Origin of the sequence: Arthrobacter sp. Rue61a, from assembly GCF_000294695.2 — a bacterium.
Taxonomy (GTDB): Bacteria; Actinomycetota; Actinomycetes; order Actinomycetales; family Micrococcaceae; genus Arthrobacter; species Arthrobacter aurescens_A.
The window spans coordinates 1079864-1541236 of the sequence record NC_018531.1; the positions used below are offsets into that span (position 1 = coordinate 1079864).

At 63.0% G+C, this 461373-nt stretch carries 394 protein-coding genes, 4 tRNA genes, 3 pseudogenes and 2 riboswitches (2 of these 403 only partly in view); of the genes and pseudogenes, 228 read left to right on the forward strand and 173 right to left on the reverse strand.

Features of this window, described 5'->3' with window-relative positions:
* The 14 genes from speB to ARUE_RS05160 form a co-directional block, all read left to right on the forward strand.
* A protein-coding gene (gene speB / locus ARUE_RS05095) for an agmatinase (RefSeq protein WP_011773793.1) crosses the window boundary here: on the forward strand, positions 1 to 963 show its 3' portion. 108 nt of this gene lie to the left of the window's left edge; 963 of the gene's 1071 nt are visible here — the last part of the coding sequence; its start codon lies off the left edge, out of view; its stop codon occupies positions 961 to 963.
* A complete protein-coding gene (locus ARUE_RS05100) occupies positions 960 to 2663 on the forward strand; it encodes a thiamine pyrophosphate-binding protein (protein ID WP_011773794.1) in 1704 nt (567 codons plus the stop codon). The genes speB and ARUE_RS05100 overlap by 4 nt, the downstream gene beginning before the upstream one ends.
* Positions 2664 to 2886: 223 nt before the next feature.
* Positions 2887 to 3369, forward strand: coding sequence for a MarR family winged helix-turn-helix transcriptional regulator (locus ARUE_RS05105; protein ID WP_014920950.1), 483 nt, complete (start codon positions 2887 to 2889; stop codon positions 3367 to 3369).
* Between the two features lie 10 nt (positions 3370 to 3379).
* Positions 3380 to 5428 carry an MDR family MFS transporter gene (locus ARUE_RS05110; RefSeq protein ID WP_014920951.1) on the forward strand — a complete coding sequence of 683 codons (2049 nt, stop codon included), beginning with the start codon at positions 3380 to 3382 and terminating at the stop codon, positions 5426 to 5428.
* 302 nt (positions 5429 to 5730) lie between these two features.
* On the forward strand, positions 5731 to 7464 hold the full coding sequence (locus ARUE_RS05115; RefSeq protein ID WP_011773797.1) for an ABC transporter ATP-binding protein: 1734 nt from the start codon (positions 5731 to 5733) through the stop codon (positions 7462 to 7464).
* Entirely contained in the window at positions 7461 to 9539 is a 2079-nt protein-coding gene (locus ARUE_RS05120) for an ABC transporter ATP-binding protein (RefSeq protein WP_014920953.1), read from the forward strand. Before ARUE_RS05115 ends, ARUE_RS05120 begins: the two co-directional genes overlap by 4 nt.
* A 56-nt stretch (positions 9540 to 9595) precedes the next feature.
* Entirely contained in the window at positions 9596 to 10012 is a 417-nt protein-coding gene (locus ARUE_RS05125) for an acyl-CoA thioesterase (protein ID WP_011773799.1), read from the forward strand.
* 25 nt (positions 10013 to 10037) lie between these two features.
* Positions 10038 to 10802 (forward strand): copper homeostasis protein CutC, encoded by a 765-nt coding sequence (locus ARUE_RS05130; protein WP_014920955.1) that lies wholly within the window; start codon positions 10038 to 10040, stop codon positions 10800 to 10802.
* Positions 10803 to 11018: 216 nt separating this feature from the next.
* Positions 11019 to 14117, forward strand: a complete 3099-nt coding sequence (locus tag ARUE_RS05135; protein WP_043469848.1) for a glycoside hydrolase domain-containing protein — start codon at positions 11019 to 11021, stop codon at positions 14115 to 14117.
* Between the two features lies 1 nt (position 14118).
* Positions 14119 to 16056, forward strand: a complete 1938-nt coding sequence (locus ARUE_RS05140) for a DUF5107 domain-containing protein (RefSeq protein ID WP_286140262.1) — start codon at positions 14119 to 14121, stop codon at positions 16054 to 16056.
* Between the two features lie 90 nt (positions 16057 to 16146).
* Positions 16147 to 16749: a DUF1349 domain-containing protein gene (locus ARUE_RS05145; protein ID WP_081589167.1), complete on the forward strand. Its 603-nt coding sequence runs from the start codon at positions 16147 to 16149 to the stop codon at positions 16747 to 16749.
* Positions 16750 to 16823: 74 nt separating this feature from the next.
* Positions 16824 to 19058, forward strand: a complete 2235-nt coding sequence (locus ARUE_RS05150) for an McrB family protein (RefSeq protein WP_014920959.1) — start codon at positions 16824 to 16826, stop codon at positions 19056 to 19058.
* Between the two features lie 136 nt (positions 19059 to 19194).
* Positions 19195 to 20403 carry a 5-methylcytosine restriction system specificity protein McrC gene (locus ARUE_RS05155; RefSeq protein WP_014920960.1) on the forward strand — a complete coding sequence of 403 codons (1209 nt, stop codon included), beginning with the start codon at positions 19195 to 19197 and terminating at the stop codon, positions 20401 to 20403.
* Between the two features lie 33 nt (positions 20404 to 20436).
* On the forward strand, positions 20437 to 20688 hold the full coding sequence (locus ARUE_RS05160; RefSeq protein WP_011773806.1) for a PLD nuclease N-terminal domain-containing protein: 252 nt from the start codon (positions 20437 to 20439) through the stop codon (positions 20686 to 20688).
* Between the two features lie 3 nt (positions 20689 to 20691).
* Here ARUE_RS05160 and ARUE_RS05165 read toward each other — a convergent pair whose 3' ends face one another.
* Positions 20692 to 22362 (reverse strand): sensor histidine kinase, encoded by a 1671-nt coding sequence (locus ARUE_RS05165; RefSeq protein WP_014920961.1) that lies wholly within the window; start codon positions 22360 to 22362, stop codon positions 20692 to 20694.
* 99 nt (positions 22363 to 22461) lie between these two features.
* On the opposite strand from ARUE_RS05165, the gene ARUE_RS05170 reads away from it, so the two are divergent.
* Complete coding sequence (locus ARUE_RS05170; RefSeq protein ID WP_011773808.1) at positions 22462 to 23205, forward strand: response regulator transcription factor; 744 nt, start codon at positions 22462 to 22464, stop codon at positions 23203 to 23205.
* Here ARUE_RS05170 and fdxA read toward each other — a convergent pair.
* The 10 genes from fdxA to ARUE_RS05220 form a co-directional block, all read right to left on the reverse strand.
* The gene (gene fdxA / locus ARUE_RS05175) at positions 23202 to 23522 is read right to left on the reverse strand and encodes a ferredoxin (RefSeq protein WP_011773809.1); all 321 of its coding nucleotides are present in this window, start codon (positions 23520 to 23522) and stop codon (positions 23202 to 23204) included. The two genes, ARUE_RS05170 and fdxA, sit on opposite strands and share 4 nt — an antisense overlap.
* A 6-nt stretch (positions 23523 to 23528) precedes the next feature.
* On the reverse strand, positions 23529 to 25004 hold the full coding sequence (locus tag ARUE_RS05180) for an aldehyde dehydrogenase family protein (protein WP_014920962.1): 1476 nt from the start codon (positions 25002 to 25004) through the stop codon (positions 23529 to 23531).
* Positions 25005 to 25030: 26 nt separating this feature from the next.
* A complete protein-coding gene (locus ARUE_RS05185) occupies positions 25031 to 25843 on the reverse strand; it encodes an SDR family oxidoreductase (RefSeq protein WP_014920963.1) in 813 nt (270 codons plus the stop codon).
* Entirely contained in the window at positions 25843 to 26787 is a 945-nt protein-coding gene (locus ARUE_RS05190; protein ID WP_014920964.1) for a dihydrodipicolinate synthase family protein, read from the reverse strand. The genes ARUE_RS05185 and ARUE_RS05190 overlap by 1 nt, the downstream gene beginning before the upstream one ends.
* Before the next feature lie 47 nt (positions 26788 to 26834).
* Positions 26835 to 27641 carry an enoyl-CoA hydratase-related protein gene (locus tag ARUE_RS05195; RefSeq protein WP_011773813.1) on the reverse strand — a complete coding sequence of 269 codons (807 nt, stop codon included), beginning with the start codon at positions 27639 to 27641 and terminating at the stop codon, positions 26835 to 26837.
* Positions 27638 to 28897, reverse strand: a complete 1260-nt coding sequence (locus ARUE_RS05200) for a CaiB/BaiF CoA transferase family protein (RefSeq protein ID WP_014920965.1) — start codon at positions 28895 to 28897, stop codon at positions 27638 to 27640. The genes ARUE_RS05195 and ARUE_RS05200 overlap by 4 nt, the downstream gene beginning before the upstream one ends.
* On the reverse strand, positions 28894 to 30276 hold the full coding sequence (locus ARUE_RS05205) for an FAD-dependent oxidoreductase (RefSeq protein WP_014920966.1): 1383 nt from the start codon (positions 30274 to 30276) through the stop codon (positions 28894 to 28896). Before ARUE_RS05205 ends, ARUE_RS05200 begins: the two co-directional genes overlap by 4 nt.
* Before the next feature lie 9 nt (positions 30277 to 30285).
* Complete coding sequence (locus ARUE_RS05210) at positions 30286 to 31617, reverse strand: MFS transporter (protein ID WP_014920967.1); 1332 nt, start codon at positions 31615 to 31617, stop codon at positions 30286 to 30288.
* A 164-nt stretch (positions 31618 to 31781) separates the two neighbouring features.
* Positions 31782 to 32381 (reverse strand): helix-turn-helix domain-containing protein, encoded by a 600-nt coding sequence (locus tag ARUE_RS05215; RefSeq protein ID WP_014920968.1) that lies wholly within the window; start codon positions 32379 to 32381, stop codon positions 31782 to 31784.
* Positions 32382 to 32471: 90 nt separating this feature from the next.
* A complete protein-coding gene (locus tag ARUE_RS05220) occupies positions 32472 to 32852 on the reverse strand; it encodes a hypothetical protein (protein ID WP_014920969.1) in 381 nt (126 codons plus the stop codon).
* A gap of 190 nt (positions 32853 to 33042) precedes the next feature.
* Between ARUE_RS05220 and ARUE_RS24465 the strand changes: the two genes are divergently transcribed.
* The gene (locus ARUE_RS24465) at positions 33043 to 33216 is read left to right on the forward strand and encodes a hypothetical protein (RefSeq protein WP_187329926.1); all 174 of its coding nucleotides are present in this window, start codon (positions 33043 to 33045) and stop codon (positions 33214 to 33216) included.
* Here ARUE_RS24465 and ARUE_RS05225 read toward each other — a convergent pair.
* From ARUE_RS05225 to bioB, 7 genes are all read right to left on the reverse strand, one after another.
* On the reverse strand, positions 33213 to 33653 hold the full coding sequence (locus tag ARUE_RS05225; protein WP_014920970.1) for a very short patch repair endonuclease: 441 nt from the start codon (positions 33651 to 33653) through the stop codon (positions 33213 to 33215). The two genes, ARUE_RS24465 and ARUE_RS05225, sit on opposite strands and share 4 nt — an antisense overlap.
* A gap of 9 nt (positions 33654 to 33662) precedes the next feature.
* Complete coding sequence (locus ARUE_RS05230; RefSeq protein ID WP_014920971.1) at positions 33663 to 34820, reverse strand: cytochrome P450 family protein; 1158 nt, start codon at positions 34818 to 34820, stop codon at positions 33663 to 33665.
* Complete coding sequence (gene bioD, locus ARUE_RS05235; protein ID WP_014920972.1) at positions 34817 to 35500, reverse strand: dethiobiotin synthase; 684 nt, start codon at positions 35498 to 35500, stop codon at positions 34817 to 34819. The genes ARUE_RS05230 and bioD overlap by 4 nt, the downstream gene beginning before the upstream one ends.
* Entirely contained in the window at positions 35497 to 36654 is a 1158-nt protein-coding gene (locus tag ARUE_RS05240) for an 8-amino-7-oxononanoate synthase (RefSeq protein ID WP_014920973.1), read from the reverse strand. Before ARUE_RS05240 ends, bioD begins: the two co-directional genes overlap by 4 nt.
* A gap of 8 nt (positions 36655 to 36662) precedes the next feature.
* On the reverse strand, positions 36663 to 37988 hold the full coding sequence (locus tag ARUE_RS05245; protein ID WP_043471058.1) for an adenosylmethionine--8-amino-7-oxononanoate transaminase: 1326 nt from the start codon (positions 37986 to 37988) through the stop codon (positions 36663 to 36665).
* Positions 37985 to 38092 carry a biotin synthase auxiliary protein BsaP gene (bsaP, locus tag ARUE_RS25075; protein WP_498601250.1) on the reverse strand — a complete coding sequence of 36 codons (108 nt, stop codon included), beginning with the start codon at positions 38090 to 38092 and terminating at the stop codon, positions 37985 to 37987. The genes ARUE_RS05245 and bsaP overlap by 4 nt, the downstream gene beginning before the upstream one ends.
* 116 nt (positions 38093 to 38208) lie before the next feature.
* Positions 38209 to 39243: a biotin synthase BioB gene (gene bioB, locus ARUE_RS05250; protein ID WP_051024912.1), complete on the reverse strand. Its 1035-nt coding sequence runs from the start codon at positions 39241 to 39243 to the stop codon at positions 38209 to 38211.
* A 194-nt stretch (positions 39244 to 39437) separates the two neighbouring features.
* Between bioB and ARUE_RS05255 the strand changes: the two genes are divergently transcribed.
* Positions 39438 to 41165, forward strand: coding sequence for a purine-cytosine permease family protein (locus tag ARUE_RS05255; protein WP_011773827.1), 1728 nt, complete (start codon positions 39438 to 39440; stop codon positions 41163 to 41165).
* Between the two features lie 105 nt (positions 41166 to 41270).
* Here ARUE_RS05255 and ARUE_RS05260 read toward each other — a convergent pair whose 3' ends face one another.
* Positions 41271 to 41456: a CsbD family protein gene (locus ARUE_RS05260; protein WP_011773828.1), complete on the reverse strand. Its 186-nt coding sequence runs from the start codon at positions 41454 to 41456 to the stop codon at positions 41271 to 41273.
* Between the two features lie 108 nt (positions 41457 to 41564).
* Here ARUE_RS05260 and ARUE_RS05265 point away from each other — a divergent pair, with 108 nt between their 5' ends.
* Positions 41565 to 42548, forward strand: coding sequence for an SDR family oxidoreductase (locus tag ARUE_RS05265; protein ID WP_014920977.1), 984 nt, complete (start codon positions 41565 to 41567; stop codon positions 42546 to 42548).
* 24 nt (positions 42549 to 42572) lie between these two features.
* Here the strand turns inward: ARUE_RS05265 and ARUE_RS05270 are convergent, their stop codons facing one another.
* Positions 42573 to 43748, reverse strand: a complete 1176-nt coding sequence (locus tag ARUE_RS05270) for a zinc-dependent alcohol dehydrogenase (RefSeq protein ID WP_014920978.1) — start codon at positions 43746 to 43748, stop codon at positions 42573 to 42575.
* A 134-nt stretch (positions 43749 to 43882) separates the two neighbouring features.
* Between ARUE_RS05270 and ARUE_RS05275 the strand changes: the two genes are divergently transcribed.
* The 12 genes from ARUE_RS05275 to ARUE_RS05330 all read left to right on the forward strand — a co-directional run bounded on the left by ARUE_RS05275 (position 43883) and on the right by ARUE_RS05330 (position 55160).
* A complete protein-coding gene (locus ARUE_RS05275) occupies positions 43883 to 44086 on the forward strand; it encodes a hypothetical protein (protein ID WP_011773831.1) in 204 nt (67 codons plus the stop codon).
* Between the two features lie 236 nt (positions 44087 to 44322).
* The gene (locus tag ARUE_RS05280) at positions 44323 to 44802 is read left to right on the forward strand and encodes a hypothetical protein (RefSeq protein WP_014920979.1); all 480 of its coding nucleotides are present in this window, start codon (positions 44323 to 44325) and stop codon (positions 44800 to 44802) included.
* A 26-nt stretch (positions 44803 to 44828) separates the two neighbouring features.
* Complete coding sequence (locus ARUE_RS05285) at positions 44829 to 45452, forward strand: SIS domain-containing protein (protein ID WP_238324528.1); 624 nt, start codon at positions 44829 to 44831, stop codon at positions 45450 to 45452.
* A gap of 157 nt (positions 45453 to 45609) precedes the next feature.
* A complete protein-coding gene (locus tag ARUE_RS05290; RefSeq protein ID WP_011773834.1) occupies positions 45610 to 46680 on the forward strand; it encodes an alkene reductase in 1071 nt (356 codons plus the stop codon).
* Between the two features lie 196 nt (positions 46681 to 46876).
* Positions 46877 to 47575, forward strand: a complete 699-nt coding sequence (locus ARUE_RS05295) for a GntR family transcriptional regulator (RefSeq protein ID WP_014920980.1) — start codon at positions 46877 to 46879, stop codon at positions 47573 to 47575.
* 269 nt (positions 47576 to 47844) lie between these two features.
* Positions 47845 to 48846, forward strand: coding sequence for a sugar phosphate isomerase/epimerase family protein (locus tag ARUE_RS05300; protein WP_043471061.1), 1002 nt, complete (start codon positions 47845 to 47847; stop codon positions 48844 to 48846).
* A 3-nt stretch (positions 48847 to 48849) separates the two neighbouring features.
* Complete coding sequence (gene dhaL, locus ARUE_RS05305; RefSeq protein ID WP_014920982.1) at positions 48850 to 50604, forward strand: dihydroxyacetone kinase subunit DhaL; 1755 nt, start codon at positions 48850 to 48852, stop codon at positions 50602 to 50604.
* Positions 50601 to 51083, forward strand: a complete 483-nt coding sequence (locus ARUE_RS05310) for a ribose-5-phosphate isomerase (RefSeq protein ID WP_014920983.1) — start codon at positions 50601 to 50603, stop codon at positions 51081 to 51083. Before dhaL ends, ARUE_RS05310 begins: the two co-directional genes overlap by 4 nt.
* Before the next feature lie 2 nt (positions 51084 to 51085).
* Positions 51086 to 52075 (forward strand): 3-hydroxyacyl-CoA dehydrogenase family protein, encoded by a 990-nt coding sequence (locus ARUE_RS05315; protein ID WP_014920984.1) that lies wholly within the window; start codon positions 51086 to 51088, stop codon positions 52073 to 52075.
* Between the two features lie 19 nt (positions 52076 to 52094).
* Positions 52095 to 52859 (forward strand): SDR family NAD(P)-dependent oxidoreductase, encoded by a 765-nt coding sequence (locus ARUE_RS05320; protein ID WP_014920985.1) that lies wholly within the window; start codon positions 52095 to 52097, stop codon positions 52857 to 52859.
* 147 nt (positions 52860 to 53006) lie between these two features.
* A complete protein-coding gene (locus ARUE_RS05325; protein WP_011773842.1) occupies positions 53007 to 54356 on the forward strand; it encodes an MFS transporter in 1350 nt (449 codons plus the stop codon).
* A gap of 6 nt (positions 54357 to 54362) precedes the next feature.
* Positions 54363 to 55160, forward strand: a complete 798-nt coding sequence (locus ARUE_RS05330) for a triose-phosphate isomerase family protein (RefSeq protein ID WP_014920986.1) — start codon at positions 54363 to 54365, stop codon at positions 55158 to 55160.
* Here ARUE_RS05330 and ARUE_RS05335 read toward each other — a convergent pair.
* Positions 55147 to 58764 (reverse strand): TM0106 family RecB-like putative nuclease, encoded by a 3618-nt coding sequence (locus ARUE_RS05335; protein ID WP_014920987.1) that lies wholly within the window; start codon positions 58762 to 58764, stop codon positions 55147 to 55149. The genes ARUE_RS05330 and ARUE_RS05335 overlap by 14 nt on opposite strands.
* A 114-nt stretch (positions 58765 to 58878) precedes the next feature.
* Here ARUE_RS05335 and ARUE_RS05340 point away from each other — a divergent pair, with 114 nt between their 5' ends.
* Together ARUE_RS05340 and ARUE_RS05345 are read left to right on the forward strand one after the other, a co-directional pair.
* The gene (locus ARUE_RS05340) at positions 58879 to 59331 is read left to right on the forward strand and encodes a nucleoside deaminase (protein WP_014920988.1); all 453 of its coding nucleotides are present in this window, start codon (positions 58879 to 58881) and stop codon (positions 59329 to 59331) included.
* A gap of 129 nt (positions 59332 to 59460) precedes the next feature.
* Complete coding sequence (locus ARUE_RS05345; protein ID WP_011773846.1) at positions 59461 to 59895, forward strand: CBS domain-containing protein; 435 nt, start codon at positions 59461 to 59463, stop codon at positions 59893 to 59895.
* A gap of 30 nt (positions 59896 to 59925) precedes the next feature.
* On the opposite strand, the gene ARUE_RS05350 is transcribed toward ARUE_RS05345, so the two are convergent.
* Positions 59926 to 60222: a hypothetical protein gene (locus ARUE_RS05350; protein WP_011773847.1), complete on the reverse strand. Its 297-nt coding sequence runs from the start codon at positions 60220 to 60222 to the stop codon at positions 59926 to 59928.
* Between the two features lie 86 nt (positions 60223 to 60308).
* Here ARUE_RS05350 and ARUE_RS05355 point away from each other — a divergent pair, with 86 nt between their 5' ends.
* Positions 60309 to 62765 (forward strand): Tex family protein, encoded by a 2457-nt coding sequence (locus ARUE_RS05355; protein WP_043469854.1) that lies wholly within the window; start codon positions 60309 to 60311, stop codon positions 62763 to 62765.
* Positions 62766 to 62773: 8 nt separating this feature from the next.
* Here ARUE_RS05355 and ARUE_RS05360 read toward each other — a convergent pair whose 3' ends face one another.
* The 3 genes from ARUE_RS05360 to ARUE_RS05370 form a co-directional block, all read right to left on the reverse strand.
* On the reverse strand, positions 62774 to 63805 hold the full coding sequence (locus tag ARUE_RS05360; protein ID WP_014920990.1) for an alpha/beta hydrolase: 1032 nt from the start codon (positions 63803 to 63805) through the stop codon (positions 62774 to 62776).
* Positions 63802 to 64164 carry a DUF1622 domain-containing protein gene (locus ARUE_RS05365; protein ID WP_014920991.1) on the reverse strand — a complete coding sequence of 121 codons (363 nt, stop codon included), beginning with the start codon at positions 64162 to 64164 and terminating at the stop codon, positions 63802 to 63804. Before ARUE_RS05365 ends, ARUE_RS05360 begins: the two co-directional genes overlap by 4 nt.
* Before the next feature lie 134 nt (positions 64165 to 64298).
* Positions 64299 to 65213, reverse strand: coding sequence for an MSMEG_6728 family protein (locus ARUE_RS05370; protein ID WP_011773851.1), 915 nt, complete (start codon positions 65211 to 65213; stop codon positions 64299 to 64301).
* Positions 65214 to 65296: 83 nt separating this feature from the next.
* Between ARUE_RS05370 and ARUE_RS05375 the strand changes: the two genes are divergently transcribed.
* The 5 genes from ARUE_RS05375 to ARUE_RS05395 all read left to right on the forward strand — a co-directional run bounded on the left by ARUE_RS05375 (position 65297) and on the right by ARUE_RS05395 (position 69475).
* Positions 65297 to 66328, forward strand: a complete 1032-nt coding sequence (locus ARUE_RS05375; RefSeq protein WP_011773852.1) for an adenosine deaminase — start codon at positions 65297 to 65299, stop codon at positions 66326 to 66328.
* A 145-nt stretch (positions 66329 to 66473) separates the two neighbouring features.
* Complete coding sequence (locus tag ARUE_RS05380) at positions 66474 to 67385, forward strand: pullulanase X25 domain-containing protein (protein WP_011773853.1); 912 nt, start codon at positions 66474 to 66476, stop codon at positions 67383 to 67385.
* A gap of 92 nt (positions 67386 to 67477) precedes the next feature.
* Entirely contained in the window at positions 67478 to 67762 is a 285-nt protein-coding gene (locus tag ARUE_RS05385; RefSeq protein WP_014920992.1) for an acylphosphatase, read from the forward strand.
* Positions 67763 to 67814: 52 nt separating this feature from the next.
* Positions 67815 to 68417, forward strand: a complete 603-nt coding sequence (locus tag ARUE_RS05390; protein WP_014920993.1) for a TetR/AcrR family transcriptional regulator — start codon at positions 67815 to 67817, stop codon at positions 68415 to 68417.
* Positions 68414 to 69475 (forward strand): SDR family oxidoreductase, encoded by a 1062-nt coding sequence (locus ARUE_RS05395; RefSeq protein WP_014920994.1) that lies wholly within the window; start codon positions 68414 to 68416, stop codon positions 69473 to 69475. Before ARUE_RS05390 ends, ARUE_RS05395 begins: the two co-directional genes overlap by 4 nt.
* On the opposite strand, the gene ARUE_RS05400 is transcribed toward ARUE_RS05395, so the two are convergent.
* Positions 69421 to 70329 (reverse strand): ribokinase, encoded by a 909-nt coding sequence (locus ARUE_RS05400; RefSeq protein WP_014920995.1) that lies wholly within the window; start codon positions 70327 to 70329, stop codon positions 69421 to 69423. The two genes, ARUE_RS05395 and ARUE_RS05400, sit on opposite strands and share 55 nt — an antisense overlap.
* Positions 70330 to 70364: 35 nt before the next feature.
* Entirely contained in the window at positions 70365 to 71138 is a 774-nt protein-coding gene (locus ARUE_RS05405) for a GntR family transcriptional regulator (protein ID WP_043469858.1), read from the reverse strand.
* A 135-nt stretch (positions 71139 to 71273) separates the two neighbouring features.
* On the opposite strand from ARUE_RS05405, the gene ARUE_RS05410 reads away from it, so the two are divergent.
* Positions 71274 to 72725: an MFS transporter gene (locus ARUE_RS05410; protein WP_014920997.1), complete on the forward strand. Its 1452-nt coding sequence runs from the start codon at positions 71274 to 71276 to the stop codon at positions 72723 to 72725.
* Between the two features lie 82 nt (positions 72726 to 72807).
* A complete protein-coding gene (locus ARUE_RS05415; protein WP_014920998.1) occupies positions 72808 to 73800 on the forward strand; it encodes a nucleoside hydrolase in 993 nt (330 codons plus the stop codon).
* Positions 73801 to 73885: 85 nt separating this feature from the next.
* Here the strand turns inward: ARUE_RS05415 and ARUE_RS05420 are convergent, their stop codons facing one another.
* Positions 73886 to 74638, reverse strand: a complete 753-nt coding sequence (locus ARUE_RS05420; RefSeq protein ID WP_014920999.1) for an ArsR/SmtB family transcription factor — start codon at positions 74636 to 74638, stop codon at positions 73886 to 73888.
* A gap of 427 nt (positions 74639 to 75065) precedes the next feature.
* On the opposite strand from ARUE_RS05420, the gene ARUE_RS05425 reads away from it, so the two are divergent.
* The 5 genes from ARUE_RS05425 (at position 75066) to ARUE_RS05445 (ending at position 81418) form a co-directional block, all read left to right on the forward strand.
* Entirely contained in the window at positions 75066 to 77129 is a 2064-nt protein-coding gene (locus ARUE_RS05425; RefSeq protein WP_014921000.1) for a beta-galactosidase, read from the forward strand.
* Positions 77130 to 77140: 11 nt separating this feature from the next.
* Positions 77141 to 78121, forward strand: a complete 981-nt coding sequence (locus ARUE_RS05430) for an ABC transporter permease (protein ID WP_011773863.1) — start codon at positions 77141 to 77143, stop codon at positions 78119 to 78121.
* A gap of 56 nt (positions 78122 to 78177) precedes the next feature.
* Positions 78178 to 79047 carry a carbohydrate ABC transporter permease gene (locus ARUE_RS05435; RefSeq protein ID WP_014921001.1) on the forward strand — a complete coding sequence of 290 codons (870 nt, stop codon included), beginning with the start codon at positions 78178 to 78180 and terminating at the stop codon, positions 79045 to 79047.
* A 5-nt stretch (positions 79048 to 79052) separates the two neighbouring features.
* Positions 79053 to 80702, forward strand: coding sequence for an ABC transporter substrate-binding protein (locus ARUE_RS05440; RefSeq protein WP_043469861.1), 1650 nt, complete (start codon positions 79053 to 79055; stop codon positions 80700 to 80702).
* A gap of 74 nt (positions 80703 to 80776) precedes the next feature.
* Positions 80777 to 81418, forward strand: coding sequence for a YesL family protein (locus tag ARUE_RS05445; RefSeq protein ID WP_286140266.1), 642 nt, complete (start codon positions 80777 to 80779; stop codon positions 81416 to 81418).
* Here ARUE_RS05445 and ARUE_RS05450 read toward each other — a convergent pair.
* From ARUE_RS05450 to ARUE_RS05465, 4 genes are all read right to left on the reverse strand, one after another.
* Positions 81415 to 82752 carry an amidohydrolase family protein gene (locus tag ARUE_RS05450; RefSeq protein WP_011773867.1) on the reverse strand — a complete coding sequence of 446 codons (1338 nt, stop codon included), beginning with the start codon at positions 82750 to 82752 and terminating at the stop codon, positions 81415 to 81417. The genes ARUE_RS05445 and ARUE_RS05450 overlap by 4 nt on opposite strands.
* 303 nt (positions 82753 to 83055) lie before the next feature.
* Positions 83056 to 84972, reverse strand: coding sequence for an HNH endonuclease signature motif containing protein (locus tag ARUE_RS05455; protein ID WP_014921004.1), 1917 nt, complete (start codon positions 84970 to 84972; stop codon positions 83056 to 83058).
* A gap of 42 nt (positions 84973 to 85014) precedes the next feature.
* Positions 85015 to 85509 carry a DinB family protein gene (locus ARUE_RS05460; protein ID WP_014921005.1) on the reverse strand — a complete coding sequence of 165 codons (495 nt, stop codon included), beginning with the start codon at positions 85507 to 85509 and terminating at the stop codon, positions 85015 to 85017.
* Entirely contained in the window at positions 85506 to 85937 is a 432-nt protein-coding gene (locus ARUE_RS05465; protein ID WP_011773870.1) for a VOC family protein, read from the reverse strand. The genes ARUE_RS05460 and ARUE_RS05465 overlap by 4 nt, the downstream gene beginning before the upstream one ends.
* Before the next feature lie 241 nt (positions 85938 to 86178).
* On the opposite strand from ARUE_RS05465, the gene ARUE_RS05470 reads away from it, so the two are divergent.
* On the forward strand, positions 86179 to 86868 hold the full coding sequence (locus ARUE_RS05470; protein ID WP_014921006.1) for a hypothetical protein: 690 nt from the start codon (positions 86179 to 86181) through the stop codon (positions 86866 to 86868).
* Positions 86869 to 86898: 30 nt separating this feature from the next.
* On the opposite strand, the gene ARUE_RS05475 is transcribed toward ARUE_RS05470, so the two are convergent.
* A complete protein-coding gene (locus ARUE_RS05475; protein WP_011773873.1) occupies positions 86899 to 87399 on the reverse strand; it encodes a GNAT family N-acetyltransferase in 501 nt (166 codons plus the stop codon).
* 52 nt (positions 87400 to 87451) lie between these two features.
* Complete coding sequence (locus tag ARUE_RS05480) at positions 87452 to 89809, reverse strand: glycoside hydrolase family 3 N-terminal domain-containing protein (RefSeq protein ID WP_014921007.1); 2358 nt, start codon at positions 89807 to 89809, stop codon at positions 87452 to 87454.
* 201 nt (positions 89810 to 90010) lie between these two features.
* On the opposite strand from ARUE_RS05480, the gene ARUE_RS05485 reads away from it, so the two are divergent.
* Genes ARUE_RS05485 through ARUE_RS05500 form a run of 4 tightly spaced genes read left to right on the forward strand, consistent with a single transcriptional unit; the run spans position 90011 to position 93956 of the window.
* Positions 90011 to 91117, forward strand: a complete 1107-nt coding sequence (locus tag ARUE_RS05485; RefSeq protein WP_014921008.1) for a Gfo/Idh/MocA family protein — start codon at positions 90011 to 90013, stop codon at positions 91115 to 91117.
* Between the two features lie 28 nt (positions 91118 to 91145).
* Positions 91146 to 92108, forward strand: a complete 963-nt coding sequence (locus ARUE_RS05490) for a DUF6807 domain-containing protein (RefSeq protein WP_014921009.1) — start codon at positions 91146 to 91148, stop codon at positions 92106 to 92108.
* A 55-nt stretch (positions 92109 to 92163) separates the two neighbouring features.
* Complete coding sequence (locus tag ARUE_RS05495; RefSeq protein ID WP_051025056.1) at positions 92164 to 92910, forward strand: cupin domain-containing protein; 747 nt, start codon at positions 92164 to 92166, stop codon at positions 92908 to 92910.
* Between the two features lie 23 nt (positions 92911 to 92933).
* Positions 92934 to 93956, forward strand: a complete 1023-nt coding sequence (locus ARUE_RS05500) for a LacI family DNA-binding transcriptional regulator (RefSeq protein WP_043469864.1) — start codon at positions 92934 to 92936, stop codon at positions 93954 to 93956.
* Positions 93957 to 93965: 9 nt separating this feature from the next.
* On the opposite strand, the gene ARUE_RS05505 is transcribed toward ARUE_RS05500, so the two are convergent.
* On the reverse strand, positions 93966 to 94208 hold the full coding sequence (locus tag ARUE_RS05505; RefSeq protein WP_286140268.1) for a hypothetical protein: 243 nt from the start codon (positions 94206 to 94208) through the stop codon (positions 93966 to 93968).
* 267 nt (positions 94209 to 94475) lie between these two features.
* Here ARUE_RS05505 and ARUE_RS05510 point away from each other — a divergent pair, with 267 nt between their 5' ends.
* From ARUE_RS05510 to ARUE_RS05535, 6 genes are all read left to right on the forward strand, one after another.
* The gene (locus tag ARUE_RS05510; protein WP_043469867.1) at positions 94476 to 95213 is read left to right on the forward strand and encodes a GAF and ANTAR domain-containing protein; all 738 of its coding nucleotides are present in this window, start codon (positions 94476 to 94478) and stop codon (positions 95211 to 95213) included.
* Between the two features lie 57 nt (positions 95214 to 95270).
* A complete protein-coding gene (locus ARUE_RS05515; protein ID WP_014921013.1) occupies positions 95271 to 96635 on the forward strand; it encodes an MFS transporter in 1365 nt (454 codons plus the stop codon).
* Between the two features lie 98 nt (positions 96636 to 96733).
* Complete coding sequence (locus ARUE_RS05520; RefSeq protein ID WP_162486121.1) at positions 96734 to 97189, forward strand: helix-turn-helix transcriptional regulator; 456 nt, start codon at positions 96734 to 96736, stop codon at positions 97187 to 97189.
* Between the two features lie 89 nt (positions 97190 to 97278).
* Positions 97279 to 98274, forward strand: a complete 996-nt coding sequence (locus tag ARUE_RS05525) for an NADP-dependent oxidoreductase (protein WP_014921015.1) — start codon at positions 97279 to 97281, stop codon at positions 98272 to 98274.
* Positions 98275 to 98300: 26 nt separating this feature from the next.
* Positions 98301 to 99155 (forward strand): alpha/beta fold hydrolase, encoded by an 855-nt coding sequence (locus tag ARUE_RS05530; protein WP_014921016.1) that lies wholly within the window; start codon positions 98301 to 98303, stop codon positions 99153 to 99155.
* A 28-nt stretch (positions 99156 to 99183) separates the two neighbouring features.
* A complete protein-coding gene (locus ARUE_RS05535) occupies positions 99184 to 99786 on the forward strand; it encodes a TetR/AcrR family transcriptional regulator (RefSeq protein ID WP_014921017.1) in 603 nt (200 codons plus the stop codon).
* Positions 99787 to 99799: 13 nt separating this feature from the next.
* On the opposite strand, the gene ARUE_RS05540 is transcribed toward ARUE_RS05535, so the two are convergent.
* The gene (locus ARUE_RS05540; protein ID WP_014921018.1) at positions 99800 to 100987 is read right to left on the reverse strand and encodes a TerC/Alx family metal homeostasis membrane protein; all 1188 of its coding nucleotides are present in this window, start codon (positions 100985 to 100987) and stop codon (positions 99800 to 99802) included.
* A gap of 627 nt (positions 100988 to 101614) precedes the next feature.
* Here ARUE_RS05540 and ARUE_RS05545 point away from each other — a divergent pair.
* The 3 genes from ARUE_RS05545 (at position 101615) to ARUE_RS05555 (ending at position 106735) form a co-directional block, all read left to right on the forward strand.
* On the forward strand, positions 101615 to 104671 hold the full coding sequence (locus ARUE_RS05545; protein ID WP_014921019.1) for a DEAD/DEAH box helicase: 3057 nt from the start codon (positions 101615 to 101617) through the stop codon (positions 104669 to 104671).
* A 160-nt stretch (positions 104672 to 104831) separates the two neighbouring features.
* Positions 104832 to 105032 carry a hypothetical protein gene (locus ARUE_RS05550; RefSeq protein ID WP_162486122.1) on the forward strand — a complete coding sequence of 67 codons (201 nt, stop codon included), beginning with the start codon at positions 104832 to 104834 and terminating at the stop codon, positions 105030 to 105032.
* A 311-nt stretch (positions 105033 to 105343) separates the two neighbouring features.
* Positions 105344 to 106735, forward strand: a complete 1392-nt coding sequence (locus ARUE_RS05555) for an APC family permease (protein ID WP_014921021.1) — start codon at positions 105344 to 105346, stop codon at positions 106733 to 106735.
* A gap of 16 nt (positions 106736 to 106751) precedes the next feature.
* On the opposite strand, the gene ARUE_RS05560 is transcribed toward ARUE_RS05555, so the two are convergent.
* The 3 genes from ARUE_RS05560 to ARUE_RS05570 are packed head-to-tail and all read right to left on the reverse strand — an operon-like array spanning position 106752 to position 109346.
* Positions 106752 to 107624 (reverse strand): SDR family NAD(P)-dependent oxidoreductase, encoded by an 873-nt coding sequence (locus ARUE_RS05560; protein ID WP_014921022.1) that lies wholly within the window; start codon positions 107622 to 107624, stop codon positions 106752 to 106754.
* A gap of 57 nt (positions 107625 to 107681) precedes the next feature.
* Positions 107682 to 108056 carry a TfoX/Sxy family protein gene (locus tag ARUE_RS05565; RefSeq protein WP_011773902.1) on the reverse strand — a complete coding sequence of 125 codons (375 nt, stop codon included), beginning with the start codon at positions 108054 to 108056 and terminating at the stop codon, positions 107682 to 107684.
* Positions 108057 to 108101: 45 nt separating this feature from the next.
* Entirely contained in the window at positions 108102 to 109346 is a 1245-nt protein-coding gene (locus tag ARUE_RS05570) for a flavin-containing monooxygenase (RefSeq protein WP_014921023.1), read from the reverse strand.
* A 310-nt stretch (positions 109347 to 109656) separates the two neighbouring features.
* Here ARUE_RS05570 and cspE point away from each other — a divergent pair, with 310 nt between their 5' ends.
* The gene (cspE, locus tag ARUE_RS05575; protein ID WP_011773907.1) at positions 109657 to 109860 is read left to right on the forward strand and encodes a transcription antiterminator/RNA stability regulator CspE; all 204 of its coding nucleotides are present in this window, start codon (positions 109657 to 109659) and stop codon (positions 109858 to 109860) included.
* A 77-nt stretch (positions 109861 to 109937) separates the two neighbouring features.
* On the opposite strand, the gene ARUE_RS05580 is transcribed toward cspE, so the two are convergent.
* From ARUE_RS05580 to ARUE_RS23670, 3 genes are all read right to left on the reverse strand, one after another.
* A complete protein-coding gene (locus ARUE_RS05580; protein WP_286140270.1) occupies positions 109938 to 110867 on the reverse strand; it encodes a hypothetical protein in 930 nt (309 codons plus the stop codon).
* Between the two features lie 4 nt (positions 110868 to 110871).
* Positions 110872 to 111498 (reverse strand): ABC transporter ATP-binding protein, encoded by a 627-nt coding sequence (locus tag ARUE_RS23665; RefSeq protein WP_081589117.1) that lies wholly within the window; start codon positions 111496 to 111498, stop codon positions 110872 to 110874.
* Between the two features lie 66 nt (positions 111499 to 111564).
* On the reverse strand, positions 111565 to 112113 hold the full coding sequence (locus ARUE_RS23670) for a hypothetical protein (protein ID WP_162486123.1): 549 nt from the start codon (positions 112111 to 112113) through the stop codon (positions 111565 to 111567).
* Positions 112114 to 112701: 588 nt separating this feature from the next.
* On the opposite strand from ARUE_RS23670, the gene ARUE_RS24625 reads away from it, so the two are divergent.
* The gene (locus ARUE_RS24625) at positions 112702 to 115260 is read left to right on the forward strand and encodes a helix-turn-helix transcriptional regulator (protein WP_043469876.1); all 2559 of its coding nucleotides are present in this window, start codon (positions 112702 to 112704) and stop codon (positions 115258 to 115260) included.
* 21 nt (positions 115261 to 115281) lie between these two features.
* Positions 115282 to 116535, forward strand: coding sequence for an APC family permease (locus ARUE_RS05600; RefSeq protein WP_011773912.1), 1254 nt, complete (start codon positions 115282 to 115284; stop codon positions 116533 to 116535).
* On the opposite strand, the gene ARUE_RS05605 is transcribed toward ARUE_RS05600, so the two are convergent.
* The 4 genes from ARUE_RS05605 to ARUE_RS05620 form a co-directional block, all read right to left on the reverse strand.
* Positions 116532 to 117818: an MFS transporter gene (locus tag ARUE_RS05605; protein ID WP_014921028.1), complete on the reverse strand. Its 1287-nt coding sequence runs from the start codon at positions 117816 to 117818 to the stop codon at positions 116532 to 116534. The genes ARUE_RS05600 and ARUE_RS05605 overlap by 4 nt on opposite strands.
* A gap of 367 nt (positions 117819 to 118185) precedes the next feature.
* Positions 118186 to 118722: an RBBP9/YdeN family alpha/beta hydrolase gene (locus ARUE_RS05610; protein ID WP_286140271.1), complete on the reverse strand. Its 537-nt coding sequence runs from the start codon at positions 118720 to 118722 to the stop codon at positions 118186 to 118188.
* A gap of 80 nt (positions 118723 to 118802) precedes the next feature.
* Entirely contained in the window at positions 118803 to 120185 is a 1383-nt protein-coding gene (locus ARUE_RS05615; protein ID WP_014921030.1) for a UDP-glucose dehydrogenase family protein, read from the reverse strand.
* On the reverse strand, positions 120182 to 121351 hold the full coding sequence (locus ARUE_RS05620; RefSeq protein ID WP_043469879.1) for a glycosyltransferase family 4 protein: 1170 nt from the start codon (positions 121349 to 121351) through the stop codon (positions 120182 to 120184). Before ARUE_RS05620 ends, ARUE_RS05615 begins: the two co-directional genes overlap by 4 nt.
* 230 nt (positions 121352 to 121581) lie before the next feature.
* On the opposite strand from ARUE_RS05620, the gene ARUE_RS05625 reads away from it, so the two are divergent.
* Positions 121582 to 122235, forward strand: coding sequence for an excalibur calcium-binding domain-containing protein (locus ARUE_RS05625; RefSeq protein WP_043469882.1), 654 nt, complete (start codon positions 121582 to 121584; stop codon positions 122233 to 122235).
* 95 nt (positions 122236 to 122330) lie between these two features.
* Here ARUE_RS05625 and ARUE_RS05630 read toward each other — a convergent pair whose 3' ends face one another.
* Together ARUE_RS05630 and ARUE_RS05635 are read right to left on the reverse strand one after the other, a co-directional pair.
* Positions 122331 to 123086: a hypothetical protein gene (locus tag ARUE_RS05630; protein ID WP_014921033.1), complete on the reverse strand. Its 756-nt coding sequence runs from the start codon at positions 123084 to 123086 to the stop codon at positions 122331 to 122333.
* A 343-nt stretch (positions 123087 to 123429) separates the two neighbouring features.
* A complete protein-coding gene (locus ARUE_RS05635) occupies positions 123430 to 123861 on the reverse strand; it encodes a MerR family transcriptional regulator (protein WP_014921034.1) in 432 nt (143 codons plus the stop codon).
* A 153-nt stretch (positions 123862 to 124014) separates the two neighbouring features.
* Between ARUE_RS05635 and ARUE_RS05640 the strand changes: the two genes are divergently transcribed.
* The 5 genes from ARUE_RS05640 to ARUE_RS05655 all read left to right on the forward strand — a co-directional run bounded on the left by ARUE_RS05640 (position 124015) and on the right by ARUE_RS05655 (position 128412).
* On the forward strand, positions 124015 to 124437 hold the full coding sequence (locus tag ARUE_RS05640; protein WP_011773920.1) for an Hsp20/alpha crystallin family protein: 423 nt from the start codon (positions 124015 to 124017) through the stop codon (positions 124435 to 124437).
* A gap of 133 nt (positions 124438 to 124570) precedes the next feature.
* Positions 124571 to 125047, forward strand: coding sequence for a J domain-containing protein (locus ARUE_RS23675; RefSeq protein WP_081589118.1), 477 nt, complete (start codon positions 124571 to 124573; stop codon positions 125045 to 125047).
* Positions 125044 to 125421 (forward strand): hypothetical protein, encoded by a 378-nt coding sequence (locus tag ARUE_RS05645; protein WP_011773922.1) that lies wholly within the window; start codon positions 125044 to 125046, stop codon positions 125419 to 125421. The genes ARUE_RS23675 and ARUE_RS05645 overlap by 4 nt, the downstream gene beginning before the upstream one ends.
* 147 nt (positions 125422 to 125568) lie before the next feature.
* Positions 125569 to 126606 (forward strand): VOC family protein, encoded by a 1038-nt coding sequence (locus ARUE_RS05650; RefSeq protein WP_014921035.1) that lies wholly within the window; start codon positions 125569 to 125571, stop codon positions 126604 to 126606.
* A gap of 474 nt (positions 126607 to 127080) precedes the next feature.
* A complete protein-coding gene (locus tag ARUE_RS05655) occupies positions 127081 to 128412 on the forward strand; it encodes a cell division protein PerM (RefSeq protein ID WP_014921036.1) in 1332 nt (443 codons plus the stop codon).
* A gap of 39 nt (positions 128413 to 128451) precedes the next feature.
* Here ARUE_RS05655 and ARUE_RS05660 read toward each other — a convergent pair whose 3' ends face one another.
* Positions 128452 to 128901 carry a hypothetical protein gene (locus tag ARUE_RS05660; protein WP_014921037.1) on the reverse strand — a complete coding sequence of 150 codons (450 nt, stop codon included), beginning with the start codon at positions 128899 to 128901 and terminating at the stop codon, positions 128452 to 128454.
* Between the two features lie 11 nt (positions 128902 to 128912).
* On the opposite strand from ARUE_RS05660, the gene purN reads away from it, so the two are divergent.
* Positions 128913 to 129482 (forward strand): phosphoribosylglycinamide formyltransferase, encoded by a 570-nt coding sequence (gene purN, locus ARUE_RS05665; RefSeq protein ID WP_014921038.1) that lies wholly within the window; start codon positions 128913 to 128915, stop codon positions 129480 to 129482.
* A gap of 58 nt (positions 129483 to 129540) precedes the next feature.
* Here the strand turns inward: purN and ARUE_RS05670 are convergent, their stop codons facing one another.
* Genes ARUE_RS05670 through ARUE_RS05680 form a run of 3 tightly spaced genes read right to left on the reverse strand, consistent with a single transcriptional unit; the run spans position 129541 to position 132826 of the window.
* On the reverse strand, positions 129541 to 130893 hold the full coding sequence (locus tag ARUE_RS05670) for an MFS transporter (protein WP_014921039.1): 1353 nt from the start codon (positions 130891 to 130893) through the stop codon (positions 129541 to 129543).
* Between the two features lie 51 nt (positions 130894 to 130944).
* Complete coding sequence (gene murQ, locus ARUE_RS05675; RefSeq protein ID WP_014921040.1) at positions 130945 to 131904, reverse strand: N-acetylmuramic acid 6-phosphate etherase; 960 nt, start codon at positions 131902 to 131904, stop codon at positions 130945 to 130947.
* On the reverse strand, positions 131879 to 132826 hold the full coding sequence (locus ARUE_RS05680) for an N-acetylglucosamine kinase (RefSeq protein WP_014921041.1): 948 nt from the start codon (positions 132824 to 132826) through the stop codon (positions 131879 to 131881). The genes murQ and ARUE_RS05680 overlap by 26 nt, the downstream gene beginning before the upstream one ends.
* Positions 132827 to 133028: 202 nt before the next feature.
* Between ARUE_RS05680 and ARUE_RS05685 the strand changes: the two genes are divergently transcribed.
* On the forward strand, positions 133029 to 134003 hold the full coding sequence (locus tag ARUE_RS05685; RefSeq protein WP_014921042.1) for an endonuclease domain-containing protein: 975 nt from the start codon (positions 133029 to 133031) through the stop codon (positions 134001 to 134003).
* 288 nt (positions 134004 to 134291) lie between these two features.
* Entirely contained in the window at positions 134292 to 135962 is a 1671-nt protein-coding gene (purH, locus tag ARUE_RS05690; protein ID WP_014921043.1) for a bifunctional phosphoribosylaminoimidazolecarboxamide formyltransferase/IMP cyclohydrolase, read from the forward strand.
* A gap of 85 nt (positions 135963 to 136047) precedes the next feature.
* On the opposite strand, the gene ARUE_RS05695 is transcribed toward purH, so the two are convergent.
* From ARUE_RS05695 to ARUE_RS05705, 3 genes are all read right to left on the reverse strand, one after another.
* Positions 136048 to 137157: a trypsin-like serine peptidase gene (locus ARUE_RS05695; RefSeq protein WP_014921044.1), complete on the reverse strand. Its 1110-nt coding sequence runs from the start codon at positions 137155 to 137157 to the stop codon at positions 136048 to 136050.
* A 134-nt stretch (positions 137158 to 137291) separates the two neighbouring features.
* Positions 137292 to 138410, reverse strand: coding sequence for a hypothetical protein (locus tag ARUE_RS05700; protein ID WP_043469886.1), 1119 nt, complete (start codon positions 138408 to 138410; stop codon positions 137292 to 137294).
* A 173-nt stretch (positions 138411 to 138583) separates the two neighbouring features.
* A complete protein-coding gene (locus ARUE_RS05705; protein WP_014921046.1) occupies positions 138584 to 139150 on the reverse strand; it encodes a cysteine hydrolase family protein in 567 nt (188 codons plus the stop codon).
* 153 nt (positions 139151 to 139303) lie between these two features.
* Here ARUE_RS05705 and ARUE_RS05710 point away from each other — a divergent pair, with 153 nt between their 5' ends.
* Together ARUE_RS05710 and ARUE_RS05715 are read left to right on the forward strand one after the other, a co-directional pair.
* The gene (locus tag ARUE_RS05710; RefSeq protein WP_014921047.1) at positions 139304 to 140281 is read left to right on the forward strand and encodes a GlxA family transcriptional regulator; all 978 of its coding nucleotides are present in this window, start codon (positions 139304 to 139306) and stop codon (positions 140279 to 140281) included.
* A 243-nt stretch (positions 140282 to 140524) separates the two neighbouring features.
* On the forward strand, positions 140525 to 142744 hold the full coding sequence (locus tag ARUE_RS05715; protein ID WP_014921048.1) for an NADP-dependent isocitrate dehydrogenase: 2220 nt from the start codon (positions 140525 to 140527) through the stop codon (positions 142742 to 142744).
* Between the two features lie 63 nt (positions 142745 to 142807).
* On the opposite strand, the gene ARUE_RS05720 is transcribed toward ARUE_RS05715, so the two are convergent.
* From ARUE_RS05720 to ARUE_RS05740, 5 genes are all read right to left on the reverse strand, one after another.
* Positions 142808 to 143917, reverse strand: a complete 1110-nt coding sequence (locus ARUE_RS05720) for an FAD-dependent oxidoreductase (protein ID WP_014921049.1) — start codon at positions 143915 to 143917, stop codon at positions 142808 to 142810.
* Positions 143918 to 144009: 92 nt separating this feature from the next.
* The gene (gene phnE / locus ARUE_RS05725; protein WP_014921050.1) at positions 144010 to 144864 is read right to left on the reverse strand and encodes a phosphonate ABC transporter, permease protein PhnE; all 855 of its coding nucleotides are present in this window, start codon (positions 144862 to 144864) and stop codon (positions 144010 to 144012) included.
* Positions 144861 to 145667, reverse strand: a complete 807-nt coding sequence (locus tag ARUE_RS05730) for a phosphonate ABC transporter ATP-binding protein (RefSeq protein WP_014921051.1) — start codon at positions 145665 to 145667, stop codon at positions 144861 to 144863. Before ARUE_RS05730 ends, phnE begins: the two co-directional genes overlap by 4 nt.
* The gene (locus tag ARUE_RS05735; protein WP_014921052.1) at positions 145667 to 146581 is read right to left on the reverse strand and encodes a phosphate/phosphite/phosphonate ABC transporter substrate-binding protein; all 915 of its coding nucleotides are present in this window, start codon (positions 146579 to 146581) and stop codon (positions 145667 to 145669) included. Before ARUE_RS05735 ends, ARUE_RS05730 begins: the two co-directional genes overlap by 1 nt.
* Positions 146582 to 146623: 42 nt before the next feature.
* A complete protein-coding gene (locus ARUE_RS05740; RefSeq protein ID WP_187329927.1) occupies positions 146624 to 147841 on the reverse strand; it encodes a TIGR03364 family FAD-dependent oxidoreductase in 1218 nt (405 codons plus the stop codon).
* Positions 147842 to 148004: 163 nt separating this feature from the next.
* On the opposite strand from ARUE_RS05740, the gene ARUE_RS05745 reads away from it, so the two are divergent.
* From ARUE_RS05745 to ARUE_RS05755, 3 genes are read left to right on the forward strand one after another with little or no spacing between them, the layout of a single operon-like run.
* Positions 148005 to 148772 (forward strand): GntR family transcriptional regulator, encoded by a 768-nt coding sequence (locus ARUE_RS05745; protein WP_011773940.1) that lies wholly within the window; start codon positions 148005 to 148007, stop codon positions 148770 to 148772.
* A complete protein-coding gene (locus ARUE_RS05750) occupies positions 148769 to 149440 on the forward strand; it encodes a phosphonatase-like hydrolase (RefSeq protein ID WP_014921054.1) in 672 nt (223 codons plus the stop codon). Before ARUE_RS05745 ends, ARUE_RS05750 begins: the two co-directional genes overlap by 4 nt.
* A 49-nt stretch (positions 149441 to 149489) precedes the next feature.
* Positions 149490 to 149930, forward strand: a complete 441-nt coding sequence (locus tag ARUE_RS05755; RefSeq protein WP_014921055.1) for a DoxX family protein — start codon at positions 149490 to 149492, stop codon at positions 149928 to 149930.
* A 65-nt stretch (positions 149931 to 149995) separates the two neighbouring features.
* Here the strand turns inward: ARUE_RS05755 and ARUE_RS05760 are convergent, their stop codons facing one another.
* Positions 149996 to 151066: a Gfo/Idh/MocA family protein gene (locus ARUE_RS05760; RefSeq protein ID WP_043469893.1), complete on the reverse strand. Its 1071-nt coding sequence runs from the start codon at positions 151064 to 151066 to the stop codon at positions 149996 to 149998.
* An 80-nt stretch (positions 151067 to 151146) separates the two neighbouring features.
* Between ARUE_RS05760 and ARUE_RS24055 the strand changes: the two genes are divergently transcribed.
* Positions 151147 to 151293, forward strand: coding sequence for a hypothetical protein (locus ARUE_RS24055; RefSeq protein WP_286140272.1), 147 nt, complete (start codon positions 151147 to 151149; stop codon positions 151291 to 151293).
* On the opposite strand, the gene ARUE_RS05765 is transcribed toward ARUE_RS24055, so the two are convergent.
* From ARUE_RS05765 to ARUE_RS05790, 6 genes are all read right to left on the reverse strand, one after another.
* Entirely contained in the window at positions 151271 to 151963 is a 693-nt protein-coding gene (locus ARUE_RS05765) for an ABC transporter ATP-binding protein (protein ID WP_011773943.1), read from the reverse strand. The genes ARUE_RS24055 and ARUE_RS05765 overlap by 23 nt on opposite strands.
* 2 nt (positions 151964 to 151965) lie before the next feature.
* Entirely contained in the window at positions 151966 to 153423 is a 1458-nt protein-coding gene (locus ARUE_RS05770) for an ABC transporter permease (RefSeq protein ID WP_014921057.1), read from the reverse strand.
* Between the two features lie 172 nt (positions 153424 to 153595).
* Positions 153596 to 154693, reverse strand: a complete 1098-nt coding sequence (locus ARUE_RS05775; protein ID WP_014921058.1) for a substrate-binding domain-containing protein — start codon at positions 154691 to 154693, stop codon at positions 153596 to 153598.
* Between the two features lie 54 nt (positions 154694 to 154747).
* A complete protein-coding gene (mmsB, locus tag ARUE_RS05780; protein ID WP_011773946.1) occupies positions 154748 to 156016 on the reverse strand; it encodes a multiple monosaccharide ABC transporter permease in 1269 nt (422 codons plus the stop codon).
* Between the two features lie 44 nt (positions 156017 to 156060).
* On the reverse strand, positions 156061 to 157617 hold the full coding sequence (mmsA, locus tag ARUE_RS05785) for a multiple monosaccharide ABC transporter ATP-binding protein (protein ID WP_011773947.1): 1557 nt from the start codon (positions 157615 to 157617) through the stop codon (positions 156061 to 156063).
* Between the two features lie 130 nt (positions 157618 to 157747).
* Complete coding sequence (locus tag ARUE_RS05790) at positions 157748 to 158938, reverse strand: ROK family transcriptional regulator (protein WP_014921059.1); 1191 nt, start codon at positions 158936 to 158938, stop codon at positions 157748 to 157750.
* A 311-nt stretch (positions 158939 to 159249) separates the two neighbouring features.
* Here ARUE_RS05790 and ARUE_RS05795 point away from each other — a divergent pair, with 311 nt between their 5' ends.
* Positions 159250 to 160056: a carbon-nitrogen hydrolase family protein gene (locus ARUE_RS05795; RefSeq protein ID WP_043471074.1), complete on the forward strand. Its 807-nt coding sequence runs from the start codon at positions 159250 to 159252 to the stop codon at positions 160054 to 160056.
* On the opposite strand, the gene ARUE_RS05800 is transcribed toward ARUE_RS05795, so the two are convergent.
* Positions 160053 to 161666, reverse strand: coding sequence for a PucR family transcriptional regulator (locus ARUE_RS05800; protein WP_011773950.1), 1614 nt, complete (start codon positions 161664 to 161666; stop codon positions 160053 to 160055). The genes ARUE_RS05795 and ARUE_RS05800 overlap by 4 nt on opposite strands.
* Positions 161656 to 162888: an alanine racemase gene (gene alr / locus ARUE_RS05805; RefSeq protein ID WP_286140273.1), complete on the reverse strand. Its 1233-nt coding sequence runs from the start codon at positions 162886 to 162888 to the stop codon at positions 161656 to 161658. The genes ARUE_RS05800 and alr overlap by 11 nt, the downstream gene beginning before the upstream one ends.
* 194 nt (positions 162889 to 163082) lie before the next feature.
* Here alr and ARUE_RS05810 point away from each other — a divergent pair, with 194 nt between their 5' ends.
* Together ARUE_RS05810 and ARUE_RS05815 are read left to right on the forward strand one after the other, a co-directional pair.
* The gene (locus tag ARUE_RS05810) at positions 163083 to 164513 is read left to right on the forward strand and encodes an amino acid permease (protein WP_238324632.1); all 1431 of its coding nucleotides are present in this window, start codon (positions 163083 to 163085) and stop codon (positions 164511 to 164513) included.
* Positions 164510 to 166216: a flavin monoamine oxidase family protein gene (locus tag ARUE_RS05815; RefSeq protein ID WP_014921062.1), complete on the forward strand. Its 1707-nt coding sequence runs from the start codon at positions 164510 to 164512 to the stop codon at positions 166214 to 166216. Before ARUE_RS05810 ends, ARUE_RS05815 begins: the two co-directional genes overlap by 4 nt.
* Positions 166217 to 166325: 109 nt before the next feature.
* On the opposite strand, the gene ARUE_RS05820 is transcribed toward ARUE_RS05815, so the two are convergent.
* The 5 genes from ARUE_RS05820 to purU form a co-directional block, all read right to left on the reverse strand.
* Entirely contained in the window at positions 166326 to 167039 is a 714-nt protein-coding gene (locus ARUE_RS05820; protein ID WP_014921063.1) for a hypothetical protein, read from the reverse strand.
* Positions 167036 to 167419 (reverse strand): PadR family transcriptional regulator, encoded by a 384-nt coding sequence (locus ARUE_RS05825; protein WP_011773955.1) that lies wholly within the window; start codon positions 167417 to 167419, stop codon positions 167036 to 167038. Before ARUE_RS05825 ends, ARUE_RS05820 begins: the two co-directional genes overlap by 4 nt.
* A gap of 110 nt (positions 167420 to 167529) precedes the next feature.
* Positions 167530 to 168051: a gamma carbonic anhydrase family protein gene (locus ARUE_RS05830; RefSeq protein ID WP_014921064.1), complete on the reverse strand. Its 522-nt coding sequence runs from the start codon at positions 168049 to 168051 to the stop codon at positions 167530 to 167532.
* 73 nt (positions 168052 to 168124) lie between these two features.
* The gene (locus tag ARUE_RS05835; RefSeq protein ID WP_014921065.1) at positions 168125 to 168790 is read right to left on the reverse strand and encodes a class I SAM-dependent methyltransferase; all 666 of its coding nucleotides are present in this window, start codon (positions 168788 to 168790) and stop codon (positions 168125 to 168127) included.
* Between the two features lie 21 nt (positions 168791 to 168811).
* Positions 168812 to 169663 (reverse strand): formyltetrahydrofolate deformylase, encoded by an 852-nt coding sequence (gene purU, locus ARUE_RS05840; protein WP_014921066.1) that lies wholly within the window; start codon positions 169661 to 169663, stop codon positions 168812 to 168814.
* A gap of 35 nt (positions 169664 to 169698) precedes the next feature.
* Positions 169699 to 169784: riboswitch (ZMP/ZTP riboswitch) on the forward strand.
* Positions 169785 to 169900: 116 nt separating this feature from the next.
* Here purU and glyA point away from each other — a divergent pair.
* From glyA to ARUE_RS05865, 5 genes are all read left to right on the forward strand, one after another.
* The gene (glyA, locus tag ARUE_RS05845) at positions 169901 to 171193 is read left to right on the forward strand and encodes a serine hydroxymethyltransferase (RefSeq protein ID WP_014921067.1); all 1293 of its coding nucleotides are present in this window, start codon (positions 169901 to 169903) and stop codon (positions 171191 to 171193) included.
* Positions 171194 to 171348: 155 nt separating this feature from the next.
* Positions 171349 to 172242, forward strand: a complete 894-nt coding sequence (locus ARUE_RS05850) for a bifunctional methylenetetrahydrofolate dehydrogenase/methenyltetrahydrofolate cyclohydrolase (RefSeq protein ID WP_014921068.1) — start codon at positions 171349 to 171351, stop codon at positions 172240 to 172242.
* Between the two features lie 226 nt (positions 172243 to 172468).
* Positions 172469 to 173398, forward strand: a complete 930-nt coding sequence (locus ARUE_RS05855) for an ABC transporter ATP-binding protein (RefSeq protein WP_014921069.1) — start codon at positions 172469 to 172471, stop codon at positions 173396 to 173398.
* Positions 173391 to 174245 (forward strand): ABC transporter permease, encoded by an 855-nt coding sequence (locus ARUE_RS05860; RefSeq protein ID WP_187329929.1) that lies wholly within the window; start codon positions 173391 to 173393, stop codon positions 174243 to 174245. The genes ARUE_RS05855 and ARUE_RS05860 overlap by 8 nt, the downstream gene beginning before the upstream one ends.
* Complete coding sequence (locus tag ARUE_RS05865; protein WP_011773963.1) at positions 174242 to 175075, forward strand: ABC transporter permease; 834 nt, start codon at positions 174242 to 174244, stop codon at positions 175073 to 175075. The genes ARUE_RS05860 and ARUE_RS05865 overlap by 4 nt, the downstream gene beginning before the upstream one ends.
* Before the next feature lie 27 nt (positions 175076 to 175102).
* On the opposite strand, the gene ARUE_RS05870 is transcribed toward ARUE_RS05865, so the two are convergent.
* Together ARUE_RS05870 and ARUE_RS05875 are read right to left on the reverse strand one after the other, a co-directional pair.
* Positions 175103 to 176428, reverse strand: coding sequence for an MFS transporter (locus ARUE_RS05870; protein WP_014921071.1), 1326 nt, complete (start codon positions 176426 to 176428; stop codon positions 175103 to 175105).
* A gap of 40 nt (positions 176429 to 176468) precedes the next feature.
* On the reverse strand, positions 176469 to 177548 hold the full coding sequence (locus tag ARUE_RS05875) for a C45 family autoproteolytic acyltransferase/hydrolase (RefSeq protein WP_014921072.1): 1080 nt from the start codon (positions 177546 to 177548) through the stop codon (positions 176469 to 176471).
* Positions 177549 to 177714: 166 nt separating this feature from the next.
* Here ARUE_RS05875 and ARUE_RS05880 point away from each other — a divergent pair, with 166 nt between their 5' ends.
* From ARUE_RS05880 to ARUE_RS24475, 7 genes are all read left to right on the forward strand, one after another.
* Positions 177715 to 178752 (forward strand): LacI family DNA-binding transcriptional regulator, encoded by a 1038-nt coding sequence (locus tag ARUE_RS05880; protein ID WP_014921073.1) that lies wholly within the window; start codon positions 177715 to 177717, stop codon positions 178750 to 178752.
* A gap of 80 nt (positions 178753 to 178832) precedes the next feature.
* Positions 178833 to 179399: a hypothetical protein gene (locus tag ARUE_RS05885; protein WP_014921074.1), complete on the forward strand. Its 567-nt coding sequence runs from the start codon at positions 178833 to 178835 to the stop codon at positions 179397 to 179399.
* 10 nt (positions 179400 to 179409) lie between these two features.
* Entirely contained in the window at positions 179410 to 180243 is an 834-nt protein-coding gene (locus tag ARUE_RS05890) for an exodeoxyribonuclease III (RefSeq protein ID WP_011773968.1), read from the forward strand.
* A gap of 20 nt (positions 180244 to 180263) precedes the next feature.
* Positions 180264 to 181388: a tryptophan--tRNA ligase gene (gene trpS, locus ARUE_RS05895; protein ID WP_011773969.1), complete on the forward strand. Its 1125-nt coding sequence runs from the start codon at positions 180264 to 180266 to the stop codon at positions 181386 to 181388.
* Positions 181389 to 181392: 4 nt separating this feature from the next.
* On the forward strand, positions 181393 to 182070 hold the full coding sequence (locus tag ARUE_RS05900) for a 2'-5' RNA ligase family protein (protein ID WP_014921075.1): 678 nt from the start codon (positions 181393 to 181395) through the stop codon (positions 182068 to 182070).
* 85 nt (positions 182071 to 182155) lie between these two features.
* A complete protein-coding gene (locus tag ARUE_RS05905; protein WP_014921076.1) occupies positions 182156 to 183082 on the forward strand; it encodes a YihY/virulence factor BrkB family protein in 927 nt (308 codons plus the stop codon).
* Positions 183083 to 183095: 13 nt separating this feature from the next.
* On the forward strand, positions 183096 to 183248 hold the full coding sequence (locus tag ARUE_RS24475; RefSeq protein WP_167532107.1) for a hypothetical protein: 153 nt from the start codon (positions 183096 to 183098) through the stop codon (positions 183246 to 183248).
* A gap of 28 nt (positions 183249 to 183276) precedes the next feature.
* Here the strand turns inward: ARUE_RS24475 and ARUE_RS05910 are convergent, their stop codons facing one another.
* Entirely contained in the window at positions 183277 to 185499 is a 2223-nt protein-coding gene (locus ARUE_RS05910; protein WP_014921077.1) for a hypothetical protein, read from the reverse strand.
* Positions 185500 to 185629: 130 nt separating this feature from the next.
* On the reverse strand, positions 185630 to 186592 hold the full coding sequence (locus ARUE_RS05915) for a glycoside hydrolase family 43 protein (RefSeq protein ID WP_043469899.1): 963 nt from the start codon (positions 186590 to 186592) through the stop codon (positions 185630 to 185632).
* 108 nt (positions 186593 to 186700) lie between these two features.
* On the opposite strand from ARUE_RS05915, the gene ARUE_RS05920 reads away from it, so the two are divergent.
* Positions 186701 to 188002, forward strand: a complete 1302-nt coding sequence (locus ARUE_RS05920; RefSeq protein WP_014921079.1) for an ABC transporter substrate-binding protein — start codon at positions 186701 to 186703, stop codon at positions 188000 to 188002.
* Positions 188003 to 188030: 28 nt separating this feature from the next.
* On the opposite strand, the gene ARUE_RS05925 is transcribed toward ARUE_RS05920, so the two are convergent.
* The 5 genes from ARUE_RS05925 to sdhC all read right to left on the reverse strand — a co-directional run bounded on the left by ARUE_RS05925 (position 188031) and on the right by sdhC (position 192481).
* Positions 188031 to 188807 (reverse strand): alpha/beta hydrolase, encoded by a 777-nt coding sequence (locus ARUE_RS05925; protein ID WP_014921080.1) that lies wholly within the window; start codon positions 188805 to 188807, stop codon positions 188031 to 188033.
* Between the two features lie 131 nt (positions 188808 to 188938).
* On the reverse strand, positions 188939 to 189721 hold the full coding sequence (locus ARUE_RS05930; RefSeq protein ID WP_011773975.1) for a succinate dehydrogenase iron-sulfur subunit: 783 nt from the start codon (positions 189719 to 189721) through the stop codon (positions 188939 to 188941).
* Complete coding sequence (gene sdhA, locus ARUE_RS05935; RefSeq protein ID WP_014921081.1) at positions 189721 to 191520, reverse strand: succinate dehydrogenase flavoprotein subunit; 1800 nt, start codon at positions 191518 to 191520, stop codon at positions 189721 to 189723. The genes ARUE_RS05930 and sdhA overlap by 1 nt, the downstream gene beginning before the upstream one ends.
* A 100-nt stretch (positions 191521 to 191620) precedes the next feature.
* Positions 191621 to 192097, reverse strand: coding sequence for a succinate dehydrogenase hydrophobic membrane anchor subunit (locus tag ARUE_RS05940; RefSeq protein WP_011773977.1), 477 nt, complete (start codon positions 192095 to 192097; stop codon positions 191621 to 191623).
* Positions 192098 to 192100: 3 nt separating this feature from the next.
* On the reverse strand, positions 192101 to 192481 hold the full coding sequence (gene sdhC, locus ARUE_RS05945) for a succinate dehydrogenase, cytochrome b556 subunit (RefSeq protein ID WP_011773978.1): 381 nt from the start codon (positions 192479 to 192481) through the stop codon (positions 192101 to 192103).
* Between the two features lie 253 nt (positions 192482 to 192734).
* Here sdhC and ARUE_RS05950 point away from each other — a divergent pair, with 253 nt between their 5' ends.
* From ARUE_RS05950 to ARUE_RS06070, 25 genes are all read left to right on the forward strand, one after another.
* Positions 192735 to 193868 (forward strand): mannose-1-phosphate guanylyltransferase, encoded by a 1134-nt coding sequence (locus tag ARUE_RS05950; protein WP_014921083.1) that lies wholly within the window; start codon positions 192735 to 192737, stop codon positions 193866 to 193868.
* A 110-nt stretch (positions 193869 to 193978) separates the two neighbouring features.
* Positions 193979 to 195184, forward strand: a complete 1206-nt coding sequence (locus ARUE_RS05955) for an amidohydrolase (RefSeq protein ID WP_043469902.1) — start codon at positions 193979 to 193981, stop codon at positions 195182 to 195184.
* A gap of 121 nt (positions 195185 to 195305) precedes the next feature.
* Positions 195306 to 195740: a MarR family winged helix-turn-helix transcriptional regulator gene (locus ARUE_RS05960; RefSeq protein ID WP_014921085.1), complete on the forward strand. Its 435-nt coding sequence runs from the start codon at positions 195306 to 195308 to the stop codon at positions 195738 to 195740.
* Between the two features lie 54 nt (positions 195741 to 195794).
* Complete coding sequence (locus ARUE_RS05965) at positions 195795 to 196226, forward strand: organic hydroperoxide resistance protein (protein ID WP_011773982.1); 432 nt, start codon at positions 195795 to 195797, stop codon at positions 196224 to 196226.
* Positions 196223 to 197245, forward strand: a complete 1023-nt coding sequence (locus ARUE_RS05970; RefSeq protein WP_014921086.1) for an NADP-dependent oxidoreductase — start codon at positions 196223 to 196225, stop codon at positions 197243 to 197245. Before ARUE_RS05965 ends, ARUE_RS05970 begins: the two co-directional genes overlap by 4 nt.
* Positions 197246 to 197490: 245 nt before the next feature.
* Entirely contained in the window at positions 197491 to 198597 is a 1107-nt protein-coding gene (locus ARUE_RS05975; protein ID WP_430515954.1) for a BMP family lipoprotein, read from the forward strand.
* 117 nt (positions 198598 to 198714) lie between these two features.
* Positions 198715 to 200232 (forward strand): ABC transporter ATP-binding protein, encoded by a 1518-nt coding sequence (locus tag ARUE_RS05980; RefSeq protein WP_011773985.1) that lies wholly within the window; start codon positions 198715 to 198717, stop codon positions 200230 to 200232.
* Complete coding sequence (locus ARUE_RS05985) at positions 200225 to 201571, forward strand: ABC transporter permease (protein WP_014921087.1); 1347 nt, start codon at positions 200225 to 200227, stop codon at positions 201569 to 201571. The genes ARUE_RS05980 and ARUE_RS05985 overlap by 8 nt, the downstream gene beginning before the upstream one ends.
* Positions 201568 to 202857, forward strand: a complete 1290-nt coding sequence (locus ARUE_RS05990; RefSeq protein WP_043469905.1) for an ABC transporter permease — start codon at positions 201568 to 201570, stop codon at positions 202855 to 202857. Before ARUE_RS05985 ends, ARUE_RS05990 begins: the two co-directional genes overlap by 4 nt.
* 2 nt (positions 202858 to 202859) lie before the next feature.
* Positions 202860 to 203264: a cytidine deaminase gene (locus ARUE_RS05995; protein ID WP_014921089.1), complete on the forward strand. Its 405-nt coding sequence runs from the start codon at positions 202860 to 202862 to the stop codon at positions 203262 to 203264.
* Positions 203261 to 204571 (forward strand): thymidine phosphorylase, encoded by a 1311-nt coding sequence (locus ARUE_RS06000; protein WP_014921090.1) that lies wholly within the window; start codon positions 203261 to 203263, stop codon positions 204569 to 204571. Before ARUE_RS05995 ends, ARUE_RS06000 begins: the two co-directional genes overlap by 4 nt.
* Positions 204572 to 204660: 89 nt before the next feature.
* Entirely contained in the window at positions 204661 to 205311 is a 651-nt protein-coding gene (locus ARUE_RS06005) for a DedA family protein (RefSeq protein ID WP_011773990.1), read from the forward strand.
* A 192-nt stretch (positions 205312 to 205503) separates the two neighbouring features.
* The gene (locus ARUE_RS06010) at positions 205504 to 206196 is read left to right on the forward strand and encodes a DedA family protein (RefSeq protein ID WP_011773991.1); all 693 of its coding nucleotides are present in this window, start codon (positions 205504 to 205506) and stop codon (positions 206194 to 206196) included.
* Positions 206197 to 206224: 28 nt separating this feature from the next.
* On the forward strand, positions 206225 to 207367 hold the full coding sequence (locus ARUE_RS06015; RefSeq protein WP_011773992.1) for an adenosine deaminase: 1143 nt from the start codon (positions 206225 to 206227) through the stop codon (positions 207365 to 207367).
* Positions 207345 to 208025, forward strand: coding sequence for a MazG nucleotide pyrophosphohydrolase domain-containing protein (locus ARUE_RS06020; protein WP_043469908.1), 681 nt, complete (start codon positions 207345 to 207347; stop codon positions 208023 to 208025). Before ARUE_RS06015 ends, ARUE_RS06020 begins: the two co-directional genes overlap by 23 nt.
* 116 nt (positions 208026 to 208141) lie before the next feature.
* Positions 208142 to 209422, forward strand: a complete 1281-nt coding sequence (gene eno, locus ARUE_RS06025; RefSeq protein WP_011773994.1) for a phosphopyruvate hydratase — start codon at positions 208142 to 208144, stop codon at positions 209420 to 209422.
* 132 nt (positions 209423 to 209554) lie between these two features.
* Positions 209555 to 210289, forward strand: coding sequence for an FtsB family cell division protein (locus tag ARUE_RS06030; protein WP_014921092.1), 735 nt, complete (start codon positions 209555 to 209557; stop codon positions 210287 to 210289).
* Positions 210290 to 210357: 68 nt separating this feature from the next.
* Entirely contained in the window at positions 210358 to 211041 is a 684-nt protein-coding gene (locus tag ARUE_RS06035) for a DUF501 domain-containing protein (RefSeq protein WP_187329930.1), read from the forward strand.
* Positions 211038 to 212006, forward strand: a complete 969-nt coding sequence (locus ARUE_RS06040; RefSeq protein WP_043469911.1) for a Ppx/GppA phosphatase family protein — start codon at positions 211038 to 211040, stop codon at positions 212004 to 212006. The genes ARUE_RS06035 and ARUE_RS06040 overlap by 4 nt, the downstream gene beginning before the upstream one ends.
* Positions 212003 to 213409: a S8 family serine peptidase gene (locus ARUE_RS06045; protein WP_014921094.1), complete on the forward strand. Its 1407-nt coding sequence runs from the start codon at positions 212003 to 212005 to the stop codon at positions 213407 to 213409. Before ARUE_RS06040 ends, ARUE_RS06045 begins: the two co-directional genes overlap by 4 nt.
* Before the next feature lie 38 nt (positions 213410 to 213447).
* Positions 213448 to 214902 carry an NAD(P)/FAD-dependent oxidoreductase gene (locus ARUE_RS06050; RefSeq protein WP_011773999.1) on the forward strand — a complete coding sequence of 485 codons (1455 nt, stop codon included), beginning with the start codon at positions 213448 to 213450 and terminating at the stop codon, positions 214900 to 214902.
* 103 nt (positions 214903 to 215005) lie between these two features.
* A complete protein-coding gene (locus ARUE_RS06055) occupies positions 215006 to 215926 on the forward strand; it encodes an N-acetyltransferase (protein WP_014921095.1) in 921 nt (306 codons plus the stop codon).
* 21 nt (positions 215927 to 215947) lie between these two features.
* Positions 215948 to 216021: transfer RNA gene (locus ARUE_RS06060), tRNA-Leu, on the forward strand.
* Positions 216022 to 216244: 223 nt separating this feature from the next.
* Entirely contained in the window at positions 216245 to 217600 is a 1356-nt protein-coding gene (locus tag ARUE_RS06065; RefSeq protein WP_014921096.1) for an ABC transporter substrate-binding protein, read from the forward strand.
* 112 nt (positions 217601 to 217712) lie between these two features.
* The gene (locus ARUE_RS06070; protein ID WP_011774002.1) at positions 217713 to 218651 is read left to right on the forward strand and encodes a lipid kinase; all 939 of its coding nucleotides are present in this window, start codon (positions 217713 to 217715) and stop codon (positions 218649 to 218651) included.
* Between the two features lie 79 nt (positions 218652 to 218730).
* On the opposite strand, the gene ARUE_RS06075 is transcribed toward ARUE_RS06070, so the two are convergent.
* From ARUE_RS06075 to ARUE_RS06090, 4 genes are read right to left on the reverse strand one after another with little or no spacing between them, the layout of a single operon-like run.
* Entirely contained in the window at positions 218731 to 219501 is a 771-nt protein-coding gene (locus ARUE_RS06075; protein WP_043469914.1) for an ABC transporter ATP-binding protein, read from the reverse strand.
* Positions 219498 to 220490: an ABC transporter ATP-binding protein gene (locus ARUE_RS06080; RefSeq protein WP_014921098.1), complete on the reverse strand. Its 993-nt coding sequence runs from the start codon at positions 220488 to 220490 to the stop codon at positions 219498 to 219500. The genes ARUE_RS06075 and ARUE_RS06080 overlap by 4 nt, the downstream gene beginning before the upstream one ends.
* Complete coding sequence (locus ARUE_RS06085) at positions 220487 to 221455, reverse strand: branched-chain amino acid ABC transporter permease (protein WP_011774005.1); 969 nt, start codon at positions 221453 to 221455, stop codon at positions 220487 to 220489. Before ARUE_RS06085 ends, ARUE_RS06080 begins: the two co-directional genes overlap by 4 nt.
* A 9-nt stretch (positions 221456 to 221464) precedes the next feature.
* Entirely contained in the window at positions 221465 to 222862 is a 1398-nt protein-coding gene (locus ARUE_RS06090) for a branched-chain amino acid ABC transporter permease (protein WP_014921099.1), read from the reverse strand.
* A gap of 342 nt (positions 222863 to 223204) precedes the next feature.
* Here ARUE_RS06090 and ARUE_RS06095 point away from each other — a divergent pair, with 342 nt between their 5' ends.
* Complete coding sequence (locus ARUE_RS06095; RefSeq protein ID WP_011774007.1) at positions 223205 to 224116, forward strand: Bax inhibitor-1/YccA family protein; 912 nt, start codon at positions 223205 to 223207, stop codon at positions 224114 to 224116.
* A 132-nt stretch (positions 224117 to 224248) separates the two neighbouring features.
* On the opposite strand, the gene ARUE_RS06100 is transcribed toward ARUE_RS06095, so the two are convergent.
* The 3 genes from ARUE_RS06100 to galT all read right to left on the reverse strand — a co-directional run bounded on the left by ARUE_RS06100 (position 224249) and on the right by galT (position 227859).
* Positions 224249 to 225487 carry an acetyl-CoA C-acetyltransferase gene (locus ARUE_RS06100; protein WP_011774008.1) on the reverse strand — a complete coding sequence of 413 codons (1239 nt, stop codon included), beginning with the start codon at positions 225485 to 225487 and terminating at the stop codon, positions 224249 to 224251.
* A gap of 63 nt (positions 225488 to 225550) precedes the next feature.
* Positions 225551 to 226711, reverse strand: coding sequence for a galactokinase (gene galK, locus ARUE_RS06105; RefSeq protein ID WP_014921100.1), 1161 nt, complete (start codon positions 226709 to 226711; stop codon positions 225551 to 225553).
* Positions 226708 to 227859, reverse strand: a complete 1152-nt coding sequence (galT, locus tag ARUE_RS06110; RefSeq protein WP_014921101.1) for a galactose-1-phosphate uridylyltransferase — start codon at positions 227857 to 227859, stop codon at positions 226708 to 226710. The genes galK and galT overlap by 4 nt, the downstream gene beginning before the upstream one ends.
* Positions 227860 to 227939: 80 nt before the next feature.
* Between galT and ARUE_RS06115 the strand changes: the two genes are divergently transcribed.
* The 4 genes from ARUE_RS06115 (at position 227940) to ARUE_RS06130 (ending at position 232143) form a co-directional block, all read left to right on the forward strand.
* Entirely contained in the window at positions 227940 to 228908 is a 969-nt protein-coding gene (locus ARUE_RS06115) for an aldose 1-epimerase family protein (protein WP_011774011.1), read from the forward strand.
* 83 nt (positions 228909 to 228991) lie between these two features.
* On the forward strand, positions 228992 to 230272 hold the full coding sequence (locus tag ARUE_RS06120) for an AI-2E family transporter (protein WP_011774012.1): 1281 nt from the start codon (positions 228992 to 228994) through the stop codon (positions 230270 to 230272).
* 3 nt (positions 230273 to 230275) lie between these two features.
* Positions 230276 to 231514 (forward strand): threonine ammonia-lyase, encoded by a 1239-nt coding sequence (gene ilvA / locus ARUE_RS06125; protein ID WP_011774013.1) that lies wholly within the window; start codon positions 230276 to 230278, stop codon positions 231512 to 231514.
* 14 nt (positions 231515 to 231528) lie between these two features.
* A complete protein-coding gene (locus ARUE_RS06130; RefSeq protein ID WP_014921102.1) occupies positions 231529 to 232143 on the forward strand; it encodes a rhomboid family intramembrane serine protease in 615 nt (204 codons plus the stop codon).
* A gap of 92 nt (positions 232144 to 232235) precedes the next feature.
* On the opposite strand, the gene greA is transcribed toward ARUE_RS06130, so the two are convergent.
* Together greA and ARUE_RS06140 are read right to left on the reverse strand one after the other, a co-directional pair.
* Entirely contained in the window at positions 232236 to 232730 is a 495-nt protein-coding gene (greA, locus tag ARUE_RS06135; RefSeq protein WP_011774015.1) for a transcription elongation factor GreA, read from the reverse strand.
* A 152-nt stretch (positions 232731 to 232882) separates the two neighbouring features.
* A complete protein-coding gene (locus ARUE_RS06140; protein WP_011774016.1) occupies positions 232883 to 233341 on the reverse strand; it encodes a DUF4307 domain-containing protein in 459 nt (152 codons plus the stop codon).
* A gap of 76 nt (positions 233342 to 233417) precedes the next feature.
* Here ARUE_RS06140 and mca point away from each other — a divergent pair, with 76 nt between their 5' ends.
* The 3 genes from mca (at position 233418) to ARUE_RS06155 (ending at position 236911) form a co-directional block, all read left to right on the forward strand.
* Positions 233418 to 234323, forward strand: a complete 906-nt coding sequence (gene mca, locus ARUE_RS06145; RefSeq protein ID WP_043469917.1) for a mycothiol conjugate amidase Mca — start codon at positions 233418 to 233420, stop codon at positions 234321 to 234323.
* A 106-nt stretch (positions 234324 to 234429) separates the two neighbouring features.
* On the forward strand, positions 234430 to 234738 hold the full coding sequence (locus tag ARUE_RS06150) for a hypothetical protein (protein ID WP_014921104.1): 309 nt from the start codon (positions 234430 to 234432) through the stop codon (positions 234736 to 234738).
* On the forward strand, positions 234710 to 236911 hold the full coding sequence (locus tag ARUE_RS06155; protein WP_014921105.1) for a thioredoxin domain-containing protein: 2202 nt from the start codon (positions 234710 to 234712) through the stop codon (positions 236909 to 236911). The genes ARUE_RS06150 and ARUE_RS06155 overlap by 29 nt, the downstream gene beginning before the upstream one ends.
* Positions 236912 to 236926: 15 nt before the next feature.
* Here ARUE_RS06155 and trhA read toward each other — a convergent pair whose 3' ends face one another.
* A complete protein-coding gene (trhA, locus tag ARUE_RS06160) occupies positions 236927 to 237568 on the reverse strand; it encodes a PAQR family membrane homeostasis protein TrhA (RefSeq protein WP_011774020.1) in 642 nt (213 codons plus the stop codon).
* 107 nt (positions 237569 to 237675) lie between these two features.
* On the opposite strand from trhA, the gene ARUE_RS06165 reads away from it, so the two are divergent.
* Positions 237676 to 238482 carry an isoprenyl transferase gene (locus ARUE_RS06165; RefSeq protein ID WP_011774021.1) on the forward strand — a complete coding sequence of 269 codons (807 nt, stop codon included), beginning with the start codon at positions 237676 to 237678 and terminating at the stop codon, positions 238480 to 238482.
* 238 nt (positions 238483 to 238720) lie between these two features.
* Positions 238721 to 240115, forward strand: coding sequence for an RNA 5'-3' helicase PhoH2 (gene phoH2 / locus ARUE_RS06170; RefSeq protein WP_043469923.1), 1395 nt, complete (start codon positions 238721 to 238723; stop codon positions 240113 to 240115).
* A 106-nt stretch (positions 240116 to 240221) separates the two neighbouring features.
* On the opposite strand, the gene ARUE_RS06175 is transcribed toward phoH2, so the two are convergent.
* The gene (locus tag ARUE_RS06175; protein ID WP_014921107.1) at positions 240222 to 240875 is read right to left on the reverse strand and encodes a GNAT family N-acetyltransferase; all 654 of its coding nucleotides are present in this window, start codon (positions 240873 to 240875) and stop codon (positions 240222 to 240224) included.
* 32 nt (positions 240876 to 240907) lie between these two features.
* Positions 240908 to 241669 carry a hypothetical protein gene (locus ARUE_RS06180; protein ID WP_051024918.1) on the reverse strand — a complete coding sequence of 254 codons (762 nt, stop codon included), beginning with the start codon at positions 241667 to 241669 and terminating at the stop codon, positions 240908 to 240910.
* 61 nt (positions 241670 to 241730) lie between these two features.
* On the opposite strand from ARUE_RS06180, the gene ARUE_RS06185 reads away from it, so the two are divergent.
* From ARUE_RS06185 to ARUE_RS06195, 3 genes are all read left to right on the forward strand, one after another.
* Entirely contained in the window at positions 241731 to 242282 is a 552-nt protein-coding gene (locus ARUE_RS06185; protein WP_014921108.1) for a prepilin peptidase, read from the forward strand.
* A gap of 353 nt (positions 242283 to 242635) precedes the next feature.
* The gene (locus ARUE_RS24060; protein WP_014921109.1) at positions 242636 to 242953 is read left to right on the forward strand and encodes an META domain-containing protein; all 318 of its coding nucleotides are present in this window, start codon (positions 242636 to 242638) and stop codon (positions 242951 to 242953) included.
* Between the two features lie 4 nt (positions 242954 to 242957).
* Positions 242958 to 243434, forward strand: coding sequence for an NUDIX hydrolase (locus ARUE_RS06195; protein WP_011774026.1), 477 nt, complete (start codon positions 242958 to 242960; stop codon positions 243432 to 243434).
* Between the two features lie 2 nt (positions 243435 to 243436).
* Here ARUE_RS06195 and ARUE_RS06200 read toward each other — a convergent pair whose 3' ends face one another.
* From ARUE_RS06200 to ARUE_RS06220, 5 genes are all read right to left on the reverse strand, one after another.
* The gene (locus tag ARUE_RS06200) at positions 243437 to 245107 is read right to left on the reverse strand and encodes an MDR family MFS transporter (protein WP_014921110.1); all 1671 of its coding nucleotides are present in this window, start codon (positions 245105 to 245107) and stop codon (positions 243437 to 243439) included.
* The gene (locus ARUE_RS06205) at positions 245104 to 245790 is read right to left on the reverse strand and encodes a TetR/AcrR family transcriptional regulator (RefSeq protein WP_014921111.1); all 687 of its coding nucleotides are present in this window, start codon (positions 245788 to 245790) and stop codon (positions 245104 to 245106) included. Before ARUE_RS06205 ends, ARUE_RS06200 begins: the two co-directional genes overlap by 4 nt.
* A 130-nt stretch (positions 245791 to 245920) precedes the next feature.
* Positions 245921 to 247348: a class II fumarate hydratase gene (locus ARUE_RS06210; RefSeq protein ID WP_011774028.1), complete on the reverse strand. Its 1428-nt coding sequence runs from the start codon at positions 247346 to 247348 to the stop codon at positions 245921 to 245923.
* An 87-nt stretch (positions 247349 to 247435) separates the two neighbouring features.
* Positions 247436 to 248050 carry a carbonic anhydrase gene (locus ARUE_RS06215; RefSeq protein WP_011774029.1) on the reverse strand — a complete coding sequence of 205 codons (615 nt, stop codon included), beginning with the start codon at positions 248048 to 248050 and terminating at the stop codon, positions 247436 to 247438.
* Between the two features lie 70 nt (positions 248051 to 248120).
* Positions 248121 to 248822 (reverse strand): DUF4245 domain-containing protein, encoded by a 702-nt coding sequence (locus ARUE_RS06220; RefSeq protein ID WP_238324547.1) that lies wholly within the window; start codon positions 248820 to 248822, stop codon positions 248121 to 248123.
* Between the two features lie 200 nt (positions 248823 to 249022).
* Between ARUE_RS06220 and glpX the strand changes: the two genes are divergently transcribed.
* Positions 249023 to 250045 (forward strand): class II fructose-bisphosphatase, encoded by a 1023-nt coding sequence (gene glpX, locus ARUE_RS06225; RefSeq protein ID WP_011774031.1) that lies wholly within the window; start codon positions 249023 to 249025, stop codon positions 250043 to 250045.
* 300 nt (positions 250046 to 250345) lie between these two features.
* Here the strand turns inward: glpX and ARUE_RS06230 are convergent, their stop codons facing one another.
* From ARUE_RS06230 to ARUE_RS06250, 5 genes are read right to left on the reverse strand one after another with little or no spacing between them, the layout of a single operon-like run.
* Positions 250346 to 251281, reverse strand: coding sequence for a lipid II:glycine glycyltransferase FemX (locus tag ARUE_RS06230; RefSeq protein WP_011774032.1), 936 nt, complete (start codon positions 251279 to 251281; stop codon positions 250346 to 250348).
* Between the two features lie 3 nt (positions 251282 to 251284).
* Positions 251285 to 252535, reverse strand: a complete 1251-nt coding sequence (gene manA / locus ARUE_RS06235; protein WP_014921113.1) for a mannose-6-phosphate isomerase, class I — start codon at positions 252533 to 252535, stop codon at positions 251285 to 251287.
* A 50-nt stretch (positions 252536 to 252585) separates the two neighbouring features.
* Complete coding sequence (locus tag ARUE_RS06240; RefSeq protein ID WP_014921114.1) at positions 252586 to 254208, reverse strand: LCP family protein; 1623 nt, start codon at positions 254206 to 254208, stop codon at positions 252586 to 252588.
* Positions 254209 to 254222: 14 nt separating this feature from the next.
* On the reverse strand, positions 254223 to 254786 hold the full coding sequence (purE, locus tag ARUE_RS06245; RefSeq protein WP_011774035.1) for a 5-(carboxyamino)imidazole ribonucleotide mutase: 564 nt from the start codon (positions 254784 to 254786) through the stop codon (positions 254223 to 254225).
* The gene (locus ARUE_RS06250; protein WP_014921115.1) at positions 254783 to 255970 is read right to left on the reverse strand and encodes a 5-(carboxyamino)imidazole ribonucleotide synthase; all 1188 of its coding nucleotides are present in this window, start codon (positions 255968 to 255970) and stop codon (positions 254783 to 254785) included. The genes purE and ARUE_RS06250 overlap by 4 nt, the downstream gene beginning before the upstream one ends.
* Before the next feature lie 202 nt (positions 255971 to 256172).
* Here ARUE_RS06250 and ARUE_RS06255 point away from each other — a divergent pair, with 202 nt between their 5' ends.
* Complete coding sequence (locus ARUE_RS06255) at positions 256173 to 256742, forward strand: GtrA family protein (RefSeq protein ID WP_011774037.1); 570 nt, start codon at positions 256173 to 256175, stop codon at positions 256740 to 256742.
* A gap of 16 nt (positions 256743 to 256758) precedes the next feature.
* Here the strand turns inward: ARUE_RS06255 and ARUE_RS06260 are convergent, their stop codons facing one another.
* A complete protein-coding gene (locus tag ARUE_RS06260) occupies positions 256759 to 257454 on the reverse strand; it encodes a TIGR03089 family protein (RefSeq protein WP_011774038.1) in 696 nt (231 codons plus the stop codon).
* Between the two features lie 377 nt (positions 257455 to 257831).
* Between ARUE_RS06260 and ARUE_RS23680 the strand changes: the two genes are divergently transcribed.
* Genes ARUE_RS23680 through ARUE_RS06275 form a run of 3 tightly spaced genes read left to right on the forward strand, consistent with a single transcriptional unit; the run spans position 257832 to position 263393 of the window.
* Positions 257832 to 258374, forward strand: coding sequence for a WhiB family transcriptional regulator (locus ARUE_RS23680; protein WP_014921116.1), 543 nt, complete (start codon positions 257832 to 257834; stop codon positions 258372 to 258374).
* Between the two features lie 11 nt (positions 258375 to 258385).
* Positions 258386 to 261745: a glycosyltransferase family 2 protein gene (locus tag ARUE_RS06270; protein WP_014921117.1), complete on the forward strand. Its 3360-nt coding sequence runs from the start codon at positions 258386 to 258388 to the stop codon at positions 261743 to 261745.
* Entirely contained in the window at positions 261738 to 263393 is a 1656-nt protein-coding gene (locus tag ARUE_RS06275; protein WP_014921118.1) for a DUF5719 family protein, read from the forward strand. Before ARUE_RS06270 ends, ARUE_RS06275 begins: the two co-directional genes overlap by 8 nt.
* A 5-nt stretch (positions 263394 to 263398) precedes the next feature.
* Here ARUE_RS06275 and ARUE_RS06280 read toward each other — a convergent pair whose 3' ends face one another.
* Positions 263399 to 263917, reverse strand: coding sequence for a metallopeptidase family protein (locus ARUE_RS06280; RefSeq protein WP_011774042.1), 519 nt, complete (start codon positions 263915 to 263917; stop codon positions 263399 to 263401).
* A 120-nt stretch (positions 263918 to 264037) separates the two neighbouring features.
* Between ARUE_RS06280 and ARUE_RS06285 the strand changes: the two genes are divergently transcribed.
* From ARUE_RS06285 to ARUE_RS06305, 5 genes are all read left to right on the forward strand, one after another.
* On the forward strand, positions 264038 to 264436 hold the full coding sequence (locus tag ARUE_RS06285) for a DUF3499 domain-containing protein (protein WP_011774043.1): 399 nt from the start codon (positions 264038 to 264040) through the stop codon (positions 264434 to 264436).
* Positions 264437 to 264581: 145 nt separating this feature from the next.
* Positions 264582 to 264800, forward strand: a complete 219-nt coding sequence (locus tag ARUE_RS06290) for a Trm112 family protein (RefSeq protein ID WP_011774044.1) — start codon at positions 264582 to 264584, stop codon at positions 264798 to 264800.
* Positions 264801 to 264845: 45 nt separating this feature from the next.
* Positions 264846 to 266324 carry an adenosylhomocysteinase gene (ahcY, locus tag ARUE_RS06295; RefSeq protein ID WP_011774045.1) on the forward strand — a complete coding sequence of 493 codons (1479 nt, stop codon included), beginning with the start codon at positions 264846 to 264848 and terminating at the stop codon, positions 266322 to 266324.
* A gap of 140 nt (positions 266325 to 266464) precedes the next feature.
* A complete protein-coding gene (locus tag ARUE_RS06300; RefSeq protein ID WP_238324555.1) occupies positions 266465 to 267685 on the forward strand; it encodes a L,D-transpeptidase in 1221 nt (406 codons plus the stop codon).
* A 187-nt stretch (positions 267686 to 267872) separates the two neighbouring features.
* Positions 267873 to 268715, forward strand: coding sequence for a pentapeptide repeat-containing protein (locus tag ARUE_RS06305; RefSeq protein WP_043469932.1), 843 nt, complete (start codon positions 267873 to 267875; stop codon positions 268713 to 268715).
* A gap of 97 nt (positions 268716 to 268812) precedes the next feature.
* On the opposite strand, the gene ARUE_RS06310 is transcribed toward ARUE_RS06305, so the two are convergent.
* Positions 268813 to 269619: an RDD family protein gene (locus ARUE_RS06310; protein WP_011774049.1), complete on the reverse strand. Its 807-nt coding sequence runs from the start codon at positions 269617 to 269619 to the stop codon at positions 268813 to 268815.
* A 105-nt stretch (positions 269620 to 269724) separates the two neighbouring features.
* Between ARUE_RS06310 and ARUE_RS06315 the strand changes: the two genes are divergently transcribed.
* Both ARUE_RS06315 and ARUE_RS06320 read left to right on the forward strand, forming a co-directional pair.
* Positions 269725 to 270720 (forward strand): stage II sporulation protein M, encoded by a 996-nt coding sequence (locus ARUE_RS06315; protein ID WP_014921121.1) that lies wholly within the window; start codon positions 269725 to 269727, stop codon positions 270718 to 270720.
* Positions 270721 to 270859: 139 nt separating this feature from the next.
* On the forward strand, positions 270860 to 272035 hold the full coding sequence (locus tag ARUE_RS06320) for a TIGR01906 family membrane protein (protein ID WP_043471083.1): 1176 nt from the start codon (positions 270860 to 270862) through the stop codon (positions 272033 to 272035).
* Here the strand turns inward: ARUE_RS06320 and ARUE_RS06325 are convergent.
* The 6 genes from ARUE_RS06325 to ARUE_RS06350 form a co-directional block, all read right to left on the reverse strand.
* A complete protein-coding gene (locus tag ARUE_RS06325; RefSeq protein ID WP_014921124.1) occupies positions 272032 to 273024 on the reverse strand; it encodes a sporulation-delaying protein SdpB family protein in 993 nt (330 codons plus the stop codon). The genes ARUE_RS06320 and ARUE_RS06325 overlap by 4 nt on opposite strands.
* Positions 273014 to 273580: an SdpA family antimicrobial peptide system protein gene (locus ARUE_RS06330; RefSeq protein ID WP_043469933.1), complete on the reverse strand. Its 567-nt coding sequence runs from the start codon at positions 273578 to 273580 to the stop codon at positions 273014 to 273016. The genes ARUE_RS06325 and ARUE_RS06330 overlap by 11 nt, the downstream gene beginning before the upstream one ends.
* Before the next feature lie 68 nt (positions 273581 to 273648).
* A complete protein-coding gene (locus ARUE_RS24065) occupies positions 273649 to 274332 on the reverse strand; it encodes a sporulation delaying protein family toxin (RefSeq protein ID WP_162486126.1) in 684 nt (227 codons plus the stop codon).
* Between the two features lie 14 nt (positions 274333 to 274346).
* The gene (locus ARUE_RS06340) at positions 274347 to 274817 is read right to left on the reverse strand and encodes a hypothetical protein (protein WP_162486127.1); all 471 of its coding nucleotides are present in this window, start codon (positions 274815 to 274817) and stop codon (positions 274347 to 274349) included.
* A gap of 157 nt (positions 274818 to 274974) precedes the next feature.
* Positions 274975 to 276807 carry an AMP-dependent synthetase/ligase gene (locus ARUE_RS06345; RefSeq protein WP_014921128.1) on the reverse strand — a complete coding sequence of 611 codons (1833 nt, stop codon included), beginning with the start codon at positions 276805 to 276807 and terminating at the stop codon, positions 274975 to 274977.
* A gap of 10 nt (positions 276808 to 276817) precedes the next feature.
* Positions 276818 to 278635 (reverse strand): dolichyl-phosphate-mannose--protein mannosyltransferase, encoded by a 1818-nt coding sequence (locus ARUE_RS06350; RefSeq protein WP_014921129.1) that lies wholly within the window; start codon positions 278633 to 278635, stop codon positions 276818 to 276820.
* A 112-nt stretch (positions 278636 to 278747) separates the two neighbouring features.
* Between ARUE_RS06350 and rsmI the strand changes: the two genes are divergently transcribed.
* Positions 278748 to 279617: a 16S rRNA (cytidine(1402)-2'-O)-methyltransferase gene (gene rsmI / locus ARUE_RS06355; protein WP_187329952.1), complete on the forward strand. Its 870-nt coding sequence runs from the start codon at positions 278748 to 278750 to the stop codon at positions 279615 to 279617.
* Between the two features lie 160 nt (positions 279618 to 279777).
* Positions 279778 to 281259: an NAD-dependent succinate-semialdehyde dehydrogenase gene (locus tag ARUE_RS06360; RefSeq protein ID WP_011774060.1), complete on the forward strand. Its 1482-nt coding sequence runs from the start codon at positions 279778 to 279780 to the stop codon at positions 281257 to 281259.
* 114 nt (positions 281260 to 281373) lie between these two features.
* Here the strand turns inward: ARUE_RS06360 and ARUE_RS06365 are convergent, their stop codons facing one another.
* The 3 genes from ARUE_RS06365 to ARUE_RS06375 are packed head-to-tail and all read right to left on the reverse strand — an operon-like array spanning position 281374 to position 286431.
* Positions 281374 to 283860 carry a transglutaminase TgpA family protein gene (locus tag ARUE_RS06365; RefSeq protein WP_014921130.1) on the reverse strand — a complete coding sequence of 829 codons (2487 nt, stop codon included), beginning with the start codon at positions 283858 to 283860 and terminating at the stop codon, positions 281374 to 281376.
* On the reverse strand, positions 283857 to 285329 hold the full coding sequence (locus tag ARUE_RS06370) for a DUF58 domain-containing protein (protein ID WP_014921131.1): 1473 nt from the start codon (positions 285327 to 285329) through the stop codon (positions 283857 to 283859). Before ARUE_RS06370 ends, ARUE_RS06365 begins: the two co-directional genes overlap by 4 nt.
* 13 nt (positions 285330 to 285342) lie before the next feature.
* The gene (locus tag ARUE_RS06375; RefSeq protein WP_011774063.1) at positions 285343 to 286431 is read right to left on the reverse strand and encodes an AAA family ATPase; all 1089 of its coding nucleotides are present in this window, start codon (positions 286429 to 286431) and stop codon (positions 285343 to 285345) included.
* A 197-nt stretch (positions 286432 to 286628) separates the two neighbouring features.
* On the opposite strand from ARUE_RS06375, the gene ARUE_RS06380 reads away from it, so the two are divergent.
* The 5 genes from ARUE_RS06380 to ARUE_RS06400 all read left to right on the forward strand — a co-directional run bounded on the left by ARUE_RS06380 (position 286629) and on the right by ARUE_RS06400 (position 292733).
* Complete coding sequence (locus ARUE_RS06380) at positions 286629 to 287525, forward strand: TatD family hydrolase (protein WP_014921132.1); 897 nt, start codon at positions 286629 to 286631, stop codon at positions 287523 to 287525.
* 291 nt (positions 287526 to 287816) lie between these two features.
* Positions 287817 to 288980: a resuscitation-promoting factor gene (locus tag ARUE_RS06385; protein ID WP_014921133.1), complete on the forward strand. Its 1164-nt coding sequence runs from the start codon at positions 287817 to 287819 to the stop codon at positions 288978 to 288980.
* A gap of 26 nt (positions 288981 to 289006) precedes the next feature.
* Positions 289007 to 289888 (forward strand): 16S rRNA (adenine(1518)-N(6)/adenine(1519)-N(6))-dimethyltransferase RsmA, encoded by an 882-nt coding sequence (gene rsmA / locus ARUE_RS06390; protein WP_014921134.1) that lies wholly within the window; start codon positions 289007 to 289009, stop codon positions 289886 to 289888.
* Complete coding sequence (locus ARUE_RS06395; RefSeq protein WP_014921135.1) at positions 289885 to 290877, forward strand: 4-(cytidine 5'-diphospho)-2-C-methyl-D-erythritol kinase; 993 nt, start codon at positions 289885 to 289887, stop codon at positions 290875 to 290877. Before rsmA ends, ARUE_RS06395 begins: the two co-directional genes overlap by 4 nt.
* A 35-nt stretch (positions 290878 to 290912) precedes the next feature.
* On the forward strand, positions 290913 to 292733 hold the full coding sequence (locus ARUE_RS06400) for an ABC-F family ATP-binding cassette domain-containing protein (RefSeq protein WP_011774068.1): 1821 nt from the start codon (positions 290913 to 290915) through the stop codon (positions 292731 to 292733).
* 499 nt (positions 292734 to 293232) lie between these two features.
* On the opposite strand, the gene ARUE_RS06405 is transcribed toward ARUE_RS06400, so the two are convergent.
* Positions 293233 to 293649, reverse strand: coding sequence for a VOC family protein (locus ARUE_RS06405; RefSeq protein ID WP_014921136.1), 417 nt, complete (start codon positions 293647 to 293649; stop codon positions 293233 to 293235).
* Positions 293650 to 293911: 262 nt separating this feature from the next.
* Entirely contained in the window at positions 293912 to 294511 is a 600-nt protein-coding gene (locus ARUE_RS06410) for a TetR/AcrR family transcriptional regulator (RefSeq protein ID WP_014921137.1), read from the reverse strand.
* A gap of 288 nt (positions 294512 to 294799) precedes the next feature.
* On the opposite strand from ARUE_RS06410, the gene ARUE_RS06415 reads away from it, so the two are divergent.
* The 10 genes from ARUE_RS06415 to sufU all read left to right on the forward strand — a co-directional run bounded on the left by ARUE_RS06415 (position 294800) and on the right by sufU (position 309542).
* Positions 294800 to 294871: transfer RNA gene (locus tag ARUE_RS06415), tRNA-Gln, on the forward strand.
* A 123-nt stretch (positions 294872 to 294994) separates the two neighbouring features.
* Complete coding sequence (gene glmU / locus ARUE_RS06420) at positions 294995 to 296488, forward strand: bifunctional UDP-N-acetylglucosamine diphosphorylase/glucosamine-1-phosphate N-acetyltransferase GlmU (RefSeq protein ID WP_043469936.1); 1494 nt, start codon at positions 294995 to 294997, stop codon at positions 296486 to 296488.
* Positions 296485 to 297465, forward strand: coding sequence for a ribose-phosphate diphosphokinase (locus ARUE_RS06425; RefSeq protein WP_011774071.1), 981 nt, complete (start codon positions 296485 to 296487; stop codon positions 297463 to 297465). The genes glmU and ARUE_RS06425 overlap by 4 nt, the downstream gene beginning before the upstream one ends.
* 320 nt (positions 297466 to 297785) lie before the next feature.
* Positions 297786 to 298361: a 50S ribosomal protein L25/general stress protein Ctc gene (locus ARUE_RS06430; protein ID WP_011774072.1), complete on the forward strand. Its 576-nt coding sequence runs from the start codon at positions 297786 to 297788 to the stop codon at positions 298359 to 298361.
* A gap of 120 nt (positions 298362 to 298481) precedes the next feature.
* Complete coding sequence (pth, locus tag ARUE_RS06435; RefSeq protein ID WP_011774073.1) at positions 298482 to 299066, forward strand: aminoacyl-tRNA hydrolase; 585 nt, start codon at positions 298482 to 298484, stop codon at positions 299064 to 299066.
* 141 nt (positions 299067 to 299207) lie between these two features.
* Positions 299208 to 301940, forward strand: a complete 2733-nt coding sequence (locus ARUE_RS06440; RefSeq protein WP_043469938.1) for a helix-turn-helix transcriptional regulator — start codon at positions 299208 to 299210, stop codon at positions 301938 to 301940.
* A 41-nt stretch (positions 301941 to 301981) separates the two neighbouring features.
* Entirely contained in the window at positions 301982 to 304642 is a 2661-nt protein-coding gene (locus tag ARUE_RS06445) for a helix-turn-helix transcriptional regulator (RefSeq protein WP_014921141.1), read from the forward strand.
* Between the two features lie 472 nt (positions 304643 to 305114).
* Positions 305115 to 307607 (forward strand): ATP-binding protein, encoded by a 2493-nt coding sequence (locus ARUE_RS06450; protein WP_014921142.1) that lies wholly within the window; start codon positions 305115 to 305117, stop codon positions 307605 to 307607.
* An 88-nt stretch (positions 307608 to 307695) separates the two neighbouring features.
* A complete protein-coding gene (locus ARUE_RS06455) occupies positions 307696 to 309021 on the forward strand; it encodes a cysteine desulfurase (protein ID WP_043469941.1) in 1326 nt (441 codons plus the stop codon).
* Positions 309022 to 309089: 68 nt separating this feature from the next.
* On the forward strand, positions 309090 to 309542 hold the full coding sequence (sufU, locus tag ARUE_RS06460; RefSeq protein WP_011774078.1) for a Fe-S cluster assembly sulfur transfer protein SufU: 453 nt from the start codon (positions 309090 to 309092) through the stop codon (positions 309540 to 309542).
* A 22-nt stretch (positions 309543 to 309564) separates the two neighbouring features.
* Here sufU and nhaA read toward each other — a convergent pair whose 3' ends face one another.
* The 4 genes from nhaA to ARUE_RS06480 form a co-directional block, all read right to left on the reverse strand.
* A complete protein-coding gene (gene nhaA / locus ARUE_RS06465; protein ID WP_014921143.1) occupies positions 309565 to 310884 on the reverse strand; it encodes a Na+/H+ antiporter NhaA in 1320 nt (439 codons plus the stop codon).
* A gap of 149 nt (positions 310885 to 311033) precedes the next feature.
* Positions 311034 to 311255 (reverse strand): SCO4848 family membrane protein, encoded by a 222-nt coding sequence (locus tag ARUE_RS06470; protein WP_014921144.1) that lies wholly within the window; start codon positions 311253 to 311255, stop codon positions 311034 to 311036.
* Between the two features lies 1 nt (position 311256).
* Complete coding sequence (locus ARUE_RS06475) at positions 311257 to 311754, reverse strand: DUF2505 domain-containing protein (RefSeq protein ID WP_011774081.1); 498 nt, start codon at positions 311752 to 311754, stop codon at positions 311257 to 311259.
* A gap of 47 nt (positions 311755 to 311801) precedes the next feature.
* Complete coding sequence (locus tag ARUE_RS06480; protein WP_014921145.1) at positions 311802 to 313397, reverse strand: SDR family oxidoreductase; 1596 nt, start codon at positions 313395 to 313397, stop codon at positions 311802 to 311804.
* Between the two features lie 41 nt (positions 313398 to 313438).
* On the opposite strand from ARUE_RS06480, the gene mfd reads away from it, so the two are divergent.
* Together mfd and ARUE_RS06490 are read left to right on the forward strand one after the other, a co-directional pair.
* Entirely contained in the window at positions 313439 to 317071 is a 3633-nt protein-coding gene (gene mfd, locus ARUE_RS06485; RefSeq protein WP_011774083.1) for a transcription-repair coupling factor, read from the forward strand.
* A gap of 4 nt (positions 317072 to 317075) precedes the next feature.
* On the forward strand, positions 317076 to 317885 hold the full coding sequence (locus ARUE_RS06490) for a metal-dependent hydrolase (RefSeq protein WP_014921147.1): 810 nt from the start codon (positions 317076 to 317078) through the stop codon (positions 317883 to 317885).
* A 99-nt stretch (positions 317886 to 317984) separates the two neighbouring features.
* Here the strand turns inward: ARUE_RS06490 and ARUE_RS06495 are convergent, their stop codons facing one another.
* The 4 genes from ARUE_RS06495 to ARUE_RS06510 all read right to left on the reverse strand — a co-directional run bounded on the left by ARUE_RS06495 (position 317985) and on the right by ARUE_RS06510 (position 320578).
* A complete protein-coding gene (locus tag ARUE_RS06495) occupies positions 317985 to 318212 on the reverse strand; it encodes a hypothetical protein (protein WP_011774085.1) in 228 nt (75 codons plus the stop codon).
* A gap of 53 nt (positions 318213 to 318265) precedes the next feature.
* A complete protein-coding gene (gene deoC / locus ARUE_RS06500) occupies positions 318266 to 318967 on the reverse strand; it encodes a deoxyribose-phosphate aldolase (protein ID WP_014921148.1) in 702 nt (233 codons plus the stop codon).
* 115 nt (positions 318968 to 319082) lie between these two features.
* Positions 319083 to 319964, reverse strand: coding sequence for an FAD-dependent oxidoreductase (locus tag ARUE_RS06505; RefSeq protein WP_014921149.1), 882 nt, complete (start codon positions 319962 to 319964; stop codon positions 319083 to 319085).
* A gap of 182 nt (positions 319965 to 320146) precedes the next feature.
* Positions 320147 to 320578: a hypothetical protein gene (locus tag ARUE_RS06510; protein WP_011774088.1), complete on the reverse strand. Its 432-nt coding sequence runs from the start codon at positions 320576 to 320578 to the stop codon at positions 320147 to 320149.
* Between the two features lie 109 nt (positions 320579 to 320687).
* On the opposite strand from ARUE_RS06510, the gene ARUE_RS06515 reads away from it, so the two are divergent.
* From ARUE_RS06515 to ARUE_RS06535, 5 genes are all read left to right on the forward strand, one after another.
* Complete coding sequence (locus ARUE_RS06515) at positions 320688 to 321284, forward strand: dihydrofolate reductase family protein (RefSeq protein WP_043469945.1); 597 nt, start codon at positions 320688 to 320690, stop codon at positions 321282 to 321284.
* A 164-nt stretch (positions 321285 to 321448) separates the two neighbouring features.
* Complete coding sequence (locus tag ARUE_RS06520; RefSeq protein WP_043471092.1) at positions 321449 to 321775, forward strand: ArsR/SmtB family transcription factor; 327 nt, start codon at positions 321449 to 321451, stop codon at positions 321773 to 321775.
* Positions 321772 to 322503, forward strand: coding sequence for a cation diffusion facilitator family transporter (locus ARUE_RS06525; RefSeq protein ID WP_014921152.1), 732 nt, complete (start codon positions 321772 to 321774; stop codon positions 322501 to 322503). The genes ARUE_RS06520 and ARUE_RS06525 overlap by 4 nt, the downstream gene beginning before the upstream one ends.
* Positions 322500 to 323168 (forward strand): DsbA family protein, encoded by a 669-nt coding sequence (locus ARUE_RS06530; RefSeq protein WP_014921153.1) that lies wholly within the window; start codon positions 322500 to 322502, stop codon positions 323166 to 323168. Before ARUE_RS06525 ends, ARUE_RS06530 begins: the two co-directional genes overlap by 4 nt.
* 127 nt (positions 323169 to 323295) lie before the next feature.
* The gene (locus ARUE_RS06535) at positions 323296 to 323727 is read left to right on the forward strand and encodes a LexA family protein (RefSeq protein WP_011774093.1); all 432 of its coding nucleotides are present in this window, start codon (positions 323296 to 323298) and stop codon (positions 323725 to 323727) included.
* Here ARUE_RS06535 and ARUE_RS06540 read toward each other — a convergent pair.
* The gene (locus ARUE_RS06540) at positions 323724 to 324734 is read right to left on the reverse strand and encodes a LacI family DNA-binding transcriptional regulator (protein ID WP_014921154.1); all 1011 of its coding nucleotides are present in this window, start codon (positions 324732 to 324734) and stop codon (positions 323724 to 323726) included. The two genes, ARUE_RS06535 and ARUE_RS06540, sit on opposite strands and share 4 nt — an antisense overlap.
* Positions 324735 to 324877: 143 nt before the next feature.
* Here ARUE_RS06540 and ARUE_RS06545 point away from each other — a divergent pair, with 143 nt between their 5' ends.
* The 4 genes and pseudogenes from ARUE_RS06545 (at position 324878) to ARUE_RS06560 (ending at position 329563) form a co-directional block, all read left to right on the forward strand.
* Entirely contained in the window at positions 324878 to 326344 is a 1467-nt protein-coding gene (locus ARUE_RS06545) for a sugar porter family MFS transporter (RefSeq protein WP_014921156.1), read from the forward strand.
* A gap of 387 nt (positions 326345 to 326731) precedes the next feature.
* Positions 326732 to 327499 carry a hypothetical protein gene (locus tag ARUE_RS06550; RefSeq protein WP_043469948.1) on the forward strand — a complete coding sequence of 256 codons (768 nt, stop codon included), beginning with the start codon at positions 326732 to 326734 and terminating at the stop codon, positions 327497 to 327499.
* 130 nt (positions 327500 to 327629) lie between these two features.
* A pseudogene (locus tag ARUE_RS06555) lies at positions 327630 to 328022 on the forward strand (RNA polymerase sigma factor); the annotation flags it as partial.
* Positions 328023 to 328264: 242 nt separating this feature from the next.
* Positions 328265 to 329563 (forward strand): Y-family DNA polymerase, encoded by a 1299-nt coding sequence (locus ARUE_RS06560; RefSeq protein WP_014921160.1) that lies wholly within the window; start codon positions 328265 to 328267, stop codon positions 329561 to 329563.
* A gap of 13 nt (positions 329564 to 329576) precedes the next feature.
* On the opposite strand, the gene ARUE_RS06565 is transcribed toward ARUE_RS06560, so the two are convergent.
* The 3 genes from ARUE_RS06565 to nirB are packed head-to-tail and all read right to left on the reverse strand — an operon-like array spanning position 329577 to position 334421.
* Positions 329577 to 330734: a uroporphyrinogen-III synthase gene (locus ARUE_RS06565; protein WP_014921161.1), complete on the reverse strand. Its 1158-nt coding sequence runs from the start codon at positions 330732 to 330734 to the stop codon at positions 329577 to 329579.
* Between the two features lie 12 nt (positions 330735 to 330746).
* Positions 330747 to 331781, reverse strand: coding sequence for a uroporphyrinogen-III C-methyltransferase (gene cobA, locus ARUE_RS06570; protein WP_014921162.1), 1035 nt, complete (start codon positions 331779 to 331781; stop codon positions 330747 to 330749).
* 9 nt (positions 331782 to 331790) lie between these two features.
* Positions 331791 to 334421 carry a nitrite reductase large subunit NirB gene (nirB, locus tag ARUE_RS06575; RefSeq protein WP_014921163.1) on the reverse strand — a complete coding sequence of 877 codons (2631 nt, stop codon included), beginning with the start codon at positions 334419 to 334421 and terminating at the stop codon, positions 331791 to 331793.
* A gap of 281 nt (positions 334422 to 334702) precedes the next feature.
* Between nirB and nirD the strand changes: the two genes are divergently transcribed.
* Entirely contained in the window at positions 334703 to 335065 is a 363-nt protein-coding gene (gene nirD, locus ARUE_RS06580) for a nitrite reductase small subunit NirD (RefSeq protein WP_014921164.1), read from the forward strand.
* Positions 335066 to 335070: 5 nt separating this feature from the next.
* On the opposite strand, the gene ARUE_RS06585 is transcribed toward nirD, so the two are convergent.
* The 5 genes from ARUE_RS06585 to ARUE_RS06600 all read right to left on the reverse strand — a co-directional run bounded on the left by ARUE_RS06585 (position 335071) and on the right by ARUE_RS06600 (position 341483).
* Entirely contained in the window at positions 335071 to 336816 is a 1746-nt protein-coding gene (locus tag ARUE_RS06585) for a phospho-sugar mutase (RefSeq protein WP_014921165.1), read from the reverse strand.
* A 101-nt stretch (positions 336817 to 336917) separates the two neighbouring features.
* Positions 336918 to 338531 (reverse strand): glycoside hydrolase family 32 protein, encoded by a 1614-nt coding sequence (locus ARUE_RS06590; RefSeq protein WP_286140279.1) that lies wholly within the window; start codon positions 338529 to 338531, stop codon positions 336918 to 336920.
* Positions 338532 to 338625: 94 nt separating this feature from the next.
* Positions 338626 to 340224 carry a glycoside hydrolase family 68 protein gene (locus tag ARUE_RS06595; RefSeq protein WP_014921167.1) on the reverse strand — a complete coding sequence of 533 codons (1599 nt, stop codon included), beginning with the start codon at positions 340222 to 340224 and terminating at the stop codon, positions 338626 to 338628.
* Between the two features lie 75 nt (positions 340225 to 340299).
* Positions 340300 to 340431 (reverse strand): hypothetical protein, encoded by a 132-nt coding sequence (locus ARUE_RS24630; RefSeq protein WP_272941667.1) that lies wholly within the window; start codon positions 340429 to 340431, stop codon positions 340300 to 340302.
* Between the two features lie 251 nt (positions 340432 to 340682).
* Positions 340683 to 341483 (reverse strand): purine-nucleoside phosphorylase, encoded by an 801-nt coding sequence (locus ARUE_RS06600; protein WP_014921168.1) that lies wholly within the window; start codon positions 341481 to 341483, stop codon positions 340683 to 340685.
* A gap of 121 nt (positions 341484 to 341604) precedes the next feature.
* Between ARUE_RS06600 and ARUE_RS06605 the strand changes: the two genes are divergently transcribed.
* On the forward strand, positions 341605 to 343014 hold the full coding sequence (locus ARUE_RS06605; protein ID WP_011774125.1) for an NAD(P)H-quinone dehydrogenase: 1410 nt from the start codon (positions 341605 to 341607) through the stop codon (positions 343012 to 343014).
* A gap of 95 nt (positions 343015 to 343109) precedes the next feature.
* Here the strand turns inward: ARUE_RS06605 and ARUE_RS06610 are convergent, their stop codons facing one another.
* The 4 genes and pseudogenes from ARUE_RS06610 to ARUE_RS06625 all read right to left on the reverse strand — a co-directional run bounded on the left by ARUE_RS06610 (position 343110) and on the right by ARUE_RS06625 (position 349118).
* A complete protein-coding gene (locus ARUE_RS06610) occupies positions 343110 to 343841 on the reverse strand; it encodes an MBL fold metallo-hydrolase (protein WP_014921171.1) in 732 nt (243 codons plus the stop codon).
* A 104-nt stretch (positions 343842 to 343945) separates the two neighbouring features.
* Positions 343946 to 345511 carry an FAD-dependent oxidoreductase gene (locus tag ARUE_RS06615; protein WP_014921172.1) on the reverse strand — a complete coding sequence of 522 codons (1566 nt, stop codon included), beginning with the start codon at positions 345509 to 345511 and terminating at the stop codon, positions 343946 to 343948.
* The gene (locus ARUE_RS06620; protein WP_014921173.1) at positions 345508 to 347706 is read right to left on the reverse strand and encodes a molybdopterin oxidoreductase family protein; all 2199 of its coding nucleotides are present in this window, start codon (positions 347704 to 347706) and stop codon (positions 345508 to 345510) included. Before ARUE_RS06620 ends, ARUE_RS06615 begins: the two co-directional genes overlap by 4 nt.
* A pseudogene (locus ARUE_RS06625) lies at positions 347707 to 349118 on the reverse strand (MFS transporter). It abuts the gene before it with no gap.
* 292 nt (positions 349119 to 349410) lie between these two features.
* Between ARUE_RS06625 and ARUE_RS06630 the strand changes: the two are divergent.
* Entirely contained in the window at positions 349411 to 350820 is a 1410-nt protein-coding gene (locus ARUE_RS06630; protein WP_011774130.1) for an MFS transporter, read from the forward strand.
* A 69-nt stretch (positions 350821 to 350889) separates the two neighbouring features.
* On the opposite strand, the gene ARUE_RS06635 is transcribed toward ARUE_RS06630, so the two are convergent.
* The 9 genes from ARUE_RS06635 to ARUE_RS06675 form a co-directional block, all read right to left on the reverse strand.
* Positions 350890 to 352761: an acetyl/propionyl/methylcrotonyl-CoA carboxylase subunit alpha gene (locus ARUE_RS06635; protein WP_014921175.1), complete on the reverse strand. Its 1872-nt coding sequence runs from the start codon at positions 352759 to 352761 to the stop codon at positions 350890 to 350892.
* 60 nt (positions 352762 to 352821) lie between these two features.
* Entirely contained in the window at positions 352822 to 353493 is a 672-nt protein-coding gene (locus ARUE_RS06640; protein WP_011774132.1) for a Maf family protein, read from the reverse strand.
* Positions 353494 to 353644: 151 nt separating this feature from the next.
* The gene (locus tag ARUE_RS06645; RefSeq protein ID WP_014921177.1) at positions 353645 to 356170 is read right to left on the reverse strand and encodes an MMPL family transporter; all 2526 of its coding nucleotides are present in this window, start codon (positions 356168 to 356170) and stop codon (positions 353645 to 353647) included.
* A 1-nt stretch (position 356171) separates the two neighbouring features.
* Positions 356172 to 356861: a TetR family transcriptional regulator gene (locus ARUE_RS06650; protein ID WP_011774134.1), complete on the reverse strand. Its 690-nt coding sequence runs from the start codon at positions 356859 to 356861 to the stop codon at positions 356172 to 356174.
* A 175-nt stretch (positions 356862 to 357036) separates the two neighbouring features.
* The gene (locus ARUE_RS06655; protein WP_011774135.1) at positions 357037 to 357477 is read right to left on the reverse strand and encodes a YbjQ family protein; all 441 of its coding nucleotides are present in this window, start codon (positions 357475 to 357477) and stop codon (positions 357037 to 357039) included.
* A 92-nt stretch (positions 357478 to 357569) separates the two neighbouring features.
* Positions 357570 to 359003: a dicarboxylate/amino acid:cation symporter gene (locus tag ARUE_RS06660; protein WP_011774136.1), complete on the reverse strand. Its 1434-nt coding sequence runs from the start codon at positions 359001 to 359003 to the stop codon at positions 357570 to 357572.
* Positions 359004 to 359541: 538 nt separating this feature from the next.
* Positions 359542 to 361224, reverse strand: a complete 1683-nt coding sequence (locus ARUE_RS06665) for a DUF885 domain-containing protein (protein WP_014921178.1) — start codon at positions 361222 to 361224, stop codon at positions 359542 to 359544.
* Positions 361225 to 361290: 66 nt separating this feature from the next.
* Entirely contained in the window at positions 361291 to 361536 is a 246-nt protein-coding gene (locus ARUE_RS06670) for an acyl-CoA carboxylase epsilon subunit (protein ID WP_043469952.1), read from the reverse strand.
* On the reverse strand, positions 361533 to 363116 hold the full coding sequence (locus ARUE_RS06675) for an acyl-CoA carboxylase subunit beta (protein ID WP_011774139.1): 1584 nt from the start codon (positions 363114 to 363116) through the stop codon (positions 361533 to 361535). The genes ARUE_RS06670 and ARUE_RS06675 overlap by 4 nt, the downstream gene beginning before the upstream one ends.
* Positions 363117 to 363333: 217 nt before the next feature.
* Between ARUE_RS06675 and ARUE_RS06680 the strand changes: the two genes are divergently transcribed.
* The 17 genes from ARUE_RS06680 to ARUE_RS06760 all read left to right on the forward strand — a co-directional run bounded on the left by ARUE_RS06680 (position 363334) and on the right by ARUE_RS06760 (position 394218).
* The gene (locus ARUE_RS06680; protein ID WP_014921180.1) at positions 363334 to 364224 is read left to right on the forward strand and encodes an SDR family oxidoreductase; all 891 of its coding nucleotides are present in this window, start codon (positions 363334 to 363336) and stop codon (positions 364222 to 364224) included.
* Positions 364225 to 364291: 67 nt separating this feature from the next.
* Positions 364292 to 365242 carry a biotin--[acetyl-CoA-carboxylase] ligase gene (locus ARUE_RS06685; protein ID WP_014921181.1) on the forward strand — a complete coding sequence of 317 codons (951 nt, stop codon included), beginning with the start codon at positions 364292 to 364294 and terminating at the stop codon, positions 365240 to 365242.
* Positions 365235 to 365828 (forward strand): PH domain-containing protein, encoded by a 594-nt coding sequence (locus ARUE_RS06690; protein ID WP_011774142.1) that lies wholly within the window; start codon positions 365235 to 365237, stop codon positions 365826 to 365828. The genes ARUE_RS06685 and ARUE_RS06690 overlap by 8 nt, the downstream gene beginning before the upstream one ends.
* The gene (locus ARUE_RS06695) at positions 365818 to 366996 is read left to right on the forward strand and encodes an adenylate/guanylate cyclase domain-containing protein (RefSeq protein WP_011774143.1); all 1179 of its coding nucleotides are present in this window, start codon (positions 365818 to 365820) and stop codon (positions 366994 to 366996) included. Before ARUE_RS06690 ends, ARUE_RS06695 begins: the two co-directional genes overlap by 11 nt.
* A gap of 352 nt (positions 366997 to 367348) precedes the next feature.
* Positions 367349 to 373450 (forward strand): Ig-like domain-containing protein, encoded by a 6102-nt coding sequence (locus ARUE_RS06700; RefSeq protein WP_043469955.1) that lies wholly within the window; start codon positions 367349 to 367351, stop codon positions 373448 to 373450.
* A 53-nt stretch (positions 373451 to 373503) separates the two neighbouring features.
* On the forward strand, positions 373504 to 374475 hold the full coding sequence (locus tag ARUE_RS06705) for an AAA family ATPase (protein ID WP_014921183.1): 972 nt from the start codon (positions 373504 to 373506) through the stop codon (positions 374473 to 374475).
* A gap of 109 nt (positions 374476 to 374584) precedes the next feature.
* Complete coding sequence (locus tag ARUE_RS06710) at positions 374585 to 375988, forward strand: DUF58 domain-containing protein (protein ID WP_014921184.1); 1404 nt, start codon at positions 374585 to 374587, stop codon at positions 375986 to 375988.
* On the forward strand, positions 375985 to 378471 hold the full coding sequence (locus tag ARUE_RS06715; RefSeq protein ID WP_014921185.1) for a transglutaminase TgpA family protein: 2487 nt from the start codon (positions 375985 to 375987) through the stop codon (positions 378469 to 378471). Before ARUE_RS06710 ends, ARUE_RS06715 begins: the two co-directional genes overlap by 4 nt.
* A complete protein-coding gene (locus ARUE_RS06720) occupies positions 378461 to 380080 on the forward strand; it encodes an RDD family protein (RefSeq protein WP_014921186.1) in 1620 nt (539 codons plus the stop codon). The genes ARUE_RS06715 and ARUE_RS06720 overlap by 11 nt, the downstream gene beginning before the upstream one ends.
* On the forward strand, positions 380077 to 381003 hold the full coding sequence (locus tag ARUE_RS06725) for a PP2C family protein-serine/threonine phosphatase (protein ID WP_011774150.1): 927 nt from the start codon (positions 380077 to 380079) through the stop codon (positions 381001 to 381003). The genes ARUE_RS06720 and ARUE_RS06725 overlap by 4 nt, the downstream gene beginning before the upstream one ends.
* On the forward strand, positions 380990 to 382858 hold the full coding sequence (locus ARUE_RS06730; protein WP_014921187.1) for an FHA domain-containing protein: 1869 nt from the start codon (positions 380990 to 380992) through the stop codon (positions 382856 to 382858). The genes ARUE_RS06725 and ARUE_RS06730 overlap by 14 nt, the downstream gene beginning before the upstream one ends.
* Complete coding sequence (locus tag ARUE_RS06735) at positions 382855 to 384645, forward strand: serine/threonine protein kinase (protein ID WP_014921188.1); 1791 nt, start codon at positions 382855 to 382857, stop codon at positions 384643 to 384645. Before ARUE_RS06730 ends, ARUE_RS06735 begins: the two co-directional genes overlap by 4 nt.
* 45 nt (positions 384646 to 384690) lie before the next feature.
* Positions 384691 to 385395, forward strand: coding sequence for a hypothetical protein (locus ARUE_RS06740; RefSeq protein WP_011774153.1), 705 nt, complete (start codon positions 384691 to 384693; stop codon positions 385393 to 385395).
* The gene (locus ARUE_RS06745; RefSeq protein WP_014921189.1) at positions 385392 to 389834 is read left to right on the forward strand and encodes a type VII secretion EssC family protein; all 4443 of its coding nucleotides are present in this window, start codon (positions 385392 to 385394) and stop codon (positions 389832 to 389834) included. Before ARUE_RS06740 ends, ARUE_RS06745 begins: the two co-directional genes overlap by 4 nt.
* 37 nt (positions 389835 to 389871) lie before the next feature.
* Positions 389872 to 392178, forward strand: a complete 2307-nt coding sequence (gene ligA, locus ARUE_RS06750) for an NAD-dependent DNA ligase LigA (RefSeq protein WP_014921190.1) — start codon at positions 389872 to 389874, stop codon at positions 392176 to 392178.
* A complete protein-coding gene (locus tag ARUE_RS06755; RefSeq protein ID WP_014921191.1) occupies positions 392175 to 392999 on the forward strand; it encodes an inositol monophosphatase family protein in 825 nt (274 codons plus the stop codon). The genes ligA and ARUE_RS06755 overlap by 4 nt, the downstream gene beginning before the upstream one ends.
* Before the next feature lie 10 nt (positions 393000 to 393009).
* Complete coding sequence (locus ARUE_RS06760; RefSeq protein WP_011774157.1) at positions 393010 to 394218, forward strand: AAA family ATPase; 1209 nt, start codon at positions 393010 to 393012, stop codon at positions 394216 to 394218.
* A gap of 21 nt (positions 394219 to 394239) precedes the next feature.
* On the opposite strand, the gene ARUE_RS06765 is transcribed toward ARUE_RS06760, so the two are convergent.
* From ARUE_RS06765 to ARUE_RS06785, 5 genes are read right to left on the reverse strand one after another with little or no spacing between them, the layout of a single operon-like run.
* Positions 394240 to 395274, reverse strand: coding sequence for an aldo/keto reductase (locus tag ARUE_RS06765; RefSeq protein WP_014921192.1), 1035 nt, complete (start codon positions 395272 to 395274; stop codon positions 394240 to 394242).
* Positions 395274 to 396641 carry an LLM class flavin-dependent oxidoreductase gene (locus tag ARUE_RS06770; RefSeq protein WP_014921193.1) on the reverse strand — a complete coding sequence of 456 codons (1368 nt, stop codon included), beginning with the start codon at positions 396639 to 396641 and terminating at the stop codon, positions 395274 to 395276. Before ARUE_RS06770 ends, ARUE_RS06765 begins: the two co-directional genes overlap by 1 nt.
* 32 nt (positions 396642 to 396673) lie before the next feature.
* Positions 396674 to 397402, reverse strand: coding sequence for an ABC transporter ATP-binding protein (locus ARUE_RS06775; RefSeq protein ID WP_014921194.1), 729 nt, complete (start codon positions 397400 to 397402; stop codon positions 396674 to 396676).
* On the reverse strand, positions 397378 to 398310 hold the full coding sequence (locus ARUE_RS06780) for an ABC transporter permease (RefSeq protein ID WP_014921195.1): 933 nt from the start codon (positions 398308 to 398310) through the stop codon (positions 397378 to 397380). The genes ARUE_RS06775 and ARUE_RS06780 overlap by 25 nt, the downstream gene beginning before the upstream one ends.
* 2 nt (positions 398311 to 398312) lie before the next feature.
* Positions 398313 to 399422 (reverse strand): ABC transporter substrate-binding protein, encoded by a 1110-nt coding sequence (locus tag ARUE_RS06785; RefSeq protein ID WP_014921196.1) that lies wholly within the window; start codon positions 399420 to 399422, stop codon positions 398313 to 398315.
* Positions 399423 to 399879: 457 nt separating this feature from the next.
* Between ARUE_RS06785 and ARUE_RS06790 the strand changes: the two genes are divergently transcribed.
* Both ARUE_RS06790 and ARUE_RS06795 read left to right on the forward strand, forming a co-directional pair.
* Positions 399880 to 400392: a GNAT family N-acetyltransferase gene (locus ARUE_RS06790; RefSeq protein ID WP_011774163.1), complete on the forward strand. Its 513-nt coding sequence runs from the start codon at positions 399880 to 399882 to the stop codon at positions 400390 to 400392.
* A 57-nt stretch (positions 400393 to 400449) separates the two neighbouring features.
* Complete coding sequence (locus tag ARUE_RS06795) at positions 400450 to 400842, forward strand: RidA family protein (protein ID WP_011774164.1); 393 nt, start codon at positions 400450 to 400452, stop codon at positions 400840 to 400842.
* A 70-nt stretch (positions 400843 to 400912) separates the two neighbouring features.
* Here the strand turns inward: ARUE_RS06795 and ARUE_RS06800 are convergent, their stop codons facing one another.
* Together ARUE_RS06800 and ARUE_RS06805 are read right to left on the reverse strand one after the other, a co-directional pair.
* Positions 400913 to 401572: a response regulator gene (locus ARUE_RS06800; RefSeq protein ID WP_014921197.1), complete on the reverse strand. Its 660-nt coding sequence runs from the start codon at positions 401570 to 401572 to the stop codon at positions 400913 to 400915.
* Entirely contained in the window at positions 401565 to 403265 is a 1701-nt protein-coding gene (locus ARUE_RS06805) for a sensor histidine kinase (RefSeq protein WP_014921198.1), read from the reverse strand. Before ARUE_RS06805 ends, ARUE_RS06800 begins: the two co-directional genes overlap by 8 nt.
* A 198-nt stretch (positions 403266 to 403463) precedes the next feature.
* Here ARUE_RS06805 and ARUE_RS06810 point away from each other — a divergent pair, with 198 nt between their 5' ends.
* Entirely contained in the window at positions 403464 to 404972 is a 1509-nt protein-coding gene (locus ARUE_RS06810) for a CitMHS family transporter (RefSeq protein WP_014921199.1), read from the forward strand.
* A 157-nt stretch (positions 404973 to 405129) separates the two neighbouring features.
* On the opposite strand, the gene ARUE_RS06815 is transcribed toward ARUE_RS06810, so the two are convergent.
* The 3 genes from ARUE_RS06815 to ARUE_RS06825 all read right to left on the reverse strand — a co-directional run bounded on the left by ARUE_RS06815 (position 405130) and on the right by ARUE_RS06825 (position 406543).
* Complete coding sequence (locus tag ARUE_RS06815; protein WP_043469960.1) at positions 405130 to 405588, reverse strand: hypothetical protein; 459 nt, start codon at positions 405586 to 405588, stop codon at positions 405130 to 405132.
* Positions 405589 to 405662: 74 nt separating this feature from the next.
* Positions 405663 to 406244 carry a hypothetical protein gene (locus ARUE_RS06820; protein WP_014921201.1) on the reverse strand — a complete coding sequence of 194 codons (582 nt, stop codon included), beginning with the start codon at positions 406242 to 406244 and terminating at the stop codon, positions 405663 to 405665.
* A gap of 11 nt (positions 406245 to 406255) precedes the next feature.
* The gene (locus ARUE_RS06825) at positions 406256 to 406543 is read right to left on the reverse strand and encodes a DUF6507 family protein (RefSeq protein WP_162486128.1); all 288 of its coding nucleotides are present in this window, start codon (positions 406541 to 406543) and stop codon (positions 406256 to 406258) included.
* Between the two features lie 361 nt (positions 406544 to 406904).
* On the opposite strand from ARUE_RS06825, the gene gatC reads away from it, so the two are divergent.
* The 4 genes from gatC (at position 406905) to ARUE_RS06845 (ending at position 410948) form a co-directional block, all read left to right on the forward strand.
* Positions 406905 to 407201: an Asp-tRNA(Asn)/Glu-tRNA(Gln) amidotransferase subunit GatC gene (gene gatC / locus ARUE_RS06830; RefSeq protein WP_011774169.1), complete on the forward strand. Its 297-nt coding sequence runs from the start codon at positions 406905 to 406907 to the stop codon at positions 407199 to 407201.
* Positions 407202 to 407206: 5 nt separating this feature from the next.
* Entirely contained in the window at positions 407207 to 408775 is a 1569-nt protein-coding gene (gene gatA / locus ARUE_RS06835) for an Asp-tRNA(Asn)/Glu-tRNA(Gln) amidotransferase subunit GatA (RefSeq protein ID WP_014921203.1), read from the forward strand.
* Entirely contained in the window at positions 408775 to 410283 is a 1509-nt protein-coding gene (gene gatB / locus ARUE_RS06840; RefSeq protein ID WP_011774171.1) for an Asp-tRNA(Asn)/Glu-tRNA(Gln) amidotransferase subunit GatB, read from the forward strand. Before gatA ends, gatB begins: the two co-directional genes overlap by 1 nt.
* A gap of 107 nt (positions 410284 to 410390) precedes the next feature.
* Positions 410391 to 410948, forward strand: a complete 558-nt coding sequence (locus ARUE_RS06845; protein ID WP_014921204.1) for a DUF5666 domain-containing protein — start codon at positions 410391 to 410393, stop codon at positions 410946 to 410948.
* Here the strand turns inward: ARUE_RS06845 and ARUE_RS06850 are convergent.
* Positions 410945 to 411958 (reverse strand): formylglycine-generating enzyme family protein, encoded by a 1014-nt coding sequence (locus ARUE_RS06850; RefSeq protein WP_014921205.1) that lies wholly within the window; start codon positions 411956 to 411958, stop codon positions 410945 to 410947. The genes ARUE_RS06845 and ARUE_RS06850 overlap by 4 nt on opposite strands.
* Before the next feature lie 410 nt (positions 411959 to 412368).
* Here ARUE_RS06850 and ARUE_RS06855 point away from each other — a divergent pair, with 410 nt between their 5' ends.
* From ARUE_RS06855 to ARUE_RS06875, 5 genes are all read left to right on the forward strand, one after another.
* Positions 412369 to 413403 carry an ABC transporter permease gene (locus ARUE_RS06855; protein ID WP_014921206.1) on the forward strand — a complete coding sequence of 345 codons (1035 nt, stop codon included), beginning with the start codon at positions 412369 to 412371 and terminating at the stop codon, positions 413401 to 413403.
* 41 nt (positions 413404 to 413444) lie between these two features.
* On the forward strand, positions 413445 to 414368 hold the full coding sequence (locus ARUE_RS06860; RefSeq protein ID WP_011774175.1) for a carbohydrate ABC transporter permease: 924 nt from the start codon (positions 413445 to 413447) through the stop codon (positions 414366 to 414368).
* A gap of 66 nt (positions 414369 to 414434) precedes the next feature.
* Positions 414435 to 416093: a type 2 periplasmic-binding domain-containing protein gene (locus tag ARUE_RS06865; protein ID WP_014921207.1), complete on the forward strand. Its 1659-nt coding sequence runs from the start codon at positions 414435 to 414437 to the stop codon at positions 416091 to 416093.
* Between the two features lie 55 nt (positions 416094 to 416148).
* Complete coding sequence (locus ARUE_RS06870; RefSeq protein WP_014921208.1) at positions 416149 to 417201, forward strand: LacI family DNA-binding transcriptional regulator; 1053 nt, start codon at positions 416149 to 416151, stop codon at positions 417199 to 417201.
* 17 nt (positions 417202 to 417218) lie between these two features.
* The gene (locus tag ARUE_RS06875; RefSeq protein WP_014921209.1) at positions 417219 to 418412 is read left to right on the forward strand and encodes a Gfo/Idh/MocA family protein; all 1194 of its coding nucleotides are present in this window, start codon (positions 417219 to 417221) and stop codon (positions 418410 to 418412) included.
* A gap of 11 nt (positions 418413 to 418423) precedes the next feature.
* On the opposite strand, the pseudogene ARUE_RS06880 reads toward ARUE_RS06875, so the two are convergent.
* A pseudogene (locus ARUE_RS06880) lies at positions 418424 to 419342 on the reverse strand (LysR family transcriptional regulator).
* A 107-nt stretch (positions 419343 to 419449) separates the two neighbouring features.
* Here ARUE_RS06880 and tdh point away from each other — a divergent pair.
* The 4 genes from tdh (at position 419450) to hutI (ending at position 424295) form a co-directional block, all read left to right on the forward strand.
* Positions 419450 to 420496 (forward strand): L-threonine 3-dehydrogenase, encoded by a 1047-nt coding sequence (tdh, locus tag ARUE_RS06885; RefSeq protein WP_011774180.1) that lies wholly within the window; start codon positions 419450 to 419452, stop codon positions 420494 to 420496.
* A gap of 46 nt (positions 420497 to 420542) precedes the next feature.
* Positions 420543 to 421736: a glycine C-acetyltransferase gene (locus ARUE_RS06890; protein ID WP_011774181.1), complete on the forward strand. Its 1194-nt coding sequence runs from the start codon at positions 420543 to 420545 to the stop codon at positions 421734 to 421736.
* Positions 421737 to 421956: 220 nt separating this feature from the next.
* Positions 421957 to 423054 carry an NAD(P)/FAD-dependent oxidoreductase gene (locus ARUE_RS06895; RefSeq protein WP_014921211.1) on the forward strand — a complete coding sequence of 366 codons (1098 nt, stop codon included), beginning with the start codon at positions 421957 to 421959 and terminating at the stop codon, positions 423052 to 423054.
* Positions 423055 to 423065: 11 nt separating this feature from the next.
* Positions 423066 to 424295 (forward strand): imidazolonepropionase, encoded by a 1230-nt coding sequence (gene hutI / locus ARUE_RS06900; RefSeq protein WP_014921212.1) that lies wholly within the window; start codon positions 423066 to 423068, stop codon positions 424293 to 424295.
* A 65-nt stretch (positions 424296 to 424360) separates the two neighbouring features.
* On the opposite strand, the gene ARUE_RS06905 is transcribed toward hutI, so the two are convergent.
* Positions 424361 to 428758, reverse strand: coding sequence for an endo-alpha-N-acetylgalactosaminidase family protein (locus tag ARUE_RS06905; protein ID WP_014921213.1), 4398 nt, complete (start codon positions 428756 to 428758; stop codon positions 424361 to 424363).
* Between the two features lie 275 nt (positions 428759 to 429033).
* On the opposite strand from ARUE_RS06905, the gene ARUE_RS06910 reads away from it, so the two are divergent.
* The 5 genes from ARUE_RS06910 to ARUE_RS06930 are packed head-to-tail and all read left to right on the forward strand — an operon-like array spanning position 429034 to position 433513.
* A complete protein-coding gene (locus ARUE_RS06910; protein ID WP_014921214.1) occupies positions 429034 to 429951 on the forward strand; it encodes an SIS domain-containing protein in 918 nt (305 codons plus the stop codon).
* 10 nt (positions 429952 to 429961) lie between these two features.
* Positions 429962 to 430897 (forward strand): ROK family protein, encoded by a 936-nt coding sequence (locus tag ARUE_RS06915; protein ID WP_014921215.1) that lies wholly within the window; start codon positions 429962 to 429964, stop codon positions 430895 to 430897.
* Positions 430894 to 431862 (forward strand): 1-phosphofructokinase family hexose kinase, encoded by a 969-nt coding sequence (locus tag ARUE_RS06920; RefSeq protein WP_014921216.1) that lies wholly within the window; start codon positions 430894 to 430896, stop codon positions 431860 to 431862. The genes ARUE_RS06915 and ARUE_RS06920 overlap by 4 nt, the downstream gene beginning before the upstream one ends.
* Entirely contained in the window at positions 431844 to 432698 is an 855-nt protein-coding gene (locus ARUE_RS06925; RefSeq protein ID WP_014921217.1) for a class II fructose-bisphosphate aldolase, read from the forward strand. Before ARUE_RS06920 ends, ARUE_RS06925 begins: the two co-directional genes overlap by 19 nt.
* Positions 432699 to 432721: 23 nt before the next feature.
* Positions 432722 to 433513, forward strand: a complete 792-nt coding sequence (locus ARUE_RS06930; RefSeq protein WP_014921218.1) for a DeoR/GlpR family DNA-binding transcription regulator — start codon at positions 432722 to 432724, stop codon at positions 433511 to 433513.
* Positions 433514 to 433536: 23 nt separating this feature from the next.
* On the opposite strand, the gene ARUE_RS06935 is transcribed toward ARUE_RS06930, so the two are convergent.
* The gene (locus ARUE_RS06935) at positions 433537 to 434217 is read right to left on the reverse strand and encodes a histidine phosphatase family protein (protein WP_238324560.1); all 681 of its coding nucleotides are present in this window, start codon (positions 434215 to 434217) and stop codon (positions 433537 to 433539) included.
* 88 nt (positions 434218 to 434305) lie between these two features.
* Between ARUE_RS06935 and ARUE_RS06940 the strand changes: the two genes are divergently transcribed.
* A complete protein-coding gene (locus ARUE_RS06940) occupies positions 434306 to 435079 on the forward strand; it encodes a CPBP family intramembrane glutamic endopeptidase (RefSeq protein ID WP_011774191.1) in 774 nt (257 codons plus the stop codon).
* A gap of 121 nt (positions 435080 to 435200) precedes the next feature.
* Here the strand turns inward: ARUE_RS06940 and ARUE_RS06945 are convergent, their stop codons facing one another.
* Positions 435201 to 435839 carry a VOC family protein gene (locus ARUE_RS06945; RefSeq protein WP_043469963.1) on the reverse strand — a complete coding sequence of 213 codons (639 nt, stop codon included), beginning with the start codon at positions 435837 to 435839 and terminating at the stop codon, positions 435201 to 435203.
* Positions 435840 to 436041: 202 nt separating this feature from the next.
* On the opposite strand from ARUE_RS06945, the gene ARUE_RS06950 reads away from it, so the two are divergent.
* On the forward strand, positions 436042 to 437382 hold the full coding sequence (locus tag ARUE_RS06950) for a bifunctional o-acetylhomoserine/o-acetylserine sulfhydrylase (RefSeq protein WP_014921219.1): 1341 nt from the start codon (positions 436042 to 436044) through the stop codon (positions 437380 to 437382).
* Between the two features lie 162 nt (positions 437383 to 437544).
* Positions 437545 to 437661: riboswitch (SAM riboswitch) on the forward strand.
* A 15-nt stretch (positions 437662 to 437676) separates the two neighbouring features.
* Positions 437677 to 438798 carry a homoserine O-acetyltransferase MetX gene (gene metX, locus ARUE_RS06955; RefSeq protein ID WP_014921220.1) on the forward strand — a complete coding sequence of 374 codons (1122 nt, stop codon included), beginning with the start codon at positions 437677 to 437679 and terminating at the stop codon, positions 438796 to 438798.
* 23 nt (positions 438799 to 438821) lie between these two features.
* Here metX and ARUE_RS06960 read toward each other — a convergent pair whose 3' ends face one another.
* The 3 genes from ARUE_RS06960 to ARUE_RS06970 all read right to left on the reverse strand — a co-directional run bounded on the left by ARUE_RS06960 (position 438822) and on the right by ARUE_RS06970 (position 441339).
* Complete coding sequence (locus ARUE_RS06960) at positions 438822 to 439211, reverse strand: hypothetical protein (RefSeq protein WP_011774195.1); 390 nt, start codon at positions 439209 to 439211, stop codon at positions 438822 to 438824.
* 80 nt (positions 439212 to 439291) lie between these two features.
* Positions 439292 to 440467 (reverse strand): winged helix DNA-binding domain-containing protein, encoded by a 1176-nt coding sequence (locus ARUE_RS06965; RefSeq protein ID WP_014921221.1) that lies wholly within the window; start codon positions 440465 to 440467, stop codon positions 439292 to 439294.
* A gap of 29 nt (positions 440468 to 440496) precedes the next feature.
* The gene (locus ARUE_RS06970; protein WP_051024923.1) at positions 440497 to 441339 is read right to left on the reverse strand and encodes an SGNH/GDSL hydrolase family protein; all 843 of its coding nucleotides are present in this window, start codon (positions 441337 to 441339) and stop codon (positions 440497 to 440499) included.
* A 70-nt stretch (positions 441340 to 441409) separates the two neighbouring features.
* Here ARUE_RS06970 and ARUE_RS06975 point away from each other — a divergent pair, with 70 nt between their 5' ends.
* Positions 441410 to 442060, forward strand: coding sequence for an alpha/beta hydrolase (locus tag ARUE_RS06975; RefSeq protein WP_014921223.1), 651 nt, complete (start codon positions 441410 to 441412; stop codon positions 442058 to 442060).
* Here ARUE_RS06975 and ARUE_RS06980 read toward each other — a convergent pair.
* Positions 442057 to 442284: an RNA-binding S4 domain-containing protein gene (locus ARUE_RS06980; RefSeq protein ID WP_011774199.1), complete on the reverse strand. Its 228-nt coding sequence runs from the start codon at positions 442282 to 442284 to the stop codon at positions 442057 to 442059. The genes ARUE_RS06975 and ARUE_RS06980 overlap by 4 nt on opposite strands.
* Before the next feature lie 23 nt (positions 442285 to 442307).
* Here ARUE_RS06980 and ARUE_RS06985 point away from each other — a divergent pair, with 23 nt between their 5' ends.
* The 10 genes from ARUE_RS06985 (at position 442308) to ARUE_RS07030 (ending at position 453896) form a co-directional block, all read left to right on the forward strand.
* Positions 442308 to 443312, forward strand: coding sequence for a DMT family transporter (locus ARUE_RS06985; protein ID WP_014921224.1), 1005 nt, complete (start codon positions 442308 to 442310; stop codon positions 443310 to 443312).
* Between the two features lie 153 nt (positions 443313 to 443465).
* Positions 443466 to 444851 carry a glycine--tRNA ligase gene (locus tag ARUE_RS06990; RefSeq protein WP_014921225.1) on the forward strand — a complete coding sequence of 462 codons (1386 nt, stop codon included), beginning with the start codon at positions 443466 to 443468 and terminating at the stop codon, positions 444849 to 444851.
* A 2-nt stretch (positions 444852 to 444853) separates the two neighbouring features.
* Positions 444854 to 445816, forward strand: a complete 963-nt coding sequence (locus ARUE_RS06995) for a GNAT family N-acetyltransferase (protein WP_014921226.1) — start codon at positions 444854 to 444856, stop codon at positions 445814 to 445816.
* A 211-nt stretch (positions 445817 to 446027) separates the two neighbouring features.
* Positions 446028 to 447401 (forward strand): FAD-binding oxidoreductase, encoded by a 1374-nt coding sequence (locus ARUE_RS07000; RefSeq protein ID WP_014921227.1) that lies wholly within the window; start codon positions 446028 to 446030, stop codon positions 447399 to 447401.
* Between the two features lie 54 nt (positions 447402 to 447455).
* The gene (locus tag ARUE_RS07005) at positions 447456 to 448976 is read left to right on the forward strand and encodes a YibE/F family protein (protein WP_014921228.1); all 1521 of its coding nucleotides are present in this window, start codon (positions 447456 to 447458) and stop codon (positions 448974 to 448976) included.
* 112 nt (positions 448977 to 449088) lie between these two features.
* Positions 449089 to 450270 (forward strand): tRNA dihydrouridine synthase DusB, encoded by a 1182-nt coding sequence (gene dusB, locus ARUE_RS07010; RefSeq protein WP_014921229.1) that lies wholly within the window; start codon positions 449089 to 449091, stop codon positions 450268 to 450270.
* 64 nt (positions 450271 to 450334) lie between these two features.
* Complete coding sequence (locus tag ARUE_RS07015; protein WP_011774205.1) at positions 450335 to 451651, forward strand: deoxyguanosinetriphosphate triphosphohydrolase; 1317 nt, start codon at positions 450335 to 450337, stop codon at positions 451649 to 451651.
* A gap of 58 nt (positions 451652 to 451709) precedes the next feature.
* The gene (gene dnaG, locus ARUE_RS07020; protein ID WP_014921230.1) at positions 451710 to 453581 is read left to right on the forward strand and encodes a DNA primase; all 1872 of its coding nucleotides are present in this window, start codon (positions 451710 to 451712) and stop codon (positions 453579 to 453581) included.
* 53 nt (positions 453582 to 453634) lie between these two features.
* Positions 453635 to 453707, forward strand: a tRNA-Asn gene (locus ARUE_RS07025).
* A 116-nt stretch (positions 453708 to 453823) separates the two neighbouring features.
* Positions 453824 to 453896 (forward strand) — tRNA-Asn (locus tag ARUE_RS07030).
* A gap of 49 nt (positions 453897 to 453945) precedes the next feature.
* Here ARUE_RS07030 and ARUE_RS07035 read toward each other — a convergent pair.
* The 5 genes from ARUE_RS07035 to ARUE_RS07055 all read right to left on the reverse strand — a co-directional run bounded on the left by ARUE_RS07035 (position 453946) and on the right by ARUE_RS07055 (position 459758).
* Positions 453946 to 454353 (reverse strand): hypothetical protein, encoded by a 408-nt coding sequence (locus ARUE_RS07035; RefSeq protein WP_011774207.1) that lies wholly within the window; start codon positions 454351 to 454353, stop codon positions 453946 to 453948.
* A 44-nt stretch (positions 454354 to 454397) separates the two neighbouring features.
* Positions 454398 to 455681 (reverse strand): alpha/beta hydrolase, encoded by a 1284-nt coding sequence (locus tag ARUE_RS07040; protein ID WP_014921231.1) that lies wholly within the window; start codon positions 455679 to 455681, stop codon positions 454398 to 454400.
* Positions 455682 to 455703: 22 nt separating this feature from the next.
* Positions 455704 to 458202 carry a DUF2156 domain-containing protein gene (locus ARUE_RS07045; RefSeq protein WP_014921232.1) on the reverse strand — a complete coding sequence of 833 codons (2499 nt, stop codon included), beginning with the start codon at positions 458200 to 458202 and terminating at the stop codon, positions 455704 to 455706.
* A gap of 123 nt (positions 458203 to 458325) precedes the next feature.
* Positions 458326 to 458505 (reverse strand): YMGG-like glycine zipper-containing protein, encoded by a 180-nt coding sequence (locus ARUE_RS07050; protein WP_017199401.1) that lies wholly within the window; start codon positions 458503 to 458505, stop codon positions 458326 to 458328.
* Between the two features lie 23 nt (positions 458506 to 458528).
* Positions 458529 to 459758, reverse strand: a complete 1230-nt coding sequence (locus tag ARUE_RS07055; protein ID WP_014921233.1) for a multidrug effflux MFS transporter — start codon at positions 459756 to 459758, stop codon at positions 458529 to 458531.
* A gap of 174 nt (positions 459759 to 459932) precedes the next feature.
* Between ARUE_RS07055 and ARUE_RS07060 the strand changes: the two genes are divergently transcribed.
* Both ARUE_RS07060 and ARUE_RS07065 read left to right on the forward strand, forming a co-directional pair.
* Positions 459933 to 460781, forward strand: a complete 849-nt coding sequence (locus tag ARUE_RS07060; RefSeq protein WP_011774212.1) for a phage holin family protein — start codon at positions 459933 to 459935, stop codon at positions 460779 to 460781.
* Between the two features lie 47 nt (positions 460782 to 460828).
* Positions 460829 to 461373, forward strand: the 5' portion of a protein-coding gene (locus ARUE_RS07065; RefSeq protein WP_011774213.1) for a CDP-alcohol phosphatidyltransferase family protein. Its footprint extends 79 nt past the window's final position; the window shows 545 of its 624 coding nt (coding positions 1-545); its start codon is at positions 460829 to 460831; its stop codon lies off the right edge, out of view.

Consider the following 461373-nt stretch of genomic DNA (forward strand, 5'->3'; position numbering starts at 1 on the left):
CAAGTCTCGAAGGCCGACGTCACCGTTGTTGGCGTCCCCTTCGACTCCGGCGTTTCCTACCGCCCCGGCGCACGTTTCGGTGCCAACCACGTACGTGAGGCCAGCCGCCTGCTGCGTCCGTACAACCCGGCGTGGGACGTGAGCCCGTTCGAAAACATCCAGGTTGCCGACGCCGGCGACATGGCCGTGAACCCCTTCAATATCAACGAGGCTATTGAGACCGTCCAGCAGAACGCGCTGGACCTCACAGCTAACGGCAGCAAGCTGGTCACCCTTGGTGGCGACCACACCATCGCCCTCCCGCTCTTGAGGGCAGCAGCGGAACGAGCCGGCGAGCCCATCGCCATGCTCCACTTTGACGCCCACCTGGACACCTGGGACACGTACTTCGGCGCCGAGTACACCCACGGCACCCCGTTCCGCCGTGCGGTGGAAGAAGGCATCCTGGACACCGAGGCCATCAGCCACGTCGGTACCCGCGGACCCCTCTACGGCAAGAAGGACCTCGATGACGACCACCGCTTCGGCTTTGGAATCGTCACTTCCGCCGACGTCTACTACCAGGGCGTCCTGGAAACGGTCGCGAAGATCCGGGACCGCATCGGCAACCGCCCGCTGTATATCTCAGTGGACATCGACGTCCTGGACCCGGCCCACGCACCCGGCACCGGCACCCCCGAAGCCGGCGGCATCACCAGTCGCGAACTCCTCGAAATCATCCGTGGCTTCCGCGGCATGAACCTCGTGGGCGCGGACATCGTGGAAGTTGCCCCGGCCTACGACCACGCAGAGATCACCGGTGTTGCAGGCAGCCACGTGGCCTACGAGCTCGTGACCCTCATGGCGGATAACGCCGTGGAAGGCGACCGGCTCGGCGCCCCCAACGGTTACGCGCAGCAGGCACTCGGTGCCCGCATCGCGGAGCTCGCTCAGGCAACCGGAGCAGCCGGAGACCAGCGATGATCGATTTCGATCCCGGCACAGCAGCCCCCACCAAGGGGACCAACCAGCGCAACGGCGGGGACCTCGTCGTCGAGACCCTTGAAGCGCTTGGCGCGAAGACTGTCTTCGGTATCCCGGGCCAGCACGCGTTGGGTCTCTTTGACGCCATGGGCCGCGGCAACCTGCACTTCGTTTCCTCCCGTGTGGAGAACAACTCGGCGTTCGCAGCGGACGGCTACTCCCGTGCCACCGGCGAAGTTGGTGTGCTGTTCCTGTCCACCGGACCCGGCGCGCTGACGTCCCTGGCAGGCTTGCAGGAAGCTTACGCCACGGGGGTTCCGATGGTGGTGGTGGCCAGTCAGATCCCGCTCGACGGTCTGGGCGCACGCCGTAAGGGCATGCTGCACCAGCTCGATGACCAGAAGGCCTCGGCCGCGAACGTCACCAAGAGCCAGCGACTGATCCAGCACGCCTCGGGCATCCCGTCGGCCATCCAGGACGCCTGGACCGAAGCGATTTCCTCGCCTCAGGGCCCGGTGTGGATCGAAATCCCGCAGAACGTCCTGCTGGACCCCATCATGGTCCCGCCGGTTGAAGACGCGCTCGCCGAGGCATTCGACAACCCGCCGCGCGTCGAGCTGATTCGCGAGGCCGTGAAATGGCTTTCGACCGCGGAACGCCCGGCGATCATCGCAGGCGGCGGTACCCGTCGTGGCCGGGCTGAGAAGTCGCTGCTCTCGATCGCCGAGCAGCTGCGCGCTCCGGTCATCTGCACCCCCGGCGGCAACGGTGCCTTCCCCTGGACCCACGAGCTTTCCCTGCAGTCGTGGATCGAGGACCGGTACATGACCGATGTCCTGGAAGACGCCGACGTCCTGATCGTCATTGGCTCGTCCCTGGGTGAGGTGACCTCGAACTACTTCACCTTCGAACCCCGCGGACGGATCATCCAGATTGACGCCGAACCCCGCGTCCTCGAATCCAACCGGCCGGGATTGGGCATCCGTGCCGACGCCGGCCAAGCCCTCGCAGCCTTGGACGAAGCCCTCGCAGCAGCAGGGGCCGCGGCCACGGCCACGCGCTCCTGGCACGGAACCAGTCCGGAAGACGTGGTCAAGGACTCCCTGGCCAAGGTCAAGGCACGCCTGGAATCACAGGACCTGGCCAAGGAACTGAAGTTCATGGCCGACATCCGTGAGGCAGTTCCTGCTGACATGCAGACGTTCTGGGACATGACCATCTCCGCGTACTGGGGCTGGAGCTGCTGGGACGCCCGCGAGGGCCAGTTCCACTCCGCCCAGGGCGCCGGTGGCCTCGGCTATGGTTTCCCGGCAGCAATTGGTGGTGCCGTGGGGCTGGAGACCACAGGTAAGCCAAGTCGTGTGCTTGCTGTGTCCGGTGACGGCTCCTCCATGTACTCCATCTCCGAACTCGCTACCGCCAAGCAGCACAACGTCCCGGTCACTTGGCTGATCGTGGACGACGGCGGCTACGGCATCCTTCGCGAATATATGGTGGGCGCCTTCGGCCAAGCCACTGCCACCGAGCTCGCCCGCCCGGACTTCGTGAAGCTTGCAGAGTCCTTCGGTGTCCCGGCACGCCGGGTTGCCCCGGAGGAAGTGGGGGACGCGCTCAAGGCGTCCTTCGAAGCGGACGGACCCAACGTCGTCGTGGTTGAAACGCTCCTGAAGATGTTCGGCCCCACCCACTTGGACGACTAAGTAGACGCAGCCAGCCCCCGTACGGTGATCCGTGCGGGGGCTGTTCGCGTTTAACCGCGGGGCCGAGTTCGCGGGAAGCCGTTGAATTCGCCCGGAGCTTTGCGGCGTGTTGGCACTCTTCCCGCGTTCTCAGCGGCTGATGCCCGAATCTTATCTTTAGTTTCCCAAAGCAATCATTCTGCGTTATAGTTGCTTTAGGCAAACAAAAAGAGGGGTGTTTCGCATGTCCGTCGGTTCTGCCACAGCAACCGATCTTGTGCATCAAATCTTCGACCTCCAGCGCACGCTGCGCTGCGTGGTCACCGCCCACATGGCCCGCGTTCCCGACGTCGGCATGGCGTTGCAGGGAGTGATGCGGTTCGTCGGCGAGGGGGAGACCCGCGCTACGCAGCTCGCCACCCGACTCGGTGTCAGCGCCCCGGTCCTGAGCCGGCACATCACTGAACTCGAGGAGCTTGGTTTTGTGGTCAGGCGTCCTGACCCTGCGGACGGACGGGCCCAACTTCTTGCCCTCACGGAGGAAGGCGCGGCGCAACTACGCGAATTCGAAGAACAACGCAGCGTGAGACTGCGGGATTACCTGGCGGATTGGAGCGAGGCTGACGCCCTTGAGGCCTCCCAGGTGATCAACAAACTCACTGTGTCCCTCAAGGACTCAATCCGGGCAACGGCGGCCGGCTCCATCACAACAAACCAGACAGCTTAGGAGCCCACGCATGGCTACACCAGCAGTACAACACCCGAAGGCGGTGGACGCCTCAGTTAACAAGGCCGCCGCGCCCATGAGCCACCGGCAGATCATGGAGGCATTGACTGGCCTCCTCGCAGCCTTCTTCACAGCAATCCTCAGCAGCACGATCGTCGCTAATGCGCTGCCCACCATCATGTCCGAGCTCAAGGGCACCCAAACCGACTTCGCCTGGGTCATCACGGCCGCGTTGTTGGCCAACGCTGCCACGACGCCCATCTGGGGCAAGCTCGCGGACCTCTTCGACAAGAAGCTCCTGGTCCAGCTGAGCATCATCATCTTTGTGGCCGGCTCAGTGATGGCCGGCCTGTCCGAAACCATTCCCCTGCTGCTGACCGCCCGCGTGATCCAAGGCGTGGCGATGGGTGGCCTCACCGCCTTGGCGCAGGCGATCATCGGCTCCATGATTCCCCCGCGTGACCGCGGCAAGTACTCCGGTTACATGGGTGCCGTCATGGCCGTCGGCACGGCCGGTGGCCCACTGTTGGGCGGCTTCATCGTTGACAGCCCGCTCGGCTGGCGCTGGACGTTCTTCGTCTGCGTGCCGCTCGCCGTCGTCGCGCTCATCCTGCTCCAGGTGACGTTGAAGATCCAGCACATCAAGCGGCCCGCCAAGATCGACTGGCTCGGCTCCATCCTGCTGACGTCCGGTGTGAGCCTGCTCCTCATCTGGGTTTCCTTCGCCGGCAACCCGGACTACTACGACTGGTTCTCCTGGCAGTCCGCCCTCATGGTGGGCGGCGGCGTGGCCCTGCTGTCGGTCCTGGTGTACGTGGAAACCAAGGTTGCGCAGCCGATCATCCCGCTTAAGATCATCTCCGAGCGCACCACGGCCTTGGCCATTGTTGCCTCCGTTGCCGTTGGTATCGCCATGTTCGGTTCGTCCACCTTCCTGGGCCAGTACTTCCAGGTTGCCCGCGGCGCCACGCCCACCGAGGCCGGCCTGCTGACGCTGCCCATGATCGCCGGAAACCTCATCGGTTCTGTGGCGTCCGGCATCCTGATCAGCCGTTTCGGTAAGTGGAAGAGGTTCCTGATCGCAGGCTCCGTCCTCCTCATTGGTGGCCTCGCGTTCGCCGGAACCATGGACCACACCACTGAACTGTGGATTGTGGCGATCTACACCGGCGTGTTTGGCCTTGGACTCGGCATGCTGATGCAGAACCTGGTGCTCGCTGTTCAGAACACCGTCCAGGCGAAGGACATCGGAACCGCCAGCGCTTCGGTGGCGTTCTTCCGCTCGGTAGGTGGCGCGATTGGCGTATCCGTCCTCGGTGCCATCATGTCCAACCACGTCAAGGACCTTGCCGTTGAGGGAATGGCTGCCGCAGGTATTCCTGCCCAGGGCGGTGGCGCTGGAGCCAGCATGGACCTGGCGGACATGCCCGCCCCCATCGCCGAGATCATGCGGGCAGCCTACGGTGACGCGACCGCGCAGATCTTCCTGATCTCCGCGATCATCAGCGTCGTGGCCCTGCTGGCTGTGCTGTTCATCAAGGAGCGCCCGTTGCGCCGCACGGTTGATGCCGCTCCGGAAAAGGAACTCATTGCCACAGCGTCGGGAGACGCCGGAATGTCGCTGGACACGGCGGCCATGGACGCAGTGAAAGCGTCCGACGACGGCGCGCGCCGCATGTGTGCCCACCCCGCCGTTCCAGGGGGCGGCAGCCAGGTTCCGAGTGCGGAGTCCGGAACCGATCTTGACCTCGAGTTTGCTCGGATCCTCACGCAGGAACGACCCCAAGGTGTAGCCGACGTGAAAGAAGTTCAGGAGCAGTTGTCCCGAACGCAGTACGTCCTGGCCGAACAGCAGCTACAGCTCAGCCGAGCCAACGTGGAGCTGCAGGCCCGTTTGCGGGAGCAGCAAACCATTGCGGAGCAGCAGGCCCACACCGCGGAGGAGCTCGCCGCGATCCGCAAGGAACTCAAGCGCGAACGGCGGCAGCAGGAGCGCATGGCGTTGTTGCTCCTCCAAGGCGTCGAAGCACGTTCGGACCACGGCAAGCACGCGGGCTAACTCCACTACGGATCCTGCCCTTGTTCGTCACGCCCGGCGTACTACGCAGGGCGTGGCGGACAAGGGCGGGACCGGAATCGCCGGCTGGGTGACCAGCCGGCGTTTTTGTTGCCTGCAGCGGCCCTGGTGCCTGCGGCAGCGGGAGCACCCGCGACACGGGAAATACTCCGCTGGGATGATCTTTTCCGTAAGTTGTTTCGCCCGGGCAACGGATTTCGTAGAGTGGGGAGGCTAATACTGTCAGCCCCTGCTGCCAAACTTCTCTTAACTCATTCACGCACTTTTTCTAAGGACCCGTGGGCATGCTTGTCACCCTTATACGGCGCTACTCCAAGCCGTATTTGCCGCAGATTGTGGCTGTGCTGATTTTTCAGTTGGCGTCCACCATCGCCACGCTCTACCTCCCCAGCCTCAACGCCAAAATCATTGATGAGGGAGTTTCCCGCGGAGACACCGACTTCATCTGGCAGACCGGGGCGCTCATGCTCGGTGTCGCCCTTGGACAGGTGCTGACCGCGATCATTGCCGTGTACTTCGGCGCCCGTGTTGCCATGGCCATCGGCAGGGACCTGCGCCGGAGCGTCTTCCGGCAGGTCAGCAGCTTCTCCGCCCAGGACGTCAACCGTTTTGGTGCGCCCACGCTGATCACCCGCGGCACCAATGACGTCCAGCAGGTACAGATGCTGGTGCTCATGGGCCTGAACTTTATGGTTTCCACGCCCATCATGTGTGTTGGCGGCATCATCATGGCCCTCCGTGAGGACCTCAACCTCTCTTGGCTCGTATGGGTTTCCGTTCCGGTCCTGGTGGCCGTTGTGGGCTACCTCGTCGTCCGCCTGATGCCGCTGTTCCGTTCCATGCAGACCAAGATTGACGCCATCAATGGCGTGCTCCGCGAGCAGATCATCGGTATCCGCGTGGTTCGTGCCTTTGTGCGTGAGCCCCACGAGGCAAAGCGATTCGGAGACGCCAACGAGGACCTCACCGCAGTGTCCGTGAAGATCGGCAACCTGTTCGTCCTGATGTTCCCGGCCATCGGCATGATCCTGCACCTGTCTACGGCTGCCGTGCTGTGGTTCGGCGGACAGCGCGTAGACTCCGGCGACATGCAGGTGGGTGCGCTCACGGCCTTTCTCCAGTACCTGTTGCAGATCCTGATGGCGGTCATGATGGGAACGTTCATGGCCATGATGATTCCCCGCGCGTCCGTCTGTGCGGACCGCATCGGCGAGGTGCTCGACGTCGAGCCCTCCATCCACAACCCCACCTCACCGCTGGTACCGGCCGAGAAAAAGGGGCGCGTGGAGTTCCGCGACGTCACGTTCAAGTACCCCGGTGCTGAGGCGCCGGTGCTGAGCAACATCTCTTTCACCGCGGAACCAGGAAAAACCCTGGCCATCATCGGCTCCACGGGCGCGGGAAAAACCACCCTGGTTTCACTGCTGCCGCGGCTTTACGATGTCGCCTCCGGTGACGTATTGCTCGACGGCGTGCCTGTCACCAAGATGGACGCATCCGAGATCACCAGCCGTGTTTCCGCGGTGCCGCAGAAGCCGTATTTGTTCTCCGGGACCATCGAGCACAACCTGCGCTTCGGCAAGCCCGATGCCACCGACGACGAACTGTGGGATGCATTGGAGACAGCACAGGCCAAGGGCTTCGTCGAAGAAAAGTCATCCGGCTTGAACCGGCGGATCGCCCAGGGTGGCACCAACGTTTCCGGTGGTCAGCGCCAAAGGCTGTCCATTGCCAGGGCGTTGGTCACCAAGCCGAACGTGTACCTGTTTGACGATTCGTTCTCCGCCTTGGACGTCGCAACCGACGCGAGGCTGCGCAAGGCCCTGAAGGCCAAGACACGGGACGCCACGGTCATCATCGTGGCCCAGCGCGTCTCAACCATCGCGGACGCTGACGAGATCCTTGTGCTGGATAACGGCCGGATCGTTGACCGCGGAACGCACGACGAACTCCTGGAGACGTCACCCACGTACCAGGAAATCGTTGAATCCCAGCTGAGCGTGGAGGAAGTGGCATGAGCGAGCAGAACCAGCAAAAGAAGCGTGGCTGGGCTGCCAAGGCAGAGGCCGCCAAGGATGCCAAGGCAACAGCCGAGGCTGAGGTGGCAACCGAGGCGCTTGATGACGACGACTTCGTTGAGGAGGAGTACGTCCCCTCTGAAGCCGACGGCGGCATGTTCGGCGACGTCCCGGCCAAGAAGGCCAAGGAGTTCTGGCCGTCCGCCAAACGACTCATGGGTCTGCTGAAGCCCGAGAGCGTTGGCGTGTACATCGTGATCGGCCTCGTCATTGTCTCGGTAGTCCTCAACGTGATTGCTCCCAAGGTCCTCGGCAGCGCCATGGACGTTATTTTCGGCGGCGTCATGGGCAAGCAGATCCCGGAGGGGGTCTCCCAGGAGCAGTTCGTTGAACTCATGCGCCAGCAGGGCCAGGGCAACTTCGCGGACATGGTTTCCAAGATGGAACTCACCAACGGGATCGACTTCCCCAAGCTGACGTTCCTGATTTCGATCGTGCTCCTGATGTACTTTGTGGCCAACATCTTCCTGTGGGCCCAGGGTTGGTTGCTCAACAGGATTGTCATGCGGGTCATCAAGCAGCTCCGCAACGACGTCCAGGCCAAGCTCAACCGACTCCCGCTGAACTACTTCGACACCCGCCAGCGTGGCGACATCCTGTCCCGCGTGACCAACGACGTCGACAACGTCCAGCAGGGTCTCCAGCAGGCGTTCTCCCAACTCGTCAGCTCCGTTCTCACAGTCCTGGGCATCACGGTGATGATGTTCATCGTGTCCTGGGAGTTGGCGCTCATTGCTTTGATTGCGTTGCCGCTGTCCGGCATCGTTGCGGGCGTCATTGGTGCCCGCAGCCAGAAGCTTTTTGCCGCTCAGTGGAAGAACACCGGCGCACTCAACGGCCAGATCGAGGAATCGTTCTCCGGCCACGACCTCGTGAAGGTGTTCGGCCGCGATGCCGACATGCTGGAGCGTTTCGACGAGAAGAACGAAGAACTCTATAAGGCATCCTTCGGTGCACAGTTCGTGTCCGGCGTGATCTTCCCGGCCATGAACTTCGTGTCCTACCTTTCCTACGTCGGCATTGCCGTGGTGGGTGGCCTCCGCGTTGCCTCGGGCTCCATGAGCCTCGGCGACGCCACGGCCTTCATCCAGTACTCGCGCGAATTCACCCAGCCGTTGGGCCAGATTGCGGGTATGGCCAACATGCTGCAGTCCGGCGTCGCCTCCGCTGAGCGCGTCTTCGAGTTCCTGGATGCCGACGAAGAGGTTGAAGAGACCGGCACGCGCCACCTGCCCTCCAAGACCGACGGCCATGTTGAGTTTGAGCATGTCTCGTTCAGCTACGTGGAGGACAAGCCGCTCATCGAAGACCTGTCCTTCGCTGCAGAACCTGGTCACACCGTCGCGATTGTCGGCCCCACCGGTGCCGGCAAAACCACCTTGGTGAACCTCGTCATGCGGTTCTACGAGCTCAATGCCGGCCGGATCACCTTGGACGGCGTGGACATCAAGGACCTCAGCCGCGCGGAGCTGCGGTCCAAGGTGGGCATGGTGTTGCAGGATGCCTGGCTCTTTGGCGGGACCATCTACGACAACATCAAGTACGGCAACCTGGATGCCACCGAAGAGCAGATCATGCAGGCAGCCAAGGCCACCTACGTGGACCGCTTTGTGCGTGCCCTTCCGGACGGTTACCAGACCATCATCGACGAAGAAGGCAACAACGTCAGCGCCGGTGAAAAGCAGCTCATCACCATCGCCCGTGCCTTTGTCTCCGACCCTTCGTTGCTGATTCTGGATGAGGCCACGAGCTCTGTGGACACGCGAACTGAACTGCTGTTGCAGAAAGCCATGGCTGCCCTCCGCACTGACCGGACGAGCTTCGTGATCGCCCACCGCCTCTCCACTATCCGGGACGCGGACACCATCCTGGTGATGGAGAACGGCAAGATCGTGGAGCAGGGTAACCACACCCAGCTGCTCGCTCAGCAGGGCGCGTACTACCGCTTGTACATGTCCCAGTTCGCGGGTGAGGAAGAGGCCGCAGTGGACGACTCGACGGCGGTGCACAGCTGAGCGCTGAGGCACTGAAGGAGTCCATGGCACCCCGGCGCCTGGAGGTCCTGGTGCCCATGCGCTGGGGTGACATGGACGCCTACGGACACATTAACAACGTCCAGATTGTGCGCATGCTGGAGGAAGCCCGTATCGCTGCCTTCGGGCCGCCTCGCGGTGCGGGCCTTCCCGGAGTGGAACCTCCTGCCGCGCTCTTCAACGATGTCGCGGAGGGGACCATGACCCTCGTGGTGGAGCACAAGGTCCGCTACGTCCGGACGCTTGACTACCGCAACATCCCGGCTGTCGTGGAGATTTGGGTGGGTGCCATCAAGGGTGCAAGCTTCGATCTCCACTACGTGATCAAGGACCCTGTAACACGGGAAGACTGCGTCAAAGCCACTACTCATTTGGCTTTCGTCGCCGAAGCCACCGGGCGGGTCCTGAGGCTCACTCCGGAGCAAAAGGAAAAGTTGGAGAAGTACCAGGCTTGACCTCCGAGGCCCGTAGAGTTTCAGCATGAAACTTGAAATTGCCGTGGTGAGCGCGGCGGGTGCAGGTACGGCCGCCGCCGAAGGAGCCCACCGCATTGAGCTGTGCAGCAGTCTTGAACTTGGTGGCATCACGCCAAGCCAAGGACTCATGGAAGCAAGCGTGGAGCACGTTGATGGCCGCCTGGAAATTCATCCGCTGATTCGCTCCAGGCCCGGTGATTTCCGGTACTCGGCGTCGGACATTGAAACGATGGTCCACGAAATCCGCCACCTGCTGGCCCAGGGTGCCCACGGGGTGGTGGTTGGGGCGCTCACTCCGTCGGGAGAACTGGATGTGCAGGCAGTACAACGTCTGGTGGGCTCAGCCAAGGATGCCAATCCTGAAGCGCAGGTGACATTCCACCGGGCCATCGATCAATCCAGCGACCCTTTGGCCGCCCTTGAGCAGCTCATGGAATTGGGCTTCACCCGGGTCCTGACTTCGGGGCACGAAGCTACCGCCGGGGCAGGCTTGCCAACCCTGACCCGAATGGTGGAGCAGGCCGGTGGCGTCGTGGAAATCATGGCCGGCGGAGGTCTGTCCTTGGAGGACATCCCGGCGATGCACGCAGCGGGGCTGTCCGCTGTTCACCTGTCCGCGAAGAAGACCGTCTCCACCCTTGGCCATGGAGCGATTTCCCTTGGCGCCCAGGACGGCAGCGATCCCACTGCTTACACCATCACCGATCGCCTGGTAGTCCGGGCAGCCAAGGCGAAAGTCAACGCGCTGAACCTCGCCGCTTCAATGTAAGCAGCCCGTCGCCGCCGAATAGGGGGCGGGGCCATAGGAAGTTCAGTCTCGTTGGGCAGGGGCCCGCGTCATTGAATCTGTCCAGTCCCATTTGGGCAGAAATGCCAGTGAGTACGCATCGCAATGACCCTTTACGATTCCGCGGAACGCCGGGATGATGTAAGGATTCACCAACTCGGTGAAAAGCCCCGGAAGCTACCTTCAGGAGTCTCAGCGATGCCGCTGCCCTCGCCGGTTTCATCGGCCGTCATTTCCCCTCCAACAACGAGTCGCAAGAGCACCCCACCGAACGGCCACCCGGAGGTGGAATGTGGCATCGGGACGTGGGACAAACTGCTCTACGGAAACCACCGTTTCGTGGTGGAAGTAGCGGAAGTAGTTGACGCAGCGGAGTGGCAGGACGGGAACGCAACTGGATCTGCAACCGCGTACAGGGTAGTCATCCCTTGGCGGCGGCAGGACCAGGACCCGGCCTCCGTTAAGGTCATGGTCGTCTCCGAAAAGACCGGGACAAGAGTCCGGAACGTGATCGTGGAAGAGGCCACCCGGGAGACCGGAAGCATCGTTTTCGAGGCTATCGACGGACACGGGACCTACTTCGTCTACTACTTGCCCTACGCCATGCTGGGCAAAGCCCACTATCCGCAGGCGCAGTACCTCCCACATCGTCCGGCCGCAGAACCTGCCTGGGCGGCCGCCGTCGGGCGTTCAGTCTGGGTGCCCGGAAAGCGCGAGCTGCCGGAAGCTGAACCATCCAGCGCGACTGTCCTCCGTTACGAGGCAGCAAGTGAGCGCGACTCCTTCGCGCCGATGAACTTCACTGCCCGCACGGACGAGTTGGAGAAGTTCCACAGAAGATACGCGGACGAGGCCTACCTGGTGTTTCCCGAGGACCGCCTGAATCCCCTCTCGATGCAAAGGGAGCTGCCAGCGCACTGGGTGATCAACGGACCGGCGAGGACCTTCCGCGGTACGGCGCAGGCCGGAGAGAACTACGTGGTCCAACTGGGGCTGTATGCCCAAAAAGACCTGGAGGGTGTGGCTGTGGAAGTGAGCTCCCCGGCGGGCGGGCACTGCATCAACACCAGCGGCGTGGATCGTCTCGGCAGGCCATGGCAGAGGACCCTGACGGTACCGGCGGGGCAGGTGCAGGCGCTGTACGTGATCCTTCCAGTCCCTCCGAGCGCTGCCGGAAACACCCTGGAGGCGTTGGCCAGGATCACCGCAGCCGGCCAAGCGGTCTGGGACGTCACGGTCACGCTTGATGTTGTCGGCCAAACGGACACGGAACCGGCAGTCGCCGCGGGCGGCTTCGGTGATCCGCGTTTTCTGCGTCGCCTGGCGTGGTTGGACTCAGACGTGGCCCAGGACGCGGAGCTCGTCAGTCCTTTCACGCCCATCATTTTGGACGAATCGAGCAGGACGTTGGGGATTCTGGGCAGGTCCCTGCGGCTGACGGAGTCAGGTCTCCCGGCACAGGTGACGTCTACCTTCACTGCCGCCGTGACCGGAACTGATGGTCCCGCCGTCGAGCTTTTTGATGCTCCGCTGCGGCTGGATATTGAGGGAATTGATTGGACCCACGGCGAGCTCGTCTTCACAAAGGAGGGCCTGGCGCGCATTTCGTGGCGGTGCACCTGGACTGGGCGCAAGGACGGCAACGTAGCGGTGGCTCTGGAACTGAACGGCGTTCTCGACGCCGATGGTGCAGTTTCGTACTCGCTTTGCCTCGCGCCCCAGGGGACTTTGGACGTGAACGACGTCGGGCTGCACCTTGAGTTTCGGAAGGCTACGGTGCCGCTGGCCATGGGTTTGGGCGTTCCAGGTGGTCGCCGGCCGGTGACCCTGGACTGGACGTGGGAGGTGGCGGCGAAGAACCAGGACGCGCTGTGGCTGGGGAGTGTGAATATTGGCATGCAGCTTGCCCTCCGTGATGGCAGCTATGAACGACCGCTCAACACCAATTTCTACCGGGAGAAGCCGTTGGTGGAACCGGGATCGTGGGCCAACCGCCACCAGGTCGGCGCCGAAAGCGCAGTCCGTGGCGGAGTCACGTTGCGGACCAAAGAGGAGACAGTGACGTTGCGTGCCTTCAGCGGACCCCGGACCCTCAGGGCGAACGAGCCGCTGGACTTCGATTTCCGCCTGCTGCTGACACCGTTCAAGCCGATCGAACCCGGCAAACACCTCGGAAAACGCTACTTCCACGCTCCTGACAACCCAGCGGACATCAAGGCCGCCGGCGCCACGGTGGTCAACATCCATCACGCCACGGCGCCGGCGCCGTTCATCAATGATCCCCTGCTGACCCAGGACCCGCTGCGGAGGTATGCGGCCGAGTGCCACCGGCACGGCCTGAAGGCCAAGGTGTACAACACGGTCCGCGAACTCACGTTCCACAGCCCGGAGCTGTTGCCGTTGCTGCAGCTGGACCACGAGATCTTCAGCGATGGCCCCGGAAAGGGGCACATCTGGCTGCAGGAACATGCGGGGAGCGGCTACGTTTCGGCGTGGTTCGCACCCAACGTGGATGACATTGCCGTGGTGACTACGGGCGAATCGCGCTGGGAGAACTTCTATGTGCGGAGCCTCCAGGAACTGGCCGACGGCGAGGACGGCATCGACGGCATCTACTTGGACGACATCGCGTACGACCGCCACGCCATGCTGCGGGTCCGCAAGGTCCTTGAGAGGGCATGCCTGGCCCGCGGTGTTGAGGGGCCGGAAATAGACCTTCACTCCGCAAACCAGTTCACTGCCCACGACGGTTACGCGTCCTCCGCCAATCTGTACATGGAGCAGTTGCCTTATGTGGACAGGCTCTGGCTGGGGGAGTACTTCGATTACCACACCACCGGCCCCGATTATTGGCTGGTGGAGCTATCCGGCATTCCCTTCGGCCTCATGGGCGAGATGCTGGAAGGCGGCGGCAACCCATGGCGCGGAATGGTGTTCGGCATGACAGGCAGGGCACCCGCCGTGGACAACCGCCCGCTCTGGCAGTTCTGGGCCGAAACCGGGCTGGAGCACGGGCGCATGCAGGGGTTCTGGGATCCCCACGGGCCCGTGCGAACCAGCCACCCGGAGTTGCTGGCCACCACGTGGGTGACCGGGCGCGGAATGGTTGTGGCGCTGGCGTCATGGGCCGGGGAAACTGAGCATGTGACGTTGATTTTCAACGACGACGCGGCCGCCAAAGATGCCGTAGCCAAGGCGCCGGCCATCCGCGGCTTCCAATCTGCCGCGAGCTACGCGCCCGGCGAAGCCATAACCATCGAGCCGCAGCGCGGCCTCCTTCTCACGATCGGATACTGACGTGACTGACACAGCAACATCCACTCTCACCGTCACCACCATCTCCCTGACCATGGCCGAGCTCGGCCCCCTGAACCCCTTGCCTGTAGTGGCGGCCGAACTGGACCAGCCCTACACCGTGGGAGAGGGCGTTCCTGAAGATCTCCAAGCGTCGGCCCGTTACGGGGTGGTGCCCAACGTGTACCCGTACCTCATGCAGGACGGATACAGCCGCGACGCGGCACCCAAGGAACTGCCCGCCGTCGTACTTGAAAACTCCAAGCTCAAGGTGACCATCATCCCGTCGCTGGGCGGCCGTATCTGGGAACTGTTCCACAAAGCCACCGGCAAGCAGCTCCTCCACACCCACGACGCTCCGCAGCTGGCCAACATTGCGCTGCGCAAGGCATGGTTCGCGGGCGGACTTGAGTGGAATATCGGCACCCGCGGACACTCGCCCACCAGTTGCGATCCACTGCACACCGCAATCGTTCACACCCCGGACGGCAAGCACATCCTGCGCGTGTGGGAGTACGAGCGTCTGCGGGAAGTGGTGTTCCAGGTGGACATGTGGCTGCCGGCGGACTCGGACGTCCTGTTCGCCGCGGTCAGGCTGCGGAACCCGAATGAGCACGATGTCCCCATGTATTGGTGGAGCAACGCAGCCATCCCGGAAACCGATCGCACACGGGTCATCGCGCCGGCAGACGAGGCTTTCGGCAGTGACTACGCCACGGACATTACCCGCGTGCGACCTACCGACCACGAAGGGTATGACGGCACGTGGCTGGTCAACAGTCCGCATGCGGCTGACTTTTTCTTCGACATCGACCCTTCCGAACGGCGTTGGGTTGCGGCAGTGGACGACGACGGCGACGGGCTGGCGATGCTGTCCACGGGCCTCCTGCGGGGAAAGAAGCTCTTCGTGTGGGGCCAAGGGCAGGGCGGAAAGCGGTGGCAGGAGTGGCTGAGCCCCGGAGCCGGACCGTACGCCGAGATCCAGGCCGGCCTCGCGCAGACGCAGTTCGAACACTTGGTGATGCCCGCCGGCGCAGAGTGGGCATGGGTTGAAGCGTACGGGAACGGGCACCTTGATCCCAAGACCTCGCACGGTTCCGACTGGGATGCCGCGGTGGCGCACGCCGGCGAGCGTTTGGAACAACTCCTGCCGCATGAGGAACTTGAGGCCATGCTTCCCGCCGCCATCAACGATGCCGATGTCCCGCCGTCGAAAATGCTGCTGCACGGCAGCGGTTGGGGCGTAGTGGAGCGTGCCCGACGACTGAAAACCGGTAAAGGCTGGGTGGATGAGAGCGGCACACCTTTCCTGGATGAGAGTGTCACGGCCCAGCAGGAACCGTGGCTTGGGCTGCTGCGCGGAACAACGTTCGACGGCGCGCCCAGCTTCGTCGCCGGGGCGGACTGGGAGGAGCTGCTGGCGGGGCAGGACAGTCCTGAAGCGAGATTCCACCTGGCCACCGTGATGCATGCACGGCAGGACTTGGCCGGGGCTAAAGCGTTGTATCGGGAGGTGGTGGCGGCCGGCGACGTGCGGCCACTTACCAAAGTTCTCGCGCATAGGGGACTGGGCTTGGCGCTCCTCGCCGAGGGGCAGGATGCCGATGGGCTGGTCGAACTCCGGAACGGCGTAGAAACCGACCCCTCCACCACGGCCTTCCTGACAGAGGCCGTCACACTCAGCATCCGGCACGGGGACCCGGCCAAGGCGCTGGAACTGACGGAGTCGGCACCCAAGGAGGGCGCCGCCGTCGGACGTTTGACGTTCCTCAGGGCGCTGGCTCTGGCGCGAACAGGGAAGGCAACCGAAGCAGCCGCGATCCTGCGTGAAGGGGTGGAGATTCCGGACCTCCGCGAAGGCGAAGACGCGATCGCGGCGTTGTGGGAAGAGGTTTGTCCAGGCGAGCCAGTGCCGGCGGCGTACCAGTTCGGGATGCATTAGAGGTCTCCCGGTGTGGCCTCCCGCACATCCGCGCACATCTCTGAAAGCGTGTTCTTGACCATTTTTGTCCAGGACACTGAGGAGCACCGATTGATTCCCGAGATAGCAGGACTGCCGGCATTGGAGTGGACATCGTCCGCCGGTCACGCGAGCTATGACGAGGCCGAGGCGACGCTGACGCTCGCCGCGGCATCGGGCGTCGACTGGACCAATGACTCCCTCGGAGGAGAACCGCAGCACGGCGCCACTGCGCTCGGCTTCAGGGCGCCGGCTGCGTTCTCGCTCTCGGCGCGGGTTTTGGTGGCCTCGCCGCGGACAACGTTCGACGCCGGTGTGCTGACTCTGTGGGCGGACAGCGATCACTGGGCCAAGCTTTGCTTCGAATATTCTCCGCAAGGTGAAGCGATGGTGGTCAGCGTGGTGACCAACGGTTATTCAGACGACTCCAACGGGCCTGTGGTGACAGCGCCGTGGGTCTACCTGCGCGTCAGCAGGGTGGGGCCGGCGTGGGCGTTCCACTCGTCAACGGATGGCAGGGACTGGTCCTTTGTCCGCCTGTTCAGGCTGGATACGGAGAAACCGGTTCACGTCGGCTTCATGTCGCAGGCACCCATGGGGGATGGCTGCGAGGCACGTTTCGACGCCATCGAATTGAAGGAAGAACCTCCGGCCGAGCTACGGGACGGGAGCTAGCACCGCACTCACGCGGCGGTTTGCCAGCCTGTGGATATCCAGATGCTTGGATAAGCCAAACAAGGTAAGTTGGCATGGTGATTCCCTCCGTAAAAACTGCCATTGACCGTGCCCCCGGAGTCTCCAAGGAGATCGAGGACGCGGCCTGGTATGTGCTGGGTCCGGCGCTTCACGGGAGACCTTCGGCGCTGGACGGCAGGACGCTGACGTGGACCGCAGATGCGGCGGGCGAGCTTCTGGAGAGGCTCGAACGCGGGGTTGAGGACTCCAAGGCGCCCATGATGACCAACCTGCGGCAGAACCTCGATGGCGCTTCCCGGGAAGCCAAACTGCTGGCCGTGGAACTGCTGTTCCTGCAATCACTGCCGCTCGCGCATGAGGTCAAGTCGTTACGGGTCAAGCGCGCCCGCGTCGCCGAGGCGGCATCCTGGGTTGAGCCGCCCATCGAGCTGCCGGAAGAGCTATACGAGGGCATGACGGACCACGGCGTTATCCGTGACCGAACCGCCGAGTTCAACTGGACCATTTGGGACCACTTGAAGTGGCTGTGCCGCTTCGTTGCCCACGTGGATAGCCAAAGCACGGCCACCATCAACGAAGCACTCGCAGATCCGTTGAAGTTCCACGAACTGGCGGCAGCGACGCCCGAGGACCAGCCTGCCCTGCGCCGCAGCATCGAGTACTTGGTGTGGCCGAGCTACTTCGAGCCCGTGGTGGCAGATGTTGAACGCCAGGAAATCCGGGACGCCTTTGCTTCTCTCGTGGGCGGTGCCAAAGGTGATACGGATGAGGACATCACCGCTGACATCCACCGCATCCGCCTGCACCTGGACGAGCAAGCCGGGCAGCGCATCGACTGGTACGCCCGCCAACTGGTGAGCCAGTGGCGCAAAGTGGGAGATCCAGGCCGCCGATCCTGGCTCCTGCGCACGCATCACGACAATGCTGACCTCCTGGCCGCCTGGGTCGCCGAAGAAAAGGCCACCTTGGATGTCGAACACCTGCGAGCCCTCACCGCAGGGGTCACGGCAGGCGTAGTTCAGCATGCCGTAGACGAGGATTACAAACATCTGGGCTACGTGGAACGGGAAGACACCAAGACGGCTGTCTTCGCGTTCCTGACGGTCATGAAGCCGGGCGATCTCACGCTGTACCAGCACGCCGGCCGGGTCCGGGTTGGTGTGGTCCTTGGCGAACCTGAACACCACGAGGACAACAGGCGCATCCGCCGCAAAGTCCGGTGGTTCGATGACAGCTACGCCATCCCCGAGCTTCCCCGTCACGCCCAGCGTCAGCTATCCACGCCGGGCATCATCGTGGACGTCACCAGGGTGATTCAGGCCCTGCAGGAACTGCTCCCCGTGGAGGCCGAAACCGATGGCGAGGATGAAGCGCCGCCCACCACCGTCGTCGAGGTTATCCAGCAAGGGTTCCGGCCCCTGACGGAAGAGTTCGCGGCGTCCCTGCACATGGATCTCGAACCGCTCAAGGAGATCGCGGAACTGCTCGAGGAAAACCGCCAACTGGTCCTGTACGGTCCGCCGGGTACAGGCAAGACGTACCTGGCCAAGCACCTTGCCGCCGAGCTGGCCGGTGACCACACCGATGAACGTGTGAAGCTGGTGCAATTCCACCCTTCGTATGCCTACGAGGATTTCTTCGAGGGCTACCGGCCGGACAAAACAGACGACGGCCAAGTCTCTTTCAAGCTCGTCGCCGGACCGCTGCGGCGCTTGGCGGAGGAAGCTGCCAAGCCCGAGAATGCGCACAAACCATACTTCCTGATCATCGATGAAATGAACCGTGCCAACCTGGCCAAGGTTTTCGGTGAGCTGTACTTCTTGTTGGAGTACCGGGATGACCGCATCTACCTGCAGTACAGCCCCAACGAGCCCTTCAGCCTGCCGGACAACCTCTACATCATCGGCACCATGAACACTGCGGACCGCTCCATCGCCATGATGGATGCCGCCATCCGACGTCGTTTCGCCTTCATAGAGCTTCACCCCAAGGAAGAGCCGATCCGCGGTACGCTGCGCCGCTTCCTGGAAGCCCGGGGGTTGGACACCCTCAACGCGGACCTGCTGGATGCGCTCAACGACGCGATCGACGACTGGGATCGGGACCTGATGATCGGGCCGTCCTACTTCATGAAGAATGCTGCCCGGAATCCCACAGGACTGCGTCGCATCTGGAAGTACGAGCTCATGCCGTTGCTGGAGGAGCACTACCACGGGCAGTTGAACCGCGCGCAGTTGGAGGAACGCTTCGGCCTGGATCAGCTGCTGGGACGTCTTGCAGCCCGCTAAAGCCATCCCGCCCAGGCCCGGCCGAGCGCCTGCCAGTGCGGCGGCAACGTCTTCGGCTGCCGGGCGACCTACAGCCACGGCCGGGCGGGCTACAGCCACAGCCGGGCGGGCTGGCTCCGGGCCCCGGCACATCGTCATGGACGAACTCTCCCGCGGGGTGGTGGACAAACTCGATCCCCAATCGGCGGCGTTCATCAATACCAGCGGCCTGGCCAAGGCCTCGCCCATGGGCATGGGCCTTTACCGGATTGAACCTGTGGGCAAGGTGGGCTCAGTCCGCACCGCCACGGTGCAGCTCGAAGTGCGTCCCAAGGATCGGCTGGGCCTGAGCCGGCTCCTCTTCCTGCTCAGTTACGCCGGGGAACAGGGCTTCCGCGACCATTCAGTGGAAGCCGTGGAACACCCGGATCTGTGGAGTGCCCTGGCGGAATCGCTGGCCCAGTTGGCTGACAGAGCGTTGAGCCGTGGCGTCCTGCAGGGCTACCTGACAGTGGAAGAATCGCTGCGCACCGTCAAGGGGCGTATCCGGATCTCGGACCAGATCTCCCGCCGTCCGGGAATGATGGTGCCCCTGGAGGTCTCCTACGACGAATTCACAGAGGACATTGCTGAGAACCGTATCCTCCGTGCTGCGTTGGAGCGGATGGGCAAGGTTCCGGGGGTTCGGCCGGATGTCCTGAGCCGCCTGCGGCAGCTTAAGGGAAAGCTCGACGCCGTCACCCGGCTTCAGTCCGGTGCGCCCCTGCCGCCGTGGCGGGCCAGCCGGATGAACCTGAGGTATCACGCGGTGCTGCGGTTGGCCGAGGTGATTCTCCGCAATGCTTCCGCCGAAGCCGGCGAGGGTAAACAGCAAACTGCGTCCTTCGTGGTGGACATGGGCCAGGTGTTCGAGGAATTTGTGGGGACCGCGCTGAGGGCGGCCATGAGTGCCCACCCGGGGGAAATGCGCCTCCAGTATGGGGCCCTCCTCAACGAAGCCGTTCGGGACTCCGATCGCCTGACTGTCCGCCCTGACGCGGTCCACTTCCTGGGTGGCCGCCCCGTGGTGGTCTATGACTCCAAATACCAGGCAGCTTCCGACGCCGGTGCCTCTTTGAGCGCCGACCACTACCAGTTGCTGGCATACTGCACGGCCCTCAGGGTTCCCACAGCTTGGCTCATCTACGCAGGGGCGGGGGAAGTAAAGCTGCGCCGTATCCTCAACACGGATATCGACATTGTGGAGTATCCCTTGGATCTGTCCTTGCGGCCGTCGGAGATCCTGGCTGCGGTGGCTGACTTGGCCGAACAATCATGGGGCGAAGTTGTACGCCAAGCTGTGGCGGGCCGGTCGGCGTCGGACTAGCCTGATAAGTAAATCTTCACGGATGGAGGCATCATGGCCCGCAAGAAATCGTGGCGCGATATGACCAAAGGCCAACGGATCATGCTGTTGGTCAGCGGAGCGGTGAACATGGCCCTGTTGGGCGCTGCGCAGCGAAGCATCGGCAAGACCCCGGACCAGCAAATCAGGGGCAAAAAGGCCATCTGGCGCGCAGTCTCCTTCATCAACTTCTTCGGGCCGGTCAGCTACTTCCTGTTCGGCCGCCGTCGCGATGCAGAGATGGGTCCAGCGGCAGCCAAGCACTGACGCTCAGGCTGGTATCTTCACGGTGAAAGTGGTGCCCTGGCCAGGCTCGCTGGCCACCATGATGGTGCCGCCGTGGGCTTCAACTATGGCTTTGCTGATGGGCAGCCCCAGGCCCACACCGGGAATGGTGCTGTTGCGGACACCGCCGGCGCGGAAGAACTTGGTGAAGGCCTCCGCCTGTTCCTCCTCATTCATGCCCATCCCGGTGTCCGTGACCCGGCAGAACACAAAGTCCTGGTCCTCCCAGGCCGCTACTTCCACGTCCCCGCCGTCGGGGGAGTACTTGATGGCGTTGGACACCAGGTTGTCCAGTACCTGCGCAATGCGGGACGAGTCAACGTGGGCTTCCAAGGCCTCCGGAATGTCCATGGACAATCGGATGCCGGCCTTCGCTGCGCGGGGTTCGGCAGAGTTGACGCTGCCCCTTACCAGCTCGGCCACGTCCACGGCATGGGGCTGAATGACGATCTGGCCCGAGCGCACAACCAGGAGGTCCGAGACCAGCGTGAGCAGCCGCTCAGCGTTGCGCCTGACGATATCCAGTTGCTTGCGGGCTCGGGCATCGAGAGCGTCCGGATCGTCCAGGATGAGTTCCACGTAGCCAAGGATGGACGTCAAGGGGGTACGGAATTCGTGGGAGACGTTGGCAACAAAGTCGTCCTTGGCGGCAAGCGCGTTCACCAGATCCGTCACGTCGCTGAACACCACCACTGATCCGGCAAACTTCCCGGCGTCGTCCACCATGGGACGTGCGCTCGCAGTGAAGGCACGTTGATCGGCTCCGGAGCCCAGCCACACGAGTTGGTCGGTGAACCGTTCGCCCAGCACAGCACGTCGCACCGGTCGACGGTCCACCGCCAGTGGCGTGGTCCTGTCCGATTCGAAGATCAGCAACTGGGATTCGTTGGGATCGTCGTTGTCCGAGGGAGTTGCCAAGGCGTGTGTTTGGCGTTGGCGGCGGTTCATGAGGATGTCGTGCCCGTCGCCATCAACAGCCACTACGCCCAACGGTAGGGTCTCCATGACGGTGTTGAGGAGCCGTTCCTGTTTGGTGCTGACGTCCAACGCTTCCTTCAGGGCCTCGTCCTTTAGCTCCAAAGCGCGTTGCTGGCGCACCATGCTCAGGGTCAGAACGCTGACAGAAACACCGATCCCCAGGATCAGTATGGGGAACAGGAGCGGTTTGGTGAAGTCCTGTTCACTGAGGGTGCCCCTCACGAACAGGGGAACCCAGACGATCCCCAACGGTCCAAGGAAGGACAGGACAATGGCGAGCTTCGGATACAACCCGGAAGCGCACAGCCAGATGACCGGCAGCACCACCAGGACACTGAGGCCGGTGATGGACTCCACCGCACCTTCCCGTCCGAAACCGATGGAGACCATGTCCAGGATGGGGATGGTGAGGAAGCTGGCGAAGGGGAGCCGGTGCCACGGCACCATGATGCACAGTGCCAGGAGGAGTGCCTGGCTCAGCAGGAAAATGAGGAACAGCGGATTTTCGAGGGTGGCCGGAAAATACAGCCAAACCAGGACGGCTGAAATGCAGACACACACAGACAACGGCAGTTGGCTGAGGACAACGCGCATACGCAGGGTATGTTCGTGGAAAGAGCGCCTAAAAACCAACAATTTCTTCTTTTCACCAATATCCCAAGTCGAAGGGTGGGTCATGGCACATCCACCAAAGATGCGGAAGAAAGTCGGTTCATGAGATCAGCCTAACCAAAATGGATATACTTCTGAGGTTATCGAAGGGGCTGAGGGGCAGCGATGAGTGAAGCACGTGTGGGGCTGGTCATTGAAGATGACCAGGATATCCGCGAATTGGTACGCGTAGTTCTATCCCAGGCGGGATTTGATGTGCATACTGCGTCCACGGGATCCGCAGGTGTGACATCGGCCCGTGAGCTGAATCCCGATGTTATTACCTTGGATCTTGGCCTTCCCGATATTGATGGTTTTGAGGTAGCACGCCAGATTCGTAAATCCTCCGACGCCTACATCATCATGCTCACGGCGCGCGCTGAAGAACTGGACACCCTGATGGGTCTGGAAGCCGGCGGCGACGACTACCTCACCAAGCCCTTCCGCCCCCGGGAACTGCGCGCACGTGTTGAAGCGATGATGCGACGGCCCCGCGCGTCATCGGAATCAAAGAGCGCTCCGGAAGAAGTGGTGGACCCGGAGATGAGCCATAACGGCTTGGCCGTTTCTGCCGGTTCCCGCACCGCGGTCCTGAACGGTACCGAGTTGAAGCTGACGCGCACCGAGTTCGACCTCCTGCTCGCATTGCTGGAGACGGGACGGATTGTTCGGACCAAGGCAGACCTCGCGCGTCGCCTCCGCAACGAACCGTACGACGTCGGAAGTTACGTCAGCGATGCTGACGAGCGTGCCGTTGAGGTGCACATGGGGAACCTGCGCAAGAAACTAGGCGACAGCATCCAGGCGCCACGGTGGCTTGAGACGGTCCGCGGCGTCGGCTACCGGCTGGCTCCTTCAAACAGTAACTAACCAACACGCAGAGGTTCGGCGGCGATGACGGGATGGTCGCGGCCCACCGGACCCATGGCGCCGGCACCTTGGGGAGACCCTAGTTCCTCGAAGAACTCCACGCTGGCCATGACGTAGTCGGCCCATTCATCAGGGACGTCGTCTGCGTAGTAGATCGCCTCAACAGGGCACACGGGGTCGCAGGCGCCGCAGTCCACGCATTCGGAAGGGTGGATGTAGAGCGAACGATCGCCCTCGTAGATGCAATCAACGGGACATTCCTGGATGCATGCCCTGTCCTTCACATCTACGCAGGGCTGGGCGATCACGTAGCTCATGGCGCCTTAGATGCCGGTGTAGACGGTTTTGCCCCACGTGTAGAAGTCCAGGGCGGACCTGCCTTGCTCACGGAAGGTGTTGGTGGAGGAATCCTTCACGCCTCCGAAGGGAACGTTCAGGTCAAGGCCTGCGGTGGGGCGGTTGACCTTCACCACGCCGGCCTGTACCCGGGCGCTGAAGTCCGTAGCGAGTGCCAGCGAATCCGTGCAGATACCGGCCGTCAGGCCGTAGCGGGAATTGTTGATCGCGGCCAAGCCCGCTTCATAGTCCGCCACTTCCAGCACGGCTACTACCGGACCAAAGATCTCCTCCGTCACCGCTGCGTCGTCCATGGGCAGGTCCGTAAGAACCGCGGCCGGGAAGAACAGGGGTCCGTTCGTGTCGCCGTCGTAACGTCCGTGCAGGAGCGTCGCTCCGCGCTCGACGGCGGCACGTACCGCTGCTTGGTCCTGTTCGAATTGCTGCTTGCTCACCACAGCGCCCATGCGTGCCCCGCCGTCGAGTCCGTCCCCGGTGGTGTACGCGGCAGCCTCTTCCACGAGTGCCTGGAGGAACGCGGTACGGATTCCCGGTGTCACGTATACCCGGGAGGTTGCGGTGCAGGCTTGGCCGGTCAGACCGAAGGCGCCGGCTGCCACTACCTGGGCCGCTTTGCGGGCATCGGCGTCATCGAGAACCAGGACGCCGTTCTTGCCACCCATTTCCAGCTGGACGCGTGCCCGGCGGGCATTCAGGATCTCCTGCAGCCCGAGGCCCACATTGGTGGAGCCCGTGAAGGATATACCGGCGATGCGCGGATCCCGGGCCAAGGCGTCGCCCACTATCCGGCCCTTGCCGTGCACCACGTTGAACACCCCTGCCGGCAGGCCGGCGTCCTGCAGGGCCCGGGCAAGGTGCGTCGCGGACAACGGGGTGAGTTCGGCGGGTTTGATGACAACGGTGTTGCCGCTGATCAGTGCCGGCGCGGTCTTCCACGCCGGAATGGCGATGGGGAAGTTCCACGGGGTAATGAGGCCTACAACGCCCAACGCTTCGCGGCGGGTGGTGATGGTGGTGTCCGGCAGGCCGCTTGGGAGGACTTCCCCGGTGGCAGCCCAGCCGAGCGAGCCGAAAAAGCGCAGAACGTCCGAGGCACGCTTGACCTCTCCCTTGGCCTCGGCCAGGGTCTTGCCTTCTTCTCGGACCAGGTCCTCGGCGATGGCGGTTTGGCGTTCAATGAGCAAGTTGCCAGCCGTGATGAGGATGGTGCCGCGCGAAGGTGCGGGCAAGGCAGCCCACCCGGGCTGGGCTGCTGCGGCTGCCGTGATGGCTGCGTCAACGTCTTGGGTTGAGCCGCTGGGGGAAAACGCAGCGGGCTCATCCGGACGTGCCGGGTTCATCCTTTGCGTGTCGGCCTCGCCGAGCCACTGACCATTGATCAGGTGCTGGGCGGCGATGGTGGCTTTTTGTCCGAGGGTGGTTTCCAAAGCTGTGGACGTCATGGTTTTTCCTTGTGAAGTAGTGGGGGCTAAAGGCTGCGGATCAGTCCGCCATCGCACCTGAGCGCGATGCCGGTGATGTACGACGCCGGCGCGCTGCACAGGAAGGCGGCAGCGGCACCAAACTCGGCGGGTTCTCCATAGCGGCGGGCGGGGATGGTCTTGCGGGATTCCAGCTGAATCTCATGCAGCGTAGTGCCGCGCCGTTTTGCTGCGGCTTGATCGAGCTGGGTGACACGGTCGGTGGCGATCCTGCCGGGGAGGAGCAGGTTCACGGTGACTTCGTCCAAGGCGACTTCCGCGGCGAGGGTCTTGAGGTACCCGGCCAACGCGGCGCGCCCCGTGTTGGATACGGCAAGGTTGGGCAGCGGGGCCACAACGCCGCTGGATCCAATGGCCAGGATGCGGCCCCAACGCCGTTGCCGCATCCCCGGGAGGACGTGGGAGACCAGTGCGTGATGGGGCTTAAGAAGAAGATCGAAAGCCGCGGCGATGTCCTCTGAGCCCAGGGTCGCCGCGGCGCCTGGCTTGGGGCCGGGACCGTTGAGAACCAGGATGTCGATTGGCCCCAAGTCGGCAACCGTCTGCTGCACTGCGGACTCGATGCCTTCGGGCGTGGTGAGGTCCGCTTCGATGGCCACGGCGTCAAAGCCGGTGGCACCCAGTGAACCGATTCCGTAAGCTGCTTGCAGCTCTGAGACGATGTCCTTGGCCCTGTCCCTGCGTCTGCCAACGATGGCCACTCGGACACCTTCGGCGGCCAACGCACGGGCCACGGCCAGGCCCAGCCCGCCCGTGGATGCAGCAACCATGGCGGTCTTTCCGGCGATTCCCAGATCCATCAGAAGCTCCCTGCCGTGGTTTTCGCGGCATCTAGTGCCCGGGCAGCTTCGCGAAGGTGCGTGCCCATGCCGGGCCGCAGGCTTCCCGGGAACCCTGCGGCCGGTGCCCGGACACCGGAGTCCTTGATGAGCCCGCGTTCCCGAAGGCACTCTTTCCGGATGGCCAAGGCCACTTTTGCCTGCTGCTCAAAATTGATCAGGGGCAGGAACGGCAAAAGCTCACGGTGGGCAGCTTCGTAGCCTTCCTCTTGCCACGCCCGGATACAGGAAATCAGGGCCTCGGGGTAGGAGAAACCCGTCATCGCCCCTGCGGCACCGGCCAGCAGTTCGTCCAAGAGTCCCTGCCCGCCGAGTCCACCGAAAACGGAGACGTCCACGGCGGCACTTAATTCCGCTATGGCGACGCTGGTGGGGGGTGCCTCGGCCTTGACGGCGACGACATAGTCGCAGGCGTTGACCACGGAGATCAGCGCCGGAGTGTTGATGGTGACGCCACTGGCCAGTGGATAGTCCTGCAAGACGACCCTGGCGCCGGTGGCGCGATGAATGGCGTCCAAGTGTGCAATCAGCGTCTCGGATGCGGCCGAACTGGCCTGCACCATGACGGCAGCCAAGCGTGCCCCGGCGGCTTCCTGGGCGGCGATTACCTCTTGGATCGCCGGGCGGGTTGCCAGCGCGGTGATGCCCACCACCAGTGGCAGTGAGGTGCTTTCGACGACTGTTTCCAAGACGTCGCGCCGTTCGTCTGCTGTCAGGGCGGCGGCCTCGCCAAAGACGCCAAGGACCGTCAGCCCGGTGGTGCCAATGGATTCGTAGTGCTCAACGAGTTCGGCCAGGCTGTCCAGGTCCACGTCCAGCGTGCTGCCCTGGAATGGTGTGGCGACGACGCCCCAGACGCCGGCAGGCAGGGATTCTCGGTTTTTGGGCGCAGAAGATTGCGTCATGGTTGCTTCCTTTCAGTGCGAACCGGGTAAGTACGGGGACGGGATGCCTAGCTGCCAGGCCATACTGGAGGCCTTTTCTCCTGAAAGGCCCTGACGCCCTCGGCGGAGTCCTCGCTGTCCAGCGCGGCCATGAGGGCGGGAAGCCGTAGGCCCCGGGCCTCCTTGGCGGTCAGATGCGTGGTCTGCGTGACCATCTGTTTCACGGCCCGTACGGAGGTGGGTGCACAGGCGAGGATCTGGTCCACCCAGCGTTGCACCGCGGCGTCGAGTTCTTCAGCAGGCACAACCTCGTTGACGAGCCCCATGGATTGCATTTCCGTTGCACCTGCCTTGCGGCCGGTCAGCAGCATGCCCATGGCCTGCGTGTACGGGATCCGCCGCACCAACTGGTGGATGCCGCCGTCGAGGGCCAGTCGCCCAACCCGGGGCTCGGTCAGGCCGAACTGTGCGGTATCGGCAGCCACTACGATGTCCGCGCCCAGCACCATCTCCATACCGCCGCCCAGGGCATAGCCGTTCACCCGGGCAATCACCGGAATGTCCAGGCTGGTGCGCAGGCTAAGTCCACCAAAACCGTGGGGGTCCAGGCTGGCCCAGTACTCCAATCCGGTCTTGTCCACGGCTGAGGCGGACATGTCCGCGCCCACCGAGAAGGCCCGGGATCCGGCGCCCGTGATCACCACCGCACGCACTGTTGGATCTTTCTCCAGCTGTTCCCAGATCCCGTTGAGCCGGGCCTGTGCGGTGGCGTCGACTGCGTTGAGCACGTGCTGGCGGTCGATCACCACCGTTGCCACGTTGTTCTTGATGGTGAGCGTGACGGTGTCAACCCGCTCGTCAACTGAAGTTGTCACCGCAGGACTCCCAACTGCTGCAGGCGTTCAATGGTTTCTGCATCGAAGCCGTTCTCCACCAGGACTTCCACGTTGTGCTCGCCCAATCGGGGAGCGGTGCGGCGGACGGTGGGCGGAGTGGCGGAGAGCCGGATGGGTGCGTTCAGCATCCGGACTGTCCCCACGGTGGGGTGTTCGGCTTCAACAATCATGCCGTTGGCTTCGGTTTGCGCGTCCGCCAGGGCTTGCTCCAGGGTGTGCACGGGCGCGTTCAGCAGTCCCTGTTCTTCCAGCTTCGCCGTCCAGTATTCGGTGGTGTTGGTGGCGAAGTGCTCACGGAAGATGGCCTGCAGGGCGGGTTTGTTCTTGAACTGCTGCTCCAGGGTTGCAAAGCCCGGCCGTTCCGTGAGGTCTTCATCGAGGTCCAGAGCCTCAGAGATGCGGGCCAGCGGGTCAGGCGTGAAGCCGCCCACCATGCACACGGCACCGTCGGTAGTCTCAAAGACACCGCTCAGTGGCATGGCGCCCCAGTTGACCTCGTAGCCGCGGTTGAGCTGCATGCACGCCTCCTGCATTTGGAGGTGCAGCATGGAGTCGTACATGGTCACCTCCACTTTCTGGCCCGTGCCCGAGGTTTCACGGGTTCGCAAAGCCAGGAGGATGCCCTGCATGAGGTGCATGCCGGTGATGTAGTCGCACAGGGTGGTGGGGTAGATGGCAGGTTTCATGTCCTCGGACTCGCGCCGCCACATCACACCGGAGTAGGCCTGCGCGATCGCATCCTGGCCGCCCTTGTGAGAGTAGGGCCCTTCAGGGCCGAACCCGGTGCCGGAAGCCCAGATAATGCCCGGGTTGTTGGCCTTCAGCTCCTCGTAGCCGAAGCCCATGCGCTCCATGACGCCGGAGCGGAAGTTGCTGACCACCACATCGGCGTCAGCCATGAGCCGGCGTAGCACCTGGCGCCCTTCGTCGGTGCGGGTGTCCACGGAGACGCTGCGCTTGTTCCGGTTGATGGACAGGAAGATCGGATTGTCCTGGCCGTCCTGGTCCGGGAATGAGTTGCGCGAAATGTCACCGGCGCCGGGGCGTTCCACCTTGATGATGTCCGCGCCATAATCTCCCAGCAGCTGAGTGCAGGAGGGCCCCATGAACACCTGGGTGAAGTCAATGATCTTGATGCCCTCCAGAGGCAGCGGCGCCGGAGCCGAGGCGGCGCGTGCCGCCGTCGTGATTGGTGCTTTTTGCAGATTCACGGGGTCCAGGGTTACGGAGCTCATGCCGGCACCGCTGCCGTTGCGTCCACCGTGGCGTTCGACGACGGCACGTCGCCTGGGTCTGCGCCGTGGCGGCGCATGCCCTGCTGGATGTCCAGTGCGGAGACGTCCAGGACCAGGAGGTTGTTCTCCACTGCGAGTGCAGCTGCGACCCCGACGGCCTGGCCCATGGCCATGCAGGGCGGGATCTCGCGGGACATCTTCTGGGCCTCCGGTGTTGCGGAGTAGTGGCGGCCGGCCACCAGGAGCTGGTCCACTTCCTTGGGCAGGAGCGAGCGGTACGGGTAGTAGTAGTCGCGGCCGCGGGCCACGGTGTCGGCAAAATGGCGGCGCTGGGTCACGTCGTCCTTGGTCATGACGTACTCGCCCTGCAGGAGCCGGGTCTGGCGGACACCCATCTGGGAGGCGACGTCCAGCATGTAGCAGTTCTCGAAACCCGGGAGGTTGGCGCGGACGTAGTCCACGGCCTCGGAGATCCGGTCCCGGGCTGCGAATTCGGCGGCAGTCATGTCTGCCGGGTCAACGCCGTCAAAACCGGACATGTGCGGGGCGTTGCACCAGACCACGCCGTCGATGGGGGTCTTGAGCCACCACAGCTCCCAGGCGCCGCCGAGGAGTCGCTTGATCTTGCGGTTGATGGCGCGGGCTTCCTTGGGGTTGGCCTGCTCGAAGGCTTCTGCGGCCTTGGTGTCCACGTTGCCCAGGCGGAAGACCAGCGTGGTCAGGTAGTTGTCCTTGGCGTAGCTGGCGCCGGCACGGGAAGCGACGTCGATGTCACCGGTGGTGTCGATGACGACGTCGGCCATAAAGGCTTGCGGGCCAAGTTTCGTTTCGACGATGACGCCCTTGATCACGCCGTTGTCCACGATGGGTCGGGAGAACCAGGAATGCAGCCGGAGGTCCACGCCGGCCTCGCGGACGAGGTCGTTGGACACCCGCTTCCAGCCATCGGGATCGAACGCAGCGGCGTAGCAGATGGGCTTGGGGTTGGTGTGCGAGTGGAAGTCGAAGGTGCCATAGCGGCCCCACTTGTTCCAGAGTTCCTCGGAGGTCTTGCGGTCATCGGCGGGCGGGACGATTGCCAGGCCCAGTTTCTGCAGACGTTCCACGTACTCGGAGACGATGCCGGTGACGGTGATTTCCTGACCGTTGATCATGTCGTCGAGCACCAGGACCATGCCACCTGAGGCCAGGCCACCCAAGGACGAGTAGCGCTCCAGGAGCGTGACCTTGGCGCCGGAGCGCGCAGCGGTGACGGCAGCGGCGACGCCTGCGGGGCCGCCACCAACCACCAGGACATCGGAACGGGAGATGACCGGGGCAGTGAGGTCCGCCGTCGTAATGCTGAGTTCAATGGACGAGCTGAGTTCAATGGTGTTCATGAGGAGTCCTTACTTGCCGACGAAGATGCCGTTGGAGCGGCGGGCGGCGAGGTAGAAAACGATGCTGAGGATGGAGAGGACGGCCACGTAGACCGGGAAGACCCAGGTGATGTTCAGGGATTGGAACCAGACCAACAGGTAGGAAGCCGTGCCGCCGAAGAGAGCCACACCGATCCCGTAGCCCAAGGCCACACCTGTTCCGCGGATGTTCTTGGGCATCAGGGATGAACTGACCACGTTGTAGAGGGTCATGTTCAGGACGAGGACAATGGAGCCGCCCAAGAGCACTGCTGCGAAGCCGCCAATCCCAGGCTGGACGTACATCAGCATGAGGAACACGGAAGGGATGGCAAGGATGCGCGTGATCAGGAACCACTTGGACATTGCCTTGCCGTCGGCCAGTTTGCCGATAACCCAGCTGCCGATCACCAGGACCACCCCAAGGATGGTGGTGAGGGCGAAGACAGCAGTGGGGTCTTCCTTGAACCCGCTGCGTGCTGCGCTGGGCAGGCCCACGTTCCAGGCGTAGTTGTAGGCCTGTGCTGCGCCCACCACAAAGATGATGGCCAGGACGGAGAGCCAGTGCTTGCGCACACCCTTCCACACCGCACGGGGAGTGTTGGTGGCCATTTCCTCCTGCTTGAGGGTCTCAGGGAGGGAGCGGCGCAGGTAGAGCACCACGAAGCCGAACAGGGCGCCGATGATGAAGGGTACGCGCCAGCCCCATTCGGACATTGCGGCCCCGCCAAGGACCAAGCTGCACAGGAAGCTGATGAGCGAGGCAAGCAGAATGCCGATGTTGACGTAGAAGGACATGATGCCGGCCACGTAGCCTTCGCGGCCCTCCGGAGCGAGCTCCACGGCGTGTGAGGTGGAGAGCGGAGCTTCGATGCCGGTGGAGATGCCCTGCAAAATGCGGCACACAACGAGGATGATGCCGGCCGCGGGGCCTATGGTGGCGTAGCTCGGGGTAACGGCAATGATGAGGGTAGTGCCGGCCATGAGCATGATGGAGAGCAGCATGACGCGCCGCCGGCCGATGCGGTCCGCCAAGGTTCCCAGCAGGATGCCGCCTAGGGGCCGGAAGGCAAAACCGACGGCGAACACGGCCAACGCGTTCAATGTTGCGGACAGCGGATCGGTGTTGGGGAAGAAATTCGGTCCGATGAAGGCGGACAGGAGGCCGAAGACCATCCAGTCGTACCATTCCAGGGCGTTTCCGAGGCCCAAGCCAAGGAGTCCTTTGCGCACCTCGGGGGTGAATTTCCCGTTCTTTTGGGGGGATGAAGTGGTGGTGCCTGTTGGCGGTACTACGTTGTCCGCCGTTTGCGTGTCGAGCATGGAAGTGTCCTTACGCTGACGCCCCGAAGGGCGTGGGAGGGTATGACGCATCAACGCCTGTTGGAGGAGGCGCGTGATGCGAATGTGGCAAGGAGTGTCAGCGGCCACGATGTCGTGTCCGGACAGTTAAGGGAAAACGCCGGCGCCGTTTGGGGGCGCCAGGGTTACCACGCGTGTGGTGCGTTGACCCAGATGGCTACGCATACCTCTTCGTAGCTGTTCTTGTACCAGTGGGGGATCTCTGAGGAGTAGGTGATGGAGTCGCCCTCTTCAAGGCTGTAGCAGACGCCGTTCAAGTAGACGTCCTTACGGCCGGAGATGATGTAGCAAAACTCTTCACCGCTGTGGGTAAAAGGGGTGTCGCTGGTGTCATGCCCTGGGGGCGTGCTGATCCACTGCGCTTCAATGCTGCCATCGCGATTGGGGGTCAACAGTTCGTGAACTGCCTCTCCCACAGACTCGCGGGTGACGTTCTTGAGGTTGCGGCGATCGGACCTGCGGACCACGGGGGACTTTGATTCATCCTGGCCTATGAAGAATCTCCCTACGGGGATGTCCAAGCCGTGGGCAAGCTGGGCCAACGTAGTGAAGGAAGGGTTGGCCATGCCGCGTTCGATCTGGCTGACGATCGCCTGGCTTAGGCCGGTAACGTCCGAGAGCTGGGCGAGGGTCATGCCCTTTGCCTTGCGCATGGTGCGCACCTTGTTTCCGACAGTCACCAGCAGTTCGCTGGTGGCTGGTGGAGCAGGAGTCTCGGTGGTCATGGCCGCATCCTTCGTTGGTGAGCTAACTCACACAACTATAGTGAAGATTTTTAGCGAGTCAATGGTTTCTATTCAATAAGGTGAAGAAATTTACAGAATCCGTGTTTCCAGCTCGTCTATGGTGCCGAAGACGAAGCGGTCGATTTCATGGACCTGCGCGGAGAGCTCATGCAAATGCTCCGCGCCGGGCAGGAGCCGGATGCTGATCTCCAGCTCCTCTGCCAGCCGGTTCATGCAGATGGCACCCACCATGTGGCTGGACGTTTTCAGGCTGAGCACCGCGTCCATGGCGTCTTCGATGTCCAGTTTTTCCAGTGCCCGATGCAGACGCGAAACCCGCCACGGCAGCAAGGCTATGTAGTTCCTGACGAACGCTCCGATGATGGCTTGGTCGCCGCCCAGCTCTGCTTGGAGTTCGGTGAGGACGGTGCGATCCACCAGGGCGTCGGTGCACTCGTCGTACTCAGACACCAAACCCCTCCCGCCTCCAAACAATCGATTCACGATTCAACAGTAGGACCCGTGGAACTTCCGCAGCGCCACAAATCCAAAGATTGATCTAATCTTGAGCGGACTCAGAGCCACTCTTGATCTCCGCCCAACAAAGTTATGAAAAGCAGATCTGGGCGTTTCCAGGCTGAATCAGGGAACGGGAAACAACATGGAAAGTGGTGCTCGCCCGTCACCGGGCCTGATGCTCATCATCGTGGTCTGCATGACCGTCCTGCTGGGCATTGGAGGGTCGGCCGCTTTCGCATTGTGGCAGCAGAGTTCCCAGGCGTCTGTCACGGATCAATCCGTGAACTCCGCCCCGAGCACCACGGGCGCCCCTTAGCCCACCGCTGATTCCAGAAATGCTGTGAGCCGATCTTCGAGCATGGACCTGTCCTTCAGCTGGCACTCCCACACCGTCAATACCTGCCAGCCGGTAGCTTCCAACTGTTCCCGCTGCAGCGCGTCCCTTTCGCGGGTTCGTGTTCGCTTGGCTTCCCAGAACTCGGCATTCGCTGCAGGGGCGTGCTGCCCTGCTTTGCAGTCATGGAAATGCCAGAAGCAACCGTTGACGAAAATAACCTTGCGCCTTCCCGCGAACACCAGGTCCGGGCGGCCCGGTAGTTTGGCCGCTCCGGACTGGCCGTGGAGCCGGTACCGGTAGCCTTTCGCGTGCAGGAGCCTGCGGACCAGCAGCTCAGGTTTGGTGTTCTTCCCACGGATCTTGGACATGTTGCGGCTGCGCTGCTCCCGCGTCAGAAGGTCCCGGCTCTCGCCCATGCATCCAGCCTACCCAGGCTCCACCACCACTGTTCGGGGTGCTTGGAAGGACAACAACCGGATCCAGTCCGGGTTTGAATTCTGTAGACGGACCCCCTTGAGTGCGGCTGCCGTTTCATGAACGACGACGGCGGCCTCCAGCTCTGCGAGTTTGGCTCCTAGGCAGCGGTGGATCCCCGAGCCGAACGCCAAGCCGTACGGGGTTGGCCCCGAACGGTCGGCACCCTCGCCGTCTTCTGTTTCGGCCCAGGGGAATCCGTGGTTGCCGGTCAATTCCAGCAGGATCTCCTCACCGGCCGCGATAGGTGTGCCGTCAAGAAGGGCGTCGTTGGTAGCCACCCGCCGCCAGGTGGGAACGGAGGACTCGCTAGCAAGGACGTGCCGGACCAGGTCGCGCGCTTTCAGACCGCTTGCCGCCTCGCTCCACGAGATGCCCCGGGAGCCCTCGGCCAACCGGAACAGCGTGGTGCTGATGAGTTGGGTGGTGGTCTCTTGGCCTGCGATCAGGAGGAAGTAGCCCAATGAGCAGATTTCCTGTGTGCTCAGCCCGTGGAGGGCAAGCGCATTGAAGAGGTTGGAGCCCGGCGAAGCCACAGACTCCAGGACCAATTCCCTCAACCAGGTGTAGAAGTCCGCGGCGCTCTGTGCCAATTCGAGTTGCCGGTCAGCATCCGGCCAACCCCAGAACAGTTCCAAGGAGTCCAAGCTCCACGCCTTCAATGCGGGCACGTCGCGGACCGGCAGCCCCAACATTTCCAGCATGATGACCGCCGGGGGATCCGCGGCCACGGCCTGGACGAGGTCCACGCTTCCATCAGAGGCGAGGGCTTGCGCTGCACGGGCTGCCGATTCCCGGGCCAGGCCGCGAATACGGGGTTCCATGGCCGCCACTTTGGCTGGCGTGAAGAAGCCCGCCACCACCTTCCGGATGCCGGTATGGGTCTCGGTGTGGTTGCTCGCCAGGACCGGCGGCAGCGCGAACCGGGCTTTCTGCAGTATGCGCAGCGCCCGCCCACTCAACGGCGTTACAGCGAGCAGGGCGTTGGCCGGGCTGAAGTCATGGGGCCTGTGCAACACTTCCCGCACCGTGTCGGGGCTCCGCAGCACCCGGTAAGGACAGCTTCCGGACTCAGGAAGTCCTGGTTCCGCAGCCATAGTCGCGCTCATGCCGGAAGCTCTTCGAGCCAATCGCACGCTCGGGCGCCGAAAACGGCAGGATCCAGTCCGGAGGCATCAGCAGGAACCGTCCCCAGGAACGGAACGGACCAACTCCTCAGAGTGGCCAGATTACTGAGCTCCACCGCGCTCGGCGTCGCCGGCCAGCTCCCAAGGACCAACCCCACCACCGGCAGGCCCCGGGTGTCCAGCGCCTCCAGCGTCAGCGCCGTGTGGTTCAACGTGCCCAACGCCGGCCGTGCAACCACGGCAAAACCAGCCTTGTCACCCAGGTGCGCGCCGAGATCAGCCAGCGTCCCGCCGTCGTGGTCCAACTCCACCAGCAGCCCGCCGGCGCCTTCCACCAGCACGTGGTCATGGCGGACAGACAACTCACGGATCCGCTGGGCATGGGCGGCCAGTGGGGGCAACGTGACCCCATCCAGTGCGGCGGCGGGGACGGGAGCCATGGGTTCTTCAAGAACCACGCCGGCTTCCGCAGTGAGTGGATCCGCCAACCGGGCAACCTCGGCGCAGTCTGAGTCACCCAGCACGTTTCCGCTTTGGCACGGCTTATAGACGGCAACCTTCCGGCCGCGCGCATGAAGCGCGGCGGTGAGGGCCGCCGTCGTAATGGTCTTGCCGACGCCGGTATCGGTACCGGTGACCAGGATGACGGTAGGTAGTTTCATGATGTTCTCTCCAGGATGCTGCGCAACACCGCGCAGGCTTGCTCAATGTCGGTCGGCGTGAGGGTGGCCCGCGCGGTGAGTCGAAGACGGGACGCCCCGTCCGGGACGGACGGCGGACGGAAACACCCCACGCTGACGCCCGCCGTATGTGCTTTCTTGCTGGCGGCGAGGGCCGCTTCGGCGGACGGCATGGGTATGGACTGGACTGCTCCGGCGGAACGGTCGACGGCGGTGCCGAGCCTCTGCAGCGCGGGTTGCAGTTGGGCAGACAGGGCGGCTGCATTGCGGTGGACGGCCGCGGCACGCCAAGGCTCTGCCCTGATGATGCCAATGGCCGCGAGCGCGGCGGCGGCCGCAGGGGGAGCCAACGCGGTGTCGAAGATGAAGCTTCTGGCCCGGTTCACCAGATGGTCCCTGACCAGCGATGAGCCGAGGACAGCGCCGCCTTGGCTGCCGAGCGCCTTGGAAAGGGTGGCGGTGACGATGACGTTGGGATGTCCGGCCAAGCGGGTTCCTGCGATCGCCCCACACCCTTGCTGGCTTCCGGTTCCCGCGACGCCCAAGCTGTGGGCTTCGTCCACCAACAGCATGGCGTCGTGTGTTTCGGCCAGCTCCAGGAGTTCCGCAAGTGGTGATGCATCCCCGCCCACGCTATAGATGGATTCCACGGCGATGACCGCCCGCGGGTGGATGCGGTTGGCCAAAGCCTTCGCTGCGTCCTCCACGCTGTTGTGCCTGAAATTTTTCACCTCGGAGCGGCTCAACCGGAAGCCGTCCATCAACGAGGCGTGGCATTGCTCGTCGGCCACCATCAACGTGCCTGGGCCGCCGAGGGCCGTAGTGACACCCAGATTCGCGAGGTAACCCGAGGAAAAGACCAACGCTGCGTCCGCCCCTATCAGGTGAGCGAGTTCGTGCTCCAACTCCAGGTGCAGTTCGGTGGTGCCCGCCACCAATCGCGATGACGTAGCGCCCGTGCCCCACATTGCGATGGCTTCCCGCGCAGCTTCGGCCAGCCTGGGGTCCGTGGCCAAGCCGAGGTAGTCGTTGCTGGCGAGATCAATCATCCCGGGGTTCACCCCGCGAACCAGCGGCGACCTAACCAATCCCCGGCGCTCGCGGACGCGGGCTTGGTCCTGCAGCCAGTGGGTCATTGCGGCGCTCACGCAGCCACCCGCTGGTTGGAGGTTTCCTCTACGGCAGCCACCATCGCAGCGGCCATCATGCCCACTTCGGCAGCGGTACTGACATACGGCGGCATCGCGTAGACGAGGTTCCTGAACGGGCGTACCCACACCCCGTGTTTCACGGCGGCGCGAGTCACCGCAGTGACATCCACGGCGTCGGTTAGCTCAATGACCCCCACGGCGCCGAAGGTACGAACGTCCGTAACGGCGTCGAGCTTCGCTGCCGGAGCCAGGCCTGCCGTGAGAGCGGCACCGACGCGTGACACGTCCGCGCTCCAACCGCCCGCCGCAAGGATGCCCAGGCTTGCGTTTGCTGCGGCGCACGCCAGGGGATTGGCCATGAAAGTTGGCCCGTGCAGGAGAGCCCCCGCCTCGCCTGCGGAAACCGTGCGGGCAACGTCGCCCGTGCACAGCGTCGCAGCGAGGGTGAGGTAACCGCCGGTCAGGGCCTTGCCGACGCACAGAATGTCCGGGACGACCCCCGCGTGCTGCGCCGCGAAGAGCTCGCCGGTTCGCCCGAATCCCGTGGCGATCTCGTCCAGGATCAGCAGCAAACCGTGGTGGTCCGCGATCCCGCGCAAGATCCGAACACACTTGGCCGGGTACATGAACATTCCCCCCGCACCCTGGAGCATTGGCTCCACGATGATCGCGGCGAGTTCGTTGGAATGGAGCCGGGCCAGCTCTTCCACTGCGGCCCGCCACTGCTCCATGGCTGCTGCGGTGGCCGTTGCCGCCGCAGGCGGACGCGGGGCGAAGACATTGCCGGCCAACAACCCCGGAAATGAGGAATGCATGCCGTCCACGGGATCGCACACGCCCATGGCCGCGAAGGTGTCACCGTGATAGCCGCCGCGGATCGTCAGGAAGCGCTGCCGTTTGGGCAGTCCACTGGCCGTTTGGAACTGCACTGCCAGTTTGAGGGCGACCTCCACGGAGATGGAACCGGAATCTGCCAGGAACACGCGTTCCAAGCGTCGGCCCGGTTCGCCCGGTGCCATGGCCAACAGGGTTTCCGCGAGTTCCACAGCTGGTTGGTGCGTGAGCCCACCGAACATCACGTGGCTGAAAGTACTGAGCTGGCGTTGGATGGCGGCGTCCATGATGGGGTTCCGGTAGCCGTGGATCACCGACCACCACGACGACATCGCGTCCAGCACCTCATGCGTCCGCCCCTGTTCGTTACGGAGTCGCAGCGCCACGCCGTCGGCGGCTTCTACTTCCCAGAGCGGCAGCGTTGCCGAGGCCGGCGCGTACGGGTGCCACAACGTGGCCCGGTCGCGATCGATCAGCGAGCTCATGACATCAGCCTCCCGTGCCGGGAGCATTCAGCCGTCCACCCCAAGGGCGTTACCTGCACTTTCATGCGGCGTCGGCACTGTGGGCAAAAGCGCGGCGGCTCCATCGCCAGGCGCTGTTGGCAGCTGTGGTGGGCGTCCGACGTCGGGCCGTCACCACCGTAGGCACCGTCACCGCCTTCGCCACCGCAGTGCCCGCAGAATTGCTGTGAAACTGCGGTGGTCACAGTGACTTCTGGAATTCCTTGATGGGCATGTTGAGCTCCACCAGGAGGTTGAGGTCGGCATTGGCGGGGCGGCCCAGAGTAGTGAGGTAGTTGCCCACGATCACGGCGTTGATGCCGCCGAGCAGGCCCTCCCGGGTGCCGAGGTCGCCGAGGGTCAGTTCACGGCCGCCGGCGTAGCGGAGCACCGTGCGCGGCATCGCGAGCCGGAACGCGGCGATGGCACGGAGGGCGTCCTTGCCGTCCATGATGCCTTGGTTCTCCAACGGCGTGCCGGGGCGTGGGTTGAGGAAGTTCAGTGGAACCTCATGCGGTTCAAGGGCGGCGAGCTGCGCGGCGAGTTCAGCCCGTTGCGCCAGCGACTCGCCCATTCCGATCAGCGCACCGCAGCACAGTTCCATTCCGGCGGCTTTGACCATGGCGCAAGTTTCCAGGCGTTCCTCATAGCTGTGGGTGGTGACGACCTCGGGAAAGTAGCTCCGGGCCGTTTCCAGGTTGTGGTTGTAGCGGTGCACGCCCCACTCGGCCAGCTGGTCCACCTGGCGCTGCGTGAGCATGCCCAAGGAACACGCGATGTTGATGTCCACTTCCTCGTTGATGCGGTCAATCGCGAACTTGATCTGGTTCATGAGCTTGATGTCCGGGCCACGGACTGCGGCGACGATGCAGAACTCCGTGGCACCCGTGGCGGCGGTCTCCTTGGCTGCTTTGACCAGCTCGGGGATGTCCAGCCACACACCACGAACGGGGGAGTCGAACAGGCCGGACTGGCTGCAGAAATGGCAGTCCTCGGGGCAGCCGCCGGTCTTGATGGAGATGATGCCTTCCACTTCCACGTCCTCGCCGCAGTGCTTGAGGCGAACCTCGTGGGCGAGTTGCAGGGCTTCCGGGATGGCGTCGTCGGGGAGCTCCAGGATGTGGATGAGTTGGGATTCGTTCAGGCCTTCGCCCCGTTCGAGGACCTGCTCGCGGGCGGTTTCCAGGATGGCGTAGGAGGCGGTTTCCCGGGGTGCTTGGGTTGCTCTGGTGGTCATGTCCTTGACGGTATCCGTGCTGGTGACGGGCAATTTTGTGGGGTGCACACAAACCGAGCTGGTTGATTTTGGACTTGAACGCACGGGGCAGCTGGTGCAGAAGTTACAGCTGCGAAACATGGACGTGACTGAATTGACGCGCTGCGTGACTAGCGTCGTGGGCGAGGCAAAGTCCCCGACGAAAGCGACGACGAATGACCGACGACAAGGCGAGCACCGCCACACTGGAACCGACGACGGCGGGAGGCACCGCCGTCGGAATCGGTACTACGGGCATACCGGCGGCAGGCAACGCCGACGCGATGAGTGCCGCGAAAGAGAGCCTGGAAGATTACACGCTCCGGTTCGCCCCGCGGTCCTACCGGAAATGGAGCGCCGGTGTGGTGGCGACCAGTGCCCTGGGTGGCATTGCATACCTGGCCGACTTCTCGATCGGCGCGAACATCGGCATCGCCTATGGAACAGTGAACGCGATCTTTGGCATCATCGTGGCGGCAGTGATCATCTTCGCCACAGGATTCCCGCTGGCCTACTATGCAGCCCGCTACAACATTGACCTGGACCTCATCACCCGGGGTTCGGGCTTTGGCTACTACGGCTCCGTGGTCACCAACATCATCTTTGCCACCTTCACGTTCATTTTCTTCGCACTCGAGGGCTCCATCATGGCCCAAGGGCTGCAGCTGGGCCTCGGCATTCCGCAGTGGATCGGCTATGCGGTGTCCACCATCATCATCATTCCGCTGGTGATCTACGGGATGAAAACCTTGGCCACCTTGCAGGTGTGGACCACGCCCCTGTGGTTGCTGCTCATGGTGGTTCCCGTGGGCTACCTGCTGCTGTCCCATCCCGAGAGCATCGATGCCTTCTTCGCTTTCACGGGTGCTTCCGGCGAAGGCGGCCCCAACCTGGCTTCGGTGATGCTGGCCGCAGGTGTCTGCTTGTCCCTCATGGCGCAGATCGCGGAGCAGATCGACTACCTTCGCTTCATGCCGCCCAAGACCGCCGAAAACAAGGGTGCTTGGTGGCGCGCAGTGATCCTCGCCGGACCAGGCTGGGTCATCTTCGGTGCCATCAAACAGATCATTGGCCTGTTCATTGCGATCTACCTCATCGCCAAGCTCGACCCCGCAGCCGCTTCTTCCGCAAATGAGCCGGTTCACCAGTTCCTGGGCGTCTACGAAGAGATGATGCCGGCCTGGCTCGCCATGACCCTGGCCGTGGTGCTGGTGGTCATCTCGCAGATCAAGATCAACGTCACCAACGCCTACTCCGGATCGCTCGCCTGGACCAACTCCTTCACGCGCATCACCAAAACCTACCCGGGCCGCATGGTGTTCGTGGTGGTCAACCTGGTCATCGCGCTGATCCTCATGGAATCGAACATGTTCGAGTTCCTCAACACGATCCTGGGCTTCTACGCCAACTGCGCCATGGCCTGGGTTGTCACGGTGGCCTCGGACATAGCCATCAACAAGTACCTGCTGAAGATTTCGCCCAAGGTCCCGGAATTCCGCCGCGGGATGCTCTATGCCGTGAACCCGGTGGGCTTCGTATCCATGCTCGTCTCTGCCGGGGTGTCCATTGCAGTGTTCTTCGGGGCATTCGGTGCAGCGGTCCAACCGTTCTCGCCGATCTTCGCCGTGGGCCTGGCCTTGGTGTTGCCGCCTGTGTTGGCTCTGGTGACGCGAGGCCGCTACTACCTTCGCCGGACCGACGACGGCATCGACCTGCCCATGTTCGACGCCGACGGTAACCCGAGCGACCAGAAGCTCCTCTGCCACGTTACCGGGCTTGAGTTCGAACGCCCGGACATGCTCCGCTCAGCCCAGGACGGGCCCGACGGCGAACCCCAGTACATCTCATCCCTCGCCTTGTCTACGGACAAGTCGGGCGAGTTGGTACTCCCGGCACAGAAGTAGTCCCCCAACCCAACTGAGGGACAGCACCTGCTTGGGTTTACGTGAACGCCCCGGCTTCCATTGGGGGAGCCGGGGCGTTGCGCTGTGTGTTTAGTGTGCTGCGGCCTACTTGTCGAAGGCGTCCTTCGCGGTGTCCTTGACGTTCTCGCCGGCCTGCTTGGTCTTGGCAGCCGCTTGGTCAGCGACACCTTCGGCCTGCAGCTTCTGGTTGTTCGTGGCGTCACCCAAGGCTTCCTTCGCCTTGCCGGTGACTTCCTGCGCCTTGTTGCTGATCTTGTCTCCGAGTCCCATGGGCTCTCCTTCGATGTAATCCAACACTGACGATTGCTAGGCTAACGAGCAATTCTGGGTACTTCCTGAACATCTCCCACGAATCGTAAGGGTGCTTACACTGAGATCATGGCTGAGGAGACCCGCAACGAAGACACGGAGCAAACCGAGCTCGACGAGGACATCGCCATGGCGCTGGTGAACCACGTCATCAACACCCCGGACGATCCCGAGGATGAGACAGATCCGAGAACCAAGTATCCGTCCCAAGAATTTGAGCCGCAGACACAGGACTATCCCGGATGGACGGAGGCGATGAACCCGAGGCCTGATCACGGCGAGCAAAGCTATGTGGGACATCACCGCATGATGGGCATGCGGGCATTGATCACTGGTGGCGACAGTGGGATCGGCAGGGCAGTAGCCATTGCCTATGCCCGCGAAGGCGCAGATGTCGCGTTCACTTACCTGCCCGAAGAAGAACAGGACGCCGAGCAGACCGTCCAGCTCATCGAAGACGCCGGCAGCAGGGCCTTGGCATTGCCGGGCGACTTGCAGGACGAAGAGTTCTGCCAGGAAGTCATCGCCCAGACCGTGGCCGAATTCGATGGCCTCAACGTCCTGGTGAACAACGCGGGCTTCCAGATGACCACCGCGCAGGGCATGGAGGACCTGAGCAGCGAACAGTTCGATCGGACTTTCAAAACCAACGTCTATGCGCTGTTCTGGCTCACCAAGGCCGCCTTGCCGCACCTGAAGCCCGGCGCCGCGATCATCAACACTTCTTCCATTCAGGGCTACCATCCCAGTCCGTCGCTGATGGACTATGCAGCCACCAAGGCGGCCATCAACAGCATGACCTTCTCCCTGGCAGAATCACTCGGACCCAAGGGGATCAGGGTCAATGCAGTGGCGCCGGGTCCCGTATGGACACCCCTGCAACCGCCCACGCAGCCCGCGGAAAAGATCGAGAAGTTCGGTCAGGACACCCCGCTGGGCAGGGCGGGGCAGCCTGCCGAACTCGCCGCCACCTACGTGCTGCTGGCCACCGAAGAATCCAGTTACATTTCAGGATCAGTCATTGGCGTGACCGGCGGAAAGCACCTGGCCTAGTGGACTCTGACGTCCGGGGATGTGTCAGGGCTTGAGCACCACTTTGATGCAGCCGTCCTGTTTCTTCTGGAACTTCTCGTAGAGGGCCGGTGCCTCATCCAGTCCTCCCGTGTGGGTGACCAGATGCATGACCCCCAGCGGATCGGCGTCATCCTCCACCAAGGGGAGCAGATCGTCAATCCAACTGCGAACATTGCATTGACCCATGCGGAGCTGGATTTGCTTGTCGAACATGGTCAGGAGGGGCATCGGATCGGCCTGTCCGCCGTACACGCCGCTCAGTGAAATGGTCCCGCCTCGTCGCACCAGGTCCACCGCGGTGTGAAGCGCGGCAAGCCGGTCAACGCTCATGGTTTCCATGGCGACCTGCGCCGGCTTGTCCGGGAGCAAAGAGACCGCCCGGTGAAGGAAAGATGCCACCGGGGATCCGTGAGCTTCCATACCCACGGCGTCCACCACGGAGTCCGGGCCGCGGCCCAGCGTCTGCTCACGGATCTGCTCGGCGACGTGGGAGCTGTAGTCCATGGTCTCTATGCCATGCGTCTCCGCCATCGCGCGGCGCTCCGGGACCGGGTCTACGCCAATCACCCTGAAGCCCTTGTGGACGCCAATCCTCGCGGCGAACTGGCCCACGGGACCGAGCCCGAGCACAGCAAGCGTGCCACCCTCCGGCACGTTCGCATACTCAACTGCCTGCCACGCTGTGGGCAGGATGTCCGAGAGGAACAGGTAACGCTCATCCGGAGCATCCGAATCGACTTTGACGGGGCCATAGTCCGCGAAGGGAACACGCAGATATTGCGCCTGCCCGCCCGGGACCGAGCCATAAAGTTCGGAGTAGCCGAAAAGTGCCGCCCCTGATCCCTTCGCTGTCACCTGCGTCGTTTCACATTGCGACTGAAGGCCTTGGTTACACATATAGCAATGCCCGCAAGAGATGTTGAACGGCACTACAACGCGGTCGCCCTTCTTCAGCCGGTGGACTTCAGAGCCCACCTCCTCCACGATTCCCATGGGCTCGTGGCCGATGACGTCGCCCTTATGCATGTAGGGGCCCAGCACCTCATAGAGGTGGAGGTCGGAGCCGCAAATGGCTGTGGAGGTAATCCGGACAATCGCGTCCGTGGGTTCCTGGATGGAGGGGTCCGGGACGTCTTCGACGCTGAGCGAACGCCGGCCCTGCCATGTCACTGCTTTCACGATTGGTTCTCCCTGCGTTACGGCTGGCTGGGTCCCTCGCTGCTGGAGACCCTCCCAGCGAAGCAGAGATAGCGCGGGCGCACAAGGCTGCCCGGCCCCTCGACACCGCCAAGGGGCGGGCTTAGATTGAGGCCATGAGCGACCAACCGAACGAAGCTGAAGTGACGCCGTCCAAAGCCTCGGAGCCTGAGGTGCCTGCCGCCGTCGAGCATGACAGCGGTGAGGCCGGAACGGGCGATTTCACCACCGAACTGGACCCCACGTTCATCCCGGACGAAAGCGGTGAGACTCCGGAAGAGAAGCGCGCCAGGGAGCAACCGGAAGCGACGGGGAGCTGAAACTAGTAAGTACCCTGATTGATGGTGTTAAGCTGATGGAGGGAGAGAGTTTTCGGGCAGAGCTGACCGAGGAGTGATCGCGTTATCCAAAGCCGTTGTGGCTTCCGAATGAAGCTGCCCGCCTGAAAGGCCCGCACCGTTTCGAGGTTGCCCCAGCGGGGTACACCAGAGGTACCAAGCACAGCGTGGGCCACGAGCGGCGCCCACAGAAGCCGCTCACCAGGGAGGTAATCCACATGGATACAGGACAACTGGTACTTATTATCGTGCTGGCCGTCGTCGTCATCGCCGCTGTGATTGTCGCAGTTGTTGTGGGGCGTCGGAAAAAGGCTGAGGTCAACCGCCACCGCGCCGAAGAGTTGCGCGAGAAGGCGGCTGAGGAAGCCATCGGCGCACACCAGGCGAAGGCCGAATCTGCACAGGCGGAGGCCAACGCGCTGCAGGCCGAAGTCGAGGCGGAACGACTCCGAAAGGACGCGGAACGCCACGCCGAGAAGGCCAACGAAGCCCACGGGCGCGTCGAAGAACAACTTCGCCATGCGGACAAACTGGACCCGAAGACGAACCCGGACCGTTCACATGACGCGAACCGCTCACATGACGCGGACCGCGATCGCTCCCATGTCGCCGAGGGTGAGCGTCTCACCAGGGACCGCAGCGGGCGCGAGGGCACACCACGTGACGGCTCGACGCGTGAGGGTGACAGGAACCTATAGTTTCAGCGAAGAAACGGAGGCAGGAAGTGAGTATCGTGGTGAGGCGAACAGGTCAGGCGATGCGCGCCACTGAGACGAAGGCCAACAGGCATGCAGTCGATGTGGTTTTGGGGCACTTAGGCGAGATCGGGCCGGCTGTGGCAGCACTGCGCCGGGAATCTTCGCGGCTTGCCGAGTGGGGCGAGGAACTGGCTCGTGTCAGGTTGCGCGGCGGGAGTGTTTTCGCCGCAGGCAGCGACGGATCCTCCCACGAGGCGCAGAGGTTCACATCCGAACTGAATGCCCACGATCCCGTGAGCGGTTCGGGGTTCAAAGCCATCTCCATCACCAAGGCCGCGGCTGGTTCTGACGGCTCCGCCGGAAGCATGAGCGAGCAGGTATCCAAACAGGTTCGCCGGGGTGACATCGTGGTCCTGCTCGCCGCGAAAGGGATCACCGACGAACTCCGGGAGGCTGCCGCCGCCGCGAAGGCGCAAGGTGCACGCTTATGGGCACTGACCGGCAAGGAATCCAAGGACCTCGCACAGTCGGTAAATGAAGCCATCTGCATCGACACCGATCCGCCACATGCCGAAGAAGCGCACCTAGTGGCGGTGCTGGCGCTTTGCGAGTGCTTCGAAGACGCACTGAAGAACATCAAGCCGGAGTGATACGCCCCAACTAACTGGCAGTAGCGGTTGTTTTGAAGCGTCAGAACTACCGCTACTGCCAGCTACTTTGGCATGTGATCTGCGCCTCCTTCGGAATAGTTGCAGACGCCATACAGTTGCGCAGGATGAACGTGATTCAATCTGAAAGGAACTGCGCATGCTGTTTTCCCCTCTGGCCCTCGGCGAGCTTGAACTTTCCAACCGACTGGTGATGGCGCCCCTGACGCGCCTCCGCGCGGGTCAGAACGGGGTGCCGGGTTCATTGATCGCTGAGCATTATCGGCAACGGGCTTCCCTCGGCTTGATCGTTAGCGAGGGCACCTATCCCACGCCCGCCGGCCAGTCATACCCGGGACAGCCGGGGCTCGTCACGGAGGAGCAAATCGCAGGCTGGAAGAAGGTCACCGACGCTGTTCACGCTGCGGGCGGCCGCATCTTTGCGCAGATCATGCACGGCGGGCGCGTTTCGCACGCCGATATCACCAGTGGCCACGAGATCGTTGGCCCCAGCGCCGTCGCCATCGAAGGTGAAGTTCGCACGCCCAACGGCAAGCAGGCTTACCCGGTACCGCGCGAACTCCGCACCGACGAGCTCCCGGGAGTTATCCAGGAAATTGTCACCGCCTCCACGAACGCCATCGAGGCAGGTTTCGACGGCGTTGAGCTTCACTCCGCCAACGGCTACCTGTTGCACGAGTTCCTTGCGCCCAACTCCAACGTGCGCACTGACAGCTACGGCGGCTCCCCGGAGAACCGGGCCCGCTTCGTGATCGAGACAGTCAACGCCGTGGTGGAGGCGCTCGGCGCAAACCGCGTAGGCATCCGCATTTCCCCCGAGCACAATGTGCAGGGAATTGCCGAGACAGACGCCGCCGACGTCCGCGCAACCTACGAGGTTTTGGTGGACACCATCGCACCACTGAACCTGGCCTACCTGAGCATCCTCCACCATGACCCCAAGAGTGCCTTGGTCCAGGGTCTCCGCGAGCGTTTCAACGGCACGTTCCTGGTGAACACCGGCTTCAGCGAAATCACTACCCGTGACGAAGCTTTCGCCATCATCGAAGACGGCCTTGCCGACGCCGTAGTGGTGGGCCGCCCCGCCATTGCCAACCCGGACCTCGCACGCCGCTGGCGTGAAAGCCTGCCACTCAACGAGCCGGACGCCTCCACCTTCTACGCAGACGGCGCCGAGGGCTACACGGACTACCCGTTCTACTCGAACTAAAGCGCAGCACCCCAAGATAGACCACGACGTCGGCACCCGCCTGGGCGCCGACGTCGTGGTTTAACCCGTGCTCGCCCAACTGACTGGCACTAGTGGTTGTTCTGAGCCTTGATAACAACCACTTATGCGAGCTCGTTGGGGAATGTGACAGGACCGCTTCCTCGCCCGGCGCGTGCATTCCTATAGGATTTGTGCCATGGCTGAACCTTCCCCGTCCGTTGCCCGCGCTGGCTTTCCTGTCAGCCGCCAAGTGCTGGCCGACACTGTATACGAAGCCCTCCTCGAGTGGCTCATGGATGGTCGGTTGGAGCCCGGGGCAGCGGTGAGCATCGACGGGATGGCTCGCGAACTCGACGTTTCGCCGACGCCGGTGCGGGAAGCGTTGGCCCGTTTGGAGCACACGGGAATGGTGCGGCGTGTGGCGCTAAAGGGCTACCGTGTGGCACCCGTGTTCACCCGCGAGGACTTTGCCGAACTCATGGAGGCCCGGTTGTCCATTGAGCCGGTCAACGCCCGATTGGCCTGTTCGCGGATGACCCCCGACGGTCTTGACGCTCTGAAGCAAGCTGTGGAGGACCTGAAAACTGCTCCCCGTGGGGGGTCGTTTGCGGAGTACCGCAGTTACCTGGAAGCCGATGAGCGCTTCCACCAACTCATCGCCGCGCAAGCCAGCAACCAATTTCTGCTAGCCGCCTACAACACGCTGGGCGGGCAGATCCAACGCTTCCGACTGTTTGGGGGAGTGGGCATCACCGACGCCGAGCAAGCGATCGCTGAGCACCAGGCCGTCCTGGACGCCATGATCAGCGGGGACCCGGAAAGGGCCGCTTCCATGATGGTGGATCACGTCCAGAAGGTGCGCGGCCGAGCGATGGCAGACGCGCCGGAGGACTAGGCCCGGCACTCCTCCTGAGCCGCACCCGTTTCCGCCCGGCGCGCCCCTTTGGTGCCGGTTGCGCACCCGTTTCCGCTGTGCGCACCAGTGGTTACGGGGGCGTTTGGCGTCAAGTGGTGCGCCCCGCGCCCACGTCGACAGCCAAAGTGACCCTCTTCACTTCACATATGTAAGACATATAGGATCTAGGAAGTTTCGCAAAAGGGTTGACAGTGTTCCATCGTTCGTAAATCCTATAGGAAACAGGATTCCACGAAGGAGTGATCATCATGGCGTACACCGCCGAGAATTGGCCCATCACCGCGGCCCTCCTGCAGTTCCCCGGCGCGGATGCTGCAGGGCAACAGGTCAACGACGCCGATGCATCCGTTTGGGCCGCCGTTCTCCAGGAAGTCAAGGATGCCGGTTTCGCTAACGCAGACCTCACCGATAGCTGGGTTCGCCCGGGCGACCTCAGCAAGGAACGACTTGCCGAGTTCAAACAGACCGCTGATGAAGTGGGCATTGGCGTGCCGGTGATCTCCGCCATCCGCCGCAGCGTCATCCATGCCACGGACTGGGCGGACAACCTCGCCTACAGCCACCGCACCATCGACGCCGCTGCGGAGCTGGGCTGTGAAGTAGTGTCCTTCGGACTTCACCAGGCCATCACCCCTGAGCAGCAGAAGCAGCTGTGGTTCTGGACCGTCGAGGGTTACAAGGACCCCGTGGGGGACAAGGAGGCGTGGGGCAACGCCGTCTCCCGCATCCGGGAGCTTGGGAAGCATGCGGCCGAGGCCGGCGTCCTCCTCTCCCTGGAAATGTACGAAGACACGTACCTCGGAACCGCTGACTCCTCAGTGCAACTGGTCCAGGACATCGGCTTGGACAACGTTGGCCTGAACCCGGACCTTGGCAACCTGATCCGTTTGCACCGGCCCATCGAGGACTGGCGCGAGATGGTGGCAAAGACCCTGCCGTACTCCAACTACTGGCACATGAAGAACTACATCCGGGACGAAGACGTGGCCCGGGACAGCTACATCACCATGCCGGCGCCCATGGAAAGCGGCCTTATCAACTACCGCGAGGCCTTCAAGTTTGCGGTTTCCGTCGGCTTCCAAGGCATTCTTTGCACCGAGCACTACGGCGGCGATGGCCTCAGCGTCACGGCAAGCAACCAGGACTACCTCCGCCGGCACGTCCTGCCCAAGACCGACGGCTATGAGCTCGGCCAGAGCCAGGTAGCCCAGGGGCGCCAAGTACCGGCTACGCAGCTCGCAGGAGTCTAGGAAATGACACAGATTTTCGACAACCCGGCAGACTTTGCCGATGACGCGCTGGACGGCTTCGTGGCTGCCAACCGTGGCTACGTCGCACGCGTTGACGGCGGTGTGGTCCGCTCCACGGAAGTCCCCTCCGGCCAGGTTGCCCTGGTGGTTGGTGGCGGCTCGGGACACTATCCGGCCTTCGCCGGGCTGGTAGGCCCAGGCCTTGCAACGGGTTCGGCGTGCGGCAACATGTTCGCCTCCCCGGCGGCCGGCCAGGTTTACCGTGTAGCGAAGGCGGCCAACGCCGGTGGTGGAGTGCTGCTCAGCTACGGCAACTACGCCGGCGACGTGTTGCACTTCGGCCAGGCGCAGCTCCGGCTCAACGCTGAGGGCATCGAAACCCGCACTGTCACCGTCACGGACGACATCGCCAGCGCTCCGATCGAGCAGCTCGAGAAGCGCCGCGGCATCGCGGGGGACCTCACCGTTTTCAAGATTGCCGGCGCCGCCGCCGAAGCGGGACTGGACCTTGACGCCGTCGAGCGTCTGGCCATCAAGACCAACTACCGGACCCGTTCGCTGGGTGTGGCCTTTGACGGCTGCACGCTTCCCGGCGCCAAGGATCCGCTGTTCCATGTTCCTGCAGGGCAGATGTCATTGGGCCTGGGGATTCACGGCGAACCCGGAATTTCCGAGCACCCGATGCCCACCGCATCCGAGCTGGCGGAGCTGCTGGTCACCAAGCTGCTCGCGGACAAACCTGAGGACGCCGCGGACCGCGTGGTGGCTATCGTCAACGGCCTTGGCACGGTGAAGTATGACGAACTCTTCCTCCTGTTCGGCAAGATCGAGAAACTACTGACGGCGGCAGGCCTCACCGTGGTGGAGCCCGAGTGCGGTGAGCTGGTGACCAGCCTGGACATGTCCGGGCTCTCCCTGACATTGCTGTGGTTGGACGATGAACTTGAGCAGTACTGGGCTGCACCGGCTGACACCCCGGCGTTCCGCAAGGGCAGCATGGCGCCCCGCGCGCCACGCGCCGAGGCAGCAATCGACGACGCCGAAACCGCCGACGTCGAGCAGCCCACCCCGGCAGCGGCTGAACTCGGGCGGCAGGCCGTGGCCATCCTCGCCCAGGTGCGGGACGTCGTCGTCGAACATGAAGAGGAACTCGGCAAGCTGGACGCGATCGCCGGCGATGGTGACCACGGCATCGGCATGCGGCGCGGCGTCGATGCTGCCGCCGCCGCAAGCGAAGGCGCCGAAGGTGCTTCCGTTGCGCGCGTTCTGACAGCAGCCGGGGAAGCTTGGAGCGAGCGGGCCGGCGGGACGTCCGGGGCGCTGTGGGGTTCGGCAGTCATCGCGGCCGGGCAGTCGCTCGGGAACCGTGAAAGCTACACCTCGGAGGACGCGGCCGCCGCTGTGGACGCCTTCGTGCGGGCCATCACCGAACTCGGCAAAGCGGATCCCGGGGACAAGACCATGGTGGACGCGCTCCTGCCGTTCCGGGACACCTTCCTCACAGAACTCGACGGCGGTACTCCCGTTGACCGGGCCCTGGCAGTTGCCGCTGCGGCAGCCGAGTCCGCTGCAGCGAAGACAGCTGAACTTCGGCCGCTCAAGGGCCGGGCGCGACCGCTCGCGGAAAAGAGCATCGGGCACCCTGATCCGGGTGCGGTGTCCTTTGGGTTGATCGCCGCCAGGATCTCGCAATTTATCGATTCACAACTGGCCACCGCTTCTTCAGCGGCAGCGGCCGGAAACGGAGCCCAAGCATGAGCAACAACCACGGCTGGCGCATCGTCGTCGGCAACGATGAAGCCGGTGTCGAGTACAAGCAGGCACTCCTTGCCCTGCTGGAAGCGGACCCGCGCGTGGCTTCCGTGACGGACGTCGGCGTTGGCTTCAACGACTCCACGGCCTACCCGCACGTCGCCGTCGATGCCGCCCGCAAGGTGGCTGAGGGCGAAGCTGACCGGGCCTTGTTGATCTGCGGCACGGGATTGGGTGTTGCGATTGCCGCCAACAAGGTCCCCGGAATCCGCGCGGTTACCGCCCACGACAGCTACTCCGTGGAACGGTCCGTCCTGAGCAACAATGCCCAGGTCCTGACGCTGGGCCAGCGGGTGATTGGCTTGGAACTGGCCAAAAAGCTCGTAGGGGAGTGGCTCGACCACCGCTTCGATCAAAACTCATCCTCCGCCGCCAAGGTGGACGCCATCTGCTCGTACGAGCCCGACTACACGAAGGCAGTCTGACCATGACAATTTCCGAAACAACCGAAGGAAACCCGAGCAACGCAGCCCGGAAGATCGCCGTCGTCGGGTCCGGATACATGGGCGGCGGCATCGCCCAGGTGCTGGCGCTCGGTGGCGCGCGTGTTGCGCTTGCCGATGTTTCTGCCGAGGTAGCGCAGAAGAACTTCGACCGCCTGCTGGTGGAGTCGGACCAGTTCATCGCGGATGGGCTTTTCCCTGAAGGTGCCACCGAGATCCTGAAGCAGAACCTATGGGCAGCCAAGGACATCGAAGAAGCCGTATCGGATGCGGACTTCATTGAGGAGTGCGTTCCGGAGGTGCTGGAAATCAAGCATCAGTCCTTGGCCCGGATCAGCGCCGCAGCCCGCCCGGACGCCGTGATCGGCTCCAACACGTCTACCATCTCCATCGCTGCCCTTGCCGAAGCCGTCACCAATCCGGAGCGCTTCCTCGGCGTGCACTTCTCCAACCCGTCGCCATTCATTCCGGGCGTCGAGATCATCCCTCACGCTGAAACTTCTGCCGCAACCGTGGCCGCGTCGCGCGAGCTGGTGCACGCTGCAGGCAAGCAGACCGCCGTCGTCAAGGACGTCACCGGCTTCGTGCTGAACCGCCTGCAATACGCGCTTTTCCACGAGGCAGCCCAGCTGGTGGAGCAGGGAATCGCAACAGCGGACGACGTCGACACCCTGGTGCGTACGACGTTCGGCTTCCGCTTGCCGTTCTTTGGTCCGTTCGCCATCGCGGATATGGCCGGTTTGGACGTCTATAACTTCTGCTACAAGTCGCTGCAGACCGGATTCCCGGAACGCTTCGCGACGCCGAAGATCCTCTCGGACCTCGTGGAAGCAGGCAAGCTCGGCACCAAGACCGGCGCCGGCTTCCTCAACGTTCCCGCCGAGCGCACTCCGGAACTCATCGCCTACCGCAACAAGGCCTACGTCGCCATGCAGAAGCTCATTGAAGAGCTCGGCCCGGCCCCCATCAACTAAGACTTTCAGGAGAAAACACATGACTTTCCCCGTAGAACGCACTGCGATTGTCACCGGCGCCGTTTCCGAACGCGGCATCGGCCGAGCCACCGTCAACTACCTGGCCGCGCAAGGCTGGAACATCGGCATCATCGATCTTGATGACGCCGCCTGCAAGATCGCAGCAAAGGAAATCGCCGCAGAATATGGTGTGCAGGCCCACGGTGTGGGCGCCAACGTAGCCAGCGAAGCCGAAGTCCGCGCAGCCATCGACGAGCTGGAGGCTGAGCTGCCGCAGATCGTCGCGCTGGCCAACGTTGCCGGCGTCAGCTCACCCGTTGGCTACCTGGAACTCGAACCCGCCGAGTGGGACCGCGTCCTGAACATCAACCTCAACGGAGTCCACTACGCCACCCGCCGTGTGGCCGAATCCATGGTCAAGAACCGCATCGGGCGGATCGTGAACATCTCCTCCGTTTCCGCCCAACGCGGCGGCGGCACGTTCTCCAAAACCCCGTACTCCGTAGCCAAAGCAGGCGTCATTGGATTGACCCGCGCCACGGCACGCGAACTTGGCGAGTACGACATCACCGTCAACGCCATCTCTCCCGGGCCCATCGACACCGACATCATGGGCGGAACGCTGAGCCAGGAACGCAAAGATGAGCTCACCAAGGACCTTGTCGTGAACCGTGTGGGCTCCACCCGGGACATCGCAGCCGCCATCGCTTTCCTCATCAGCGAGGACTCCGGATACATTTCCGGGCAAACGCTGAATGTGGATGGCGGACTGTACATGCACTAGGGCTCGTCCATGAAGACCTGGTCAAGAGAACGAAAGATCTACCTTGCCGTGGGCATCCTTGCCTGCGCAGTGGGCATGGTGCTCATTTTCTTCCCGCGCTGATCGCGGCTGCATTAGTCATTTCCTGTCACTCAAAGAGGAGTTTCAATGTCTGTTGCCACCAATTCCACTAAGGAGTTGCTGGACACGCCGGTCCTCAAATCGGCGATCTCCAAAGCATCGCGGCGGCTCATGCCAATGCTTGTCATCCTGTACGTCGTGGCCTTCCTGGACCGCACCAACGTTGGTTTCGCCGAAGCCGCACTTGAAGTGGACAAGGGCATCACCGCAGGTGCTTACGCGCTGGGCGCCGGTATCTTCTTCATCGGCTACGCCCTGTTCGAGATCCCCAGCAACCTGTTGCTGACCAAATTTGGCGCGAAGGTGTGGCTCGCCCGCATCGCCATTACGTGGGGCATCGTTTCAGCCTGCTTCGCTTTCGTTCAGGGTGAGACATCCTTCATCATCCTTCGATTCCTGCTGGGCGTCACCGAGGCCGGCCTGTTCCCGGGCGTCATCATGTTCCTGGCGGCGTGGTTCCCCAACAAGGTCCGCGTGAAGATGTTCGCCATCTTCTACCTGGCCCAGCCGTTCTCGCAGATGATGGGTGCACCGCTGTCCGGCTGGCTCATCAACATCGGCGACCAGGTTCCGGGCGTCGCAGGCTGGCAGGTCATGTTCTTCGTTGAGGGCATGCTCGCAGTCCTGGCCGGCATCGCGGCGTACTTCTTCCTCATCAACAGCCCCCAGGATGCCAAATTCCTTACCAAGGAGGAGAAACGGGCCCTGTCCGACGTCATGGCGCTCGAAGACACCGTCAAGGAAGAAACGGGTCCACGCGGTGTCCTGGCATCCATGCGCAACGGCCGGGTCTGGTACTTCACTGTCATCTACTTCTGCCTGCAGGTTGCGGTCTACGGTGTCACGTTCTACCTGCCACAGCAGGTGGCACAGCTGACCGGCCAAAAGGTGGGCATCGCCGTCGGACTCCTGGCCGCGATCCCGTGGTTCTTTGGCATCTTCGCCTGCTACTTCATCGGCAAAGCTGCCAACACGGTGGAACGCCGCCGCCGTTGGGGTACTGCATTGTTCATCTCCACCGGCCTCTGCATCTTCGGGTCCGCATGGGCCGGCGCCAACCAGCTGCCGGCACTCGGGATCATCTTCATCACGCTGGCGGTGTGCAGCTTCCTGTCCACAGGTCCCATTTGCTGGTCATATCCGACGGCGTTCCTTACCGGCACTGCCGCCGCTGCGGGTATCGGTCTGATCAACTCGCTGGGCAACCTGGGTGGGTTCGTCGCCCCGATCCTTCGCACCACGGTCAATGAGGTCACGGCCTCCGACACCGGCACCATGGGTGTTTACGCGCTGGGGGTGCTGCCGTTCCTTGCTGCTCTCCTGATGTTCGGCACCAAGCGCTTCAGCAACAAGGCTGACGAACTGTTGGGGAAGTAAACCGTGATGCTGCCTGCTCCTGACACTGTGTTCATTGGTGTCAGCACCAAGATGTACATGGGCTACGCGCATAGCCTGGAATGGGTGGAACAGCTGGTGGCTGAAGTGGACGCCCGCCCGGCCCTCGCGGCCGGGCGGGTGGTCCCCTTTGTAATCCCGTCCTTTCCGGTTTTGCCCGAGGCAGCGCGGCTCCTTGCCGGAACGCCGCTGGTCCTGGGCGCGCAAAACTGTGGATGGTCCGACGGGCCGTGGACCGGCGAGGTGTCACCCTCCATGCTTGCTGAGCTCGGCGTTGGACTCGTGGAGATCGGCCACGCAGAACGACGCCGCTACTTCGGTGAAGATGAGGCGATGATTGCGCTCAAGGTGAGTGCCGCCGTCGAAGCCGGACTGACGCCGCTGCTGTGCGTGGGGGAGACCGAAGTCCTCGAACCCGAGGCGGCTGCAGCCATGGTGTTTTTGCACATCAAGGCAGCCGTTTCGGGCGACTGGTCGGTCGCCTCCCAACTGGTGATTGCGTATGAACCTGTGTGGGCGATCGGTGCTCCTGAGCCTGCCTCGGCCGAGTATGTTTCCCGCGTGGTGGCTGCCCTGCGCGAATCGTTGGCCCAGCACGGATTGGCCGGGATTCCTGTCATCTACGGGGGCTCCGCCAAACCTGGACTGTTGCCGCAGTTGGACGGGGTGTCCGGGCTTTTCCTCGGCCGATTTGCCCACGACGCCGCCAACTTCGGACGGGTCCTCGACGAAGCCCTGAGTTTTTGTACAGCAGATGCCCTTAAGACGCCTTCTAGAGGGCGTTAGCTGTACAAAAACTCCGCTGGCAGAGGGCCACGAAGCCGCCCAAGTTCTCCAGACCCTCGGGATGAGTCGGCAGGTAGTTGGTCAGTTCGGGTGAACGCACGACGACGGCACGCCACTGACCGCGCGACACCGCCACGTTGATCCGGTTCCGGGACAGCAGGAACTCCATGCCGCGTGGTACCTCTCCGGCTGCAGACGCTGCCATGGATACGATGACCACGGGAGCTTCCTGGCCTTGGAACTTGTCCACGGTACCCACACGGACCTTGCCCAATCCGGCGCCACGAAGATGGTGTTTGATCAGCTGAACCTGGGCGTTGTACGCGGCGACCACCAGGATGTCGGTCTCCTCCAAGGGCCGGCCTTCAGCGGGCAGTGTTTCAGCGGAGAGTGTTTCAGTGGGCTGTGACGGGTCGATCCAGCTGAGGCCAACGTGAGCTTGGACCTGCCGGACAACCTCCGCGGCTTCCTCGGGTGAGGACGTGGAGTTGCCGGTGTGCGGGACGTAAACGCAGGAGATACCGGGCGCGGCACCGTCCAAGTGGCGTTCTTTGGCTGCGGGTGCTGCCTCAAGCCTGTTGTCGTAGGAAAGTTCTGAAACTGCGCTGCATAACTCAGGATGCATTCGCCACGAGAGTGCCAAGAAGTAGCCCAGTTCGGCAGGCAAGGTGTTGAAACCATCTGACAACCAGCCCAGAGCCGATTCGTCCACTGGTTCGGGGTGCTTGCCTTGGGTGACCTGAGGCAGTTGCTGGGGATCCCCGAGAAGCAGAAGCCGCTTGGCTGCGCGGCTCACGGCCATAGTGTTGGCCAACGAGAACTGTCCTGCTTCGTCGATGACCAGGAGATCCAGCGAGCCCGCCGGAACCGAGCTGCCCACCATGGTCCAGGCAGTGCCGCCGATGAGGGCTCCACCTGGTTTGGACAACAGCTCTTCCACATCACCTTTGGCGCACTGGGTCCACGGCACGGGGTCGTCGTGTTTGACTTCCTTAGCCACGCGTCTGGGATCCACTCCAGCTTTGTCCACCGCAGCGCAGAGCATGTTCTCCACTACCGCATGCGATTGGGCCACGACGCCAACTTTCCAGCCGGCTGCGACGAGACGGGCGATGACGTGCGAGCCGACGTACGTCTTGCCGCTGCCCGGAGGTCCTTGGACGGCCAGATAGGAGTTGTCCAGGTCCTCCACTGCAGCTGTGATGGCATCAATGTACCCATCCGGTCCGGCGTTGACCGAGGGCAGAGCCGGCAGTGAGCGAAGCTTTGGTGGCTGCCTGCGCACCAGATCCAAGGAACAGTCCCGGGGCCACAAAGGTAGCGAGGCACTGAGCTTTGTGGCCAACGCCGCGAGGGCAGCCCGCTGCCCGTTGGTGGCAATGGGCGGATCCGGAGTAAGCGCCATGGGCAATTGGCTGAACTCTGTGGAGTCCTTGCGAAGGCCTTCGGCGATGGTGACCGTTTCGAAGTCCTCGTCGTCCCCCACCTCAGTGACCAAAGTTCCGTTCCAGCCTGCACGGCCAAGCGCGGCGGATTCCTTCGCTTGGAGCGAGTCCGGCAGGGGAGGGCCGTACATGCGGAAGTATTTCTTGCCGGGTTCCAGCCCGGCGCCGTCACCGGACCGGCCATAGAGTTTCACGAGCCGCGCAGGGTTGCTCCGAGGTGTCGGTTTTGCCCAGTCCTGCAGCAGTTCGGCGTGGTCGACAACGAAGAGGTCGCGCTCGTCAGGCCACTGGGAGGTTGGTTTTTCCAAACGGTCGAAGTGTCCCCACCAGTGCTGCTTGTCCTCGCGACGGTGATACCCGACGCCTGCGGCGACGATGCCGATAGCTCGGGAATCGGGAGTGGCTCTCTCGTCCTCGGGCAATCCGGCGAGGTAGTCGAATAGTGCTTTCTCTTCCGGTGCCGCCTCATACTGATCCGGTTCGGTGTTATCCGATTCGGTATCTGCTGGGGGCGCTTCGTCCGCACCCCCTGTAACGATGGAGCGCTCCGCAGCACGGGCAAGGAGCCAGTTGCGCAGTTCCAGCGTCGAGAGACAGTCATACTCGTTGTAGTCCCGGATGCCTTCGAGGATCACAGCTGCTTGGTCGGAGTTCCCGATGTCCCGGGCAGTGCAGTAGTCAGCGTAGGCAACAACGGAAGCGCCGGCGTCGGTCACGTCACCTGACCTCAGGTGCTGCCCCATATACAGCGGTTCAAGTTTCTTGATGCTGTACGAGTTCTCGGAGATCCGGATGCTGTGGCGGACGGTGTCGTAAAGGTCCACCAGGACGCCTTGGCGCAGGAGGTCGTCGACGGCGGATTCGCCCACCACATGTGTCAAGGAAAGGTTCCTCAGGGCCGTCTTCTCATACGCGGCGTAATGGTAGATGTGCATGCCGGGATAGCTGGCGCGCCGCTTGGCCACATAGTCCAGGAAGTCCACAAAAGCCTGTCCCTCCTCGGCCCGGGAGTGCGCCCAGAAGGGCCGGAACACGGGGTCAGCCCCTGGTTCCACAGGATTTTCGATGACACCGAACAGGTACTCGAGACCCCACTTTCCTGTGACAGGATCCTGCCACAGGGGATCGCCTTCGAAGTCGAAGAAGATGTCGCCAGGGTCCGGAGCAGGTAGCCTGCCCAAGGTGTTGTCCGGCAGCACGTTGTAACTGATGGCCTTGGTTTCTCCGGATTTATCCGTGTACTTGACCGTGCCGTCAGGGGTGCCAGTGCCGGTCTGCAGCCGGGCCTGCTCACGGAGCCGCAGCAACGTGGCATCGCCCGCTGCAGGGAGGGCAGCCAGTTCATCAATGGTGGTGACCCCGGCTTCGATCAGCTTCTTGCGCCGGCTGACCCGCATACCCGCCACCATGAGGAGATCCCGATGCAACCGGACCTGCTCAGAGCAATAATCACAGCGGCCGCACGCGGAGTACCGGGAGTCGCCCCATGCCACGGGTACGGCCCCTGAAACGTGCGCCTCGGTCATGCCAAGGAAGCGTTCCCGGCGCTCCTTGAAAACGGGAAGGATCTGCGCGAGGGGGTGGTCGCTGTGGACCCGGTTGCCCAACACCAAGGTGACCGTGGGGTCCGGGGTAACTCCCGCGCGGATGAGTTGATCGCCATAGGCGGCCAACTGCAGGAGGGCCGTGACCTTGGCGTGCCGTGCGAGCTTGGTGTCGAAGACGGCGTACTGCCCGCCGGGGCGCTTCACCAGGAAGTCGGAGCGGCCATGAAACTGGCCGTCGAAGAAAGCGGCTTGGAAGACGACGTCCGCTCCGGAGCGCAGGGCGTCGATGGATTCCGCGTGCTTGGCCGAAAGAGTGGCGCGGTCCATCGCTGTGGCGGGGACGACGTCGTAAACGCCTTTTCTGGTAGCCGCATTCCACGGCCCGAACTCAGCCACGTAGTCATCAAGGACCCGATGTTCGTGGACGTCGCCGAGCTTGGCGGTGCGCTCCAACATGGCATCCGTTGCGAAAGCAGGCTTTGGCGTGCGGCCCAGTTTTTCGTCGAGTTTCCGGAGTAACTGGTACTCGCACGTGGCAGCGATAACGAGGTCGCTGGCCGAGAACACCAGGTCCTGCGGGGCGCCCGCAATCTCAGGATCGAGAAAGAACACCGCGACCCACCTACCTCTCCATGCCGTGAATAAACCCTTGCAGCCAAGCTATCAGCGGGCTCTGACAATATACGGCGCAGACAATATGGATCGCAGCCACTTTAGACTGCCCTCATGACTGAAACAGACCCCACCCTGGACCCCGCTTTCGAAGCCGCTTACCAAGCCGCACAAAAGAGCCTCAGCGAGGGCGGCATTCCCATCGGGGCCGCATTGGCCCGTGGTGGGAAAGTCATTGCCAGCGGACACAATGAACGAGTACAGCATGGGGATCCGATCGCGCACGGGGAAATGTCCGCGCTGAGGGCTGCCGGGCGTCAGACAAGCTACCGCGACACCACGCTCTACACCACCTTGGCGCCATGTGCCATGTGCACGGGAACCATCATCCAGTTCAAGATCCCGCGGGTAGTGGTTGGAGAGGCCGAAACTTTCCCCGGTGAATTCGATCTCCTGCGTTCACGTGGCGTGGAGGTCGTGGTGCTGGACGACCCCCGGTGTGTGGACATGATGCGTACTTTCCAAGAGGAACACCCCGAATTGTGGGCTGAAGATATCGCCGAATAACACTGAAATGGACTCCCGAAAGGGGCCGAAACCGCCTAGCCACCGATACCCGCCGAGCGTAGGCTGGCATCATCGGCGTCGGTGCCGAGAGGCCCTGCGTCGATAACCCCAATCGATGAAGGAGGACCCATGAGTGCCGTACGTGAATTCATGACAACCAATGCCCAGTGCATCGAAGAGGATAAGACTCTTCAGGAAGCCGCCAGGCTGATGAGGGATATGGACTGCGGTTCGCTTCCCATCTGCGGCCACGACGGCAAGCTCACCGGCTTCATCACCGACCGCGACATCGTGGTCAAGTGTTTGGCTGAAGGCAAGGATGCAAGGGAAGTCCGCGCCAGCGAACTCGCTACCGGTAAGCCGTACTGGGTGGACGCCGATGCCAACGTTGACGAAGCCGTCACCATGATGGAGGAACATCAGGTGCGCCGCCTGCCTGTCATCAGCGATCACAAGTTGGTAGGCATCATCAGCCAGGGCGATATTGCGCGCAACCACTACGCCGAACAGCGCCTCGGCGAAATGGTGGAGCACATTTCAGCCAAGGAGCGCATGTCGCACTGACAACCCACGCCAGCCGCCGCGAGGCATCCCCTAGAGGAACGCCTCGCGGCCCGTTCCTTCACGCAGCACGAGTTCGCCGTCTTCGATGGAGACCAGCAGGCTCTTGGGTTTCCCCGCGAGCTTCCTCGTGGCGCTAAGTTTTCGGCTGCTGACCTCAACGCCCACTGTGGCGCCTTTGGCTGGCAGCTCAACTGTCAGTTCGTCGGCCATCCCCAACAGGGCCTTGGTGGACACATCCCTCTCCGACACGGCTTCCTTGCCGTTGACGGTCACTGTCACGTCATCGGAAACAAACCCGTCCCGAAGGATGATGAGCAGTTCCTGCATGGTCCAACTACAGCACTAACATGGCCGCCGGGATAGGCCTTCCGGGACCTGCCTCTGAAACTGTCGGCCATGTGAGGCAAACTGTCATGGTGACTTCAAATCTCCAACACCAGTCAGCTGACTCCGCCATCCATGCCCTGATCGCCGAAGAACTCGGCGTCAAGACCTGGCAAGTCAAAGCCGCGGTGGAACTGCTCGACGCCGGATCCACCGTTCCGTTCATCGCCCGCTACCGTAAGGAAGTCACCGGGACGCTCGATGACACCCAGCTCCGCGACCTTGAGGAACGCCTCAGATATCTGCGTGAGCTGGAAGAACGACGCAAATCCGTCCTGGAGGCGATTGCCGCCCAAGGCAAGCTGACCCCGGAACTGGAAGCCGCCGTCGTCGGGGCCGATACCAAGGCGCGGCTGGAGGACATCTACCTCCCCTTCAAATCCAAGCGCCGCACCAAGGCCCAGATCGCCCGCGAAGCCGGGCTGGAACCACTGGCCGATGTCCTGCTCGCCAATCCGCACCTGGACCCCTCCACCGAAGCCGCCAAATACCTGAACGCCGAGCACTCCATCGACGACGCCGCCGCGGCGCTCGCAGGGGCCCGTGCCATCCTGGTGGAGCGCGTCGGGCAGGACGCTGACCTCGCCGAGGACCTCCGCGAACGCCTGTGGAAGCAGGGGCGGATGGTGTCCCGCGTCAAGAAGGGCATGGAGACCGAGGGCCAGAAGTTCAAGGACTACTTCGAGTTCACGCAGGTGCCGTCCGGCATGCCGTCGCATCGCGTGCTCGCCCTGTTGCGCGGTGAAAAGGACGGCGTCCTTGAGCTGGACCTCGCCGAAGCAGACCCTGCCGACGACGACGCCCTGGCCGCCGCCCGGGGCCGCTACGAGAACGCTGTGGCCAAGTGCCTGGGGGTCGCCAATCAGGGGCGGCCCGCCGACACCTGGTTGACGCAAACTGCCCAGCTCGCCTGGCGGGGCCGTATTCTGGACCGGCTGACCACTGACCTTCGCGGACGCATGTTCGCCGACGCCGAGGACGAGGCCGTTCGCGTCTTTGCGGCCAACCTGCGCGATGTCCTGCTGGCCGCACCGGCCGGCAACCGCGCCACGCTTGGCCTTGACCCCGGGCTCCGCACCGGCGTCAAGGTGGCGGTGGTGGACGGCACCGGCAAGGTTGTCACCACGGACACCATCTACCCCCACGCCCCTGCGAAGAAGTGGGACGAAGCATTGGCCACCCTCGGCCGGCTGGCCAAGCAGTACAACGTGGAGTTGGTCGCGATCGGCAACGGAACGGCGTCGCGCGAGACGGACAAACTGGCCACTGAGCTCATCAAGTCCCTCGAAGCCACCGGCTCCAAGGGCATCCAGAAGCTTGTTGTTTCCGAGGCTGGAGCTTCGGTGTACTCCGCGTCCGCACTGGCCGCATCCGAGCTCCCGGGCATGGATGTTTCGCTGCGTGGTGCTGTCTCCATTGCGCGTCGCCTGCAGGACCCCTTGGCAGAGCTGGTAAAAATCGAACCCAAGTCCATCGGCGTGGGGCAGTACCAGCACGACGTCACCGCCGCGAAGCTCGACCGCTCATTGGATGCCGTAGTGGAAGACTGCGTGAACGCCGTGGGCGTGGACGTGAACACAGCATCCCCGGCGCTGCTCAGTCGAGTGGCCGGCGTCGGGCCGCTGCTGAGCGAGAACATCGTGGCTTACAGGAACCAGAATGGGCCGTTCGCGAAGCGCAGCGACCTCAAGAAGGTGCCCCGGCTCGGTGCCAAGGCGTTCGAGCAGTGCGCAGGCTTCCTCCGGATCACCGGGGGAGCGGAACCGTTGGATGCCTCCAGCGTGCACCCTGAAGCGTATTCTGTGGCTCGGAAGATCCTGGTCGCAGCCGGTGGCGGTCCCGCCACGGCATTGGATCCGCAGGCTTTCGTGGATGGCACGTTCGGCCTGCCAACGGTCAAGGACATCATGTCCGAACTGGAGAAGCCCGGCCGCGACCCCCGTCCTGCTTTCAAGGCGGCGTCGTTCTCCGAGGGCATCGAGAAGATCTCCGACCTCAAGCCCGGCATGATCCTGGAAGGCACTGTTACCAATGTGGCTGCCTTCGGTGCGTTCGTTGATGTCGGAGTGCACCAGGACGGCCTGGTCCACGTGTCGGCACTATCCAACAAGTTCGTCTCGGATCCGCGCGAGATCGTGAAGTCCGGCCAAGTAGTACGGGTCAAAGTGTTGGAGGCCGACCCCGAACGCAAGCGCATCTCCCTGACATTGAGGCTCGACGACGAACCAGGCGCTGCTGGTGGGCGCACCTCGGGTGGACGCGCTTCGGGCGGCCAGGGTGCTGGCGAGCGTGCTGCTGGTCAGCCGGGTCAGCGGGGCGGCGGCCAGCGTTCGGGCCAGCCGGGCCAGGGTTCGCCGCGTCAGGGGCAGGGGCAGGGTGATCGGCGTCAGGGCGGCGCGCGCCAAGGCAAACCCCAGCAGGCTCCGGCCGCTCCTGCCAACACAGCAATGGCTGAAGCGCTGCGAAGGGCCGGACTGGGTAAATAAGGTGCGGCCTACAAACCCGCGGTCCTGGCTTCCCACACCTCGGCGTTCGAGGGCTGCAACGCCATGGGCAGCCAGCGCCCGATGCGCTCGAAAGCTTGTCGCCTGACCGGTTCCGGTGAGAGGAAGATGTCGTGGAACGCGTTCGGCAACCGGCTCACGGTGACGGTATCGGCCAAGGACAACGAGCGGTGGGCCACGGCGTCGACATTGAGTGCAACGTCAGCAGTGAGCGCGTCGGCCGACCATTTTGGCTGGAGGTAGCTCTTGTCCGAGAGCAGCACGAGTACCGGAACATCGATGCCCAAACCGGCTGCGACGGTCGCCTGGCCGCGGAACACGGCGTCAAGGAATGCAGGAGTGATGGGGAATCCCCGGTCGGGCCGCCACTCGAGGTTGTAGTCCCACTCACCGTCAAGGGTGGCTGATACGGCCCGGGTGTAGATTCCCGGATCTACTGGCGGCAGTGGTGCCAAGGGGTGGAGCCGGGCGTGCAGCCCTACCAAGGGTGCGATCGCCCGCCTGCCGAGCTCGGTAGCCTGAAATTCCAGCCAGGGGCTGTTGAGGATCAAGGCCGATGCGATGCCTGGGTGGCGGGACGCCCACAGGCTGAGGGTGAGTCCACCGGTGGAGTGGCCCAACAGAATGAGCGGCCGGTCTTGGCCGGCATCTCCGGAGCGGCCCATGGCGGACAGCGCTGCTGCGATGTCGGCGTCGTAGTCCGCCAGGTTGGTGACGAAGCCAGGCACGAGGCCAGGACCGAGGCTGCGGCCGTAGTTATGCAGGTCCAAGGCGTAGAAGCGGGCGCCGGCCCGATGCCAGAACTCGGCTACGTGCCGTTGGAAGAAGTAGTCCGACCAGCCGTGGACATACAGAACGTCGGCGTCGATTCCTGCGGGGTCCGGAATGCCGTCCACGGCCTCCGGCCACTCCGGGGCGGTGCCCAGGTACCGCACCAAGGTGGCCACAGCACCGCCGTCGAGCGTCAGCGTTTGTTGCTCGAAGCCTTCGCCAAGAATGTCCGGGGACCACGGCTGAGTCATGAGTCCTTTTCCTTCTGCCACGGCCAGCGGCCCGTAATTTCCAGCTCGAGGGAGAAGCTGAGGAACGTGCGGATCAGCACGATGATGGCCAGGACTCCGACGCTTTCAAAAGTGGGGGTGACGGCCACGGTTCTGATGATGTCGGCGGCCACAAGGAGCTCGAGCCCCAAAAGAATGGACCTGCCCAGCAACTGCCGGTAAGAGCGGTACGGAGAAAACGGGGCGAGCCCGCGAGCCCGCTTAGGCTGGTATCCGCGGAGGGCCAGGGGAACCGAAATCAGGGCTCCGATCACCATGACGGCCACCCCCGCGAAGTCCATGTACCGGCCGACTTCTTCGATGACGTGCTGGAAATCCATGGCCCTCCCCGGTTAGGTGCGTGACACCACCGTCTCACAGAGCAACCCCGTAAACAGCAAACAACGACGACGGCAGCCCGGTTCCGTACAAACTGAACCTGGCTGCCGTCGTCGTGAGTTGGTGAAAGGTACCGCTACTGCAGAGGCGCCGGCACCGGGAAGAAGACCCGGGGATCCTGCAGCAGGGCCGGGTAGTCGAAGTCGGAGCGCTTGATCACCTTGGTGACCTCGAAATTGCGCGCAAACCGGCCGTCAACAGTGATGGGTCGGCCGTGGATGAGGCCGACGGCGAAGGTCTGCCCACCGTCGAACGGCACGGCGAGCTCGGTCTTGCCCGGCAGGGTGTTGAACGCCTGCTCCTGTGCCTGGCGCTTGCGCGTGGGCTTCTTTTCAAGCTGCTTGACGGGTCGCTTCTTGGGACCCTTGACCTGGCGGCGGGACTTCTCCTCGGCGTACACAAACTGGTACTCGTCGGGGTCTGCCGGGGCAGCGGCCCGGGCTTTGCCGTGCGGCGGCATGGCGACTGTGGTGAGCTGCTCCGGTCGGAGATCCTCAACGGCTGCACGGAGGATCCACAGGCTGTCATCCTCGGGGTCTTCCGGGTGGAACTCGTGATTCGGTTCCGGCCATACGTACTCCAGCTTTTCCTCGGTGCCCGGGAAGAGCTGGGCGTAGTGCTTGGGATCCTTGCTGATCAGCTTGGAACGGTGGCTGAGGTGCAGGTCCTCGTGTCCAAGCCACGGCGGCATGACGATCCTGGATGCGTAATCCGGGTGGGCCGCCTGCGGTGCGAACTCCGTGATGTTGGTGCGGGTGTTGTCCGGGTGTCCGCGCGCAATCCATTCGTCAGCCATGGCCAGGCCGTACATGGTGAGCGCAGGGACGTGGCCCATCCACATGCGCACGGCGGGGTGGGACTGCCAACCGTACTCCGGGATCACCAACGCGCGGAGAACCTGAAGGGCTTCGACGCGCTGTTTGCCGAGCCTTGAAGTGTCGAGCGCCGCGGCACTCTCACGGAAATCGGCGAAAGGGAGGAAAGTCTGCATCCTTTCAGTTTGAGGGTGCCGGGCTTGAGAACCAAGTTGAGTGCTCCGGGACACGTACCGGTGTTGGGGCCTAGAGTTGTCGGGTGGAAACTTTTGGCGAGAAAACTACCTCAACGGCGCCTCCGGTTGCCGAACTGCACCTGCACATCGAAGGGACTCTCCAGCCAGAGCTGATCTTTGCCCTGGCCGAACGAAACGGCATCGAACTGCCGTACGAAGACATTGAGGAACTCCGGGAAAAGTACGAGTTCACTGACCTGCAGTCTTTCCTGGACCTCTACTACGCCAACATGGCCGTCCTGCAGACCGAGCAGGATTTCACTGACATGACGCGTGCGTATCTGGAGCGGGCCGCTGCCGGGGGAGTGCGACATGCGGAAATCATGATGGACCCCCAGGCGCACACGTCCCGGGGCGTGGCGCTGGAGACCTGCGTCAATGGTGTGGCTAACGCCTTGGCCACGTCCGAAGAAGACTTTGGCGTCTCCACTCTCCTCATCGCTGCGTTCCTGCGCGACATGTCCGAGGATTCGGCGCTTGAGGTGCTGGACCAGCTCCTGGCCATGCACGCGCCGATCGCCGGCATCGGCTTGGACTCCGCAGAGGTGGGCAATCCGCCGTCGAAATTTGAGCGACTGTACCAGCGCGCCGCTGAAGCCGGTTTGCGGAGGATCGCTCACGCGGGCGAAGAAGGACCGGCCTCCTACATCACCGAGGCACTGGATGTGCTTCACGTCGAACGGATCGATCACGGCATCCGCTGCATGGAAGACACGGATGTGGTGCAACGGCTCGTCGCTGAACAGGTTCCCTTGACTGTCTGCCCGCTCTCCAATGTCCGGCTCCGCGCGGTGGATAAGCTGGCTGACCACCCCTTGCCCGAGATGTTGGCGATTGGGCTGAACGTTTGCGTGAACTCGGATGACCCCGCTTACTTTGGCGGCTACGTGGACGACAACTTCGAGCAACTGGTCAAGGTCCTGGAGTTCTCGGTTCCGGAGCAGGCCACCTTGGCTGCCAACTCCATCCGTTCCTCCTTTGCCAGTGACGCCCGGAAAGCGGTGCTGCTGGACGAGGTCACGGAGTGGGTCAAGGCCTCCGTAACGCCCGCCTAAAGCACTGCAGCCGAGACCCGTAAATCACTTGCGGCGTCCGGGATGTCACACTCGGTCACGACACACGGTGTTTACCTTCTGCAGTCGCGGGAATTAACAATTCATTGGCAAACTGCTAGGGAGTATCCACCGTTGAAGGAGAAGCATGGGCGCGAACACCGCCGAGAACACCAACCTTCGTCTGAAGGCCGTCCTGGACATCCTCGCCGAAAACGTATGGTCCGGGGCAACGCTGAACGCCGGCGAGGTGCTGGCCGAAGCGATCGTCCGAGTACCTTTCAATGACCACGAGGCTGAACTTCTCAGTGGAGGCATCCCTCGCGGCCACAAGACCCTGACGTCGGCATCGGCCAAGCTGGTCAAGTCCGGATGGTTGGTCAAGGGACGTTCGGGCTGGACCATTCCGGAGGACGGCCTGCGTGCGACGGTCGCGTTCCCGGACGCGGCCGCTTTCGGAGCAGCGCTCGACGCCGGAACGCCGGTACCTGCCGACGTCGCCGTTCCGACGGCCCCGCCCGCGAAGCCCCAGGCCAAGAAGGCAGCTGCTACCAAGCGGACTGCCACGAAGAAGGTCTCCGCGCCCAAGGTTGCGGCTGCCGACGTAGCTGAGCCGAAGGTCGCTGCGGCCAAGGTCTCCGCGCCGAAGGCCAAGGCTGCAACAGCCAAGGCTTCCTCCGCGGGGGCTGCCCCTGCTGCGAAGAAGTCCACCCGCAAGGCGCCGGCGAAAGCAGCGGCGGCATCCGCCGTCGAGACTGTGCCGCAGCCGGACGCCGTCGCGATCGCCGGTGACTTCAACAAGATCCTTGGAGCACCCGAGGACTGGGCGCCGCAGTACGACGAAGCCCAGATGGAGTTCAACCCAATCGTCCAGGTGTGGACGCTGACGGCTGAACTGCCCGCCGGTTTCTACACGTACAAGATTGCGCTGAACCGTTCTTGGGATGAGAACTATGGTGCGTTCGGTGCCCGTGACGGAGCCAACCATGAGTTGAACCACGACGGCGGCCCCGTCACCATCACGTACAGCCACACGACGCGGGACATCGTGGTCGGCTAAGTCTCCCTGGCTCGGAACCCGCCCTTGTTCGTCCCGCGACCCGTTGTACGGTGAGCGGGACGGACGAGGGCGGGTCTGGTTAAGGTGGTTCCATGACTGACGAAACCCTCCGCCTCACAGCCCTTATCACCGGCGTGGTCCAGGGCGTGGGTTTTCGCTATTGGACTGCCCGGAAAGCGGATGAACTCCTGCTGAAAGGGACGGTACGCAACAGCGCGGACGGTTCCGTTGAACTGGTGGCCGAAGGCTCAGCGGCCGACGTGGACAGCATCGTGAAGTGGCTTCACTCGTCGCGGGCGCCGGGCCGGGTTGAGAACGTTGATTTCCAGGTTTCCGACGCAACGGGGGAGTTCGACGACTTCCGGATTATCGACTAGCGACCAAGCTGTCGGCTTGAAATAAATATATAGACTGGTCTATTATTTAGCCATGGCTTCTTCGTATCCCAAAGGACTCGCAACCCGGCAGCGCTTAGTGGACTCCATGCTCGAGCTCATCCAGCTTCACGGCTACCACGGAACGGGGCTCAACACGGTGCTGGCACGATCCGGGGCCCCGAAGGGCTCCCTGTACTTTCATTTCCCGGAGGGGAAAACCGAACTCGGGATCGCCGCTGTGGGGCTGGCCGGCGATCAGTTCGCTGAGCTAATCGGCACGGCGACCACAACGGCCTCCTCGCCCAGCGCCGCGGTAGACGCACTGGTCGCCGAACTCAGGGGCATTCTGGAAGCCAGTGATTACCAAGCCGGTTGTCCTGTCTCATCCGTTGCCTTGGACGCAGGGTCTGAGAACGAGCCGCTCCGGGAGGCATGCGGCCAGGTGTATGACGCCTGGGTCAGTGCAGTGTCCAGCTACCTTTCTACGTTCGGGCTCAAGAAAGAGCAGGCGCAACCTTTGGCGACGTCGATGATCTGCCTGGTGGAGGGCTCCCTCATTCTGTCCCGCGCCTACAAGTCCACCCAGCCTCTGGACGCAGCTGCCGGGACGCTCAAAATGTTGTTGAAGGCAGTTCACAGCGAGGCGAACGCATGAGCTCCCGCCACGCTCTGGTATTCGGCGCCACGGGCCACATCGGAAAATGGCTGGTCCGCGAATTATTGCAGCGGGGCGTGACTGTCACAGCTGCCGTGCGCACGGAACATTCCTCTCAACGACTGGCGGAGTGGCTGGCGAAGCACGACGCGGGCGGGCGCCCAACTTTCGTCCTGGTGGACTTCAGTCTGGACGACCTCGGCCAGGATCCGGCGTCGAACGCTTTCAAGTCCGTGACCGAAGTCCATAACGTCGCTGGCGCATTTGCGTTCGGAATGACTGCCGAGGCTGCCCATGCCGCGAACGTGACCAGCGCCGAGCGCGTGGTTCGCTTTGCCGCGAAGCTGCCGGCGGTGACCAGGGTGGTGCATCTGTCCGGTTACCGGGTGGGGGGCCAGGACCCTGCCGAGGGGCCATGGGATGACTCCCGCCGCGCCAAAGACTACAAACGCCTGGGCGCCTACGAGGGGTCCAAGGTGGAGTCTGACGCCGTAGTGCAAGCAACCGCGCGTTCGCTGGGCGTTCCATTCACCATGGTCAACCCGGCCACCGTGATCGGGGATTCCATCAATGGTGAGTCCGGGCAAGTGTTGGGCCTCGCCACCACCGTGCTGGATCTCTTCCGTGGAAAGCTGCCCGTGCTGCCTGGCAATCAGCGCACGTTCGTCCCAGTGGTCACAGCCGATTATCTGGCCTCCTTTATGGCGCTGGTCCCAAACAAGCCCGAAGCGGAAAATGCCTCCTACTGGGTGCTCGACGACGCCACGCCGCCGTTGCCGGAGCTACTGAGGATGCTCGGGAAGCACCTCAATGTCCGGGTCCCATGGTTCAAAATCCCTAGCGCCCTGCTGAAGAAACTGCCCGCAAAACTGACTGGGGCAGACCCGGAAACATTGTCGTTCCTGTCTGAAGATCGATATCCGACGGCGGCCGCGGTCGCCTTGGCGGAGGCTGGCGGATTGCACCACCCTCCTGTCGAGACCGCCTTGAAGCGCTGGGCCGACTACTTGGTGGCTGCCGAACCTGCCGCAAGAGAAGACCGCGTCGCCTCAATGTAATGTTCCAACGGCTTCAGTGCAGGCTGGGACGAAGCATCACGGACAGCATCCGCGCCCACGGCATTCGCCGCTGCCAAAGCATGCGAGTATTCCAACCCGGACCGGAGCGCCAAGACCAATGCTGCACAGAAAGCATCCCCGGCTCCGATCGTGTTGGCAATCTCGGTGACCCGCACCGCCGGAGCCTCGGCCACCCGTTCGCCGTCGACGAAGATCGCCGAACCCTCGCCGCCGTAGGTCACGGCCACCAATGGTGCGTGGCGGAGTGCCGGGATGAGTTCATACTCGGTCTCATTCACGATTACCAGGTCGCAGCGATCCAGCAACTCCGGGATGAGGGGCATCGCGGGGGCCGCATTCAGTGCGAAGAATCCCTTGGCCCGGCGGGCGGCTTCAAGCACCACGTGCTGGTCCACTTCGAGTTGGCACAGGACGGCCTCGTCATCGTCGAAAGTGACACCGTCCACGTTCACTGCACCGTTGGCGCCCGGGCACACCATAATCTGGTTCTCGCCCTCACCGTCTACCAGCACCAGCGCCGTTCCTGTGGCAGCATCTGCCCGGGAAACGTCGTGGACGTCGACGCCGGCGGCCGCCATCGCGCTGAGCAGGTTCTGTCCCGCTTCGTCGTGGCCCACGGCCCCCACCATGCGGGAGCTTCCCGCGAGCCGGGCCGCGGCGACGGCCTGATTGGCGCCCTTGCCGCCGGGCTGCTGACGGAGAACGCCTCCGCCCACGGTTTCGCCCGGCGAGGGGAGACGGTTTGCTGTGGCGGTGATATCGAGGTTGATGCTGCCCATCACCGTGAGTGTGAGGGACGAAATGGGCGCAGAAGGCTGCAGGGACGTGCTCATGAAAGGTCCTTTTCGGGGAATCAGCTCGGGGAGGGTCAGGAGGACTGGATAACGGAGAGATGCCCGGCTTTGGCGGCCACGAGGCATTTGGCCAGATAGAACGGGGAACCGTTCCGGCGGACGTATTGGGTGAGGACCAACACGGGATCGGAGGGGCGGAGTCCCAGTAACTTTGCGCGGCTGGGTCCGGCGGTGCTGAGGCTGATCTGGCATTCGCCGGGGCCAAGGGTTGCGCCGGGCAGTCCGCTGAGAACTTCCAGGAGTGTTGACGCGGGAAGCGTGGGAGCCTCCGCAGCTTCGGCCAGGGCCTCGGCTTCAGGGGTTGCCTGCGAGACGTTTTCCTGGAGGTGGGCCACAGGCTCGCCGTTCCGGATGAGCACGCTCTCCCAGAACCAGACGTCCTCTTCGGGCTGCACGCCGATGCCCGGCGCCACGAATTCCGACGCTGGCTGTTTGATGGCAGCTACCCGCTTGACCTGGATGTCCTGGTCCGGTCCGCCAAGAAGTTGATCGAAGGGGCGGATGTGTTCGATGCCGATGCGGGGCAGCGAATCGGCCACAAAGCGGCCAACTCCGCGGCGTGCCCGGGTGAGGCCGTCTTCTTCGAGCAACATCAGCGCTTCCCGGATCACGGTACGGCTGACATCCATCATGGTGCCTAGCTCTGTCTCCGTGGGGAGCAAGGAACCTGGCGGCAGGATCTTGGTCCGGATCGCTTCGGCGATGCGCGAGTAGGCCGCGACGCGCAAAGGTTGCCCCGGTTGGGTAGCGATGGGTCGGGACAGGAACTGGACGGCGTTGTCGGTCAAGGGTGCCTCACTTGAGATGGGTTACCGACACTGTACCGGATGACTGTGACAGGTTGCACAAGCTCGTAATACATGCTTGTATAACAACTCACATCTCGTGGCGCCGCCCCGCGCCCTCGGACAAAGGAGTTTGATGTGAACATCCCCACCGCCACAGGCACGCAGGCTGTAGACCCGCAGGCCCCAGCCCCAGCGGACCCCAAGACAGCGACGGACCAGAGTCGCTTCCAAGGCAAAGCCGCCGCGCTGCTGATCGCCACGCTGGTCTTGGCCGTACTGGCGTTCCAGCTCAACGCCAGCATGATCACGCCCGCACTGCCACACATCGGCTCGTTCTTCGGCGAAACACCCGAGGCCGTGGCTCAAGTGCAGTCGATGTTCTTCCTCGCCGGCGCCATCGCCGGACCCGTGATCGGTCGCTGGAGTGACTTCATCGGCCGTCGCAATGCACTCCTGTTGGTGCTGGCCATCATGGGTGCCGGTACCGTGCTGTGCATCTTCGCGCCCACCCTGCCGTTGCTGGTCACCGGCCGCTTCATGCAGGGTGTTTCGAGCGCCATCTTCGCGCTCTCCTACATCGTCCTCAACGAGTACCTGCCCGCCAGACTCTTCGGCACCTCCATCGGCATCATCGCAGCGATCAACGGCGGCGTTGGCGGCGTGGATGGCTACTTCGGCGGACTCATGGCCGAGACCCTCGGCTTCCAGTCGATCTTCGTTGCCGTGCTCGTCCTGGCCGCGATCGCCGTCGTCTGCGTCTTCAAAGTAGTCCCGGGCGGTAAGGCTGCGGTTGCGCCGGGCCGGATGGACTGGTGGGGTGCGGGTTCCCTGTCCGTGTTCCTGGTGTTCATCACATACTTCGTGTCCACGGGTTCTTCGGCTGGGTGGACCTCGCCTGCAGCCCTTGGCCTGCTTGCCGGAAGCATCGCGTCCTTCGCAGCCTTCTGGCTCATTGAAAAGAAGCGCGAAACCCCCCTCGTGGCAGTTCACCACCTCCGTTCACGCCAGGTGTGGCCCGTCATCGCCACCACTGTGCTGACGCTCGCCGGCATCTTCGCCATCATCAACTTCACCGTGGTGTTGCTGAGCCAGGACAAGGAAAACGGCTTCGGCCTGTCCGCTTCGGTCGCAGCCCTGCTGTTCCTCACGCCCGCAGCGCTCATCGGCGTCTTTGCTGCCCCGCTGGCGGGCTGGATCGCCGACCGCCGTGGGTGGATCAAAACCGTCCGCGTGGGCACCGCCACCAGCCTGGCCTGCGCGATCGTCGCGGCGCTCTTCGCCCACAACCAGATCGCAGTCCTCATCGCGATCGCTGCCCTGGGCATCTTCTACAACGGCTTCTTCCTCACCGCCATCAACGGCCTGTCCGTGCTGCTCTCGCCCAAAGAAGCGCCGGCCGCGCTGCCGGGCATCAACGGTGCCTCCTTCGGCATCGGGGCGAGCCTCGGCGTCGTGGTTGTTGCACCGTTCGCAGGCCAGGGCACCGCGGCCGGATACTCCGCAGCCCTCTGGATTTCGGTGTCCATTACGGCGCTTGCCTTCATTGTCAGCCTGTTCATCGCGGCCCCCAAGGGCGAAAAGATCTAACGCACGACGCCGGCACGCGGCTCCGGCGCGCCACCCACCGCAGCATCACTACTGTCCGCTCCACCTGAAACGAGAGACCAAAATGACCCAGCCCGCTCCCTTCTTCCTTGACTGCGATACCGGCATCGACGACGCCCTCGCCCTGGCTTACCTTCTGGCCTCCCCGCGGGCAGACCTCGTGGGCATCGGTACCGTCAGTGGCAACGTCAGTGCGGCAGGCGGCGCCCGGAACACCCTGGACCTGCTGAACCTGGCCGGCAACCCGGACATCCCCGTGGCTGTCGGCGCGCATGATCCCCAGGTTGGCACTTTTCACGGCGGCGCTCCGCACGTCCACGGTGATAACGGCATCGGCGGGGTAGATCTAGTCCCGTCGGACCGTGAGCCCGTCAAGGCCACGGCCGCGGAGCTGCTGGTTCAATTGGCGCACAAATATACGGGGGAGCTTCGCCTTGTGGCCATCGGCCCGTTGACCAACATCGCCGAAGCCCTGCGCCTGGAACCGAAACTGCCCGAGCTGATCGCCGAGGTCACCATCATGGGCGGCGCAGCGTTGGCCCCGGGAAACATCACGCCTGTTGCTGAGGCCAACATCGCCAACGATCCTGAGGCTGCCGCCGAAGTCCTGGCCGCCGACTGGAACGTGACGCTAGTACCCCTGGATGTCACCATGACCAACGTCCTGGAGGAAAACCACCGCCAAGAGCTGCTGGCCAGCGAGCACCCGGTCTCGCAAGCACTCGGCGAGATGCTCGGCTACTACTTCGGTTTCTACATCGACATTTTCGGCCGGGCTTGCTCGGCGATGCACGATCCCCTGGCTGCAGCCATCGCCGTCAGGGGAGTGGAGCTCACCCTGGCCCCGACCGTCCGGGTTCAGGTTGACACCACCGACGGACCCGGCCGCGGCCAGACGGTGTGCGATCTCCGCGGACAGTACGCCGGGTTCCCGGAGCAGCGCGGTGCACGGTGCCGTGTGGTGCTGGAAATAGGGGAAGATTTCGCTCCGCACCTCCTCGGAACCATGCAGGCGGCCTGGCTTACAGAGGAACAGGCGGCGGTGCCTGTCGCCTGACTGGCGGGAGACTGAGGTATCGACGACGACGGCGGCAGCGGCCCGCCGTCGTCGTCCTCCTTTAAGCCGTTGCCCCCGAAAGTGGCTACGCGTACATGAGCGAGCCGGGCGTAGTCAGCGTTTCACCGGTTTCCAGCCAGGTCTTGAGGCCCGAGAGGATCATGGGCCAGCCACCGTAGAGTTGGTCGTTCGCGCCTTCGCGGAGCTGATCGTGCGTGACGGTGAGGTGACAGGAATCGCCCACGGGCTCGATCTCCCAGGTGATCCGCGACGTTCCCTCAGCCTTCACGTCCTCGCCCCACAGCGCGCGCATTGTTTGAACGAGCCGGCGTGGGGGATCCACCTCGATGTTCTCGCCCTCTCCGAGCGGCGCATCGGCTTTGACGTTGTGCATCTCGAAGCGGCTGCCCGGGGTCCAATCCGAGGTGAAGGTGTTGCCGAACTGGTATCTGCTGCGGATGTCGCTATTGGTGATGGCTTCCCAGAGCCGTTCCGGAGTGGTCTTGATGTAAATCTCGAAGATCTTTTCCATGGGACTTTCCAATCTGGATTTGAGGTCGCTGAGTTCAGCGGCCCATGGTTCTGCGTATTTACTCACCCAGCGATCGTGGATGAGACGGATGGGAACCGGGTTCAGGAAGTGCAGCTTTTCGCGCCCCCGACGGCGGGTGACCACCAACCCTGCGTCCTCCAACAGCTTGAGGTGCTTGGCAATGCCGAAACGGGTCATCTCGAACCGGGCTCCCAAGGCGGAGGCGGATTGGCCGTCCTCGCTGAACAGCTCATCGAGAAGTTCCCTGCGGGTTGCGTCTGCCAAGGCCTTGAACACTACGTCCATGGTCTCAGAATAGGTGACTGTTTGGTCACGTGTCAACGGGTTGCCGCCAGGTCGCTGGAACCCTGCGAAATCGCCGTTCCTATCCCGGCGTATCCGCAAGCTTCCGGCGTTCTCGGTGCTACCGCGCCCCGGTTTCCAGGTTCTCCGCACGCTTCCCGCGATCTCGGTGAGACAGGCTAATTCCGATAGTTTCCATTTTCGGTCGGAAAGTTACGTGATTCATCGCCCATCCATGCCCGCTGCGACTGCGATCCATCCCTCCGAAAGTCGCGTGGTTTCGCCCTAATCCACGCTCCCATTGCTCTCCCGGTTACTCGTGAGTTTCCGATACCAGCCTGTTGTTATTGCGTAAACTTTACGATAGTTTCTCTCTGTGATGTGCGTCGCACTGTTGTTCAGGGCGACGAAGGCCGAGTGAAGGACAACGATGACCATCCACCCTGAGGATTTGCGGACTGCCGAGGCGCGGCTGCAGCAACTGCATCAACGAATAGGCGGCATTGCGTACGGCGGGGATTACAACCCCGAGCAATGGCCGCGCGAAGTCTGGCTCGAGGACGCCAAGCTCATGCAGCAAGCAGGAGTGAACCTGGTGACCTTGGCTGTCTTCGCGTGGAGCCGCTTGGAAACCAGTGACGGCGTTTTCGACTTCGGCTGGCTGGATGACGTCATGGACCTCATGCACCAGCACGGCATCGGCGTGGACCTGGCCACACCCGACGCTGTACCGCCGGCATGGCTTGTTGAGCAGCACCCGGACATGATGCCGGAACGAGCCGACGGCAGCATCTTCGGTTTCGGATCCCGGCAGCACTTTGACGTTTCCCACCCCGTGTACCGGGCCAAGTCGCTGGCTTTGGCGGAGAAGATGGGGGAGCGCTACGCCAAACATCCCGCGCTCCGAATGTGGCATGTGGGCAACGAATACGGTCCGGTGTCCTACGGTCCGTGGGCCGAGAAAGCGTTCCGGGCGTGGCTGCAGCGGAAGTACTCCTCACTGGATGAGCTGAACGAAGCCTGGAGCACCGCGGTATGGGGCCAGCTCTACACAGACTGGAACCAAGTCCGTGTCCCAGCGCAGCCCCGCACATGGTCCAACCCCTCGCGCCGACTGGATTTCCACCGCTTCACCTCGGAGAGCATGCTGGAGCACTTCACGGCAGAACGGGACATTCTCCGCCGGCACAGCCCGGACCTGCCGATCGTCACCAACTTCATGCGCTTCTACAAGACCAACGACTACTGGGCCTGGGCTGCAGAAGAAGACGCTGTTGCACTGGATATCTACCCGGACCCACGCGAAGACGACGCTCACGTCGCCGCCGCGTTGAACTTCGACCTCATGCGCTCACTCCGCCAGGGCCAGCCGTGGATGGTCATGGAGCAAGCTACCGGCGCGGTTAGTCAGTGGTCCGTCAACGTGTCCAAGCTTCCCGGCAAAATGCGCCTGGGTTCATATCAAGCCATAGCCCAGGGCGCCGATTCCATCCTCTTCTTCCAATGGCGCCAAGCCAAGGGTGGGACTGAGCGCTACCACTCTGCCATGGTCAACCACGCTGGTCCGAATACACGGATCTTCCGTGAAGTCTGCGGGCTGGGAGAGGAACTCAAGGCGTTGGGGGACCTGACCGGTACCCGTTCCACGGCTCACGTGGCCATCGTTTTCGACTGGGACTGCTGGTGGGCCTTGGAACTGGGCAACTCGCCCCGCTCCGACCTGAATTATGCGCAGGAGGTCCTGCGTTTCTACCGGCCACTGTTCGATGCCAACATCACCGTTGACTTGGTCAATGCCAACAGCGACCTTTCCGCGTACAGCGTGGTGATCATGCCGGCGTCGTACCTCCTTACGGACCTCGCCGCCCGGCGGTTCGAAGACTATGTGTCCGACGGCGGACGACTGGTGGTCTCGTACCTCTCCGGCATCGTGGACCAGAACAACACCATCCGGCTGGGCGGCTACCCCGGCGCTTTGCGGAACGTTTTGGGCGCGTGGAGCGAGGAAATGCATCCGCTCGCCGGGGACGGCGAACAAGTAAAACTCTCAACGCCCGACGGCGGAACGTCCTCCGCCGCTTACTGGACTGAGCATCTGCACGCCGAAACTGCAGACATCGTGGCCAGTTACACATCCGGGCGCTTGGCGGGAACACCGGCTGTCACGCGCAATTCCTTCGGTGAGGGATCGGCGTTGTACCTATCGGCACGCGTTGATGAAGGCTTGTTGAACCAGCTCCTCGATGACGAACTTCTCGTCGCCGGTGTGGAACCGGAACTGAAGGCGCCTACGGGAGTCCAGGCCCGCCGTCGTGCCGGCAAAAGCGTCGACGGCACCAGCAGAAGTTTCCTCATGGTGCTCAACCACAACGACGCGCCTGCCAGCGTGGACGTCCTCGACGGCGGCACTGACCGACTCACCGGAGGCGCGGTTCGGGGGTTGGTTGAGCTCCCTGCGAACGGCGTCCTGATTCTCGACGAAACAGCAGGATAGGGAGGCGAACCATGGCACTACGACTGGACGTTCCCCCCAAGGTTGTCCCGGGCGCTGAGCCCGGGCAGGCAAAGAAGCGGCGCGACAAGCCCGGCAGCTGGAAGTTGGCCCTCAAACGCGACTGGCGGCTCTACACGCTGTTGGCACTGCCGCTGCTGTACCTGTTGATTTTCAGGTACCTGCCGATGGCCGGAAACGTGATCGCGTTCCGCCAATTCCAGCCGGGCGGAAGTATCTTCGGCGAGAAATGGGTGGGCTTCAAATACATCACCCTGTTCATCAACGACCCCAGCTTCTGGCAGGCCTTCCAGAACACCATCATCCTGGGTGTCCTGACGTTGGTTTTCTGCTTTCCGATGCCCATCATCTTCGCGTTGATGCTGAACGAACTCAGATCGCAGAAGTTCAAGAAGTTCGTGCAGACCGTGGCCTACCTGCCGCACTTCATGTCAGTGGTGATCATCGCCGGAATGATCCTGCAGAACTTCTCCATGACCGGCACCGTGAACCAGATCGCGGAAACCCTGTTCGGAACCACCGTGAACTTCACGCAGGATCCGGGCTGGTTCCGGCCCATGTACATCAGCTCTGAGGTGTGGCAGACCATGGGGTGGGGTGCCATCCTTTACCTCGCGGCGCTGACCCGCGTGGATGAGTCCTTGTATGAGGCGGCCAGGATCGATGGCGCCAATCGCTGGCAACAGACCTGGCACGTGACCCTTCCCGCCATCAGGCCAACCATCATCACGCTGCTCATCCTGAACATCGGCACGTTCATGGCGGTGGGGTTCGAGAAGATCCTCCTCATCTACAACCCGCTCAACTACGCAACGTCAGATGTCATCTCCACCTACCTGTACCGGGTGGGTTTGGAATCCAGCAACTTCAGCTACGCGGCCGCAATCGGAATGTTCGAATCCGTCATTGGCCTCACGCTGATCCTCTCAGCGAACGCGATCTCCAAGCGCGTCGCAGGAACGAGCCTGTGGTGAACAAGACAGCTACTGCCATCAAGGGTGCTCCAGCCCAAGGCGTCCTCCTGAAAGACATGAAAGTGTCTACCGGCATGCGGGTCTTCCGGGCCCTCAACCTGGTGTTCCTGCTGCTCGTGGTGTTCTTGACGGCCTACCCGTTCCTGAACATCATTGCCCAGTCGTTCTCCAGCGAGGGCTTCATCAACGCCGGGCAGGTCAACCTGTTCCCTATGGGGTTCAATACCGAAACCTACAAGCTGATCCTGGCTGACTCCACGTTCTGGAACAACTACGGCAACACCGTGCTGTACACGGTAGTGGCGACGGCGATCTCCATGGTGCTGACCACGTCCTTCGCCTACGCAATCGCCAAGAAGGAACTCAAGGGGCGCAGCGTTTTCATCGGCCTTGCAGTGTTCACCATGTTCTTCAACGGCGGACTGATTCCCAACTACGTCCTCATCAGTTCACTAGGCATGCGGGACACCATCTGGGCTGTGGTGCTGCCGAACGCCATCAGCGTGTTCAACCTGCTCATCATGAAGTCGTTCTTCGAGAACATGCCCCGTGAGCTGGAAGAAGCAGCATCCATTGATGGGCTCACCCAGTACGGCGTCCTCTTCAGGGTTGTGCTGCCGCTCAGCAAGGCAATCGTGGCCACCATGGTGCTGTTCTACGCGGTGGCCAACTGGAACTCCTGGTTCCAGGCCTTCCTTTACCTCGACAACCCGGATCTCTTTCCGGTCACCATCTACTTGCGCAACATGATCGCCGGAGTCACCACAGCGGGCTCAGCCGGCGGCACAGCGGAAAACGTCGGCCAGATCGCCGCGAACATCCAGTCGGTCACCATCGTCCTGACCGTCATCCCCATCCTTTGTATCTACCCATTCGTCCAGAAGTACTTTTTCTCGGGCGTGATGCTCGGGTCCGTCAAGGAATAACACTTATGAAAGGGCATTCAATGATCCACAAGCGAGAGTTCCGTCGGCGCGACTTCCTTGGACTCGCATCCGTGGTCACCATCGGTCTGATGATGACAAGTTGCGACTCCGACACCGCCGAGAAAGTAGACACCACCAAATCCCGCAACGGTGCGATGGACAGCTTCAAGGTAGGAGACACCTTCAAGGCGACGGTGCCTTTGATGTTCACCTTCCTGTTCTCGGACCAGCCAACCTACCCGTACAAAAAGGACTGGCTTCTGTTCACCAAGATGGCCAGCGACAACAACGTCACACTGGAACCCACCATCGTTCCCAACAGCGACTATGAGCAGAAGCGCAGCCTGCTCATCAGCTCCGGCAGCGCCCCCGAGATCATCGCGAAAACGTACCCCGGGCAGGAAGCGGCGTTCGTTTCCGCCGGGGCGGTTCTCCCCGTCAGCGACTATGTGGACCTCATGCCGCACTTCCAGGAGAAGGTGAAGAAGTGGAAGCTTGAGCCCGAGATTGAAGCGCTCACCCAGGAAGACGGCAAGTACTACGTCCTTCCCGGCCTGCACGAGGAACTGTGGCCCGACTACTCGCTGTGCCTCCGGAAAGACATCCTGAAGAAGGAAGGGCTTGCCGAGCCCACCACCTGGGATGAGTTCCGCGAAGTGTTGCGGTCGCTCAAGAAGTCTTATCCCGACGTCGTGCCCTTCTCGGACCGCTTCAAAGGTGACTGCGTCCTCAACGTTGCCGCCCCGTCCTTTGGAACCGTGGCGGGTTGGGGCTTGGTGGATGGGCTGCAGTTTGATGCAGACAAGAAGGAGTTCGGCTTCGCTGCCGGCTCCGGCGAGTTCAAGGAAGTGGTGACCTACTTCAACTCCTTGGTTTCCGAAGGATTGATGGACCCCGAAAGCTTCACGCAGACCGACGACGCCGCCATTCAAAAGTTCGTCTCCGGCAAATCGTTTGTTATCAGTGCCAACTCGCAGAACGTCATCACTTACCGCACCTCCATGGAACAGACCTTGGGCAAGGGCAACTTCGAGATCGGCAAGATCACGGTTCCCGGAGGCCCGGCAGGGGACATCATCGGCGGGACCCGGCTGGAGAACGGCATCATGTTGAACTCGTCCGTAAAGGACAAGGACAGCTTTGTGGCGCTCATCCAATACATCGACTGGTTGTTCTACAGCGACGCCGGCCAGGAGTTCAGCAAGTGGGGCGTGGAAGGAACCACGTTCACCAAGTCCGGCGGGAAGCGCCAACTCGCCGCCGATATCAACTTCCAGGGACTCAACCCCGCCGGGACCAAGGACCTGCGGGTGGACTACGGCTTCTCTGGTGGGAACTTCGCCTATGGTGGCGCTACGGAACTGCTGCATTCCACGTTCAACGATGAGGAACTCGCGTTCCAGAAGGCCATGAAGTCCAAGAAGCCGCGCCCGGTTGCGCCGCCAGTGCCATTCAACGACGTCGACCGCGAACAAGCCACATTGGCGCTCACCCCGCTCAAGGACCACGTCAAGCAGAACACGCTCAAGTTCATTACCGGGCAGCGCGGCCTCAGCGAGTTCGACGCCTATGTGAAGGAACTCGATAGCAAGGGACAGACAAAGTACGTCGAGCTGGCGAACAAGGCCTACAAGGCTTACGCGGACAAGAAATAGTCCAGATGGCAGGCAGGAAGGCAGAATACGGGTCCGGGCCGTTATTCAAAGCGGCGGGCACGGTATACGGCGTTATGGTCGGCAGCACTTTACTGGTGCTGGCGAACGTGCTGGTTGTTCCACTGTTGCACGGGGTTGGTCCTCTGGCGTTGCTGGGATTTATGCTGCTTGGGCCCTCCGTTGTGGCTTCCTGCTACGCCTTCAACCGGCTCCTGGCAGGCGAGGACAGCGGGGTGTTCCAGGATTTCCTGAAGTCCTATCGGAGCAACTTCGGCCAAGCAGTGGCGGTGTGGCTGCCGTACATGCTTTTCCTCGGCATCATCGCGTTCAACCTGAGCGTCCTGCCAGGATCCGCTTCGCCGGGGTCCGGCGAAGCGGATCCTGTCCAGTTGGCCGCGCGGGTAGGGCTGGTAGGGCTCGCGCTCATGGTTTGCACTGCAGCCATGAACGCGATGCTCCTCCTGTCCCGCTTCACTTTCCGCACCAGGGATATCTACCGCTTGTCCGTCTACACCTTGGGCGCACAGCGGAGGGTGTCGTTGGGGAATGCCGGCATCCTGTTTGTCACCGCTTTTGTCCTGGTCATGACAACCGCCTGGCTGATCCTGTTCGTCGCTGGACTCGTGGTGTACCTGGCGTGCCTTAACTCCCGGACATTGTTGGCGTCTGTTGAGGCCAGGTTCACGGTGGCCGCCGGGCCTTCCGAGGGCGGCTAGAGGTTCGTCCGGACTACAGCACCTTGCGCGATTACCGTGCTGACCTTCTCCAAAGCGGAGCCGTCCGTCAACGGATCGGAGTCAACCACCACGACGTCGGCCATCGAGCCGGTGACCAGCCGTCCCACGCTTTCGCCCCGTCCAAGCAAACGGGCAGCATTCGTGGTGGCGGCTTGGAGTGCCTCCAAGGGGGTGAGGCCGGCTTCAGCGAGCAGCCGGGCTTCGGTGCCGATTGGCGTGACATCCGTTCCGAAGGAATCTGTTCCGGCCACGATGGTGACGCCGGCATCCTTGGCTGCACGGACTGCGGCCTGCAAGATGGGTGTGTACTCCTTACCGCGGGCGGCCAGAATAGGGTTCGCAGAATTGGCCATGCTGGTGATGGCATCCATGGTGGGCGTGAAGAACGTCCCGCGTCGGGCCATCTCGCTGATGGTGTTCTCCGTCATGAAGACGCCGTGCTCGATGCTTCGGACACCGGCCCGGACTGCGCCATCAATGCCCTCGGCGCTGTAGGCGTGGCAGAGGACGCCGGCACCCTTGGCCGCCTTGACGATCGCTCCGATCTGGTCCACGTTGTACACCAGTTCGCGGGGGTCCTGCTCGGGAAGGCCCGCCCGTGGGTTGGCGCGGGTCTTGATGACCTGGGCACCGCGCTTGAGGTTGACACGGGTGAGGTACGCAAGATCCTGGGGCTCCTTGACTCCGCCACTCAGCGTCGCCAAAGGGGCCAGATCCGGATCGGCCAAGAGGGAATCGCCCTGATCCGGGGAGATGAACAAGCCTGCCGGTGTCATCCTGGGTGAGAGACCGGGGGCCCACGACGGCAGGGCGGCCAAGGCAATGTCCTGGTAAAAGGTGCTAGAGCCGCTGCGGACACTGGTGGCCCCACCCTGCAGGAGCGCGCGGGCATCGGCCAGCGCGTTGGCGTGGACGTGGGCATCGACGAGGCCAGGGAGCACCCACTTGCCCGAAGCGTTCAGTACGCGGGCACGCTTTGCGACGGCGGCCACTGCCTTCCGCGTCTCGTCGCGGCTTCCGACGGCGGTGACCTTGCCGCCGTCGAGAACCAGCACGCCGTCTGCCACGGCATCGCCGGTCTTGGGGTCCACCACGGTTCCACCCTCAATGATCACTGCTTGGGTAGGCAGAGGCTTGCCGGGGTAGTTCGGTCCGGACGGGGCGTTATCCGCGAGGGCCGCGGGCGCTGATGCCAACTGCGCGGCAATGCCCGCTACGGAGATCCCGGCCAGTGCGGCGGCTCCGGCGAGGATCCCTCGGCGAGGCAGTTCACCCTTGGGCGTGGGGGCTGCGGTGTGATCGTGAAGGCACATCGTTGTACTCCTGGGGGACGAGCTGTCGGAGCCGCCATTGACGGCGGTATGCATTTGGTATTCCAGAATGCCCCAGTCTCGCACCTCGATGCAAGTGATATCAGCGACGATTGCGATAATTTCGGAGTTTTGGTATGCCAAAATGGGGACTCGCTTGTCGGGGACGTGGGATCCTCTTCGTTGCGGGCACGGGCCGACACGGGGAGCTGCCCGGAAGCGAGCAAAGTGTCGCGTGGCCCTCCCAATAATCAGACCCCGAAGTTCACTTTCACCTACGCCCGCGGCGTATCCCACGCAACACACTTATGTCTTGTGGGGTGTGTGGTGGTGGTTGCGTCTGGGTTTTTGGTGGGGGTCGATGTGGGGTGGGGGGATGAACCAGGGGATGCCTGTTGTCATGTCGATGCGCCATTGCTCCTTGTGGATGAGGTGGTGGTGGTGGCTGCAGAGCAGGGTGCCGTTGTTGGTTGATGTGGTGCCGCCGTGGGACCAGTAGGTGGTGTGGTGGGCTTCGCACCAGGGTGCGGGCATGGTGCAGTCGGGGAAGGCGCAGCCTTGGTCGCGGGCGGTGATGGCTTTGCGGAGGTGGGGTGGGAAGATCCGGGTGGTGCGGCCGATGTCCAGGATTTGGGAGTCGCTGCCGAGCAGGACGGGGAGGATGTCGGCGTCGCAGGCGATTTTGCGGATGGTGTTCGGGTGGATCGGGCCGGTGAACGTGGCTGTGCCGGTGCTGAGCCGGTTCCCGGAGCCGGGCTGGGTGTGGCTGAGTTGGAGTTGGTTGAAGAGGTCGCGGCGGTCGATGGTGACGGTGACTTGGGGTCGGAGGCCGCCGTTCGACGGGAGTTTCGCGGTGCTCATCGCGACGCTGCACGCACCGACGAGGCCGTCGAGGAGTTTCTGGGCCCTGGAGCGCCGGTCCAGGTCCGGGCCGCTTGATCCGAGATCTGCTTCTTGCATGGTTGCTTCGTCGGCTCCTGATCCGGCCGGGTATCCTGTGCCAGGTCCTTGATCCGGGCCTTCGCTGGGTGCCGTGCCGGACTCCGGACCATTGAGGCGGGGGTTGGTGGCGGCGTTCATGGCGGTGGTGAGGGTTTCGTATTGTTCGGCGGTGGCGAAGATTTCGAGGTGGTGGAGTCCGTGGCGGCGTCGGCGGCGGAGGAACGCGCCTTGGAGTTGCCGGAGTGCTTCTTCAGTGGGTTCGGGGCCGTCTTGGTCGATGAGGTCGGTCCATCGTTTGGCCATTTTGGTGACGAAGTCCGGGTCGGATTCGATGGCGGTGTTGGTGAGGGCGTGTTCCATGTCGGTGATGGTCCCGGGTTCTGCGAGGTGCCGGACTTTGTCCAGGGCGGTACTGATGATCGTCGCGGACCGGGAGGGCACCAAAGCCGATCCGATGGCGTCGGCGAGGATTTCACGCCGGGCCGGGACGTCCTGCCCGGTTATGCCGGCCTGGGGGAGGACCTCGGCGGCGAGGGCAAGCCTGCGCCGGGCCTCTCCGATACCGATCCGCAACCGTGCCCGAAGGAACTCCGCCGCGTTCCGATACCCATCATCCAAAAAACTGCCCGCCGGGGCCGTCGCCTCGGCATGGGCTGCTCCCGCCAGAGCCGCACTCACGTGGGCCGCACTGTGGCTCGCTCCCGCCAGGAATGCTCCCGCCGGGAATGCTCCCGCCGGGCCGGCACCTGGTGACGCTGCGTCTCCAGCAACCGCCGAAGCACCGGCTGGCTCAGTCCACCCCGTCCGCCACTCCGGCGCTGCCGCCGACACCCCCGGCCGGGCTTGCTGAGCTTCCTTCCGGGTCCGTTCCACCGCCTGCGCAGCAACCAGCTGCAAGTACTCCACCGACCGGGAGATCTCCTCGACCCTGCCAGCAAAATCCGCGGCCTCAACAAACCCGAACAGCAGGGCCTCGTCGGCGATGGATTCGCGGAGCGAGCTCAGGGCGTCGTCCGCCTGCGTCATACGCATACCATGATCCATGGCCACGGGGTTCACGTTTGCGGTCGAGCTGAATCCCGACGACCATGTCAACGACTCCGGCCCGCGAAGCAGCTCACCGGCCCGGGGGCGATCCGCGAGGGTGCCTGCCGCCGTCGTGCTTTTGAACGCGGCAATCCTCCCTGGCACGCCTAGTGACTTAGCGGGGACGCCTCGTGGGAACATCGACGCGCGCGACACCCTAACCCGCTGCGCGAAGATTGTCCCGATGGCTCCCATGAAACAACCCTGTCATGGGGGTCTGACATTTTTAGCTCGCGGCTACGACGTGACCTGTTCCCGCAGGATATCGGCGTGACCGCAGTGCTGGGCGAGCTCCCGCAGCATGTGCAGGTAAACCCATCTGAGCGGCAGCGGACCGCGGCGGTTTCCCAGCAGAAGGTCGTCAAGCCCAAGGGGAGCCGCAGCCCGCCTGGAAGCTTCGCACGCCTCGCGGTGAGCTGCTTGAATGCTGGCAATGGTGTCGTTGTCGTCCAGAATGAACGACTCGTCGGGTGATGCCGGGATGCCAATCTCTGCGCGGGGCCTCTGCGTAATGGCTTCGTCGAACCACACTTTCTCCACGAAGATTGCGTGCTTCACCAAGCCTAGAAGAGTTGTGCGGGAAGGCACCAAAGACCGTCGTGCTTGCTCTTCGGTGAGTCCATCCAAGCTGGCGTTCAGGGCCCTGCGGTGCTCCTCCAAGAAGCTATCGAACTGAGCTCGAGAATCTTGGTTGATGACGTCGTCAGCGAACGTCGGAGGGAACGCAGTCATCCGAAAACCACCTTGCCGTCGTCGTCAACGCGCCAGCCGGGGTTGTGCGCGATCTCCCAGACGATTCCGTTCGGGTCCTTGACATGGCCGTGGAAGATGCCGCCGAAAGCGCCTGCTTGGGCGGGCTTCACCACAGTGGCGCCCGCCGCCGTCAGGGTGTCGATGGTGCTGGAAACCTCCGCCGCACTGCTCACGTTGTGTGAGAGTGTCACGCCGCTGACTCCCGGCGTCGGAGCAGTAGCGCCGAGGTCCTGATCGAACTTCGCGGCGTCGAACAGGCCGAGCATCAGTCCTGGTGCTACTTGGAAGAAGAGGATCTCGCCGGGAACATCCATAACCGGATCCCAGCCGAGCCCGTCCTTGTAGAACGCGCGCGCGGCGTCGAGATCCTTGGTGGCGAATGTGAGGAAATGCAGTCGCTGGTCCATACGGGCATCGTAGCGGGAAGGTACGACGGCAATGCCACAATGAGGGCATGGTTGAAGCAGCCCAGACCCAGCGCCTGCTTCAACGCGTGGCGCTGGCGATATCTGCGGCGACGTTAACGACGGCGGTCACCACGGGGTGCGGCCTCCTGCGTTCTCCCCACGAAACCACTCAACATCACGGAATAGGCAGACTTGCCGGGTCCTGTTGAGGCCCGGTCAGAGCTGGTGGGAGGATGGAGCAGTGGAACCCCTCTTCGATTTCCTTGGCAGTTACTGGTGGCTCATTTTCCCGATCGGCGGGATGGCTGGTGGCTGGGCAAGTCAGTGGTCCAAGGCCAGCGCAGAGCGGCACCGCCGGAAGGTTGAGTTGCTGAAGTTGCGGAACCAACTCGCGGTGCACGAGGAAGCCAACCAGGCTGAGGTTGTTTCGTTGATTGCCGCGCATGACTCGGTGAATCACAGGTGGCTGGATTACGAGCTAGACGTCGGCAACCTCATTGATTTCCCGCTCATGACGGACGTCCGCGAACCGCTCACCGTCGCCTTCCTGCGGGCCAAGAAAGAAGCCGACGGCTTGCGGCCCGCAACCCCGGAAGAAATTTCGACGCCGGCCCGGCTGGCTGAGTACCGCGCGGCAGTCCACAGCTACGAACTCGCTTTCGACGTTGCCGAACGGGAAGCCAGGCGTATCAAAGATGGCAACTTCACCGGCCCTGAGCGGCAACGGCTGGCTACGGCACGGAAGCTGCTACGGATCGCGGAGGACACCGCAGCCACGCCCGCCGAACGTCAAACCGCGTACAAACGAGCCCGCAAGGAACTGGATGGCCTGATCGTCCTGCCCGAGGCGACCGTTGCCGCGCTGGAGAGCAAAATCATCAGCATGCTCGACACTCGCAGGGACCCGGAAACGGATGTCCGATCTGCTTGACGCAAAAAGGGGGTCGGGACGCTACAACAGCTAGCTGAACTCAACGCCCATCACGGTCCGCACCATGGATCCGCCCAGATCGTCTTCAAGGTGCCGCATCCCAATAGCCTCGGCAACCCGTCGCGACGCAACGTTGTCCGGGTGGATGATCGCCACCAGTTTGGTCGTCCCGAGCAAAGTCCGGGCATATTCCATACACGCCAAGGCCGCTTCCTTTGCATACCCCCTGCCCTGAAGCTCCAATCGCACGTGGTAGCCCACCTCGAGCTCGGGCCGCCCATTTACGTTTTGCCATGTCAGCCCGCAGTCGCCCACGAAGCCGCCGTCGTGCGTTTCAATAATCCAGAGCCCAAAGCCGTCGCGAGCGTAATTCGCCTGGTTCCAAGCGATCCAAGCTGCTGTTTCTTCCCGGGTTTTCGGCGCCGGGTAGTACGTCATGACCGCGGGATCGCCGAGCATCGAGCTCATCACGTCCAGGTCGGACGGTGTCATTTCGCGGAAGCGAAGCCTGTCCGTCGGGTGGGGGAGCATCTCAAAAGCCTACCGACACCATGCCTGTACCTTCAGCAGTAGTGCCGGTACGTTAGCGCTGCCGCACCTCCACCGGCGTCAGCATCTCCCGCTCGAACCCCACAACTCGTCGCGGCCCGTGCAGGATGACCTCATGCGAAGCAACATCGGACACGCTGGACGTGGAAACGTGCAGCTCCACCAGCCCTGACGTCACCACGCGCTTAAGGTCCAGCCCGGTGAAGGACGTGCGGTCCGCGTGAACCACAAAATCCACGACGACGGATTGGCCGGCTTCCAGTTCGACGCGGGCGTAGCCAATCAACTCGCGGACGGGACGAACCACTTCGCCCACCGGGTCCGTCAGGTACAGCTGGACAACTTCAGCGCCAGCACGCGAACCAGTATTCGTCACAGAGCAACTCACAACCACCGAGTCCGACGTCGACATCGTCGGCGCACTGCGCTGGTGATCGGACAGCTCAAACGTCGTATAGGAAAGGCCGTGCCCGAAACCGAACAGCGGCGAGGGGTCCAGCGCGCTGACCCCGCTGGGACCGGCGAGCTTGGAATGAAGGTACGTGCCTGGCTGGCCACCGGAGGATTGGGGCACCGAGACAGGTAACTTGCCGGAAGGATTCACGACGCCGGTCAGCACATCCCAGAGTGCCTCGCCACCTTCTTCGCCGGGGAAGAAGCCTTGGACGATCGCGTCCGCCCGGTCAACAAAGTCGCCCAGTGCGTAGGGTCGCCCGCTGAGAACCACCACCACGGCACGAGTCCCGGACGCCTCGCATGCAGAGAGAACACGGTCCAGCATCCGGTGCTGGTCGCCGGGGAGGCGGAGGTCCGCGGCGTCGTTGCCTTCGCCCGAGGTGCCCCGGCCAAACAGTCCGGCGTTGTCGCCGACCACCACCACACAGGTGTCCACGCCGGACGCTACACGGCAAGCTTCGGCGATCTGCTCGTCCGTGGCCGATTCGCAATTACCGGTGACTGAGCTGAGCACAGATCCGTACCGCCCAGCTGCAACGGCCGCGACTGAAGGAACAGAGATACCCATCGGCACCTCGGGATGCGACGCACCAACATGGGCGTCGAAGGAGTAGCAGCCGAGCATGGCGAAGGGGTCGTCGGCCAACGGACCCACAACTGCCAGGGAGCCCACCGGTTCGAGTGGCAGGGCCGGAGCATCACGGAACTTCCTGTTGCTCAACAACACCAGAGACTGGGCGGCCACCTCTCGCGCCAACGCACGGTTCTCGGAGGGATCCAACTCAATCGAACCAGCCGCACTACTACCGGACAGCACCGGAGGAACGGCCGAGAAGTCGGGCGACAACAGCCCAACCTCAGCCTTCTGCGTGAGTACCCGTCGCAGTGCCTCGTCAACCACGGATTCGTCCAGTACTCCGTCGCGGATACGACGCAGCAGCGGCTCACCAAAGCAGTTCACAGTAGGCAATTCCACGTCAACGCCTGCGGACAGCGCCAGCACGGCAGCGTCACCGGAGTCAGCGGCTACTCCGTGGGTGATGTCCAGGAACGCGACGCCGAAGTAGTCGGCCACTACCGTCCCGGCGAAGCCCCAGTCCTCACGAAGCAGCCCGGTGAGAAGGGCGCGGTTCGCGGCGGCCGGTACGCCATCGACGTCGGTGTAAGCGTGCATCACCGAACGCGCGGCCCCGTGGCGGATCGCCATTTCAAACGGCGGCAGCATGACGTCGGCGAGTTCTCGGGGGCCCATGGAGACGGGCGCGTGGTTGCGGCCCGCCTGGGAAGCTGAGTAGCCCACGAAGTGCTTGAGGGTGGCCACGATTCCGGTGGTTTCCAGGCCCTGCACGTACGCGGTGGCCACCGTGCCCACCAAATACGGGTCTTCGCCGATGGTTTCCTCCACCCGGCCCCAACGGAGATCGCGGACCACGTCCAGGACGGGGGCCAAACCTTGGTGAATGCCCAAGGACCGCATGGTCGCTCCGATACGGGATGCCATTTCCCGCACCAACACAGGGTTGAAGGTAGCGCCCCAGGCGAGTGGTACAGGGAAGGCCGTGGCCTTCCAGGCAGCCAGACCGGCCAGGCATTCCTCGTGAACCTGCGCTGGTATTCCGAAGCGGGAGGCGGCCATGATCTGTTCCTGGGCTGCGGCCAGGCGGCGCGCGCCTTCGGAGGGTTCCACGGGGACGGTGCCGTACATGCGAGTGATCTGCCCGAGTCCGTTGGCGATGATGTCATCCCAAGAACGCGTGTCACCGGCCATCTGGCTTTGCAAGGGAGCCACGGAATCGCCGTCAGTGGATGCGTTGACCCACACTCCCACCAGTTGCGCGAGCTTTTCCTCAAGGGTCATTTCACGGATGAGGTGCTCCACGACGTCCGATGCGGATATGCGGGCAAGTGCTTGCTGATCGGCGGCGCCGGTGCTCACAGGCTTCTCCTTGGATTCTGACGATGATTTTTAGAAACTATCAGAAATCTATGTTTACTTTCCATAGCCCGTATCCCTTGACTTAGCTTGACTACTCTCCATAGCGTTGAGCACTGACGGGAATTCAGTCATGGAAATTCCTCACATGGCGATACGAAACTTTCGGACATGATCAAGCAAGCTCGACGGAGAGACTCACACATGCAGACGTACAAAGTGGCCATCGTGGGCACAGGTGGAATCGCGGCAGTGCACGCATCCAACCTCGCCCGCACAGACAATCGGGCCGAGTTAGTGGCCGCATGCGATGTTGACGACGCACGCCTACAGGCCTTCGCCAACAACCACGGAATAGCCGGCCGCTACCAGAGCCTCACGGAGCTGCTTGCCGAGGCCAAGCCGGACATCGTGCATCTCTGCACACCGCCCATGATGCACATTGACCAGGCAATTGAGTGCCTCGAGGCCGGGGCGCACGTGCTGTCAGAGAAACCGCCGGCCTTGAGCCTGGCCGACTTCGATCGCCTCAACGAGGCCGCAGCCAGAGGCGGCGCGCAGTTCTCCTGCGTGTTCCAGCACCGGTTCGGCGATGCCTCGGCAGCCGCACGGAGCCTGATCGGCGGCAGCGACTTTGGCCGCCCACTCGTGGCCCGCTGCGATACCCTTTGGTACCGCCCGGACGAGTACTTCGACCTACCTTGGCGTGGCACCTGGAAGGCGGAGGGCGGCGGACCCACCATGGGGCACGGCATCCACCAGTTCGATCTTCTCCTCCACCTGCTCGGTCCGTGGGAAGAGGTCAGCGCCATCGCCTCAAGGCAAGCTCGCGCAACCTCCACCGAGGACTTTTCCGCCGCGCTGGTCCGCTTCGACAACGGCGCCGCCGCAACGGTGATCAACTCGTTGCTTTCACCGCGCGAAACTTCGGACATCCGCGTCGACTGCGAGTTCGCCACCATCGAACTCAGCCACCTTTACGGCTACAGCACCAAGGATTGGACCATCACGGCGGCGCCCGGACACGAAGAGGCCGTTTCAGGTGCGTGGACCGGCCAACCGTTGGAGCGGGGGAGCGGACACTCCGCTCAGTTCCTTGCCATGTATGACGCGCTCGACGCCGGGCTGCCGCTCCCAGCCGGCGCGGACTCAGCTCGGCAGACGCTGGAGTTCGCTGCCGCAATTTACGCTTCGGCCTTCACCGGACGAGCTGTGCGCCGCGGGGAAATCGTCCCCGGCCATGCCTTCTACGAGGGCATGGACGGCGACGGCCGCGGTACCCGTGTCCTGGCCTCCACAGCCCGCTTCTAAATTCCTTCACTGAAACCGGAGAACCCTTATGACCACCACCGCCCAGTCCGCCGTGACCGACACCCTTAGCTATAGCGACGACGGCCGTTCCCTAACCTTCACGGTGGGGGACCAAGACATCGCGAGCTACACCTACCTCCCGGCCGATGACCAGTACGAAAGCCCCCGCCCCTACTTCCATCCACTGACCACCTTGGAAGGAGACGAAGTCACCATCTCCCGGCCATGGGACCACGTGTGGCACAAAGGTCTTTCCTGGGCGCTGCCGAACGTAGGCGAGCACAACTTCTGGGGCGGAGCCACCTACACACGGGAGACCGGCTACGCCAACCTGGACAACAACGGCGCCATGAACCATCAGGCGTTCACTAGCATCGAGGAATCCGGCACCTGTATTACCGCCACAGAAACAATGCTTTGGACTGCCCAACCCGCCGGACCCGGGCAGCAGGGCCAACCCCTCATCAGTGAAAAGCGTCGCTTTGCCATCCAACTCCTTCCGGCCGGAAACGCGTGGGCACTCCTCTTCGAAACCACCATGGAGAACGTCTCCGGCGGACAGATCGACATCGGAAGCCCCACCACGGAAGGCCGCGACAACGCTGGCTACGGTGGCCTGTTCTGGCGTGGACCCCGATCCTTCACCGGCGGCGAGTTCCGATCAGAAAACGGGACCGGCGCGGACGAGTTCATGGGCACCCGCTCACCCTGGATCGCCTTCACTGGTCAGCACGACGTCACATGCCGGAAGTCCAGCATCCTGTTCGTCGAGGACCAAGCCAACCCTGGCGCCGCGAATCAGTGGTTCGCCCGCTCCTCCATGTTCGCCTGCCTCGGCTCGGCCCCGTTCTTCAGCGAAGTAGTCCCCCTGAAGGTGAGCGAACCGCTCAGTTACCGCTACGCCGTCGTGATTACCGACGGTTCGCTGGAGGACGAGCAAGCCGCCGCGCTCGCCGACGCCGCTAAGTCCGCGCTGGATGCCTGGGCCTGACATGTGCACCTCACCTGACATGTGCACCTCACCTGATATGCGCACTTCACCTGACATGCGCACCTCTTTCCCGGGTGCCACGGCGGTGTCTGAGGTCAGCATCTACGATTGGCCGGGGTTGGACGGCGCAGCCGGCGGGTCTCCGCATATGCACACGGCATCGACGGAGGCCTATGTAGTGCAGCAGGGGACAGGCCGCTTGGAAACCCTGGATTCGCGCGGCTTTACCTCTACTCCGCTCGCGCCCGGGACTGTTGTCTGGTTCACGCCCGGCACTATCCACCGCGCCATCAATGACAGTGGCGACCTCAGGGTCCTCGTGGTGATGCAGAATGCCGGGCTGCCGGAGAATGGGGACGCCGTCATGACTTTCCCTGCCGAGCACCTGGTGGATGTCGACGCTTACTCTCGCGCCGCATCCCTGGCGTCGAAAGACGCCGACGCCGGTGACGCTGACGCTGAGGCGGCTGCGCGCCGCCGTCGGGATCTGGCGTTGGAGGGGTATTTGGAGCTGAAGGCCGCGGTGTTGGAGTCGGGAGTTTCGGCGCTCGCGGAATTCCATGCGGCAGCGGCGGGTTTGGTGAGCGCCAGGACGGAGGGCTGGCGGGACCTTCTCAGCGGGGGAGCGGAACGGCAGGCAGCCGTGACGGGGCAGCAGTTGGATTCTCTCGGGTCGTTGGAAAGTTTCTACTTGCAGGAGGCGAGGACTACGATGGGCGAACGGAAATCCCGCAGGATCTATGGCATGTGCGGCCGGATCCAAGCGTGGGAAGTTTCCGAAACTGTCGTCGCTGGGACGTAAATTCCGGCTGGAAGGTGGGGACCGTGGTGACCAAGCAGGATTCAGGGCGTGCAACGATCAGCGAGATTGCGCGGGAGGCTGGCGTCTCCGTGCCCACGGTTTCCAAGGTCCTCAACGGCCACGCGCACGTCGCCGCGGCTACCCGCGCCAAGGTCGAAGAGATCATCGCCAAGCGCGACTACGCCCGCAGGCCTGCCAAGCGCAGCAAAAAGGCTGGCCTCATTGACCTGGTGTTCCCTGGCATGGGCTCCGAGTGGGCGTGCGAGATCATCGAGGGCGTGGAACGCGTGGCTCAGGAAGCCGGTTACGGCACCGTGGTCAGCAGCCTGTCGCTGGACGGTTCGCGGATCCGCCCGTGGCTGGCGAACCTAGCAGAGCGCAAGTCCGACGGCGTGCTGCTGGCTGTTTACGAACTGGACTCCAAGCAGATCCAGCGCATTAAATCGCTTGGCATCCCCGTGATCCTGATCGATCCAGTGGGGCAGCCGGGACCGGACCTCATGACGGTTGGCGCCGCCAACTGGGACGGTGCTTTCTCGGCAACCGAGCATCTGCTGAAGCTTGGCCACACCCGGATCGGCATGATTGGCGGCCGTGAGGATTTGCAGTGCAGCAGTGCCCGCGAGGACGGGTATTTGGCGGCGTTGCGGCGAGGTGGGGTTGAGGCTGATTCTGCGCTCATGGTTCCGGGCGATTTCTCCACCGAGTCGGGAGCCCGGGGGACTGAAGTTCTCTTGGCGCTTCCCGAGCGGCCGACGGCGATCTTCACCGGTAACGACGCACAGGCCCTCGGTGCCTACCGCGCAGCCCGATCCGCTGGGTTGCGCATTCCGGAGGACCTCTCCATTATCGGCTTCGACGACATTCCCGCTGCCGAGTGGATCGAACCCGGCCTCACCACCATCCGGCAGCCAGTGGTCCAGATGGCCGAGACTGCCATGCGCGCACTCCTCCGTCACCTTGAAGGGGACGAGGAGTTGCCGCAGAGGATCGAACTGGGAACGGAGCTGGTGGTGAGGGGCTCGACGGCGGCCCCGGCTTCCTAGCGCTCTTTCCTAGCCCCGGCCGCCGTCGGGCGCTCCGTCCGCACGATGACGGCCCTGTCCGCCTTTGCGATTGCCGTTGGGTGACTCCTCGTCCATGGCGTTTGAGCCTTCGCTGATGGAGGAGTGAACCTGGATGTCGTCGTCCTTTTCTCCGGGTTCGGGGACATGCCCGTCGTCGACGGGATCGGAGGTACCGGCGAGGTCTTCCATTGCGTTTTCGGTGGCCTTGCGGATGCTGTCTTCTACGCCCATCAGATGACTCCTTTGTACTAACTGTCCGGATGGCGGATCTCGGATTGTGTTAGTAAGCATACTTACTTTTCCGGTTGCGTGAAACCCTTGCCTTAGTTGACAAATGGCACATTCGGACTCACGTATCCGCAGGTCAGGCCGTTCCGTGCAGCACTTTGTACCGTTGATCGTTGGGCGATAAGGTATTGCCAGACCGTTTTGCAGAGGGCGGCAATATTCGCTCCTTTGCTGTCTGCTGGGGACGCATTTCAGTCAGTAGGAACGTGCATGGTCAACCCCCGCCCTGAGCAGGAAGCTCTCCAGAATGGATACTTTTTGGATCTAGTCCTGGGCAGCGAAGACGTCGAGGCTTTTCTCGGCGATCTGGCGGCTTTCTCCGCCGAAAGCCTCTCGCACACAGAAGCACCCGTCTTCTGTGGCATCACCGTATTGCGTCGCAAGAAGTCGGCCACCGCAGCCAGCAGCGACGATCGCGCCAGAGCAATGGACGAGCTTCAAAACGACTTTGATGGCCCTTGCCTCACGGCCATGGACAAGCTCACGCCGGTGATGGTGCCAGACCTTCTTCAGGAACACCGCTGGCCCGACTATGTGCAGGCTGCCTCGCATTCAGGGCTGCGATCCATCCTGAGCGTCCCGCTTTTGGTGGAAGGCGATACGCGTGCGGCGTTGAACCTTTACTCCGAGCAGCCGGACGCGTTCAGCGACGCGGACGTAGAGCGGGCTGAAGTTTTCGCATCGCACGCCTCAAAGTCGTTGCGGCTCGCCCTGAAGATCGCGCAGCTCAGCGATGCCCGGAACGATCTTGCAGCGGCTATGCAGTCCCGCACGGTGATCGATCTTGCGGTCGGGGCCATCATGGCTCAGAACCACTGCAGCCAGGACGAGGCCTTCACCATCCTTCGCACCGCGTCCAGTAACCGCAACATCAAGCTGCGGCACCTGGCCAAGTCGATCATCTCCGCAGTTTCATCAGGGAAGATCACCACGCACTTCGAGGAGTAGGTCCGCCCACCGAACCTGTTTCGTGACCCGAGGCAACCATGGAGCAGACTTGGACGGGTGACCGCCAACAAACCTCGTCCCGGCCTCGCAATTGCTGCGCTGAGCCTCGGGACGGCGCTGAACCCGCTGAACTCGTCCATGATCGCCGTCGCGTTGGTGGTGTTGCGGGAGCATTTCGAGCTCGACGTCGCCACCGTCACCTGGGTGATCACCTCGTTCTATCTCGCATCCGCCGCCGGCCAGCCCCTGATGGGCCGGCTCGCAGATCGTTTCGGTCCGCGACGCCTGTTCATGTTCGGCATGGCCCTGGTGGCGGTCACATGCGCGATCGCGCCGTTCCTGCCCAACTTCGCCTTGGTCTGTGTGGCCCGCGCGCTCATGGCTGTAGGGACCGCGACGGCGTACCCGTCCGCCGTCGTGATGGTCACCGAGCTGAGCCGGCTGGCCAATTTGCCGTCCACGCGGCCGTTGGGCCGGATCCAGATGGCGAACACCTCGGCGGCGGCTGTTGGGCCCGTGGTGGGAGGGCTCTTGGTGAGCCTGGTCGGGTGGCAGGCGCTCTTCGCGATCAATGTGCCCATCGCCTTGCTGGCCATGATCGTGGTCTACAAAGTGGCGCCTGTGGATTCCGGGCGTGAGACCGGCAGGCTCGGCCAACTGATCCGCGATTCGGACATCCCCGGCATCCTGGCCTTCGTCACCTCGCTCATGCTGGCCATGATGGCGTTGCTCAACGTGCTGCCCGGCTACCGCTGGTATCTTTTGGGTGCTGCCACCGTGATCGGCGCGCTGTTCGCCTGGCGCGAGCTGCGTTTCAAACCGCCGTTCCTGGACCTCCGCTTGTTGGGCCGGAACCGGCCGCTGCTGCTGGTCTACCTGCTGTTCGTCGTGTTCAGCGGCGTCTACTACTTTGCGTTCTTCGGCCTTCCGCAATTGCTGCAGGAGGCGGGGCATTACGACGCCGGCGTGGTGGGCCTGCTCATGCTGCCCCTCGCGGCGTTGTCGGTTGTGGTGACGCCACTAACCGTGCGGTTCATTGAGCGGTTCGGCGTGCGTCCCGTTCTGATCACCGGGGTGCTGATCCTGACTATTGCGGCCGGCACTCTCGGGTTCCTGACCATGACTCTGTGGGCGCCGCTGGTGTTCGTGCTGACGGCCTTGATGGGTGTGCCGTACGGGGTGGTCAGCACAGCGTCTAACCAAGGCCTCTACGTTTCTGCCCGTCCCGAAGAACGGGGAGTGGCCGCCGGTATCTTCCAGACCTGCCGCTACCTCGGAGCCATCACCGCAACCGTACTGATTGGCGTGCTCTACGGCCCGGGCGTGAACCAGGCGAACTGGGGGACCATGGTCCTGGTGATGCTTGGCCTCAGTGTTGTAGTGCTGGTGCTTGCGGTGATGTGGCGGAAGCCAGCGGTTTAGGGGTTTAGCGGGATCAGCAGTCCCACCGCGCCAGCAATGGAGAGTGCTGCGTGTACGTGATTTGCCGGAACCCAGCCCCGCAAGAACTGGCTCCAATCGTGGCTGGCGCCCTGGAGCAAGCGGTTGTTGAGCGGCGGATCTTGGACCTTCTCCTGCTGCAGTTGGTGCGCATCAACGCAGACCGCGCCGAATCCGGCAATCCGAGTTGGGCCGCTGGAACCCGCGATCCTATCGTTACCCGGGCACTCGCGGCCCTGCACCAGGAACCGGCGGCGCCATGGACCGTGGCTGAATTGGCGCTCAGGTGCCACGTCTCAAGGGCGACCATGGCCGCCCGCTTCCGTGCCGCCGTCGGGCAGTCACCCATGGCTTACCTGACTACGTGGCGACTGGTGCTGGCCGCGGACAGATTGGCGTCCAGCGCCGTCACCACTGCCGTGATCGCCGAGGAAGTCGGCTACAGCAACGCCTTCACGTTCAGCGCTGCGTTTTCGCGCGAGTACGGGTCAGCCCGAGTGGGTACCGCAGGTCCGCGTCCTTCCCTCCCGGGGTAAGCGCCGTCAAGCCATAGAACTGCTCCTTGACCAAATTACTGAGTGCGCTCATAATTGAGTTAAGTCAGTAAGTATCCAAGGAGCGTTCCATGAAAGCCTTCGTCCTCACCCAATACAAGCAACCGTTGCAGCAGATAGACGTCCCGGAGCCCGTGCTCGGGGATCATGACGTGCTGGTCCAAGTGAAAGCCGCCGGACTGAACCAGCTCGACGAGAAGATCAGGCTGGGGGAGTTCAAGCAGGTCCTCCCCTACAAGCTGCCGCAGGTTCTTGGCCATGATGTGGCCGGTACCGTTGTGCAGATCGGGGCGAAGGTGCGGTCCTTCAAACCCGGCGACGAGGTGTTTGCACGCCCCGGCAATGACAGCATCGGGACGTTCGCGGAGCGAGTCGCTGTCGCCGAGGAAGACCTGGCCATCAAGCCGGCAACTATCAGTATGGAAGAGGCCGGCTCGCTTCCGCTGGTGGCGTTGACCGCGTGGCAGGCACTCGTTGAGCGGGGCTCCGTGGGTCCGGGCCAGAAGGTACTCATCCACGCGGGTGCCGGGGGAGTGGGCTCCATCGCTATCCAGCTCGCTAAGTACCTCGGGGCCACGGTAGCTACTACGGTCAGTGCCGGGAACAGGGGCTTTGTTCGGGAACTCGGAGCGGATGTGGTGATCGACTACCGGACCGAGGACTTCACGGAGATCCTTCACGACTACGACCTGGTCCTGGACAGCCTCGGGGGCGAGAACCTGGAGCGCTCCTTGAAGGTCCTGAAGAAAGGTGGCCGGGCCATTGGCATCGCAGGGCCGCCGGATGCCGGCTTCGCACGCCAGCTGGGCGGAAACCCAGTTCTGCTCGGGTTGATGACCCTGCTCAGCTCGCGGATCCGCCGCCAAGCCCGCCGGTTGGGAGTCACGTACGAGTTCCTCTTCATGCAGGCCAACGGCAAGCAGTTGCGCGAGATCGCAGCACTCATCGACGCCGGAGACATCAAGCCAATAGTGGGACGGGTCATTCCGTTCGATCAGACCTCCGACGTTCTGGCAGCCCTTGATAAGGGCGGGGTCCGCGGCAAGACCGTTGTTAGCCATCTCTAACCACTCACACCGACAGGACGAACATCATGAGCAGTGAACAGCAAAACCAGAGCAGCTACCTCCAGGTGCCCGCTAAAACCGTGACGGCTAACGGGGTCAGCTACGCATACCGTGAAATGGGGCCCAAGGGCGGAATCCCAGTAGTCTTCCTGATTCATCTCGCCGGGACTATGGACAATTGGGACCCGCGCATCATCGATCCCATCGCCGAGAAACATCACGTGATCACGTTCAGCAACCGCGGCGTGGGCGCCTCAACGGGAACCGTCCCGGACAGCATCGAAAGCATGGCCGACGACGCCGCGAGCTTCATCAACGCCCTCGGGTATCAGAAGGTGGATCTCTTCGGTTTCTCGCTCGGTGGCATGATCGCCCAGTCGCTGGTAGTGAAGGATCCCGGGCTTGTCCGCAAACTTGTCCTGGCTGGTACCGGTCCTGCTGGCGGGGAAGGCATCCAGAAAATCATCGGTATCACTTATTACGACATGCTCAGGGCTACCCTCACCCGGCAGGACCCCAAGGAGTTCCTGTTCTTCAACCGGAACACCGCCGGCAAGCCCGCTGCGAGGGCGTTCATTAATCGGCTCAAGGAACGCACCACCAACCGCGAGGCGCCCATCAAGCTCCAGGCGTTCCAGACCCAACTGAAGGCCATCAGGCGGTGGGGGCTGTCGCCGTCGGCCGATCTGGGAGTCATCACCCAGCCGACGCTGATCGCCAACGGCGACAACGACCGCATGGTGCCCTCCAAGCTTTCCGGCGACATGCACCGAAGGATTCCGGGCAGCGAGCTGGTCATCTACCCCGATTCAGGGCACGGCGGCATCTTCCAATTCCATGACAGGTTTGTCCCAGTAGCCCTCGAATTTCTTGGCCGCTGATTTGGCGGACCGCTGGTACGGTAGCTGAATGCAGCCTGCGCCCCAGACACTTGGCCGACGTGAGCGGAATAAGCAGGAGAAGCTTGACCGCATCACCGCGGCCGCACGAGAACTTTTCACCCAATACGGAGTGGATGAGGTCACCACCCAGCAGGTGGCTGAAAAGGCCGACGTCGGATCGGGAACCTTGTTCCTCTACGCCAAGACCAAGGCGGAGCTGCTGCTGCTGGTACACAACATGAAATACGCTGAGGCGCTCGCCTCGGGCGTTGAGGCCGCTTCCACGGAGAAGGCTGTTCTCGACGCAGTGATGGCCATCATCAGTCCCATCATTGAGTGCAACCGAGTCCAGATCGAGAACGGCCGAACCTACCTGAAGGAAATCGTCTTCGGGGATCCCGCCGAGCCGCACCATGCAGAAGCGCTGTCTCTCACCATTCGCACAGAAGAAGCCATCGCCGAGATCCTTGGCCGGGACGATCAGCTGGTTGCGCGCGATCCGGCGAAGCTGGCGCGGATTATTTCATCGATCATGTTCGTCAGCATGTCGTCGTCGGCCACCATGGGATTCACAGACGCCCAGGTTGGCGACGAGATCCGGGATCAGATCAGCGTGCTCCTGGGCGCCTGACGTTTGACGGGCCTTAGCGGTTGAGGAACGCCTCGTGTTGGCGGTGCGCTTCGGCGACCTGCTCGCGGATGGTCTCCACGTCCTTGGCCTTATTCCTGTATTTCATAGGCATCTGCACGATCTGGGCTTCTTCCGCAGTCAATGCCCGGTAGATGCGCTCACGCTCGTTGGCGTCGGCCGTGTAGTCGAGGTCGAGGTAGTTGACGGCGTGACGGCGGGCGTTGTTGATAGCAGTCTGGGCCTTGCCCGCGGGGCTTATCAGTGAGAGCACCACGGTGATGATCAGGACGCCGATGATGACGCTCAGCGAAAGGCCCGTGGTGATTTCGATGACGTTGACGTGCTCGCCGTCGTTGATGAACGGCAAGTTGTTCTCGTGCAGGGCGTGCAGGATCAGCTTGACGCCGATGAACGCGAGGATGGCAGCCAAGCCGTAGGAGAGGTAGATGAGGCGGTCCAGCAGGCCGTCGATCAGGAAGTAGAGCTGGCGCAGGCCCATCAGTGAGAACGCTGTGGCTGTGAAGACGATGAAGACGTTCTGCGTCAGGCCGAAGATCGCCGGAATGGAGTCCAGGGCGAACAGGATGTCCGTGCCGCCGATGGCCACCATTACCAGCAGCATGGGAGTAAGGGCCCTCTTGCCGTTGACCATGGTGAAGAGTTTGTCGCCGTCGTACTTATCCGTGGTGTGGAAGAACTTCTTGGCCATCCGGATGATGAAGTTGTTGGCTTGATTGTCGCCGTGGTCGCCCGGCTTGAGCAGGTTACCGGCCGTCAGGAGCAGGATGAGGCCGAAGATGTAGAACACCCAGGCGAACGAGTTGATCAGCGCAGCGCCCAGAAAAATGAAGCCGGTCCTGGCGATCAGCGAGAATACGATGCCGAAGAGAAGGACCTTCTGCTGATCTTCACGCGGGACCCTGAAGCTCGCCATGATGATCAGGAACACGAAGAGGTTGTCCACCGAGAGGGCCTTCTCCGTGATGTAGCCGGCGAAGTACTCCGAACCCATTTGGCCGCCGCCGAATATCAGGACCAGGACTCCGAAGAGCACGGCTAACCCTACGTATATGGAGGACCAGATGGCTGCTTCTTTGAGCGACGGGACGTGCGCCTTCCGAATGTGGAAGAAGTAGTCGAAGGCGAGCAGCGCCAGAATAACGACGATGGTGATGCCCCAAATGAGGGGAGAGACAGTCATATGATCCTGCTTTCGTGAGGTGCGGCGTGGTACTCACCGAGGGTCAGAACTTCTGGGATCAAATTTACCGGCTTCCCTGTGGCTGGTGATAACTGTGTGGCGTTCTGCAGCTTGGGAAAGTACTTTCCTAGGCTGGCGTCACTGAACATCCTAGGATTCCTGAGCCCGCTTGTGGCTACGGTGCTGGGGTTCGTGTTCCTGAGGGAGGCGTTGTCGGGGTGGCAATTGGTGGGGGCGGTGCTGGTGCTGGGGGCTGTGGGGTTGGTGCAACGGGCGGGGGCTGATGTGGGAGCAAGTCTTCGGTCAAAGGCGGAGACACTCAGGTGACTGTAAGAGGGTAGTGCTCGACGACCCCACTGGCGTTTGTATATGCGTTGGGATCCGGGCCGACAGGCGGGCGAATCTTGAGCTTGTCCCTAATCCGTTCTCAAAGGACTGACGTCCCAAAGGACTGAATGCTATTCACAAGTGGCAAGAGAATTCGCCCTATAATCTTTGTTTTTTGTCGCACCTACCCAATACCCTGGCGCAGTGAATACATTCATTGGGGGGACCGCAGGAGCTAGCCTGCCGGAGGGGTTATACGAGCTTCTCCACACGACGGGCGTCGCAGCCGACCTCGAACTGGTGCCGGAGCTCCAAGCGTCAATGACTAAGGTCGACGACAACAACACACCGGACGTACTGTCCCGTCACGTCGCCGATGCCGTCCGAAGCGCACTCATAGCCGCAAGGCCAGAAGAACGAGTTGCCCTGGCAAACCGACTCCTGGCCGAGATCCAGACAGACAATCAGATCACGCCAGGCCCTCAGCAGCTGCTCTCGCTGCACCGGCCGGATGCCTTGAAGCGGCGACAGCTTCGACGCCCCAGCACCAAGCTCAGCGATTCGGCACTTCTTACAAATAATAAGGACGAGCCGAATCTGGCTGCCGAGCTCCGAACTGAAATCGAGTCAGCCAACACTGTAGATCTCCTCTGCGCTTTCGTGCGCTGGACCGGACTGCGGCTTCTGGAGCCAGCCCTGGAGCAACTTCGTGAGCGTGGCGTGAAGTTTAGAGTCATCACCACTACGTACATGGGAGCCACTGAACGTCGGGCCATCGATGAACTCGTGCGCCGTTACGACGCCGAAGTGAAAATCAGCTATGAAACACAGGCAACGCGCCTTCATGCAAAGGCTTGGCTTTTCAGGCGGGAAACCGGCTTTGACACTGCGTACGTGGGCAGTTCCAATCTTAGCCAGGCAGCACTTCTGGACGGTCTCGAGTGGAATGTGCGACTTAGTTCTGTGGCGACGCCCGACCTGCTCAAGAAATTTGAGGTCACTTTCGATAGTTACTGGGAACAGCGTGCATTCCAGAGTTACGATCCTGATCGTGACGGCGATAAGCTCGACGCCGCCCTCGAACGAAGCGGGGGCAAACGAACCTCGGCGCCCGACGCTGTCACAGGGCTTGAAATGGTGCCATTCCTTCATCAAGAGGAAATGCTTGAAGATCTTGAAGCTGAGCGTTCAAAGGGCTTCACAAAGAATCTTCTCGTGGCCGCGACTGGGACCGGAAAGACGGTCATCGCTGCTCTTGACTATCAACGCCTTTGCGAAGCCGCTGGAAGGTCGTTGACACTGCTGTTCGTGGCCCACCGACAGGAGATTCTGAAGCAGTCGCTCCGCACGTATCGGAATGTCATGCAGGACGGTGCCTTCGGCGAACTTTATGTAGGAGAGCACAAACCGAGCCACTGGAATCACGTGTTCGCCTCGGTACAGTCACTTGCGTCCCTCGGCGTCGAGACGCTTGAATCGGACCAGTTCGACGTGATTGTCATCGACGAGTTCCACCACGCCATGGCGCCCACATACCGCAAACTACTTGAGTATCTTCAACCTCAGCAGCTTGTGGGGCTTACGGCTACCCCGGAACGGGGGGACGGCGGCAACGTAGCCAACGAGTACTTCGGCGGTCGCACTGCCAGCGAGCTTCGTCTTTGGGATGCGTTGGATGCCGACCTCCTAGTACCGTTTCACTACTTTGGCGTATCTGACGACGTAGATCTCAGCCAGGTGGAATGGAAACGCGGCAATTACGACACCGGTCAACTGGATCGCTTGTACACGGGCAATGATGTCCGGGCCGCTAAGGTCATCCGCGAGCTCCGAGACAAAGTAACTGGAACCGAACACATGCGAGCCCTTGGCTTCTGCGTTTCGGTCCAACATGCCCACTACATGGCAAAGGTATTCAGCGCTGCCGGCATTGCGTCAGTAGCCGTGGACGGTGGCACTGACGAGGCGGAACGTGCACGCTCTCTCGAACAGCTTCGTAACCGTGAAATCAACTGCATTTTTGCTGTGGATCTGTTCAATGAAGGCCTGGATATCCCGCAGGTGGACACCATTCTGATGCTGCGGCCCACCCAGAGCGCCACAATCTTCTTGCAGCAACTGGGACGCGGCTTGCGCCGAGCGGACGATAAGGCTGTTCTCACTGTCCTGGATTTCATTGGCCAACAGCGCCGTGAATTCCGGTTCGATCTCCGTTATCGGGCTCTGACAGGGTACGGGCGGACGGATCTGAAGAAAGCGGTCGAGGACGAGTTTCCGTTCCTTCCGTCGGGCTCACAAATCGTGCTCGATAGGGTGGCGCAGAAGGTGGTCCTGGATAACATCAAGGCGCAGCTGCGTTTCAACCGCGCGCAGTTGGTTAGGGACATAGCCTCCTATGCGGAAACCGAGTTGGCTGCGTATCTGCGAGAATCGGGCAGCGACCTGAAGTCCATCTACCGGTCAACCCGGGACTCGTGGACGAGCTACCTCCGCCAAGCGCAATTGATTGAGGGCTTCTCGGGTCTTGAGTCCGTGCTCAAGGGAACCCACCACGACCGTTCGCATACGGAGGAGAAGAAGCTCCTGGGACGTATGGCTGCCTTCATCCACGTCGATGATCCCGAGCGGGCTGCGGCTTACACCATGCTTGTAGGCGCGGATGCACCCCGCTACGCGGACCTGGGGCCACGGGAACAGACATTCGCGCGGATGTTGTTCTACACCCTTTGGGACGACGGAGGCGGTTTCAAGACGTACGACGACGGGCTCGACCACCTGCGGAGCCATCCGTTTGTGTGCAGCGAGATCCGGCAGATTGTCAGCCTGGGCGTGGCGGCATCGAAGCACACCCCGAAGGGGCTCGGCGTTGGGCTCCAACACATTCCGCTACTCTCGCATGCCACATACCGGCGCGAGGAAATTCTTGCCGCGCTGGAGTATGGCTCGCTCGAGCGCGGAAGGAACGTGCAGCACCGCGAGGGTGTGGCGTGGAGTGCAGCAACGGCGACCGACGCTTTCTTCGTCACCTTGAATAAGGACCAGCGGAAGCACTCAGCTACGACTATGTACAAGGACTATGCAATCAGTCCCGAGTTGTTCCACTGGGAGTCGCAGAACAATACCTCAGCTACTAGCCCAGTTGGTCAGCGATATCTGAACCGACGAACGCACGCCTCCCAGATAGTGCTGTTCACCCGCGATACGGCTGAGGACGACACTGGCCTAACCGTTCCATACATATGCCTGGGACAGCTTGACTACGTCCAACATTCCGGGGACAAGCCGCTAGCGATCACTTGGAGGTTGCAACGCCCTATGCCCGCAGATGTATTTGGGGTGGCGGCGGCTGCGCAGTAGATAAACACTCGGAGTGGCTCTGTCGATTCGAACCCCCGCAGCTTCCCCGCTTCTTTGTTACTGAAGCCACCCATGCCTATATACCCGCGTACGCAAGAATTTCTTGGACTGAAGACGTTACGCTTCGTGGACGACATCGTAGGGGGGAACGATTGTGAAAATGACTACTGCACGTAAACTCCGCATTTTGAACATTGGATCCACATTCCTGTTGTTGACCGTTGTGATCCTGCAATCCACTCAAGTGATCAGCGGGTTCTGGAGCATGGCACTTATCGTGCTCATCGGGGCCCCGACGACGGTCGCTTGGGTGATCCTTGAGCGGCGCCAGGGCGCCGAGAAGATGAGGGACGCGGCGTAGCTCGCACGTAGGACTGACGTTAGGTTCGCGTTGGCTAGTTGAAGCCCGCCAAGATCGCCGTTCTCGGGGGCCGTGCGCCGCAGTCTCCACAATTGCCCGTCACATATTGACTGTGACCCGCCTCACCGTCAAAATAAATGAACGCTATTCATTTCATCTCACATCACATGGCCAGCGGCCTCTATCAAGCGCCCATGAGCCACCCCCAGCACTTCAGGATCGCGGTGACCCCGTAGATCCGGTCGCCGCTACGAAGTTCTGCAGCGTCGCAGCTTCCAAGCACACACCAGTATGACCAACAAGGATTCCCAATGACCCCCACGTTTGAAACTGATACACCGGCAGGCGAGAAGCCTGTGGGGCCAGCCTCCGCCCAGGCGCCTTCCCAAAGTTGGCGCCGTGTCCTCGGCGTTCCATCACTGGTCTTGCTGGGCTTGGTCTACATGGTGCCGCTGACCATCTTTAGCACCTACGGCATCGTTGTAGAGCTGACTGGTGGGCGGCTCTCCGCTGCCTACGCCGTGACCCTGGTGGTCATGCTCTTCACGGCCCGCTCGTATGGCCGGATGTCGCAGGCGTTCCCGTTCGGGGGATCCGCGTACACGTATGCCACCCGATCCTTCGGGCCAGGCCTTGGATTCATGGCTGGATGGTCGCTCCTGCTGGATTACCTGCTGCTGCCGATGATCAACTACCTGCTCATCGGCATCTACATGGAAGCCGCATTCCCGGCGATTCCTGCGTGGGTGTTCATGATCGTCTCGATTGTGGCGGTGACCTTGCTGAATATCCTCGGCATCACTGCAATTGCGAAGGCCAACTTTGTGGTGGTGGGTCTCCAGGCGCTCTTCATTGTGTTGTTTGTGGCCCTGGGACTTTCCTCCATCACGGGAACCGGCAATGTTGACCTGCTGGCGCCCTTCACGGGTGCCGAAGGCGCCGAAGGACTTTCACCCGTCTTCGCCGGCTCCGCAATTCTCTGCCTCTCTTACCTGGGGTTCGACGCCGTCTCAACCTTCGCGGAGGAAACCAAGGATCCCAAGCGGAATCTTCCCCGGGCCATCATGGTCACCACAGTCCTGGCCGGCATGATTTTCCTGGGACTCGCGTACATCAGCCACTTGGTTCTCCCCGTCAGCACCTTCAACGACGTGGACTCGGCGGCCATCGAGGTCATTGGCGCAGCGGGCGGTGAGTTGCTGGTTGCCTTCTTCACGGCCGCCTACATTGCCGGCAGTCTCGGATCTGCATTGACCTCCCAAGCTTCGGTCTCGCGGATCATTCATTCGATGGGCCGCAGCGGCGTGTTCCCGGCAGCGTTGGGGCGGCTCCACGCCCGCTTCAGCACCCCCGTGTTGCCCATCCTGCTGACCTCCGCGGTGTCGCTGCTGGCTTTCGTGTTGGATCTGCTGACGATTTCCTCGCTGATCAGCTTCGGTGCCCTGGTCGCGTTCTCCGTGGTCAACCTGGCCGTGATCAAGCACTACTTCTTCGACCAGAAGGTCCGCGGCGCCCGTGGCGTGATCCACAACCTTGTGCTTCCGGGCATTGGCTTTGTGCTCACGATTTGGCTGTGGACCAGCCTCAGTGGCCTGTCGTTCACCTTCGGGCTGATTTGGGCAGGCGCGGGATTGGCCTACCTGGCATTCTTGACGCGAGGGTTCCGCAAACCTGCGCCGCAGCTGGACCTGAAGGAGGCGTAGTTTCCTGAGCGGAAGCTCAGAGGATCTTCGCTAGCCGGGCGCATTCCTCCCACAGCCTCTTCCGGGCGGCCGGATCGGAACCCATGCCCGGAGTCGGCAGTTGCCTGCGCTTTGCCCAGAGCTTGCCGGACACCGCCGCAGTCTCCGGTGAGGTCGCCAGCCAGACGGGCGTATCGGCCGCTTCCTCGGCAGGCTTGCCCAAGGTGTTCGTCAGCCAGCGGAATGGTCCGCCTACGTCCTGCAGCAGCCCCGTGTTCTTAACCAGGCCCGGGTGCACGGCATTCACCACGACGTTCGACCCGCGAAGGCGCTCCGCGAACTCCTGCGTCAACAGAACCCGGCCGAGCATTGTTGGTGGGGTAGCGCGCGTATAGCTGTACTTGCGTTTGGCGGTCTGGAGGTCGTCGAAGTCGATCTTGGTAACCGACGGTCCACCCGAATACTTCGACGCGATGTTGACCACCCGCGAAGTCCAGGCGTCGTCGGCACCTGCACCGCCTTTCAGCGAGTCCAAGAGCAAATTGGTGAGCAGGAAATAGCCCATCACGTTGGTGGCGAACGTGACTTCAAGGCCGTCCGGGGTCACTTGGCGTTCCTTGCGGAACACGCCGGCAGCGTTGACGAGCACGTTGAGCTTTTGGTGACGGGAATGGAAGTCCTCAACGGCCCACCGGATTGAGGCCTGGCTCGAGAGATCGCAGGCCAGCGGCTCCAGCGCTGCGTTGGGGACCACAGCATGGATGTCGCGGATTGAGTCTTCTGCCCGTGCTTCCGAACGGCCAACAACGACGACGGTCCCTCCTTCGCGGGCCAGCGCAGTAGCGATGGCCTTGCCAAGGCCGCCAGTAGCACCGGTCACGAGGGAAACCCGCCCATTCATTGATGCCATAGCAGGATCACAGCACTTCCTGACACTTTTGGCGAGGGCTTTTGCTTGAAGAATTCCCTATTTCTTGGGCAGCTTTGCCTTGGGTTCCTTCGGTGCTTTCGGCGGCAGTTTCGCCACGTTCTCTAAGGCCTTGGCCACCCATTCCGCAGTTTGCTCGGCGTCGTCCTGCCAGGACTGGGGAAGACCGACGTAACCGCCCATGGGGCGCTCTTCCGGGCCGAAGGGTTGCGTTTGGTGATTGGCCTCCAGCTCCTGCTGGTCGGCCACGGAGAGCTTGACGCCGATGGTGGGGCCAAACAAGCCGGCGAACATGTTGCCGTTGACGAAAGCGCCGAGGTTCCCGAACATCGGCTTGACCACCACGTCTGGACTTTCGGGAACGGCCGAGCGGAAGCGTTCCTTGTCCGCCTCTGAAGGCTTTGGCATTTGCATGGAATCGTCCTCCTGGGAGCGTTTGCCTGAGTGTGGAATTAGTGTTCACGGGCCGGAGATTCGGTCAGCGACATATCTGGCATCCAAGCCCACGCCACCGACTATGGCTGAATAATGCCGGGTTAGCCAAGGGAGCCCGACGACGTACAAACCCGGAATCCCGGTGACACCGCGCGTGTGCTTGGGGTAGCCCCATTCATCGACAAGTGGCATGTCGACGAACCCGAAGTCGAGCTTGAAGCCGGTTGCCCACAAAACGGATGTGATGTCCGAATCGACGAGGTTCAGCTCAACCTGATCGAGGGGGAGCCAACTATCTGGCGGCGGGGGAGGCTGCTCCGGCGCGTCGATCCCTGCCGCTGCGATGTAAGCGTCAATTGCTTTTCCCGAGCGTTGGGCGAAGACCGACTCGACTGCCGCGAGGCGGTCGGGGAGGTCGTCACTAAAGGTGATGTCGCCGTCGTCGATTGTCTCCAGGTGGCCGTGCAGGTGCATGCCGCGCCGGCCGAGTTCTCGGAGGTGAATGGCGTGGCCGCCGTCGGTACCCGAGAGCAGCGGGTTGGGCGCGAAGCGCAGCGCGGGGGAGGGGAGCGCCTCGGTGGTGAGGGCGTTGACGCCGTAGTCTGGGCCGTGTTTGCCGGTTTCGAGCATCCAATAGATGAGGTCTTGGCCTCGGTATCGGCGGGGCGCTTCGGGGACGATTGAGACTGAGAGGTGGATGTCGCGGCCGGTGGCGTGGAGTTCCTCGGCGATCTGGCCCCCTGACTGACCCGTTCCGACGATCAACACCGCGCCGTCCGGCAGCTGCTCCGGATTGCGGTAATCATTGGTATGCAGTTGGGTCATGCCTGCAGGGAGCTTGGCGGCCAGGGCCGGGATCTTGGGAACCTGGTAGGCACCCGTTGCCAGGACAACGCTTCGTGCACGCAGGCTCCCGAGCGACGTTTCAAGGTGGAAGCCGCCATCCGGTGCCGCGGATAGTCGGGTGACGTCGACACCCGTGTGGACCGGAGCGGAGATCAGCTCCGCGTACCGCCTGAAGAGGTTCACCACAGCGTCGCGGGAGATGAAAGCGTCCCGGTCGTCGCCGTCGTACGGCATCCCAGGGAGGTCCAGCGAAAGGTTCGGGGTGTTCATGTAGAAGCCGTCCCAGCGGTCCTGGAAAGCGCCGCCGAGTGAATCGCGTCGATCCAAGATCAGATGCTCGACGCCGAGTTGCGTCAGCCAGTAGCTCGTCGTGAGGCCGGCTTGGCCTGCGCCGATGATGACCGTATCCGGGGTCGGTCCCATGGGTGCACTTTACGCTTGGCAGTGCTTTCAGAACAGGCAACAGCGGAGTGGGATCCGGGACGTATTCAGAGGCGCTTTGTGCTCTCAAGACGGACATCGATCAACATCCGATGGATAAATATTTCCCAGCACTAGCTATCTGCTCAGATGTATGTAGACTTGACGGTGTTGTTGTGTTTGGCATTTGGTAGTTCAGGCAGTCCCCACGATCCTTCCGGATCGTGACCTTCTGAAGTAACGGTGGAGAACACCCCACACCCGGAGACCCGAAAGTCGGGACAATCTCCACCTTCAGTAAGGACTGAAAAAAATGGCTACAGGTACCGTAAAATGGTTCAACTCCGAAAAGGGCTTCGGCTTCATCTCTCCTGAAGATGGCAGCCAGGACGTTTTCGCTCACTACTCTGCGATCAACTCCTCGGGCTACCGCTCCCTCGAAGAGAACCAGAAGGTTTCCTTCGACGTCGAGCAGGGCCCCAAGGGTCCCCAGGCAGTAAACATCCAGGCTATCTAGTCTTCGGATAACTAAGAAGCAGGGCCGGTCACTGACCGGCCCTGCTTTTTTGTCTGCACTCGCAGGGTGCTTGGGGGCTAGATGAACTTTGACATGCGTGACCATACCGCGATGGAAATGAGCGCCACCAGGACCAGAGCGCCATACAGCATCCCCAGGCCAAACGTCGTCTCCACAGGAAGCGGTGGGCGGGGGTTGAATCCGCCCCAATAGTTGAATACACCTTCACCGGCGGCCGTGAGGATGTTCCGGGGATCATATGACCAGGTGAACGGCATCAGCATGAGCAGCCCTCCAGCGGCCAAGCTCGGTATGAGCATGCTCCTGGCCACGAGCCCAATAAAGAGCCCCAAGAGACCAAAAAGCACTGCTACACCCGCGCTGAATGCAACCTGCACAGCCGGATTGCCCACGCCTGAGTCATCCACGGCATACTCAAAATCTCTGCTGAGGTCGGGCAGGAACAGGGCTTTCAGGAGGGGTGCCGCTCCGAAGCTCAGAAGGGCGGCAAGCATGGTCGCACCGAATGAAACCAGAACCACTGCGGCAGCCTTCGCAGCGATATAGGGCCCCGGGCCCTCTATGACAATCCGATCCTTCAAAATGCGTTGCCGAATGTCACTTACAGCTGTTCCACACCCGTAGACGAAGAAGAGCAGCGGGATCACCAGGAAAGTGATCATCTCCAGGCCGGTGCCGACGGCAAACGGTGCTTCGAGAGCGCGGTAGGCGAAATACGCAGCCTCGTAGTCAAAACGCACAGGATTGTCCAGCATCCGTTGGCCGCCTTGGACTACAACATTGCTCGGATGCCCCATGGCGTCCGCCAATGTCACTCCGCTACCCAATGCCTGGGCCTCTGTAACCTGTAGCCTGGCCAACCTGGCGGTCACGTTGCTGATGCTCCCGGTGAACGCGAAAAGAAGTGAAACCGTCAGGCCGCCGACAGCAAGGAAGACTGACCTGCCCCACAATTGATAACGCACTTCTGTTCGCAAAGAACGCATATACCTATTCATCAGATTCTTGTTTCGAATTTAACTGGCGGTGGACCTTCCCCTGCCGGATAGTGAATTCAGAGGAGACCAAGTCTTGGTAAGACGAATCTTCATGATCAGATATGATGACGCATTTCTTGGCCGCAACGGATTCTAACGATCTACGAAGTGCACGACGTCCGGCTGCATCGAGTCCAGATGCAGGCTCATCGAGCAGAATGCATGGTCTTGCGGTCGCAAACGCAGCTGCCAATTTGAGTTTTCTTCTTTGCCCTAATGAATAGGAGGATGATCTCCTACGCAGTAGATCATCGCTCATGAACTGCTTGACTACTGGCACCGCCGACACTTCTTTGGGAGAAATATCCAAGAGAATGCTGAGATTTTGCAGTCCCGTTAGTCGTCCATGAACCTCGGAGTCATCAAACGCTGCAGCTATTTGACCATCCGGATCGGTGTCCAACCAGCGAACATTTCCATTGAATCGTTCGAGGCCGGCAAGGCACTTGAACAGCGTGGTCTTCCCGTGGCCGTTGTCGCCACGGACAACAAAAATCCCCGCGGAAGGGATGCTGAATGTGACATTATCGATGATCTTCCTGCGACCGTAGCTCTTGGAGAGATTCGTGATGTGCAACATTAATCCTCATCAATGACAGGGGGTCGGCCAGAGCTGACCGACCCCTGACGGCTCATGCTTTGGACGCTACTGCTGCCAAGCTGACCAGGCGCCATCGCCATATACAGCAGCCCCTTGGATGACCGTGGCATGGTAAATATTTACGTTTCCCCAAGGTGTAGCAGAACCTACGCCAGCATCTGTTAGGGCGCGGTAGGAATGCTCCCAGTCACTCGTGTAGCTACGGTTAATTCCCAGGGCTTGTACCGTGTTGAATCCGAAGGCGCCTACACGCTGATACCCGTAGCTACTGGTGACTCTGCTCCAATCGAAATAGAAATCAACATTTTCTTCAGTGAATAGCATCCAGTTGCCGGAATACAAGCTGGCACGACGGAAGCCGATTGCGGTGGTCGAGTATGTTGGTTCTCCTTTCGTGAGGCGCAACCCCTGGGAACTTCCCGTGCTCGAAACTGACTTAGGGACAGTCAGGTCTTTTAGTGTTTGCGCGATGTCCGGCTCGTCAGCAGCGTGGGCGGGAGACGCTAACGTTGCGATGGAGACTGCCAGAGTGATTGCTGTGATAACTGTGCGAAATTTCATATTCGTGTTTCCCCAAATGAAAGTGATCTGCACTGCAGAAAATACTTTGATTGCGCACGCCATATGGTCAAACTACGAACTTGGAGTGCTCCGAGCGGCGATGGTGTGTCTCGGCTAAATAACTCAACCCGCCAATTGGAAACTTCTCTGTAACCCTCTGCCAGGTGAGTGATCAATACTCTCGACCCGTAAACCTTCTTTTGTCAAATCGTCTTAGAACTTGGGGCTTAGTCGAAGGAGACCCGTTCGATCGGGCGGGATCGCCGGTTGGCGGAGAGGCGAGGGATGGGTCGATCAGATGTATGTTCGATATCCAACTCATTGACTAGAACATGTATCCACATAGGGAACTACACCCATGTAACTCACTCGCGGCTCTCCGTAGCGTGGAAGGTAATCCACCCACAGAACCGAGGGAGCATCCCACATGCGCCACCTGACCTCTGAACAACGCAGTCCCCTAGTCGAGCCCGGCGAGCACCTAATTTGGCCCAAATCACCACCTAGACACCCCCAAAACGGTCTGTGCAAGGCCGTTTTGCCACCTAGTCCCGTTTTCAAGATCTAGCCTGCGAAGTGAGCCGCATGTCGGGCATCCACAAAAACAGAAGGCTAGGTCGCGTGTTCGATTCAGAGGTTCAACGAATCCTGGACTTTGTCGCACGCGGAATCGGAGTGAGAGTTGTCGGCGCACCGGGTAGCGGTAAGACGTCAGTCCTGCGCAGTGTCATGAGCAACTTGGAGAAGACGGGCGTTTCCGTTCACTTCATCAGTGGTCTCCGCACGCATCGAACCATCCCGTACGCGGCCATCAAAGGACTCGGTTTGGAAATCAGGCCAGGCCGCAGCGGTGTTTTCGACATCGCGGATGTGTTCTCGAGCAAGTTGGCCACGGCCGGCAAACACCTGCTGGTGGTTGACGATCTTCACTTGGTTGACAGTGAATCGCTGGCGGTCCTCGAGGCCGTGAGGCAGCGGTCGGATTGCCCTATGGTGGCCACAGCACCCGAAACATGGGTTTTCTCCAGAGGGCAGTTGGCCGTCCTTAACAACGGTCGCGAGGCGCATCTTCAATTGGATCCGCTTCACTACGAGCAAGTCCACCTCCTCATTGCACAGGTTCTTGGTGCCCCTGCAGATGCAGACACAACTGCCCGCATCCTCACCAAGTCCGCCGGAAACCCCCGTCTCATCGTGCGGATCGCAGAAACCGCCTCGCTCAGCAACCTTTTGGTCATGAAAGACCAGCAATGGTGCATGGCCGGCGACACCCTCTGGAATGAGCACCTTCGCGGCACTCTCGAGGCCCTGTTGGCTGAGCTGCACGCTGACGAGTTCACAGCGCTGCACATCATGGCGATTCTCGGCACGGCAAGGGTGGACGTGCTCCATAAGGTGATTCACCCGGATGCCCTGGAAGGCTTGGAACGCAGAGGATTCCTGTCTGTTCTGGCGGACCACCACAATGGTTCGATCGCTGCTATCAGCCCGCCAGTCATCGCTGACTACTTCCGCGGGAGCAAGAAGCTCCGGGACCGGAAACTCCTCCGCAGCAAGATCGCTGGCGTTCTTGAAGCTGCTCCGCAAGCAGCTTCGGAGAAGCCGGTCACAACGGACAGCCTCACACGCGTACTTTCAACTCTCCGCCTTGAGAAGGGCGACGACGACGCCATCGCCTCCCGCCACTTCCACGAGCACAACGCGGACCGCGAACGTATCCGCGGTGAACGTTGGGAAGCAAACAAGTCAGCGGCGAATGCGGCGGCGCTGCTCCGGATCTATTGGGGTGCGCCAGTGGATGTTGAACGCGCGAGCCGGCTCTGTACCGAAACTACAGATGTCGACGCAGATCCCAAGGATGTTCTCTTTGTCACCATCACTGAGGCTATGCTTGCGATCCACACAGGCCAGGGCCACAGTGCCGCCGTCGACATCCTCCAAAAGTTCGCGGGAGACAATCCCCACCTGAAAGCTGAAGTTGAGAACGCCATTCTGTTCATCAGCGCGTCTCACGGCAGGGTGCCGCCGGACACCAGCAAGGTGCCAGAGGCCTCAGAAGGCCGGGGATCAGGAATGGGGAGCCTGGTCCATGGGTTGCTGGAGCTATATCGCTTCAAACCGACCGCAGCCTTGGAAGCCGTAGACGGCGCAGGCGACGATGATGCCTTTCCACATCTCCGCCTTTTCATACGCGGCTTCGCACTATTCGCTGCCGGCCGGGTAGAGGAGTCCTTGGTACTTGCCTTGGACTGGCGGTCCGAAGCACGCAAGAACCTGGACCAGTTCGGCGTGGTCACAAGTAGCTACGTGGCCGCACATGGCCTCCTCTACCGTGGACATTTCGAAGAGGCCGAGTACCTCATGAGCAGTGTCTTTGCGATGGGTCGCCCAGGTTTCGTCGTCGACTCCCTCTACGACGCCATGCTCAGGCTCGCTGGGCTCAGGCACGCAACATCTGCCATTTTGCCTGAGCTTTCCATCGCCGCGCAGGCGCGGACGGAAGTGCCCGACGTCGGGCCGCTTCCCGGCGTCGGCAAGGGGGCTTACGAGCTCATCGCCCACAACAATGCTCAGCCCTCAGCGTTCGATCGCAAGGCCACGAGGCTCATCAGGCGACAGTTGAAGAGCGGCTACATCCTCGAAGCCATGTTGACTGCACTGCTCTGCACTTGCCTATGCCCTGGCCGACCTGTTCTGGATCTATTGCAGAAGATCCTGCGCGATAGTGGGGTAGCGGTTCATGACCAGTTCATAGCCATTGCCACCGCGGTGGTTGAAGGTGACAATAAGTTGCTCGGGCTGCTTCTCAAGCACTATGAACCCGACATCGACACGTACCAAGTGGGAATGCTGCTTCGAGGAGCCCTCAAACGCCACGTGATCGACGGCGATGCCGCGGCAGCTGACGCCATGGCGCAGGCTTCGTCCATATTCGCAGTTCGGTTCCCGGCAACCAACGAACAGCTTTCCTTCAACTCCTTCAGGACCACACCGCTCACTGAACGGGAGATCGAGGTAGCCATCCTGGCCGGACACCACACCAACGTGGAGATCGGGGAACACTTGCGCATCAGTGCCAGGACAGTGGAGAACCACATCTCAAACGCCTTGCGGAAGACGGGCGCCACATCCCGCAACAGTCTTTTCATGCTGGTGGGGAATTCACTTCCGCCACGCTGACGCGGGATAGGCTGGGTTTTCGTGAGCAACTCTCCGGCTTTGGCCCGCCGACTGGGCACGTTCGACGCATCGCTGATCGGCTTAGGGTCCATGATCGGTGCCGGTGTTTTCGCAGCCTTCACCCCAGCCGCTGCAGCCGCGGGATCAGGACTGCTCATCGGTTTGGTAGTGGCCGCGTTCGTCGCGTTCTGCAATGCCACGTCCTCAGCCCAGCTCGCTGCGGCGTATCCGACCTCCGGCGGTACCTATATATACGGTCGTGAACGACTCGGCCCTTGGCCCGGGTTTCTGGCCGGGTGGGGATTCGTCATCGGAAAGACGGCGAGTGCCGCGGCCATGGCCATGACCTTCGCCGCCTATGCCGCACCACAAGGTTGGGAACGTGCGGTGGCGATTGCCGCCGTCGTGGTTTTGACCGCAGTGAACTATCACGGGGTGACGCGCACAGCCGGGTTGACCCGCGTGTTGGTGATAGCTGTGCTTGCTGCCCTGTCGATTGCCGTCGCAGCCGTTTGGGGTGGCTCAGGCCCTGACTTCGGCAGTTTCGTGGGGGAGGGGCTGTTGGCACACGGCTGGTACGGCATCCTGCAATCAGCGGGGCTGTTGTTCTTCGCGTTTGCGGGGTACGCAAGGATCGCGACGATGGGTGAGGAAGTCCGCGAGCCCAAGCGCACCATACCCCGGGCGATCGGCATTGCCTTGGGAATCACCATTGTCATCTACGCTGCCATAGCGGTTACTTTGCTGGCGGCTCTGGGCCCCGAAGGCGTGGCTGCTACACCGACGCCGTTGGCCGATGCCGTGAGTGCCGGCACCTGGGCGTGGGTTGCGCCCGTAGTCCGCGTTGGTGCTGCTGTAGCCTCTCTGGGTGCGCTGCTGGCACTCATCGCAGGACTTGGAAGGACGAGCCTGGCCATGGCCCGCGAACACGATCTGCCGCACTGGCTCTCCGCAGTACATCCCCGCTATAAAGTCCCGCATCGTGCCGAGGTCACGCTAGCCGTGGTGATCTGTGTAATTATTGCGGTGGCTGATCTCCGCGGCGCAATCGGCTTCTCATCATTCGGAGTGCTGCTCTACTACTTGGTGGCTAACATCGCCGCCTACACGCAGCCGTCCCAGGACCGCCGCTACCCGAAGTTCCTGCAAGTGGCGGGCGGTATTGCCTGCGTGGTCCTTGTTGTCACTTTGCCGCCTGTGTCTGCCGCTTTGGGTGTGCTGATGTTCGCGGTTGGCATTGCGTACAGGGTCATCCGGTTGAGGGTCAGCCGCTAGCTGATCACCTTGGCCTGGTTTGCAACCGGCAAGAATCGGCGAATCGCAACAGCCGAGACCACAGCGAGAACGCCGGTGAAAAGCCATGGCGAGCCTGCCGCCGTCGACGACTGGTCAGCAAACTCGTAAAGAGGAGCCATGGCCGTGTTTCCGATAAGGACCATGGCGCCGCCGCAACTGGCGAGCAGTCCGTAGTAGGCGCCGGTCGGCCGGCCACCGGCGAAGTCCATAACGAGCCTCATCGCCGTAGGAGTCGCACACATGTTGCCAAGGCAGAGCCCGGTGACCAGAGTCAAAGCAGGTAGTACCGGCACGGTTGCGATGGGTGGCTGGGTAGCCAGCACAGCGACCGATGCGAATCCGGTGGCCTTCAGGCTCAGGCCCAAGGTGAGTGCATTGCGTTCACCGAAGCGGCGCATAAGCTTGGCGATCGGCCACTGCAAGGTGACCGTCAGCAGCGACGCGTAGGCGAACACGAAGCCGAGAGCACCGGCGTCGAGTCCGCTGCGTCGAAGCTCCACCGGTAAGCCGAAGTACAACTGGTTGTGGGCCAAAAGGCTGACACTAAAGAAGCATGCGAACGCCACAAAGCGCTTATCCCGCAAGCAGGCCAAAAGCTGGTGTTTCGGTACCGACTTGAGGTGGTCGTGTCCGCGCTTCCCGTCACGTGGCAGGAAGCGCCAAAAGATCAACGCCATGATCGCGAAGATCCCAGAGGCAACGTAAAGGGACACTTCGAAGCCGAAACCCAAGAGGAGGCTTCCGAGTAACGGCCCTGCCACTGCACCGAACTCACCAACGATCACCAGCGAAGCGAAGAGGGTGGGGCGGTGCTCCCCGGAAGGCGCTCGCCGTTCCTCCGCAGCCGCCACCAGGCTCTCGAGCGCCGGCGAAAACAATGCTCCACCGATCCCTGTGACGATTGCGCCCGCCAGAAAGAGGCTGAAATTGTCGGCCGCGGCCAAGAGCAAGTAGCCGCACACCCGGACGATGCACCCCGCCACCATCGTGTACCGGGCGCCCCACCGGTCCGAGATGGCGCCACCCGCCAGGAACATTCCTTGCTGAGCGAAGGTCCGGGCTCCCAGGACGACGCCAATGGCAACTGCGCTCATGGCGAAGTCGTTGGCCATAGTGAGTGCGATGAACGGCACCACGGAATAGAACCCGATGTTGAAGATGAGCTGGCTGGACAGCAGAAGTTTCGGATTGGGTCTGGCCGGTGGTGAGCCCAGTTCCTCGGTAAGGAGCGGTGTTTCTGCGGAACTGGTGGCGGGTTTCATGAACGGCTTTCCTTGGCGGCGACTCGTTCGAGATTATCAATAATCGTTCTCGTTAACCCCTGTGACGACTTACAGCGTTCCGGCTGGGCACGGCCCCACCCGGGGGTTGTCAGGTGGGACCGTGCCTTTGTGCCTCATACGCCAGGAACGGGTGGGGCTCCCGCCGGACACCGGGACTCCCGCTCCAGAGGCACATGAAGAGACTATGGGCGGTTTCCGGCACTAGGTGTCAGAAACCGGCTACTAGGTGGCAGATACGACGCAATTAGGGGTTGCCCGAGGAAAATTAGGTGCTCCTCGGGACCGGCTAGGGGTTTGAGCCGAAGACGTGCGGTGCGGGAGGGGCGGCGCCGGCTGACCCAGTGCGCTAACCCTGCACCGAGAGACCTGCCGCAAACGCCGTCAGCAGATTGCGTCCTTCCTGCCAGTCCGCCAATCCGCTCGCTGAATTGATGTGCCCACGGGGACCGATATCGATCTGGGAAGCACCCCACGTGTCTGCGAACTCCCGTGAACGCTCGGGGGGGCAATAGGGGTCATTCCTGCTGGTGACCAGGACGGTTGGAATGGGAATGCGGCCGTACAAGTCGTCACCGAAACGAGGGCCACTCTCAGGGTAATTGGGGCCAAAAGGATCCGGGACTGCTACAAGAAACAGCCCTGCCACGCGGCCTGCGTTCGCGAGACTCCACTGCGCAGCGACAAGGCAGCCCAGGCTGTGCGTGACCAAGACGGGTTTGGTATCTCCCACGGCCGCGTCCAAAGCTGCAACCCAGTCGTCGACTTCTGGCTGATCCCAAGAAGCTGGAGCAATCCGTTTCCAATCGGTGCTGGACCGTTCCCAGTGCGACTGCCAGTGGTCAGCATCCGAGCCGTTGATACCTGGAACTACCACCACGTGCATTGGAGCCTCCGAACTAGCCGTCGGCAACATCGTCCTCCCGAAGGGACACCGACGCTAGATGTGGAGGAGGTTCAGTCAGGTTAGCGTGCCGCGTGCTTCTTCCTATCCGCGCGCTTCGCCTCGCCGTTCTCCGCGGCAACAACCGAAGCGCCCGTCCCCAACCCGCGGACGGTCCACCCCGCACTCCGCCAGGCCTCAGCGTCCAGTACGTTGCGAGCGTCCAGCACCATCCGGCGTCGTACTAACGTGCCAACTTCAGAAGGCGAAAGCGAAACGTATTCGTCCCATTCGGTGAGCAGCAGGACCAGTTCGGCGTCTTCGAGGGCGCGTTTGGTGGAGGCTTCGAAGCGGATCTGCGGGTAGCGGATCCAGGCGTTGTTGATGGCTTTGGGGTCGGTGACGGTCACGTGTGCTCCGGCTGCGGCGAGTTGCTGGGCGACGTCCAGGGCGGGGGAGTCGCGGATGTCGTCGGTGTCGGGCTTGAAAGCGGCGCCGAGGATGGTCACCGTGCGGCCGGACAGGAAACCAGGGCACATTTCGCGGGCCACCTCCACTGCCCGGGAACGCTGGTCCAGGTTCACCGAATCAACCAAGCCCATCCACTCATCCACGGACGGCACAGAGAGTTCGCGCGCCTGGGCACGGAAAGAGCGGATGTCCTTGGGCAGGCAGCCGCCACCGAAGCCGAGCCCGGCATGCAGGTACCGGTTGCCGATGCGCGGATCCAGGCCCATCGCCTCGCTCAGCTCGCTCACGTCAGCGCCGGACGCGTCGCACAGCTCAGCCATCGCATTGATGAAGCTGACCTTTGTGGCCAGGAAGGCGTTCGACGCCGACTTGATCAGCTCCGCCGTCGCAAAATTGCAGACCAGACGCGGGATGCCGGCGCAGATCAGCGGCTCGTACACGGCGTCCAACACGGCGGTAACGGGGGCTCCGGCGGCGCCCTTGCCGCCGGGAACGCCATAAACCAGGCGATCGGGAACCAGGGAATCCTTGACGGCCGTGCCCTGGCGCAGGAACTCAGGGTTCCAGCCGAGCAGCACGTCCGAGCGTCGGGCCAGAACCGCGCGGAGCGTTTCCACCGTGCCTACTGGCACTGTTGATTTACCGACGACGGCGGCACCCTTGGCCAGGTGCGGCAGGAGGCTCTTCGTAGCGCCCATGAGGTAGGAGAGGTCGGCTGTATCGGATGTCTTGGACTGCGGGGTGCCAACGCACAGGAAATGGACCTGCGCATCCGCGGCAGCAGCGAAGTCTGTGGTGAACATGAGCCGGCCGGTGGTGCGACCGTCCTTGAGCAGCTCGTCCAGGCCGGGTTCATGGAACGGTGCCAGCGCCTTGTTGAGCTGCTCAACCTTGGAGGAGTCGACGTCGATACCCACCACGGTGTGGCCCATCGAAGCGAGCGTCGCGGCATGGACAGCGCCGAGGTAGCCGCAACCGATCACGGAGATCTTCATGAGGAGGGTCCTTTGCTTGAGGTGAACTCGCTGGGCCCGGATGTTCCGATGGGCACGCCAGCGATGACTTCGTTGTAATGGCGCACCAAGTCTGCGCTGAGCACTGGCCACGTCCGGCCCTGTACCGACGCTGTTGCTGCCGAGGCGAACGCGCGGCGCTTGGCGTCGTCGCCGATCAAGTCCTGCACGTAACCGCGCAACTGGGTAAGGTTTCCGGGTTCGTAAAGCCAACCCGTGCGCGAATTCTCCACGAGATCCAAGGGGCCGCCACGGCCAGTCGCCACCACGGGAACGCCGGATGCCATGGCTTCCTGAATGGTTTGGCAGAACGTTTCGAACTCGCCGGGATGGACAAAGAGGTCGAAACTCGCGACAGCCTGCGCCAGTGCCTCGCCGCCAAGGAAACCGGCGAAATGTGCGTTCGGCAGAGCTGCTTGGAGAGCTTCCCGTTGCGGGCCATCGCCCACGATGACCAGCTTCGTGTTCGGCAAATCAGCCAGCACAGCGAGATCCTCAACCTGCTTTTCAACAGCGAGACGGCCAACGTAGCCGATGATGCGGTGACCGTCGGGCGCTACCGAGCTGCGCCACGCCGTCGAACGCTTAGCGGGGTTGAAACGCACGGTATCCACACCGCGACGCCACATGTCCACGCGCAAGATGCCGCGCCCGCGCAACTGGTTCAGCGCGAACGTAGACGGCACAAGGGTTCGGGTGGCCAGAAGGTGGATGTTGTCCACACGGTTCCAAGCCCAGTTCTCCAGGAACGGCACGCCATAGCGGGCGGCGTAGCTGGGAACCTCTGTTTGGTAGATCGCGACAGTCGGGATGCCCAGCTGATGGGCGGCCTGCACGGCGCGCCAGCCGAGGACGAACGGGGAAGCGAGGTGTACGACGTCGGGGGAGAAATCGGCAAGGATTCGCTTGACCCGATTCACACCACCCAACGCAACCCGCACATTCGTGTAACCGGCCAGCGGCACCGAAGGAAGCCGGTGCACATACGCACCCTTCTCGACGCTCGAAACATCAGTGTCCGACGTCGACGGCGCGATCACCATCACCTCATCTCCGCGCTCCTGCAGATGCTCCAGCACCCGCAGTATCGAATGGGTTACCCCATTCATCAGTGGCAGGAATGATTCGGCGACGATTGCGATCCTCACGCCTACAACGGTGGTCGCGGTGGTTGGCTTTGTGGGTTCGAACGGGTGGCTTGTGGGGGAAGAGTGGGTTAACAGGTGGGTTGGGTGGCTCGGGCAATTTCGTAACACTTGGGCGGAACAATAGTTGCATCACATGCGCTGGTATCTTGAATTCCTAGCGAGTCCTAGGGAAGCATCTGGCAAACCCGCCCTTCCCGACATCCCCGGTCTCGCTGCAAGTAGGGGGCATCTTGAAGAAAACACTCGCACTAATTGTGCTCACCGGTCTTATGCTGACCGGCTGCGCGACCAAACAGGCCTCAAGCCAATCACCGGCAACGGCGGCTGCATCTGCCGCCGCGGATCGTACTGTCGAATTGCCGGACGTCGTCGGCTTGACCCTCGACAAGGCCACCGATAAGTTGAAGGACCTCGGGCTGAAGGTCGAGGCCACAGATGTGAACGATGGCAAATCAATCATCGTCAAAAAGAACTGGCAGGTGGTCAGCGAAGATCCTGTCGGCAAGACCAACGTGGCTGAGGGGTCGACCATAAAGCTTGGAGTCAAACATCTCACTGATGAGACGGCTACCCCGACACCCACTCCGACGCAGGCGCCGGTTCCCTTGGTTGCCCCAGTGGCCCCGGTAGTGGAGGCGCCACCAGTCGTGGTCGTTCCTGTCGCTCCGCCCGTAGTGGAAGCCCCACCCGTTGTGGTGGCTCCCGTGGCCCCGCCGGTGGTGGAGGCACCTCCTGTTGTGGCACCGCCGGCCGCGCCCGCAGCTGTCTCCTACGCCAACTGCGCAGCCGTTCGAGCCGCAGGTGCGGCCCCGATTCATATCAGCCAGCCAGGGTACGGAAGTCACCTTGATAGGGATGGGGACGGCTGGGGCTGCGACAAGTAAAACTCGCTAGCGTGTATAGCAATGGCCACTCCGTTTAGGGGTGGCCATCGCTATGCGTGGGGGCTATTGGTGCTGCGAGCTCACGGGTTGTCTGTCTATTTGGTGGCTACGAACACTTTGTCACCGAGCATTCCGGCGCGGACAGCGAGGACCCCTTGTCCCGCAGTAGCGCTAGGAACCTCGAAGACTTCATTTCCAGTAGCCGTAGCACCTTTGTACAGCGTGCCCGTAGTGTCGATTGGATCGGGGGCGACGATCAACTTGTCGAACGCGTTGACAGTATTGCCGTCCGCGGTGACGTATTCGACGGATACGAATGCCGGCATCTGGCCGTTTGCGTCATCACCAAGATAAGTAGCGGAGTAGTTGACCAGGATGTACTCGGACCCAGCCGCCGGGGCTTCGTTAATGGGGCTCGCCCCTACTACTGCATCTGTTGCAGCCAACGTGACGGAGTTTATGACGACCCTCCAATCTTTGGACTCGATAACTGAGCCAATGGGATACGGGCTTTCACGCGTTCCGGCATCTCCGGATGCGTTGGATTCGGAGCCGCCTTCAGCGGCACCCCCACTGGATGGCTCCACAACTCTGGTGTCTCCACTGCCGAATGCGCTGTCAAACGAGTTCGCTACAACAGCGGTAAAGACAATAAATCCCACAATCGTGCCGACTACTGAGGTGATCAGTGCGGTGATGCCCATCCATTTGGCTTTGTCTTTCAGGAAGAGGGAGACGATTGCCAGGATGAATGCAATGGGCAGTAAAACCCAGCCGACTATTAGAGCGCCTGGAATGCATGCGAAGATGAATCCCAGTACAGCTGTTATGAGTGCAATTAGACCGATCACATTTAGCTGTTTCTTCGTGCCTGCTGGCGGCCTCGGGACGGTGTACGGAGTTGCGCCCGGGCCTTGGGCGTATTGAGGATGACCTTGCGAGTATTGGGGGTATTGAGAATGGGGCGGAGGCTGATGCGGGTCTGTGCCCGGAGACTCTGGAGTTGTCATGGCATCACTATTGCAGAGCAGGGGATTATGTCCCCTCTAGACACGATGCATAAAATTGCTTTTCAATAACTTAACTACTCGCGCCTATTTCTTTATCTGAACCCGCACTTTCATTTACTTGCGAAAAGGGATCAGGCTCTCGCTCCCATGCCTAACCCGGCTCTCTCTCGCGGGCAAGATGATGTCAGGCCGTGCCACCCTGCGCCCGCTTCAGATCCTTCCGCAGTCCCTTGTTGTCCGCCCTGAGCTCCTCGTTATGCTCAGCAAGCCCGCGGTTGTCTTCCGTCAGCCCCCGGTTCTCCGCCTCGAGCTCCAGCACCAGCTTCACCCCGGCCAGGTTCAGCCCCTCATCCAACAGCACCCCGATCCTGCGCAGCGTCGCAAGGTCACTTTCGCTGTAGCGGCGCGTGCCGCCGTCGGTCCTGTCCGGGGTGAGCAGGCCCTTGCGCTCGTATTGCCGGATGTTCTGCTGCCCTGTGCCTACGAGCTCCGCAGCTACCGAGATCGCGTAGACGCCGCGCGCACCCAGGCCCGCGCCAGAGGTGCCGTCCGCACCAGAAGCCGCCAGTCCGCCGTCGTACTCTTCAGCGGCAGTCTGACCATCCGAAGCTGCCATCAAGAACCTCCAAAAATCTTCCAGAAAACTACTTGCATCCACTCTCTCACCGGTGCTATAAAAAATCTATACCAGCCATCACAGATCAAGCAGGATCGAGCAGGCTGGTACGAACAACAGAATCAGCATCAAGACCAAAGGAGTGAGAACCAAATGCTGATGCGCACTGACCCGTTCCGCGAATTCGACAGGCTCGCCCAACAGGTTTTTGGCACAACAGCACGCCCGGCCGGAATGCCGATGGATGCATGGCAGGAGGACGGACAATTCGTTGTTGCCTTCGATCTGCCAGGGGTGGATCCCCAGACCGTTGACCTGGACGTCGAACGCAACGTCCTCACGGTCAAGGCCGAACGCAAGTCGCCCGCGGGAGAGAACACCGAAATGATCGCCGCCGAGCGCCCCCAAGGCGTCTTCAGCCGACAACTCATCCTTGGTGACACCTTGGATACCGACGGCGTCCAGGCCAGCTACGACGCCGGGGTACTCACACTCCGCATCCCAGTCGCCGAAAAGGCCAAGCCGCGGCGCATCGAGATCCAATCCAACGGGCAGAGGCAGGAAATCAACGCCTAATCCCGTCCGCCCTGCCGGAAGGCTCACCCGGGGGTGGCCGACCGGCAGGGCGCCAGCCGGGAACAACGGAGGCGGCCGCATCGGAATAGTTGGGCGCAGGCCTCGCGCCACGTCACAGCGTTTTTTAGCGCACATGAAAGCGACCCCCGCCCGTCGTCTCCCGATTGATGGCCCCCGGTCCAGGCCGGGGGCCATCGCCAACCCGCAGCAGGAAACCGGAACAGCATTGAGCACCCAACCTGACCACTACGCCACTCTCCACGTGTCGCCGGACGCGACGGCCCGGGAGATCACCCGCGCCTACCGCACGCTGCTACGGACCCGCCACCCGGACACACGCCAAAAGGTCGACGACGGCGACACCACCTCCGCGGCCGACCTCCAGGAACTGCACGCCATCATGCAGGCGTACGTCGTTTTGTCGGACCCAGGGAGGCGGGCGGCATACGACAGTGCGCGGCGGACGCCCGGCGGTACGGGCGGAACGCCGGTGAAAGTCCGCTTCCACCGGTCTGAGCCTGGGGCTTCGGGACCCGAACAGTCACCGCTTTCGTTTGGACCAGCACGTTGGGAACCATCGCCCTTTAGAACCCGAAGGAGAAATTCATGAGCGCTTGGCGTCCGTACGACGGCCACATCATCCCCGCGTTCTACGAACGGTTCGAGAAACGCTGGGGGAGAGGGACGGCCCCGTTCCTGGATCCCGAAGTCCACGAACAGCCCATGCCCCGCGCCCAGTGGATCAACCCGGACACCGGGGCTGCGGTGGCTGTCGTGCCGATTTGGACCGATGACCCCGAGCACCGCTCCTTCGGCGTGTTCTACCTGCCGCCCGCGGGCGATATCTGGATGCTCCGCCCCGGCCCCACAACGTTCATGGAACCCAGCAGCGGAGCCAGCCGCGAGCAAGTGACGCTCCGCAACGACGCCTTCAAGAAGGCCGTCAACCATGCCAAGGAGTTCATTTACGGGCCCCAGCTATAGCAGGGTAGGCGCGAGGGGTTGGATCTCGACCGAAAGCGAGCTCCAAAGCCCCGAGATCCCGCCCCTCGACGGGAGTAAAGCGGACGCATCCTGACCTCAACCAGTCGTAGCCTGAAACCACGGAATCCGAACCAAGAGGACACGGACATGACCGCGGCAAACCCGAGCATCAGTACAGTTCCCACCGGCTACTCCAGCATCAGCCCTTGGCTTATCACCCGGGACACCAACGCCCTCTTCGAGTTCATCACGGCAGCGTTCGGAGCGGAGGAGATCGACCGCGTCGTCGGTGAGGACGGCAGCATTGGGCACGCGGAGGCGCGGATTGGCGACTCAGTCGTCCTCGCTTTCGACAGCCGACCGCACTGGCCCGCAACGCCGTCGTACCTCCGCCTCTACACGCACGACGCCGATGCCGCCTTCCACGCCGCCCTCGCGGCGGGCGCAACCATCGTTTCGGTCCTCGACAACAGCGCTTGGGGTGACAGAGGCGCCCGCATCGAGGATCCGCTGGGGAATGTCTGGTGGATCATGTCGCACATGGAGGACGTGTCGGACGACGAAGCCGCCAGCCGTTGGGAGGCTCCCGAGTACACGGCGGGCATGGAATACGCAGTGGAGTCCCTCCGCCGGCACATGACGGGCCAACCCGATGCGCCGGTCCCGGACGAGGTCAAGGCAATGGCCCCGCTGGTCCGGGCCGACGGAATCCGTGCCGTTCCGGCAGGGTACCGATCAGTGGAACCGTGGATCATTACGCGCAGCACGCCGGAGCTCCTCGACTTCATCACTGCTGCTTTCGGCGCCCAGGAAGCGTTTCGCGTGCCCATGGAGGACGGCTCTATTGGGCACGCTGAGGCGAAAATCGGTGACTCGAACGTCCTGGCCTTCGACTCGCGCCCTGACTGGCCTCCGACTCCGGCTTTCCTCCGCGTTTACGTCGACGACGGCGATGCCACCTTCGCTGCCGCACTCGCCGCCGGTGCCACGGCGGTTACGAACATGACCGAAATGTTCTGGGGCGAAGAAGTGGGCCGGGTTCGCGATCCGCTGGGGAATCTCTGGTGGATCCACAGCCGCGTTGCTGAGCTCACTGGGGAAGAGGCCTATGCCCGCGCTGGGGATCCGAAGTTCGTGAAAGCCATGGAGTACGTGTCGGGCGTGGACTTCTTCGCGAGGGGTTAGCTCTCGGCACTAAGGCGGCCACCCGCTGTCGAGCATTAACCCTTGTCGCCGAGGGGCGAGCTCTCGGCAGTAAGTTGGCCTCAAAGTGCTGAGAGCTAACCCCTCGGCGCGGGATCCAACCCCTCAAAGTGCTGAGAGCTAACCCCTCGGCGAGGGAACTAAGGGCGAGCACACAAAAGAAGGCTGGTGCAGCCTATGGAGAGAATCCAAGGCGGCTGCACCAGCTGCTAGTACGACTTTCTGTTGTTAGTTGTGACACCTATCCATTGGCCGCTCCTAGTTCCCGGCTTCGATTGTTTCCGGGCCTTTCAAAGTCTGCGCAGGGCTGGGCGGAGCTGAGGAGGTCATTGAGGGCTCCGTCCCGGGAGAACACCTCCAATTTTACGGCGGCCCATGGCAAAAAGCGCTGGAATTCGCGGTATTTCAGGGGCGCCTGCCGGGGGAGTGCTGCGCACCGTGGCACGATAGATCACGATGAAACTGCGCGCTGATCAGACCGGAAACCGTGACCTCCCGATGCCCCTTTGGCTGCAGGGTGGTTTGGAAGCGGCTCAGGCAGCGTTCATTTCAGCCATTGTTGTGGTCCTGCCCCTGGTGGGGGTGTGGGCCACCGACGGGTTCCAGAACCGGAACGTAGACGCCTTGGCGCGCTTGGCCGGGCAAGCCTGGCTGTTGATCCACGGTGTCCCGTTGGAACTGGCGCACGTCAACCTCGGCACTGCGGCCCAACCCGGTTCGGGTTTGCTGTCGCTCATTCCGCTCGGCCTGACGCTTATACCGTTCCTGCTCGCATGGCGGGCGGGCCGCCGACTTGCCCGGGCCTCGTACACAGACCAGCTGTGGCAGGCGTTCCTTGGCGCGTTCGTGGTCTATGCAGCATTCGGCACGGCGACCGGCTTCGTCTGCCGAACCCCGGAGGTTGTCATCAACCTTTGGTTCGCTATGACCATTCCGCTGATCTCGTTCGGCCTCGGCATGATCGTGGGCGCCCGACGTGAGGCGGGCTCGTGGAGCCGCCTGATCGGCGTCGACGCCGTCGCCTGGCTCGCGAAGACCAGCCAGCATTCCCGGTGGGCGGGCTCGTATGTGGGCTCGGCGTTGAAGGCTGGCTTCGTAGCGACGATGGCTGCCGTCTGCTTGGCCGCACTGCTCCTGGCCGTGACCATCGTGTGGCATTGGACGGACATTATCGCCGTCTACGAAGGTATCCAAGCCGGTGCCTTGGGCGGAGCCGTACTCACCATCGCGCAGCTCGGCTTCCTGCCCAACCTGGTCATTTTTGCCCTGTCCTGGTCCACCGGCGCCGGATTCTCGCTCGGTATCGGTTCCACCGCGGGTCCGCTGGGCACCGCGGTGGGACCACTTCCAGCCGTACCGGTCCTTGGCGCACTTCCTGCAGGACAGCTCGAGTTCGGTGCAATGGCCCTCGCGCTGCCCGTCGTCGCCGGGATCCTGGCGGGCTGGTGGTTCCTGCGCGAAGGCGAGAACCACTTTGACGAGTGGCTTTCCATCAAGATCAAAGCCCGCTGGTTCACAGCCACCGTTTCCACACTGTTCCTGGGCGCGTTCATTGGCGCCGTTGCCGGGCTTCTTGCCGGGGCCTTGGCATGGATCGCGCGCGGTTCCGCCGGCATTGGACGGCTCACGGAAATCGGACCCCACCCGCTGTGGACGGCGGTCTGGCTGGCCGCCGAAGTGGGCATCGGCGTCGTGATTGGTTACGCAGTGGGGCCGTGGCTGGAACGCCGCCAGAAGCTCCGCGAAGCGAATCTCGACGAAGCAGCGTACGACGACGAACACGCCTGAGCGGGTTCGTTCAGCTCGCGCTGAGGTGCCGCAGCGGTGTTATCGCAACGGTCCCGGCATCGAGTTCTCGAGCTGCGTGAGGCACTGTGTCTTGGCGGACTCCGTGAGCGCCGAGCGTGAGCAGTCCTGGTAGGTGCTGACTTGGTTGAAGAAGAGCGCGGACGTCAGGATCAGGAGGCACATGACGGCCGTGACAACCAGGCCCGAGATGGTGCCGAAAAGCATCAGCTTCGGGTGCTTGTGCTTGAGCGTCCGTACTAAAACGACGATGCCCAACACCAAGCCTGCAAGTGTCAGGATGGCGCTCAACCACACATAATTCACGTTCAGGGAGAACACGAAGAACGCGCCCAAAGCCGTCAAAAGGAAAGCGCGGAAAAGGTTCTGGGTCACGCCGAGGGCGGACTTTTCGGCCTCGGAGCGGGGTTGCTGGCTCGGCCTGGGACCGACGTCGGGATTCATGTTTTCCAGCCTACGCGAGCCGCCCATAAGCTAGTGCAATGCGCATTGTTGTCCTCGTCTCCGGTACCGGTTCAAATCTTCAGGCAGTCATCGACGCCGTGAAGTCGGGTGAACTGGATGTCGAGATCGCTGCTGTGGGCGCCGATCGGCCCGATACGTACGGTGTGGAGCGCTCCGACGAGGCCGGCATTGAGACCTTCGTGGTCAACTTCAACTCTTTCGAAACCCGCGCCGAGTGGGATTCCGCCTTGCGCGACAAGGTCCTGTCCTATAAGCCCGACGTGGTGGTTTCTTCCGGTTTCATGAGGATCGTCAGCGAGGACTTCATCAACGCTTTCGGTGGCAAGTACGTCAACACCCACCCCGCGCTGCTACCGTCGTTCCCGGGCGCCCACGGAGTCCGCGACGCAATCGCGTACGGCGTGAAGGTCACTGGTTGCACCGTCCACTGGGCCGACGCCGGCGTGGACACAGGCCCCATCATTGCCCAGGAAGCCGTGACCGTTCTTCCCGAGGACTCAGAAGAAACCCTCCACGAGCGCATCAAGGTAGTGGAGCGCCGCCTCCTGGTCCAGACCTTGGCGGACCTCGCCGCGGCACCCAATTAGGTCGCATTAGTGGTTGTTCCCAGGGCTGGGAACAACCACTAATGCGGCTCCGTTTGGGTTAGGAGAGTTCGCGCTGCTTCGTTTCCGGGGCGAAGAACGCCATCCACAGCACGGACAGCAGCACCAGACCACCGGCCATAGCGAACGACTGCGCCAACCCGAACTCCGGCCAGAAGAACGAGGCAAACACCAGCGGACCGAAGCCTGCCCCGATGCGGGAGAACGTCGAAGCCCAGCCGAAGCCGGAACCGCGAAGTTCGGTGGGGTACAGCTCGGACACGTACGCATAAAGCACCGGGATGGCCACCTGGACCACGAAGCCGAACACCAGCAGCCAGAACACAGCAGCCGACGGCACATCCACCACAAAGGCCACGATCACAAGAGTCAAGGCGGACAGTGGGCCGGTGATGGCCAGGATCCACTTGCGGCCCACACGCTCCACCAGCAGCGCTGCCACCACCACGCCTAAAAGTCCGACGGCGGCCATGCTCGCCGTCGTGACGAACGCCTTGTACTCCTCGAATCCGGCACCGATGAGGATCCGGGGCATCCACGTCAGGGACAAGTAATAGACCAACAGAATGCTGAAGAACAGGGCCCAGGCCGCCGTGGTGATCTTCCAGTTGAACTGCCAAATCCGGCGCAACTGGGCCCACGCGCTGCCGGGGGAGAGTCGCGGCGCGGCCTGCGGTTCGGGCAGGCTGTACGCGCGGGGCTCGGCGCCGGTGGCCTCGACCAAACCGTCGATCACCGCCGCAGCTTCAGCACGGCGGCCCGCACGGATCAGGAACAGCGGCGACTCCGGAACCGAACGTCGAACCCAGAAAACCAACAACGCGGGCAGCACCATGATCAGCATGGTGAGCCGCCAGTCGCCAAAAACGGCAACCAGTCCGGCGGAGATGAATCCACAGAGCGCGGCGCCGATCGGCCACCACCCATCCATGGCCGTGAGCACCTTGCCCCTTTGCTTGCGGGGCGTGAACTCACCCACCAGCGCATAATCCACGGGAATGCAGCCCCCCAGGCCGAAGCCGGCCATGAAGCGGAAGATGCAGAACCACACGATGTCCGGGGCGAATGCACCCAGAACCGTGAAGATGCTGAAAATCAGGAGGGTGGCAGTGAACGCCTTCTTGCGCCCGATGGTGTCCGCGATGGTTCCCCACGCGAATGCACCCACCGCCATGCCGATCAGGTTGGCCGTGCCGATCCACGCGGCATCAGCCGGTTGCAGCGACCAGTGCTTGGACAGCAGCGGAATCAGGATGCCGTTGAGCGTCACATCCCAGGCGTCGAACATGAAGCCGAGCCCGCCGATCAGGAAAATCCTGCCTTGGACTTTCCACCGCCATGGCAATTCCTGCACAACTTGTTCGCCGCTGGGCACGGCTGTGTATGTATTCATTTGCCCTCCTGCAAGCAACTTTATGCGCTGGGGCGAGCACCGCCGTCCGCGTTACTTCTGGTTCTCGATGGCCCTCCGCAGGAAACCGCCGGCTTCTTCCAAAGCTCCCTTGGCCTGACCAGCCTCGATGCCTGTCAGGAGCACCAAAATGGCCGCTTTGACCGAACCACCCACAGAGTCCAAAGCCGTGGCAGCTTCCTGGGCGGACACGCCGGTGGCGTGCTGAACCGTCCGTTGTGAGCGCGCCAGCAGCTTCTCGTTTGTGGCACGCAGATCCACCATGAGGTTCCCGTACGTCTTGCCGAGCTTGACCATCACCAACGTGCTGATCATGTTGAGGACAAGTTTCTGGGCCGTGCCGGAGTTCAGCCTGGTGGAACCTGCGATGAACTCCGGACCCACAACCACCTCAATCGCGGCATCCGCCAGATGACTCACCGCCGAGCCCTTGTTGCACGCCAGCGACGCCGTAAACGCGCCCCGCTTCCGTGCTTCTTCCAGCGCACCGATCACGTAAGGCGTCCGGCCCGAGGCTGTAATACCCACGACGGCGTCGGCTTCGGTCACGTTGATATCGTGCAGGTCGCGTGCGCCCGCCGTAGCGTTGTCTTCCGCGTACTCCACCGGCTTCTGGATGGCCTGTACACCGCCGGCAATAAGTCCGACGACGAGTCCCGGCGGGGTGCCGAACGTCGGCGGGCACTCGCTCGCGTCGAGCACACCCAGACGTCCGGCCGTTCCGGCTCCCACATACAAAAGGCGGCCCCCGCGCTGGAGTCGCTCCGCAACGGCGTCGACCGTTTGAACAATGGCGGGACTCGCGGCCTCAACGGCAGCGTGTACTCCTGCACTGTGGGCAAGCATGGCGGCAACGAGTTCTTCGGTGCCCAGGATGTCCAGATTGTCCAACCCCTCGGCTGTGGCCTCGGTCTGCAATCCGGCGAGTTCCGTGCGCAGGCCCGCGAGTTTGTCCGCGTCAGTGGGGCTAGTCGGGCCAGTTTGTTCCGTCACGGTGGATGTACCTTTCCTGGATGAGCCCGCGGCGCGTCGCAGCGAGGGCAGCACCGTCCAAGCCATCGCCGAGCGGGGCCACCACCTCAATCCCAGCCGAAGCGAGGGACTTCCGCAAGAGCGCCGCGAAGAAGTCCGATCCCACCACACCACCCAGCATCGCCACGCGGGGTGTGCCGCCCTCGTCGCCGCCGGATGCAAGCTTCACCGTGTGGGTCAGGATGCGGCAAGCCTCGCCGATGATGTCATGTGCGACGGCGTCACCCGCCTCCGCTGCGTGCAGAACCAGCGGCGCGAAGCGGGCCATTGCCCGGTAGGGGTTCTCGTTCGCGGCGAGCCACCCGGGAAGCATTTCCGCCGAGTCCACCAGAGCGCCAGCCGCGGCTGACAACGACGTAGCAGGGCCGCCGTCGTGCGCTTCAAGAACTGCCTGGAGTCCCTGCTGACCGATCCATCGACCGCTGCCGCGATCACCAAGGTAGGGTCCCCAGCCGTCAGCCCGGTGCAGCACACCGGCCTCATCGAAGCGGAAGGCCACGGCACCTGTGCCCACGATCAGCGTGGTACCGGGGGCGCCTTGGAGCGCGCCGAGTTGGGCGGCCGTGGCATCGGAGAGGACCGCCGCAGGCACGCTGAACCTTTGAGCCAACATGGCGGCGAGTTCCTGCGACTTCTCCGCGGATGCTTCGACGCCTGCCACGGCCGCACCAACGCTGGTGATCGCACCGACGGGAAGCCCTGGCGGCAACAAGCTGACCGTCTCGAGGAGGAGTTCGAACGCGAGGGTAGGCCCGTTATCCACGTGCACCCCGGGGAAACCATGCTGGTCGGCGGCACCCAGCAACTCCGTACCGCTGCGCAACTCTACGCGGCAACGGCTCTTCCCTACATCGGCAGCAAGAACAACCTCGGTGGCTTCCATGGATCAACCCTATGTTGCGAGGCCTGATCTGCAGGGTATGGCTTGCGCTTAGCGTGCGGAGCGGGCCTCGCAGTGGGTGGGCTCTCTGTTGCGAGGCCTGATCTGCAGGGTATGGCTTGCGCTTAGCGTGCGGAGCGGGCCTCGCAACGCGCGCGCAACTTCTGTGGAGGAATAGTCGCAGCGCCTCTCAGGGGCCAAATCTGTGGATAACGCAACGCCGCTGACCGTTTCCGGCAAGCATGGTCCCATGCGGAAACCCATGCCACTGCCGTCGGAGATCGACCCGGAAGGCTTCCTTGTCAGCGATGCGTACGCGGCTGGCGTGCCACGCGGGAGGCTGCAATCGGCAAGTCTCGTCACACCCAGCCGCGGAATCCGGGTGAGCCGGAGCGATAGCCCCAACGTGGCGCTACTTGCACGGCTGCACACGGCCGTCACTCCCAGATGCGCGGCCAGCCACGTGACCTCTGCGCTCCTCTGGTCGATCCCGCTTCCGATATATCTGGAGGAGGAGGCCAAGAACGGCGTTATTCATGTGACGCGACGACACGAAATTGGGCGGGTCAAGCGTCGCGGTGTGGTCGGGCATCGGGCTCCGCTCTTGGCCAGGGATGTTCACGTGGTTAACGGGATCCAACTGACTTCGCCGGAGTGGACCTGGATGGATCTGGCGCGGCACATGGGGCGGTCTTCGCTTGTGGCCGCCGGAGACTTTCTGTTGGCCCGGGAGAATCCGTTGTCCTCGATCGAGGCGATCCAGGAAGTCATTGACCGACGACCCAAGGTCAAGGGAATCAGGATGGCCCGGGAGATTCTGCCGCTGCTGCGCGATGGCGTCGACTCTCCGCAGGAATCCCGGCTGCGGTTGAAAATCGTCGACGCCGGACTGCCGGAGCCAGCGGTCACACAGCCCGTCTTCGATGAACACGGTAGGTACATATCCACGCCGGACCTCCAGTACAAGGAGTACAAAATTGCCATGGAGTATGAGGGTGACCATCATCGCTCCGACCCCGTGCAGTGGGGTAAGGACATCGAACGTGACGACCGGCTTCGAGCTATGGGCTGGATCGTGCTCAGATTCTCCGATGTCCAGATGAAAGGTGGATGGGCTAACGCCGAACGTAAGGTGCGCGACGCGTTGGTGTCGCGCGGGTGGCGAGGCCCGGCGTCGTAATTCGCGCACGGCTGTGGGTGCAGAGCGGGCCTCGCAACGCTGGGGCGCAATTTGTGGGGCCTGGTGTGCAGGGGAATGGGTGGGTTGTGGGTGCAGAGCGGGCCTCGCAACGCTGGGGCGCAATTTGTGGGGCCGTGGTGTGCAGGGAATGGGGTGGGTTGAGGGTGCAGAGCGGGCCTCGTAACGCAGGGCCCACGAGGACGTAAAACCGGGGCGGCAACGAAACACGATAAACTCTCCGTATCCCCACCACCCGCGATATCTACGCGAACTAAGACGGAGACTTTTGTGAGCTTGACGCAGCTTGACCGTGTTCCCATCCGCCGTGCACTGATCTCGGTTTACGACAAGACGGGACTGGAGGAGCTCGCGAAGGGCCTGCATGCAGCAGGCGTCGCCATTGTTTCCACCGGCTCCACCGCCAAGAAGATCGCCGCCGCAGGCATCCCGGTGAAGGAAGTCGAAGAAGTCACCGGCTCCCCGGAAATGCTGGACGGCCGCGTCAAGACCCTGCACCCGCGCGTGCACGGCGGCATCCTGGCCGACCGCCGCGTCCCGGCCCACATGGACACCCTGGCCGGTATGGAGATCGAAACGTTCGACCTCGTGGTGGTGAACCTGTACCCGTTCGTCGAGACCGTGAAGTCCGGCGCAGCACAGGATGACGTCGTTGAGCAGATCGACATCGGAGGCCCCGCCATGGTGCGTTCGGCTGCGAAGAACCACGCCGCCGTCGCCATCGTCACGGACCCCAACTTCTACGGCGCAGTAGTCGACGCCGCCGCTCACGGCGGTTTCGACCTGAACACCCGCCGCCGCCTTGCCGCCAAGGCCTTCGCGCACACCGCGAGCTACGACAACGCTGTTGCTTCATGGACGGCCAGCCAGTTCCTGGACGAAGACGGCGACGGCATCATCGACTGGCCCGCCTACGCCGGCCTGTCCCTGGAACGCTCAGAGGTCCTCCGTTACGGCGAAAACCCGCACCAGCAGGCCGCACTGTACGTGGACAAGGCTGCCCCCGCCGGTATCGCCCAGGCCGACCAGTTGCACGGCAAGGCCATGAGCTACAACAACTTCGTCGACGCCGATGCCGCCCTCCGCGCTGCCTTCGACTTCGCGGAGCCCGCGGTCGCGATCATCAAGCACGCCAACCCGTGCGGCGTAGCTGTTGGTTCCGCCGACGCTGCAGACCCGATCGCCGACGCCCACGCCAAGGCCCACGCCTGCGACCCCGTCTCCGCTTTCGGTGGCGTGATCGCCGCGAACCGCACCGTCACTGCAGGCATGGCCCGCACGGTCGCCGACATCTTCACCGAGGTTGTCATCGCCCCGGACTTCGAGCCCGAAGCCGTGGAGATCCTCTCCAAGAAAAAGAACATCCGCCTCCTCGCCCTGCCCGAGGGCTACGGCCGCTACCCCTCCGAGATGCGCCAGGTTTCCGGTGGCGTCCTGGTCCAGATGAGCGACAAGGTAGACGCCGACGGCGACAACCCCGCCAACTGGACCCTTGCAGCCGGCGAAGCCGCCGACGACGCAACCCTCGCGGACCTCGCCTTCGCATGGACTGCTTGCCGCGCTGCCAAGTCGAACGCCATCCTGATCGCCAACCACGGTGCAGCCGTGGGCATCGGCATGGGCCAGGTCAACCGCCTGGACTCCTGCCGCCTGGCCGTCGAGCGCGCCAACACGCTGGGCGTGAAGGTGGAGTCCGACGTCGAAGGTGCGGGCGGCGCGTCAAACGCCAGCGGCGGCGACGCACCTGAGCGTGCACGCGGTGCCGTTGCTTCCTCGGACGCGTTCTTCCCGTTCGCTGATGGCCTGCAGATCCTGATCGACGCAGGCGTCCGCGCCGTCGTCCAGCCGGGCGGTTCCGTCCGTGACAAGGAAGTCATCGCCGCAGCCAACGCTGCCGGCATCACGATGTACTTCACGGGCGCACGCCACTTCTTCCACTAACCAGCGGGGATACCCACAACGCAACGGCGGCCGCCCCCGGTAGGGGACGGCCGCCGTCGTATTTAACAGGGACTTGCTGATTCGGTTATGAAGCCGCCGCTGCAGTGTTGTACGTGGACTGGATCACGGTGCCCCAGTACGGGCCGTACATGGTGGTGGAGTTGCTGCCGTATCCGTAGCTGTTCACGGAGTTCTGGTAACCGGTGGAGCTGGTGCCGATGAACCACGGACCGCCCGAGGAACCACCGGTCATGTTGCAGGGGATTCCCTGGCTGTTGAACTGCGGGTTGTAGGGATCGTTGGTGGCCTTGCCGGAGCAGCTCTTGAGCGATTCACCGTTGAAGGGCGAGCCGGCCGGGTATCCGAAGGCTTTGTAGCTCAGGCCGCGTGCGGCGTTGAACTGGACGCCGGAGGAGCCTACGACGTCGGCGAGGCGCTGGCCGTTGAGGGTGTTCATGACGGCGAACGCGGTGTCGTACTGCATGTTGCCGTTGGAGGCCCACTGGGTGGGGGCGTACAGCGCCTTTGCCGTCCACTTCCCGTAGGGTGCTGCACCGTTGAGGTAGGCCGGAACGAAGACGAAGTTGGTGGCGTAGGCGCCGGGGCCTTCGTTGAGGCAGTGTCCGGCGGTGGACACGGTGCTCTTGTTGGCTGCGGTGACGGAGTTGCCTGAGCAGACGTAGTTGGAGCCGCCCAGGGTGAAGAAGATCTTGCCGATGTGCTTGACCGGCGTTTCGCTCTGGTTCACCTTCCGATCGATGGTTTTGGAGTCGGTTGCTGCCGGCTGTCCGGCGATGCTGCTGATGGCGCCCGGGGCTTCAATGACCGGGGCTTTGCCGAGGTTGAGGAGCTTGCCGCGTTCCAGTGCTTTGGCGGCAAGGATCTCGCCGGACTTGGCGTTCTTCATGCGTTCGGGTGTCCAGTAGTCTGCAGCGCCGGCGTCCGACACTACATGGCTGCTGACCGCAGCGCCGCTGGAGTCTGTGGTGTTTACCGGAGCCGCATTGGCGCTGGTGGTTCCAACCAGCGCCAGGATTGCGGCAGCGGACAGACTCAGCAGGCTTGTGGCCAGGGTCTTGGTTTTTGTCACGTTGTTCCTACCTATCGAGGGAGTGAGGCGGCCAGTGATGGCGACCGCCGACTGACGTGATTGAAGGTACCCAACGTATGACAAGTTTGTAAAGAGATGTTTCATAGTTTGTGATAATTGGCTGTCACTTCTTGTCGAGTGGCAGCGTTGCGTGGTGACACGAGCTCACCTCACGGGGCCAGGCCACTCCTCGTGGAGGTGGCCCGGCCCCAGCGATTCAGTTGGTCACTGACCGCCGACTATTTCTTGACCGGGCAGATGCCCTTGGTGGTGGTGTTGTAACCCGGCAGGGCAGGTTTTGCGGGAGTGCCTGTTCCCAGTTGAGCAAGAATCTCTTCCGAGAGTAGGTCTTGCTTGCCCTTGAGGGCGTCTGCAACGGTGGGGTCCTGCGAAAAGACGAGCTCGGCGGCAATGTTGTCTTGAACGATTCGCGCCAGGTTATCCAATGCCACTGCCACGGGATCGGCGGGCGTTTCCAGTCCCGGAAGGTCAATGAGATGTGTATCTATTTTGGCCGGATTCATAAGATCCTTGATGATGATGGTGTTCTGGTTCAGCTCAGCGGTTGTCCATTGCGATAGCACCACGGTGTACAAATCGGCCCAAGCTGATTCGCCAAGTTTTCGGCGCCACGTCCCCATCACATCCCTGACGCCCGCGATTTGAGCCTCTGAGGCATATTTCATGTTCACCCGAATGTCTGGGTAAACGCTGCTGGCGAATATCTGGAACGAAGCGACGTTGAAATTCTTATTCTTCACTGAATCGGAAATGAACTCCATGCCTCGAGTGAGGATGTTGTGGCACGATTTTTGCAGCTCCGGCACGAGACCGGCTGCGGGTAGTGCTTTCCGAGCGGTCTCGAGTTTGGATCCAAAGTCTTGAAGCGGGAGGATCCAGTTTCTGGAATGGTCGTCGTTAAAAGCAACCAACTTGAGGTCATGCGCGTCGATACGGGCTCCATTGGCAACTTTAGGGACATTGTCGGTGAGGTATGAGGCGACAATGGAGTAGCAGCCGAGGGGAACGTGGGCGATCGATTTCGCCAATTCGAATACCTGGGGGACGGGCTCAACGGACTCCCGTACTCCATTCGTGATGAGTGTAAATTTTCCCCCAGTTGCATTGTTTTGCACAACAATCACCGGCGACAGGTGCTTGATGAGGTCCGCCTTCAAAGCAGCGTAGTTGGATCTCATCCCGGCATTGACAGCCAGGATCGCTTGCTTTGCGTTGAGGCTCGGAGCTCCGGCGATCGTAGGCGTAGCCCTCGCCTGGGACAGCGGCACAGCGGAGGTGATTAGGGCTGTTGCCCCAATGCCGGAGGCGCCTCGGATGAAGCCTCTGCGTGTAGTCATGTGAATCTTCTTCCTGATTCAAGGCACATGGTGTGCCTTGGGATTCTTGGCGCTGATAGGCACCGGAAGATTGCGGGGACACTCTCCGGAGTTCTGTGGTTGGAATCGGCGGGCAACTGGGGAGTGGCAGGGCGCTTGGAGGGGCGCCCTGCCGGCCGCCTGGTTGTGGGACCTTAGGTCAGTTCCTCCTGGGTGGCAACTACCACACCATAGAGATCGGAAATCGTGGCCAACGCCGAATAGTGGACTTGGCACGCGTCCAGTTCGGTGCCGGCGACAGGCAGCGAACGGGTTGCGCTTGCGTCGGCAACGACGGTGGGTTGATTGCCTCGCAGAAATGCACCCTGAGCGGTGTATGCGACGCACATGTGGGTCATGAATCCTGCAATAATCAGACTCTCCCGCCTGGCAGCATCAACATGCTCGGCCAGGTCCGTGTCCAGGAAAGCGTTAGGTGCCTTTTTCACGACGACTGGCTCACCTTCGATCGGAGCTACCTTCGGATGGATTTGACCAATCTCATTCCGAATGTCATAAGGCGTTCCATCTCCGCCGTCGTTAATGACGTGAATAACCTTCGAACCGGCCTTTCGAGCACGTTCAAGCAATTCGGCGGCTTTCTCCAAGGCATTTTCCCAGCCATCCAACTCCATCACACCAGTGGTGTAGGTGTTCTGATAATCGATAAGAATTAGCGTCGAATCGCCAAGTTGTGCTGGTGTTTCATCCAACCCGTTCAACTGGCGGAGCGTAGTTCTCGGCATCATTTTCTCCCTAATCTGCAGAATGCATCCAATAATGGACCATTTGATAGGCTAACTTCGCACGCAACACCTCTGCAATGACGCCTAACATGCAAAAACTGACATGGCAGTTGAGTCGAAAGAAACCTGATGATCAAGAAGCTGGTAGTTATCGTCCTATTCGACAACGTCGATCTGCTCGACGTCACGGGACCACCCGAAGTCTTTGCACTTGCCAAACGGGAGAACGATGAGGCAGCCAGCTATGAAGTAGTCCTGGCCGCTGAAACGTTGGTGCCGGTGACCACGGGGGCAGGTGTCAGAGTGGTCCCGGATGTCACTTTCGAGGACTTGGGCAGGAGGCGTATTCAAACGCTGATCGTCCCTGGCGCCGTTGAATTCGACACCAACCGCCAAATCCGTCCGGTCGTCCACGCGGCTGTTGTAGATCGGGTGAAGCAGCTCACCGGGCGGGCCGATCGCGTGGCGTCGATCTGCGTTGGTGCGCATATCCTGGCCGCAGCGGGGCTGTTGGACGGCATACGTGCAACTACGCACTGGTCCACGGCAGAGCAGCTTGCTGCAGAGCATCCTTTGGTGGATGTGGATCCAGATCCGATTTTCATCCGCCAAGGCAGAGTGTGGACCGGTGCCGGAATCAGCGCCTGCCTGGATCTGACCCTTGCCCTCATAGCCGAAGACCTGGGGGAGGAAACCGCTTTAAGAGTTGCTCGCCAGCTTGTCATGTATCTGAAACGCCCTAGTGGGCAGAGCCAGTTCAGCGTTCCGTTGGCAAGGACCTCCACCAATAGGCGTATCGAGGACCTCCGCCATTACATCCTGCGCAACGTTGCCCAGACTCTCACCATCGGGAAGCTCGCGGACATCGCCAATATCAGCGAGAGGCAGGTGACCCGAATCTTCAAGAACGAACTCGGCATGACACCCCATAGCTACATCGAGTCCGTCAGGGTGGAAGTGGCGCGCGGCTACCTTGAATCCACCGATGCGACGTTGGAGCGAATCGCTTCGGTCTGCGGCCTCGGCTCGATCGATACCCTGGTCCGAGCTTTTCGACGACGCCTCAACACGACACCTACCGAGTACAGGCTCAGATTCCAGACGTAGTAGCAGAGCACGTTGAGGGGATATCGGCCTGCCGGACCCTACGCGGAAACCACCCGTGCCAGGAAAAGCCGCCGGCGCACGACGTCGGCAGGCAGCGGCGGCGGTCAGGCCGCCGTCGGGCGTTAATCGCTTTCCCGGACGGTAACGCAGAGAGTGATCCCGGACACGAAGGGCCGTCAAAACGGTCTACTCGGGTAAGTTAGAGATGTTGAAATCTGCAGACTTTCAGGGAGAACCCCACCAATGGCCAAGATTATCTATACCCACACAGACGAAGCGCCGATGCTGGCAACTTACTCATTCCTGCCGATTGTTGAAGCGTATGCCTCGACCGCAGGAGTAGAGGTGGAGACCCGCGATATTTCGCTGGCCGGCCGCATCATCGCCGTCTTCGGTGATTTCCTGACAGAAGAACAGCGCACGGGCAACGCGCTTGCTGAACTTGGTGAACTGGCAAAGCAGCCGGAAGCCAACATCATCAAGCTGCCCAACATCAGCGCCTCCGTGCCGCAGCTCAAGGCTGCCATCGCCGAACTCCAGGCCCAGGGCTACGCCCTCCCGGACTACCCGGACAACCCCTCCTCGGACACCGAGACGGATATCCGCTCGCGTTACGACAAGATCAAGGGTTCCGCCGTTAACCCGGTGCTGCGTGAAGGCAACTCGGACCGCCGCGCACCACTGTCGGTGAAGAACTACGCCCGTCAGAACCCGCACTCCATGGGTGCCTGGTCCGCTGATTCGAAGACCAACGTTGCCACCATGGGCGAGAACGACTTCCGCTCCAACGAGAAGTCCGTTGTCCTCAAGGCCGACGATTCCCTGAGCATCCAGTTGGTCCGCGAAGACGGCACCACCAAGGTCCTCAAGAAGGACTTCCCCGTACTGGCCGGCGAGGTTGTGGACGCTACCGTCCTCCGCGCCGACGCCCTGGATGAGTTCCTCAAGGCCCAGGTTGCCCGCGCCAAGGAAGAGGGCGTTCTCTTCTCCGCACACCTGAAGGCCACCATGATGAAGGTCTCGGACCCCATCATCTTCGGCCACGTGGTCAAGGCTTACTTCTCCGAGCTGTTCGAAACCTACGGCAAGCAGCTCGCAGCCGCAGGCATCAGCCCGAACAACGGCCTCGCAGCGATCCTCAGCGGCCTGGAAGACCTGCCCGAGGACGTCCGCGATGGCGTCAAGGCAGCCATCACCAAGGGCCTCGAAGACGGTCCGGCGCTGGCCATGGTGGACTCGGACAAGGGCATCACCAGCCTGCACGTTCCGTCGGACATCATTGTTGACGCCTCCATGCCTGCCATGATCCGTTCCTCCGGCCACATGTGGGGCCCGGACGGCAAGGAAGCCGACACCCTGGCGGTGATCCCGGACAGCTCCTACGCCGGTATCTACCAGGTTGTGCTGGACGACTGCCGTGCCAACGGCGCATTCGACCCCACCACCATGGGCACCGTTCCCAACGTGGGCCTCATGGCACAGGCAGCCGAAGAATACGGCAGCCACGACAAAACCTTCGAGATCCAGGCAGCTGGCACCGTCCAGCTCGTGGACAGCAAGGGCAACGTCCTCACCGAGCACCAGGTCTTCCCCGGTGACATCTGGCGCGCATGCCAGACCAAGGACATCCCGGTCCGCGACTGGGTCAAGTTGGCCGTCACCCGTGCCCGCGCTTCCCAGACTCCGGCTGTGTTCTGGCTGGACGAGACCCGCGCCCACGACGCCAACCTCATCGCCAAGGTCAACGAGTACCTCAAGGACCACGACACCGAGGGCCTGGAAATCAAGATCCTTTCCCCGGTTGAAGCCACGGCCTTCACGCTGGAGCGCATCCGCAAGGGTGAGGACACCATCTCCGTCACCGGTAACGTGCTCCGCGACTACCTCACGGACCTGTTCCCGATCCTCGAGCTCGGTACCAGCGCCAAGATGCTCTCCATCGTTCCGCTGATCAACGGTGGCGGCCTCTTCGAGACCGGCGCCGGTGGCTCCGCTCCCAAGCACGTCCAGCAGCTGGTCAAGGAAAACCACCTCCGCTGGGACAGCCTGGGCGAGTTCCTTGCTTTGGCCGTCAGCTTCGAGCACCTTGCCACCACCACCGGCAACGCCCGCGCACAGGTCCTCGCTGACACGCTGGACCGCGCCACGGGTACGTTCCTGCTGGAAAACAAGTCCCCGCGCCGCAGCGTCGGCGAGCTGGACAACCGCGGCAGCCACTTCTACCTGGCCACGTACTGGGCCCAGGAACTGGCCAAGCAGACCGAAGACGCCGAGTTGGCCAAGGACTTCGCGGCAATCGCTGAAGCCCTGACTTCCAACGAAGAGGCAGTCGTCGGTGAGCTGGCCGCAGTCCAGGGTACCGCCGTCGACCTGGGCGGTTACTACCGTCCGGACGCTGCCAAGGCCGCTGAGATCATGCGCCCGTCGGCTACGTTCAACAAGGTCCTCGCGACCCTGAAGTAGTCCTGGTATAACGCAACAGGCCCGCAGGCATTGCCTGCGGGCCTGTTGCTTTTAAGCGAGGATTCAGCGTTCCGCGTGGAACCGCTCAGGTGCCACGCCGCCGTCGACGATGTCCTTCAGTACCCGGCCGATTGCCGGTGTGAACTTGAAGCCGTGGCCCGAGAAGCCGGCACCCACAACCAACGGACCGAAGTGGTCCAGCACAAAGTCCTCGTTGGGCGTGGTGGTGTAGGTGCAGCTGATGGGAACCGCGGTGGAAGGGTCGACGCCGGGAAGCCACTCTTCTGCGTACCGCACCAAAGCTTCCATCTGGTGGGGGATGGGCTCGAACGTGCGCTCGTCCGGATCCATGACGGGGCCGACGCCGTGCCAGCCGGCCTTCACGCCTTCGCCGGGAGTGAGCATGCCGTAGACGGGGCTGTACCAGTACTCGTACGCTTCGTTGTTCGGATCGGGGTCCGGGCTGTGGTTGAAGCTGGGCCACACCAGCGTGTTATCCCTGGGAGTGAAGTGGGCAGGTTGTTCCTGGGTGACCACCAAAGCCGGGAGATCAGTGAGCTTGCCGATGAGCTTGGGTGTCCAGGCGCCGGCCGTGACCACCACGCGGCTGGCCGTGTACTCCGTCTCCTCCGTCACCACCACCGCTGATTCGCCGCCGGTGACACGAATGTCCCGGACCGGCGTCGAGTACTTGAAAACAGCACCGTGCGCTTCCGCTGATTTCCGCAGCGCCACCAGGGCGTCAGCCGAGCGGATCCGCCCGGAGCCTGGCACGAAGAGGACGTCGGTAGCGAAGTTCATGCCCAGCCAGCGGTTGGCGGCTTCATCAGGGGAGATGAAGTAGCTCTCGATACCGCGTGCCTCGTGGGCTTCCCGCACTTGCTGTAAGCGGGGGACGTTGCCGTGGTTCACCAGCCCCACCATGTCCAGGAGCGGGGCGCCGTGCTCGGCCGCGAGTTCGTCCCAGAGCGTCTTGGACTCTGCCAGCAGGTCCAGGTAGTCGGCCTCGGCGTAAGCGGTGTTGAAGTTGCGGGTGGCGCCGTGGGAGGCGCCGATGTGGTGCCCGGCCTCGAACTGCTCCAACAGAACCACTGAGCGACCAGCCCGGGCGAGTTGCCACGCGGCAGCCGATCCCATGGCTCCTCCGCCAACGACTACGACGTCAACCTGCATGCCTGCTCCATCCACAATGTCCGCGACTCCAACCGGGGCCCCAAAGAGGGCCACCTCCCATTCTGCCCCCCTAGTTGCGTTAGCTACGGACGTTACGCAGCCAAGCGCCTGCGGATCCACGCGGAGAACTGGTCCACCACAATGATCAGCACCAGCACGATCAGGATGTGCGTGAGCATGGAGTCGAACTGGAACGACTTGATGGACTGGTTGATCAGCAGGCCAATGCCACCGGCGCCCACCAGGCCAAGGACCAGCGAGGACCGCACGTTGACGTCGAAGCGGTAAAGCAGCAGGCCAACAAATTGCGGAACCACCATGGGCAGCGTTGCGTTGGCCACCTGCTGGATCCGGTTGGCGCCGGCGGTCCGGAGTGCCTCTTGGGGTCCGGCGTCGATCTCCTCCATCGATTCCGCCCACAGCTTGCCCATCACACCCGTGTTGTGGCAGATCAGGGCGAGCACGCCCGCGAACGGACCAAGCCCGACGGCGGTGACGAAGATCAGCGCGAACACAATGTCCGGCACGGCGCGGAAAAACGACAGGATGGCGCGTGCTGCCTGGTAAACGAGCCGGTGCGGGCTGGTGTTCTCTGCTGCCAGCGCAGCCAGGAGCAGGGCGAACGGCACGGACAACGTAGTCCCCAGGAGGCCGATCCACAACGTCACCAGTGTGGCTTCGAGCCCGGGTTTGAGGGTTTTCTCCCAGCTGAGGTCCGGCGGGAACGCGTCGCCGACGAACGCGGCCATGCCCTTCCAGCCGTCAACCAAAAGTTCGGGTTTGAAGTCCGTCCCTTCGATGGCCACGGCGTGAAGTCCGACGACGGCGGCAGCCACTGCCGCCGTCGTGACCCACCGCAGCGGCTTCTTCGGGCGGACCAGTGCCACTCGGGTTTGGGCCGAAGAGCCCCGTCGCGCGACGGCCGGGGTCAAGGTGTGGGGTGTCATGCTGCCTGGGTCCTGTCTGAAACGATCGCGTCTGAAGCGATCCTGTCCGGGGCGTACAAGGTATCGAGGTGGACCGCCGTGACCTCTGCGGAGGGGAGGTCGAAGGTCATGGAGCCTTGGAGTAGGCCGATGGACCTGTCCGCGTACCGAAGTGCGAGGTCGGGCTGGTGCAGCACAGCGGCCACGGCCAGTCCTTCCGAATGCGCGAGTTCCCGCAGCAGCGACATGACTTGCTCGGCAGCGTGCGGATCCAATGCGGACACCGGTTCGTCGGCGAGTACGACGTCGGCCCGCTGGCAAAGTGCCCGGGCTACGGCCACGCGCTGCTGCTGACCGCCGGACAAACGGCCGACACGGTCGAATGCCCGGTCCGCCAGGCCAACCCGGTCCAGGCAGTCGAGGGCTTCCTGTTGAACGTCGGCCGGGAACAGCAACGGACTGAGTGAGCGGACAGTGGGGATCCGCGACAGTGCGCCGGCGCAGACGGTGTCCAAGGCCGTGCGACGGGGGACCAAATGGATCTTCTGGAAGATCATGGCCATCCGCTGCCTCGTCTGCTGCAGTTCACGGCCCTGCAGGTTCTCCAGCGCGGCGCCATCGATGCTGATGCTGCCGGCGTCCGGGGAAGTGATGCCCATGACGCAGCGGAGGGTGGTGGACTTGCCGGAACCGTTAGCGCCCAGGAAAGCCACCAGCTCACCGGCTGAAACGGAGAAGTCGACACCCTGCAGCACGGTCCGTCCGTTGAAGGATTTGCGCAAGCCTTGGACGGAGAGAAGCGGGCCCTGCCCGGCGCGAGGCATTACAGGTCCTTCTCGGTGAGGCCCATGGTCTCGGCGAGCTTGAACAACGGCGTGTAGTTGTCCTTGGTGACCTCGAGCAAGGGACCCGGAGGGGTGACGTCCAGGAACTCGCCCACCTTGGCTACGTCGGCGGGATCCAGGCTCAGGAACGCGTCCTTCACGGCGGCTTCGAACGCGGGATCGGCGTCGCCGCGAACGGTGATGGGGTCGTTGGGGATCGGGTTGGACGTCCAGACCTGACGGAAGTCGTCCCGCTTGAACGTTCCGGCGGCAATGGCCGTGGCGAGCGTCTGCGAGTTGATCTGCGCTGCGTCCACCTTGCCGTTGGTTAGGGCCAGCAGGGCCTCGGGATGGCCGCCGGTGTAGTCCATCTTGATGTCGGCATCGGCAATTCCGGCTTCGCGGAGGCCGAAGCGCGGCAGGACGTCACCGGACGTCGAACCAACGCTACCCAAAGCCAGCGACTTGCCCTTGAGGTCGCCGATGGCTTGGATGGGGCTGTCCTTCGGCACCCAGATCCCCGCGGTGTAGCTGCTGAGTTCCTTCTCTGCCGTGCCGAAGGAAACCAGCGGCTCAGCACCGGCCTTAGCGTCGGCGAACACGTAGCCCAGCGGGCCGAACTGACCAAGGTCCAGCTTGCCGTTGCGCATGGCCAGGACCTCGGCGGCGTAGTCCTCAACCACCTGGACACTCACCGGGCATTCGAGCTTCTTGGACAGGGCCGCGGCCAGGACATCGTAGGCGGGCTTGAGTTTGGCAGGGTCCTCGTAGGGCTCGATGCCGAACTTGATCTCACCGTTGGGGCAGGTGGCCGACGTCGCCTCGGGAGAGGACTGGGCGGCGCCGCCGCATGCCGTCAGCGCCAGAACGGTGGCGAGGGCAAGCGCGGAACCGGTGAAGAGCGTGGTTTTCATGGGAATCCTTATGCGAAGGGGATTGGAGGGGAGACGGGGAAATCAGTACAAGCGCGAAACGTTGCGGTGTGCCAGGCCGAATGAAAGGGTCATGCCGACGCCGGAGGTCACCGAGACCACGGTGACGCCGGGCTGGATGTCACGGACCAGGATGGGAGCCACGTCAGACGACGCGTAGACGCCCTGCCAGCGCTGGATGATCTCCAGCGGCTCGCCGATCCTGTCCGTGATTTCGGCGTTGAGGGTGGTGGTCACCGCTTCGTCCAGGAACGGATCGGCGGTGCGGTGGTAGTGGTGCGAGTCGCCCAGAATGACGGTGCCGTCCGGCCGCTGGGTGAACATGACGTTGGCGCCGATCTCCAGCAGTTCGGGCTGGTTCTCCAACACCTCGGAGTGGAGCGCGGCAGCTGCAGGCATATCCGTGAACGCCGGGTACCGGAGCATGGACGTGGCCGTGAGGACAGCAGGTGCGAACTCGACGCCGGCAGGCTTGGCCGCGAGTGACATCTGCAGCGCGCACCGCTGGATCCGGTGTTCCTCGGCAAGATCCGGAAACAGGTAATCGACGTCGTGGCCGACGCACACGAATGCTTGTTTGGCACTGAGCTCTCCGCGCGACGTCCGGACGGTCACGCCTGCAGGACTCCGGCTGAAGCCCAGCGCCGCTGTGTTCCAGTGAAGTTCGACGCCGGGTTGCTGGCTGAGCCATTCGGCCAGCGTTGCGACGGTGGTGCGGGGGTCGACGCGGAGGTCATCCCGTAGGAAGGCGCCACCTACCAGACCGGGCCATGCTGCGCCTGAAGTACCAGCGCCGTCGTGCGCTTCTTCAGTCACAGAAGCCGACGTGCCCAGACGGGCCCGCGTCGCGGCGGGGGAGAGCAGCTCAACCTGCCCCGGTTCGCGCACCGCGGAGAGCTCACGCAAGACGTTCATTTCGGCCTCGGTGCGGGCGAGGACCACGGCCCCGGCTTCGGAGGCCCAGAACCCGGCACGTTCAGCGAACTCGAGCCAGTACTTCCGGGAGGTCTGGGCGAGCTCGTACAGTTCACCGGACTGGGCTGTGATGCAGCAGTGGCCGAAGTTACGAACCGAGGCGCCTGCGGCGTGGTGGTCGCGCTCAATGATGGTGACGGTCAGGCCATTGGCAACAGCGTGCGCGGCATGCGCCAGGCCAACAATTCCAGCGCCGACAATCACGACGTCGGTGGGTTGGCCCGGGCTGTTGTTGATGGGTGTAGGGGAGGTGCTTGGGTTGTTCACACCATTGAGACTGGTGGGCGGATCGAAGGGAATCAAGCTGAATCGGGACTTGTATATACAAGTTAACCTGAACTTAATGTCTGTTCATTCGAGTTCACTTCAAGTTCATCTCAGGGCCCTCAAAACCGGCGTTCTCATGCTGTGGGACTTGTAATATCAACTTGTGAGCACACAGCAGAACGCACCCCTCCACGTCCGTCTCAGTGAGGAATTCATGCGCCGGATCACCGATGGTGACTGGCCGCCGGGTTTCCAGCTGCCCAGCGAGGCGGAGCTGTGCCGCGAGTTCGGGACCTCGCGCGGACCGATTCGCCAGGCGCTCGCCTTCCTGCGTTCCGAGGGCGCGGTAACGGGTGGGCGGGGGCGTCCCCCCATGGTGCGGAGGTCCGTGCCGTCGCAGTCGTTCTCCACCTTCAACTCATTCACGGAATGGGCCATCGGGATCGGCAAGACGCCCGGTCAACGCACGCTGGAGGTCGCACGCCGCGAAGCCAGCCCGGAAGCCGCCGAGGCACTCGGGCTGGTGCCGGGAACCACTGTGGTGGAGGTCCTTCGTGTCCGCTACCTGGACGAGGCTCCGGCCATGATCGAACGGACCACGTTCATCCTGGATGTGGGGCGAAAGCTCTTCGACTTCGACACCGACTCCGGGTCCATCTTCGCGTTCCTCAAGGAGCAAGGCGTGGACCTGCACAGTGCGCGGCACACCATCGACGCCGTCGCAGCCAGTGACGAGGACGCCGAACTGTTGGAGCAGCCCGAAGGCACTCCGCTCCTGCGCGAACGCCGTATCACCCGTTCCGGCGACGGGCAGCCCCTCGAATACTCCGAGGACCGCTACCTGCCGGCACTGACAAACTTCACCATCGACAACACCGTGGAACGCCGGGCCGCACTGGTCCGCATCCACACTGAAGGAGCCACCCCATGATCAAGCTTGTTGCCTGCGATATGGCCGGAACCACCATCGACGAACACGGCGACGTCTACGTCGCCTTGGCCCGCTGTGTGGAGGAAACCGGTGTGACCACCACGCCCGAGGCCGTGCAGGAGTGGATGGGCGCCGACAAGGTTGAGGCCATCACGGCCCTGATCCATGCTGGTGGCGGGACTGCGGACCCGGCCACCATCAGCGCTGCGTTTGTCCGGTTCAAGGAACTGCTTGTGGAGCTCTATGACGCCAACCCGCCAGTGGCTTTGGAGGGTGTGGAAGAAGCCTTCCGCGATCTTCGGAGCAAGGGAGTCAAGGTGGCCCTGACTACCGGTTTCTCACGCGATGTGGCCGAGCCCCTCCTTGAGCGGCTGGGCTGGAGCGTCCACGACGATAACCTGCTGGACGCCGTCGTGTGTTCTGATGAAGTAGCCGCTGGCCGTCCGGCACCCCACATGATCCACCGGGCCATGGAGCTGACCGGCGTGCAGGACGTCCGCGCCGTGATCGCAGCCGGCGATACTGTGAACGACCTCGCCGCCGCCAACAACGCGGGCGTCACGGCCGTGGGTGTCCTGACCGGCAAGCTGGACCGCGAGGCCTTGGCTGCACACCCGCACCACCACATCCTTGACGGCGTGAAGGACATCCCGGCGCTGCTCTCGTAGAACACCGCCGGGTTGGCGGTGGGGACGCAGGCATGGAAGATTGGAACCCGTGAAATTCCTTCACCCGTCCCCCAAGTCCTCTGCCCGCGGAGTCACCATCCTGCGCGTGGTGTTCGGCGCGCTCCTCATGGTGCACGGCTTCCAGAAGTTCATGGCCGGGCATGCCGCCTTCGCCGCGTCCGTTGCCGCAATGGGCGTGCAGAAGCCCGAGGTTGTGGCGTGGCTGGTGATCGCCGGCGAACTGGGCCTCGGCCTGCTCTTGGTGCTTGGTGCTCTGACCCGGGTGGCCGGTTTCCTGGCGGCGATCATGTTCGCCGGGATCTGGTTCGTGACGGAAGCGGGCAAACCCCTGCTCACGGACAAGTCAGGTGTCACGGCCGAGCTCCTGATCGTTTACGTCGCCATCTCCGTAGCGTTCGTGTTCCTGGGGCCGGGTGCGTTGTCGCTAGACCGCAAGCTGGCAAGGCAACCGGCCCGCACAGGGCGTTAATACGGCTGGGTTAATTCACGACGGCGGGACGCACCACGCTCGGCGACGTTACCGGCTCGATCGGCTCACCGAGCGTCGTTCGGGTACCGGATGCCCAACTGTGACCGCACGCCGTCAAAGAGACGCATGACGTTGATGGAGTCCTCCAGCGGCATGACCGGGCTTTCTGTCAGGCCTTGCTGGATGCAGCGGGTCACTTCCCGGAGCTCGTAGGTGTAGCCGATGCCCACAACGTCAAAGTGCTCGCGCCGCGGCTCGTCCCAACCAATCCGTATCACCAGTTCGCGGGGGTTGTTCACGGAGCCAACGGTCTGCAGGAACCCGAGCCCGCCCGCCACCGTAGCGGTCCGAGGCCCGTGCGCCATCAACGACGACGTCAGTTGCGCATGTGCACCGGTGTCATAGCCAAGGGTCAAGGCGTTCTGGCTGTCCACGCCGTCCTCGTTGAGTGTGCCGATTGCGGTGACCGACTGCGGGAAGCCCAGCGTACCCAGTGCCCAGAGCAACGGGTAGACGGTGATGTCCAGGAGCGCTCCGCCGCCGTCATTGAGAGCCCAAATCCGTGCGGCGGGATCATAAGGTGCCGGGAAACCGAGGTCGGCACTGACCCACTGGATCTGCCCGAGTTCGCCGGAGGCAGCTATGGAAAAGGCCCGCTGCATGCTCGGCAGGAAACGGCTCCATACCGCTTCCATGAAGAACACCTTCTGTTCCCGGGCCAGTCTCACCAGCTCGGTGGCTTCGCGGGCGTTGATGGTGAGGGCTTTCTCGCAGAGCACGTGCTTCCCGGCCCTCAAAGCGGCCGCGGCAATCTGGAAATGTTGAGCGTGGGGCGTCGCCACATAGACCACGTCCACGTCGGGATCGTTGAAGAGACGCTGGTAGCCAAGGACGCCGTCGTCGTCCCCATAGCCCTTGGAGAAACCAAGGGTGTGGGCGAACGCATCCGCGGCAGCCTGGCTGCGGGAACTCACGGCATACAGCTCGGCATCTTCCAGCAGGGCGAGGTCCTGGGAGACGCTGTTGGCGATGTTGCCTGTGGACACCACTCCCCACCGCAGAGGCTGACCGGTGGCCGACCGGGGATCCTGGTTGGTTTGCGAGGAAAGCCAGGGCACAGCGATAGGAAGTGTCATGCCGTTCATCCTCTCATTTCCCGGGTTGTACGGACGTGGTGCGCACCCTTCACGCCGAATGAAGGTGCAGTCCGAACGAAATGGCGGACGCGTGGCGAAACCCGGCCTTCCCCCTCGACGCCGCACTGATGGGCTTCGGCGCAGCAGTCCTTGTGGGCGCACTCGCCGGAGCCATCCCTGCGGTCGTGGCGGTGGGCGTCAAGGTCATCGACGCGATCCGGTTCTGACCTCCTCGCTAAGCCTGCCCTGCTGAAGACGGAAGCAACGTTCGGTTTTCTGCGCCAGGCTGCGATCATGCGTAACCACCAGGATGGTGGTGTTGTGATCGCGGCTCAGTGAGCTCAACAATTCGATGATGTGCTCACCGGTTTGCTCATCCAGGTTTCCGGTGGGCTCATCGGCGAGGATCAGCTTGGGCTCGTTGGCCAACGCCCGGGCAATCGCCACGCGCTGCTGCTCGCCGCCGGACAAGCGGTTGGTGCGGCGCGAGTGCTTCTCCGGATCCAACTGCACCTGCTCCAACAGCTCCTTGGCCCGCTGTAAGCGCGCTGCCTTGCGGACACCGGCGAACTCCATGGGCAGCATCACGTTGTCCACGGCGCTGAGGTTCGGGATCAGGTTGAACTGCTGGAATACGAAGCCGATGTCCCGGCGGCGATACTCGGTCAGCTTGCCGTCCGGCAGCCCCGCCAGGCTCACACCATCCACGACGACGTCTCCCGAGGTGGGCTTGTCCAGCGCACCCAGGAGGGACAACAGCGTACTCTTGCCGCTGCCGCTCTTGCCGACGATGGACGCCAGCGAGCCTTTTTCAAGCTCGAAGCTCACGCCGTTGACGGGCTTGATGGTCCGGTCACCGGACTTGAACTGACGGACCAGGTCCTTGACTACAATCACGGCTATTCTCCTCGGAGTACTTCGATGGGACGGATGCGGGCGGTCAGCAAGGCCGGGACCAACGCCCCGATGATGGCAACCGCGAACACCGCGGCGATACCTGCTGCAAGGACGCCGGGGGAGACGCTTGCGGTCACTGAGGTGAGCAACTGGGAGGCGCCGCCGAAGGGGCCACCCTGACCGCCGCCCGGCATGCCACCACCCATACCGCCGCCACCTGGGACAGTGCCGTTCGGCATGGCCCCGGCAAGTCCGCCGCCGCGCTGGGTGGTGGGGGCCGCCGTCGTGCTGGTATTGGAACTGATGAGCGCGGAGGCGATGCCGCCGCTGGCCAGCGAAGCGATCACGGCACCCACAACGCTGCCGAGGGCAACCAAGACCAATGACTCGAGGACGAACTGCATTCCGATGGTGCGGTTTCGGGCACCAATGGCTTTCAAGACCCCGATTTCCCGGCGGCGCTCGCGGACCAACATGACCATGATCAACAGGATGATGATTCCGGCAGTTGCCAGGGCAGCGATGAAGGCGACCAGCGAGATGTTCTTGACACTGTCCAGTGAGCTGACTGCGGTTTCGAGGTTGCGCTGGCCCTGGGTGACGTCGGCCTTGTCCGTGCCGAGAGCGTCCTGGACAGCGGTCTTGGTGCTGTCCACGTTTTCCATGCTGTTGACCGTGACGATCATGGTGGAGAGCTCATCCGGGGTTTCGGCCAGAGTCTGGGCTTCCGGAAGCGTCACATAGACGGCGTTGTTTCCAAAAGTGGTCCCGGCGTCAAAGACGCCCGCTACGGTGAAGGTCTTGTCCTGGATGGTGAACGTGGAGCCCACCGTCAGGCTGTTCTTCTCAGCCAGTGACGTGCCCACGAGAGCTTTGGCTTCTGCCGCGGTGTAGTCGCCCAAACCTGTGCCACTGGTGAGTTCCAGGGCCTTGCCCGTGCTGTCCACCTCTGCACCGATGCCCGTCGCGGTGATCGGCAGCGTGCGTGCGGGCTGGGTGGTTGTGCCGGTGGTGCCGCTTGCGTTGTTCCGGTTGCCGAGCGTTCCGGCGTCGACGGCGGCCGTCAGGTTGGTGCTGACCGTCGCCTGCTGCCCGCCGGGGCCAAAGCCGCCGCCCGGGCCGGCCAGTTGGGTGGTGTCGGTGGTTGCCGTGGTTGCTGTCTGAAGACGAAGAGCCTTCGTGCCAACTACAGACGTCACATTGGCGACCGATGCCGCAGTCTCAGCTTCCGCCGTCGTGAGTGGTTCGCCGCCACCCTCGAACCCCTGGCCGCCTGCCGGGTTAACCGTCAGCGTGGTTCCCACGGAGGCATTGAGCTCCTGGACCTTGGCGCCCACGGCTTGGTTGGCCACGAGCATGGCCAACGCCAGGCCGATGGCTACGGCCAGGACGGCAACTACCGCCGCCGTTCTGATTTTGTTGCGGAAGGCATTGCCTACGCTTCGGGCAAGGACGCTCACGTTTCTCCTCTTGACCTGCAAGTTTGTTTGGCCCACTGGACGTGGGCTGCAGATTCAAGACTCGTGAGTGCTGCTGTGCGGGAAGCCAGCCGAAGCTATGCGTGGGCTGTGAAAGCGAAAGCCCCGGCCCGCCAATGGCGGACCGGGGCTTGCGGTGTAACTCGGGTATCAGTTACTTGGTGATCGGGCCAAGTACCGGATCGTCAACGTAAGCGGTCTTGACGTTCTCCAGGGTCACGATCTGTGGCGGGAGGAGGTAAGCCGGGACGGTCTTGACGCCGTTGTTGTAGGAGTCCTTGTCGTTGATTTCCAGTTCCTTGCCGGCCTGGAGGTCCTTCACCATGGTGATGGCGTGCTCAACGAGCTTGCGGGTGTCCTTGTTGATGGTGGAGTACTGCTCGCCTGCCATGATCGACTTGACGGACTCAACCTCGGAGTCCTGGCCGGTCACGACGGGGAGCGGCTTGCCGGCGGCCTTGACGGACGTCAGCACTGCGCGGGCCAGGGTGTCGTTCGGGGAGAGGACGCCGTCCAAGGAAGCGGTGCCGTAGCTGCCGGTGAGCAGCGTGTCAGCGCGACGCTGGGCGTTTTCAGCCTTCCAACCCTGGGTGACAGCCTGCTCGAACGACGTCTGGCCCGAAACTACCTTGAGGGTGCCGTCGTCGATCTTCGGCTTCAGGACGCTCATGGCGCCGTCGAAGAAGACCTTCGCGTTGGCATCATCCGGGGAGCCGGCGAAAAGCTCGACGTTGTACGGGCCGGAGGCCTTCTTGGCCTTCATGCCGTCCAGCAGTGCCTGGCCCTGCAGTTCACCAACCTTGAAGTTGTCGTAGGCCACGTAGTAGTCCACGTTCTCGGTGTTCAGAAGCAGACGGTCATAGGCGATGACTGTAGCGCCGGAGTCCTTGGCCTGCTGGAGCTGCGTGCCGAGCTGCGCACCGTCGATGGCACCGACGATGATGACCTTGGCGCCCTTGGTGACCATGGCGCTGATCTGGTTCTGCTGCTCGGAAACGCCGCCGTTGGCGAACTGTACGTCAGCCTTGAAGCCGGCGCCCGTGAGGCCGTCGTTGAACAGCTTCTCCGCCAGGACCCAGTTTTCACTGGTCTTCTGCGGAAGTGCGACGCCGATCAGCGAGTCCTTGGGGAACGCTTCCCCGCCTGCTGTGCTGCTGCTTGAGCCGCTGTCAGTGCGGCCGCAGGCTGTCAGCGCCAGTGCCGCGATGGCAGCGACTGCTGCTGCCTTTCCTGCTTTACCAAACATTCGCATATCTTGGGTCACTTTCTGTGTGGGTGGGGTGGAGCGAGTCTGTCAGGAAGCGGATTACGCTTCCTTGGAGATGACCTCTTTGGTGGAGGTGGTTTCGTCGGGCTTGATCTCGTTGTTGCGCTGGAAGTTCTTCATCAGCAGCCCGGTAATGGACCGCTTGCCCTGGGACTTGTTGTAGACATCGAAGGCAACGGCTGCCAGGAGCACCAGGCCCTTGATGATCTGGGTGAGGTCGGCGCCTACGCCCAGGAGCTGGAGGCCATTGTTCAGGACGGCCATCACCAAGCCACCCACGATCGAGCCGATCACGGTACCGACGCCACCGGTAACGGCAGCGCCGCCAATGAAGACGGCTGCGATGGCGTCCAGTTCCCAACCGACGCCGTCGAACGGGCCGGAAGCGGTGGAGCGGCCCACGAAGATCATGCCTGCCAGGCCAGCCAGGACGGACATGTTCATCATGACCAGGAAGTTGACCTTCTTGGACTGCACGCCGGACAGCTCAGCTGCGTGGCGGTTGCCACCCACGGCGTAGACGTGGCGGCCGAGGACGGTCTTATCGGCGATAAAACCGTAGATGAGGACCAGGACGGCCAGAATCAGGCCCGGGATGGGGAAGGAAGTACCGGGGCGGCCCGTGGCGAACAGGTACGTGGCGTAGAGGATGGCACCGCAGATGAGGACCAGCTTGGTAACTTCAACCCAGAGCTCGGGAACGTCGGCTCCCAGCGCCTTGTTGGTGGCGCGGGCTCGCAGCGACATGATCACCACGAGCGCGGCGGCAATGATTCCGAGTAGCAAGGTGAGGTTGTTGAAGCCGGTGTTCGGTCCAATTTCAGGCAAGTATCCGGAGCCCAGAAACTGGAATTCCTTGGGGACAGGGATGGTGTTGGACTTGCCCACGAACTGGTTGAAGCCGCGGAACAAGAGCATGCCGGCCAGGGTCACGATGAAGGCGGGTATGCCCACGTAGGCCACCCAGAATCCTTGCCAGGCACCGATCACTGCCCCCAGGACCAGACCGAAGAGGACACCGGCCCACCATGGGAAACCCCAATCCCGCATGGCCAGGGCCACGAAGACGCCGACGAAGGCGGCAACGGAACCCACGGACAGGTCGATGTGGCCGGCGATGATCACCAGGACCATGCCGATGGCCAGGATCAGGATGTAAGAGTTGCCGTTGAACAGGTTGATCACATTGCCGGGGGTGAGCGTACGGCCCTCGGTGAAGATCTGGAAGAAGACGATAAGTGCCACCAGGGCGAAGATCATGCCGAACTGGCGGGTATTGCCACCAAATAGCTTCTTGAGCGCGTTCATTGTTTTGGTCCTTGTGTCAGGAAGGGGCGAGGCTGGGCCAATGGTCAGGCGGATTTGCGGGCGGAAGTCATGAGCTTCATGAGGCTTTCCTGGCTTGCTTCGTTCTTGTCCAGGACGCCGGTGATGGCGCCTTCGAAGATGGTGTAGATGCGGTCGGACAGGCCCAGGAGCTCGGGAAGCTCCGAGGAAATGACAATCACTCCCTTGCCTTGGTTGGCCAGCCTCTGGATGATGCCGTAGATCTCGTACTTGGCACCCACGTCGATTCCACGGGTGGGTTCATCCAGGATCAGGAGATCGGGATCAGTGAACATCCACTTGGCCAGCACTACTTTTTGCTGGTTACCGCCGGAGAGCTTGGCTACGCCTTCTTCCACCGACGGTGTCTTGGTTCGCAGTGATTTCCGGTACTCCTCGGCGACCGAGAATTCCTTGCGGGTGTCCACCACCGTGTAATTGCTGATCTTGTTCAGGGCCGCCGAAACCGTGGTGGTCTTGATGTCGTCCAGCAGGTTCAGGCCCAGGGACTTGCGGTCCTCGGTCACGTAGCCGAGGCCTGCGTCGATGGCGGCGCGAACGCTGCGGAGCTGGACCGGCTTGCCGTCTTTGTAGACCTGCCCCTTGATGAACCGACCGTAGGAATGCCCGAACAACGATCGCGCCAGTTCCGTGCGGCCTGCGCCCATCAACCCGGCGAAGCCGACGATTTCGCCGCGGCGTACGTAGAAGTTGGAACCCTTGCAAATCAGGCGGTCCTGGATCTGGGGGTGTCCCACCGTCCAGTCCTTGACCTCGAAGAAGACTTCACCGATCTTCGGCTCGTGATCCGGGAAGCGGGACTCGAGCGTCCGGCCAACCATGCCTTTGATGATGCGGTCCTCGTCCACGCCATCCCGTTTGACGTTCAGCGTCTCGATCGACTTGCCGTCACGGATGATGGTGATCTCGTCAGCGATCTGTTCGATCTCGTTGAGCTTGTGGGAAATGATGATCGAGGTGATGCCCTTGCCCTTCAGGCCAAGGATCAGGTCCAGCAGGTGCTGGGAGTCCGACTCGTTCAGCGCTGCGGTGGGCTCGTCCAGAATCAGCAGGCGAACGGATTTGTTCAACGCTTTGGCGATTTCCACCAGCTGCTGCTTGCCGACACCGATTTCCTTGATGGGGGTGTCCGGGTCTTCCCGCAGGCCTACCCGGGCCAGCAATTCAATGGAACGCTTGCGGGCTTCCGCCCAGTCAATGACGCCCCACTTGGTGGGTTCGTTGCCCAGGAAGATGTTCTCCATGATGGACAATTCCGGAATCAGCGCCAGTTCCTGGTGGATGATCACGATGCCCGCCGCTTCACTGGCGCGGATGTCCTTGAACTGCTGCGTTTCGGCCATGTACACGATGTCGCCCGTGTAACTGCCGTGGGGGTAAACGCCCGACAGTACTTTCATGAGCGTGGACTTGCCGGCGCCGTTCTCGCCGCAAATTGCGTGGATTTCGCCGGCCAGCACGCGCAAGCTCACATTCGACAAGGCCTTCACGCCTGGGAATTCCTTCGTGATCGAGCGCATCTCCAAAAGGACGGGATCACTTTGCGTGTTGAGGGATGTCATCAGCCCTTACGCCTCCAATGCATGACTTCGTTGTCGGCCCCGCAAACGGCGGAGCTGTCTGATGAAAAAGTAAACTGGATCACCTATCTTGTCGTCAAGACTTGAACACAAGATCCAGCTAACGATTTCGTTACCTACCGGTAATACCGGCATGTTGGAACACTAATGCGGCTGCGCCAAGGGCTTCTGCACGGGCCCCGAGGGAGGACATGGCCAGGTGCGTTGTCTCGCCCACCACGGGCACTGCGTGGCGCACCAGGCCCCTGCGGATAGGGTCCAGCAAAAGGTCGCCGAGGCCCGCCAAGGGGCCACCGACCACGATTACTTCCGGGTTGATCAGATTGGAAACGTTGCCGAGCGCGCGGCCAACCGCAAGTCCTGCATCGTCCACCACGCGCTGGGTCGCGGAGTCGCCGGCGAGGCAGTTGCGCACGATGTCCTGCGGCGTCAGGAGTGTCTCCTGGCCACGGCCCAACAGCTCGATCATGGTGGTGGTGGACGCTATCGTCTCAAGGCAACCCCTGTTGCCGCACCGGCACACCAAACCATGTTCATGGATGGTCGCGTGGCCGATTTCGCCTGTGATACCCACGTTGCCGTAGTAAGGAAACCCGTTGAGTATCAGGCCCGCGCCGATGCCCGAACCGATCTTGAGGAACATCAAGTTGAAGACCCCGCTGTGGGGACCCCACGTTACTTCGGACAGCGCACCCAAGTTGGCGTCGTTGTCAACAAAGACGGGGCAATTCAGGGCTTCCTCCAGCCGATGGAGGATGTCGATACCTACCCACTCCGGGAGGATGGCGCCTTGGGCGACCGTGCCGGAGCGTCGATCGATGGGGCCGGGGATGCCCGCTCCCGCACCCACAACGGCTGTGCGATCAATGCCGTTTTCCTCGAGCAGCTTTTCCAGTAACCGCACCGCCGCTGCGATGCCTTCCTCGGCCCGGTGGCCTAGCGGCAACTCAATGTAATCCTCAGCAATCACGTGGTAGCCCAACGAGGCGAGGACCACCCGCAGGTGGCGGCGTCCAAAGTCGATTCCGACGGCGACGGCCCCGTTGCTGTTCAGCCTCACGTTGGTTGCCCGGCGGCCGGAACTGGTGGTCGGTTCCGTGGAAACCAAGCCGGCGTCCTGCATGATTTTCACGATGTTGGAGATCGTGGCGGTGGAAAGTCCGGTCTGCCGGGAGAGCTCTGCCTGCGTGGACGGCCCGCTCAACAAGCATTCGATGATGCGTTGCTGATTCAGGTGGCGGAGCGCTGACTGCGAGCCGGGTTTTCTTGGGTGGCTCTTCGTTGAGCGCTGCGTAGCGGGCATGACAAGAAGATTGCCCCACAAGCGATGTTGTAGTCAAGAAGTGAACACAGCAAGTCAACCCTGCCCGACATACTCCAACGCAAGAATGTCTCTTAAGTACCCGTTGTGAGGCCCGATATGCACCCTAAGATCCCCCATTTGCGCGCAGAGGTGGCCTCGCAACGCAAGGGAGCGCGGGCATTGCGTCCCGATTTGGGGGCGTGCGGGTCCAATTGCCTCACCAGATGCTCGAGTCCCACGCCTACGCTGGAAGGAAAGATCCTCCCGGGCACGTGAATTTGGCAACGGGATCAGTCGAAACCAAGGTGGTAATGATGCTGCTCTCAGTCCTGCAGGCGAACGCTTCCGTCATGGACGTAGAGGCCAACCTGCGCACAATCGACGACGCCGCCCAGCGCGCCGCTCAAGCCGGGGCCGGGCTGCTCCTCACACCGGAGCTGTTCCCCGTTGGCTACGCACCGCTGCGTCTCCACGCTGAACTGGATCCGGCTACCCTCCCCGGCATCCGCGAGCGCCTGTCCGAGATCGCCCGCCGTCACAGCATCGGCCTGGTGTACAGCCTCCCGGCAGTCGCCGACCATGAGAATGCCTGGCACATCACCGCTTCCCTCCTGGATGCCGAGGGCAACGAAGTCCTCAACTACGCCAAGGTCCACCTCTTTGGCCCGGAGGAGCACAAGGCGTTCGTTGGCGCCCAAGAACCTCCCGCGGTCGTGGATTTCAACGGAATCCGTACATCGATGCTGATCTGCTACGACGTGGAGTTCCCGGAGGCGGTCCGTGCCGCCGCCACCCGTGGTGCCGAGCTCCTGTTGGTGCCAACAGCTCTTTCTGCCGGGTTCGACAACGTTCCGCAGGTCCTCATCCGCGCGCGGGCGTTGGAGAGCCAGCTCAACGTGGCGTACGCCAACCACTCCGGGCATGAGGACGTCTACACGTTCCTGGGCGGCAGCGTCGTGGCCGGACCGGACGGCTCGTTGCTTGCGGCAGCAGGGGAGTCCGCGGCCCTGCTGTTCGCCGAGGTGGGCACGGAGTCGGTCAACGCGGCACGCGAGGAAGTCCCGTACCTGCGCGAACGCCGGCCGAACCTCTATGCAGAGTGGGACAAGCGCGCCTAGTCGCGGGTCCCTTCAGCTGCAGCGCCGGCCACCAGCTCGTCCACGTACTGCAACGCGAACCACAGCTCGGCCCGGATCTGCGCTTGGTTGAGGTCCATGTCCAATAGTTCGCCGAGCACGCCGATCTGCCGCCGGACACTGTTCCTGTGAAGTCCAAGGAGTTTGGCCGAGCCGTCCCAGCTGCCGTTTTCGCTGAGCCAGCCTCGCAGGACACTCAACAGCGGGTCCCGCCGGTCCGCTTCCAGCGACAGCACGGGTGCCAGGAGTCGTTCGGCCAGCATGGTTCCCGCTTCACGGCCCAGGAGTCCTGTGACGGACCACGTCACCTCGTCCACGCGGGCGCTCTTGCCGGTGGAGACAACGCGGCTGCGCAAAGAACCCGCCCGTTGGTATGCCGCCTGAAGGCCAAGGAGTTCCGTTGGCTCGCCGATTACCAGTCGCCAGCCCAGCTTCTCGATATCCGCAAGCAGGGAATCGTCAACCCTGAGCCGCGTAATGGCCGCGAAACCGTACTCGGTGATCTCCACGAGCTTGGTGTCGAACAGCCGCCGCCACTGGAGCACCTCGCGAACCGGGCCGTCGTCAGCCGCGCCATCAACCCGGACGCCTTGAACCACCCGCATCTGTGCCGACCGGGTGGACGACAGACTCTGGGCGAGCAGGTCCTTCAGCCCGTTGACATGTTTAGTGCCGCCTGACGCCAGCGAGTCCGGGTGCAACAGCACGGCCGTAGCCAGCTGGCTGGGTGCCAACGAGCCACTGGTCCGCTGCCTCACCAGCAACTCCAGCAGACCAACGGCCGCCTGCACCACATTGTTTTGCGCAGGAGTCAGCGGCGCGTCGGAGCCGAGGATCAGGGCGCCGAGGTTTGCATCCTTGGTGCTGCGCAACGGATGCCCGAACACCAGCGCCGATCCCGGCTGCTCAAAACCGTCCATCTCTACACGCGGACCGCTGCCTGACAGCAGCCGCTCCAGGAGCGGTGCCAACAAGGAATGTTCGACGCCGCTGCTGCCGCCGGCGTTGTGCCCGCGCGCCCGGACCCGTCCGTCAGCGCCCACCAAAACAGCCCACACGGGAACCCTCTGCACCAGGGCGGCCAGCAGTTCGTGTTCCGGCCTGGGGGAGAGTACCGCGCGCATGAGTTGGCGGTTGGTGTCCGCCAGTTGCCGGAAGACCCTCGCGTTGTCGGTTTCCAGAAGCTGGGAGAATTCCAGGCCGATCGCCGCGAACGGCACGGACTCAGGTACCTCGAACAATGTGAGGTTGTGCTTGCGGCAAGCATCCAGCAGGACGTCCGGGACGGCGTCGAAATACGGCCTGATGCCGAATCCGAGCGCAGCCACCTTGGCATCCACCAGCCGCTGGACGTAGGCGTCCACCTTGGCCGCCGAGCCGCCCTTCCCAAGGAAGGGCAACCCGGCGGTGAGGAGGAACTCGCCCTCCGGCAGGTACGGCGTGGGGTCTTCGAGCTCACTCGGTTCCACCCATCGCAGCAGCGAGGTGCCGCTGCCGCCGTCGTGAAGCATTTTCAACTCCGGCGGCAGCTGCTCCAGGAACTGTTCGAGCGTGACGAAACTGAGGCGGGCGGTGGCGGGCTCAGGCGACATTGCCTGGCCCGGCGGCTGCCGGCTCCTGGTAGTCGGGGCACCGGTAAGCGGTAGTGGCGTAAGCGCGGGGGAGCCGAGGCGCGATCCTGTTGATGATTTCGTCGCCGTGGCTTCCAATCGCGGCGCCCCAGTCGTCGGCGCTCGCCGCCCCGCAGGCCGGGTCACCGAACAGCACCGCCGTGTCGCCGACGTCGATTCCCGACGCGTCCGGCCCAAGGTCCACCATGAACTGGTCCATGCAGACCTTTCCGATCACCGGGACCGTGCGCCCGCCGATGTTCACCACCGAACGGCCGCTGATGCCTTTGGGGATGCCGTCCGCGTAGCCGAGCGGGATGAGCCCGAGGTATCGCGGCTCATAGGTGATGGCCTGGTGTTCGTAGCTGACGCCGGTGCCTGCGGGGACCTTCTTGAGCATGACCAGCGGTGCGGTCACGCTGAGCGCGGGACGCAGGCCAAAGTCGGCAGGGTCCAGGTGATCGGCCGGGGCGAGTCCGTAAATTGCCAGGCCTGCGCGGACCATGTCGAAGTGGAATTCGGGCCGGTCCAGGATGTTCGCAGAGCTGGATACGTGCCTAAGTTCGGGGGCAAGTCCTGCCTGGTGCGCTTCGCGAACAGCGTCCTCGAACTCGGCGACGGCGGTGAGGTTGCCGGGGTGCGCTGGTACATCGGCCCAGGCCAGGTGGGTCCAAATGCCGCGTACGCGAAGGTTCCCGTCGAGCTCTGCCTGCCGGGCCTGCGCCACGAGCTCGGCCCAGTCTTCCTTGCGCGCACCGCCGCGGCTCAGGCCGCTGTCCAGTTCCAAGTGCACGACGGCGGGACGGCCCAGGCGTTTCGCGATGCCTGCCAGCACCTCCAGTTGGCCAACGCTCCCGAGCGACACATCGATGTCGTTTTCGAGGGCTTCGCGAATGGTGGCGCTTGTCTGGGATGCCAGATACAACCAGGAAAGTATCGGCACAGTGATGCCTGCTTGGCGGAGCGCAATCGCTTCGCTGAGCTGGGCCGTTCCCAGCCAGTCCGCTCCAGCCTTGACAGCTGTGCGGGCTACTTCCACCAGTCCGTGGCCATAAGCATTTCCCTTCACCACGGCCATGAAGAATGGCGCCTCAGTGCGCTTTTTCAGGGCCTGGATGTTGTCCGAAATCGCCGACAGGTCCACGGTGACCTGCCCCGAAAGGGCTGCCGGAGCAGCCTCTTGATAGTGTGCATTACGTCTCATGGTTGAACACTATAGGTCATTTTGCACCGTGGTGAGAGGTGGCTCACATGCCAGTCTTGTGGAGGGGAAATCGAAACTACTTTGAAGGGACGTCAAGGGTGACTGTGCCTGTGAACACCAAAAACCCGGCTGCGGCCAACGGCGCCAGGCCGAGCCTGGGCGCGCAACTCCTGCGCCGCAAGCCCATTGGCCAGATGGTCAGCGAAGCCGGAAGCAGTGAAAGCGGAACGCCGCTGGTCCGCAGCTTCGGGGTCCTCCAGCTGACCATGATCAGCGTCGGTGCCACGCTCGGCACCGGCATCCTGGTCATCCTGGGCGAATCCGTGCCGCTGGCGGGACCTGCCATCTGGATCTCCTTCGTCATCGCCGGCTTGGCCGCTCTGCTCTCCGCCGTGTCCTATGCCGAAATGGCTGGACTCGTTCCGGTGGCAGGTTCCAGCTACTCCTACTCCTACGCCACCATGGGCGAGGGCATGGCCTGGATCTGCGGCTGGTGCCTGGTGCTGGAGTACGCGGTCTCGGTTGCAGCAGTTGCCGTGGGGGCCGGACAGTACGTCAACGAGACCTTGGCTGCCTTCGGTCAGTTCCTGCCGGACGCCGTGAGCCAGCCGCCGGGGGATGGCGGCGTGGTCAACGTCCCCGCGATGATCATCGTGATTCTGGCCATGGTCCTGCTGGTCCGCGGTGCACGTGAGAGTGCGTGGATCAACACTGCAATCGTGGTGATCAAGGTGGGCATCCTGCTCTTCTTCTGCGCCGTAGCGTTCACCGCGTTCAATGCCGGTAACTTCGAGCCTCTTCTCCCGATGGGTGCCGCAGGGGTATCCGCCGCAGCGTCGAGCGTTTTCTTCTCCTACATCGGCTTCGACGCCGCCTCCACCGCGGGTGAGGAAGCCAAAAACCCCAAGCGGGATCTCCCCAGGGCCATCATGCTGTCCATGGTGATCGTCACCAGCATTTATGTCCTGGTTGCCGTCGCTGCCATTGGCGCCCGGCCTTGGGGTTGGTTTGACGGTACGGAGGCTGCTCTGGTGCAGATCCTGCATGAGATCACCGGGCAGCCCTGGATTGCGCTGGTCTTCTCCATTGGTGCAGTTCTTGCCATCGCCAGCATCGTGCTGACAGTCCTCTACGGTCAGACCCGCATCATGCTCTCCATGTCCCGCGACGGCATGATGCCCAAAGTCTTTGGACGCATTTCCCGCCGAACCGGCACCCCTGTGGCCGGAACGCTGATCGTTGGCGTCGGCGTCGCCCTTGCCGCTGGCTTGGTCCCGCTGGGTGCTCTGGCCGACGCCACCAGCATCGGAACCCTGTTCGCGTTCGCGTTGGTCAACGTTGCAGTGATCTACCTGCGCCGCAACCGCCCCGATCTTGAGCGAAGCTTCAGGGTTCCCCTGTATCCGATCACTCCCATCCTGGGCACGCTGATGTGTGCCTACCTGATGATCAACCTCGGTGCCGATACCTGGATCACCTTCGGTGTCTGGATGCTCGTGGGCATCGCCATCTACTTCGGCTATGGACGCCGGAACTCCAAGGTAGCCGCGCTCAGCGAACAGGACTACCGTGAACTAACCACCAGGGCCGTGAGCCCGGAACCTGTGAAAGCAGCAAACTCATGACCATCGCCACCGAACTCCCGCTCATCGAGGAACCAGGAGCGCCCGCCGCAGCAGCCGGCGCACCGATCACCATGCTGAACCCGGACTTCCCGTTCAGCTACGACCATTACCTGGCGCACCCCAACGGGTTGGGCTCAGTCCCCGAGGAGCTCCACGGCACCGAGGTGGCCATCATCGGCGCCGGGCTGTCCGGCCTGGTTACCGCTTACGAACTCATGAAGCTTGGCCTCAAACCCGTCATCTACGAGGTCGACCAGATCGGTGGACGTCTCCGGACTGCGAGCTTCCCGTCCGCGCCCGGCGTTGTGGCGGACCTCGGCGGCATGCGCTTCCCGGTTTCCGGAAAGGCTTTCTACCACTACGTGGACCTCCTTGGCTTGGACACCAACGATTTCCCCAATCCCATGGCGCCGGCAACTTCTTCCACGGTCATTGAACTTGCGGGTAAGAAGCACTACGCCACCACTGCTGACGAGCTGCCGGAGTTCTTCCTCGAAGTGGCTGACGCTTGGAAAGCCGCAGTGAATGACGGCGCTGCTTTCGCCGAGATGCAGGAAGCCATCAAGGCCCGCGACACCAAGCGGATCAAAGAACTCTGGAACGCCCTCCTGCCGGAACTCGACGAGCAAACCTTCTACGGCTTCATCGCCGCCAGCAAGTCCTTCAAGGAGGCCGGGTTCGCTCACCGTGAAGCATTCGGGCAAGTGGGCTTCGGCACCGGTGGTTGGGATACCGACTTCCCCAACTCCATCCTCGAAATCCTCCGCGTGGTCTACACCGACGCCGACGACCAGCACCGCTCCATTAAGGGAGGAGCGCAAAGGCTCCCCGAGGCACTCTGGAACCACGCGCCGTCGGGCCTTAAGTACTGGCCGGAAGGCACCTCGCTCGCGTCCCTGCACTCCGGCTCGCCGCGCGGAGCCGTGGACAACATCCGCCGGGCGGAGAACGGCGACCTCCTGGTCCGCGAGAACTGGGGGCGCGAGGCCACGTACCAAGCCGTGGTGACCACCTGCCAGTCCTGGCTGCTGTCCACGCGCATCCACACCGAGGAAGCGCTGTTCCCAGCCGAGTTGTGGACCGCGATCGAGCGCTCGCACTACATGCAGTCGTCCAAGACCTTCGTGATGGTGGACCGGCCGTTCTGGAAGGACATCGATCCCGAGACCGGCCGCGAGGTCTTGTCCATGACCCTCACCGACCGCCTCAACCGGGCAACGTACTTGCTCGACGACGGCCCGGACAAGCCCGCTGTCATCCTCCTGTCCTACACATGGAACGACGACGCCCTGAAATGGCTAGCGCTCACCGCCGAGGAACGCGTGAAGCTCATGCTGCACTCCTTGGAGCAGATCTACCCGGGCGTGGACATTTCAAGCCACATCATCGGGCAGCCGATCACGGTGTCCTGGGAAGCGGACCCCAACTTCATGGGCGCGTTCAAAGCCAACCTGCCCGGGCACTACCGCTACCAGCAGCGCCTGTTCACGCACTTCAAGCAGGACCAACTGCCGGAGTACCAGCGGGGCATCTTCCTCGCGGGGGACGATGTGTCCTTCACCGCCGGATGGGCTGAGGGTGCCGTGACCACGGGCTTGAACGCCGTGTGGGGAGTGGTGAACCACCTGGGTGGCTCGTCGGCCGCCGGCAACCCGGGTCCGGGTGACCTGCTGGATGAGCTCGGCCCGATCTCCCTGGACTGATCTCCCCTTATACGTTGCGAGGCCCGCTCTGCACCCTAAACCCTCAGGGAGGCGGTGGGGATGCAGGGCAGGGCCTCGCATTCGTATTTATCCACGAAGGGATGTTCGCCTAGCTGAGGGCTAAGGCGAGGCCAAACATGGCCAGCGCGAATATCGGGAAAAGCCAGTTGGTGACCAGCACGCCGATCTTCTTCCGCGCTCCGGTGTTCGGCTTCGTGTCGGCGGTTGGGTCGATAATGTCGTCGTTATCCGGGCCAAGGTGCCTCATCGTGTTGACGATGGAGAGAAGAACCATGATGGCGGCGCTGCCCATGAGCCAGGGGAGAGGGTTCAGTTCCAGCCATGCATCCGCCCGGTTGGTCGGCGCTACTACTCCGGAGGCAAGCCCTGACGCTACGCAAATGACAACGAGGCCTACGAGCACCCAGTGGCGCCGGACCGCTGCGGTGAGATAGAGCGGCAGGAGTGCAATGACTACGAGCGGCGTCGCAACAAGAGCTGCCTGTACCGGCGAAATCAGCATTGGCTCGGAGCGGGCCCATGGCACCACGGCCTGGTTGAAAAGCAAAAAGGCCAAGAGGCCCAGCATGGATGGCCAGAGTGCCTTCCTTACCCATTCAAACTTCGGCGCACGTGGAAGTTCGAGCTCGGCCGCATAGCTGCGTGCTGGCCCGAACGCTTCCTCAGCCTGTTGGCCGGTGTCTCTGAGGAGTTCCCGGACGCTTGCCACGGTGTCACCGATTGCATCCCCATGTACCTGGCGGAGTCGAAGTTCCAGGACGAGTTCGTCAAACCATTTCTTGTTGGCGGTTTCCTGCATCATGTAGTGGTCTCCTTCGTGTCCTGCCCGTCGAGGTATCGCTTGCTGAGCTCGGTGAATCGCAGCCAGTCCGCGCTGAGCCGTTTCACTTCGGTGCGCCCGCGGTCAGTCAGGGCAAAGTACTTTCGGCCCGGTCCGCCGTCCCCTGCCCGCCATTCGGTGGTGACCAGGCCAGCGGCCTCATAACGGGTGAGGAGCGGGTAGAGAGTGCCGCCCTTGATGGTGCCGAACCCGTGGCGCTCAAGTTCACTGATGATCGCGTAACCGTAGGAGGGGCCAGCGGAGAGGGCATGAAGCGAGAGGAAGCCCAGCGTCGCACGCAGCCAATCACTTGGCCAATCAGCGCCTTCCGACGTCGGCGGACCTGGATGGGAAACTGTCATGACTATATTGTCACTCTAAGTAGTTAGCCTGTAAAGCCATGGTATGCAGCGAGGCCTGCCCTTCGACCGAACGCTCAGGTTCTGTCGAAGGGCAGGCCTCGCGATTTGCGTCAGTTTGTGTGTATCTCCCTGTGTGCCGCAGCGAGCTCCTTGTAGTGGGCCGCGTTGTGCTTGACACCCTCAAACTCTTCATCGGTAAGTTCGCGGCGGACCTTCGCGGGAACACCGGCAACGAGGGAGCGCGGGGGAATGACTGTGCCCTCCAGAACCACTGCGCCGGCAGCGATGAGCGAACCCGATCCAACTACTGCGCCGTTGAGGATGGTGGCGCTCATGCCGATCAGGCAGTCGTCCTCTATGGTGCAGCCGTGGACCACTGCGCTGTGACCCACGGAGACGCGCTCGCCGACGGTGCACGGGAAGCCGGGGTCGGCGTGGAGGACTACGTTGTCCTGGAGGTTGGACCCTGCACCCACGCTGATCGCGGCCGTATCTGCGCGGACGGAGACGCCGTAGAAAGCACTGGAGTCCTCGGCCAACGTGGCCTTGCCAATGATTGATGCCGTGGGTGCCACGAAGGCGGTGTCATGGATGGCCGGAGTATCCCCGGCGAAAGTGTAAGAAGGAGCCATGGAGCCCAGCTTAGTTCCCCATGAGGTGGCACTTCGGGCCGATATGCCGCCCCCAAACGGCCTGAAGTGCGACTCAGTTGAGCAACGGGGTGCGGAGGACCAGGAACTGGTAGTGCTGATTCCACTGACCCGCGCCGGGGCCGGACTCCACGCCCACACCTTCCGGCCAGGTCCGGAAGTGTTCCACAGCACCGTGTTCGCCAAAAATCCGCTGCACGGTTTCGTCGCTACGGCGGCTGAAGAACCGTCGCGGCTCCTCGAGGTCCTCCGGGTTGAGGACTTCGTCGTCCTCACCTGACCAAAGCCCGACGGCGATTGGCGCACCAGGTGCGGTGACCCGCACCAGTTCGCGGACGACGTCGTGAATTCGGCTGTTGGGAACATGAAGGAGAGTGCTCATGGTCCACGCCGCAGAGAACGCAGAAGAGGCAAAAGGGAGGTCCCGCCCGCTGGCCACCGAGGCGTCGAGCCCGGCCGAGCGCGCCAAATGAACGCTTTCCGGGGACAGGTCAACACCGGTGTAATGCAGCCCTGCGCGGACGAACTCCACGCCCTCCACCCCGGTTCCACACCCGAGTTCCAGCAATGAGTGCCGGTGCTCGGACTTCAACAGCCGGATGAACCATTCCCTGCATTCAACCCGATGCGGGGTCAATGCCCGGGTGTTCCGGACGGGAGCATGGCGGTCGTAGTAAACCGCCAGGTCAGCTTCATGGTTGGCCTCGGGGATGCCGTGCATACCCTCAGCATAGGAGCGGCGTTAGTTGAACACCACGGTCCGGGTGCCGTCGAGCAGCACGCGGTGTTCGGCATGCCACTGGACTGCTTGGGCCAGCGTACGGCCTTCGACGTCGCGGCCCATCTGCACGAACTGGGCAGCCGTGCGTGCGTGGTCAACGCGGATGACTTCCTGCTCGATGATCGGACCCTCGTCGAGGTCGGCCGTCACGTAGTGGGCAGTGGCGCCGATGATCTTCACACCGCGGGCGTGGGCCTGGTGGTACGGCTTGGCACCCTTGAACGAGGGAAGGAAAGAGTGGTGGATGTTGATGGCCTTGCCGTTCAACTCCGTGCAGAGATCGTTGGAGAGAACCTGCATGTAACGGGCCAGGACCGTCAGTTCGACGTCGTGCTCGGCGATCAGCTTCAGCAGCTCCGCCTCGGCCTGGGGCTTGGTTTCCGGCGTCACGGGGATGTGGTGGAACGGGATTCCGTAGAACTCCGCCAACGACTCGAGGTCGCGGTGGTTGGACACGATGGCCGGAACGTCGATGGGCAAGGTGCCGGTGCGCTGCTGGAACAGGAGGTCGTTGAGGCAGTGCGCGTCCTTGGAGCACAGGATGATGGTGCGGACCTTCTGGCCCACGGGGTTGATCTGCCAGGTCATGCCAAAGGATTCGGCCACCGGCCGCAGGGCAGCGGCCAGTTCGTCTTGGGAGGACGCAGTGGTTGCCTCCACGCGCATGAAGAAGTTGCCGGTGGTGGGACTTCCGTATTGTTGCGAATCGGCGATATTGCACCCGGCGTCAAGAAGTGCGCCGGCGACAGCGTGCACGATGCCGGGGCGGTCGGGGCAGGAGAGGGTCACAACAAAAGCGGTGGAGTCAGTCACACGGACAAGCCTACCGGTGCTGCCTTGTTGTACTGTTAATGGGTCGCAACTGGCGTTGGGTGGACTACCACCAGGGAGCGGCAATCACGAAGACCACGGATCGTACGCCTGGGCCGAGGGTCATGTCTTACCGTCGCACGCACGTGACCGATGCCTCCTGTCATCAAGGGGACGCGGGAATGCTGCTGCCGGTAGCCTGACCTGTAGCACCACCCGTTCCCTAGCCAGGAGATCTCCGTGACTACCACCACTTCAGCGTCTGTCAGCAACCAGTCGCTCGCCGATCTCGATCCCGAGATCGCAGCAGTCCTCAACCAGGAACTTGGCCGCCAGCGCGGCACCCTGGAAATGATTGCGTCCGAAAACTTCGCCCCCCGCGCCGTGATGGAAGCCCAGGGCTCCGTCCTGACCAACAAGTACGCCGAGGGCTACCCGGGCCGCCGCTACTACGGCGGTTGTGAATACGTCGACGTCGCTGAGCAGCTCGCCATCGACCGCGTCAAGGAACTCTTCGGCGCCGAGTACGCCAACGTCCAGCCCCACTCCGGTGCCCAGGCAAACGCTGCAGCGCTCTCCGCCATGATCACCCCGGGCGACAAGATCCTCGGCCTGTCCCTGGCACACGGCGGACACCTGACCCACGGCATGAAGCTCAACTTCTCCGGCAAGCTCTACAACGTAGCGGCTTACCAGGTTGAAGAAGACAACTTCCGCATCGACATGGACAAGCTCCGTGAGCAGGCCATCGCCGAGAAGCCGCAGGTCATCATCGCCGGCTGGTCCGCGTACCCGCGCCACCTCGACTTCGCTGCCTTCCGCTCCATCGCTGATGAGGTGGGCGCGCTCCTCTGGACGGACATGGCCCACTTCGCAGGCCTCGTTGCAGCAGGACTGCACCCGAGCCCCGTACCGCACTCCGACGTCGTCACCTCCACCGTTCACAAGACCCTCGCCGGTCCGCGTTCCGGTGTGATCCTGGGCAAGCAGGAGTGGGCCAAGAAGCTCAACTCCAGCGTCTTCCCGGGCCAGCAGGGCGGACCGCTCATGCACGTCATCGCCGCCAAGGCCGTTGCTTTCAAGATCGCCGGCAGTGAAGAGTTCAAGGAGCGTCAGGAGCGCGTCCTCGAGGGTGCCAAGATCATCGCTGACCGTCTGAACCAGTCCGACGTTGCCGAGGCCGGCGTCTCGGTCCTCACCGGCGGCACCGATGTTCACTTGGTCCTGGTTGACCTGCGCAACTCGCAGCTGGACGGCCAGCAAGCCGAAGATCTTCTGCACTCCGTGGGCATCACCGTGAACCGCAACGCTGTTCCGTTCGATCCCCGCCCGCCGATGGTCACCTCCGGTCTCCGCATCGGTACGCCTGCCCTGGCTACCCGCGGATTCGGTGCTGCTGAGTTCACCGAGGTTGCAGAGATCATCGCCACCGCGCTCAAGGCCGGTTCCTCAGCAGACGTCGAGTCGCTGCAGGCCCGCGTGGACAAGCTCGCCGCCGACTTCCCGCTGTACCCGCAGCACGAGCAGTGGTGACCCGCGCTCCCGCAGCAATCAGTAAACAAGCACAACCCGGGCATTGAACCGGGGCTGACGGGACCCGCCGCCATACCCCACGGCAGCGGGTCCCGTCTGCTTGGGCCTCCCCACGGCCCACTCACGCAGGTCACCCACCAGAAAGAGCAGATGGAATGACACAGTCCACCGCACAGATCCTCGACGGCAAGGCGACCGCCGCAGCCATCAAGGCAGAACTGACCACCCGCGTTGCAGCCTTGGCAGCCAAGGGAATCGTCCCGGGCCTGGGCACCATCCTGGTGGGATCCGACCCCGGCAGCACCTGGTACGTCGGCGGCAAGCACAAGGACTGCGCCGAAGTCGGCATCCAGTCCATCCGCCGCGACCTCCCCGAGGACATTTCCCAGGAAGAGCTCCTGAAGGTTGTTCGCGAGCTCAACGACAACCCCGAGTGCACCGGCTACATCGTCCAGCTTCCGCTGCCCAAGCACATCGACCAGGACGTCATCCTGGAAGCCATGGACCCGGACAAGGACGCCGACGGCCTGCACCCCATGAACCTTGGCCGCCTTGTGGCCAACGTCAACGGCGAAATGAAGTCCCCGCTGCCCTGCACGCCCAAGGGCTGTGTGGAGTTGCTTCGCCGCCACAACATTGAACTCAAGGGCAAGCGCGTCCTGGTGGTTGGCCGCGGCGTCACCATCGGCCGCCCCATAGGCCTCCTGCTGACCCGCAAGGAAGTCAACGCCACGGTCATCCTTGCCCACACCGGAACGGTGGACCTGCCCGCGGAACTCAAGCAGGCCGACGTCGTGATTGCCGCCGCCGGCGTGCCGCATATGATCAAGGCTGAAGACCTCAAGCCGGGCGCAGTGGTGCTCGACGTCGGCGTCAGCCGCGTTGACGATGGCAACGGCAAGGCTGTTGTCACCGGAGACGTGGATCCGGCCGCTGCCGACGTCGCTGCCTGGCTGTCCCCGAACCCGGGCGGTGTGGGTCCGATGACCCGTGCCATGCTGCTCGCGAATGTGGTGGAGAGCGCTGAGCGCCAGGCGGGCATCGCGTAGGTTTCCGCGAACACAGCCGTGGCCCGTTTCGGGGCTAAGCTGCCGAAGATGCCGTGCGCACGGCATCATCGGCAGCCAAGCCCCGAAACGGCCTCGCAGCTGACGCTTTCACATATCGGTGGGCGCTACTAGTCTGCTGAGGGTGCACAATGAAGCAACCCGCTCTCCGACACCGTCTCCGACACCGTCACCAACACAGTCAGAATCGTCGCAAACCAGCTTCGACATGAACCGACCAACCGTCATCAGCGCGCGGAACCTCACCAAGGCCTATGGTGACCTCACCGCCGTGGACAACATTTCCTTCGACGTACCCGCCGGGGAGTCTTTCGGTCTGCTGGGACCCAACGGCGCCGGCAAATCCACCACCATGAAAATGATCGGTGGAGTCTCGCAACGCACCTCGGGAACGCTGAACATCATGGGTTTGGACCCGGAATCCCACGGACCCGAGGTCAGGGCGCACTTGGGCGTGGTCCCGCAGCAAGACAACCTGGACGAAGAGCTCAGGGTCCGCGAGAACCTGATCGTCTACGGTCGCTACTTCGGCCTGCCCCTGAGCTACCTGCGCCCCAAAGCCGACGAACTCCTGGAATTCGCGCAGCTGACGGACAAAGCGAACTCGAAGGTGGATGCGTTGTCCGGCGGCATGAAGCGGCGGCTCACCATCGCGCGGTCGCTTATCAACGAGCCGCGCATCCTGCTCCTTGACGAGCCCACCACCGGCCTTGATCCCCAAGCCCGCCACATCCTGTGGGACCGGCTCTTCAGGCTCAAGGAAAGCGGCGTGACGCTGATCCTCACTACGCACTACATGGATGAGGCCGAGCAACTCTGCGACCGCCTGATCGTGGTGGACAAAGGCCGCATCATGGCCGAAGGTTCGCCCGCCAACCTCATCCGCGAGCACTCGTCGCGCGAAGTACTCGAGCTCAGGTTCGGTTCCGAGCGCAACGCGACCATCGGCGTCGAACTTCAGGGCATCGGTGAGCGCCTGGAGACGCTGCCGGACCGAGTGCTCATCTACGCGCACGACGGCGAAGCTGCGCTGGAGCAGGTCACTGCCCGAGGGCTGCGGCCCATGACCTCGCTGGTGCGCCGCTCGTCGCTGGAGGACGTGTTCCTGCGGCTGACCGGCAGGAGCCTCGTTGACTGACAATCAAAGCACGACGGCGGAGCGGCCGTTGCGGGCCCACTCACCCGAGGTGTCGGCTGCCCGGGCGCGACGCTGGGGCTCGTTCTTCTATGCGGAGCAGGTGCTTCGCGTCATGCGCAACTACGGCTGGTCCGTCATCTTGTACAGCGTGGGGCAGCCGGTGGCGTACCTGTTCGCCATGGGAGTCGGGCTCGCCAGCCTGGTGGATGCCAACAGCGAGGCCGCGTTCGGAGGCGTCAGCTATCTGGAGTTCGTGGCTCCGGCCCTGTTAGTCTCCGCTGCGGTGATGACGGCGTCGGGGGAATTCTCTTACCCGATCATGGACGGCTTCAAATGGCGCCGCGTGTTCTACGGCCCGCATGCCTCGCCGTTGATTCCGCAGCAGATCGCCAGTGGCCACATCATGGCCAGTTCCCTGCGGTTCCTGCTTCAGTCGGTGGTCTACTTTGTGGTGGTGGCCCTGTTCGGCGCTTCACCGAGTCCGTGGGGTTGGGGCTCCGCCATTGTGGCCACGGTGGCTGCCCTGAGCTTTGGCCTGCCATTGATGGCCTACGCCGCGAGCATCACCCAGGACAAAGGGCAATTCGCGTTGGTGCAACGCTTCATTGTGATGCCGCTGTTCCTGTTCTCGGGGACGTTCTTCCCGCTGGATTCGTTGCCGATCGCAGTTCGCTGGATCGGCTGGATTTCACCCGTCTGGCATGGAACCGAATTGGGCCGGGTGTTCACCTACGGGATGGACCAGGACCCGTTGCTGACCATCACTCATATTGTGTTCCTGCTGGTGACGGCAGTTGGGGGCTGGGTGCTGGTGCGCCGCCAATTCGTGAAGAGGATGGGCTCATGAGTGTCCTGACAGGTGGCCATAGTGCCACGGACCTGGCCCGCGAGCGGAAGTTCGGTTCCCTGTACTCCCGTAACGCCAAGGCAGTGGTGGGCCGAGGGCTGATGGCGGCCAAGAGCAGCACCTGGCTGGTGATGGTGTCCGGGTTCTTCGAGCCGGTGCTGTTCCTGCTGGCCATGGGCGTGGGCATGGGCTCCATAGTGGGCACGGTCCAAGGGCCGGGCGGCGAGGAAATCAGCTACGCCGCGTACATCGCGCCGGCGCTCCTGGCGGTCTCCGCCATGAATGGGGCCATTTACGACTCCACCTGGAACGTTTTCTTCAAGATGAACTTCGCCAAGCTGTACCAAGGGATGCTCTACACGTCCCTGGGTCCGCTGGACGTAGCCATCGGCGAGATCTTCCTGGCTCTCCTTCGGGGCCTCCTGTACGCCACGGGTTTCACGGCAGTCATGGGGGTGATGGGCCTGCTCACCAGTTGGTGGGCCATCCTGGTCATTCCCGCCTCGGTGCTGATCGCTTTCGGCTTCGCGAGCTTCGGGATGGGCATTACCAGCTTCATGAAGACTTTCCAGCAGATGGACTGGATCAACTTCTTCCTGCTGCCCATGTTCCTGTTCAGTGCCACGTTCTACCCGCTCAGTGTGTACCCGCAGGTCATCCAATGGTTCATCCAGGCCATGCCACTGTGGCACGGCGTGGAACTCCTGCGGCAGATCAGCGTGGGCTCGTTCAGCCCGGCCACAGCTATCCATGTGGGCTATTACGTGGTGATGATCGCGCTGGGCATCATGCTGACCACGGGCAGGCTGCGCCAACTGTTCCTGAAGTAGGAACGGCCGGCGCAGCCCGCCCCGGTTCTAGGCCGTTTCGATGTCGGCCATGGTCAGCTTCGCGTGGTCGCGCAGGCCCCAGGAGCAGAGTCCCATGACTGCCAGCGCGGAGACGGTGTAAATCACGACGCCGATCGGGTCACCGTGGGTGGCGATCAGCAACGCTGTGGCCACGGTGGCTGCCGTACCGCCACCGAGTGCAGAACCAATCTGGTAGCTCGCCGAGATGGCTGAATAGCGGGAGGCAGCTGGGAACTGTTCGCCCAGGAACGCCGGCAGCGGGCCCTGCGGCACTGTGTTGAGCGCGCCACCCAACGTGAACATCAGCAGGGCAATCCATCCGGTGTGTGTCTCGATGGCCGGGAAGAACGCCACGAAGTAGATGATGAGCATCACGGAGCCGCCCACCATCACCGGCTTACGGCCAATCCTGTCCGAAAGGATCGCGGCCAGCGGCGCCGAGATGACGCTGGCCACCGCGCCCCACAGCTGGAATTGCAGTGATTCGCTCCCCGTGTAGCCGTGCTGGAGCACGTAGGACATCAGGAACACTGTGGCGATGTAGGTGAAGGTGTTGTAGCCGTAGCTCACGCCGATGGACATCAGGATTTGTCGCGGGTGCGACTTCATGACAGCGAGCAGCGGAATGCGTGGTGTCTCGCCGGTAGAGGGGCGCTCGTCCTGGGGGAGGGTCAGCCGGGCAATAAGGCCCGCGACCACCAGCAGGCCGCCGATCCAGAAGGGAACCCGCCAAGCGAAGCTGGCCACTTCACCGCCTGCAATGGCGTCGGTGAGCGAAAAGACGCCGGAACCCATCAGCACGCCCAGCCCAATGCCCATGCTTGTGAAGCTTCCCCACAGTCCTCGACGACCTGCCGGTGCTGCCTCGATTCCCACCAGGGCAGCTCCGCCCCATTCACCGCCGGCAGAGAACCCCTGAACCAGCCGCAAGGCAATGAGCAGCATGGGGGCGGCCGCACCGATCGAATCTGCACTTGGCAGGCAACCAATCAGGAAGGTGCTTCCACCCATGAGGATGAGCGTCAGGATCAGGATCTTCCGCCGTCCGAGGCGGTCGCCGAAGTGGCCCAGGACGATCCCGCCCAAGGGGCGGGCCAGGAATCCCGCGCCAAAGGAAGCGAATGCCACCAAGGTTCCGGTCAGGGGGTCAAGGTTGGGGAAGAACAGCTGTGGGAACACCAGCGCTGCTGCCAGGCCATAGATGGTGAAGTCATAAAACTCCAGTGCTGTTCCAAAGCAAGAGATGAAGAAAGTACGCGCAGCGGAGACGGGGCGCTTGGACGATGGACCTTGTGGTTCCAGCGCAACATTGGGCTGAAGGGATTGCGGCAAGGAAGTGCCTTTCGTTGGGTGTTTGTTGGAGTGATAAGGGTTAGAAGACCTGGAAGCCATCGCGTGCGGCGCCGGCAGGGTTGGCAGCGGCGTAGGTGAGGGAGCAATTGACGGCATCAATGCTGATTGTCAGCAGTGTCTGCCACTGCTCGTGCCGGGGTGCCGAGGCATCCGGATGGAAACAGACCACGGAGGACGCTCCCTCGGACGAGCAGAACTGCTTGGCCCGGTCCGCGACGCTCAGGCCCGCCAGCTCCGGCGTTACGCGCCCAAGGTGGGCCAGGCGCTGGTGCGACAACGCACCGTCGTCGATTGCGTCCTCCTCTGCGAGGACGGGATCCAGGAAGTGGTTGGTGTGGAGCAGCCAGCCGTCGCCGCCGGGATCCACGACGGCGGTGCCCGCGGGGGAAGTCTCGATGCTGACGGCCCGGCGTGGGGTGCTTCCAGCTGTGAACACTGTAAAGACCGTGGAAGCGCTGACCCTGGCCGAGGAAGCGATGGCAATGGCTTGTTCGATGCTCGACGCTTCATCCAGGATGCGGCGGGCGATCGCGTGCACCGGCACTCCGGCGGAGTCGTCGTCGCTGGAGTGGGCAAGGATGTTGAAGTGAAGGCCGAGGCCCTCACTGTTGACGCCGATCTTTCCCAGCGTCCCGAACTCCGTGAACGTCTTGGTGGTCCGTCCCCGGGAGGGGTCCAGCTCGAGCAGGAGTCCTTCCGGCGCGAGGTCGTCGTGCCAATCCCAGGTCTGCATGGTTTGCGGCGCCCCAGTGCCGGCAGGTGCGTAGACCGCCGTTGAGCATTCGTGGGAGCTGACCTTCTTAGGCGCCGCCGCCAGGATCTCAGTGCGAGCGTTGACCACACTCAGCTCCCACGTCTCGAGTCCGGCGCCGTCGGCCCAGCCTTCGGCTTCCTCTGCCAGTGCGGGACTCCAAACACGCAGGGCCTCGTGGCTCCGCTCCGCAATGTCGCGGACCTTCTGCGGGGCGACGCCGAGAGTGGTGAAGAAGTCACTGTAGAGCTTGGCGGTATTGCGCGTCTGCGCATCCCAGGTGCGGCCGATGTCCAAGCCGCGCTCGCGGGGATCGTACGCGGTTGATGTGTGGCGGTGAAGCTGCATGGGTCTCCTTGAGGGGGCCTATCCCGTTCGGGGCGAGTGGCTCCGGGATGATGTGGATCACTGGTGACGCTCAAAGTACGGAACAAAAACGTTTTTGTGTAGCTGGCTCAGAAGATTTATTCTGTTTTCTGAAACCAGTTCCCAAGGTGACGGCAGGTGTGGACGCATGGCCCGCGAACTTCAGCAGGGTGCCACCATCTGGGACGTCGCCCGCAAAGCCGGAGTGTCGATCACCACGGTGTCGCACTCGCTCAACGGCAAGGGCAACATCAGCGAGACAACCCGGGAACACGTCCGTGCCGTCGCTGCGGAGATGGGCTACGTCGCGGACGCCATGGCGCGAGGGCTGCGAAGTTCAAAGATGAATGCGATCGGACTGGTGTTTCGCTCCCTGGACAGCCTGGGCAACTACGGTCCCAATGGCGTGGACGTTTTCATGAAACTTGCAGGAGCGGCTGCGGCGGAGACGCTCAACAGGAACCTCGGACTGATGCTGGTACCCGACCTGAGCCGTGGACCCTTGCCGCCGTTCTCCATGTCCTTGGACGGCTATATCGTCTTCGCGCCGCACTTGGATGACCCCGTGGTGGCTTTGCTGGAGAAACGCGGAATTCCCTACGTCACCTGGGACCGTGACCCGGGCCGCCCCGGCTTCCGGAACTGGGTGGCACACGACGATGCAGCGTCCACGCGAACTGTCCTGGACCTTGTGGCTGCGGCAGGAGCTGCATCCATTGCCTATGTTGGAGGCACAGACAGGAACGCCTGGAACTTCGATTGCGAGGCCGCCTACGTCGATTGGTGCCTGGAAACCGGCACGGAGCCCCGGATCTACCACGTACCCGAACGTGACGGCGTGGAGGGTGGCCGCGAGGTGGGCGCACGGATCCTGGCTGATGGTTTACCCGGCGCAGTGTTCTGTTTGACGGGCCGACACGCCAGTGGCGCAGCCCAGGCCCTGCAGGAACGTGGCGTCCGCATACCCGGGGAGCTGCTGGTGTGCACGGGCTCGGACTCCGAGCACTCACGGCAGCACCAGCCGCCGATTTCCGCACTCGACGTCGACATCCCGGCCGCCGCTGCTGCCCTGGTGCAGCAACTCGTTGACGTCATGGACGGTACCAAGGATCCCGCGCCGGTCCTGCTCCCCGCCCGGTTCTTGGAGCGCGACTCCACCTTGCCCCACAGGATCCCTTTCCACTAATGGATTTCTGTACAAAACTCCCTTGTTCGCCGTCCGTGGAAGCGGACAGGGCACCTTTGCGCATTTGAGAGAATGGGTTCATGCAATCTCTCGGTGACCCGCACCCGTCCACGTCCCCCGCCGGAAAAGGCCTGTTCAAGGGCTTCCGCATCGGCGGCCTGGGCATGACAGTCGTCATCATCGCCTTCCTGGTAGCCGTCATCTTCGCGGCCAACCAGAACGATGTTGTGGGCTGGGTTGTTGCTGTCGTCGCTTTCGGCTGGTTGGCCTTGGCAACGTTTGTGGTGCTGAGCATTCGCAAGGCCGCGCAGCGGGCCGGTGCCAAACTGACCGAAGCGCAAAATGCCTTCAACGCCGCAGCCGGCCGGGCGCCGTCGTCGTCCGCTGCTGACAGCGGTGGCACGCGCGTTGTTGCCGAACGCAGCAAAGCCGATGAAGTCCGCGACCTCAAGCTGGACCACTCATTCAAGATTGTCCAGGTGCAGGTCCGGGTAGTGGATCAGGAACGTGCCAAGGGTGCAACGGCGGACCAGGACACCATCAACCGCGCACTGGAAACCATCGCCATAACGGCTACGAATGCGCGGGACATGATCAAGTCTTCCGGAGGCTCGGACGAGCCCATGGCCGGCACCATCATCGACTAGAGTAGAGCGGGTGAGTACGGCATTGAAGAAGGACTTCCTTCGCATCGCATCAGTAAACGTCAATGGCCTGCGGGCTGCCTACAAGAACGGCATGGCGGAATGGCTGGAGCCTCGCGAGGTAGACATTCTCTGCCTGCAGGAAGTCCGCGCTCCTGACGACATCGTCAGGAAGCTGATCGGCGAAGGCTGGCACATCCTCCACACCGAAGCCGAGGCCAAGGGTCGTGCCGGTGTGGCCATCGCTTCCCGCGAGGAGCCCACCGCTACCCGCGTTGGCATTGGCGACGATTACTTCGATACGTCCGGTCGTTGGGTTGAGGCCGACTACACCGTGCAAAATGCTGCCGGTGAGTTCACTACTCTCTCCGTTGTGAGCGCTTATGTGCACTCCGGTGAGGTTGGCACACCCAAGCAGGAGGACAAGTTCCGTTTCCTGGATGCCATGACCGTCCGCCTGCCTGAGCTCGCGAAACACAGCGACCACGCCTTGGTGGTTGGCGATCTCAACGTCGGTCACACTGAACTCGACATCAAGAATTGGAAGGGCAACGTCAAGCGTGCCGGCTTCCTCCCGGAGGAACGGGCATACTTTGACCGCTTCCTCGGTGAAGAAATCGGATGGAGGGATGTCCACAGGGGCCTGGCAGGTAATGTCGCCGGCCCCTACACCTGGTGGTCACAGCGCGGTAAGGCCTTTGACACTGACACAGGCTGGCGCATCGACTACCACCTGGCCACTCCGGGCCTCGCAGCAGCCGCTTTCTCGGCTGTAGTGGACCGGGCGCCTTCGTGGGACACCCGCTTCTCTGACCACGCACCGCTGGTAGTCGACTACCGGCTCTAAGCTTCCTAAGGTATTGCTCCATGACTAGTTCCACCACGACCGAAACCGGCGCATCGGCTGATGCTGCCACCGAACCCAAACCCGTGACGTCCACCAAACTGGCTGTGGGCGCCAAGCACCGGGTCTTGTCCGGAATGCAGCCTTCCGCTGACTCCCTGCACCTTGGCAACTACCTCGGCGCCTTGGTCAACTGGGTCCGGATGCAGGACGAGTACGACGCCGTGTACTTCATCCCTGACCTGCACGCCATCACGGTGCCGCAGGATCCTGCGGAGCTCGCCCGACGTACCCGGGTTACTGCAGCCCAGTACATCGCGGGCGGCGTGGATGTAAACAAGTGCACGCTCTTCGTTCAGTCCCAGGTTCCAGAGCACGCCCAGTTGGCGTGGGTCCTGAATTGCATCACCGGCATGGGTGAAGCCGCCCGCATGACGCAGTTCAAGGACAAGGCGCAGAAGCAGGGCTCGGACCACGCCAGCGTTGGCCTGTTCACGTATCCCATCCTCCAAGCCGCCGACATCCTCCTGTACCAGCCGCATGGCGTGCCGGTGGGCGAAGACCAGCGCCAACATGTGGAATTGAGTCGCGACCTCGCCAACCGCTTCAACAGCCGTTTCGGCGAGACGTTCCAAGTGCCCGAGGCCTTCATTCAGAAGGAATCGGCAAAGATCTACGATCTCCAGAACCCCACGGCCAAGATGTCCAAGTCGGCGGAATCACCGGCCGGCCTCATCAACCTGCTGGATGATCCAAAGACTGTAGCCAAGCGCATCAAGTCAGCCGTCACGGACACCGAGACCGAGATCCGGTACGACCGCGAGAACAAGCCGGGCGTATCCAACCTGCTGACCATCTACTCGGCCATCAGCGGCACACCGGTGGACAAGATCGTGGCCGACTACCAAGGGAAGATGTACGGCCACCTGAAGGTTGACTTGGCCGAACTTGTCTCCGGACACCTGGCGCCCATCCGGGAGCGTGCCAACGAACTCCTGGCCGATCCCGCAGAGCTGGACCGGCTCCTGGCCCTCGGCGCGGACAAGGCACGTGAAATTGCGGCCGCAACCCTCGCCGATGTCTACTCCAAGGTTGGTTTCCTGCCCTACCGCGGCGATTCCTCTCACGGGAACCAGGGAGTCCGCTAAGTCCATGTGCTCCGCTGGCCAGCTCAACGTCAAGACCGGCACCCGAGAGGGTGCCGGTCCGGACGACTCCCGCCAGCCCGCTGTTTCCGGCGCCGATTGCGGTGCCGGTGACACCATGTGCGTCGGTGTCATCCTCGGTTTCCCGCCGGAGATCGCCCGTGAACTCCAGGAATGGAGGGCCTCGTTCGGTGATCCGATGGCGGAGGTCATTCCTGCGCACATCACCCTGATCACCACTACGCCCACGCAGGACTGGGCCGCTACCCGGGAACACGTCCGGGAAGTTGCACAGGCCCAGCAACCTTTCGATATCACCATTTCCGGCACGGGTTCCTTCCGGCCCGTCTCGCCGGTGGTGTTCGTCAACGTGGAAGAAGGTTTTGAAGAGTGCGTGCAGTTGCACGAGAAACTTCAAACCGGTCCCCTGGAACGGACGCTGCCCTTCCCGTACCACCCGCACGTCACCGTGGCCCACGATGTTGCCCAGGAAAACCTCGACGAAGCTGAAACGGTCCTCAGGGATTACCGGGCGACGTTCCCTGTGGTTAGCATGGGACTTTACGAGCACGACACCAATGGAATTTGGCAGCTACGGGAAGAGCTCGACTTTGGCGGCGATACTGACGAAACACAGCAAGCGGATCCAGTCCGCAGAGGCGGACGTTCCTCCGCTGCCAACTGAGCTGGCAAAACTCAAACTCCAACTCCTCCGCAAGAGGCAGGATTGGGGCCATGCCAAGCGCGCCGGCGAGGGCCTTCCGAAAAAGATGGGCGCGTTCTTTGCCCTCTTCCTCGCCAGGTTGAACACCAACCGGGCCTTGCGGGCCTTCCAGCACTACACCCGGCAGCACGGGCCGTTGCTGAGTGCCGGCATCGGCTTCAACATGTTCTTCTCCGTCACGGGTTTGCTCACCACAGGTTTCGCCATTGCCGGGATTGTCCTGGGAGGTAACCCTGCACTGCAGGATGCAGTGATCGACAGTGTGGCTGCTGCTGCCCCCGGGCTACTTCAGGTGAACGGCGGCGAAGGGTTGGTGGACCCGCAATCCCTGCTCAACCCGTCGGGACTTGGATGGACGGCCCTCATCGCTGCGGTGGTGACAGTCTTTGTTTCCCTGGGTTGGATCGCCAGCATCAGGGAAGGTCTTCGGGGGATCATGAAGGCTGACCCTTTGGTGCGCAACCCGATAGTTCAAAAACTTATCGACGCCGGCACGCTGCTGCTCCTGGGCGTCATCCTTGTCATCAGCGCAGGCGTCTCGCTCGTCTTTGGTATTGCGGCGGACTGGCTCATTGCTTTGCTTAAGTTGGACGAGGGAATCACCGAGCCCATAGCGGCCATCGTCAAGATCGTGGTTCCGCTCGTGCTGAACTGCGCGACGGCGGCAGTACTGTTTCGGATTGCCGGTGGCCTCAAGCTGGGGCGCCGCGCGTTCCTGGAAGGCGTGGTGCTGGCGGGCGTTGGCACAACGGTCCTGCAATTCTTCAGCACCGAACTTCTTGCCCGCTCCGGCAACAATCCGGTGCTGGCATCGTTTGCAATCATCATCGGCCTGCTGATCTGGTTCAACCTTGTGAGCCAGGTGTACCTGGTCTCAGCGTCGTGGTCAGCTATTCGTGAGGCTGACACGGAGTCGGGGGAGTCCCCGCGCAAGAAAGTCCTCGGTTCGCGCCGCGTGGCGCCCCGCACCTGATCTGGAGGCCGCCATGAACAACCAACTGTGGATCGCTTGCCTCCTCGGGGCTGCAGCGGGACTCGTTGTTGGCCAGTTGGTTTTCAACTCGCCCTTTCTGGGCATCCTCCTTGGTGTTGGTCTAGGCGCTCTGGTCGGCGCTGCAGTGGGACCCCGCCGCGGATAGCCGGAAGTGTCCCACTGCGGTCAATTTCCTACGGCGCCTTCACCAGCCCTTCCCACGCAACGGTCCAGTCCGAGGGGAATCCCGGTGCGTGCCGCTCCGGCCCGTTGTCCCACCCCGCCGCCATCAGGGCGACAGCCGCCAGAAGTCCGCCGTTGCCCGGTAAATAGAGCGGCAAGGAGTCTGTTTGGCGATTGTGCCCGTTGGGAAGGACCGTGTTCTTGCCGGCGCTCAGGAGGAGCGCATCCACGGCGGCCTCAGGATCCTCGAGCCGCGCGGCGGTCATAGCCATGACGGGGTAGTCCCAACCCCACGTGCTGCCCCAGTCCCAGTCGGCCAGGACGTCGGTTAGGGTCGCGCGCATGATGTCCGGATCAATGATGTCGGTCCGGGGGAGGACACCCAAGGCGCACAGCATGGACGGGTGATCGGTGCGAATGGTGAAGGGCTCCACGTCGATCGCAGCGTACACGCCGTCGATCACCCGCGGGGGCACCATGCCGTCCGCTACTGTCGTCCACGCCTCCGCAGGCTCCAGCCCGAGCCGCGCGCGCCACGCCGCCGCCGTCCGCAGGCCCCACTGCCAGTACGCCAACTCAAACGTGGGGTTAGTGACCTTGGCCCGGATGGAGCCGTAGCTTTCCTGTGCAGGGATCAAAGGAGGGCCCAATTCGAAGCCGCGCGACGTTGGGTGCGCAAAGCTGGCCATGAAGGCAGCCGACTCGAACACGATCTCCGCAAACTCCTCCAGCAGTGCCCGGCTGGGATTGGCCCGGTACGCCAGTTCCGCCAGATGGATGGGGTGAGGCTGTTGCCAGATCAGAAACGTCCCGATGGGACTCGGGCTCTCCCTGCCGTCCGGTCCAACCTGTTTGGGCCAGCGGACGCCGTCGAATCCTTGCGCTTTGGCCGTCTGCCGGGCTGACTCCAGCACGGTGGAGTACCACCGCAACGACGGCAGGAGCAGCTCTGTCCGATTCCACTGCGCAAAGTGCGCGGCATGCCACCAGTGCATCTCCACGTGGAACCGGCCGCGCCATGAATTGCAGACCAGCCCGGTCTCCTGAGGCGGCAACGAGCCCGAGCAATTAACCGCGGTCAGGTACTGCGACAACACGATCCTGCGTTCCAATTCCTTGGCCCGGGCATCAGGCGTCGCATCAAGTTCGATCGCCCCGCCGGAGGACCAGAACCCCGGCCAATAGGCCGCTGAGGCGGCCGCCACGCTTCCCGCCGGTGAAAGCTCGACGCCGGTCCTTCCTCTGGGGGCAGCGTTCCTCTCCGCGGTGTCGCCGGTCAGCCGATTAGTGCCGCGCGGGATGCAGTCGCCGTCGCCTGCGGAAAGAAAGGCAACCGAAAAGTCCATCAGGTTGCCGGCGTCGGCCGTTGCTACTACGAGCCGGTGCTGTCCGGTCTGTTCCACTCCCAGGTGGGGACCGGTGATCACCACTTTGTAGCGGGAGTTGTCCATCGCACGGTGGACTGTCCATGCTTCACAGCCATTGTGGTCTCGCGAAGCCCCGGGTGCATCGAGCGATGTGGTGTGGGCGTCTGCGCTGCTCCAGTCCGCGGCGTCATGCCACGCCTCAGACCCGTAAGGGAAGCCGACGTTGACAACCAACCCGGCACCAAGCGCCGTTGACTCCACGCGGAAGCCCACCTCATCTCGGTCCGGGTGACACGCCGTCGTGACGTTGACGGGGTGACCCGCCAGCGTAAAGCGGCTGGTGACCACCCCCGTCCACAGGTCCAGTGTTTGCTCGGCCACGGAAATTTCGTCTTCCGTGATTGCCCTCTCAACGCCGTCCTCGATCCAGCGGAAGCCGATCCGGCCCAAGTCCAGCCTGTGGACATTCGCGCGGAGCCAGGTTTCAGCCAGCGACGTGTCCGTCTCACGGTCATTGACGATGTCGCCCACCATGTCCACGTAGGGCACTGGACCCCGGGGCGAATCATAGAGAACGGTGGAGCCAGCGAGGTCGTACTCCTCCGGTGGCGGCACGGAGTGCCAGCCCCACTGCGCTTGCGTGCCCAGCAGCGTGCCAGGAGGCAGCTCGTCGCGCGCGCCCACTGGATAGGCGTCGGGCAACGACTGCAACCCGGTGAGGTCCATGGTGAACGCGAATTCACCGTTGCCCACTGAAACGGGGCTTCGTGGATCAAAGTGTTCTTGGCGTACGTTGTGTCGCCGGACCAGTGCCTCGCGATTGATGGCGGGGGATTGCGGATGATGGGTGGTGCTTTGGCTGTGCACTGCGCACGCCCTCCTGATGCTGCCTGCTGTGACTGCTGCTGGGGTCAATCCGGTCAAGTGGTTCTGGAGCGCGGTCTCCGCATATGGGGTGGTTGGATTCCCAAGTCGAGAAATCGTTTTCCGAAACGATTCAATCCTTGTTCCCGGACGAAGCCGTGTCAACCCCCTGGCTCGTGGAGGTGCTCGTGGCGCCAGCGGCTGCCTGCAGCAGGACGGTGTCTGTGAGTTCGAGGAGCGGGAAGAATGCCGCCCGTTCGTCGGGGCTGTTGTTGGGCTGATGAAGCGTGAGGAACAAGCCGCCGTCCAAGGTTCGCCCGATCATCCCGTGCCCGCCGTTGGCGCTCCATAGTGCGTCAGGCTCCTGGATCCAAGGGCCCAGGACTGTCCCGGATTCGCTGCGCGCGATTCCCATGGCGTAACCGTCGTCGCCGAAGCTCGACCACAGCATGATGAGTCGGCCGCTGGTAAGCCTGAAGAGAAATGGACCATCGGTGACGTAGACGGGGAACTCCCGGTCCTTCACTGGGGGGACATCCAGGGCGCGGGACCAAGGGGCTTCTGAGGCGCTGAAGAGGAAAACGGGCACGCCTTCCGCCCTTCGCAGGTCTTTCGTGAGGCGCTGGGCGAGTATGGCGCCGTCATGCACTTGCTTCCATTCGTGGCAGAAAACCATCCAGGGCATACCCTCTTGGTCCACATGCAGTGTCCCGTCCAGGCATTGCCAATTGCGTGGCGTGACAGGGCCTTCGCTCCACGGTCGGTAAGGGCCTTCAGGGCGCTCTGCAGAAAGTATCTGTGTTCCACGGAGGCGACCAGGCGCAGTGAAGGTGGCAAACATGAAGTAGCGGCCTTGGTACTCGTGAACTTCGGGAGCCCAATATTGTTCTTGGCTCCAGAAGTCGGAGGATGGTCGGAACGCCGGGAAGGGGCCCTCCCAAGAGGCCAGGTCCTTGCTCCGGTAGCAGTCAAAGCCTGTGGCGGGTCCGGACCAGATGTTCTTGTCCGTGCTTCCGAAGAGCAAGTATTCGCTGGAACCGGGCAGCGACAGAAGGAATGGATCCCGGATTTGGATGTCGTCCAAAAGTGGGGACAAGGTAACTCCTGTGGGTTGAATTAGTTCATGGAGAAAACTATTGACGCATGAGTGGGTCCTTGATACGTTTCAGGAACCGTTTTCTCAGAGTTGAAAGAAGCTTACCCAATGGCGCGTAAATCTCTCGGTCGCATTCGAAAATCAATAGCAGTCCTGGCCACCGTGGGCATGTTGGGCCTCACCGTAGCCTGCTCCAGCCCGTCGTCCAACCAGCCCGAAGACGGCCCTGTCGAGATTCGGTTTTCGTGGTGGGGCAACGCCACCCGTGCTGAGCTGACCAACAAGGCCATCAAAGAGTTTGAGGCTGCCAACCCCAACATCAAGGTGAAGCCCGAGTACGGGGACATTGGAGGCTACTTCGACAAGTTGGCCACCCAAGTGGCTGCAAACGACGCACCCGATGTGATCACCATGGGCGGCGCCTACCCGGCTGAATACGCCAACCGCGGGGCCCTGCTGGACTTGTCCAAGGTTGAAGGGTCGCTCGACCTCTCCAAAATGGACCAGGGAGCCCTGGAAAACGGGCAGGTGCAAGGCAAGCAGTACGGTGTATCCACTGGTGCCAACGCCCTGGCTATCGTGGTGAACCCCGCCGTGTTCCAAGCCGCCGGCGTAGCACTTCCGGATGACAGCAAGTGGTCTTGGGACGACTTCGCCAAGACAGCCGAGGACATCACCGCCAAGAGTCCAAAGGGAACCTATGGGACGGCGACCGTTCTCACGCATGATTCACTGGATGCCTTCGCCCGCCAACGGGGCGAATCCTTGTACACGCAGGATGGCCAATTGGGCCTGGGCAAGGAGACCGTACAGGACTACTTCGATTTCTCCGTCAAGCTCAGCGAGTCAGGCGCCGCCCACAGCGCCTCCGAAACTGTGGAGAAGCTCAACGTCAGCACCGAGCAGACACTCATGGGTATGGGGCAGGCCGGCATGATGCTCACGTGGACCAACTCCCTGTCCGCCCTCAGCAAAGCCTCGGGTGCCGAACTGAAGCTGCTGAAGCTGCCAGGCGAGACTCCCACACCCGGAATCTGGCTCCAATCCTCGCAGTTCTACACCATCTCTGCCCGTAGTAAGCACACGGATGCTGCCGCCAAGCTGGTCAGCTTCCTGGTCAACAATGAGGCCGCAGCAAAGATCATCCAGAGCGACCGTGGCGTGCCCAGCAACTCCGGAATGCGCGCGGCCATCCAGGACTTGCTGACACCTCAGGGGAAGGTGGAAGCCGCGTACATTGACCAGATCGGGAAGATGGACTTTGCCCCGACGTTCATCGGTCCCACCGGTTCAACCGCGGTCTCCGAAATCACCGCCCGCATCAACACCGAGGTCCTGTTCAAGAGGCTGAGCCCGGACAAGGCTGCGGAGCAGTGGCTCAGTGAAAGCAAGGCGGCCATAGGCAAGTAGTACCCGTCTGCATGGGTGGTCCGGCCCTTTAGCCGGCGTCGCGGACCTCAAGATAGGGGTCCGCCCAGGCGCCGATGATCCGCGCAACCCGTGCTGCCTGGCCCTTCCCGGTGAGGAGGTGCTCGCTGCCTTCCAAGGAGATAAAGCTCCGGGGATGCCGGGCAGTACGGAAGATTTCGCTGGCGTTGTCGATCCCCACGGTGTTATCGGTGGGGGAGTGCATCACCATCAGCGGCTTGTGGAGGGTACGGATGCAGTCGCGCAGATCAGCGCGCTCCACGTCCTCCACAAAGTGGCGGCGAACCTCCATGGGCCGTCCGCCGAGGTCCACCACGGCGCTGCCATCGCGCAGGATGGAATCAATTTCGGCGTCGAACATGTGCTCAACGTGCTTGGGCTCGTAGGGCGCGCCAACGGTCACCACGGCGTTGAGGCCGGGGACGTCGCGGGCTGCGGCAAGCACCGCTGGGCCTCCGAACGAGTGGCCGACCAGGAGTGAGATTCCCCGGCCTTGCTCCCGCATGAAGTCCGCCGCAAGGATGGTGTCGGCTACCTTCACGCTGAACGACCCCGCAGACCATTCACCAGCGGAGCCACCCAAGCCCAGGTTGTCGAAGCGCAGCATCCCCACACCTTGCTCAGCGAGTCCCTTGCAGATGCGTGAAGCTGCAGGGCTGTCCTTGCCGAGAGTCAGGCCGTGAGAGTACAGGCCCCAACCACGGACGGGACCTTCGGGCACGTCCACGATGCCGGCCAGGGCATCGCCGGTGCTTCCCATGAAGCTGATCTTCTCAGAGCGTGACACGCTGATCTCCTTGCGTTGCGGTGACCGTTACGGTGAGGACCGGTGACGGCACGTGATAAACGACGACGGCGCCACCCACCATCAGTGGTGAGCGGCGCCGTCGTCGTGTGTGTTCTTAGGTGAACGCTGAACTAGATCTTGCGGGCCAGGATGGCCTGCTTGACCTCGGCGATTGCCTGGGTCACCTGGATGCCGCGGGGGCATGCTTCCGAGCAGTTGAAGGTGGTGCGGCAGCGCCACACGCCTTCTTTGTCGTTCAGGATCTCAAGGCGCATGTCGCCGGCGTCATCACGGGAATCGAAGATGAAGCGGTGGGCGTTGACGATCGCAGCCGGACCGAAGTACTGGCCGTCGGTCCAGAAGACCGGGCAGGACGAGGTGCAGGCAGCGCACAGGATGCACTTGGTGGTGTCGTCAAAGCGCTCACGGTCCTCGACGGACTGCAGGCGTTCCTTGGTGGGCTCGTGGCCCTTGTTGATCAGGAACGGCATGACTTCGCGGAAGGACTGGAAGAAGGGTTCCATGTCCACGATCAGGTCCTTCTCCACAGGGAGGCCCTTGATCGGCTCGACGGTGATGGGCTTGGTGGTGTCCAGGTCCTTCAGCAGCGTCTTGCAGGCGAGGCGGTTGCGGCCGTTGATGCGCATGGCATCCGAACCACACACACCGTGGGCGCAGGAGCGGCGGAAGGAAACACTGCCGTCAATCTCCCACTTGACCTTGTGGAGGGCATCCAACACGCGGTCCGTGCCGTACATGGTCAGCTTGTAGTCGTCCCAACGCGCTTCGTCCGAAATTTCGGGGTCGTAGCGGCGCACGCGCAGCGTGATGTGGAAGGTGGGGATTTCACCGTCGCCGGCAACGCTAGCCGGGAGCTCGATCTTGGAAGCGGGCTCTGCCATTTCGGTGGTCATTAGTACTTACGCTCCATCGGCTCGTAACGGGTGAAGATCACGGGCTTCGTCTCAAGACGGATGCCCGCAACAGATTCCGCCGAGGAGTCGACGGTGACGGAAGTGTCCAGGTACGCCATGGAGTGCTTCATGAACTTCTCGTCATTGCGGTCCGGGAAGTCCTCGCGGTAGTGGCCGCCGCGTGACTCTTCACGGTGCAGCGCACCGACGGTCATGACCTTGGCCATGTCCAGCAGGAAGCCCAATTCCACGGCTTCCAGGAGATCCAGGTTGAAGCGCTTGCCCTTGTCCTGAACGGTGACGTGCTTGTACCGCTCTTCGAAGGAAGCGATGTCGCGAAGGACCTGCTCCAAGGATTCCTTGGTGCGGAACACCTGCATGTTGGCGTCCATGGTGTCCTGCAGTTCCTTGCGGATCTGTGCAACACGCTCGGTACCGTTGCCGGTGAGCAAGCGGTCCAGGATGCCACGGGTCATTGCCTCGGGGTCCTCGGGGAGCTCGACGTAGTCGGCCGTCTTCGAGTACTCCGCAGCAGCAATACCGGCGCGCTTACCGAAGACGTTGATGTCCAGGAGCGAGTTGGTGCCGAGACGATTCGAGCCGTGCACTGACACACAGGCAACTTCACCGGCAGCGTAGAGACCCGGCACGATCGTGTCGTTGTCCTGCAGCACTTCGGTGGTGATGTTCGTGGGGATGCCACCCATGGCGTAGTGCGCGGTGGGGAACACGGGAACAGGATCGGTGAACGGTTCCACACCCAGGTAGGTGCGGGCGAACTCCGTGATGTCCGGAAGCTTGGCTTCGATGTGCGCGGGCTCAAGGTGGGTGAGGTCCAAGAGGACGTAATCCTTGTTCGGACCACAACCGCGGCCTTCGCGCACTTCGTTCGCCATGGCGCGGGCCACGATGTCACGGGGTGCGAGGTCCTTGATGGTGGGAGCGTAGCGCTCCATGAAGCGCTCACCCTCCGAGTTACGCAGGATGGCACCTTCACCACGTGCACCCTCGGTGAGGAGGATGCCCAAGCCGGCGAGGCCGGTCGGGTGGAACTGGAAGAACTCCATGTCTTCCAGGGGGATGCCGCGGCGGAACGCGATGCCCATTCCGTCACCGGTGAGGGTGTGCGCGTTGGAGGTGGTCTTGAACACCTTGCCGGCGCCGCCGGAGGCGAACACAACGGACTTGGCCTGGAAGACGTGCAGTTCACCGGAAGCGAGGTCGTAGGACACGACGCCGGCAACACGCTTCTGCTTGTACGGGGTTCCGTCTTCGCGCACTGCGTCTTCTTCGACGATCAACAGGTCAAGGACGTAGTACTCGTTGTAGAACTCAACGTTGTGCTTGACGCAGTTTTGGTACAGGGTCTGCAGGATCATGTGGCCGGTGCGGTCGGCTGCATAGCACGCACGGCGGACGGGTGCCTTGCCGTGGTCACGGGTGTGGCCACCGAAGCGGCGCTGGTCAATCCGGCCCTCGGGCGTGCGGTTGAACGGCAGACCCATCTTTTCAAGGTCCAACACGGCGTCGATGGCTTCCTTCGCCATGACCTCGGCTGCGTCCTGGTCAACCAGGTAGTCGCCGCCTTTGATGGTGTCAAAGGTGTGCCATTCCCAGTTGTCTTCTTCGACGTTGGCCAATGCTGCGCACATTCCACCCTGAGCTGCACCGGTGTGCGAGCGGGTGGGATAGAGCTTGGTCAGTACCGCGGTGCGTGCTCGCTGACCGGATTCGATCGCGGCGCGCATGCCGGCGCCACCTGCACCGACAATGACGACGTCGTACTTATGGACCTGCATACCAGATGCTCTCTCTTTCAAAAATTCAGATGGTCGGCGGAGGCTGCTCCGCTACGTCAGGCGAACCGGTTTGCTCGAGGGAGCAAACCGGAAGGCGCCGCTACGGGGCCGGGCAGAAACCACCAGGCAACTGAACGCCGTCGACGACGGGGCACGGGTTGAAGGTGAAGATCACCAGTGTGCCAAGGATGATGATGACCAGGGTGGCCGCGTAGAGGACCATCTTGAGCCAGAAGCGCGTGGAATCCTTCTCGGCGTAGTCGTTGATGATGGTGCGGACGCCGTTGGTGCCGTGCAGCATGGCAAGCCACAGCATGGCAAGGTCCCAGAACTGCCAGAACGGATCGGCCCACTTGCCGGCAACGAAGCCGAAGTCGATTGCGTGGATGCCCTCGCCCACCAGCAGGTTGACGAACAGGTGGCCGAAGATCAGCACCACCAGGACGATGCCGGAGAGACGCATGAAGAGCCAGGCGATCATCTCGAAGTTGCCACGGCTGGAGCCGGTGCGGTTGTACTTCGGTGCGATCTTCCCGGACCCGATTTTTCCACTGCGTGGTGTCTCGATGGTTGTCATGGCTTAGTGGCCTCCCAGCGCGAGGGAAAGGTGGCGGATGGCGAAGCCTGCGAACGTGACAAGCCACAGCGCAAGCACGACCCACAGCAGTTGGCGCTGGTACTTAGCGCCCTTCTTCCAGAAGTCGATGGCGATCACACGCAGGCCGTTGAAGGCATGGAAGATGATCGCCGCGACCAGGCCCGTTTCACCCAGGGCCATGAGGGGGTTCTTGTATGCGCCAATGACGGCGGTGTAGGCCTCAGGGGACACGCGCACCAATGAGGTGTCCAGCACATGGACCAACAAGAAGAAAAAGATCACTACACCTGTAATGCGGTGTCCAACCCAGGACCACATGCCTTCACGGCCGCGGTACAAGGTGCCAGCTGGTTTTGTCGGCACTGATTAAACCTTCCTGCAACACAGCGGCGCTGGCATGGGATCCACGCGGGGGGAACGCCTGCTGCGAGAGCACTCGTAGCTCACGCCTAAATCTAGGCTTCGCTCACAGCATATTCAATTTAGGACGGGCTTCTCTGCTTGTTAATTCCATGTTTCCTACCGATATTCAGGCGATTTTTGGCACTGCTTGAGACGAACGCCACAAGTGTGTCCTGCTGCGGGGCTTCCCGCCTGCGTCGGATAAAGTGTTGCGGTGAGTACAGAAGACGCGAAATACCCGGAATCGCCATTGAACCGCTTCCATGCGGTTATTCCGGCGGGCGGTGTGGGGACCCGGCTGTGGCCACTCTCGCGTGCCGCTGCGCCCAAGTTCCTCCACGACCTGACCGGTTCCGGCAGTACGTTGTTGAGGGCTACCTACGACCGCCTCGAGCCGCTGGCCGGCGAGCGGGTCCTTGTTGTAACCGGCGAGGCACACCGTGCCGCCGTGTGCCGCCAGCTCCCCGAGGTAGGGGACGACGAACTCGTCCTCGAAAGCGAGCCGAAGGATTCAGGCGCCGCTATCGGCCTTGCCGCTGCCATCCTGCATCGCCGTGATCCGGACACCATCATGGGTTCGTTTGCGGCCGACCACGTCATCAGCCCGGACCATCTTTTCCAGGAGACTGTTCGCGAGGCGATCTACACCGCGGCCACGGGCAAGATCGTCACCATAGGCATCAAGCCCACCCATCCCTCAGTTGGCTTTGGGTACATTCGCTCCGGTGCGGCCCTGAACGTGGACGGCGCCCCGAACGCACTTGCTGTTGCGGAGTTCGTGGAGAAGCCGAGCCAGGAGGTCGCCAACAAGTACGTCGAAGCGGGGGACTACGTCTGGAATGCCGGCATGTTCGTCGCTCCGGTGGCGCTCATGCTCAAGCACCTCGAAGCAAACCAGCCGGAACTGTTCAAGGGCTTGCAGGAAATCGCTGACGCCTGGGATACCCCGCAGCGCGCCGAAGTGACCGCCCGTGTCTGGCCCACCCTGCCTAAGATCGCCATTGACTACGCCGTGGCTGAGCCGGCAGCGGCAGCCGGCGATGTCGCCGTCGTGCCCGGCACTTTCCGTTGGGACGACGTAGGCGACTTCGCCGCGATCGGCCGCCTTAACAATGCCGGCGACGTTGATGAAGTGACGGTGCTTGGCGAAGGCGCACGTGTGTTCGCGGAGAACGCCAGCGGCGTGGTGGTATCCGATACCAAGCGCGTCATTGCCTTGATCGGCATCAAAGACGTGGTCATTGTGGACACGCCGGACGCGCTCCTTGTCACTACCAAGGAACATGCACAACTGGTCAAGGGCACTGTTGATGCGCTGAAAGCAAGTGGCGACACGGACGTGCTGTAGTACATCTGCTTATACCGTGAGCCACCTCTTTGGTTGTCCTGCGTCTGAACGCAGCGTAACCAAGAGGTGGCTTTCGTTCTTCAGGTGCCGCGCATGGCTAGAGTTGTGACGTGCGCAATTACACGACTGAAACCGAGCCCGCTCCCGTTGTGAGTCCTTGGGTTGATGAACTGCTTCCCGGACTTATCGAGTTCCGGCGTGACCTCCATGCGCACCCGGAGCTGTCTTTCAAGGAGTTCCGCACCACGGACAAGCTCGTGGAGCGGCTGGAAGCAGCCGGGTTGAAGCCGCGGCGTCTGGATGAGACCGGGCTGACGGTTGACGTGGGCGAGGGCCCCATTGCCACAGCCCTTCGCGGGGACATCGACGCACTGCCGATCATTGAGGAAACCGGCCTGACTTTCGCGTCGAAGAACCATGGCGTTACCCATGCTTGCGGCCACGACGTCCACACCACTGCCATGCTGGGCATTGCCTTGACCCTGCAACGGATGCACAAGAACAACCCGCTGGGTGGCACGGTACGGATCATCTTCCAGCCGGCCGAGGAAACCATGCCGGGCGGCGCCCTGTCCTGCATTGAGCAGGGAGTGCTTGAAGGCGTGCCGCGTATCCTGGCGTTGCACTGTGATCCCCGGATCAACGTGGGCCAGATCGGCACGCGCATCGGTGCCATTACTTCTGCCTCGGACACCATCAAGATTGAGCTCTCCGGTCGCGGCGGGCACACGTCACGGCCGCACCTGACCGAGGACCTGGTCTTCGCGCTGGCGCAGATAGCGGTCAACGTGCCGGCTGTCCTCTCCCGCCGCGTGGATGTGCGCAGCGGCGTGTCGGTGGTGTGGGGCCAAATTTCAGCCGGCTCCGCACCGAATGCCATCCCGGGCACCGGGTATATGGCAGGCACCATGCGGTGCCTCGACCGCGATGCCTGGCATAGCGCGGGGGAGTTGCTGGACGACGTCGTGAGGCAGGTTGCTGCGCCTTATGGAGTGGACGTCCACCTTGAACACACCCGCGGCGTGCCGCCCGTAGTGAACTCCGAGCACGAGACGGCCCTTATCGAGGCATCAGCCCGTGCTGAGTTGGGTGAGAATGCAGTGGTCCTCACTCCGCAGTCCATGGGTGGCGAGGACTTCGCCTGGTTCCTGGCCGACCTTCCGGGAGCCATGATGCGCTTGGGTACGCACACCCCCGGCGGCGAAGAATACGATCTCCACCGCGGTGACTTCATCGTTGACGAACGCGCGCTCGGCTACGCAATCCGGGTCCTGACGGCGGCCGCCCTCCGCACCATCCGCGACCTCGAGCAATAGACCCAACTGAGTCGCAGACCAGGCCGTTCGGAGCCCCCAAACGTCCTGATCTGCGGCTCAGTCGGGTGCTTTCGGCGTAGATAAGTTGTGCACAATTGAATTGTGCACTATCGTTTTAGTCATGAGTGATGCACCCCGCCTCCGCCATCAGGTCTGCTTTGCGCTGTACTCGGCGTCCAAAGCGGCGACGGCGGTCTACCGCCCCGTGCTGGAGGACCTCGGCCTGACGTACCCGCAGTACCTGGTAATGCTGGTCCTCTGGGAGCAGGAACCGCGGAGCGTCCGTGACCTCGGCGCGGAACTGGGACTCGACTCCGGAACCTTGTCGCCCCTGCTCAAGCGACTGGAGGCCATGGGTCTGGTTGAACGCCGCCGCTCGGCCGAGGATGAGCGCCGGGTGGACGTGGTCCTGACCGACGCCGGCACCGCCTTAAGTGCCCGCGCCCAGGCTGTACCCCAGCGCCTCGCCGACGCCGCCGGCCTGTCGCCGGATGAGATCGGGCAGCTCCACGCCACCCTGGGCAAGCTCACGGCAGCACTCAACAGCTCACTCTGACAGCCCCCCCCGGAGAACCCCGGGACATCCATTCCCCAAGAGAACGGAAACACCATGAAGACTCTCTACATTGCCGAGGCCTTGGCATCCGGCGAAGGCCGCGACGGCAACGCGCGCACCAACGACGGCAAACTGGACGTCGCCCTCGCCAGCCCCGTGGAACTCGGGGGCAACGGGGAAGGTACCAACCCGGAGCAGCTGTTCGCAGCCGGCTACGCCGCGTGCTTCCACTCGGCACTGCGCCTGGTGGGTCGCAAGGAGCGCGTTGACCTCAGCGACTCGGCCGTTGCCGCCAAAATCCACTTCGGCGCACTGACAGACAGTGAAGGCTACGGACTCGCTGCCGAACTCGAAATCGCACTGCCCGCCTTGGATCGCGGCACCGCGGAGCAGCTGATGGCCAAGGCGCACCAGATCTGCCCTTACTCCAACGCAACGCGCGGCAACATGGCCGTGGACCTCAAGCTCGTGGAGTTCGCCGCATGAGCACCGCTACCAGCACCCCCACGGAAACCCGCGAAATCCAACTCGCATCCCGCCCAGTAGGACGCCCGGCTCCTGAGAACTTCCGGTTGGCACAAGCCGAGCTGCCCGAGCTCGCAGAGGGCCAGCTCCTGGTGAAGAACCAGTTCATGTCGGTGGATCCCTACATGCGTGGCCGAATGAACGACGTCAAGTCGTACTCGGCGCCATTCCGCCTGGATGCAGCGCTCGACGGCGGTGCTGTAGGTGAGGTGATCGCGTCCCGTTCGGACGCGCACAAGGTGGGTGACGTCGTCGTGCATCAACTCGGGTGGCGAGAACATGCGGTGGTGGACGGCGCAGCAACTACTCCCGTGCCGTCGGGGCTGGCCCCGACTTCGGCGTTCCTTGGCGCGCTGGGCATGACCGGCCTGACCGCTTACGCAGGCCTGCTCAAGGTTGCCGAGTTCAAAGAAGGCGACGTGGTGTTCGTGTCCGGAGCGGCAGGTGCCGTCGGCTCGATGGTTGGCCAGATCGCCAAGGCGATGGGCGCCTCCAAGGTCATCGGCAGTGCGGGATCGCCGGAGAAGGTGGCCCGCTTGCTGGAACTCGGCTTTGATGCTGCCTTCAACTACAACGATGCCCCCGTGTTGGACCAGCTGAAGGAAGCCGCAGGGGAGCGCGGCATTGACGTGTACTTCGACAACGTTGGCGGCGAGCACCTGGACGCAGCGCTTGCCACGCTTACGGTCGGCGGGCGTGTAGCCATGTGCGGTGCCATAGCGCAGTACAACTCCACGGAGCCTTCGGTGGCGCCACGGAACCTCGCTGTGGCCATCGGCAAGCAGCTCACCCTGCGCGGGTTCCTGGTGGGCGGACAGCGGCAGCACGCCGCAGAATTTGCTCAGAAGATGGCCGGCTGGCTGGCGGACGGTTCGGTCAGCTACGACGAAACAATCGTCGACGGTCTCGAGAATGCCCCGCAGGCCTTCATTGATTTGCTGGACGGCGCGAACACCGGAAAGATGCTCGTCCGCTTGTGAGATGACCGGTAGCCGGGTGTGACTTGCGCACCCGGCTACTGCTTGGTAACAAAAGGTCAACAATCTGACCTGGAGCGGCTCCATGTGCTGTCCGGGTGTGTTGCAGGCCACTAGTGTTGGTTTCATCAATGCGCTTCGGCGCAGCTGCGAGCATCAGTGAAAACAGAATTTCTGCCTCAGGTCTAGGAAACGGACACTCATTGACCATCCGTCGTAGCGCCAATCACTTTCTTCCTGGAGGAAAATTGAAGAAACCACTGCGTGCCACCCTGAAGCGCGGTTCAATGGCCGGTGTTGCAACCCTCGGAGCAGCAGCACTCCTGCTGACCAGTTGCGGCCAGGCTCCCGATGCCGGTTCCGGCACTGCCACCAAGAGTGACTTCCTCGGATGCATCGTTTCGGACTCCGGCGGATTCGACGACCAGTCGTTCAACCAGTCCTCGTTCGAAGGCCTCAAGAAGGCTGAAGCTGACCTCGGTATCGAGGTCAGGTCGGCTGAATCGAAGGCAAACAGCGACTTCGAGACCAACCTCAACGGCATGGTTTCCGCAGGCTGCAACCTGACAGTCACAGTCGGCTTCCTCCTGGGTGACGCCACCAAGGCTGCTGCTGAGAAGAACACGGACAAGCACTTCGCGATCGTCGACTACACGTACGAGACCCCGATCGCGAACGTCAAGCCGATCGTTTACGACACCGCGCAGGCCGCATACCTGGCAGGCTACGCGGCTGCAGCTACCACCAAGACCGGCAAGGTCGGCACCTTCGGCGGCATCAAGATTCCCACGGTCACCATTTTCATGGATGGTTTCTACGACGGCGTCCAGGCCTACAACAAGGCCAAGGGCAAGAGTGTTCAGGTTGTTGGCTGGGACAAGAACACCAAGGACGGCTCCTTCACCGGCGACTTCGAGAAGCAGGACACCGGCAAGCAGGTCACCATCAACCTGCTGGACCAGGGCGCGGACATCATCATGCCCGTGGCCGGACCGGTTGGTAAGGGTGCAGGTGCTGCACTCAAGGAAGCCAAGGCAGCCGGCAAGGACGTCAAGCTCATCTGGGTCGACTCCGATGGCTACCTCACCGCTCCCGAGTACAAGGACCTCATGCTGACCTCCGTGGTCAAGCAGATGGGCGAGGCCGTTGAAGCCGTGGTGAAGGATGACAAGGACGGCAAGTTCAACAACGAAGCCTACGTTGGCACGTTGGAGAACGACGGCGTAGCACTCGCCCCTTTCCACGATCTTGACTCCGCAGTCTCTGCTGAAACCAAGTCCGAACTCGACGCGTTGAAGGCGGACATCGTGTCCGGCAAGCTGGTTGTTGAGTCGGAAGCCAGCCCCAAGAAGTAAGCAATTCCTGGACGCGCCGCCAGTACCGAGCCCCGGTACTGGCGGCGCGTTTTTGCCCTGACTACGCTGGGCTCAATAGCTGCAGCAGTCCCTCGGACTCATAGAACGGTGGGAGTTGTGAAACTCGAATTGAAAGGGATCTCGAAAGCCTTCGGGACCTTCTACGCCAACCAAGACATAGACCTCCTGGTCGAATCCGGTCAGATCCATTGCCTCCTTGGCGAAAATGGTGCTGGCAAATCTACCCTCATGAACGTGCTCTACGGGCTGTACGAGCCTTCGGCCGGCCAGATCCTGGTGGACGGGCAGCCCGTCACCTTCCGCGGACCCGGGGATGCCATGGCTGCCGGAATCGGTATGGTGCATCAGCACTTCATGCTGGTTCCCGTCTTCACGGTTGCTGAGAACGTGGCGCTCGGCGCGGAGCCAACCACGTTCGGAGGTGTCCTCAGCATTGAAGAAACCCGGAAGAAGATCCGGGAGATTTCCGGCAAGTACGGCTTCGACGTCGATCCCGATGCACTCGTCGAAGACCTTCCCGTGGGTGTCCAGCAGCGCGTCGAGATCATCAAAGCGCTGGTTCGGGAAGCCAAAGTCCTCATTTTGGACGAGCCCACAGCAGTGTTGACGCCGCAGGAAACCGATGAACTCCTGGACATCATGCGCCAACTCAAAGCCGGCGGCACATCCATTGTTTTCATCTCGCACAAGCTCCGCGAAGTGAAGGCTGTCTCGGACGTCATTACGGTGATCCGCCGAGGCAAGGTAGTGGGTGATGCTCCACCTACGGCATCAGCCACTGAACTCGCCTCCATGATGGTGGGCCGGCCGGTGAGCCTGAGCCTGAACAAGGCCCCCGCTCAGCCGAAGGAGACCACCTTTGTGGTGGAGAACCTGACGGTCCGTGCAGCCAACGGCACCAACGTGGTGGACGGGATCAGCTTCGACATCGCCCAAGGTGAGATCCTCGCCGTCGCTGGTGTCCAGGGCAACGGCCAAACAGAACTGACGGAGGCCATTCTCGGCATCCAAGAGCATGTGACAGGCTCCGTGATGTTGGATGGCAAGCAACTCCTGGGCCTTCCGGTCAAGGACGTCCTGCGTTCCGGCGTTGGTTTTGTTCCGGAAGACCGCACGGTGGATGGGCTCGTGGGACCGTTCTCCGTTGCCGAGAATTTGGTGCTGGACTTGTACGACCAAGCACCGTTCGCGAGCGGCATCAGCATGAAGCCTGCCAAGGTTGTTGAGCACGCGAAAGCCAAGATCGAGGAATTCGATATCCGTACTCCGTCCGCTGCATCGGCCGCCGGGACACTGTCCGGTGGCAACCAGCAGAAGGTGGTCATGGCCAGGGAACTGTCCCGGCCCTTGCGGTTGTTTATTGCCAGCCAGCCCACCCGCGGGGTGGACGTAGGCTCCATTGAATTCCTGCACAAGCGAATCGTTGCCGAGCGCGACGTCGGAACTCCGGTCATGATCGTTTCTACGGAGCTTGATGAAGTCATTGAGCTCGCAGACAGGATTGCCGTGCTGTACAAGGGCAAGCTCGTGGGCATTGTCCCCGCGGGAACTTCCCGCGACACCCTTGGCTTGATGATGGCCGGAGTCGGCCCGGAAGGAGGCTCTGATGTCTAACAGTGACGGATCAAATAAAGGCCAGACACCCGACGTTCCTACCTCAGAAGTCCGCGCAGCGGACGTCTCTTTGGATACCGCCGGAGGAACGCTGGAACCGTCCATCGTGCCCGTCTCTTCCCAGAGCGGAGACCCGGGACACCAGCAGGGCAGCGTCATGCGGCGGATCGTCATGGGCAACGGCTTCGTGTCTGTCCTGGCCGTCATCGTAGCGCTGTTCCTTGGTGGCCTGCTGATCGCCAGCACGGATGCGCAGGTTGCCAAAACCGCTGGCTACCTCTTTGCACGGCCCACGGACTTCCTGAGCGCGTTGTGGTCAGCAATGACCGAGAGCTACGTTGCCCTCTTCCAGGGATCTGTCTTTAGTCCACGCGAAGGTTTCAAGCCCTTGCTCGAGACCATGACCGTGGCAACACCGCTTATTTGCGCCGGTCTTGGAGTTGCCTTGGCTTTCCGTGCCGGCCTGTTCAACATCGGTGCGCAAGGACAGATCATCATCAGTGCCACGCTGGCAGCCTATGTCGGTTTCACCTGGCACCTGCCGTTCGGTTTGCACCTGCTGGTGGTCATCATCATGGGTGTCCTGGGCGGTGCCGTCTGGGGTGGAATTGTTGGCATCCTCAAAGCCCGCACAGGTGCGCACGAGGTCATCGTGACCATCATGTTGAACTACATTGCGCTCTTCCTTCTCGACTTTCTGTTGAACACGCCCGCGTTCCGGCGACCGGGGGATAACAGCCCCATTTCACCGCGCCTGGACGAGTCGGCCACCTACCCCATCCTCATCCCGGGATCCCGGCTCCACGTGGGATTCCTGGTGGCAATCGCCCTGACGTACGGTGTGTGGTGGATGCTGAACCGATCCACCATCGGCTTCGAGTTCCGGGCCGTCGGTTCCAATCCCATCGCCGCACGGACTGCTGGCATCAAGGTTCCCCGCGCCACCATCCTGGTGATGGCACTGGCTGGAGCCCTTGCGGCGTTCGGCGGTGTGGCCCAGGTTGCGGGCACGGAAAAGGTCCTCACTGGCGGCGTGGCAGCCCAGATCGGCTTTGACGCGATCACGGTTGCCCTGCTGGGCCGCAGTACTCCGTGGGGGACGTTCTTTGCAGGTCTCCTTTTTGGGGCTTTCCGTGCCGGTGCGGTGCAGATGCAGATCCAAACGGGTACGCCAATCGACATCGTCCTGGTGGTGCAATCACTGATTGTGCTCTTTATTGCTGCACCGCCGCTCATCCGGTCGATCTTCCGGCTTGAGGGTAAAAAGAAGAACAAGACAAAGCCACCGAAGGCGGCGCCGAAAGCTGCCCTTGCCAACGCCACCGGAGGTGCCAAGTGAGCGCGACAACTGCTGCACCCAGGTCGGGATCTACGGCCCTGCCGGCATTCCGGCCTTCCATGAAGGTCCCCCTCTCGCTCGGTATCCTCGCGCTGATAGCCTTGGTGTTTTTCGGCTTCCTTGGACCGGACCAGACCGCCGAGATGAAGATCAGCGATGCCGGCGACGCCGTTGCTGTTCCTGCCCTGATGATTCCGGGACAGGTGGGCGGCATTGTCCTCGGCATCCTGTTGCTCGCGATGGCCGCCTACTCGATCTACCTTTGGACGCAGGGGGAGCGGTCACCCAAGTGGCTGCCCATCGCCTTCGCCGTGGTGTTCGTGTTCGCCTTGCTCGTCTGGATCGTTGCGGGTGCACGCCAACCCTCCATCTCACTGGCCGGCCTCGTTGCCGGGTCCGTGACATTGGCCGTGCCCCTGGTGTTCGGCTCCCTTTCCGGCGTGCTCTGTGAGCGCGTGGGCGTAGTGAACATCGCCATCGAGGGGCAACTCCTGGGCGGAGCCTTCACTGCCGCGCTGGTGGCTACCATGACGGGCAGTCCGTACATCGGCTTGATTGCGGCCGCTGCTGCCGGTGCCGCGGTGTCCATGGTCCTGGCCGTGTTCAGCATCAAGTACCTGGTCAACCAGATCATTGTTGGCGTGGTCCTGAACGTGTTGGTCTCCGGCCTCACGGGATTCCTCTACGGCACGCTGATGGTGCCCAACAAGGAGGAGTTCAACACTCCGGGCCGGCTGGACATCCTGCCGATCCCGTTGCTTTCGGATATCCCCATCATCGGGCCGATCCTGTTCGAGCAGTCCATCGCGGGCTACCTCATGTACATTGCCGTCGCAGTGGTGTGGTTCGGCTTGTTCAAGACCCGTTGGGGCCTGCGCGTCCGCGCCGTCGGCGAACACCCGCAGGCTGCCGACACCTTGGGCATCAACGTCAACGCAACCCGCTTCTGGAATGTCACCTTGGGTGGTGCCATCGCGGGTATCGGCGGGGCTGTCTTCACACTGGTGACCATCGATTCCTTCACCAAGGACATCTCCGGTGGCCGCGGCTTCATCGCCTTGGCTGCCTTGATCTTCGGCCGGTGGAATCCGATCGGGGCCTTCCTGGCCTCTCTGCTGTTCGGCTTTGCCTACAACCTGCAGTCAATCCTTGGCATCATCGGTACCCCGGTGCCGAGCCAGTTCATGGCCATGCTGCCGTACTTGGTGACCATCTTCGCCGTCGCCGGTTTGGTGGGTAAGTCGCGGCCACCGGCCGCAAGCGGCATACCCTACGTGAAGGGTTGACGATGCCAGCGAATGATATCGACTGGCATGTCCTGGAAGATGCGGCAAAGCAGGCCATGCAACGCGCCTACGCGCCGTATTCCAAGTTCCCGGTGGGGGCTGCGGCCCTCACCGAGGACGGCAGGATCGTCAGCGGCTGCAACGTAGAAAATGCCAGCTATGGGCTGACCCTCTGCGCCGAATGTGCACTGGTTGGCCAGCTCCACATGACAGGCGGCGGCAGGATCGCCGCGTTTTACTGCGTGGACGGCCAAGGAAACATCCTCATGCCATGCGGAAGGTGCCGCCAACTCCTTTACGAGTTCAGGGCACCAGGGATGCAGCTCATGACAACGCAGGGAATCAAAACCATGGACCAGGTGCTGCCGGATGCTTTTGGTCCTGAAAACCTGGAGGAAACCACGTGACAAGCACTGAAGCGTTCGACGCCGTCCAGATCATTTCCATCAAGCGGGACAAGGGCACGCTTACTCCCGAGCAAATCGACTGGACCATCGATGCCTATACCCGCGGCATCATCGCCGAGGAACAGATGGCCGCACTGAACATGGCCATCCTGCTCAACGGCATGGACCGCGCCGAGATTTCGCAGTGGACGTCCGCAATGATCGCCTCTGGTGAGCGGATGGACTTTTCGTCCCTGACAAGGCCCGACGGCGGCCGGAAGGCTACCAGCGACAAGCACTCCACCGGAGGGGTGGGGGATAAGATCACGCTGCCGTTGGCGCCGCTGGTGGCTGTGTTCGGCGTCGCGGTTCCGCAGCTGTCGGGCCGCGGCCTCGGCCACACCGGCGGGACGCTGGATAAGCTGGAAGCCATTCCCGGTTGGCGCGCCAACCTGAGCAACGACGAAATCATGGCGCAGCTCCAAGACGTCGGAGCGGTCATCTGTGCCGCAGGCTCAGGGCTCGCCCCGGCGGACAAGAAACTCTATGCCTTGCGCGACGTGACAGGCACCGTTGAAGCCATCCCGCTGATTGCTTCGTCGATCATGAGCAAGAAGATCGCCGAAGGTACCGGTTCGCTGGTTTTGGACGTCAAAGTGGGTTCGGGCGCGTTCATGAAGGACGAAGCACGGGCACGTGAGCTGGCTGAGACCATGGTGGCTTTGGGCAAGGATGCAGGCGTACACACCGTCGCGCTGATCACGGACATGTCCACGCCGCTTGGATTGACTGCCGGTAACGCCATTGAGGTGGAGGAATCAGTGGAGGTCCTTGCCGGCGGCGGTCCGGAAGACGTGGTCGAACTGACCGTCCGCCTGGCCGAGGAGATGCTGGCCGGTGCCGGCATCCACGACGCCGATCCCGCAGCCGCGTTGAAGGACGGACGCGCCATGGACGTCTGGAACCGGATGATCGAAGCCCAAGGTGGAGATCCCCGGGCCGCGCTGCCCGTGGCCAGGGAATCCGAGGTTGTCTACGCTCCGGCGGACGGCGTCCTGGTGGGATTGGACGCACTTTCCGTGGGTGTTGCGGCTTGGCGCCTGGGTGCCGGCCGGGCACGCAAGGAAGACCAGGTCCAGGCCGGGGCGGGTGTCCGATTGCACGCCAAGCCTGGTGCGCTGGTCCGTGCGGGGGAGCCTTTGATGACCCTCCTGACGGACACTCCGGAGAAGTTCGAACGGGCAAAGGAAGCACTTCAGGATGCGGTGGTGATTGCGCCTGAGGGTTCCCGCCCGGCGCATCAGCTCATCATCGACCGCATCGCCTAGGCTTAAGTGTTCCGGGCTGTTCCCCGTGGAACAGCCCGGAACACCAGTCATCCGGCGCCTGTGGGGGAGCCGGCTACCGTAAGGAAACCGTGCAGGGCATCAACGATTTCATCCTCGCCGCGGCGGAGCAGCCCTGGGTGTTGTTCCTGGTGCTGGCCTGCTGCGTCATTGATGGCTTTTTCCCGCCCATCCCCAGCGAATCAGTGGTGGTGGGCCTGAGTGCCGTCTCCGGCAGCAGCGGTGCCCCCAACGTGTGGCTGCTGGGTGTGATGGCCGCCGTCGGGGCGTTCTCCGGGGACAACATCGCCTACATCATTGGCAACCGCATAGGCATCCAGCGGTGGCGGTGGATGCGCACGCAGCGCATGCAGGGCGCTTTCCGTTGGGCGGGCAAGGAACTTCGACGCCGGTCTGCCTCGCTCATCATGGTGGCCCGCTTCATCCCCATCGGGAGGGTGGCAGTTAATCTGACGGCCGGTGCCACTCACTTCCATCACCGCCGCTTCGTTGCCCTCACTGCGATGTCCGCCATCCTTTGGGCCAGCTATTCGGTGGTCCTGGGTTACTTCTTCGGTGTGTGGTTTGAGCACAACCACCTCCTGGGCGCGGTCATAGCCATCGTGGTGGCCGTGATCCTGGGGGTCATCATCGATCGCATCATCAGCAAAGTCCGGGGTTCCGTGCCCTTGGACGGAAAAAACATCCCCGAGGAAGACGCCCCGACTCCACCCACGGTATGACGTGTCCAGCCCCGGAAGATCAGTCCGGCGGTTGACGACCCCAGCGTCCGCTTGGAGATAGCGTTAAACGCGTGATCCCAAGGCTGGGGCGTAGCGAACGACGCCCCGGCCGTGGGACACTAGAGCGACTTCCGTCACACCGTCAAGTCACATTCGTCTAGGAGCTACCCCCGCGTGGAGTTTTTGAATCAAATGCTCGAGCATGCAGCCGGGCAGCCCTGGATATACCCGGTACTTCTGGTCTTCTTTTTCATTGACGGATTCGCCACCATTCTCCCCAGCGAAACAGCCATAGTGGGGCTCTCGGCGCTGTCCCTTCACAGCGGAGAACCCAATCTGTGGATCCTGGGAGGAACCGCCCTGGTAGGCGCCATGGCCGGCGACAACATGGCTTACATGCTGGGCCGGAAGATCGGCCTCACCCGCTGGAAGTGGATGCGGCGGCCAAAGGTCCAGAAAATGTTCGCCTGGGCGCAGTATGAGTTGGACAAGCGTGGCGCGGTGCTCATTTTCACGGCCCGCTACATTCCGTGGGGCCGTGTGGCGGTGAACTACGTCGCCGGGCAAACCGGATTCCGCCACCGCACCTTTTTCTGGTTGGACGCTTTCGCCTGCATCACGTGGGTGGGCTACTCCATCGGCATTGGCCTTCTGGCAGGTCAGTGGGTGCACCACAACCCGCTCCTCGGCGTGGGCATTGCCGTTGCGTTCGCTGTGGTTCTCGGCATCGTGGTGGACCATGCACTGCGCTGGTGGCACAAGTACCTTGAGAAGAAGGATGTGGCCCGTGAAGCGGCCGCAAGCAGCGAAGTGAAGGTTGCGGAGCCTGCGGATCTGTCGCAGAAAGCAGTTGCAGGCGCGGACCTCTCCAAGCCTGCTGGCTAAGCATCTGCCGTCCCCCTACAGTTAGTACGTGACTGAGCCCATTCTTGACGCTGCCCCTGCCCTTGACTTCGATCTGAAGAGCCTGCCCAAGGTTTCCCTCCACGACCACCTGGACGGAGGACTCCGCCCGGCCACCATTATCGAGCTGGCAGAGGCCGCCGGCCACACCCTGCCCTCCACGGATCCTGTGGCGCTGGGCGAATGGTTCCGTGAATCGGCCGACTCCGGTTCGCTGGTCCGCTACCTCGAAACGTTCGACCACACCGTGGCCGTCATGCAGACCAAGGAAGGCCTGTTCCGGGTCGCCAAGGAATTCGTGGAAGACCTGGCCGAGGACGGCGTGGTGTACGGCGAAGTCCGCTGGGCACCTGAACAGCACCTTCAGCAGGGCCTTACCCTGGACGAGGTTGTCGAAGCCGTCCAGACAGGCCTTGAAGCCGGAATGGATTCCGCCGAAGAACGCGGCCAGCAGATCCAGGTGGGGCAGCTCATCACTGCCATGCGGCACGCTGATCGCGGCCAGGAAATCGCAGAACTGGCTGTCCGCCACAGGGCCAACGGCGCCGTTGGCTTCGACATTGCCGGCGCTGAAGACGGCTTCCTGCCGTCCCGCTTCAAGGACGCCTTCACCTACCTTGCCGAGAACAACTTCCCGGCAACAGTCCACGCCGGCGAGGCAGCTGGCTTGGACAGCATCCAGTCCGCTTTGGTGGACGGCCGCGCCTTGCGCCTTGGCCATGGCGTCCGGATCGCCGAGGACATCTCGGTGGAGTTTGAGGACAACTCCGACGACGACGGCGAGGACACCATCGGCATGGTGACCATCGGCAGCGTGGCAGCATGGGTTCGCGACCGCGGAATCGCCCTGGAAATCTGCCCTTCCTCCAACCTCCAGACCGGTGCCATTTCCGGCTTTGGCGACGGCATCGAAAGCCACCCGGTGGACATGCTGTTCCAGCTCGGCTTCAACGTCACCATCAACACGGACAACCGCCTCATGAGCGGCGTGACGCTTACCGACGAGTTCGAACTCCTGGTGGAGACCTTCGACTACGACCTCGATGATCTGCTCGAGCTGACGCTCAACGCGGCCGAGGCAGCGTTCCTGCCGCTGGACGAGCGTGAAGCCTTGGTTGAGTACATCAACGATGCCTACGCCAACCTCGGCTAATTCTCCGCTGGACCAGCTGCTGGGCACCATTGCGGCGCTGCGTGAGCACTGCCCATGGATGGGTGGGCTGACGCACGAGTCACTGGTGGAGTACTTGATCGAAGAAGCCTATGAAGTGGTGGACTCGATCGAAGCCGGTGCGGTGGATGATGAGCTCCGTGGCGAGCTGGGCGATGTGCTGCTTCAAGTAGTGCTGCACGCCCGGCTCGCCGAGGAGCGCGGCAGCTTTGATTTCGCTGCGGTAGCCCGGGGTATCAACGACAAGATGGTCCGACGCAACCGGCACGTGTTCAAGGCGGACGGTTCACTGCAGGACAGTTTTCCGTCCAGCGTCGAGGAAATCATCGTCAAGTGGGATGCCGCCAAGCGGGCCGAGAAGCCGGAGCGGAAAGACCCCTTCGAGGGTATCCCGCCGCACCTTCCCGCTTTGGCTGCGGCGCAGAAGTCCCTGGACCGAGCGGTACGCGCGGGCTTGGACGTTGACGCTCAAGGTGACTTGGCCGCCGTCGGACTTCCCGTGGTCCCGGCCTCGGAAGAGGCCCTCGGCGAGCTGCTGCTCGCGGTGGTCGCCGGCGCCCGTGAGCAAGGACTCGACGCCGAACGGGCCCTCCGTGCCGCGGTTCGATCGTTTCAGAACAGCCAGGCGCAGACTTCATGACGTGAGCCGTCGGAAGCCGTGCCGTAACGTAAGCCACTCTCGACTACGCTAGTAGCGACGAGGACGTTGAGAATTTCCCTCCACATTCCTGTAATTCGCCCATAAGGAGCACATCCATGGCGCTTATCGATGCCATCCACGCACGCGAGATCCTTGATTCCCGCGGAAACCCGACCGTAGAAGTTGAGGTCCTGCTCTCCGACGGCCAGATCGGCCGCGCAGCAGTTCCCTCCGGTGCCTCCACCGGCGAGCACGAAGCCGTTGAGCTTCGCGACGGCGACAAGGGCCGTTACCTCGGCAAGGGTGTCCAGAAGGCCGTTGACGCCGTTATCGACGAGATCTCACCGGCCCTGATTGGTTTCGACGCCACTGACCAGCGCAGCATCGACCAGGCCATGATCGACCTGGACGGCACGCCCAACAAGGGCAAGCTCGGCGCCAACGCCATCCTGGGTGTTTCCCTGGCCGTGGCCAACGCTGCAGCAGCTTCGGCCGACCTGCCGCTCTACAAGTACCTGGGTGGCCCGAACGCCCACGTCCTGCCCGTTCCGCTGATGAACATCCTCAACGGTGGCTCGCACGCCGACTCCGATGTGGACATCCAGGAATTCATGATCGCCCCGATCGGCGCAGAGACCTTCTCCGAGGGCCTGCGCTGGGGTGTAGAGGTTTACCACAACCTCAAGGCTGTCCTTCAGGAAAAGGGCCTGTCCACCGGCCTCGGCGACGAGGGCGGCTTCGCTCCCAACCTGCCGTCCAACCGTGCAGCTCTGGACCTGATCCAGGAAGCCATCAAGAACGCCGGCTACACCCCGGGCACGGACATCGCCCTTGCCTTGGACGTTGCATCCTCTGAGTTCTACAAGGAAGGTGCCTACCAGTTCGAAGGCAAGGCACTTTCTGCCACCGAGATGAGCGCCTACTACGCTGAGCTCGTTGCGGATTACCCCCTGGTTTCCATCGAGGACCCGCTGGACGAGAACGACTGGGAAGGCTGGAAGACCCTCACCGACACCATCGGTGACAAGGTCCAGCTTGTTGGCGACGACCTCTTCGTCACCAACCCGGTCCGCCTGCAGCAGGGCATCGAGACCGCTACGGCCAACTCCCTCTTGGTCAAGGTCAACCAGATCGGTTCCCTGACCGAGACGCTGGACGCCGTTTCCCTGGCCCAGCGCTCCGGCTACACCACCATCACCTCGCACCGCTCCGGCGAAACCGAGGACACCACCATTGCTGACATCGCCGTTGCCACCAACGCGGGCCAGATCAAGACCGGTGCCCCCGCCCGCTCCGAGCGCGTAGCAAAGTACAACCAGCTGCTCCGCATCGAAGAAGAACTCGACGACGCCGCACGCTACGCCGGCCGCAGCGCGTTCCCGCGTTTCAAGGGCTAGCATTCCGCGAAAACAGCTGACCGGTGGCTATGGTGGAAAGACCATGGCCACCGGTTCTGTTTAACGCGGGCCAGGTCAGAAACAGCAAGCGCAGCAAACCGCCAGGCAAGCACCGGGCATTACAGGAGTGTCATGGCCACCCGTCGTCCAAAGGTTCCCAGGGCCGACGCCCTTGGCCGTCCGTCCAGCGGTGCCCTTCCCGCCGGTGATGCCCTCAGGGGTCCTGAGGCCGCAGGCTCCGAAGGGGCCGATGTCATCAAGGCCGAGTTCGGCGGCGCGCGTGCCTCGTCAAAGACACCGACGACGACGGATGGCGGCAAAGCTTCGTCCGCTGGCAGCAAGACGTCTACCGCCAGCAAGAGTTCCGCAGGCAGGAAACCTGCGGGACCCTCGACAAAAGCCGGGGACAAAGGTTCGGGAAAACAGGGATCCGAAAAGCCAAGCCCAACAGCCAAGGATGACCGCGATCTGGATCCCGTACCGGCCAAGGCGTTCTCCGGCCGGATGCTCGCACTGGCTGTGGTGATGATTGCCATCACCATTCTGCTGGCCCCCACTGTGAAGATTTTCCTGGAGAAACGCGCCGAAATCTCCGCGCTGGAAGCGGAAATTGCCGGCAGGAAAGCGGAGCAATCCGAGCTGAACAAACAGCTCTCCCGGTGGCAGGACCCCAACTACGTGAAACAGCAGGCCCGCGACCGCATTAACATGGTTATGCCGGGTGAAACAGGTTACTGGGTGTTTGGGGGAGAAGAAGCCGCCGGCACACCGGGTGGCCGCACCGGCTCCGGATCGTCGGCAAACCCGGAGAATCTGCCCTGGGTGGATGCTCTCTGGGAGTCAATCAGACGATCGGCAACTGACTAAACGCGGTGCCCGCCGCCGTCGTGTCCGCATGGGACATGACAAAAGGGGCAGGAAGGTTGGCAGCGCAAGTGGAAGAGAACACGGCAGCCGTGCCGCAGGAATCCCGCCAGCCATCAGCACACGATCTTGAGGTCCTGAGCCGACAGTTGGGCAGGCCGGTCCGGGATGTTGTTGAGATCCCGGCCAGGTGCGTCTGCGGTAACCCCTTGGTGGCCGCTACTGCTCCGCGGCTCAGCAACGGAACACCGTTCCCCACCACGTTCTACCTGACCCATCCGGTCATCACGTCCGCAGTGTCACGCCTTGAAGCGGGCGGGCTCATGACTGAGATGAACGAGCGACTGACCGCCGACCAAGAGCTGGCCGGTGCCTACCGGGGCGCCCATGACGCTTACCTTCAGGCTCGCAACGAGATCGCCGGCCGCTCCGGCACCGGAGCCGTGCCCGAAATCGACGGCATCTCCGCCGGTGGCATGCCCACCCGCGTGAAGTGCCTGCACGTCCTGGTAGGTCACTCGTTGGCTGCCGGACCGGGCGTCAATCCGCTGGGCGACGAAGCCCTGGACGCCATCACCGAGTGGTGGACCAAGGACCGCTGCTATTGCGACGGCGCCTGGGACACTGCCGGCGAGGCTCCTTCGCGGGACTTGAGCCGCCATGGTCCGCAAGGATTGCCGGACATCGTGGGGCGTCCCGCGCCCGTGCGGAAGTCAAAGACCGAGTCCCACGGCGAGCAGGAAGGCACCGCATGAGCCGCGTGGCTGCCATTGACTGCGGAACCAACTCCATTCGCCTCCTCATCGCCGACTCCTCGGTTGAGGCGTCGGAGAAGGATGGGCCAGGTCCGCTGACCGATATCGTGCGTGAAATGCGCGTGGTGCGGCTGGGCCAGGGCGTTGATGCCACTGGCGAGTTGGCTCCAGAGGCCTTGGAGCGCACGTTCGCCGCAACCCGGGACTATGCCGCGCTCATCAAGGAACACGGTGCCGGGCGCGTTCGTTTCGCGGCCACGTCGGCCACTCGTGATGCCAGCAACCGCCAAGTCTTTGTGGACGGTATCCGGGAGCTCCTGGGCGTGCAGCCGGAGGTCATTTCCGGTGACGAGGAAGCTGCCCTGTCCTTCGCGGGAGCCAGCAGCGTCCTGCCCGCCACGGGAAAGGACCCCATTCTGGTGGTGGACCTTGGCGGCGGCAGCACTGAATTCGTTGTGGGTGATTCCAGCGGCGTTATCGCGGCCCGCTCGGTTGACATCGGCTGCGTGCGATTGACCGAACGTCACCTCCGCAGCGATCCGCCCACCGCTGCGCAAATCGCCGCAGCAGAGGCCGACGTCGACGCCGCGCTTGATCTTGCCGCGCAGACAGTGCCGCTTGACCGCGCCACTGCCGTGGTTGGTGTCGCCGGTTCCATCACCACCATCACCGCTCACGCGCTGGGCCTGAGCGAATACCAGCCGAACCGCATCCACGGCGCTTCACTGGACCTGGAAACCATTAGCGACGCGTGCACCAGCCTGCTGGAAATGACGCGGGACGAACGTGCCGCGCTGCCGTACATGCACCCGGGACGCGTGGACGTCATCGGAGCCGGAGCCCTGGTGTGGCGCCGCATCCTGGCCAGGCTGTCCGCCGTCAGTAACGGGGCCATCCGTACAGCTGTCTCCAGCGAACACGACATCCTGGACGGCATCGCCCTGAGTATCCGGGATGGCCAATGACATTGCGACATCGTCGTACCCTCTCCGCTGCGCTTGCCACCACCCTGGCCGGCGGGGCGCTGGCGGGTGCGCTGTTGTCGGCTCCGGCCGCCAATGCAGACGCGTGGCGGGACAAGGAGTACTGGCTCAAGGAATCGGGAGTCACCAACGCCTGGCAGGTCTCCAAGGGCGCCGGAGTCAAAGTTGCGATCATCGATAGCGGTGTTGACGGAACCCACCCTGACCTCAAGGGTGTGGTGGTCGGAGGGACAGATGTCTCAGGGGCCGGCGCTCCCAACGGACAAAAGAGCATCGGCGCCAAGACCGAGCACGGCACGCTGGTGGCTACGATGCTGGCCGGGCGCGGCCACACCACGCCCACCCCTTCGCCCTCACCGTCGGCATCTGCGTCAGCGGCTCCAGCGCCGCCGCCACCGCCACCAACTACGCCGCCTGCCGGGGGACCGGACGGGATCACAGGAGTTGCGCCCGAAGCTGAGATCCTGGCCATCTCAACCTGGCTCGGCTCGCCCAACCCGGGCGGCAAGACGGACCAGGAACAAATACCCGAGGCCGTGCGCTGGGCCGTGGACAACGGCGCAAAGGTTATCAACATTTCCCTGGGCAGCACTTCGCCTGACTGGCCGCAGAGCTGGGACGCAGCGTTCCTGTACGCAGAGCAAAAAGATGTGGTGATCGTTGCGGCCGCCGGAAACCGCGTGGGTGGCAACATCCAGGTTGGTGCCCCGGCCACCATCCCCGGCGTTCTCACTGTGGCCGGGCTGGACGGCGAGGGGCGCGCCAGCGTGGACTCATCGTCCCAAGGCATCAGCATCGGAGTGGCCGCCCCTGCGGAGAAACTGGTGGGCGGCATTCCCGGCGGCTCGTATGCCGAGTGGGCGGGAACGTCCGGAGCGGCTCCCATCGTTTCGGGTGTGGCAGCACTCATCCGTTCAAAGTGGCCGGAAATGAGCGCCACCCAGGTCATCAACCGGATCGTCAGCACTGCCAAGGACGCGGGTGCTCCAGGCAAGGACCCTCTTTATGGCTACGGCATCCTCGACGCTGAGGCCGCGCTGAAGAATGACGTGCCAACCACCAGCACCAACCCGTTGGGTTCCATCGGGGACTGGATCCGTGTCCATCGCCGCGGCGTCTTCTCCGAGCCCTCACAGGCGCCCGTGGCAAGTCCCACAAGCGCCCCTCCCACGCTCGCCGATCCCACCGTCCCTGTTGCGAAGACGCCGGCGACCATGGATGACGCCCTTCCTGCCGCCGTCGTGCTTGGTTTTGGCGCCTTGTTCGCTGCGATTCTGACGGGTGCTGCAATCCAGTTGCGGAGGGTCTCAAAGAACCCGCCGGCGGTGCCCGAGGAAGCTGAAACGGGCGCCCTTTTGAAGGTGGATCCGCCCGGCAGGACGTAGTTAGTGAAGATTTTCACAAAGTACTGTACTCTGGACTCATGGCAACCACCCCAGAGCTCATTGACCGTCCCCGGGTTCTCGTCGTCGGCGGCGGCTACGTCGGCCTGTACGTAGCACTCAAACTGCAGAAGAAGATCGCGAATGCAGGCGGAATCGTCACCGTCGTTGATCCACTGCCGTACATGACCTACCAGCCCTTCCTCCCGGAAGTAGCCGGTGGCAACATCGAGGCACGCCACGCCGTCGTCTCCCACCGTCAGCACCTCAAGCAGACTGAGCTCATCCAGGGCCGCGTCACCAGCATCGACCACGCCAACCGGACCGCGGTTATCGCCCCGTCCGATGGCGGCGAGAACTTCGAGATCCCGTACTTCGATGTCGTGATCGCAGCAGGCGCCATCACCCGTACCTTCCCCATCAAGGGCCTCGCGGACAAGGGCATCGGCCTGAAGACCATCGAGGAAGCCGTTGCACTGCGCAACAAGGTGTTGGAGCGCATCGAAGCCGCGTCCACCATGACTGACCCCGCAGAGCGCGCCAAGGCACTGACCTTCGTTGTTGTTGGCGGCGGTTTTGCAGGCATCGAATGCCTCACCGAAATGGAAGACCTTGCCCGCGCCGCTGTACGGAACAACCCGCGCATCCGTCAGGAAGAAGTCCGCTTCATCCTGGTTGAAGCCATGGGCCGTATCATGCCCGAGGTCACCGCTTCGCAGGCCGAGTGGGTTGTGGAGCACCTCCGCAGCCGTGGCATCGAAGTACTCCTGAACACTTCCCTTGACAGCGCTGAGGGCAACCTCAAGCTGATCAACCTCCCGGACAAGACCCCTGCCGGCGAAGTTGACGCGGACACCTTGGTATGGGCTGCCGGCGTGCAGGCCAACCCGATGATCCGCTCCACCGACTTCCCGCTGGAACCGCGTGGCCGCGTCCGTGTCCTCCCGGACCTGCGTATCGCAGGCGACGAAGGCATTGTGGAGAACGCCTGGGCCGCCGGCGACATCGCCGCCGTTCCGGACCTCACGGGCAAGGGCCTGCCGGACGGCACCTGCGTCCCCAACGCCCAGCACGCACTGCGCCAGGCAAAGAAGCTCGCAAAGAACCTCTGGGCTTCCCGCTGGGACAAGCCGCTGCACGACTACAAGCACAAGAACCTCGGTGCCGTAGCCGGATTCGGCGAGTGGAAGGGTGTTGCAAACATCAACCTGCTCGGCCGCATCGGTCTCAAGGGCGGCCTCGCGTGGCTGGCACACCGTGGTTACCACGGCATGGCCATGCCCACGGTTGAGCGCAAGTTCCGTGTGATCTTCGGCTGGATCCTGGCCTTCTTCGCCGGCCGCGACACCACGCAGCTGATGGACCTGGACAACCCGCGCGGTGCCTTCGTGGCCGCAGCCACCCCGGCTCCCAAGCCCGCCGCCGCACCGGCGCCGGTGGAAGCCAAGCCGGTTGCCGAGGAAGTCAAGACTCCGGTAACTGCTGACGCCAAGTAGTACACGTACGACGGCGGCCGTCCCCTTGAGGGGGTGGCCGCCGTCGGCGTTTAAACCGTCGGCGTAAAACGGTGGCACCGCGGCTGCGCCCTAGACTGTTGCCATGTCAGGCGAAACCGATCTGAAGACACTCCTGGAATCCCTCCATCCGGTAGCCCGCGACGGCGAGTACGTGTATGCCCTGTGGCCGCATGGTCGGCCATTGGAAGGCGGCATTGAAGCGGCCGTCCGTGAGGCCGAGGGCCTGACGGTTGTCCTTCACCGCGATGAAGCAGATTCGTTGGGCCTTAGCTACGATTTCGTGGCTACCTGGATCACGCTGCAGGTCCATTCGGCCCTGGAAGCCGTGGGTCTGACGGCAGCTGTCAGCGCGGCGCTGACGCACGCCGGCATCAGCTGCAACGTCCTCGCCGGTTTCCACCACGATCACCTTCTGGTGCCGTCGGCAGATGCGGGCCGGGCCATGGATGTGCTGCGGCTCCTGGCACGGGGTGTGGTGCTGCGTTCTGAGAAGCCGGAAGATCGGCCGGAGATCCTGGAGCTTACGGCCCGGGCGTTTTCCGTCTCTCCCGTGACTGGCGAACCCGTTGAGGGCACCCCGATTGAAGTGGGGCTGCTGCGGGAGCTTTTCGAGTGCAGCGAGTACATTCCGGAGCTCAGCATCGTGGCGGAGATGGGTGGTGAAATCGTGGGGCATGCCATCAGCACGCGGGGCTGGATCGAGGACCTGGAACTGGTTGCCCTCGGTCCGATCGGCGTGCTTCCTCCCTTCCAGCGCCGTGGAGTGGGTTCTGCATTGATGCGCGAGACAGCGGCCCGCGCCACTGCCCTCGGAGAGCCCGGGATCGCCCTGCTCGGCAGCCCTCTCTACTACCCGCGCTTCGGATATGTGCCGGCCACCTCCTTGGGCGTTGAACCGCCCGAGGCGGTGTGGGGCGATCACTTCCAGTTACTGACCCTGCCGGGATGGCCCGATGACGTCCGCGGCACCTTCAGCTACGCGGAGCCGTTCAACCGGCTCTAGCTGGGATACCATGGTCCGGGCGCCCCAGTAGCCCAATTGGCAGAGGCAGCGGACTTAAAATCCGCGTGTTGTGGGTTCGAGTCCCACCTGGGGCACAAATGCAAGGCGAGAGCTCTTTCTCCCTTCCTGTGCGTCCATCCCTTCTTCAGCGCCTTTTCCCAGCAAGCTCGTAGATTCCCCACAGGCAACGAGTGTTATAGGGATGTGACCTGAATCACTTATGTTCGCCCGGCAATTGCACTAGTTTGAGTCTTAATCAGGAACACCTGAGTAATCGCATCAAAGGCAGTTCGCACCTTTCGATCGAGGAGACAACGAATGTTTGATCTTTCCCCAGCGGCGCCCCGAGCCGCCAAGCTAACAGCGCTTGGCATTGGGGTCGCTCTCTTGGCCACGGCTTGTGGTGGGTCTTCTACACCTACCCAGACTGGGTCTCAATCCGCCGCCGCAGCAGGCATCGCCTGCCCGGCACCGAGCGGCGGGGCGGGAGCCGGCAACAGCCAGGCTGCCACCAACACGGGATCCGTACCTCCCTCGACCACCACCACGGCTACGCCGCTTAAGCTTGGATCGCTCCTGCCGACGACGGGGTCGCTGGCGTTCCTCGGCCCACCCGAAATCGCTGGTGTCAACCTCGGCGTCAAGGAAGTCAACGACGCCGGTGGCGTTCTTGGTGCTCCTGTGGAAGTTGTCCACCGCGACTCCGGCGACACCAAAACTGACATCGCTACCCAGTCCACCACAGCCCTGCTGGGCCAGGGTGTGAGTGCAGTTATCGGCGCCGCTTCCTCCGGCGTTTCCAAGACTGTCATCAACCAGATCACCGGCGCTGGCGTCATCCACTTCTCGCCGGCGAACACCTCACCGGACTTCACCACGTGGGATGACAAGGGCCTCTACTGGCGCACGGCACCGTCCGACGTCCTGCAGGGCAAGGTCCTCGGGAACTACATGGCTACCTGTGGTGCCCAGACCGTGGGCATGATCGTTCTCAACGACGCCTACGGAACCGGCCTCCAGAAGAACGTCAAGGAAGCCTTCGAGGCAGCCGGCGGCAAGGTTGTTGCTGAAGAGCTCTTCAACGAAGGTGACTCGCAGTTCAGCAGCCAGGTGGACAAGGTCCTCGCAGCCAAGCCGGATGCGATCGCCTTGATCACGTTCGACCAAGCCAAGAGCATCGTGCCTCTGATGACCGGCAAGGGCGTCAAGCCCACGCAGCTGTTCATGGTTGACGGCAACACCTCGGACTACAGCAAGGACTTCCAGGCAGGCACCATGAAGGGCGCACAGGGAACCATCCCCGGTACGTTCGCCAAGGATGCCTTCAAGCAGAAGCTCCTCGCAATCGATCCCGCACTGAAGGATTACAGCTACGCAGGTGAGTCCTACGACGCCGTGAACCTGATCGCGCTTGCCTCTGAGGCAGCCAAGAGCACCAAGGGCACGGACATCGCGGCCAAGCTCAAGGAAGTCTCTGAAGGCGGCGAGAAGTGCACGGACTTCCCGTCCTGCGTCACCCTGCTCCGCGAGGGCAAGGATATTGACTACGACGGACAGTCCGGTCCGGTAACGTTCTCCGATGCCGGTGACCCCACCGAGGCATACATCGGTATCTACGAATACCAGGACGACAACACCTACAAGCCGGTCCGCGAAGAATTCGGCAAGCTCTAAGCCGAACACGAGCTAGACCGCAGTCAGCAACAGGTCCCCTTCCTCACAAGGAAGGGGACCTGTTCCGCGTTAACCCCGGCTGTTACACAGGCGGTAGACCTACCATGTCCTCATGAAGCCAACCCGGGAAGCACGCTCCATTGCAGTAGTCATTAACGCCGGTTCACGCAAAGGCTCCGCAGCTCAGAAGCTGGTGGCCGAGAGCCTCGCAAAGGCGGAGCTCCCGGTCTCCGCGGTGTATACGGCGCATGGCGGCGGGGAACTCCGCCGCACCTTGGAGCAAGCGGTGTCCGATGGGCACGATTTTGTGGTGGTTGGGGGAGGCGACGGAACGGTTGCCTCCGCGGCCGGACTCGTGGCGGGTACCGACGTCGTGCTGGGTGTGCTTCCGCTGGGCACCGCCAATGACCTGGCAAGGACGCTGGAAATCCCCCGGGACCTGAGCCTTGCCTGCGCTGCCTTGGCGGATGGAAAAGTAGTGGACATCGATCTCGGGCGGGCGAACGGCCAACCCTTCCTCAACGTGGCTTCAGCCGGCCTGTCCGTGGCAGTCACGCAGGCGCTCAGTCCGCGCCTCAAACGACTCATCGGGCCCCTGGCATATGGTGTGGCCACGCTTCGCTCCTACGCCACGCACAAGCCGTTCCACGCCCGCCTCGAGTTCCCGGACGGGGACCATGAGCCAGTAGAGCTGGAGGACCTGTTGCAGGTGGCGGTGGGAAACGGAAGGTACTACGGAGGCGGCAACGCGGTCTCTCCGACAGCGGGGATCGATGATCACACCCTGGATATCTATGCGATCCTGGCTGCGCCGCTGCGGGAGCAGGCAAAGATCGCGCGTTCGCTGAAGAACGGCAAGTTTGTGGAAAACGAGCAAGTGCACCACCTCACCAGCCGGAAAGTCAGGCTGGTGACAACTCCGCCACTGCCGGTGAACCTCGACGGCGAGATCACCACCAGCACGCCCACCGACTTCACTGTTGAGCGAAACGCGGTGCACGTGGTGGTGCCGAGGAACAGCAGCAGCGCGACGTTTGAGGGCCGCAGCTGAACTGTCTTGAACGTACCTGGACGCGCCGAAGGCCCGGCTCCGGCGTGACACCGGAACCAGGCCTTCGGGGCTACTGCAGTTAGACCTCGTCCGCCAAGGTGCCCAGGTAAAGCTGGATGACCTTGGGGTCCTTCATGAGTTCACGGCCGGTACCGGTGTACGCATCCTTGCCCTGATCCAGGACATAGCCGCGGTCGCAGATCTGCAAGCAACGGCGGGCATTCTGTTCCACCATGATCACCGAGACGCCGGCGCGGTTGATCTCGTGGACACGGAGGAAGGTCTCATCCTGCTTGACGGGGGAGAGGCCTGCCGACGGCTCGTCAAGCAACAGGACGGCCGGGTCCATCATGAGCGCCCTGCCCATGGCCACCATTTGGCGTTCACCGCCGGACAGTGACCCTGCACGCTGTGCTCGCCGCTTTCCCAGCTCCGGGAAGAGGCTGGTGACAAAATCGAAGCGTTCGGAGAAGTCCTTGGGCCGCTGGAACATGCCCATTTGCAGATTCTCTTCAATGGTCAGCGTGGCGAACACATTGTTGGTCTGGGGGACGAAGCCAACGCCCTGGGTGACCAGTTTGTTGGCCTTCAAACCAGTGAGGTCTTGTCCGCGCACCACAACGGTGCCCGAGTGGACCTTCACCAAGCCGAACATGGCCTTCAGCAGCGTGGACTTGCCGGCGCCGTTGGGGCCAATGATGCCAATCAACTCGCCCTTGCGGGCCTCGATGCTGCAGCCGTTGAGGATGTTGACCCCGGGGATGTAGCCAGCCACCAAGTCAGTGACTTTGACGACGGAATCGCCTGCGGGAGCCGCTGCCGAGGCGGGCATTGCACTGGTACTGCTCATTTCCCGTCCTCCTTCTTGGGTTCTTCGATCTCGGACAGGATGCCTGCATCTTCCGTACCCACAACCGACTCTTCGTCGGCCTCGAGTTCAGCCTCAAGCACCTTGATGCCTTCGGCGTCGCCGAGGTCGACGTCATGGTGGGCGCCAAGGTAGGCGTCGATGACTGCGGGGTTCTTCATGACTTCACCCGGAGGTCCTTCGGCCACCACCTTGCCTTCGGCCATGACCACCACCCAGTCAGCGATGTGGCGCACCATGTTCATGTCGTGCTCCACGAAGAGCACGGTCATGCCCTCGGCCTTGAGGTTCTTGATGTGGTCCAGCAGCGACTGCGTCAGGGCCGGGTTCACACCGGCCATGGGCTCATCGAGCATCACCAGCTTGGGCCGAACCATAAGCGAACGGGCCATCTCCAGGAGCTTCCGCTGACCTCCCGAGAGCGACGCTGCGTAATCGTCCTTCTTGGTATCCAGCTTGAACTTCTCCAAGAGGACATTTGCCTGGGCTGTGATCTCTTTTTCGCGCCCGCCCCAGATGCCTTTGAACAAGGCCTTGGAGAGCCGTTCTCCGGGCTGGTCTGCTGCGCCGAGTCGCATATTCTCCATGACGGTCAGCTTGCCCATGACCTTTGTCAGCTGGAAGGTACGGACCATGCCCATGCGTGCCACCTTGTAGGAGGAAACGCCTGCAAGGCTGTTGCCTTCAAACTGCCACTTGCCCGTGTTGGGAGTATCAAAGCCCGTGAGGAGGTTGAACAGCGTGGTCTTGCCGGCTCCGTTGGGGCCGATCAATGCAGTGATCTTGTGGCGGGGGATCTCAAGGTACTCCACGTCCACCGCGTTGATGCCACCGAAGGAACGCGTGACGTCCTCTGCCACCACAATGGGATCCCGCTTCTTGCAGCCGGGAGTGTTCTCCCCGACGGCGATGGGCCGTGAATCGGTCATGTAGTCAATATTTTCGCTATTGCGTTCGTTGGTCTCACTCATGCGAAAGCAAGCTCCTTCTTATTGCCGAACACGCCTTGCGGGCGGAAGATCATCAGGAGCATCAAGGCAACACCCACCAGGATGTAGCGCAACTGGCCTGCCTGTACGGTGGTCAGCCACGTGATTGCCCCTGACTCGATGAGGCCGTAGAGCAGGCTTTGGGTCAGCGAGAGCACAACCCAGAAAATCATTGCTCCAATGACCGGCCCAAGAACCGTGGCCATGCCGCCCAGCAGAAGGCAGGTCCACAGGAAGAACGTGAGTTCAGTGCCGTAGTTGGACGGTTGGACGGCCCCGCGGGGGAGCGTGAAGATCATGCCCGCCAATGCGCCAAGCACACCACCGATGATCAGCGCCTGCATCTTGTAGGCATAGACATTCTTGCCGAGCGAGCGGACAGCGTTCTCGTCTTCGCGGATGCCCTTGAGGACACGGCCCCACGGGCTGCGCATCAGAAGCCAGACCAAGACGCAGCAAACGATGACCAGGCCCCAGCCCACCACGCGGATAAAGAAGTCACGGTTGTTCATGCCCATGTAAGAGCCTTCGGGGAAAGGATTCATGGAGTAGAACGTGCCCTCGAAGGCCGCCAGGCCGTTTGCCGAACCAGTGACGCTGGTGAGCTGGTTGGTAGTGACCACGTAGCGGACAATTTCCGCCGCGGCGATGGTCACGATTGCCAGGTAGTCCGCCCGTAGCCGGAGTGTAGGAATACCGAGGATGAACGCGAAGATCACTGAACACAGAACGGCGATCAGCAGGGCAAGGAAGAAGGGTGCGTCAAAGGTCAAAGTTGAGATGGCGAAACCGTAGGCACCCACTGCCATGAAGCCGGCCTGGCCGAAGTTCAACAGGCCTGAGTAGCCGAAGTGAACCGCGAGGCCCAAAGCGGCAAGTGCGTAGGCCGCCGTCGTCGGGCTGAACAATTCGCCAAGGGCGCTGGAGAAAATAAATCCGAAATCCATGGCCCGCTCCTAACCCACACGCTCACGCCGGCCGAGGATACCCTGCGGTCGGAACAGAAGAACAACAATCATGATGAACAGGGCGCCGACGTACTTGAGGTCGGCGGGGAGGCCGAACACTGTAGTCAGTTCCACGAAGATGCCGACGACGATCGAGCCGATCAGTGCGCCGAACACGGTACCCAAGCCGCCGAGCGTGACGCCGGCGAAGATGAGCAGCAGGATTTGCGAGCCCATATCGAAGGTGACACCCGGGCGGTAGTAGGCCCAGAGGATGCCGCCGAGCGAAGCGAGCACGCCGCCCACGATCCATACGATGCGGATGACGGAGTCGACGTCGATGCCCGAGGCGGCTGCCAGCGCGGGGTTGTCTGCAACTGCGCGGGTTGCCTTGCCGAGTCGGGTCTTCAGCAGGACGATGCCGATCAGGGCGATAACCACGGCACTGATAATCAGGGACCACAGATTGTTCGGAGAGATCGAGACAGGCCCGATTTGGATCTCGCTACTTTGTGCGCCCGGGAGTTGCTGTGTTGCACCGCCGAAGAAGAATTGGATGACATAGCGAATGGCCAAGGCGAGGCCAATGCTGACGATCATCATAGGGACGAGGCCTGAGCCACGCTTCCTCAGGGGGCGCCACAGTCCTGCGTCCTGGACGTAGCCAAAGAGACCGCCGCCTACCAGTGCGAGCAGGATGGCCAGCCAGAAGGGGAATCCGAAGGCATTGAACATGAACACCAGTACCGCACCGAGTGTCACCATCTCACCGTGGGCGAAGTTGGTCAGGCCGGTGGTGCCGAAGATCAGGGAAAGGCCTACCGAGGCCAGTGCAAGGAGCAGGCCAAAGCTAAGACCCGCCACCAGGCGGTTGAGCAGGTTCTGGCCGAAGTCCTGTTGCTGGACCACGATGCCCTCGCCGAAGGCAAAGATCACCGACAGGTTGGACGTCTGGCTGAACGTGACATCGCGGGGATTGTCCTGGCCCTCGGCCAGTGCGATGCCCTCCGGCAAGGTGGAGGTGTCCAGCTCGATGGTGTAGGTGCCCTGGACGGGAACGCCGATGGTCCACGCTCCGTTGGCTCCGGAGGTGGCTTCACCTTCAAACCCGTTGCCCGTGGCTTTGATCTTGACGCCCGGTATAGGGGCCCGGGCATCATCGCGGAGGAACCCGCTGATGTTGTTCTGGAAAGTCGTCGGGGACGGCGAAGGCGAGGGGGTGGTTGCCTGTGCCGAGGGGGCGGCGATCAACAGAGCGGCGATGAGGGCTGCGAACAGCGCCCCCACAGCTCTCTGCAGTCCTTTGGACCGTCTCATGGACGGGTCGCGCAGTGTGCTTCTCAAAATGGAAACCTCCACAGTGGGGGTGGTCCCGGCTGCGCCTTTGCAGCCGGTGCGAACGGTCATGGGGCTTGTGAACAGTTCTTGCCTAGCTGCCTCGTTTGTGATCTAAGTCACCCATGTGTGGTTTATGTTACCGCTCGGTGGGGTCAATGAATGCCCAGTTCGGGGCTGTGAAGATCGCGATCGGATAACAACTGTGAAGCTATAGGCAACTACTGATGTAGCAACGCTTAAGTAAACCTTTGTTGTTTGGGGGTGCTCCTAAACGTTTGGGGGAAGCCGCTGGTCCATTTTCTTGTCACGGTTGAGTTTCGTCTGGGTGAACAAGGGAACTTTCCCTGCCGCGCGCGCGTGGTAATTGGTACCGTGAACTATCACTAGCCCTTTTTCAGGAGGACACCCGCAATGGCACTTGGCGGAAACCCAGTCTTCAACGGAAAGAATTTCCGTGGAGCAAAGCAGGCCCCGCCTGTACCGCAGAACCCGTACGGCCAGCAGTTCAACCAGGCACCCGGCCGTGCACCGAGCCAGGTCATGGACGGCCATGCAGCATGGTCTGCCCAGCAGCAGAACATGACCAATGAGCAGCTGCAGCAGATGTACAACCAGCCGGCTGCCGGCCCGGCCGACACCGGCCGCATGACCTATGACGACGTCATCATGAAGACCGTCGCCTGCCTCGTTGTGCTGATCATCGGCGCTGGGGTAACGCTGTTCGTTGCTCCCGGCCTCTCCACCATGCTGATGATCGTTGGTGCACTGGGCGGCTTCGTCCTTGCCCTGGTCAACACCTTCAAGAAGCAGCCGTCACCGGCCCTGATCCTTGCCTACGCCGGACTTGAAGGTCTGTTCCTTGGAGGCCTCACCCGAATCCTGGACGGCATGTACCCCGGCGTCGGCCTCCAAGCCGTCATCGGCACGCTGGCAGTCTTCGGCGTCACCCTGGTGCTCTTCAAGAGCGGCAAGGTCCGCGCCACCCCGAAGATGATGCGCTTCTTCCTGATCGCCACCATTGGTTACGCGGTCTTCGCACTGATCAACATGGTGATGATGTGGACCGGCGCTGTGCAGGAGCCCTTCGGCCTCCGCACAAGCGTCGAGATCTTCGGCATCCCGCTGGGTGTCTTCATCGGCATCCTGGCCATCGGCCTGGCAGCGTTCTCGCTGATCATGGACTTCACCAGCATCGAAGAGGGCGTCCGCGCCGGCGCCCCGGAGCGTTACTCCTGGGTTGCCGCCTTCGGCCTGACGGTCACGCTGGTTTGGCTCTATGTGGAAATCATCCGTCTGCTGGCAATCCTGCGAGGCGACGACTAACTCTTCTGAGTCCGTCAACGCGAAATGCCCCCGAAGAGTCTTCGGGGGCATTTTTGCGTTCGTGAGGGGCGAGGTCTCGGGAGTAAGAGGGGCTCAAAGGGTCGATATCCAACCCCTCGCGCGTGACAGCCCTCAGCTCAAGCGCTCAAAAACGACAGCCATGCCCTGGCCTCCGCCGACGCACAGCGTGGCAAGCCCCAGGGTTCCGTCGCGTTCCTTGAGCCCGTTGAGGAGAGTGCTGGTCATCCGGGCCCCGGTCATGCCGAAGGGATGGCCCAGAGCGATGGCGCCACCATGGACGTTGAGTTTTTCAGGATCGATCCCCAGTTCACGGGCGCTCGCCACCACCTGCACGGCGAAGGCTTCGTTGAGCTCAACGAGGTCGATGTCGTCCATTGTCAGTCCTGCCAGGGCAAGGGCCCGCCGCGTCGATTCCACGGGTCCCATGCCCATGAGTTCGGGGGAAAGGGCACTGACGCCTGTTGAAACCACCCGCGCCAGCGGTTGCAGGCCGAGTTCACGGGCGCGCGCGTCACTCATCACCACCACAGCCGCGGCCCCGTCGTTAAGCGGACAGGCATTACCTGCAGTCACGGTGCCTTCCGCGCGGAACACGGGCTGTAACGCGGAGACGGCTTCCAAAGTGACCCCGGCTCGGGGTGAGTCATCGCGCTCCACCACACTTCCGTCCTTGCGCGTGTAGGGCGAGATGTCGCGGGCATAGAACCCTGAGGCGATGGCGGCTTCGGCGCGATTCTGGCTCAGGACACCCCACTCGTCCTGCTCGGCCCGGCTGATTCCGTAGCTCGTGGCGACGTTCTCGGCAGTCTGGCCCATGGAGATGTAAATGTCTGGTAGTCGCCCGCCGAGCCGAGGGTCGGTCCACGGGATGTTGGAGGCCGCCCGTGCCGCAGTGCGTTGGCCCGCTGCTTCGAACAGCGGGTTGTGGTTGGCGGTATCGGTTTCGCCGGCACCGGACCAGTCCTGATACCTGGACACGCTCTCCACCCCGGCGGACACGATTGCGTGGGCTTCCCCGGATCTGATGGCGTGGAAGGCCATCCGAAGGGTTTGCAGGCTGGATGCACAGAAGCGGTTGATGGTGGCTGCGGGTACGCGGTCCAGCCCGGCGAGTACCGCCACAACCCTGGCCATGTTGGATCCGGCCTCGCCGCTGGGTTCAGCGCAGCCCAGCAGGATGTCGTCCAAGCCTTGGCCGTCCTCCGCGCCGGGATCGAAGCCTGGAACTTTTGCGAGGGCGGCCCGCACCATGGCGGTGGCCAGGTCATCCGGACGTTCGTCCTTGAGGGAACCCTTGAAGGCACGGCCAATAGGGCTTCTGGCAGTAGCAACGATGACAGCCTCAGTCATGGCCCCAGCTTACGCCCGGCATCCGATGGAACGCCGGGCGTTCGCGCGGTGGAACTGAACGCGTCAGGCCAGGCGAAGCGCTCCCGCAGCCGGGGTGACGGTGAAGATGTCCGGTGCGGTGAAACCCGCCTCCGCGAAGGAACGCACGACGGCGTCACGAACCTGCTGCTCTTGGCTCACCGGCGTCAATGCGATGGCTGAGCCGCCGAAGCCGCCGCCCGTCATGCGGGCGCCTATGGCACCGTTGGCCCGGGATGTGTCCACGGCAAGGTCGAGTTCCGGGCAGGAGATCTCAAAATCGTCGCGCATGGAAACGTGGCTGGCGTCCAGCAACTCCCCGATGGCGGCGGGACCCAGCTTGCCCAAGGTTTCCACTGTCTGAAGTACGCGATCATTTTCGGTGACCACGTGGCGGACGCGCCGGAGCGTCGTCTCGTCCAGCAGTCCGGAGGCTTCCTCCAAACGCTCTACGCCGACGTCGCGCAGTGCTGTGACGCCAAGTATCTCGGCACCCAACTCGCAGGATGCGCGGCGGGAGGCGTAACCGCCGTCGGCGTGCGAATGCGACACCTTGGTGTCGATGACCAACAGGACCAAGCCCGACGCTTCTGCGTCGAACGGCACCAGCTCCACATGCTGGTCACGGCAGTCCAAGAACACCGCGTGTCCCTTGGCGCCGCGCAAGGATGCTGACTGGTCCATGATCCCGGTGGGTGCGCCAACGAACACGTTCTCGGCGCGCTGGGTAGCGAGCACCAGGTCTTCGGCAGCGAAACCCGCGCCGGTCAACTCGTTGAGGGCCGAGATGACGGCGCACTCGATGGCGTGTGACGACGACAGACCCGCACCGGAGGGAACGTCGGAATCCAGCAGGAGGTCAAAGCCGGGGACTTGGATGCCACGTTCCTTGAGTGCCCAGGCGACGCCGAGGGGGTAGCGTGACCACCCCTCACCGGATCCGGGCTCCGAGTCCGCGAGGTCAGCCTCCACCACGCCGTGCCCGCCAAAAGTGGACAGCATGCGAACCCTGGAGTCGTCGCGGACCCGCAAAGCCACCTTTGCTGTCTTGTCGATGGCGAAGGGCAGTACAAAGCCTTCGTTGTAGTCCGTGTGCTCGCCGATCAGGTTGACGCGTCCAGGTGCCTGCCACACGCCGTCGGCAGCTGCGCCGAACGTTTCCTGGAAGCGGGCGGCGAGGACGCCGGTGTCGGTGGTGGTGGTCATGCTCGTGTGCCTTCCAAGGTCTTGTTTGAAGCCGGTGCTGCGGCGACGCTGCGCAGGCGCTCCGCCACCGCTTCGGGTGTGGTGTCGTTGATGAACGCTCCCATGGCGGCCTCGGAGCCGGCCAGATACTTGAGCTTATCGGCAGCGCGGCGAGGTGACGTCAGCTGCAGGTGCAGCTGGCCCGCCGGGCGAAGAACCGGGTCCAGTGGTGCCTGGTGCCAGGCCGAAATGTACGGCATGGGGGTGGGGTAGAGGGAGCCGAGGCGCTTCAGCAGGTCCAAGTAGACGTGGGAAAGCTCATCGCGTTCTTCCCCTGTGAGGGCCGCGAGGTCGGGGACGCTGCGATGCGGAACGAGGTGAACTTCCAAAGGCCAGCGCGCCGCGAACGGCACGTAGGCGCTGAAGTGCTTGGCCTCCAGGACCATGCGGCTGCCGTCCTCGCGTTCAGCCTTCAGGAGCGAGGCCCCGAGCGTTTCTTTCGCGTCGACGTCGTCGTAGTACTTCCGGGCTACCGCCCCGAGCTGGGCGGCACGGGGAGTCACATAGGGGTACGCGTAGATCTGGCCGTGCGGATGGTGCAGGGTGACGCCGATGTCCGCACCGCGGTTCTCGAACGGAAACACCTGCTTGATGCCGGGCAGGGCGCTCAATGCTTCGGTGCGCTGGGCCCACGCTTCAATGACGGTGCGGGCACGGGTGTGGCCGAGTTCGGCGAAGGAGCCAGTGTGCTGCGGTGTGAAGGCAACTACCTCGCAGCGACCGTATGCCGCTCCCTTGAGGTTGTGACCGGAATGCCCGGGAGCCGGAACCGGGGGAACATCGCCCAATGCCGGGCCCAGGGAAGGGAAGCGGTTTTCGAACACCACCACGTCATAGTCCGAGGCCGGGATTTCGGAAGGGTTCGCCGCAGTGCTGGGGCAGATGGGGCACTGATCAGCAGGGGGAAGGTGCGTACGGGTTTGGCGATGGGCAGCTACCGCTACCCAGTCACCGGACAAAGCGTCATAACGCACCTCGCCCGGCTCGCCACGGGCGGGAAGCTCGCGGTGGTCCACCAAGGAATCCGGTGTTCGCTCCGGGGTTCCGGGGTCGTCGAAGTAGATCAGCTCTCGGCTGTCCGCGAGGCGGGTGCTGGTGATGCGGCTCATAACTACATCATTCCACAAGTGACCAAAAACGCATAGTTTCTAACAAAAGCTAACATTCGCCGCGTCATGACGGTTCTCCAATGCAGTACGGTATTGCCATGTCTGCCTCCCCGTCGCCAGCCGATAGCACCCATCAATCCGAGTCCCGCCGCTTCGCCACGGGCCGACAGTTCGAGCTCCGCCGGGGCGATGCGCTCGCCGTCGTCACCGAGCTCGCCGCCGGCCTGCGACTCTACTCCCGGGGCGGAGTGCAGTTGACCGAAAGCTACGGCGACGACGAAATTTCGCCCGGTGCCACGGGCATCACCCTGGCGCCCTGGGCCAACCGGGTAGAGGACGGGATCTGGTACCTGGAAGGCAAGAAGCAGCAACTCGACATCACCGAGGCCTCACGCAACAACGCCAGCCACGGCCTGTTGCGCAACACCGGGTACGTGTTGGTGGACGAATCCGAGTTTTCCGTGACGCTGGAAGCCACAGTCTTCCCCCAGCACGGCTACCCGTTCCTGGTGCGGCACCTGGTGCGCTACGAACTCGACCAGAGCGGAGACCTCCGTGTCTCGCAGACGTTGATCAACGATTCGCAGAGCACGGCGCCCTTTGTCCTGGGTGCCCACCCGTACCTGCGCGTCGGCGATGTCGCCCCCGAGGATTTGGTCCTGACGGTGCATGCGGGCACTCGACTGGTAGCGGACGAGCGACTGATTCCGCGAAGCACCGCTCCCGCAGACGGTCAGTACGATTTCTCCGGCGGGTCGGTGGTGGGCAGCTTGCTGGTGGATGTCGCCTTGACGGACCTGACGTACGACGGCGGCATAGCGCGCCATACGCTGACCGCGCCGGATGGCCGCAGCGTAAGCCTTGAACAGGATGAGAGCTGCCGGTACGTCCACGTCTTCGTCACAGACACCTTCCCGGGCCGATCCAAAGCCGTGGCCATCGAACCCATGACAGGGCCGGCCAACGCGTTCAACAGCGGCGATGGCCTGCGCTGGCTGGCACCCGGAGAAGCTTTCACCATGCGCTGGGGAATTGCGGCATCCCTGTAGGCTCTTCGCCCGTAAATGCCACCGAATGTCTCGGAAGTGAGAGCCGGTTTCCCATACGGCCTGCCCTACGGAATTATGGGTTCATGACGCCAACACCGGACGCCAAAACACGTTCAGACCGCCAAATTGCCGAAGACATCCCCTACGGGGTGCGCATTGCTGCAGCCTGGTCCTGGCGGGCAGGCCTGATCCTGCTCATGATCGGCGCCATGGTCTGGCTGCTGGGCAAGGTCAGCTTCCTCATCATTCCAGTGATGGTTGCTGCGCTGCTGGCCGGCCTCCTGCATCCTGTGGTGGCCTGGCTGCGCAACCGGAAGGTGCCCAACGGAGGAGCAGTCGCCATCACCGTGTTGGGCTTCATCGGCGTGATCGGTGGCGCCCTTGCGCTGGTGGGCAGGCAACTTGTCACGGGCTTCGGTGCGCTCTGGCAAGAGGCGCTGGCAGGCATCCAACAGATTCAGACCTGGTTGGCAGATGGCCCGCTGCACCTCACTGCGGACCAGATAGACCAATACATTTCCGATGGCGCGAATGCGCTCCAGAACAACAGCAGCAGCATCCTCAGCGGGGCATTGTCCTTCGGCAGCACCGCCGGACACTTTGCGGCGGGGCTTGTCCTGGCCCTGTTCATTCTGATCTTCTTCCTGCTGGAGGGCCCCCGCATCTGGGCTTTTCTGGTCCGGCTCCTGCCCAAGAGCGCCCGACGGGCCACCGATGGCGCCGGGCGCCGGGGCTGGACGTCCATGGTCAGCTACGTGCGGATTCAGATGTTCGTCGCGTTCGTGGATGCCGTGGGCATCGGCGTTGGTGCGGCCATCATCCAAGTCCCGTTGGCCCTGCCCTTGGCGGTCCTCGTCTTCATCGGCTCGTTCATTCCGGTGGTCGGTGCCTTGGTTACCGGTGCCATCGCGGTCCTGCTCGCCCTTGTGGCCAACGGACCCATCAACGCGCTGATCATGCTGGCCATCGTCCTGGTAGTGCAGCAACTTGAAAGCCACATCCTGCAGCCGCTGGTCATGGGCAAGGCCGTGGCGCTGCATCCTGTGGCTGTGATCCTCTCGGTTGCCGCCGGTTCATACCTCGCAGGCATCCCCGGTGCCCTGTTCGCAGTCCCGCTGCTCGCCGTAGTAAACACGGCAGTTCGCTACATTGCGGGCCGGACGTGGGAACATGATGAAGGATTGGGCGGTGTGGAACTCCAGCCGGCAGCCGCCTCGGCGGGGCCAGGCGGCGACGCCAACTTCAAGGAGGTCCACCTCCCGCGGCCCGAATCCCGCCTCGGTAAGGGCGTCGCCGGCAAGACCAAGGCTTCGGGGAGCACCTCTGTCGAGGAGCCTCAAGCCAACACCAACAAAGGAGAATAGTCAGTGAATACCCTCGAAACCCTGCCCGTCACGCTGGACGATGTCCTCAAGGCGCAGGAGCTGCTCGAGGGCATTATTACCAAGACTCCGGTGGAGTCGTCCCGTGCGCTGGGCAGCCTCGTGGGCGGCAACGTCTTTTTCAAGTGTGAGAACCTGCAGCGTGCCGGCTCGTTCAAGGTCCGGGGCGCCTATGTGCGCATGGCCCGGCTGACGGACGACGAAAAGAAGCGCGGCGTAGTAGCGGCATCCGCAGGCAACCACGCCCAGGGTGTGGCTGTAGCCGCCAAGAGCCTGGGCATCAATGCCCGCATCTACATGCCGCTCGGCGTGGCCCTGCCCAAGCTGGCGGCCACGCGCAGCCACGGCGCTGAAGTCGTTCTGCACGGCCACAACGTGGACGAAGCGCTTGCGGAAGCGCAGCGCTACGCCAACGAAACAGGCGCTGTGTTTGTTCACCCCTTCGACAACGTGGACGTCGTTGCCGGTCAGGGCACCATCGGGCTTGAAATCCTGGACCAGATCCCCAACGTGGACACCATCCTCATGGGTGTAGGAGGCGGCGGGCTGCTGGCAGGTGTGGCTGTGGCCATCAAGGCCAAGGCCAAGGAGCTCGGCCGCGAAATCAGGGTCATCGGGGTCCAGGCCGAGAACGCCGCCGCGTACCCGCCGTCCCTCGCCGCTGATGCCCTGGTGCCTCTGAAGAAGGTCACCACCATGGCCGACGGCATCGCCGTAGGACGTCCCGGGCAGTTGCCCTTCAGCATCATCCGCGAGCTCGTGGACGATGTGGTCACCGTGAGTGAGGACTCCCTCGCCCGGGCCCTGATCTTCCTGCTCGAGCGCGCCAAGATGGTGGTTGAGCCGGCCGGGGCCGTCGGAGTAGCTGCGCTGATGGACGGCAAGATCGAAAACCCGGGGAACACCGCCGTCGTGCTTTCCGGCGGCAACATCGATCCCATGCTGATGCTCAAAGTCATCCAGCGCGGTCTGTCGGCCGCAGGCCGCTTCATGACGGTCCGCATGATGCTCGATGACCGGCCGGGTTCGTTGGCCACCATTGCCCGTATCATCGCTGAAAACGATGCCAACGTCACTGGCCTGGACCACACCCGCTTGGGTGGTTCCATCAGCATGGGTGACGTCTCCATCACTATCAACCTGGAAACCAAAGGCCACGAACACGGCGAGCAGGTTCTCGGTGCACTCCGGGCCGAGGGCTTCCAACCAATCGTGGTGCACTGACGGGAGGGGCGCCCATGGTGCTCGGAATGCCTGAGGGCTCAAAGGAAGAGGCTAGGGAGTCGCTCGCCGGGCGGGCGAAAGGCGGACTGCTCTTCATGGGCGGATTCGTCATCCTGCTCTACGTCATCGAGATCCTCAACACCTTGATGCGCCATGGGCTCAACTCGACTTTCGGCCTGCGCCCACGTTCCATGGACGGCGTGCTGGACATCCTGACGTTTCCCTTGCTGCACGCGAACCTGAACCATTTGCTGTCCAATACCTTGCCGTTGATCATTTTCGGTTTCCTGGTGTTCCTGTCCGGAATCCGGGTGTTCATCACGGCATTGGCCTTCAGCTGGCTCGGATCAGGGCTGGCGGTGTGGTTGATTGGCGGGGGAGGCGTGACGGTGGGAGCCTCCGGACTGGTGTTCGGTTTCTTCGCGTTCCTGCTGGTGAGGGGATTCTTCAACCGCAGCTGGTGGCAGATCCTGCTCTCCGTGGTTCTGTTCATGGCTTACGGCAGTATCCTCTTCGGGGTGCTGCCCACGGTGCTGGGTTACGTCTCCTGGCAGGCGCACCTCGGCGGGGCCGTGGGTGGTGTGATTGCCGCCGTCCTGCTTCGTCCCAAATCCAAGCTCGTCCCCTGACCCGGTTGGTTTGGCCGGGCACGAAAAAACGCCGGCCCGCCCCGCGAAGGGGTGGGCCGGCGTCGTGTATTTCAGGCCGGTTTAGCCGCTGCTTAGGCGACGTAGGGCTTGGCGGAGACGATCTCCACCTGAATTTCCTTGCCGTTGGGGGCAACGTAGCTCAGGCTGTCGCCTTCCTTGTGGCCGATGATGGCCGCACCCAGGGGTGACTTTTCGCTGAAGACATCAAGATCGGAATCTCCGGCGATTTCGCGGGAGCCCAGCAGGAACGTCTCTTCGTCGCCTGCGATGCGGGCAACAACCAGCATTCCGGGCTCAACGATTCCGTCGTCGGCGGGGGCTTCGCCCACCTGCGCATCACGCAGAAGTGCGGTGAGCTGACGGATGCGGGCTTCGATCTTGCCCTGCTCCTCCTTGGCAGCGTGGTAACCGCCGTTCTCCTTGAGGTCGCCTTCCTGGCGGGCAGCTTCGATCTTCTGGACGATTTCCGCCCGGCCAGCGCCGGAAAGGTGGTCCAGCTCAGCCTGCAAGCGGTCGAAAGCTTCCTGGGTAAGCCAAGCCGCAGTGGCGCTATTGGTGGTAGACACGGATTTCTCCTCTAGATCTGACAATGCAAAAGACCCCGCCGAGTTGGCCACTCATGAATCTCAGTAACCAACTTAACGGGGTGAAGGTTTCATCCATTGTAGTAAATCCTTTGGACGAACCCAAACCGGTTGAGTCGTGGGTCACACGATTGTTATTTACCGCTGTCCACGATCCAGCAATTGTCCACAACTCCGGAGACTGCCGGGGACTCGGTCCTCAGGGCTGTCCGCTGCATGGTGGTGCTGCCGCCATCGGGATCGTCCTGGGGATCGTTGGGGCCGATCTCCACTACCTTCCAGCCAACCACCGCGAACTTGGAATCCAGGGCTTTTATGGCACATTTGGCCGTGGCTCCGGGGTATTTAGTCACCTGGTAGTCCACCTCTGCCTGGGTATCGTCCACGGTGCTGTAACCGATGTCCTTGAACGTGACCGGGGCCTGAGCCGAGCCGGTTGCTACGTACGCGGCGAACGCAATCCCGAGGACCAGAGCGGCGATGACAATGTTCCGCTTGGTTTTGCGGGTCATGGCGCGCTTTTGACCGCCGTATCGATTGGCTAGGCTGTTGCTTGCCGGTACTTGGGTGGCCGATAGGTCCTCTGAAGTCACCCGTCCAGTTTAGTGCCGATCCCGGCGCCCCATCACCGCCCCGCAAAAGCGCGATCCATGAAAGAGGAGCCGTCACGTGACAGCGTCCAGCAGTTCCGAGCAGCAGCTGCGGCTGCTCGCCGTCCACGCCCATCCGGATGATGAGTCCAGCAAGGGCGCAGCAACCATGGCGATGTACGCCGCCGCGGGAGTAGACGTCATGGTTGCCACCTGCACGGACGGCTCGCGCGGCGATATCCAGAACCCCGCCCTGGAGGATGCACCCCACCCCAAACGGGACATGGCCGGTGCCCGGCGCCTTGAGATGGCCAACGCGGCCGAGGTCCTTGGAATCCAGCAGCGCTGGCTCGGTTTTGTAGACTCGGGACTTCCTGAAGGAGATCCCCTCCCGCCGCTGCCGCCGGGATGCTTCGCCCTGCAGCCACTGGAGCGTGCCACGGCGCCCTTGGTTCGGCTGGTCCGTAAGTTCAAGCCGCACGTCATCCTCAGCTATGACGAAAACGGTGGCTACCCCCACCCGGATCACATCATGGCCCACAAGGTTGCCGTGGAAGCTTTTGAAGCCGCAGGCGATCCTGAGCGCTATCCCGGCATGGGTGAGCCATGGGCGCCCAGCAAGCTTTACTACGACCGCGCCTTCAGCCCCGAAAGATTCCGTGCGCTGCATTTTGCGTTGGAAGAAGCCGGGTTGCAATCGCCGTATGCCGAGCGGCTTGCTGCGTGGTTGGAGGCCGACGCGGAAGGTCACACAGCTCCGGTGGCAGGGCACCAAACCACCACCCAGGTTGATTGCGGTGATTTCTTCGAGGCCCGGGACGACGCCCTGCGCGCACACCGGACCCAGATCGATCCCCTCGGCTTCTTTTTCGCGGTATCGCCGGATCTGCAGCGGACCGTCTGGCCGTGGGAGGACTACACCCTGATCAAGTCCACGGTGCCTTCAGAGCTGCCCGAGAAGGACCTCTTCGCGGGGATAAGATAGGAGCGCCGGTAGTTTCTATCGATCGTAGAAATTGCCGTGCGGCCAATCAGCTTCCCGGCTACGCGCTGCCAGTCGGCACGCACCAGCTCCCATAGAAGGTTTGAAAGTGCATCACTTGATTCTTGCCCTGACCGTCACTCCGTCGCCTGATCCCACGGGCACGCTGCGGCCCGGCCTGTCCGAGGATCAGGTGACGCCGGGTACGTGGGGCTTCGTCCTCACGGCCTTCATCGTGATCCTCACAACCTTCCTGATCGTGGATATGGTCCGCAGGATCCGCCGCGTCCGCTACAGGGCCCAGGTGGAGGAAGCGCGCCTGGCCGCCGAGGCGGACGAAGCCGCCGGGGAAGGGAGCCCTGCCGAGGCCGGCAGCCCCACTGAAGAGAATGGCGATGGCGGCCCTCGGACCCGCTGAAACCGGCGGGCCCGCTGAAACCGGCGGACCCGCTGAAACCGGCGGGCCGGACTGGCCCGGGGCAAGCAACGCCCTTGGGTCGGAACCGTCTGCCTATTTGCGCCAGCACGCGGACAATCCCGTCTTCTGGCGTCCTTTCGGCGATGAGGCCTTTTCCTTTGCTGCCGAGCGCGATGTCCCGGTGTTCCTCTCCATCGGCTACGCAGCATGCCACTGGTGCCACGTCATGGCTCACGAATCCTTTGAAGACCAGGAAACCGCCGATTACCTGAACGCCCACTTTGTCCCGGTCAAGGTTGACCGGGAAGAGCGGCCGGACGTCGATTCCGTCTACATGGCGGCTACCCAGGCCATCAGTGGCGAAGGGGGCTGGCCCATGTCCGTCTTCCTCACCCCGGACGGGCTCGCCTTCCACGCGGGGACCTACTTCCCGCCGGTTCCCTTGCCTGGCCGGCCCTCCTTCCGAAACGTGCTGGAGGCCGTCCATGAGGCGTGGGTGGAGCGCCGCGATGCTGTGGAGCAGAACGCAAGGGGACTGGCTGCGAACATGGCCGGTGCGCAGCTGGGCGGCGCTGTCCGGTTCGATGGCCCTCCTGAAGTGCTGGACGCAAACGTTCTCCCGGAGGCCGTAGCGCTGTTGGCCCGCTCAGAAGACCCCGACGCCGGTGGCTTCGGCAGCGCTCCCAAGTTCCCGCCGTCGGCGGTTCTTGAGTTCCTCATCAGGCACGCGGCGGCACCGTCCGATACTGCGGACGCGGCCCGCGACATGGCAGCCCGCGCGCTGGCGGGCATGGCCCGCTCGGCTTTGCGCGACCAGCTCGATGGCGGATTCGCCCGCTACTCGGTGACGGCAGACTGGTCTGTGCCGCACTTTGAAAAGATGTTGTACGACAATGCGCAGCTGCTGCGGCTTTACGCCCACTGGGTCCGGCTTGGCGGCAACGAGGTCTTCACGGCGGGCGAGGCTGCATCCGTGGCCTCGAGGTGCGCCGAGTGGATGGTGGACTCCCTCAAGCTGCCCAACGACGCCCTGGCCTCCTCCCTGGATGCCGATACCGTAGTGGGCGGCGTGCATCACGAGGGCGCCACGTATCTGTGGACTCCCGAGTCGCTCCGGGAAGCTCTTGGCCCGCGTGACGCCGAGGCTGTGGCGGACATGATGAACGTTGGTGCCCGGGGGACTGTTTCGGAGCTTGGCTCGCCGCTTCACCCTGCGCGGACGTTGACCGACGCCGAGAGCAGGCTATGGCAACGCGTCCGGCCGGTGCTGTTGGCATCGCGTAGTCTCCGGAACCAGCCAGCCAGGGATGAGAAAGTGGTGGCCGGGTGGAATGGCCTGGCCGTGGCAGCTCTCGCGGAAGCGGGTGCCATTCTGGACCGCCCGGACTTGGTTGCTGCAGCAGAAGCCGTAGCTGAGTACTTGGCGGACGTTCACTGGGACAGCAGTTCGCAGGTGCTGGTCCGGGTTTCGCACGATTCGCGTGCGCGGGGCATTGGTGGTCTTCTTGAGGACTACGCATTCTGCACGGAGGGCTTCTTGGCCCTCTATGCTGTCACGGGCACCAAGCGGTGGTACCGCTTGGCTGAGGAGCTCATCCTGGCAGCATGTTCACGCTTTGTGGAGAACGGTCATCTGGCGGACTCTGCGGGGGAGTCCGCACAGGTTTTCAACGCCCAAGGGCAGCACGCAGCCCTGGACCCGTTCGATAATGCCACCCCAAGTGGCGCCGCCGGGTTCGCTGGCGCCCTGTTGACTTACGCCGCGTACTCCGGTTCCCACCAACACCGGCTCATGGCCGGCAATATCCTGGGCCTGCTCCCGCCCCTCGCCGCACGCGCACCGCGTGTGGCCGGTTGGCTGCTGGCCACCGCGCAAGCTGCGCTTGCAGGGCCGGTGGAGGCCGCCGTCGCAGGTTACGACTCGCCGCTGCGGCGCGAGCTGCACAGCGCGCTGTTGAAGTCTCCCAGCCCCGGCCTGGTGGTCGCTTTGCAGTCGGACGACGGCGGGTCCCCGGCGGGGGAGGCCGAGGTCCCTTTGCTGCTCCACAGATCGGGTGCGCCGGACGGATCACCGCAGGTTTACTTGTGCCGCGACATGGTGTGCGAGAGGCCGTTGGGCGATGTGGCTGCGGTCCAGGCCCGTCTGGCAGCCATGGCGTTGGGTGCTTCCTAGCCGGCCAAAGGGAAGCTAGCTCAGCACTGCCAGCATGATCGCCACGAAGTGGGCCGCGAAAGCCAGCACCGTAAAGGCATGGAACAGCTCATGGAAGCCGAAGTGCTGGACGCTGAAGTTCGGTTTTTTGAGGGCGTAGAACACCGCCCCTGCGATGTACAGGGCGCCGCCGACGCAAATGAGGATCGCTGCCGGGGCGTTGGCGGCGAAGAACTGGGGGAGGTAGAACAACGCTCCGCAGCCCAGGGCTATATAGACGGGCACGTACAGCCAGCGTGGAGCGTGTGTCCACAGAATCCGGAAGAGCACGCCGACTATCGCTCCGGACCAGACCAGCCACAGCAAGGTAATGGCCTGTGAGCGCTCCAGCAACGACCATGCCAAGGGCGTGTAGCTGCCGGCGATTACCAGCATGATGTTGGTGTGGTCCAGCCTTTTGAGCAGCATTCGGACCTTGGGCGACCAGTTTCCGCGGTGGTAAACGGCGCTGACGCCAAACAGCAGGAATCCCGTTAGGCCGTAGATGGCGGAGGTGATCTTGCGATCAGGGGTGGGGGCAACCGTCACCAGGATGATCCCTGCCGCCAGTGCAAAAGGAGCGGCAACGGCGTGGATCCATCCACGCCATAGGGGCTTGGTTTCGAGGAGCTCAGCCATAGGTCAAGAATAACTTACGTTTCGGTAAGTTACCTGCTGGTAACAAATAGTGAAGCGATTTTGACCGGCGGCTGCACCGGCCCGGTTGCTCGGGACGGTAGCCTTGGATGTGCGCCGTCGTCGTACAAGCAAGGAAGTCAGGTGAGAGTCCGGTGGAGCTGCCCGGTTTCCTCTATGGCTTCTACGAGCGTAAACTGCTGCGCTCCCTCAAGCAGGACAGAATCCCTCGACATATCGGCGTCATGGTGGACGGCAACCGACGGTGGGCGCGCCAGTTCAACGCACCCACCAGCCAAGGGCACCAGGCGGGCGCGGACAAGATCCACGAGTTCCTCGGGTGGTGCCAGGAACTCGGCGTCAAGGTTGTAACCCTCTACATGCTCTCCACGGACAACATGAGCCGTTCCGGTGAAGAACTGGATCTCCTCATGGGCATCATCGCCAACACCATGGACCGCCTCGACGAAGACGAAGACGTCTCCGTCCACGCCATGGGGGCGCCGGAACTCCTGCCGGACTACCTGGCCGAGCGCCTCAACAAACTCACGGCCCGTACCCCCGTCCACGAAAAGATCCACGTGAACGTGGCAGTGGGCTACGGTGGCCGCCGCGAAATTGTCGACGCCGTACGCGAACTACTGCACGACGCCGACGCCAAAGGACGCAAAATGTCCGACGTCGCAGATGAACTTTCGGTGGACGACATCTCCAAGTTCCTCTACACCCGCGGCCAACCCGATCCTGACCTCGTCATCCGTACCTCAGGCGAGCAACGGCTCTCAGGATTCCTCATGTGGCAAAGCGCCTACAGCGAGTTCTACTTTTGCGAAGCTCTCTGGCCGGCCTTCCGCAAGGTCGATTTCCTACGGGCCCTCAGGGACTACGCCGGGCGCCAACGGCGGTTCGGAACGTGAACGCGCCCCGGTTCACCAAAATTTAACGAACCGGACATACGACTTGCCGACCACGGATTGCGGAAATGAATGTGGCGAGGATTACGTTAATCCCATCAGCAGGCAAAACCGCCCGCTGATCGGGGAGGCCAGTATATGGAGCGGACCATCGCACCAGTTACATGGGAGGCCACGCCCGGCCTTCCGGCCGAGCCGCTTCACCATTAGGCCGGGCGAACTGCCCGGGGCTGGAGTCGATGTGGCTATTTCTGAGCAACTGCCCGCAATGGTTTCCGACGGGGAAAGTGCAGCTACCTCTCGCGCCAAGCGGGTCTCACAAAAAGCGCGGACCACAACGTCCGCCACAGGCCGCAGCTACGTGATCGATACGTCCGTCCTGCTATCCGATCCACACGCACTGTTGCGCTTCGCCGAACACGAAGTCATCGTCCCCATCGTGGTCATCAGCGAACTGGAAGGAAAACGCCACGATCCCGAACTGGGCTACTTCGCCCGAAAAGCCCTAAGGCTCCTTGATGATCTGAGGATCGAACACGGCGGCTTGGACCACGCCATCCCCATCGGGAAAGACGGCGGACTCCTCAGGGTGGAAATGAACCACATCTCACCGGAGGTGCTCCCCGCAGGATTCCGCGGAGGCGACAACGACAGCCGCATCCTGGCCGTCGCCAAAAACCTGGCCAACGAAGGCCACAACGTCACGGTTGTCTCCAAAGACCTCCCCATGCGCGTCAAAGCCTCCGCCATGGGGCTCCACGCCGACGAATATCGAAACGAACTCGTCAAAGACTCCGGCTGGACCGGCATGGCCGAAGTGGACGCGACCGAAGAAGAAATCACCACCCTCTACGGCCACGAACCAGCCTTCATCCCCGCAGCCGCGGAACTCCCCGTCAACACCGGACTCGTTCTCCTCTCCAACCGCGGCTCAGCCCTCGGCCGGGTAGGGGCAGACAAACAAGTCCGGCTCGTCAAAGGCGACCGCGACGTCTTCGGACTCCACGGACGCTCAGCAGAACAACGGCTCGCCATCGACCTCCTCATGGACCCCGCCGTCGGCATCGTCTCGATCGGTGGTCGCGCAGGCACAGGCAAGTCCGCGCTAGCCCTCTGCGCGGGCCTGGAAGCCGTCCTGGAACGCCGGGAACACCGCAAAGTAGTTGTGTTCCGCCCCCTCTACGCAGTAGGCGGCCAGGAACTCGGCTACCTCCCCGGCTCCGAATCCGAAAAAATGAACCCTTGGGCGCAAGCAGTGTTCGACACCCTCGGGGCACTCGTCAGCCAGGAAGTCGTGGAAGAAGTCATGGACCGGGGCATGCTCGAAGTCCTCCCACTGACCCACATCCGCGGACGTTCACTCCACGACGCCTTCGTGATCGTGGACGAAGCACAGTCACTCGAGAAAAACGTGCTCCTCACCGTCATGAGCCGCATCGGACAAAACTCCAAGATCGTCCTCACCCACGACGTCGCCCAGCGCGACAACCTCAGGGTAGGACGGCACGACGGCGTGGCCGCAGTAGTAGAGACGCTCAAAGGACATCCGCTGTTCGGGCACATCACGCTGACCCGGTCCGAGAGGTCGCCTATTGCTGCCCTGGTGACGGAGTTGCTCGAAGGGGCGGAGATCTAACCTCGCTGCACGAAAGGCGAAGGCCACACATCCTCTGCGTGCTAGCTCGTTCCTCGCTTTGACGCACGCTGCCGGATGCCTGGCCTTCGCCTTGCTCGCCGTCCTGTCATGACCCCTGGAGCTTGAGGTAGGTTTTTAGACCTTCGTGGCCTTGGACTTTGAGGGTCCAGGTGGGGCGTTTGAAGGTGGTGGGGGTGAGGTGGACTCTTTGGACCGTTTCCACTTTTTCGCCCCAGCCATCGCGGAAGATGCCGTTGAGTTCGTAGCCCAGGGCGGTGGAGACGCCCAGGGATTGTTGGTTCCAGACAGCTGCCTCGGACTCGGCTACTTCCGCGTCCAGGTAATCGAAGGCGTAGCTTACGACGGCGGCACGCATCTCCTTGCCGAAGCCCTGGCCCTGCGCGGACCGCTTGAGCCATGAGCCCGTGCTGACTGTTTTGAGGGTGTGGAAGTTCTTGGCACCGATGTCCTGAACGCCCAGGAGTTCGTCCTCGTGCCAGACACCGAGGGGAAGGGTCCAGGATTCCTTCGTGAAATTGGCACGGCAGCGCCAATACCACTGGGCCATGTTCGGGGCGAGTTCGTCGTCTGGAAGTTCTGCCCACGGCATGCTGAACGGGCTCCTTCCGGGTTCGTGCACGCCGGAGCGGGCCGCCGCTACGGCTGAAGGGATGTCGTCGTCAAGAACGGGACGGAGGGTCAGCCTCGGGGTGGTGAGGGTGAGTCCGAACGGGGGCCATATTTCTGCCAGCGATGTCATCGCCGTAGCTTAGCCCGGATGGCGGGTAGCTCTCAGGCGGCCGGGCCGATATCCCATGAGATGTGGCGCCGGACGTCCGTGAGGTTCATCGATTCCGCAAGGAAAAGGTCGTCCAGCATGTACTCGTCCACTGCAAGGATCCTGAGCCAGTGGCCTTTGCCTGCGGAGTCTCCGTCCAGGCTTTCGCTGGCGACACAAACGCCGGTGCCGGTGTCGATCCTGATCATTGTCCGGCCGGAGTGCGCCAAGGGTTCAGTTGGGTCCGAGGGAACGTACGTCCGGCTTGGTGTGACGATGGTTTCCAAAGCCGGGCGCCCCTCATGGTCCACCTCACGGGTTTGTTCGAGGAAGACGGGATTGGTGTCAGGAAACTCCAAAGGGACAGGTGCATTGCCGGCAAGTTCCACGGGATCGAGTGCGGCGGCGAGGCGACCGTTACCAAAGGAGGGCTCACCGTAGGCGGCCTCGGGACGCCGGCGGACCAGGCCGGCGTCGTCATAAACGGGCGTCACAAGATGAGCCGGAAGTAGCCACGAACGCCGTGTGGCACTGACGTAAAGATCGTCCCGGGAATCGTTGATGCCGGTGGTGCTGTGCAGAAGTTGGCCGTCCGGGGTCTCGAGGCGAAGTGCACCCGGGCGCCTGAGCCAGGCCCGGACCATGGTGGCCCCGGACGCGGGCCGTTCAAGGTACTCGAAGCGGAGGCTGGTCCACTTCCACGGCGAAGAACGGCAAAGATTGCGGAATGTGGAGGACAAGTCAAAACCCGGTCCAGCTGCACTATAGCGCCCCATATCCACAGTTTACCCACGCGTTCAAGCGGGCCGGATCGCCAAAGCGGGATAGCATCCGAAGGTGATCCGACGACTCTCAGACCTCTGGACGGACAGCCCGCTCGGCTTTTGGCTCGTGGCGGCCGCGTGCCTGTACTTCATGGTGATGGCAGTGCGGCTCACGGTGATAGACATCCGGAGCCACCTGCTGCCGAACCGGATTGTGTTCCCTTCCTATGCGGTGGCTGGAGTGCTGTTATTGGCTGCGGCCCTACTGGCGTACTTCGCCGATGCACCCACGGAGGGTGCATCGGGGGCTGTGCTCTTGGGTGTACCCGGCCTGGGTGTAATTGCCGGCGGTGCCGTGCTCTGGCTGTTCTACTTTGTGCTTCGGCTCGTTCACCCGCCGGGGATGGGCTTCGGTGACGTGAAGCTGGCCGGAGTGCTGGGCCTCTATCTGGGCTACCTGGGGTGGAGCCACATTTTTGCCGGGACGTTTGCGGCCTTCCTGTTGGGAGGGCTGTGGAGCCTGGGTATCCTGGTGGCCCGGCGAGGCACGCTGCGCTCGGCCATCCCGTTCGGCCCGTTCATGCTGGCGGGCGCGGCTGCCGCAATGCTGATCCTTCCTGCGTGAAGCCAGTCACCACTCGTCCCGGCCCAACTGCGGCCAAATTGCAACGCTCCCCGTATTCTCGGCGTTCACCGGGCTGGGTCATGCTTAGCCCAGCGAGTGTTCGGACGTGGTTGAGGGCGTTGGAGGGTGCAGTGAGACGGAACAGCTTGGGTTTCTTGCTTGGAGCGTCCATTTCCTGTGCCGTCCTGCTGACCGGATGCGGGCAAGCAGTCAACGATCCTGGGGTGACCTCGGGATCCGGGATACAACCGGGGATGACGCAACAACCGGGCACTGAGCAACAGCCAGACCCGACGCAGATACCCTTGACACCCTGTGAAGGCGGCCCGCTGGGCTGTTCCGAGTTTACGTCCGTGCGGGGAACCGATGCCACGGGAGAGGTGGCGTGGCTCGGAACAGACCCGCTCACGGTGAGTTCCAGGAAGGCCAACGGAGAGTGGACCCTTTTCGTCCACACACCGTGCAATTATCTCCAGGTAGCAGTTTCGGTGCAGAACGATGTCCTGACGCAGCTGTGGAGGATGGTCTCCGATAGGGGCTGCCAGGAGCCAACGGACGACTACCAGGCCTGGACAGAGCAGCTCTTTGAACAGCCTGTTCAGTGGAAGCTGGACGGCGATACGCTCACCTTGCGCAATTCACACGCCACCATCGAACTTAGGGAAAGCTGACACCATGGGTGCACCCGAATTTGTGCTCAAACTACGGGAAAAGATCGGCAACGACCCCCTCTGGTTGCCGGCTGTGCGGGGAGTGGTGTTTGACGACGAAGGCAGGGTGTTGTTGGGCCAGCGTGCCGATAACGGCCATTGGACACTCATCACCGGCATGCTGGAACCGGGAGAACATCCTGCGCCCGGGCTCGTGCGGGAAATCTTCGAGGAAACAGCGGTGGTGGCCGAGACCGAGCGCATCATCGGCGTCGGGGTTGTGGGGCCGGTGACGTTCCCCAACGGCGACGTCTGCGACTTCCTGGACATCACGTTCCGCTGCCGTTACGTGTCCGGCGAAGCCCAAGTCAACGATGACGAATCATTGGCCGTCGGGTGGTTCGCGCTGGACGAGCTTCCGGACATGAGCGCCGGAAATCTTGAAGCCATCAGGCTCGCCACGGAGCCCGAAGGCCCCGTGGCGTACCAAGTGGAGGACTAGCGTTACTGGCGTCCCGCGTCAGCACGATCCTTGTCGAATCCCTCCGACGCCAGCAGATCGGCTTCCAAACGCGCAGTCTCCAGTCGCTCTGCTTCGAGACGGTCAGCTTCCTCGCCGCCCACAGCCTCACCGCGTGCCACCATGCCGGCGGTATCGGAGAGGGGGATCTGCTTCAGAGTAATGGCCAGGATCAGCGCGATGGCGATGAACGGAACCAGGTACCAGAACACCGGTGCCAGTGAATTGGCGTAGGCGTTGACGATCGCATCGCGCAGCTGTTCAGGCATCTGTGCCAACGCCTGGGGGTCCAGCGTGCTGGTGGACTGCGAAGCCTGCTCGGCAGAGGCCCCGGCACCTGTGAAGGCCTCGGTGAGAGACTCGGCCAAGCGGTTGGTGAAGATTGCTCCAAAGACGGCGACACCCAGCGATGCACCTACCTCGCGGAAGTAGTTGTTGGTGCTGGTCGCCGTACCGATCTGGTCAGCGGGAACAGAGTTCTGCACCACCAGGACGATGACCTGCATGATCAGTCCAAGGCCCGCACCGAAGATGAAGAGCTGGACGCAGATGACCCAGATGGGGGTGGAAGCTGCGAGCGTGGTCAGCCACAGCATGGCAGCGATGGTGAGCGCTGCACCCAGGATGGGGTACATCTTGTACTTGCCGGTCTTGGAAATTCGGATACCGGAGTAGATGGACGTGCCCATCAGGCCAACCATCATGGGCAGCATCAGCAGGCCGGATTCAGCCGCGGAGGTTCCGGACGACATCTGCAGGAACGTGGGAACGAAGGCGATGGCCGCGAACATGCCCAGGCCCAGCGTGAAGCCGATGGCCGTTGCGTTGATGAAGATGGGGTTCTTGAACAGGCTCAGCGGAATGATGGGGTCCTCGGCGCGACGTTCAACCATCACGAAGGCGAAGGCCGCCAGGACCATGCCGGCGCCAAACGCCCATGTAAGTGGCGAGTCCCAGCCTTCGTCCTTCTTGCCACCAAAGTCGGTGAAGAAGATGAGGCACGTGGTGGCAGCGGAGAGGAACAGGACGCCGAGGATGTCGATCTTCTTCTCGGCCTTCTTGTTAGGCAGAGTCAGGGTGAACCAGGCGGTGATGAACGCGGCGATGCCAATGGGGATGTTGATGTAGAAAGCCCACTCCCAGGTCAGGTGGTCCACAAAGAACCCACCCAGCAGGGGTCCGGCCACAGCGGAGAGACCGAAGATGGCGCCCAACGGGCCCATGTACTTGCCGCGCTCCTTGGCCGGAACGATGTCGGCGATGATGGCCTGCGAGAGGATCATGAGTCCGCCGCCGCCCAGGCCCTGAATGGCGCGGAAGATCACGAAGCCCCAGAAATCAGTGGCAAAAGCGCAGCCCACGGACGCGAGCGTAAACAAAGCGATGGCCACAAGGAACAAGTTTCGACGCCCCAGGATGTCACCGAACTTGCCGTAAATGGGCATCACGATGGTGGTTGCCAGGAGATAGGCAGTGGTGATCCATGCCTGGTGCTCAACGCCGCCCAGCTTGCCCACGATGGTAGGCATGGCAGTGGAGACGATGGTTTGGTCGAGGCTGGACAGCAGCATGCCTGCAATCAGCGCCGAGAAGATGATCCAGATTCGTTTCTGGGTCAGCAGCAGCGGTTCAGCTGCCTTCGAGAGTGTACTCATGCGGGGTCCTTCGAGGTTTCAAGGGGGTTAGGGCCCAGTTGGTGGTTCGTGGCCAACGGCTGGGCAAAAAGTTTCCGTGCGGCGTTGAGGTTCTGTTCGAGGATCCCGCGGTAGGGGCGCTCATTGTCCTCAGAGAAGAACTGCTGTGCTGTCTTTTTGGACACTGCCCCGAACAACACAGTTGCTGTCATGACTTCGGGGTGCTCCGGATCCAGCCCTTCGCGCGCGGCTACCAGTGCGGCGAATTGCCGTTCGCGGGCTTCCCCTTCGAGGGTGAGCCGTGCCAGGAGTTGCGGTTCGGCCGTAATGGCCGCGATGAACTGTTGGACCTCGGTACGGCTGATGGATGAGCGCTCCATGAGGGTCACGGTGAGCACGTGCAGAGCTGCGAGGAGGGACCCGGAGATGCTGTCCGGCGTGCGGGAAGGGTTCCGGTTGAACGCCTCCAGTGCTTCTTCGGGCAGCTCATCCGAGAACGAACCGATCACGGCGTCTTCCTTGGAATGGAAGTAGTTGAAGAAGGTCCGGCGTGAAATCCCCGCCTCTTCGCAGACCTCCTCAACAGTGAAACCGCTCAGGCCATGCGCCGCTGTCATGGAACGCGCGACGGCGGTGATCGAGGTCCGCGTGGCAGCCCGCTTGCGCTCGCGGAGGCCGCCATCAATATTTGCACTATTACTCACAGAGTAAAGTTTTGCACTCTTTGAGCCAAAGTGCAAAAAGAGTGTGGAAGTCGCTGTACAAACCTTCCGGGTACGACGACGGCCGGCACCTTTCGTGCGAAAGGTACCGGCCGTCGTCGTGCTTTGGGTATTAGTTCTTGTGAGCGGGGGAGGTCATGGTGGTGACGTCAAGGGCCTTGTCGAGGTCGGCCTCGGTAACCTTGCCTTCGCCCTCGCCGACGAAGCCGAGCTTCTCGGTGGCTTGGCGGATGGTCAGGCCTTCCTTGACGGCGATCTTTGCGATCTTGGCGGCATTCTCGTAACCAATGAACTTGTTCAGCGGCGTCACGATGGACGGGGAAGCCTCGGCCAGGAAGCGGGCGCGCTCCACATTGGCGGTGATGCCGTCGATCATCTTGTCTGCCATGACACGGCTGGTGTTGGCCAGCAGGCGGATGGACTCGAGGAGGTTGGCAGCCATGACGGGGATGCCAACGTTGAGTTCGAACGCGCCGTTGGTGCCGGACCAGGCGATGGCGGTGTCGTTGCCGATGACCTGGGCGCAGACCATGATGGACGCTTCGCAGATGACCGGGTTGACCTTGCCCGGCATGATCGAGGAGCCCGGCTGAAGGTCCGGAATGGCAATTTCGCCGAGGCCCGTGTTGGGGCCGGATCCCATCCAGCGGAGGTCGTTGTTGATCTTCATGAAGGAGATCGCGATGTTGCGCAGCTGGCTGGAACCTTCGATGAGGCCGTCGCGGTTTGCCTGGGCCTCGAAGTGGTCGCGTGCCTCTGTCAGCGGCAGGCCGGTGTCAGCTGCCAGCAGTTCGATGACGCGCTCCGGGAAACCGGCAGGGGTGTTGATGCCGGTGCCCACGGCGGTGCCGCCCAGGGGAACTTCGGCAACGCGGGGGAGTGCTGCGTTGATTCGCTCGATGCCGTAGCGGACCTGGGCAGCGTAACCGCCGAACTCCTGGCCGAGCATTACCGGGGTGGCGTCCATGAGGTGGGTACGTCCGGACTTGACGACGTCCTTGAACTCCACGGCCTTCCGGTCCAGGGAAGCTGCAAGGTACTCCAGCGCCGGGATCAGGTCGTTGATCAGGGCCGAGGTGGCGGCAACGTGCACGGAGGTCGGGAACACATCGTTGGAAGACTGCGAAGCGTTCACATGGTCGTTCGGGTGGACAACTTTGTCGCTCCCGGCGGCCGCGAGGGCGCGCGATGCAAGCTCGGCGATGACCTCGTTGGTGTTCATGTTGGAAGAAGTGCCCGAGCCGGTCTGGAAAACGTCAATCGGGAAGTCGCCGTCGTACTTACCGGTGGCAACCTCATCGGCAGCGGCGGCGATAGCCTCGGCGAGCTCACCATCGAGCACCCCCAGTTCGGCGTTCGCCAGTGCGGCGGCCTTCTTCACGCGGGCCAGGGCCTCAATGTGTGTGCGCTCAAGCGTCTTGCCGGAGATCGGGAAGTTCTCCACAGCACGCTGCGTCTGGGCGCGGTACAGGGCGTTCACGGGGACGCGAACTTCGCCCATCGTGTCATGTTCAATACGGAACTCAGTGGTGGAAGTCATGGGGCTAGCTTATGGCGATTGGACGCCTCACAGAAAACCCGGCGGAGAGTGCTACGTGCTCCGGCGCTGAGGCCGGAGCACGGCTTCCTAGAGCTTGCCGATCCCGGAAACGAGGGCCGCGCGGCCCTCATCGAGTTTGTACGACAGGCCGATGACGGCAACGCGGCCGTCGTCGATGGCGTCGGAAATCACACGCGAGCTGTCAGCAAGACGGGCGGCCGTCTGCTTGACGTGCTCCACCACCATGTCGTTGACGTCTTCCTGGCTGTTGCGCTTGGCCGTCAGGACGGAGGGAGTGATGCGCTCCACGAGGTCGCGGATGAAACCCGGAGGCATTTCACCCGTTTCCACGGCGGCCTTGGTGGCCTTCACGGCACCACAGCTGTCATGGCCGAGGATGACAATCAGCGGAACCCGGAGTTCGCTGATGCTGTACTCGAGGGAACCCAGAACCGCGTCGTCAATGACCTGTCCGGCGGTGCGCACCACGAAGGCGTCACCGAGGCCCAGGTCAAAAATGATTTCTGCAGCGAGCCGTGAATCCGAGCATCCGAAGATCACGGCAAAAGGATTTTGATTCTCAATGAGTGAAGATCGTCGCGAAGCATCCTGGTTGGGGTGCAGGGATTCGCCGGAAACAAAACGTTCGTTGCCTTCGCGGAGACGGCGCCACGCCAAGGCTGGAGTCAGGTAAGTAGGCACGAGCCTTACTTTACGACGCGCACACGGCAGTCTGTGAAACTGTTGCGCCTCATAAGTCGGAGAACCGGAGTCAGGCGGACGGCTGCGCGGAAGGAGACGCAGTAGCCGGTGCGCTTGCAGGTGGAGCCTGCTCTGCGGACTTAACCACCGCAGCCGCCAGCGTTGCGAACTCATCCAGGTTTGCGGTGCCGCTCAGGATGAGCGTGGTACCCCGGTACTCCAAGACCATGGCGCGCTTTTCCTTGCCGGAGTCCCTCAGCTCCCATTCCTGGCCGCCCGCGCTGCGGGTGCCGGTGACAGGAAGGTTCTCCGTCTGCTGCAGAACCCACGTAGCGTTCGCCTGGTTGGTCTGGGTGAGGCCAATGAAGTTTTCCTTGGGAGTCAGGAAACCGATCTCCCACGTAGGAACCCCGCTTCCGGTACCGGACTCCCAGCGCGCGTAGTTGGGCTTGAATGTGTCGCCCGTATCCGGGGTGACCGGTGTGAATCCTGCCACACCTGTGGCATTGCGGGCGATGGCCGCTACATCAACATCGGGCCTGAAACCCTCACCTTTGGGAGCCGGGTTCATCAACACGATGGGGAGGAAAGCCAGCACACAGACAAGCAGCGCAATGACCATGCCGATGACCGAAGCGTTGGCCCGCTTGGCGGCTTTCGCCGCGATGACGGGTTTGTAGGGGGCATCCGGGGCTGCCTGGGCATCGTTTTGCTTGGCCGCTGCAGCGTCAGATTGGTTCTCCGCTGCGGGCTTGTCCTGCGTTTCACTCACCCCTCCATGATCCCTTATCCCAGCGGGCAACACACATCCGGCAACCTCACCGCCGGTATAGCGCCGCGTGGTCATCCAACGACTCACTGACCACGCGGCGACTATGATCGTTGATAGAGGAACCCCGGGTTGCCCCGTGCAACCATGTCCGGTCCCGTGAATCGTCACTCGAAGAAGAGGTTCAAGTGTCTCCTGCACCAATGACCCAGCAGTATTCCACGATTTCGCCGTCGCTCGCCGTCGGCATCGACGAACCCGACCGCAACCTTGCGCTTGAACTCGTCCGTGTCACCGAAGCCGCGGCAATTGCCGGTGGCCACTGGGTAGGTTTCGGCGACAAAAACAAGGCAGACGGCGCCGCCGTCGACGCCATGCGTTCGTTCCTTCACACCGTCCACTTCAACGGCGTTGTGGTCATCGGTGAAGGCGAAAAAGATGAAGCCCCCATGCTGTTCAACGGCGAGCAGGTTGGTGACGGCACCGGTCCCGAGTGCGACGTCGCCGTCGACCCCATCGACGGAACCCGCCTGACCGCCCTCGGCATCAACAACGCCCTCGCAGTTCTGGCAGTTGCTGAGCGCGGATCCATGTTCGACCCCTCCGCCGTGTTCTACATGGAGAAGCTCGTCACCGGCCCCGAAGCCGCCGACATGGTGGACCTGCGCCTGCCCGTCAAGCAAAACCTGCACCTCATCGCCAAGGCCAAGGGCGTCAAGGTCAACCAGCTCAACGTCATGATCCTGGACCGCGACCGCCACCGTCCGCTCGTGGAAGAAATCCGCGAAGCCGGTGCCCGCACCAAGTTCATCATGGACGGCGACGTGGCCGGCGCCATCGCAGCAGCACGCTCCGGCACCGGCGTTGACGCCCTCATGGGCATCGGCGGCACGCCGGAAGGCATCGTTGCAGCCTGTGCCATCAAGTCGCTCGGCGGTGTCATCCAAGGCCGCCTGTGGCCGACGTCGGACGAAGAGAAGCAGAAGGCCATCGACGCCGGACACGACCTCGACCGCGTCCTGTCCACCAACGACCTCGTCACCTCCGACAACTGCTACTTCGCAGCAACCGGTATCACCGACGGAGATCTTCTCCACGGCGTGCGCTACCAGAAGGACCGCGTCATGACGCAGTCCATCGTGATGCGCTCCAAGTCCGGCACGGTCCGCTTCGTAGAGGCCGAGCACCACGCATCCAAATGGGAGACATACGCGCGCAAGCCGTAACCACCCCGTTGCTGTCGCGTCTTTGACGCGAAAAGCGCCCTATCGCTCTGCGGCTATCTCCTCGTACCTCGTCGATTTGATGCCGCTGACGCGAGAGGGCGCTTTTCGCTGTCCGGATGCGATGGTGCCGCGGTCTTCGGGCTTCGCGCTGTTGTGGGGTGGGTAGGGCAGAGCGCGAGGTGTGCCTTCACCACCAACTTTGATTTGGGAACCCTGCCGACATGCCTTGATGCACGGCGTGTCAGAGTGCCCCCGGCTCAAAGTGGGTGGTGGAGGTACAGGTGGATCGCGGGAAAAGGCTTAGCGCAGTTTGTCGCGGAGTTTCCGTGCCAGTTGGTATGCACCGTAGCGGAGCTTGTTGACCGGCAGGTCCCATGTGCCAGGGTAGGAGACTTCGCGGCCTCCGAATGACTTCTTAAATGCGGTGAAGCCCGCCCATTTGTGGTCCGGCTGGTCTTCGGGTGCCACGCCCCAGAGGTCCACGTGTTTGAGTCCCTTTTCCTTGGCGTCAGCCATCAAGGTCACCAGGAGGGGGATTCCTGCACTGAGTTTTCGGTGGGTGTCATCCAAGGCTGCGTGGGCGTACACGCGGGTATCAGCAGAGTCATAGGCGAAGGCAGCAGCGATCGGTTCGCCCTCAAGCTCCGCAATAAACAGTGTTCCAGCACCGTTGGGCAGCAGCGAGGCGGCCACCTGGGTAAGGTACTCGTCGCTTTGGGGCTTGAAGCCGTTCCGGGCAGCTGTCAGGTGGAGGAAATGCAGGAGCACCGAGATATCGGCGGGATCCTGGGAGGCGCGGAATGTCACGCCCTTCTTATGGATGTTCCGGTAGAGGTTCCTGTTGGTCGGTTTCATACCGGCCAGGACATCCTTGAAGTCACCCTCAAGATCAACGATCCAGCTAAGCTCCGGCTGCTGGTTGACCGGCGCCGGCTGCAAGCCGCGGGCACGAAGGAGAGCATCGGCGTCGGACGCTGTAAACCCTGCCGCAGCGGGCTCCATCCGCACGAACACCGCATGCTGGTCCTTGGCCAGCCTCACCAGGGCCGCAGTGGCGGCGTCGAAAGCTTCCACGGACTCCGCCACGGGGCCGTAGGGAGCGTAAATCACCTTGCCGGCAGGGTTCTTCTCCTCAATGGCGAGGAAACTCCAACCGGGCCCGGATTGCTCATGGACACGGCGTCCCAGGGAACGCTGGACAGCCGCCCATGCGGGCGTTTGCAGGAAAAACTCCATGGATCAGTTCCCCAGACCGGTGGTCACTGCAAAGGCAACACTCGTGTCCGTGGCGCCTTGCACGGGGTGGACGTTCACGGGTGCCTCGATGTCGGGGACGAACGCGGCGGTGCCCCGTTGCAAGCGGAGGTCGCTCTTGGGAGAGTCCAGCAGCACCGAACCGGACACCACCACGACGACGGCAGGCCCGTTTTGTGCCAGCGGCACCGGCTCGGCGCCCGGGGCAAGCTCAATACGCTGGAGCTGGAACTCCCTAAACGGCGGGCGGTACAGTTCCTGCCCGAATTCCGTCCCGCTGGCCTCGACGCGCGGCACACCCAGTGCTTCGAAGCGCACAGTCTTCAGCAGCTCCGGGACGTCCACGTACTTGGGCGTGAGCCCTCCGCGGAGCACATTGTCCGAGGACGCCATGACCTCCACGCCCAATCCATGGAGGTAGGCGTGGATGTTGCCGGCAGGCAGGTAAACCACGTCGCCGGGCTCCAAGGACAGGTGGTTGAGAAGGAGGGAAATGAGGACGCCCGGATCTCCGGGGAAGGCCTCGTTGATGTCCAGCATCGCGGTGAGGGCTTCGCGGTGCGGCTCCAACGGTGCGCCCGCGGATAGGACCGCAACTACCTCATGGATCACGTCGGAGACGTCGCTGCCACCCTGGATCAGCCGGCCGAAGGCAGCCTTCAGGGCTGCGGACTCATCGGGCTGGCTGAGGTCCGTGATGACACCGTTAATGACATCGGGAGCATCGACTGCTGCCGAATCAAGGACATGGGCCAGGTGCTCAAAAATGTCTTTGGACGCAGCCGGCGAACGGAAACCGCACAGTGCCTTGAACGGAGTCAGGGCGAAAATCATCTCCGGTTTGTGGTTGTCATCGCGGTAGTTGCGGTCCGCGGCATCGGCCGGGATCCCGGCTGCATTCTCCCGTGCGAATCCTTCCCGTGCCTGGTCCAGGCTGGGGTGCACTTGCAAGGACAACGGCTGCTCGGCGGCCAGGAGCTTGGTGAGGAACGGCAGCCGTGCTCCGAACTCGGCGATGCTTTCCGAACCCAGGCAGCGCAGGGGATCGGAGGCGATCAAGGCATCCAGTGGCTGAGTAACCCCATTGGGATGGATGGCTGTGGAGGGAGAGTCCGGGTGGGCTCCGATCCACATTTCGGCTTCGGGCCCACCTGATGCCGGACGACCCAGCAACCCGGCGATCGCCGTCGTCGAACCCCACGCATAGGGTCGCAAAACATTCTCAATCTGATACACGAAAGAAGGTCCTTATCGTTGCGCTGAACGTGGGGTGGGCGGAAGGCAGCTTACAGCGGGGCGCACTGTCCGTTGGTGGCCACGAGGTCACGGATACCTTGCTCATCGCCTTGGGCCTTGAGGCCATTCAGCAACTCGATGGTGATCGGGGTGCCGTCGGGCGTGGTGGTCACAGGTGTGAAATCGGCCGACGGCGACGGCAGCTGACCCGCGGGAACGGATCCGGCAACCGGGCCAGCGGCCATGACCGCTCCGGCAGCGGCTCCATCGTACGAAACGACGGCGTCACTCGCCTTGGGGGTGTTGGACGACGCCAGGACTTCCTGGACCTTGGAATGGATCACGTCAAAGTCAGGAACCGTGGAGAAGGACGCGTCAAAGTCCGGAGGCCCGATGGTGAGGCGCTTGATGGGCTGGTTCTTGGACTTCAAGGCGAGGTCCACAAAGCTGCCCAGCTGGTTGGACGAGATATTGGAGTCGACCACCTTGGTGCCGGCGTTGGCGATGTCCTCAAACTTGGTGAGGAGGGTGGCAGGATCCAGCTGCTTGAGCATGGCCTGCTGGACGCACTGCTGACGCGCGATCCGGGCGTAGTCATCCACGAATTCGCGGGAACGTCCGTACCAAAGGGCTTGGAAGCCGTTCAAGTGCTGGTCGCCGGCCGCGATCCAGCCATCCGGCATCCCGTGAATTCCGTTGGCCTCGTCAGTGACGGGACCACTGATGGGTACCCAGCCGCCGGCCTTGATGCGGATCCCGCCCATGGCATCGATGAGTTTGGCGAAACCGTCCATGTCAACCAGGACATATGCCTGGACGGTGATGCCCAACGTGCCGGACACGGCTTCGAGCGTGGCCTGCGCGCCGGGATCGGCAACCCCTGGGTAGAGGTTCTGGTAGTTGTTGGTGACCTCGGTGTTGACGGCGTTGATGAGGCACTCGTCGCCGCAGTTGTAGCCGTCCGGATAGACCTCGCGCATCGGCGAGCCCTCGCTGAACTGCGCGTTTTGAAGGTTGCGGGGGACGGAGATGATGGCGCTCTCACCCGTTTTCGCGTCGACGCTGATGACCGAGAGGCTGTCCGGGCGACGGCCTGTCCTGTCGTCTCCGGCGTCGCCGCCCATCATGAGGAAGTTGTACCGGCCGTCCACAGGATCTATGGCGGGGCCGGCATTGAAGATGCTGCCGATCGCATTGCGGCTCACGTTCAGGACGTAGGCGAGATAGCCCAGCGATCCGCTGGCAAGGACAGTGGTTACCGCCAGGACGACAGCGATGATGGGCCGCATTCCCGGTGCCAGGAGTGCGGGCCTGATGATTCTCAGGGTATTGAGGAACAGGAAGGCCCAGCCCAAGGCCAACGCCACAAGGATGACGATGATGAACAACGAGCCCACAGGGTGGGTGACAATGCTGAGCAGCATTGTCCGGTTCACCAAGGCTATGAACAGCGTGAGGAGGGCAAGAGCCCATACCGTGATGGTGACCCGCAAGGCGATGCGGCCAAGTTTGCGGTCCCCGGCAACGATTTGTGCGCTGCCGGGAACGAAAAGGGTGAGGAGGACCAGCACGAAGGCGCGTTTGGTCCGCACCGGAGCGCTTGCACCGGTCGGATAGCGGACGGGATCAGTCAGGGCGGAACCGGGCTGACTCGGAGTCTTGTGCATGGTCATCAACCGCTGCCTTCCTAGCGGGAGCTCCGGGCAGAGGCGTTGGCGGGAGAGAAGACCTCTTCCACTTTGTGGCGCAGGTTTTCGCCCTTCTTGGTGGCCACGTCGTTCAGCTCCTGGGCGAAGGTGAGGAGGTCAGCGCGAAGCTTCGAAGCGAGGTCGTCGGTTCCCGAAGCGAGGATGCGAACGGCAAGGAGTCCTGCGTTGCGGGCGCCTGCGATGGACACAGTGGCCACGGGAACGCCGGCAGGCATTTGCACGATGGACAGCAGGGAGTCCATGCCGTCCAATGTTTTCAGGGGGACCGGGACGCCGATGACGGGAAGGGGCGTGACGGAAGCCAGCATGCCGGGAAGGTGGGCTGCGCCGCCCGCTCCGGCAATGATGACGCGGAGCCCGCGTTCGTGGGCCGTCTGGCCGTAGCGGATCATCTCAGTGGGCATGCGGTGCGCTGAAACGACGTCCGCCTCAAAGGGGATGCCGAACTCGGCCAAGGCGTCCGCGGCGGCCTCCATGACCGGCCAATCGGAATCCGAACCCATCACGAGCCCAACGAGCGGGGCTGTTGTTGTCGAAGTCATGCAGTCTCCTCAAGGGTGGTCTGCTCCGGCTTGCGGCCGTCGCGGATGATGTTGGCCACGGCGGTGGCGCGCTGACGGACGGAGTCCACGTCCGAAACCGAACTGCCAACGAGGTTCACGTGGCCGATTTTGCGGCCCGGACGGACGGACTTGCCGTAGGAGTGGACCTTGGCCGCGGGTTCGAAGGCCAACGCCATGGGGAAGGCTTTGAAGAGATCCTGGTTGTCGCCGCCCAGGAAGTTCTTCATGACCACCACCGGGGCCAAAGCATCGGTGGCGCCCAGCGGGAGGTCCAAGACGGCGCGCAGGTGCTGCTCGAACTGGCTGGTGATGGAGCCGTCCTGTGTCCAGTGACCGGTGTTGTGCGGGCGCATGGCAAGTTCGTTGATGAGGAAGCCCACTCCGACTCCCGGAGTTTCGAACAGCTCTGCGGCCATGACGCCGGTGACGCCGAGTTCGTTGGCGATACGCAGCGCGGCCTCTTCGGCGGCGGCAGCCACTTCAACAGAAATGTTTTGGGCAGGTGCGATCACTTCGTCGCAAACTCCGTCCACCTGGATGGTGTGGACAACCGGCCAGGCACGGGATTCGCCACTGGGACTGCGCGCAACCAGGGCGGAAAGTTCGCGGCTGAAGTCCACCTTGGCTTCGGCCAGCAGGGGGCTCATGGCCTGGAACCAGTCGGCGGTTTCCAGGGCGTCGTCCGCGGAATCAACCATCCTGACTCCCTTGCCGTCGTAGCCGCCGCGGGGCGTCTTCAAGACGACGGGCCAGCCGATCCTCTCGCCAAAAGCCACGAGCTCGTCAACGGTGTTGACCGCTGACCATTCCGGGTTCGGGAGTCCCAAGCGGTCAATGGCAGCCCTCATCACCAGCTTGTCCTGGGCGTTCACCAAGGCATCGGGGCCTGGCTGGACGTTGACGCCGGCATCGAGCAGGGCCTGCAGGTGTTGCGTGGGAACGTGTTCGTGATCAAAGGTCATGACGTCCAGGCCCTTGGAGAACTCCAGAAGAGCGTCCAAGTCCTTGTAGTCGCCGATAGGCGCAGTGGCCACTGCTGCCACGGCAGAAACGTCCTCACCCTCGGCCAAAACACGCAGTTCGAAGCCCAGGGCGGTAGCGGGCGGAGCCATCATTCGTGCGAGCTGGCCGCCGCCAACAACGCCAATTACTGGAAAAGTCACAAGGTTCAGCCTACCGAACCGGCAGCGGGATCACTGATTCTGCCGCTCTTTCGAAGCCATTTACAGGAGGAGAAGTCGCCTGCCAACAGGTGAACCGGGTGCAGTATCGGCGTTCTCACAGCCTTTTACGAGGCGACGCTTGGAAATCGGCGCTAAAATGGCTTTGGCCCATCGGCCCATTTTTCAACGGCCATGGAGGGTCATGATCACCACACTTGCAGATCGCATCCGCGGACTTGCCTCGCTTTTTTGGCGCGAGGTGGCCAAATTCGGCGCCGTCGGCGGTGTTGCCTTTGTCATTGACTCGGCTGTCTTTATTTGGCTCTTTTCGGGCCCGATGCACGGCAGCGAAGTCTGGGCGAAGGCTATTGCGACGATCGTGGCAAGTGTGTTCTCGTGGGTTGCCAACCGGTTCTGGACGTTCCGTCACCGCAAGCAAGCCAATGTGGTTCGTGAAGCAGTGTTGTTTGGCGTCATGAACGTCATCGGGCTCCTGATTGCCTCCGGATGCGTGTGGTTCGCCAAATACATTTTGGAGCTGAATGACAAGCCGTCGCTGTTCATCGCGGGGAGCGTAGTCGGCCTGGTCCTGGGCACCATCTTCCGCTTCTTCGCCTACCGATTCTGGGTCTTCAACGAAGAGCTGGATGCCGAGCCCGAGTTCTCTCACGACCATGAGCTTCTGGACCTCCACCACAAGCCCAAGGGTCCAAGCGAAGCCGGCGCTGCAGGCCCGGCAACCGGCGAGGTTCCGTCCATCAAGAACGTCTGACAGTAAACCCCGCAGGCTAGGAACGGCTGACGCGCTCGTTCTCCAGCAGGTGCTCGGTCACGTCGAGGTCCGGATGTACCAAGACCACGGAGCCGTCTTCTTTCCAGGCGCCCAAGGATGCTGCCAGGCATGACTCCAGGCCGTCGGCCGCGCGTACCAGCAGGCGGACACCTGTGTCCTGCGCGGCAGCAAAGCCGTCAATGAGTTCTTCATGGGTGAGGCCTGCAGTCCCGCGCACGGCGGGCAAGCTCGCTTCGGGTTCGTTGTGTGCCATGAAGACGTCGCCGTGGGAGCGGACTTCAGCCGCGTAGTCCACGACGCCGGGAGGCAGCTCCCCGGGCCAGCGCATCGCAAGTGCCGCCAGCGGCACCGCAACGATCGCGCCGAAGCCGGCCCCGGCGCCGTCGTCGGGCTTGTCCGTCGCCAGGAGATCCGCAGAGGTGTCGTCAAAGACCACCTCCATTCCCAGTTGCCACGCAGCCAGGGCCCAGACGAAGGATTTCCAGTGCGCCGGGAGGTCCAGCCTGATGGACGTTCCAGGCTCGGCGTCCAGTTCGTCCTGCAACAGGTTGCTGGTCTTGGCTACCCAGTTATCCAGGACGCGACCTGAGAGCTCAACACGCTCGGAGTCGGGGCCGTACCACGTGAGTCGTGGTGACGTTGAATGACCGGATCGCAGGGCTGTCATCAGGTTCGCTGCCGGGATGCTCATGCGTCAATCTTGCCACGGTGGTTCCTTGACGTCCTTGGGCTTAGCGCCGCAATTGTGAAATGCAACACACTCAGTATTTCCAATCGTTGGGGTGCGTGCCTTGTCCGGGACGAATTTCCGCGGGAATTCAGTGAAAGTTCACCCGAACCGATTCAAGGCTTCCATTTGCCGGCACGACACGCGGCGACCAGAGGCAAAATGTTGGGCGTGGCGCATCCCACGTTTCCACAGGTTCTTGATTATTATCCCGGCGCGGCTTGACTGGCGGGTAGTTACACGCGTGTAATTAGTAATCAACGCCGCTGCACAGAAACCCGGAACGCCACCGGGAATCGGAAACACATCCAAGCAGCAGCTGCAAAATCAGGAGGGACGCCATGGGGCAAGCGTTGCGTATCCAGGAAGATGCAGTCGTCGCAGAACATGCGTCGGTGAAATACCGTTCGCGGGAAGTACCGGGGGATTGGTACGTAGACCCGGCGGACCCGGAAGCGGCAGACCGATATAACCAGAATGTGCAGCAGTCTTTGGAGGATCAGGCAACTGCCCTCCTGGCCGCACATGAGGCATTGATCGGTGACCTGCCCGCTGGGCCGGACGAAGATCTTGACGACCCTCCCATGGAGCTGCGTCGTCCGCTTGAAACTCCGGGGCAACCCGTGTGGATCGGCCTGCCCCAGGGGGACTTCGACGACGAAGGCGAACTCGGCTGGCAGACTGACGCACTCTGCGCACAGACTGATCCCGAGGCTTTCTTCCCCGAAAAGGGTGGATCCACACGGGACGCCAAGAAGGTCTGCGGGGCGTGCAACGTCCGCTCGCAGTGCTTGGAATACGCTCTTGCCAATGACGAGCGGTTCGGAATTTGGGGCGGACTCTCTGAGCGGGAACGTCGTCGGCTAAGGAAGCGAGCGGTCTAATTCTCAAGGAAGTGCACGTTACCGCCGTCGTGGTTTCCCACGACGGCGGCAACTATCTGCCCAGGACACTGGCGGCACTGACGGACCAGACGCGTTCGGCAGATGCCGCCATTGGCATTGATACAGGTTCCACGGATAACTCGCTGGAGTTGCTTCGCGAGGCCCTCGGCCAGCGCAACGTCACCTCGTTCCAGCACGCGAAGTCAGGTTTCGGGGCAGCTGTTCACGCTGGCCTCCAAGAGCTCGCGCCCACCGCCGGCAGCGACGCCAGGGAAGCAGACGCCGTCCAATGGATCTGGCTCCTTCATGACGACGCCGCGCCTGCGCCTGATGCCTTGGCGGAGCTTCTCCATGCGGTGGAACGCGCCCCCTCGGTTACTGTGGCGGGCTGCAAGCAGCTCGGCTGGGACAACGAGCGGCACCTGGTGGATGTGGGACTTTCAACGAGCCGCTGGGCCGAACGCCTCACCTTGATCGACGCCGACGAAGTGGATCAGGGGCAATACGATGCCCGCAGCGACACTTTCGCCGTGAACTCAGCAGGAATGTTGATCCGCCGCGACGTCTGGGAGCTGCTGCAGGGCTTTGACCCCGCCTTGCCCGGAAGCGGCGATGACGTTGACTTCTGCTGGCGCAACTGGCTTGCGGGCAACCGCGTAGTGGTAGTCCCCAGTGCGCGCATGTTCCATGTGGAGCACCGCCCACATGGTTTGGGCACCTCCTCTGCGGCACGTAGAGCCCAGATCCATCTGCGGCTCAAGCACACGCCTTGGTGGAACGTGCCGTTCCAAGCCATGGGCGCCTTGTTCGGTGCGGTTATCCGCCTGGTGTTGAGCATCCTGGTCAAAGAACCGGGATACGGTATCTCGCAGTTCACCGCCACCATCGCCGCCCTCGTCCGGCCCATGGCCATCGCCAGGGGCCGCCGCGTTGCGGCGAGGACGCGACGCGTGCACAGGTCGGTTGTCCGAGGCCTGCAGACGCCCACGCGGGAGGTGCGTGCCAACAGGCGATCGTTGTTGGAAGCGATCCGCCCGGCCGACGAAACCCCGGCCGTCTCCGACCTTTTAGCCCCGGAACCCAGCGGGGATGCTTCGGATGACTTCGCAGCGCTGGCCACCAACGAACGTGGCTGGGTGGGCACAGGTGCCGTCGCGGCCGCGCTGATCGCCTTGGCCGCAGCACTCGTGGGACTGCTGGGGCTGCTCCGCTCAGGCACCGTTGCCGGTGGTGGGCTTATCCCTCTTTCGGCGTCACCGGGAGATATCTGGGCCAATGCGTCAACTTGGTGGATCTCCCTGGGCGCAGGCCTGCCCGGACACGGCGACCCTTTCGGCTATGTGCTGTGGCTGCTCTCCCTCTTTGGAGGCGGCGACGGCAACGCCGCGATGGTGTGGCTGCTGATACTTGCAATGCCCCTGTCCGCCTTGGGCGCATGGTTCGCGGCCGGCGCGCTGACTACCAAACGCCGGTTCCGGATTGCGGCCGCTATGGCGTGGACCGGTGCTCCCGCACTCCTGATCGCGATCAACGAGGGCCGTGCCGGCGCCGTCGTGGCGCACGTGATGATGCCGTTGCTGCTCTTGGCGCTGTTGCGCGCCTCGGGATCGGCCGTGGCCCAAGGGCCCGCCTTCACCGGAACCCAACGCAGCCGTCGTCCGGCCCCGATAGTAGGCAAGCCGGGCATCAACGGAACACCATCGTGGACTGCTGCAGCTGCCGCAGGTCTTGCCATGGCCGTAGTCACCGCCTCTGCGCCGTCGTTGTTGGGTCCCATCGTCGTTGCGGTGATCCTGGCTGCGGTGGTCCTCGGGCAGCGTGGCAAAACACTGTGGTGGGCGCTGCTGCCAACGGTCGCGTTGTTCCTGCCCTACGTAGTATCCGTTCTGGACAGGCCGCGCTCGTTGCTCGCCGATCCCGGATTGCCGTTGACGTTTGAGGCAGCGCCGTTGTGGCAGCAGCTTCTCGGCCAGCCGCTGGCCTTCGATATCGACGGCGGCTTGACCGGTTTGGCGTTCTTCGGTCCTGGCGCTGTGCCTTGGGCCCTGTTGCTGGCTCTGCTCGTCATCGCACCAGTCCTGATCCTTGCCATTGCCGCGTTGTTCTTGCCGGGTAAGCGCGCAGGGCTGGCCCGGGTGTTCTGGTTGGTGGCTTTGGCTACCCTTGCCAGCGGTTGGCTGGTGGGTCATGTGGCTACAGGCGTCAACAACAACGTGATTGTTGGGCCTTTCACAGGCCCGGCCGTATCGGCGGCGGGCATATTGCTGCTGGGCGCTGCCATTCTCGGAGCCGAGAAGCTTTTCGCTGCACCGCGACGGACACCGCAAGCATCACGGCGTCACCTTCCAGTGCGGCGCATTTCTTCGACCGTGGCCATTACGCTGCTGGTCGTGGGCCCTCTTGCAGGAATGACCGCATGGGCTGCCCAGAATGTTCTTCAGCCCACACCGACTGCCGGCGCCATTGCGGCGCCCAAGGCTGCCGAACAGGTGCCGTCCCTTGGGGCCAGCCGCCACGTATGGCCGGTGGACGCGGGCACGTTGCCGGCCACCGCCGTCGACCGTGGCCAGGGACCCGAACGAACGCGAACGCTGGTCATCACCAGTGGTGAGCACGGCGCCTACTCCACTTCGCTAATGCGTGGAGCCGGGACCACGCTGGACAGCTTGTCCACCATTGCCTCGGCGCGGACCATCATTGGTGCACCTGGACGCGAGGAAATTGCGGCCGATGACGCTGCCACTGCCTCCCTCCGCAGGGCCGTGGCCACCATCGTGGCGGGCACGGGCGTGGACCCCCGCGCTGACCTTGAACAACTCGGCGCCGGCTTCGTGGTCCTCAAGGCTGCGGACAACGCCGCGCAGCTGACGGCCAGCAGGATCGACGCCGTCTCCGGACTCGTGGCTGTCGGCCAGACCGACGCCGGGTGGCTGTGGCGTGTGACGCCGCGGAACCAGCCAGCGGCTACTGCCGCCGACACTACCCACCGGGTACGCATCGTGGACTCCCAAGGCGCTCTCATGAGCGCCCTGCCATCCGAAGATGTGACCGTGGATGCCACTGTGCCATCGGGCGAGGAGGGCCGGAAGGTGGTCCTGGCCGAACGGTCCGATCCCGGCTGGAGCGCCTGGATGAATGGCCGCCAACTGCAGGCCACAACATCCGGATGGTCACAGGCCTTTGAGCTACCGGCGAGCGGCGGCGACCTTGAAATCCGCTACAACAACCCTTGGGCCCTGTGGTTCGGAATTCTGCAGGCTGTGGTGATTGGATTGACGGTCCTGTTGGCCGTTCCGATGCCCGCACGCCGCAGCCGAACCGGCATGTCGAGGGACGAAGTGTCCCTCCGTAAGGAGTACAGCAGTGTCTGAGGACCAGAAAAACGTGTCCGGCGACACGCGGGGTTCCACGTCCCGGAGCTCCGCCACGCGGGGTTCCACATCCCGGAGCTCCAACAAGGGAATCATCACCGGCGTGCTGTCAGCAGTGGTCATCCTTGCGGCAGGCGGAGGCGCAGTGGCGGCGACGTCCATGGTGCCCGAACCTTCCGGCGGGACCACCATGGACATCCGCCAGGCTGATGTACCCGCGGGCCGAGCCCTGGGTGTCTGTCCCGAACCAGCGAGGCTTGTGAATGGAACCGTGGTGGGAACCGACGCGGACTTCAGCCCGGTGTCCACCACTGCTGCCAGTGCCCTGAACGCTGTGGTGCTCAGCAACCCGGCCGGAACGGTGCCCGGGAGTAACGTGACATCTCTGGATGGCGAGACGGTGGCCGAGATCGCCAAAGCTCCTGCCACCACGCCGACGCCTACAGTTGGGCCGCCAGTACTGGCGGCCGGTGTGGCGTCCATCAGCCCCGTGAATTCTCCGGCAGTGGTGGGCGCCGAGGCCCTTGGAAACGAACAAGCATCCTTGGCTGCCAACCTTAGCTACTCAGCCTCGGACGGCGATCTCCGTGGCCTCGCGTCAACCCAATGCCAGGCACCGGGCAACGACGCATGGCTCTTGGGAGCCAATACTGCCGTGGGCCGGACAGCTGTCCTGAACGTGAGCAACGCCTCCGAGACGCCGGCCACGGTAAACCTTGACCTGTATGGACACGAAGGGCAGATCCAGGCTCCCGGAGCCCGCGGTCTCTTGGTGGCTCCCGGAACCACCCGCTCGGTGAACCTCGCTGGACTCGCACCGGGTGAATCGCAACTCGCAGTGCACGTGCGCAGCACGGGCGGCCCGGTTGCCTCCACCATCCAGCAGAGCGTGTTGCGTGGAATCGCTCCAGGTGGTGTGGAGTACCTTTCGCCGGGTACGGGGCCGTCCAACCTGCAGGTGATGTCCGGAGTGGACATCCAGGACCCGGCGGCCATCAAGGCGCTGGCCGGCAAGTCAGGCTTCGCGGACGCCGTACCGGCTCTCCAGATCGCAGTACCCGGATCCACCGATGCCGTTGTGCAAGTGAGCCTTTATGGCGCCAACGGTGAACGCAAGATTCCCAATGGGGGAGTGGTGACGGTCAAAGGCGGAACTGTGGCCACCCTTAACCTTGACGGTGTTCCGGCCGGCAGTTATACGGTCAGCGCCAGCTCCGATGTTTCGTTCCTGGCATCAACCAGGCTAATCCGCGGCGCCAAAGCGGAGGAGCCGACGGACTTCGCCTGGTCACCGTCATCGGCCCGTCTCGGCAGCCAGCACCTGGTGGCTGTTCCCCGGGACGGCCAGCGGTCCTTGAGCTTTGGTGTCCCCGAGGGGCGCGGCACTGTCACTTACGCTCCGGTGACCGCCGACGGAAAAGTCGGCAAGGCCGTTGACGTGGACATGTCCGGCGGGACCACCTCCCTGATCGAGCTTCCGGACAAATCCGGCGGTTCGGCTGTGGCGGGCTACGTGGTGTCCGCTTCCGGTGATCCGGTGTACGGCGCCTTGGTACTAGGAAGGCAAGGACGGACAGACGTCTCAGTCGTGGCGATTCAGGACGCGGCGGCGGGACTTGAGAAGGTCCCCGTTTCGGTGGGCTACTAGCGACGTTATTGGTATCGACGCCGGTAGACCGGATCCAGCGTCTCCGGCGGCACGCCGAGCATCTCTGCGGTGTACTCCACCACGACGTCATGGACCAGGTCCTGCAGTTCCTCGCGCGTGGAAGCGCCCTGCTCAACCACTCGACGGTAAACGGTGATCATGGGTGCCTCGCCGCGGCCACCGGGCGTATAGGAACCCATGGGGGCAGTGTTTCCCGTAGCGACGAGTTGCTCAAGGTTGGGTGGGATTTCGTCCACCGCAAAGAGGACGCCGTCCAGCTGTTTGCCCCACATGTCCTGGAGCCGCTCCGCGGAGTCCAGCACCATGTCGTCGAAGCGCTCTGAGCGGGTGCGGAAGCCGGGAAGGTTCGGGAGCATCAGTTCTCCGCGCAGTCCCCGTCCGTGCCGGTTACGCCGGCGTCGCCGGAAACCCCGCGCTTCCGAACCGGCGTGTTCCTCGGACTGATCGCCATCGGCGTCAGTCCACCGGATAGTGAACCCGGGAACATGTGGCTGTGACTGCATATATCGACTTTAGTCCCGAGGAACCGTCAACGCGACCTCATGGCCCGGAGCGCGCCGCGTCGGTTGTTACTGCAGGGAGTTAGCGGGGCGCGGGCGGGCAATGCGCAATGTGCGTGCAGAATGGCGCTAATCTGGGATGTTGTGGGTGCCATTCGTCAATGTTCAAGATCAGCCTGCCGCCAGTCCGCGGTGGCCACTTTGACGTACGTGTACGCAGAGTCCACCGCAGTCCTGGGTCCTCTGGCCACGTACGCGGAACCGCATGCGTACGATCTTTGCTCGCAACACGCAGAGTCCCTCACGGTTCCGCGTGGATGGGAAGTCCTGCGCCTGGCTATGCCCACCACACCGCAGGAGCCCGGCCCGGATGATTTGCTGGCGCTTGCCAACGCGGTCCGGGAGGCGGCTTCGGCCCCCAGTGAAACCCCGGCCCGGCACAGCCACCCCCACATGGAACCGCCCGCTGGTACCGAAGGCACCCGCCGAGGACATTTGCGTATCCTCCGCGAACCGTCCTAGCCGGGCCGTTGCAGCGGCACCATGCTTGGGCCTCGGACGCAATTCGTCGTTCGCATCAAAACAGGATCTCCCTGCGCGGTAGTCTGGAATCTGCAGATATATCCGCCAGCGGCGCCTAGCCGGCGCCATCCAGGGAGCATCATTCATGCCAAAGGTCAGTCCTGAACTGTTGTCCATCCTGCGCTGCCCCGTGACGGGTTCACCGCTGGTCCAAGAGGGCGATGAGTTGGTTTCCACCGATGCCGCTGCGGACGGCGAAAAGCTCCGCTACTCCATTGAGGACGGCATCCCGCTGCTCCTGCCTCCTGAACTGCTGGCCGCAGCCAACGCGGCAACCTCGGGCCAGCACGATTCCAAGGCCTGACACGCTTTCTTTCATCAATTCCGCACGGTACCCCTAAGGACTTCCATGACTTTCGACTTCAAAGTGGCTGATATCACTCTTGCGGAGGCCGGCCGCCACCAGATCCGCCTCGCCGAGCACGAAATGCCGGGCCTCATGTCGCTCCGGGCAGAGTTCGGTGCCTCGCAGCCCCTCAAGGGTGCGCGCATCGCCGGGTCCCTGCACATGACGGTCCAAACTGCAGTGCTCATCGAAACCCTCACTGCCTTGGGCGCGGAAGTTCGATGGGCTTCCTGCAACATCTTCTCCACCCAGGACGAAGCCGCTGCCGCCGTCGTCGTCGGCAAGGGCACTCCGGAGAACCCGCTGGGTGTTCCGGTTTTCGCCTGGAAGGGCGAAACCCTTGAGGAATACTGGTGGACTGCTGAGCAGATTCTCACGTGGCCTGGTGCGGACACCAACCCGGAGTTGGGTCCCAACATGATTCTCGACGACGGCGGCGACGCCACGCTGCTGCTGCACAAGGGCGTGGAATTCGAAGCCGCAGGCGCCGTGCCCACCGCCACCGAGGATGATCCGGAGGAGTACGTCCTCATCCTGGATCTCCTTCGCAGGACCCTTGCCGCGGATCCGCAGAAGTGGACCCGCCTGGCCGCCCGCATCGAAGGGGTCACCGAGGAAACCACCACCGGCGTGCACCGTCTGTACCAGCTGGCGGAACAGGGCAAGCTGCTGTTCCCGGCCATCAACGTCAACGACTCCGTCACCAAGAGCAAGTTCGACAACAAGTACGGCATCCGCCACTCCCTGCCGGACGGCATCAATAGGGCCACGGACGTCCTTATGGGCGGCAAGGTGGCCGTCGTCTGTGGTTATGGCGACGTCGGCAAGGGCGCGGCTGAGGCGCTGCGGGGCCAGGGCTCGCGTGTCATCGTCACGGAGATCGACCCCATCTGTGCTCTGCAGGCCGCGATGGACGGTTATCAGGTTGCCAAGCTGGAGACAGTACTCGCCCAGGGTGACATCTTCATCACCACCACGGGCAACAAGGACGTCATCATGGCCGAGCACATGCTGGGCATGAAGAACAAGGCGATCGTTGGAAACATTGGCCACTTCGACAATGAGATCGACATCGCCGGGCTTGCCAAAATTGCGGGCGTCAAGAAGGTTGAGATCAAGCCGCAGGTCCACGAGTGGGTCTTCGAGGCCGGCACCGCTTCCGAACGGTCCATCATTGTGCTGTCCGAGGGCAGGTTGCTCAACTTGGGCAACGCCACCGGCCACCCGTCGTTCGTGATGAGCAACTCTTTCGCCAACCAGACCATCGCGCAGATCGAGCTCTGGACCAAGAAGGACCAGCCCGCCGGTGAGCGCGAGTATCAGAAGCAGGTCTACGTCCTGCCCAAGATCCTGGACGAGAAGGTTGCACGCCTTCACTTGGATGCTCTGGGTGTGGAGCTCACGGAACTGAGCAAGGACCAGGCGGACTACCTCGACCTGGATGTCGCGGGGCCGTACAAGCCAGAGCATTACCGCTACTAGGCTGCACTAGTACGAAGCTGGGCCCGCATCTGCGGTACCCAAATCGATGGTGAAAGGCCGGACACGCGACCAGCGTGTCCGGCCTTTCCGCTAGAATTGGGTGTTCGGTAACGCTTGCGGGGGACAGGATGACGGGAACCATGACGGAAGTCGCCAAACGGAAAAAGGGCAAGATCCTTGCCATCATGGGAGTCTGCGCAGCTATTGTGGTGGGCGGAATTGGCGTCGTCACGGTGCCCGGGCTGCTTGCAGGTTTCACGCAGGACGCCGCTGTAGCGCCGTCGCCCACTCCCACCGTGGAAGCCAAACCCGTAGAGCTCGGTATCACCCCGCTCGATGGCGCTGTGGAATGGAACCCTGTTGTTGGTCCCCAGATCAAAGCAATCAACGGCAAGCTGAAGGACGTTGTGCTGGCGCCGGTTAGCGGCGGGGCACCTGTGCAAGGCCAGACCAGCCCCGATGGCAGCACTTGGACCACCCTGGAAGTCCTGAAGTTCAAAACCCAATACAGCTACTCCTTCACCGTGGTTGATACTGCGGGGAAAGAGACCAGGAAGTCACAGACCTTCACCACGGTTTCCGCGGCATACGAGGCCGACGCATCCATCTACCCCCGCAACGGCACCACGGCCGGCTCCGGGCAGCCCATTGAAATTAACTTCAGTGAGCCCGTTGTGGACAAGGCGGCAATGGAAAAGCGCGTCGCCATCACCGTTTCCTCCGGCCAGCCCGTGGCATGGCACTGGTATTCGGACAAGAAGGCCAGGATCCGGCCGGAGGCTTTCTGGGTGTCCGGTACCACCGTCACCGTAGACATGAAGCTTTTGGGCGTGGACTTCGGGAACAACATGATCGGCAACGCCGACGTAGTCTCAACGTTCACCACCGGACCCCAGCGTGTGGCCGTGGTGGACGACATCACCAAGACAATGAACGTGTACTTCGATGGCCAGCTGGTTCACACTGCCCCCGTATCCCTGGGTGGGGAGGACTGGCTTTCGCCTACCGGGTACGCGGTGATCATGGAGCAAGAACGCCACTCCAACTTCAACGCCGGGACCATCGGCCTGAAGCCGGGCGACAAAGGCTACTACCCGCCCCTGGTGGTGGAATACGCCAACCGGCTGACGTGGTCCGGCGTGTACGTCCACCAAGCTCTTGAAGCGGCATGGAGCTCCATTGGAGTGGCCAACGTCTCGCACGGCTGTGTGGGCCTGCTGCCGGCGGATGCTGCATGGTTCTTCAACAACATGAAGACCGGTGACGTGGTCCAGGTCCTCAACACCGGCGCACCGGCAGTTGAACCGCTGGAGGGCTTCGGCGACTGGAACATTCCCTGGGCGAGCTACGCTCAGCGGTAGTCCCGCAGTTACGATTGTTGCAGTGATTATTTCCTGCGCGCTTTGACCCAACTTTTCAGCGCTGACGTCTCGTCGGTCCTGCTCTTTGTGCTGCCCTCCACGGTGATTCCGGGTGTCCCTCACGGGAACCCGTTCACGGGTTCCCCGGCTTCTTCCACCGGACCCTTTTTCATCACCTGGAGCACGCATGACCACTTCACCTACACTCAGCCCAGACTGCGGCAACTGCTTTGCCCTGTGCTGCACCGCGCTCGGATTTTCCCGCTCGGCTGACTTCGCCATCGACAAACCTGCTGCTACGCCGTGCCCGAATATGGCCGGCGACTTTTCCTGCACCATTCACCAACGCTTACGGCCCCGGGGCTTCCGCGGTTGCACAGTGTTTGATTGTTTCGGTGCCGGCCAACTGGTGTCACAACACACTTTCGCCGGTACCAGCTGGACTCAGGACCCTTCGTCCAAGTCCTCGATGTTCGCCGTGTTCAAAGTAGTCAGGCAACTTCATGAGATGCTCTGGTACCTCGCAGAAGCCCGGCAACGAACGTTCAATCCGGACCTCGCTTCCACGTCGGACCACCTCTCCGAGCGCATAGCAACCGCCGCGCAAGGCGATGCCTCCACGGTCCTGGCCGCCGACGTCGAAACACTTCACGGCGAGGTCCGGACACTCTTGATGGAGGTTAGTGAGGAACTACGCGCCTCCTACGGGGCGGAGGACAGGCCAACGCCCGACGCCGGACGCCAACCGGGTGCCGACGCTAAGCCGGGCGGCGCTGATCTGATGGGCGCCAACCTCGCGAACCAAAGCCTCTGCGGATCAGACCTCCGCGGTGCATACCTGATCGGAGCCAATCTGAGGAAGTCCGACCTCACGGCCGTCGACCTCCTGGGAGCGGATCTGCGTGGAGCGCAACTCCACGGAGCCCATCTCTCCGGGGCGCTCTACCTGACCCAACCGCAGATCAACGCCGCCGAAGGGGACCGCAACACCCTCCTACCCCCACGACTCACAAGACCGGCTCACTGGTGACTTCGACTGGTGCGGCGGTCGCCAGCCGTCCGGCAGCGTGCGTCTAAGCGAAGAATGAGCGAGCACGCCGAGGACGGCTGGTAACAGCCCACCAGACCTAAGACTCATCAGTGAACGGCAGCTTCCTGAGCCGTTCCCCTACGGTCGCGTTCCGCTGCTCCGCTTGGCGGAGCCGCGTGAGTTCGCGGTTGCGCCGTTCCCCGAGGACTGCGCCTATGTAGTCTTCGGGGATGGTGCCGGCCGGCGGGGGTGGTGCGACGTATCTTGCGAGTTCTGATGCGAGGGAGGCCGCCATGTTGACGCGTGAGGCTGGTGCCATGAGGTAGGCCTGCTGCACGAAGGTTCCGGCGCGGCGGGCGGTGGCATCCGGTACCCTGCCGATGTCTGCCATCGCGACCCATGCTTGGAGATGGTGCGGCGCTACGGGCATGATCCGTGGCGTTGAGGGTACGCGTTGCCGGAGGGAGTAGGTTCCTGCAACGATGTCACCGAGGCGCTTGGATTTGTCGTTGAACAGTGCCACACCGATTGCGAGACCGCCGAAGGTCAAGTAGATCTCCAGGAATCCGAGGAGCCCGCGGATGAGGGCGTGCCGGAAGCGGATGGACCCGCCGTCGTCTCGCACTATGCGTAGTCCTGTGGCGAGCTTCCCCAGGGATCGCCCGCGTGTGAGGGTCTCGACAGTCACAGGGACGATGACCACGGAGAAGATGACGCTGCTGAGGACGAGCGCCTGAATGGCGGCGTCGTCGAGATCCCGGGAGGCCGACGTGATCAGGATGATCAGGAGTATCGCGAGGATGATGTGGGATATGACGTCCAGGATGAGCCCCAGCGCACGCGCGGCGAAGGACGCCGGGCGAAGCTCGAGGACCACTGCCTCGCCTGTGATGATTGAACTCATGCCCGCCCCCGTGGTTCGCCAACGCAGCGGGCGCCCGGAGCGCCCGCACCATCGAGTCTAGCGGCGGGCTGACTCCTTGGTGGATACAGGCGCTAGGGTGGTGGCGTGGACATCGATGCCTTCTCGGCCGTACATGGGGACAAATGGTCGCGGCTTCATTTCCTGGCGCATAAGCGCAGGCTCACGGGTGCTGAGGCGGACGAACTTCTGCGCCTGTATCAAACGGTGTCCGGGCACCTGTCCTTGATCCGTTCTGTGGCACCGGAGACGGGGTTGTCGGCTTCCTTGTCGGCAGCACTGGCCCAGGCGCGGACGAGGTTCACTGGGGCCCGCTCGAATTTCATGGAGGACCTGGCACGGTTTTTCGTCATTTCCCTTCCTGCGGCCTTCTACCGGATCCGGTGGTTGACTGTGTGGTGCGGGCTGGCCTTTGTCCTGGTGGCAGGGGCTTACGCCTTGTGGATTGGCACGTCACCGGAGGCGCTGAGGGCTGTCGCGTCCAGTGATGCCAAAGTGCAGCAGTATGTGGAGGAAGACTTCATCGACTACTACTCCGAGAATCCCGCGGCCTCATTCGCGGGCGCCGTGTGGACGAACAACGCCTGGATCTCCGCGCAAGCAGTGGCCTTTGGCATTACCGGATTCTGGGTGCCGTTCATCTTGTTCATGAACGCGCAGGGGTTGGGTATCGCGGCGGGACTCTTCCTGGCAACAGGGAAGATGGACATTTTCTTCAGCTACATCCTTCCGCACGGCCTCATGGAACTCACTGCCGTCTTCATTGCGTGTGCTGCAGGGCTGAAGATTTTCTGGGCCATGGTGCGTCCTGGCCCGAGGACGCGGCTTCAGGCTGTGGCTGATGAAGGCCGTTCCCTCATTACTATTGCCCTCGGATTGGTGCTGGTTTTGCTGATCTCCGGCATTGTGGAGGGTTTCGTGACACCGAGCCCGCTGCCTGTATGGGCCAAGATCGCCATTGGTGCGCTGGTTTTGGCCGGTTACTGGGTCTACACCTTGGTGCTCGGTAGGAAGGCAGTCCGAGCAGGCGTCACAGGAGATATGGACGCCAACGACGCCGGTTACCGCAGCATTGCAGCATAGACCTTACAGTTACGTTTCAATCTGGTCGCAGCCGGGGTGGCACCGCGTGTCTCTGTAATGCCGGGCGGTAGGCTCGAATGCAGACAAGAGAGCCGGCAGCAAGCAATCGCCGGTGGATGCCTACGGAAGTGAACCCGCTGTGAGCGACAAGAGCCCAAAACCACAAGAACCGGACACGGACGTCCACGAGGACCCCAACGAACCGGCCTTCGACTGGATGAAGCCCAAAACGTCCAGTGGCGCTTCCGCGGCCACTCCTGCAGCGAATACCGGACCCACACCTGTGGACGCAAAGCCGTCCGTGAGTCCCACTACTGCGACGCCCGCCAACGGCCAGCCTGAGAGCCGCGCGGACCGGAAGGCTGCTGAGGCCGCCGACAACGGGGCTGAGCCGCCGTTGTTCGCTGACACCCTGGCGGACGCTTCCACCGCCAAGCAGCCGTCGCACTATTCGGAACCTTTGCCGACGTCGGCCCTTCAGGTCCGTCCGCCGGACGACGAAGTGGCGCGACGAAACGCCGAACGCGAGCAAGCCGCAAAGGTAAAGCCGATGGGCCCGCGGATTTTCCAAGTGCTGTTGGCTGTTTTCTACCCGGTGATCCTCTTGGTGCTCGCCGTCCGGGCAGTGACCAGCCCGCTGTTCCTGTGGGTGGAGTACAACCGTCCGGGTTTCCCCGGCGACGGCTACGGTTTCAGCACTGACGACCGCATGACGTACGGTTCCTACGCCGTTGACTACCTCAGCAACTGGGCCGGTCCGCGCTACCTTGGCGGCCTGGTCAACCAGGACGGCGCAAAGCTCTTTACCGACAGCGAAGTCTCGCACATGGCCGACGTGAAGCTGGTCATTCTGTCCTCCTTCGGAGCAGGGCTTTTGCTCATCATCCTGAGCATCATCGGCATCCTGTATCTGCGTCAGCGAAGCACCGGCGGGATCCGCCGCGGCCTCTTTGCCGGATCGATCGTCACGCTGGTCATCATCATTGCTCTCGCTGTTTTGGCAGCCCTGAGCTGGCAGCAGTTCTTCACCGAGTTCCACCGGCTCTTCTTTGCCAACGGAACGTGGACATTCTCGCTGGAGGACACCCTGATCCGGCTCTTCCCGGGACAGTTCTGGATCGACGCGGGCATTGTCATCGGCGCCCTGGTGTTCCTCGCAGCGACGGTGACGTTCATCTTCACGTGGCCCACCAAGCGGCGTCGTGGCCTTGCGGACAAGCAGGAGGCCGCGGACGCTGAGTCTTCCGCGCAGGAAGTCGACGATGAGCCCGTATCCGCTGACATCCGCCAGGAGGCTACGGAGGCCCGCCGTTAGCTGAAGCCTAACGGACACGATCCGAATAACTTTTCACTTCGTGTCCGTTCTTCGGTTATCGCGCCGCGAAGGCCACTTTGAACCTGAAGTGGCGAAGGCGGAATCCTGCGGAGTAGACGGGGGGACTTGGCCGGGATAGTGAGCAGGGACAAGGCCGCCAGCATGGCGACTTGGAAGCTCCAGATCCCCAGGAACAGCGCGATGCCCGTGTGGAGCGAAACGCCAAGAGCAAACCAGAGAAGCCGGTACCTGACAGGCGTCAGCAACGTCACTGCCAGGAGCAGCTCGATCAGGAGTGCGCCCCACGACATGGCGAGGGATATCACCGGGTTATCCGTCAGCAGGGCAAAGGCATCCTTGAGGGCTCCGGAGGGGCCGAAGAAACCAGCGCCGATGTAGTAGAGGGCCGAGCCCTCGGCCCACTCGGTCTGAAACATCTTTCCGGTCATGGAGTAGAAGTACAACACGGAGACTTGTATCTTCAGGGCGGCCAGGGAGACAGCAGCAATGCCGGCCCGGTGTTGCAGGCCCCAAGATCCCGCCCTGGCCCGCGACCAGTGGTTCAGTCGTGGATCCGTGAGGCAGATCGGAACCAACAGCAGTGCCAGGTTTGACGTAATCTGGTCCCCGCCGTCCGGGATTGAGATACCTGTCGCCACGCTGAAGGCGACCCACGCATGCAGGACCCCCGTGAGCTGGGGCAGGACCCCTGAGATCACCAGCAACAGGATGACCACGCCGACCGCCTTGGCGAGGCCGAGCTGCTCATGCGGAATGACACAGAACAGGCCAAACGATTCAACTCCGCGGCAGAGTGGATAGTTGCCCACACCAAGAACTGGCCGGAACAGTGCGTCGTTGCTCGTGAAAATCAACGTCAGCAGGGTGCCGACAGCCAGAACGCTCCGCATCATCCCCATGAAGGGCGACCAGACCACAGACAGCGTAATTCGGGGAATCTCCACGATGGTTGAGAGCTTATTGGCCATTGCAGTCCACACGCAGCTTGATAACCTTGTCTACCTTTTCCCTCAGTGACGTTTGGTGCCTGAATGACCAAGGCACGGGAGTGGTCTGTACGAGTACGACATCACCGCAAAGCGTGGGGGAGGCAACGGTATTGGTGACGACAGACGAGGGTGTGTCATGCACGCGTTCCGCGCATTCCTGTAGGACCGGGCTGGAGCAATCCATCCAATTCCCGGCATCGGACCCACCGGATATCAAAGCGACCTCAACGCCTTGGGCACGGCCTTCCCGGCTGACACCAAAGAGGTTCTCGACCCGGGTAGTTGGAAGTTTGCTCAACGACGTAAAGGAGCCGTTGGCATCTTCGCGGTACGGAGCAATGGAAGGATCGCGGGGCGACTTGGAAAAGAAGGCCCACCCTTGAGGCATGGCTGACACGGCGTTTGGTTTCACTTGGTCGAAGTAGGGCAGCGTCAGGATCGTTGAAGGAATTGACGACAAAATGGAGTACGTCCCCAGGACCAGGAGGCCAACTACGGGGGCCAGGACATGAAGGGGGCTTACTTGCGGTCCCATTGAGGGTGTCCAGCCAGCAGCGGGGACACCCTCAACGGTGTGTACGGAGGTCATGTATGGGGCCGGGATCAGTCCTGCGACAGGGCCGCTGTGAATTGGGAAATGCTGTTCTCGCTCTCCAGTTGTGAACCCGCGGTGCCCGCGGAGGGCCAGAAGGCCACTTTGGCGTACACCACCACGACGGCGGCAGCGGCAACAGAGACGTTGACGCCCACTGCGTAGTTGACGGCCGCGGCGACATCCCATACTGCTGCGGCCCAAATGAAGACGGGGACGGCCGCCAAGGGGTTTGCGGTGTCTGACTTTGCCAGTGCCGTAACCTGCTGCGGTTCAGACTTCAGGAGGTCCGTCATGATTTTCTGAACTTGCTTGAATTTCGCATCAACCCGCAGGACATCGCCACTGGTGAGGGCTGCGTGGAAGGTGGCGAAGAATTTAGGATTCTTGGCCTCGATGGCAGACACCACCGCGTCTGCTGCCTGGACTTGTCCCTCTTGGTTGGCTGCGGACTGCGCGAATTCTTCGTAGGAACCGTCGTTCAGCTTTTCCCGGACTTCAGCTACCTGTGGTCCGACGCCAAAGTAGATTGCCTTGAACAGCCCTTTGCCTTCGGACGTGGCATCCTTTACTACATGCCGCATGACGGCGTGGGTTTGCGAGGGTGCTGCCGAGGCGACTCCGCTTGAGCCCAGGGCGATGGCGGCGGTCAGTGCCACAGCTCCTGCTGACAGGGGCCAGGTTCGTTTCGACAATTTGTTCTCCTCTTTTAGTGGTTTGCTTCGGTCAGAACACGAATGAGCTGTTCAGGGCGGTCCGTGCTGGCGATGACGGTCTTACCGCTTTTCATCTCGATATTGATCTCGGGACCGCCGACGAGGTACCCGACCATGCCGGGCCCCATGTATCGGAATCCGTAACCACTGGGACCGGCCGCGTTGTCCGTGGTCAACATCGCGATTTCATCCCTGGGTAATGTCCGTTTGAAGATGTCGCAGAAGGCGATCACGACGTTCTGCGAGTCGACCTTGACGGTGACGGTCATGAACGCGATGAATGAACCAGCTGCGGTGATGACCAGCGGTGCGAAGAGCACTTCCGGTGTGTTCTTCAGGACGATCAGCACGAACAGCACCGGGCCCAGCGCAACCATTGTGAAACCCGCAACTCGAGGTACCAAGGTAGCCCGGACACGCGAGTAGTAGAGCGTCGGTGTTGGTATGCCTGATGGTGTAGCCATGAGTTCCCCTTTGAACGTTTGGTTCGTGAGGAAACGCTACGGGCACAACAACGGCACCTAGGGAGAAATTGGCCCAACTAGGTGGCGATTTTGGCCGAATTAGGTGCCGAATTGGTAGCACTAGGTGGTGATCCGAGCCCTGTGCAGGGTGGAGCCCCTACTTCTCGTAGAGTTTCTCCACAGCCGCCGAAAAGTCGCTGAGCACCGCGGCCCGCTTCAGCTTGAGCGACGGCGTCAGGTGTCCTGACTCCACGCTGAGTTCGGCCGTGATGAACGCAAACTTCTTGATCGACTCAGCAGCTGAGACGAGCTTGTTGGCCTGGTCCACTGCCGATTGAACGGCCGACCTGACGCGGTCATCTCCAGCGGCTTCGTCGGGTGTCATTGCGCCCACTTTGTTCTCGGCGCACCACTCCGCAAGCCCTTCGGGGTCCAGGCCGATCAGTGCGGCGACGAAGGGCCGCCCATCGCCCACAACCACTGCATGGCCCACCAAGGGGTGTTCGCGCAGCTTTTCCTCCAAGGGAGCCGGGGCTACATTCTTCCCAGCGGCCGTGACCAGGAGGTCCTTCTTCCGGCCGGTGATGGTCAGGAAGCCGTCGGCGTCGAGTTCGCCCAGGTCTCCGGTACGGAAGAAACCGTCAACGAAGGCAGCCCGGTTGGCCTCTTCATTATTGTGATAGCCCTTGAAGACACCGATTCCCTTGACCAGCACCTCGCCATCCTGAGCAACCCGGATGGTGGTTCCGGGGAGGGGAATGCCAACAGTGCCGATGCGGGACATGCTGGGCGTATTGACGGTGCAGGGCGCCGTGGTTTCCGTCAGGCCATAGCCCTCCAGCACCGGAACGCCTGCGCCGTGGAAGAAGTGGTTATCCCGGAGGCTGAGGGGACTGGCGCCGGACACCGTGTAGCCCACGTCGCCGCCGAAGACCTCCCTCACCTTGGGATAGAGGAGCTTGTTGAACATGGAGTGCTTCAGGCCCAGAAGCCAGCCCGGACCGGTCCCCTCGCCACGTGCGGCGAGGTCCACCGCCGTCGAATATTCCACTGCGGTGGCGGAAGCGGCCGAGAAGAGCGCGGACTTGCCGCTCATGGCCGCTTTGTGGTTGGCGCCGGCGTAGACCTTCTCGAAAATGCGGGGCACGGCGAGCAGGAAAGTGGGCTTGAAGGACCCAAGGTCCGCCATGAGTCCGCTGGCGCCTGCACTGTGTCCCAGCGTGATGCCGGCCGTGAGGCAAACAACCTGGACCGCCCTGGCGAGGACGTGCGCCAGCGGCAGGAACATCAGCGTCCGTGCGCCTTGCTGCATGAGTAGCTCGGGAAGAAACGGGATGACGTTTCGCGCCACGAGGACAAAGTTGCCGTGGGTGATTTCGCAGCCCTTGGGCTTACCGGTTGTTCCGGAGGTGTACACGATGGAGGCGACGCTGGCCAGGTTCGCTGCGCTGCGCTGACGTTCCAGTTCGGCGTCCATGATGCCGATTCCGACGGCGGAGACGCTGGTCAGGTTGGGTGCGTCGCCGTCGTGCTCCATCCGGACGATGGTCACGGGGTCCTCGCCCAGGACAGACGACTGCTCAACCAGGGCATGGACCTGATCTGCTTTGGCGGCGTCCTCCACAAAGATGCGCCGGGCTCCGGAATCCGTGAGGATCCATTCGATCTGGCTTGCCGACGACGTCTCATAAATGGGCACGGTAACTCCGCCGGCCATCCAGATGGCGAAATCCACCAGGGTCCACTCAAAACTTGAGCGGGAAAGCACAGCCACTGGATCGCCCGGGTTCAGCCCGCCTGCGATCAGTCCTTTGGCCAAAGCCGTGACGTCGGCAAGGAACCTCGCCGCGGAAACGTTCAGCCAACCATTCGCCGTCTTGTGCGCGTACAGGTTACCGAAGGGATCCTTGTGGCAGCGTTCCAGGAGGAGGTCCGTCACGTTGGTGTTCGGGTCCGCCTCGACCAGGAGCTCCGTGCTTGCTTCCCTCACTGTTTGCCTCCTAGATCCACGATGGCATCCACATTCTCATCCGCCACTCCTGGTAGCTGATCACTTCCGCCGTGAGCACCGGATAGAAGAAGGCTGTTGCCAACACTGCCAACACCAGGACCAGAGCCACTATGTACAGTCCGGATCGTCGCCGCCAGACGGGGTCGCCGCTGCGTCCCAACACCAACCCCAACACATACGTCAGGCCCAAAACCAGGAATGGTTCGAAAGACACCGCATAGAAGATGAACATGGTGCGTTCCGGGTACATGAACCACGGAAGATAGCCGGCGGCCACTCCGGCGAGGATGGCGCCGGCGCGCCAGTCGCGACGTCCGGCCCACCAGAACAGCAGGATGGCCAGGGCGATGGTTCCACCCCACCACACCACGGGATTTCCTACCGGCAAGATGGCAGAGGAACACGTCTCAACAACGCAGCCCGGGGTCCCCTGTTTGGGGGTCTGGTAGAAGAAGGAGGTGGGGCGGCCCATGATGAGCCACGTCCACGGGCTGGACTCGTACGGATGATCGGAGCTGAGGCCCTGATGAAATTTGTAGGCCTCTAGGTGGTAGTGCGCCAGGGAGCGCACCGAGTTAGGCAGCCAATCCAGTCCGGGTGCCGGGTTGGCGGCTGCCCATTGCCGGTAGTAGGCGTCCTTCGAGAGGAACCAACCCGTCCAGCTGGCCACGTAGGTGACGGCGGCAATCGGAATGATGGTCACGAAGGCGGGGATGCCGTCCTTGATGATGCCGGCGCTGAACCAGCTCCGGATGCCTGCGATACGCCGGGCGCTCAGGTCCCACAGCACGGTCATCAGCCCGAAAGCGGCCACAAAGAACAGTGCCGACCATTTAGTCCCCACGGCCAGGCCAAGGCAAAGACCTGCAACCAGACGCCACCACCGCATGCCAAGCCACGGTCCGGCTACCAATTGGGAGGGCTTGGGGAGGCCTCCCGGCGAAGCAGCCGCTTGCGCGGCGAGCCGGGAAGCCAAGCGACGGCGGCCGTCGTCGCGATCCATTAACAGGGCGCCGAAAGCGGCCAAGATCCAGAGCGCCAGGAAGACGTCCAGCAACGACGTACGGGAGAGCACCAGATGGTGGCCGTCGATGGCCAACAGGAGTCCGGCAACGGCGCCGAGGGTGTGTGAGCGGAACAGCTTCAGTGCAATGAGCGAGACGAGGAAGACCGTCAGTGTGCCGGCCAAAGCCGCGCTGAACCGCCAGCCAAAGGGATTGTCCCCGCCGAACAGCCACATTCCGAAGGCAATCATCCACTTGCCGACGGGTGGGTGGACTACGTACTCAGGAGTGTTGAGGAGAATATCGGGGTTGCCGGCATTGAAGGAATCGTTGGCGTTGGCAGGCCAACTGCGTTCGTAGCCGCTCACCACATAGGAGTAAGCATCCTTGACGTAATACGTTTCGTCGAAAACCAGGCTGGGTGGGGCATCCAGTCGGAAGAAGCGGAGAATGCCGCCCAGGATCGCTGTGATGGTGGGGATGAGCCAGAACCATAGGCGCAAGGAAACAGGGTAATCCCGCCAGCTTTGGACACCACCGATCAGACGTTCCTTCAATGCCTGGGCAGTGTAGGCCTCGGACGGTCGGGCGATCCAACGGTGCCCCTCCAACCCGCGGCCGGGCAACGGACCACCGGTGCTGTCACTCAGGTGCGCCGCCCGCCGGGGCTGTGGCTCACTTACGGGTTTCGGCGTATCCGGCTGATCGCTGCTTCCCTCCACAGCTGAGTCTCCGGGTTCCGGGGTCGCCGGGGACGCCGCCGGGGATCCGGAAGCGGTGACAGGAACGGGCGACTGGTTCACCCGCCCATGCTACCTTTCCATCCTTGCTGCATCCTTGAACCCCGCGCGGCATTAGGCTTGGCAGGTGGACGAACAACGCAGCACCCCGGACGAGGCTCCCTTTAACGACGATCTGGAGGAGGCCGCTTCTGCTTCCGGCGCAACTCCCGGGGTGGGCAGGATTGTGCTTGCGGCAACACCCATCGGCAACGTGGGCGATGCTTCCGCGCGTTTGATTGAGCTCCTGGGCACCTCGGACATTGTGGCTGCAGAGGACACCAGGCGATTGCACCGGCTGGTGACGGCGCTCGGCGTTGAAGTCACTGGTCGGGTCATCAGCTACCACGAGCACAATGAAGTAGCCAAGACCGGTGAGCTCCTGGACCACGTGCGCGCCGGCAAGACCATCCTGATGGTCAGCGACGCCGGAATGCCGGCGGTTTCGGACCCTGGATTCCGTCTGGTGGAGGGCGCGGTTGCCGCCGGACTGACGGTCACGGCCGTTCCCGGCCCCTCTGCGGTGCTGACGGCCTTGGCGCTGTCCGGCTTGCCCACCGACCGCTTCTGCTTTGAAGGATTCCTGCCGCGAAAGTCGGGGGACAGGAACTCACGTCTGGCCGACCTCGCCGACGAACGCCGCACGATGGTCTTCTTTGAGGCCCCGCACAGGCTTGAGGTCATGTTGCGGGCACTCCATGAGCGCTTCGGGGCCGATCGCCGCGTCGCCGTGTGCCGTGAGCTGACCAAGACCTACGAAGAAGTCATTCGCGGCACGTTGCGTGAATTGCTGGAGTGGGCAGAGAACAACGAGGTCCGCGGCGAAATCGCGGTTGTGGTGGGCGGTGCGCCTGAACAGGAACCCGGCAAGCCGGAGGACCACGTGGCCGCGGTGAACGAACTCATTTCCCAGGGCATCCGGTTGAAGGAGGCCGTGGCCGCAGTGGCCGACGACGCCCGTGTCAGCAAGCGGGAGCTCTATTCGGCGGTACTGGCGGCACGCTGACGCGTGCTGTGCAGCTGCACAAAATGGCGACCATGCGGCAGTGCGTGAAGGCGTAGACACTGCTTCTCGCGGGGCAGTACCGTGGCAGTAATTCAAGCCACTTCCGGCAACGAACCCCAGTGGTGCAATTCTCCAAAGCACCCAAGACGAAGGAGTCGCCATGACTGTCACGGTTGAACGCGAAAGCGAACTGCTGGCTTCCGTCCCTACCGGCCTGCTGATCAACGGTCAGTGGCGCCCGGCCGGATCCGGAAAAACCTTTGATGTTGAGGACCCGGCAACGGGCAAGGTCCTGCTCAGCATCTCCGACGCCGGTGCTGAGGACGGCGCTGCCGCGCTCGACGCCGCCGCTGCCGCCCAGGCTGATTGGGCCCGCACCGCACCGCGCGAACGCGGCGAAATCCTGCGCCGTGCGTTCGAACTTGTCACCGAGCGTGCCGAAGACTTCGCACTGCTGATGACCCTGGAAATGGGCAAGCCCCTGGCCGAAGCCCGCGGTGAAGTCACCTACGGTGCCGAGTTCCTGCGCTGGTTCTCCGAGGAAGCCGTCCGCGTGTCCGGCCGCTATTCCGCAGCACCGGATGGCAAGAACCGCCTCCTCGTGCAGAAGAAGCCGGTGGGTCCCTGCCTGCTGATCACCCCGTGGAACTTCCCGCTGGCCATGGCCACCCGTAAGGTAGCCCCCGCCGTCGCCGCTGGTTGCACCATGGTGCTCAAGCCCGCAAACCTGACCCCGCTGACCAGCCTCCTGTTCGCCCAGGTCATGCAGGAAGCCGGCCTGCCCGCCGGTGTCCTCAACGTCATCCAGACCTCCACTGCGGGCGCCGTCACCGGCCCGCTGATCAAGGACGACCGTCTCCGCAAGATCTCCTTCACCGGCTCCACCCCGGTGGGCCAGGCGCTGATCCGCGAAGCCGCGGACAAGGTCCTGCGCACCTCCATGGAACTGGGTGGCAACGCCCCGTTCGTGGTCTTCGAAGACGCCGACCTGGACAAGGCTGTTGAAGGTGCCATCGCAGCCAAGATGCGCAACATGGGCGAGGCCTGCACCGCAGCGAACCGCTTCATTGTGCACGAGTCCATCGCTGATTCCTTCGCGGAGAAGTTCGCCGCCAAGATCGGTGCACTGACCACTGCCCGTGGCACCGAGCCGGAGTCCAAGGTTGGCCCGCTGATCGACGGCAAGGCCCGCGATGGCGTGCACGCACTGGTTTCCGAAGCCGTAGCGGGAGGTGCCACAGCAGTCACAGGTGGTGCCGCCGTCGACGGTCCCGGCTACTTCTACCAGCCCACCGTGCTGAAAAACGTCGCAGCTGACGCCCGTATCCTCCAGGAGGAGATTTTCGGGCCCGTTGCGCCGATCATCACCTTCTCCACCGAAGACGACGCCGTTCGCCTGGCCAACAACACCGAGTACGGCCTGGTTGCCTACGTCTTCACCAAGGACCTCAACCGCGGGCTTCGCATCAGCGAAAAGATCGAAACCGGCATGCTCGGCCTCAACGCCGGTGTGATCTCCAACGCCGCTGCCCCCTTCGGTGGCGTCAAGCAGTCCGGCCTGGGCCGCGAAGGCGGCTCCGAAGGCATCGAAGAGTACCTCTACACCCAGTACGTAGGTATCGCGGACCCGTACGCCGACTAGGCTGCACAGGATCCGGTCCGCCGCTCTCGCAACAAGAACGGCTGACACATGCAAAGGGCCCGGCCCCGGAATCACAAGTTCCGGCGTCGGGCCCTTTGCTGTCTGTGCGCTGAGCTAGCGGCGCTGGAGGAGCAGGCCCCTGAGCCTGCGCCACCACCGGACAATCGCCCACCCTGTGGCTTTGGCGAGCCTTCCAACCGCCCGGAACGGTGCGCCGAGCGCATGGACCCAACGCTGCATCATCGACGGCGGCAGCCAGTCAGCGCGGAAGCGCACCAACCAGCGGGCGTTGTTTCGCAACGCCTCACGGACGACGGCGATGCGGCCGGCCGCTGCCGGCGCTGCCGCCGCCGGGCGACCGTAGCGTTGCCGTTCGAAGTCCGAGGTGAGGGATGCGACTGCTGTATGTGCGGCGTCGTTGAGTCCTCCCGTATCACCCAGTGCGGTGCTGGAACGCAGCCGGGCGGAGAAATGCCTGGGCGTTTCGCTGGGCGTTGAAGGCACACCGTAATCGGTGGCCAGGTCCTGCAATTCCGCCCACGCGAGTTCAGGGGCGGGATCCTTATAGCCCGGGACGTCGGCATCATCCGGAGGCTTTCGGTTCAGTCGACGCCGCCGGAGGACCGTCCGGCTCAGCCTCGGTGACCATAGGAATCCAGCAAGCAGCAGTACCCCGGCCGCTGCCGCGCCGATCGTGGGAAGCGGGTTAGCGGTGGCCGACCCTCCGGCGGGAGTCTCCACTCCGGGTATCGGTACCGGCGCTGGCGCCGGCGGTGCAGGGGTAGTGAGGACGTCCTTCTCATCCGCGTTGGTGCTGAGGTTCCCGGGTACTGAACTTTCCATCGCGTACTCGGGAGGGACGCCACGGGACGGTGTCGGCTCGAAGGGGACCCAGCCCAGGCCCTCGAAGTACAGCTCGGGCCACGCATGGGCATCCCGGGCGTCAACCTCGTACTCAGGGAAGGAACCCTGGCCCACCAGCGCCACCGACTCGCCCGTCAGGCGGCCCGGTGCGTAGCCCACGGCGATCCTGCTGGGGATGCCTTCAGCCCGCGCCATGACCGCCATGGCGGAGGAGAAATGAACGCAGTAACCGCTCTTCACGGCGAGGAAATCAGCCAGGACCGAGAGTCCGTTGCCGTCATAACCGTTCTGCACGGGAGCTTGGAGGGAGTAAGTGAATTCTCCGGAACGCAGGTACTTTTGGATGGCCAGCGCCTTGCCGTAGTTGCTGCCGGCAGAGGCCGTGACGGAGTCGGCGGTTTGCCGCACGATGTCCGGAAGGTTGCCCGGAACCCGGAGGAAGTCCTCTGAAATGCCCTGCGGGAGGGCAGAGGCCTGGGACAGGGACTGTGCCGTGATCTTGGGGGCTGCGGAAAAAACGACGTACCGCTGCGCGCGTGTGGTGGTCTCCGTGCTCATGATGCTCAACGTCGCTGGATCCCAGGTCCAGCGCCCGTTCAGGCCGTTCACGGAGGCCGGAGCAAACGGAGCAGGGAGGTAAGGGCTGGTGAACAGGCCCGCATTGACGGAAGTCACGGCGTTGACCACCTCGCCTTGCACGGCGTACCCCGTCTCGATCCTGTCGGCCCCAACACGGCGCTCGGCGGCACGATCATCGGGCGCCCAGGTTTCGCCGTCGAAGTGGTCGATGGTAACGGACCTGAGGTACAGGGGACCGCTGGCGCTCGTTGCATAGGTGATGCGACCCGAACCGGTGGGGCTCCGGAGGCTGTTGCCCAAGGTGATCATGGGGTTGAGGCCATTGGACGTTCCCCACGGGCTCAGCCGTGAACCCTGCGGAAAGGTTCCGGTCTCGAACCCGGGAATGGCCAGGGGGACAGTCATGGTCAGAGCCAGTGCCAGCCCTCCGGTGACCACCGAGCGCTTGAACTGGCCGGCGCCACGTCCAGAACCGGACTGGAGCCTGGCATCAGGGGCGAACCAGTGGCTGCAACCGAGGATGAGCAGGTAGCCCACTGCCGCGCCGATGAATCCAGCCACTCCCACGCTCTGGGGTTTGATGGTGGCCGGGACCACCATAACCGCCAGGAGTCCAATGCCGCTGGCCGCAGGCATGGACAGGGGAACGGCCAGGGCATCGATCAGGATCACCAGGAGCCCAAGGCAGGCGCACATGACAAAGACGATCCCGGCGTTGGGGGCCACAGGTGCACTCTCGGACACCACCGTCTCGGCGGCACGTTTAATATGGCGTCCGACGGCGGCGAAGGTTCCGGTAGTGGGGATGAACCCCGCCAGACTTTCCTGGCGGCAGAAGATGAAGCTGAGCACACCGGCGAGTGAAGCAAAAGAGGCCAAAGTGGCAATCAGCGGCTGGGCACGGATTGCCCGGAGGACAGCCAACGTCAGCGCAACCACTACCACCGTGGTGACCAGCGGCATGAACCAGGCCCAGCCCCTGAGGACACCGTTCAGGGACAGTGCGGCGCCAAGTATAGCTACCACCACTGAACCTGCCATGGCCCACGGATACGGCCCAGGGCCCGGGACACGGGGCCGAGGAGGCCTACCGGATGCAGGGGTGCCGGCCGGTTTGGTAGGGACGCCGGGGGAGTTGCGGTGGGACGTAGCGGTCATCGTGGCACCGCCGCTCCACGCCGGACATCCATGGCGGCATCCGCGGCAGCTACGATGCCGCCCTCATCGAAGGATGACCAGGCAGCCGTCAACTGGGTCTTTGACGTGACAGCGGCCGCCCTCCAACCTGCGAGGCGCAAAATCTCCAGTACTTCCTCGTTGTTCCGTGACGCATCGGTCATCACCAAGGCGAACGCGTTGGCGCCGTAGCCGGCCGCCGGGGCAAGTGACCTTGCCTCGGTGAGCGACAGGTTGCCCACCAAGGCAAGCAGGGGACCGCGCAAGCGATGCGCCGAGAGCTTGTCCATCAGGCGGTCATTGAAAGGAAGGTCGGCACTTTCCGTGCCCGCCGGACCGATGTGTTCTGCGCCGTGCCTGTGTTCTGCAGTGTGCTTGAGTTCGGCATTGTGATCGGTCCGGTGGTGCTCCACCCTGACGTGCCTGGGTCCGCTCAGTTCCACGGCCGCCAGGCCTTCGGCGATGGCCTGAAGGCCGCCCGTGCCGGCAAACTCCTCCGCATCCGGGTCCGGCGCCGAGCGCGAACGGAGGAAAGCCGGGCTGCCAAAGGAGTCAAGGAGCCGCAACGAATAGTTCCGTTCCGCCAAATGCGCCGTGATGGACATCGCGGCCGTGACAACCCACTCAAAGTTGGTGCTGGTGACCAGGTCCGAATCTTCGTCGTGGCTCCCGAAGACGGACCCGGTTCCGGCGGCAAAAGCGGTGAATCTCTGGTCAAGAATGAGGGTGGCTTCCGGTGTGGTCACGGACTCCTCCTGGCGCACCATGAGCTGGCCGTGGCGGGCAGTCGCCGCCCAGTGAACGCGGCGCATGGGATCACCGTGCCGATACTCGCGGGTCATGATGTCATCGTCGCTCGGGTTGGCGCGGATGCGGGTCGCAGTGACGCCATCGTTGCCGCGCGCACCGGCAAGGCCTGTGACGGGAAGTTCGACGGCGGCCGGCGTCACGGTGAGGATATCGCCGTCGTCAATTGCATGCCGCCGCAGCGACAAGCCGAACGGGTCACTGAACTCGGCAGTCACCGGACCAATCCGGAACTGCCCACGCTTGCCGGAGCGCAGGTGATACTCATAGCGGCTGGTCCCTCCGGATGCTGACCGGGCGGGAAAACGGAAAGCGGGCGGCTCGCCGAAACGGGGAGGCAACTGCTCCTCCATGATGACGTGCCCCGTGGAATACGAAGACCGGGCAACGGCCAGGCGAACTGTGGTGGTGCTGGAGGTCTCCACCGTGGACGGGTTGAACTCCCTGTACACCTGGAATTTTGGTTTGAGCACCCGGACGCCGGCAAGCGCCACCAGCGGCAGGACAATCAAGAGAACGGACAGCGTCAGGAGATCACGCCTGCCCATGACGTAGGCGCACCCCAGAGCAAGCGCCCCGGCAGCCAAGAGTCCCCAGCCACGGTTGGTGAATAAATGCTTGGGAAGCCGATCCATGAGCGCCATTCCGGCATGTCTCCTAAACGCTGTGCCTGTCCCTGCCCCACGCGCCCGGAGGTTCCTGGGCAACGGGCAGGGAAGCGAAGATGCCCCGGAGAATGCTCTGCGGGGTATCGCCCGAACTCGCAGCCTTGCGGTCCAGGATGATGCGGTGGGCCAGCACCGATTCGGCTACGTCCACTACGTCATCCGGAAGGACAAAATCGCGACCGTCCAGTGCTGCCGTGGCCTTGGCCGCACGCAGCAGCTGCAGCAAGGACCGCGGGCTGGCTCCAAGGCGAAGGCGGGCGCTGTCCCGGGTGGCCCGTCCGATGGCCACGGTGTACTCCTTAATGGCTGCGGAGACGTAGACCTGCTGGACGGTGGCGATCATGGCGGCCACATCAGCGGCCGTGACCACGGGAGTCACCTTGGTCAAGGGTGAAGACGCCTGATGAGTCTCCAGCATCTCGATCTCTGCGTCCTTGTCCGGGTAACCCATGGAGATCCTGGCCATGAAACGGTCCCGCTGTGCTTCGGGCAGCGGGTACGTGCCTTCCATTTCGATGGGATTCTGTGTAGCTACCACCATGAACGGCAAACCCAGCTGGTACGAATGCCCATCCACAGTCACCTGATGCTCTTCCATACATTCGAGGAGCGCGGACTGGGTTTTGGCCGAAGCCCGGTTGATTTCGTCACCGATGACGATGTTCGCGAACACGGCGCCGGGCCGGAACTCGAACTGCCGGGACGACTGGTTATAGATGGACACTCCGGTCACATCGGAGGGCAGCAGGTCCGGGGTGAACTGGATGCGGGACACCGTGCAGTCCACAGTGCGGGCCAGCGTCTTCGCAAGCAGGGTCTTGCCGACGCCCGGCACATCCTCCAACAGGAGATGGCCCTGTGCCAGCAGTACGGTGAGGGCAAGCTTCGCGGCATCGGCTTTTCCGTCGATGACCTTATTGATGGAGCCAAGGATGCGTTCGCTGGCATCGTGGAACCGTTCCGCATCCATGACGTGCGGCCTATGCCCGTTGAGCCCCGCGCCGTCACGTGGCAGGGGACTGTAATCCTCGCCCTGAACAGGAGAAGGTTCAACGGTGACTTGTCGCTTGGACTCCATGGATTGCCCTTCAGCCGTGGCCTCGGCAGCAGCTGTCTTCGCTGAGCGCTGCTGGTGTTGGCCGCTTGTCCGTTCCAGACTACCCAGACTTTGGCCCGCGCTAACATACTGCTCCGGAATTTATGTTCCGCTGGGAATTTACCGTGTAGTCGTCCTGCGCCGCCCAAGGAGGACCGCGGTCCGATTAAGGTGGAAGCATGTGCAATTCCCTCGCCCCCGCACCCTACCGGGCGCCCGCCGGCGCAGCAGACGAAAAAGAGTCGCGCCGGGAGTACCCGCCAGCGCCCGAACCCCTGCCCGTACCCGTGATGGACAATCACACGCATCTGGACTTCAGGCACGGCCTGATAGAGGTCTCGGTCCGGGACGCGATGGACTCCGCGGAAGCCGTGGGTGTCCAGGGCGCTGTCCAAGTGGGGTGCGACCTCGAATCGTCACGATTCACGGTACAAGCGGTGGAAGCTGATCCCCGGCTGCTCGGAGCCGTAGCACTTCACCCCAACGATGCCCCCGATTACGCGGCCCGCGGTGAACTGGAATCGGCACTCGCTGAAATCGAGGCGCTGGCCGGCCATCCGCGGATCCGGGCCATCGGCGAGACCGGGCTGGACTTCTTCCGGACCCACGGCGAGGGATTGGCCCATCAGCGGTACTCCTTCCGGCGCCACATCGACATCGCCAAACGGCTCGGGCTGACGCTCCAGATTCACGACCGCGACGCTCACGACGACGTTGTGCAGGTCCTCCGGGAGGAAGGCGCACCGGACCGCGTGGTTTTCCACTGCTTCTCAGGAGATGAGGAACTCGCCCGGATCTGTAACCAGAACGGCTGGTACATGTCGTTCGCCGGCACCATGACCTTCAAGAACGCAGGGAATCTCCGCGCCGCCCTGGCCATTGCCGAGCCAAGCAGGATCCTGGTGGAAACCGATTCGCCGTTCCTCACGCCGCATCCCCACCGCGGAAGGCCAAATGCGAGCTATATGGTTCCCTACACGGTCCGCTCCATGGCGGACGTGACAGAAGATGACTTGTCCGAGCTATGCTCGCGATTGGCCGAAAACACCCTGAATGCCTACGGATCCTGGGCCTAGGCCGCCCTCTTTGCACACCGGCGGAGCCGACTGCGTGGATACCCGGTATGCACCTTTCTTGGTTCGTTTATAACGGATCGGTTACTGTGTTAAACAAGTAGCCGGGGTCGGGGAAGGCCTTCGGACAACTGTTCCGGATAATTTCGGGGCAATAAGTTGAATGTTTTTTGGCGGCGCAGATGCCGGCAGCAAAGGTGGGACCAGGCTTTTTGCCTGGCCCTCCGTTTTTGCGGTCGGCATTACTTTTGCGCTTTTCCCCGTGCCCGGATGGTCTGAGAGTAATGGGCGATCGTGATCAAGTTCTTCACAACGGATGGCAAGTTCAGCTTCCTCAAAGTAGGTACCCAGTTGCTGGTAGTCGCAGCGCTGGTAGTTGGTGTCGTGGCATTTGTCGGCAACAACAAGACCGTCACCCTCAACGTGGACGGCAAAGTGAGCTCCATCCAGACCTTCGGCGGCACTGTTGACCAAGTGGTCAAAGCAGCCAAGGTCGAGTTGAAGGACGCGGACCGCGTTTCGCCGGCTCTCGACGCACGGGTCGACAACGGATCCGTAGTGAACGTCAACCTGGCCAAGGCCGTGTCCATTGAACTGGACGGCGCCCGGAAGACGGTGAACACCACCGCCCCTGACGTTGCAGGACTGGTGACCGAACTCGGTGTAGCGAGCTCCTCCGAGATCTCCCAGCCCAAAGAGGCATCCTTGGAAGTGACCGGCTCCTTCGTTTCCATCTCCACGCCCAAGACCATCAGCGTGGTGGCAGACGGCAAGGACACCAGCACCACCACGACGGCGACCGACGTCGCCACCGTGCTCAAAGACACCGGAATTACCGTTGGCGCCAACGACCACATCTCCCAGCCGGGCAACGCACCCATCGTCCAGGACATGGTGATCAAGGTCTCCCGCGTGGACACCAGCAAGACCGCCGAAGCCACCGAAGAAGTTCCCTTCGAAAGCGTGAAGAGCGATAGTGCCGAGCTCTTCAAGGGCGAAGAGAAGGTGACCCAGGAAGGCGTCGCAGGATCCCTGGTCAAGACGTTCAAGCTGGTCCTCGTGGACGGCCGCGAAGCGTCGCGCACCTTGGTCTCCAGCAACGTAGCCACCCAGCCGGTAGCCGAGAAGATTAGCGTCGGTACCAAGGCCCGCCCCGTCCCGGCTCCCACCCCCCAGGCAGCAGCCGCAGCCCCCGCAGCCAGCGGCCCCACCGGCGCTCCGAACGAAGCCATGTGGGACAGGATTGCCCAGTGTGAATCGGGTGGAAACTGGTCCATCAACACCGGCAACGGCTACTACGGCGGCCTGCAGTTCTCCAGCCCCACCTGGCTTGCCAACGGTGGTGGAGCCTACGCTCCCAACGCCAGCCTTGCCACCAAAGCACAGCAGATCGAGATCGCCAACCGTCTCTACGCCAAGAACGGCCTCAGCGACTGGGGCTGCGCCCACGCGGCCTGACCCCGCACAGGCGATACGATACCTAGGTGACTGAACCGAATTCCGAACCCGCCGCCGTCGCGCCTTTGATGGGCGCCACAGATATCCGACGGCTCGCCGAGGAAATCGGTGTACGCCCCACAAAAACCCTGGGGCAGAACTTTGTGATCGACGGCAACACGATCCGCAGGATCGTGGCCGCCGCCGCCATTGGCGATGATGAAACCGTGTTGGAGGTAGGCCCGGGGCTGGGCTCCCTGACCCTGGGTTTGCTGGACGCGGCCAAAGCTGTCGTCGCTGTCGAAATCGACCCCGTGTTGGCAGAAAAGCTGCCGGAGACCGTGCGCGCCTGGCGGCCCGGGGCGGAAGAGAACTTCCACCTGGTGCTGTCCGACGCCATGAAGGTCACCGAACTGCCTCTGCCTCCCACAGCGTTGGTGGCCAACCTGCCCTACAACGTGGCTGTTCCGGTGGTGCTTCACCTCCTGCAGCACTTCCCAAGCCTCCAGCATGGCCTGGTCATGGTGCAGGATGAGGTTGCCGACCGCCTAGCCGCAACACCTGGTTCCAAGATCTACGGAGTCCCGTCGGTCAAGGCGGCCTGGTACGGGCACATGCGCAAAGCCGGTGTCATTGGCATGAACGTGTTCTGGCCTGCGCCGAAAATCCATTCCGGCCTGGTTGCCTTCACCCGGCACGACCCCCCGGAAACGCATGCAACCCGTGAGCAGGTCTTCGCCGTCATTGATGCTGCCTTCGCGCAACGGCGGAAAACACTTCGTGCCGCACTTGCCGGTTGGGCCGGGAGCGCCTCGGAAGCTGAGCGATGCCTCGTGGCCGCCGGCGTTGACCCTACGGCGCGCGGCGAGGTCCTGGACATCAATGCCTATGTCAAGATCGCCGAAGCCCGCCACCCAGTGGACGCATGAACCCGGGTAACCGCAAGCCAAGCAGCCTCCCGTTCGTGGGGGAGCGCTTCCATGCCCGCACAGTCCGCGTCAAAGCCCCGGGCAAGGTCAACGTCTCCCTGAGCGTCGGGCCGTTGCGGCCCGATGGATACCACTCGGTAGCCAGCGTGTACCTCGCCGTTTCCCTGTACGAGGAAGTGGCAGCCACCAGCACAGAGGCGCCAGGAATCACTGTCAGCATCAGCCCGGACAGCACACTGGACCTGGACGGCGTGGACATCCCCCTGGACGAGCGCAATCTGGCGTACAAGGCTGCAGCCATCATGGCTGAAATGTCAGAGAAGCCAACCGGCGTGCACCTGGAAATCACCAAGCGTGTGCCCGTGGCCGGTGGCATGGGCGGCGGTTCTGCCGATGCCGCAGCCACCCTGTTGGCCTGCGATGCACTCTGGAATAGTGGTCTTTCACGCGAGGAACTCGCGCACCTGGCCGCCGAGTTGGGCGCAGACGTGCCGTTCTCGCTCCTGGGAGGCACCGCCGTCGGGCTTGGCGTGGGAGACAAACTCTCGCCGGCCCTGGCCAAGGCCCAAATGGATTGGGTGCTGGTTTTTGCCGACTACGGGTTGTCCACACCTGACGTGTTCCGCACGCTTGACGGACTTCGGGATTCGGAAGGCGTCGAGATTCCAGAGCCCGTTGACGTGGATCCCACCATCCTCCAGGCCCTGCGTAAGGGTGACCCTGAGACCCTCAGCCGCGTGCTGATCAACGATCTCCAGCGGGCATCCATCACACTCGCGCCCCAACTTCGCGACACCATAGGACTGGGTGAAGCACGAGGCGCCCTTGCCGGCATGGTCTCAGGCTCGGGACCAACCATCGCACTCCTGGCCCGGGATTCCGTCTCAGCCAGCGTTCTTGCCGAAGAGCTGACTCACCGTGGACACAATGCCCTGGCCGTTCACGGTCCTGTGCCCGGCGCCCGGATCATCTCCGATACCCTCCTTTAGTACCTCCGCATTCCAGCAGTAGAAAGTAGTACCCATTGGCCCACCTGCTTGGCGGCGAAAACCTCACCGTTTCGTTCGCGACCCGCACTGTCCTCGACGGCGTCACCCTCGGCTTGGAAGATGGCGACCGCATCGGCATGGTGGGGCGCAACGGCGACGGTAAATCGACGCTCATGCGTCTGCTCGCCTTGCGCTCGACGCCGGACTCCGGTCGCGTCACCAAACGCGGGGACGTCAACGTCGGCTACCTGGACCAGGGCGACGTGCTCGACGGCGACCTGACAGTAGGCGCTGCGATCGTCGGCGACCGCGCGGACCACGAATGGGCGGCCAACGCCAAGATCCGCGAAGTCATGGGCGGACTGGTAGGCGACGTCGACTGGCACGCCAACGTCCACGCGCTGTCCGGTGGACAGAAACGCCGCGTAGCACTTGCCAAGCTCCTCATCGAAGACCACGACGTCATCATGCTGGACGAACCCACCAACCACCTCGACGTCGAAGGCGTCGCCTGGCTGGCCCGGCACCTCAAGACACGCTGGCGCGCCAACCAGGGCGCGTTCCTGGTGGTCACCCACGACCGCTGGTTCCTCGACGAAGTCTGCAACTACACCTGGGAAGTCCACGACGCCATGGTGGACATGTTCGACGGCGGGTACGCCGCGTACGTTTTGGCGCGCGCCGAGCGCGACCGCATGGCCGCCGTCGTCGAAGGTAAACGTCAGCAGCTCGTCAAAAAGGAACTAGCGTGGCTTCGGCGTGGTGCGCCGGCCCGAACTGCCAAGCCCAAGTTCCGGATCGAAGCTGCCAACGACCTCATTGCCGACGTACCCGATCCCCGCGACTCCGTAGCCCTCAGCAAAATGGCCACCGCGCGCCTGGGCAAGGACGTTCTGGACCTCGAAAACGTGACGCTGGACTTCGAGGGCGGCGAAACCGGGCAGAAGCTGTTCGACAACATCACCCTGCGACTGGCGCCGGGCGAAAGACTTGGCCTGGTGGGCGTCAACGGAGCCGGGAAGTCCACGCTCCTCAAGCTGCTGAACGGTGAAATCCAGCCGAGCTCCGGCAAGGTCAAGCGGGGCAAGACCGTGGTCACCGCCGTGCTCACCCAAGACGTCAAAGAGCTGGACGAAGTATCGGACCTGCGCGTCATCGAGGTCATCGAACGGGAAAAGCGGTCCTTCAGCGTGGGCGGCAAGGAATTCACCGCGGGCCAGCTCGTGGAACAACTCGGTTTCACCAAAGAAAAGCAGTGGACCCCCGTCAGCGACCTCTCCGGCGGTGAGCGGCGGCGACTCCAGCTCCTGCGCCTGCTTGTGGGGGAGCCCAACGTCCTCATGCTCGACGAACCCACCAACGACCTCGACACCGACACCCTTGCCGCCGTCGAAGACGTCCTGGACGGCTGGCCCGGAACGCTGGTGGTCGTCAGCCACGACCGCTACCTCCTGGAACGCGTCACCGACAACCAGATGGCTCTCCTGGGAGACGGCAAACTCCGCGGCCTGCCCGGCGGCGTGGACCAGTACCTCGAACTGCGCGAAGCTGCACTGGCCTCGGGCGCCGTTGGGGGCGGCTCCGGCGCTCCGACCGCCGCCACCGGCTCCGCCGCTCCATCCGGTGCCAGCGAAGCCGAAAAGCGCGAAGCCCGCAAGGACCTTAACAGGATCGACCGCCAACTGGGCAAGATCTCCCAGCAGGAAGAAAAGCTCCACACCCAGATGGCCGCCAAATCCGAATCCGGCGACTTCGATGCCTTGGGGGAGCTCAACGCCAAGCTGCAGGAGTTGCTCGAGGAGAAAGAGGGCCTGGAGCTGGAATGGCTGGAGGCCGCCGAAGTCCTCGGCGAATAGGGGTGCTGCGGCCCGACAGTGCCGCTTCGCCGTCGCTTAGCGGTGGTCAGCGCCGTTTCGGCGTCGCTTAGACCCGGCGCATAGGGGCTCCTGCGGTCGCGGGGCGACCTGCGTTTCCCGATGCGCCGCGATGCGCTCCTACGCGAAACGCCACTGACGATTACCAACCCTCTCTCACATCCCTCGGGGTTTGGGGTGGATCCTCTCTCACATCCCCGTCGGGGTTTGGGGTGGATCCTCTCTCACATCCCTCGGGTCTGGGGTGGATCCTCTCTCACATCCCTTGGGTCTGGGGTGGATCCTCTCTCACATCCCTTGGGTTTGGGGTGGATCCTCTCTCACATCCCTCGGGTTTGGGGTGGATCCTCTCTCACATCCCTCGGGTTTGGGGTGGATCCTCTCTCACATCCCCTCGGGTTTGGGGTGGATCCTCTCTCACATCCCTCGGGTTTGGGGTGGATCCTCTCTCACATCCCTCGGGTTTGGGGTGGATCCTCTCTCACATCCCGTCGGTTGACGACGCCGGCTCGTAGCCTATGAGCCAGCGTAATCCGTGACGATCGACGACTTGGCCGTCTGATGCACCCCAGGGCTTCGGCTCCAGCGGGTCCAGAATCCGGCCGCCCATGGCGAGCTTGTCGAACCACTGGTGGAGGACTGGCGGTTCGGCTGCTCCCAGCAGAGAGAGCATGGCCCCTTCGATCTTGACGGACTCCTCGCCAGCCGCTGCGTCAGATCCGCTTAGGGAGACGACTCCGCTGAGGACTCCATGGGCGACCGCGTCCGGCGGCCCGTCGGTGCGTCCAAAGTCCTGGTACGAATGCAGGGAAAGTTCGCCTCCGAAGACCTCGGCGTAAAAGCCAAGAGCATCTCGTGCTGTGCCGGGAAAGCTGATGTATAGCTGGGGCGCTGTCATGAGCAAAGCTTACAAAAGCACCGGGGCAGGGGGATGTGAGAGAGGGTGGGGCTCAAGGGCGGGGGATGTGAGAGAGGGTGGGGCTCAAGGGCGGGGGATGTGAGAGAGGGTTGTGGCAGGCATCCGGCAGCGTGCGTCAAAGCGACGAAGGAGCAGCACGCAGAGGATGGCAGCCCCAACGCGGATGGCAGCCCCAACGCGGATGGCAGCCCAACGCGGATGGCAGCCCAACGCGGATGGCGGCCCCAACGCGGGAATAGACCTAGTCCTCGCTGCGGAGCTCGGGCTCTTTTTGCAGCCCGGTGAGGCCGTTCCAGGCCAGGTTCACCAAGTGGGCGGCAACGGCCCGCTTGTCCGGTGTGCGGCTGTCGAGCCACCACTGGCCCGTCATCGCCACCATACCGACGAGCATCTGCGCATACATCGCTCCGTCTGCCGCGCTGAATCCACGGCGCGCGAATTCGTCGGAGAGAAGATGTTCCACCCGGGCGGTGACGTGGGAGAGCAGTGTGGAGAAGGCGCCCTCGGGCTGTGAGGGCGGGGCGTCACGCATGAGGATGCGGAAGCCGTCGGTGCGGTCTTCGATGTAGCCAAGGAGTGCCAGGGCAGCGCGTTCAACCAGTACCCGAGGCTTGGCTTCGGTGCTGAGGGCCTCGGTGATGGAATCCAGGAGGATCCGGAATTCGGTCTCCACCACCTGGCGGTACAGGCCTTCCTTGGAGCCGAAGTGTTCGTAGATTACGGGCTTGGAGACTCCGGCGGAGGCGGCGATTTCCTCGATGGTGGTGCCGTCCAGTCCACGTGCCGCAAAGAGGGCGCGTCCGATGCCGATGAGCTGTGATTTGCGCTGCTGCCCGGTCATCCGTACACGCGCTGCCGGACCGCTGGCGGCGTGTTCTGCGGGCTCGGATGCGGCTGCCGGCCGGGGGAGTTCAGTGCGGTTGCTCACGTGACCATCATGCCCTAAATGCCTTCTGGAAGGGGTGCTGGGCGGGTCCTCCGGGGGCGGAACAGTGGGTCGTGGAGCGGGCGCAGGGCGGTCAAGTCGCGAAGCACGCATGGGTCATGGCAAACTAGATTCTTGTGTGTGCATCCCGGTGATCCGGGAAACCCTCCGGGCCGCAAGATCCGGGGGATGAATCATGCACGGTCCGCTCTGGTGTAATGGCAGCACCCCGGCCTTTGGAGCCGTGGAGTATAGGTTCGAATCCTATGGGCGGAACGGTCGGAAAATGCGCTCCTTCTCTGTACCTGTAGCGGCTCTCACGGTGCCTGGGTCCATTGTTGGATGGCAGCAATCCGAAGCCGGGTTACCCGGGACATACCGAGCAAGGAGAGCCAGTACGTGAGCCCCGAAACCATCGGTCCCGCAGCGGTGATCGTTTTGGCCGCAGGTGCCGGAACGCGCATGAAGTCGCGGACTCCCAAGATCCTTCACGAAATAGGCGGCCGCTCCATGGTGGGCCACGCTCTTCTCGCCGCGCGTGCCATTAATCCCCTGAAGCTGGCCCTGGTTGTCCGCCACGAGCGGGACCGCGTGGCTGAGCACGTCACGGCCTCGGATCCGGAAGCCCTCATTGTTGACCAGGACGACGTTCCGGGCACCGGCCGGGCAGTGGAAGTTGCCCTCAAGGCGCTCGACGCCGAAGCGGAGCTGACCGGCACCGTGGTGGTCACTTACGGCGACGTTCCCCTCCTGACCGGTGAATTGCTCGGAGAGCTTGTGGCAACGCACGAGGCCGAGGGCAACGCCGTCACGGTCCTCACAGCAGTCCTGGACGACGCAACCGGTTACGGCCGGATCCTGCGCGCCGAAAACGGGACAGTCACCGGCATTCGCGAGCACAAGGATGCCAGCGAAGCCGAGCGCACCATCCGCGAGGTCAACTCCGGCATCTACGCTTTCGACGCCGCCGTGCTGCGGACCGCCCTGGAGAAGGTCACCACGGACAACGCTCAGGGTGAGATGTACCTGACCGATGTCCTCGGCTTGGCGCGCGACGCAGGCGGCCGTGTTGCCGCCGTCGTCACTGAAGACCGTTGGCAGGTTGAGGGTGCCAACGACCGCATCCAGCTGTCCGCCCTTGCTGCCGAACACAACCGCCGCATCATCGAGTCCTGGATGCGTGCAGGCGTAACCGTGGTGGATCCCGCCACCACCTGGATCGATTCCACCGTCACACTGGACGAAGACGTCCGCTTGTTGCCCAACACCCAACTGCACGGTTCAACCACGGTGGCGCGGGACGCCGTCGTGGGTCCTGATACAACCCTGACCGACGTCAACGTTGGCGAGGGCGCCAAGGTGATCCGTACGCACGGCTCCGGTTCCACGATCGGTGCCAAGGCAAGCGTTGGACCGTTCACTTACCTCCGCCCGGGCACGGTCCTGGGCGAGACCGGCAAGATCGGCGCGTTCTATGAAACCAAGAACGTGACAATCGGCCGCGGCTCCAAGCTTTCCCACCTGGGCTACGCCGGTGACGCTGAGATCGGCGAAGACACCAACATCGGTTGCGGCAACATCACCGCCAATTATGACGGCGAGAAGAAGCACCGTACGGTGATCGGCTCGGGCGTCCGCACGGGTTCGAACACAGTCTTCGTAGCACCCGTAACAGTTGGCGACGGCGCGTACAGCGGCGCCGGGGCGGTCATTCGCAAGGATGTTCCCGCGGGAGCCCTGGCCCTCAGCCTGGCCGCACAGCGGAACGCCGAGGGCTGGGTAGCCGCCAACCGGCCGGGCACCGCCTCCGCGAAGCTGGCCGAAGCCGCGCAAGAACTGGCATCCACATCTTCACAATTCCCGGCAACCATAGAAGAAGGCAAACAGGCATGAGCGAAATTACCGCACACGGCGAGAAGAAACTGATTCTCGCCGCCGGAAGGGCGCATCCGGAGCTGGCGCAGGAAATCGCCAAGGAGCTGGAGACTGAGCTCCTGCCCATCGACGCCTACGACTTCGCAAACGGGGAAATCTACGTTCGTTCGGCCGAGAGCGTGCGAGGCACCGATGCCTTCGTCATCCAGGCCCACCCGGCTCCGCTGAACAACTGGCTCATGGAGCAGTTGATCATGATCGATTCCCTCAAGCGCGCCTCCGCCAAGAGGATCACGGTTGTCTCGCCGTTCTACCCGTACTCCCGCCAGGACAAGAAGGGCCGCGGCCGCGAGCCCATCTCCGCCCGCTTGGTTGCCGACCTGTACAAGACTGCCGGCGCAGACCGCATCATGTCTGTTGACCTGCACACCTCGCAGATCCAAGGCTTCTTCGACGGTCCCGTGGACCACCTGATGGCCATCCCGTTGCTGGCCGACTACATCCGCACCAAGGTGGAAGCCGACAACATCACCGTTGTTTCGCCCGACACCGGCCGCGTCCGCGTTGCCGAGCAGTGGGCTGAGCGCCTGGGCGGCGCCCCGCTCGCGTTCGTTCACAAGAGCCGCGATCTCACCGTCCCCAACCAGGCCGTCTCCAAGACCGTGGTTGGTCAGGTTGAAGGACGCACCTGCGTCCTCATCGACGACATGATCGACACCGGTGGAACCATCTCCGGTGCCGTCCAGGTCCTGAAAAACGCCGGCGCCAAGGATGTCATTATTGCTTGCACGCACGCGGTCTTCTCCGATCCCGCCGCACAGCGCCTCGCTGATTCCGGTGCCCGCGAAGTTGTGGTCACCAACACGCTGCCCATCCCGGCAGAGAAGCGTTTCCCGTCGCTGACGGTGTTGTCGATCGCACCGTTGATTGCGCGCGCGATTCGCGAAGTGTTCGACGACGGTTCGGTCACCAGCCTGTTCGACGGCAAAGCATAACGCCGGGCTGCTGAGTTTGAGCGGGCCATTCGCCACCTTCGGGTGCGCGGGTGGCCCGTTTTCATTGCCCGTTTTCAGAAAGAGCGCACACCGCTGCTAAACTCTTGGGGATACCTTGGCGAGGGAGAGCACATCCGGTTCGCATTTTGTGAACCAGGGTTGCGGGTCTCCGTTATCGACTGGGTCTGCATCTCCTTCAACACAGGCGGAACGGCTGCTCGGCGGCCGATCTCGGCCGGGCGTAGAAGGTCTCCAGACCTCCGCCCTTGCTGATAGACCAGCCCGGACTTTCCGGGTGCCACAGTAATCAAGGAGTACATATGTCTGAGCAGAAGCTCACCGCAGAACTGCGCACCGAATTCGGCAAGGGTTTCGCCCGCCGTGCACGCATGGCCGGCCAGATCCCGGCTGTCATCTACGGTCACGGCGCAGAGCCGATCCACATCAACCTGCCGGGCCGCGCCACCACGCTGGCAGTGCGCGTTTCCAACGCCCTCCTCGCAATCGACGTCGACGGCGAGCAGCACCTGACGCTCGTCAAGGACATCCAGCGCGATCCGGTAAAGCAGATCATCGAGCACGTTGACCTCCAGACCGTGAAGGCCGGCGAGAAGGTTACCGTCGACATCGCCATCCACGTTTCCGGTGAAGTTGCTCCGGGTGCTGTCGCCAGCCTCGAAGCCACCACGGTTTCCCTCGAAGCCGAGGCAACCCACGTTCCCACCGCCGTTGAGGTCACCATCGATGGCCTCAAGGCCGGCGAGAGCATCCACGCTTCGGACCTGGTCCTGCCGAAGGGTTCCACCCTGCTCACCGAAGGCGACACCCTGGTGGTCCGCATCGCTGAAGCCGCTGGTGCAGAAGAAGAAGAGAGCACCGAAGCTGCAGCCGAGTAGTCTTCTGACTGCTTGAGGCTTATGCCGTTGAGTGGCCGGGCACCCTTGGGGTCCCGGCCACTTTCTTCTTTGCCCCCAACAATCCCTGCTGATTAACCGAACGCTCCCTAGGATGAGACCATGACTGACACTTGGCTGATTGTCGGCCTCGGCAACCCCGGCAGTGAGTACAGCAACAATCGGCACAATGTTGGCCAGATGGTGCTGGATGAGCTGGCTTCCCGCATGGGCGGGAAGTTCAAGGTCCACAAGGCGCGCGCCCAGGTGGTGGAGGGCCGGCTCGGCATCGGGGGTCCCCGCGTGGTGCTGGCCAAACCCATGACGTACATGAATGTCTCCGGTGGACCGGTGGCCGGGCTGTGCAACTTCTTCGATATAGCGCCGGACCATGTCATAGCTGTCCACGATGAGATCGACATTCCTTTTAACACAGTCAAGCTAAAAATGGGTGGCGGTGAGGGCGGGCATAACGGCCTGCGGGACATCTCCAAAGCACTTGCCACCAAGGATTACCTGCGCGTCCGCGTAGGGGTGGGTCGGCCGCCAGGCCGGATGGAGACAGCCGACTATGTCCTCCGGGACTTCGCCACTGCGGAGAAGAAGGAACTGCCGTTCCTCCTGGACGAAGCGGCCGACGCCGTGGAGTTGCTCATGGACCAGGGCCTGCTCGCCGCGCAACAGAAACATCACCCTGCCAAAGCTTGAGCAAATCTTGAGGAAAGCCTGATCAAAGCCTGACGGTCCCAAGGACCTTAAGGCCTACACACAGTGGGCGCCCGACGGTAGTGTGCAAGTTACGCAAGTAAGCGGTGGGGGACTGTCGCGGATGTGTAGCTAAGGATGCAGATGTCGGCGGAGTTGCTAAACAGGAGCGGGGGAGGCGTAGCAAGGGCTGCGGCTCCCGATCTTGTGGGCGGCCCAACGGACCGTCAAACATGGTCTCTGTTGGCCCGGAGCCACGATTTGTCCAAGGCGGGTAAACATCTCGAATCTCCCGATTCCTACGGAGTGGTCCTCACCGGGGAGCGAGGAATCGGCAAGTCAGGCCTGGCAAGGGCGGTGGTGTCATCCCTCGGCCCCAAAGTCCATAGCCTTCAATTGCGTAATACCGTAGCCAGCGGTCAAACCCCTTACGGTTGCCTTGGTTTCCTTCTGGCCCGCTTGCCGTCCGGTGCCGTGGGTTCGCCCACCGGTATCCTGCACGCGGTCACCAACCTGATCAGGTCGGAAGCCGGTGGGCGGGACACTGTTTTCATCGTGGACAACGCCGGGGGTATGGACCCCATGAGCACAGGCGTGCTGCTGAACCTCATGGCTACCGGCACCGCGAAGGTCATCGCCACCGTCCAACGCGCCAGCGACCTCCCGGCGGATTTCCATCGGCTGGTCCTTGAAGGTGCGCTGGGCGAGGTGCATCTGAATACCCTCACTGAGGAACAAACCAAGCAAGTCCTGGGCTCGGTCCTTGGCCATTATGTTTCTTCAACATTGGTGGGTTCACTGCACTCCGCCGTAGGTGGAAACCCCATGCTCCTGCACGCGCTTCTTGAAGAGCAGCGGCACACGGGCAACCTGGTCCTCAACGACTCCGTCTGGACACTCCGTGACCGGATCAAACTGGAGGGCGCCACGGTAGTGGAGGACTTTGTCCGCTCCAGACTGGCGCGCGAAGCGCAGGCCAACAGGACCGTCGTCGAAATCCTTGCCTGCGCGCAGCGCGCAACACTGTTGGATCTTGCAGCCATCTTCGGTACCGAAGTGCTGGTGGAGATGGAAGAGTCGGCACTGCTGACCATTGAAAAAGGTGGCGACCACTGGGTCTCGCTCCGGGACCCGTACGTAGGGGAAGTAGTCCGTGGGTGGCTGAGCACCCGCCGCATGCGCGAGCTGCGGTTGATGCTCCATGGTCCCAAAGAGCCGGAACTTCAAGCCTTGGCACCGCGGGACCTCTTGAGCTATGCGGCGTGGATGCATGCCTGTGAGGACGAGCCCGCGCCGTCGCCGGCGCATGCACTTGCGGCAGGGCGGGCCGCGTTGGATGACTACGACCCCAACTTCGCTATTCAGTGCACCCTTTCATTGGACCCGAAGGACAGCGAATGGGTGCCAGGGCAGCGCCTGAAAGCTGCGGCCTACCTCATGCTGGACCTGCCGTTGCACGCGGCCCAGGCATTGGACGAGGTGTCCGAGTCTCACATCGAGGCTCTGGAGCCGTTGGAGTTCGCTGAGGTCATCGCAGCAAAATGCCAGGCAATGACGTGGATTGACGGTCGTTCCGGAATGGTGCCGGGAGTGATCGCCGCCGGTCTGGAGACGCTCGAGGCCAAAGCCGCGGACCATCCCGCACACGCCATGGCCCGGGCGCGAAACCGGCTCCGGCTTTGCGGCTACGAGTACAAAACCTATATGGGCGAGTACGCGGCAATGATTGACGCCTTGGAAGAGGAGCATGCCAAGGACCCGTCGGATGACCGCGAACACTGGCTTAAGTCCTCCTTCTTCCTCATCGAGGCCCGCTGCATGTTGGGCAGGGAGTTGGAGGCGCAACAACTCGCGCGGACCGTTTCGCGGCACTTGGGGGACACGGACCGCTCTTCGCAGTTGGAGGAATCCTTTGCCAGGCATGCATACTTGGTCCTCCTGTTGTCCGGGCAGTGGCGGAAGTGCATCGAACTCATGCGCCGAACCCCCTCCGGGTCGTCACGCCTTCAGTACCGGGGTGCGCTCACCGAACTCGGCGTGGGGCTCGCGTTCGCCTATGCGGGCAAGCCCGCCAGCGCAATCGAACCCCTGCGTTCGGCCGTGGCCCAACTGGAGCTCCGCCCGAGCATGAACATGAACAAGGTGGCCTACGCAGCCACCGCTTTTGCCTACGCTCAACTGGGCAACTCCGTGGAGGCCGGCCGATACCTGGACCTCTACAGAACCTGCAGGGGAGTGGGAACGTGCTTCTCCGAATCCGTTGCTGAGTTTTGTGCGGAGATGGCCGGACGGTGGATGGGTGACCCGGATGTGAAACAGCGGCTTCTGGCCCGGGTACGCAGCCACCTTGACCAGCAGCGCTTCACCACGGCCGGCATCTACCTTTTTGGCGCCACTGTGCAGGGAACGGACGAGGAATACCGGTTGTTGGAAGACATTGCCGCCCGTCGGCAGGGCCCATTGGCCAAGATCTCCGGCGACCTTGCGCGCGGCGCCCTGACCAAGAGCTCCCGATCCCTTTTGGCGGCCGCTGATGCCGCAGCATCCCTCGACTTGCTGGTGGTTGAAGCCCGGTGCGTGGCCATGGCACTTGATTACGCCAGGGAAGCCGGCGAAACAACAGCAGCCCGAACGGCGCAGCTCAGGCTTGAACGGCTGGAGCATTCCGTCCCTGCGTTACCCATCCAGCCACGCAGCGACGCGCCGGTACTGACCGAACGGGAACGCCAAATTGCTAAACTCGCCGGAAAGGGTGTCAGCAACCGTGAAATCGCGATGGATATTGGGGTGTCTGTGCGAACTGTAGAAGGTCATCTGTATCAAGTGTTCACCAAGCTCGGCGTATCGTCTCGGGGCGAGCTCAATGGGCTGCTATGAGGCAAGGCAAGGAACTTCCGTAGACCTGGCGTGGGTTGCCCATGCAGGCTGAGCACCTTGTAGGCCGGGACGCTGAACTGGAACTGGCCACGGAGATTCTGAGGCAGGAAGGCGCCGGGGCCGTACTTCTGGTTGCGGATCCCGGCATCGGTAAAACTGCTCTGGCCGCCGAAATCGCCGCCCGGCTGGCCGGGGAAATGGTGGTGATGCGCGTTCATGGCAGCCCCGCATTGTCCGCCGTTCCCTACGGCGTGCTGGCCCCGTATCTGCTGGACCTTCCGCTGGAGCAAGCAACATCGCCGGTAGCGATCCTCCGCGAGTTCTGGTCCCAGTTCGAGAAGCGGCGTGGAGGCGAAGGCGCGCGCCTGCTGTTGATCGTTGACGACGCCCACAACCTCGACGAAGGCAGCACGCAGATCCTGGCCGAGCTGGTCACTGCCGGATGGGCGCGGCTCGTAGCAACCAGCAGGCCCAGGCCCGGCCTGCCCGCGGCCTTGCTGCAACTCTGGTACGACGGACTCGCAGAGCGGCTGGAGCTGCATCCGCTGGATAAAGAAACCGTCACCGAGCTTGCGGAAAAGACCCTCGGCGGAACGGTCATGTTCAGCGCCGCCGAAGTCCTGCATTCAGTGTCCGAAGGCAACCCGCTGCTGCTGCACTGCCTCCTTGAAGACTCGAAGGCTGATGGAAACCTGGTCCGCCGGAACGGAGTGTGGCTGCTCACGCGTGCACTCTCCGGCAGCGGGGAAAGCTTGGCCGAGGTAGTCCGGAACAGGGTTCTCAGGACCAGCGAAGCTGAACGGGAGGCGATGTATGTCATTGCCTTATCCGAGCCCGTCCCTGCCGCCGTGCTGGACACGCAGGTAGGCAGGGACACCGTACGGGCATTGATGGACAGCCGGCTTGTCCTCTCCGCCAACGGACCCGGCGGGCCCCTGAAAATGTGGCACCCCATGTACAGCGAGGCACTCCGCAAGATCGTTTCACCGGCCCGCAGCCTCCAGATCCGCCAGCGCATGGTGCAGCAATTGCCCCCGGAGCCGTCCACGGCGGAGGGACTGCTCCGGATGGTGAGCTGGGCGCTGGACTGTGGTGCCGACGTCGATGATGAACGGCTGCTGCAGGCCGCATTCCTTGCCGCCAAACTGCTCCAGAACCCGTTGGCAATGGCGGCTGCGGGCAAGGTTCGCTCGGAGGCGCTGCGCGCGCGGGCACGCGCAGTCATGGCCTTGGTCAACTACAACGACGGCGACTACCGCGCTGCCGTGCGGCTGCTGGAGGAGGGTTCCGGGTTCCTGGACGCTGATCCTTTGGGGCCAGTGGGGGCGGGTCTCTTGTGGGCGGCTGCCAGATTTGCCCTGGGGGATTCGTCCGCCGACATCGCAGCTGCTGCCCGGACAGCCGCAACTGCCTTGATCCACGGTCAGCCTGCCAGCGACCCCGCTGTCCAACTGATCAGCAGGCATGCCCATGCCATTGGGCTGCGCGCATTGGCCCACGAGGGCAGCTTCGAAGATCTCCGAAAGGGCCTGGAGCGGTTTGCCGAAGCGCTCGGATCGGAGGGGCCCGATCTTGCCATGGACCGGATCTTCCTGCTTGCAATGCAGTGCGAGCTCCTGACCGTGGAGGGCCAGGCGGTGCAGGCGTTGGAAGCCGGCCGTGAAGCCTTGCTGGTGCTTGAAGAGCACCACAAGGACCTCCTGTACTTCAGCGACTTCGTTCTGCTGCGTTACACCTTGGCCGCTTTGGAAGCCGGAGATTGGGAAGCTGCTGAGTCTGCTCTCGACCGCCACGCCGCCGGTTCGGCCATGGGACTCATCTACTTGGGCGCAGGCATTGAAGTGCTCAAAGGCATGTCAATGCTGCGCCAAGGCCGTCTGGAGAAGGCCGCCGAGCTGCTGACGCCCGCCGTCGAAGCGCTACGGGTCAAAGATCCACTGCAACTGAGAAACCTCGGAAACGCCTTGGCGTTCTACGCCGCAGCAAAGTCCGGCAACGCAGTGCTTGCCCAACGGTTGGCGAGCGAGCGGGGGGAAGCTGCCGCCGGTGGTGCCTACGTGGAGGCCCTCGCGGAGCTGTTCAGGCTTGCCGGCGAGGAACTCGTCACCAAGGGCACAGGACTGCAGTCATTGCGTCGTCTACCGGAATCAGAAGACCTGCATCGGCTGCCAGGCATATTGATGCAGAACCTGGTCCTCAGGGCCGAGCTGGGTGACGTGCAGGCCATGGAGTCCATCCAGGAAACAGCGTCATCGATGGCCGGAGGCTGGGCAGGCGGCTGGCAGTCGCTCGCAGCGGCACAGTTGGGCGGCGAGGGCCAGGGATTCGTGAATGCGGGCAACCTCCTGGCAGCATCAGGAATGCCCGGACCGGCCGCGGTAGCGTTCGACAAAGCCGCTGTGACGTTTGATGCCGAAGGCAAACGCCCGGAGGCGCGGCAGGCAGCGGTTCTGCGCGATGTCAGCGAGGCCAGCTTGGGTGACGCCCTGGTTCATGATCCGCACACCGAGACGGACCGATCCGTGCCGCTGACCCGACGTGAGCAGGACATCGTGGCCTTGGCCGTCTCCGGACTGACCGACCGCCAGATTGCCGAGAAGCTCATGGTGTCGGTCCGGACCGTGGAAGGTCATTTGTATCGGAGCTACGCCAAACTGGGCATTCGCCGCCGTGAAGATCTGGGCGCTGCCGTCCGTCACTGACGCCCGCTCCTGAGTACCTGCTAAACGAGGGCCCAGCCCACCTATCCCCGGAATGCCGCGGAATATACCCATTCATTGGAGTAATGTGCGGGTAGTCGGCGCTGAAACCAAGTAGTGCCCCGTCCGGGGACTGAGTACAACAGAGTACCGGGGCATCAAAAGCGGCCCACTTTTCGAGTACCAACTACTGATGTACGGCATGTTGCGTCCCGGCAGTATTGATCTTGGAAGAACGGTTCAGCCCCAAGCATCACCGGGATTCCGAAAGTTGCACCACCCGCATCGGAGGTCTCTTGATCCGATGCTCCGGCCGCCGAAAGGTGGTCCGGCCCTGTACGAAGCCGGCGGCGACAGAGTCTTCTGAGACCGAGACTCTCCCCCCAGCCGCCGCCGGCTTCTAGGCCAGGGACCCCGCACATCGCGGAACCCAAAACCCCTCCCGCATCATGGGACTGCTGCTATTGGAGTGTGCATGTTGCCGGACCCCTGGCTGGACGAAGACACCGTCACAGCAGGTCTGAGGCCATCAACATTCCCGGACAGGGCGCAGCTGCTCGAACTCATCCTTTCCGCCGTTCCTTCGGCCTCCACCAGTGGCATCGTGGTGGTGGGGGAACGGGGATCCGGAAAGAGCCACCTTTTGCTCTCCATCAAAGCCGGCCTTCCCAACACCGTGGATGTCCGCACCTTCACCGGAAAGCCGGAACTCAAAGCCCTTCAGTTCGGGGCGTTGGGAGCCCTTTCCGGAGCTGAGGCGGACGAGCCGGTAGCGCCGGGCCTCCACGTTCTCCGGGCCCTTACCAGTACGCTGGGGCCAGCGGACTACCTGTACACACCACCAGTTGGACGACGGCGGAACAGGCGGCACGCTCAACCGGCACGGCCCCAGCTGGTCCTGTTGGTGGACGACATCCACTACATTGATCCGGCCTCGCTGGCGGTCCTGCTGCAACTCATCCCCGGCTTCGGCGCAACCCTGGTAGCCACGGCGGAAAGCCGCCACCCCCTCCCGCAGGACCTCTACCAGCTCTGGGAAGACGGCTTCCTGGAGCAGTACTTCCTGCCGCCCTTTACCTTCAGCGAGGCACACGCCCTGTGCGAGTCCATCTTGGGCGGGCATGTCCAGCGACGCGCCAGCAGCCTCCTGGCCGCCATGAGCGGCTTCAACGTAGGTTTGCTGTGCCTTGCAGTGAACGATGCCCGCCGCGCAGGCTTCCTGGCGCAAGTGGATGGTTTCTGGACCATCGATGTCAGGGCACACTGCCACTGGCCCGGCATCGTTGAACACATCCGGGCGGAAAACGCTGCGCGCTCGCCGGAAGAGCGGCAGGCACTGGAACTCATCGCGCTCGCAGAGCCCGTGGCGCTTGACGTGGTGGAGCGCCACTTCGGCCAGAAGGCCATGGAGCACCTTCTCGCGAACAACGACATCAGGATGCTTCCCGGCCTGCCCCCGCTGCTCCGGACCAGTTCCTGGCTGCGAGGAGAGGGAACCCGTCTGTCCGTACCGCGGTCCCGGAGCGTGGCGCTCAGACTCGGGGTGGAAGAACCTGGGCTGACCCCGGAGACTGCGCCCACCATGCTGCGATGGATGACGTGGACCCTCGACTGCGGCCTGACGCTCTCTGACGAGCTCCTCCTGGCTGCCGCTCCCGCCGCTGACAGGCCCTCCACTGCCGAACTTGCCCGAAGGGCCGCCTCAGCGGTGACGGGGGTGGATCACGCGGACGAGGCAAGGCTGCTCAGGGCGCGGGCGCTGATCGCCGAGGGCCAACTCCGGGAAGCAGCGCCGGAACTTCGGCAGTTGGCAACCGCGGGCGGGTCTTCTGGAGTGAAGGTGGACGCCACGCACCGGCTATTGGCTCTGGGGCTGCTGGGCGCGGTACCTCTTGAAGCGGACCCAGCCGGGCCGGGCCCAGCCGGGCCGGACCCAGCCGGGCCGGCGCCTGCCGACCGGGGCTCCGGGGAACCGACGGACCCTGCCGCACTGATCGCATGGAATGTGCGCGAAGCCGAGCGCCTGCTGCTCTCCGGGGCCGCGCCGGAAGCGCTGCTAAGGTCTTCTGCTGCGATGGAGGCCATCAGTGCCGACCAGGCCTTGGAGATCTTCATGCCGGGGACGCTGCTACGGCATGTGATGAGCCTCCGGTACAACCTCGCGTGGGGGCTGGTAGACCCGCTTTTGGACTGTCCCGCCGACTACACCATGCCGCCGCACCTTTCGGCATGCTTGGGTGTCGCCCGCGGTTACGCCCAGCTCAGCCAAGGCCTCCCGCGCGCTGCCCGCGCCACTTTGGAGCCCGCCCTTGCGGAACTGCACGACGCCGGCCTGCCGCCGGTACTCGCTCTGGCTGCGGCCCTGCTGGCCTACTCCGAGGCGCTGTGCGGGAACCCGCGTCAGGCGCTGTTGAGGGTCAGGCAGAGCTTGGCCGCGCAGGAAACCGCGCAGAACAATGTGAGCTCTGTTCCCGCCGGCCTCTTGCCGCAGCTCACTGCTGTATTTGTCGCCGCCGCGCAAGACCAGGCTTCGGGTACGTCACAACAGCTGGTGGCACTGGCGGCAAGGCTCCACTCCCAGGACAGCATCTTGATGGAGACGGAGGCGTTGTCCCTCCTGACACTCAACGCGAGCAGTGCCGCCGTCGACGATCTTGAGATACAGCGCCGCCTGGGCGCCCTGGCCGCGGCTGTTCACGGTCCGGCCGGGGCGGCGCTGGGGACGTTTGCCGCGGCTTTGGGGGACAACGACCCCAAGACCTTGGAGTCGGCGGGGCGGAGCCTGTCCGCAGACCGGCAGTTTGCCCATGCAGCCCTTTGCTATTCGCAGGCAGCCAGCGGCTACGAGGCAAGGACACGCGCCGCTGCGAGCCGCCGGGCCTCGGTGCTCGTCGAGCGGCTCCGGAGCGCCTTCGACAGCGGAATGGTTCCGCCGCTCGGATGGGTGCCGGGGAGGGCCGGGAGCTGACGTGCTGTACGGCACACCTGCGGGACCGCACGTCGAGGACCACCGTGGGATAATGAAGAGTCCCTGAAGGATTTCCAAGGAGCGTCCCTTGACTGCCGTATCAACTCCCGCGTCACTGCAGCGGTCCATGCATGCCATGGACAACGCGGAGGTGTTGCGGATCCGGAATGATTTCCCGGTGCTGGACCAGCTGGTCAACGGCAAACCCTTGATCTACCTCGATTCCGGCGCTACATCGCAGAACCCGCTCAGCGTGATCGAAGCTGAACAGGAATACTACGAGCAACGCAACGCCGCCGTTCACCGCGGCGCACACCACCTTGCTGTGGAAGCCACCGAAGTATTTGAGGACGCCCGTCAGACCGTGGCGGACTTTATTGGTGCGCAGTACGAGGAAACCGTCTGGACCTCCAACGCCACGGAGGGCCTCAACCTCATCAGCTACGCGCTGTCCAACGCTGCCCTGTGGGCTGCGCAAGGCCGTGGCGGTTCCGCCCTGAAGGACCTCGCGATTGGTCCGGGCGACGAGATCGTGGTCACTGAGATGGAGCACCACGCCAACCTCATCCCCTGGCAGGAACTGGCCTTCCGGACAGGGGCCACTCTGAAGTACATCCCCGTGACGGACCAGGGGACCCTCCGCCTCGATGCAGCCGCCGACATCGTAGGGGAGCGAACCAAGCTCCTGGCCTTCACCCACGCCTCGAACGTGCTGGGCACCATCAACCCCGTAGCCGAGCTTGTAGCCATGGCCCGACGCGTGGGCGCGTTGGTGGTCCTGGACGCTTGCCAGTCCGTTCCGCACATGGCCGTAGACGTCAAGGACTTGGACGTCGACTTCGCCGTATTCTCGGGGCACAAAATGCTGGCGCCCACAGGAGTTGGCGTTCTGTACGGCAAACAGGATCTCCTGGATGTCATGCCACCATTCCTGACGGGCGGCTCCATGATCACCACGGTCACCATGGAACGGGCGGAGTACTTGCCGGCACCGCAGCGGTTCGAGGCCGGAACCCAGCGCATCTCCCAGGCCGTGGCGCTCGCAACCGCCGTGAACTACCTCACCGAGACCGGCATTGACCGTATTCACGCTTGGGAAACGGCTCTTGGCCAGCGCCTGGTCAAAGGCCTTGAAAGCATCGACGGCATTCGCGTGGTGGGCCCGGCATCCGGTGCCGAGAGGATCGGCCTGGCAGCCTTCGACGTCGCCGGTGTGCACGCGCACGACGTCGGACAATTCCTTGATGACCGCGGCATCGCCGTCCGCGTCGGTCACCATTGCGCCCAGCCGCTGCACCGCCGCCTGGGCCTGACGGCAACCACCCGGGCGAGTACCTACCTTTACAACACCACGGACGACGTCGACGCTTTCCTCGACGCAGTTTCGGGCGTCAGGGCCTACTTCCAGGCCTGACACGCGGCACAGGCCCCTGGCCGTCCAGCCGTCAACCAACGATTTTCCCCAGATAGGCAACAAGCATCATGAGTCTTGACCAGCTGTACCAGCAGATTATCCTGGACCACTCCAAGCAGCGGCACGGCAGCGGGCTGGCACAAACGGATGCCCCGGCCGATACTTCCACCGGTCAATCGCACCAGCTGAACCCCGTATGCGGGGATGAAGTGACGCTGCGGCTCGCAGTCTCCGACGGAACTGTCCAGCAGATCCGCTGGGACGGTGCCGGCTGCTCCATCTCCATGGCTTCGGCGTCGGTGCTCAGTGAACTCGGTGAAGGCATGTCCGTGGAGGAACTGCACGCTGTCATCGACAACTTCCGCGAGGTTCTCCGTTCACGCGGAAAAGTACAGGCTGACCCCGAGATTCTGGGCGACGCCGCCGCGTTCGAAGGAGTGGCCCGCTACGCGGCCCGCGTGAAATGCGCCATGATCTCCTGGGTTGCCGCTGAGGACGCCCTCAACCAAGCCACCGCGTAGCTTCTACCGGAGCACCCCCGCATCAGGCGCGGGCAAAGACGTCGGGTACCCCGTCGCCGTCGTCGTCCCGTTCTTCATCTGCCTGCACTTGGCGGTAGCGCCGATTGCGGGCCCTAAGCACAACGGCGGCCAGCAGCGCCGAGATCAAGGAACCTGCGAGGATGGCCACTTTGGCGTGGTCGTTATGGGCGGAGCCGGCGCCGAAGCTCAATTCGCCGATCAGCAATGAGACCGTGAAGCCGATGCCAGCCAGCAATGCAAGCCCGAAGAGGTCGATCCACGCGATGCTGGAATCCAGGCTTGCGCGGGTGGTTTTGGTGACCAGGAACGTGGTGCCGAAGACACCAACGGCCTTGCCCACCACCAATGCTGCAACAATCCCGAGCGCCACGGGGTCCCTGAGGGCGGCTCCCATGCCGTCCAACCCGCCCAAGGCCACGCCTGCGGAGAAGAACGCGAAGACAGGTACCGCAAAGCCTGCCGAGAAGGGGCGTAGTTTGTGTTCGAGGTGCTCGGCCAGGCCCTCGGCTGGTTCTCCCTTTTTCCCGCTGGCCAGAACAGGGACGGCGAAGCCCAACAACACACCGGCCACGGTGGCGTGGATGCCGGAAGCGTGGACGAAGCCCCACGTGGCCAAAGCAAGGGGCAACAAGAGGTACCAGCTACGGATCCGCTTCTGCACAAGGAACGTGAAGAGGGCAAGCGGCACCAGGGCGGCCAAAAGCATGAGCGGCTGGAGCCCTGTGGAGTAGAAGAAGGCGATGATTCCGATGGCGATCAGATCGTCCACTACGGCGAGGGTCAGCAGGAACGTCCGGAGCGCGGCGGGCAGGTGCGTGTTGATGACGGCCAGCACCGCAAGGGCGAAGGCAATGTCCGTGGCTGTGGGAATGGCCCAGCCTTTGAGCGTTTCTCCGGCAGTTCCGAGGTTGAAGAGAACGTAGATCAGGGCCGGCACCACCACTCCGCCAACGGCTGCGGCGACGGGGACTACGGCGCGGGCTGGTTTTCGGAGTTCGCCCGCAACGAATTCACGCTTAAGTTCAAGCCCAGCGAGGAAGAAGAACACCGCCAGCAGGCCATCTGAAGCCCAGTGGCCAAGGCTCAGCTCAAGATGCCAGGGTTCGTAGCCGATCTTGACGTCTCGAAGTGCGAAATAGCCGTCCGCTGCAGGGGAGTTCGCCCAAATGAGCGCGACCACGGTAGCTGCAAGGAGGAGGGCGCCGCCCACGGTTTCCGTGCGGAGGATCGAAAGGATCCTGCGGTACTCGGGGTAGCTGGAGCGGGAGAAGACTTTGCCGGTCTGGGAAGAGTTGTTCGGCAGGCGGGGACGGTCAGCCACGAAGGCTCCTTCTATGGTGTGCGGGCATGGATAATGACTCCGCCGACCAGACTTCCCGGCACACCAACAACCATCTTACCAACTGGGGGACAGCACATATTCCAATGAGGGCTCATAGAGCATGTGCTGTCCGCCGGTTGGGACGAGCGTTAGGCGACGAGGCCCGCGATCCCGATGGCCGCCGTCGCGAGCCCGAGCACCATGGAGATGGTGACCAGCACAACGTGGACCGTGAGAAACTTGGTGGCTTTCCCGGCGGCGTCGCGGGCGCGAGGGTCCTTCATGACGCGCTTGAGGAACTGCGGCCACACAACCAAGGACCAGACACCGGCAACGATCAGGACAACCGCCAGGATGCCGGGGATCTCCACGCTAGTGGCTTTCGAGCCAGGCCTGCGCCTGCTGCGACTGGATGCCCAAGGCCTTACCGACCATCGGCTCGGCAGCGTCAGCGATCTTGCCACCGAGGAACGGAACTGAGGAGGTCACGTTACCCTCGAGCTCGATCCGGGTGCTGCCGCCCTCGGCGACCAGGCGCTGGACCGCGGTGACATCGAGCGGAGCGCCCGAGATCTTGAGGGCAATGGTGCTGGCACGTGAACCGTCGGCAGCCGGGGCTTCCCACTTCTCGGTTTGGGTGACTTTCAGGGTCTCGCCAACGAACTTGCGGGCGATGTCCGGCAGACGGGTTGTGGGCAGCGTGCGAACCGTGGTGGTGGTGAACGCGCCTGCAGTGTCGCCGTCGACGGTGAACGATTCCAAGGAGCCGCCCACGTATTCGCTGGTGTGACGCAGGAAATCTTCGTTGACGAAGACGGCAGCTACGCGGTCAACGCTGTGGGGCAGGGTGGTGGATGCACTCAGGGCCATGGGTCCTCCGTGGTGGTTTGTGGTGAAGCTTTTTAGCTCCCAACATCCTACGGGGTCTCGGTGGACACGCCTGAACCGGCCTCCTGGAGGGTAGTGGCCGCGGCCGAAATGTTGCGGGCCATTGAGGGAAAGATGAACCCGTGGAAGGGATACACGCCAAGCCAGTACAGCCTTCCGGCCAGGCCCCGCGGAAAGAAGATGGCGCGTTGCTTGTAGAGGCTGCCGGCGCCGTCGGGCTCCACAGCCAACTCAAGCCAGGCGCCGCCCGGGGCACGCATCTCGGCTCGCAAACGCAGCAGATGCCCGCGGTCGATCGCCTCCACCCGCCACCAGTCCACTACCTCGCCGGTGTTCAGCGTCCGGGGGTGTCGGCGACCCCTCAAAAGCCCTGCACCGCCCTGCAGTTTGTCCAGCCAACCTCGGACCCGCCAGGCCAAGGGAAGGGAGTACCAGCCGTTCTTGCCGCCGATGCCCTCAATGATGGTCCACACATGTTCAGGCTTGGCCTCGCTGTGGAAGGTCCGTTCGTCAAGGAACACTTTGTACCCGGCCCAGTCGGGGTCGCTCGGCAGGGGATCGGCGTCAATGCCCGCGTTCGCCCACGTCGTCTCAACCTGTCCGTCCCGTTCCTTGCCCAGCGCCAAGGCGACGGCGCGCCGGTAAGACGTCAGGCCGCCGTCGGGCTGTGGAAAGTAATCGTCCACGTCGTGCTCCCGCGACACCGCATCGTGCTGCAGCGATTGCACCAGCGGCAGGGACATGGACAACGGAATGGGCGTCACCAAGGCCACCCACAAGCCCGCGAGCTTGGGCGCCGGCACAGGAAGCGCAATCACCAGCCGCCGGGGGAGCCCTCGTTCCACGGCGTACTCGTTCATCATGTCCTTGTACTTCAGGACATCCCGCGAACCGACGTCGAAGGAGCGGTTCAGCTTCTCCGGAACGGCCGCGGCCGCCACCAGGTAATGCAGGACATCACGGACGGCAATGGCTTCAATCCGGTTATTAACCCAACTGGGTGCCGGCATCACGGGCAAAGTATCGGCCAAGTGGCGGATCATCTCGAACGACGCAGAGCCCGAACCGATCACCACACCCGCCTGGAACACAATGGAATCAACCGCGGATTCAAGGAACACCCGGCCCACTGTCTCCCGGGACCGCATATGGGTGGACAGCTCCGTGTTCTCCGGGTGCAGGCCGCCCAGATAGACGATCCTGTCCACACCGGCGTCAGTGGCCGCGCCAGCCACGAGCCGGGCCATCGCTTCTTCCTTCGCCTCAAAACCGCTGCCGGACGCCATGGAATGGACCAGGTAATACAGGACATCGACGCCGGTCAGGGCTTTCGCCAGGCTTTCGGCCTCGGACAGGCTGTCCTGGATAATCTCCACCTGATCGTGCCAAGGAACATCAGCGATCTTTTGGGGCGTGCGCACCAGGACCTTGACCCGGTGACCCGCCTCCAGGAGCCGGGGCACCAAACGACCGCCGATGTAACCGGTAGCGCCGGTGACCAGCACGGTCTTGGTGTCCTGCGGGGTATTGGAATGCGTAGCTTCCGAAGGCTGCAAAAGGAACTCCTGTGGCTGGGGGTAGAGGTAGGCTGGAATGACCCGGCATTCATCTGAATTTCCGGGCATTTGTGTTGCCTGCCCTTGGACCCACCCTAGGAGTTTCTGCCATGAGCCTCAACGGTCTGCGCCGCGCACTGGCGGAGGACAAGACTTTTGCGCGTGTTCGCACGGAGGCGCAGCGGTCCTTCAACGACCGGAACGCCGACTACCAGATCAGCGCCCCCCAAGGGATGCGCGCGGTGTTGCTGGCCGAAATGGCCGACGCCCTGGCTGCCGTTGGTGCTGATGGCGCGGGCGCTCCTGTGGTCCTCGCCGTCACCGCAACCGGCCGTGAAGCCGAGGACCTCACCGCGGCGCTCGCCTCTTACCTCCCCGCAGAGTCCGTGGCCACCTTCCCCAGCTGGGAAACCCTCCCTCACGAGCGGCTCTCGCCCCGCTCGGACACCGTGGGCCGCCGGCTCTCCGTCCTGCGCCGTCTGACGCACCCCGAAACCTCGACGACGGCCCCCTTGCGTGTGGTGGTGGCTCCGGTCCGCGCCGTGGTCCAGCCCATCGTTGCCGGCTTGGGTGACTTGGTGCCGGTGACATTGCAGGTGGGACAGGAGCGTTCCTTCACCGAAGTTGTCCGTGCCCTGTCCGACGCCGCGTATGCCCGCGTTGACATGGTGACGCACCGCGGCGAGTTCGCGGTCCGCGGCGGCATCCTCGACGTTTTCCCACCCACGGAGGACCACCCCATCCGCGTGGAATTCTTCGGCGATGAAGTGGACCAGATGCGCTGGTTCGCCGTGGCGGACCAGCGCTCGCTGTCCGCACCCGGAATCCACCACCCCACCGAACTGCACGCCCCGCCATGCCGGGAAATCCTGATCACCGCGTCCGTCATGTCCCGTGCAGCCAAGCTCAAGGCAGACATGCCTGCCGCGGCAGACATGCTCGAGAAGATCGCCGGCGGAATCGCTGTTGAAGGCATGGAATCATTGGCACCTGTTTTGGTGGACGCCATGGTGCCGTTCGTGGATCAGCTCCCCGCCGGTTCGCTTTCCGTGGTCATCGAACCGGAGAAGGTGCGCACCCGCGCGCACGACCTCGCAGCGACCAACGAGGAGTTCCTGGAAGCTGCTTGGTCAACGGCCTCCGACGGCGGTGCGGCGCCCCTTGACCTCTCATCCCAGGCGTCCACCGATTTGCACGCTGCCAGCTTCCGTTCGCTCACCGACACCCGCTCGGCCGCCCTGGAACATGGCGTGTCCTGGTGGTCCATCACCTCGCTCGCCTCGGACGAGGACCTGGTCCTGGACATCGATGTCCTCAACATGCGTGCACGCGAACCTCGTGGCTACCAGGGTGACGTGGCTGAAATGCTGGAATTCATTGGCTCCCGCGTCCGCGAGCAGTGGCGTGTGGTGGTGGTGACCGATGGTCCCGGACCCGCCCAGCGCCTGGCTGAGTTGTTCCACGACGCCGAGATTCCCTGTTCCCGCGTTGACTCGCTGGATAAAGAACCCCAGCCGGGCATCATCGAGGTGACCACCGCCGCCGTCGGACGTGGTTTTGTCCTGGACGGCCTCAAACTGGGCCTGCTGACCGAAGCCGATCTGTTGGGTCGCGCCACGGCGAGCTCCACCAAGGACATGCGCCGCATGCCGTCCAAGCGACGCAACGCCGTGGACCCGTTGCAGCTGCATGCCGGCGACTTCGTGGTGCATGAGCAGCATGGCATCGGCCGGTTCGTGGAGCTCATCCAGCGCAAGGTGGCCGGTACGTCGTCCTCCGATGCCGGGCTGCGCGAGTACCTGGTGCTGGAGTACGCGCCCTCCAAGCGCGGTGCGCCGGGTGACCGGCTCTTCGTCCCAACGGATCAGCTGGATCAGGTGACCCGCTACGTCGGTGGAGATGCGCCGGCGTTGAGCAAGATGGGCGGCGCGGACTGGGCCAGCACCAAGTCCAAGGCACGCAAGGCCGTCAAGGAAATAGCCGGAGAGCTGATCCGGTTGTACTCCGCCCGCATGGCGTCCCGGGGCCACGCTTTCGCACCCGACACCCCGTGGCAGCGAGAGCTTGAGGAAGCGTTCCCCTATGTGGAGACACCGGACCAGCTGACCACCATCAACGAGGTCAAAGCGGACATGGAGCGAGAGATCCCCATGGACCGGCTGGTCTCCGGCGACGTGGGCTACGGCAAGACCGAAATCGCCGTCCGGGCTGCCTTCAAAGCCGTCCAGGACGGCAAGCAGGTGGCGGTCCTGGTGCCCACCACCCTGCTCGCACAGCAGCACTACGAAACGTTCACCGAGCGTTTCTCCGGCTTCCCTCTGCGCGTGAAACCACTGTCCCGGTTCCAGAGCAGCAAGGAAGCCAAGGAAACCGCCGAAGGCGTCAAGAGCGGCGCTGTGGACGTGGTGATCGGTACCCACCGGCTGCTGTCCAAGGACTTCCAGTTCAAGGACCTGGGTCTGGTGATCGTTGACGAGGAGCAGCGCTTCGGGGTGGAGCACAAGGAAGCGCTCAAGAAGATGCGCACGAACGTGGACGTGTTGGCCATGAGTGCAACGCCGATTCCCCGAACACTGGAAATGTCGCTCACGGGCATCCGGGAAACGTCCACCCTGGCGACGCCGCCGGAGGAACGCCACCCCGTGCTGACCTACGTGGGCCCGTACACCAACAAGCAAACCTCCGCCGCGATCCGTCGTGAACTCATGCGCGAAGGGCAGGTTTTCTTTGTCCATAACCGCGTCTCGTCAATTGAGCGCATCGCCGCGCAGATCCGCGAGCTTGTCCCCGAGGCCAGGGTGGAAGTGGCACATGGCCAGATGTCCGAGAGCCGCCTTGAGAAGATCATTGTGGACTTCTGGGAAAAGCGTTTCGACGTCCTGGTCTGCACCACCATCATTGAGACCGGCCTGGACATCTCCAACGCCAATACCCTGATCGTGGACGGGGCCGACAAGTACGGCCTCTCGCAGCTCCACCAGCTCCGAGGCCGTGTTGGCCGTGGCCGGGAGCGTGCCTACGCGTACTTCCTGTACCCCTCGGAGAAGCCCTTGGGCGAGGTGGCCTTGGAACGCCTCAAAGCCGTGGCAGCGCACAACGAGCTCGGCGCCGGCATGCAACTGGCCATGAAGGACCTGGAAATCCGTGGCGCAGGAAACCTGCTGGGCGGTGAGCAGTCAGGCCACATCCAAGGAGTGGGCTTCGACCTCTACATCCGCCTGGTGGGAGAGGCTGTGGCCGAATACCGCGGCGAGGCCGAGGAGAAGGCAGCCGAAATGAAGATCGAGCTGCCCGTCAACGCCCACCTGCCACACGACTATGTGCCCGGCGAAAGGCTCCGCTTGGAGGCGTACCGGAAACTGGCTTCCGCCATCACGTACGAAGCCATCGACGAAGTCCTGGCGGAACTCGTGGACCGCTACGGCGAGCCCCCGCTGCCGGCCCAAAACCTCATTGCCGTGGCCCGCTTCAGGGTAGGTGCCCGCGAAGCCGGCCTGTCCGACGTCGCACTCCAAGGCAACTTCATCCGCTTCTCGCCGGCGCAACTGCCCGAGTCCAAAACCATGCGCCTCAACCGCATGTACCCGGGCTCGCAGGTGAAGCCTGCCCTGGATGCGGTGCTGATTCCCAAGCCCAAGACGGCCAGGATCGGTGGACGCGATCTGCAGGACGCCGAGATCCTGCAATGGGCCAATAACGTCATTGAAGCGATTTTCGCTGAAGTACCTGTAAAGGCTGGCTAACTGCATGATGGGAGGACATCACGCCGCGTCGGGAGCCGCGGCGTGGATTGCTATTGCCTCGACAGGCCCGTACGCCTTGGGTTGGTACCCGTTGGACTCCACCGGGATCCTGATCGGCGCCATGGCGACGGCGGGAACTGCTTTGGTGGTCGACTGGGACCACCGCCACAGCACCATCGCGAATTCGCTGCCGCCGCTGTCCAATGTGATTGCCGTGGGGATCGAAAAAGCCAGCGGAGGGCACCGCCAAGGGACACACTCGCTGTTGGGGGCTTCCGCGTTTGTGGTGCTCGCAGCCATGGCGGCCCAGTTCCAAATGGTGACGCCGGTAGGCAAGCTCTCCATAGGAGCCGGGCTGCTGTGCATGTTCATGATCAACCTGGCGGCCAAGGCGTTGAACCTGTTTCCAAAGTCCGGCTGGATCACCAACTGGCTGTTCGCTTTGGTGATGGCCGGCCTAGTGACGTGGTTTGCGCCGGATCAATGGGGTTGGTTGCCGTTGTCCATGCTCACCGGGGTGGTGGTGCACATTGTGGGGGACATGATCACTGTCGGCGGGGTGCCGCTCTTATGGCCCATCGTCATCAAGCCACCCAAGTTCTTGCGGAAATCCATGATCCGGGGGATTTGGCGGCCCAACGGAGCCTTCTCCATCCCGCTGCTGGGGCGGGCCGGTTCCCGCCGTGAGTGGCTGGTCCTGATACCAGTCAGTGGTTACGCCATGGTGGGCATGGGAGCTGCGGCGTGGACGCTGGCGCAACAGCATTGGCCTGGGGTTCTTGCAGCCCTGGGCGGAGTCGTGCAGCTGCCGTAGAGGGACGCCTTCGGCGACAAATTTGGTCGACAAAAATTTGGTCAACAAAAAGGAATGGCCCGGGCGAGTGCCCGGGCCATTCAACGTGATAAGAGGGTTTTAGCTTTCGCCGGCGGAATCTGAGCGGCCGAAAATGGTCTGCGGGATCCAGAAAGCGAGGGCGAACAGGCCGAGGCAGACTGCCATGGGCCAGGGGTTATCCAGGGTGAGGAACGACAACGAGTAGATGGCACCCAGGAAGAGCACGATCATCACCAGGAACAGCACAATGCTGGTGCCCAGGTTGTTCTCTCGTTCAATGGGGGCGCTTGTGGCGTTCTTGGACATTCATTCCTCCTCGGCCCCGCAGGGCTCAAAAATCTCTGACGGCAGCGGAAGCCTTAGTAGGCAGATGAACCCTGTTCACCTTTGACGATCGCAATTCCGGAACTCGCTCCGATACGTGTTGCACCAGCAGCAATCATAGCCTGTGCATCGGCGAGGGAGCGCACTCCGCCTGAGGCCTTCACCCCCAGGTCCGGTCCGACGGTCTTGCGCATCAAGGCAACGTCTTCAACGGTGGCGCCTCCGCCGTTGAATCCGGTGGAGGTCTTGACGAAGTCAGCGCCCGCTTCCACGGCCGCTTCGCAGGCGATGACCTTCTGCTCATCGGTCAGCATGGACGTCTCGATGATGACCTTCAAGATGGCTTCACCGGCGTGAACTGCCTCGGATACGGCCCTGATGTCATCCACCAGCGCACCTTTGTCGTTGGCGCGGGCGGAGGCCATGTTGATCACCATGTCGATTTCATCCGCGCCGTCCAACACAGCTCCGCGGGCCTCGAATGCCTTGACGTCGCTGGGAGTGGCACCCAGCGGGAACCCGATCACCGAGCACGTCAGCACGCCTGAACCCTTGAGGGCTTTGGTGACGGTCTTAACCCATACGGGGTTCACGCATACTGACTTGAACTTGTACTCGATAGCCTCGGCGCACACCTTGAGGACGTCAGCCTCGCTGGCCTCCGGCTTCAACAGAGTGTGGTCAATGTAGGAGGCGATATTTGCGATGTTTGCAGGGGCGACGGCTTCGTTGCTCATGGGATCCTTCCGTGCAGGGCGTGGCCGGCCCGGTGGCCGCAGGGTTGTCACTGCCCGTCAAAGGACCATCTTGCCACATGGGCCGTTGTCCGCTGGGGCCGCCGCCGGCGGCAGGTTAGGCGGCGATCAGCGCCTGCTGATCTTCCTTGCCCGCACCCAGCAGCAAGCCTGAAGCGCACAGCATTGCAGAGGACTCGGCGGAAAGGAGCAAGCCCAGGCGAAGTCCGTCGCATGATGCGGCATCGCCAATCGCCCAGATGCCCGGGACGGATGTGGCGAGGTCGCGCCCCACTGCAATACCGCCGTCGGGGGCTGTTGTGAGTCCGGCACTTTCGGCGAGGTCGTTGCGGGCTGTGCGCTCCTCGGCCAGGACCACCAGATCGCCCTTCATGCTGCTGCCGTCTTCGAACAGGATGCCGCTCGCCGGCAGCAGGCCGCCTGGCGCGGCGGTACCGGTGGAAGGAACGACGGCGGTAGGGCGGAGGGTGGTTCGTACGGGGCGGACTCCGCGGGCCCGCAGCACAGCCTCGGCCTGGCCCGCCGCTGGTCCGTTCCCAACCAGGATCCCCAGGGGGCGGCGGCCCACAATGCGCGTGACTTCCTTGATCGCTTCGCCGATGTTAGCGGCATCGTCGATGGTGGAGTAACTGAGGCCCGACTCGGAGCCCGCCACCGGGGGGAGGGTCGGGGCAGAACCGGTTGCTATGACCAACTGGTCGTAGGAGAACTCCATGCCGTCCACGGTGGTGACTATTTTCGCGTCGGAGTCAATGAAGCTGGCCGCCTGCCCGAAGCGAATTGAGACCTGGGGGAGTTCTGCGAGTTCCAGCAGGGCGTCCGGGCACTCGTCGCGGTTGCTGAGCACGGTGATGGTTCCGTGGAAAGCGCGTTGCCGGGAGTCGGATCCTCCGGCAAGTCGCCGCACCAAAGACTGGGCCGCGGGACCTGCCCCTGCGATGACGATGTGAAGGGAAGATGCGGACGGGATGGCGGACATGTTTGGCCCTTTCGCTCATGTGACCTGCTGTTGGTCTTCAGCGTAGGTGGCCGGTTTTTCGCGGGTGTTTCCCCGCTGTTGCCATCTTTGGCTGATCCGTAGCGTGCCGTTTACCCGCCGGTAATAACGTGGATCACATCGCTTTGGAAAAATGAGGTTTCCGATGAGTGCGGTGGTGGCCTCTAACGTGCCCGGACCCGGCTGTACACCATATCGAAGTCGTGCTCCAGCGGACCCCCGGGGTAGGTTCCCCGCTCCAGGCGGGCGTGGATGGTATTTCCGTCCTCGCTCACATGGCCCACGAATCGCTGGGGCCAGTCCGGGCCATCCCGGAATATCAACAAGACGTTGTCCTTTAGCACCACGTCGTAGATCCGGGCGACGCCTCGTGAATCGAAGTAGTGCTGCTGCAGTGCCCCATCGGAGCCTGTTGCACCGATGACGCTGATCGAGTCGGGGTAGTCCGGTTGTTGAACCGTGGAGCGCTGGATCAGGAAGCCGCCGCTTTCCAGCCACTCGAACGTTGTCCGGCCCTGCACGTCCCTCTCCGGAACGGTGGTTTCCCACTCGCCGATCAGGATGTTCAATTGGTCCACGTTTGATGAGCGTGTCATGGGTCCTCCTGAAGGTATAGCCATAGTGTCCGGCTTGCTGAGCCCTTTGGCGAGCTTTGGACGTCGACGGGGGAAGGCACATCAGGGTGGTAGCTGTCATGATGGGCGCATGAGCCGAGTCACATGCGATCTGACTGTTTCACTCGATGGATTTGTTGCTGGCCCCAACCAGCGCGCGGAGGAGCCGTTGGGCGACGGCGGAGAGCTGCTGCACAGATGGATGTTTGAAGACCCGGAGGCGAACGCACCTGAGATCGAAGGGATTCTCGCGGCCGGTGCCTTCATCATGGGGCGGAACATGTTTGCTGGGCCTGGTCCCTCGGTATGGGACAAGGGCTGGAGGGGATGGTGGGGCGAGGAACCGCCTTATCACGCACCTGTCTTTGTCCTTACCCACCATCAGCATGAGCCGTTGGAAATGGAAGGCGGGACCACCTTCCACTTCGTAACCGACGGCATCGAATCGGCGCTGGCCCAGGCCCGGGAAGCTGCCGGAAACCGGGATGTGGCCATTGCCGGGGGAGCACAAACCGCACGCCAGTTCCTCTCAGCCGGGCTCATGGACGAGCTGCGGCTTCACATTGCACCCATGATCCTGGGCGGTGGCGAGCGATTGCTCGACGGTGTGGGGGACGTGAAGCTGGAACAGGCCGAAGTGCGCGGAACCGGCCTGGTCACGCATGTGCGGTATCGGGTGGTCCGCTAGCCCGGCGGACCTCCTTGTAACTGTCCCCGAAATGGCCCTGGTTTTCACATCGGCGCCTTGATCCGGCGTGGCGTTCCGCGCCTGAGGACGAGGAGCCCGTGATTGGGCAAACAAGGGAAGAGTACAGAATTGCGTGAATACAGCGGTCAATGTACTTTTTTCGTATGGAGACACTCACTCAGGCGCCTGTGCTGGCCCGGTTTGGCTATGCGGTGTCGGATGCGACCCGCGCACGGATTCTTCTTGCCCTCTCTGACGCCTCGTCCTATCCCTCGGATCTGGCTGATTCGTTGGGGGTGTCGAGGCAGAGCATGTCCAATCATCTGACGTGCCTTCGCGGCTGTGGCTTAGTGGTGGCGGTTCCTGATGGGCGGCGGAGCCGGTATGAGCTGGCGGATGCCAGGCTTGGTCATGCGATCAAAGACCTGATCGGCGTGGTTCTGGCCGTGGACCCGGCTTGCTGTGCGCCGGATGGGGAGTGCTTCGCATGACGGTAGTGATGAACGCAGCGGTATCGGATCGCCGAACGGTCCTGAGCCGCAGGATCCGGCTGTTCGCTGCAGCGACCATCACTTACAACGTCATAGAGGCGGTCGCGGCGCTCTGGGCCGGAGGGGTCGCGGATTCCTCGGCGCTGATCGGCTTCGGACTGGACTCGGTCATTGAGGTGACCTCTGCTCTGGCGTTGTCTTGGCAGTTCTCTGCCGAGGATCCGGAGCGGCGTGAGCACCTGACGTTGCGGATCATAGCCGTCTCCTTCTTCGTCTTGGCTGCGTTCGTGACCGTGGACGCTGTCCGCTCACTCTTGGGGGCGGGGGAGGCTCAGCATTCAACGCCGGGCATCGTTATCGCTGCGTTGAGTTTGGCGATCATGCCGGTGCTGTCGTGGGCTCAGCGACGTGCCGGGCGTGAGCTCGGTTCCAGGACCGCCGTCGCCGATTCCAAGCAGACCTTGCTCTGCACGTACCTTTCCGCCGTTCTGCTGATCGGCTTGGTCCTGAACAGTACCCTGGGCTGGTGGTGGGCCGATGCCGGCGCGGCGCTGGTCATTGCCGGAATAGCCGTCCGCGAAGGTATCAACGCCTGGAAGGGCGAAGCTTGCTGCGCCATTCCGGACGCCGATCACGGCCATGCGAATTCCTGCTGCGCCGAGTGCGGATCGGATGCTGTGGCTGTCACTGTTGCCGCGGAGCTTGGAACAAAGCCGGCCGAACGATGAGCGCAGTCATTTCCGGTCGATGGGTCCGCATCGCGATCTGGATCCTCCTCGGCGCAATCGTTGGTGCGGGAGCGATCTGGTACGCAGTGCTCACCGCCAACAAGCCGGCTCCGGCTGCCCCACTTGCGGCCGCTGAAGCTCGGCTTGTCAGGGAGGACAGTCACCGGGTGACGAGCCCGGCCATGGAGAAAGCCCAGCTGGTGGAGTTCCTGGACTTCGAGTGTGAATCCTGCCTCGCCGCTGAGCCTCTGGTGGAGGAGTTGAAAAAGGAGTACGGGGACAGGATTACGTTCGTCCACCGCTATTTCCCGCTGCCCGGTCACCGAAACTCAGGCGCCGCTGCACTGGCCGCGGAGGCTGCTGCCCAGCAGGGTAGGTATCAGGAAATGGCAGCGAAACTCTTCGCGACACAAAGCGAATGGGGCGAAAAGCAGACCTCCCAGGCAGCGCAGTTCAGGACCTTCGCCCAAGAAATCGGCCTGGAGATGGATCAGTACGATGCCGCGGTGGCAGACCAGGCCAGCAAGGACCGGATCAGCCGGGACGTCGCCGACGGGAAAGCGCTCGGCGTGACTGGCACGCCTACGTTCTTCCTGAACGGAAAGAAGCTCACCCTGAATACCGAAGCCCAGTTCCGCCAGCTCCTCGACGACGCCGTGCGCTAAATGGCCGGAAAGGCCTAGGCAGCTGCCACGTCCTTTCCCTGAGCGCACCATGGTGGTCCGCTAGCCCAAATGTCCGCCCTTGGCTGTACACTCAATTATCGAACATATATTCGAATAAAGGTGTGTTGTGGGCGTGATAGTCGGCCCCCGCGTGATAGATGCGGGCTTCTCCCTAATGTCAGTACTGCTGGCGCCTATACCGGTGGCGGCGGGGTATCCGTCACCTGCGCAGGACTATTTTGATGGCCGCATCGATCTCAATGAGCACTTGATCAAGGATGTCACCAGCACTTTCGTGGTGAGGGTGACGGGTCAGTCCATGGAGGGCGCCGGGATCAGCGACGGCGACGAGTTGATCGTCAACCGGGCCCTCGAGCCCAAGGATGGGTCCGTCGTCGTGGCTGTCCTTGATGGCGAGCTGACCATCAAGAGGCTGCGCGTCACGCCGTCAGGTGTAATTCTGCAGGCGGACAATCCCAAGTATCCGGACATTCGCGTTCCGGCGTTGTCTGAGCTGACCATCTGGGGCGTCGCCACCACGTGCCTGCATCACATCTAGGTGACGCGCGCCGGTGGTGCTGTCGAGTTTCTCACCACCAGTTTCGGCGTGACTCGCCTGTCAGCGACGGGCGCCTCGGGATTGCTGAGGCGTTCCAGCGCGACGGTGCCCGCAATCTGTCCCAGCTCAGTAGCGTGAAGGTCGACGGAGGTGAGATCGATGCCGTGGAGTCCGGAGGTCCTCGAATTGTCGTAACCCACCAAGGAGAGCTCGGATGGCACCGAGAGGCCTTTGGCATACGCGGCCTCCCGGGCACCCAGGGCCAGCTGGTCGTTGTGGGTGAAGATTGCCGTTGGTCGCTCGGTCATGCTGAGCAGTTCGGTGGCCGCGCGCTGTCCGGCGTCCTGGGTGAAGTCCTCAGCCGCGAGCATAAGTGGCTTCAGCCCGGCGTCGCGCATGGTTTTCGCGTAGCTCTGCCTCCGGACCGTATGCCCGTCGTACACGGGCCCGGCCAAGTGGGCGATTCTCGTGTGACCCAGCCCGATGAGGTGTTCAGTGGCGGCGCGGGCGCCGGCAGCGTCGTCCGAATAGACGCTATCCACTCCCTCTACGGGGCGCGTCACGCTCACGAGCGGGACAATGTGGGCCAACTCCCGGACCCGCTCCTCGGAATCCAGCAGCGTGGCGGCGATGATGATGCCCACCCGTGCCTCAATCAGCGACTCCAGCGCGCCTTGATCCTCACCGTCAATGGACCGCGAGACGCTGAGAATGAGTCTGTTACGGTCTTGGGGCAGTGCCGTGCGGACACCACTGAGGATGTCCGCGTAGACCTCATTGCGGATGTCCATGAGATAAAGCCCGACGGCGGAGCGATGCTTGCGTGCGAGATCGGCGGCTACTGCGTTGGGCCGGTAGCCCAGACGCTTGGCGGCTTCGAAAATGGCCTGCTTGGTTTCGTCGCTGACGCCAGGCGCGCCGCGGAAGGCAAAGGACACGAGGGTTCGCGAAACGCCGACTTCCTTGGCGACGTCGCTTTGCGTGGCCGAACGATGGCGGTGGTCCATAACCATGTCCTCATCCTCCCATGGAGGAGAAACTGCAAAATTAAGTCATTTGTAAGTTTGACCTTACATTTAAGCCTTTCGCGCGTTAGTCTGTATTCAGAGCGGGTGGATATGACCCGCGCCACACTGACAAAGGAGTCCTGATGTCTGCTACGCAAACGCAGCGGGGAGGCGCCAACGGCGTTTCGCTCCCTCCGCTGACCAATGGCCCGCACCGAAAGCGCCTGGGGCTCGTCGCACTGGTAGCCACCTTCGGCGGTCTCCTCTTCGGCTACGACACGGGCGTTATCAATGGCGCACTACGGCCTATGACGGCCGATCTCGGCCTTACGCCGTTGACTGAAGGGATTGTCACCAGCTCGCTTTTGTTCGGAGCGGCTGCCGGTGCAGTCGGCGGCGGTCGGTTGTCTGACGGTTGGGGTCGCCGCAAGACGATCATCCTGCTGGCCGTGCTGTTCTTTACCGGAACCGTCGCCTGCGTTTTCGCGCCGAGCTTTGAAGTGATGGTGCTGGGGCGCGTCATTCTCGGCCTGGCCGTGGGCGGCGCCTCCACGGTGGTCCCCGTATTCCTCGCAGAGTTGGCACCGTACGAAATCCGAGGCTCCCTGGCCGGCCGGAATGAACTCATGATCGTCATCGGTCAGCTCGCGGCCTTCGTGGTCAACGCCATCATTGGCAACGTCTGGGGTGAGTTCGGGGGAGTGTGGCGCATCATGCTCGCCATCGCCGCACTGCCTGCCATCGCTTTGTTCTTCGGCATGCTGCGGATGCCCGAGTCGCCGCGTTGGCTCATCTCGAAGGGGCGCTGGGAAGAAGCCTTGGTGGTCCTGAAGACCATTCGCTCCGAGGAGCGGGCCGAGGCTGAAATGGCCGATGTAAAGCACCTCGCCGACGAAGAGCGGGCCTCTAAGGCCACGTCCTGGGGCGCGCTGAAGGACAAATGGATCCTGCGCATCATCCTGGTGGGCATTGGCCTGGGTGTTGCCCAGCAGCTGACGGGCATCAACTCGATCATGTACTACGGCCAGTCTGTGTTGGTTGAGGCAGGGTTCGACTCCAATGCTGCCCTCATCGCCAACATCGCACCAGGCGTGATCGCCGTAATTGGTGGCGTGATTGCGTTGACTCTCATGCAGCGCGTCAATCGTCGCACCACGCTGCTTTTGGGCTTCACGCTGACCACCGTGTGCCACTTCCTCATCGGCATCGCATCCATCGTCCTGCCGGTCGGCAATGCCGCACGCCCGTTCGTCATCTTGTTCCTGGTGGTCGCGTTTGTAGGATCCATGCAGACCTTCCTGAACATCGCCGTGTGGGTGATGTTGTCCGAGATCTTCCCGCTGCATGTTCGCGGTTTCGCCATCGGCCTATCGGTGTTCTGCCTCTGGATCGCCAACGCACTCCTGGGCCTCTTCTTCCCCACGCTGGTAGCCGGCGTCGGGATCACGGGAACGTTCTTCCTCTTTGGAATAGTTGGAATCCTGGCCCTCATTTTCATCTACACGCAGGTTCCCGAAACCCGCGGACGCACGCTGGAGGCACTCGAAGAAGATGTGACCACGGGCGCCATCTACTTGGTGCACAAAAAAGAATCGGCTGGAGTTTCCTAGCCTTTCCGCCCCGCAGCGTCCCGGCTTTTTCGTATCGCCGCATCCCGCCCGCCGGACTTTCCACAGTCCGGCGGGCGGGATGCTTTTGTCTGCTGCCAGCTATCCGGTTCTTTATCCGGATCCCTCTAGGCACTGCCTACGCCTCGGCTGAATGGGTCGTGAATGCGGGTCCCCAGTTCTTGGTCTATGTCTTCGAACCTCAGGACTGCACGCTTGCGGGCCAGACGGACCATCTTGTCCTTCGCTGCGGAGCTGAGACCATCCTGGTGCCGCCCCAAAGTGACTAACTGTGGTGTCCGTGACGGAAAATCTATGTTTCCGCTGCCACGTTTACTGGTGTGCCGGACATGAATTAGTGACAGACGTTATTGAAGGTTGTGGGGAATCGTGAACGAAGACCAACTTGATGAGGCACTCCGACGTGCGGATCCCGCAAGCCAATGGGCCATGGCACCGGAAACCACGGACGGCATCACTGGCCATCTGCGGGCCATGGAGTCCTCACGGAAGCCGTCTTCCAAAGGGCGGCGCCGGAGGTGGATAGCGTTTCTGCTTGCTGGAGTGACGTGCCTGGGTGGGGTTGGCGTCGCTGCGCCCGCTGTCGCGAACTTCATGGGGTTCCTTGCCGAAGACGTGGAGAACCCGCCGCCGGTTCCAACGGCTGCCAGTGAGGGGCCGGTGCGGAATGAGGCCATCCCACATTCGGAATGGATCAACCCGCTGGCTTCCGACTACGTGGAGTTCGCCAAAACAAAGTACGCATCCCTGCCGCTCCCGCCGAGGTATAACGAAGCAGGGCTGAAGGACGCTTCCGCACTCAAAGAGGCGGACATGTATCGGGCCAACGATCAGGGTGATGGCATCATTACGCAAGATATTGCCCCCACGGTCCGGTATGAACACATTGTCAGGTGCCTCTGGCAGAAGGAATGGCTGGATCAGCACGAGCAAGGCAACGTTCAGGGTCAGGCTGCAGCTGTGACGGTCCTTCGGCAATCGTTGGCGTGGCCGGCAACTGTCGCCACCGATGGCGGCGGTGTCGTGGAGCGCATGACCGTGACTGTTTCTGCGGCGGAGACAGGGAACGCTGAGCAGCTGGAGGAGGATCATTGGCGTCTCGGCTGCCAGGGAATGATCAAGGGGCTGGAGCAGTGACGCCCGCCAGGCTTGAATCCGTGACGACCTCTACCAACGCCGAGGAAGATTTTGAAGACAGCGCCCGTGCCCTGACTCCTGCCTTGATGGCGTATTCTTTCGCCGGGTCGATCCGACCGGGGACGCCACCGATTGCGTCTCCGAGACGCTCATCGTTCTTTGGCGTCAACGCGACCGGCTGCCGGTCAGCCTCGACGAGCAACGGGCCTGGAGCTTTGGTGTCGCAAAAGGCGTGCTGGCCAACTACAGACGCGGCAAGCTCCGCAGGGGCGCCCTGTCCGAGAAACTACGAGCCGGCTTGATTCACGACCCTGGACCTGGGCACCGACTCGAAGCCGAAGTGCACGAGGCCCTCGCCACCTTGCGCCCGAAGGACCGCGAACTGGTCATGCTGATCGTGTGGGATGGCTTCGGAGTGGCCGAGGCCGGCGCCCTGTTGGGATTGTCGGCAACGGCTGCCAGGACTCGCTACTCAAGAGCCCGGAAACACTTGAGAGCCAGCATGGCCAGTAACGGCAGCTAAATCCCTACTCAGAGAACGGCAGGTTCCTGACGTAGCTGGCTAATACGGCGTTGTTCCAACGAACTGCGGTCAGACGGTTGAGGAACACGGAAGACTCCATGAAATCCTCTGGATCCATTGGGCAGCGAAGTTTTTGTCGGGGCCAAAAGGTACAGTAGAAGTATTCGAATATATGTTCGAATGCACGGCGTGTCCTGCACTGAAACAGGAGCGCGCGTGCTATTGCCGATCAAGGGATGGAAATGTCCAAGCCAGCGCTCATGCACCGGATGCAGGAGATTGCCCACGTGGATATCAACTGCTTCTATGCCTCGGCGGAGCGGGCCTTTAACCCGGCGTTGGAGGGCAAACCGCTGATCGTCCTGTCCAACAACGACGGCTGCGCCGTGACAAGGTCGCCGGAGGCCAAAAAGCTGGGGATAGGACTTGGGGAGCCGTGGTTCAAGCTTGCTCCGCGCGCCAAGGAGTGGGGGCTCGTGGCACTCTCAAGCAACTACGAACTGTATGGAGACATCAGCTCGCGGGTCATGGAGCTTCTGGCCCGGTACTCGGCATGGCAGGAGGTGTACTCCATTGATGAGGCGTTCCTTGGAGTGAAGGGACAACCGGACGATCTGCTGGAGCTGGGACGGACTATCAAGGCCGCGTGCCAGCAGCACGTTGGGGTTCCCGTCTGCGTAGGAATCGCGCGCACCAAGACCCTGGCCAAGCTTGCCAACAAGTGGGCCAAGCACAATCCGGCCTTCAAGGGAGTGTGCCGTTGGGACTCCATCCCGGAAGTCCAACGCGAAGCACTCATGGCACGGCTTTCGGTAATCGAGATCTGGGGCGTGGCCACCAGGCTCACCAAACGCTTGAATGCGATGGGAATCTTCTCGATCCTGGACCTGGTCCGCGCCGACCCGGTGGCGTTGCGGGACAAGTTTTCCATCGTCATGATGCGGACCATTTTGGAACTGCAGGGCACGCCCTGCATCCCCATGGAGGAGGAACGGATAGGACGGGACCAGCTAATTTTCTCCCGTTCCTTCTCCACACCGATTACCACTGCAGCCGAGTTGCGGCAGGTGCTCAGCGTCTACGGCCAAATGGCCAGTGCCAGGCTGGCCAAACATGATCTTCAGGCCAAGCTGCTGACTGCCTTTGCCGCAACATCGGTCTATAACCCGAACGACAAATCATTCCCCACAGTCAACGTCAGGCTGCCAATGCCAACCTCGGATCCCGTGCTGCTGACCAAGGCCGCGCACGCACTGGTTCCAAAGATCCAGGAAGGCGTGAAGTACGCCAAAGCCGGGATCATGGTCACGGATCTCCGGCCAAGCGGCAACCAGAAACCGTTGGAGATCTTCGAGAACCGGCATGAGGAACGCGGGATCGGCACCTTGCTGGAGCAAGTCAGCAAGCGGTACGGCCGCGGTTCCATCGGTCTGGGTCATGCCGGAATCAAGGGCGGCCCGGACTGGTCCATGAAACGCGACATGCTCAGCCCCCGCTACACCACCAACTGGGACGAACTCCCCTTGGTGAAGGCGGCGTAGCGTGTCAGAGAATCTAAGCCCGCAGCCGGTAACCGCGCTTCACCACGGTTTCCACGAGCTTGCCGTCCGGAAGAGAGGACCGCAGCCTGCTCACTGTCATATCCAAGGCGTGCACCGAACCGCGCAGGTCCAACAGGTCAGAAAGAGCTTCCCGGGACAGGACAGCCCCACCCGCGCCGAGCAGCGCTCGCAGCAGCAGCAGGGGAGCCGGTGCGAGGTCCACCACCTCACCGTTGATACGCAAGCAGCGCCCACGCAACTCAATGGTGGCGCTCTTGGTCTCCAAACGCCGCACATGGTTGAGGGACAAATGTTCCGTCACCAGCCTGATGAGCGCGCCCATGCGGTAACGGTCGGGAATCAGTGGCGTCAGCCCGGCGTCGACCAGCGGCTGTGCAGTGACCGGCCCAACGGCCGCAACAGTCACCGGACCCTTGAGGGCCTCGATGAGCTGGCGGTAGAGGCCCATTTCGTGTGCAGTGCTCCACATCGCGTCCACGGCCGGGGCGCTGGTAAAGGTCAACACATCGAGGTTGCCGCTGACCACGGCTTCGATCAGGCGCGGCAGTTTGTCTTCGCCGTCGGGCTTCACCCAACGGTACGGAGTCACTGTAAGGACAGTGGCCCCGGACATGCGGAGCCGTTCCAGCTGGCGCACATCCGTGTATCCGTGCAGTTGCACGGCCACCGTCTTGCCGCGCACGCCTTCGGCCAGCAGCATGTCCACCAGCGTCGCGGTGGTTTCGTCACTGCTGATTCCGACGTCGGCAAGACCGGCCGCCCGCACGGCGCCGCGGGCTTTGGGCCCACGGACGAACATGCGGCAGGCGGACAGGGTTTCCAGGAGTTGCTCGCCGATGCCAAAGGAATCGGCGGCCTCACACCAGCGACGCATCCCGTAGGCCGTAGTGGCGATGCAGATATCAGGCTTGGCCGCGATGATGGTGCGCGTGTCCTCGATGAGGACCATGTCCTCCTGCACAGGGGCGATCTTCAAGGCGGGGGCGTGCAACACGCTCGCACCGCGGCGCTCCAGTGCCTCGATGAGGTCACGGGAACGGCGGTGCGAGGTGACGCCAATGCGGAATCCATCCAGCGGCGCTTCTACGGCTTCGGAAACTTCCGGTGCGGCAGTAGCGTCCTGGACTTCGATGGCACGTGCAACAGTCATGTGTTCTTACCTTCAGGCTTCAAGGAGCGAAGCCGCGAGTCGGCTCAGTTCAGCGGATGCTTCGGCATGATTCCGGTTGGCTTCAGCCACCCGGACCACCTCGCCGATGACCAACACGGCCGGGTTGCTGCAGCCGGTGGCTGCTGTTTCGATGGTACCCAGATCGGCGATGGTGGTGCGCTGTCCTGGGCGATATCCGCGTTCCACCACGGCCATGGGCATGTCCGAATTCATGCCCGCACGGCGCAGTCCGGCCGCCAGCTGAGGCAAGGTCCCGATGCCCATGAGGACCACGATCGTCCCACCAAGGCCGGCAAGGTGTGTGTGTTCCTTCTCCGTCAAAGGAGCGTGGCCGGAAACCACGGTGAACATGTGGCTCACCTCGCGGTGCGTCACCGGGATTCCGGCTGCGGCCGGAACAGAGATGGCACTGGTGACACCGGAGATGACTCTGACCGGGACCCCGGCAGCAACACAGGCAGCCACTTCTTCGCCACCGCGGCCGAACACGTACGGATCGCCGCCCTTGAGCCGGACAACATTCTTGCCCAGCAGCGCAGCTTCCACCATGAGCTTCTCGATGTCCCTCTGCGTCACCTTGTGGAGCCCGGGCTGCTTTCCAACGTCCACCAGTTCCGCAGACGTCAGCTCTGCCAACTCCTGATAGGGAGCCAGCCGATCATAAAACACCACGTCGGCATCGCGCAGGGCGTCCACGGCACCCACCGTGAGCAGATCCACGGCTCCCGGACCTCCACCCACAAGGGTCACATGGCCGTCGGCGCCAGGTGCAGGCTCAAACGCAACGGGAATCCCGGCGTCGCGGCAGCGTTCCACCAACGGCAGCCAGCCAACCTCGCCGTCGTCCACTACCGCCACCAGGAACGGGCGCTCGGGGAGCTGACCGTCGCCCGGTACACCTTCAGGGGTGCTGAGCCGGTAAACGTTGGCGCCGGAGCTCTGGTAGCGGCGCACCGCTTGGCGGGCGGACTTTTCAGATCCCGTGACAAGGACGTCACGGCCGGTGAGATCAATGGTGAGCTGCATGGTGGACCCCTAGTTTTCTGCGCCGACGGTTTCGCTGCGGACCGGGATAGTGGAAGCGATGAGCACGCCGCCCTTTTCCTCGTTGGTGGCCGGACGGATCTGGCCGCGCTCCGGAACGAAGGAGATGGACTCGTCCTTCTGGTTGGGGGCGTTGACGAAGGAACGGAAACGGCGGAGGCGCTCCGGGTCCTTCAGGGTCTCGGCCCACTCGTCCTCATAGGTATCGATGTGCTTGGCCATGGCGGCTTCAAGCTCTTCGGCGATGCCCAAGGAGTCGTTGACCACTACTTCTTCCACGTGCTTGATGCCGCCGTCGAGCTCTTCCTGCCAGCGCGCGGTGCGCTGGAGGCGGTCAGCGGTACGGATGTAGTACATGAGGTAGCGGTCGATGTACTTCAGCAGGGTTTCGTCGTCCAGGTCCTTTGCGAGCAGTTGGGCGTGCGCCGGGGTGGCACCGCCGTTACCGCCGACGTAAAGGTTCCAACCATCAGCCGTGGCAATCACGCCGACGTCCTTACCGCGGGCCTCGGCACACTCACGGGCGCAACCGGAAACACCCATCTTCAGCTTGTGCGGGCTGCGGAGGCCGCGGTAACGCAGCTCCAAGGCGATGGCCATGGCCACCGAATCCTGCACACCAAATCGGCACCAAGTAGAACCAACGCAGGATTTCACCGTGCGAAGGCTCTTACCGTAAGCCTGCCCGGACTCGAAGCCGGCGTCCACCAGTTCCTTCCAAATGTCCGGGAGCTGCTCAAGCCGGGCACCGAACATGTCGATACGCTGGCCGCCGGTGATCTTGGTGTAGAGGTTGTACTTCTCAGCGACGGCTGCGATGACGCCCAGGCCCTTCGGCGTGATCTCACCACCGGCGATGCGGGGGACCACCGAGTAGGTGCCGTCCTTCTGCATGTTCGCCAAAGCACGGTCGTTAGTGTCCTGCAGGGAGCCGCGGCCGGCATCCAGCACATAAGCGGAGTGCTGGCTGGCCAGGATAGAGGCGATGGTGGGCTTGCAGATATCGCAACCCGCGCCCGTGCCGTACTTGGCCATAATGTCCTCGAAGGACGTGAGCTCCAGGACGCGGATGGCGTCGAAGAGTTCCTGGCGGGAGAGACTGATGTGCTCGCACAGTGCCTTGGAAACCTCAATGCCAGACTTCTTCAGTTCGCCTTCAAGGAGCTTTTTGAGCATGGGAACGCACGAACCACACTGGGTGCCGGCCCGGGTGCAGCCCTTCAGCTCGCCGAGTTCCTGCACGGGGGAGTTGCCCTCGCAGGCACCGCAGCCGTTGATGGTGTCGCGAATGGTTCCGGCGGCCACGTTGTTGCAGGAGCACAGGATGGCATCGTCCGGAAGCTCGGTCTCCGGAGCCTCACCACCACCGGCAGCGCTCAGGTATGCGCCGGGCTCGGCGGACAGCTCGCGGCCCAGGAGCGGGCGGAGGCTCATGTACGGGGACGCGTCGCCCACGAAGATGCCGCCCAGGAGAGTCTTCGCATCATCGGTGGTGACAATCTTCTGGTAAACGCCACGAGCGGGGTCGGCGTACACGATTTCCAGGGAGTGCTCGGTCCGGGCAAACGCGTCGCCGAAGCTGGCCACGTCAACGCCGGACAACTTGAGCTTGGTGGCCGTATCAAAGCCGGGGAACGTTGCTTCGCCGCCGTGCAGGCGGTCGGCCACGATCTCAGCCATGGTGTTGGCAGGAGCCACGAGACCCAGGCACATGCCCTCGAAGTTGGCCACTTCACCGATGGCCCAAATGCCGTCCACTTCGGTGGCACAGAAATCGTTGATGACAACGCCGCCTCGCTGGCCAAGGCTGAAGAGCTGCTCTTCGCCCTCCGCCGCACGGAAGAGGTCGTCGCGGGGCTTGACGCCGATAGCCACGATCACGAGATCCGCGTCAATGGTGCGGCCGTCGGCCATCAAAACACCGGTGACGTTGCCGTCGTCGTCCGTTACTACCTCGGAGGGGAACACGCCTCCGTGCACTTCGAAGCCCTTGGCTTCAATCAGGCGGCCGAGCGCCTGGCCCGCGCCCTCATCCAGTTGGGTGTTCATCAGCCACGGTGCGCCGTTGATGACGATCGGTGTGGCGCCCAACTGCTCGGTACCGGCAGCGGACTCAAGTCCGAGCAAACCGCCACCAATGGTGACCGCGTTGACCTTGCGGCCGAGCTTTTCGCGCAGCTCGGCGATGGCCTTGTTAATGGCCCAGACGTCCTCGAGCGTGCGGTAAACGTGGGTGTGTTCGGAACCCGGGATGGGGAGTCGGGCCGCGTCGGAACCGGAAGCCACCACCAGGTGGTCGTATTCGTACTTGTTGCCGGCGGCGGTGAGGACGCTCTTGGCAACGGAGTCGATCTTCACGGCCCGCTCGCCGGTGACCAAAGTCAGGGCTTCGTGGTCCCACATGGACGCATCGCCCAAGGTGAGGTCCACGTCGGTTTCCGTGAGGGCCTTGCTCAGCGCAACGCGGTCGTAGGGGAGGTGGGCCTCTTCGGTGAGCACCGTAACCTGCCAACCTTCAAGTCCGCGATTGACCATGGCATCGGCGAAACGGTGGGCAGCGGGGCCGCCGCCGACGACGACGATGCGGCGCGGGTTCTCTGTACTTGAAGTGTGTCCGGTCACTGGTGGGCCTTTCGCAGATGTTGCAGACGGATCTCCGCAACTTGTGCTTCCAGCCTAGGGACGGGCAGTTTCGCTTCAGTTTCCCTTATGTTTCGTGATCTTAACTTCTGCATCACGAACGCATTTCGCGAGGTGTGAGGTCTCTTTTACGCATTGGACACAAACCCGGACAACCGATGAAACACCCGGGTCCTAGCTTGGAGTAGTGGCCGCAAGTGTGGCCCGGTCCGGGGGAGTGACGGTGGAAATGCCAGCACCCGGACACAGTGAGAGGGGCTGAAATGACCGTAATTCTGGACCGTGCCGAGGAACTGACCACCACCGCCGCATGGCACCGTGTTTGCCCGGTGGATGAACTCGAACTGGCTTGGGGCGAGGCTGCGCTGATCGCCGGCCGTCAGGTTGCGCTGTTCCGCACAGCGCCCACCGAGGTCTTCGCTGTGGCACAGCAGGACCCGGCGACGCTCGCCAACGTCATGGCCCGCGGAATCATTGGATCCCGCGGAAGCCGTCCAACCATCGCGTCGCCGCTGCACAAAGAGGTCTACGACCTCGAAACCGGTGAATGCTTCACCAACCCGGAACTCAAGCTCGCGGGCTTTGCCACCCGTTTGGTGGATGGCTTCATCGAAGTTGAACTCTAAAAGTCCTACAAGCCCAACGCTTCGCGGACATCCCTGAGAACATCGTCCAGGGATGTTCGCGCCGCCTGGCGTGCAGCGGGAAGCTCCGCGGCCGACTCCACGGCTTGGATGACTTCCAGGTAGCACTTGAGTTTTGGCTCCGTGCCACTGGGGCGGATGATGACGCGGCTCTGGTCCCGTGTCAGGTACAGCAGGCCGTCCGTGGGCGGCAGGTTTTCGCTTCCTTCCGCGAGATCAGCGGTAACCTCGACGGCGGAGCCCCCGAACACTTCCGGCGGATTGACCCGCAGGCGGTTCATCATGGCGTCCAAAAGACCCAGATCCGCCACCCTGATACTGAGCTGGTCGCTCGCATGGAGCCCGTGCACCAGATACAAGTCATCCAGGGTGTCGAAGATCGTCTTGCCCTCAGCCTTGGCAGTTGCCGCGAGTTCCGCAATCAGCACTGCTGCTGAAATGCCGTCCTTGTCGCGCACCAGGTCCGGTGCCACGCAGTATCCCAGCGCCTCCTCGTACCCGTAGGTGAGACCGGGGACCCGCGAAATCCATTTGAAGCCTGTGAGTGTTTCCTCGTGGGCGTACCCTGCTGCGGCCGCGATGCGCGAGAGCAGCCGGGAGGACACGATCGAGTTGGCGAAGACGCCGGTCTGCGGCTCGTCCCCGGCACCGGCAGCCATACGCGCCACGACGTGCGCACCCAAGAGCGCCCCCACTTCATCACCCCTGAGCATCCGCCAGGTTCCCGTGGCGGGATCCAACGCAGCAACCGCAGCCCGATCGGCGTCGGGATCGTTGGCCAAAACGATGTCGGCACCCGAGTCAGCGGCTGCCGCAAGGGCCAGGTCCAGTGCGCCGGGCTCCTCCGGGTTGGGGAAGGCGACGGTGGGGAAGTCCGGGTCCGGCTCGGCCTGTTCGGCCACGAGCGTGACGTCGGTGAAACCGGCGGCGTTCAACACGGAGACGGCCGTTTCGCCGCCGACCCCGTGCATGGGCGTCAGGACGATCTTGAGGTCGCGGGCCGGAAAGTGTTCCCGATCCACCAATCCCGCCATCGCGGCTTCATAGTCGGAGGCGATGGTTGTTGGCAGCACAGTCCATCCGCTGTCCGCGAGTTCAATCGAATCCAGCGCGCCTACGGCTTCGATCTTCGCGGCGATCTCGGCGTCGTACGGTGCCACGATCTGCGAACCGCGCCCGCTTTCGGACACGGCGTACCGCCCAAGGTAGACCTTGTAGCCGTTGTCCTGCGGCGGGTTGTGGCTCGCTGTGACCATCACGCCGCCGTCGCAATCCAGTGACCGGACCGCATAGGCGAGCAACGGCGTCGGAAGCGCTGCCGGCATGAGGAACGTCTCGATGCCGGCGGCTGTGAAGATCGCGGCCGTTTCTTCAGCGAAGATGTCCGAGTTGTAGCGGGCATCGTAACCGACGACGGCGCGCGGCCGGGTTCCCGGCGCAGCTGCGGCCACCGCTTCGGTGAGGAAGGCTGCCAAGCCTGCCGCTGCCCGGCGGACGACGACGCGGTTCATCCGGTTGGGGCCCGGGCCGAGCGCTGCGCGGAGACCGGCTGTGCCGAACTGAAGCGTGCCGTTGAAGCTGTCGCCCAGTTCCTGGACAGCTCCCGCGTCACCGCCGCTGGCGAGGTCGGCCAGCTCGACGAGAGCGGCCGACGTCGCCGGGTCCGGGTCTTGGGAGGCCCATTGGCGGGCGTCGGTGATCAGCTGTTCAAATGCGGCATCGCTGGATGTCATAGGGACAAAACTATCCTCAATGAGCGCTTCAGGGGCAACGAGGAGTGAGATCTCGCCTTTAAGAGTGGTTGTAAAGGGTGAGATCCCGCCCCTCGGCGGGTCTAGAGAGTTCGGGACGTGACCGTGAAGTCCGTGTCGCCCTCCATGCTGAAGACCGAGGCACCGGTGTTGTCCCAGTCCGGGAAGAAGGTGTCCGAAACAACTGCCCTTCCACCCGCAGCGAAGACTTCCACCGAGGACGAGTCCAGGAGGATCATGAAATGGACCTTGCTGCTGGGGGAGGGCAAGGCCACTTGGTGAAATGGGCTGAATTTCTCGGAGAAGTTGCTGGTTCCGGCCTTGGAACGGTCCACCCTGACAGTGCCTGTTTCCTTGTTATAGGAGATGCGCAGCCCGGAGTCGGAGCCGGATGATTGGCGGAGGAGAACGCCCGCCTCGCGAGCTGAGGTCAGGTCCATCTCCAGCTCGATTAGTTGCGTACGGCCCTTGAAGTCCTGGCCAAGGTCCTTCGGTGAAGAGCCGACGGTGAGGTTTTTGCTCTTCACTTCACCGGAGTGTTCCATCGCTTCCCGCGCAGCGCCGGCAATGGCGGATCGCAACTCAAACCTCTTCTCGCCCCGAACCAAGGTGAGTTCGCGGGGAATTGCCATGGAGCCGCGCCATGGCGTGGTGGGCACATCCTGGGCGTAGTCCCAATTGCCCATCCACCCCAAAAGAACGGGTTTGTCCCCGGGCGCGCCCGAGATGGAGTTCGCGGCGTAGTAGTCGGCGCCGTGGTCCAGCCACTGGGATTCGTCGAGCGGCGCGTCGGGAGCGGCCGCATCTTCGGCCGTAAAGCGCGTCCCGTCGAATTCGCCCACGAAGTACTGCATGCCCGAACCGCCCGCAATGCCGCCGGGGTTGATGCTCAGGAGCATCACCCACTTCTTCGCGGTGGAGTCCTCCACGTTCATCTGGATGAGTTCAGGTACTTCCCAGAGCCCGCCTTGGGCACCGACGCCGGAGAAATCGCTCAGGTATTCCCAGCGGAGGAGGTCCGTGGACTTGAACATCTTGACCACCTGGGCGTCGGCCACCACAGTGGTCATCACCCAGTAGCGACCGGGCTCGTACCACGTGACTTTGGGGTCGCGAAAGTTGTTGTTGGTGGGTGCGAGGTTCAGAACAGGGTTTCCTTGGTACTTCTGCCACGTGGTTCCGTTATCCAAGCTGAAGGCCACCGACTGTGCCTGCGCGCCTTGCGGGAGAGCGCCGTTCTTACCGTACGCGCTGGTGTAGAGAGCCACCATGGGTGGGTTTTTGGCTGAGCCGAGACCGGAAGCGTTGTTCTTATCCATCACGATGCAGCCGGAGAAGATTTCTTCTTCAGGGCTCGCCTCCATGGCCACGGGCTGCTGTTCCCACTGGATCAGATCCTTGCTGGTGGAGTGCCCCCAGGACATGTTGCCCCACGAGTTTCCACGCGGGTTGTATTGATAAAACGCGTGGTAGGTCCCGTCGTGATAGACGAGCCCGTTGGGGTCGTTGAGCCAGTTCTTCTCAGCCGTCAGGTGGGCTACGGGCCGCCAAGGGTCCGAAGCGGTGGGTGCCGGACCCGAGGGTGTTGGCACCGGCGTCGGGTTTGCTGTGCAGGACGCGGCAGAAAAGGCGACCACGACGGCGGCACTTGCGGCCAGCATGTGGCGGCGGGACAGGTGGGGGTTGGGGTAAGTCATGGGGGAGAAATCCTGAAGGTTTGGGGGTGGCAGGGATGCCGACTCTTCTGGAGCCAACACCCCTGCCGCGGCCTCATGGCCAGGGTGTTACGGCCTACTTGTAGTGGCCTTCGCCGCCAACGCGGAGGTTGGTGGGCAGGTAGCCGAACGGGCCGAGGCCGTTCTGGCCGAAGCTGCGGTCAACCTGGGTCACGCCGGCCTTGAAGTTCATCTTCACGGTGGGTGACAGGGAACCGCCGCGGACGCCGTCCACGTTGTCGATGAAGGACTGGACGAGGCCGCCGGGCTGCACATAGTGCGAATAGGCCTGGAACTGGCGGCCGTTCTGCCGTGGATCCGGACCCTCCGGCGCGTTGGCCGGCATGTTCAGGTCCGTCGGGGAGCCCAAGGCCAATCCGCTGTTGTTGACCGGCTGGTAGTCCGAACGGACGCCGTTGCCTACAAAGCCGTACACGCCGTCGGGGCCGCGCATTCCATCTGCATACGTGAACTGGTGGCTGATGGTGAACAGGTAGTACTTGTTCTTGCCGTTCTCGTTCTGGATGTAGATCTGCGGACGCTCAGTTTGGTCGTTGACGCAGTTGGCGGACAGGATCGGCGGAAGGAAGCTCCACTTGGTGAGGTCCTTGTTGTCCGCCACTGCCAGGCCCACGTTTGCGGTCTGGTACCAAGCGCCGGTGCTGTTGACCTGGGCCACGGTTTCGGCGTTGGGGTCGCCCGGCTGGTAGCCGAGGTCTTCCTGCTTGCACTTGTAGGAGCCGCGGGTGCCGCCGGTGTTGCCCTCGAACACCATGAAGGTCTTGCCCGGATGTGCCGGGTCCGCGAAGGTGTACGGGTCACGGAACGCGAAGCCGGGGTTCTGGGCTTTGTTCTGGTACAGCTTTCCGTCCGGCTCCAGCAGTTTGGTGTGCTGGAAGCCGTCGAAGGTCACGCCGTTTTGGTTGGCATGGATGTTACCCAGTGCCTTGGCAATCACGGCATCCGGAGCGATACCGCCGCCGCCCGCATTTCGCTCAGCGACGTCGTAGAACGTGGTAGCGGTGTAGAAGACGTTGATCTTGTTGCCCTGCATGAGGCGCGTGGAACCGGACCACTCAGTGTTGCCGATGGACGTGTTGTCCAGGAACAAGTGTCCGCCGTAGTTCCATTTGTCCTTGGCAGGATCGGCGTTGGTCTTCCGGAAGAAGTAGCCGATCCGCGCGTTCCAGTGGCGCTGGTCGAAGCCGTATCCGGCGTGCCGGTCGGCAACCAGGGCGAAGATGACGTCCCAGCCCTTGTAGCTGATCTGGTTTGCGTTCTCGTCCGTCAGGGACCAGGTGTCCCAGACCCAGACGTCGTCGTTCATGGCCGGGAAGTCCTTGGGGATTTCCGGCATGGTGACGTTGGGGCTCATGGAGTTCTGGCCGGGGGCAACGTTGGGGTTGCTCTGGGCCATGATCTGTTTGGCGTCAGCTCGCGTCCATTTGGACGTGAAGTCAGCCGCGGGATCGTATGCCTGCTGCGTGTGGGTGGTTGGCAGCGGGAAGCCGGGCGTGGGAGCCGGCATAGTGCTCGACGGCGGGTCTGCCGGGAGGTTGGCCTGCGCGGCTGGCGTCACCAGCAGGATGCTGCCGGCCACGCCTGCCGCCGCTGCGAGGGCTACGGCCTGTCGCAACCGGCGGCGCGGCCGTTGAGGGGTTGAGTGCGTGTTCATGCTTGCTCTTCTCGCGGAGTGTTGGACTTCGTGGAGTGGGGCGCATGCCCTGACCCCCTGTTGGGGGTTCTCTACTCAGGCGTCCATCGATCCGCTGTAGGCGTCATCGAAGGACGCCATCGTTTCGAGGTGCGGGGAAGCTTTGTAGCTATCCGCCGCGGTGGCTCCGGCACGTCGACTTACCGGAACGCTCTCCACGCTAGACACGTGTTAGGTCCCAAATCAAAAGGGTGTTTCGCAAGCATTTGCGGTTACCCGCCGGTACTTGCGCAAGCGCTTACATTGCCAACGTGCGCGCGTGACATTTCTGTGCGATGCGGGTCAAATGTTGCGTCACCTACCGGATTCTTCCTGAGAATTTACTGTGCGTTTACTTCCGCTGTGGAATTGTTAGCGCACACCCTTAAACAGCAATGCGGGGCCACCCGTTAGGTGACCCCGCAAGTTGTGGGTAGCGGTCAGAGCTTGGCGATGATCTCCGCCAGAAGCGTGGAGATCCGCTTGCCCGCTGCGTGTCCGGCTTCCAAGACTTCCGCGTGGCTCAAAGGAACCGGGCTGATGCCGGCTGCGAGGTTGGTGACCAAGGAGATACCGAAAACTTCCATGCCTGCATGGCGGCCGGCGATGGCTTCCAAGGCGGTGGACATGCCCACCAGGTCTGCGCCGATCCGCTTGGCGTATTGGACCTCTGCCGGAGTCTCGTAGTGGGGCCCCGTGAACTGCGCGTACACGCCCTCCTGCAGGGAGGAGTCGACTTCGCGGGCGAGCTCGCGGATCCGGGAGGAGTAGAGGTCGGTGAGGTCAACGAACGTTGCGCCCTCAAGGGGTGAGGTTGCGGTGAGGTTGATGTGGTCACTGATGAGAACGGGTGTGCCCGGGGTCCAGTCTTCGTTGAGCCCGCCGCAACCGTTGGTGAGGACCAGAGTCTTGCAACCGGCAGCCGCGGCCGTGCGGACGCCGTGGACTACGGACCGTACACCCCGGCCTTCGTAGTAATGGGTCCGGGCGCCTAACACCAAGGCGCGCTTGCCCTCCTTGGTGAGGACGGAGCGGATGGTGCCAACATGGCCCACCACCGCTGGTTTGTGGAAGCCCGGGACCTCGGATGCGTTCAATGTGGCGGTGGTTTCGCCGATCAGATCGGCAGCCTCCGCCCATCCGGATCCGAGCACCAGGGCCACGTCATGGGACTCGACGCCGGTCTCCGCGGCGATGAAGTCCGCGGCGGCCTTCGCGGCCTCAAAGGGGTCAGTGTTCATCAGCTCAGTGTTACTCACTGGTACAAGCTACCTTGCGGCTACAGCACTTTGGTAGGGACCCGGGTGGAGTGAGGTTCGGCTGGGTGGCAACCGGCGTGGCAATGAGCGAGAATTGAGGACTGTGACCACCCAAGTTGACTTTAGTGCCCCCCGTATCGCGATCCTGGGAGGTGGTCCCGGTGGATATGAAGCTGCCATGGTGGCCGCCTCGCTCGGCGCGCACGTCACGATCATCGAGCGGGCAGGCCTCGGCGGCTCCGCGGTGCTGACCGACGTCGTGCCTTCCAAAACCCTTATTGCCACCGCCGACCTCATGACCCGCGTCGGTGAGGCGGACGAACTCGGTGTGAAGTTCGACGGCGACGGTACGGCTTCGAAGCCCCGTGCCGACCTCAAGCACATCAACGATCGCGTGCTTAATCTGGCCCATGGGCAGTCCGATGACATCCGTGCAGGCCTTGAGCGCCTGGGTGTGGAGATCGTTATTGGTTCCGGCAAACTGCTGGACAACAACACCATCGAGGTCCTGACCATCGACGGAATCCGCACCATCGATGCCGATGCCATTCTGTTGGCTGTCGGCGCTCATCCGCGTGAACTCCCCACCGCCAAGCCCGACGGCGAACGCATCCTCAACTGGGCGCAGATCTACAACCTGGACGAGCTTCCCGAAGAACTGATCGTGGTGGGTTCGGGCGTCACCGGTGCCGAGTTCGCATCCGCCTACAACGGCCTGGGCTCCAACGTCACGCTGATCTCCAGCCGCGACCAGGTTCTCCCGGGCGAGGACACGGACGCCGCCAAGCTGCTGGAAGGCGTCTTCGAACGTCGCGGCGTGCGCGTTCTGTCGAAGTCCCGTGCAAACGCAGTGGAGCGAACGGACGACGGCGTTAAGGTCACCTTGGGTGACGGATCGATCGTGACAGGTTCGCATTGCCTGGTATGTGTCGGCTCCATCCCCAACACCGCCGGCATCGGCCTCGAAGAAGCCGGCGTGACGCTCACAGAGTCCGGGCACATCAAGGTGGACGGCGTTTCCCGCACCACTGCCCCCAACATTTACGCTGCCGGCGACTGCACGGGTGTCTTCGCCCTGGCATCCGTTGCCGCCATGCAGGGCCGCATCGCGATCGCACACTTCATGGGCGACGGCGTGAAGCCGCTCAAGCTCAATCAAGTGGCGTCGAACATCTTCACGTCTCCGGAGATCGCCTCGGTGGGTGTTTCAGAAGCAGACCTCGCTTCGGGCAAGTACCAGGGCGACGTGGTGATGTTGTCCTTGCTGAGCAACGCCCGAGCCAAGATGCGCAACACCAAGGACGGCTTCGTCAAGATCATTGCACGCAAGGGATCCGGGACCGTAATCGGTGGCGTGGTGGTGGGCCCGAATGCTTCGGAGCTCATCTTCCCGATCTCCGTGGCTGTCACCCAGAAGCTCCACGTGGATGACGTAGCCAGCGCCTTCACGGTGTACCCGTCGCTGACCGGGTCCATCTCGGAGGCCGCGCGGCGCCTGCACGTGCACATGTAGCTCCAACGCCGGCGCCCGTTTCGGGGGTTCCCTGCTGATCATGCCGTGCGCACGGCACTCCTGGCAGGGAACCATCGAAACGGGCTCCGCAGGCCCTACACTTGCAGCACGGCGAGGGCCTCAGTCAATGGCATATGCAGGGCAGTTCCGTGGCCTGGCAGGATCACCTTCGCCTGGACAGCAGCGAGGGAGCGTGCCGAAGCGAGCGCGGCGGCCGGGTCCGAGTGGTACATCCGGTGCAACATCTGCGGGCCGGACGTGGTGCTGATCGGGTGGCCGCTGACGAACGAGTCGCCCACGGCGATCGCCCCGGCTGTTGGCAGCAGCAGGGCCACGTTGCCGGGGGTGTGCCCGGGTAGAAGGATCGCTTGGGGCTGCCCCGGAAGGTCCTTGAGCTTTTCGGGCTTCCAGGCTTCGGCGTGCGTGGCCGGCTCTGCCTGAAGGGCCTTGGCCTTGATGACGTGCAGCATCCACCGGAACACCGTGGGACGCCAGGCCCTGACGAGGACCTGCCCGAACGTGACCTGGTGCTTCTCCTTGCCCTGAACGTGGGCAAGTTCCTCGGGGGAGCAGAGGATGGGTGTGCCAAAGGTCCGGGAGAAGTAAGCCGCGGATCCTGTATGGTCCACGTGTCCATGCGTGATCAACATTGCCTTGGCGTCGGCGGGATCGAGTCCGAGCCCTCGGATGGACTCTAGGACAAGCTCGCGGTCCGCCGGATAGCCGCCGTCGATCAACATGAAGCCTGAAGCGTCACGGACAATGAGCCAGTTGGACGCAGGCCCCTCAACAAAATGGACGCCGGGCGCGGGTTCGGATACCTTCACTCGGGAATTCTAAACCAGCGAGATCGCCGGAAAGCTGCGAGACCGCGGTTCCGGACCAGCGATTTCGCAGCCTTCCGGGGGGTTCGTAGCCCAGCTATGCGGCCTCAGGCGGCAGCCGCTTGGAAATGTTTTTCGATGATCCCCTTGATGTCCTCGTGGCAGCCCCCGCATCCTGTTCCGGCGCGGGTGGCCTTGGAGACCTCGCCCACGGTACTGCAGCCCTCCACCACGGAAGTCTCGATGCTGGCCGCGCTCACTCCGGCGCAGCGGCACACGGTCCGCTGGGGATCGTTGCTGGTGGCGGCTCCGGCATCGAGTTGGTCGGGTCCATCCAAGCGGAGCAGCAGGGACCGGTCAGCGGGCAGCTCCGAGGAACGCTCGAAGAGCACCACAAGCTCAGCAGCGGTCCGGGGCATGCCCACCGCTACCAAGCCTTCCAGCACTCCGCCGCGGGTGGTCATCTTCACGTAGCGGCCGTGTTCAGGATCAGCCCACTGGGAGATCTGCCGGCGGGCACGCCCGGACGCGGCACCGGCTTCCAGGAGCTCCTCATCCCAAGGATCGGCCTGGTTGTCGCCTGCCACCGCAAGGTTGATGCCCCGCGCCTTCAAGACCACCACTCCGGGCTTCTCCATGGGCAGGGCTTCCAGTGCCTCGGCGGCGGCCTGGCCGTCACGGGCCAGGACCACGAGGTATTCAGCCAACCATTCGGCCTGACGCCAACCAGGACCCACCAAACCTGAGGGCCCGCCGGCTGTTCGGCACTCGACACAGGCAGCGTCCGGGCACCGCACTTCCGCGCAGTCTCCAATCGCGAACATGTGGGGCTCGTGATAGGCCCGCAGGTGGTGGTCCACCAGGATTCCGGACCCCACAGGAAGGCCACAGCCCTCAGCCAGTTCAATGCGGGGGCGGACGCCACAGGACAACACCAGCAGGTCGCCGTCGATCGCGGAGCCGTCATCCAGCAGCAGAGCGGAGAAGCTGCCGCCGGGACCAGCCGTTTCCACGCCTGTAGAACGCGCGTTGCCGGCTATCCGGACGCCGCCGGCGCGCAGGCTGCTGGTGAGCACGGAGCCACTGCCGCGGTCGATGCTGCGCCCCAGCGGGAAGGGACCGTTGTGAACCACAGTGGCCTGCGCGCCTTCTTCGGCGGCCGCGAGTGCAGTCTCCAGGCCCAGCACGCCGCCGCCAAGCACCACCACGCGCTTGCCGTCAGCGACGGCGGCACGGACCACGGCTGCGTCCTTCAGATCGCGCAAAGCAGTAACGCCGGCTGGAAGCACAGGTCCGGAAGGATCCGGGTTGAGTCCGGTCAGGTTAGGAATCACGGGACGGGACCCGGTAGCGAACACCAGACGGTCGTAGTGTTCAGTGCTGCCATCGGACAGCGCTACGTTCTGGCGGGCACGGTCGATCCTTTTGACCTTCACGCCCAACCGCACTTCCACGCCGTCGGACTCCAATTCGGACGCATCAGCCATGGCCAGAGCCTCGGCAGTGGTGCGGCCGACAGCGAGTTCAGCCACCATGACGCGGTTATAGGCAGCTTCGCTTTCCTGCCCGATGACCAGCAACTGCACCAGCCCGGTGCGGACAGCGGGGAGCAGTTCGTCCACGAGCCGGGCAGCGACCGGCCCGAATCCAACAACAACAATGCGCTCGCTCATGATGCCTCCTTGACGTGCAGTGGCAGCCGCGTGCCCTCAGGGACGGTGTAAGAGTGCGGGTCCTGGGTGGAAACCGCGCGCCGGACCCATACCCGGCTGGTCTTGAACTCCGGCATACCGGAAATGGGATCTGTGGCCGCCTCCGTGAGGCGGTTGGCGTTTTCCTGGCCGGGGAAGTGGAACGGCAGAAAGACGGTGTCCGGGCGGACCGAGTTGCTGAGCTCGGCACGGCAAAGCACTTCGCCGCGCTGGTTCGTGACGGTGGCGTAGTCGCCGTCGGCAATGCCGCGCGAGGCCGCCGTAGCCGGGTGAATAAGGAGCCGGGCCTGGGGCTGCGATGCGAGGAGTTCGCTCACGCGGCGCGTCTGGGCGCCGGACTGGTAGTGCTCCAGAAGCCTGCCGGTGGCAAGGGCCAGTGAGTCGTCCGCAAAGGAACGGACAGCCCGCTTGGACGGGGTCACCGGCACCATGACGGCCCGGCCGTCAGCATGGGCGAATCCGTCGCCGAACAGCCTGGGGGTACCAGTGCTGCCCACCGGATACGGCCAGTAGGCAGCTTCGCCGCGGTCCAGCATGGCGTAATCGATGCCCGAGTAGTCAGCCAGGCCGCCAGCAGAAGCCAAGCGCAGCTCTTCGAAGACGGTCTCGGGGTCATCGCTGAACGTTGAAGGAGCGTCAAGCATCCCGGCAAGCCGGGCCATGAGCCACAACTCGCTGCGGACACCCGGGGGAGGGGTTAGCGCGCGGCGGCGACGAATCACACGCCCTTCAAGGTTGGTGAGCGTTCCTTCTTCCTCGGCCCACTGCGTGACCGGCAGAACCAAATCCGCTTCGGCAGCCGTCTCGGACATGAAGAAGTCGCAGACCACCAGGAAGTCCAGGCTGCGGAGCCCCTGGATCACTGCATTGGTATCAGGAGCGGACACCACCACATTGGCGCCGTGCACGAAAAGGCAACGGACGCCGTCGGGCTTTCCCAGCGACTTGAGAAGTTCGACGGCGGGCAGGCCGGGTCCGGGGATCAACGACTCGTCGACGCCCCACACGCCGGCGACGTGGGCGCGGGCAGCGGGATCGGCGATCTTGCGGTAGCCGGGAAGCTGATCAGCCTTTTGGCCGTGCTCGCGGCCGCCTTGGCCGTTGCCCTGGCCAGTCAACGTGCCGTAGCCGCTGCGGGCCGAGCCGGGGAGACCAAGGAGAAGGCTGAGGTTGATGGCTGCGGTGGCGGTGTCCGTGCCGTCCACGTGCTGTTCCACGCCACGGCCGCTGAGGATGTAGCTGCCACCGTCGCGGGCCCCTTGGGCGAGCCGGCGTGCGGTTTCGCGGATAAGGGTGGCCGGTACGCCGGTGATGGACTGGACGCGCTCCGGCCAGAAAGCATTGAGGCTGCGCACCACGGCTGCGTAACCGCTGGTGTTCTTCTCGATGTACGAGGCGTCGGCGAGTCCCTCGTGCACCACCACGTGGCTGATGCCCAAAAGGAGCGCCAAATCGGTGCCGGGCGTCGGCTGCAGGTGGAGGCCGCCGCCGTCGCCCGTGAAAGCAGCAGTAGCCGAGCGTCGAGGGTCCACAACGATCAGCCCGCCGGCGTCGCGGGCGCTTTGCAGGTGCTGGACGAACGGAGGCATGGTCTCGGCAACGTTGGAACCGAGCATGAGGATCACGGACGCGGTGTCCAGGTCCGTGACGGGGAAGGGGAGGCCGCGGTCCACGCCGAACGCCCGGTTGCCTGCAGCCGCGGCCGAAGACATGCAGAACCGGCCGTTGTAATCGATCCTTGACGTGCGCAGGGCCAGCCGGGCGAACTTGCCCAGCATGTACGCCTTCTCATTGGTGAGGCCGCCGCCGCCGAAGACTCCGACGGCGTCGTTCCCGTACTGCTGCTGGGTGTCTTTGACGGCGGCCGTGATGAGCATGAGCGCCTGGTCCCAGGAGATGGGCTGGTGCACGCCGTCCGATCCCTTGAGCATCGGCTCCGTGACGCGCCCGTTGTGACGCAACAACGACGCCGATGTCCAGCCTTTGCGGCACAGCCCGCCCCGGTTAGTGGGGAAGTCACGCCCGGAAACTTCCAGGGGCGCGGCGGGTGCTGCGTCCGGCGCGGGCACTGCCCCGGCTGCAGGTGCAGCCGGGGTCAGCGTCATGGCGCACTGGAGCGCGCAGTAGGGGCAGTGGGTATCGGCGCCGTTGGGCATCTAGATGTGTCCGATCATGTTGCGCTTCTGGGCGGGGCGGATGTAGCAGACCCAGCAGACGGTGAGCATCAGGACGTAGGCTCCAACGAATCCGTAGAACGCCGGTGTGTAGGAGCCGCTGGCGCTGTTGGAGGCATTGAGCACCTGAGGGATGACGAAGCCGCCGTAGGCGCCGATCGCGGAGATCAGGCCCAACGAGGAAGAAGCGAGCCGTGCGGTGGTGGCGCTCGTGGCGCCTGAACGGGCTGCTCGGCTGGACGTTGCAAAGATGACCGGGATCATGCGGTACGTCGCGCCGTTTCCAAAGCCGCTGGCCAGGAAGAGTAGCAGGAAGAGGGTGAGGAAGAGCCAGAAGTTCTTCAGTGGGAGGGTCCAGATCATGGTCAGGGTGATGACGGCCATGGAGGCGAACGAGGCGATGGTCATCCGGGCGCCACCCATACGGTCGGCCATGCGTCCGCCGTAGGGACGGGCCAAGGATCCGACCAGCGGGCCGAGGAATGCAAGGGACAATGCAACGGCACCGACGTGGATGGAGGAGAAGTCCGGGAAGTAGTCCTTGATCAGCTTGGGGAAGACGCCCGCGAAGCCGATGAATGAGCCGAACGTACCGATGTAGAGGAACGCCATGATCCACAGGTGAGGTTCCTTGAGGGCGGCCAGGGAACCGGCCACATCACCCTTGGCGCTGGTGAGGTTGTTCATGTACTTGTAGGCGCCGAAAGCGGCGATGATGATCAGTGGGATCCAGATGATGCCCGCCATCGGCAGGTTGACGGTCCCGGCAGCCAGCAAGGTGATGGCGATGGGGACAACAAGCTGTGCGACGGCTGCACCAAGGTTTCCGCCGGCCGCGTTCAGGCCCAGCGCCCAACCCTTTTCGCGGGCAGGGTAGAAGAAGGTGATGTTGGCCATGGAGCTGGCGAAGTTGCCGCCACCGAAGCCGGCGAGTGCGGCCATGAGGAGCATGACACCGAAGGGCGTCTCCGGGTTGGACACACAGATGGCAAGGCCTGTGGTGGGATCAGGAGCAGGAGCGCCGAGACGATGGTCCAGTTCCGGCCACCGAACTTGGGAACCATGAACGTGTAGGGGATTCGGAGTGTTGCGCCTACGAGGCTGGGGATGGAGATGAGCCAGAAGATCTGGTTAGTGTCGAACGTGAAGCCTGCTGCGGGGAGCTGGACCACCACGATGGACCACAGCTGCCAGACGACGAAGCCGAGGAATTCGGCGAAGATCGACCAGTAGAGATTGCGCTTGGCGATGGACCGGCCTTCGGCTTCCCACTGGCCCTTGTCTTCGGCGTCCCAGTTGGCAATCCAGCGGCCGGGGCGGTGCTCAAGGGTGGGGGTGGCGGTGGCAGTGGACTGGACGGGGGCCAGTTCTTCTGCGGAGCGGTCAACAGTCACGGAGTGCCTCCTTGGTGGGGGACGTTGTTATTCCAAGGTAGGTTTCGCGCATTTCGTGGACGGGCGCCGTTTGTAAACGTGCTGTGACATTTCCCTATCGGCGGGGTCACCGGCGCGTGAGGCAATGGTGAGGTAATGTGGCGCGGACCACAAGGTGAGATTTTCTTGTGTGTCCGCATGTTGGACTTAGTTGTCCGGTCAATGGACAGCGGGAACTATTATTGAACTCTCGAATAATCCGTCGCCGGTAGGTTCTGGGGCATCGGCCGGCGCAAAAGAAAGCTGCAAATACATGTCTTCCACCGCACCATCCAAGGAAGGTGAGTCCACTAAGCCAGTGAACTCACGGGGCAAGGTGATCTTCGCGAGCCTGATCGGCACGACGATCGAGTTCTACGATTTCTACGCCTACGCCACCGCGTCAGTACTCGTCTTCCCCAAGCTCTTCTTCCCCGACGCCACTGACATCAACGCGCTGCTCAGTGCGTTCGCCATCTTCGGTGTTGCCTTCTTCGCCCGACCCATTGGCGCAGTGGTGTTCGGCCACTTCGGTGACAAGATCGGCCGCAAGGGCACCCTGGTCGCCTCGCTGTTGACCATGGGTATCGCCACGTTCCTCATCGGTCTCCTGCCCACGGCCTCCATGCCGGGATGGGCCATCCTTGCCCCGATCATGCTGGTTATCCTCCGCTTCTTCCAGGGCCTTGCTTTGGGCGGAGAATGGTCAGGCGCAGCGTTGCTGGCCACCGAGAACGCCCCCGAAGGTAAGCGCGCCATCTACGGAACGTTCCCTCAGTTGGGTGCACCCATCGGCTTCATCATCGCCAACGTCATCTTCATCTGGATGAACGTGTCGCTCAGCGCGGAAGAGTTCCTTGCGTGGGGTTGGCGTGTTCCATTCATTCTCAGCGCGGTGCTGGTTGTGGTGGGCCTTTACGTTCGACTGAAGCTGGTGGAGAGCGCCTCCTTCACCAAGGTGATCGAGCAAGAAAAGGTGCAGAAGGTGCCCCTCGCCGCCACACTCAAGAGCCACTGGCGCCCCGTGGTGGCCGGTACGTTCATCATGTTTGCCACCTACGTGCTGTTCTACATCATGACTACGTTCACGCTGTCTTACGGCACCAAGCCCACCCTGGCCGGTGCGCAGGCAGCCGCTGAGAAGGCCGGCACACCCATGACGGCAGAACAGATCGCGGCGTTCGTCCCCGGCCTGGGAATCACCCGGTCCGATTTCCTCTGGATGCTGATCATCGGCGTCGTCTTCTTCGGCATCTTCACCGTGGTCTCCGGACCGCTCGCTGAGAAGTGGGGCCGCCGAAAGTTCCTGCTGGGCGTCACCGCCGGCATCTTCGTGTTCGGTGCGCTCTGGTTCACCATGTTTGGTCCCGGCCAGGCAGCGGCGATGGTTGGCCTCATTGTGGGCTTCACGCTCATGGGCCTGACCTTCGGTCCCATGGCGGCGATCCTTCCGGAACTGTTCCCGGCCAACGTCCGCTACACGGGCTCGGCTGTGGCGTACAACCTGTCCTCCATGATCGGAGCCGCCCCGGCATCGTTCGTGGCAATTGCCCTCTGGTCCGCAGCCAACGGCAGCACGTGGCTGGTAGGTGTCTACATGGCCGCCGCTGCGGTGGTCACCTTCATCGCGCTCTGGCTGACCCGCGAAACCAAGGACATGGACTACGAGAACAACGTCGCCTAAGTACCCCGCTTACGACGTCGGCCCCGCACCAAACGGTGCGGGGCCGGCGTCGTTAAGAGGTTCTTGGCGTTAATCCTCGATGGTCGCGATGACTGCGCCGGCGGCAACGGTCTCACCGGCGGTGGCAGCAAGGCCACGCACAGTACCGGCCTTGTGGGCGGTCAGGGGCTGCTCCATCTTCATGGCTTCCAGGACCACGATCAGATCGCCCTCGGCCACAACGTCACCTTCCGAGGCTGCCACCTTGACGATGGTGCCCTGCATGGGGGACGTCAGGGCATTGCCACCGGCAGCTGCAGCCGTGGCACCAGCCGAGCGGGAGCGTTTCTTGGATTTGCCGGACTTGGAGCCTGAACCGCTGGAAACCGCGGCGACGCCGCCACCCAGGCCGGACGGCAGGACGACCTCAAGGCGCTTGCCGCCAACCTCGACGACGACGCGCTGGCGCTCACCGGCGTCGGGCGTTTCAGTACCGGCACCACTTGCCGACCATGCCGGGAGGCTGTTGACGAACTCGGTCTCGATCCAGCGCGTGTGAACCTTGAACGGTCCTTCCGCCGGGGCAAAGGCGGGATCGGTGACCACGGCGAGGTCGAACGGGATGACGGTGGGAATACCCTCCACCACCATCTCTTCAAGGGCGCGACGTGAACGCTGAAGGGCTTGCTCGCGGGAAGCGCCAGTGACGATCAGCTTGGAGAGCATCGAGTCGAAGTTGCCGCTGATGACGTCGCCCTGCTCAATGCCGGAATCGATCCGGACGCCGGGTCCCGTCGGGTTCTTCAGAGTGGTGATGGTGCCGGGGGCGGGCATGAAGTTGCGTCCCGGGTCCTCGCCGGTGATGCGGAACTCGAAGGAGTGGCCGCGGACCTCGGGGTCGTCATAGCCAAGCGCTTCACCGCGGGCGATGCGGAACTGCTCGCGGACGAGGTCGATGCCCGTGACTTCCTCGGAGACGCAGTGCTCCACCTGGAGGCGGGTGTTGACCTCAAGGAAGGAAATAGTGCCGTCCTGGCCCACCAGGAACTCGCAGGTGCCCGCGCCTAAGTAGTTGGCTTCCTTCAGGATGGCCTTGGAAGACTCGTACAGTCGCTTGTTCTGCTCTTCGCTCAGGTAAGGAGCAGGAGCTTCCTCCACGAGCTTCTGGTTGCGGCGCTGCAACGAGCAGTCGCGGGTGGAAACCACCACGACGTTGCCGTATGCGTCGGCCAGGCACTGGGTCTCAACGTGGCGGGGAGCGTCGAGGAAGCGCTCGATGAAGCATTCGCCGCGGCCGAAAGCTGCGACGGCTTCACGGACTGCGGATTCGTACAGCTCCGGGATCTCGTCCATGGTGCGGGCAACCTTGATGCCGCGACCACCACCGCCGAAAGCTGCCTTGATGGCAACGGGGAGGCCAAACTCCTCAGCAAACTTCAGGATCTCGTCCGCGGACTCAACGGGGTCGGCGGTGCCGGGAACCAGGGGAGCGCCCACCTTTTCGGCAATATGCCGGGCCTGAACCTTATCGCCCAAGGCCGAGATGGCCTCGGGGGACGGGCCGATCCACGTGATGCCAGCTTCAATGACCTTAGCCGCGAACTCGGCGTTCTCCGCGAGGAACCCGTAGCCGGGGTGGATGCCGTCGGCGCCTGACTGCTTGGCGACGTCGATGATCTTGTCCATCACCAAGTACGACTCGGCGGCGGTGTTGCCACCCAAAGCGTAGGCTTCGTCGGCGAGGCGGACATGGAGGGCGTCGCGGTCGGGGTCGGCGTAAACGGCTACGGAGGCAATGCCTTCGTCCCGGGCGGCTCGGATGATGCGGACCGCGATTTCGCCGCGGTTGGCAATCAAGACCTTGGTGAGAGGGCTGGAAATGGGCTGCGCCGGGTTAGCTGACAAGTTGTTGACTCCTTCTGTCCTTGAGGAGCCTAGCGCGATTGTGAGGGTTCCGCCCATATTGATGGGGGATTCCGTGTGTGAGGCGATGTTCCTTTGTAGGGTTGCTACAAATTGCCTTTACTGGCTATTCGCGTCCCACAGCTCCGTGATGCCAACGTTCGCGTGGACCAGCAGGTCCCGGAGTGTGGAAATGGAAAGCCCGACGACGGCGTGCGGGTCGCCGTCCACCTTGCGGATGAAGGCCCCGCCCAAACCGTCGATGGTGAAGGAGCCCGCGCAATGAAGGGGCTCTCCAGTGGCGATGTAGGCGTCGATGTCGTTGCTGCTCATCCGGGCGAAGTGGACCTCGGCGCTCGAAACCGCTCCGACTGTGGCGCCCGTGCCTTCGGGGGTCTCGTCACCTGCTGCATCCTCGTCTGCGTCAGCGGCGGTGTCCCGGCAGTCAACCAGCCAATGCCCTGTGTGAAGCACCCCCTGCGAGCCGCTCATGCGCAGCATCCGTTCCCGGGCGACCTCCGCCGTGTAGGGCTTGCCGTGGGACTCGCCGTCGAACTCAAAGACAGAGTCGCAGCCGATGACCAAGGCACCTTCGGCTTCGGGGAGGGCTGCGACGGCTTCGGCTTTGGCCCGTGCCAGCAACAAAGCGGTGTCGTGGGCGTCCGTCACACCGTATTTTGCCTGCACCGCATCCTCATCAACGTCCGACACCAGGACGTCATGCCGGATCCCGGCTTCCGTGAGGAGCTTGGTGCGGGCAGGGGACTGGGAGGCAAGGATCAATCGGGTCACGCCTCCCAGCCTAATACGAACCCTCTCTCACATCCCGCGTGCTTACGGCGAACCCTCTCTCACATCCCGCGTGCTTAAACCGAACGCTCGCTCACTTGCCTGAAGCAAGTGAGCGAGCGTTCGGATATATCAGCTGTGATGTGAGAGAGGGTTAATGGACCAGTTCCTCGGATCCGGCTTTTGAACGGTCGCTCCGCTCCAGCTTGGCGCCTTCAACATCCACGTCAGGGAGGATGCGTTCCAGCCATTTGGGCAGCCACCAGGCCTTCTCGCCCAAGAGATACATCACTGCGGGGACGATGGTCATGCGAACCACGAAGGCGTCGATCAGCACACCGAATGCCATCGCGAAGCCAAGCGGCCGGACCATGGTGAGGTGGCTGAAGATGAAGCCGGAGAACACGCTGACCATGATGATCGCGGCCGCGGTGACAACGGCTGCCGCGTGGCTGAACCCGGAGCGGACAGCATGCTTGGCGGACTCACCGTGCATGAACGACTCCCGCATGCCGGATGTAATAAACACCTGGTAGTCCATCGCGAGTCCGAACAGCACGCCGATCAGGATGATGGGCAGGAAGCTCAGGACAGCGCCTGGATTGGCGACGTCGAAGATGCCTCCCAGCCAACCCCACTGGTAAACAGCAACCACGGCACCGAACGCGGCAGCGAGGGATAGCAGGAACCCGCCGGTGGCCAGCAGCGGCACCACGATGGAGCGGAACACCAGAAGGAGCAGCAGCAGTGAAAGTCCGACGACGATCGCCAAGTACGGCGGCAAGGCGGCGCCAAGTTTCTCGGACACATCGATGTTGCCGGCCGTCTGGCCGGTCAAACCGATTTTCACGCCCAGGTCCTCACTGATGCCGGTGCCCTTCGCGCGGAGATCGGACACCACCTGCACTGTGCCGGCGCTGGCCGGACCTTCCTTCGGGATGACCTGGAAGACGGCGGTGCGGCGGTCGTCGCTCAGTGCAATGGGAACGGCGGCGATGACATTCTCAACGCTGCGGAGCTGATCCGCGACGTCGAACTGCTTGTTCTTGGCATCGTTCTCGCTGAGGCCTTCGGGGAACTCGCCCACCACGATGATGGGCCCGGTCATGCCTTCACCGAAGCTGCTGCGGGTGAGGTCATACGCCTTGAAGGCCTGCGAATCGACCGGCTCGGAACCGCCGTCGGGAAGTGCCAGCCGCAGCTGGGAGGCAGGCAGCGCCAAGGCACCTAACAGAACGACGCTTGCTACGAGGGCAACCCACGGACGACGCGTGACCAAGCCACCCCAGCCTCCGCTGCTTCGCTTCTCTTCGAGTTCACGGTCGGCAGCTTCGTGGCCCGGCTCGGCGTTGTGCTTTTCGGCCTTGGCCCAAGCGCGCTTGGAGATAAGTCGGCGGCCGATCAGGGCCAGTACGGCGGGTGTCAGCGTCAAAGCCACGACGACGGCTACGCCGACTGTCGCTGCGGCGGCAACACCCATCACTGCAAGGAAGGGCAACCCGGGAACCACAAGGGCAGCGAGGGCGATGATGACAGTGAGGCCTGCGAACAGCACTGCGTTGCCGGACGTCCCGGTGGCCAGTGCTGCGGACTCTTCCCCGTCCATGCCGGCCAGAAGCTGTGTGCGGTGCCGGTTGACGATGAACAGGGAGTAGTCGATGCCGACCGCAAGGCCGAGCATCAGGGCAAGCATGGGGGAGATGGAGCTCATGTCGATCACGCTGGTGAGCGCGAACGTTCCGCCGACACCTACGGCAACGCCGATCAGCGCCATGACAAGGGGCAGTCCGGCCGCGATGAGAGTGCCGAGCATGAGGATCAGGACCAGGGCAGCCACAGCGACGCCCACGATTTCAGCTACACCGAAGATTTCCGAGACGTCCTCGGTGATTTCCTTGCTGGCGTAGGCCGTGACGCCTGCCGACGAAACGCCGTGGACGATCTCCTGAACTTCCTCGCGGACGGCGGGGTCAACGGCGTTGATGGAGGTCTTAAACTGGACCTGTGCGATTGCGGCTTTGTTGTCGCTGGACACGAAACGTAGGCCTTGAGAGGCTTCGAGCTGTCGCTTGCCCAGTGCCAGCGCTGTGGCGCCGTCGGCTGCTTCCTTGGTTCCGGCGTCGAGCTTTTCCTTGGCCGCGGCGAGTTCGGCGCGCTGCGGAGCCAGCTGCGCCTCAATCTGTGCCGACGTCAGGCCGGAGGCTGCCAGTTGCTGCTCGGCGCCTGCCAGTTGCGCTTCGCCCGCGGTCAACTGTGCGCGGGCGGCATCCAGCTGGGTCTGCCCTTCGGCGGCCTGAGCCTCACCGGCGGCGATCTCTCCGGCGGACTTGTCCAGTTGCTCCTGGGTGGTGAACGGGTTCACTGTTCCCTGCACGTCAGGCATGGCTTCAAGCTTGGTGAGTGCAGCCGCGACCGCGTCTTTTTTGGCCTGGTCAAAGCCGGCATCTCCGGCGTCGAAGACCACGCTGGCAGAGCCGCCGGAGGAGTCGGGCAGGGCCTCTTTGAGTTTGTCGGCCATCTGCTGGGTTTCAGTGCCCGGAATGGTGAAGTTGTTGGACATGGTGCCGTGGAACGCTGCGGCCGAGCCGCCCACTGCCACCATGACGGCCAGCCATATGGAGATGACGAGCCAGCGGCGGCGATACGAAAACTTGCCGAGACGGTAGAGGAACGAGGCCATGTCAGAACCGATCTTTGGTGGTTGGAACGGAAGGTGAGGCTGTTGCGGCTTGTGGGAACGCGTTCGACGGCGGCGCGAAGCCGGCACCGAGGAGACCCATCGCATCGATGAGGTGCTGGCGGAGGACCGCCAGGGATTCCGCCGAGAGGTCGGGTCCGCGCTCGACGAACCAGACGGTCATCGCCGCTTTGCCGCAGGAGATCACAGAACCCGCGAGGGCATGAAGGTAGAGCTCGCTGATGCCCGTGCCGAGCCTGCTGCGGGCGGCGTGAATGATCTGCTCGGTGCAGTGTTCCCAGGCTTCCAACTCGGAGCGGGCCAGTGATCGGTTGTCCTGGGTCAAGCTGAACAACTCGGCCATGGGGGCGACGGACATGGGATCGGCCAGGGCCATGAGGGCGGCCTGCGCGGATTCGAGGATGGACTCGTCTCTGGGACGCAGCCGGAACTGTTCCAATGCGTGGTCCATGAAGCCGTCGGCTACGGACGCCAGCGCGGCTTCAAGGCTGGGGAAGTAGTTGAAAAAGGTTCGCCGTGATACACCCGCGCTGGCTGCGATGTCTTCCACGGTGAAATTGCCGGACCCGTTGCTGCGCAAAAGGTCCAGGGCGGCGGAGGCGATAGAGCTGCGGGTGGCCGCCTTGTTGAGTTCGCGCCGTGAGGGCGCGGCGGGCTCAGCTGTGGCGGACACCTCCGCAGCGGCTTCCTGTCTACTGGTTTGGGTCACATACTTACACTAAGTGCAAGTTTGCACTCTGCGCAATTTGAGCGGCTTTGAGCGCACGAAAAACCCGCCTTCGTTTGCTCCCCCTCCCCGTTGAGTGGAGAGGGGAGCAAGCTAGGGCGGGATCAAAGGAGGGCTTGGCTCAGAACTGGTGCGGCGGCGCCGGAGGAGCCGGCGGGGCCGGGGGAGTGGGCTGGGCTGACTGCTGGGCCGCCGTCTTGGTCAGGTAAACAGACTGCCCGGTGGCTCCGGGCTCACCCTCTCCAAGCGGCAGCACGTACACGGCGGTTCCGTAGGCGCACACTTCGGTCCAGTTGGTGCCCATTTCCGAGGTGTCGAAACGCATGGCCACGATGGCGTTGGCGCCACGCTGCTGTGCTTCGTTGACCATGCGTGCCATGACTTCCTGGCGGCTTTCGTAGAGGGCCTTGGTCATTTCGGGCAGCTCGCCGCCGCCCAGGGAGCGGAAGCCGGCCAGCATCTGTGAGCCAATATCGCGTGAACGGACAGTGAGGCCCATGACTTCGCCAAAGACGGCGTCGATGCGGTGGCCCGGGATTTCGTTGGAGGTGACGATCAACATGGTCCGAGCCTATCCAGACTTGACCCCTTAAACGGGGAAATCCCCCGGGGAGAACTCCCCGGGGGATTTGCGCCGTTCCAAAGAGGCTGAGCCTAGGCCTTTGAGTCGGCCAGCTCGCGCTCGTTGTTTTCAGCCGCTGCCTTGTCGGCGGCGAACTCATCAGCGAATGCGGCACCGTTGCGGGGTGCGTTGTAGAGCGACTCGTCCAGGATGCCTTGGCGCTTGGCCACGATGGCGGGAACCAGTGCCTGGCCTGCCACGTTGACGGCGGTGCGGCCCATGTCCAGGATGGGGTCGATCGCCAGCAGAAGGCCGACGCCGGCCAGCGGAAGTCCCAGCGTGGACAGGGTCAGTGTGAGCATGACGACGGCGCCGGTGGTACCTGCCGTAGCGGCGGAACCGAGGACGGAGACCAGCACGATGAGCAGGTACTGGCTGAAGTCCAGGTTGATGCCGAAGAACTGTGCCACGAAAATCGCTGCAATGGCCGGGTAGATTGCTGCGCAGCCGTCCATCTTGGTGGTGGCACCGAGCGGCACGGCAAAGGAAGCGTAGCCGGAGGGGACGCCCAGGTTCCGCTCAGTGACGCGCTGCGTGAGCGGCAGTGTGCCGATGGAAGAGCGGGAGACGAAGGCCAGCTGCACGGCCGGCCAAACACCGGAGAAGTACTGCTTGACGGAGAGGCCGTGGACGCGGACCAGGATCGGGTAAAGGACAAAGAGCACCAGGGCCAAACCGATGTAGATGGCTGCGGTGAATTTACCCAGGGAGCCGATGGTGTCCCAGCCGTAGATGGCCACAGCGTTGCCGATCAGGCCGATGGTGCCAAGCGGAGCGATACGGATGATCCACCACAGGACCTTCTGGATGACGGCCAGTGCGGAAGCGTTGAACGTCAGGAAGGCTTCGGCCTGCTTGCCCACCTTGAGGGCTGCAACGCCGATGGCGATGGCGATCACCAGGATCTGGAGCACGTTGAAGTTGACTGCAGTGCTGACCGTTGTGGCGGCGTTGGCACTTTCAGTGACGGTGGAGCTGGCACCGAGTCCAAGGAAGTTCTTGGGGAACAGGCCGATCAGGAAGGCCCACCAGTCGCCGGTCTTACCTGTGTACTTGGCCTCTTCGGTGATACCCGTGGCTGCGCCGGGCTGCAGGAGGACGCCCAGCCCAATGCCGATCAGCACCGAAACCAGCGAAGTGATGGCGAACCAGAGCAGCGTGTTCCATGCGAGTCGGGCAGCGTTGGAGACCTGACGCAGATTCGCAATGGAGCTCACCACGGCGGTGAAAATCAAAGGAACGACGGCGGTCTGCAGCAACGAGACGTAGCTGGAGCCGATCGTTTGGAGAGTAGCGCCGAGGCCGTTGGGGGCGGTCTTGGTGCTGCCCGTGTACTTGGCAATAAGGCCGAGGACGAGGCCGATGATGAGGGCTGCGATGATCTGGACGCCGAAGGAACCGGCCCACTTGGGGAGCCGGAAGCCGGTCTTGCCAGCTGCTGGGGAAGTGTTGGTTGAGGTGCTCACCGGAACACGTTAGGTGCTTCTCAAATAACATAGCGAACGAACGTTGAGAAATGTTACGCGCGCTTGGGAACGTCGTTGCCGGTTGATCCCCGCATTTCCGGCCCTGAGTGGGGCGTGTGTGAAGTTATTCCCGGAAGCGGTGTGGCGATGATCTCTGCCGAAAGAGCGATCAGATGCGCGGGGCGGGAAGGGGGAAAGGGTGCGCTCCTGGCGCCGAAGGGGTGCGCGGGACGGGAAAGGGTGCGCTCCTGGCGCCGAAGGGGTGCGCGGGACGGGAAGGGGTGCGCGGCGCGGGAATGAGTGTGTCTGGGACTGGGGTTGCGCCCGCCGGGCTCCGTCCTGGTGGCGGCGTTGTAGCCAGCGCACCACTTTCCGCCGATCGCACCCGTAACCTCTGGTGCGAAATGGGGGAAAGGGTGCGCTTTTGACGCCGAAGGGGTGCGCGGGGCGGGAGCGGGCGCGAACCCGCCCAGCCCCAGCTAAAGCCCGCCCCCAGTTAGAACCCGCCTAAAGGCCAATGGCCGGAAGCGCATGAGCCTCAGCCCAGCAGCGCCCGGCGCAGGACGTCCAAACCGACCGATCCGATGTTCAGCGCTTTGCTGTGGAAGGACTTCAAGTCGAAGCCTTCGCGGGATTCAAGCTCGGCGCGGATCTGCTCCCACAAACGCTGCCCCACTTTGTAGGACGGCGCCTGGCCCGGCCATCCGAGGTAGCGGGTGAATTCGAACTGAAGCTGGCCTTCGCTGATGTCGAGGTTGGCTTTGAGGAAGTCGAATCCCTTCTCGGGTGTCCAGGTGCCGGTGCCCCAACGTTCGGGGACGGGGAGTTCCAAGTGGACGCCGATGTCGAACACCACGCGGGCTGCGCGCATGCGCTGCCCGTCCAGCATGCCCATATGATCGCCCGGGTCCTTGAGGTAGCCCAGTTCCAGCATGAGTTGTTCGGCGTAGAGTGCCCAGCCTTCGCCGTGGCCGGAAACCCAGCAGACGTTCCGGCGCCAGTTGTTGAGGAGTTCACGCCGGTAGGTTGCCGTGGCCACTTGGAGGTGGTGGCCGGGAACGCCTTCGTGGAACACCGTGGTGGTTTCGGACCAGGTGGTGAAGGTGTCTTCGCCGGCGGGTACGGACCACCACATGCGGCCGGGCCGGGAGAAGTCGTCCGACGGTCCGGTGTAGTAGATGCCGCCCTCGTCGGTGGGCGCGATCATGCACTCGAGGGTCTTCATGACGTCCGGGATGTCGAAGTGGACGTCGGCGAGTTCGGACACGGCACGGTCGGAGAGTTCCTGCATCCAGGCCTTAAGTGCGTCCGTGCCTTTGATCTGGCGGGCGGGATCGTTGTTGAGGATGCTCTTGGCTTCCTCGATCGATGCACCGGGCTTGATCTGGCCGGCAACTTTCTCCTGCTCGCTGATGAGCCGCTCGAGCTCTTGGACTCCCCAGGCGTAGGTCTCTTCCAGGTCGACTTCGGCGCCGATGAATGAACGGGAGGCCAGGGAGTAGCGTTCGCGGCCCACGGCGTCCTTTTCGGGGGCGACGGGGAGGAGTTCGTCGCGGAGGAAGGCTCCCAGGGCGCTGTACGCTGACCGCGCGGCGGATGTGCCGGCGTCGAGCTTGTCTTGGACTTCGGCGGGCAGCGGCGCATCACCAAGGGATGCGTCTGCGGCCATCTTGGCGAAGAAGCCGTCCTCGGCGGCGTACCGGCCGGTTTGTTCGATGACGATCCGAATCTGGCGTGCTGCGGCTACCTTGCGGTCGTCTTTTGCGGCGCGCAAGGACGCAATGTAGCCCTCAATCGCACCGGGTACGTTGGCGGCGCGGCCCGCGATGTGCTCCCAGTGTTCAACCGTGTCCGTGGGCATGAGGTCGAAGATGGCACGGATGTCCTGGGCGGGCGAGGCGATGTTGTTGAGGTCGGCTGCATCCCAGCCGGACTGGTGGATTTCCAGTTCCAGGCCGAGTCGTTCCCGCATGGCATCGAGGGTGACAGCGTCCACATCATCGGAAGGCTCAAGGCCTGCCAGAGCATCCAGGGCCAACCTTGTGGCCTCCGCATGGGCTGCTGCCCCGGCCGGTGAGTAGTCCTGGTATTCGGTTTCGTGTCCCGGCAATCCCAGTGTGGTGGCGAAGCTGGGATTGAGTTCGATCAGCTTTTCTGTGTACGCGTCAGCGACGGCATCGATGGCGGACTTAGGGCGTACGGGAGTGTTTGCAGTAGTCACCCACAGAGCCTAACCGCGACGCCGCTTACGTGAAAGGGTTGTTGAACTTTTCTACACGCGAGGGAATTAACCCCGGCTGCGCTTCCACGCACCTGGACCCGGCGTGGGATCCAGACGCAGTTGCTGGCGACGCACCCAGTGCCGGACGTTCGGTTTGGACGCGGCAACCTCTTGCGGGGCGCCCAAGGAAAGCACGACGGCGGCAAGCGCCGCGAGCTCTTCGGCCGTCGGCTCGCCCTTGACCACCGAGAACATGGGTTCAGCGGGTGCTTCGGCGGGCGCCGAGTCGGCGCGATGCTTTGGCGCGCTCACAGGGGGATGTTTCCGTGCTTCTTGGTGGGCAGGCTCGCGCGCTTGTCGCGGAGGGCGCGGAGGCCGCGGATGATCTGCAGGCGAGTGTCCGAGGGAGCGATGACTGCGTCAACGTAGCCCAGCTGTGCTGCCTGGTACGGGTTGAGGAGTTCTTCCTCGTAGCCTTGGATGATCTCGGCGCGCTTGGCTTCGACGTCGCCGCCGGCCTCGGCAACGGCAGCGAGATCGCGACGGTAAAGGATGTTCACTGCACCCTGGGCGCCCATGACGCCAATCTGCGCGGTGGGCCACGCGAGGTTCAGGTCCGCGCCCAGCTTCTTGGAGCCCATCACGATGTACGCGCCACCATAGGCCTTACGGGTGATGACCGTGAGCTTCGGAACTGTTGCCTCTGCGTAGGCGTAAAGGAGCTTGGCGCCGCGGCGGATGATGCCTTGGAACTCCTGATCTTTGCCGGGCAGGAAGCCGGGGACGTCTACCAGCGTGATGATGGGGATGTTGAACGCGTCGCAGTGACGGACAAAGCGGGCGGCTTTCTCCGAGGCCGAGATGTCCAGCGTTCCCGCGAACTGCATGGGCTGGTTGGCCACGATGCCCACGGTGTGTCCCTCGACGCGGCCGTAGCCGATCATCACGTTGGGAGCGTACAGCGACTGCATCTCAAGGAAGTGGGCGTCGTCAACAATCTGTTCGATGACTTTGCGCATGTCGTAAGGCTGGTTGGCGGAATCGGGGATCAGGCCGTCAAGCGAGTGGTCGTCGTCGTTGAGTTCCAGTTCCTGGTCGTGCTCCACCACGGGGGCCTCGGACAGGTTGTTGGAGGGGAGGAAGTCCAGGAGCTCGCGCACGAACTCAATGGCGTCAGCTTCATCCGATGCCAGGTAGGTGGAGGTACCTGTGGTGGCATTGTGCTGGCGGGCGCCACCGAGGGTTTCCATGTCCACGTCTTCGCCGGTGACGGTCTTGATGACGTCCGGTCCGGTGATGAACATGTGGGACGTCTTGTCCACCATGACCACGTAGTCGGTCAGGGCGGGGGAGTAGGCGGCGCCACCGGCGCACGGGCCCATGATGAGGGAGATCTGGGGGACCACGCCGGAAGCATGGACGTTGTTGCGGAAGATGTCCGCGAACATGGCCAGCGAGGCGACGCCTTCCTGGATTCGTGCGCCGCCGCCGTCGTTAATGCCCACAACCGGGCAGCCGTTGCGGAGGGCGAATTCCTGGACCTTGACGATCTTTTCGCCGTTGACCTGGCTCAGTGAGCCGCCGTAGACACTGAAGTCCTGGCTGTAGATGGCGATCAGGCGGCCGTCCACTGTGCCGTAGCCGGAAACAACACCGTCACCCAGCGGCTTCTTCTTCTCCATGCCGAAGGCGGTGGAACGGTGGACTGCGAGGGCGTCGAACTCGACGAACGATCCGGGGTCAACCAGGAGGTCGATGCGTTCGCGGGCGGTGTTCTTGCCGCGCGCGTGCTGCTTTTCGATCGCTTCCGGGCCGGAAGGCTGTTCCGCACGGGCCTGGCGGTCGCGGAAGTCGGCAATCTTTCCCGCTGTCGTTGTCAGATCGTGGCTCATCAAGTGTCTCCGGCTCTGTAGCTGATTTTCGCTGGCGCAATTCCGGGTTCGGATAAGTAGCTGACTTAAGTAGCTTCCGTACAAAGAACAGGCCCCGCAGGCCAGTCTAGTGACGCCTTTGCCGCGAACCGCTGTAGAAACCCTACAATTTTCCGCGTTCAAGCCAAAGCCATCACTATGTTACCCGTCAGTAACATGCTTGGGCTAGAGTGTCCCCATGACTTCAAGCAACGGCGCTTCCTCCGCCTCCACAGAGGGTCAAACGCAACGCACCACCCCCTACGTGGCCACTGCTTCGCTCAAGGGCAAGACCATTCTCATGTCCGGCGGCAGCCGCGGCATAGGCTTGGCCATTGCCACCCGTGCAGCCCGCGACGGCGCCAACATTGTGCTCATGGCCAAGACCGGCGACCCTCACCCCAAACTTGAGGGCACAGTCTTTACCGCCGCAGAGCAGCTCGTCGATGCGGGCGGCCAGGCACTGCCGCTGGTCGGGGACGTCCGCAATGATGACGACGTCGCCGCAGCAGTCGCCGCCGCCGTCGAACGTTTCGGGGGAATCGACGTAGTGGTGAACAACGCCTCGGCGATCGATCTGTCCCGCACCGACGCGGTGGACATGAAGCGCTACGACCTTATGCAGGACATCAATGTCCGCGGCACGTTCCTGCTATCCAAACTGGCACTTCCCGCCTTGCGTGAATCAAGCCACGGCCACATTCTCACCCTTTCCCCGCCCCTCAACCTGGACCCCAAATGGGCCGGAATGCACTTGGCCTACACCATGGCAAAGTACGGGATGAGCCTCACCACCTTGGGGCTCGCCGAAGAGCTGAAGGACGACGGCGTTTCGGTCAACTCGCTCTGGCCATGCACCCTGATCGACACCGCAGCAATCCGGAACATGCCCGGTGGGCAGCAGATCGTACAGGCGGCCCGAGGCCCGGAAATCATGGCCGATGCCGCCCACGCAGTGCTGACGGGATCTGGCTCGACCGGGAACTTCTACACGGACGAAGAAGTGCTGCGCGCTGCGGGCGTGTCGGATTTCACTCCTTATAGTCTCGGCGCGCCCGAAGACCGCTTGGTGCCGGACATCTTCCTCTAAGCGGATTCACAGCCGTTTTTCAGGGCAGCCAACATCCGGGGACGCCGCAACTGGATAGGATTCAGCTATGGATGCCGAACAGCCAGAGAGCAGCGAACCACAGGTCTTGTCCGGAGAGGTGACGTCCGGGCAGTCCCGTTCCCCGTTGGATCGTGGGGCATTGGACCGTGATGCTCTGCTCCAGCCGGACTTCCTGTCTGCAACCGGCATCTCCCAGCTGAACATTGTCGAGTCCACGGGATCCACCAATCAGGACCTCGTCCGGGCTGTCACGGTTGAGCCCAAAAAATGGGCCGACCTTGCCGTGTTGACCGCAGAACACCAAACAGCGGCGCGCGGACGGCTAGACCGTCACTGGGAATCACCAAAGCGGTCGGCGGTGTCCGTCTCCATGGTGCTGCGTCCCGTCACGGCAGAAGGCATGCCGGTCCCGACGCAGAGCTACTCCTGGCTGTCGCTGCTAGCTGCAGTTGCGCTGCGCGAGGCCCTGCAGGAAACGGCAGGCATCACCGCGGAGATCAAGTGGCCCAATGACGTGCTGGTCAACGGGCGAAAGGTGGCCGGCATCCTGGCCCAGATGACCCCTTTGGGCGATGGCTCCGTTCCTGCGGTGATCCTGGGTGTCGGCCTCAATGTTTCCCTGGCTGAGGATGAACTTCCCGTTCCCACGGCAACCTCTCTCGCCCTGGAAGGGGCCACGACGACGGACCGCACCGCGCTGCTGAAGAGCTACCTTTCGCGCTTCGCCAGGCTGTACCGCAGCTTTTGCAACTCCGAAGGAGACCCTGCGGCCGGTTTGGTGGGTGGCCCGTCGCTGCACAAGCGCGTTGAGTCTGCCATGGTGACGTTGGGCCGCGAAGTTCGGGCACACCTTCCCGGGGATCACGAACTCGTGGGCCACGCCTCGCGCCTGGACGAGCACGGCTCGTTGCTGGTGGTGGACCATGGCGGCAGGGAACACGTAGTGACAGCCGGAGATGTGGTGCACTTGCGCGCCACAGAAAGCGGTTATGCGTAAAGAGTTACTTCCGGGGGAGCAGGTCATCACGATCACGCGCCAACAGGCCCGCTCACTCTTCTTTCCGGTGCTGGCCTTCATCGCCGTTCCGGCTGTTACCGGCTTTGTCTGTGCTTGGATCGTCAGGGAAAACCCGCAGCGCCTGGCGCCCTTCATCACGGCGGAATGGACGCCGTGGCTCATGGGTACTGTGGTAGTGCTCGCGGGATGGTTCCTCGCTGCGTACAGCCTTAGGCGGGTGTTGCGGTGGCGTTCGGCCAAGTACATCCTGACTAGCCGGCGCGTACTTGCCAAGAACGGAATGTTTCGGCGGAGTGATTGGCAGGTATCGCTCATGGCCATCCGCAACGTGGGTGTCCAGCAGAGCATGCTCCAACGGGCATTGCACTCGGGGAATATATCCTTGGATACCGGGCACTCTGGAACAGCCGTCCTGGCCGACGTTCCCGAGGTAGGGAAGTTCCGGGGCTACATTCTTGACGCGATGGACGAACTCCCGCAAGGTGAGGTTTTTGAGGGTGAAGTGCTGGGAGATTTTGAAGAATTGCCGTGGGAGTTGAGAGAAGGTGGAAGAGATGAGCGTTGAGGATCAGCAGTCCGGCGAGGACCTGGACCAGGAGTTCGACGCCGTACCGGAACCTTCCGTGGACGAAGATACTGAGGCCGGGCCTGCTCCGGCGTCGGTGCAAACAGGTCCGCCCACTGGCGTGATGTCCGCGGAGCGCCTGGCTATTAAGGCGCTCGAGGCGAAGCTCCTTGGCGGGGAACGCAAGCTCCGGCGTCGTGAGGTTGCTGCAGGCGCGGGCGTATCCATCCTGTCCGCACGGAAAATTTGGCGCGCGCTGGGGTTCCCGAACTTCGGTGACGAGGACGTTGCCTTTACTGAACGTGACCAAGCTGCCTTGTCCAGCATCCTGGATCTGGTCCGTGCGGGCCTCCTGACTGAAGAAGCCGCTATCTCCGTGACCCGTTCCATCGGGCAAATGACGGACCGCATGGTGGTCTGGCAGATTGAAGCGTTGGTGGAGGACATGGTTTCCGAGCAGGGAATCCCTGATGCCGTGGCCCGAAAACAACTGGTGGGTCAGCTGCCGGCGCTGGTGGATTCCCTCGAAGAGATCCTGGTGTACTCCTATCGCCGCCAACTCAATGCCGGCGTCCAGCGTCTTGCCGTTCGCGCGGAAGCCGGGCTCCAGGCCAGCGAGGAGGGCCGGGAGGGCGACGAAGACGATTCGCCGTTGCCCTTGGCCCGGGCAGTGGGATTCGCGGACCTTGTCTCCTACACCAGCCTGTCGCGCCGCATGAACGAGAAAACTCTCGCCCAATTGGTGCAGCGTTTTGAGAACAAGTGCGCCGAGATCATTTCGGTGGGTGGCGGCCGATTGGTCAAAACCGTGGGCGACGAAGTTCTGTACATCGCTGAAACCCCTGCGGCCGGCGCCGAGATTTCCCTTGCCTTGGCGCAGGCCTTCACCGAGGACGAGATCCTCCCGCAGTGCCGCGTGTCCATGGTGTGGGGGCGCATCCTGTCCAGGCTTGGCGACATCTACGGTCCCACCGTGAACCTTGCCGCACGGCTGACCACGCTGGCGCAGCCCGGGACAGTGCTCGTGGACGCGATGACTGCCGCTGCCCTGGGACAGGACGACCGTTTCGTCCTGGTTCCCCAGAAATCGGAGAACGTCCGTGGCTTCGGTGAGATCCACCCCGTGATGCTCGCCCGCGGGCGGGGCAAGGGTTTGGTGCTGGACTAAGCAACTTGCCGACTGCAGGAACCACCCACACTGAGAACTGCGTCACCACTTAGCAAAACGATGGATTAACCCGGTAGTCTGCATACCTGTGTGTTCCTGACGACGGCTCAGCCGGAGCCGGGCCGGATAGTTGTCCCCATCGCGGCCACCGTTCGTGAGGCCGTAGGCTGTCAGAGCCAATGGATAGCCCGGTCTCGGGTTCCTTGGCTGGCCGTCTGGCGCGTGGGATAGTCTTTGGGACTGAAAATTCCGCCGCCGTATGGGGGTACTGCGGAATGCACGGCTGCCGACACATGTCGGTTGGCCCGGACGTCGCTGGGGAGCGGCTGTACACAAAGGGAATTCTGGGGCTGTGACAACTTTCTTCGGCAAGCTGGGGCTGAAAAAGCGTCAAAACAAGAAATTCATAGCGGGAACTGCTGCCACTGCGGCGGGCGCTTTGCTGATCACCGGGGCAGTGCTGTATCCGGGGTTCAAGACCACCGAGGTGGACTTGAACGACGGCGGCGTATGGGTTGTGAGTAAGACCAAGAACGCGGTGGGCCGGTTGAACTACCCATCCCGCGTCCTGGATGGTGCCGTGACCCCGGCTACCACCACTTTTGACGTGTTGCAGCACGACGGCAACGTCTTCGTGGACGATGAATCGGGCTCCACCATCAATCAAGTCTCGGCCGCGAACCTGAAGCTGGGCGGCGACAAGCAGCTGCCGTCGTCGTCGCAAGTCAGCTATGGCTCCTCCGTGCTCTCGGTGACTGATTCCGCCCGAGGCAAAGTCTGGGCCTTGTCTCCTTCTACCGTCAACGGCTTCGACGAAGAAGGAACCGAACCCGTACTCACCGGCTCCCCGGGTATGGTGTCGGCGGTGGGTTCTGACAACCGGATCTACACGGCGGACCCCGGCAAAGGCGAAATCACCATCACCACTGTGGATGCCAACGGTGAACGGACCGATTCACAGGTCAACAAGGTAGATGAGCTGAAGGGCTCAGGCGACCTTCAACTGGCCGTGGTGGGCGACAAGCCTGTGATCCTTGACGCTGCTTCCGGCAACCTCTTCCTGCCGGGTGGCCGCAAGCTGCAACTGCAAGATGCCCGCGAAGCGAAGCTCCAGCAGAGCAGCGAAGAGAGCAGTTACGTGGCCATTGCCACGCAGAAGGCCTTGCTGAAGCAGCCCCTGGACGGGTCCACGGCAGCAACGGTCAATGCTGACGGCGAAGGCGTCCCCGCCGCTCCCGTTCAGGTGAGCAAGTGCGTTCACTCCGCCTGGTCCGGCGCCAACAAATACGTCCGTGACTGCGACAATGACGCCGACGACAAGAAGAACGACGTCCCAAAGGCCAGTGCCTCCCCAAGCTACGTTTTCCGCGTGAACCGGGACCTGGTGGTCCTCAACGACGTGAACTCCGGCAGCGTGTGGCTGGTTAACCAGAACATGCAGCTGGTGAACAACTGGGACGACGTAGTCCCGCCTAAAAACCAGTCCGATGACCAGGACCAGGAGTCCGCGGACAACAACACCATCAATGTCCTCCCGGACCGCACCAAGCCCAACCGTCCGCCCGAAACCAAACCGGACGAGTTCGGTGTCCGGCCCGGCCGTACTTCCATCCTGAGCGTCCTGGACAACGACTCAGACCCCGACGGCGATGTCCTCACCGCTGCCGTGGGTGCTAACGGGCCCAAGGCAGGTGCACTTGAGAATATCTATGGCGGCTCGGCCTTCCAGGTCAAAGTTCCAGCAGATGCCAAACCGGGCACAGAAGTCTTTGACTACAACGCTTCGGATGGCCGTGGGCTGTCAGCCGGAGGAAAAGTAACACTGCGCGTTGTGCCCCCGGAAGAGAATAAGCCGCCCTTCTTCAAACGAGGCGAGCCCACCACCATGCTGGTGGAACAGGGTAAGTCCGTCAGCCAGAACATCCTGACCGATTGGATGGACCCTGACGGCGACGACCTCGTGCTGTTGGATGCAAAGTCTGACAACGATCAGGACCAGGTAAAGGTACGCCGGGACGGCCTCCTCACCTACCAGGATTCCGGCGCAGCCCCGGGCAAGAAGAATGTCACCATCACTGTGTGGGACGGCAGGGCCACCACCACTGGCCGCATCGTAGTTAACGTGCAACCGCCGGGTGCCCTCGCGCCGGTAGTCAATGCGGACCACGTCACTGCGGTTGTTGGTCAGGACCTGGTCATCGCACCCTTGAAGAACGATGTGGACCCGAACGGTGGCGCACTTCGTGTAGCCCACGTGGAGGCTGCCGGCCCCGCAGAGCTCGGTCCGGTCACCGACGGCGGAACCTTCACTTTCCGGAGCACCACACCCGGACCGATCTACCTGACCTATATCGCCAGCAACGGACCCCAGAGCAGCCAAGGCCTGATCCGTGTGGACGTGGAGTCCGGCAAGGATCCGGGAGCTCCGGTTGCCGTCCATGACGTCGCGCTGCTCCCGGTGGGTGGCAGCGTCTTGGTTGATCCGCTGGCCAACGATTCCGATCCCTCCGGTGGAGTGCTGGTCCTGCAGTCCGTCACCGTACCCGACGGCTCATCAGCTTCGGTGAGCGTGATCGACCACAGCGTCCTTCGCGTCACGGACGTCCTTGGTGCCAAGGAACCGTTCGTTTTCAGCTACACCATGTCCAACGGCCGCGCCTCGGCCACCGGCACGGTGGGCGTCGTCCCGGTGCCGGCCCCCGCCGTCGTCGAGGCTCCCCAGCCGAAACCCGACGAAGTCAACGTCCGCGTGAACGACGTCGTGACCATTCCGGTCCTGGACAATGACACCCACCCGCAGGGTGAAGAACTGTCCGTGGACCCGGTGCTCGCGCAAAGCATTCCGGAGGAAGACGGAAAGGCGTTCATCTCCGAGAAGACCCTTCGCTTCATCGCCGGGCCCACGCCCAAAACCGTGCGCGCCATTTACAACGCGGTGGATCCGCAGGGGCAAAAGAGTGCCGCAGCCGTAACCATCCATATCCTTCCGCTGGAAGGCACCCAAAATTCGCGTCCGCAGCCTCAAAATCTGACGGCACGCGTCGTGGCCGGTGGCAGCGTCCGGATCCCGGTTCCGCTGGACGGCATAGATCCCGACGGCGACTCGGTCCAACTCACCGGCATCGATAGCACACCCACCATGGGAACCGCGACGGCGGGAAGCAGCTTCATCGACTTCGTCGCCGCCGGTGACGGCGCGGGTACGGACACGTTCCGGTACAAGGTGATCGACCGCCAAGGCGCGGTTAACACCGGTACGGTGACAGTCGGCGTCGCGCCCCGTGGGGAAGACAACCAAAAACCCGCTCCTGTGGACGACGAGGTCAAGGTCCGTCCGGGCCGCCAGATCGCTATCGATGCGACGGCTAACGACACCGACCCCGATGGCGACATCATTCGTATCCTGACGGACAGCATCGAAGCCGATGCCGGACTTGATGCCAAGGTCAGCCAGACCAGCGGCCGCATCCTGGTGACCGCTCCGGGAGCGGAAGGCACCGTCAACGTTCGTTACTCTGTTGCCGACGACCGCGACGCGGTGGGACAGGCCAGTATCCGCGTGGTGGTCCAGAACGACCTGCCTTTGCAGGCGCCGATTGCCCGCGACGACCGAGTGACATCGGCACAAACACTCGGCAAGACGGCCGTGGACGTGCCCGTCCTGAAGAACGATGAGGATCCGGACGGCGTGGGGGAGAACCTCAAGGTAGCCACCGATGTGGAGACCGCACGTCCCGGCCCCGAAGGCAACGTGATTGTTGACCTCACCGAGCAGCCGCAACTGGTGCCCTACACCGTGGAGGACGTAGATGGCCAGAAGTCCACGGCCATCATCTGGGTGCCCGGTATCGGCCAGCAGGTTCCGACGCTCGCCAAGGACGATGTGGTGGAACTTGTCTCAGGCCAGTCCGTCACCGTGAACCTTGCAGAGTGGGTGAAGGTCCGCGAAGGAAAGTCGCCGCGCCTTACCCAGACCGACCGCATCAAGCTCATTGGTGCGGACGGCAGCGATCCCATAGCCAACGGTGGTACCGCGCTGAAGTACACCGCTGGCGCGGAGTACGTGGGGCCCGGTTCCATCAGCTTCGAAGTCACGGACGGAACAGGGCCCGATGACCCCAACGGCCTGAAGTCCACGCTCAGCATCCGAACCAAGGTGCTGCCCGACCCCAACAAGAACAATCCACCTGTGCTGCTGGGCAGTGACGTGGAAGTTCCCAAGGGCGACTCTGCGAGCCTCGACTTGGAGAAGCTGACGTCGGATCCGGACCAGGATGACGTGCAAAACATGAGCTACGAGCTGGTGGGCGCGGCCCAGGGCGGCTTCAAGGTGAACGTGGAGGGCAAGACACTCAAGGTCTCCGCGGATGATTCCGTGCAGATCGGGCAGTCCGGCAGTGTTCAGGTGAAGGCAAAGGACCGGCGCGGGCTGGAAGCCGTGGCCACCTACAAGCTCTCATTGTCGGCCTCCAACAGGCCCAAACCGGTGGCCAACGACGATGCTGAGCCGGAAGCGCAGTCCGGCAAGCCTGTGACGGTCAACGTGTTGGCCAACGATTCGAACCCGTTCCCGGAAACTCCGTTGAAGATCGTCTCAGCCGTCACCGAAACGGGTCAGGGAACAGCCGAAATCAGTGGCGGCGATGTGACCGTCACACCCGCGGGTGGATTTACCGGAACCATGGTTGTTGCTTACACCGTGGAGGACAAGACCGGTGAGATCTCCCGGTATGCCACTGCCCGCATCCGGTTGACCGTTAAGGACAAACCCGCCGTTCCCACCACACCACTCGCGCAGTCTGTGGGCGACCAAACTGCCTTGCTTACGTGGAACGCGCCGGCTGATCGTGGCTCACCGATCACCAAGTACACGGTGTACGGCGAGAACGGCTTCAAGCAGGACTGCCCAGCCAACACCTGTACGTTGACCGGCCTGACCAACAACGTGAAGTACCACTTTGCGGTCACGGCCACCAACGCCATCAACGAGTCCGAACGCTCTCCTGTGTCGGCCGAGGTTCGGCCGGACGTGAAGCCGGATACCCCGGTAGCGCCGACACTGAAGTTCGGCGACAAGCAGCTGGCTGTGGCGTGGGTTCCTCCTGCGAGCAAGGGTTCGCCCATCAAGTCCTACGATCTTGAGATCTCGCCTGCTCCTGCCGGCCAGAATCCGCAGATTCAGAACCTCACGGGCAACAGTCATGTGTGGACCGGTCTGACCAACGGCGTGGCATACAAGGTACGCGTCCTGGCTCGGAACGACGCGAAGGAACCCTCGGAATGGAGTACCTACTCTGCGGCCGAGATTCCTGCCGGCGTGCCGGCAACTCCTGCGGCTCCGTCGGTAGCGGGCGCCGGGTCGGTAGGTAGCCAAAGCCAGCTCCAGGTCAGTTGGGCCGCGCCGAACAACAATGGCGACGCCGTGTCCGCTTACACGTTGACCACGTACATGGGCGGGGCCGTCGTGGGTACCCAATCCGTGGCCGCGACCTCGCAGAATGTCACCGTGGCCAACTCGGAAGCGGACTACACGTTCACGGTCTCGGCTACAAACAAGGCCGGCGTCAGCGGTGTCAGCCAACAGTCTGCGCCTATCCGTGCTGCTGGTAAGCCCGGAATGGTGGGCAGCGGGTCCGTCAAGGCGACCGGCGACTCTGGTCGGCTCGAGGTTGCGTTCACCCCGCTCACCGCGGCTGAGCGCAACGGCTCACAAGACAACGAAATAACGTACCGCTGGCAGACCGCCCACGGCTCCGGGCCAATTGGCCGGGGCGGTGGAATCATCGGTGGGCAGCCGAACGGAACAGACGTGGTGGTCAACATCATTGCCACGTCGGTGAAGAACGGCGTGTCCGGCGATGCGAAGAACATTGGACAGGGGAACCCCTACGGCCCAGCAAACGCACCCAACGTGAACGGCGGTAAGTCGTCTCGGGGCGACAGCGAGGTCCACTGGTCGTGGACGCCTCCCAACATGAACGGTCGACCCCTGAAATACTACGAAGTCAATTTGGATAATGGTGGATGGACGTCCGTAGGCGGCGCTACTTCGTATAACGCACCCGGCGGAGGGTGGAACAATACACGAAACCTGAAGGTTCGTGCGGTCACTGCGACAGAAGGCGCAGTGGGCAGTGCCAACGCCACGAGTGGCGACGCACCGGCCCCGACCTCGTGGACTGTGACTGCAACTCCGGACCGTAGTTGCACAGAACCACGCAAGGGGACTGACAGCTTCATTGATGGAAGCCCTTCGTCTTGTGTCGGAGAAGGGAAGTGGCTGAACGCAGGGGCATCAGGTGAGTCGGACCGCTACCAAGTCTGGTACAAATCCTCCAACAACCCATCCGGCATCTGGTACCACCTGACCAGCGGTATGGCGGCAGGTAACTGGGTGCGGTGCGACACCACGAATGTAGGGTGCAATCCACCAAATGGGATGCCGAATCGCTAGCTCAACTACAACTTCAACCCAACACCCACATACCCAAGGAACAGGATCTACCGATGACCATGACAAACGAGCAGGCCGCGTGGTTTGCAGAAACGTTCGAGAAGCTGGTTGCCAACGTGGGCAAGGCCGTGTTGGGCAAGGAACACGTCATCCGGCTGACGTTCACTGCCATGATGGCCGAAGGCCACGTGTTGTTTGAAGATGCACCGGGCACAGGCAAGACCTCGTTGGCCCGTGCGTTGGCCGCGACGGTCCAGGGTTCTCATAACCGTATTCAGTTCACGCCTGACCTTCTGCCGTCTGACGTGACGGGTGTGACCATCTACGACCAGAAGACCCAGAAGTTCGAGTTCCACAAGGGCCCGGTGTTCAACAACATCGTGCTGGCTGACGAAATCAACCGTGCTTCTCCGAAGACCCAGTCCGCGTTGCTGGAAGTCATGGAGGAGTCCCGGGTGACCGTGGACGGCACCACGTACGAGGCAGGCCGCCCGTTCATGGTTCTGGCTACCCAGAACCCCATCGAGCAGGCGGGTACCTACCGTCTGCCCGAGGCCCAGCTGGACCGCTTCCTCATCAAGACCTCCATCGGCTACCCGGATCACGCTTCCACGGTTCGGCTGCTGGGCGGGGCCAACCTGAAGGATCGCTCGAAGGACCTTACGCCGTTGATCACCACCCAAGCTGTGGCCGATATGGCGGACCTGGCAGCCACCACCCACGTGGATACCGCGGTTCTGGAGTACATTTCGCGTCTCTGCGAAGAAACCCGCAATGCCAGCGAAACGCGGCTTGGTGTCTCCGTCCGTGGCGCCCTGGCCATGGTTCGTGCCGCAAAGGTGTGGGCGGCGAGCCAGGGACGCAACTTCGTGTTGCCGGATGACATCAAGGAACTGGCTCCTGTGGTGTGGACCCACCGTTTGGTGATGGACCCTGAAGCCGAATTCTCAGGAGCAACACCCGAGGTGGTGCTCACCCGCGTCCTCGCCGACGTCGCCGCCCCGCAGCAACGCGCCAGCGCCTAGACCCAGCGCCAGCGCATAAACCCAGTGCCAGCGCATAAACCAGTCGCCGGCGTCTCAACCCGTTACCACGCGATTCCCCACCGCACCCAGCTCGAACAAAGGCCCAGACATGTCCTCCAGCACACCCCTGAACAGGGCTGCTGACTCGTTGAAGCGCGCTGCGTCTGCCCTTGGCGGCAAGATGCGTTCCCTGCGCGGCCTTGGCAACGACCCGGGCAAGCGCCCCGGCCAGCCAGGTAAACGCGGCACCACCAGCAAGCTCCACCCCGCAGCCGTATGGTCGGAAGCCGCTGGAACCGCCGGCGACTTCCTCGCGCCGGTGTGGGACAAGGTCCGGGCTGTGTGGCTGAGGTTCGTCTGGCCTGTCCTCGCGGTGGTGAGCCTGCTCGGCTGGGTAGTGTTGGCTGCCTCAATCGGACTCTGGTGGGCCGGACAAGCGTGGGGCTGGCAGGAAGCGAAGTCGGCCGCCATGGTGGCTTTCCTGCTGTTCCTTCTGGCAATCGTGTTCATTGTGGGCCGCTCGACGTATGGCGTCGTCCTGGACCTGGCCCGCACCCGGGTGGCAGTGGGGGATGACGCAGTGGGCAGCATTGCCGTGTCCAACGTTTCCACCAGGCCCTTGTTGCCCGCGGCACTGGAGCTGCCCGTGGGTTCAAATACCGCCGTTTTCCATCTGCCACGGATGAAGCCGGCGCAGGTTCATGAGGATCTTTTCACCATTCCCACCGCGCGGCGTGCAGTGATTGTGGTGGGCCCGGTCCGTTCTGTGCGTGCTGACCCCCTTCACTTGCTGCGCCGTCGCGTGATGTGGACCGATCCTGTGGACTTGTTCGTTCACCCCCGGACGGTATCGCTTGGCAGCTCGGCGGCAGGTTTTATCCGTGACCTTGAGGGCATGCCCACCACGGAACTGTCCAGTGCGGATGTTTCTTTCCATGCTTTGCGCGACTACGTCCCTGGTGACGATCGGCGCCACATCCACTGGAAGACCACGGCCCGCACCAATAAGCTCATGGTCCGCCAGTTCGAGGAAACCCGGCGCGCGCATCTTGCCATTTCTTTGTCCATCAATACCGATGAGTATGATTCCGAGGCGGAGTTCGAAATGGCCATCTCCGTGGCGGCATCCATCGGACGCCAAGCGATCAGTGAACAACGTGACCTGGACGTCCTGACCCAGAAGGGGCCGCTCCGCTGCGAGACGGGCCGCAACATGCTGGACGACATGACCCGGGTTGTCGGGGCACCCATGCGGAAGACCGCCGTCGACCTCGCACGGAACCTGTCCGACGCCGTCCCGAATGCCTCCGTGGTGTTCTTTGTCGTAGGCAGCCACGTGACGGCAACCCAGCTGCGCACCTGCGCGGCCTCCGTACCTCCCGGCGTGCGAAGCCTCGCGGTCCGTGTCCAACCCGGCGCAGCGCCGTCGAGGGCCAACATCGCGGACCTGACGGTTCTCACCGTAGGCGACCTGGACGATCTCGCCATTGTTCTTCGAAAGGCGGCAGCATGAGCACCGCGCCAAATCTCCGCGTGCGTCCGCGCGCCAACAAAGGCTCCAGGTCCGCCTCCCGTGCCGCGGCAGGATCCATATTCGACGACGGCAGGCCGTTGTGGCATTTCGCCGTTGACTGCGGCGCGCTCCTGGTGCTGCTGTTCCTTGGTGTCCTCGGGTTCACCCTGAGCTTCGGGGGCGACGCTCATTACATCGTCGCAGGTCTGGGTGGCGTGCTGCTGGGACTGGGTATCGCCGTCCTCAACGCGCACCTCCGTTTGGGGCTGCTGATCACCACAGCGGTGGCGTTCGGCGCGTACATGGTTTTCGGGTCGGCGCTTGCAGTGCCGGACTCGGCAGTTTTCGGATTCCTTCCCAGCCTCGACTCGTTGCGCACACTCCTGCTGGGCGTCGTCTTTGCCTGGAAGGACATGCTGACTGTTGGCGTGCCTGTGGGGACCGCGAACGGCATGCTCATTGTGCCGTTCCTGAGTTCCTTGGTCACTGCGCTGGCTGCCGGTCTGCTCACGTGGCGTCTGAAGAGCCCCTACTGGCCGTTGCTTCCCGTGCTGGTTCTCTTTGTTACGGGCATTGCCTTCAGTACCAGTGCGGGTTTCCTGAACGTGGAGCGCGGCGTCTCCTTGACCATTGTGTCCATTGTGTGGGCGACGTTCCGCCGCGACGTACTCCGCCGGAACAGCACCAAGGCGGTTTCGGCCAACAGGCCGGATTCCGACGCCGCCACGGCCCGCCGCGGTCAGCTCCGCCGCTTGGGGACTGCTGCCGCCGTGATCGCTGTGGCGGTGGGCGTCACCGCAATCGCCTCGCCGTTGGTCACTGCCAGCGATGACCGAAAAGTGCTCCGCAACACGATTGTCCCGCCGTTCGATCCCCGGGACTACATCACGCCATTGGCGAGTTTCCGCAGCTTCGTTAAGGACGAGAAGGACAAGACGCTCTTCACGGTCAAGGGACTGCCCAAGGATGCCCGCGTCCGGCTGGCGGCACTGGATGCCTTCAACGGCCTGAACTACACCATGGACCCCAACAGCTCCGGCAATTTCAGCAAGGTGGGCGATGCCCGCTCGCTGAACACCTTGGCTGACTCCGGGAGCCCGGTGGAGGGCACCAACTACACGCTGGACATCACCGTGGAGGATTATCAGGGCTACTTCGTGCCGGGTGGTCGTCACACCACCGGGATGAGTTTCGCGGATACGTCCGGTGCCGCTTCCGGGCTCTACTTCAACGCCGGCACGGACACCGCCGTGACCACCAAGGGCCTGGCCAAGGGCGACAACTACACCGTGCAGGTCTCGGACCCCGGGACCCTGGAGCACGGCCAGCTCACACAGTACGACTTCGCGAAGCTCACGCTGCCCGAGGCGGAGGAAGTGCCGCCAATCGTAGCTTCGCAGGCGAATCAGATTTCCGCGGATGCACCTACGGCCATCGACCGCGTCCGGCAGGTGGAGGCGCACTTCCAGAAGAGCGGTGCTTTCAGCAACGGCCTGGTAGCCGAAGGGCAGCTCCCGAGCCTTCCCGGACACAGCGCAGCGCGCGTCCGCAACATGCTCTCCGCCAAGCAGATGCTGGGCGACGACGAACAATACGCCGTATCCATGTCCCTCATGCTCCGCCACCTGGGTATTCCGTCCCGCGTGGTCATGGGGTTCTATCCGGACCCCAAGAGCCCAGAAAACGGTGCTGGTGACATCAAGATCACGGGCAAGGATGTCCACGCCTGGGTTGAGGTGGCGTTCGACCGCGTGGGATGGGTCGCCTTCGATCCCACTCCGCCCAAGGACAACGTGCCCATCCCGCCCGACCCGGAGAACAAGTCCAAACCCAAACCACAGGTGCTTCAGCCGCCGCCCCCGCCTCAGGAACCCGCGGATCTGCCGCCGGATTCCACACCGGACGCCCTGGACGCTGACGAGAAGAAGAACAACCCGTGGCTCTTCTGGGGTCCGCTGCTGGCGGCCATCGGCGTGGCGCTGATTCCACTGGGGATCCTCGCCTTGCCGCTGCTGCTGATCCTCCTGCTGAAATCACGACGCCGGAAGGCGCGTTTCCGTGATGGCCACCCCGCCCAGCGTGTGGGCGGGGGGTGGAACGAAGTGCTGAGCCTGGCCACCGACATGGGGGCCTCAATCGACACAAAGTCCACCCGACGCGAATCGGCCACGGTCATCGCTGATGCATTCCCTACCGCCGGGACTACCACCACGATGCTTGCCCACCGGGCCGATGCCGCCGTCTTCGGTGCCGGCCAGCCCAGCGAGGACCAGGTCAAGGAGTACTGGGAAATCGTTGATACGTCGCTGACCGACATTACGGGAAGCGTCGGATTCTGGAAACGGCAGCAAGCACGGTTCTCGCCGCGCTCCTTGCTGTCCGATGGCCGCGCGGCCCTTCGCCAGCGGCAACAGACGGCCAAGGACCCGGCAAAGCGCCGCTTTACGTTGCCATTCAAGAAAGACACCACCCATGAGCAATGAGACAGAACTTTGCCCGGCATGCCGGCACGGGGTCCGTCCGGGAGCGACGTTCTGCACCCAGTGCGGTTCACCGCTGAACAACCGTGGTGCCCGCAAGGAAGGCAACATCAACCATGCCCAAAAGGCGGCGCTGGAGTTCGCTAACCGGCAGGGCTCGCCCGATCCCGGTAGTATCTCGGTAGTGTCGGCGCCGGCGTCGCCGATGCAGCACGGAACGAAAAGCATGCCGGACCGTATGCCAGGGCCAGGGGGAGGGACCACTATGACCACCAAGCTTGAGTTGGCGCCCGCCTCTGCCGGGAAGCGCCTGGGCGCAGCTGTACTGGATTGGTTGGGTCCCGTTGCCGTGCTTGCCACCACGTTCGCAATCGGCATTGCCGGCATCACGCAAACCCGCAGGAATGGCTTCATTGTCTATGACACGGGTCTGCTGGTCCTTCTGGGCAGCATCGGCCTGGGCGTGACCGTGATTTACACCTTTGTCCTCCTTGGAATTGAGGCAAAGTCCGGAAACACCGTCGGCAACCAACTCATGGGCATCCGCAGCGCGGATTCCGACGGCTATGCGCCCGGCGCCGGCGTGGTGTTCGTCCGTGGGATTCTTACCGGCGGCCTGCTGGTGCTGGGGTTCATCGTTGCCGTCATCCTGTCCGCGCTTGGCGCAATCGGCCTGGTTCTGTGGATCGCCCTACCGCTGATGTTCCTTGGTGTTGTTTGGGCCGTCCTTGTGGTCATCTCCAACGCTTGGGACAACAACGGCAAGGTCCGCGGCTGGCATGACAAAGCGGCAAAGTCCTTGGTGTTCGACGTGAAGTCAGGCCGCAATCCCGTGACCACCGGAGGCATCCAAGGTCCGTACAGTTTCGCCCCGATGGATCTCCCGCCGGTTCAACCCGTCGCTTCCCCGGTGCCTTCCGGTCCGGCACCCGGCCCGCGTCTGAACGCGCAGGCCGCTCCCGCGCCCGCTACTGCCGCGCCCGCTACTGCCGCGCACGCTACCCCCGTGGCACCGGCCGTGCAGCCTTCGCATGATCCGAACCAGTGGCGACCACCCACGGCCCCCTTCACACCGGCGACGCCCAACGCCGCGAATCCCAACGCCGCGTCTCCCGCTGTTCCGGCACCGCACACTCCGGCTCCGCACATTCCGGCAGCACAGAACGGATCACCAGCACCCCACTCCGTGACGGTCGCACCGCAGCAGCCTCCGGCCGCCGCCGCCCACCCTGACGACGACGTGGAACGCACCCAGATGCGCCCGGGCGCAGCCCGTGCCCAGGCCGTCCTGCGGATCCGAATTGACGATGGACAGGACATCCAACTCGGCGGTTCAGTGCTCTTGGGCCGCAATCCGGCACCGCAGCCAAGGGAATCCGTGGAGCAATTACTGCCCGTGTCAGACCCCGGCCGGTCCATTTCCAAAACGCATCTGCACTTGCGTGTTGATGGCGACGGCGTCTGGGTCACGGACCGAAATTCCACCAACGGCAGCGCTGTCACTACGCCTGACGGAATACAGACCAGGCTCCACCCGGGCGAAGCAAGCTTTGTCCGTCCCGGTTCCACCGTTCACTTTGGGGACCGTTCCTTCCACCTAGGACAAGCATGAATTCACAGCCGGCCACCCCCGCCAACGCCGAAGCGGGTCCCGCTGCAGGCGGATCCTCTTTTCGACTCAGTTACGGGTATGGAACGGACCGCGGGCTACGGCGCGAACTGAATGAAGACTCGTTCATCGCATCGGACCCAGTCTTCGCTGTTGCCGATGGCATGGGCGGACATGAAGCGGGGGAGATTGCCAGCGGCATGTGCGTCCGGGCTTTGGGCAGTGCCCCTGAACTGTCGGCCGGCGTGCGCACCGCTTCAGCGGCGGATCTTCAGTCGTGCTTGTTGAAAGCCGATGCTGCCATCCGCAACGCGACAGGCGCTCGGGCGGGGACCACTCTGTCCGGCGTTGTGGTGGTGGAACAGATGGGCCTGCCCTACTGGCTGGTGATGAACATCGGCGATTCCAGAACGTACCGCCTCAGCCAGGGGGAGTTCACACAGGTAAGCGTCGACCACTCCGAGGTGCAGGAACTGGTGGATTCCGGGGATATCACCGCGGAGCAGGCAACGGTCCATCCTCGCCGCCACGTTGTTACCCGTGCTTTGGGCACCGGCGATGAGACCGAGGCCGATTTCTGGTTGCTTCCCATCCAGGAAGGCGACCGGATCATGGTCTGCTCGGACGGTCTCAACGGCGAACTGGGCGATGACCACATGTTCCGTATCCTCAGCACCGTGGGCCATCCACAGGATGCTGTGGACGCGCTGATACAGGCCGCCCTGCGTAGCGGTGGCAGAGACAACGTCACAGTCATAGTTGTGGACGCCAAGAACGTCTTGAACGACGCCGGCATCGCCACCACTGCGCCCCGCCCGGAAGTTACGTCAGACGTTGAAGAAGACACCCTTCCCCGGGCTTGGGTGAATGGTACGGACGAGGTTGCCGGGACTGGCCGGGAGGAAGGCGTCGATGGCAAGCAGTAACCACCTGTCGCTGACCCGCTACCGGCAGGGTGAGTGGTTCGGTATTGTGCGGAACGGAACTGTGGTGCTCCTTGGCCCGGACACACCGTACGCACTGATCCACACCGTCTGGGAGTTGCTCGCCTCCGCGCCCGAAGCTCACGAAGTCCTCCACGAAGTTACAGACGCCTTTGGCGTTTCCCTCAGCCGCATCCCGCCCTTCGGGATCATCGACTCCAAAGACGCACTTCGTGTGTTCCTCCGGGGAGACCTCGAACTTCACGTGCGGCTGGGTGGGGCTGAGGAACGCATCACGGGACGTGACGTCACCACGTGGACCGAACGCCGGATCGCGGATGCCGCCTCCTTTAGCGTTCGGATCGGGGAGGGCACTGCCCCGTCCGCGGGAAGTCCGACGTCGGGTGGAAGCCTGCCGCTGAACAGCTCGCCCTTGAACAGCTCGCCTACGAACAGCCTCCCTTTGGGAGAGGGCGTGGTACTCCTGGCATCACTCGAGGCCTCGGCACGAGTTGCCAGCCACGCGGACAGTGAACCTGAAGTCCGGCCCGTAGCCGTGTCCGATGAAACCATGATCGGTTACACGGAGGCGGACATTGGTCTGACGATCGCACCCGGCCACATGTTTCCCACCACCGAGGCTTCCTCCACCGAGCCTTCCGAAGGCGCGTCTCCCTCAAGCGCGGCTCCCATTGCCAAGTCACCCAGCGTCGATGAGCCTCTCGCCGCTGTACCCGACTTCGCTGGCGTACCTGCTCCTGAGGAAGCTGCGGCCCCAACGGGAGAAACCGCTGATGAGGAACCGCCCTCGCCCGAGCATTCCGTGGTGCCTGCAGAACCGTTGGCGGAGCGTGAACCAGACACCGCGACAGAACCGGAACCTTCCGGGGTCTCCGTCCACACGAGTACCACTGATCCAATAGTTCCCTCGCTGGAAAACACCACAAACTATGACCATCTGTGGGACAAGACAGTGATGCGCAACATTGAGGACGCCGCTGTCCGCACGGAGGACGAGTCTGACGACCACGACTCACCTGCTTTGCCGACGCCGGCAGCCCAAACGCCGCCGGCACCGGATTCCCCGCCACTGACGCTTCCGCACGTTCCACAGGAGAAGGCGTCCGCCGCACCGTCGTCGGGTGGCCTGATCGATTCGGTCCCGTGGCTGCGGAGCGGTTCTTCCACCCCTGCGGCGGTCAGCGACCAGCAGGCAGCTCCGTCCAAGCCCTTAGCCGATCCTCCGGCCCAGGTACCGGCCGCTTGGTCGTCGGCTCCTCAGGCCGCGGACGAGGATTCCGACCATGACGGGCAGACCATCATGAAGAGCAGTCTCCCCACTGAGGAGCCGGCGGGCGCCAAAACTGTTGATAGTGGCGCGGACGCACCCGCGGTCAAAGGGCCAAGCGTTTTGGCACGCATGTGCTCCCAAGGGCACGCCAACCCGCCCACCTACCCGCAATGCTCGGTGTGCGGGGTGGCCGTCACCGGTGACGCCGCGCATGTCCCGCGTCCCCGTCTGGGCAGAATGCGGCTTTCCACAGGTGAGTTGATAGATCTTGACCAGTCGCTCATTATTGGCCGGCAGCCGTCTGTTTCCCGCGTGCAAGGCGGCACCATGCCCCGCCTGGTTCAGGTGGACAGCCCGGGAGGGGACATTTCGCGCTCCCACGTGGAGGTCCGGCTGGAGGGTTGGCACGTCATGCTGTGCGACCTGAAGGCAACCAACGGAACCGTTCTCATACGGGAAGGCCAGGCACCCCGCCGGCTTGCCCAAAACGAGATGGCCATCCTCCTGGACGGCGATATCGCCGAACTGGGCGACAACATTTCATTGCGTTTCGAGGAGATTCTTTGAGTTCCAAGAGGCCCCCCGCGCCGCCTCCACCCATCCCGGGTTTCAAGTACATCAGCCTGCTCGGCTCCGGTGGCTTCTCCGATGTGTACCTTTATGAGCAGGACCGGCCGCGCCGAAAAGTAGCGGTCAAGGTCCTGTTGTCCGATTTGAAGACTGAAGGGGCCCGCCGCCGCTTCGAGTCCGAAGCGAACCTTATGGCGCAGTTGTCGTCGCACCCTTACATCGTGACGATCTTCGAAGCTGAAATTACCGAGAACGGGCACTCGTACCTGGCCATGGAGTACTGCTCCAGACCGAGCCTTGACGTCCGCTATCGTCGCCAGCGATTCAGCGTGGACGAAGTTCTGGCCGTCGGCATCCAAGTGGCTTCCGCCGTCGAGACCGCCCACCGGGCAGGCATTGTGCACCGGGACATTAAGCCCGCCAACATCCTGGTCACCGATTACAACCGGCCGGCCCTGACGGACTTTGGCATCTCTGGAACCATTGGCGCGGACACTGAGGACGACGCCGGCATGTCCATCCCGTGGTCTCCGCCCGAGCAGTTTCGCGGCGGTGCCGTGGACGGGGTGCCCGTGGACATCTGGGCACTGGGCGCCACTCTTTACACGCTGCTTGCGGGTCGGTCTCCGTTTGTCCTTCCCGGTCAGGACAACTCACAGCGGGAACTGATTTCCCGGATCACCAACTCGCCCCTGCCCAGGCTGGGCCGTGCCGACGTTCCGGAGTCCTTGGAACTCGTTCTGGCAACGTCCATGGCCAAGTCGCCGGAGTCCCGTTATTCGTCCGCCCACGCTTTCGCTTTGGCGCTCCAACGGATCCAGGCTGAACTGAACCTGTCCGTAACGCCGTTTGAGGTGCTTGAAGAACCCGGGCACGGCGATGATCAGCATCCCGATGACAACTTCGAGGAAACCCGGGTCCGGAGTATTGCCTCAATCGATCCCGATGCTTCCGGAACGGCCACCACGGGTTCGGCGCCCACGTTCCCGGCTCGAACCTTCCCGACCACCGTTGCGGGCGCCACTGGGCAGCCGACCCAGCCCACTAACCCTCCTCAAACTGTCCAGTCCCACGCCGGGTCATCGGCCCCGCCTCAGTTTCACGCCCCTGCGCCGGGATCGTACACGGCTCCGGGAACGTACACGGCCCCGGGAACGTACACGGCCCCGGGAACGTACAGGGCGTCAGGCAGCCACAATGCAACCGCCGAGCCCGATACGGCAGAGTCCACAGTCCTGCGCGGCTGGCAGCCTTCGCGTCCACAGGACGATCTTGGCGCCACAGTCAGCCGATCCAACTCACCTGCAGGTGCCTCACCGGCCACCCGGGAAGACGCCCGGCCCGCAGATCACAGCAAACGGAATCTTTGGCTCGCCGCAACGGGGGCAGCGGTGCTGGTGGTCGCCATCGTGGTGGGCGTAGTCCTTGGCGCCCAGGCACAGCCGAAGGTTGTCCCCACGGAGGCAGCCAGCAAGCCGCCCGTAGACGCCTTGGGTGACGGCAGCGTACCGGATGTGGAGGGCCTCATTGGCGTGAAGGACCCCGAAAAGCCGGATTTCGCTGATTTCCGGTGGACGAACCCTCAACCGCAGTCCGGCGACATGTACATGTGGCGTTACCGGACCGCCCTCATCCCGGAAGGCGACTACGAGGCCGTAACGGAGCCCCACGCACGGCCCTATTTTGGCGGGGAGAAGCAACTCTGCATCCAGGTCATTATTGTCCGTCGTGACGGTACTTCCTCGCCTGGAGACACGGGATCCATCGCCTGCGTGGACCAGTAGCCGGCACATGAGACTTACTTATCGCCGACTGAGGAGGCACAGATCATGGGGGATCTAGCAATAGATTTCTGTGGGGAATGGTACGAACCGTCCGACGAGGACATCTTTGATATTGGACGCGAAGGTGACTTGGAAGTGGACGACAATCCCTACCTGCACCGACGCTTCCTGCAGATCGCCCGTTACGACGGCATGTGGTGGCTCAGCAACGTCGGGAGCATGCTGTCCGCCACCATTGCTGACGGTTCGGGCGGTATGCAGGCCTGGCTGGCGCCTGGGGCGCGGATCCCGTTGGTGTTCAGCCACACCAACGTGATTTTTACCGCCGGACCCACCACCTACGAGTTCGCTGTGCACTTGAAGACGCCGTCCTTCCGGCACGAAGCACGCGACGAGGACCAGGCAGGGGACACCACCATAGGACCCGTGGTGTTCACCGATTCCCAAAAGGCGCTGATCGTTGCCTTGGCCGAGCCCATGCTGCGGCGCGACGGCACCGGCTTCAGCGCAATTCCGTCGTCTGCCGAGGCTGCGAAACGACTGGGATGGGCCCTCACCCGTTTCAACCGCAAGCTGGACAACGTCTGCGACAAACTGGACCGCGTAGGCGTAGTGGGCCTGCGCGGCGGCGTGGGAAAACTTGCCACCAACCGCCGTGCGCGCTTGGTGGAACATGCCGTGACGTCTCACCTGGTGACGCCGGCTGACCTGCATCTTCTTGAAAAAATGAGTGGAGTCGACGAAGGATGAAGTTCCGCCTGACCTTGCGGCGTGACCCGGCGGAAGCAAAGGACCTCGCCGTAACGGTGGATGGTCGTGCCACCGTGGCTGACATAGCCACCGAACTTTGGGCTGCCGACCCCGCACGAAAGGGGACCGAACCGCCGTCGAACCTGTCCATCAGCGTGGACGAGGCTTTCGTTGGCGGCGGCCTCTCCGGGCACGTCCTCCGGCCTACGGACAACCTGTTGGAGTCCGGGCTGCGCCCGGGTTCCAAAGTCTCGCTCGCGCAGGTCAGCGAGCAGTTCGCGTCCAACGGCCACAGCAGGGGACCGGCAGCGGCGACGTTGCGCGTGATGTCAGGGCCCGACGTCGGACGCGAATTTTCGCTGCCATTCGGCACCAGCTACATCGGCCGGGACCGGGACGCCGACATCCGTTTGTCGGACCCGCTGACCTCCAAGCGCCATGCGCGGATCACCGTTGGCGAAACCGTGGAAATCGTGGACACGAACTCCGCGAACGGACTCCTCATGGACGGGCTGCCGGTTACCCGCGCAACGCTCGAATCCTCCGACACCGTTACCTTGGGCGATACTTCCGTGGGGGTCGTCGCCCTGTCACGGAACCATGGCGGTGGCCCGTCGTCGCCGCTGGTGGATTTCAACCGTTCGCCGCGGGTGCTGCCCAGGTTCGAGTCGCCAAAGCGCGTGCCTCCGGCCGGCCCCAAGCGCCCGGAACACCAGCCCTTCCCCTACATCATGCTCATCGCGCCGCTGCTGATGGGTGGTGTGCTCTTTGCGTTCACACAGAACCTGCTGTCCGTGATCTTCATGGCGATGATGCCGCTCTTCATCGTTGGGCACTACGTGGACCACAAAATGCAGAGCAAGCGGCAGGCCAAGGAGGGCCACAAACAGTTCAAAGCCGCGATGCTCTCGTTCCGAGAGGACATTGACAAGCAGCAGAATATTGAGCGCGCTGTCAGGCTCCAGGAAGCACCCTCCGTGAGCGACACGGTTGATGCGATTTACAAGCTCGGGCCCCTCCTCTGGACCCACCGGCCCGAACACCAGCACTTCCTGGGGGTTCGCTTCGGGTTGGGCTCCGCGCCGTCGCGTATCCAGTTCGACGAACCGGGCGCCAACGAAACCGAACCGCAGTACATGCGGGAAATCCAGGAGTGCCTGCAGCAGGTCCGTGTCATTGAAGGCGTTCCGATCGTGTCGCAGTTGCGTACCTCGGGCTCCTTTGGCGTGGCAGGGGACCGCAGCGTGGTGGATGACGTGGCCCGTGGCATGGTGCTCCAGCTGGTGGGGCTCCATTCGCCGGCCGAAGTTGTCCTCACGGCACTGACCTCGGCCCGTTCCCGTGAGCGTTGGGACTGGCTGCAGTGGCTCCCGCACGTTGGTTCAGGGCACAGCCCCATATCCGGCGATCACCTTGCTGCCGGCCCAGGTGCCGGTGCTGCCTTGTTGTCCCGACTCGAAAACCTCGTGGAAGAGCGGGAAGCACTGGCCAAGGAGCCGGGCCCGCATCCGCGTCCAGGCCTCAAGAACGAACACGAGGAAGTTCCCGGTCCCGTGGTTCCGGCCGTACTGGTGATCGTTGAGGACGACGCCCCCGTGGACCGGGGCCGCCTCACGCGCTTGGTGGAACGCGGCCCCGACTACGGCGTGCACATCATGTGGGTGGCGGCCAACGTGCAATCACTTCCCGCAGCATGCCGCGACTTCCTCTCGGTGGACGGCGATCACGGCACCACCACGGGCCAGGTTCGCTTGGGCCGCCACACGTACCCCGTGAGCTGCGAAAGCCTGGATGCGGACCTTGCCACGCAGCTTGCGCGCATGATGTCGCCGCTGGTGGATGTTGGAAACCCGCTCGACGACGATTCCGACCTCCCGCGCGCCGTCTCCTACGCCACGTTGATCGGCAAGGAACTGATGGACAACCCACAGGCCGTGGCGGAGCGTTGGCAGGAGAACAATTCTGTCCACGCCACAGCTGTGCCCAACCGGAAGGACAACGGCAGCCTCCGCGCACTGGTCGGCTCCAAAGGTGTGGAGCCGTTCTACCTGGACCTCAAGAACGAAGGTCCGCACGCGCTGGTGGGCGGAACCACAGGTGCCGGCAAGTCCGAGTTCCTGCAGTCCTGGGTGATGGGCATGGCAGCCGCGTACAGCCCGGACCGGGTCAGCTTCCTGTTCGTCGACTACAAGGGCGGAGCTGCGTTTGCCGACTGCCTGCACCTCCCGCACACCGTTGGCTTGGTGACCGATTTGTCTCCGCACCTGGTGCGCCGTGCGCTGACGTCGCTTCGGGCAGAGCTGCACTACCGCGAAAGGCTCCTGAACCGTAAGAAAGCCAAGGACCTCCTGGCGCTGCAACGCGAAGCCGATCCGGAGGCGCCCCCGTACCTCATCATCATCGTGGACGAATTCGCGGCGCTGGCTACCGAAGTTCCTGAGTTTGTTGATGGCGTGGTGGATGTCGCCGCCCGCGGCCGGTCCCTGGGGCTGCACCTGATCCTGGCCACACAGCGGCCCGCCGGCGTCATTAAAGACAACCTGCGCGCCAACACCAACCTCCGCGTTGCCTTGCGCATGGCCGATGAAGTGGACGCAACGGACATCCTAGGTGTTCCGACGGCCGCTTACTTTGACCCGTCCATCCCTGGCCGCGGTGCCGCGAAGACGGGTCCCGGCCGTATCCAAGGCTTCCAGACCGGATACGCCGGTGGCTGGACGACGGAAAAGCCGCAGCGTCCGAGGATCGACATCGTGGAAATGGCGTTCGGATCCGGTCCCACCTGGGAACCGCCCCTAGTGTCACAGGTGGAAGAAGAGCCCGCCGGACCCAACGACATTGCCAGGATGACAGGAAACATCATCCGCGCAGCTGACGTCCTGTCCATCGAGCCTCCCCGGAAGCCATGGCTCAACGAGCTCGCCACTACCTACGATTTCTCCAAGCTTCCCAACCCGCGGACCGATGAGCGGCTCCTGCTCGGAGTGGCGGACGACCCCGCCCACCAGGACCAGCCCACTGTGTTCTATGAGCCGGACAAGGACGGCAACATGGCCGTCTACGGCACGGGCGGATCCGGTAAGTCGGCAGCGCTGCGCGGAATCGCCATCGCCGCCGCGGTCACGCCGCGTGGTGGTCCGGTGCAGGTCTACGGCATCGACTGTGGTTCGTCGGGACTCAAAATGCTTGATGGACTTCCCCATGTTGGCGAGATCATCAACGGCGACGACGTGGAGCGCGTCGGGCGACTGCTGCGCTGGCTCAAGGACGTTGCAGATGATCGGGCAGCGCGCTTCGCTGAGGTCCGGGCGTCCACTATCGTCGAATACCGGCAGCTGGCCAACCGTCCGGAAGAGAAACGCATCTTCATCCTGGTGGACGGTATGTCTTCCTTCCGCGAATCCTACGAGTACAGCAACCTGTCCGCACTGTGGGACATCTTCTTAACGCTGGCAACAGACGGACGTCCCCTGGGCATCCACCTGGTAGTCAGCGGTGACCGCACAAACTCCGTTCCGGCGTCGCTCCTTGCTTCCATCCAAAAGCGGCTGGTCCTGCGCCTCAGCTCCGAAGATGACTACATGACTCTGGACGTCCCCAAGGACGTTCTTAACGCAGCTTCACCTCCCGGGCGTGGTTTGTTGGACGGGCTCGAAGTTCAGCTCGCCGTGCTGGGAGGCAACTCGAACCTCGCGCTCCAGGCCCGTGAAGTGGCCAAGCTCAGCCAGGCGATGCTGCGCCAGGGCCTCGAGCAGGCTCCGCAGATTCAGCGGCTCCCGGAATTGGTGGACTTGGACATCCTGCCCACCGGCGCGCCGGACAATCCTGTGATAGGCGTCGACGACGAAACGCTGGGTTCGGCGGCCATCGCCGCCAAGGGATCACTCTTGCTGGCCGGCCCTCCAGGCGCCGGACGTACAGTCGCGTTGGTCACTTTGGCTTATGCGCTGCGGCGTTCCAACCCGCGCACCGACCTCATCTACATCGGTTCCCGCCGCTCTGCCGTGGCGTCGCTGAATATCTGGAGCAGGTCGCTGGTGGGGCCGGACGAAGTTTCGGATGTGGTGGATGACCTGATCGACAAGGCCTCGGACAACCCCGGCACCATGGCGATCTTCATCGAGGGCCTGACTGAGTTCACCGACACGCTGGCGGAATCCGGCGTGGGACGGTTGGTTACTGCCGCAATCAAGGCAGATCAGTGGGTGGTGGGCGAGTCCGAGACCTCAACCTGGTCTCAGGCCTGGTCCCTTGCCCAGCCGTTCAAATCCGGACGCCGAGGGCTCTTGCTCAACCCAGGAGATGTGGAAGGTGACAGCCTCCTCAACACCTCCCTGGGCCGCATCAGCAAGGACTTCATTCCTGGCCGCGGGTACATTGTGGGACGAGGAAAGGTACGCAAGCTCCAAATCGCCATGCCGCCTGAAAACCGCAGCTAGGACCTTTATTGTCCGTGGGTTACGGCAAGATAGAGCTGTGAGCACACCAGAGAATCCGGATCCGGTCGACACCACAACCCAGGACGCCGCTGCGGCCATCGTCGCAGAGGAGGGGACTCCGCCGTCGGAGTCCCTGCGGGATGAGTACGAGCAACTGGCGGACCTTGTCCGCAAGTACCGGTATGCCTATTACCAGGAAGACTCGCCGACAGTCTCCGACGCCGAGTTTGATGAACTGTACCGCCGGCTGGAGGAACTGGAAGCACTCCACCCGGAGCTCGTGTCCAACGACTCGCCCACTCAAGAGGTTGGAGGCGAGGTCTCATCTGCCTTCGCGGCGGTGGAGCATCTGCAACGGATGTACAGCCTTGACGACGTCTTCTCCTTGGATGAGCTCGAAGCCTGGGTCCGCAAAGCTGAAGCGTCAGTGGCGAAGCTCGGCGATTCCGTCCCGCCCATCGCGTGGCTGACTGAACTGAAAATCGATGGCCTTGCCGTCAATCTGCTGTACAGGGACGGGAAACTGGTCCGTGCCGCAACCCGAGGCGACGGCACCACCGGTGAAGACATCACCCACAACGTTCTCACCATCAAGGAAATCCCACGGCAGCTCAGTGGTTCCGGCTACCCATCGGAAGTGGAGATCCGCGGCGAGGTGTTCATCCCTTCCAAGGCATTTCTTGAGTTCAATGAGTCCTTGGTGGCTGCCGGCAAGGCACCGCTTGCCAACCCCCGCAACGCCGCCGCTGGTTCGCTTCGCCAGAAGGATCCCGCGGAAACGGCCAAGCGGCCCCTCAGCATGTTTGTCCATGGCATCGGTGCCCGTGAAGGCTTGGATGCGAAGAGCCAATCGGAAACCTACAAGCTCCTCGAGGAATGGGGGCTCCCTGTCAGCCCATACCTCAAGGTGCTGGATACCTTCGACGACGTCCTGAAGTTCATTGCCGACTACGGTGAGCGCAGGCATAAGCTCCTGCACGAGATTGACGGCATTGTGGTCAAGATTGATGACTTTGCCACTCAACGCGCCCTTGGGTACACGTCGCGCGTGCCCAGATGGGCTGCCGCGTACAAGTACCCGCCCGAGGAAGTCCACACGAAGCTCCTGGACATCGCCGTCAACGTGGGCCGCACCGGTCGCGTGACTCCCTTTGGCCTGATGGAACCCGTGAAGGTGGCCGGCTCCACGGTGGGCATGGCTACGCTGCACAACCAGGACGTGGTCAAGGCCAAGGGCGTGATGATCGGCGACATCGTGATTCTCCGCAAAGCAGGCGATGTCATCCCCGAGATCGTCGGACCCGTCCTTGCCTTGCGTGACAAGCAGGAACCGCCCGTCCGTGAATTCGTGATGCCCACAGAATGCCCGTCCTGTGGCACGCCGCTGGCTCCGGCCAAGGAAAGCGACGTGGACATTCGTTGCCCCAACGCCAAGTCCTGCCCCTCGCAGCTGCGGGAGCGCGTGTTCCACGTGGCCAGCAGGGGTGCTTTCGACATCGAAGCACTTGGCTGGGAAGCGGCTGTGGCACTGACCCAACCCGCAGAGCCGGAGACGCCGCCGCTCACCAGTGAGGCCCGCCTGTTCAGCCTGACGCGGGAAGATCTGGCGGATGTCCTGATCCGCAGGGAAAAACGCTCCAAGGGTGTGGGCACGGGAGAGTATGAACTCGTTCCGTATTTCTATACCAAGGGAACGGCGAAGTCTCCGTCCAAACCGACCGCCACCACGGAAAAACTGTTCGCTGAGCTGGAGAAAGCCAAGCAGCAGCCACTGTGGCGAGTGCTGGTGGCGCTGTCCATCCGGCACGTTGGACCAACAGCCTCCCGCGCACTTGCCACCGCTTTCGGGAGCATGGACGCCATCCGCAACGCCACCGAAGAGCAAATGGCCCATGTTGACGGAGTTGGACCCACCATCGCCGTGGCGCTCAAGGAATGGTTCGCAGTGGACTGGCACAACGAGATCGTGGACAGCTGGGCCGCTGCCGGCGTGCGAATGGAGGACGAGCGGGATGCTTCGGTACCGCGGACCCTTGAGGGCCTCACAGTGGTAGTCACCGGCACGTTGCCCAACTTCAGCCGCGACGAAGCCAAGGAGGCCATCATCATCCGTGGCGGCAAGGCGTCCGGTTCCGTCTCCAAGAACACCAGTTACCTGGTGGCCGGTGAAAGCGCCGGCACCAAGCTGGACAAGGCTGAGCAACTGGGCGTACCAGTGCTGGACGAGGACGGCTTCCGCGAGCTCCTGGCCAACGGACCGGCACAGACCGGGACGGAAGCTGAAGCCGCAACGGATGAAGCTACCGTAGTGGATGAAACAGCAGCGGAAGCAGCCACCGAATGACGGACGCCGCCGAACTCCTTGTTGTCGCGAAACGTGCCGCGGCTGCGGGCGCTGCTGTACTCGCCCAGCGGTCTGCCACCGGCACGGGTGGTGATGGTTTGGAAACCAGCAACAAGGGCGAGGCCGGCGACTGGGTCACGGCTTTCGACGTCGCGGCCGAGAATGCGGTCCGCGAAGCGATCATTGCCCAGCGGCCGCACGACGCCATCACGGGGGAGGAACACGGCACTACCCGGCCCGAACAGCCTTCCGGGTACCGCTGGTCCATCGATCCTTTGGACGGGACCACTAACTTCATCCGCAACATCGTCTATTACGCCACCTCCGTTGCGGTAGCGGACTCCGACGGCGTCTGGCAGGCGGGCGTCGTTCACGCACCGGCGTTGGGCCGCATCTATTCGGCAGCCCGCGGTCAGGGTGCATGGGTGGAAACAGGTGGAGAGAGGACGCGCCTGGCGGGTCCCGTTCCCGGGCGGACGGGGCTTATCCTGGCCACCGGCTTCAGCTACGATCCCGCCACCCGGGCCAGCCAATCTGAAGGCCTCGCCGGGCTCATGGATGGATTTGCCGATGTCCGACGTCTCGGGTCGGCTGCGCTGGATCTCTGCCTGGTGGCAGACGGTACTTTCGACGCCTACGGGGAGCGGGGCCTCAACGAGCACGACTTTTCGGCAGGCGCGCTGATTGCGGAAGAGGCTGGTTGCTGGGTGCGCCGGCCGCGCTTGGAGAGCCCGCTGGATGGCGGTCCCACCACAGAGGACCGTTTGGCGGCGTGGATGTGCGCCGGGGCTTTGGAACTGTCCGGCAAATTCCCGTTGTGATCATCAACCAGTGATCAAAGCACTCGCCATCGCCAATTACCGTTCCATCCGGGATCTCGCCATCGAGTTGCATGGCCTGGATATCGTGACCGGGGCCAACGGCAGTGGTAAGTCTTCCCTCTACCGGGCGCTTCGGCTGCTCGCCGAATGTGCCGGGGGTGATTCGGGGAACGTGGTGGGCTCTCTGGCCAGGGATGGAGGCTTGGCGTCCACGCTGTGGGCCGGGCCGGAGTCCATCAGTGAGGCCATGCGCCGTGGCGAGGTGCCTGTCCAGGGAACTGTTCGTCGGGAGTCCGTGAACCTGAAACTGGGGTACTCCGGCGACGACTTTGGATATTTGGTGGACCTTGGCATGCCGGTTTCCAGCGGGGCGGGTTTTGACCAGGAAACCGGCCGTTCCCGCCCTTCGGCGTTCAGCCTGGATCCTGAGATCAAACGGGAGCAGATCTTTTCCGGGCCCGTGGCACGGCCGGGTTCGTTGTTGGTGGACCGCAAGGGCAGCCTGGCCAAGCTGCGCGGACCAGACGGCGAATGGACAGAGTTGTCCCGGCGGCTGGACACGTTCCAGAGCATGCTGACTGAGGTTTCGGATCAGGACCGGGCACCCGAGGTGCTGCGGGTTCGGGACTCGGTTCGTTCATGGCGCTTCTACGATCATTTCCGCACAGATGCAGAGGCTCCCGCCCGCCAGGCGCAGCTTGGAACACGCACCCCGGTGTTGCACCACAGTGGCAAGGATCTCGCGGCCGCACTCCAAACGCTGCGCGAGGTGGGATTCGAGCGGCAGTTGGATGCCGCCGTCGATCACGCCTTTCCGGGAAGCCGGCTGGAGATCGCCGTCAGCGACGGCCGCTTCAGTGTGGAGTTGCGCCAGCCGGGCATGCTGCGGCCCATGAAGGCAGCCGAACTCTCGGACGGGACGCTGCGGTTCCTCTTGCTCACCGCGGCCTTGCTGACGCCGCGGCCCCCGGAGCTCATGGTCCTGAACGAACCTGAGACCAGCCTCCACGTCGACCTGATGCCGGCACTGGCCGGACTGATAGTCCAAGCCAGTGCCAACAGCCAGATGATCGTGGTGACCCACTCCGAGGCCTTGCTTAAGGCACTTCGCGAAAGCGGGGCCGCCCATGAGCATGAGCTCTACAAGGACCTCGGCGAGACCAGGATCAAGGGCCTGGGCGCGCTGGAAGGTCCGCTGTGGAGCTGGCCCAAGCGCTGATCGCGCCCTTCGCGGAGGTACTTACCGCAATGAACGACGACGCCGGGCCGGCTCCGTCAGCCACGCCGGTTCATAGCCCGCATCAGCGGTGTTGAGGGTGGTCCCTGGAGGAACGATCTGGTCGATCCTGTCCAGCACATCGGGTGACAGGGTGAGCTTGTCCGCCCCGAGGGCTGCTTCAAGGTGTTCCAGCGTGCGCGGTCCGATGATCGCAGAGGTCACCGCCGGGTGTTCGAGGACGAAGGCCAGCGCGAGGTGGATCAGCGACAGTCCTGCTTGATCGGCCAGCTCCGTCAGCTCGAGCACGGCCTTCGTTTTGAGGGCGTTCCCGGGCAGGTCCGGATCGTGCCGGGCTGGTTGGCGACCCGCGCGGCTTGACGGAAGGTGCGCGCCGTCGGCCTTGATCCGGCCGGACAACCAGCCTCCGGCGAGCGGGCTCCACGGAAGCACCCCGAGTCCGTGCTGCTGCGCCAGCGGCAGGACCTCCCGTTCTGCGCCACGAGCCAGGATGGAATACGGCGGCTGCTCCGTGACAGGCCGTTCCCGGTGGCGTTCTCGGGCAACGTACTGGGCCTCGACGATCTGGCCGGGAAGGAACGTAGACGTACCGATGTAACGAATCTTGCCCTGGCTGACGAGGTCGCTGAGCGCACCCAGTGTTTCGTCGATGTCCGTGTCGGGATCCGGCCGGTGCACCTGGTATAGGTCGATCCAGTCTGTCTGCAGCCTGCGGAGACTGTCCTCAACTTCGCGGATGATCCAGCGGCGCGAATTGCCGGCCTGGTTCACGTCGTCGCCGAGGCGTCCATGGACCTTGGTAGCCAGGACAACCTGATCGCGCCGACCCTTCAGTGCCTTGCCCACGATCTCCTCGGACTCGCCCTGAGAGTACACATCGGCGGTGTCCACCAGGTTGATGCCGGCGTCCAGCGCCCTGTGGATGATGCGGATGCTGTCGTCGTGGTCAGGGTTGCCGATGGCCCCGAACATCATGGTCCCCAACGTCAGCTGGCTGACCTTGACGCCGGTTCGCCCCAGGTTCCGGTACTCGGTCATTAGAACGCCGATCCGATGGACGTGAGCTGCTGTCCCTCGGAACCGGCGTAACGGTTCTCGGGACGGGCCAACCCGTAGTGTCCGCGGAGAGTGGACTCGGTGTATTCGGTACGGAACAGGCCGCGTTGCTGGAGGATCGGTACTACCTGGTCCACGAAGATCTCCAGGCCGGAGGGGAGGACCGGGGGCATGATGTTGAAGCCGTCGGCCGCGCCCGCGAAGAACCAGTCCTGGATGGCGTCCGCCACCTGCTCCGGCGTTCCGGAGAACGTGCGGTGGCCACGTCCGCCGCCCAAGCGGCCGATCAGCTGCCGGACCGTGAGCTGCTCGCGACGAGCCAGTTCCACAATCAGCGTGTAGCGGCTCTTGGCACCCTCGATGTCGTCCTCGGAGGGAAGATCGGCGGGCAGTTGGCGGTCCAGAGGAAGGTCTTCGGGCTTCAAACGCAAGGTCTTGGCCAACTGCTCCCGGGCGTACTCCGGCTTGATAAGTTCGTCGAGTTCACGTTCAAGTTTCAGGGCTTCGGCCTCCGTGGAACCAATCACCGGGACGATGCCCGGGAGGATCTTGATGCCTTCAGGGTCGCGGCCCACAGCTGCGGTTCGTGCCTTGAGGTCTGAGTAGAAAGCCTGGGCGTCAGCCAATGTCTGGTGCGCGGTGAACACGGCTTCGGCGTACTGTGCAGCAAGCTTCTTGCCGTCCTCGGAGGACCCTGCCTGAACGATCAGTGGGTGGCCCTGCGGCGAGCGGGGAACATTGAGCGGGCCGCGCACACGGAAGTGCTTGCCCTCGTGTTCAATAGCCCGGATCTTGTTGTCGTCACCCCACACGCCCTCGGCTTTGTCCGCGAGCACGGCGTCGTCCTCCCAGCTGTCCCACAGCTTCTGGGCTACCTCGATGAACTCGGCTGCCCGCTCGTAACGGACAGCGTGTGCCGGCTGGTCATCCACGCCGAAGTTCCTCGCAGCGTCCGGTCCCGCCGTCGTGACGACGTTCCAACCAGCGCGGCCGCCGCTGACCCAGTCCACCGACGCGAAGCGGCGTGCCAGGTTGAAGGGGTCGTTGTAGGTAGTAGAAGCGGTGGCGATCAGGCCGATCTTCTGCGTTGCCGCGGCGATGGCTGTCAGCAGCACTGTAGGTTCCAGTTTGCCGGCAGGGCGGCGGCCCACCTCGCCGAACAGGACGGGGGAGTCCGCGAAGAAGATGGAGTCCAGCTTTCCTCGTTCAGCCGCCCGGGCCAGGTGCTGGTAGTGCTCAACCTTGGTGGAGGAGAGAGGATCGCTTTCGGGCAAGCGCCACGAGGCCTCGTGGTGGCCTGTGCTCATGAGGAAAGCGTTCAGGTGGAGCTTGCGCTGTGGTTCAGTCATGGGGTTTCTCCTTGGTTCGAATACGAGGGGGGTTAGGCAGCAGAATGGACGCCGAGGGCTTCGAGCAGTTCGCCCCTCAGCGCTGAATGGTCGACGGCGGTTCCAGCCTTGCGCTCAAGGGCTACACGGCCGCCTTGGAGGACGATGACGCGGTCGGCCAAGGTGATGGCTTCGTCGACGTCGTGGGTTACGAGCAGGACCGCCGGGCGGTGCGCGGCGACCAGGTCCTTCAGGAGTGCGTGCATTTTCAACCGGGTGAGGGCATCCAGCGCACCGAAAGGTTCATCGGCCAACAGCAGCTTGGGCTCGCGCACCAGCGACCTCGCCAAGGCGACGCGCTGCTGTTCCCCGCCGGACAGTTCGTGTGGCCACGCCTTTTCGCGACCGGCGAGTCCCACTTCGGCGAGCGCGCGGCGGCCGCGGGCATCGGCGTCGTGATCCCTGAGTCCCAAGGTGACGTTGCCCAACACGGTGTCCCACGGCAGCAGGCGCGAGTCCTGGAACACCACGGACACCTGCTCCGGGACCTTCACCACTCCGCTGCCGCGGACGTCACCGTCCAGTCCGGCGAGGGCACGCAGCAGGGTGCTCTTGCCGCAGCCGCTGGGGCCGAGGAGGGCAACGAACTCGCCCGGTGCGATATCAAGGTCCACCCCGTTGAGTACGCCTTTCGGGCCGAAGCTGCGAATGAGGTTCCGGACGGAGACTTCGTAGGAGGGGCCGGTCCGGAGGGTGCTTAGCCCGCCAGTGTGCGTTGCCACGACAATGCCTTTCGTTCCAGGAGCCGGACGGCTGCGTCGGAAACCAGTCCCAGGACGCCGTAGACCGCCAGGCCGAGGACGATGATGTTTGTTTGTCCGTAGGTGCGGGCGAGCTCCATCATGTAGCCGATGCCGCTGGTGGAGTTGATCTGTTCCACCACCACCAAGGACACCCAGGCGCCGGTGACGGCGAAACGAAGCCCCAGGAAGAATCCCGGCAACGCTCCCGGTAGTACTACGCGGCGAATGAACCCGGCCCGGCTCAGGCCCACCGTTTGCGCCAGTTCGACGTACCGCAGGTCGATGCCCCGCAAACCAGCATGGGTCTGGAGGTAGATGGGGACGAACACGCCCAAAGTGATGGTGAGGACCTTCATGGTTTCGTCGATGCCGAACCAGAGGATCAGCAGGGGGATCAGGGCGAGTCCGGGAATGGCCCGCTTGATCTGCACTGGACCGTCGATCAGCGACTCGCCTACGCGGCTCAGCCCGGAAAGGACCGCCAGTACGGCACCCACCACGATCCCGAAGAACAATCCCAAACCTGCACGCTGGGCCGAGATCGCCAGGTTCTCTTGGAGTCGGCCGTCTGCGATCAATTCGCCCGCCGTGGAGACCACGGTCCAAGGCTCGGACAGGATCCGGGGATCCAGCAGGCCCGTCGCCGAAGCAACCACCCACAATAGGATCAACGCGGCAGGACCCACCAAGCCCGCAAAGCGGCGACGCTTCCCGGGGCCCAGGCGGCGGCTCGCCGGGCGGACATCCGGCCTGCCGGTGAGGTTCGGGTCGAGGTGAGGTTCGACGCCGGCAGCCGGGTGAGTAGCGACGTCGCTTCTTGGCGGAGGTGCGGTTCCTGGCGGGGGAGCGGTGACCGTAGCCGTGCGCCGGGCAGCAGTGGTGGTCATGGCTACGCCCCCTTTCCAGCGGCCGCGTAGGCCGTGCCGCCGATGGCCTCAAAGCGGAGGTCGTACAACTTGGCGGCATCCAGCTTGGGCTTCTGCTGTTCCTTGGCGAGGAGGTCGATGGTCTGCTGATGCCGGGCAATGGCCTCGGTCCAGGACGTGGGGAGGTCGCGCTCGCCGGCGGCATCGATCAGGTACTGGCCGTCCTCGGCGGAAAGCCCCTGGTTCTTGACGTAGTAGCCCTCAAGCCATTCCTTGGGGTGGTCCTGGATCCAGCGTTGGGCCTGTCCCCAGATTTCGACGTACTCGGCAAGCGCCGCAGCTTTTGCCGGATCGTCAAGCACCTTGGCCGGAGCGTACAGGTGGCCGGGATCGTCCCTGAGGCCGTGCCGCAGCGTTGTTCCGCCGTCGGCGCCGTACTTGGCCAGGTACCGCTTGATCTGGACGCCGCCCAAAGGCGCTGCGTCCACCTGCTTGCTGGACAGGGCTGTGGAGTAGGTGTCACCCGTGCTGGGTAGTTCCACGAGCTTCACGTCTTTTTGCTGCAGGCCGGCCTTTTCCAGGATGCGCAGCACCAGGGCCCCTTGCGCTTGGCCGGGGCTGTACGCGATCTTCTTGCCGCGAAGGCCCTGGAGGTCAGTGATGCCCGCACCGGGTGCCACACCCAGTTCGTACAACGGGTGGTTCACGGCATCCTGGCGGTAGACGCTGGCGATGATGCGGACCTCCAGCCCCGTCCACGTCGCGTGGATGGGAGGAATGTCCGCCACTGAACCTACATCCAGGGCGTTGGCCCGGAACGCTTCAGTAGTGGCAGGGCCGCCGGAGATGTTGGCGAACTTCACGGGGAAGCTGAGCTTCTTGTCCAGGCCGGAGAGTTCAAGGGCCACCTGCACGGATGGGTCGCCCACTACCAGCGTGGTGCCTTCCGGAACGGTGGTGGCCAGCGGGGCGGTGACCTGTGCCGCCTGCGTGGCTACGCCTCCGGCCGCTGCTGGTCCGCCGCAAGCGGTCAACAGGCCCAGGGCGGGAATGGCGAGAAGGGTGCCGAGGATTTGGCGGCGGTTCGGGGGTGTTGTGGGGAGTTTTTGGGCGCGGAGGGACGCGGAAAACATGCAAAGCCTTTCAGGTGCGGGAGGGGTCGCTGCTGCCCGGAGCCAAGGGCATCGACGGCGCAGCGGTACAGATCGCTAGTTCTGAAGGCAGGACGGACAGCAGGAGTGAGCCTGAGTTACGTGTGCTGGGACATCGGTCTTGGGCATCGGTTCCTCCTGTTCTGTGTGCACGAAGTTTTCACGGCCGGGCTTTGCCGTGTGGTAACTCAAGCACGCCCGCATTGCCCCGCGCCAGCGTTTCGACATCTACGCGCAACAGCACGAAACCGGGGTTCACCGCACGCAACGCGGCTCAATTCGACGCCACGGGAGGCAACACAAAAGCAGCCCAGAGGCACCCGCCTGAACAGCGCGGGCCAACCATTCGGCGTCGTGCGTTCCAGACGTGACTGATAGTTCCATCACGGAAAGGGGCCTTTGGCGCGGCGGGCGCCGCCAGCACGACTACCATTGGTAGGTGCTTTCGCCGATTACCGTCCGTCCCGCCCTGCCCGAAGACTACGACGCCGTTGCCCGCATCACGCAGGACTCCTACGTCACCGCGGGGTACTACGGCGACGCTGATCACCCGTACCTGCAGAAGCTCCAGGACGTTGCCGGACGCGCGGAGCACGCTGAGATCCTGGTGGCGGAGCGCAACGGCGAGGTCATCGGGTCTGTGACGGCAGCCCCGGCAGGCGGCGGCTTTTCCGACATCGGCCTCGACGACGAACTGGAACTCCGTACCCTGGTGGTGGATCCGGCAGTTCAGCGATCCGGGGCGGGACGTGCCTTGGTGCAGGCTGTCATCGATCAAGCCAAGGCCATGGACGGAATCAACGCCGTGTCCCTGACCACTGGAGCCACGTGGGAAAGCGCCAACGCCCTCTACGCGCGGACTGGTTTTGACCGCGCCCCGCACCGTGACTGGTTTGTGCCCGGCACCGACATAAAGCTGTTCGTTTACCGGCTGGACCTCCCGCAGTCATAAAGTTTCCTTCGTAAACGCCGGTCACCGGACCGGGCGAAGCGACAGGAAAGGCGCGGCATGCGCAAGACATTCGGCACGGGTTCGGTCTGGGAGCAGACCCTTGGCTATTCCCGGGCAGTCCAGGTGGACAACACTCTTTTCATTTCCGCCACGGCCGCTTCAGGGCTCGTTGATGGCAAACAGGCGATCGTTGGCGACGACTTTTACTCGCAAACCAAGTACATCCTTGAGAAGCTCGGCGCTGTTTTGGAAGACGCCGGGTTCTCCTACGAGGACGTGGTTCAGTCCAAGCTGTACCTGACGGACATCAGCAAGTGGGAAGACGCCGGCCGCGCCCACGGTGAGGTCTTCGGCGAGATCCGCCCCACGCTTGCCTTGGTCCACGTCTTGCCGTTCCTCGATCCGCAGATGCTCGTGGAAATCGAGCTCGTGGCGCAAAAGTCCGCGTAGCGCACCCGCCTGAGTCGCATTAGTGGTTGTTCTGAGCGCTCAGAACAACCACTAATGCCAGTTACTTGGGTCAGGCGGGGACGCCGTAGCGGTGTTCCGGACGGCCCGTACTTCCGTAGCGCAGCTGGATCTCGACGGCGCCATCATCCGCGAGCGAGGACAGGTACCTTTGCGCCGTGGCCCGGGAAACGCCCACCCTCTCCGCAACCTCGGCAGCTGAGTACTGCTCCCCGGGAAGCAAGGATTCCAGGACCGCAGCCTCTGTGGCGGAACGGGGCTTGGCTGACGGTGTGACATCTCCCGGGATCAGGGACCGTTTGGCGCGTTCAATGGTGGTTTGGTCAACGGCTGTCTGCTGCCCCAGGATCCGCCGATACCGCGCGTAGGACCGGAGTTGCTGGGACAGTGACTCAGCGGTGAACGGTTTCAGCATGTACCCAAGCGCGCCGCGCCGCAGGGCAACCCTGATGGACTGCGCGTCAGAGGCCGCTGTCAGCATGAGGGCGTCGACGTCCAGTTGACCCAACAGATCCAAGCCGGAGCCGTCCGGGAGATACACGTCCAGCAGCACCAGATCGGGACGAAGGCTGTGAATCGCCTGCAGTGCCTGTGAAACCGACCCAGCCGGCGCCAAAGCCATGAAGCCGGCCACGGAATCCACATAGGCTGCATGGAGCCGTGCCACGTGGAAGTCGTCGTCCACGATCAACACCCGCAAATCCTCAGCCATTGCTGTCCTCCCTCAACGTCGAGTCGGCACCTGTGCCCGCATGCTCCGCGGAATCCATGACGCCGGGGATGGTCGCCATGAACACGGCGCCGGGACCGCCGCTGCTGCCGGGCTCCAGGACGCGGACATCGCCGCCACGCCGCCGCGCAAGCTGCCGCACCAGCGCCAGCCCCAAACCTTGTCCAGCCCCTGAGCGTACCGGTTGTTCCGACGTCGTAAATCCTTCGGCGAAAACCTCTTCCGGTTCCAGGCTCCCCAAACCGTCGCCGGAATCGCCCACCAGGATGTGCAGGGTCCCGCCGTTCTCAGTGGCGTCGTCCAGCAGTTCGACTTCCACCCATCGTTCCGCTGACAAGCCGGCAACGGCGGCACTCACCGCGTTGTCGATCAGGTTGCCGAGCACCGTGGTGACGTCTTGTGGATCGGCCACGTGCCCACGGACCAGTGTTTCGGGGCCGATGCGGAGGGCCACGCCGCGCTCCGAAGCCTCCACGCCTTTCGCGCCAACGAAGGCCTGCAGATACGTGTCCTGGAGCAATTCGGCCTGCTCCACGGGGAACTTCAGCGGACCAGTGGCCGAGATCCGGGCCAGGTATTCCTTGGCGGCGTGGTGTTGGCCGATGCTCATGAAACCGGCAATGGTGTGGAGTTGGTTGGCGAACTCGTGGCGCTGGGCGCGCAGGGCCGTGGACATGGTCCCCACGGCGTCGAGCTGGCGGGTGAGTTGCTGCAATTCCGTGCGATCCCGCAGCATGACCACCCAGCCAAGATCCTCTTGCCGATGCCAGGCTTTGCGAGCGCTGGCCACCAGAACGCGTCCGCCCGCCACGACTTCCACGGCCTCGGCGTCCCGGGCCGCAGGCTGCGTGAGCTGTTTGAGCTGTTCAGGGACGGCCGCCGATGCCCAGTCCTGGCCGGTGGCATCCGGCATGTCCAAGAGCCTTGCTGCGGCGGCGTTGAACACGGAGATCCGTCCGTCTGCGGCAACGCCGATCACACCATCATCCACGCCTTGGAGCACCGCCACTTGGTCGTGGACCAAGGTGCTGATCTCTTCCGGTTCCAAGCCGAGGGTGAGTCGTTGGAGCCTGCGACGGAGCAGGAAGGAGGCCAGGACGCCGGCAAGCAGCGAGCCGCCGGCGGTGAGTGCAATGGGCACAATGTCGCGGGCAAGGCTGTTGCTGAGGGACTCCACGGAATAGCCAACGCTGACCTCGCCCACGATTGTGGTGGAGTTCTCCGGAGCGTACACCGGCACCTTCGCCCCCGCCGATGGCCCCAACGTTCCCGTGTTGCGGGTGGTGATCTCTTGCCCGCCCAGCGCCACTGAAGGGTCTGTGCTGACGCGTTCACCCAGCCGCGCCGTCTCAGGGTGAGCCAGGCGCAGGCCGGTTTCGTCCGTAATCACCACGAACAGGGCCCCAGTCCGCACTCGCACAGCTTCGGCCGCCGCTTGAAGTGTTCCGGCGGCGAGGACATCCGGGGGAGGGGTTCCTTCTTCTTTGCTGATGGTTTGCACGCCGGACCTGATCTCGGGATCCGCGGCGACGGTCCTGGCAAGGGTGAGTGCTTGGTTTTCGGCTTCGGTGCCGATGCGTTCATAGACCAGCCACGCATGGACCGTCCCGCTGAGCAGGACCACCAGCAGGACAACCCCTAGCTGGAGGAGAAGGGTTTGGGTGGAGAAACGCATGCTGACCCGGCTGTTGCGCGGCACCTTCGCTCCTTTCCTCCTGATCCATTGAATCACTGAGCACAATGCGCAAAACGTTCGCAACGAGCAGTATTCCCAACAATTCCCCGAAACCCCTGCCCGTGACGGAGGCCACCATATTGTCTGTAGTGCGCATCACACCGACGTGGCGCCATTCACAGTAGTAAGGAGCCGGCCGTGCTGGTTTTGCTTGGATTCGCAATGATTGCGGTATTCATGGTCCTGATCATGACCAAAAAATTGACGCCAGTACTGGCGCTGATCATCGTCCCCACAGTCTTCGGCCTCTTCGCCGGAGCGGGCCTCGGCATCGGCGACATGGTGATGGACTCAATGAAGTCCATGACGTCCACGGCCGCGCTCCTCATGTTCGCCATCATCTACTTCGGCCTGATGATCGACGTCGGACTGTTCGACCCCCTGGTGAAGTTCATCCTGCGCAAGTTGGGCAACGACCCCGCCAAAGTGGTCCTCGGCACCGCCATCCTGGCAGCGGCAGTCTCCTTGGACGGCGACGGATCCACCACCTTCATCCTGACCACGGCCGCCATGCTCCCCGTCTACTTGCGGCTCAAGATGAGCCCCGTGGTCCTCACCTGCGTGGCCGGCCTCGCCAACGGCACCATGAACATCCTGCCCTGGGGCGGCCCTACGGCCCGCGCGGCCACCGCACTTCACCTGGATGTCAACGACGTCTTCCTTCCCATGGTCCCGTCACTCATCGTTGGCCTCATCGTGGTTCTGGTGTTCGCTTGGTTGCTCGGCCTGCAGGAACGCAACCGCCTCCGCACCACCGCTCCCGAGATCTGGGGCGACGTCGCGGATCCTTCGGAAGCGTTCGACGGCGGCACGCGCCGCGGCGGTTCGGTTGCCGCGGGTTCGGGTTCGGGCTTCGGCGTCGGCGGAGGCCGCTTCAGTTTCGGCCGCAACTCCTCTGCCACAACTGCAGCCAAGCCGGGCACCGGCGGAGGTTCCGGCGTCGCGGTTCTTGAAGACCCGGCCACGCTGGTGGACGATCACGACACCGCTATGGCAGACACCGCCCTGGACCCCAACCGCACTACGCTGCGTCCCAAGCTGTTCTGGTTCAACCTTGGCCTGACCGTCGCTGTGATGGTGGTCCTGGTGGCCAACATTGTCCCGCTGCCGTTCGTGTTCATGGTGGGCTCCGCGATCGCACTGCTGGTCAACTTCCCCAAGGTCAAGGACCAGGGCGCCCAGCTGATCGCCCACGCACCGTCCATCGTCGCCGTCGTCAGCATGGTCATGGCCGCCGCAGTCCTTACCGGTGTCCTCAACGGCACGGGCATGGTCAAGGCAATGTCCGAGTGGCTCGTCCAGATCATTCCCGCCGAAATGGGACCGTTCATGGCAGTCATCACCGGGCTTCTGAGCATCCCGATGACGTTCTTCATGAGCAACGACGCCTTCTACTTTGGGGTCCTGCCGGTCCTTTCCGAAACCGCCGCTCACTACGGCGTGGATGCAGTGGACATGGCCCGCGCCTCCATCACCGGGCAGCCCTTCCACCTGCAGAGCCCCCTGGTGCCGGCCATCCTCCTGCTGGTTTCCCTCGCCAAGGTGGATCTGGGCGACCACCACAAGAAGGTCCTCTGGCGCACGGCCGTGATCTCGGTGGTCATGCTGGCAGTCGGTGTTCTGACCGGGGCCATCGGCATCGGCTAACGAGCCGCCACCTCAACACACCCGAGTGTCTCGGTGTCGAGTTCGCGGGTTCGTCTCCAATTCGCCGTTTAGCAACGGCGTATTGTGCAGCGGACCCGCGATTTGGCGTGAGGGGACGTCTGAGGTGGGGTGAGCGGATTGGGGATGAGACGCCCATTCAGGTGGTCTTCTTCCTGGCGGCCGGGTCCAAGGTGCACTCGCCAACCACCTTGATGAAGCTTGTTTCTTTGGACGGCGTGAACTGTACGAGGAGCCTTCTTGGGCTTTCCGCATTGAGCTGGATGCCTGTGATGTTTCCGCCCATGGTGTCGAAGATGTTTCCAATCGTGTATCCCTTCGTCTCCAAGTGGGCCTTCATTCGTTCCACAGCAGCCGGCGGATCATCGACGGGACCGCCTTCTATCTGGCGCTGATACAGCCGACCGTCAGCCCGCGCGTGCACCCCGCAAGGTTCTGACACGTAATCCGATGTGTCGTTACGGTCCCACCCGGGCCATGTTGTGCCCGACTGCTTGACTGTGTCCTCCATGGCATCCATGAACTCTGTGAACACCTCTTCAGCGGTCCGCTCGCCGGGTCCCGGTTCGCCTTGCTGCCCACCAGTCGCTGAGTTCATGCCGCATCCTGTCATCACCAAGCACCCCGCCATCATCAATACCAACCACGTTCTGCGATCGGGTTTTGTCTTTGTCATTTGCTCCGCTCCTCGGCGAGTTCCTCGGGCGTCAAGTCACGCTCGATCAAGGGCCCCGTAGGGACCAAGTCGCCGTGGACTGTCCTCAGCTCCCGCCGGAGAGGAAGAAGCCTCTTCATCTGGTCTCCGCGCCCAGTTGAAGTGAGGGCAATGTTGTGACCGGACTCGGTTCTCGGGTCGAGATAGCCGTGACCGGTAGTGGCGGCGAAGACGGTGTCGCCGCTACCGTCGACCGCCCATCCTTTGGCATCGTGCCCGGTCGTTCTCTTGTAAACCGTGCCTGTGTCGGGGTCGTAGCCGCCTTCGGCGGAAAAGATTTTGGCCCCGAACCAGTCATCGGCTGGATCCCACCGACCTTCCCGGCCCCGCAGCCCACTGCCGACGATCCCCAACGGGGCCACCCGGTCCTCACTGGCCGCGGTCACGTACACCTCGGGTTTCCCGCCCTGGTCTTTGGCCACATGCAGGTCCGCGGCCGAGCCGATCTCCCGCCACTCGATACCCGCGGACCCGAAAAACGTCGCCGTAGCTACCTCATGCTTGTGTGCCTTGAGCGCCGAAACATCAATCTCATACACAGCCCGGCCCCCTAACGCACCGGCACCGGACGGAACCGTTCCACCCGCAAACCCGCGCCGGGCCAGACGTCCAAGCTTTTGGTCTGCGCCAAGGACGTTGTGGCCATCTGCTCATCACCCGCAACATAGGCGGCAATAGCAGCCTGTGCTCCACCAAAAATGTTGGCCGTCCGTTGCGCCAAGGCCTGCAGGCCAGGCATCAGCACGGTCTCGCCGTAAAGCTGGAGAGAAACATAGACAGGGCCGCTGCGGAGAGCACCGCTCAATCCATCACGGACATGCCGAACACTTGCCTGCACCGGGCCAAGCCACTACTGCGCTGCTTCGATGCCGCCACCACGGCCAACGCCCTGCCGGTATCAATGTCGTACGCCAAAACAACTGCCGTCCAATACGCCCTACCCACCCTCGTTAATCGATCGAAATGACAAATTTGGCGATGGGCATGTACCTATGACGTGTCCTTTCCGGCCAGACAGTGACGAGAGATCGAGGCGCAGGCGGAAAACAACCCTGAAGTACTACGTGCCAGTCCTAGCCGCGGACCCAGGATTTGGAGGGACGGCTAACCGAGCCATGGCACCTGTCCACCGTCTGCCCGGCACACCCAAGCCAAGTAGACTGGTTCGGAAAACCATTTGAACTTTGCAGGGGAGATCCATGGCTGCGATCAACCGTGACGACGTCGCGCATCTTGCGCGTCTGGCTCACATTGAAATGAGTGCCGAAGAACTGGACAGGATGGCTGTTGAGCTTGCTGTCATCGTGGATTCGGTGAAGAGCGTGAGCGAAGCTGCGGGTGAGGACGTCCCGGCGACGTCGCACCCGATTCCGTTGACCAATGTGTTCCGTGAGGACGTTGTGGGCCACACGTTCACAGCTGAGCAGGCGTTGTCCGGCGCTCCGGATTCTTACGAGAACCGTTTCAAGGTCCCGGCAATCCTGGATGAGGACTAATCACTATGACTGAGCTGAAGAACGAACTCATCCGCCACTCCGCTGCCGATCTTGCCGCCAAGCTGGCTTCCCGCGAGGTTACCGCCGTTGAGGTGACGCAAGCGCACCTTGACCGCATTGCCGACGTCGATGGTCAGGTTAATGCCTTCCTGCACGTGAACAGTGAAGAGGCTCTGGCTGTTGCGGCCGAGGTTGACGCTGCCCGCGCTGCCGGCGGTTCCGCCGCCGAAGAGTTGCACGCCCTCGCCGGTGTGCCGATTGCGGTGAAGGACCTCATCGTCACCATCGGCCAGCCGACGACGGCCGGTTCGAAGATCCTTGAGGGCTGGCACAGCCCCTATGACGCCACGGTGGTTAAGAAGCTGCGCGCGGCCAAGATGCCGATCCTGGGCAAGACCAACCTGGATGAATTCGCCATGGGTTCCTCCACCGAGCACTCGGCATACGGCCCCACCCGGAACCCGTGGGACCTGGACCGGATTCCTGGCGGTTCGGGCGGTGGCTCCGCTGCCGCCGTCGCCGCTTTCGAAGCGCCGTTGGCGCTTGGCACGGATACCGGTGGCTCCATCCGCCAGCCGGGTGCCGTCACTGGAACTGTTGGCGTGAAGCCCACGTACGGTGCTGTTTCCCGTTACGGTGCCATTGCCATGGCGTCGTCGCTGGATCAGATCGGTCCGGTCTCCCGTACGGTGCTGGACTCGGCGCTGCTGCAGGAAGTCATCGGCGGCCACGACCCCTTTGATTCCACGTCGCTGACCGATCCGTTCAATGACCTTGTTGCTGCTGCCCGCGTGGGCAATGTTGCCGGAATGAAGATCGGCATCGTCAAGGAGCTTCACGGCGAGGGCTACCAGGCCGGCGTCGAGAACCGTTTCAACGAATCCCTTCAGCTGCTCAAGGATGCCGGCGCTGAAATCGTTGAGGTTTCCTGCCCCAACCTGAAGTACGCCTTGGGTGCGTATTACCTGATCATGCCGTCCGAGGTGTCCAGCAACCTGGCCAAATTCGACGGCGTCCGCTTCGGCATGCGCGTTCTGCCCAAGGACGGTCCCATGACCATCGAGCGCGTCATGGGTGCAACCCGTGCCGCCGGCTTCGGCGATGAGGTCAAGCGCCGCATCATCCTTGGCACGTACGCACTGAGCGCCGGCTACTACGACGCTTACTACGGCTCGGCACAGAAGGTCCGGACGCTGATCCAGCGCGACTTCGACGCCGCGTTCGCGAAGGCCGATGTCCTGATCTCGCCCACGGCGCCCACCACGGCGTTCAAGCTGGGGGAGAAGCTGGACGATCCGCTCGCGATGTACCTGAACGATGTCGCCACCATCCCGGCCAACCTTGCCGGTATCCCGGGTCTGTCCCTGCCGGGTGGCTTGGCCGACGAAGACGGCTTGCCCGTTGGCATCCAGTTGCTGGCTCCTGCCCGTCAGGATGCCCGCCTGTACCGCGTGGGCGCTGTGCTCGAATCCATCCTTGAAGAGAAGTGGGGCGGCCCGATGCTTGCACAGGCGCCGGACCTGAAAACTGCAGTGCTCGGTGCAGTATCCAACACCGCCGGAGGTTCCAACTAATGTCCGTCGACGCAACCCTGAGCTTCGAAGAGGCCATGGAGAAGTACGATCCCGTCCTGGGGTTCGAGGTCCACGTGGAGCTCAACACCAAGACCAAAATGTTCTCCTCTGCCCCGAACGTTTTCGGTGACGAGCCGAACACCAACGTCAACGAGGTTGACTTGGGCATGCCTGGTGTCTTGCCGGTGGTGAACAAGACGGCTGTGGAATCTTCCATCAAAATCGGCCTTGCCCTGAACTGCAAGATCGCCGAGTACTGCCGCTTCGCCCGGAAGAACTACTTCTACCCGGATACCCCCAAGAACTTCCAGACCTCGCAGTACGACGAGCCGATCGCCTACGACGGTTACCTTGACATCGAGCTTGAGGATGGCACGGTCTTCCGCGTGGAGATCGAACGCGCCCACATGGAAGAAGACGCCGGAAAGCTGACCCACATGGGTGGTGCTGCTGGACGTATCCAGGGTGCCGACTACTCTCTGGTGGATTACAACCGGTCAGGTGTGCCGCTGGTTGAGATCGTCACCAAGCCGATCGAGGGCGCGGGTAGCCGTGCACCTGAATTGGCCAAGGCCTACGTCGCTGCAATCCGCGAGATCGTGAAAAACCTTGGTGTTTCCGATGCCAAGATGGAGCGCGGCAACGTCCGTTGCGATGCCAACGTTTCCTTGCGCCCGCACGGCCGGGAACGGTTCGGTATCCGGTCCGAGACCAAAAACGTGAACTCGCTGCGTGCCGTCGAACATGCCGTCCGTTACGAAATCCAGCGCCACGCTGCCGTCTTGGATTCCGGCGAGCCCGTCATCCAGGAGACGCGCCACTGGCACGAGGACACGCGTTCGACGACGTCGGGCCGGCCCAAGTCCGACGCTGACGATTACCGCTACTTCCCGGAGCCTGACCTGGTTCCCGTCGTCGCCTCCCGTGAGTGGGTGGAGGAACTCCGGGCTACCCTTCCCGAGCCGCCGGCCGAGCGCCGCAAGCGCCTCAAGGAAGCATGGGGCTACTCGGATCTGGAATTCCGCGACGTCGTCAACGCAGGTGTCATGGACTCCATCGAGGAAACCATCGCAGCCGGTGCGTCCGCCGATGTTGCCCGGAAGTGGTGGATGGGTGAGATCGTGGGCCGTGCCAAGGTTGCCGACGTCGATCCTTCCGAACTCGGTGTCACGCCGCAGGTCATTGTCGAGCTGAACAAGCTGGTTGAAGACGGCAAGATCAACAACAAGATGGCAACCCAGGTCTTGGACGGCGTGCTCGCAGGCGAAGGTACTCCGGCTGAGATCGTGGAGAAGCGTGGTCTCGCAGTGGTGTCCGACGACGGTCCGCTCCTGGAAGCCATCGACGCTGCATTGGCTGCGCAGCCGGACGTCGCTGAGAAGATCCGTGGCGGCAAGGTCCAAGCCATTGGCGCGATTGTTGGCGGAGTCATGAAGGCCACCCGTGGCCAGGCTGACGCTGGCCGCGTTCGCGAACTGATCCTGGAGAAGCTCGGCGTCGAGGGCTAAGTCCCGCAGTTTGACGCCCAAGTAGCTCGTAGTTGTGGTTGTTTTGAGAGCTCAGAACAACCACAACTGCGGGCTACTTTTTGTTGGGAGGGGTGCACAATGGATGCATGGCCACCCTAACACCAGGCCTCCGTAAAGGCCTTCTCGCCGGCGGGATCGCCGTTGCATTGACCGGCGGCGGGGCCGCCGCCGTGTGGGCGGGCACCCAGCCCAGCCCCTCGCCGTCGAGCTCTTCTGCGTCACCCAACCCGTCCGCATCGGCGAAAGCCAAGGCCACCGAAGGCCGCGGCCAGGCTATCCACGGCGAACACGTCGTGAAACAGCAGGACGGGACCTACCGCACGGTCGTCACGCAAACCGGCACCATCGAATCGGTGAGCGAAACCGAGATGACTGTGAAGAGCGAAGACGGCTTCACGCAACGCTATTCGATGACTGCGGATACGCGGATCACCAACGTTCCCGCAGACCTGTCGGAGCTCAGGAACGGCAAGGGTAAGCCCACGCTGCCGTCGGCCACAGCTGCGGACCTCAAGACCGGCGACACGGTTAGAGTCAGCGGCACCAAAGAGGGCGATTCGGTGGCCGCAGCCAAGATCGTGTCCGGCGAATTGCCGGCCGGCGTGAAAGGCCACGGGCACAGGGGCCACGGCCCCAGGAACTAGAGCGCCACGGTCCTGAAGCCCAGGTTGCCACTGGCTGAGTCCGGCGTGTTTGAGCTGCGCGCTGCGAGACGGTAGCGATTGCAGTAAGAATCGTGGCAGAGGTAGGAGCCACCGCGCATGACCCTTCCGCGGCCGATGGTTGGCCCCTGCGGGTCCTCCACCGTTCCTTGTGCGTGGCACGTTTTGTAATACTTGGGCAGGAACCAGTCGCTGCACCACTCCCAGACGTTTCCGCTGGTTTGGTACAGCCCGTAGCCGTTGGGGCGGAATGACGTGGCAGGCGCAGTGGTGAGGTAGCCGTCATCGATCGTGTTGCGGGAAGGGAATTCCCCTTGCCAGATGTTGCAGTTGTGAGCGGTCTCGCCTGGGGCATCGTTGTGGAGTTCATTCCCCCAGGGGTAGCGCTGTCCGGACAGCCCGCCACGGGCCGCGTATTCCCACTCAGCTTCGGTGGGTAGCCGGCGACCCGCCCATTGGCAGTACGCCAGGGCATCGTTGTGCGACACATGGGTGACGGGGTGGTCGGGGATGTCTGCCCAGTTAGAGAGTGGTCCGGCAGGGTGCGCCCAATCGGCTCCACGAATGTTGAGCCACCACGGGACGTTATTGACCCGGTTCAGGATGTCGTGCGTGTTTGCTTTCACGGCAAGGTGGAACACCGCGGATGTTCCGTAGGTTTCCGACTCGGTGCGGTAGCCGGTGGCGTCGACGAACTCAGCGAATTCCTGGTTCGTCACGGTGGTGGCGCCGATCCGGAATGCCGAGACGGATACTTCGTGCACTGGGGACTCGCCGTCGCCGTCGTAGCCTTCATTGAAGGGATCACCCATGGAGAAGGTTCCCGCTGGAATCTCGGCGTCCTTTGCCTCCTTTGAAGGCACGGCACCATGGGCGGAACGCTCGACGGCGGTGCTCGCCGCCGGATGATCGCTGACCGTTCGCAGGGGGAGCCTCAGCCCCGGCATCCAGTGTTCCCGGGCACCAGCGCCCGGGCTACAGCAATCTGCCATGTCAACCTTCTATCTGAATTGGACCTGCTAGTACTTTATCGGGGGAGCGTCGGGTGCCTAACGTTGCCTCGACCTTGCCGGTGCACCCCTGGTTAGTGAGTGGCGCATCCTTTACCACTCTGTGCGCCACTTGTTCCCAGGCGGCGCACCCTTTTACGCCGCGCGCTCCCCGTTGTTACGGGGGCGATTGGCGGCAGCGGGTGCGAGGGCCAAGCAACCCAGCCCAGGACGCCCTGTTCACCACGATCGAGTCCCGCCACCATCCCGGGGATGATGAAAACTGATTTCTGCGCTCAGTTTCGATCATAATCTTGCAAAAAGAGATGCGGGTCACTTATGGTTTGTTAAACGGTTAACGAGCGTGGTTTGGATCACAACGATGGTCCTGGCTCAGCACATGAGGAGACAGCATGAACTCGACGACGGAACAGGCTCCGGCATTGCCCGAAGCTCGCCGAGTCCCGGGCCCGCCGGGTGGAAACGCCTCCGGATCCGGTCCGAAGAAACGGAAGAGGAGCAAGGTCCCGCAGCAGAGTTTCCGGTCCCGTCTGCGACGCGACAAGCAGATGCTGCTCATGATGCTGCCGGGTGTAGCCTTCCTGCTGCTCTTCTTCTACATCCCCATCCTGGGCAACGTCATCGCGTTCCAGGACTACCAGCCTTACCTGGGCATCGGGGACAGCCTGTGGGTGGGCTGGCAGAACTTTGTGGACCTGTTCGGCAATCCGGACTTCATCCACGCTTTCTGGAACACTCTCTATCTGGCCGCCTGGCAGTTGGTCTTCCTTTTCCCGGTGCCGCTGGTGTTGGCCCTGATTGTGGACTCACTGATCAGCACCCGGGTCCGGCGAATATTCCAAAGCATCGCTTACCTGCCGCACTTCCTTTCCTGGGTGCTGGTCATCGCGTTCTTCCAGCAGATGCTGGGCGGTGCAGGTTTCGTCAACAACCTGCTCCGGGACTGGGGTATGGATCCCATTCCCTTCATGACCAACCCGGAAACATTCCCGGTCATGGTGGTGGTCCAGATGATCTGGAAAGACGCAGGCTGGGCAATGATCATCTTCCTGGCAGCCCTTGCCAGCATCGACGCCTCGCTTTACGAGGCTGCAGCGGCTGACGGTGCCGGACGCTGGCGCCGGATGTGGCACATCACCCTCCCCGGTCTGAGACCCGTGATCGTGCTCCTTCTGATCCTGCGTATCGGCGACATCCTCTCAGTCGGCTTCGAGCAATTCATCCTGCAGCGTGATGCCGTAGGCGCCGGAGCCGCGGAGGTGCTGGACACCTTCACCTACTACACCGGCGTAGTGGGAGGCGGCTGGAGCTCAGGCGCAGCAGCCGGCCTGGCCAAGGGCGTTGTCAGCGCCTTGCTGATCTACGGCGCCAACAAACTTGCCCACCGCTTCGGCGAAGACGGAATCTTCGCAAAACAAGCGCGCTGAAAGCCACATGGCCCGCGCGGCTGCCGCACAAGGAGAATCCCATGGCAACAACACTTTTCACCAAGAAACCCCGGGAACTGACGTACAACCCCAAGCGCCCGGTATGGAAGGAAAAGCCTTCCGCGCTGTATCAGACCGTCAAAGCAGTGGTCCTGATCGTGTTCAGTTTGTCCATCCTGACACCCATTCTGTTGGTCGTTTCCACGTCACTAGCCGACACTGAGCAACTCGTAAAGGCCGGCGGTTTTGTGCTTTGGCCCGAACGTCCAACCCTGGAGGCGTACGCCACCATCTTCAAGGGCCCCATGGTGCTGCAATCACTCGGGGTCAGCATGCTGGTTACCGCGGTGGGCACCATCCTGGCCCTGTTCGTGACCATCACCATGGCCTACGCCACCAGCCGCACGGTTCTGTTTGGCCGGCCGGTGATCCTCGCAGTCCTGTTCACGCTCCTGTTTGCGCCGGGCCTCATCCCGTCCTTCCTGATGATCCGCCAACTCGGCCTGCTGGACTCGTTGTGGTCGCTGATCCTCCCCGGCATCTTCGGAGCTTTCAACTTTGTGGTCATGCGCTCGTTCTTCATGAACATCCCGGGGGAACTGATCGAAAGCGCCAGGATCGACGGCGCCAACGACTGGCAAATCCTGTGGCGCATCGTGATGCCACTGTCCAAGGCCGTGATCGCCGTCGTAGGGCTGTTCTACGCCGTCGGCTTCTGGAACTCGTTCTTCAACGCCCTGCTCTACATCAACGATCACAGTAAGTGGCCCATCCAGTTGCTGCTCCGCAACTTCGTTGTCCAGGGCAGCGGCGCAGCGGACCAGCTGGGAATCACCACCACGCCCCCGCCGCAGTCCATCCAGATGGCAGTGGTGGTAGTAGCCCTCGTCCCGATTTTGATGGTCTACCCGTTCCTCCAGAAGCACTTTGCCAAGGGCGTCATCACCGGCGCCGTCAAGGGCTAGACCCAAGTCAACACTCACACGCCCCAACACCCAGAAACTCAGCAAGTAACCAGAAAGGGTTATGCCATGACGAGCACTACCTCTCAGGCTGGATTCAGCCGCCGCGGTTTCCTTGGCCTCGCAGGCCTGGCAGTAACCGCCGCAGGCTTGTCCGCCTGTGGTGGCGGCGGAGCCGCGAGCAGCGGAGGCGCCGCTGCCTCCGCTTCGGTCAAGTTGCCCACGTATAAGGAATTCACCGGCCTCACCCCGGACATCGCGGGTAACGCCAAGGGCCTCCAAGCCGGCTACTTCAAGCTGCCCACTGCTGTGCAGTCCGTGAAGACGCCGCCGCTCAAGGGCAAGGTGACCGGCCTGACCGAAACATTCGACACCATGAGCCCGGGCCTGCACGACAACCCCTTCTGGCAGCGGCTCAATGCCAAACTCGGCGGCGACCTGGAACTCCAGATCGCCGAAGACATCGGGGACGGCTACCCGGCCAAGTTCGCCACCGTCCTGGCCAGCAACGATCTCCCGGACATGATGTGGGTTCCGCCGAACCAGGGCATCCCCAACGTCGGTCCGATGCTCGAAGCCAAGTTCCAGGACCTGACGCCGTACCTCTCCGGTGACGCCGTGCTCGAGTACCCCAACCTGGCGGCGCTGAAGCCCGATTCCTGGAAGACCGCCGTCGTGAACGGCAAGATCTGGGGCGCACCCATCCCGAGTACCCCGTTCGGCCAGGTGTATGTGGGTAACCACGACGTGTGGGCGCAGGTGGGCGGCTTTGAGGCGGGAAGTGCTGATGAATTCCTGGAGAAAGCCAAGGAGCTGACGCGCCCGGGAGATCAGAAGTACGCCCTGGAACCGGCTTATATCAATGCCCTCCACATGGTCACCGAATGGTTTGGCGCCCCCAACAGCTGGGCCGTCAACAAGGACCGCACCCTCACGCACCTCTATGAAACAGACGAATATATGGCAGGCGTGGAGTTCACGGCAAAGATGTTTGCAGCGGGCGTCTTCTACCCGGATTCCAAAGCAACGGACATCCGCTCGCGCGTAGCCAACGGCAGCGTGGCAGCCCAGGTTGTCTCCGGACCCCATGACATCCGCAGTTACCGCGCCCTTGCCAAAGGTACGCAGTTCGACATCCTTATTCCGTTCAGTGCCGACGGAAAGGTCAAGCCCGTCTACGACATGGGCTACGGCACCGTGGGCTTCACGCCGTTCAAGAAGGCTGAAGAGGGCAAGATCCGCGAACTGCTCTCGCTGATCAATTACCTGTCAGCGCCGTTCGGCACGGTGGAGTACATGCAGAAGAACTTCGGCGAGCTGGGCCAGGACTACACCATCGACGCCTCCGGCAACCCGGCACGCACCGAGACGGGTACCACCAACGCACCCGGCCTGGTCTCGGCGTTGAACATTATGTCCAGCCCGGAAAACGTCATCTTCAACCCCGGTTTCGACGACGACACCCGCTACGTCAGCCAGCAGGAAGAAAAGCTGCTCGAGTTCGCGTGGCGCAACCCCACCAACGGTTCCTACTCGGACACTAATGCCAAGGTGGGCGCCAAGATCACCAAGCAGCTGCGCGACAAGGTGGTGGACATCATCACTGGCCGCGCCAAGATCGACGAGCTCAAGGACGCGGTGAAGCGTTGGAAGAGCGAGGGCGGCGACAAGATGCGCGATGAGTACCAGGCCGCGTTGGACCCCAACGCGCCGGTATTCAGAGGCTAGCCTCAAACCAACAACGCACCAACGCGCAAATACAAGGACACCAGCAGGGGGAACCATGGCAAAAGCGAGCAGCACCGGAGTCAGACCAACCATCCGTATGGTGGCCGAACTGGCGGGCGTCTCCACGGCCACGGTTTCCTACGTGCTATCAGGTCGCCGGGGCGATGGCGGACCGGGCGTTTCGGATCCGACGGCGGAAAAGGTCAAGGCAGCTGCCGAGCGGCTGGGCTACCGCCCCAACCAGGCGGCCCGTGCGATCAGGACGGGCCGCACCAACACGGTGATTCTCTCGCTGACCATGCTGTCCGATCCGTGGTCACTGTCCGTCATCGAAGCCGTGCAGAAGGCGGCCGTTCCGCTGGGCATCACCCCAATGATTTTGGGTGACGCCGATTGGGTCAAAGTACTCGGCACTCACAATGCCGATGCTGTGTTCGTGGATGCAGTCCGTCCTGAGCAGCGGGATGCCCTGCGCAAGCTCGCTGAGCACGGAACCACACTGGTTGTCTTTGACGAAGAGGTACAAGCGGACGGCTTTGACGTCATCCGTTCCATCGCCGGTCCCGGCTGCCGCATGGCCGTGGAGCATTTGCTCCACGGCCACCGAAAGGTCGCCTGCCTGACCCCGGCAACAGCCGCGGGCACTTCCGGCGGGACGCGGTACCTGGCTTACTCCGACGCCTTGGCCGCGGCGAAAGTCCCGGAGCGGGACGACTATGTGGGCTTGTTCGATGGCACCAGTGCAGGGGCGTACGCCGCGGCAACCCGGGTGCTGAGCATGCCGGACCGTCCCACGGCCATCTATGCCACTACGGATTACGCCGCGGTCAGCGCCATCAACGCCGCCCAGCGCCTTGGCCTCGCAGTGGGTACGGATGTGGACATCATCGGTGTGGGCAACACGGTGGAGGGTGCGCGGATGTCGCCTTCCCTCAGCACCGTGGGTCCCGTTGATTTTTTCGACAAACTCGCCAGGCTGCTCCTGCGTAGGGCAACGGGGCAGGCCGGCCACGCGGCAGCAGCTGAACCCGGCGTTCTTGACTTCCCTTGGCATTTGTTCGTGCGTGAATCGGCGCCGCACCGCAGCGCCGCAACCAGGCTTTATTAGGAAACAGCAGAAGGAAATTGCACACCATGGAAAAGGATTTGAAGGTCGGCATCGTGGGTTTCGGCCTGCGTTCAGGGCTGTGGAAGCACGCCCATAAGCCGGGCCAAGGCTCGGAGGTCACCATTGTTTGTGACCTTAGTGAACGCGGCCGGGCAGACGCCGCAGAACGCATTCCGTCGGCGCGCGTTACGGGGGACCTGGAAGAACTGCTGAACAGCGGGATCGATGCGGTGTTGGTCCTGACGCCCGACAACCAGCACGCCGCCGTCGCGGTCCGAACGCTCATGGCAGGCATCCCCACCTTCTGTGAGAAGCCACTGGACATCACAGTGGAGGCCGCGGACCTGATCCTGACCACGGCATACGAAACGGGCACTCGTTTGTACGTTGGCCACAACATGCGCCACATGCCTGTGGTGGTCCAGATGCGCCAATTGATCGAGGACGGCAGGATCGGCGAGGTCAAAGCGGTCTGGTGCCGCCATTTCGTCGGCCACGGCGGTGACTACTACTTCAAGGACTGGCATGCCCAGCGCGCCAACGTCACGTCGCTTCTCCTCCAAAAGGGCGCCCACGACATCGACGTGATCCATTGGTTGGCCGGTGGATACACCAAGCGGGTTGCCGCCGTCGGTGATCTTGCTGTCTACGGTGACGTGAATAATCGAAGCAACAACACCGGCAAGCGCATGGGGGACTGGTTCTCCATGGACAACTGGCCGCCGATGGAACAGAAGGACCTTGCGGAGGTGATCGACGTCGAGGATATCTCCATGATGAACATGGTCCTGGACAACGGTGTCCTGGCCTCCTACCAGCAGTGTCACTTCACACCCGACTACTGGCGCAACTACACCGTCATCGGCACCAAGGGCCGGATTGAGAACCTTGGCGACGGGCCGGGCGAAACCATCAATGTGTGGACCAGCCGGACGTCGGGTTATGCAGCGCCGGACGAGGTCATCACCATCCAGGACGGCGAAGGCGGCCACGGCGGTGCCGACCCCCGCTTGATCGAGGAGTTCCTCCGCTTCGCGTCTGAAGGCGGACAGACCCAGACCAGCCCCATCGCCGCACGTCAGGCAGTGGTGGCCGGTATCCTCGCGGCGGAATCGCTGCGCGGTGACGGCTCCGCGCGTGAGGTTCCAGAGCTCCCCGCCGAACTCGTGGAGTACTTCGACGCCGGCCAGCCCGCCCTGGTCCGCGACTGACCGTTTGCGGGTCAGCGGGGTGAGGAAAGCTCGGTCATGACGGTTTGAAGTGACTCGCAAACCGTCATGACCGATTTCCGTTTTAGCGTCTCGGGCCGGGCCAGGATGTCGATCTTGCGCACCGAATTCACCCCGGAAAGTGGACGCAAAACCACGCCGGCGTCCAATACACGGCGGGCCGTGAAGCGCGGCAATAGCCCGATCGCGCCACCGGCAGATACCAGCGCCGCCACGGTGGAATAGTCGTTGATGCGGTGCAGCACTTCTGCGGGCCGACCGCTCACGGCAACGACGGCGGCAAGGACGTCCGCGGGCGAGTAGCCATCGCGGCTGGTCACCCACGGCTCATCCACGACGTCGGACGGCTCCAGTTCGCGCCGGGATGCCAGCGGGTGAGCCGCGGGGAGCGCGATGTCCAACGGCTCGTCGGCGAGAGGAATCACCGCTACTTTGTCCCCAGGCCAGGTCGGGCTGTTGTCCATGCGGTGTGCCAGCACGAGGTCGTACCGGGCGGCCAACCCCGGAAAATCTTCCTGGGCCACGTCCTCATCGGAGAGTCGAAGGCGTGGCGACTTCCCGCCGTCGGACGCCAACAGCGCCGCCAACGGCGCAAACAGCGCCTGCCCGGCACTGTGGAAGGCGCTCACGCTGACCGGCGCGTCGGGAGCGTCGTGATAGGCGCCGATCGCCGCCCGGGCATCTGCCATGGCGTTCCCGACGGCGGCCCCCGCCTCAGCGAGGACGCGGCCTGCATCCGTGAGCACCAGTGCCCGGCCTTCTTTACGCGTCAACGGCACGTCAACGGACTTCTGCAGCAGGGCGAGCTGTTGCGGAAACTGCCGAGGGGGTCACCATCAGTGTTTCAGCGACGGCCTTGACGCTTCCTAAGTCTCCGAGCTCACGGAGCATCTGCAACTGATGAATTTCCATTAGCAAATCCTAAATCGTTGATTGAGAAGAATCTAGTTGTGCTAAATCGTTGGCGGGGCTCTAATGGACTCAGCAGCAGCGAAGCAGCCCCAGCAGTGAGGAATTCCATGAAGGCTCTCTACAAATCCGGACCGCACGCAGGGTTCGAACTCGTCGAACGTCCCGAGCCCGAAGCGGGCCCCAGCGACGTCAAAATCCGTGTGATGACCACCGGCATCTGCGGCACCGACCTCCACATCCAAAGCTGGGACGCCTGGGCCCAAGGCATCATCGAAACGCCCCTCATTGCCGGCCACGAATTCTATGGCGAAGTAGTGGAAATCGGCGAGGACGTCCGCGACGTCAAAGTAGGGGACAGGGTCTCCGGCGAAGGACACGTGGTCTGCGGAATCTGCCGCAACTGCCGTGCAGGACGCCGCCAGATGTGCATCCACACCGTCTCCGTCGGCGTGCAGCGCGACGGTGCCTTCGCCGAATACGTCGTCATCCCGGAAACCAATGTCTGGGTCCACCACGATGAGTCCGTCACCCCGGAACTCGGCGCCATCTTCGACCCCTTCGGTAACGCTGTCCACACCGCACTGAGCTTCCCGCTGGTCGGCGAAGACGTACTGATCACGGGAGCAGGTCCCATCGGACTGATGGCCATTGCCGTCGCCCGACACGCGGGTGCCCGCAAAATCGCCATCACGGACGTGTCCGCTCCGCGCCTGGAACTGGCCCGCCAGATGGGCGTTGACCTCGCTGTGGACGTGTCCAAGATGCGCGTCCGCGAAGCACAGCAGGAATTGGGCATGCGCGAAGGTTTCGACATCGGACTGGAAATGTCGGGACACCCCACGGCACTGCCTGAGATGATCGACAACATGAACCACGGCGGCCGCATCGCCATGCTCGGCCTTCCCAGCCAATCCATCGACATCGATTGGGGCAAGGTTGTCACCCATATGCTCACGCTCAAGGGCATCTACGGCCGTGAAATGTTCGAGACCTGGTACGCCATGAGCGCCATGCTGTCCTCCAATCCCGTACTGCACCGCAGCATCTCCGCCGTCGTCACCGACAAGCTGTCCGCAGCCGACTGGGAAAAGGGCTTCGAAATCGCCCGTAGCGGCACCGGCGGCAAAGTGGTCCTCGACTGGACCGAACTGTAACCGGACCGAACGGTAATCGGACCCCCGAAAAACTTTAGGAGCACCCATGTACTCAGCCATCAAAGACCAACTGCAGGGCGAACTCGACGAGATCCGGAGCGCCGGCCTCTTCAAGACCGAACGCCACATCGATTCTCCACAGGCAAGCCACATCGCAGCCGGGCAGCTCGGCCAGCCGGCCAACAAGGTCTTGAACTTCTGCGCCAATAACTACCTGGGCCTGGCCGACCACCCGGACATCATCGCCGCCGCCAAGTCCGCCATGGACGAGCGTGGCTTCGGCATGGCGTCCGTACGCTTCATCTGCGGCACCCAGGACCTGCACCTTGAACTGGAGACCCGCGTCTCTAAATTCCTGGGTACCGAGGACACCATCCTCTTCTCCAGCTGTTTCGACGCCAACGGTGGCGTGTTCGAGTCCCTGTTCGGCCCCGAAGACGCCATCATCTCGGACTCCCTGAACCACGCCTCCATCATCGACGGCATCCGCCTCAGCAAGGCTAAGCGCTTCCGTTACGCCAACCAGGACATGGCCGATCTCGAAGCCAAGCTGGTTGAGGCTGAGGGGTCCCGCCGGAAGATCATCGTCACGGACGGTGTCTTCTCCATGGACGGCTACCTGGCCCCGCTTGAAGCCATCTGCGACCTCGCCGAGAAGCACGACGCCCTGGTCATGGTGGACGACTCCCACGCTGTCGGCTTCATGGGCCCTACCGGCGCTGGCACTCCGGAGCACGCCGGCGTTTCTGAGCGCGTGGACATCTACACCGGCACTTTCGGCAAGGCCCTCGGCGGCGCTTCGGGTGGGTACGTCTCCGGTCGCGGTGAGATCGTGGCGATGCTTCGCCAGAAGGCCCGCCCGTACCTGTTCTCCAACTCGCTTGCCCCGGCCATTGTTGCGGCCACTATCAAGGCGATCGAGCTCGTGCAGGAATCCGGCGAGCTGCGGACCCGCTTGTTCGAGAATGCAGCGCTGTTTCGTCGCCGCATGAGCGAGGAAGGCTTTGAGCTCCTCGACGGCGAGCACGCCATCATCCCCGTGATGTTCGGTGATGCCGTGGTCGCTGCAAAAGTCGCGGACGAGATGCTCAACAACGGCGTCTTCGTCACGGCCTTCAGTTTCCCGGTAGTGCCGAAGGGCGTGGCCCGGATCCGCGTGCAGCTTTCCGCTGCGCACAGCGCGGACGACGTCGAAGCCTGCGTTCAGGCGTTCGTCAAGAGTCGCGCCGCGGTCGCCTAGCCCAACCCTCTCTCACGTCCCTCGGGCTTCCGGCCAACCCTCTCTCACTTCCCTCGGGTTTCCGGCCGACCCTCTCTCACGTCCCTCGGGTTTCCGGCCAACCCTCTCTCACTTCCCTAAGGGAAGTGAGAGAGGGTTGGTGTTTGGGGGTGGTCATGTGAGAGAGAGTGTGGCGGGGTGGAGCCTGTCCGCGGCTACCCGGGTCTGACAGGATGGAGCCATGGCTTCGAATTATGACGTAGTAATCGTTGGCGGCGGCATTGGCGGTCTGTCTTTGGCGGCAGCCCTGGCGGGTAAGTGCAGCGTGGCCCTGGTCGAGGCTGAGCAGTCATTGGCCTTTCACACTTCCTCTCGCTCGGCCCGGCAGCTGATCCCCAGTTACGGCCCGGCCGTGGTGCAGGACCTGACTATCCGGACATTGGAAATGCTGGCCGAAAGGGATGCCCAGGCAACAGAACCAATTCTGACGCGGCGAGGCTTCATGCTGGTAGGCGACGAGGAAACCGTGCGTGCAGAGGCCAGCGGAAACATGCACCCCATCTCCCACGATGAAGCCATGCAACTGTGCCCGGCCCTGAATCCCGAGTCATTCGCTGCAGCAGGGCTGGACAACGGTTCCTTCGGCTGCAACGCGCCCCTGTTGCTTGAGGAACACCGGCAATCCGCGGAAGCTGCAGGTGTGGACATCATCACCGGGGCCAAAGTTCACTCGGCCCAACGGCTGGGGAGTGGCTGGCAGCTGGGCGCCGGAACCGAGGGCCTCCAGTCCGGCGTCGTGGTCAATGCGGCAGGTGCGTGGGCCGATGAACTGGCTGTCATCAGCGGCGTGGAGAAGCTGGGCCTGCAACCCTATCGGCGGACCGCCGCGATCGTAAACGTCGAGAACCCGTTGACCCCGGAAACGCCCATGGTGTGCGCTGCCGACGATACGTTCTACTTCCGCGCCGAGGGCAATCAGGTGCTGATATCGCCGTCGGAAACCGTGCCCAGCGGCGCGGAGGACGCGAAACCCTACCCAGGTGATGTGGAGGCGCTGATCAACAAGCTCAACGCCGTAACATCGCTGGGCATCCGATCCGTGGACCGCGCTTGGACCGGCCTTCGGACCGAAGCCGCGGACGGAATCCCTGTTGTGGGTTTCGACGCCGAAGCACCCGGCTTCTTCTGGCTCGCCGGTCAAGGCGGCTACGGTTTCCAAACGTCTTCAGCCATTGCCGAGCTTGCGGCCGCCCTGATCCTCGGCGAGGTAAATGCCGACAGTCCGGAATCCCGGACAGCGGAGCAGCTCGCGGCCGTACGCTGGTCCATTCGGCGCTGAACAATAGGGTCATGAGCGCAACCAATTCTGCCAGCACCTTGATTACCAACATCGGCGAACTGATGACCCAGGACATGGAGCATCGGGTCCTGAAGGATGCCGCCATTGTGATCGAAGGAGAGCGCATCGCGTGGTTGGGGTCCAGTAAGGACGCCCCCGCGGCTGATGAGAACATCGATGCCCAGGGCCGCGCCGTCCTGCCCGGCTGGGTGGATTCACACTCGCACCTGGTGTTCGCCGGAGACCGCACGGCCGAGTTCGAAGCACGCATGGCCGGCGAAAGCTACAGTGCCGGCGGCATCGCCGTCACCACGGGCGCCACGCGCAGTGTCAGCGACGACGAACTTACCCGCCTGGTGCGGGACCGCGTGGCCGAGGCGGTCTCGCAGGGAACCACGTACTTGGAGAGCAAGACCGGCTACGGGTTGGACGTGGAGAACGAGGCCCGCAGCGCCCGTATCGCCGCAGCTGAAGTGGACGAGGTCACGTATCTGGGCGCCCACCTGGTCCCCGACGGCTCCGATCCGGAGGAGTACACCGATCTGGTGTGCGGCCCCATGCTCGACGCCGTCCTGCCGCACGTCCGCTGGGCGGACGTGTTCTGCGAGCGCGGCGCCTTCACGGAGGATCAGTCGCGTCGGGTCCTTAGGGCTGCGCGCGACGCCGGCCTGGGGCTGCGGGTCCACGGCAACCAGTTGGGCGAGGGGCCCGGTGTGGCATTGGCCGTGGAGTTTGCGGCTGCGAGCGTGGACCATGTGAACTACCTGTCGGACAAGGACGTCCTGGCGCTCGCGGGGACCTGGGCTGGCTGGGACCCTGCAACGGGAGCGGGCACCAAAGGCACGGTGGCTACGTGCCTTCCCGCGTGCGATCTGTCCACCCGCCAGCCCCTTGCCCCGGGCCGTGAATTGATCGACGCCGGCGTGCAGATCGCACTGGCTGCCAACTGCAACCCGGGGACGTCGTACACCAGTTCCATGGCGTTCTGCGTGACCACTGCTGTGCTCCAAATGCACTTGAGCGTCCACGAGGCCGTCCGTGCGGCGACGTACGGCGGCGCTTTGGCGTTGGGCAGGGAGTCGGGGAACGACGTCGACGGCGAGCGGGCGGTGGGTTCGCTCGCCGTCGGACATCGCGCAGACCTGCACATGCTCAAGGCGCCGTCGGCCACGCACTTGGCGTACCGTCCCGGGATCCCGCTGACGGGTTCTGTGTGGCGGGCTGGCGTGCGCGTCGTCTAAGAAAGCACTAGAGAAGGGCGGCGTTCCGGTGGGAACGCCGCCCTTCTTACTGAGGGAAAGATGGACTATGCGCAGCTGAACTTCGCGTCCGCCCAGTCGCCCCAGTCGTCGCCAGCGTCGTCGCCGTTCTTGTCAGCGATCAGCTCGACGTTTTGGACACCGGTGATGTCCACGTTGAGGGGGAATGCGGCTGAGTCGGCGCTGAGAACGGGAGTCCGGAGCAGTTCACGGCCATCACCCTTGACGATGAACACCGCGGATCCGTGCAGGCCCTTGTTCAGCTTGGCGTCGTCCACCCCCGCCACGGCGGTGAAGGCGGTGCACTTGGCCTCGGTGGCGATGCTGATTTTCGAGTCGGCGTGGACTCCTATGCCCTTGGAATATACGACGCCGTCGAGCCGCAGTGCTGGTCCGTCACCGGCGTTTTGCTCACCATTGGCCCGGTCCCGTTCGGCTGGGCCCCAGCCGTTGGTGCTGCCGATCCATGGCAGGTCCGAAGCGAAGACGGTGCCGGCGAGGACCGGTGCCGGAGGTTCCTGCGAGGTGGACGAACAGGTGAACCTGGCATCGGCCCAGTCGGCGTGGTCGTTGCCATTGGAGTCGCCGGCGTCGTTGGCTACCAGTTCAACGTACTGGGCGCCGGTGACGTCCACGGTGAGTGGCAGGGGAGCGCTGGTCGCTCCGAGTACCGGGGTGGTGACCTTGGTTGTGCCGTCGGCTACCACGGAGAACTTCACGCTGCCCCGCGTCGGCTGGGCGTCATCAATTCCCACTGTTGCTGTGAAGGCGGTGCAGTAGCCGCCGAGGTAGTAGCGGACAGTACCGTTGGCGTGGGCGCCGAGGCCCTTGGCGTAGACGGTGCCGTTCAGGGTGAGCGGTGTTCCGTCGCCGGCCCCGGTTCCGCCGTTGGATTGGTCCTTTTCAACAGGCCCCCAGCCGTTCGTGGCGCTGACCCAGGGGTGGTCGCTGGCGAACACTGTGGCCTGCGGCGGCTTGGGCAGCGTCCGCACGGTGGTGGTGGTGCTGATGGTTCGGCTGCCGGCCGGATCGATGCCTGACGAAGCAACGGTGTAGCTGGCCTTGGCGGTGATGGGGTAGTCACCGTCAGCGGAAGCCGGTGCGGTGATCTTCCACGTGGTGGTGAGGGTTCCTCCGGCGGGCAGTGTCGGAGCGGTTGCAGGCGTGGAAGGAGTTGCCGTCCAACCTTCCGGCAGTTCCAGAGCAACGGCCAGACCGGAGATGGCGGCAGGCTCATCGGAAACGAACGTGGTGACGAAATCCTGGGCCTTGCCCTGCTGGACTACGTCGCCCTGAAGTTCTGCCGAGAGTTGGGCACAGGCCGGGACGGCTTCCGAGGCGCCCAGGTCTTCTACCAGGAAGTTGTCCAAGGTGAAATCAGAACCGTTCGAGCTGCCCGTGCGCTGCAGTCCCACAAAGTAGTCTCCGCAGAAGCCGGTGTCCAGGATCTGCTCGAACCGTGTGGTGGAGGTTTTCGCTTCGATTGCCTGGCTGCCCGTCACTGCCGGTCCTGCTTGTGAGTCGTAGCCGGATACCCAGGCGTACTGCCCGGCTTTGGAGTTCTGGTAGTCGAAGGACACTTTGTACTTGTGGCCGGCTTGGAACGGCACGGATGCCTCGGTGGTGCGGTAGACCATGCCCGGTCCGCCATTGGGAGCGCGGTTTTCGTCGTGCGCGATCAGCGACCAGGTTCCGTCGAGCACTTCGTCGATGACGTTGGCGTCCCAACCTTTCTGGGTGAACGGTTCGTGGCGTTCGGTGATGTGCGTCCGCGGGTCCGTGGAACCTCCGGCGTCGCCCTTCACGAAGGGCCCCCAGCCTTGGTCCACGTTTTCGAAGTCTTCGCTCAAGACTCCGGTGGTTGGCACCCGGGTGGTTTTCACCGCCCGGAAGTCATCCACGCGTACGGTGGCGTCGCCGTCGGCCGCTTGGACAGTAACAGTGGCCTTGGTATTGTTCCGCGGCACGTCCACCAGCACCCGTACACGCTGGAATGCGGTCCCGTGCTTCTCGTCGCCGGCCACATAGTTTTCGGCGTTGGACGAATCGATGGTGACGCTTTCGGTCTTGCCGTCGATGTCGACGGAGAGCGTGGTGGGCCGCGTCTTGCCCGGTTGGATTTCAATCCAGGCGCTCACGGATTGGGTTCCGGCGTCGAGCTGCACGTCCTGGCTGATCGACGACGGCGTTGCCCCCATCTCGGCGAAGCGGCGGCCTTTGTCGTCGCGGACTTGGGTGACGGGGCCGGCGGGGTTCCACGGGGAAAGGTCGGTGCCGTTAAAGCCGGGGTCGTTGAAGGCCGTGCCTTCGCCGAAGTCGGCCTTCTTGGGCAGCTCTGCCTTGTTGTTCTTGGGAGCAAGGATGTAGGGCTGTTTGGCGTCCGCGGTGACGGTGACCTGTCCGTTGACCACGGGGACGTCGGCCACCTTCACGCGTCCGTTGTCGGTCAGCTTGAACTGTTCCAGCGAACTGGACTTGGCGAACTCCTGAGTAAGCGTCCAGGTGCTGGCGCCACCGGTGGGGTTGTAGTGGTAGAGCTTGTCAACCTTGCCGTTTTCTTTGGAGGACCACGGCAAGAGGTAGGTTCCACCCTGCAGCACGGATGTTCCGCCTACGGTGATGTTGCGGCCTTCGGCGGTGTTCCCGGTGACGGCCACACCATCGGCGAGCTCGATCCGCTCGGCAGTCCACTTGGTGATGGGGTGGTGCTGGAGGAACTTGGCCGGCACGTTGGCGGTCCAGACGTTCTCGCTGAAAGCATTGAAGTCGTTCTGGCCGGTCCAGCCTTCGAACTCCACGATGTGGCTTACGCCGAGCTTCGGGTCCGGGTTCCAGACGTCTGACTGTGTGTTGTTGATGAAGCGCAGGATCTGTGAGTTGATGCCCTTGTTGGTGGAGCCGCCGTATTTTTCGTCGTTGGCCCAGTGGGACCAGGTGTTGTTCCGCGAGAGGTGGTCAGCCCATTCGGAGCCCACCCGGAACCCGTTCTTCACCAGTTCCTGCTGTAGCCGTTCGGCGAGCCAGCCGAACTCGTAGTAGACGTCCACGTAGACGAAGTCCAGGTTCTTGTCGGTGGCTTCGCGGAGTTCCTTGATGCGCTGGGCGAGTTTGCCGGAGTTAATGTCCTCGCGCTGGTTCATGTAGTAGGACTGGTCCAGCCAGTTCCAGCCCAGGCCCTTATCGGCTCGAAGGAGGTCTTCGCTGAAGGACTTGGCTTCAGGGTAGATCTCGGTGGCGTTGATGTGGACACCGAAGCTGGCGTTCCATTCCTTGCCCTCCTTGACCAGCGTATTCAGGTCCTCGAGGCCGCCTGCGCGGGTGTTGAAGTTGTTGCCGTAGTCCGTGTTGGCGGAGTCGTGTCCCTCGCTGGTGTAGCCCTTGAGCATGGCTACTTGTCCGAGCCCGTCGGTGGCCAGGGAGATGCGCTTCACGTCATCAAGAGTGCGGAGGAACGGGTGGGTTGCCTGGGAGGCGAAGTTGAACGGGATGTGGGTGATCACATTGTCCGGGGTCTGTTCACCCTTGTTGGGGCTGACCTGGATGGACCTCATTGCTATCGCGGCGTCTTGCCAGTCCACACCGCCGTCGTTGTTGGCGTCAGAGGTGATGGCGACGCGGGTCCAGGGCAGTTCCTCGGTGGTGGTGGACCCTTCGGCGCGGTAGAGCCATTGGCCGCTGGCAAGCCCCATGTTCACCCCGCCGGCTCCGTCACTGACTGCCTGGCGCCAGAAGCGGCCGCGGTCCTTTGCGCCGGGGCCGGAGGACGTGTCGTAAAGGGCATTGGATTCGACAGCGGCACCCAGGGTTGCAGTGTTGGCCAGCGCGTAGGCCGAACTCTTGGCAGCGGCATCCAAAGGAGTGGACGCCGTGATCGGCGTGAACTCGTCTCCCGTCACGCTCCGGTCCACGGAAAGGTTGGCCGTGGACACCTGGGATCCTGGCTGCGTGGAGCCCACGGTCACCAGGTTCAACCGGGGGAGTTGCAGGGTCCTGACCTGGTGCTCCGCTGAGTCCTTGATTTCCGTGATGTTGAAGGAGACCACGTTCTTCTTCACTGACAGCCGGGCCTTGATCACGGTGTTGCCGAAGTCGGGAAGGGTAAGGACGTAATCCCTTGCGTCTTTCCCGGAGGCGGCGGATGTGCCGGAGACTGTGAACTCCGTGCCGTTGAGCGTGATGGTGCTCAGCCGGGTGGTGGTGCCGTCGAGGCGGGCTTTGCTTGCAGCGTCGGTGTAGCCGAGGACTTGTGGGAACGTGGTGCCGACGTCAACGCGGAGGTCGCCCGACGTGATGGTGGCAGTGTCGGCGGCGCTGACGATATCTGCCGGTTGGGTGGACGGGGCTGCGGCAGCGGGCGGAATGGCCAACAGGCCCAACGAGGATGAGACGACGACGCAGGCCAAACTCAACGAGGCGAGGCGTCCGGGGGATGACAAGCGGGGCATTATGCTCCTTCTTGATTTTTCCAAGCTATTAGCAATCATGTTCTTGCGGTCCCGACCAACACTGCTGCATGGGACATGAATTGACAAGAGTTAACACGTAGTTAACTTAAATGCACATACGGGAACACGTTTTCCTCCATTTGATGCCCCGCTTTCACGTGCCCGGCAAACGAGTGGTCTTTGCGCTCGGATGATCCTTGTGAGATCGAAAATGATCGTTTAGTGTTTCTATAGATCAGAAAACGTCATTAAGCTGAGCGGGAGCGGAACACACGATGAGCGAGAACACACTGGGCGCCTTCATGGAAGAAGAGCTGGTTTCCCAGCCCGAGGTTTGGCAGCGCGCCGTGGAGCAGGCCCGTACGGAACAGCTGCTTCCCGCCGACGGCAAGCGCATTGCCGTGATCGGGTGTGGCACGTCCTGGTTCATGGCCCAGAGCTACGCCGCTGCCCGCGAATCCGCCGGTAAAGGGGTCACGGATGCGTTCGCTGCGTCCGAGGCTTTCCTGAACAGCAACAGCCCCGACCGCCAGTACGACGCCGTTGTGGCCATCACGCGGTCAGGTACCACCACTGAGGTGCTTGAGATTCTGGCTGCGTTGAAGGGGATCGTCCCCACTGTTGCAATCATCGGCGACACCTCATCGCCGATTATTGACCTGGCAGACGCCATAGTCGGCCTTCAGTACGCCGATGAGCGCTCCGTGGTGCAGACCAGATTCGCTACCACGGCGCTGGTCTACTTGCTGACCAGCCTTGACATTGATGTACAGCAGGCAATCGAGGATGCCCGTGACGCAGTGACGGCAGAGGTTTCCCAGGAACTCTTGGATGCCGAGCAATTCACCTTCCTCGGCACCGGCTGGACGGTTGGGCTGGCCCACGAAGCCGGCCTTAAGATGCGCGAAGCCGTGCAGGGCTGGACCGAGTCCTACCCCGCAATGGAATACCGCCACGGCCCCATCTCCATCGCCGCTCCCGGCCGCGTCACCTGGTTGTTCGGAGACCAGCCCGAGGGCTTGGACGCTGACATGGCCGTCACAGGCGCGCTCTACATCAGCACGGATAAGCACCCTCTGGCTGAACTGGCACGTGTCCATAAGGTGACCCTGGAGCGTGCACGCGTCCGTGGCCTGAATCCGGACCTGCCCCGCAACCTGACGCGCTCCGTTATTCTCGACGCCTCCGCCTAGGCATCCCGTCATGGTTCTCGGAGCCGCAAAATCACCGGTCCTGTCATTCGACGTTGGCGGGACGGATATCAAGGCTGGTTTGGTGGACGCCCGGGGAACTGTCCTGGGCATGCGCCGCGTCCCTACGCCGCTGGATCCGGCCCGCCCCGGCGAAGCGGTCCTGGACAGGCTCGCTGAGCTTAAAGCAGAGTTGGCCTCGGAGTTTCCGGAAGCCCCCGCCAAGGCAGCAGGCATCATTGTCCCCGGGATCGTGGACTCCGTGGCCGGAGTGGGTATCTACTCCGCCAACCTCGGATGGCGTAACTTCCCGTTCAAAGCCGAAGCCGAAAAACGGCTCGGCATCCCCGTCGCGTTCGATCACGACGTCCGTTCCGCTGCGGCTGTGGAACACAGCTTCGGCGGTTCCAAAGAGTTCAACGATGTTGTGGTGATGGTGGTAGGTACCGGCATCGCAGCAGCCGTGTTCTCCGGCGGAAAGGCTGTTACCGCCGGCGGTTTCGCCGGCGAACTCGGCCACGCCCAGGTACCGGACCCCGACGCCGCCCCAGGCGCCACCGGCTCCACCATCCTGGAAGCAGTGGGCTCAGCCGGGGCCATTGCCAAGCGGTACCACCGGGCATCGGGAAACACGGTGGACGGTGCACGCGGAGTACTGCTCAGGGCAGGGGCAGGAGACTCAGTCGCTGCACGCGTTTGGGACGATGCCGTTGATGCCCTTGCTTTCACCATCTGCCAATGCGTGAACATCATTGGTACTGAAGCCGTGGTAATCGGCGGAGGCCTCGCTGAAGCCGGCGACGAACTGCTCGAGCCGCTCCGCAAACGGGTTGACGGGATCCTGGACTTTCAGCGTCGGCCCCAACTTATCCGTGCCCAGCTGGGACAGGACGCAGGCTTGCTCGGTGCGGCCCTGAATGCCCGGGCAGTGTTAGGAGGCGCACAATGAAGCGAGCCAACGTGAACCGCATTATCACCGTCACTCCCAATCCGGCCATCGACATGACCTACACGGTTCAAGGGATCACCGAGGGCTCAAGCCACCGCGTGCCCACGCCCTTGAGCCGTGCAGGCGGCAAAGGAATCAACGTAGCCCGGGTCACTCACCAACTCGGATACCCCGTGCTCGCCATTGCACCCACCGGCGGTGCGGCGGGGCAGACCCTCGCGGCTGAACTATGGACCAGCGGAGTACCGCATGCCTTGGTGGGAGTCGCCGCCGAGACCCGCCGCAGCATCGCACTGGTGGATACCGTCGCAGGAGAGACCTCCATCTTCAATGAGGAGGGCCAAGCGCTCCTTCCCGACGACTGGCGCTCACTCCGGATCGCCGTGGTTGAGGCCGTGAGCGGGAACCGAAACCTGCCGGCCTCCGTCTTGGTCGGTTCCGGAAGCCTGCCGCCGGGCGCTCCCGCGGACTTCTACCCGGAACTTGTGCGCCTGGCCCACGACGCCGGAATCCCGGCCATCATCGACACCTCCGGGCCCGGAATCATCGCTGCGGCCAAAGCCGGCGCCGACATCCTCAAACCGAATCATCACGAGCTCGCCGAAGCGACGGGGGAAACCAGCCTTGAAGCAGCGGCCCTGGCTCTGATCGACATGGGTGCCCGCATGGTCCTCGTCAGCGCCGGCGCGGACGGCATGCTTGCCTTCGACCACGCCGCCCCGGGCGGCTACTGGAGCGCCCGTCTGCCGGAAGCGCTCAGTGGCAACCCCACAGGGGCGGGCGACGCCGGTGTGGCCGCTGCCGCCGTCGCACTCGCCGAAGGCATTACCGAGCCACGCGAAATTCTTCGCCGGGCCACTGCGTGGTCGGCCGCAGCCGTTCTCATGCCCGCCGCGGGGGAAATCTCGCCGCGGTACCAGGAACTTCAAGACCAATTGATCGTGACATGGAAGGAGACCCGGTGACCCTGGTCAATACACGGGAACTCATGGACAGGGCCGCGGCTGCGGGGACGGGTCAAGGCGCCTTCAACATCATCCACATCGAAACCGCCGAAGGCCTGGTGGCAGGGGCCGAAGCAGCCGGTGTTCCACTGATCCTGCAGATTTCCGAGAACTGCGCCAAGTACCACGGTGGACTCGAGCCCATCGCGGCGGCAGCACTGGCAATCGCCCGTTCAGCCGCGGTGCCTGTTGCCCTCCACCTGGACCATGCAGAATCCGAAGACCTCGCGCTGGCCGCAGTGGACCTTGGTTTCGGTTCCGTCATGTACGACGGCGCGCATCTGCCCTACGAACGGAACGTGGAAGTCACGCAACGGGTTGCACAGTACGCCCACGCGCGCGGCGTTTACGTGGAGGCCGAGCTCGGGAAAGTGGGCGGCAAGGACGGAGCCCACGCCCCCGGTGTCCGAACAGACCCCGCCGAGGCCCAGACATTCGTGGAGGCAACCGGCGTGGACGCGCTCGCCGTTGCCGTGGGCTCCTCCCATGCCATGACCGAACGCAGCGCCGCGCTGGACCTGCACCTCATCATCAGGCTGAAGACTGCAGTGGGAAAACCACTGGTCCTCCACGGCTCCTCCGGTGTGACAGATGACATGCTCATAGCCGCTATCCGCGCGGGTATGACTAAGATCAACGTATCCACACATTTGAACGGGTTCTTTACCCGCGCCGTCCGTGAGTATCTCGATGCCAACCCTGCAGTGGTGGATTCCCGGAAATACATCAAGGCCGGCCGGGATGCCCTTGTGCTGGAGTCTGCACGTATGCTGACGCTGTTCGCCAAAGCGAATTAGCTGGAACCCGCGAAAGGCTTGTCATGACCCGCACCGATCGGCTGACTGCCATACTCGACCTCCTGGCCGAGTCCGGCCATGTGGAAGTCGAGGACATCGTGACCCGCCTGGGCGTGTCACCTGCCACGGCCCGCAGGGATCTTGACAGCCTGGCCAAGCAGCGGTTGCTCAGCCGAACACGTGGTGGCGCCACAACCGGGTCCGTTGCCTACGACCTCCCCGGCCGTTACAACCGCGACGACCATGCTGAGGCCAAGCAGGAAATCGCCTTGGCTGCTTCGGCGTTGATCCGTCCCGGTGCAGTCATTGGCCTCAGTGGCGGTACCACCAACACGGCGTTGGCTCAGCTGCTGTCCACCCGCGAGGACCTCAACGCGCCATCCCACACGCCCACCCTTACCGTGGTCACCAACGCGATCAACATCGCCTCGCAGCTTGCGGTCCGACCCAATATCAAGATCATGGTCACCGGGGGAATCCTCAACCCGCGCTCCTATGAGCTGGTGGGACCCTACACGGACGTCATCATGCAGAAAGTTGCTTTGGACATTGCGTTCATTGGCGTCAACGGCGTGGACCCGGACCTCGGCCCCACCATCACCGATGAAGGCGAAGCCATGGTCAACACCGTGATGGCACGCCGCGCCACGGAATCCTACGTGGTGGCCGACTCTTCCAAAGTGGGTCGTCGCTCCTTTGCCGCGATGGCAGGCTACGACTTCAGGCACCTCATCACGGACTCCGGCATCAGCGCCGAACACAAAGCGGCGTTCGAAGCCAAGGGCACAGAAGTCATCGTCGCACCTGCCGGCTAGGATTTTGGGCCGCTGACCACTCTCTAGAAGCGCATCCTTGGTGCGTGCAGCACCGAGTCGTCTACCTCCCTGGGCACCCACTGGCTGAACGGTACATCCAGGCTGTACTGGCCGTCGTCGTTCTTGATCAAGGTGCGCAGCTCGGCGTTGTCAGGGTTATTCAGCGATTCAAAGTACTCCACTGTCCAGTGGAACCAGCGCATGCAGAACAGGCGCATGGTCAGCCCGTGCGTCACCAGGAGCGTGTTCGGAGCGTACGTGGGCTTTTGCCAGTGCCGATACAGGGTCTCCATGAAGGATGACACCCGGTCGTAAACATCTGAGCCGGATTCGCCCTCGCGGAACCGGTAGAAGAAGTGCCCGTAGAGGTTGCGCAGTTCCTTTTGGTCCTCGATCTCCCCGGCGATCTGAAAGTTCGCCCAGTCCTGCTCGCGAAGCCTGGGTTCCTCAATGACCCGCTCGATCAGCGGCCCCAAGTTCATGGCTTCCAAGGTCTGGTAAGCGCGCAAATAGGGGGACACGTACACGCAAACCTGCTCGCCATCGAGCTTCCTGCGCAGGTCCTCCCCGGCGATCCGTGCCTGCTCCACACCGCTATCCGTCAGCGGGATCCGGTAGTCCGGCACACGGTTGTAGATGGACGTGTCGGCATTCGCGGCTGACTGGCCGTGCCGGATCATGAAGATTCTCTCAGGGGCACCCATCCCACCAAGCATAGGTGGCCGCCATGCGTGGTCCGGCGAGGTGTGCGCTTCCCGGCAAAGTGGCAGGTAGTGAGGGCAAGATAGGTACATGTTCCTTGCTTCCCGCCGCCGGCTGCGCGCCGAAGTACTTATTGTGCTGGGCCTGTCCTTGGGCCAGTCAGCCGTCTACTCCGTAGTGCAGCTCTTGGACAAGATGACGCGTGCTCCCTTGGCTGATGCCACATCAACCTTGAACAGGTCCCAAAGCGCTCGCGAGTACTTCGATCTCACATACCAGTTGCTGGATATTGTGTTCGCACTGGTGCCCGTGGCCCTGGTGTTCTACTTCCTGTCCACGTATGCCCCCGGAGGTCGGGAAGGCGGGGGCGCTTCGGCGTTCGCCCGGCTTGGGTTCAACTTCGCCCGGCCCGGTAAGGACCTACTGCAAGGCGTGGGACTGGCTGCAGCGATTGGCATTCCCTCGCTCGGCTTGTACGCGGCCGGTCGGGCGCTGGGAATTACAACAGCCATTGTGCCCAGCGGCCTGGATGCCTACTGGTGGACCGTGCCCGTACTGATTCTCTCGGCCATGCGCCACGCGGTCGTGGAAGAAGTGATCGTGGTGGGGTACCTCATGGACCGCTTCGGTAAGTTCGGGTGGAGCATGCCGGTGGCCATTGTGGTCAGTGCCGTGCTGCGGGGGAGCTACCACCTGTACCAGGGCTTTGGGCCGTTCATCGGGAATGTGGTCATGGGCCTGGTGTTCGCATGGATTTATACAAAGACCAAGCGGGTCATGCCCTTGGTGATTGCCCACGCATTGCTGGACATCGTGGCGTTTGTTGGATTCAGCCTGTTCGGCAAGGCAATGGGCCTCGGCTGATGGCGTTAAAAATATTCGGCCGCCATCGGTGGGTGACGTCATTGGCACCCGCTGATGGCGGCCGAAGTTCAACCCGGACATGATGGACCGGGGCCGGGACAAGCCCGGATGGATGGAGCGGTCAGATGGTGACGGCTCCGGTAGCTGTTTCGAAAGTGACAGCCAGGATGCCGGGGGTGCCGTGCGGTGCCATCCACTGGACTGCGACATCCTCAAGCGGCTTTTCCACCGGCTCGCCCAACCACTCGGTGACGCGTTCAGCCGAGCCCGCAATGGTGAGGCTGGACATCTTGACGTCGCTTTCGTAGATCCTGGACGGGTGCAGTGAGGGGTCGCCCTCCCACTTGAGCAGGTACGGTACCTGGGGATCGGCGATCAGGCCGAGGATTCCGATCTGCTGCCACACCAATTCGCGGCCGTCAGGGAACTTGCGGTTGCCCGGAACAGCGGAGCGGCCAAGGCGGTCTTCGAAGGGGGCGAGGTCGTCAACGGCGACGCACCAGCCCATCCATCCGCCCCCTGCAGCCGAACGGGCGCGGACGGCCTGGCCAAAGGGTGCTTTGTCGGAAGCGGGGTGGTCCAGGACCTCCACCACTTCCAGGTACTTGTTATCCGCAAGGGGAATGATCATGTTCCGGGTACCGAAGCGCGGGTGCACTCCGCCCCGGACAGCGTCCACTCCCAATGCCGCGGAAATTCGTTCGGTAGTGGCCAAAAGGCCATCTCGTTCACAGGCGTAAGAGACGTGATCCATGCGCATGGCTTCATCTTGGCACTTTGTGATCAGGGTCTCAGCTAAGTCAAGCCTAACTAAGGTGGGATGTACGTAACTTTCGCTATGAGCGTCATGGAAGGACGCTAAGAGACCTGTAGATTCCACCGGCGTCATAAAGCTGTCTTAGCTTCCGGACAGTTCCTAGACTGGCCCCAGCTCACACCGCACCACATTGCCTGCCAAACCCATGCGTTACGAACAGGAGAACCCGATGTCCCAAGGATGGTCTTTCGAAACCCGCCAGATCCATGCAGGCCAAGAGCCTGACGCCGCCACCGGAGCTCGCTCGCTTCCGATCTACCAGACCACGTCCTTCGTGTTCCCCAGTGCCGAGAGTGCTGCCAACCGCTTCGCGTTGGCGGAGCTTGCACCCATCTACACCCGGATCGGCAACCCGACGCAGGATGTTGTGGAGCAGCGGGTCGCGAGCCTTGAAGGTGGCCTGGGGGCACTTCTGCTCAGCTCCGGACAGGCCGCGGAGACGTTCGCCATCCTGAACATCGCTGAGGCCGGGGACCACATCGTGGCGAGCCCCAGCCTGTACGGCGGCACGTACAACCTGCTGGCGCACACGCTGAAGAAGTTCGGAATTGCGGTCACCTTCGTGGAGGACCCCGACAATCTGGAGCAGTGGCGTGACGCCGTCCAGCCGAACACCAAGCTGTTCTTCGGCGAGGTTGTGTCCAACCCCCGCCAGGACGTGCTGGACATTGAGGGCATCGCCCGCACCGCTCACGAGGCCGGTGTGCCCCTGATCGTCGACAACACCCTGTCAACGCCCTACCTTATTCGTCCCATCGAGTGGGGCGCGGACATCGTGGTTCACTCGGCCACCAAATACCTGGGTGGTCACGGTTCAGCAATCGCCGGTGTGATTGTGGACTCCGGCAACTTCGACTTCGGCAAGGACCCGGAGCGCTTCCCTGGGTTCAATACCCCGGACCCCAGCTACAACGGACTGGTCTATGCCCGGGATCTCGGCAAGGACGGCGCCCTGGGCGCCAACCTCTCCTACATCCTCAAGGCCCGCGTCCAGTTGCTTCGCGATCTAGGCTCCGCCGTGTCTCCGTTCAACGCCTTCCTCATTGCCCAGGGTTTGGAGACCTTGAGCCTGCGCGTGGAGCGTCACGTTGCCAACGCCACCAAGGTGGCTGAGTGGCTTGAAAGCCACGACGACGTCGAGTCGGTCGCCTATGCGGGCCTGCCATCCAGCCCGTGGTACAGCCGGGGCCGGAAATACGGCCCCAAGGGCACGGGCGCCATTGTTGCCTTCAACATCATGGGCGGCGTAGAAGCGGGCAAGCGCTTTGTGGACGGACTGGAGCTGCACTCGCACGTTGCCAACATCGGTGACGTCCGCTCGCTGGTCATCCACCCGGCGTCCACTACGCACAGTCAGTTGACGGTGGAGCAGCAGGTGGCTGCAGGCGTCAACCCCGGCCTGGTGCGGTTGTCCGTGGGCATCGAGAACGTGGATGACATCATCGCCGACCTCGAAGCCGGTTTCCGGGCTGCGAAGGGCGCCTAACGCCGCGGTTCAAAGTCTCAGCCCGACTGCCGCCCGCGTCGACGATTATTCGCCGGGCGGCAGTTCAGGGTGCTCATTCGTGAACGAAGGCACCCCAAACCGTCACACTGTTGTCACATTCTTCGCCAGAACCGCCCTGTATTTCCTAGACTCTTCGTATTAGGTCATGAGTGCCAGCACACAGCCCCGGCTTGCTGGCCGGCAACCCTCCTCCGCGGTGGGGTGCCCCGGGTGAAGACCTGGCCTGTTCGCACGCAAGGCGACGGGCAAGCGCGAGGTTAAGGTGTCAAAGGAATGACCATTACTGCTACAGCCCTTCCAAAATCCGGAGAAGAAGACGGAATCGTCAAGTACGCCGGCATAGGGCCGCTGGAACTTGAAGCCGGCGGATTCCTTCCCGACGTTGTCCTTGCGTACGAGACCTGGGGGCAGCTGAACTCCGACGCATCCAATGCCGTACTCGTCCAGCACGCGCTCACGGGCAGTACACACGTAGCCCGCGGCGCCACGGATGAAGAAGGCTGGTGGGAGCAACTTGTTGGACCAGGTGCCACCATCGACACCAACAAGTTCTTCGTCATCTCCATCAACATCGTGGGCGGCTGTTACGGCAGCACCGGCCCATCATCAGCAGCACCCGATGGCAAGCCCTGGGGTTCTCGTTTCCCGTTGGTCACTCTGCGCGACAGCACGGTGGCTGAGTCACGCCTTGCCGATGCTTTGGGCATCGACTCCTGGCACGCCGTGTTGGGTGGGTCGATGGGCGGCGCCCGTGCGCTCGAGTGGGCCGTGACGTTCCCCGAGCGGGTGGAGCGCTGCGCCGTGATCTCGGTGGGCGCCTACAGCACGGCCGAGCAGATTGCCTTCGCGCAGGCCCAAACCCTGGCCATCCGGCAGGACCCGAACTTCAATCACGGCGACTACTACGGCGGTGCCGCGCCTGAGCATGGTTTGGCGTTGGCCCGACGTATCGCCCACATCACGTACCGCTCAGCGTTGGAGTTGGACTTCCGCTTCGGCCGGCAAGCCCAGCACCAGGAGACGCCGCTGACAGCTGCTGTGCTGGGGGAGCGCGGGCGCTACCAAGTGGAAAGCTACCTGGACCACCAGGGGACAAAGCTGGTCCGCCGTTTCGATGCCAACAGCTACATCGCCATTACCGAGGCCTTGATGTCCCATGACGTCACTCGTGGTCGCGGCACGTTGGAAGCGGCATTGTCGCGCACCAAGGCTGAGTTCTTTGTGGCGGCCGTGGACAGCGACAGGCTCTACTTCCCGGCACAGTCGCGGGAACTCGCCGCGGCACTCCCGGGAGACGTATCGGTCCACCTCATTGAGGCGCCGATTGGACACGATGGCTTCCTCACCGAGATCGGCCAGCTCTCGGCGCAGCTCCGCGAAGCCTTCTTCGGCTAAACCAGGCTCACGTTCAGGGTGGCCTAGCCGTTCATGATGTCGCCGCGCTGCTTCATGTAATCCTCCATGGCGATCTCGCCGTTGCTGAACTTCGCATCCAGCTCGGCCAGCTTGCGCGCACGGTAGCCTTGCGGCTGCGAGCTTCCCGTTGCGGGAAACGGCGTGGGGGACGAAGAGTTCGACGGCGGCCCGGCCTGCGGTGTCTCATCCGCGGGGCGTACGACGATCGGCTCCGACGGGTACCCGGGGTAATTCTGCGGCGGGTACCCCGGGCCCGGCAGATTCTGCGGCGGGTACCCGGGGCCGCGGAACGTGTCATTCTGGATCCGACGCGCCCGGGAGCGGTTGTACATGCGGATTCCGAGTGGAATCAGCCACGAGCAGACGATGATCCAGAAGATCAGATTGTTCACAGTGCAGGCCTCCTAGGTCTCATCCCAGCTTAGTCCTGCCACCTGGACGCGGCCCGTCTCCCGGAACCAGCCCGGCTAATTCACACCAGCGTGGTCTCCATGCCCAAGAACCGGCCGTAACGATCCGCCTCGGCCTCCAAGGCGTCTTGTTCTTCCGCCGTTGCCGGCCGGTTCATTCGGACATCGAGTTCGCAGGTCATGCCGGAGAAACTGTGGCGCCACCATCCGGCCAACCTGCCGTTCAGCAGGACCACGTGCATGGGTCCGTTGTCCTCGGGGAAGTATGGCGCCGTTCCACCAAGGAAGTGCCGGGACTGTGAGTAGCCCATCACGTATTCGTCGTAGCACTGAATGAGGTCCAGGCGGGGGAGCCCGGGGTCCTCCATCGCTGAAGGATCGTCGCCGTTGGTGAGAGCCTCCGCTTCCTCAGAGGCCAGATAGAACTCCAGACCATCGAAGTGAACGGTGCCCAGGCTCCCGGGGGAGATCTCCTCAGACACGCCGATCCCCCGCTTCACGTCTTTCATGGTCAGCCCGGACCACACGGCACAGTCCTTGATCGTGGCGGGTCCCCGGCTGGTGAAGTACCGGAGTGCCAACTGTCCAAGGGCCTGTTCGCGGGCTTCGGCAGTCAGCGGTGACAGAACCGAACCGGGAACGCGTTCCTCGAACAGGGCATATGTCTGTTTCAGGGCACCTCCGGCGGAGCGGACGGGGGAGCCGCTCACCAGTATCCGGCTGATTTCCGCGTGCATGAGGTGGTAGATGAACCCCAGGCCCTTTCCGGGGAAGCCTGCTTGTACCAAGACTTCGGCGAGTTCCTCGCGCGTCTTGTGGGCTCCTCCGGCCACGGCAGCGGCCAGGATCCGGCCACTCTTTGCAGCAGCCCCCTCATCGATTCCCGTCTGACGGTACATGCCTTTGTTGCCCTGGTGGAGGCGATCTGCGGACAATCCCATCAGCCAGCCAAGATCGTCCCGATGCACAAAGTGCCAGGTGGGCCGGAGGATGTGGGTCCGCAGGATGACCCCGTCGGATACAGCCTGCTCAACGTCTGCGGCCGTGACCATCGGTGAAGTGCTGGCGGAGCTTCTCTGAGCAAGGGTCCATCTGGCATAGGGGAATTCTTGCGACTGCACGGCCAGGAGGTTCCGGACCACGTCCCCGGGATTTCCGGCAAAGGGGGCCCGCAACTGCTGCCTCCGTAGCCGTGTCCGCCTGATAGTCTCCGCGGACAGGGAGCTGTCACCCGGCACGGCGGACCTCGCAGTGAAGAAGCGTCACGTCAGCTGCGCGGCAGCAGGGTGCCGGTAGAGCCGAAGACAGGTCCCGGCGTCGGACGCTTTGGCGTGATGCCGTCGCCTGAGGACCGGTGCCGAAGCCGCCGGATGACCCATGGGACAAAGTACTCACGAGCCCACACGAGGTCCGATGAGCGGGCTTCGCGCCATGTACGCGGCGGAAGGGCCTTGGGCATCAGGGGCTCGAGCGTGTGTTGGACGTTCAGTGCCTCCAGGACCATCATGGCGATGGTGTGATGGCCCAGCGGCGAGAAGTGCAGGCGGTCCGCGTCCCACATCTGGGTATCAGCCAGCTGCCGCAGAGACCACATGTCGGCGATGATGGCGTCGTGGCGGGCGGCCACCGTACGGAGGTTTTCGTTGTAGATGGCAACTTTGCCGCGGATACGCCCCAAGACCGACGCGGCAGTATCCGGACCGTTGAAGAGCACCACGGTGGCGCCGCCGGAGCCCAGCTGCGCCACCGCGGCATCGAGCTTTTCGGCCAACAGATCGGGATCGCCGCCGGGGCGGATGAGGTCGTTGCCGCCGGCCGAAATGGACACGAGGTCCGGCTGCAATTCCAGGCAGGGCGTCACCTGTTCATCGATGATTTGCTGCAGCAGCCTGCCACGGATAGCGAGGTTGGCATAGGCGAAGTCTTCCTGTCCGCGGCTCAGCTCCTCAGCGACCCGGTCAGCCCAACCTCGGTGACCACCCGGGTTCCGGGGCTCGGGGTCGCCGATGCCCTCCGTGAACGAGTCACCCAGTGCCACGTAACGGCTCCAAGGATGCTTTTGAATGGACTCGCCCGGCTTCAGTAAAGGATTGTTCTCACTCACGCTCATATCCTGCACCGTGACGGCGACCCTACGCCACCGTAGGTTGTTACTTGTGGGTAACTGCAAGAATGGACCCATGACTGAAGCACCCACATTTCCCGCCCCCGTAGTCCTGTGGTCCCACGATGAAGCCGAGCGTGCAGGCAAGCCGCTCCTGGTCCTGCTTCACGGCTATGGATCCAACGAGGACGATCTCTTCAGCCTGGCCGGATTGCTGCCCGACGGCTTTGTTGTCGCCGCCCTTCGCGCACCGATGCCCATGGGGCCGGGCTTCACCTGGTTCCCTCTCACGGCGTCCATCGACTATTCGCTGGAAGCCGTGAAGCACGCAGCCGAGTATGCGCTCGAATGGCTGGACACGGTCAAAGCAAACCACTCGTCAGTGACATTGCTCGGTTTCTCCATGGGCATGGCGATGGCTACCACCATGCTCCGCTACCGACCCGCGGACTTCGCCGCCGTCGTCGGGCTTTCAGGCTTTGTGATCGACGCCGGTGCTGACGCCGCCTTCCGGGACGATGAACTGGACGGATCGTTACCGATGTTCTGGGGCCGTGACCAGCAGGATCCCGTCATCACCCAGGACAAGATCGAATACACCATGGGATGGGTCCGCAAGCACGTTGACCTCACCAAAGTGCTCTACACGGGGATGTGGCACGGCATTAACCAGCAGGAGATCGGACACGTGGGCGAGTTCCTCACCCACAAAGTCCTGACTGACTAGGCTCTGGTGATCCGGACCGTCTGGCCGTTGACGGTTACGGTATCGCCGACGTGGAGTTGGCGGCCTCGGCGGTCGTCAATTTCGTTGTTGACTTTGACCAAGCCGTTCTTGATGAGCTCCGTGGCTTCAACGCCGTCCTCCACCAAGTTGGCGAGCTTCAGCAGCTGGCCCAGGCGGATCATGTCGTCGCGGATGGGGATCTCTTCAATTTCGGGGTTGCTCATACAGCAATGATGCCTGAAGTAGTGTGGTGACGGTGCCGCAGTCTCCTCCCCGTCCCGCCCTTCCACTGGTCATTGGCCTTCCTATTGCAGTAGCAACCGGCTTGGTCATCCCGCTTCAAGGGAGGATCAATGGGGCCCTCGGGGCCAAACTGGACGACGGAATCGCCGCGGCTGTGGTGAGCTTCACCACAGGACTCCTGCTCATCAGCGCTATTTCCTTTGCCACTCCCCGGGGTAGGGCCGGGCTCCGGCGCATCATTCCCGCTGTCCGGAACCGCAGCTTTCCCAGGTTCTATGTCATGGCCGGCGCCATCGGTGCGTTGTTCGTCTTTGCCCAGTCGTTCACGGTTGCCCTGCTGGGTGTCGCGTTGTTCACAGTCGCGGCCGTAACGGGCCAAACGTTGAGCGGACTGCTCGTGGACCGGATGGGCATCGGTCCGGGAGGAAAACGCGCTATCACCGGTGTCCGGGTCCTCGGCAGTGTCCTGACCGTTGCCGCGGTGGCTTGGGCTGTTTCGCCACGGTTTGGCGGCGACGCCGACATCGCATCGCTCGTGCTGCCGGTTCTCCTGCCGCTGGCTGCCGGCTTCTTCATGAGCTTCCAGCAGGCCATGAACGGAACCGCCACAGTCCATTACGGGACGCCCATCGCAGCCACCCTGGTCAACTTCATTGCCGGGTCAGCCATTCTGTGGATTGCGTGGATGATCAAGCTGGCTGTGGCCGGGCCGGGAAACCCGCTTCCCGGCGAGTGGTGGTACTACCTTGGCGGTCCCATGGGCTGCCTGTTCATCGGCTTGGCAGCACTGCTGGTCCGTAGCCTTGGCGTCCTGATCACCGGTTTGGGCATGATTGCCGGGCAGCTGGTGGGATCGTTGGTGCTCGACGTCGTGATCCCCAGTCCCGGCGCGGTGGTCGCCTTGCCCACGGTCCTGGGTACCGTCCTGACGCTCGCCGCGATCGTCGTGGCCACGTTGCCGTGGCCCAAGGGAGCCTTCGCACGGAGAGGTGCGGCCAAAGGCCGGTAGGCTAGGAGACGCAGTGCCCTGCAGTACTTTTTCCAGTAGTCTCAAGTACTTTGCAGTAAATTTCCCCCAGCACCCCGCCGGACAACCTCGTCCGGGTCCGGGGCAACCACCGCGGACCGCACCCAGCGGCCCTGTAGAACAAATGGAGTACCCATGGCAGCAAAATCCGTCCTTGACCAGGTCATTTCCCTCTCCAAGCGGAGGGGCTTTGTCTTCCAGGCCGGTGAAATCTATGGTGGCTCCCGTTCTGCGTGGGACTACGGTCCCCTCGGTGCGGAGCTGAAGGAGAACATCAAGCGCCAGTGGTGGCAGAGCATGGTCCGCGGCCGCGAAGACGTTGTAGGCCTGGATTCCTCCGTGATCCTTCCCCGCCAGGTATGGGAAGCATCCGGCCACGTAGAAGTCTTCTCCGACCCCCTGGTTGAATGCCTTTCCTGCCACAAGCGATACCGCGCCGACCACCTCGAGGAAGAGTACGAGGAAAAGAAGGGCCGCCCGCCAGAAAACGGCCTGAAGGACATCGCCTGCGCAAACTGCGGCACCCGTGGCGAATGGACCGAGCCGCAGGAATTCTCCGGTCTCCTGAAGACCTTCCTCGGCCCCGTGGCCAATGACGAAGGCATGCACTACCTGCGCCCCGAAACGGCACAGGGCATCTTTGTGAACTTCAACAACGTGCTCACCACGTCGCGGAAGAAGCCCCCGTTCGGCATCGGCCAGATCGGTAAGTCCTTCCGCAACGAGATCACCCCGGGTAACTTCATTTTCCGTACCCGCGAATTCGAGCAGATGGAGATGGAGTTCTTCGTCGAGCCCGGCACGGACGAAGAGTGGCACCAGTACTGGATGAAGGAACGCATGTCTTGGTACACGGACCTTGGCATCCGCGAAGACAACCTGCGCTTCTTTGAGCACCCCCTGGAGAAGCTCAGCCACTACTCCAAGGGCACCACGGACATTGAGTACCGCTTCGGTTTCCAAGGCTCCGAGTGGGGCGAGCTCGAGGGCATCGCCAACCGCACGGACTTTGACCTCTCAACGCACGCCAAGGCCTCCGGCACGGATCTGAGCTACTTCAACCAGGCCACCAACGAGCGCTACACGCCGTTCGTCATCGAGCCCGCCGCAGGTCTGACCCGCTCCTTCATGGCGTTCCTGATTGACGCTTACACCGAGGACGAGGCACCCAACGCCAAGGGCGGCGTCGATGTCCGCACTGTGCTGAAGCTGGATCCGCGCCTGGCCCCGGTCAAGGCCGCCGTCCTGCCGCTGAGCCGCAACGAGGACCTGTCCCCGAAGGCAAAAGCGCTGGGAGCCCAGCTGCGAAAGAACTGGAACATCGACTTCGACGACGCCGGCGCCATCGGCCGCCGCTACCGTCGCCAGGACGAGATCGGTACTCCGTTCTGCATCACCGTGGACTTCGACACCCTGGAAGACCAAGCCGTCACCATTCGTGAGCGCGACACCATGAGCCAGGAACGCGTGTCCTTGGACAAGGTTGAGGGCTACCTGGCCGCACGCCTGATCGGCGCCTAGCGGTGGCTTTGGAATATCGCGAATGGAAGGAGGGCGACGACCTCGCCCTCCTGGAAATCTGGGGCGGCCCGGAGACCCTTCCCGCTGAGCAGTTCCGTGCAGCTCTGGCGCCCTCCAGCAATCAACCATGGCGCCGCTGCATCGTGGCCGAGGACGTGGTGGACGGAGTACGTATTCCCGTCGCCGCAGGCGTCGTCCACGAAGCAGCACTGCACCCCGAACGACTCTGGGCGTATATCGAGGTTGCCAAGGACCACCGCCGTGAAGGCGTGGGCGCCACCCTGCTGACCATGCTTCGCCGGGAAGCCGGGAACTCGCCGTCGGGCGTTTCCAAGCTGCGCAGCAAGGTAGAGCCGGATACCGCGGGCGCGGCATTTGCTGCGGCCGCCGGACTGGCACCCATCCAGCGCTCTCAGTTGGTGGTTGTGGATCCTGAACCGCTGTCGCTTCCGCGCTTCGGCGACGGTTCCGAGGAAGCTGCTTCCGAGCGCGTGGAGGACCTGGCTACGGGTTCAGTGGAGTTGAGCGATGTGGTGGGTAAGTACTACTCGCACGTCCACCACTGGGACAGCCCGGGGGAACTCAGCATCGCCACGGTTCAGCGCTTGTTCCTGCATGACCTGACCGGTGCCCACGGGGCAATCGTCCTGCGTGCGCCCAAGGCCAGTGCTTTCGGCCAAGGCGTTCCGGCGAGCCGCAAGGGCAAAATCCAGGCATTTGCCATCAGTTATGCCCAGGGCAACTCCGATGAGCCTTCGGATGTCTTCCTGGGGCACGATCCCGAGCTGTCCGCCGAGGACGCAGCGGCCGCGGTCCGGGACCTGCTGGCACTCATTGCCTACCAGCACCCGGTCCTGCTGGAAGTTGACGAGTCCATGACGGCGCTGCGCTCAGTTCTAAAGCCGGTGCTGGAATCCGGCAAGGCCCACGTGCGGGGTGCAGACACCCTGATCGTCAGCGACTGATCGCGGTTCCCGCACGTCAGGATCCCACGCTGCCCGTAACGTTCGGACGGCGTGGGATCCTGCGTTTAATCCCTCCGATGTCAGCCAAATAAAAATGATTGACGTGGCACACCGGCAGGAGTAGGCCTATCGACGTAAACCCACGCCGTCACTGCTGGAGGGAGCGGCGGGGAACAATCCGGTCTCACTTCTGAATCGGTGGTAAATCAAAATGAACCAAAGAGCCCTCGATGGGCTGCGGGAGCAATTGCACGGGCCACTCATCACTCCCGAAGACCCTGACTATGACGCTGCCCGTGCCGTCTTCAATGCGATGGTGGACAAGCGTCCTGCGGGAATCGTCCGCGTGGCCCAGGTGTCGGACGTCATCGCCGGTGTGAACTTCGCCCGCGAGAACTCCATGCCCCTGGCTATCAGGGGTGGCGGACACAGTGCCCCTGGCTTCGGAACGTGGGACGACGCCTTGGTGTTGGACTTCGTCAATCGCAACGGTGTGCGCGTGGATCCGGAAGCACGAACGGCACGAGCCGAGGCAGGCACCACGTGGGCGGACTTCAACCATGCTACGCACGCCTTCGGACTCGCGACCACAGGCGGAATCGTAGGTTCCACCGGTGTTGCCGGCCTGACGCTGGGTGGCGGAATCGGTTACCTGACCCGAAAGTACGGACTGTCGTGCGACAACCTTGTCTCGGCCGACGTCGTCACGGCTGACGGCAGTTTCCTTATTGCCAGCAAGGAACGTAACGAGGACCTGTTCTGGGCGATCCGCGGCGGAGGTGGAAACTTCGGGGTAGTGACTTCCTTGGAATTCCAGCTCCATCCAGTGGACACGGTCTACGCAGGCATCATCATCTACGGCGCTGAGAACATCCCCACAGTTGCCCGGTTCTACCGTGACTACATTGCCTCCGCGCCCGAGGAGTTCGGTGCTTTCCTGGGCTTCCACCAAGGACCGCCCGTACCTTTCCTGCCTGAGGAATGGCATGGGAAATCCGTGTGCGTCGTGGTGGGAATGTGGACGGGCGACCTGGCTGAGGGGCAGGCGCGCTGGCAACCGTTCCTGGATGCCGCGCCTGTTGCGGGATCCATGGTGGGGCCCATGCCCTATCCGGCCCTTAATGTGGCCTTCGACGGACTGAACCAGAAAGGCATGCAGGGCTATTGGAAGGCCAACTTCCTGCGTGAGCTCAATGACGGCGCAATCGGTGCCCACGCCGAGTTCGGGGCGACCGTCACCAGTGTTAACACCGCGGTGCATGTTTATCCCATCGACGGAGCGGTGTCCCGCGTAGCTGTCCAGGACACTGCCTTCGCCCACCGCGACATGAAGTTCTCCCCGGTCATCGCAACCCAGTGGCCCGATCCTGCAGACAACGAAGCAAACATTGCCTGGGCACGCGGGTATGCCGCGGCTCTGGCCCCGCACTCGGAGGCCGGCGGCTACATCAACTTCATGGACTCGGAGGACCAGAACCGCGTAGCCGATAACTACGGTCCCAACTGGGAACGGCTGGTTGCGATCAAAGCCAAATACGATCCCGGAAACCTTTTCCGCGTCAACCAGAACATCGCACCCGCCTAGGGCAAAGCACGCCTGCGGTCCCGCGTAGGGTTAAGGCATGAGGTTTTGCTGCTGATGGGCCACGGTCACTCCCACGGTCATTCTGAAGATTCCGAGCCAACCCCGCAGGCTCTCGCGTCGCGGAAGAGGGCCAACTGGATTTTGGCGGCCATCCTTGTTCCGCTGGGCGTTCTGACGCTCGTGGCCATGATGGTCATGTGGCCCTCGGGCAGCCGGGAGGGAATCTCGTTCTCGAGCCCCTACCAGGCTGCCCCCGGGGTGACCTTCGACACTGGCAGGATTCAGAGCGTGGTGGTGGAAAGCTGCACGCAGACGGGCCAAAGCAACACCGGCCAGCCCAACAGCGGACAAACGGACACAGGACAGACGGACACAGGCCAAACAGACACAGGCCAGAACAACCAGTCCGGGGGGTCCCAGTGCACCTTCGCCTTTACGGAGCCTGATAAGGGCGGGGACGTGGTCAAGGTGGTCATCAACCCTGATGTTGCCATGTCCCACGGCGTGGACGTGGGGGACTCCATCCGGTACCTCAACCTTTCAGGGGTCCAAGGTGCGAACTCCGGAAGCGGCGCCCCTGCCTATGTTTTCGTGGATTTCGTCCGCAGCATTCCCATCGCGCTCCTGGCCGTCTTGTACGCAGCCGTTGTCATCGCGGTTGCCCGTTGGCGCGGCTTCCGCGCACTCCTGGGCCTGGTGGGTGCCTACTTCGTCCTGGTCAGCTTCATCCTGCCGGGTTTGGTGGAGGGTAAGCCGCCGCTTCTGCTTGCCTTGGTGGGTTCCACGGTGATCATGATCGGGGTCCTGTATTTCGCGCATGGATTCTCGGCGCGAACGTCCACGGCCTTGCTGGGCACCATTTTCGGGCTCAGCATCACGGCGTTGCTGGCGGCCTGGGCTACGGATGCGGCCAATCTGGCCGGCGTTGGGAACCACGACGCCTCAACGCTGGTGAACATGTCACCCCAGATCTCCATCTCCGGGATCATCCTCTGCGGCCTCATCATCTCAGGCTTGGGCGTGCTCAATGACGTGACCATCACGCAGTCCTCCGCGGTGTGGGAACTCTACGAACTCGCCCCCAACACCAGTGCCCGCAAGCTGTTCTCCTCGGCCATGAGGATCGGCCGGGACCACATCGCGTCCACGGTCTACACCATCGCTTTTGCCTACGCAGGCGCCGCCCTTCCGATCCTCATCATCGTGATGCTTTATGACCGGCCGCTCGATGAAGCACTCACCAGCGCGGAATTGTCCGAGGAAGTCATCCGCACGTTGGTGGGTTCCATCGGCCTCGTCCTTGCCATCCCGGTCACGACGCTTATCGCTGTCCTGGTGGTCAAAGCCACCGGCATGAAGCGCCTCGCCGCCGCTGGCGGGCCGACCGTAACTGCTGACGAGCTTAACGACACCGGTTCGCTGGCAGCAGCCGCCGCCGTCGTGGGTTCCGGTTCGAAGGACACGTACGACGCCGATACGCGCCTTGACGCTCCCGGCAAACCGGCACGCCCGGGTAGCCGACGCGCCCAGCGGGAAGCGGAGCGCCGCGGCGGAAGCACCGACAAGGCCACCTGACGCCGGGTCCGGATCTTTTCCGCAGGGCCCGCCCGAGTACGGTGTGCTGGGCAAACAACACCGGGTTTCGGCCAAAGGGGGCCGATTTGCGCGGATTTGTAACAATGGATGGGTGACTGTTGTAGCAACGCCCCCCGCACCAAAGCTTGAACTCCCACCATTGAAGCTCGGCGGGATCACCGTGGACACCCCGGTGATCCTTGCCCCCATGGCGGGCATCACCAACTCGGCCTTCCGCAGGCTTTGCCGTGAATACGGCGGCGGCATGTACGTGGCCGAGATGGTGACGTCCCGTGCCCTTGTGGAGCGGACACCGGAATCGTTGCGCATCATCTCGCATGATGAGGACGAGAAAGTCCGTTCCGTACAGCTCTACGGCGTGGACCCCGTGACGGTGGGCGCAGCGGTCCGCATGCTCGTGGAAGAGGACCGCGCCGATCACATTGACCTCAACTTCGGCTGCCCCGTGCCCAAAGTCACCCGGCGCGGTGGCGGCTCAGCGCTTCCGTGGAAAATCGACCTCTTCACATCCATCGTCCAGACAGCGGTCAAGGAAGCGTCCAAGGGCGGCATTCCACTGACCATCAAGATGCGCAAGGGCATCGATGAGGACCACCTGACGTACCTCGACGCCGGCCGCATCGCCCGCGACGCGGGGGTGGCCGCCGTCGCCCTTCACGGCCGCACTGCCGCGCAGTTCTATTCCGGCCAGGCCGATTGGTCTGCCATCGCCCGCCTCCGCGAGGCCCTGCCGGATATCCCGGTGCTGGGCAACGGCGATATTTGGTCCGCCGAGGACGCAGTCCGCATGGTGCGGGAGACCGGCGTGGACGGCGTCGTGGTTGGCCGTGGCTGCCAGGGCAGGCCTTGGCTGTTCGGCGATCTGCAGGCCGCTTTCGAAGGAAGCGACCAGCGGCACCGGCCAGGACTTCGCGAAGTGGCTGAAGGCGTCTACCGTCACGCCGAGCTGATGGTGGAAACGTTCGGGAACGACGAATACAAGGCTCTCCGCGAGATCCGCAAGCACATGGCCTGGTACTTCAAGGGCTACGTGGTGGGCGGCGAACTCCGCGCCAAGCTGGCCACCGTACCCACCCTCGAGGTGCTGCGCGAATACCTCGATGAACTGGATATGGACTCGCCCTACCCGGGTGTGGATTCCGAAGGACCCCGCGGCCGTGCGGGCTCGCCCAAGAAGCCTGCCTTGCCCAAGGACTGGCTGGTGAGCCGTCAGCTGAACGCTGAACAGAGCGCGGATATCTCGGCCGCGGAGCTTGACGTTTCGGGCGGGTAGCCTCACACGTGTAAGACTGACTCAAGAAGCTCCACACCCCGGCGCTTGAAGGAGGCAGATACCCATGGGAACCGAAGCGATACTTGGCCATGACGGGACGACTCACGATTTTGTGCTGGCCATCCCCGGTTACGCTGAGGCAGATTCCGCGAGGTGGGTCGAAGAGCCTCGCAAGAGCAACTATCGCTCGGACTTTGAACGGGACCGCGCCAGGGTCCTGCACTCCTCGGCCTTGCGCAGGCTCGGTGCAAAAACGCAGGTAGTTGCCCCGGATACGGACGACTTTGTCCGAACCAGGCTGACCCACAGCCTGGAAGTGGCGCAAGTGGGCCGTGAGCTTGGGCGCTCCCTGGGCTGCGATCCTGACGTCGTGGACACTGCATGCCTGAGCCACGATCTCGGTCATCCGCCCTTCGGCCACAACGGCGAGTCCGCGCTCAATGAAGTTGCGCACACCATCGGCGGCTTCGAGGGCAATGCCCAAACCCTCAGGCTCCTGACCCGCCTGGAACCCAAGGTTCTGGCAGAGGACGGACGGCCGGCTGGACTCAACTTGACCCGTGCCAGCCTGGACGCCGCGTCCAAATACCCATGGTCCGCCGTCGACGCCCCTGTGATCCATGGCCACCGCACCAGTAAGTTCGGCGCTTACGAAGACGATCTTCCCGTCTTCGAATGGCTGCGCGAAGGCGCTCCGGGAAACCGTTCGTGCATCGAAGCTCAAGTAATGGACCTTGCCGACGACATTTCGTACTCGGTCCACGACGTTGAGGATGCGATCGTCGCCGGCCATTTCCAGCTGAAGTGGATGGAGAACCCGGACCACCGGGCTCGCGTGGTGGGATACACCAAACAGTGGTACCTGCCGCATAACGATCCCGCAGAAATTGATGCCGCCCTCGCCCGCCTTGAGGCCACCAAGGTCTGGGTCCGCGAAGCTGATGGCAGCCGGAAATCCATGGCGGCGTTGAAGGACATGACCAGTCAGCTGATCGGCCGGTTCTGCCAGAGCGCCATGGAAACAACGCGTGCCCATTTCGGTCCAGCCAATCTGACCCGCTACGACGCTGAGCTCATGGTCCCCGAGGAGACCGTCACGGAGATTGCCGTCCTCAAGGGCCTGGCCACAACCTTTGTCATCTCAACGGACCACCGCCAGCCGGTGTACGAACGCCAACGCGAAGTGCTGCACGCGCTCGTGGGTGTTTTGAACGCCACCGGTGACCGTCACCTGGAGCCGATGTTCGCCGCGGACTGGCGGGACGCCGTCGACGACGGTGCGCGGCTGCGCGTGGTGATCGACCAGGTGGCGTCGCTGACGGACGTGTCAGCGTTGGCCATGTATGAGCGCCTCGTGGGCAGCCTTCCGTCGCTCTGGTAACGCTTCCGACGCTCAGTTAACGGCGGGGACTCTTCGGCCAAGCGACTAGGATGGTCACGTGGCTGGCCTGATCAAACGTGAAGATATCGACGAAGTACGCCAGCGCACGGATATCAAGGAAGTCGTTGACGGTTACGTCACCCTCAAGGGCGCCGGGCTGGGCAGTTTCAAGGGCCTTTGCCCCTTCCACGACGAACGCTCGCCTTCCTTCACTGTTCGCCCGCAAGTGGGCAGGTACCACTGCTTCGGCTGCGGCGAGGACGGAGACGCCATCTCCTTCGTCCAAAAAATGGACCACAGCTCCTTCCACGAGGCTGTTGAGAAACTGGCCGCCAGAATCGGCTACGAGCTGCGTTACGAGGACGGCGGCACCGGTCCCAGCCGCGAGGAAGTAGGCAAGCGCCAGCGCCTGCTGGATGCCCACAAGATCGCCGACGAGTTCTTCCGCGCCCAACTGTTGACGCCCGGAGCAGCCGAAGGGCGCAACTTCCTGGATGGCCGCGGTTTTGACCGCGCTGCCGCCGAACACTTCGGGGTGGGATACGCGCCCCAAGGCTGGGACGGACTGCTGAAGCACCTCCGCGGCCGTGGATTCACGGATGCTGAGTTGAAACTCACAGGGATGTTCTCGGAAGGAAACCGGGGAATTTACGATCGCTTCCGCGGAAGGCTGATCTGGCCCATCAGGGACATCGCGGGAGACACCATTGGGTTCGGTGCCCGCAAACTCTTTGAAGACGACCAGGGGCCCAAATACCTGAACACCCCTGAGACCACGCTCTACAAGAAGTCCCAGGTCCTCTACGGGATCGACCTCGCCAAGCGGAACATCGCTAAAGAACGGCAACTGGTGGTGGTCGAGGGCTACACGGACGTCATGGCCTGCCACCTTGCCGGAGTCGCGACGGCGGTGGCCACCTGCGGTACTGCGTTCGGTACCGAGCACATCAAAGTGGCCCGGCGGCTGCTCTCGGACGATGGCAGCGGGGGAGAGGTCATCTTTACCTTTGACGGCGACGCCGCCGGCCAGAAGGCAGCCCTGCGGGCGTTCGAGGAAGACCAGCGCTTCCAAGCCCAGACGTACGTGGCAGTTGAACCCAGCGGCGCCGATCCCTGTGATCTTCGTCAACTCAAGGGCGACTCCGCGGTGCGGGACCTGATCAGCAGCCGGAAACCCCTCTTTGAGTTCGCCATCAAAGCCTCGCTCCGCAGGCACAACCTCGACACCGTGGAAGGCCGTGTAGCTGCCCTGAGGGAGGCCGCCCCCGTGGTGGCGCAGATCAGGGACTCTGCCGCGCGGCCGGGCTACACCCGCGAACTTGCAGGGTGGCTGGGGATGCCCATCGAAGAGGTCAGCCGATTCGTTGGCGGAGCTGCCAAGCGCGCCGCCGCGGGCGGCTCGGGAGAACAGTCGACGACGGCGGCAGCACCGCCGTCGAGCAGTCCGGTTTTCCATCGTCCCGACCCGCGCGACCCCGTGGCCGGGATGGAGCGCCAGGCGCTTGAGGTGGCGCTCCAGGATCCTGCTGTCCTAGGTGGCGTGTCGTGGGAGCGCTTCGAGGCGTCCCACTTTGCCACGCCTGCCTACTCGGCGGTCCACGCTGCCATTCGTGCCACCGGGCTTGCCCACGCGGCTGATCCTGTGGCCTGGGTGGAACAGATCCGCCAGGAAGTCCCGGAACCCCTGAGGTCGCTCGTCTCGGAGCTCGCGGTGACACCCTTGCCGGCCAGTACGCCTGAGGCCATGCAGCGATACTGCCGCGACATTCTGGCCCGTCTCTTCGAACTGCAGATCACCCGCATCAAGGCAGACAAGATGGGGCAGCTGCAGCGCTTGGACGCGGGCGCCAATCCGGAAGAATTTCAGCGGCTGAACCGGGAGCTGATGCAGCTTGAAATGGAGCGCAGGGCACTGCGTTCGGACGGCTGACAGCGCCGATTTCGTTTTCCGGCGGGCCCCTGTTAAGCTAGTAACCGCTTCATTCCTCCGTAGCTCAATTGGCAGAGCATTCGACTGTTAATCGAAGGGTTACTGGTTCAAGTCCAGTCGGAGGAGCGCACAATACCCCCGTTCCGGGCTTTCGGAACGGGGGTATTTTTATACCCCCAGGGGGTATGCCATGCCGATTTCGCATTCCGGTAGAACCTTTGCTAAAGTCATAACCGCTTCATTCCTCCGTAGCTCAATTGGCAGAGCATTCGACTGTTAATCGAAGGGTTACTGGTTCAAGTCCAGTCGGAGGAGCATAAGGACCCCGTACCGGCTTCACTGCTGGTGCGGGGTCCGCTTTTTATCAGACGAAATCCATCTCCACCTGCAGGAAACGGGCGGCCTCGGCCACGGCGGCGAGGAACGAATCCTGCTCGGTGGGCGGAGTCCTGGGCTCGCGGGGATGCCATTCGTGGGGTGCCGAGTAGACGCGGGTGAAGCCGCCGCCCGGCGGGGCATAGAAGATGCCGAAGCGCTGGACCGGCCATTCAGGGGAGGTCTCCGGGGCGACCAAAAGCGCGGCGTCCGTTTCGGGGTTGTACCACTGGGCAATGGGGCGACGGCGATCGTCGGTAAAAAGCCCTGCGGCGTAGAGGGCGGCCGACTGCGGGCTGGTCACCGAACACAGCCGGTCCCACCACAGCGGCAGGATGCGTTCATCCCGACGCTGCCACGGTGCCGGAAGCGGCTGCAGCTCTTGCCAATGTGGCACATGTCAACTTTATCGCCAGCGCGTGGCCCGGAGAAGAGGGAGCGCTACCTGGACAGACCCAGCCTGGGATACAGCACCTCAAAGCCTTTGGTTAGTCCCGCATTCAGCGCCAGGCCTACGTGACCACCATTGGGCACCTCGTAGTAGGTCACCGTCATCCCGGCATTCCGGGCCGCTGCGGAGACTGCCTTTGCAGCCGCTACGTAGGTGGTGTCATCCGAGCCCACGGTGAAAACTGCAGTTGTGTTGGGGAACTGCTTCCCCTTCATGATGTTGATGGGCTTCTGGGCGTCGTAGGCGGCTTGGTTGCCGTTGAAGATCGCCGCGAGGTTCCCGGCCGGGTCTTCCGCGCCAGGGAATTCTTCGCCTGAGATGTCCACCACGTTGCCCCACATCTCCGGGTACTTGACCGCGAAGGAAATGGCACACTGGCCGCCGTTGGAGTACCCGGCGACGGTCCAGTGTTCGCGGTCGGGAAGGATGTTCAAGTTGGCTTTGGCCCAGTTCACCACGTCCTCGTTGATGTACTTTTCAACATTTCCATACTTGGCGGTGTCCAGGCAGAGGGTGTCATCCTGGTCCGGCCCGATCTGGTCTGCGACGATCGCGATGGGGGCCAGGCCGTTGTTCTTTGCCGCGAACTCGTCCAGTGCGGCGGAGACGTATTGCGGGTCAGGAAGCCCAGGCTGACCCATCATGAGGACGAACAAGGGCAGCTTGGGCGGATGTGCCGCCAGGGCTGCAGGGGGCAGATAGATGCCCGCCGGCCTTGCGTTGAAGCCGGAGGCTGTAGCTGGAATGACCTGGGTGCCCGCTTCGCCCTTCGAGGGCTGGTCAGCCGGGGGTTTCCAGCTCTGCCATAGCGGACCTGCCGGGCTGGAGGCATCCGGGTCCGGCTTGGCCAACTGGATGACGTCCTCAGTGGAGATTCCCAGCGCCGAGCCCAGGGTTTTGTTGAGTCCAAACTCCGTGTTGATGCCAAGCGCGGCTACCAGGAGGAATACCGGGACGGATACTGCGGCCACCACCTTCCGCCATCGCGGACTGTGGCGGAAGCTCACCACGGCAAGTCCCAACGCGGCGAAGCAGGAGATCGCCCAGAACCACACCCGGGGAGTCAGCCCCACATGGAAGACATCCAAAACGTCCTCCACGATCCACACAGTCAACCACCCGAACAGAGCAGCCACCACAATGGCCGTGATCGCTGTGAGGGCCCAGCGCGCCGAAGGCCTGAGGAACAGAAGCAGGAAGAACCCGGCGCCGATCACTCCGGCAATCGTCATGACAAGAGGGCCGCTGATCTCAAGCTTCAAAAGCTCGTTCATCGCCGAGAAGTCCGTTCCGGCGTCACGCGGCGGGCTCCTTGGCTACCATCTGCCGCAACAGCCCCGCGCTTTGCGTGGGGGAGAGTCCCGGCAAGTAGGCGGAACCCACGGCAATACCGATGGACGGTAGGGCCAACGGGTCTTGGTAGTACATGTACAAAGTCCGGTGCTCCGGCTGGAACCGCGACTTGAAGGCGGCCAACGACTTGAAGCCATACATGGGTTCCAAGGCGTTCCCGAGGAGTGCGAGGACGCGGTCCAGTGTGCTGCGGTCACCCTCGCCGGCGCCGGCTCCTGCGTTGGCCAGCGGAGAGCCGGACAAAGAGATGTGAGGGACTTCATCCTTGAAGTGGGTCACGGCGGAGGCAATAAGGAACTCCATGACGCCCTTGAAACCCGTGGTGCGGCGGCGCATGAAGTCCAAGGTCCACCCCGAGATGGTCCCTTGGCTGAAAACGGGCAGCCAGCTGGTGACTCCATGGACCAGGCCGGCGTCATCCACGGCAACACAGCAGAGCACCTCGGGATCTTTGAGCTCATTCAGGCCACCCAAGGTGAAGCCCATCTCAGGAAGTGCCTTGTCAGCCACCCATTCCTCGGAAATCTCAGCGAGCTGGGCCCTGATTCCCGGCGGCATCTCAGGGTAGTTGTACCAGTGATCCTTGATGGACAGCTTGTCTGCACGGTTCAGGGCGGTGCGGACGTTCTGCCACTCCTTCCCCTTGAAGGTCATGGCCTGGACGTTGAGTAGTGTCTCTTCCGCCACTTCCAGCTTCCTGAAGCCCCGGGGAAGGAGCGGCGCATCGAGCTCTGCCGTTGCCGAGTAGAAGCACGGGATCAGCCCGAGGTTCGAACAGTGTTTCAGGAATCCAGCGGCCGCATCGGCATGGTGTTCTTCAGCGCCGAAAGGACCCGCAACCGTAAGGGCCACGCCGTTATGGACCTGATAGGCAATACCGGCCTTCCTGTCCGGGGTGAACCAGTACTGGTTGTTGTCCCACAGCGCCATCCAGGACAGCGTGCCGCCGCCATCATGCAACAGCTCCCTGGTGTGCCCCAGATCGGCTGCTGGATCAGTGGCGAGCATCCTGAACCGCCGGAAGTTATTCAGGACCAGCACCAGGATGCACAGCCAGATGATGTCCCCGCCCAGGCCGTAAAGGACCGTGCTCAGCAGGCCTTGCGGGAGGGCCACAACGAAGGGGACAGGGAAAGGAACCAGGATGTGGGTTAGCTGCCCGGCAAGGTCCAGCAGGGTAGAGCGGCCCGGGTTGCCTTCAATGAACCAGAACGCCACATAGAAGATCACGGCGGCGACAGCCAGGATGAGCGAGGTCCGGCCGAGGACCCGATAACCCGCGTCGCTCGACTCGACGCGGAACTTATGCCGGTTTGCGAGCAGCAGCGCCACGATGATGAGCGGGGCGAGGACTGCTGGGACCGCGTACAGGAGGAGGTACGCGAAGTCGTCATCGCCCAACGTGACATCCGGATCATAGACGTATTGGAGGATGGACAGGACGGTCACAGCGGCAAGATACAGCTGGATAACAAGCGTCAGCCGGTACGCGAGCCGTCGGCCGCGCCGGAGGCCCTCGGCACAGACAAGCAACAGAAGAACCGGAATCAGTGTCAGGATGGCCGCGCCGAAGCTTTGGACGCCAACGATGCCCTGCAGGGTGACACAGTTGGTGTCGTTGTTGCACGCTTCCTGAACCTCATCGGCGTCGGGACTGGCCTGGAGCATGACCTCGGAAACGACGGAGAGGGGCCCTACTTCCCAGGTTCCCGTCAGTTGCGTGAGCAGAGGTCCGACGGCGAAGACGCCCACCACTGTGCCTACCAGGAAACGGGTCTCGCGAAGGCTAGACGAGTGGAGCGATCCGGCCCTGCGGCGGAGCACCAGCGACTGGACGGCCCAACCCGCCAAGATCCCGATCACGGCTCCGGCCAGCGCCTGCAGGGTTTGGGCAACGCCCACGAACAAGGCAAACATCAGCGTCGCGGCCAGCAACCACGTCCTCAGGCGACGACGCCACAGTGCCTCGAGTGCCGCCGTCGAACATCCCAACGCAGCGGCGGCGCCGCCATAGGCGCCCACTACATATTCGCCGCCCAGGAAGCTCAGCCACTGGTCGCTGGCGTCCGTTCCGAAGGTTACAAGCGCCACAAGAACCAAGGCGCTGAGGGCTGAGCCGGCTATGAAGGCAGCCAAGGCGATCCAAGGGCCCATGACGCGTTCGGCGATGCCGACACCCACCAGGATTGCCGCCGTGCAGGCCAGATAGTCCACAAGAGAGGAAGCAAAGAACGCCGACGTGAAGATGGACCACCACGGTCCGGGCTCTACCGCCAAGCCGATTCCGACTTGATCCAACAAGTCTTGGCCGGGGCCGTTGATGAGGCTACCGGAAACGGCACCCAGTACCCAGAGGATCACCACCAGAGCGAGCGTCAGCGGCAACCTCCGGACGGTGGCCAGGCCCCGCACACTGCCCCGAAATACAACAGCCGTGCTCATGTGATGTCCCCTTCACCGGTTCAAGCACCGGTTACCCCGGCTGGCCACCATTCTGCCTTGCGGCGCGCAGTTAGGGGAGGGTTTGGTGACTCTCGACGGCGGCGGGTCGCCTGAGAGACCGGCCTAGTCCCTCTTCCAAGGGCCAGGATTCACGCGGTACAGCACGGCGGCGCCGATCACGGCACCCAGGATGGCACCAAACAGCGCGCTGCCGGCGGCGCGGCCCAAAAGAGCACCGGCGACGGCGCCGAGCAAAGCGCCGAGGAAGAGGCCCCTGCCGTTGCGGTGCGGTTTATTAGTCATGGTCACAGCCTACGGGGCTGGTTCTAATGGATGGACGGAACAGACCGTGGCCGGACGATCAACCACAGCGCGGCGATCGCGCCGGTGATGCAGGCGGCCATCACGGCGCCCATGGGGACGGCTGAACTGACGCCCAGCCACCCGACCACCAGCGGGACAATCCCGGCCATCATGAACTGCGATGCGCCCAGGAGCGATGCTGCGGTGCCTGCCTGCGCGCCGTGGTTCGCCAAGGACAGGACCTGTACACACGGGAACATGAAGCCTGTTGCGCAAATGTAGAACCACAAAGGAATGAGGATGCCCCACAACCCCACATGCAACAGGTCAAGGACCACGATCAGGAGGGCGGTGAACAGCATGAACACCGTTGCCCCGGCCACGATCCACTGCGGCGCCACCCGTCGGATCAGGCGCGAGCTGATCTGCACGCCTGCAACGATGCCCAGGGAGTTGACCCCGAACAGGATGCCGTATTCCTGCGGCGAAAAGCCGTAGACGTTCTGGAAGAGAAAGGTGGAAGCCGATAGGTATGCGAAAAGCCCGCCGAAGTTCAGGCTTCCCACCAGCACCATGCCCACGAAAATCCTGTCCGTCAGGACGGTCTTATAGCGTTGAGCCACCGTGTTGGCGGACTTTCCGCGCTGGTCGGCCGGAAGTGTCTCCCGAATGAAGAAGATGGAGGCGATGATGACAAGCAGGCCATAACCGGCCAGGAAGTAGAAGATGCCCGGCCACGGGAACGCCAGCAGCAGTTGGGAGCCGATGACCGGCGCCAGGATGGGGGCGAGGCCGTTGACCAGTGACATCCGCGAGAACATCCGGACCATGGAGTAGCCGTGAAAGAGGTCCCGGACCATGGCCATGGCCACCACGCCACCGCCGGCAGCGCCGATTCCCATGAGCACGCGGAAGAGGGAGAGCATCCCGATGTCCGTGGCCAGTGCCGCGCCGAGCGAAGAGCCGATGTGCAAAGCCGTGGCCAGAATCAGGGGCAGCCGACGTCCAACCTTGTCGCTGAAGGGGCCCACCAGCAGCTGGCCGAGCCCGAACCCCACAGTTGTACCGGTCAGTGTGAGCTGGATTGCCGCTTCCGATACGTCAAAACTCTCTTCCAAGGCGGGGAACGCCGGAAGATACAGGTCAATAGTGAAAGGACCCAGGGCAGTGAGGGCACCCAGCAGGAGAATGTAGACAAGTTTTTCGCGTCGGCTCAGAGAATCGCCCGGAGCAATGGGAGAGGTCACGATCATCTATCCTATGGCCCGGATCATATTTATTGGACCTATGACGGGCGCGCCGCATTGTCGTCCCGAAAGTTCAGCAGGAACCTGAATGATAGCTTTGAGGACAGGTGTACGCTGCGATGGTTTTTTGCGCCGCGTTCGCCTTACACGATGCCCAGAGGAAGCAGTTAGGCGGAACCCATGAGTGGACGTCACACCGGCCGGACCAGTCAAGGACCAGCCATTCGTACTATGCCGAAGACCCTCAAGCTCGTAGCAAGGCTGGTTCCGAGGCAACTCAACGACGAAATCGCCCTGGCGAAGGTAGAACTCAAGCGAAAGGCCACGCAGGTTGGCATCGCTGGCGCCTTCTTCGGAGTAGCGCTTGTGTTCTTGGGGCTCCTGGTGATTGCGCTGGTTGTCGCAGCCATCCTGGGTTTGGCCACAATTATGCCCGGCTGGCTGGCGGCTCTGATTGTCGCAGCATTCTTCCTGCTGATTGTGGCTATCGCATCCTTGATAGGCATAGCCAAATTCAAGAAAGCCATGCCCTTGGTCCCGGAAGACACCATCAGGGGCATCAAGCACGATCTCGGAATTGCCAAGGAAGGTTCTGCCTTCGACGAATCCATCCTGGATCCCAACTCGCCTGCCGCCAAGGCCGCGAAGGCTGAAAAGGAAGCAGCCGCGGAGAAGGCCAAGGCAGAAAAGGCTGCAAAGGAAGCGGCCAAGGAAGCAGACGCCGTCAAGGCGCCCACCGAAGCCGAACTTCGCTCGCGACTGAAGAGGCGGCGTGAACACCTGACCGGCGTCCGCGACGAACTCGGTGAGCAGCTGGACGTCAAGAAGCAGGGTCAGGCTTTGCTGGAAAGCGCCAACGGAAAGTTCAAAGACGGCAAGGAATTCGCTTCAGCGAAGCTTGCCGACCTCGGAGACTCCGTACCCGAAAGCCTCACCGAACGGCTTGCCGCCAGGTGGAAGGACCTCGCAGCTTTCGCCACCGCTGCCGTGGTCTTCGTTGTTGCGCTGAGGAAGCTGCTGAAGAAGTAGCAGCCAATCGGGGCACCAAAGACTGAAGACGAGGAAGGGGGACAAAAATGAGATTGATCGGAGCTGGGTCGCACCCTGACCGGCCGCAGGTTGATCATGACCTCATCTTCACGATCCCCAACGTCCTCACAGTCCTTCGTTTCATGGGCGTCCCGCTATTTGTGTGGCTCGTGTTGTCGGAACAGGAGTACGGCTTCGCGGTCCTGGTGCTCGTCATCATGGGCAGTACCGACTGGGTGGATGGATACATCGCCAGACGCTTCGACCAGACCTCCAAGCTGGGCCGGATACTGGATCCGATGGCCGACCGGGCCGCGTTGCTGGCTGTCGCGTTCACGCTGGCGATTGCCGGCGTCGTGCAGTGGTGGTACTTGGCCGCACTGTTGGTGCCGGACGCCGTATTGGCCATCGCCTCGCTGATCTACTTCCGGAGCCACCCGGACCTTCCGGTGAGCATCATTGGAAAGATCCGCACGGCGCTGCTGCTGGTCGGCACACCGTTGCTTGTCCTGTCCAAGCTGCCGATTCCACTTACCGAGGTCTACTTCGTGGCTGCTTGGACCTTCTTGGGCTTCGGCCTGCTAGGCCATTG

Coding starts and splice junctions, on each gene's coding strand:
- ARUE_RS05815 (WP_014921062.1), top strand. CDS start 164,510: ATGACCATCGCCACCGAACTCCCGCTCATCGAGGAACCAGGAGCGCCC.
- ARUE_RS07015 (WP_011774205.1), top strand. CDS start 450,335: ATGGGAACCGAAGCGATACTTGGCCATGACGGGACGACTCACGATTTT.
- ARUE_RS05105 (WP_014920950.1), top strand. CDS start 2,887: ATGTCCGTCGGTTCTGCCACAGCAACCGATCTTGTGCATCAAATCTTC.
- ARUE_RS05695 (WP_014921044.1), bottom strand. CDS start 137,157: ATGAAACATCTCTTTACAAACTTGTCATACGTTGGGTACCTTCAATCA.
- ARUE_RS05165 (WP_014920961.1), bottom strand. CDS start 22,362: ATGACCCACCCTTCGACTTGGGATATTGGTGAAAAGAAGAAATTGTTG.
- ARUE_RS06590 (WP_286140279.1), bottom strand. CDS start 338,531: ATGACTTACCCCAACCCCCACCTGTCCCGCCGCCACATGCTGGCCGCA.
- ARUE_RS07040 (WP_014921231.1), bottom strand. CDS start 455,681: ATGAACGAGCTTTTGAAGCTTGAGATCAGCGGCCCTCTTGTCATGACG.
- ARUE_RS06130 (WP_014921102.1), top strand. CDS start 231,529: ATGGTGCTCGGAATGCCTGAGGGCTCAAAGGAAGAGGCTAGGGAGTCG.
- ARUE_RS05460 (WP_014921005.1), bottom strand. CDS start 85,509: ATGACTGCGTTCCCTCCGACGTTCGCTGACGACGTCATCAACCAAGAT.
- ARUE_RS05555 (WP_014921021.1), top strand. CDS start 105,344: ATGACCCCCACGTTTGAAACTGATACACCGGCAGGCGAGAAGCCTGTG.
- ARUE_RS06770 (WP_014921193.1), bottom strand. CDS start 396,641: ATGACTGAACCACAGCGCAAGCTCCACCTGAACGCTTTCCTCATGAGC.
- trhA (WP_011774020.1), bottom strand. CDS start 237,568: ATGGCTGAGCTCCTCGAAACCAAGCCCCTATGGCGTGGATGGATCCAC.
- ARUE_RS06925 (WP_014921217.1), top strand. CDS start 431,844: ATGGAAGGAGACCCGGTGACCCTGGTCAATACACGGGAACTCATGGAC.
- gatA (WP_014921203.1), top strand. CDS start 407,207: ATGACTGAGCTGAAGAACGAACTCATCCGCCACTCCGCTGCCGATCTT.
- ARUE_RS05580 (WP_286140270.1), bottom strand. CDS start 110,867: ATGCGTTCTTTGCGAACAGAAGTGCGTTATCAATTGTGGGGCAGGTCA.
- ARUE_RS06045 (WP_014921094.1), top strand. CDS start 212,003: ATGACATTGCGACATCGTCGTACCCTCTCCGCTGCGCTTGCCACCACC.
- ARUE_RS06370 (WP_014921131.1), bottom strand. CDS start 285,329: ATGGCGCTCATGGATCGGCTTCCCAAGCATTTATTCACCAACCGTGGC.
- ARUE_RS06630 (WP_011774130.1), top strand. CDS start 349,411: ATGTCTTCCACCGCACCATCCAAGGAAGGTGAGTCCACTAAGCCAGTG.
- ARUE_RS06395 (WP_014921135.1), top strand. CDS start 289,885: ATGAACCCGGGTAACCGCAAGCCAAGCAGCCTCCCGTTCGTGGGGGAG.
- ARUE_RS06990 (WP_014921225.1), top strand. CDS start 443,466: ATGGCAGCAAAATCCGTCCTTGACCAGGTCATTTCCCTCTCCAAGCGG.
- ARUE_RS05885 (WP_014921074.1), top strand. CDS start 178,833: ATGCAATCTCTCGGTGACCCGCACCCGTCCACGTCCCCCGCCGGAAAA.
- ARUE_RS05450 (WP_011773867.1), bottom strand. CDS start 82,752: ATGTGCCTTCACGATCACACCGCAGCCCCCACGCCCAAGGGTGAACTG.
- eno (WP_011773994.1), top strand. CDS start 208,142: ATGGCGCTTATCGATGCCATCCACGCACGCGAGATCCTTGATTCCCGC.
- ARUE_RS06940 (WP_011774191.1), top strand. CDS start 434,306: ATGTTCCTTGCTTCCCGCCGCCGGCTGCGCGCCGAAGTACTTATTGTG.
- bioD (WP_014920972.1), bottom strand. CDS start 35,500: ATGAAACTACCTACCGTCATCCTGGTCACCGGTACCGATACCGGCGTC.
- ARUE_RS07045 (WP_014921232.1), bottom strand. CDS start 458,202: ATGAGCACGGCTGTTGTATTTCGGGGCAGTGTGCGGGGCCTGGCCACC.
- ARUE_RS05395 (WP_014920994.1), top strand. CDS start 68,414: ATGAGCTCCCGCCACGCTCTGGTATTCGGCGCCACGGGCCACATCGGA.
- ARUE_RS05240 (WP_014920973.1), bottom strand. CDS start 36,654: ATGACCCACTGGCTGCAGGACCAAGCCCGCGTCCGCGAGCGCCGGGGA.
- purE (WP_011774035.1), bottom strand. CDS start 254,786: ATGACTTCGACAACAACAGCCCCGCTCGTTGGGCTCGTGATGGGTTCG.
- ARUE_RS05985 (WP_014921087.1), top strand. CDS start 200,225: ATGTCTAACAGTGACGGATCAAATAAAGGCCAGACACCCGACGTTCCT.
- ARUE_RS06115 (WP_011774011.1), top strand. CDS start 227,940: ATGCAGTACGGTATTGCCATGTCTGCCTCCCCGTCGCCAGCCGATAGC.
- ARUE_RS05565 (WP_011773902.1), bottom strand. CDS start 108,056: ATGCAAATGCCAAAGCCTTCAGAGGCGGACAAGGAACGCTTCCGCTCG.
- ARUE_RS06380 (WP_014921132.1), top strand. CDS start 286,629: ATGTGCAATTCCCTCGCCCCCGCACCCTACCGGGCGCCCGCCGGCGCA.
- ARUE_RS05650 (WP_014921035.1), top strand. CDS start 125,569: ATGACCGCGGCAAACCCGAGCATCAGTACAGTTCCCACCGGCTACTCC.
- ARUE_RS06765 (WP_014921192.1), bottom strand. CDS start 395,274: ATGACCGAGTACCGGAACCTGGGGCGAACCGGCGTCAAGGTCAGCCAG.
- ARUE_RS24055 (WP_286140272.1), top strand. CDS start 151,147: ATGGCGGACGCGTGGCGAAACCCGGCCTTCCCCCTCGACGCCGCACTG.
- ARUE_RS05615 (WP_014921030.1), bottom strand. CDS start 120,185: ATGAAGATCTCCGTGATCGGTTGCGGCTACCTCGGCGCTGTCCATGCC.
- ARUE_RS05380 (WP_011773853.1), top strand. CDS start 66,474: ATGGGCGCGAACACCGCCGAGAACACCAACCTTCGTCTGAAGGCCGTC.
- ARUE_RS05360 (WP_014920990.1), bottom strand. CDS start 63,805: ATGACTCAGCCGTGGTCCCCGGACATTCTTGGCGAAGGCTTCGAGCAA.
- ARUE_RS06095 (WP_011774007.1), top strand. CDS start 223,205: ATGGCACTTGGCGGAAACCCAGTCTTCAACGGAAAGAATTTCCGTGGA.
- ARUE_RS05365 (WP_014920991.1), bottom strand. CDS start 64,164: ATGGATTTCCAGCACGTCATCGAAGAAGTCGGCCGGTACATGGACTTC.
- ARUE_RS06905 (WP_014921213.1), bottom strand. CDS start 428,758: ATGCCCCGCTTGTCATCCCCCGGACGCCTCGCCTCGTTGAGTTTGGCC.
- ARUE_RS06300 (WP_238324555.1), top strand. CDS start 266,465: ATGACGGAAGTCGCCAAACGGAAAAAGGGCAAGATCCTTGCCATCATG.
- ARUE_RS06655 (WP_011774135.1), bottom strand. CDS start 357,477: ATGTTGATCGTCACCTCCAACGAAATCCCGGGCCACCGCATCGACGCC.
- ARUE_RS06510 (WP_011774088.1), bottom strand. CDS start 320,578: ATGACACGCTCATCAAACGTGGACCAATTGAACATCCTGATCGGCGAG.
- ARUE_RS07055 (WP_014921233.1), bottom strand. CDS start 459,758: ATGATCGTGACCTCTCCCATTGCTCCGGGCGATTCTCTGAGCCGACGC.
- ARUE_RS05965 (WP_011773982.1), top strand. CDS start 195,795: ATGAAGACTCTCTACATTGCCGAGGCCTTGGCATCCGGCGAAGGCCGC.
- ARUE_RS05325 (WP_011773842.1), top strand. CDS start 53,007: ATGTCTGTTGCCACCAATTCCACTAAGGAGTTGCTGGACACGCCGGTC.
- ARUE_RS06915 (WP_014921215.1), top strand. CDS start 429,962: ATGGTTCTCGGAGCCGCAAAATCACCGGTCCTGTCATTCGACGTTGGC.
- ARUE_RS05655 (WP_014921036.1), top strand. CDS start 127,081: ATGAAACTGCGCGCTGATCAGACCGGAAACCGTGACCTCCCGATGCCC.
- ARUE_RS06690 (WP_011774142.1), top strand. CDS start 365,235: ATGCGTAAAGAGTTACTTCCGGGGGAGCAGGTCATCACGATCACGCGC.
- ARUE_RS06290 (WP_011774044.1), top strand. CDS start 264,582: ATGCCAAAGGTCAGTCCTGAACTGTTGTCCATCCTGCGCTGCCCCGTG.
- trpS (WP_011773969.1), top strand. CDS start 180,264: ATGACTAGTTCCACCACGACCGAAACCGGCGCATCGGCTGATGCTGCC.
- ARUE_RS05445 (WP_286140266.1), top strand. CDS start 80,777: ATGGTCGGCAGCACTTTACTGGTGCTGGCGAACGTGCTGGTTGTTCCA.
- ARUE_RS06490 (WP_014921147.1), top strand. CDS start 317,076: ATGATGGGAGGACATCACGCCGCGTCGGGAGCCGCGGCGTGGATTGCT.
- ARUE_RS06405 (WP_014921136.1), bottom strand. CDS start 293,649: ATGACAGCGCCCCAGCTATACATCAGCTTTCCCGGCACAGCACGAGAT.
- ARUE_RS05135 (WP_043469848.1), top strand. CDS start 11,019: ATGCCGCTGCCCTCGCCGGTTTCATCGGCCGTCATTTCCCCTCCAACA.
- ARUE_RS05700 (WP_043469886.1), bottom strand. CDS start 138,410: ATGACTACACGCAGAGGCTTCATCCGAGGCGCCTCCGGCATTGGGGCA.
- ARUE_RS06755 (WP_014921191.1), top strand. CDS start 392,175: ATGACGGACGCCGCCGAACTCCTTGTTGTCGCGAAACGTGCCGCGGCT.
- ARUE_RS06945 (WP_043469963.1), bottom strand. CDS start 435,839: ATGCGCATGGATCACGTCTCTTACGCCTGTGAACGAGATGGCCTTTTG.
- ARUE_RS05245 (WP_043471058.1), bottom strand. CDS start 37,988: ATGAGCTCGCTGATCGATCGCGACCGGGCCACGTTGTGGCACCCGTAC.
- ARUE_RS06425 (WP_011774071.1), top strand. CDS start 296,485: ATGAGCGAAATTACCGCACACGGCGAGAAGAAACTGATTCTCGCCGCC.
- ARUE_RS05645 (WP_011773922.1), top strand. CDS start 125,044: ATGAGCGCTTGGCGTCCGTACGACGGCCACATCATCCCCGCGTTCTAC.
- ARUE_RS05205 (WP_014920966.1), bottom strand. CDS start 30,276: ATGAACACCATTGAACTCAGCTCGTCCATTGAACTCAGCATTACGACG.
- ARUE_RS06200 (WP_014921110.1), bottom strand. CDS start 245,107: ATGAGTACACTCTCGAAGGCAGCTGAACCGCTGCTGCTGACCCAGAAA.
- ARUE_RS05120 (WP_014920953.1), top strand. CDS start 7,461: ATGAGCGAGCAGAACCAGCAAAAGAAGCGTGGCTGGGCTGCCAAGGCA.
- ARUE_RS06805 (WP_014921198.1), bottom strand. CDS start 403,265: ATGCGTTTCTCCACCCAAACCCTTCTCCTCCAGCTAGGGGTTGTCCTG.
- ARUE_RS06340 (WP_162486127.1), bottom strand. CDS start 274,817: ATGGCTACACCATCAGGCATACCAACACCGACGCTCTACTACTCGCGT.
- gatC (WP_011774169.1), top strand. CDS start 406,905: ATGGCTGCGATCAACCGTGACGACGTCGCGCATCTTGCGCGTCTGGCT.
- ARUE_RS05225 (WP_014920970.1), bottom strand. CDS start 33,653: ATGGGCGAGAGCCGGGACCTTCTGACGCGGGAGCAGCGCAGCCGCAAC.
- ARUE_RS06715 (WP_014921185.1), top strand. CDS start 375,985: ATGAGCACCGCGCCAAATCTCCGCGTGCGTCCGCGCGCCAACAAAGGC.
- ARUE_RS06210 (WP_011774028.1), bottom strand. CDS start 247,348: ATGACTTCCACCACTGAGTTCCGTATTGAACATGACACGATGGGCGAA.
- ARUE_RS06935 (WP_238324560.1), bottom strand. CDS start 434,217: ATGGGTGCCCCTGAGAGAATCTTCATGATCCGGCACGGCCAGTCAGCC.
- ARUE_RS05660 (WP_014921037.1), bottom strand. CDS start 128,901: ATGGGCGGCTCGCGTAGGCTGGAAAACATGAATCCCGACGTCGGTCCC.
- ARUE_RS06255 (WP_011774037.1), top strand. CDS start 256,173: ATGATCACCACACTTGCAGATCGCATCCGCGGACTTGCCTCGCTTTTT.
- ARUE_RS05710 (WP_014921047.1), top strand. CDS start 139,304: ATGATCAAGAAGCTGGTAGTTATCGTCCTATTCGACAACGTCGATCTG.
- ARUE_RS05735 (WP_014921052.1), bottom strand. CDS start 146,581: ATGAAAACCACGCTCTTCACCGGTTCCGCGCTTGCCCTCGCCACCGTT.
- ARUE_RS06520 (WP_043471092.1), top strand. CDS start 321,449: ATGGAGACACTCACTCAGGCGCCTGTGCTGGCCCGGTTTGGCTATGCG.
- ARUE_RS05730 (WP_014921051.1), bottom strand. CDS start 145,667: ATGCCTCGCGCCGGGCAGGGCCCGCTTCTCTCCGTCCAAGGCTTGCGC.
- mfd (WP_011774083.1), top strand. CDS start 313,439: ATGAGCCTCAACGGTCTGCGCCGCGCACTGGCGGAGGACAAGACTTTT.
- ARUE_RS06980 (WP_011774199.1), bottom strand. CDS start 442,284: ATGAGCAACCCCGAAATTGAAGAGATCCCCATCCGCGACGACATGATC.
- ARUE_RS05420 (WP_014920999.1), bottom strand. CDS start 74,638: ATGGACGTAGTGTTCAAGGCCTTGGCAGACGCAACCCGCAGGGAACTT.
- ARUE_RS05215 (WP_014920968.1), bottom strand. CDS start 32,381: ATGACCACCGAGACTCCTGCTCCACCAGCCACCAGCGAACTGCTGGTG.
- ARUE_RS05115 (WP_011773797.1), top strand. CDS start 5,731: ATGCTTGTCACCCTTATACGGCGCTACTCCAAGCCGTATTTGCCGCAG.
- ARUE_RS05185 (WP_014920963.1), bottom strand. CDS start 25,843: ATGGATCTGGGAATCGCCGGAAAGACCGCCATGGTTGCTGCATCCACG.
- ARUE_RS05150 (WP_014920959.1), top strand. CDS start 16,824: ATGGTGATTCCCTCCGTAAAAACTGCCATTGACCGTGCCCCCGGAGTC.
- ARUE_RS05435 (WP_014921001.1), top strand. CDS start 78,178: ATGAAAGTGTCTACCGGCATGCGGGTCTTCCGGGCCCTCAACCTGGTG.
- ARUE_RS05155 (WP_014920960.1), top strand. CDS start 19,195: ATGGACGAACTCTCCCGCGGGGTGGTGGACAAACTCGATCCCCAATCG.
- ARUE_RS05775 (WP_014921058.1), bottom strand. CDS start 154,693: ATGCGAATGTTTGGTAAAGCAGGAAAGGCAGCAGCAGTCGCTGCCATC.
- ARUE_RS06325 (WP_014921124.1), bottom strand. CDS start 273,024: ATGGCCAATAAGCTCTCAACCATCGTGGAGATTCCCCGAATTACGCTG.
- ARUE_RS06530 (WP_014921153.1), top strand. CDS start 322,500: ATGAGCGCAGTCATTTCCGGTCGATGGGTCCGCATCGCGATCTGGATC.
- ARUE_RS06310 (WP_011774049.1), bottom strand. CDS start 269,619: ATGAGTTCAATCATCACAGGCGAGGCAGTGGTCCTCGAGCTTCGCCCG.
- ARUE_RS06975 (WP_014921223.1), top strand. CDS start 441,410: ATGACTGAAGCACCCACATTTCCCGCCCCCGTAGTCCTGTGGTCCCAC.
- ARUE_RS05835 (WP_014921065.1), bottom strand. CDS start 168,790: ATGCACGGCATCCCCGAGGCCAACCATGAAGCTGACCTGGCGGTTTAC.
- ARUE_RS06330 (WP_043469933.1), bottom strand. CDS start 273,580: ATGGGACCGCAAGTAAGCCCCCTTCATGTCCTGGCCCCCGTAGTTGGC.
- ARUE_RS06430 (WP_011774072.1), top strand. CDS start 297,786: ATGTCTGAGCAGAAGCTCACCGCAGAACTGCGCACCGAATTCGGCAAG.
- ARUE_RS05810 (WP_238324632.1), top strand. CDS start 163,083: ATGGTCAGCGAAGCCGGAAGCAGTGAAAGCGGAACGCCGCTGGTCCGC.
- ARUE_RS05180 (WP_014920962.1), bottom strand. CDS start 25,004: ATGACGTCCACAGCTTTGGAAACCACCCTCGGACAAAAAGCCACCATC.
- ARUE_RS06795 (WP_011774164.1), top strand. CDS start 400,450: ATGCGCAAGACATTCGGCACGGGTTCGGTCTGGGAGCAGACCCTTGGC.
- ARUE_RS05210 (WP_014920967.1), bottom strand. CDS start 31,617: ATGCTCGACACGCAAACGGCGGACAACGTAGTACCGCCAACAGGCACC.
- ARUE_RS05670 (WP_014921039.1), bottom strand. CDS start 130,893: ATGAATACATACACAGCCGTGCCCAGCGGCGAACAAGTTGTGCAGGAA.
- ARUE_RS07050 (WP_017199401.1), bottom strand. CDS start 458,505: ATGACTAATAAACCGCACCGCAACGGCAGGGGCCTCTTCCTCGGCGCT.
- ARUE_RS06480 (WP_014921145.1), bottom strand. CDS start 313,397: ATGCCCGGAAATTCAGATGAATGCCGGGTCATTCCAGCCTACCTCTAC.
- ARUE_RS05315 (WP_014920984.1), top strand. CDS start 51,086: ATGACAATTTCCGAAACAACCGAAGGAAACCCGAGCAACGCAGCCCGG.
- ARUE_RS06725 (WP_011774150.1), top strand. CDS start 380,077: ATGAATTCACAGCCGGCCACCCCCGCCAACGCCGAAGCGGGTCCCGCT.
- ARUE_RS05825 (WP_011773955.1), bottom strand. CDS start 167,419: ATGACAGTTTCCCATCCAGGTCCGCCGACGTCGGAAGGCGCTGATTGG.
- pth (WP_011774073.1), top strand. CDS start 298,482: ATGACTGACACTTGGCTGATTGTCGGCCTCGGCAACCCCGGCAGTGAG.
- sufU (WP_011774078.1), top strand. CDS start 309,090: ATGAGTCTTGACCAGCTGTACCAGCAGATTATCCTGGACCACTCCAAG.
- ARUE_RS05130 (WP_014920955.1), top strand. CDS start 10,038: ATGAAACTTGAAATTGCCGTGGTGAGCGCGGCGGGTGCAGGTACGGCC.
- ARUE_RS05530 (WP_014921016.1), top strand. CDS start 98,301: ATGAGCAGTGAACAGCAAAACCAGAGCAGCTACCTCCAGGTGCCCGCT.
- ARUE_RS06090 (WP_014921099.1), bottom strand. CDS start 222,862: ATGACCGTTCGCACCGGCTGCAAAGGCGCAGCCGGGACCACCCCCACT.
- galT (WP_014921101.1), bottom strand. CDS start 227,859: ATGAGCCGCATCACCAGCACCCGCCTCGCGGACAGCCGAGAGCTGATC.
- ARUE_RS06175 (WP_014921107.1), bottom strand. CDS start 240,875: ATGACATCGCTGGCAGAAATATGGCCCCCGTTCGGACTCACCCTCACC.
- ARUE_RS06635 (WP_014921175.1), bottom strand. CDS start 352,761: ATGGGCGGAACCCTCACAATCGCGCTAGGCTCCTCAAGGACAGAAGGA.
- ARUE_RS06730 (WP_014921187.1), top strand. CDS start 380,990: ATGGCAAGCAGTAACCACCTGTCGCTGACCCGCTACCGGCAGGGTGAG.
- ARUE_RS05265 (WP_014920977.1), top strand. CDS start 41,565: ATGGCTGAGGAGACCCGCAACGAAGACACGGAGCAAACCGAGCTCGAC.
- ARUE_RS05475 (WP_011773873.1), bottom strand. CDS start 87,399: ATGCTCCCCCACCCGACGGACAGGCTTCGCTTCCGCGAAATGACACCG.
- ARUE_RS06895 (WP_014921211.1), top strand. CDS start 421,957: ATGGCTTCGAATTATGACGTAGTAATCGTTGGCGGCGGCATTGGCGGT.
- ARUE_RS06705 (WP_014921183.1), top strand. CDS start 373,504: ATGACCATGACAAACGAGCAGGCCGCGTGGTTTGCAGAAACGTTCGAG.
- tdh (WP_011774180.1), top strand. CDS start 419,450: ATGAAGGCTCTCTACAAATCCGGACCGCACGCAGGGTTCGAACTCGTC.
- ARUE_RS06545 (WP_014921156.1), top strand. CDS start 324,878: ATGTCTGCTACGCAAACGCAGCGGGGAGGCGCCAACGGCGTTTCGCTC.
- ARUE_RS05640 (WP_011773920.1), top strand. CDS start 124,015: ATGCTGATGCGCACTGACCCGTTCCGCGAATTCGACAGGCTCGCCCAA.
- ARUE_RS06440 (WP_043469938.1), top strand. CDS start 299,208: ATGTCGGCGGAGTTGCTAAACAGGAGCGGGGGAGGCGTAGCAAGGGCT.
- ARUE_RS05385 (WP_014920992.1), top strand. CDS start 67,478: ATGACTGACGAAACCCTCCGCCTCACAGCCCTTATCACCGGCGTGGTC.
- ARUE_RS06565 (WP_014921161.1), bottom strand. CDS start 330,734: ATGACTGTTGCACGTGCCATCGAAGTCCAGGACGCTACTGCCGCACCG.
- ARUE_RS06865 (WP_014921207.1), top strand. CDS start 414,435: ATGACGAGCACTACCTCTCAGGCTGGATTCAGCCGCCGCGGTTTCCTT.
- ARUE_RS06230 (WP_011774032.1), bottom strand. CDS start 251,281: ATGGAGTTTTTCCTGCAAACGCCCGCATGGGCGGCTGTCCAGCGTTCC.
- ARUE_RS06080 (WP_014921098.1), bottom strand. CDS start 220,490: ATGAGTGAGACCAACGAACGCAATAGCGAAAATATTGACTACATGACC.
- ARUE_RS06050 (WP_011773999.1), top strand. CDS start 213,448: ATGGCAACCACCCCAGAGCTCATTGACCGTCCCCGGGTTCTCGTCGTC.
- cspE (WP_011773907.1), top strand. CDS start 109,657: ATGGCTACAGGTACCGTAAAATGGTTCAACTCCGAAAAGGGCTTCGGC.
- ARUE_RS05370 (WP_011773851.1), bottom strand. CDS start 65,213: ATGCAGACTTTCCTCCCTTTCGCCGATTTCCGTGAGAGTGCCGCGGCG.
- ARUE_RS06065 (WP_014921096.1), top strand. CDS start 216,245: ATGTTTGATCTTTCCCCAGCGGCGCCCCGAGCCGCCAAGCTAACAGCG.
- ARUE_RS05310 (WP_014920983.1), top strand. CDS start 50,601: ATGAGCAACAACCACGGCTGGCGCATCGTCGTCGGCAACGATGAAGCC.
- ARUE_RS06475 (WP_011774081.1), bottom strand. CDS start 311,754: ATGGCCCTGAGTGCATCCACCACCCTGCCCCACAGCGTTGACCGCGTA.
- ARUE_RS06040 (WP_043469911.1), top strand. CDS start 211,038: ATGAGCCGCGTGGCTGCCATTGACTGCGGAACCAACTCCATTCGCCTC.
- ARUE_RS06685 (WP_014921181.1), top strand. CDS start 364,292: ATGGATGCCGAACAGCCAGAGAGCAGCGAACCACAGGTCTTGTCCGGA.
- ARUE_RS06800 (WP_014921197.1), bottom strand. CDS start 401,572: ATGGCTGAGGATTTGCGGGTGTTGATCGTGGACGACGACTTCCACGTG.
- ARUE_RS06585 (WP_014921165.1), bottom strand. CDS start 336,816: ATGACATCCAGCGATGCCGCATTTGAACAGCTGATCACCGACGCCCGC.
- ARUE_RS23675 (WP_081589118.1), top strand. CDS start 124,571: ATGAAAGCGACCCCCGCCCGTCGTCTCCCGATTGATGGCCCCCGGTCC.
- ARUE_RS05280 (WP_014920979.1), top strand. CDS start 44,323: ATGGATACAGGACAACTGGTACTTATTATCGTGCTGGCCGTCGTCGTC.
- ARUE_RS05290 (WP_011773834.1), top strand. CDS start 45,610: ATGCTGTTTTCCCCTCTGGCCCTCGGCGAGCTTGAACTTTCCAACCGA.
- ARUE_RS05430 (WP_011773863.1), top strand. CDS start 77,141: ATGGCACTACGACTGGACGTTCCCCCCAAGGTTGTCCCGGGCGCTGAG.
- deoC (WP_014921148.1), bottom strand. CDS start 318,967: ATGAGCAACGAAGCCGTCGCCCCTGCAAACATCGCAAATATCGCCTCC.
- ARUE_RS06285 (WP_011774043.1), top strand. CDS start 264,038: ATGGCGCTAATCTGGGATGTTGTGGGTGCCATTCGTCAATGTTCAAGA.
- ARUE_RS05750 (WP_014921054.1), top strand. CDS start 148,769: ATGATCAAGCTTGTTGCCTGCGATATGGCCGGAACCACCATCGACGAA.
- ARUE_RS05295 (WP_014920980.1), top strand. CDS start 46,877: ATGGCTGAACCTTCCCCGTCCGTTGCCCGCGCTGGCTTTCCTGTCAGC.
- ARUE_RS05930 (WP_011773975.1), bottom strand. CDS start 189,721: ATGACCACCGAAATGGCAGAGCCCGCTTCCAAGATCGAGCTCCCGGCT.
- ARUE_RS05355 (WP_043469854.1), top strand. CDS start 60,309: ATGGTGACTTCAAATCTCCAACACCAGTCAGCTGACTCCGCCATCCAT.
- ARUE_RS06600 (WP_014921168.1), bottom strand. CDS start 341,483: ATGAACACTGACCCCTTTGAGGCCGCGAAGGCCGCCGCGGACTTCATC.
- ARUE_RS06675 (WP_011774139.1), bottom strand. CDS start 363,116: ATGAGCCACGATCTGACAACGACAGCGGGAAAGATTGCCGACTTCCGC.
- ARUE_RS05960 (WP_014921085.1), top strand. CDS start 195,306: ATGAGTGATGCACCCCGCCTCCGCCATCAGGTCTGCTTTGCGCTGTAC.
- ARUE_RS07005 (WP_014921228.1), top strand. CDS start 447,456: ATGGGCCACGGTCACTCCCACGGTCATTCTGAAGATTCCGAGCCAACC.
- ARUE_RS06055 (WP_014921095.1), top strand. CDS start 215,006: ATGTCAGGCGAAACCGATCTGAAGACACTCCTGGAATCCCTCCATCCG.
- ARUE_RS24475 (WP_167532107.1), top strand. CDS start 183,096: ATGAACAACCAACTGTGGATCGCTTGCCTCCTCGGGGCTGCAGCGGGA.
- ARUE_RS05905 (WP_014921076.1), top strand. CDS start 182,156: ATGGGCGCGTTCTTTGCCCTCTTCCTCGCCAGGTTGAACACCAACCGG.
- ARUE_RS05510 (WP_043469867.1), top strand. CDS start 94,476: ATGGTCAACCCCCGCCCTGAGCAGGAAGCTCTCCAGAATGGATACTTT.
- ARUE_RS06505 (WP_014921149.1), bottom strand. CDS start 319,964: ATGTCCGCCATCCCGTCCGCATCTTCCCTTCACATCGTCATCGCAGGG.
- ARUE_RS05345 (WP_011773846.1), top strand. CDS start 59,461: ATGAGTGCCGTACGTGAATTCATGACAACCAATGCCCAGTGCATCGAA.
- ARUE_RS06785 (WP_014921196.1), bottom strand. CDS start 399,422: ATGTTTTCCGCGTCCCTCCGCGCCCAAAAACTCCCCACAACACCCCCG.
- ARUE_RS06845 (WP_014921204.1), top strand. CDS start 410,391: ATGGCCACCCTAACACCAGGCCTCCGTAAAGGCCTTCTCGCCGGCGGG.
- ARUE_RS05855 (WP_014921069.1), top strand. CDS start 172,469: ATGAACCGACCAACCGTCATCAGCGCGCGGAACCTCACCAAGGCCTAT.
- ARUE_RS05570 (WP_014921023.1), bottom strand. CDS start 109,346: ATGGGACCGACCCCGGATACGGTCATCATCGGCGCAGGCCAAGCCGGC.
- alr (WP_286140273.1), bottom strand. CDS start 162,888: ATGAGACGTAATGCACACTATCAAGAGGCTGCTCCGGCAGCCCTTTCG.
- ahcY (WP_011774045.1), top strand. CDS start 264,846: ATGACTTTCGACTTCAAAGTGGCTGATATCACTCTTGCGGAGGCCGGC.
- ARUE_RS05610 (WP_286140271.1), bottom strand. CDS start 118,722: ATGCACGTGGTGGTAGTTCCAGGTATCAACGGCTCGGATGCTGACCAC.
- ARUE_RS05415 (WP_014920998.1), top strand. CDS start 72,808: ATGACCCAGCCCGCTCCCTTCTTCCTTGACTGCGATACCGGCATCGAC.
- ARUE_RS05425 (WP_014921000.1), top strand. CDS start 75,066: ATGACCATCCACCCTGAGGATTTGCGGACTGCCGAGGCGCGGCTGCAG.
- ARUE_RS06165 (WP_011774021.1), top strand. CDS start 237,676: ATGTGCGCCGTCGTCGTACAAGCAAGGAAGTCAGGTGAGAGTCCGGTG.
- ARUE_RS05995 (WP_014921089.1), top strand. CDS start 202,860: ATGCCAGCGAATGATATCGACTGGCATGTCCTGGAAGATGCGGCAAAG.
- ARUE_RS06260 (WP_011774038.1), bottom strand. CDS start 257,454: ATGAGCATCCCGGCAGCGAACCTGATGACAGCCCTGCGATCCGGTCAT.
- ARUE_RS05190 (WP_014920964.1), bottom strand. CDS start 26,787: ATGACGCAATCTTCTGCGCCCAAAAACCGAGAATCCCTGCCTGCCGGC.
- ARUE_RS05495 (WP_051025056.1), top strand. CDS start 92,164: ATGCGCACCTCTTTCCCGGGTGCCACGGCGGTGTCTGAGGTCAGCATC.
- fdxA (WP_011773809.1), bottom strand. CDS start 23,522: ATGAGCTACGTGATCGCCCAGCCCTGCGTAGATGTGAAGGACAGGGCA.
- mmsB (WP_011773946.1), bottom strand. CDS start 156,016: ATGAACGCGCTCAAGAAGCTATTTGGTGGCAATACCCGCCAGTTCGGC.
- ARUE_RS05300 (WP_043471061.1), top strand. CDS start 47,845: ATGGCGTACACCGCCGAGAATTGGCCCATCACCGCGGCCCTCCTGCAG.
- ARUE_RS06930 (WP_014921218.1), top strand. CDS start 432,722: ATGACCCGCACCGATCGGCTGACTGCCATACTCGACCTCCTGGCCGAG.
- ARUE_RS05490 (WP_014921009.1), top strand. CDS start 91,146: ATGACCACCACCGCCCAGTCCGCCGTGACCGACACCCTTAGCTATAGC.
- ARUE_RS05635 (WP_014921034.1), bottom strand. CDS start 123,861: ATGGCAGCTTCGGATGGTCAGACTGCCGCTGAAGAGTACGACGGCGGA.
- nirD (WP_014921164.1), top strand. CDS start 334,703: ATGACCGTAATTCTGGACCGTGCCGAGGAACTGACCACCACCGCCGCA.
- ARUE_RS05875 (WP_014921072.1), bottom strand. CDS start 177,548: ATGCAGCTTCACCGCCACACATCAACCGCGTACGATCCCCGCGAGCGC.
- ARUE_RS05535 (WP_014921017.1), top strand. CDS start 99,184: ATGCAGCCTGCGCCCCAGACACTTGGCCGACGTGAGCGGAATAAGCAG.
- ARUE_RS06615 (WP_014921172.1), bottom strand. CDS start 345,511: ATGAGCGAGCGCATTGTTGTTGTTGGATTCGGGCCGGTCGCTGCCCGG.
- ARUE_RS05760 (WP_043469893.1), bottom strand. CDS start 151,066: ATGACACTTCCTATCGCTGTGCCCTGGCTTTCCTCGCAAACCAACCAG.
- ARUE_RS06280 (WP_011774042.1), bottom strand. CDS start 263,917: ATGCAGTCACAGCCACATGTTCCCGGGTTCACTATCCGGTGGACTGAC.
- ARUE_RS05865 (WP_011773963.1), top strand. CDS start 174,242: ATGAGTGTCCTGACAGGTGGCCATAGTGCCACGGACCTGGCCCGCGAG.
- phnE (WP_014921050.1), bottom strand. CDS start 144,864: ATGACACCCCACACCTTGACCCCGGCCGTCGCGCGACGGGGCTCTTCG.
- bioB (WP_051024912.1), bottom strand. CDS start 39,243: ATGACCACCAGAGCAACCCAAGCACCCCGGGAAACCGCCTCCTACGCC.
- metX (WP_014921220.1), top strand. CDS start 437,677: ATGACCATTACTGCTACAGCCCTTCCAAAATCCGGAGAAGAAGACGGA.
- ARUE_RS06890 (WP_011774181.1), top strand. CDS start 420,543: ATGTACTCAGCCATCAAAGACCAACTGCAGGGCGAACTCGACGAGATC.
- ARUE_RS06780 (WP_014921195.1), bottom strand. CDS start 398,310: ATGACCACCACTGCTGCCCGGCGCACGGCTACGGTCACCGCTCCCCCG.
- sdhA (WP_014921081.1), bottom strand. CDS start 191,520: ATGCAGGTCCATAAGTACGACGTCGTCATTGTCGGTGCAGGTGGCGCC.
- ARUE_RS06515 (WP_043469945.1), top strand. CDS start 320,688: ATGAGCCGAGTCACATGCGATCTGACTGTTTCACTCGATGGATTTGTT.
- ARUE_RS05720 (WP_014921049.1), bottom strand. CDS start 143,917: ATGCAGGTTGACGTCGTAGTCGTTGGCGGAGGAGCCATGGGATCGGCT.
- hutI (WP_014921212.1), top strand. CDS start 423,066: ATGAGCGCAACCAATTCTGCCAGCACCTTGATTACCAACATCGGCGAA.
- ARUE_RS06970 (WP_051024923.1), bottom strand. CDS start 441,339: ATGAGCGTGAGTGAGAACAATCCTTTACTGAAGCCGGGCGAGTCCATT.
- ARUE_RS06595 (WP_014921167.1), bottom strand. CDS start 340,224: ATGAACACGCACTCAACCCCTCAACGGCCGCGCCGCCGGTTGCGACAG.
- ARUE_RS06100 (WP_011774008.1), bottom strand. CDS start 225,487: ATGACTGAGGCTGTCATCGTTGCTACTGCCAGAAGCCCTATTGGCCGT.
- ARUE_RS05230 (WP_014920971.1), bottom strand. CDS start 34,820: ATGAGCGCGACTATGGCTGCGGAACCAGGACTTCCTGAGTCCGGAAGC.
- ARUE_RS06525 (WP_014921152.1), top strand. CDS start 321,772: ATGACGGTAGTGATGAACGCAGCGGTATCGGATCGCCGAACGGTCCTG.
- ARUE_RS06075 (WP_043469914.1), bottom strand. CDS start 219,501: ATGAGCAGTACCAGTGCAATGCCCGCCTCGGCAGCGGCTCCCGCAGGC.
- ARUE_RS05390 (WP_014920993.1), top strand. CDS start 67,815: ATGGCTTCTTCGTATCCCAAAGGACTCGCAACCCGGCAGCGCTTAGTG.
- galK (WP_014921100.1), bottom strand. CDS start 226,711: ATGACCACCACCACCGACACCGGCGTCCTCGCCGCCCGCTTCCAGGAA.
- ARUE_RS05275 (WP_011773831.1), top strand. CDS start 43,883: ATGAGCGACCAACCGAACGAAGCTGAAGTGACGCCGTCCAAAGCCTCG.
- ARUE_RS06180 (WP_051024918.1), bottom strand. CDS start 241,669: ATGGGGCGCTATAGTGCAGCTGGACCGGGTTTTGACTTGTCCTCCACA.
- ARUE_RS05940 (WP_011773977.1), bottom strand. CDS start 192,097: ATGACAACCATCGAGACACCACGCAGTGGAAAAATCGGGTCCGGGAAG.
- ARUE_RS05170 (WP_011773808.1), top strand. CDS start 22,462: ATGAGTGAAGCACGTGTGGGGCTGGTCATTGAAGATGACCAGGATATC.
- ARUE_RS06850 (WP_014921205.1), bottom strand. CDS start 411,958: ATGGCAGATTGCTGTAGCCCGGGCGCTGGTGCCCGGGAACACTGGATG.
- ARUE_RS05255 (WP_011773827.1), top strand. CDS start 39,438: ATGACCGACGACAAGGCGAGCACCGCCACACTGGAACCGACGACGGCG.
- ARUE_RS05560 (WP_014921022.1), bottom strand. CDS start 107,624: ATGGCATCAATGAATGGGCGGGTTTCCCTCGTGACCGGTGCTACTGGC.
- ARUE_RS07060 (WP_011774212.1), top strand. CDS start 459,933: ATGAGTGGACGTCACACCGGCCGGACCAGTCAAGGACCAGCCATTCGT.
- ARUE_RS06540 (WP_014921154.1), bottom strand. CDS start 324,734: ATGGACCACCGCCATCGTTCGGCCACGCAAAGCGACGTCGCCAAGGAA.
- ARUE_RS06445 (WP_014921141.1), top strand. CDS start 301,982: ATGCAGGCTGAGCACCTTGTAGGCCGGGACGCTGAACTGGAACTGGCC.
- ARUE_RS05110 (WP_014920951.1), top strand. CDS start 3,380: ATGGCTACACCAGCAGTACAACACCCGAAGGCGGTGGACGCCTCAGTT.
- ARUE_RS06855 (WP_014921206.1), top strand. CDS start 412,369: ATGAACTCGACGACGGAACAGGCTCCGGCATTGCCCGAAGCTCGCCGA.
- ARUE_RS06620 (WP_014921173.1), bottom strand. CDS start 347,706: ATGCCCAACGGCGCCGATACCCACTGCCCCTACTGCGCGCTCCAGTGC.
- ARUE_RS05795 (WP_043471074.1), top strand. CDS start 159,250: ATGATGCTGCTCTCAGTCCTGCAGGCGAACGCTTCCGTCATGGACGTA.
- ARUE_RS05550 (WP_162486122.1), top strand. CDS start 104,832: ATGACTACTGCACGTAAACTCCGCATTTTGAACATTGGATCCACATTC.
- ARUE_RS05505 (WP_286140268.1), bottom strand. CDS start 94,208: ATGGGCGTAGAAGACAGCATCCGCAAGGCCACCGAAAACGCAATGGAA.
- ARUE_RS06745 (WP_014921189.1), top strand. CDS start 385,392: ATGAAGTTCCGCCTGACCTTGCGGCGTGACCCGGCGGAAGCAAAGGAC.
- ARUE_RS05465 (WP_011773870.1), bottom strand. CDS start 85,937: ATGGACCAGCGACTGCATTTCCTCACATTCGCCACCAAGGATCTCGAC.
- ARUE_RS05715 (WP_014921048.1), top strand. CDS start 140,525: ATGGCCAAGATTATCTATACCCACACAGACGAAGCGCCGATGCTGGCA.
- ARUE_RS05340 (WP_014920988.1), top strand. CDS start 58,879: ATGACTGAAACAGACCCCACCCTGGACCCCGCTTTCGAAGCCGCTTAC.
- purN (WP_014921038.1), top strand. CDS start 128,913: ATGCGCATTGTTGTCCTCGTCTCCGGTACCGGTTCAAATCTTCAGGCA.
- ARUE_RS05850 (WP_014921068.1), top strand. CDS start 171,349: ATGACACAGTCCACCGCACAGATCCTCGACGGCAAGGCGACCGCCGCA.
- ARUE_RS07000 (WP_014921227.1), top strand. CDS start 446,028: ATGAACCAAAGAGCCCTCGATGGGCTGCGGGAGCAATTGCACGGGCCA.
- ARUE_RS05820 (WP_014921063.1), bottom strand. CDS start 167,039: ATGATGCAGGAAACCGCCAACAAGAAATGGTTTGACGAACTCGTCCTG.
- ARUE_RS06365 (WP_014921130.1), bottom strand. CDS start 283,860: ATGACCGCTACGTCCCACCGCAACTCCCCCGGCGTCCCTACCAAACCG.
- ARUE_RS06645 (WP_014921177.1), bottom strand. CDS start 356,170: ATGGCCTCGTTCCTCTACCGTCTCGGCAAGTTTTCGTATCGCCGCCGC.
- ARUE_RS06070 (WP_011774002.1), top strand. CDS start 217,713: ATGAAGCCAACCCGGGAAGCACGCTCCATTGCAGTAGTCATTAACGCC.
- mmsA (WP_011773947.1), bottom strand. CDS start 157,617: ATGACATCCCTCAACACGCAAAGTGATCCCGTCCTTTTGGAGATGCGC.
- ARUE_RS06010 (WP_011773991.1), top strand. CDS start 205,504: ATGCTCGAGCATGCAGCCGGGCAGCCCTGGATATACCCGGTACTTCTG.
- bsaP (WP_498601250.1), bottom strand. CDS start 38,092: ATGGAGCCGCCGCGCTTTTGCCCACAGTGCCGACGCCGCATGAAAGTG.
- ARUE_RS05920 (WP_014921079.1), top strand. CDS start 186,701: ATGGCGCGTAAATCTCTCGGTCGCATTCGAAAATCAATAGCAGTCCTG.
- ARUE_RS06030 (WP_014921092.1), top strand. CDS start 209,555: ATGGCCACCCGTCGTCCAAAGGTTCCCAGGGCCGACGCCCTTGGCCGT.
- ARUE_RS06710 (WP_014921184.1), top strand. CDS start 374,585: ATGTCCTCCAGCACACCCCTGAACAGGGCTGCTGACTCGTTGAAGCGC.
- ARUE_RS05525 (WP_014921015.1), top strand. CDS start 97,279: ATGAAAGCCTTCGTCCTCACCCAATACAAGCAACCGTTGCAGCAGATA.
- ARUE_RS06410 (WP_014921137.1), bottom strand. CDS start 294,511: ATGACCGGGCAGCAGCGCAAATCACAGCTCATCGGCATCGGACGCGCC.
- ARUE_RS06740 (WP_011774153.1), top strand. CDS start 384,691: ATGGGGGATCTAGCAATAGATTTCTGTGGGGAATGGTACGAACCGTCC.
- ARUE_RS05790 (WP_014921059.1), bottom strand. CDS start 158,938: ATGCCCGCTACGCAGCGCTCAACGAAGAGCCACCCAAGAAAACCCGGC.
- ARUE_RS06085 (WP_011774005.1), bottom strand. CDS start 221,455: ATGGATTTCGGATTTATTTTCTCCAGCGCCCTTGGCGAATTGTTCAGC.
- ARUE_RS05900 (WP_014921075.1), top strand. CDS start 181,393: ATGTGCTCCGCTGGCCAGCTCAACGTCAAGACCGGCACCCGAGAGGGT.
- ARUE_RS23665 (WP_081589117.1), bottom strand. CDS start 111,498: ATGTTGCACATCACGAATCTCTCCAAGAGCTACGGTCGCAGGAAGATC.
- cobA (WP_014921162.1), bottom strand. CDS start 331,781: ATGCAGCTCACCATTGATCTCACCGGCCGTGACGTCCTTGTCACGGGA.
- ARUE_RS06560 (WP_014921160.1), top strand. CDS start 328,265: ATGTCCAAGCCAGCGCTCATGCACCGGATGCAGGAGATTGCCCACGTG.
- ARUE_RS05680 (WP_014921041.1), bottom strand. CDS start 132,826: ATGGAAGCCACCGAGGTTGTTCTTGCTGCCGATGTAGGGAAGAGCCGT.
- ARUE_RS05100 (WP_011773794.1), top strand. CDS start 960: ATGATCGATTTCGATCCCGGCACAGCAGCCCCCACCAAGGGGACCAAC.
- ARUE_RS05455 (WP_014921004.1), bottom strand. CDS start 84,972: ATGGGAGCCATCGGGACAATCTTCGCGCAGCGGGTTAGGGTGTCGCGC.
- ARUE_RS05260 (WP_011773828.1), bottom strand. CDS start 41,456: ATGGGACTCGGAGACAAGATCAGCAACAAGGCGCAGGAAGTCACCGGC.
- ARUE_RS05320 (WP_014920985.1), top strand. CDS start 52,095: ATGACTTTCCCCGTAGAACGCACTGCGATTGTCACCGGCGCCGTTTCC.
- ARUE_RS06450 (WP_014921142.1), top strand. CDS start 305,115: ATGTTGCCGGACCCCTGGCTGGACGAAGACACCGTCACAGCAGGTCTG.
- ARUE_RS06920 (WP_014921216.1), top strand. CDS start 430,894: ATGAAGCGAGCCAACGTGAACCGCATTATCACCGTCACTCCCAATCCG.
- ARUE_RS06720 (WP_014921186.1), top strand. CDS start 378,461: ATGAGCAATGAGACAGAACTTTGCCCGGCATGCCGGCACGGGGTCCGT.
- ARUE_RS05400 (WP_014920995.1), bottom strand. CDS start 70,329: ATGAGCACGTCCCTGCAGCCTTCTGCGCCCATTTCGTCCCTCACACTC.
- ARUE_RS05160 (WP_011773806.1), top strand. CDS start 20,437: ATGGCCCGCAAGAAATCGTGGCGCGATATGACCAAAGGCCAACGGATC.
- ARUE_RS06910 (WP_014921214.1), top strand. CDS start 429,034: ATGAGCGAGAACACACTGGGCGCCTTCATGGAAGAAGAGCTGGTTTCC.
- ARUE_RS06360 (WP_011774060.1), top strand. CDS start 279,778: ATGACTGTCACGGTTGAACGCGAAAGCGAACTGCTGGCTTCCGTCCCT.
- ARUE_RS05800 (WP_011773950.1), bottom strand. CDS start 161,666: ATGTCGCCTGAGCCCGCCACCGCCCGCCTCAGTTTCGTCACGCTCGAA.
- ARUE_RS06195 (WP_011774026.1), top strand. CDS start 242,958: ATGGGTGCACCCGAATTTGTGCTCAAACTACGGGAAAAGATCGGCAAC.
- ARUE_RS05540 (WP_014921018.1), bottom strand. CDS start 100,987: ATGACTGTCTCTCCCCTCATTTGGGGCATCACCATCGTCGTTATTCTG.
- ARUE_RS06815 (WP_043469960.1), bottom strand. CDS start 405,588: ATGAACTCAGCGACTGGTGGGCAGCAAGGCGAACCGGGACCCGGCGAG.
- glpX (WP_011774031.1), top strand. CDS start 249,023: ATGACCCAGCAGTATTCCACGATTTCGCCGTCGCTCGCCGTCGGCATC.
- ARUE_RS06680 (WP_014921180.1), top strand. CDS start 363,334: ATGACTTCAAGCAACGGCGCTTCCTCCGCCTCCACAGAGGGTCAAACG.
- ARUE_RS23680 (WP_014921116.1), top strand. CDS start 257,832: ATGGGGCAAGCGTTGCGTATCCAGGAAGATGCAGTCGTCGCAGAACAT.
- ARUE_RS05125 (WP_011773799.1), top strand. CDS start 9,596: ATGCGCTGGGGTGACATGGACGCCTACGGACACATTAACAACGTCCAG.
- ARUE_RS06305 (WP_043469932.1), top strand. CDS start 267,873: ATGACCACTTCACCTACACTCAGCCCAGACTGCGGCAACTGCTTTGCC.
- ARUE_RS05485 (WP_014921008.1), top strand. CDS start 90,011: ATGCAGACGTACAAAGTGGCCATCGTGGGCACAGGTGGAATCGCGGCA.
- gatB (WP_011774171.1), top strand. CDS start 408,775: ATGTCCGTCGACGCAACCCTGAGCTTCGAAGAGGCCATGGAGAAGTAC.
- ARUE_RS05605 (WP_014921028.1), bottom strand. CDS start 117,818: ATGAAACCCGCCACCAGTTCCGCAGAAACACCGCTCCTTACCGAGGAA.
- ARUE_RS06860 (WP_011774175.1), top strand. CDS start 413,445: ATGGCAACAACACTTTTCACCAAGAAACCCCGGGAACTGACGTACAAC.
- ARUE_RS06495 (WP_011774085.1), bottom strand. CDS start 318,212: ATGTCCAAGAACGCCACAAGCGCCCCCATTGAACGAGAGAACAACCTG.
- ARUE_RS06695 (WP_011774143.1), top strand. CDS start 365,818: ATGAGCGTTGAGGATCAGCAGTCCGGCGAGGACCTGGACCAGGAGTTC.
- dhaL (WP_014920982.1), top strand. CDS start 48,850: ATGACACAGATTTTCGACAACCCGGCAGACTTTGCCGATGACGCGCTG.
- ARUE_RS06950 (WP_014921219.1), top strand. CDS start 436,042: ATGCGTTACGAACAGGAGAACCCGATGTCCCAAGGATGGTCTTTCGAA.
- ARUE_RS05880 (WP_014921073.1), top strand. CDS start 177,715: ATGGCCCGCGAACTTCAGCAGGGTGCCACCATCTGGGACGTCGCCCGC.
- ARUE_RS05330 (WP_014920986.1), top strand. CDS start 54,363: ATGCTGCCTGCTCCTGACACTGTGTTCATTGGTGTCAGCACCAAGATG.
- ARUE_RS24465 (WP_187329926.1), top strand. CDS start 33,043: ATGGAAAGTGGTGCTCGCCCGTCACCGGGCCTGATGCTCATCATCGTG.
- ARUE_RS05830 (WP_014921064.1), bottom strand. CDS start 168,051: ATGGCTCCTTCTTACACTTTCGCCGGGGATACTCCGGCCATCCATGAC.
- ARUE_RS06020 (WP_043469908.1), top strand. CDS start 207,345: ATGCCTACGCCAACCTCGGCTAATTCTCCGCTGGACCAGCTGCTGGGC.
- ARUE_RS05350 (WP_011773847.1), bottom strand. CDS start 60,222: ATGCAGGAACTGCTCATCATCCTTCGGGACGGGTTTGTTTCCGATGAC.
- ARUE_RS05440 (WP_043469861.1), top strand. CDS start 79,053: ATGAAAGGGCATTCAATGATCCACAAGCGAGAGTTCCGTCGGCGCGAC.
- ARUE_RS06375 (WP_011774063.1), bottom strand. CDS start 286,431: ATGGAGTCCAAGCGACAAGTCACCGTTGAACCTTCTCCTGTTCAGGGC.
- ARUE_RS06240 (WP_014921114.1), bottom strand. CDS start 254,208: ATGACCATGCACAAGACTCCGAGTCAGCCCGGTTCCGCCCTGACTGAT.
- ARUE_RS05970 (WP_014921086.1), top strand. CDS start 196,223: ATGAGCACCGCTACCAGCACCCCCACGGAAACCCGCGAAATCCAACTC.
- ARUE_RS06870 (WP_014921208.1), top strand. CDS start 416,149: ATGGCAAAAGCGAGCAGCACCGGAGTCAGACCAACCATCCGTATGGTG.
- ARUE_RS06120 (WP_011774012.1), top strand. CDS start 228,992: ATGACGCCAACACCGGACGCCAAAACACGTTCAGACCGCCAAATTGCC.
- ARUE_RS06155 (WP_014921105.1), top strand. CDS start 234,710: ATGGCGATGGCGGCCCTCGGACCCGCTGAAACCGGCGGGCCCGCTGAA.
- ARUE_RS05200 (WP_014920965.1), bottom strand. CDS start 28,897: ATGAGCTCCGTAACCCTGGACCCCGTGAATCTGCAAAAAGCACCAATC.